Source organism: Georgenia soli, assembly GCF_002563695.1.
In the GTDB taxonomy this organism is placed as follows: domain Bacteria; phylum Actinomycetota; class Actinomycetes; order Actinomycetales; family Actinomycetaceae; genus Georgenia; species Georgenia soli.
This window is the reverse complement of record NZ_PDJI01000004.1, coordinates 2,731,370-3,187,781: the sequence shown is the minus strand read 5'-3', so window position 1 is coordinate 3,187,781 and position 456,412 is coordinate 2,731,370. Positions and strand designations below refer to the sequence as shown.

Genomic DNA, 456,412 nt, shown 5'->3' with positions numbered 1-456,412 from the left:
TACCTCACGCCGGACCAGGCGAAGTTCTGGGTCTACGACTCCTCCCTGAGCGAGTACGCGGCCATGGCCTTCGAGTACGGGTACTCCGTCGAGCGCCCGGACGCCCTGGTGCTCTGGGAGGCCCAGTTCGGCGACTTCGCCAACGGCGCCCAGATCGTCATCGACGAGTTCATCTCCTCCTCCGAGCAGAAGTGGGGCCAGTCCTCCTCGCTCGTGCTGCTGCTGCCGCACGGGTACGAGGGCCAGGGGCCGGACCACTCCTCCGCCCGCATCGAGCGCTACCTGCAGATGTGCGCGGAGGACAACATGGTCGTGGTCCAGCCGTCGACGCCGGCGAACCACTTCCACATGCTGCGCCGCCAGGCCTACGCCCGGCCCCGCAAGCCGCTGATCGTCTTCTCCCCGAAGCAGCTGCTGCGCCTCAAGGCCGCCGCCTCGCCCGTGGAGGAGTTCACCACCGGCACCTTCCGCCCGGTGATCGGCGAGGTCGAGTCCCGGGTGCGGGACGCCGCGGACCAGGTGGACCGGGTGCTGCTGTGCTCCGGCCGGGTGTACTACGACCTGGCGGCCCAGCGGATCAAGAACGACGACTCGCGCACCGCGATCGTCCGCCTCGAGCAGCTGTACCCGCTGGAGCTGGAGGAGATCCGGGCCGAGCTCGACGTCTTCCCGGACGCCGAGCTGGTGTGGGTCCAGGACGAGCCGCAGAACCAGGGCCCGTGGACCTTCGTGTCCGACCACCTCGGGGACGCCCTGGGCGGCCGGGAGCTGCGCGTCGTCTCCCGCCCGGAGGCGGCGTCGCCGTCGACCGGGTCGGGCAGGCGCCACAAGGAGGAGAACGCGGACCTGATGGAACGCGCCTTCACCCGCTGACCGGTGCCTCCGCGCACCGCGTGACCGACCCGCGAGGGGCCGGCCGGACCACGGGTCCGGCCGGCCCCTCGGCCGTTCGGGCACAGACGGCACTGCCGGGCGGCACGGCCCGGCACGGTCGGGCGGCACGGCCCGGCGCGGGTCCACGGGTCGGGCGCCGGGACGGGAGAGGATGGGGCTCACCGACGGAAGGGGAGGGTGTGGACGAGGGACTGCGTGTCTGCGTGATCGGGGACGAGCTCGTCGCCGGGCTGGGTGACGCCCGCGGCCTGGGCTGGGTGGGGCGCGTGATGGCCCGCACGTCGACCGAGGAGCCCGTCTTCGTCTCCCAGCTCGCCGTGCCCCGGGAGTCCACCACCGCACTCTCCGCGCGGTGGGAGACCGAGGCGCACCGCCGCTTCGGCGCCCACAGCGACAACCGCCTGGTGATCGGCCTGGGCTCCACGGACCTCGACGAGGGGCTCTCGCTCGCCCGCTCACGGCTCAACCTGGCCAACATCCTCGACGGCGCCGCCGCCTCCCGCGTCGGCTGCTTCGTCGTCGGCCCCCCGCCGCGTCCCGACGTCGACGGCGACGCGCTCGCCCAGCTCTCCCACGCCTTCGGCGACGTGTGCCAGCGGCGCCACGTGCCCTACGTCGAGACGCACGAGCCCCTGCGCACGCACGAGCAGTGGCACGCCGACGTCGCCGCCGGCGACGGCGTCCACCCGGGCCAGGCCGGCTACGGCCTGCTCGCTTGGCTCGTGCTGCACAACGGCTGGCACGCCTGGCTCGGGGTCCCCACCGACGCGGTCTGAGCGGCACGCCCGGCCCGCGACCCTCCGGTCAGGGCGAAGGTCCTGGGTGGTCATGGCTACAGTGGTGAGATGGCATCGGTCGATCTCGGTCTCCCCGGTCCGCCCCGCACGGCGGCCGCCGGCCCGGCGACGCCCCGGCAGGCCACGGACGACCTCGTGGACACCTTCGGGCGCGTGGCCCGCGACCTGCGGGTCTCGCTGACCGACCGGTGCAACCTCCGCTGCGAGTACTGCATGCCCCCGGAGGGCTTCGACTGGCTGCCCACCGCGGAGGTGCTCTCCGACGCCGAGGTGGTCAGGCTCATCACGGTGGCCGTCGAGCGGCTCGGCATCCGGGAGGTGCGCTTCACCGGTGGCGAGCCGCTGCTGCGCAAGGGCCTGGAGAACATCGTGGCCGCCACCACGGCGCTGCGCACGGACACCGGCGAGGTGCCCGAGACGTCGTTGACGACGAACGGGCTCGGCCTCGAGAAGCGCGCCGCCGGCCTCGCCGCCGCGGGGCTGCGCCGGGTCAACGTCTCGCTGGACTCCCTGGACCGGGAGACCTACGCGACCATCGTGCGGCGCGACCGCCTGCCCGACGTCCTCGCCGGCATCGACGCCTCGGAGGCCGCGGGGCTGACGCCGGTCAAGATCAACGCCGTGCTCATGCGCGGCCTCAACGACGCCGAGGCGCCCGACCTGCTCGCGTTCGCGCTGCGCCGCGGCTTCGAGCTGCGCTTCATCGAGCAGATGCCGCTCGGGCCGCCCGAGATGTGGAAGCGCGGCGAGATGATCACCGCGGGCGAGATCCTCGAGCGCCTGCGCACCCGGTTCACCCTCACGGCCCACGACCCCGGCGAACGCGGCGCCGCCCCGGCCGAGCGGTGGACGGTGGAGCCGACCGAGGACACCCCCGGCGGCACCGTCGGCGTCATCGCCTCGGTGACCCAGCCGTTCTGCGGTGCCTGCGACCGGACCCGGCTGACGGCCGACGGTCAGGTGCGCACCTGCCTGTTCTCCCGGACGGAGACCGACCTGCGCGGGCTCGTGCGCTCCGGCGCGTCGGACGCCGAGATCGCCGAGCTGTGGCGGGTGGCCATGTGGGGGAAGAAGGCCGGGCACGGCATCGACGACCCCGGCTTCCTGCAGCCGCAGCGACCCATGAGTGCCATCGGAGGATGACATGACGACCCGTCTCGACGCCGCCGCGGTCGGCACCCTCACCGCCCACGTCCGCTACTTCGCGGCGGCCGCCGAGGCCGCGGCCGTGCCGGCCGAGGACGTCGCGCTGACCGACGGTGCCACCGCCGAGGACCTCGTGGCGGCCCTCGCCGAGGCCCGCGGACCCGCCCTGGGCCGGGTCCTCGCGATCTCCAGCCTGCTGGTGGACGACGTCGTGCGCGAGGACCGGGACGCGCCCCTCACCGCGCCGGGTGCCGCCGCGGTGCGCGTCGACGTGCTGCCGCCCTTCGCGGGCGGCTGAGCCTCAGGCGCTGCCCGTCCACTCGTGGCTGCCGTCGGGGAACACCTGGCGCTTCCACACGGGCAGGCGCCGCTTGATCTCCTCGACCAGCTCCGCCGTCGCCTCGAAGGCCTCGGCCCGGTGCGCGGCCGAGACGGCCGCGGCGAGCGCCACGTCACCGACGCCGAGGGTGCCGACGCGGTGCACCACCGCTACGGCGTCGACCGGGAAGCGGGCGGCGACGTCCGCGGCGACCTCCGCGACGAGCTGACCGGCCGTCGGGTGGCCGACGTACTCGATCTCCGTCACGCTCCGGCCGCCGTCGTGGTTGCGGACCACCCCGCCGAACGTGACGACGGCGCCGGCCGCGGGGTCGTCGACGGCGGCGGCGCACTCGGCCACCTCGATCGCACGGTCGCGCACCTCGGCGAGCACCACCCGGCGCCCGGGCGGGCTGACGCGGGAGGTGTCCCGTTCCGTCATCGCCGGTCCCCCGGGGCCGCGGCCGGTGACGTGCCGGCCGCCGTGCCCCCGGGCGATGCGTCGTCCTGACGCTCCGCCCACCGCGCCACGAGAGCGCGCACGGCGTCGACCCGGTCCGTGACGGCGGCCGACGGGTCCGTGCCCCCGGCGCGGGCGGCGGCGAGACCGACGACGAACGCGGTCAGCGGTGCGCCCGGGCGGCTCGGCCCGTGAGCAACCTCACCGATCAGGCGCAGCATGGGCGGGGTGACCTCGCCCACCAGGTCCCGCTCGACGCCGAGCTGCGCGCAGACGTCGTCGAGCCAGGCGTTCATGGCCACCATCTTGCGCGCCTCGTCGGGGCGGGCGGACCGGTCCGCGGTGCCTGCGCCGTCGGCCCCCTGCGCGCTCACTCCCGCTCCCCCACGACCTCGTGCATCCACTGCCAGGCCGCCACGGTGGCCGGGAAACCGCGCGTGGTCATCCCGAGCAGCACCACCTGCTCGACCTCTTCGACGCTCGCGCCGGCCGCCAGCGCCTTGCGCACGTTCGAGCGCACGGCACCCTCGGCCTGCGACCCGATCGCGATGCCGAGCTTGACCAGGCGGGCGGTCCGCTCGTCGAGCGGGCCGGCCGCGTCCACGGCGGCCGCGAGCGCGTCCTGGCGGCGGGCGACGTCGGTGAAGCGCTTCCGGAAGTCGGTGTAGACCTCGGGCAGGTGGTCGGCCATGGTGCTCCTTCCGCGGGTCCTCATGGTGACGCCCCTCATCGTGGCACATCGCGGTCCCGCACCTCCGGGCGTCGCTCCGGAGGTCCCCCGTCCTGGGGGGTCGTCGGGACCATGGCCCCACAGTTCTCCCTCCCGGCATGGGGATCGTTGGAGGCAGTCCGACGCCGAGCCCCTGGAGGAACCATGACCACGCAAGCCACCGAACGACCGAGGGGGCTGGAGCGCCGCTCGTTCCTCAAGTGGTCCGCGGCGGCAGGCGGCACGGCGGCCCTGGCCGGCGCGGCCACCCGGTTCGGCGTCCTGCCGGGCGTGGGTCCCGCCAACGCGGCCACGGCGTCCACCTCCGGGGCCGACAAGGTCGTCTGGTCCTCCTGCAACGTCAACTGCGGCTCCCGCTGCCCCCTGCGCATGGAGGTCAGCGACGGGCGGATCGTCCGGGTGCTGCCCGACAACACCGGCGACGACGAGCTCGGCACCCAGCAGATCCGCGCCTGCGTGCGCGGCCGCTCGATCCGGCACCGGATCTACAACCCCGACCGCCTCAAGACCCCGCTGCGGCGCGCGCCCGGCACGAGGCGCGGGGCCGGGGAGTGGGAGGAGATCACCTGGGAGGAGGCCTACGACGAGATCGCCTCGACCATCCGGCGGCTCATCAAGGACTACGGCAACGAGTCCATCTACCTCAACTACGGCACCGGCACGCTCGGCGGCACGATCACCCGCAGCTGGCCTCCGATCGAGACCCCGGTCGCCCGGCTCATGAACTGCGTCGGCGGCTACCTCAACCACTACGGCGACTACTCCTCCGCGCAGATCGCCGGCGCGGTCGGCTACCACTACGGCGGCTGGATCGGGTCGAACAGCCTCGACGACGCCAAGAACGCGCAGCTCCAGGTCCTCTTCGGCAACAACACCCTCGAGACCCGCATGTCCGGCGGCGGTGAGACCTTCGTGACCCAGCAGACGAAGAAGCTGCACAACGTCCGCACCATCGTCGTCGACCCGCGCTACTCCGACACGGCGCTCGGCCTGGCGGACGAGTGGGTCGCCCTGCGGCCCGGCACCGACGCCGCCCTCGTCGCCGGCCTCGCCCACGTGATGGTCTCCGAGGACCTGCAGGACCAGAAGTTCCTCGACACCTACTGCGTCGGGTTCGACGAGGACCACATGCCCGACGGCGTGCCCGCGGGCAGCTCCTACCGCTCGTACATCCTGGGCGAGGGGCCCGACGGGACCGCGAAGACCCCCGAGTGGGCCGCCCGCATCACCGGGGTGCCGGCGTCGACGATCGTGCGCCTGGGCCGGGAGATCGGCCGGGCCCGCCCCGTCCACATCACCCAGGGCTGGGGCCCCCAGCGGCACGCCAACGGCGAGAACCAGGCCCGGGCGATCTTCACGCTCGCCGCGCTCACCGGCTCGGTCGGCGTCCCCGGCGGCGGCACCGGCGAGCGTGAGGGCGCGTTCAGCCTGCCGATGGCGAACCCGTTCGCCACCGAGAACCCCGTCACCACCGCCATCTCGGTGTTCGGCTGGACCGACGCCATCGAACGCGGCCCGGAGCTGACGGCCCTGGCCGACGGCGTGCGCGGCAAGGACCGGCTGGACGTGCCGATCAAGATGGTCTGGCAGTACGCCGGCAACGCGCTGACGAACCAGCACGGCGACATCAACCGCACGGTCAAGCTGCTCGAGGACGACACCAAGTGCGAGCTGATCGTCGTCATCGACAACCAGATGACCGTCTCGGCGCGCTACGCCGACATCCTCCTGCCCGACGTCTCCAACGCCGAGCAGCTCGACATCATCCAGCAGGGCAGCGCCGGCAACCTCGGCTACACGATCGTGGCCGACAAGGTCATCGAGCCGCTCTACGACTGCCGGACCGTCTACGAGATGATGACGGAGATCGCCCGCCGGCTCGGCGTCGAGAAGGAGTTCACCGAGGGCCGCACCCAGGAGGACTGGGTCCGCGCCGTCGTCGACGCCTCCCGCGAGACCATCCCGGACCTGCCCAGCTTCGAGGAGCTGCGCGAGATGGGCGTGTGGAAGGTCAGGGCGCCGACCGACAGCGGCAACGTCGCCCTGGCCGACTTCCGTGCCGACCCGAAGGCCAACCCGCTCGCCACGCCGTCGGGGAAGATCGAGATCTTCTCCAAGCAGCTGTGGGAGCTGTCCCGGACGTGGGAGCTGCCCGAGGGAGACCGGATCACCGCCCTGCCCGAGCACCTCGACACCTGGGAGGGTGCCGTCGAGGCGCGCAGCAACCGGAAGTACCCGCTCCAGGTCATCGGCCACCACTTCAAGCAGCGCACCCACTCCTCCTACGGGAACGTCGACTGGATGAAGGAGGCCCACCCGCAGGTGGTGTGGATCAACCCCGGGGACGCTGCCGCCCGCGGCATCGAGAACGACGACGTCGTCCAGGTCTTCAACGACCGCGGCCGCATCCAGCTGCCCGCCCGGGTCACCGCCCGCATCGCCCCCGGGGTGCTCTCGGTGCCGCAGGGTGCCTGGTACACCCCGGACGGCAAGGGCGTCGACGTCGGAGGGTCGGTCAACTCGCTGACCTCCTGGCACCCCTCCCCCATCGCCAAGGGCAACGCCCAGCACACCACGCTCGCGCAGGTCGAGAAGGCCTGAGGCTAGGAGAAGACATGGCTCAGCAACTCGGTTTCCACTTCGACCAGACCCTCTGCAACGGCTGCAAGGCGTGCTCGGTGGCGTGCAAGGACAAGAACGACCTGCCGGTGGGGGTGACCTGGCGCCGCGTGGCGGAGTACACCGGCGGCACGTGGCAGCGGGACGGCGACACCTTCGTCCCGAACGTCTTCTCGTACTACACCTCCATGGCGTGCAACCACTGCGAGAACCCCATCTGCGTCGAGGTCTGCCCGACCACGGCGATGCACGTCGGCGAGGACGGGATCGTCACCGTCGACGAGGACAGGTGTGTGGGCTGCCGGTACTGCGAGTGGGCGTGCCCCTACTCGGCGCCGCAGTTCAACCCCGAGACCGGTCACATGTCCAAGTGCGACATGTGCGCCGACTACCGGGCCGAGGGCGAGGACCCCGCCTGCGTCGCCGCCTGCCCGTCCCGCGCCCTCGACTGGGGCCCGATCGACGAGCTGCGCGCCAGGCACGGTGACCTCGCCGCCGTCGAGCCGCTGCCCGACCCGTCCATCACCCGGCCGCGCCTGGTCATCACGCCCCACCGTGACGCCCAGCCGACCGGCGCCGGCGCCGGCGCCGTCGTCAACCCCGAGGAGCTGTGAGCCGTGAACATCCACGAGCTGCCCATGATCGTCTTCACCGTCCTCGCACAGATGAGCGTCGGCGCCTTCGTGGTCCTCGGCGTGGTGCAGGTCTTCGCCTCCCGCCGGTACGGCCGGGAGGCGGTGGACCGGGTCACCGACCCCGCGCTCTACGCCATCGGCCCCACCCTCGTGCTGGGCCTGATCGCGTCGATGTTCCACATGAACGACGTGATGAACACCCTCAACGTCGTCCGCCACGTCCAGACGTCGTGGCTCTCGCGCGAGATCGTCTCCGGCGTCGCCTTCGCCGGGCTGGGGTTCCTCTTCGCCCTCGCCCAGTGGTTCCGGTGGGGCTCCACCCGGCTGCGCCAGATCCTCGCCGCGGTGACGGCCGTGACGGGCCTGGTGCTGGTGCTCTCGATGAGCATGATCTACTACTCACTCCCCACCGTCCCGGCCTGGCACACGTGGGCGACGCCGGCGCAGTTCTACGTCACCACGTTCCTCCTCGGCTCCCTCGCCGTCGGAGCCGCGTTCATGGGCACCGTGCTCTGGCGCCGCCGGGCCGCCGCCCGTTCCGGCAGCTCGTACGAGGCGGACGCACCCACCCGTGAGCTGCTGTCCACCACGCTCCGGGGTGTCGGGGTCGCCGCCGTCGCCCTGCTCGGCGTCGAGTTCCTCATCATCCCGCTGCACCTGACCGGCCTGTCGGCGGCCGGGGGCGTCGCCGCGGAGTCGGCGGCCGTCTTCTCCGGCGGGTGGTTCGTCGCACGCCTGGTGCTGGTCTTCCTCGGGGCCGGGCTGCTCTCGGTCTTCCTGGTCCGGCGCGCCACCCCCGGCTCCCGGGTCGTGCCGCTCGCGGTGCTCTCGGCCACCGCCCTGGTCCTCGTCCTCGGCGGGGAGCTGATCGGGCGTTCCCTGTTCTACGACTCGATGATCCGCATCGGCATGTGAGGGGCTCGACATGACCACGACACCCGTGACCCCGCGCCCGCCCGTGGACACCACGCCGGTGGCCACGCTGCTGACCGACCGCGGCGCTCTCGCCCGCACCCTCGACGACTTCGCGGCCGCCTTCACCACGCTGTCCTCGTTGCTCGTCGCCGCCCCGTCGGCGGAGGTGCTGGACCGCGTGCGCGACGCCCAGCTGCTGCGCGAGTGGCCGCTCCCCGGACATCCCGACTGCCGCCGGGGCACGGCCCTGCTCGCCGAGTCGGCCACGGCCGGGGAGGACGAGTCCCAGGTCCGCCGGGACTACAACCGGCTGTTCCGCGGCCCGGAGCGGATGAAGGCGCCGCCCTACGAGTCGGTGCACCGCTCCCGGGAGCACCTGGTCTTCGAGCAGGAGACCATGCAGGTGCGCGCCGCCTACGCCGAGTTCGGCCTCGCGGCTCCCCGCCTGGGCGCGGAGCCGGACGACCACCTCGGGCTCGAGCTGAGCTTCGTCGCGACGCTCGCCGTGCGCGGGATGGACGCGATGGAGGCCGGGGACGACCTCGAGCTCGCGCGCGTCCTGCGCGGCCTGGTGGCGTTCCTGGACGAGCACCTGCTCGCGTGGGCTCCCCGCTGCCTCACCCAGGCGGCGGGCGGCTCCACGACGTTCTTCTACCAGGGCGTCGCCGCGCTCGGTCTCGGCACGCTCGCGCTGGCCCGGACGACGTTCCTGCCATGACCGCGGCCCGCGGGCTGCGCGGCGTCCAGGCCTGGCTCGCGCGGCAGCCGGAGGAGGCGGCCCTCGAGATCGTGTGCGCCGAGCACCCCGGACCCTCCCTCGGCGACCGACGCCGCACCGTGGTGCGGCTGGAGGGGTGCGCCGCGCAGGTCGCCCCGCACGAGGTCGTGGAGCTGCTGGTGCTCGGTGCCGCCGACGTGGTCCTCCGGCTCGACGGCTGCGCCGACACCGGCACCGCCCGTGCGCACCTCGCCCCGCTGGTCGACCTCCTCGAGGCCTCGGGCGTCCGCCGCGTGCGGCTCGTCGACGGGGACGCGCCAGAGGCCCCCGGCCCCCGTGCGCGAGGGCTGCGGCGTCGGCGGGCGGTCCTGGACGCCGCTCACATGCCGGTGAGCCGCCGTCAGGTCCTCGGCCTGGGCGACGGCGTGACACGCGAGCTCCCGGACGAGGAGGTTCGCCCGCACCGGCGGCTCGTGGCGGCCCTCGCCGCACTGACCGGCGAGGGGTCCTCCGGCGTGGCCGGACCCACCGAGGGACTGGCCGGACCCACCGAGGGACGGGCCGGACCCACCGAGGGACGGGCCGGGCTCCCCGCGCCGTCGGTCCGCCTGACCGCCCGCGGCTGCACGGCGTGCGGCGTGTGCGTGCGCGGGTGCCCGGCCGACGCGCTGCACCTCCGGCACAGCGCCGCCGGCGGCGCGGCGGTCACGACCCTGCTGCAGGACCGTGCCGCGTGCGACGGCTGCCTGCGGTGCGTCGAGCTGTGCCCCGACGACGTGCTGTCCGCCGCGGGCGCCTGGTCCTGGGAGCAGGCGCTCCGGGAGGACGCCACCGCCCCGGTGGTCACGCTGACCACGGCTCGGTGCGGGCGCTGCGGCAGCCGCTTCCCCACGCCGTCGGGCCAGCGGCTCTGCCCGGTCTGCGCGTTCCGCCGCGCCAACCCCTTCGGGTCGCGGGTGCCGGCGCGGGCCTACTCGTCGTCGCGCAGCACGGCGCGCTGGTAGTCCTTCCCGCTCTCGACCGACAGGACCGCGAGGACCAGCCGGCCGAGAGTGCGGGAGACACGGGCCTCGGCCTCGAGGGCCAGCCGGGCGCCGACGTTGGGCAGCCCGGGTACGAGGCGCTCCTCGATACGTCGGCGCTCCTCGGCGCGCAGCGCACGCCCGCCCGCCATGTCCCCCGACGCCCACGCCGCGGCCTCCTGGCGACACATCTCGGCGACCTCCCGCACGGGTGCGGTCAGGTCGCCCTCGGGGGCGACCAGGCGGTCGTGGTCGGCGCGCAGCGCGGCGAGGTCGTCGGCGGGGGCGCGCCGGCGGGAGCCCCGCGCGTAGACGTCCAGACTCATGAGGTCGCGGGTGAGCAGCTCCGCGTCCGCCCCGAGCCAGCGCGCGCCGAGCCGCCAGACGGTCGCCGGCTCGCCCGCGCGGAGGCGTTCGACGAACCCCTCGTCGGGCCGGGCGAGGACCTCGGCGACAGCGTCCCAGCTGCCCGCCCGGTCGCGGGCGGCCTGCGCAACCTGCGCCCGGAAGCCGGCGACGCTGTCCTCGGCCATCCCCTCCACCGGGGCCAGCCGACCGTCGTCGGTCACGGCTGTGCCCCGGGGAGGACGGCGGCGCGCCCGACGTCGAGGTTGCCGGAGACCGAGCGGGTGCTGAGGAAGCAGATGCCGTTCTCGGTGCGCTCCTCCACCGTCGTCGCGCCGAGCCCGGGAGAACGGCGGTCGACGCCGTCCACCCGCACCGCGCCGGCCACCGTGCGGGCCGTCATGGACACCCCGGTGCCGGTCGGGAGGGACACCTTCAGGGCGCCCGACACGGTGGAGAGGTCGACCATCGACGTGCGGGCCGAGGTCGCGACGTCGACCGCCCCGGCCACGGTCGTGACCTCCACCCGTGGCAGGTCACCCGTCAGCGTCGTCCGCCCCGCCGCCGTGCTGACCCGCACGGGGCCGTCGTGCCCGGAGACGTCCACCGCACCGGAGGCGCTCCTCAGCGACGCGGCGCCGCGGCACCCCGTCACCTGCAGCCGCCCGCTCGCGGTGGTGAGGGAGAGGTCCTCGGCCACGTCGGCGACCCAGGCCTCTGCGAGCGCGGTCGCGACCGTGACGGCGGTGGCGCGGGGCACGTGCACGGTCAGGCGGGCGGTGTCCGTGGAGCGGTAGGAGCGCAGGCGCTTGACCCAGCCGTCCCAGCCGAGGAAGGGGTAGCCGATCGTGAGCAGGTCCCCCTCGACCGTGAGCTCGAGGGGGTTGCCGTCGACCTCGGCGACGTCGACCTGCACGTTCGGCGCGTCGTGGCCGACCACCCGGACGGAGCCGGCCACGAGCTGCACCCGCAGGCGGGCCACGCCCTCGACGTCGTGCCGGGAGGGGTTCGGGACGATCCAGGACCGGGTTGCCATGCCCCGACCCTACGCGTCCCGTCCAGCTAGATCCCGGGCTCGACGACGATCTTCCCGGTGACGTCGCCGTCGGCCATCCGGGCCAGGGCCCCGCGCACGCCGTCGAGCGGGACGACGGAGTCGACGACGGGCCGCACGCCCGTGGCGACGAGCATCTGCTGCACGGCGACGAGCTGCTCGCGGGTGCCCATGGTGGTCCCGGCCACGCGCAGGGAGCGGAAGAACACCCGGCTCAGGTCGGCGGGCGGCATGGCGCCCGACGTCGCGCCCGCCACCGCGACCGTCCCGCCCGGCCGGAGGGACCTCAGGGAGTGCGACCACGTGGCCTCGCCGACCGTCTCCATCACCGCGTCGACCTGCTCGGGCAGGCGCGCGCCCGTCTCGAAGGCGTCGTGGGCGCCGAGCTCGAGCGCCCGGGCCCGCCTGGCCTCGGTGCGCGAGGTGCACCAGACCCGCAGCCCGGCGGCGCGGCCCAGCAGGATCGCCGCCGTCGCGACCCCGCCGCCGGCGCCCTGGACGAGGACGGTCTGGCCCGGGCGCAGGCCCGCGGCGTCGAAGAGCATCCGGTAGGCCGTGAGGTACGCCGTCGGCAGGCACGCCGCCTCGGCCCAGCTCAGGGCCGGGTCCTTGGCGACGACGTTGCGGGCGGGGACCCACACGCGCTCGGCGAGGGTGCCGGGATACCGCTCGGAGAGCAGGGTGCGGCGCGGGTCGAGGGTCTCCTCCCCGTACCAGCCCTCGCTGGGGATCACCGCGTGCACGACGACCTCGGTGCCGTCGTCGAGCACACCGGCCGCGTCGGTGCCCAGGATCATGGGCAGCCGGTCCGCCGGCAGGCCGACGCCACGCAGCGACCACAGGTCGTGGTGGTTCAGCGACGCCGCCCGCACCGTGACCGCCACCCAGCCGGCGGGCGCCTCGGGGTCGAGCTCGCCGACCGTCAGGCCCGCGAGCGGGTCCGCGGGGTCCTGGCTCCGGGCGAAGGCGCAGCGCATGGCGCACACCCTAGCGGCGTCGGCACCCCAGGCATCTCCGGGGCACTCTGCGGGCGGACGGCGACGGGCCGGTCACCGCGTACGGTGACCGGCCCGTCGGCCCTGGGCGGGCGTGCGCCCGCCGGGGCTCAGGCGTTGGGGCGCTTGCCGTGGTTGGCGGCGCTGCCCTTGCGGGCCCGGCGCTTGCGACCGCGCTTGCTCATGGTTCTCTCCCGATCTGTGCTGCCCGTGGGCGGTTTTCAACACCACATCGTCCCACACATCGGCGCCGGCCCGCGCGCGGGGCCCACCAGCGCCCGGCGCCGGCTCGCGGGACCGCTCCCGGACCGCGGGGGCGGTCCGGGCCGCCCGCGACCGCTCAGTCGGCCGCCCGGATCCCGTTCACCCGCAGGACCGTCAGCTGCGACTGCACCCTCAGCCGGAGGGAGCTCGGGGCGACCTCGGCGCACGAGCGGCGCACCAGCGCACGGATGTGCTGCTCCGCGTCCGTCGCCTCGGTGCAGGTCCTGCACTCCTCGGCGTGCCTGCGGAACCGGGCCTGCTGGTCGTCGTCGAGCTCGGAGTCGAGGAACTCGAAGAGGTGCTCGAGGAGCTCGTCGCAGCTGCAGGGGGTGGTACGGCCCCCGGCCCGCCGGCGCACGGCCTGCTCCGCCCGTTCGGTGAGGTTCGCGGCGTCCTCGGTCATGCCTTGGCCTCCGTCCGGATTCCCATCGCACGTGCATGGTCGACCAGGAGCTCCCGCAGCTGCCGCCGTCCGCGGTGCAGCCGGGACATCACCGTCCCGATCGGTGTGCCCATGATCTCAGCGATCTCCTTGTACGCGAAGCCCTCGACGTCGGCGAGGTACACCGCGATACGGAAGTCCTCGGGGAGCTCGCTCATCGCGTCCTTGATCTCCGAGTCCGGCAGGAGGTCCATGGCCTCCGCCTCGGCGGAGCGCAGCCCGCTGGAGGTGTGGGACGCCGCCCGGTGGATCTGCCAGTCCTCCACCTGCTCGGCGTCGGACTGCTGGGGCTCCCGCTGCTTCTTGCGGTAGGAGTTGATGAACGTGTTCGTCAGGATCCGGTACAGCCAGGCCTTGAGGTTGGTGCCCGGCCGGTACTGGTGGAAGGACGCGAACGCCTTGGCGAACGTCTCCTGGACGAGGTCCTCGGCGTCCGCCGGGTTGCGGGTCATCCGCACCGCGGCGCCGTAGAGCTGGTCCAGGTACGGCAGCGCGTCGCGCTCGAAGCGTGCGGCACGCTCGGCGTCGGACTCGCCGTCGGGCGTACGGTCGAGGTTGCCCTCGTGCGTCTCGGTCATCACCGACGAGCCTAGCCCCGGTAAGGGTCCCGGGCCCCCGGGCGCCCACACTCCGGCCCCCGGCAGGGGCGCGGGACGGCGGACGAGGGTGGGGACGGTCATGCCGGGTACAACCCGCGGGCGCTGCCGTACATTCCGGGCACCCCCGAGGGCATTTCCCGCGGCGACCCGGCCGACGGCCTCGCTCGCCCCCGTCAGCGCCGTTGTGCTCGCCGTCGGAGCCGTTGTGCGGTAGCAATGTGACATGAACCTCCTACGCCTGCTCGCGCGCCCGATGCTCGCCGCCACGTTCGTCGTCGACGGGGTCGACGCCGTGATCCATCCCGAGGCCCACGCCGAGAAGTTCCGGAAGATCACCCCCGCGCTCGAGCAGGCAGGCGTCCCGCAGGCGCTGTACTCCAACCCGAAGAACCTCGCCCGCGTCAGCGGCGCGGTCTCGGCCGTGTCCGGGCTCATGCTTGCCACCGGCCGCCGCCCGCGCAGCGCCGCGCTGACCCTCGCCCTGCTGAACATCCCCATGACCGTCGTCAACAACCCGGTGTGGGCGGCGCAGGGCGGCCGGCAGCGCAAGGAGTACCTCGGCGGCCTGGTCCGTGGCCTGAGCCTGGGCGGCGGGCTGCTCGTCGCGGCCGCCGACCTCGGCGGCAAGCCCTCCTGGGGCTGGCGCCTCGCCAACGCTCGCGACCACCGCGCCGACCTGCGCCAGGTGAAGGCACGGGCGAAGGACCACCAGAGCGACTGACTACGCTGGCGCGGTATGACCCTGTCCCCGGCCGCCTGGCCCGCACCGACCGCCGCCGAGCCCCTGGACGCCGTCGTCGACGTGCCCGGCTCGAAGTCCCTGACCAACCGCTACCTGGTGCTCGCCGCTCTCGCGGCGGGCCCCACCGAGCTCGTCCGCCCGCTGCACTCGCGGGACTCCGAGCTCATGGTCGGGGCGCTGCGCGCCCTCGGGGTGTCCGTCGAGCCGTCGGGCGCCGACGGTGCCGACCTGCTCATCACGCCGGCACCCCTGCACGGCCCCGCGCGCGTGGACTGCGGGCTCGCGGGCACCGTCATGCGGTTCGTCCCGGCCCTGGCCGTGCTGGCCGACGGCGAGGTCCACCTGGACGGCGACGAGCGCGCCCGTGAGCGGCCCATGGCCCCGGTCGTCGAGGCGCTGCGCGACCTCGGCGCCCGGATCGACGCCGCCACCGCACCCGACGGCGCGGCGGTCCTCCCGCTCACCGTCCACGGGACGGGGTCCCTGGCCGGCGGCGCGGTCGACGTCGACGCCTCCGGGTCCAGCCAGTTCGTCTCGGCCCTGCTGCTGGCGGCGCCGGCCTTCGACGCCGGCATCGACCTGCGCCACACCGGCGCGACCCTGCCCTCCCTGCCGCACATCGACATGACGGTCGCCCTCCTCCGCGGGCGCGGCGTCGCCGTGGAGGAGCTCACGGCCGACGGCGGACCGGCCGGCGGCCGGACCGGCATCGCCCCGAGCCGCTGGCGGGTCCACCCCGGCCCCGTGGCGGGCGGGCGCGTCGTCGTCGAGCCGGACCTGTCCAACGCCGGGCCCTTCCTGGCCGCCGCGGTGGCCGCCGGCGGCACGGTCCGGGTGCCGCGCTGGCCGTCCGCCACCACCCAGGCGGGCGACCGGCTGCGCGACCTGCTCGCGCGGATGGGCGCCACGGTCGACCTCTCGGACGGCGTGCTCGCCGTCACGGGACCGGAGGACGGCGTCGTCCGTGGCCTGGACGCCGACCTGCACGACGCCGGCGAGCTGACACCGACCGTCGCGGCCCTGTGCGCCCTCGCGTCCACGCCGTCGCGCCTGCGCGGCGTCGCCCACCTCCGCGGTCACGAGACGGACCGGCTCGCCGCCATCGTCACCGAGATCAACCGTCTCGGGGGCCGCGCGCGGGAGACGGACGACGGCGTCGAGATCGAGCCGGCGCCGCTGCACGGCGGGAAGGTCGAGACGTACGCCGACCACCGGATGGCGACGTTCGCCGCCGTCCTCGGGCTGCGGGTGCCCGGCGTCGAGATCGTCGACGTCGGCACCACCGCGAAGACGCTGCCCGACTTCACGGGGATGTGGCAGGCGATGCTCGCCGGGAGCCGCTGAGCGATGGTCCGTGACACCGGCACCGACGACGCCCGCGTCCGGGTGCGGCCGAACCCGAAGGGCAACCGGCCTCGCACCAAGAAGCGGCCGGCGTACGACGACGCCGTGCCGGCGCTCGTCCTCGGCGTCGACCGCGGGCGCTACCAGCTCCTTGCCGACGACGGCACCCGCCTGGTCGGCATGAAGTCGCGCGAGCTGGGGCGCGGTTCCCGCTCCGCCGTCGTCGTCGGCGACCGGGTCCGGGTGGTCGGGGACGTCACGGGACGCAAGGACACCCTCGCCCGCATCGTCAGCGTCGAGGAGCGCACCTCGGCGTTGCGGCGCTCCGCCGAGGACGGGGACGCCGCCGGGGTGGAGCGGGTCATCGTGGCCAACGCCGACCAGCTCGTCATCGTCACGGCCCTGGCGGACCCGGAGCCGCGGCCGCGCATGGTGGACCGGTGCCTCGTCGCGGCGTACGACGCCGGCATGGAGCCGGTGCTGTGCCTGACGAAGTCCGACCTGGCCGACCCGGGCCCGTTCCTGTCCCTCTACGAGGCGCTCGAGGTCCCCGCCCTCGTCACGTCCGTGGCCGACGGCGAGATCCGCGGCGTGGAGGCGGTCCGGGAACGGCTCGCGGGCCGGGTGTCCGTGCTCATCGGCCACTCGGGCGTGGGCAAGTCGACCCTCGTCAACGCCCTCGTGCCGGGCGCCGGCCGGGCCACCGGCGGCGTGAACGTGGTGACCGGCCGCGGCCGGCACACCTCCTCCTCCGCGGTCGCCCTGCCGCTGCCCGGCGGCGGCTGGGCGATCGACACCCCCGGGGTGCGGTCGTTCGGCCTGAGCCACGTCAGCGCCGACGACCTCCTGGCGGCGTTCGACGACCTGCACGCCGTGGCGCAGAACTGCCCGCGCGGCTGCACGCACGCCGCGGACGCGCCGGACTGCGCGCTCGACGAGTGGGTGGCAGCGGGGCACGCGGGCACGGCGGGCGAGGCGCGCCTGGCCTCCTTCCGCCGTCTGCTGGCGGCGAAGACCGGCGCCCCCGACTGATCTCGGGCGCGAGTCGTCACCTTCTCCCCGAGTCGTCAGTTCCTCCCCGAGTGGTCAACTTCCCCCCGAGTGGTCAACTTCTCCGCGAGGCGTCAAGTTCTCCCCGAGTCCTCATGTTCTCCGCAGAACGACGGGTGGGGCAGCAGGTCGCGTCGGTGCCCGGGCTCCCACCCGGCCCGCGATAGGTTGCCGAGCATGACTGTCCAGGGCGCAAGCCGCTACACCGACGACCTGCGCCTCGCGCACGTGGTCGCCGACCAGGTCGACGGCCAGACCATGTCCCGCTTCGGCGCGCAGGACCTCCGCATTGAGACCAAGCCCGACCTCACACCGGTCTCCGACGCCGACCGCAGCGCCGAGGAGATCGTCCGCGCGCAGCTCGCCCGGACCCGCCCGCGCGACTCCGTGCTCGGCGAGGAGTTCGGCACCACGGGGCACTCGCAGCGGCAGTGGGTGATCGACCCCATCGACGGCACCAAGAACTTCGTCCGCGGCGTGCCCGTGTGGGCCACGCTCATCGGGCTGGTCGAGGACGGCGAGGTGGTGCTCGGCGTCGTCTCCGCCCCGGCCCTGGGCAGGCGGTGGTGGGCCGCCAAGGGGTCCGGCGCGTGGACGGGCAGGTCGCTCTCCGCGGCCCGCCAGCTCCACGTCTCCGGCGTCTCGGACCTCGCCGACGCCTCACTGAGCTACTCCAGCCTGGACGGCTGGGCCGAGCGCGGCTCGCTCCGCTCGTTCCTCGGGCTGGCGCAGCAGGTCTGGCGCACCCGCGCCTACGGGGACTTCTGGTCCTACATGCTCGTGGCCGAGGGTGCGGTCGACATCGCCTGCGAGCCGGAGCTCGAGCTCTACGACATGGCCGCCCTCGTCCCGATCGTGACGGAGGCGGGTGGCCGGTTCACCAGCCTCGACGGCGCAGACGGCCCCTGGGGCGGCAACGCGGTGGTGACCAACTCCCTGCTGCACGACGCGGTGCTCGCCCAGCTCGCCTCCCAGCAGGACTGACGCCGGACGCCCGCGCGCCCGCCCTCGCACCGGCGCGGCACCTCACCGACAATGGTGGCGATGACGGAGCGGAAACCCGCGGACCTGCCGGTCGGCAACTGGGTCGACCAGCTCATCCGGGCCGCCCAGGAGCGCGGCGAGTTCGACGACCTCCCCGGTGCCGGGAAACCGTTGCGCGGCGTCGACGCGCCTCTGGACGAGGACTGGTGGGTGCGGCAGAAGATCCGCGACGAGGGGCTTCCCGCCGACGCGCTCCTGCCGCCCGCGCTGCTCCTCCGCAAGGAGGTCGCGGAGCTGCCGGAGGTGGTCCGCGACCTGCCGACGGAGGACGCCGTGCGGGAGGCCGTTCGCGACGTGAACCTCCGGGTCGCAGCCTGGATCCGCACCCCGACCGGACCGGTGATCCCCGTGGCGCCCGCAGACCCGGAGGCGGTCGTCGCCGCCTGGCGGGCCGCCCGCGGCCCGGCAGGCGGCGAGGAGCTGGCCTCTCCGGCGCAGGACCGGGCGACGGCGGAGCCCCGGACGGAACCGCACGGTGACCGCGGGTCCGGGCCGGTGACGGCCCACGGCGACCTTGGGCCGCCACGTCCGTCCTGGTGGCAGCGGCTGCTGCGCCGTCGTCCGCGGACGGCGTCCACAGACTGACGGGACCCAGCTGTGAGCGGCACGCGTCCACAGGGTCCCGGGCGATGTCGGTGCGCGGGGATACGTTCGCTCGCATGCGGATCCTGCACACCTCGGACTGGCACCTGGGCCGGACGCTGCACGGGGTGGACCTCACGGAACACCACGCCACGTTCCTCGACCACCTCGTCGAGCTGGTGCGTGCAGAGCGAGTGGACGCCGTGCTGGTGGCGGGAGACGTCTACGACCGCGCGATCCCCCCGGTCGACTCGGTGGAGCTGCTGTCCGAGACGCTCGCGCGGCTCACCGAGCACACGCACGTGGTCATCACGCCGGGCAACCACGACTCCGCCGCCCGGCTCGGCTTCGGCGCCACGATGTTCCGCGACCGTCTTGCTGTCCGCTCCCGCGTCACCGCCGTCGCCGACCCCATCCGGCTGCCCGACCGTGACGGCGGCGTAGGCGCCCTCGTCTACGCCCTGCCCTACCTGGACCCCGACCTGACCAGGGCGGCGCTGACCGAGAAGGGCGAGGACGGGTCACCGGTCCGCCCGGCCCGTTCCCACGAGGCGGTGACCGCCGCGGCGCTGCGCGGGGTGCAGGCCGACCTGACCCGGCGGCGCGCCGACGCCGACACCCGCGTCCCGGCCGTCCTCGTCGCCCACGCCTTCGTGACCGGTGGCGCGGCGAGCGAGTCCGAGCGGGACATCCGCGTCGGCGGCGTCGACCAGGTCCCGTCCGGGGTCTTCGGCGCGCCGGACCTCCTCGACTACGTCGCCCTCGGCCACCTCCACGGCCCGCAGCGGGTCGGTCGGGAGGGTGCGGACCCGGTGATGCGGTACGCCGGGTCCCCGCTGGCCTTCTCCTTCTCGGAGGCGCGCCACCGCAAGTCGACGGCTCTGGTCGATCTCGGGCCGGACGGCGTGCGCGGCGTCGAACTCGTCGACGCACCCGTGGCACGCCGGCTCGCCGACGCGACCGGCACGCTCGAGGAGCTCCTCGGTTGCGCCTTCGACCACCTCACCGACCACTGGCTGCGCGTGACCGTCACCGACGACGTGCGGCCGGCGCAGATGTGGGCGCAGGTCTCCAGGCGCTTTCCCCACGCCCTCGTCGTCCAGCACGCCCCGGCGCGATCGGCCGAGCGGGCGGCAGCCTCCGCCGTCGGTCCGCAGCAGGATCCGCTCGAGGTGGCCGCCCAGTTCCTGGAGGCCGCCGGCGGACGCCCGGCCGGTCCGGACGAGCTCGCGGTGCTCCGGGACGCGTACGAGTCCGTGCTCGCCGACCAGAGGAGCGCCTGATGCGTATCCACCGGCTGACCCTCCAGGCCGTCGGGCCGTTCCCGGACCGGCACACCATCGACTTCGACTCCCTGTCCGCGGGAGGGCTCTTCCTCCTCGAGGGCCCGACGGGCGCGGGGAAGTCCACCATCATCGACGCTGTCGTCTTCGCGCTCTACGGCACGGTGGCCGGCGGGGAGTCCTCGGACGACCGCCTGCACTCCGACCACGCGGCGCCGGAGGTCGAGCCCTACGTCGAGCTCACGTTCTCCACCGGCGCGGGCATCTACCGCGTGTGGCGCTCCCCCAGGTTCGAGCGGCCCAAGCGGCGCGGGGGCGGCACGACCACCCAGAACGCGCGGGCGAAGCTCTGGCGCCTCAGCACGGTCGAGGACGAGGGCGAGCCGGTCTCCGCCCAGGTCCAGGAGGTCGGCACCGAGCTCGGCCGCATCGTGGTGCTGGACCGTTCCCAGTTCACCCAGACGGTGGTGCTGCCGCAGGGGCAGTTCGCCTCGTTCCTGCGGGCGAGGCCGGAGGACCGGCGCGCCGTGCTGCAGGACGTCTTCGGCACCGAGATCTACGACCGCCTCCAGAAACGGCTCGCCGAGATGGCCCGCGGCGCCAGGGCCGACCTGGACCGGGCCACCTCGGAGGTCAGCGCCGCGGCGTCCGCCTTCGCCACGTGCCTCGACCCCGCCACCGAGACGTCTGCCCCGGCCGCCGACGACGACGCCACCCCCACCGCGACGGCTCCTGCGGACGGCACGGGCACCGGCACCGGCATCGGCACCGAGGACGGCGTCACCGCGGACGCCATCGCCGACACCGCGGACCGGGAGGCGCTGCTCGACGCAGCGACTCACCTCGACGACGCGGCGCTCAGCACGATCACCGAGGACGTCTGCGCGCGGGCGGAGGCCCGGGCGACCCGCGCCGAGGAGGCGCGGGAGTCGGCGGCCGCTGCCGAGACGACGGCCCGGTCGCTGCTGGACGCGGCGCGAGACCTCGCGAGCCGGCTCGAGCGACGGCGGACGCTTCTGGACGAGGAGCAGGCTCACCGGAAGGCCCAACCCGCGGTGCAGGCGGCCACCGAGAAGCTGGAGCGAGCACGCCGCGCGGCCTCCGTGATGCCGGTGCTCGACCAGCACGAGCGTGCCGTCGACCGGCTGGCACGGGCGACGGCAGAGCGCGAGAGCCAGCTGGAGCAGGCACGCACCGCCGGGCTGACCGATCTGGCCGAGCTCGGCGACCCCGACGCACTGCGCACCGTGCACGACGACGCCACCGGCCAGCTCGGCGCGCTCGCCGAGCTCGTGGAGGTCGAGGCGGCCCTCCCCCGCCGCCGGACCGAGCTCGAGACCGCGCGCGCCGAGGCGGCCGCCGCCACCGGCGTCATCGGGGAGCTGGAGGGGACGCTGGCCGCCAGGCCGGCCGGCCAGGAGGCCCTTGAGGAGGCCCTGGACCAGTACCGGGACGCCGGGGTGCGACGCGAACGCGCCCTGACGGAGAAGCGTCGCGCGGGCGAACGCCTCGCTGCCGCCCGGCACGCCGCCGCGGCCGCCGACGAGCTCGTCGAGGCCGAGCACGCCGTCGCCACCACCGCCGACCGGGCCGGGGCCGCGCTCGACACGGAGCACGAGGTGCGCCGCCGCTGGGTCGCCGGCATGGCTGGCAAGCTCGCCGGCGGTCTGCGCGCCGGCGAGCCGTGCGCCGTGTGCGGCTCCGCCGAGCACCCCGCGCCCGCCCGTGCGACGCCGGAGCACGCCAGCGACGAGGAGGTCGCGGAGGCGACCGAGGTCCGCGAGCGCGCCGACGCCGCCCTCGCCCACGCACGCACCCGCCTCGTGTCCCTGACCGAGAAGGTCGCTGCCCTGCGGGAGGCCGCCGGCGGGCTGGACGTCGACGAGGCGCTCTCCCGCGACTCCGCCGCGCAGGCCGAGCTCGCCGCCGCGGAGGCCGCCATCGTGCGCCATGCCCAGCTGGAGCAGGAGCTGTCGGACCACGCCCGGGAGACCAACCGGTTGAGGGAGCGGCTCGCCGAGGCGAGCTCCCGAGCGGCATCGCTGCACGAGCGTGTGGACCAGCTGGCACGCCACCTCGCTGCGGACGAGGAACGGTGCCTCCAGGGACGCGGTTCCGCGACGTCGGTCGCGGGACGGGCCGCGGAGCTGCGGGGCCGCGCTCGGACCGCCCGCGCGCTCCTCGAGGCGGTGAGCGAGGAGCTGGCGGCCCGGGGCGCCCGGGAGGAGGCCGGGCAGCATCTGGCCGACGCCCTCGCTCAGGGCGGCTTCGAGGACGCGGAAGCGGTACGGGCGGCGATGCTGCCGGAGTCCTCGCAGCGAGCCCTGGCCGAGCGCCTCCAGCGGCACAGCAGCGAGGTCGCCCGTGTGGCTGCCGGCCTGGCGGAGGCGGGCGTCGCGGCGCTCACCGGCACGGAGATCGCCGACGTCTCCGGGGCGGAGTCCGCGCACGCGGCGGCCATGGTGGCACTGACGCGTGCGGCCGGCGCCGCGAGCGAGGCCCGGCTGCGCTGCCGCCAGGCGCGTGAGGCGGCCGACTCCCTGCTCGCCGCCCTCGCCGCGCACGGGGAGCGGGCCAGGCGTGCGGCGCCGGTCCTGCGGGCCGCCGCCCTGGCCACCGCCGGGGACGGCAACACGATCGACACCACCCTCGCCACCTACGTGCTGCTGCGCCGGTTCGAGGACGTGGTGGCCGCGGCGAACGACCGCCTCGCGCTCATGTCGGACGGCCGGTACACGCTCGAGCGCATCGACGAGCGAGAGGGCGGGCAGCGCTCCCGCAAGGCCGGGCTCGGGCTGCGGGTGCGTGACCACGTCACCGAGGCGCCCCGCGACCCGCACACCCTCTCCGGCGGCGAGACGTTCTACGTGTCCCTGTGCCTGGCGCTCGGGCTCGCGGACGTCGTGCGCGCCGAGGCCGGGGGCGTCGAGCTCGGCACCCTTTTCGTCGACGAGGGGTTCGGCTCGCTCGACCCCGCCACCCTCGACGCGGTGATGGGCGAGCTGGGTCGTCTGCGCGAGGGCGGACGGTCCGTGGGCATCGTCTCGCACGTCGCCGACCTGAAGGACCGCATCGCCGAACGGATCGAGGTCCGCAGGCTCCCGTCCGGCGCGTCCACGCTGACGGTGCGGTGCTGATCGGCCCCGCCACGGTCATCGACCGCCACTGAACTCTGCGGCGAGCGCTACGGAGCTTCCGCCGAGAGCTCGCGGCGGAGGTCGTCCAGCTCGACGACGTCGTACCAGAGCAGGTCACGCTCGGCGGCCCGTTCGAGCGCGTCGTCGTCACCCGCGGCGGCGTCCCGGACGTCCGCCACGGCGCCCTGCTCGTCCACGTGCAGCGAGACCACGAGGTCCCACCCGACCGGGGACACCACCTCGACGGCCGTGGGCAGCTGCTCCTCGCCAAGAACCTCCGGCACCTCGACGGCGCCGTCCGGGACGTCCGCCACCACCACGACCCTGCGCGGCACGGAACCGTCCCCGGCGATGAGTCCCACGGACTCGTCGGCGGCGGCGAGCGTCGCCGCCATCTCCAGCCCCTCGTCGTCCTCGTCGGGCAGCTCCGCGCGCAGGGCGCCCGTGACCGCATGCGCCCAGCGCGGGGCGAGGCCGTCCTTCTTGAGCAGGTCCGTGGCTGTCGCTGGCAGGTACAGGCGCATGGGGCTCAGTGTGTCAGGTGCCTCAGCGGGCCCGGAGGAGCGCGCCGACGCCCCGTCGTCGGGCACGGCGCGGACGTTCGCCCGCGAGGCGGTGGGCGAGCTCCTGGACCGCACGCCGTGCGGGTGACGCCGGGGCGACCTGCGTCAGCGTCCTGCCCTGCAGGAAGGCCCTGTCCAGCGCGGGCCGGTCGTCCGGGACGAGAACGGCGTCGCCGACCCCCGCGAACCGGGCGAGCGCCTCGTGCACCGACCGGGACGGTGACGGACCCGCCGCCGAGGCACGGACCCGGTTCACCACCACGGTGCGGGTCGTGCCCGGCCCCAGCAGCTCGGCGTCGGCCAGCTCGCCGAGCGCCATGACGAGCCGGCGCATGCCGACCGGCTCGCCGGCACCGACGACCACGACGACGTCCGCCGCCGCCAGGGCGGACGCCGTGGCCTCGTGACGCCGGGGCCCGTAGCTCCCGTCGGGATCGCCGTCCAGGGTCGCCCCGGTGTCGACCACCGTCCACGGGGCCGAGGCACGGGCGACGTCCCACACCACCTCCAGAGCCGCCGAAGGAAGCTCGCGCCACCTGTCCGCACGGGTGAGACCGGTCATGACATGGATGTTCCCGTCGACGACCGGGCACAACCGTCGCAGCACCGTGGGGTCGAGCCTGCCGTTGAGCGCCTGGCGGGCGACGGCGGCCACCGCCGAGGCGTCGTCGAGGATGCCCAGGACCTGCGTGACGGACGGCGCCTCGGTGTCCGCGTCGATCAGGTTCACGGTCCCGGCCAGCGCGGCGAGCTCCGCGGCCAACGTCACCGCCAGGGTCGTCCGCCCCGGCGCGCCGGGCGGTCCCCAGACCACCACGAGCCGTCCGGGCCGGTGCTCGTCCGCGACCGCCCCGGGCGCTCCCGTCCCGCTCTCGTCGGCCGAGCCCCGGCGGCCCGGTGGCGGCGCGTCGCGAAGCAGTCCCTCCGGCAGCGGTCCGTCCGGCGTGGACCCGGGAGCCGGCACCGCGTGCTCCCGTCGCGCGCTCACGTCCGCCGCCGTCCCACTCTCGCCGGAGGCGACGCCGACGCCCGCCGCGGTCTGCGCCGATCGGGCGGCAGCTCGCCGGTCCGCCTTGTCGGCGGCCGGCGGGCCGTTCGCCGCCTCGCCGTCGTGCGGTGCATCGCCGCGACGGGCGAGCGAGACCACCGCGTCCGCGAGCGCCGTCGGCCCACCCGCCGGCTCGACGACGTCTGGGCCCAGCGAGCGGCAGCGCTCCGCCTGGTCCGGGGCGGTCACGATCAGGGTGCGCACGCCTGCGGCACGCAGGCGGGAGACGACGGCGAGGTCCACGCCCGGCAGCTCGGCGTCGAGCACGGCGATGCGCCCGAGCCCTGCCGCGGCGGCAGCGAGCACCTCCGGCACGTCGGCGCAGCGTCGCACCACGCGCACGCCGGAGCCCGGTGCGTCGAGCAGCCGCACGACCTCGCTCTCGACGGCCCCGTCGAGAGCGATCAGGACCCCCACGCTCACGCGGCGTCGCCCTGCTCGTCGGCCGCGCCGGGGTCGGCGCCGACGAAGGTCGGGACCGCCACGAGCTGGCCGTCGGAGGAGAGTGCGCCGAGCACGTCGGGCAGGTCGAGCCTCGGGACCAGGAGCTCGACCGAGGTCCCCGTCGAGCCGCTGAGCACAGAGTCGTCCCGCGCCACCTCCGCGACGACGAGCTCCGCGGCGACGAGCGTCGGCTCCGGGACCGCCGCCTCCTGCCCGATCCCTCCCACCGGGGCCGGAGGGGAGAGCCAGAGGTCCACCACGGTCCCCGGCCCCAGGTCGGCCGGGACGGCGAGGCCGAGCGGGACGACGACGGGACGCAGGTCGACGGCACCCGCCTCCCCGACTGCGGAACGGGGCACCAGCTCACCGGCACCCACGGTGCGGGTGACGACAGCGCCGTCGGGCAGGCCGTCGGCGACGAGGTGGTAGAGAGCCTCGTCGTCACCGAGCCGCACCTCACGGACGGCCAGCGACTCCGTGTCGACCACGTCGCCCGGGGTGAGCGCGTCGCGCGCGGCGTACACCTCGACGGTGGCCGCGGCGTCGCGCACGGCCCAGGTGCCGAGCGCCACCGAGGCGGCGACGAGGAGGATCCCCACGCCGAGTCGCGGGTCGCGCCAGGTGGGTCGGCGCAGCCTGCGCGCCTGCGGCAGCTCTTCCGTGTTCATCCACGCCCCCTGCTTGCTCACGGGCCTCATCGTGCCCCGGGCAGCATATTGCCGGAGTTCTCCGTCCACAGGTGCCCACGGTGCCGCCGCTTCCCCACGGACCTGGTGCGATGATGTGGCCATGGCGCAGCGATTCCTGACCCTTGCGGACGTGGCCGAGGAGCTGGCGGTCTCCGTCGCACAGGTCCGCGTGCTCGTGCGCTCGGGCGAGCTGCGCGCCATCCAGGTCGGTGGCCGCAACCAGTGGCGTGTGGAGTCCTCGGCGCTCGAGGAGTACATCCAGGAGCAGTACGCCCGCACGCGTGCGCGGATCGAGGCCGAGCAGCGGTCGTAGGCCGGCTGTCAGAGCGTGCTGACGAGGACGACCGCGGCGAGGGCCACGGTGACCGTCGCCGGCGCCGGCGGTTCGGGGCGCACGTCCACATGGTCGGCCCCCACGCGGGTGAGCCACCCGGTGTAGTCGCCGGCGTCGCACCGGACGCGCACGCGCGCGCCCTCGCGGGCCAGCGCCCGGAGCGCGTGGGTGATGCGCAGGTGCTTCTCGACCGTGCCGGCCTCGGGCGCCACCGGCCCGAGCGGCCAGGCCGCCTGGACGGCCTCCGTCGGTACGAGGTGACGGCGCTCCTGCGGGTCCCCGACGAGCAGCCACTGGGGCGCCGCGTCCAGCACCGTGCCCGTCACGTCGATCCCGGACCGCAGACGTAGCCGGACGTCTGCGCCGAGGCGTGCCCGGAGACGGTCGGCGAGCGTGGTCCCGCCCATCTCCGCCTCGGTGAGCTCGGCGACGAGCTCGTCGTCCTCCGCGCGTTCCGCCGCCTCAAGCTGCGCCTGCAGGTCCTCGAACAGCGCTTCCCACCGCATGTGCGCACGGTACGGGACTCCGGCGCACCGCCGGAATCGCCGCCGGCGGGTCGTCCGCGCCGGCGGTCGTCCGCGTCGGCGTCAGTGGTTCCCACCTCGTCGAGCGGGCACCGAGCAGTCCACAGGGCCGGCGCCCGGGGGTTTACAGAACTGATGACCTCCGATAGACCTACGTCACCACATCTCAAACTGCATCAAACTGCACGATCAGGCATCAAGGGGGATGGCATGGCGGTTGCGGAGAGACGACACCCGACGCTCGGGCCGGCGGTCGGCCTGGCGGTCACAGGTCCCCTCGGAGCGTGGCTCGCCGCACGGGCCCTCGCGGCCGGAAAGGTTCTCTCGACCGGTGCCGTCGACGTCGGCGACCTCGCCGACGTCGTGTCCGTGCTGCTGCTCTGGGCGGGTTGCGCCGCCGCAGCCTGGTACTTCGCCACGTGCACCGCGGTCGTCGCCGCCCTCCTCGCGCGAACGGTCGGAGCTGGTACCGCCGGCCTCGAACGCGCCGTCCGCCGGTGGGGATTTCCCCTTCTGCGGCGAACCCTGCTCTCCACGATGGCGGCGGGCGCGAGCCTCAGCCTGTCCGTCGGCGCGGCCGGTGCCGCCCAGTCGGCGCACGAGGCGCCGCTGCCCCAGGATCTCGGCTGGGGGGCGAGCACCCCTTCGACACCCCCTCCGGTCGGAGCGCAGCTCGGCGCGGCGATTCGCACGACGGCGGACGGGCCGGCCGGCGGAGAGACCAGTCCTTCCCCGGCGAGCACCTCCCCGCCGACCACGGCGCCACCGCCACTGGCGGCGACGACCGAGGAGCCCGCGGCACGGACCTCGGCGACCGCGGAACCGTCAGCACGGTCCGGCCGGGACTCGCCGTCCGCACATGCCGCTCCCCGCGGCACCTCCGCTCCGACGACGGCGGAGCGAGCCACCACCCCCGCACTCGCACCGCCTGCGGCAGGACAGGCCCCCTCAGACCCCTCAGCCGGTGGCCCCTCCGAGGGCAGCCCCTCCACGGGCAGCCCGTCCGCAGGCAGCCCGTCCGCAGGCAGCGCCTCGGGCGGGCAACGGTCGACGTACCTGGTCCAGCCCGGCGACTCGCTGTGGTCGATCGCCGAGGCGCATCTCGGCCCGGCACCGGCGGACGCCGACGTCGCCCTGGCCTGGCCCCGCTGGTACGCCGCGAACCGCTCCGACGTGGGCCCCGACCCCCACCTGATCCATCCCGGCCAGCTGCTGCACGTCCCCGATGAGGAGGCATCATGAGCGTGACCACCCTGACCCGCCCACCTGTCCCGGGCGGGACCCGGCCCGGAGTCAGACGGGCCCAGGGGCCCGGAACGGACGGGACGCCGAGGACGTCGCTGGCCAACCCCTGGGACCGCGTGCGCTTCGCCGGGCCCGCCGCCACGCCGTGCGCCAGAGACCTGGAGCGAGTTGACCCCGACGTGGACGAGGACCTGCTCCCCGATCCCGGGCAGTGGGCGGGCGCCCTGGTCCGGTCGGCGGTCGAGGCGCTGTGCGGGATCCGCCCCCCGGCGCAGCTGGCCCGCTGGCTGTCCGCCGAGCTCTACGAGTCGCTCGCCCGACGCGCCGGCCTGGCGGTCCGCATCCTCGGCCGCCCTGCGGTTGCCCGACGGGCGGCGGTCCGGCGGGTGCACGTCTGCCGCGTGGTCCCCGGCGTCGTCGAGGCGTCTGTGGTCGTGCACGACGGCAACCACCTGCGGGCGGCCGCGGTCCGGCTCGAGGTCCATCGCGGCCGCTGGCGCGCGACGGCCCTGGAGATCGGCTGATCACCGGCACCGTCACGGGCAACGGGTCCGGGGGACACCGAGGGCCACACCCCTTCAGGAGTGTGGCCTCCGGCGCAGGAGCGCCGACCGCCGGTCAGACCTGGACAGGTCTGCCCTCAGCGCCCGTTGAACATCTGGTCGAACGTCGGGACGTCCTCGTAGAGGTCCGCCGGTCCGGCGTTCTGCCGCGCCGCGACCTTCTCCGCGAGCTCACGGCCCGCCCGGCGGATGCGCGACGGCAGCGGGTTGACCGTGTCGGCCTCCCCGGCCCAGTCGTCGGTGGCGGCGAAGACCGAGGTGGTGACGACGTCAGCACGAAGGTAGGTCATCAGCGGCCGCATGGAGTACTCCAGCGCCAGGGAGTGGCGCGGGGTGCCCCCGGTCGCGCCGAGCAGGACCGGCATGTCCGTCAGGGAGTCCTTGTCGAGGATGTCGACGAAGGACTTGAAGAGCCCCGAGTAGGTCGTGGTGAACAACGGGGTGACGAGCACGAGCCCGTCGGCGCCTGTCACCTTCTCCATCACCTCGCGCAACGCACCGGTGGGGAAGCCGGTCAGCATGGCGTTGACGATCTCGTGGGCCACGTCGCGCAGCTCGACGTTCTCCACGGTGGCTCCCACGCCCCTGGCCTGCAGCTCGGCGACCGCGGCCTCGGACAGCCGGTCGGCCAGCAGCCGGGTGGACGAGGGCTGCCCCAGCCCGGCCGAGACGGCCACGATGGTCCGCTCACTCATGTGTTCTCCTCAGTTCCGAAAGTCTTCTCTGCCTGTGGCGGCGCCGGCCGCCGTCTTGTCGGCGGCTCAGAGCCCGAACGCCGCACCCTTGGCAGCCGCCGCGGCGGCGTCGTCCTCGGCCGTGCTGCCCGTCCACCTGTCCTGACCTGCGACGTGGCCGCCGGTGACCTTGCCGGCCTCGCGAGCCTTGGCGACACGCTCGGCGTGGCTGGGCGCGTTCGACGGCACGTGCGCCGGACGCTTGGACTCGTTCTCCTTGCGCAGGGCCGGCACGATCTCCTCGGCCAGGATGTCGATCTGCTCCAGCACCGTCTTCAGCGGGAGACCGGCGTGGTCGATGAGGAACAGCTGGCGCTGGTAGTCCCCCACGTGCTCGCGCATCGTCGCGTAGCGGTCGATGATCTCCTGCGGCGAGCCGACCGTGAGAGGCGTCTCCGCGGTGAACTCCTCCATCGACGGCCCGTGCCCGTAGACCGGCGCGTTGTCGAAGTACGGGCGGAACTCGCGCTTGGCGTCCTGGGAGTTCTTCCGGGCGAAGAACTGCCCGCCGAGCCCGACGATCGCCTGGTCCGCCGTGCCGTGGCCGTAGTGCTCGAAGCGCTGGCGGTAGTAGTTGACCATCCGGGTGGTGTGCGAGATCGGCCAGAAGATGTTGTTGTGGAAGAAACCGTCGCCGTAGTAGGCGGCCTGCTCGGCGATCTCCGGGGACCGGATGGAGCCGTGCCACACGAACGGCGGCACCCCGTCCAGCGGGCGGGGGGTCGCGGTGAAGCCCTGCAGCGGCGTGCGGAACTTGCCCTGCCAGTTCACCACCTCCTCCTCCCACAGGCGGCGCAGCAGCGCGTAGTTCTCGATCGCGAGGTTGATGCCCTGCCGGATGTCCTTCCCGAACCAGGGGTAGACGGGCCCGGTGTTGCCGCGGCCCATCATCAGGTCCATCCGCCCGTCGGAGATCACCTGGAGCATCGCGTAGTCCTCGGCGATCTTCACCGGGTCGTTGGTGGTGATCAGCGTGGTCGACGTCGACAGGACGATGTTCTTCGTCGTCCCGGCCAGGTAACCGAGCATCGTCGTGGGCGAGGACGCCACGAACGGCGGGTTGTGGTGCTCACCGGTGGCGAAGACGTCCAGTCCCGCCTGGTCCGCGTGCTGCGCGATCTTCAGGATCGCCCGCACCCGCTCCGTGTCGTCCGGCGTCCGGCCGGTCGTCGGGTCGGTCGTGACATCACTGACCGTGAAGATTCCGAACTGCATGATGAGCCCCTCAAGATCGATGCATTTGCATGTACACCGGTGCCAACAGCAGGACCTAGGTCTCTATTCCACCTCCATGCCACCGCGATGTGGTCCTGCCCACAACCCGGAGGGACGACGAAGGGCCCGCCCTGCGTGTGCAGGATCGGGCCCCTCGCCGTCCGGTCACCGGCTCACTGCTGCTTGCGGGCCGCCTTCGCGGCCGCCCGGCGCGCCTCGCGGTTCTGCGCGACGGGCGCGACGCCGTCCTGCTCCGCCGCGACGGCCGCGGGGCCGCTGGTCGGGTTCCCGTCGAGCGCGGAGGCCGAGTAGCTCAGCCGGGTCGGACGCGCGGGCGCCTCGAGGCCCAGCAGGTCGGGCTCGTCGGCGCCCGTACCGGCCGCCGGAGCGGCTGCGGCCGCCTTCGGTGCCGTCGCACCGGCGCGGGCGCCGGCCGCGGTCGTGGCCGCGGAGGCCGCGGTCACCACCGGGCCGGACGGCGCCTCCTCCTGGTCCGGACGCCTGATCTCGAGGTTGAACAGGTACTGGACCGACTCCTCCTTGATGGCCTCGTTCATCGCCTGGAAGAGCTGGTAGCCCTCACGCTGGTACTCGACGAGCGGGTCGCGCTGCGCCATGGCGCGCAGCCCGATGCCCTCCTTGAGGTAGTCCATCTCGTACAGGTGCTCGCGCCACTTGCGGTCGAGCACGGAGAGCACCACACGGCGCTCCAGCTGCCGCATGACCTCCTCGCCGAGCTCGGCCTCGCGCGCCTCGTAGGCGAGCCGGATGTCGGACTGGAGCTCCTCGACCAGCATCTCGGCGCTGACGCGGGTCGCGTTGCCGGCCTCGGCGACGATGTCCTCGGGAGTGATGGAGACCGGGTAGGTGTTCCTCAGCTCGTTCCACAGCCCGTCGAGGTCCCAGCTCTCCGGCGTGCCCTCGGAGGTGAACTCGGCGACCAGGTTCGCCACGACGTCGTCCATGAAGCCCTTGACCTGGTCCTCCAGGTCCTCGCCCTCGAGCACCCGGCGGCGCTCCTCGTAGACGACGGTGCGCTGACGCGACAGGACGTCGTCGTACTTGAGGACGTTCTTCCGGATCTCGAAGTTGCGGGCCTCGATCTGTCCCTGGGCGCTCTGGATGCCCTTGGAGACGAACTTGTGCTCCAGCGGCATGTCGTCGGGGTAGGACGCGGAGTCCATGACGCGCATGGCCAGCCCGGAGTTGAACAGGCGCATGAGGTCGTCCTCGAGGGAGAGGTAGAACCGCGACTCCCCCGGGTCGCCCTGACGGCCGGAGCGGCCGCGCAGCTGGTTGTCGATGCGACGCGACTCGTGCCGCTCCGTGCCCAGCACGTAGAGCCCACCCAGCGCGACGACCTCGTTGTGCTCCGCCGCCACGGCCTCCTTGGCGGCCGCGAGCGCCTCGGGCCACGCGGCCTCGTACTCCTCGGGGGTCTCGGCCGGGTCCAGACCGCGCTCCTTCAGCGCCGCGATGGCGATGAACTCGGCGTTGCCGCCCAGCATGATGTCCGTACCGCGGCCGGCCATGTTGGTGGCGACGGTGACGGCACCCTTGCGCCCGGCCATGGCCACGACCGCCGCCTCGCGCTCGTGCTGCTTGGCGTTGAGGACCTGGTGCGGGATCCCCTTCTTCTTGAGCAGCGACGAGAGGAGCTCGGACTTCTCCACGCTCGTCGTGCCCACGAGGACCGGCTGGCCCTTCTCGTGCCGCTCGGCGATGTCCTCGACGATGGCGGTGTACTTCTGCTTGACGCCCTTGTAGATGTAGTCCGACTGGTCGATGCGCTGCATCGGCTTGTTGGTCGGGATCGGGACGACACCGATCTTGTAGGTGCTGGCGAACTCGGCGGCCTCGGTCTCGGCCGTTCCGGTCATGCCGGAGAGCTTGTCGTAGAGGCGGAAGTAGTTCTGCAGGGTGATCGTGGCGAGGGTCTGGTTCTCGGCCTTGATCGCCACGCCCTCCTTGGCCTCGATCGCCTGGTGCATGCCCTCGTTGTAGCGGCGGCCGGCGAGCACGCGGCCGGTGTGCTCGTCGACGATGAGCACCTCGCCGTTCTTGACGATGTAGTCCTTGTCGCGCTTGAAGAGCTCCTTGGCCTTCACGGCGTTGTTGAGGAAGCCGATCAGCGGGGTGTTGAGGGACTCGTACAGGTTCTCGATGCCGAGGTAGTCCTCGACCTTCTCGATGCCGGGCTCGAGCACGCCGATGGTGCGCTTCTTCTCGTCGACCTCGTAGTCCTCCTCGCGCTTGAGGCGGGTGGCGAGGCGGGCGAACTCGGCGTACCACTTGTTGACGTCCCCGGAGGCCGGGCCGGAGATGATGAGCGGGGTCCGGGCCTCGTCGATCAGGATCGAGTCCACCTCGTCGACGATGGCGAAGTGGTGCCCGCGCTGGACCAGCTCGTCGACCGTCCACGCCATGTTGTCGCGCAGGTAGTCGAAGCCGAACTCGTTGTTGGTGCCGTACGTGATGTCGGCGGCGTACTGCTTGCGACGCTCGTCGGGCGTCTGCCCGGACAGCACCGTCCCGGTCGTCATGCCGAGGAAGCGGTACACGCGCCCCATGAGCTCGCTCTGGTACCCGGCGAGGTAGTCGTTGACCGTGACGACGTGGACACCCTTGCCCGTCAGCGCGTTGAGGTAGCTGGGCAGGGTGGCCACCAGCGTCTTGCCCTCACCGGTCTTCATCTCGGCGATGTTGCCCAGGTGCAGCGCGGCACCGCCCATGACCTGGACGGTGTAGTGGCGCTGCCCGAGCGTGCGCGACGACGCCTCGCGCACGGTGGCGAAGGCCTCGGGGAGCAGGTCGTCGAGGGACTCGCCGTCGGCGAGGCGGGCCTTGAAGCGGTCCGTCTCCTCACGAAGCTCCGCGTCGGTGAGCGCGGAGAAGGAGTCCTCCAGCGCGTCGACCTGGGCCGCCATGGCGGTGAGCTTCCTGAGGACGCGGCCCTCGCCCATCCGGAGGATCTTGTCGAGGATCGCAGGCACGCAGCACTCCTGATCGTTCGTCTCCGCCGGGGCGTCCACCTCGGCGGGGCCGCCCACGGCAGGGCGCACCCGGCACCATGGTAGGCGCACCGGCCTTCGGCCCGCGCGCAGCCTGCGGACGAGCCGAGCACGAAACCGGGGCTCAGCCCGGCGTCCGCCGGGCCAGCTCCCCCGCCAGGTCCCCGCCGGCGTCCTCGTCGACGACGACGTCGTCAAGTCCCAGCCATGCCGCGACCTCCGCGAGCTCGGCCGCCAGGGCGGCGACGACGTCGTCCGCCGTGGGCCACGCCGCCGACCCGCTCCGCACCAGCCCCGGCACGTCGCCCGGCGACTCGGCGTGGGCGGCCCGGACCCGCAGGACGCCGCCGCCCCGGTCCGCCTTGAGGTCCACCCGCGCGACCAGGTGCTCGCCCAGCAGGAACGGCAGCACGTAGTAGCCGTGCGTGCGCCTGGCCCGGGGCGTGTAGATCTCGATCCGGTAGTGCATCCCCCACAGGTCCAGGAGGCGCCGACGCTCGAAGACGAGCGGGTCGAACGGGGCCAGCAGCGCCCGGGCGGTGGTCCGGCGCGGCACCCGTGCGTCCGCGTGCAGGTAGGCCGCCCGGTCAAGACCCGTGACCCGCACCGGCAGCAACGTCCCCTCCTCCACCAGCTCGGCGACCGCGCGCGCCGTGGCGTCGCTGCGGAGCCGGAAGTAGTCGGCGAGGCACCGCAGCGTCGCGACCCCGTGCGCCCGGGCGGCGATGCGCACCAGCTCCCGGACGGCGTCGGACCGCTCCGGCACCGGGGAGGCGAGCACCTCGGGCGGCAGCACCCGCTCGGTCAGGTCGTAGGCACGCTCGAACTGCGAGCTGCGCCCGGCGGCCGCCACCTCGCCGATCTCGAACAGGTGCTCAAGGGCGTGCTTGGCGGGGGTCCAGTTCCAGCCCCAGTGCTCCTTGCGGCCCCGCTCGTGACCGAGCAGGGTGTGCAGCTCCCTCGCGGTCACGGGACCGTGCTCCGCGACCAGGTCCCGGACGGCCTCCACCAGTCCCGGTTGGTGCGAGAGCTCGCGCCCCCAGTGGCCTCGCTCGCGATGCTGCTCCATGCGCCAGCGCAGCAGCTGGTAGGTGCGCGGCGGCACGTAGGACGCCTCGTGCGCCCAGTACTCCACGAGCCGGCGCGGTGCCCGGCCGCTCGCCCGGTCCAGCAGCGCGGTGTCGTACGGGCCGAGGCGGGAGAACACGGGCAGCAGGTGCGCGCGGGCCAGGACGTTGACCGAGTCGATCTGCAGCAGCCCGATCCGGTCGATCACCCGCTGCAGGTGAGCCATCGTGGCGGTCCCGGGTGCCGGGCGCGGCCGGTCGAGGCCCTGGGCGGCGACGGCCGTGCGTCTCGCCTGCCCGGGCGTCATCGTGCCGACCACCGTTGCCGTCGCGACCTCCGCAGCGCTGCTCACGGCCGCCATCCTGCCGTGCCCCGCCCACACCGTCCGGCGACGGCGCCCGGGACGGCCCGGCAGGACGGCGCCGGCAGCCGCCTGTCGCGCCTCACCCGGCCGCTGTCCGCAGGTCCTCCACCAGGGCGTCGAAGGCCTCGTCCCAGCCGGGCCTGCCCCGCAGGCGGAGCACCGCGGACGGGTGGGTCGTGACGACGACCCGGGTCCCGTCGTCGCCGGGGATGACCTGGCCGCGGACCTCGCCGACACGGACGTCGTACCCGAGCACCGCGCGTGCCGCCGTGGCGCCCAGGCAGACGACGACCTCCGGGCCGACGGCGGCCAGCTCCGCCTCGAGCCACGGGTGGCACGCCTCGACGTGGGCGACGCCGGGCGTCTTGTGGATGCGCCGCTTGCCGCGCTCGGTGAAGCGGAAGTGCTTCACGGCGTTGGTGAGGTAGACGCGGGCCCGGTCGATCCCGGCGGCCTCGAGCGCGTCGTCGAGGACGTCGCCCGCCGGGCCGACGAACGGTTCACCCGTGCGGTCCTCCCGGTCACCGGGCTGCTCGCCGACGAGCATGATGCGCGCCTGCTCGGACCCGACGGAGAACACCACCTGGGTCGCGTCCGCCCACAGCTCGCAGCCCCGGCACCCCGGGGCCGCGTCGCGCAGCGCGTCCACCCCCGCCTCGGGCGGCACCCACTCCTGCGCGCCCGGCCGCTCCGTCCTGGTCATCACGCCTCCGTGCGATCGAGGTCCGCCAGCCGGTCCGCCAGCGCGATCGCGTCGACCGGAGCACGGACCTTCACGTCGTTGTCGAAGTAGACGTACACGTCCCGTCCGGCCTCGTCCCACCGCCGGATGCGGGCCGCCCAGGCGTCCAGGGCGGCGTCGTCGTACCCGCTGACGTAGAGCTCGGCGTCACCGTGCAGGCGGACGTAGACGAAGTCGGCGGTCACCTCCTCGATCAGCGGCCACCGTCCCGCGGTGTCCGCGACGACGACGGCCACCTCGTGGGCGCGCAGCAGGTCGGTGAAGGCGGGGTCGCGGAAGCTGTCGTGCCGGACCTCCAGCGCGTGGCGCAGCGGACGGTCCTCCACCGCCTCGGTCAGCGCACGGCCGTCGAGCCGCTCGTCGTGCTGCGCGGCCAGCCGGGCGGCGTCCGCGGTGCTGCGGGGCAGCCGCTCGAAGAACGCCGTGAGGCGGCCCGGGTCGTAGCCGAGGTTGGGCGGCAGCTGCCACAGCACCGGACCGAGCTTGTCGCCCAGCGCCAGCACGCCCGAGGCGAAGAAGTTGGCGAGGGGAGTCTCGATCCCGGCGAGCTTCTTCATGTGCGTGATGAAGCGGCCGCCCTTGACGGCGAAGACGAAGCCGGGCGGGGTCTGCGCGTACCAGGAGCGGTAGCTCTCCGGCCGCTGGAGGGAGTAGAAGGACCCGTTGATCTCCACCGTGCGCAGTCGCTCGGCGACGAACTCGAGCTCGCGCCGCTGCGGCAGGCCCTTCGGGTAGAACGTGCCGCGCCACGGGCGGTACCGCCACCCCGAGATGCCGACGCGCACCGTCATCTTCCGGAGTCTAGGAGCGCCGGCGCGGACCGGCGAACGGGAGGGAGGCACGGCGAGGCCCACCGCCGCGCGGCGACGGTGGGCCTCGCGCCTGCCGTGCGTCAGCCGTTCGCGCCGGCCGTGACCTGCTCGGGGACGTGGTTCGTGGTGTCGGTCCCGGCGACGACCGTGTTCAGGCGGATCACGCCGTAGGTCCAGCCGTGGCGGTGGTAGACCACGCAGGGCTGTCCGGTCTCGTCGTCGATGAAGAGGAAGAAGGGGTGCCCGACGAGCTCCATCTCGTACAGCGCCTGGTCCACCGTCATGGGGCGGGCCTCGTGCAGCTTCTGGCGCACGATGACGGGCGAGTCACCCAGCTGTGCCTCGACGCTCTGCCCCGGCTCGGTCGGGGGGACGGGGCGCTCGGGCATCTGGTCCTGCGAGGTCTCCTCCGACGTCGCGACGGGTGCTTCGTCGACGGGTGCCGGAGTGGCGTAGCGGTGGTGGTTCTTGCGGCGGTCTCGCGAGCGGCGCAGGCGCTCGAGCAGCTTGCCCGAGGCGATGTCGAAGGCACCGTAGCGGTCCGAGGCCTTGGCCTCGGCGCGGATCACCGGTCCCTTGTCACGCACGGTGATCTCGATCTTCTCCGCCTGGTCCGCCTGGCGCGGGTTGCGCTCGTGGGTCAGCTCGACCTCGACACGCTGCGCGCGTGGCGCGAACTGCTCGATCTTGGCGAGCTTGTCCTCCACGTGGTTGCGGAACCGGTCGGCGATCTCGGTGTTACGGCCCTTGACGACGATCTCCATGGTGACCTCCCTAGGTCCTGGGGAACACGGGAGCGACAGCCGCCCCCGTTCGACTTCGTGATACCCGCGGGTTTCAAAGGCGGGTGACGGAAAGAGCGACCACCTCCCCCGCGTCGGACCGGGTCCGCGCCACCTCGCGCGTGTCCTGCGGTCCGAACCTGTCCTCCATGACCTCACGCTAGTCGTATTCGCTCGCGAGCGACACGTCCAAGGTCCTACCCCGCCAACCTCGGGGCGTGGTGGGAGGGCGACGGGGTGGAGGCGAGCACGAACGCGCCCGCGACGGGGGCGCCGTCGGCCCGCAGCGCGGCGGCGCAGGCCGCGAGGGTGGCCCCCGTGGTGACGACGTCGTCGACCACCACCGCCACCGTCCCGGGCGGCAGCGCCGCCAGGGCCACCACGGTGCCGTCGCGGTTGGCGACGCGCCCGCGCGCACCGATCCCGGCCTGGTGCTCACGGCCCCCGCGGCGTCGCAGCAGGTCGGCGACCAGGACCCGGCGGACCCGGACGCCGTCCGGTGGCGTGCTCCGCCAGCCGGCGGCGAGGCCCTGCGCGACGGCGTCGGCGAGGTCCGCGACGACGAGGCGCCGGGCGAGCCGGCGGCGCCACCCCGAGGGGGCCGGGACGACGGCGACGTCGACCTCGTGGCGGGGGCCGTCACCCGGCCCGCCGCCGGGTCGGACCATCCCGACCAGGTCGGGGTCGGCCGACCAGCGCCGTGCCGCCTCCCGTGCCCCCTGGAGCACGGCCGGTGCCACGTCCTGACGGCGGTGGTTCTTCCACCCGAGCACCAGGTTGCGCATCGGTCCGCGGTAGTCCCCGAGCGACCAGGTGGGCAGGACCGGGAGCGTGCCGCCGCCGGCCAGCAGCGCCGCGTCCTCCTCGCAGCGCACGGGCGGGTGCCGCAGGAGCTGGGCGCAGTCGCCGCACAGCACGACGTCCCAGGCGCCGCACCCGGCGCACTCCACCGGCAGGACGAGGCCGAGGGCCTCGGTCAGCGCAGCGCGGACGTCCACACCGCCGACGCTGCCGGACGCGCCGGCTCCCGGGCCGACGGAACGGGACGACCTGTGGACGGCCTGGCCCCCGGCGTCGCTGGGGAGGGCACCGCGGTGGTGACCGTCAGCCCGGCAGGGCCGGGTCGGACACGTCGCTGAGCCGGACCCGCCATCCGAGGCCGTTGCGCTCGTGCAGGCGACCGTCCTCCGTCGCGACGACGAGCGACCGGTCCCCGCGTCCGGCGGTGAGGGACACGGCTCCCTCGACGACGGGCAGGCGGTTGGCCGGGCCCCCGAGCGGGAGCAGGTGGACGGCCGGCACCGGCTCCGCGGCCGTGGTGCCCAGCACCGCCACCGTGCTCTCCTCCACCCAGGCGACGTCGACGGCGTCGGTGAGCCGGTTCCCGAACCTCACCGGCTCGGCCAGCGCCCTGGGTGTCCCGTCGGGGTTCCGCACCACCGCGGCGACGTCGATCACCGGCACGCCCCCGCTCTCCCAGATCACCACGATGCGGGCGCCCTCCCGCGAGACCCGCAGGGCGCGCACCGTGCCGTTCTGGAGCCAGGGGGCCTCGACGTCGGCGGTGTCGCCGTTGGCGCGCACCGCGCGCAGCACGCCGTTCGATCGCGCCGGTGTGGTCCACGCCCAGCCCTGCCGGTCCATCGACGGCGGCACGAGGTTGGTGCCCTCGGTGAGCACGAACGGCTGCCCGTCCGCCGGGACGGTGACGAGGCGGTCCGGCCCGTCGAGGGCCACGGTGGTCGGCGCCGTCGGCTCGTACCCCAGGGCGGGGTCGTGCAGGGTCAGGCCCGCGAGCTGCCCGCCCGGCCGCGGGACCACCTCGCCGCCGACGACGTCCGCGAGCCGGCCCTCACTGACCACGGTGAGCGGGGTCGCGATGTAGGGGTAGGCCGACAGGTCCGGCACCGGCTCCTCGAGCTCGAAGGGGGCGCCGGCCGCGGTGATCTCCACGTCCTGCACCTCCGGGACCTGGTCCAGGGTGCGGTCCAGCTGGGCGTAGAGCAGCGGCCGCTCGTCGGCCTTCGCCGCGAGGGAGTCCGCGGACAGATCCACCTGTGCCGTGCCCTCGGCCACCTGGACCGACTCCACCCTCATGCGCGTGCCGACCGGGACCATGCTGACCACACCGGGGGCGAGCCAGGAGGAGGGCCCGTCGAGCAGCGCACGGACCAGCGAGGTGGCCAGGTTCTGCTGCGGGAACCAGCGCACCTCCGGCACGAGGGCGCTGCGGTCGGGCGTGAGGAAGTACAGCGCGCCCCGGGTGTAGACGGACTGGAAGTTCGCCGCGGGCAGCAGGACGCCGTCGTCGAGCTCGATGATGCGCCACTCCCCGTCGCCGTTGCGGGCCAGCGTGAAGTCGGCGTCGATCGTGGTGCCGGGCGCCGCCTCGGTGTAGCGGCCCGCGGAGTCGAGGGAGGCCTCGGCGGTCACGCTGAGACGGACGCCGCCGTCGTCGGCACGGCTGAACTGCGGGGCGGGCGCGTCGGAGTAGATCCGGACCTGCTCGAGCGGCTGCCACGTCTCGACGGCGGGCCCGGCGAGGAACTCGCGGGCGACGAGGAACTCGTCGGAGTACCCCGCCCACGACGCCGTCAGGAACCCGTCGACGATCTCCTCCGGGGACGCCCCGGGCTGGGGGCCGCTGGCGAAGAACCCGATCCCCCGGGGCACCGGCACGTCGGGGTCGGAGGCGGTCACGGGACCGGAGCGGGGCAGGGCCGCGCAGCCGGCGAGCGCCAGGGCCAGCACGACCAGCGTCAGCAGACCGCGGCCCAGACGGCGGCCGAGGCGGCGGGCGACGGCGCTCATCGGGCGTCCCCGCTGAGTCCGGAGAGGGGCGCCGGGCCCCCGGGCCCGGCCAGCTCGTGCGTCGTCGTCCCCGACGGGTCGTGCTCGGGCGAGAGCGGGACCGGGGACCCACCCATCACGGACCCGGCCCGGCGGGGCAGGGTGAGAAGGAACGAGGCGCCGACGCCGGTGCGCCCCCAGGCGCGCAGGGCGCCGCCGTGCAGGCGCGCGTCCTCCAGGGCGATGGCCAGGCCGAGCCCGGTACCGCCGGTGGTGCGGGCGCGGGCGGGGTCGGCCCGCCAGAACCGGTCGAACACGTGCGCCGCGGCCTCCTCGTCCATCCCGACGCCGTGGTCGAGCACCCGGACGGCGACGGTGGAGGCGTTCATCCCCACGGTGATGTCGATGGGGCGGCCCTCACCGTGCTCGATCGCGTTCGAGAGCAGGTTGCGCAGCACGCGCTCCACCCGGCGGGGGTCGACGTCGGCGGTGGCGGGGGCGTCCGGGGCGTGCACCCGCACCTCCGAGCCCTTCGCGTCGGCGAGGATGGTGTTGAGGTCCACGACGCGCTGCACCAGCTCGCGCAGGTCGCGCTCCTCGACGTCCAGGACGGCGGCCCCGGCGTCGAAGCGGGAGATCTCCAGCAGGTCGGCGAGCATCGACTCGAACCTGTCGAGCTGGGCGTGCAGGAGCTCGGCGGAGCGCCGCACGGCCGGGTCGAAGGAGTCCTTGGCGTCGTGGATGAGCTCACCCGCCATGCGGATGGTGGTCAGCGGCGTGCGCAGCTCGTGGGAGACGTCCGAGACGAAGCGCTGCTGCACCCGGGAGAGCTCCTCCATCCGCTCGATCTGGCGCTGCAACGACGCGGCCATCTCGTTGAAGGACTCCCCGAGCAGCGCGAGCTCGTCGCGCCCGCGCACGTCCATGCGTTCGTCGAGCATGCCGTCGGCCAGCCTCTCCGCCGTGAACGCGGCCTGCTTGACGGGCCGCAGCACCCACCGGGTGATCACCCACGTCATCCCGCCGAGCAGCACCACGAGCGCGGCGGCGCCGACGGCGAGCACGCGCAGCACCAGGGAGATCGTCTCCTCCTCGGGCTGGAGCGTGTAGACGAGGTACATCTCGTACGTCCCGGCCGCGGGCAGGGTGACGGTCGAGCCGACGACGATGCCCGGGGCGTCGCCGCCCTGGCCGGGCAGCGGCACGGGTTGCCAGTGCTGGCCGCCCTCCGTGCCGACGGCGGTGCGCATCGCCGGCGTGACGAGCGCCCGCAGGTCGATCCCCGTGTTGGTGCCCAGGTCGGCGATCGTCACGGCGGACGTCTCCCCCGGCGAGCGGATCAGCAGGGCGCCGACCGCGCCGGAGCCCGCGGTGTCGAGATTGCGGATCCAGGCGTTCGCCACCGACTGGACCTGCTGGCTGGTGGTCGCCGTCGCCGAGTCGAACGTCTCCTGGGCGTCCTGCTGACGCAGCGCCGCGTCCTCGAGCATCTGCCCGACGCGTTCGTCGTAGAGGCCGTCGCGGATCTGCAGCGTCAGCACGCCGCCGATGACCGCGAGCGCCAGCAGCCCGCCGACCACGGTGGAGGCGACCACCCGCACGGACAGCGAGGACCGCCACCGGCGCAGCAGGTGGAGGAACTTCCGGCGCAGACGGACCCGCAGCCGCACGCGGGAGCGCGGCCGGTAAGTGGTCGCCGGCCCCGCCGGGTGCGGGACGGTGCCGGCCCCGGGTCCTCCCGTGGCCGGTGGCCGACCCGAGACGTCGGCGCTCACCCCTGGGGCGCCCCCGCCCGGTAGCCGACGCCGCGCACGGTCACGACGACCTCGGGGTGCTCGGGGTCCTTCTCCACCTTCGCGCGCAGCCGCTGGACGTGGACGTTGACCAGTCTGGTGTCGGCGGCGTGCCGGTAGCCCCAGACCTGCTCCAGCAGCACCTCGCGGGTGAAGACCTGCCACGGCTTGCGGGCCAGCGCGACGATGAGGTCGAACTCCAGCGGGGTGAGGGAGATGACCTCGCCGTCGCGGGAGACCTCGTGGCCCGCGACGTCGATCTCCAGGTCCCCGATGCGCAGCCGCTCCGGCTCGGTCTGCTCCTGGCGACGCAGCCGGGCACGCACCCGGGCGACGAGCTCCTTGGGCTTGAACGGCTTCGCGATGTAGTCGTCCGCGCCGGCCTCGAGCCCGGCCACGACGTCCACCGTGTCGGACTTGGCGGTGAGCATGACGATGGGGACGTCGGACTCGGACCGGATCATGCGGCAGATCTGGATGCCGTCCAGGCCGGGGAGCATGAGGTCGAGGAGGACGAGGTCGGGCTGCTCGGCGCGGAACATGTCCGGGGCCAGCGCGCCGTCGGCGCAGAAAACGGTGTCGAAGCCCTCTGCCTCGAGCACGATGCCGATCATCTCGGCGAGGGCGGTGTCGTCGTCGACCACGAGGAGTCGGGCAGTCATGGTCCCTATGTTCCCATCCCGGACGGCCTTCGCCGCGCAGGCTCGTGCGCACGAGCCCGCGGAAGCGCCGGTCGTGGGACGATACCCCCGGTTGAAGCACTGTGGTGGGGCGATGGTCCCGCAGGAAGGCAGTCCATGTCGAGCGACGACGGCCGGCAGCACGAGCAGGGCCCGCCCGGCCCCGAGGGGGCGGACCGCCGCGACGACGGACGAGGTGCGCCGGGCGACGGCGACCGCTACGGGCAGTACGGCCAGGCGCCGCAGTACGGCCAGCCGACCCCGCCCCCGCAGTACGGCCAGCCGACCCCGCCCCCGCAGTACGGCCAGCCGACCCCGGCCCCCCAGTACGCCGAGACCGCTCAGCCGCAGCAGCCCGCCCGCTACGGCCAGTACGGCCAGTACGGCGAGTACGGGCAGTACGGCCACGGCCAGCAGCAGGTCCCGGCGGCGCAGGACCAGTGGCAGAGCTGGTCCGGCGCGCAGCAGACGCCCGGCACCGGCCCGCAGGCCCAGCCGTGGGGCTCGCAGGCCGGCTGGGGCACCCAGGGCGGCTGGGGCTCCTCCCCCGCCGCCCCGCAGACCGCTCCCGCGTACGGGCAGTACGGCCCGGCCGCCGGGCAGCACGTGCCCCGCGGTTTCGGCGGTGCGGTGCAGCCGGGCATCGTCCCGCTGCGCCCGCTCAACGTCGGCGAGATCCTCGACGGCGGCTTCCGCGCCATCCGGGCCAACCCGAAGGTCATGTTCGGGCTCTCTCTCCTCGTCATGGGCGCCACCGCCGTCATCGAGGCCGTCGTGCTCGCCCTGTTCCTGGGTCAGGCCATCCCGCTCCTCGACGCGACGACCTCCCCCGAGGCCCTCTCGGACCTCGGCGCCGGCAGCGCGCTGGGCATGGTCGCCACCGGGATCGGCGTCTACGTCGCCTCGATCGTGCTGACCGCGCTGCTCATCATCTCCGTCAGCCAGTCCGTCATCGGGCGCGTCGCGACGGTCGGCGAGGTGTGGGCGAACGCGAGGGGGCAGGTCTGGCGGCTCGTCGGCCTGACCGTGCTCCTCGGCGTCGGCTGGCTGGTGGTGATCGTCGCGATCACGGTGCTCGCGGTGCTGCTCGTGAGCGGCATCGTCGCCGCGCTCGGGGACGCCGCTCCGGCCGTGGCCGTCATCGTCGTCCTGCTGGTGGTCCTCGGCGCCGTCGTCGGAGCGGCGTTCTTCGCCGTGCGGCTCACGCTCTCCGCGCCCGCCCTCATGCTCGAGCGGACCGGCGTCATCGCGTCCCTGAGGCGCTCGTGGTCGCTGACCAAGGGCCACTTCTGGCGCATCTTCGGCTCGCTGGCGCTGGCGTCGATCATCGTCGGCGTCATCTCCTACGCGCTGATGATCCCGCTGAGCCTCGGCATGGCCTTCGTGGGCGACGACATGACCGCCATGGTGGCCACGATGATCGTCTCCACCGTGGTCTCCGTGCTCATCTCCGCGCTGACGACCCCCTTCCTCGCGGCCGTTCTCGCCCTGGTCTACATCGACGTCCGGATGCGCAAGGAAGGTCTCGACGTCGAGCTCGCCCGCGCGGCGGAGGCCCGCTGAGGTGGGTCCGACTCCCGTGCCGCTCTTCGGCGTGCCCGTCGATCCTGACGCGGCGGAGGCGCAGCGCTGGGCCGAGGAGGAGCTCGCCAAGCAGATCTACTCCGACGACCCGGGCCTGCTGCAGCGCCTGGGCGAGTGGTTCCTCGGCCTGTTCGAGGGCATCGGACGCATCGGCGCCGTCACCCCGCCCGCCGTCGTCCCCGCCCTCGTGGTCCTCGCCTTCGCCGGTGTGCTCGTCGTGGCCCTGCTGCTCGGCGGCCGGGTGCGGCGCCGACGGGTGGCGGAGGCGGCCGGCTCCCACGAGCTGTTCGAGGACGAGCGCACCAGCGCCGACCTCTTCGCCGCGGCCGACGCGGCGGCGCGCCGTGGCGACTGGGAGACCGCGGTGCTCGAGCGGTTCCGCGGGATCGTCCGCCGTCTGGACGAGCGGGCGGTGCTCGAGGACAGGGCGGGCCTGACCGCGCACGAGGCGGCCACGCTGGCCGCCGCCGCGCTCCCGGCCCACGCCGAGGGCCTGGGCCGGGCCGGTCGGCTCTTCGACGACGTCCGCTACGGCCACGTCAGTCCGGGGGAGCGCGAGGACACCGACCTGCGGCTCCTCGCGGACCGGGTGGGCACGGCCCGGCCGGAGCGTGCCCGTGCCGCCGTGGACGCCGGGTGGGCGGGGGTCTCGTGAGCACGATGGAAATGACGACGGCTCAGGGCCGGAACGGCGGCGCCCCCGGGGGCGCGGAGGAGGCACGACGCCGCCCGTGGTGGCGACGTCATCGCGCCGCCGTGGTCGTCACCATCCTGTTCGTCGGCCTGGCCCTGCTCGCGGTCGTCGTGGGCGGCCGCACGTCGTCCCGTCCGCTGGCCCCGGACAACCCCGAGGCGGGCGGTGCGCGCGCCGCCGCCCAGATCCTGCAGAAGCAGGGTGTCCGGGTCCACGAGGCCACGACCCTCGCCGAGGTGGGCAGCCTCGCCGGCCCGGGGACCACCGTGCTCGTCACGGACGTGCGCCGTCTCACCCCCGAGCAGCGCTCGGAGCTGGCCGGCACCGGGGCAGACCTCGTCGTCGCGGGCAGCGCGTTCGCGGACCTGGAGGGACTGGGCGTGCCGCTCGTGCCGGGCGGCGCCGGCCAGGGCGACCCGGTCCACGCGCAGTGCGCCGACCCGGACGCCGGCGCCGCCTCCCGCATCTCCTTCTCCTCCGGCTCGGTCTCGGCCGAGCCCGGCTCCGACGTCGTCATCTGCTTCCCGGTGGACGACGAGGGCGCCGGCGGGTACGCCGTCTGGTCCGACGGGACGCGCACCGTGCGCTACCTCGCCGACGCGCGGCTGATGACCAACGAGTACCTGGCCGACGACGGCAACGCGGCCCTGACGCTGCGGATGCTCGGCCACCACGAGGACCTGGTCTGGTACCTGCCGTCCGTCCTCGACACCTCCGGCACCACCGACGCGGCGGTCCCCCCGCTGCCCCGGCCGGTCGTCCTGGCCCTCTGGACGCTGGTGGCCGCCGTCGTCGTCCTCGCCGTGGGACGGGCGCGGGGCCTGGGGCGCGTGGTCACCGAGGTCATGCCGGTGGTCGTGCGGTCCGCCGAGACCACCCGCGGGCGGGGGCGCCTGTACCGGCGCTCCGCCGCCCACGACCACGCCGCCGCCGCCCTGCGTGCCGGGGCGGCCAGCCGGATGGCCCGCGCGCTGGGCGTGCCCCGCTCGGCCGACGCCGCCACCCTGACCAATGCCGTCGTCCGGGCCACCGGCTGGGAGGCCGGCGACGTCTCCGACGTGCTGTACGGCCCGCCGCCCACCGACGACGGCGGCCTGCTCGCCCTGTCCACCATGCTCGACGCCCTGGAAAGCGAGGTTCACCGATCGTGACCCACCCCCCGTACGGCCAGCAGCCGTCCGCACCGTACGACCAGGCGCGGTTCGCACCCCGTCCGCCCGCCGTGCCGGCGTCGCCCGTCTCGCCCGCCGGGGCGCCCGGGCAGCCGGACGGCTACGCGGCCCCCGACGGCGCGGCCACCCCGGCCCCCGAGCCTCGCGCGGCGGTCGTCGACTCGGAGGCACGACGGCGCCTCGGCGCGCTCCGCACGGAGGTCGGCAAGGCCGTCGTCGGGCAGGACGCCGCGGTCACCGGCCTGGTCATCGGCCTGCTGTGCGGCGGGCACGTGCTGCTCGAGGGCGTGCCCGGCGTCGCGAAGACCCTGCTCGTGCGCACCCTCGCGGCGTCGCTCGCGATGGGCACCAAGCGCCTGCAGTTCACACCGGACCTCATGCCCGGCGACGTGACTGGTTCCCTCGTCTACGACGCCCGCACGGCCGAGTTCTCCTTCCGCGAGGGGCCGGTCTTCACCAACCTGCTGCTCGCCGACGAGATCAACCGCACACCCCCGAAGACGCAGGCCTCGCTCCTGGAGGCCATGGAGGAGCGGCAGGTCTCCGTCGACGGCGAGCCCCGCCGCCTGCCGGACCCCTTCATGGTCGTCGCCACGCAGAACCCGGTCGAGTACGAGGGCACCTACCCCCTGCCCGAGGCCCAGCTCGACCGGTTCCTCCTCAAGCTGATCCTGCCGCTGCCGGAGCGCCGCGACGAGATCGAGGTGCTCAACCGCCACGCGCACGACTTCAACCCCCGCGACCTCGCCTCGGCGGGCGTCTCGGCCGTCGCCGGCCCGGAGGACGTCGCGGCCGCGCGCGCCGAGGTGGCCCAGGTCCAGGCGGCGCCGGAGGTGCTCGGCTACATCGTCGACCTGGTGCGGGCCACCCGGACCTCGCCGTCCCTGTCGCTCGGCGTCTCGCCCCGCGGTGCGACGGCGCTGCTCGCCACCTCCCGTGCGTGGGCGTGGCTCTCCGGGCGGGGCTACGTCACCCCCGACGACGTCAAGGCCCTCGCGCACCCGACCCTGCGCCACCGGGTGCAGCTGCGGGCCGAGGCCGAGCTGGAGGGCGTGACGGCCGAGACCGTGCTGGACGGCGTGCTCGGCTCGGTGCCGGTCCCGCGCTGATGATCCCCACCACCCGCGCGGCGCTCCTCACGGCCGCCGGCGTCGTGCCGGTGCTGCTGTGGCCGCGCCCGCTGACGCTGTGGCTGTGGGTGGCCCTGGTGGTCCTCGCCTGCGTCGTCGACACCGTCCTGGCCGCCTCCCCGAAGCGCGTGGAGGTGGTCCGCTCGGTGCCGGCGTCGGTGCGGCTCGGCGAGCCGACGGCGTCCACGCTTACCGTGACCAACCCCGGCCCGCGGACGCTGCGGGCGCTCGTGCGCGACGCCTGGCCGCCGTCGGCCGGGGCGGCCCGCAACCGCCACCGGGTGACCGTGCCGGCGGGCGAGCGGCGGCGGGTCCGGACCGCGCTGGTGCCGTCGCGCCGCGGGGACCGGCCGGCGGACCTCGTGACCGTGCGGTCCTTCGGTCCCCTGGGCCTGGCCGCCCGCCAGGCGTCGCTGGCCGCGCCGGCGGCGCTGCGGGTGCTGCCCGCGTTCTCCTCGCGCCGCCACCTGCCGTCGCGGCTGGCGCGGCTGCGGGAGATGGACGGGCGCACGGCCGTGCTCGTGCGCGGGCAGGGCACCGAGTTCGACTCGCTGCGCGAGTACGTCATCGGCGACGACGTCCGGGCGATCGACTGGCGGGCGACCGCCCGCCGCGGTGACGTCGTGGTGCGCACCTGGCGGCCCGAGCGGGACCGGCGGGTGCTCATCGTGCTGGACACCGCCCGGCTGTCCGCCTCCCGGCTCGGCGACGCCCCGCGCCTGGACGCCCAGATCGAGGCGGCGCTGCTGCTCGCGGCGCTGGCCTCCCGCGCCGGGGACCGCGTCGACCTCGTCGCCGTCGACAACCAGGTGCGCGCCCGGGTGGCCGGTGAGCAGGGCGCCCGGCTCATGAGCGCCATGGCCCAGGCGATGGCGCCGCTGGAGCCCTCGCTGGTGGAGATCAGCTGGACGACCGTCACGCAGGTCGTGCGCGACACGCTGTCCCAGCGGGCGCTCGTGGTGCTGCTCAGCGCGCTGGAGCCTTCCGCGGTGACCTCCGGCCTGCTGCCGGTGGCGCAGGCCCTGACGGCGGACCACACCGTCGTCCTCGCCTCGGCGTCGGACCCGGAGGTGGCGGCGCTGCGGGCGGACCGGTCGACCTCGGACGCGATCTTCGACGCGGCGGCCGCCGAGCGCGGCGAGCTCGAGCGCGACGCCGTGGCGCTGCGGCTGCGTCGGCGCGGGGTGGAGGTGGTCGAGGCCGCGCCGGACGACCTGGCCCCGGCCCTGGCGGACACCTACCTCGCGCTCAAGGCCGCCGGCCGGCTGTGAGCCGCTGAGGCGGCTGTGAGCCGCTGGGGCATGCCGGACCGACGTAGGCTCGGAGGGTGACCACGGACGCCCCCGCCTCGGCCCGCGTGGATGCCTGGCTGTGGGCCGTGCGGCTGTTCAAGAGCCGGTCGCTGGCCACCGCCGCGTGCCGCGCCGGGCATGTGCGCGTCAACGGCGAGCGGGCCAAGCCGGCCACCAGCGTGGGCGTCGGCGACGAGGTCGTCGTGCGCGGCGGGGAGCGCCTGCGGGTGCTCGAGGTGCGCAAGGTGATGGTCAAGCGCGTCGGGGCCCCGGTGGCGGCGACCGCGATGATCGACCGCAGCCCCGAGCCGCTCCCCCGCGACGTCTTCGCCGTGCCCCGGCGCGATCGTGGCGCCGGCCGCCCGACCAAGCGCGAGCGCCGCGAGATCGAGCGGCTGCGCGGCTACTGACGCCGGCTGCCGCGCACTCGGCCGGCGCCACGGGGCAGGGAGCCGGGCGCAGGCGCCCCGTAACCGTGACCGAACCGGTACCGGAGGAGGCGGACAGCGCCCGGGGCCGCGCGCAGAATCGGCCCCATGACGGCAGCGGGGCGCCCGGCGCGCGACGGCCGAACGGTGCGGCGGGCCCTCACCGCCGCGGCGGCGCTGTGCGTCCTGGCGGCGTGCGCCGGAGCCCCGGTCCGTGACGGCGGGACCTCGCGAGCCCCGACACCGACGGCCGCCACGACGACGCAGACCCCGGCTCCGCCGTCGACCTCCCCTCCGGCCGCTCCGCCGTCCACCCCGCCGGCAACCGCCGCGTCGCCGTCGAGCCCGTCCCCTACCACCGCGTCGCCGTCCACCCCGCCGGCAACCGCCGCGTCACCGTCGAGCCCCTCCCCTACCACCGCGTCGCCGTCCACTCCGCCGGCAACCGCCGCGCCGCCGTCGAGTTCGTCCACTCCGGCGCCATCCCACGTGCCGGCGTCCTGGCGGGGGCAGGACGTGGAGGTGCTGCCCACGTCGGAGCGCGTGGTGGCGCTGACCTTCGACGGCGGCGCGTCCGGCACCGCGGTCGCGGACATCCTCGGGACGCTGGACCGTGACGACGTGCCCGCGACGTTCTTCGTGACCGGCGAGTTCGCCCGCTCGTTCCCCGCCGCGGTGCGGCAGATCGCCGCCGGCGGGCACCTCGTGGGCAACCACTCCGACACCCACCCGGCGTTCCCGCAGCTGACGAACGAGGCCGTCCGCGCCCAGCTCGAGCGCGCCGACGAGGCGATCCGGGCACAGACGGGCCGGACCACGCGCCCGTACTTCCGGTTTCCCTACGGCTCGCGCACGCCGCTGGACGTGAGCGTGGTGAACGACGCCGGGTACGTCCCCTTCCGCTGGACGGTGGACACCCTGGGCTGGCAGGGCACCTCCGGCGGGACGTCGGTCGCCTCCGTGCGCGACCGCGTGCTCGGCAGCGCGCGGCCGGGGCAGATCGTGCTCATGCACGTGGGCGCGAACCCCACGGACGGCTCCACCCTGGACGCCGACGCCCTGCCCGAGGTCGTCGAGGGACTGCGGGCGCTCGGGTACCGGTTCGTCCGGCTGGACGAGTACCTCTGAACGGTCAGAACCCGGGCAGCGTCATCGGGTCGATCGTGGACCCGTTCTTCCAGACCTCGAAGTGGACGTGGCAGCCCGTGACGTTGCCGGTGGCGCCGGTGTAGCCGATGGTCTGCCCCTGGGAGACCGGCTGGCCCTGGCTGACGGCGAACCGGGAGAGGTGGTTGTAGACCGTCACGTAGGAGTTCCCGCCGACGACGCCGTGGTTGATGAGCACCTGGTTGCCGTGCGTGCCGTTGCCGTACGCGCCACGCACCCCCACCACCGTGCCGCCGGCCGAGGCGTACTGCGGGTTGCCGCAGGCGGAGCGCAGGTCGACGCCGTTGTGCATGAACCAGCCGCCGGTGATCGGGTACACCCGGTAGCCGTAGGGCGACGTCACGTAGAGGTTCGGCACGGGCGGGGCGAGGAAGTTGCTCGACGCGGGGGCCGGGGCCGGCGCGGCCGGTGCCGGGGCGGGCCGGGACTGCTGCGCCCGCGACGCGGCGGCCCGCCGGGCGGCCTCCTGGGCCTCGCGCCGGCGCCGCTCCTCCTCCGCCTTGCGGCGGTTCTCCTCGTCGATGCGCGCGATCTCGCGGGCCAGCTCGGCGCTGTCCGCCTCGAGCTCGGCGAGCTGCCCGGCGTACTGCTTCTTCTGGTCCTCCAGCCGCGCGGACAGCGCGGTCATGTCGGCCTGGATCTTCTCGATCTCGGCCTTGTGCTCGGCGGCCTCGGCGCGCGCCTCGTCGGCGGCGACGACGGCGGCGTCCGCCTCGGCCTTGAGCTCGCCGATCCGCTCGGTGACCGCGACCTGCCGCTCGCGCTGGTTGCGGGCGACGGCGGAGGCGGTCTCGAGGTCGTCGAGGACCTGGGTCTGGGAGCGCACCGCCGAGCCCATGACGGCGTAGCTCTGGAGGAAGTCGTCGGTGGAGGCGGAGTCGAGGACGACCTCGAGGGTGCTGACCGCGTTGTCGCCGCGGTAGGTGCTGCGGGCGAGCTCGCCCATGGCGGCGCGGGTGGAGTCGATCTGCTCCTCGCCGGCCGCGATGTCGGCCTCGAGGGAGGCGGACTCGGCCTCGGCCAGCTCCAGCCTCCCCGCGACCTGCTCCTGCTTGCGCTCGGCGGCGGCCAGCGCCTCCTCGGCGGCGGCGAGCTTCTGCTGGGCGACCGGCAGCTGGGCCTTGGCGTCCTCGAGCTTGAGGTAGGTCTCGGCGAGGTCGGCGTCGACGCCCTCGAGGGAGGACTCGACCTTCTCGCGCTCGGCGGCGTTGCGCTCCCGCTCGCGCACCAGATCGTCCCGGTTGTCGGCGTGCGCCACCGTGCCGACGGCGCCGAGGCTCAGCGCCACGAGCGCGGCGGCCAGCGCCGACCCGATCGCCCGCAGCGGGCGTCGGGCAAGTCTGTCCGTCAGGCCGGGGGAAGGACGGCGCACGGGTTTCACCTCACACCTTCGTGTAGCGACCGAGGGTCACGATCGAGCTGATGCCGGCGAGGAGGATCGCGGCGAGGACGAGGAACGGGGCGACGGTCAGCACGTCACCGGTGTCGACGAACTGCACCCACGGGGTGGAGGAGGCGAGCCAGTCCTCCACCAGGTACCTCACGCCCAGGAGGAGCCCCCCGACGGAGAGCGCCGCACCGATCAGCGCGGCGATCGCGCCCTCGAGCATGAACGGCAGCTGGATGAAGAGGTTCGAGGCGCCGACGAGGCGCATGATGCCGGTCTCCCGGCGCCGCGACATCGCGGAGAGCCGGATCGTCGTCGTGATGAGCAGGACAGCGGTGACGATCATGACCCCGCCGAGCCCCACGGAGAGCAGGGTGGTGCGGTTGAGGACCAGGAAGAGCGGCTCGAGCTGCTCACGCTGGTCCACCACGACCTCGACGCCGGGACGCCCCTCGAGCTCGTCGGCGACGATCTGGTACTGCTCCGGGTCGACGAGCTTGACCCGGTAGGAGACCTGCATCTGCTCCACGGTCAGGGACTGGGCCCACACCGTGTCCGCCATCTGCTCCTGGAACGCCTCGAAGGCGTCCTCCTTGGACTCCAGGTAGACCTCGTCCACGTAGGGCGTCATGCTCTCCGACGCCAGCAGGTCACCGATGGCGTCGATCTGCTCCTGGGTGGCCTCGCCGCCGGCGCAGGCCGGGGTCGCTGAGCTGGCCGGGCACATGAACGCGGAGACCTCGACCTTGTCGTACCAGTCGTTCTTGAGGTTGCCGACCTGGATCTGCAGGAGGGCGGCCGCGCCCACGAACGTCAGGGAGACGAAGGTGACGAGGATGACCGAGACGGTCATGGCCAGGTTCCGGGAGAGGCCCTGGAAGGTCTGGGAGAGGACGAACCGAAGTCGCACGATCCGCCCCTACCGGCTCGCGCCGTAGACGCCGCGGGACTGGTCGCGCACCATCACGCCGTCGGACAGCTCGACCACGCGCTTGCGCATCTGGTCGACGATCTCGTCGTCGTGGGTGGCCATGACGATGGTGGTTCCGGTGCGGTTGATGCGGTCGAGCAGGCGCATGATTCCGATCGAGGTCGTGGGGTCGAGGTTGCCGGTGGGCTCGTCGGCGAGCAGGACGGCCGGCCGGTTGACCATGGCCCGGGCGATGGCCACGCGCTGCTGCTCACCGCCGGAGAGCTCGTGCGGCAGGCGCTTCTCCTTGCCGTCCAGACCGACCAGCTCGAGCACCTCGGGCACGGCGCTGAGGATGTGGTGGCGCGGCTTGCCGATCACCTGCGGGGCGATCGCCACGTTCTCGAAGACCGACTTGTTCGAGAGCAGACGGAAGTCCTGGAAGACCGTACCGATCTGCCGGCGCAGGTGGGGCACCTTCCACCGCGAGATCTGGGCGAGGTCCTTGCCCAGCGCGTGGATCTGCCCGGACGTGGGGCGCTCCTGCCGCAGGACGAGGTTGAGGAAGGTGGACTTGCCGGAGCCCGAGGAACCGACGAGGAAGACGAACTCGCCGCGCTCGATCTCCAGGCTCACCTGGTCCAGCGCCGGGCGGGCGCCCCGCGCGTAGACCTTGGAGACGTTCTCAAATCTGATCACAGGTGCATGGCGGCCAGTCTCGACAGTGGGAGGAACAGCTGCTGGCCTCCAGGCAGACTAGGCACCGCCCGGCCGGGCGCCGTGGCAGACACGCCGCGGGGGCGCCGGCGCACCTGCGAGCCGCATCTCACGTCCCGACGACGCAGCGAGGCCCCCAACCCGTCGGGGAGCGCCCGCGTCAGGCGGCGGGCACGCGCCGCGTCAGGCGGCGAGCACGCGCCGCGTCAGGCGGCGGGGACGCTCTTGCGCCAGCGGATCCCGGCGTCGATGAAGTCGTCGATCTCGCCGTCGAACACCGCGGAGGGGTTCCCGGACTCGTGCTCGGTGCGCAGGTCCTTGACCATCTGGTACGGCTGCAGCACGTACGAGCGCATCTGGTCGCCCCAGGCGCCCTTGACGTCGCCGGCGAGCGCCTTCTTGGCGGCGTTCTCCTCCTCCTGGCGGACCAGCAGGAGGCGGGACTGCAGCACGCGCAGCGCGGCGGCACGGTTCTGGATCTGGGACTTCTCGTTCTGCATCGACACGACGATCCCGGTGGGGATGTGGGTCATGCGGACGGCGGAGTCGGTGGTGTTGACGGACTGCCCGCCGGGTCCGGAGGAGCGGAACACGTCGACCTTGATCTCGTTCTCCGGGATCTCGATGCTGTCGGTCTGCTCGATGAGCGGGATGACCTCGACGGCGGCGAAGGACGTCTGCCGGCGGCCCTGGTTGTCGAACGGGGAGATGCGCACGAGGCGGTGCGTGCCGGCCTCCACGGAGAGGGTGCCGTACGCGTAGGGCGCCTTGACCTCGAACGTCACCGACTTCAGGCCCGCCTCCTCCGCGTAGGAGGTGTCGAGGACGTTCGTCGCGTACCCGTGACGCTCGGCCCAGCGCAGGTACATGCGCATGAGCATCTCGGCGAAGTCGGCGGCGTCCACCCCGCCCGCGCCGGCGCGGATGGTGATCACGGCCTCGCGGGAGTCGTACTCGCCGGAGAGGAGGGTGCGCACCTCGAGGTTCTCGAGGTCCCGACGGATCGCGGTGAGCTCGGCCTCGGCGTCGGTGAGGAACGCGTCGGCGTCGGCGCCCTCCTCCTCCTGGCCCAGCTCGACGAGGGCCTGGAGGTCCTCGATGCGCTCGCCCATCTTCTCCACGCGGTTGAGCTCCGCCTGGGCGTGGGAGAGGTTCGAGGTGACCACCTGGGCGGCGTCGGGGTCGTCCCACAGGTCCGGGGCGGAGGCCTTCTCCGACAGCTCCGCGATCTGGGCGCGCAGGGCGTCCGGGTCCGTCACCGCGCGGATGGACTCGAACGTCGTGCGCAGGTGCTGGATCTCGCTGCTGAAGTCGGTGGCCACGAACGGCAAGGTTACGCGATCGGCCGACCGCGCGCGGGGCGCCCCTGCGCCGACCACCCCCGCCCGGGGGCGCCGTGCCGCCCCGCGGGTCCTGCCGCGCCCGCGGGACCTACGCCGCCCGGGGACCGCGAGTGCGCCCCGCGGCGAGGAAGATCACCAGGCTGGCGCTCACGGCGCCGAGGATCACGGTGGCCATCGCGACGTCGTCGCCCCCGAGCAGGCCGACGACGGGTGAGACGACCCCGGCCACGCCCGCCTGCAGCGCGCCGATCAGCGCGGCGGCCGTGCCGGCCCGTTCGCCGTGCAGGGTCAGGGCCAGCGCGGTGGCGTTCGGCAGGACGAGGGAGTTCACGCTCAGCAGGAGCCAGAGCGGCACGATCAGTCCCAGGAGGCCGCCGGTCCCGGTCGCCACGAGGGCGAGGAGGACGACTCCGAGCGTGGCGGCGAGCGGGATCGCCACGCCGAGCACGGCGGTCGGCTCGAAGCGCTTCACGAGCGAGGCGTTCAGCTGGGAACCGAGCACGAGCCCCGCCCCGTTCAGGGCGAACAGGAGCGCGAACTCGGTCTCGCTGAGCCCGTAGCCCTCCTGCAGCACGAACGGCGAGCCGGCCACGTAGCTCATCAGCGCCGCCAGCCCGAGGCCGGGCAGCACGGCCAGGGCCATGAAGTGCCCGTCGCGCAGGAGCTGACCGTAGCCGGCGAAGGTGGCTCCCAGGGGCTCACGCCGGCGCGCGGCGGGCGGCAGGGTCTCGGGGAGGAATCGCGCCATGACGGGGATGAGCACCAGCCCCACGAGGGCGAGGACGACGAACGTGGCGCGCCAGCCCCACCAGCCGGCGATGAGGCCGCCGACGGTGGGCGCCAGCAGCGGCGCGACGCCGATCACGAGCATGAGACGCGACATCAGCACCGACGCCCCGGCGCCGCTGTACCGGTCGCGGATGACGGCCATGGCGGTGACCGTGGCGGCGGCGTTGCCGATGCCCTGGATCACCCGCAGCACGATCAGCGGCCAGATCCCCGGGGTGAGCGCGCACAGCACGGAGGCGACGACGTGCAGCGAGACGCCGATCATCACCGGGCGGCGCCGGCCGTAACGGTCGGACAGCGGGCCGATGAGCAGCTGGCCGATCGCCCCGCCGATGAGCACCCCGGTGATGGTGGCCTGGACGAGGGCCGGGCCGGAGCTCAGGTCCTCCGCGACGACGGGGAGCGAGGGAAGGTACAGGTCCGTGGTGACTGCCGGCAGCGCGGCCATGGCACCGAGGAGAAGGACGAACGAGGCGCGGGGTCGGGCACTCGCCGGGAACGTCACGCGCCCATCGTGGCACGGCGCCGCCGTGTCACAGGACGTCCGACAGCGCCTCCAGGGCCGCCAGGGGATCCGCGGCGACAGGCACGAGCACGTTGCTCGTCACCCCGGCCCCGGCCAGGTCGTCCATGCGCGCGCGGACCTGCCGCGGCGTCCCGGCGAGCGCCAGCCGCGCGACCCACTCGTCCGGCAGTGCGCGGGCGAAATCCTCGGGGCCGGCGCTCCGGGCCCGCAGCTGTGCCAGCTCCTCGGCGAGGTCGAGCGGAGCGAGGTGGGGCGCCCAGTCGGGCTCACCGATCCAGCGCAGCGCCGGCCGCGCCGCGGCGAGCGCCTGCCGGGGGTCCGGGCCGACGCTGGCCACGTTGTAGGCGACCAGGCGGTGCGGGCGGGTCGCGGCGATCTGCCGGCGGGCGGCGGCCACGTACTCGGGGGTGCAGGGCTCGGCCAGGATCGTGCCGTCGGCGACGCGGCCCGAGAGGGCGAGCGAGCGCGGGCCCCGCACGCCGAGGAGCAGGTCCGGGACGACGGCGGGCACGGCGCTCGGCTCGAGGGCGACGCCCGTCGCCCCTCTGTCCTCGGGTCCGCCGAGAGCAGCGGCGCGGCCGTGCAGCAGATCTCGAACCGCGGTCACGTGCTCCTCGAGGTGGCGCAGCGGCCGGGGCGGCCAGGCGCCGACCGCCCGCATCCAGCCGGGCATGCCGTGACCGACGCCGACGTCGACGCGGCCGGGGAACAGCTGGGCCAGCGTGGCCGCCTCCATCGCAGCGAACGCGGCGTTGCGCGCGCCCGCGGGCAGGATCCCGATGCCGACGCGGATGGTGCGCGTCGCCCCGAGGAGGGCCGCCGCCTGGGCGACCCCGCCGCGGAACCCGAGGTCCTCCACGACCCACAGCTCGTCGAACCCGAGCTCCTCGGCGCGGACGGCGTACTCGAGCACGGACGAGGTCTCGAGGTCCCGGGGCAGCATGACTCCGGTGCGGGCCCGTCCGGTCGGCGACATGGCCCGAGGCTATCCGGCGCCTCCACGGCCGGCGGACGCGCGCCCGCGGCGCTCACAGCGGCTCGAGGGCTGCGGCGACGGCCACCATCTGCTCGAGCACGGCCAGCGTCGCGGCCCTGGGCTCAGTGCGGGTGTCACGGTGGCGCACGAAGAGACGACGCGTGCCGAGGCCCGGCAGCGCGGCCCACTGCACGTTCTCCGGCAGCTGGCGGCGCATCGCCAGCTCGGGCAGCAGCGCGATGCCCAGTCCGGCGGCCACCATGGCCAGGGCCACGTCGAAGTCGAGGTACCGGTGGGCCGTGCGCGGCGTGAAGGACATCTCCGCCGCCAGCCGCGCCAGCGCCCGGTCGGCCGCACCGCGCGGTTCCGGGGCCAGCCAGGTGCGCCCGACGAGCTCGAGCAGCCCGGTCGGTTCGGGGTCCGTGGCGGGCAGCGCGACGACCCACGGCTCGTCCAGGAACGGCACGTCACGCGTGCCCGACGGCGCCGGGGTCGGGGTCGAGACGTCGTGCTCGATCACCAGCAGGTCCAGCTCCCCGCGGCGCAGCGCGCGACGACCGTGCTCCTCGGCCACCTCGTGGACCACGAGCTCCACGCCGGGCAGGCTCTGCTCGAGGCCCTCGAGCAGGGGCACGAGCACCGCGCGGATCGCCGTCTGGAAGGCGCCGACGACGACGACGCCCGAGACGTCTCCCTCGAGCGCCGCCAGCGAGCGGCGGGTCTCCCCCAGCTCCGACTCGATCCGTTCCGCGGTGTCCGCGAGGACCCGGCCGGCCGCGGTGAGCGTGGCCCCGGAGGGCTGGCGGTCGAGCACCTTGACGCCTGCTTCCGCCTCCAGACGCGCTATTTGCTGGGACACGGCAGACGGGCTCACGTGCAACGTGTCGGCCGCCGCCAGGACTCCTCCTGACCTGCTCACGGCCAAGAGAAAACCAAGCCTGCGTGGGTCGATCTCCATGAAGCAGAACTGTATACCGGATGCCGAATCATTCGATTGATCTTTATGGGCGAGGTCGTCACGATTGACCTGTGCCCGAGATCGTCGCCTCCGTGATTGTCACCGCCGGCTGGGTGGGTGTCGTCGTCCAGCTGGTGGCCTACGCCCTGCTCTCCACCGGTCGTCTGCCCGCCGGTTCGGTGAGCTATCAGGGGCTGAACGTCTTCGGCGCGATCGCCGTCGGCTCGAGCTCGGCGGCCTCCGGCGCCTGGCCCTCCGCCGTCGCGAACGGGATCTGGATCGCGATCGGCGTGGTCGCGATCGTCGCGCTCAAGCGGCACCTCGTGGCACGGCGGCTGCGCGCCGCCGCCCGCTCCGCCCAGCTCCTCCACGAGCAGCGCCTGGAGCGGGCCCGCCGCGCCGCCCGCCGCTCGGTCGTCTCGCCGGCCCAGGACGCGCCGACGGCGGAGCCCGACCGCGCCCCCGGACCGCTGGCCGACCGGCCGCTCCAGGCCGGGTCGTCGCGTCCGGCGGGGCGCACCGAGGGACGGGGCCGCCGCAGCCGGGGCCCGGCCCGGGAGAAGCTCGCGGTCTAGCAACGCACCGTCACCGCGGTCAGCCCTGCTGCTCGCGTAGCCGGGCGAGTCTGTCCCGCACCTCCTCCACGGCGGTCTCCGCGTCGTCGTGGGCAGATGCGGCAGACTCCCGCGCGTCCTCGGCGTCGTCGAGCCGGCCCTCCGCGCCGGTGAGGGCGTGCTCCCGCTCGTCGAGCTGGCGCCGGAGCTCCTCGACCTCCGACCGCAGCTGCAGCACCCGCGCCTCGAGCCGGTGCACGGTGTCCTCCGCCGAGCGCAGCTCGCGCTCCGTCTCCGCCGACCGTCGCTCGGCCTCCTGCTCCTCCTGCTCGACCCGGGCGATCTCGGCGCGCAGGGCCGCCGCGGCGTCCGTCTTTGTCTTTCGCCTGCCGCCCACAGTCTTCCGGCCGGCCTGGCGTGGGGCCCGCTCCCCCAGCGCCTCGGGCACCGCCAGGACCCCAGTGAGGTCGACGGGGTCCAGGCCGGTGGTGGTCATCGGTTCGAGCAGGAGCCCCGTACGCAGGGCCGCCTCCGCGTTCTCGTCCGCCATCGCCGCCTGCAGCGTCGCGGCAGCCTGCTCCGCCGCCACGTCGTTGACCTTCTGCCCGAGCTCCGCCCCGACCTTCCGGCCCTGCCGCACCACGGCGGTGACGAGCTGGCGGCGCTGCCGGTTGAGCGTCCTCAGCTCGGCCGCGTCGAGGTCCTCCTGGGCCTCGCGCATGGCCTGGCCGAGCTCGAGCACCTGCTCGATCTGCTCGGTCATGTGCCGCACCATCGCGTTGACGAGCCAGGCGGCCGCGGTCGGCTTGCGCAGGGCCTTGACGTCTCGGGCCAGGTCGGCTTCGCCGTCGGCACGGGCCTGCTTCGCGCGCTCGTCGCGCGACTCGACGAACTCGCCCGGCAGCAGGCCGTAGAGGTCGACGGCGACGGCCAGCAGGTCCTGGGTGCTCACCGTCTTAGCCTGCCCGGGCGGTGGAGGTCACGCGTAGTGCGACGCCGTCGCTCCACGGGAGCAGGGCCCAGGGCACGAGGGGTGGGCGCGCCGTGGCGGTGAGGGTGACCTGGGCCGTGGTCCCGTCCGGGGTCCCGGTCGGCTCGGCCACCCGCAGGCGCTCGAACTCGGCCACCAGCGCCGGCGGCGAGGCGCGGAGGTACTCCTGCACGGCCGCCTCGACGGAGGCGTCCGACAGCGGCACGCGGGTGGCCGCGTCGGGCGAGCCCGCCGGGGTCGCGTAGTACGCGGCCAGGTCGATCGCGTCCGCGGCGTCGGCCGCCGCGCCGTCGGCCAGCGCGAGCAGCCGCTTGCGCTCGATGTGCACCGCGGACGCACTGGCCACCACGAGCACGAGCGCCAGGACAAGCACCCCGAAGGCCAGCGTGAGCAGCATGATCTGACCCTGCTCCGCCCCGCCCGCCGGCGCCACCCGTCGCCGCAACGTCCTCGCCGTGCCTCCCAATCTCGCCGTGCCTCCCGGCCTCGCCGTGCCTCCCAGCCTCACCGTGCCTCCCGGAACTGGGGCACCGCGGTGACGTGCGTGGCGGTGACCGGCACGGCGGCCGGGACCGCGTCGGCCACAAAGTCCGGCACGAGCGGCAGGTCGACGCTCGCGGACACCTCGACCACCACCCGCGCCCCCGGCGCCAGGCACGGCTCCCCGGCGCAGGAGATCCGCAGCGCCTCGGCCCCGTCGACATCCAGGCCCTGGTCCTCGAACGCCAGCTCCACCGCGAACCGCGCCGCGGACGCCCCCGCCTCGAGGCTCTCCGCCCGGGCCAGCAGACGCCCCGCCTCCCGCGCGGCCCCCTCCGCGGCGAACGCGGCGGCCTGCACCTGCGCCAGCGTCAGGACCAGGTAGACGACCGGGACGAGCAGCAGCAGGCTCATCCCCAGGAACTCCACCACCGCGCTGCCCCGCTCAGCCTCGTCTGCGCGGCGCCGCTCGGCACCGCCGACGCCCAGCCGGGCACGCACCACCGCGACCAGCCCGGGCGTCGTCATCCCCGCCCACCGCCACCCCGCCCGCCGCCCCCGACCGGCCCGCACACGTGCCGCCGCGGACGGCGGCGGCACCGACGTCGTCCCCCCGCTCATCCCAGCGGCTCCTCGAGCACCGCGTGCCCGCTGACGTTCAGCACCCCCGACGGACCGAGCAGCCCCAGCACCGGCAGCGGAGCGCTCACCTCCACCCGGACCAGGACCACCCCGCCCCGCTGCACCTGCGAGGCACTCACCTCCCGCGCGTAGCGCGGCGAGAGCGAGAGACTGACCAGCTCACGGGTGCGCGCGACCCCCTCGGCCGGGCCCGCCCCCACGAGCGCGGCGTGACGCGCCCCCTCGGAGGCCGAGTCCACCAACGTGTTGCGCACGTGCAAACCGAGCACCAGCTGCAGCAGCGCCGTCACGATCGTGACCACCAGCACCGAGACCAGCACGAACTCCACGACCGCCGAGCCACGCTCGGCACCACCCGGTCCGCTCAGTACGCCAGAACCCGGTTCATCGCCGTCTCGAACACCGTCGACAGCGCCGGCCCGGCCAGCGCCCAGATCGCGACCACAAGACCCGCCGTCATGAGCGTCACCAGCACCCAACCCGGCACGTCCCCGCGTTCGGGATCGTCCTCCCCCGGCCAGCCGAGACGGGCCGCGAGCAGCGTGAGCAAGGTGGTCCACATGACGTTCTCCTCCGGGATGGTTGTCGTTCGGACCCGGCGACGCCGGGAAACTCTCACAGCTCACAGACCCACCCGCAGCACGGCGAGCCCAGGAAAGATCGCGAAGAGAACGGTGACGGGAAGCACCAGGAACACCACTGGCACCATCATCCCGAGCTCCTTCTTCCCGCCCGTCTCCATCAGCTCCCGGCGGGCGGTCTCGCGGGCGTCCTGCGCCTGCGCACGGAGCACCTCCGCGAGCGGCGTGCCGCGCTCCAGCGCGACGGCGACCCCCTCGGCGAAGCGCGCGACCGACGGTTCGTCCGTGCGTGCGGCCATGCGCTCGAGGGCGACGGCGAGCGGCACGCCCGAGCGGGCTTCGGCCAGGGTGCGTCGGACGTCGAGCGCGAGCTCACCGTTCGTCGTCCGGGCGATGCGTTCGAGCGCACCGACCGGTCCTTCACCGGCCGAGACCGCGAGCGCCAGCAGCTCCGCGACGTCCGGCAGCTCCATCGCCATGCGCTGCTGCCGCCGGCGGACCTGACGGCTCAGCGCCTGGTCGCGCGCCACGGCTCCGCCGACGGCGCACAGCAGGACCCCTAGGAGCAGCGGCACGAACGGGGCGCCTCTGAGGACACCGATCGTCAGGGCGCCGAGGAGGCCGGCCGCCAGACCGACGGCGGCCCACATGAGCTGCTCGGTGCGGAACTGGTCGTGCGTCGTCGTGCCGCCGAGCAGCTGGAGGCGGCGGCGGATGCTCACCGAGGACGAGCCGAGCCGTTCCAGCACCCGGCCGGCGTCGTCGACCATCGGCGCGAGCAGCCGCTCGAGGGTGGGGAACGGGGTGTGCACCGGTCGTTCCGCCAGCAGTCGTGACGTGCGCGGGCGTTCCCGCAGGTACGGCGCGATCCGGGCGTCCAGGGTGATGCGCCGGGCCGCCACGCGCCACAGCACGAGGCAGACGCCCACCCCGCCGGCCAGCCCCACGAGCGCCCCCAGCGCCGTGGCGTTCACCGCAGCACCCTCGTCTCCTCGGGCAGCCGCCCGATCCGCACCATCAGGGCGTAGGCGAGAGCGGAGCAACCTGCGCCTGCCGCCAGGACGACCACACCGAGGGCGGAGTTGTACGCCTGCGCGGTCTCGGCGCGCGTCGAGAGCAGCAGGAGCACCACCCACGGGGCGGCCACGGCCATCCGGGCCCCGGCCACCGTCCAGGACTGCCTCGCCTCGAGCTCACCGCGGGTGCGCAGGTCATCACGGATCATCCGTGCCAACGTGCGGAGCAGACGCCCCAGGTCCGTCCCACCGACCTCGCGCGTGAGCCGGAGCGCCTCGACGATCCGGTCGGCGACCGGGTCCGCGAGACGGGCCTTGAGGGTCTCGAGCGCGTCCACGAACCTCCCGGTGGCCCGGTAGTCCTCGGCGAACTGGCGGAACTCCGTGCGGACCTCCTCCGGGCCACGCTCCCCCAGCGCGATGAGCGCCTCGGGCAGCGACAGCCCGGCCCGGATCGCGGAGGCGAGGTCGTCGAGCACCTCCGGCCAGACCGTCCGGAGCTCGGTGCGGCGTCTACGGGCCCGGGAGCGCACCACGAGCGACGGCGCGCCGGCCACGATCACGGCGAAGCAGGCAGCGATGGGCGGAGCCCCCGTCAGTGCCGCGGCCGTGGCGAAGGTGACGAGGCCGAGCAGGCCCGAGGTCACGAGGAGCGAGGTGGGGGTGACCGTCGGCGCACCGGCCTGGACGAGCAGGTCCTGAGTCCGGTCCGCCCAGCTCGGCGTCGACCGTCGCGCACGCTCCGGAGGCTCGAAGAAGGAGAACCAGATGCCCAGCAGACCGGCTCCCAGCAGCAGCCCGACGACGACCCCCACCGCTATCGCCCGCTGTCGGCGAGGAGACTCGCCAGGTCGTAGCCGGCACGGCGGAAGCGCTCGTCGTCGTCGGGGAACCCGGAGGAACGCAGGAGCTGTCCGTCGCGCCGGACGAAGAGCTCGGCGGTCTCGACGACGCCGTCCTCCACGCGGCCCGTGACCGCGACGATCTCGCGGACGCTGCGGCGGCCCTCCCGGTCGAGCTCCAGGTGCACGACCAGGTCGACGGCGGCCGCCACGGTCGGCACCACGAAGGCCGCGGTGACGTTCTCGCCGGCGAGGAGCGGAAGGGTGCAGAGCTTGGTCACCGCCTCGCGCGCGGAGTTCGCGTGCAGTGTGCACATGCCCGGGATCCCGGCGTTGAGCGCGACCAGCATGTCGAACGCCTCGGCCTCGCGGACCTCGCCGATGATGATGCGGTCCGGGCGCATGCGCAGCGCTTCCTTCACCAGCCGGCGCAGCGGGACCTCGCCGGTCCCCTCGAGGTTGGGCTGGCGGGTCTGCATCGGCACGACGTCGCGGTTGGCCAGCCGGAGCTCGAAGACCTCCTCCGCCGTGATGATGCGCTGTCCGGCGGGGATCGCCCCCGCGAGCGCACCGACCATGGTCGTCTTACCTGCCTGCGTACAAACCGGTGCGGAACAGGCACGTTCCGGTAATGCTTAGTTGCATGTCCCGCCGCTGCGCCGTCTACGCCCGCATCTCCGTCAGCTCGGAGGAGTCCGTCTCCATCGAGCGCCAGCTCCGTGCCGCCGAGCAGTACGTCGCCGCGCGCGGCTGGCAGGTGGTTGTCACCTACACCGACGACGGCGTCTCCGCGACGCGCAACCGCCCCGAGGACCGTACAGGGTGGCGGGCGCTGATGGACTCCACCGAGACGTTCGACGCGGTCATCATCTGGAAGATCGACCGGCTGGCCCGCCGCATCACCGACTTCTGGTCGACCGTCCAGGTGCTGGAGGAGCGCGACAGGTCGCTCGTGTCTATCCAGGACAACCTCGACATGTCCACCACCGTCGGGCAGATCGTCGCTGGCGTGATGGCTGGCTTCGCCCAGATGGAGGCAGAGGCCATCCGGGACCGCGTTACCGCTGCCCGCCGCCACCTTCTCCACAACGGCCGGATACCGGGCGGGACAATCCCCTACGGCTGGCGCACCGTGCCCAACCCCGACGGGGCAGGGCGCGTACTGGCCCAGGACCCGGAGCGCATCGAGTACGTGCGTGGGGCGGTGGAGCGCGTGCAGCACGGCGCGTCGATCTACTCGGTGGTGCAGTGGCTCGACGATGTCAGCGCTCCGCTACCGAGGGCGTCGCAGAAGGGGCGGAAGCGCACCGGCTGGCACTACGGCACGGTCGAGCGGCTGATCCGCAACCCCGTCCTTGCCGGCATGCTGCCCTATAACCCCGGCAACGCCACCAAGGTGCGCGGCGAGGACGTGGTCCGCGACGAGCACGGCCTGCCGGTCGTGGACGAGAAGGTTGCCCTCCTGCCCGTGGCGGAGTGGCGAGCACTGGTGCGCCAGCTGGACGAGCGCGACAGCGGCCAGTCGAAGCCTCGCGCGCTCCGCTCCAAGACCTCGCCGCTGCTGTCGGGCCTGGTGTGGTGCGCCATGCACGACGACGCGCCAGTGCGGATGCACCGAGGCACCACGCAGAAGCGGCACAGCTACTACTGCCCCAAGTGCCACCAGGCCATCTCCAACATCGAGCCGCACGTCATCGAGCAGTTCCTCGCGCTCAAGGGTGAGCACGTCCGCTGGAGCGTCGTCGAGGAGGTCTACGAGGGCGGCGCGGCGCTGCTGCCGGAGATCGAGCAGCGGCTCGACGAGCTCGACGCGGCGATCCGTGGCGCGTCCAGCCGGGACGAGCGCCGCCGTCTCCAGGACCAGCAGGCGACCCTCCTGGACCTGCGGGACGAGAAGCGCGCCGAGGCTCCGCAGGTGGTCCTGCGCGAGGTGCAGAGCACCCACACCTACGGCGAGGACTGGGCCGAAGCCACGACCGTCGAGGAGCAGCGCGCGGTGCTGGACGACGCGCTGGAAGCCATCGAGGTTCGGCGTGGGCGCGTCGGGCGTGGCCTGGACACCTCTCGGCTCACGTTCCGGTGGAAGATGCCCCACCAGCTCGGCGCGGTGGCCGCGCCGAGCGACGAGGAGTTGGCGTCGTGGGCTGCGAGCTAACCGGCGCGATACGGGCCCAGAACACGGAGAACCACCCTCCCCCTCGCGCGCGATGGGGAGGGGTCATCCCTGGGGGAGAGGCGGGGGCTGCCTGGCGGAGCCGCCTGCGGGGGCGACGCTCGTGATCCGGACGCCCTCTCCCCGCTACAGGTGGACAGCCGGTGGCCGGGGACGCTTCACCCGTGCCACCGGCTGGTCCGGAGGTGGTGCCGCTGCTGGCGCTGGTGCGGTCGATAGCGGCTCAGAAAGGCGTGAGCCTGCACGTCACCATCCGTCCTCGGCCCAGCGGATGCTCTGCGAGAACACCGGGCGAGGTGCGGTTGACGCCTGCAGCGGCGAGCTCGGTTACGCGGCGGCCAGGTGGACCACGGCGAAGGCCTGCGGGCGGAACAGCTTGAGGCCGTACCGACCCTCGGCGCGGAGCTTGACCTGGTTCTTGTCGAACAGGTCGCCCGCCTGCGTGGCGGCCAGCGTGTGGTCACTCTGCCGGACACCGACGCGCACCTGGCTCCAGTCCGCCAGCAGAGCGGTGCCCTGGGGGACGGCGGTGGAGGTGATGCGGGCGACGCCCTGGCCGAACAGCCCGTCGTAGACGGAGCTGTTCATGAGGAAGCCGCCAGTGGCCCCGTCCTCACGGAGGAGGTCGAGTGCCTCGGCGTCGGTGGGGTTGAGCACCCAGCCGGTCGGGGCCTCGCCCAGACCCCCCAGCACCGTCCGCGCGCGGCGGATGGTGGTGAGCTGGTCGGTGGCGAACGCCACGTCGGTCACGCCGGAGGTGTTGAGGATGCCGGTGAACTGCTCGCCGGTGCCGTCGCCGTCCACGACCTGCTGCTCCAGCTTCCGCAGCACACCAGTGCGCATCTGCTGGTCGAGCACCTGGACCATCGACGAGTGGTCCTCCAGGAACCGCTCGGGGAACGGCTCGGAGAGGTGCGCGATGACGCGGGCGCGGTCGTTGATCTCCTCGAACGTGTAGACCGAGGTCGGCTTGGTGTCGCCGTCGGCGACCACGTCGGCGTTCTCGTCCCGCGCGACCTGGCGGAGGAAGTCGAACGTGGCCGACTCCAGCTCCTCGCGGGCGATCAGGTCGAGCAGGCGCGTCGGGGTGGTCGGCAGAGCCGAGACCTCGACAGCCGGAGGCGTGCTGATCTGCCCCTGGAGGACCGACTTGAGGCCGCGTGCGGCGGCAGCGCCGGTCAGGCGCTCGTGGACCGACTTGCCCCAGCTCTCGCCGGTCGCGACGGTCGGCGTGCTCTGGGCAACGGCCAGGCGCTCGACGACGTCAGCGACCTTCTGGCCCTGCTCGGCCTGAGCCTTGAGCTGCTCGTAGGCGTCGGCCTTGGCCTCGATGTCAGCGGCCTCAGCAGTGGTGAGGTCCCGGCCAGCGGCCTTGGAGCGGTTGATGATGGCAGTCATGTCGGCCTTGAGGCCGTCCATCTGCTCACGGATCGTCTTCATGAGGGTTGCTCGTCTCTCCTGCAGGCGTGCAGGGGTAGCGCGTGAATGGGGGTTGCCGTCTGTGGCCTACCTGGTCGCTGGCCGCACGTCGTGGGACTTACCCCGGAGGGCCTCGTCCCGGTGCTGGCGGGCGTCACTCGGTGGCACCGGCTGGAGCGTGGCAGCTAGCGGGTACTTGCCTCGCGGTCCTCGTACTGGCCGCCGTCACGCGCTCGAGACTCATGATGCCTCGCCGGTGTCGCCCGGGGCATCCGGCTCGCCACGGAGGCGCTTCAGGGCGCGGCTGTAGCTGTCCGTGAGCGCCTCCAAGGCCGGACCCGGCACGCCCTCCTCGCCGGCAAGGACCGACGCGGCAGCCTCCGCCGAGACCATCTCGGCAGCGGTGTGGAGCGCCGCGAAGGCGAGGTGGATCAGCTCGGTGCGGCTCGCGTTGACGGCGACGCGCTGCAGCGCCTGGTCGGCGTCCTCGGTGTCGTTGATCAGCCCGATGATCAAGCGAGCGGCGTCGGCGTAGGCGGTCGGGACGATGGTGTTCTCGGTCATGGTGATGTCTCCTTGTCGGTCAGGGGTCGTTTCATCTGTTCTGCTTGTCCGCGCGGGCGGGCGACCGCGCCGCGCGCCGCCCCTTAGAGAGAGGGGGCGGCGGCGCGCAGCGGCACGAGTCGCGGGTGCTGGTCGCGCCGTGCCGCGCCGTGGACTGGCGGCGCGGACCTTGCCCACGTACTCCGCCGATTGCCGGCACAGCGCGCTGTGCCGCGCCGTGGACAGCGGCGTGCCTGGGGAGTGACCGGCGCGCGGGCGGCGCGCCGTTGACGGATGGCGCGCTCACTGGTCGTCTCCTGCCAGCTCCCGCCGCAACTTCAGCGCCTCTCGGAGCGCGGCGCGGGGCACCTTGTGCCCGGCACCCTTGACGGCCTTCTCCGTGTCCCGCTGGGAAGCGTCGGACGGAAGGTCCAGCCCGGCCAGCACCTGCAGCGCGTGATCGACCTTGGCCCGCCACGGGTTGCTCGACGCGGTGTAGATGAGCCAGCCGTCCTCGTCATGCCCCTGCGTCAGGGTCAGCGAGGCGATCCCTGCGAGGCGCGACTTGCCCGGCTTGAGGTAGAGCCGTCCGGGGTCGTCGGCATCACGGGTGAGCAGCAGCTCCAGGTCCACATCGTCGCGCTTGGAGGAGGTGCCACGAGCGCCCTTCTCGGCATCCTTTCCCGTGTTGTCCGTTCGGACTACGGTCACGCCGCGCTTCTTGAGCACGGCTCCGGTGTGGCGGTAGAAGGCGCGCGCTGTGTCGGAGTCGTTCTCCTTGCCCTCGGTGACCCGCTGGAAGCTGTCCAAGACGACCACATCCCCAGGGCCGATGTCGTAGGCGTCGAGGATCGACATCAACTCGCGGCCACCCTCCGCCGTGTCGAGCGCGGCGAGCGGAGGCAGGTCGATAAGGACGAAGCGGTCGTCCAGGTCGGCGACGTTGTCTCGGGTGATGCCCAAGCTCGACAGCCGCTCGGCGTAGTCGTCGGCGGTGTTCTCCATGTCGACGATGAGCACGCGCCGCGCCTGCGGGATGACAAGCCCAGCGAAGTCGGGCTTCCCACGTGCGATGTCGAGCGCCATCGCGAGAAGCAGCAGCGACTTGCCCACGCCTGCCGGTGCCACGATGGCGACCGCCGTGCCGGCAGGGACGAGGTCATGGACGACCCACTCGCGCTCAGGGCGGTTGGGGTCGAGAAGCTGATACAGGTCCAGCCGGGCGAACCTCTCGCGGACGCCGTTCACGTCCGCCGAGCTCGGCTCGTCGGCCTCCACCGCGTCGAACTCCTCCGCCGCGCTCTGGTACGGCGTCCCCTGGTCTCCGACGAACGCCACGGCGTCCTCCCACTTGTGCTCGGGGTCGTAGCGGTCGTCAGCGGGCGGAGCGTGCTTCGTGAAGTCGCGCTTGGCGTCCTCCAGCGAGTAGCCGATGCCAGAGTTGCTGGCCTGCACCAGCCGCTGTGCGGCCAGGTACGCGCCGTAGTCCCAGCCGACCTCGCCCGGCTCCTTGTCGGGTGCCTTGGCACCGGGCCACGACACGGTGAACCCGTTGGGCAGGTCTCGGAGCTCGTCGAGCTTGCCGAGCGTCCAGGCGATGACGCCACGGACGTGAGCGGCGTACTCGGCGCTGGCGGTCACCGGGGCACTCCGCCGCTCCGCTGGCTCGGGAGCTGCGTCAGGCTCGTCCAGCAGCCGGTCGAGCTGACGAGCGAGCCAGCTCCCCACGTCCAGCGGGTCACCGTCGAACGTCCAGTGCTGGTAGGCGTCGGGGTCCTGCGTGGCGGGCCGGAACATGAACCGCTCGGCCTGCTCGCAGCTCGTGTCGAACTGCTCGATGCCGAGAGCCTTCATCACCGCTCGGGCCAGCAGCCGGTACTCCTCGGGAGACACGTCGCGGTCCAGCAGGATGAGGATGCGGTAGCGCGGCTCGTCGGGCGTGTGGCTCCACGTGGTGTGGACGAGCGTCGCCACGCCCAGCGCCTTGACGCGCTCCACCAGCTCAGGCGTGGCACTGTCGGCGTCGAGGGCCAGCACGCACCGGCTGACGACGGACCCCTTGCGGCGGTGGAGCGCGGTGCAGCCAGCTCGGTCGACGTGGTCGACGGTGGTCTTCCGCAGCTCCCCCAGCAGGTAGCCGCCGGACTCCTTGGAGTCGCCGGGGTCGCCCATCCACGCCTTGAGGCCGCTCCAGGTGATGGTGCTCTGCCGCCAGTGGGCGGTCTTGGTGAACGGTGCGGTCGCGACGGACAGCTGGCGCTCAGCCACGCCGACCACCACCCACGATGACCATCACGCGGATGGTCGTGCTGTCGCCGTAGCCGTAGGCCAGCTGGCCGGAGCTGCCCCGGATCACGTGGACGTGGCTCGGCAGGAAGCCCGACTCCAGCTCCACCGACGCGGCCTCAGCCCAGTTGGCCGGGCGTCGGCGCTCCGTGGCGTAGGGACGCGCGGCGAACCAGCGGAGGTCGTTGCGCTCGACCTTGGCGAGCGTCCGGCCGACGGGGCAGGTCGTGTCGTGGTGGACGCCCCCGCAGTCTTCGCACGAGGCGGCGGTGCAGTCGCGGCATGCGACAAACTTGAGACGAGCTGCCTGCCCGGTGCTCTTGGCCGCCGTCCCGTTGCCGTCGGGACGGCGGCTTCCCGTTGCGCTCATCGGTCCGCTACTCCCATAAGGAGGGCGGCGAGGTTCCCCCGCTGCTCGGGGGTGAGCGGCGGGGCGGCATCCAGAGCCTTCCGAATGGCGCGCTCGACGTGGGCAGCGGTCAGCTCCCGGCGTGCTTCCGCTACAGCCACGGGATCGGGGACGCGCCCGCGCTTTTTGCCCACGTGAAGGGCAGAAAGCTTGTTGCGGGCGAGGACAACGGGGTCAGTCGTAGGCATGTGGAGCCTCCAGAACTAGTGAGTTCTGGTACGGCTCCCCTGCCAACCAATCCGGGTTACCGGCTGGTCAGGCGATGTACCTACCGAGCCACGTCCGGTGACTCGACCCGGAGCCCGCTGGCTTACCGGATGCCCAACTGTGGTGCCTTCGTTACCACCGTGGTACCGCCTCGGGTCCGGATCAGACCCTCCACGATGCGACCTCTGCACCCTGCTACTGCGTCCCCCCACGGGTGCAACTCGTGCCACCGAGGGGTGGTGGCAAGGACCATCTTGCCCGAGACGGGGATGGATGCGCACAGAGCTGGGCATCTGGGCAGTAGCCCGCACCACGTCCAGTCGTAACGACACGCTCTCCGCGGGAGGGCGTGAACACCGGGCGGTGGCGGGCTACCCGTTAGCCTACGTGGCGTGATCCCGCGGCTCCCTTCCCGATATGAAGACCTCGACCCCGCCTTCAGAGGGCGGCTGCGACCCAACCGTCCATTGCTAGAGCTGGTGCAGCGAGCGAAGGCCGCCATGGCGATCTCAGGGGGGATCCGCTTTCTTCCCATCTTTGGTCGCAGCGGATCAGGCAAGAGTTCAGCAGCGCGCGAGCTTGCCACCCACCTCCCGGAGACGAAGGTGCTGGAGCTGTCACGATCCGCCATCGTCTCCGAGGCCACCCTGCTGCAGGAGATCCGCGACGCGCGCGGTCGCCGGAACCGGCCAGAGCTCCTTATCGCAGTCATCGATCAGTACGAGGAGAACGTCGCCGAGAAGTCCGCAGTCCCCACTCAGTTCGTTGAGCGGCTCAGTCTTCTTGATAGGGGCGACCTCAAGGACGTGCCGGTCTTATTCCTGTGGCTAACCACCAGCCGCGACTTTCAGGCGGCCCTCGCCGCTGCCACCAGCCGCAATGAGCGCATCCTGCTTCAGCGCGACTTCGAGCTCGCGGGGCCTTTGCCGGAGGAGTGGGCCGAGATCGTCGAGGAGACCTTCGCATTTCACAACCAGGAGCAGCCGCTCGCGGACTTCGAAGTGCTCCGCGAGAACATCGAGCAGATCGCTGACCATGCAGCAACCCTCGGCGCGACCATCGAAGGAGTAGGCGATCTCCTCGCACAGCAGATGTCGCGGATGCAGGACCTCTCCCAGTACCAGGTGGTCATGCTTTGGCCAGTCACCGACGGGTTGCGCATCACCCGCGTCGCCGGTTTCACGAACGCGCGTGACGGCTACAAGCTTGACTGGAACGCCTTCTATCGCGAGCTCAACGAGGACGACCGCCGGACGCTCCCGCTGACCGAGCTTAATCGTGCGCGGCTGTACTTTGATGTTCGCTTAGTCCCGATTGCCGCCGCTGATCTGTATCACCTTTGCCGAGACCTCGATAACCCGGATTTTGAGCCCAGTCCCTCGTACCTCGGGCGGTTCCAGAAGTCGCACTTCTTCTCCATCGTCACCGAGAACTGGGATCCGTCGACCTATGGACCCCTTCGCGAGCGCGAGTCCGAGCGAGCGAAGCAGGCTCGCGCCTGGTACGACGGCGGTGTCACGAACCAACCGACACAGCTTGGCAAAAGGATCGCGAAGTGTTTGCGGATGCTCGACATCCAGGCCGAGCACGAGCGCACCATCAAGTCCCCCTACGCCACCGTGCGCGCAGACGTCGCCGTCGACCGGCCAGACAGCCAGCAGTCGACCTGCATCGTCGAGCTAAAGGCGTTCAGTAGCGAGGGCACCCGCCCGTCCTCGATCAAGGACGCCATCCGGACCACCTTGAAGCGACACGCGCAGTTTGCGGGATTCCTGGCTCGTCAGTAGGTCTAGCCAGACCTAAGGCGCGATCTTCGGCATGATGAACAAATGGCGATCAATGAGTGGTGGGCGGGCGATCCAGAGCAGCGGTATTGGATGGAGATCACGGACCGATCCGATCTCGGTGCCGACCTATTCGCACCGACGGCCGACGGTTCCGGTAGGCCATATTGGGGTTACGAGCTCCTTACATACGTTCAGCCTGGCGACGTAGTCCTGCACTGGCACAAATCCCTCGCCGGTGAGCCAGGCATCGTGGGATGGTCCCAGGCGACCGGCTCCTACGAGGACACCGACATTGAGTGGCAGGCAAGAGGCACCGTCGGCCGAGCGTCAGGGAGCCTGGCCCCCCGTCCCGCCTGGCGAATGCCCCTTCTGAATTTTATGCTGCTGCCTGACCCGGTGCTCATCACCGACGTGCGGTCACACGACGCCGAGCTCCGCCAAATTCTTGCCGAATTAGAGACCGAGCACGATGGCGGCTCGCTCTATTTTCCATTCGGCTTCAGCGATAAGCGCGAACTCCGCGCTCAACAGACCTACTTCGTGAAAATGCCACGCGAGGTGCTGGAGGTCCTGGGTCTTGATGAGCTGGAGCGCGTCCCCCGTCCGGCCCCCTCCCCCAGCCGGCAAGGAGGGAAGGCGGACAAGCGAGGAGATAGCGGCTACATCGCGGACTCCGCAGTAAGGAGCGCAATCGAGTGGCACGCCGTGAACCTCGCCGTTGAGGCTTACATCTCGCTTGGCTACGAAGTCGAGTACACGGGTGCGTCGAAGCCTTACGACTTGCTCGTGACCCAGGGCTCTGACGTACGCCGCGTGGAGGTCAAAGGAACCTCGGGCGCTGCGAAGACGGTGGAGCTGACCATCGGTGAGGTCGACAACTCACGCGAGACCACGCCTACCGATCTGTACGTGGTCGACGGCATTCAGTGGTGGAGAGAGGCCGACGGCACGGTGCAGACGGATGGTGGCGACACCCGCTGGTGGACCGACTGGGTTGCAGCTGACTCCAGCCTGAAAGCGACGCGCTTCCGCTACTTCCTTCCGTCGGGCGGTTAGCCGCCAGGCCGCTAACTGACCTGTTTCCTTCCGGCCTGGGTCGCCCCGGAGACGAGGACGTTCATCCCCGCCACCACGGCCGCGTCCAGGAACGTCGCCGCCTGCTGGGTGAGGGAGCCGAGCGCGACGAGGTCCGCGAGGCGCCGGGCACGCGTCACGTACTTGCGGATGTTGACCGCCCACGCCGACCGGGTGATGTCCGGAATGACGACGTGGACCCGCTCGCCCGTGGCGAGCGACGCGTCGACGAAGGGTGTCGACAGGTCCAGGCGGCGCCCGGAGGCGCGGAGCATCCGTTCGACGAGGTCGCGCACCTGCGCGTCGTCGAGGATGGTCGTGGTCAGTTCCGAACGGCCGGAGCGGGCGACGAAGACCTTGCCCGGCTCGTTGATCCAGATCTCCTCGATCTCGGGGTCGTCGAGGTAGCGCTGCAACGGCCCCAGTCCGGCGACGGCGTCGACGACCTCCTTCGCGGCCGCCTCCGGATCACCGATCGGCGGCACCAGCCCGGCCACCGACCGGTCGTCGTAGTCAGCCAGCGCTGCGGAGACCAGCGCCCGCACGCCCTCGGCGTCGCGCGCCGGGTCGACCCCACGCCGACGGACGAGCTCGCGCACCTCGCTCTCGAGGAGCGCCACCCCTTCGTCCACCCGCCACCCCCATGGTCGGTAGAGCAGACCGGCCCAAACCGGTCATTCCCGGAAACTAGCGGAGGAAACCTCCCGGCGGTAGACGCGGTCCGAGCCTGTGGACAACGGCGTAGCGCCAGACCCGTGCCAAGGGGGCCAGACGCTCCGTCCCGGGTCGCGTGGGGCGACGAGCCTCAGCGAGGCTCCCGACCACCCAAGTCACGGCCCCGGGACGAACTCCTTCAGGCGCCGCGCCAGCGCCCGGTCCCCCTCGACCCTGACCGGAGCCGCGTCCATCGGCACGCGCCCGTACCCGGCGAGCAGGACCGCGTCATCGTCACCGCTGACGACGACGGCGGGCGGCCCGGACGGCGGGCCCCAGCCGGCGCCGTCGTACTCGACCTCGACCCGCACCGTCGTCCCGCGCAGCAGGAAGGCGGTGCCGGGCGGCGGCGTGGCGACGGCGGCCGCCGCGAGCGCGGGCCAGAAAGCCTGCAGCACCGTCGCCGCCGCGGCGTGCGCGTCCGGGGCGAGGAGGCCGTCGGCCCCGACGGCGTGGGCGAGGTCGCTGCGGTGCACCGCCGCCTCCATGACGAAGACCTGCAGTCCCAGCTCGAGCGGGACGTCCCCGTAAGGCATGGGCAGCACCGTGCCCGGCTCCGTCGGTACCGCGGCGAGGGCCGCAAGGAGACGCGCCCGCGCACGCCTCAGCGCCGGGACGATCTGGTCGCGGGGCCCCTCGAGGTCGACCCCCGCCGCACGTCGTTCACCGACCGACGTGCCGCCGTGAACCGCGCCGCCGTGGCCATCGACGTGCCCGTCGTCGCTGCCCGCGGCGATCTCGAGGGCGTCGGCCTCGAGCGTCATGCCCCAGTGCACGTGACGCGCCAGGTCCTCCACCGTCCACCCCGCCAGCCGCGTCGGCGAGTCCCAGGAACTTCCCCCGAGGAGCTCGAGGAAGGCGGCCCACTCCCGCCCGATCAGTCGTGCCGCGTCGTCGATCACCGCTGCTCCCGATGGTTCATCCCTGCTCCAGTGCCCGGCCCAGCGGCGCCAGGCCGAGCGCGACGGCGTCCGCCCGGGCGCGCCGCAACAGCTCGGTCGCTCCCGGCCGTCCGTCCCCCCGCATGGTGCGCCCCAGCTCCGCCCGTGACCACGCAGCACGCCCCGCCGCGCCGAGGGCGTCGTTCTGCTCGACGGCCGCCCGCAGGTGCCGGACCGCGGCGTCCGTCTCCCCCGCCGCCCGCAGCGCGACCCCGAGGAAGTGGTCCGCCGCACCCAGGCACAGCGCACCTGAGCCGAGCACGACGACGTGCCCGCTCCACGGCTGGAGCAGCTGCGCCACCCCTCGGCACTCCTGCGGCGTCCCGACGGCGGTCGCCGCCTCGGCGAGGTAGGCGAGGGTCGTGCTGCGGCTGAGGTCGTCGGCGACGTTCTTGAGGTCGGCCCTGGTGTACCGGTCGAGCGCCCTTCGCGCCGCGACGGCGTCACCCGCGCGGGCGTGCACGACGGCGACGGCGAAGCTCCACCGGTCCGGCGCCTCCTCGGCGAGAGCCTCGACCTCGGCGACGGCCTGCGGCGCGCCGCCCGTCATGAGCTGCAGCTCGAGCAGCTGGATGGTCCGCACCATCCCCGCGTCGGCGTAGTGGGAGCGGTGGGCCTGCTCGGAGAACGCGTCGATCAGGCCGGGCGCCGCCGCGTAGCTGCCGGCGAGGAGCGCGTGCATCGCCTCCCACATCGGCGGGTACCAGAGGTACAGCGGCCGGCCCAGGTGGGTCGCCAGCTCGGTGGCGCGGCGCTGCGCCTCGCCGGCGAGGGCGACATCCCCAGCCTCGAGCGCGTCGACCAGCTGGAGGCGGGCGGCCTCGAGCTGCAGCTCGCCGTCGTCGGTGAGCGCCGCGGCGGCGACGGCGCGGTCGAGCCCGGCCAGCCGCTCGCCCAGGTGCGCCGGGCTCGCCAGGCCGGCCCGCTGCGCGAGCGAGCACTCGGCGACCGCCGCCGCGTCACCCGCGGCCTCGGCGAGCCGGACCGCCTCGGCCGCGGCGGCGACGCCCTCACCGCGCCTGCCGGAGTAGACGAGCGCCCGGCCGAGCGCGGCGAGCAGGCGGACCTCGGCGCGGGTGCCGGAGGCAGCGCCGGTACGTGTCGACGCGGCGGCCCCGGCGGGCGACCCGGCGTGAGGCGGTGTGCCGCCGCCGGGCAACGGAGCACCGAGGTTCTCGGTGCCCTCCGCACCGTCCACCTGCCCGGACTCCAGCGCGGCACGGAGCAGCACGAGGCCGTCCTCGCCCCAGGTCTCCCGGGGCAGGCGGCTGGCGAAGAGGGCGTTCTCGTACCCGAGCGCCGCCTCCGCCAGGCCAGCCGGGGCGCCGACCTCGCGGGCGAGGGTGCCGCCGTCGCGGAACGTCACCATGGCGTCGGCGAGGCGGCCGGACCGTCGCAGTGCCTCGGCGCGGGCCAGCGTGCGGCGCAGCCGTACGAGACCGGGCGCGCCGGGAGCGACGTCGAGCGCCTTGCCCAGCAGCTCGGCGGCGCGCTGCGGTGCTGGGACGAGCTGCTCGGCGGCGGCCCGCTCCAGCCACCGGGCGGCCTCGTCGGCGACGTCACCGGGCTGACGGCCGTCCAGGTCGGCGGCGGTGCCGGGCAACGAGTCGAGGGCGAGGGCGAGGTGCAGACCCACGAGCTCGGCGGGCCCTCGCTCGCGCACCCACTCGGCGAACCGCGCGTGCAGCTGCGCCCGCTGCCCCCGGGCGAGAGACGCGTAGGCGGTGTCGCGCAGGAGGGCGTGGCGGTAGCTGTAGGAGGTGTCGAGGACGAGGCCGTCGTGCGGACCGCTGAGCAGGCCCGCCCGGGTGAGGGCGTCGAGCGCCGGGGAGGCGTCGTCCACCCCGAGGGCGGGCAGGGCCGCCGAGGGGAAGGTGGTGCCGGGCACCGAGCCGCGTTCGACGACGGCCCGGGACCCGGGGGCGAGCCGGTCGAGCTGCGCCTGGTAGATGGCGTGGACGGTCGTCGGCAGCGCCGGCTCGAGCTCACCGTCGAAGACCCAGCCGCCCTCCCGGGGCCTCAGCACCCCGCCGAGGATCCACGAGCGCAGCAGCTCCTCGACGAAGAGCGGGTTGCCGCCGGAGACCCGGACGATCCCCCGCACGTACCGCTCCGGTACGGCCCCGGGGCCGACCAGGGAGTGCACGAGCGCCTCCGTGTCGTGGCCGTCGAGCGCCGCCAGGTGCAGCACCGGGACCGTCGCGAGCGGGCCGGCGTCGGTGAGGGAGGCGTCGGGGCGGGCCGTGAGCACCACGAGACCACGTCCTGGGTCCGTGAGGACGTGGGCCAGGAAGGCGCGCAGGTCCGGACCCGCGGCGTGGACGTCCTCGACCACCCACAACGGCTCCGGCCCCGGCACTGCGTCGAGCACGGACACCCAGGAGGTGAACAGGTCTGCCGGCTCCGCGGTGAGCGTCCGGCCGTCCAGCAGGGCGCGCACGTGCCCCGCCGCGGTGCGCGCGTGCTCGGCCCCGAAGCCCTTGCCCTCGGGCCACGCCGCCACCCCGTCCTGGCCCCCCGGACCTGCGGGAGGTGCGGAAGCTGCCGAACCTGCAGGACCTGCGTGACCCGCGGAACATGCGGCGCCGGCCGCGGTCGCGGCCTCCGCCGTCGACCCCGCGCCGGTGACGGCGAGCGCCCCCCGCACGAGCTGGGCGACCGCCCCGTACCCGCCCGCCGTTCCACCCGTCGCCCCACCGGCCCGCGCGACGAGGGTGGGGTGCCCGGCCGCCGCCGCCCGCAGGCACACCTCCTCGGCCAGGCGCGACTTCCCGACCCCGGGCGGGGCCACCACGAGCACGGCACGACGCCGGGCGGCGCCAGGGCCCGGGACGTCGGCCGGGGCGAGCCGGCCGAGGAGGTCCTCGAGGATGCGCCCGCGACCCAGCGTCGGGGCGTGGAGCCCGAGCGCGGCCAGGCCCCGGCGGGCGACGGCGTGCCTGCCGACCGGTCGCCAGACGGACACCGGCTGCGCCTTCCCGCGCAGCGTCACCTCGCCCGCCGGTTCGAGCGCGAACGCGTGGGCGACGCCGAAGGCGGTCTCCGGCCCGAGCAGCACCTCGCCCGGGGAAGCCGCGGCCTGCAGGCGCGCGGCCGTGTTGACCACGTCGCCCGTGACGCGCCAGCCGTCGCCGACCCGGGAGACGACGACCTCGCCCGTGTTGACGCCGACCCGGAGGTCCAGGGTGCCGGCGACCAGCCCCAGCGGCGCCTCGGTCCGGCGGGCAGCGTTCCTGAGCTCGGTGGCGGCCCGGACCGCCCGGACGGCGTCGTCGTCCGAGGCCAGCGCGACCCCGAAGGTCGCCATGACGGCGTCGCCGATGTACTTCTCGACGACCCCTCCGTGCTCCTGGAGCGCGGCGGTCGCGCGGGCGAAGAACTCGTCCTGGATCCGGGCGACGTCCTCGGCGTCGAGCCGCTCGGACAGCGCGGTGAAGCCGACGAGGTCCGCGAAGACCACGCTGACGACCCGCCGTGCGACACCTCCCACGAGGGAACGGTAGTGGCGGCGCCTGCCGCCCCGGCGGGGAACGGACGCAGTTTTCGTCCCGGGCGGCACCGGTTCTCGTGAGGATGGCAGGCACTGTCTCTGCCACCATGGAGGCGTCCGCCGAACGCAGGGGAACGGCATGCCACCTCGCACGCGAGCCGGATCAGCGGCGACCCGCGCGCTGCTGGGCGGCGGCGTCGTCGCCGGGCCGTTCTTCGTGGTGATGACGGCGGCCCAGGTCGCCTCGCGGGAGGGTTTCGACCTGCGCCGGCACGGTCTCAGCCTGCTCAGTCACGGCGAGCTGGGCTGGTTGCAGGTGACGGCGTTCGTCGGGACCGGGCTGCTGGTGGTCGCGTGCGCCGCCGGCGTCCACCGCCTCCCAGAGGACCTCGGGGGCGGACGGCTCACGGCGGTCCGCCTCGCCGTCGCGGGTCCCGGTCTGGTCCTCGCCGGGGCGTTCCGGGTGGAGCCGTCGGGCGGCTTCCCGCCGGGAGCCCCGGCCGCGACCGCCGCCGATGCCAGGGAGAGCCTGTGGCACGACGTCGGCACCGCCCTGGCGGTCAACGCCGCCATTCTGGCGTGCGTCGTGCTCGCCCGTCGGCTCGCCCGCGCGGGGCGGCGGGCACGCGCGGCGTACTGCTGGACGACGGCGGCGCTCACCGCCGTGCTCGCGTGGTGGCCGGGCGGGGGAACCTCGATCCGGCTGGCGATCGTGACCGTCCTGACGATGACGTGGGTCACCGTCGTCGCCGCGTGGCTGCGCAGCGACGCCGCCAACCAGCGGACGGCCGCGACGGCGACCGCCCGGAAGTCGTAGGCTGTGCTCGGCGGTCAACCGCTTCCACCGGTTCACCGCTAGGCCCACCCGGTTTCGCCACCGGGTGGGCTGCCTCCTTTCTGGCGCGGGCACACCCTTCTCGGCGGTGGCGCCCCAGTTCCGAAGGTCTCCGGCGCGTGAGCCTCGCACCGTGCACCGCGCGCGCATAGGTTGGCGGGGTGGTCCGTTCAGCGCTCGCCCTCGCCGCCCTCGCCACCACGGCCGTGCCCGGCCTGGACGTGGTGGCGACGCGCCCACCGCAGACCGCGAACAGCGACTACCAGACGACCGGTCTGCTCGACGCCGGAGGTCGCCACTGGGTGATCCGGGCGCCGCTCCATCCCGCGGCCGGGGCTGCGCTCGAGGGCGAGGTCGCCCTGCTGGCGAACCTCACCAAGGAGGTCGACGAGGGGCGCCTCCCGTTCGACGTGCCGCGGCCGGTCGGTTTCGCGGCCCTGCCGGAGGGCGGACGCGCCATGGTCTTCCGCGCCCTGGTCGGTCGGCCGCTGGTGCTGGACCGGCTGACGTCGGGGCCGGGCCTGTCCGCCGAGCTCGGCCGGGCGATCGCCGCGTTCCACGAGCTCGACATCTCAGTCGTCGCCGACGCCGGGCTCCCGGTGTACGACCCCGACTCCTACCGCCGGCGGTGCCTCGCCGAGGTGGACGAGGCCGCACGCACCGGCCGCGTGCCCTCGGTGCTGCTCAACCGGTGGGAGCACGCGCTCGAGGACGTGGCCCTGTGGAAGTTCCGTCCCACGCCGGTGCACGGCGACCTCGCGCCGGAGCACGTGCTGGTCAAGGACGGGCGGATCACGGCGGTGCTCAGCCTCTCGGAGGTGCACGTCGGCGACCCGGCCGAGGACCTCGCGTGGCTGCTGGCGGCCGCCCCGGAGGACTCGCTCGACGCCATCGAGGAGGCCTACTCCCTCGCCCGGACCGAGGGCGCCGACGCCACGCTCCTCAATCGTGCGCTCCTCGTGTCCGAGCTCGCCCTGGCCCGGTGGCTCCTCCACGGTGTGCGGCACGACGAGCAGCCGGTGATCGAGGACGCCACCGCCATGCTCCGCACCCTCGCGGCCGATGTATCCGACGCCCCCGGGATCGGCTCGCGTGAGCCGGTGGTCGTCCCGGACTACGACGCCGGGTGGTCGGACGAGGACGTCGACGACACTGGACGCCTCCACGACACCGTACGCGTCGACGAGACCCGGGGCGTCGACGAGACCGAGGGCGTCGCCAGTGCCGACGTCGTCCCTCTCGACGACGAAGGTCGGGGCGACGACGAGGACGAGGACGTCGACGATGAGACCCCGGCCGCCGCTGGCGTGCCTGGGCCGGAGCGGGGCTTGGCTGGTGCCGGCCGCGCGGCCGACAGTCCCGGTCATCCCGACCACCTGGACGACGCCGACCGCGGAAGGTCCGCCGACCAGAGCGGTTCAGTGGAGGGGCACGCCGAGGGCGGCGTCACCGCGGCCGGGCAGCGCCCTGACGCGGGGGCCGTCACCGAGGAGCTGAACCTCGGCTCGAACCTCCCCGACTTCCTGCGCGAGGACGAGGACCGGCGCAGCAGCTGAGCGGCGCCCGCCAGGCGGCCCGCCCGCCCGCAGCCGGCCCGCCCGCCCGCAGTCGGCCCGGCAGGCCGTCAGCCGGCCTGGCCCGCTTCGATCGCCCGCGTCATGCGGACGACGATCTCCTCCTCGTCCAGCGAGCCGGCGTGCACGGTCTCGTCGTGGGCGACGTAGTAGAACGCCGCCCCGACCTGCTCCAGGGGCGTGCCGCTGGAGCGGGACCAGGCGAGGCGGTACAGCGCGAGCTGCATCTCGCGCTCCGCCAGCTCCTCGGGGCTGCGCGGCGGACGTCCCGTCTTCCAGTCCACGACGACGACGCCGCCCGGGCCGTCGAAGACGGCGTCGATCCGGCAGCGGACGATCGTCCCGGCCACGGGCGTCTCCAGGTCCACCTCGACCGCCACGGGCTCACGCCGCGCCCACTCCGAGGCGGCGAAGGTGCGCTGGAAGCGCTCCAGCTCCACGTCGGTGAGGGCCGGTGCCCCCACATCCTCGCCGCTGCCGTCGACGTCCTCGATGTCGATGAGCGCGGCGTGCCCGTAGAACTGCTCGACCCACTGGTGGAACCGCGTACCGCGCCGGGAGACGAGGGTGGGTTCGCTCGGCACCGGGCGTCGCCTGTCCCGGGCGAAGGCGCGCGGGTCGGAGACGAGGTTGACCACGGCGGAGGCGGACAGGTGCCCCGCGAGCGTGACCTCGCGCTCACGTGCCGACGCCTCGGACCGCTCCCTCAGGAGGAGCGCCGCGTCGTGCCACCACCGGGCGGCGCGTTCGTCGCCGGCGACCGGTCCCGGCGGCCGGCTCTTCGGCGCCACCGGCAGGTCGTCGGGTGCGGCAGCGCTCCGGGCACGGGCGCGGGCGGAGAGCACCGCCGCGGCCGCGGCCTCGCGGACCGGCCGCCGAGCGCCGAGCGGGTCGACGGGCCAGCGCACCGGCGGGGTGTCGGTGTCCGGGTTCTCCGCGTCCGCCGGCGGCTCGGGCGCCCACGCACCGGTTCCGGCGTCCTGCAGCAGCCCGGCCCGCCGCGGCTCGTCCAGGAACCGCGAGGGCGGGAGCGCCGTCCTGCCGGTGCGGAACCAGGAGCCCGAGAGCAGCAGGGTGTGCTTCGCGCGGGTCAGCGCGACGTACGCCAGCCGGCGTTCCTCCGCCACCCGGTGGGCGCCGGCGGCGTCACGGAACGCGGCCCGGGCCTCCTCGACGTCGGTGTGCGTGGCGGCACCGGCCACGTCCAGCCGCGGCAGGGCGTCCGCGTCCTTGCGCAGCGGGTAGGGCAGCTCGCCCACGTTGGTCAGCCAGGCGGAGCTGGCCACCGAGCGGTCGGGCCGGACCTTCCCGTCGTAGCCCGGGAACTGGGTCTCGACCATGCCGGGGACCGCGACCACGTCCCACTCGAGCCCCTTCGCGGCGTGGACGGTCAGGATCTGCACGACGGCCGAGTCAGGCTCCGTCTCGCCGGTCTCCACCGCGTCCAGCCCGCGCTCGCGCTCCTCCGCGGCGTCGAGCCAGGCGAGGAAGGCCCCGAGCGTCGCACGGTCGGTGTCGGCCGCGAAGGTGGCGGCCACCTCGGCGAACGCGTCCAGCGCGGCGCGGGCGGCGCCCGCCCCGGCCGACCCCGCCCGGGTGGCGACCTCGATGTCGAGCTCGAGGAGCTGCTCGGTGGCGACGACCAGCTCGGGCAGGGAGAGGTAGCCGAGAGATCGGATCTGGCGCAGGACGTCGCCGAGGTGACGGACCCGGGCGGCGCCGGCGTCGCTCATGGTGTGCCCCCGCGGGCTCGTCCAGCCCGCGGCCGGGGGGTTCTCGACGGCCTCGACGAGGCTCGACTCCTCGCGCGGGTCCAGCCGGCGGTCCTCGTCCACGCTGAGCGCGACGGCGGCCCGGCGGGCCAGGTGGCGGGCCCAGTCCTGCAGGGCGTGCAGGTCCGTGATGCCGAGGCGCAGGTTGGTCAGCAGGCGCATCAGGGCGTCGCCGCGGGAGGCGTCGTGGGCGACCTGCAGCGCGGCCCTGACGTCGACCACCTCGGGGGTGGCCAGGAGGCCGCCCATGCCGATCACGCGGTAGGGCAGGCCGCGCTCCTGGAGCGCCCGGACCACCCCGGCGAACTGGCTGCGCTTGCGGCAGAGCACGGCGGCAGTCTCCTCGCCGGCCGGGTCCCAGCGCTCGGCGAGGAACTCCGCGACCCGCGCCGCCTCCTCGCGCTGGCTGGTGGCGTACAGGCCGATCACCTCACCCTCGGCGGCGTCGGGGCGGGCGCGCAGCTCCGGCACCTCGACCGACGGGCCGAGCGATGCCCCGGGGGCGCGCAGCGGCTGCGAGACCACGTTGGCCGCGGCGAGGATCCTCCGGCCGTTGCGCCAGGAGGTGCTCAGCGCGAGGGTCGCGGCCGGGCGGGTCGTGCCGTCGGCCCCGACGTGCGGGAACCGTGCCGGGAACTCCGCGAGGGAGGCGGCGGAGGCGCCGCGCCACCCGTAGATCGCCTGGTTCGGATCCCCCACGGCGGTGACGGCGTGGCCGTCCCCGAAGAGGTTGGAGAGCAGCTCGAGCTGTGCGACGGAGGTGTCCTGGAACTCGTCCAGCAGCACCACCCGGTACTGCTCGCGCAGCTGGGCGCCCACGTCCGGCACCGCGTCGGCGATGCGGGCGGCCAGCGCCACCTGGTCGGCGAACCCGATCAGCCCGCGCTCGCGCTTGCGCCGCTCGTACGCCTCGGCGACGTCCAGCAGGGCGATGCGTTCCTCGACGGCGGCGGCGATCCTGAGCACGTCCGCCGAGGGCTTCTTCCGCCGGTCCGGCGCCTTGTCGAGCAGGTCGGCACGCAGGTCGGCCAGGAGCTCCCGCGCCTCGGCCGGGTCGAGCAAGTTCTCGCCCAGCCCGCCGGCCAGGCCGAGCACCGCCTGGGTGACGGCGCCGGGCGAACGGTCGGACGCGAGATCGCTCTCCCAGCCCTGGACCACGTCGTCGGCCAGCTGCCACGCGCCCGCCTCGGTGATGAGCCGCGCGTCAGGGTCGGCCCCCACCCGCAGCGCGTGGTCCCGGGCGATGTTCCCGGCGAAGGAGTTGTAGGTCGCGATGTGGGGCCGGTCGACGTCGAGCCCGCTCCCGGCCGCCGGGTCGTCGTCGTCCTCGGCGGGCGGCGTCAGGCCGGCCGCCCGCAGCGCCCGGAGCCGGGCGCGCACCCGGTGGGCGAGCTCGGCCGCGGCCTTGCGGGTGAAGGTGAGCCCGAGCACCTGCTCGCCCCTGACGAGGCCGTTGGCGACCAGGTAGACGACCCGGGAGGACATGGTCTCGGTCTTCCCGGAGCCGGCCCCGGCCACCACGAGGAGCGGGGCGAGCGGCGCCTCGATCACCTCGGTCTGCTCGGGTGTGGGCCGGGGACGGCCGAGCGCGTCGGCGATCTGCGCCGCCGACCAGCGCGGGGCCACGGACTCCGCCGGGCCGTCCGGCACCGGCGGCTCGAGGGTCAGCTGTTCCTGGGTCACTGCGTCACCCGTCCTCCGTCGTCCTGCAGGGGGCAGGACGTGCGCACCGGGCAGTGGTGGCACTGGTCGTTCAGCACGGCGTCGAACTCCGCGCCCGCCATGGTCTCGGCCGCGAGCGCGACCAGGTCCGCCGCCCAGGCGGGGTCCGGGGCCTGCTCGAGGTCGCTCTGCTCGCGGAGCGTCGGACCACGCTGGCCCGCGCCGAGGTAGACGAGCCGGGCCCCGGCGGCGCCGAGGTCGCCCCAGGCGCCGGAGTCCACGGCGAGCTGGTAGGTGCCGAGCTGGGGGTGCTGCTCGGCCTTGTCCTTGCTGACCGGGTTCGCGGAGGTCTTGAGGTCGACCACCCGCACGCTGCCGTCGTCGAGGTGCTCCACCCGGTCCATCCGTCCGGCCAGGCGGGCGCGACCGACGTCGACGGTGAAGTCCCGCTCGACGTCGACATCGCCCGGCACCGACTCGAGGTAGCCGGCGAGCCGCTCGACCATCCTCTCGGCCAGGGCCCGCTGGCGGCGCCCGACCCAGCCGTCGCCCATGCCCAGCTCCGCCCAACGCTCGTCGAGCGCCCGGGCCAGCTCCTCGTGGGTGCCGTGCGGGTGCTCCGCGGCGATCTCGTGGATGAGGGAGCCGACGGACTGGTCCGTGCTGGCCTCGCCCCGGCCGCCGGCCTGCTCGAGCGCCCACCGCAGCCCGCAGGTGGTCGCCTGCTCGACCCCGGAGGGGCTGACGGGGACCTGCGCCTCCGGTGGCCGCAGCGGGCCGTCGGTGCTCATGGGGGCCAGCCCGCTCCACGTGGCGGGGTCGGCGCCAGGCACCCCCTGGTCGGCGAGGTGCGCGAGCAGCTCGGCGGCGGCGTCGCGGCGTGCCGCGCCGGTCTGGTCGAGGACGGGCTCCTCCAGGGCGGAGCGCAGCTCCGCGACGAGTCCGCGCAGGTCGAAGGCGGGCGGCACCGTGTGCACCACGGTGGGGTCGAGGTCGGGTGCGAGGAGGTCGAGGAAGGTGGAGGGCCGTTCCTCCTCGTCGAGGACGGCGGTCACGAGCAGCCGCCGGGTGGCGCGTGAGACGGCGACGGCGAGCATCCGCAGCTCGTCGTCGAGCACCTCGCGGCGGGCCGGGCCGTAGGCGCGCCGCCCGTCCTGGGACCGGCCGGCCTCGAGGTCGGCGAGCGCCCCCGAGCCGAGGAGCGAGTCACGCAGGCGCAGGTCGGGCCAGACGTCCTCCTGCAGCCCGGCGACGACCACGACCTGCCACTCCTCGCCCGCGGCGGCGGCCGGGGTGAGCAGCTGCACCGACTCGGCGCGCACCCCCTGCGCGGCGAGGGAGTCGGCCGGCAGGTCCTGCGCCGTCAGGTGCTCGAGGAACCCGGCAGGCCCTCCTCCGACGGTGCGGTCGGTGTACTGCTCCGCCGCGCGGAACAGGGCCATGACGGCGTCGAGGTCGGCGTCCGCCCGGTCCGCGCCAGGCCCCCCGGCGAGCGCGCGCTCGCGCCACGGCCCCGCGAGGCCGGCGGCGTCCCACAGCGCCCACAGGACGGTCTCCGCCGTCGCGCCGGGTCGCTCCAGGGCGGCCCGGCCGGCGGCGAGCACGGCGGCGACCCGGGCCGCACCGCGCCCCGCCGCACGCGGCAGCCCGGCCGAGAGCTCCGGGTCGGTGAGGATGGCACCGAGCAGCTCGTCCGCGGGACGGGTCCCGCCTGCCGCGCGTTCCAGGCCGCGCAGGGTGCGGCGCAGCACGCGCAGCCCCACGGCGTCGGTCCCGCCGATCGGCGAGGTGAGCAGCTCGACCGCCTGGTCGGCGTCGGGGGCGCCCGCGAGGACCGCGGTGAGCGCCACGAGGAGCGGCCGCACGGCGGGCTCCTCGCGCAGCACCCCGGGCGCGGCCTGCCCCCCGACGGGCACGCGCCAGCTGTGCAGCGAGCGCCGGAGCTCGCGCAGGTGACCGGCGGAGCGGACCACCACGGCCATCTGGGACCACGGCGTGCCGTGGTAGAGGTGCTCCTCCCGCAGCCTGCGCGCGATCCAGGCGCCCTCCTGCGCGCGCGAGCGGAGAACGGCGGGCTCGAGGCCGTGGGGCATGCCCGGCCGGGCCTCGACGGCGGCCACGGCCTGCCGGTGGCCGGCGGCCCCGACCGTGCCGATCGCGGAGGTCACGGCGGCCGTGACGGCCCGCAGCCCGGCGTCCTGCCGGTGCGCCGTCCGCAGCTCGATCCGCCGTACCGCGAAGCCGCCCAGGGGCTCGCGCGTCTCGGCCAGCCCGACGAGGGCGGGCGTCCCGCCCCGGAAGCCCTGGACCCCGGCGTCGGGGTCGCCGAACAGCAGGAGCTGGGCACCGTCGTCGGCCAGGGTGCGCAGCAGGCGCGCGGTGGCGAGCGTGGAGTCCTGGTGGTCGTCGACCACCACGGCGGACCAGCGCGGCCGCGGCATCCCGGGCACCTCGTCCTCCCAGGCGCGCAGCGCGGCGGTCGCCTCGTCGACGATCCGGGCCGCGTCCAGCCTGGCCCCACGGTCCGGCGTCAGCTCGCCGAGCGCCGTGACCTGCTGGTACTCGCGCAGCAGCGTGGCGGCCGCGACCCACTCGGGCCGGCCGTACCGCTCGCCCCGGTCCGCCAGCTCCTCCGGGCCGAGCCCGAGCTCGGCGGCGCGCATGAAGAGGTCGCGCAGCTCGTCGCGGAACGCGCCGAGCGCGAGCGTGTCCGGCCCGACGGAGTCCGGCCAGCGCACCGACGCGCCCAGCCCGGCGCGGTGACCGTCCAGCAGCTCCGCCAGGATCTGGTCCTGCTCCGGTCCGGTGACGAGGGTCGGCGGCGGCTCGTGCAGCGCCGCGGCGCGCATCCGCAGCACGGAGTACGCGAAGGAGGCGGGGGTACGGACGAGCACCTGGGTCGTCGTGCGGCCGAGGCGCGCGGCGACGGCGTCACGCACGCGCGCGGCCCCGCGCCGCGTGGGGACGAGGAGGAGGACCCCCTCGTCGCCGGGCGCCGCCGGCTGCGGGCAGGCGTCCGCCCGCGCGAGGAAGGTCTCGATCGCCGTCGTCGTCTTGCCCGTGCCGGGCGCACCGACGACGAGGAGGTTGCCGGCACCGGCCGGCCAGGCGACCGCGGAGGCCTGGTCGGCGTCGAGCGCCGGCGGCGCACCGGGCGGCGCCGGCAGCACCAGCCGGAGCGAGGTGGCTCGGGCCCTGTCTTCCATGTCCCCGATGCCATCACACCCGACCGACATCCGGGTCGTACGGCTCGCGGGCGGCACTCAGCCGGCGGGCCAGGCGTTGGGCAGGCACCCCTCGAGCCGCATCGTCTGCTGCAGCATGACGGGCGCCGGGCCGCCCGGCGCCGGGCACCCCTCGTGCGGCCGGCCGAGCAGGTGCCCGACCTCGTGGTTGACGAGGTACTGCCGGTACTCGGTGATGTTGCCGCCGCCGTCGAGGAACGGCTCCGCCCCGTCGGACCAGCGCTCGGCGTTGAGGACGGCGCGGCCCTCTCGCCCGCACGAGTACTCCCCGACCGTGCGCAGCGGCCGGCAGAGCTCGTCCGTCAGCGTGGGCGAGGCGAGGACGACGCTGAGGTCGCTCGGCCCGTCGGTGCGGGAGAACACGACGGACCCGTCGTGCCCCCAGCCGCGCTCGTCGTTGAGGACCCTCATGACGAAGTCCGCGAACGCGTTGCCGTCCACCGGCAGGCCCTCCTCGACCTGCACCCGCACCGGGCGCACGGTCGCGGCCTCCCGGGGCGCGTCCTCCGTCCCCGGCACGGTGACCAGCTCGCCGGAGGCGCTCCGCGGCATCACCTCGGTGGACGTGAGGCCGGCGCGTGCCCGCAGCGCCAGACCGACCTGCTCCACCGTGCGCGAGAGCCAGGGCAGGCCGATCGCGTCGGTCCCGACGGCGTCGCCGGCCTCGTCCTCGAGCACCTCGCGGGTCTCCTCGTCGTCCCGCAGCGCGCCGTCGTCGTCGCGCGCCTGCGCGCCTCCGACGGAGGCCGGCGGGACGGCGGGCGCCGCAACGGCACCGCCCAGCGGCAGCACGAGGGCACCGAGGGTCAGCAGGACGGCCGGGAGCAGGCGGGAACGGACACGCACGGTCCCCATCTTCTCATCGCCTCCACGGGGCCACCGACGTCCGCCCGCGCGCGCTGGTACGCACCAGCCGGCGCCGGAACTCGCCGTCAGCGCACGTCGCCGCCCGCGCGCGTCCGAGTGGTCCGCACGACCTACGATGGAGCGAGCACACCGGACCGGCCGCGTCCGCGCGGGAGAACCGGTCCGCCACCCACCTGCAGGAGGAACACAGTGGAGATCACCATCGGCGTGCGCAACGTCGCGCGAGAGATCAGCCTCGAGTCGACGCAGAGCCCGGAGGAGGTCGTGGCCGCGGTGGACAAGGCCCTCGCCGGAAGCACGTCCCTGGTCCTCCAGGACGACAAGGGCCGTCACGTCATCGTCCCCGCCGACGCTCTCGGCTACGTCGAGCTCGGTCCCGTGGAGCAGCGCCGGGTGGGCATCGGGCTGGTCTGACCCCTCAGGCGGTCAGCCCGAGCCGGCCCATCCGCCGGGCGTGACCGCCCGAGAGCTGCTTGCGCAGCCAGGCGGCGTCGTCGCCCTCGCTCCGGGCGCCGTCCTGGCGGTCCGCGAAGGACCACAGCAGCGGGTGCTCGGCGAGCAGCCGCTGCGCGATCCCGAGCGCCTCGCCTACCACGCGGCGGCCCCACAGGGCAAGCCGCGCGGAGAGCTGCTGGTCCGCCGCGACGACCGGTCCGAGCATGGCGACCACGAAGTCCTCGTAGCCGCTGTCCGCGATCACGTCGTCGAGCATCGGCCGCCCGTCGGGGGCGACGGCGCGCGAGAGCACGCGCTGCAGGTCGGCGAGCACCCCGTACGCCACGTACGTCCTGACCACCCGCTCCCACCAGTCCCCCGGCGGGGTTCGCCGGTCGAAGTCCGCCAGCACGGTGCTGTAGCTCGCCATGGCCTCGTAGAGGTCGGCACCGACCCGTCTGGCCACGGTCTCGAGCTGGTCGAGCGCGGCCAGCTCCCCGGCCGCCATGCGTGAGATCGTCACCTGGGCGCGCAGGTCGGGCGCGTGCTCCGCGTCGGTGGCCAGCCGGGCGAACGCGGCGAGCTGGACGAAGCCGTGCAGCCCCACCATCTCCACGACGTCGGCCCTCGCGGGGGTCGTCTCGGCTACGTCGTCGTGGGTCTGAGGCATGTCAACACCCTAGTTGTCCCGGACCACGCTCCCGGCCGCGTCGAACCGCCGTCACGACCCCGTGACGGCCACCACGACCGTTCGGCCTGCCGGTGCCGCGCGTCACCCGCTACCCTTGAGGGGTACACGGTTGCCCGGTCGTCTCGTAGAAGCCCAAGCCTGAGCCGCTTCGCGCGGCGCGACATGATCACGATCGGCTGCCACGAGCAGGTACGTCCGGCCAATGCGCCCCGGCCGAAGAAGCCGGCGCGGTGCAGCGCCTGCGTGCCACGGACGACAAGGCACAGCTACATGTCTGACCAGAACATCTCCACGGGCGTGCTCGACGCCGTTGAGGGCCCCGCCCCCGTCGTCGAGGAGGTCACTCCCGACATCACCACGGACGACGTCGTCGTCGCGGACCTCGAGGAGAAGTCCTTCGCGGACTTCGGCGTCGAGGCACCGATCGTCGAGGCCCTGCGCGACGTCGGCATCACCCACCCCTTCCCGATCCAGGCGCTCACCCTCCCGGTGGCGCTCGGCGGGCACGACATCATCGGCCAGGCCAAGACCGGCACGGGCAAGACCCTCGGGTTCGGCATCCCGCTGCTGCAGCGCGTCGTCGGCCCCGGCGAGGACGGCTGGGACGGCATCGAGGCCGCGGGCAGCCCGCAGGCTCTCGTCATCGTCCCGACGCGTGAGCTCGCCAAGCAGGTGGCCGAAGACCTGAGCACCGCCTCACGCCGCCGCGGCGTGCGGATCGTGCAGGTCTACGGCGGCCGGGCGTACGAGCCGCAGATCGACGCCCTGCAGAAGGGCGCCGAGGTCGTCGTCGGCACGCCGGGGCGCCTCATCGACCTGCTCAAGCAGCGCATCCTCGACCTCTCCCACGTGCGCACCGTCGTCCTCGACGAGGCCGACGAGATGCTCGACCTCGGCTTCCTCCCCGACGTCGAGACCCTCCTGTCCCGCACGCCCGCCTCCCGGCACACCATGCTGTTCTCGGCCACCATGCCCGGCGCCGTCGTCGCCATGGCCCGCCGGTACATGACGCGCCCGACCCACATCCGCGCCCAGGACCCCGAGGACCAGGGCGCGACGGTGAAGAACACGCGCCAGGTGGTCTACCGCGCGCACGCCCTGAACAAGGTCGAGATGCTCGCGCGCATCCTCCAGGCGGACGGCCGCGGCCTGACGATCGTCTTCACCCGCACCAAGCGCACCGCCGCCAAGGTGGCCGACGAGCTCGCCGAGCGCGGTTTCGCCTCCGGCGCCATCCACGGTGACCTCGGCCAGGGTGCCCGCGAGCAGGCCCTGCGCGCCTTCCGCTCGGGCAAGATCGACGTCCTCGTCGCGACCGACGTCGCCGCCCGCGGCATCGACGTCGACGACGTCACGCACGTGGTCAACTACCAGTGCCCCGAGGACGAGAAGATCTACCTGCACCGCATCGGCCGCACCGGCCGCGCGGGCAACACCGGCACCGCCGTCACGTTCGTCGACTGGGACGACATGCCGCGCTGGTCGCTGATCAACAAGGCGCTGAACCTCGGCGCCGCCGAGCCGGTGGAGACCTACCACACCTCCCCGCACCTCTACGCGGACCTCAGCATCCCCGAGGGCACCGGCGGCCGCCTCCCCCGTGGCGCCCGCACCCGCGCCGGCCTCGAGGCCGAGGAGATCGAGGACCTCGGCGAGACGGGCAAGCGGCACGGCGGCTCCGGCCGCGGTGGCCGTGGGGGGCGCGAGTCCGGCGGCGGTCGCGACGGCGGTCGCGACGGCGCCCGCGCCGGCCGGTCCCACGACGGCAGCCGCCCGCGCGGCGAGGGCTCCCGCTCGCACGACGGCGAGGGTGAGCGTCCCCGGCGCCGTCGCCGCCGCACCCGCGGCGGCAAGCCCGCCGAGGACGCGCAGAACTGACCCAGACGGCGTCAGCTCCTCCGGCGCCCCAGGAACGCCCTCGCGGCGCGCCTGGGGCGCCGCGCTGTCCGGGCGCAGCATGCTGACCCGTATGGCACTTCCGGCCGAGCTCCCCGTCGAGGGCGGGGCGGTCATCCTGCGCCGTGCGACCGAGGCGGACGTCCCGGCGATCGTCGGCCTGCTCGCGGCGGACCAGCTCGGCGCGACCCGCGAGGGTGGTGATCTCGCCCCGTACCTCGACGCCTTCGCCGCCGTCGACGCCGACCCGGCCCAGCTCCTCGTGGTGGCGACGGCGCGGGGCGAGGTGGCGGGGACGCTGCAGCTGACGTTCATCCCGGGCCTGGCGCGACGGGGCGCCGTGCGGGCGCAGATCGAGGCCGTCCGGGTCGGCGCCGCGCACCGGGCCGCCGGGCTGGGCACCGCGATGGTCGGGTGGGCCGTCGCGGAGGCGCGCCGCCGGGGCTGCGCGCTGGTCCAGCTCACGACGGACAAGCGACGGACCCGCGCCCGCCGCTTCTACGAGCGGCTGGGCTTCACCGCCTCCTACGAGGGCATGAAGCTGTTCCTGTGATGCCTTCGCTCTGATCGCGCCGCCCCGACCTCCACCGGCCGGCGGCCGCTGCTCCGCTACTGCAGCGAGTCCAGCGCCTGCCCCATGGCGGCGGCCAGGTCGCCGACCTGCTCGTCCGTCATGACGAACGCCGGCGAGACCTGGAGGGCCCCCACGCCCATCATGCGGGTGGCGACGCCCGCCCGGCGCAGCGCGAGGACGGCGGCCGGCGCCCGACCCGGTTCGGCGAGCTGGACGGCGGCGACGGCGCCCGTGCCCGCCCGAACCTCCGACACGAGCTCGTGCTCGGCGAGCGGGCCCAGCTCCCGGGCGAGGGTGGTCTCCAGCCGGGCCGCCTCGTCGAGGAGACCCTCGCGCTCGACGATGTCGAGGTTCGCCAGCGCGACGGCCGCCGCCGTGGCGTGCCCGGAGTAGGTGTACCCGTGCCGCAGCCACGTGCCGGGCTCGCGGAAGAACGGCTCGGCCACGCGGGGCGCCACGAGGACGGCGCCCATCGGCAGGTAGCCGGAGGTGAGACCCTTCGCGGTCGTGACCATGTCCGGCTCCAGCCCGTACCGGGTCGAGGCGAACCACGAGCCGCCGATGCGCCCGTACCCGGTGACGACCTCGTCGGCGACGAACAGCACGTCGTACTCCGTGCACGCCTTGCGCACCTCGGTCAGGTACCCCTCCGGCGGCGCGTACACCCCGCCGGCGCCGATGACCGGCTCGCAGAAGAACGCGGCCACCCGGTCGGGCCCGACCTCCTCGATCGTCGCCCGCAGCGCGTCGGCGGAGTCCCACTCGACCGACTCCGTGCGCGGCCCGAGGTCGCCGTACCCCTCCCGGTTGCCGGGGATGCCCGCGAGCGCCGTCCCGGCGTAGTGCATGCCGTGGTACGCCTTCTGCCGCCCCACCATGACGGTCTTCTCCGGGCGCCCCACCTCGACCCAGTAGCGCCGGGCGATCTTGGCGGCCGTCTCGACGGAGTCCGACCCCCCGGAGGTGAAGAACACCCGGCTCCCCGCCACGGGCGCGATGCCGGCCAGCCGCTCGGCCAGCTCGTTCGTCGGGACGGTCGCGTTGTCCCCGAAGTTCGAGTACGCCGCGAGGGTCGACATCTGCCGGGCGGCGGCGTCGGCGAGCTCCTGGCGCCCGTGACCGACGTTGGCGTACCAGAGCCCGGCGGTCGCGTCGAGGTACCGCCGGCCCGCCTCGTCGTAGACGTACGCCCCCTCGCCGCGGGCGAGGACGAGCTCGCCGTCGCGCTCGACGGCGGCCATGTCGGAGAACGGGTGCCACAGCGCGCCCATGTCGGTCCCTTCGTCGGTGCAGATCCCGCGCACCATACCGTCCCGGGACGACGGCCCCGGCGCGACGAGGGCGAGGGTCAGGTCTCCTGCTCGATGAGGGCGAAGACGGCGTCGGCCATGAGCTGGGTGGCGATCGCGGCGAGCAGCAGGCCGGCGAGCCGCGTGACCAGCGTGGTCCCGCCGTCGCCCAGCACCCGGTGGATCACGCCGGCGAAGCGCATCGAGAGCCAGAGCACCACGTGGACCGCGACCAGCGCGACCGAGATGGCGACCCACGCGGCCACCGACCGGTCCGACTCCTCCACCGCGAGCATCGCCGCCACGATCGCCCCCGGCCCCGCGAGCAGCGGCGTCCCGAGCGGCACCAGCGCCACGTTGACCCCGCTGCCCGACGGCTTCGGCTCCTCCGACTTGCCGGTGAGCAGCTCCATCGCGACCAGGAGCAGCAGCAGCCCGCCGGAGAGCTGCAGCGCCGGAACGGAGATGTGCAGGAAGTTGAGGATGTACTGCCCGAACAGGGTGAAGACCAGGATGACGCCGAACGCGACCGCCGTCGCCTGACGCGCCGCCGTCGCCCGCTGCCGCGCCGTCATCGTGGAGGTCAGCGCGAGGAACACCGGCACCGTGCCGGGCGGGTCCATGATGACGAAGAGGGTGAAGAACGTCGTCGACATCAGCGTCAGGTCGACGATCTCGTTCATGGCCGGACCACCGGGAGCGCCCCCTCGGCCTCGATCCTCTCCAGCACCGCGGGCGCCGTGGTGCGCTCCCCGAGCACGTTGGGCTTGCCGTCACCGTGGTAGTCGCTCGACCCGGTGCGCTCCAGGCCCAGCCGGGCGGCCAGCGCCTCCAGCTCCGCCACGGCGGCGGGGGTGTGGTCGCGGTGGTCGATCTCGAGGGCGAACAGGCCGGCGTCGGTCATGGCCTCGATGACGGCGTCGGTCACCACGCGTCCGCGCACCCCGGCCCGCGGGTGCGCCATGACGGGCACGCCGCCGGCGGCGCGCACCATCTCGACGGTCTCGACGGCGTCCGGCGCGTGGTACGGGACGTAGTACGGCCCGCGCACGGACAGCAGCGTCTCGAAGGAGGTGGACCGGTCCGGCACCACCCCGGCGGCGACGAGCGCGTCGGCGATGTGCGGGCGGCCGATGGTGGCCCCCTCGGCCGCCTGGGCGCGCACGAGCTCCCAGGTGATCGGGTAGTCCTCCGCGATGCGGTCGACCATCGTCTCCGCGCGGTCCAGCCGCGAGCGCCGGGAGCGCTCCATCTCCTCGGCGAGCCGCGGCTCGGCCGGGTCGTGCAGGTAGGCGAGCAGGTGCACCGAGATGCCCCGGTGCTGGCAGGAGACCTCCGCCCCGCGCAACAGCGCCACACCCGTCTCGCCGACGGCGGACGCTGCCTCCTCCCAGCCGCGCACCGTGTCGTGGTCGGTCAGGCCGACGACGTCGAGGCGCGCGCGGGCGGCGGCCCGCAGGAGGTCCGAGGGGCTGTCGGTGCCGTCGGACGCGTCGGAGTGGGTGTGGGGGTCGATGCGCGTCTCATCTGCTGACACAGGGGCCAGGGTACGACGTCCCCGGGGCCGTTACGGACCGTGAGCGCTCGGGCGGCGAGGTGCGAGGATGGCAGCCATGAGCGAGTCGCAGACCCCCACACCCGAGGAGCAGCCGCTGACCGAGCGCGGCTCCAACCGCTCCCAGCGCCCCACGAGCCAGGCCTTCCGCACCTTCATCGCCGACGGCTGGGGCCCCCGGCCGGACGCTCTGCCCGAGCGCTCCCCCGCCGCCGACCACGCCGCCGCGCGTCGCGCCGCGCTGGGTCGGCTGTTCCCGGGCGAGCGCCTCGTGGTCCCGGCCGGCCAGCTGGTGACGCGCAACAACGACAACGACTACCGCTTCCGCCCGCACTCGGCGTTCGCGCACCTGACCGGTCTGGGCACCGAGCAGGAGCCGGACGCCGTGCTGGTGCTGCACCCGCTGAACGGCCAGGAGGAGACCCACGAGGCCGCCCTGTACTTCCGGCCCCGCGCCGGCCGGGACACCGAGGAGTTCTACGCCGACTCCCGCTACGGCGAGCTGTGGGTAGGTGTGCGCCCCTCGCTGGAGGAGATGTCCGCCCAGACCGGGCTGCGCACCGAGCACATCGACGCCTTCGCCGACGCCCTCGCCAAGGACGTCGGAGCGGGTCAGGTCCAGATCCGGGTCGTCCCGCAGGCCGACGCCGCCGTCGAGGCGCAGGTGGCGGCGGTGCGCAGCCAGGCCGGCCTGACCGAGGGTGCGGCCGAGGCGGACGCCGCCCTGGCCGAGGCCCTCTCGGAGCTGCGCCTGCGCAAGGACGCCTACGAGATCGGTGAGGTGCGCGCCGCCGTCGCCGCCACGGCGAAGGGGTTCGAGGACATCGTCCGCAACCTGCCCCGCGCGGTGGACCACCCCCGCGGCGAGCGCGTCATCGAGGGTGTCTTCGGCGCCCGCGCGCGCGAGGAGGGCAACGGCCTGGGCTACGACACCATCGCCGCGGCCGGCAACCACGCGAACACGCTGCACTGGATCCGCAACGACGGCGCGGTGCGCCCGGGGCAGCTCGTGCTCATCGACGCCGGGGTCGAGGTCGACTCCCTCTACACGGCGGACGTCACCCGGACCCTCCCCGTGGACGGGGTCTTCACCGACGCCCAGCGCAAGGTCTACCAGGCCGTGCTGGACGCCGCCGACGCCTCCTTCGCCCGCGCCGGGCAGCCGGGGGCAAAGTTCCGGGACCTCCACGCCGCCGCGATGGAGGTCCTCGCCGACCGCCTCGCCGAGTGGGGCATGCTCCCCGGCACCGCCGAGGAGTCGCTGGACCCGGAGGGCCAGTACCACCGGCGCTGGATGGTCCACGGCACCAGCCACCACCTCGGCCTCGACGTCCACGACTGCGCCCAGGCCCGCCGCGAGATGTACCTCGACGCGGACCTCGAGCCGGGGATGGTCTTCACGATCGAGCCGGGCCTGTACTTCCGCGAGGACGACCTCAAGGTCCCGGAGGAGCTGCGCGGCATCGCCGTGCGCATCGAGGACGACATCCTCGTGCGCGAGGACGGCTCCGTGGAGAACCTCTCCGCCGGCCTGCCCCGCACCCCGGACGACGTCGAGTCGTGGATGGCGCGTCTGCGCGGCTGAGCGGCACGGCCGCCGAGGCGGGAGCCCGCACCAGGAGCGGCCCTGCGCTCCCGAGCACTTCCCGAGCACGCAGGCCCCGGCCCGCATCGCGGTGCCGGGGCCTGCTCCGTGCGTCCTCAGACGATGTCGCGGCCCTCGCGGCGGGCGTCACGGACGTCCTTGGCGAAACCGCGGGCGATCGCGGCCATGACGACGAGGACCAGCGCGGGCCACATCAGGACGTAGGCACTGAGCGCAGCAGCCATGTCTCCTCCTTCCGAGAGCTGGTCAGCGGGCGGCGGGGGCACCGGCCGGGGCGGCCACGTGCTCCTGGTCGAAGTCGCCCGTGCGGCGGGCGATGAGGGAGAAGTCGAAGCGGGTGCTGCTCCCGCGCGACATGAGGTAGCAGACGATCGTGCTGACGGCGTAGGCGAGCAGCGAGGCGCTCACGGTCGTGTACCCGTGCAGCACCCCGAGCGCGAAGGGCGCCGTGACGACGGCGGCGACGGTCCCGACGATCTTCGCGACCCGCAGCCCGAAGAACCCGAACACCATCAGCCCGAGCACCACGCCGACGCCCACGGTGGCGAGCACGTCGATCACCAGGCCGACGGCGCCGCGGGTGGGGACCAGCCCGAACCGCACCGGCAGGAACGCGGCCAGGGCGGCGATCACGGACACCGTGAACGCCTTGTTGGTGACCTTGTCCCAGTAGAAGCTGGCGATGACGGGGAACACGAGCGCGCCCCACAGCGCCCCGACGAACACCAGCAGGTCCAGGATGTTCAGCTGCAGGCTGGCGAAGGCGACGGCGAGCGCGGTGGCCACGATCATCGTCACCCGGCCCACGAGCAGCATCGTGCGGGGGTTGGCCCGGTTCTTGCCGGCGACGTTCTGGCCGTAGACGTCGGCCATCATGATGGGGGAGAGGGCCGCGAGGTCGGAGTCCGCCGTCGAGGACAGCGCACCGACGACCATGACGAAGAAGACGGCGAGCAGCACCGGCGGCAGGAACGTGGCGGCCATCTGCGGCACGAGGTTGTTGGGGTCCCCGCCCATCGGCTCGATGCCGAGGTAGAGCGCCAGCACGCCGAGCATCCCCACGCCGATCACCATGGCGCCGTACCCGATCGTGGCCGTGACGAACGTCGGCCTGATGAGGTCCTCGCGCACCGCGAAGAGTCGCTGGGCGATCGTCTGGTTGCCGATGGCGTAGGCCAGGACCGCCGCGATGTAGGGCGCGCCCTGGTTCATGAACGCGTCCGAGGAGAAGAAGCTGCCCTGCTGGGCGGTGAGGTTGTCCGCCCCGGTCGTGAACGCCGTCGGGAAACCGGCCGCGAAGAAGATCGCCGGGACGATCACCGCGACGGCGCCGAGCATGGCCATGACCTGACGGAAGTCGGTGAGGACGGACGCCCGGAAGCCCGACCACAGCGTGTACAGCAGCACGCCGCCGGCCACGATGATCACGCCCTGGATGAACGTCAGCGGCGACAGCAGCGAGATCAGCGCCCCGCCGGCGATGAAGTTCGACATCAGGGAGATGATCGAGCCGACCACGTTGGAGCCGGCGAGCATGAGCTGGCTGGATCGTCCGTGACGGGCGTACATGACCTCCGCCAGGGTGTGCGCCTTCGGTGCCACCGCCCGGATGCGCCGGCCGAAGGGGTAGATGAACAGGATCATCAGCGCGCCCCACAGCCCGTAGTGGATCGGGCCGGAGACCCCGTAGGTGTAGCCGGAGGTGGCCGAGGCGTACATCGACGACGCCCAGATCCACGTGGCGGTCATGCTGGCGGCCGAGACGCCGAAGCCGACCTTGTTGCCGGCCGTCATGTACGCGTCGGCGTCCTCCTCCTTCTTGCCGATCCTCATCGACATCATGAAGGTGCCCCCGTAGAACACCACCAGGAGCACCACGACCGCCCCGATGCCGAGCTGAGCAAGTTCCGCGCCCTGCACGCGCACCATCTCCTTCCCTCGATCCGTCTCTGGTCACGGCGGGAGGAGGGAGCCGCCCCTTGCCCGCGACGGCACCCCAGGTGCACGCGCGGGAACCCAGCCCGCCGCGCGCCGGCACGGCGCGCCGCAGCCACGGTCGCGACAGCGACCTCCGCGCGAGGCCATGTCCACGACGAGCGCAGGGTCAGACCGGCCCGTCCTCGACGCCGCTTCGCGCGCGACTGCGTCGGCCGGGCAGCCCCGCCCGGGAGAGTGTCACCGGCGGCGGGGAACGGACCACCACGCGGCCCGTCCGGCTCCGCCCCGACCGCCCCTTCTGCGGGACGAACCACGGGGCGCCTTTGGCACTTCTTGTGCCCTTGCCCTGCGAACGGCAAAGAAAGTACCACACGGACATCTCGGACATGCCATGTGGCGGCGGTCAGCTCTCCTCAGGGGTGGGTGCCACGACGGCCTGGCCGCGCTCGCTCGCGCCCGCGGCGAGGTACTTCCGGGCGAAGGACAGCGAGTCCGCGAGCGCGGAGCGCCGTCCGACCGAGGACATCTTGCGGGTGTTGACCTCGACGACGACGGCGCCGGTGAAGTCCCGCGCGCCGAGCATGTGCAGCACCTCCGCGCAGGGCTGGTCGCCCTGCCCGGGCACGAGGTGCTCGTCCATGAAGCTCACCGTGCCGTCGGCCAGGTGCAGGTGTGCGAGGCGGTCGCCGAGCTCGTCCGCCATCGCGAGCGCGGCACCGGCGTCCATGCCCGCCGTCGCCGTGTGGGAGAGGTCGAGGGTGACGGAGCGGTAGTCGTGCTGGAGCGGGTCCCAGCCGGGCAGGTAGGCCTGCATCACCCGCTCCCGCTTCTTCGAGCGCGCCCGCCAGGGGAACATGTTCTCGACGGCGAGCCGCATCCCGTCCAGGCGCTCGCGCTCGGCGACGGCTCCGACGAAGTGCTCCGCGTACCCGCGCTGCCAGCGGAACGGCGGGTGCAGGACCACGACGTCCGCCCCGACGTTGTGCGCGAGCTCCGTGGCCCGGTCCACCTTGTCCCACGGGTCGTTGCCCCACACGCCCTGCGTGAGCAGGAGCGTCGGGGCGTGGATGCTCAGCACGGGCAGGCCGTACTGGTCGCTCAGCTCGCGCAGCCGGCGCTCGTCCTGGCTGTCCGGGTCCCGCAGGACCATGACCTCCACGCCGTCGTACCCGAGCTGGCTGGCGAGGGCGAAGGTCTCCGCGACGCCGCCCGGGTACACCGACGACGTCGACAGACCCACCGGGATGTCCCGGCTCATTCCTTCGGGCCCGCCTGCCCGGGCGTCTCCCCGTCCTTGCCGCTGTGACGCTCGAGGTCCTCCAGACGCAGCCCGTAACGGGGCCGCTCGTCGGGCCGTGACCCGAACTCCGTGGGAGCCGAGGCGTCCTTGCCCGCGTCCGACGGCGGAGCGGCGGGCGCCTGGACCGGCGCCGCACCCGCGTGGCGGCCCTGCGGGGCCTGCTGGCCGTAGGGCGTCCCGCCCTGCTGGCCGTAGGGCGTCCCGCCCTGCTGGCCGTGCGGTGTCCCGCCCGGCCGGCCGTAGGCGCCCGGCTGGGTCGGGGGCGCCTGCTGGCCGTACGGACCCGTCGGCCCGCCCTGCGAGGTCGGCGCACCGGGCGAGGTCGGTGCGGCCGGCGTCGTCGGCACGCCCGGGACCGGCGGGGTGCGCCCGCCGAACCCACCCTCGGAGAGCAGCTGCCGGGCCTGGCCCGCCTGCTCCGGCTCGCAGAGCACCGCGTACCGCGAGGCCACCACCTGGCTGGCGGAGGTGAAGTCGCGCTTCCCGCCGGTGAAGGCGTAGGAGACGATCGCGAACAGGATGCCGAACGCCGCGCCGATGAGGACACCCGCCAGCAGCGGGAACTCCCCCGACGGCGTGAACACCCAGTACAGCAGCGAGATCATCAGGCCGAACCAGGCGCCGCTCATCGCGCCCGCGCCGGCGACGCGGGCGTAGGTCAGGCGGCCCGTGATGCGCTCGACCATGCGCAGGTCGGTGCCGACGATGGTGACGTGCTGGACGGGGAAGGCCTTGTCCGAGAGGTGGTCGACCGCCTTCTGGGCCTCGAGGTACGTCGTGTACGACGCGACCTCCACACCGGTCGGCATGGTGGGCACGGACGCGCCGGGGGGCTTTCCGGTCAGTGACATACCTAGATCTTCCTCTCTGGCGGCCGATGGCGCCAAGCGCTCACGTGCGGCGGGGCGCCGCTGTCCTAGGCTGACTGCCGTGAACCAGCCCACCGCCCGTCCCAGCACGAGCAGCCGCGTGTACGTGGCACGGCTCAAGGGCACGGCCGTCTTCGACCCCCTGGGGGACCAGGTCGGCCGGGTCCACGACGTCGTCGTCGTCATGCGCCTGAAGGGCGCCCCCCGCGCGGTCGGGCTCGTGGTGGAGGTGAGCTCCAAGCGCCGGGTGTTCGTGCCGCTGACGCGGGTGACGAGCATCGACTCCGGGGCGGTGATCACCACGGGGCTGCTCAACATCCGCCGCTTCTCCCAGCGGGCCACCGAGACCCTCGTGGTCGGGGAGCTGCTCGACCGGCAGGTGACGTTCCGCGACGGCTCCGGCACCGGCACGGTCGAGGACGTCGCGATGGAGCAGCACCGGAGCCGGGACTGGTACGTCACGAAGCTGTTCGTGCGCCGTAACGCCGGGCGCGGTCTCGTGGGCCGGCGCGGCGAGGCGCTGGTGGTCGACGTCGACGACGTCACCGGGCTCGCCGGCACGCCGGCCCAGCAGGGCGCGACGGCGCTGCTCGCCACCCTCGAGGACCTCAAGCCCGCGGACCTCGCCGACGTGCTGCACGACCTGCCGGACAACCGGCGTCTCGAGGTGGCGGCGGAGCTGGACGACGAGCGCCTCGCCGACGTGCTGGAGGAGCTCGGCGAGGAGGACCGGGTCGCGATCGTCTCGGGCCTGGACCTCGACCGCGCCGCCGACGTCCTGGACGTGATGCAGCCCGACGACGCCGCCGACCTCGTCTCCGAGCTGCCCGTGGAGAGGGCCAGCCAGCTGCTCGAGCGGATGGAGCCGGAGGAGGCGGAGGACGTGCGCCGCCTCCTCGCCTACGAGGAGCACACCGCGGGCGGTCTGATGACCACCGAGCCGCTGATCCTGGCCCCCGAGGCCACGGTGGCCACCGCGCTGGCGCATGCGCGCCGGCAGGACGTCACCCCGGCGCTGGCCGCGATGATCTTCGTGGTCCGCCCGCCCCTGGAGACGCCCACGGGCCGCCTCCTCGGCGTCGTTCATCTCCAGCGTGCGCTGCGCGAGCCTCCCCACCAGCTCATCGGTTCGCTCCTGGACAAGGACGTGGACGCCCTCGGCCCCACCGACGACATCGGCAAGGTCACGCGCCTGCTCGCGACCTACAACCTCACCGCCCTGCCCGTGGTGGACGAGAACCGGCGTCTGCTCGGCGCCGTCTCGGTCGACGACGTGCTCGACCACCTGCTGCCCGCGGACTGGCGCGAGGCGGACGACGACGTCACCGACCGTGCCATGACGAGGACGGCCCATGGCTGAGCGCCTGGACACCCCGCTGGAGGCGAGGCGGCGCTGGCGCCCGCAGGTGGACCCCGAGTTCTTCGGACGCTTCTCCGAGGGCATCGCCCGCTTCATGGGCACCCCGCGCTTCCTGCTCTACCTGACGATCTTCTGCGCGGCGTGGCTGCTGTGGAACACCTTCGGCCCGAAGCACCTGCAGTTCGACTCGGCCGCGCTCGGGTTCACGGCGCTGACGCTCATGCTGTCCCTGCAGGCCTCGTACTCCTCGCCGCTGATCCTGCTGGCGCAGAACCGCCAGACGGACCGCGACCGCGTCAGCGCGGAGCAGGACCGTCAGCGCGCCGAGCGCAACCTCGCCGACACCGAGTACCTGGCCCGCGAGATGGCGGCCCTGCGCCTGGCCATGGGCGAGGTCGCCACACGTGACTTCGTGCGCTCGGAGCTGCGCGGCCTGCTCGAGGACATCGTCGAGGAGCGCGAGGCCCGCATCCGGGAGCTCGAGGGCGAGCTCGCCCAGATGGAGCGCGACCTCCAGCGCGCCGGGGTGGACACCACCGACAGACGCGAGGACGACGACCCGGGCCCGGTCCGGGCGGGCGACGGCGCACGGGACTGACGGCGATCGGGACTGAGGGCGGTCGGGGCACTTTGCCACGCCGCCTACGATGGGACGCATGAGTGCACCCACCGTCGAGGCTGTCCGGGCCGAGCTGGTCAACGTCATGGACCCGGAGATCCGCCGCCCCATCACCGAGCTCAACATGGTCCGGTCGGTCGAGGTCGAACCGGGCGGGCTCGTGGTGGTCGGCGTCGACCTGACGACGGCGGGCTGCCCGCTGAAGGACACCATCACCCGGGACGTGACCAACGTCGTCGGCGCCATCGACGGCGTCTCCGGCGTCCGGGTCGACATGGGCGTCATGACCGAGGAGCAGCGCAAGGAGCTGCGCACCATGCTGCGCGGCGGCGTCGCCGAGCCGGAGATCCCGTTCGCCAAGCCCGGCTCGCTCACCCGCATCTACGCGGTGACCTCCGGCAAGGGCGGGGTCGGGAAGTCCTCGGTGACGGCCAACCTGGCCGCCGCCATGGCCGCCGACGGGCTGAAGGTCGGTGTGGTCGACGCCGACATCTACGGCTTCTCCATCCCCCGCATGCTGGGCGTCGAGCACCCGCCGACCAAGGTCGACGACATGATCCTGCCGCCCGTGGCGCACGACGTGAAGGTCATCTCGATTGGGATGTTCACGCAGAACGGCCGGCCGGTGGTCTGGCGCGGGCCGATGCTCCACCGGGCGCTGCAGCAGTTCCTCTCCGACGTCTTCTGGGGCGACCTCGACGTCCTCCTGCTCGACCTGCCGCCCGGGACCGGTGACATCGCGATCTCGGTGGCCCAGATGCTGCCGAACTCGGAGATCCTCGTCGTCACCACCCCCCAGGTGGCCGCGGCGGAGGTGGCCCAGCGCGCCGGGATCATCGCCGAGCAGACCCGCCAGCACGTGGTCGGCGTCGTGGAGAACATGTCCTGGCTCGAGCAGCCGGACGGCACCCGCGTGGAGCTCTTCGGCTCCGGCGGCGGCGAGCGCGTCGCCACCGAGCTCGGTGGCGCCCTCGGCTACGAGGTGCCGCTCCTGGCGCAGGTGCCGATCGAGCTGGCGCTGCGCGAGGGCGGGGACTCCGGCGTGCCCCTGGTGCTGCGCGAGAGCGGCAGCCCGGCCGCCCAGGCGCTGCTGGCGCTGTCCCGCTCGCTGTCCCACCGCGCCCGGGGTCTCGCGGGTCGCTCGCTGGGCATCAGCCCCGTCGGTCGCTGACAGGTTCTGCTGGCCGTCAGCAGCCTTCCTCTGTGTCGGGCTGGCGGCCGCCTGCCTCAGGCGGCTGACAGCCCGACGGCGAGGTGTCCCTCGCGGGTCTCGGCGGCCTCCGTGCCGAGCCGCGCGCAGGCCCGCCGGAGCCGACGGCGCACCCACTCGGCGTCGTCGCCGTCCGCCACCTCGGTGAGGGCGACGCGTAGCCGCAGCGGGACGATGTCCACGCTCCGGAAGATCCCGCCCTCGAGGTGGAGGAGCCACAGGGCGCCCAGGTCGTTGCGCAGGGCCGGATGGACCGCGTAGTCGTCGACGAGGTCGCCGAGGTCGTACAGCACGCGGCCCTCCACCCCGTGCGGGACGTGCGCGGAGTGCCCCGCGACGAGCGCCGCACCCGAGGCGAGGAGCGCCCGGGCTGCCCGCCGCACGTGAGGAACCGGCTCGGTCACCAGGTTCGGGCCCCAGTGCGGCGTGACGAGCACCGGCGTCTTGCGGGCGGCCGTCCGCACCGTGCTGCGCACCCAGTCCGGGACGCCCGTCCGCAGGTCGGCGAACGCGACGCCGGGCCTGTCCGGCCCGGCGGCGTAGGACGCCGGGTGGTCCGTGAGTCCGACGACGGTGACCGGCTGTCGCGCCACGTCGACGACGGCGGGGCGGCGGGCGGCCACGACGTCCTCCCCCGCCCCCACCCAGGAGACGCCGGCGTCCGCGAGGTGACCGAGGGTGTCGGTGAGCGCCTCGGTGCCGTAGTCGAGGGCGTGGTTGTTGGCGAGCGTGACGGCGGTGACGCCGAGTCCCGCCAGGAGCTCGGCGGCGCGGGGCGGCGCCCGGAAGAAGAAGGGCTTGTGCGGGTCTGGCCACCGCCGGCCCCGGGCGGAGATGCAGCACTCGAGGTTCAGCACGACGGCGTCGGTGCCGCGGAGCAGCTCACGCAGCCGCGGCCCCAGGGGCGACGTCGGCGGATCGGCGGTGATCCGGTCCGCGACGAGCCTGCCCAGCATCGTGTCACCGGCGAGCGCAAGGATTGCGGTCATGCCCGGACTCCCTCAGCCGGCCGCCTCCCGGTGCGGGGCGGTCAGGTCGCCTCGTCGTCGAACGGGACGACGTAGGGCTCCTCCTCCGCAGGATCCGTCCCCACTGCAGGAGCCGTGTCCTCCGCCAGCGCCGTCACAGACGGCGCGGTCCCCGCCACGGTCCCGGTCGCGGCCGCGAGCACCTGGGCGGGCGGCGTGACAGCAGCCACTGAGCTCCCGGCACCGGCGGGACCCGTGGCGCTCCCGGCACCGGCGGACGCAGCGCCGCCTGCGGACGCAGCGCCGCCCGCAGCGCCGCCCGCAGCGCCGCCCGCAGCGCCGCCCGCAGCCGACGGCGCCCCGTCGGCGGACGCCGCTCCTGCCGCCGCGAGCCCGGCGGCCGCGGCCTTCGCGCCGGTGGACGGCGAGGGGCGACGGGCGGCGCGGGGGCGTGCGGGCCTGGCGGGCTCGTCGTCGTCCATGAGGGCCTCGCGCACGATCCGGCGCGGGTCGTACTGGCGCGGGTCGAGGGCCGCGAGATCATCGAACTCGGGCCCGAGCTCCTCGCGGACCTTCTCCTTGGCACCCGTCGCGATCTTCTTGACCTCGCGGGTCAGGCGGCCGAGCTGCTGGGCGAGCTCGGGCAGCCGCTCCGGCCCGATGAGGAGGAAGGCGAGCACGAGCAGGACGACCAGCTCACCCCCGTTGATCCCGAACACGGCATCAGGATACGGCGCCACGGCTGCGCGCCGTGCCCGTGTCCCCGGGCCGGCGCGGGGGCGGTCAGCCCGAGTTCTCCCCGAGCACCACGCGAACCTCCTCGACGCCGCCGCCGCGCCGCACCCCGAGCACGACGGTGTCGCCGGGCGCCTTGGAGCGCACGGCGACGATGAGCTCGTCCGGGTCCGTCACCGGTCGGCCGTCGATGCTGACGATGACCTCGCCGGGGCGGATGCCGGCCACGTCGGCGGGGCCGCCGGGCACCACGGCCGGGTTGTCGTCGACGTCGTCCTCGAGCACCTTCACCCCCTCCCCGGTGTACCGGGTGTCGAGGGAGACACCGATCACCGGGTACGTGGCGGTCCCGGTGGCGATGATCTGCTCGGTGGTGCGCCGCACCTGGTTGGCGGGGATGGCGAACCCGAGGCCGATGCTGCCGGTGGCGGAGGCCGCCCCGGACGCCTGGGCGATCGCCGTGTTGATGCCGATGACCTGACCGCTGGAGTCCACCAGCGGCCCGCCCGAGTTGCCGGGGTTGATCGCGGCGTCGGTCTGGATGGCGTTGATGAAGGTGGTGGTGCCACCGGCCCCGGCCTTAACGGGGCGGTTCAGCGCGCTGACGATGCCCGACGTCACGGTGCCCTCGAGGCCCAGCGGGGCCCCGACGGCCACCACCGGGTCGCCGACCGCGATGGTGTCGGAGTCCGCGAGCACGAGCGGCTCGAGCCCGTCGCGGTCGACCCTCAGGACGGCGAGGTCGTAGTCGGCGGTGCGGCCCACGATCTCGGCCTGCTCCTCGCCGCCGTCCGGGAACCCGACGATCACCCGGCCGCCGTCGGCCGCGTTCTCGATCACGTGGTTGTTGGTGACGATGTAGCCGTCCTCGCGCAGCACGAGGCCCGTGCCCGAGCTGCCCTGCCCGTTGCCGCGCGCCTGGATGTAGACGGTGGACGGCAGCACCGCCTCCGCGATCCCGGCGACCGAGTCGGGGGCGCGGTCGCCGGCCGAGGCGGTCGGCAGCGTCTGCCCCGGCTGGGAGACTGTGAAGAACGACCGGGCGCCGAGCGCGCCGAGGATGACGCCGGCGAGCAGCGCCAGGACGACGAGCAGGACGACGACGCCGAGCGCCACCCGTCGTTGCGCCTGCGGCTGTGCGGGGCGTTCCGCGGTGTAGACCTCGCCGACCCGCGTCGGGGCGTGCTCCCCGCCTGCGGACGGCGCCGGCGCGGTGTCGGCGGACACGGACGTCGCGGTCGGCCCCGACGGCGGTGGGAACGTCCGTGGTCCCGTCCCCGGGGCGGGCGCGGCGAAGGGGCCGGGCGCTCCGCCGTCGGGGACGGGGTGCTGCCCGGGAAGGGGCCGTGTCGTGTCACCGGGGTGGACGGGCGCCCAGTACGGCGGCGTGCCGCCGGGAGGGGTGCCGCCGGCCGACGTTGCGTACGGCGAGGTGCCGCCCGACATGGGGCCGCCGGACGGGGTGCCGGCGGGCGGTGTGCTGCTCCCGGCCGCGGCGCGGTCACCGCGTCCCACGCCGCGCCGGGCGCTGCGGAACGACCGCCGTGAGCGGTACGGGACGCCGGCGGGCGGCGCGGGCTGATGGCCGCCTGCGGGCTGGTTCCCCGACGTGCGCCCCAGCGCGTGGAAGCCCTCCGGCTGCGGTGCCGGGGTCGGGGCGTAGTCGTAGCGGGCGCGCGCCGGCGGCGTGCGGTCCGCCTCCCCCGCGGGAGGAACGGCCTCCCCCTCGGGAGGAACGGCCTCCCCCTCGGAAGGAACGGCACCCCCGGACGCGGACGAGCCGCCGGGCACCTCAGGCCGCTCGTCGTCGGGGGTCATGGGCACTCCTTCCGTGCCGGACCGGCCGGCGGTCACCGGGACTGCACGAGCAGGTCGGTCCAACCCACAAGAGTCTGCCAGCCGCGGTCGATGCGGTCAGCAACACCGGAGCCCGGGGGCGTGACAGGAAAGGTGCCGGCGATGTCATGCACGAGGTCGGGGTCGTCGGCGCTGGTGACGAGCACGGTGACGCCGTCGCACTGCAGGACCACCGTCGTCCCGGGGCCGGGCAGCGCGTGCACGGTGTGGTCCCCGGCCTCGACCAGGGGCAGGTCGGCCAGCTCGGCGGGCTCCAGGACGCCGCGGCCCTCGACCACCTGCGCGGTGTGTCCGTCGCGCTCGATCTCGATCGTGAGCACCTGGTCGCCGGGGGTCCCGGCGGTGCCGACGTGGCTGACGTCCGCGCCGGCGGGAAGCCCCTGGGGCGCCGCCCAGCCGTTCGCACGCAGCCAGGTGAGGGCCTCCTGGGTGGCGGTGGGCGCCTCGGCCATCCGGATCCTGTCCGAGGAGACGGCGAGCTGCACGGGCGGGTGCGCCGGTCCGGCGACGTCGGCGAGCATCTGGGCCGGGTCGCCAGTGCGCTCGTTGAGGGTTCCGACCACCACCAGCACGGCGAGCACGCCCGCCGCCCCGGCGAGGACGGCCGAGCCGCGCACGAGGGCGCGCCGTCGTCCGGGGCCGTAGGTCAGCGGCTCCCACGCCCGGTCGACGAGGGCGCGGGCGCGCCCCGCCGGCTCCGGCGCGGGCGACTGGGCGAGCTGCATGATGCGGGCGGTGAGGTCGTCGCTGGGTCGGACGTCGCGCGCCTGGGCCAGCCGCCGGCGCGAGGCGCGCTCGACGGCGACGAGGCCGGCGCACCGGTCGCACGTGACCAGGTGGGCCATCGCCGCCTCGGCCCGCTCAGGGGGCAGCTGACCGTCGACGAGGGCGCTGACGTCGTCGCGCAGGTGACTCATCCGGCCCCCTGGACGGCGTGGACGGGGGCGGGCGTGACGGGGCGACGGTGGGCGAGCTGGTCGCGCAGCAGTGCGCGTGCGCGGTGGATCCGCGACCGCACGGTCCCCATCTTGATCCCGAGCGTCGCCGCGATCTCCTCGTAGGAGAGTCCCTCGATGTCGCAGAGCACCACAGCAGCACGGTACTTCGGCGGGAGGGCGTCCAGCGCCGCCTGGACGTCGAGGTCGAGGTGGGCGTGCTCGAACCCGCGCTCGGGCTCGCCGGAGTCGTGGGCGGCGGGCAGCCGTTCGCTCGCCTCGCCGAGCGGGTCCATCCGCAGACGCTGGCGGCGGCGGGCCTGGTCCAGGAACAGATTGGTGGTGATGCGGTGGAGCCAGCCCTCGAAGTTGCCGGGCTGGTAGCTGTGCAGCGACCGGAACACCCGGACGAACGTCTCCTGGGTGAGGTCCTCCGCGTCCGCCCTGTTCCCGGTCAGGCGGTACGCGAGCCGGTACACCCGCGGCGTGTGCTCGACGACGATCTGCTCCCACGACGGCGGCGACCACACGGGCTCCGTCACCTCGTCCGCGGCCTCCGTGGGCAGGCGCTCGTCGGCGTCGGTGGTGCGGGGGCCCTCAAGCATGTGCGTCCTCGTTCCGTCCTCGGAGCACACATCCTAGGGAGAGAACCTGAGCGCTTCCTGGGAGCGGCGGACCGCACCGGTAGCATTCTGCTCTGGAAGGAGCGGCACCCGCCGCCGACCAGCCTGGAGGCCCATCATCACCGCCGACAAGGCCCTGTCCTGGGCCTACACCGAAGAGTTCGTCGCCGAGGACGACGCCGTCGTCGACGCGCGCCTGCGCGCCGAGGAGCTCGGCGTCCAGCCGGTCACCCCCGGCACCGGGGCGGCCCTGCGCTTCCTCGCCGCGGCGTGCCGGGCGCGTGCGGTGGCGGAGGTCGGCACGGGCACGGGTGTCTCCGGCCTGTGGCTCCTGGGCGGGATGGCGCCCGACGGCGTGCTCACGACCATCGACATCGAGCCGGAGCACCAGCGCGCCGCCCGGGAGAGCTTCGCCTCGGCCGGCCTGCGGCCCGCCCGCACCCGGCTCATCGGCGGTCGCGCCCTCGACGTGCTGCCGCGCCTGGCCGACCGCAGCTACGACATGGCCGTCGTCGACGGCGACCCGGCGGAGGCGGCCGACGACGTCGACCTGGCCGTCCGGCTGCTGCGCCCGGGCGGGGTGCTCGCCGTCAGCTCCGCCCTGTGGCACGACCGCGTGGCAGACCCGGCGCGCCGGGACGAGACCACGGTGGCGGTCCGCGAGCTCGGCAAGCAGGTCCGCGACGACGACCGGCTGGTCAGTGCCCTGCTGCCGACCGGTGACGGTCTGCTGGTGGCCGTGCGGCGCTGAGGCCCTCCAGCCAGCGCAGGAGCAGCCGGGCGCCGTGCCCGGTCGGCGCCGCCGCGGGCAGCTCCCCGTCCCCCTTGCCGGCCCGTGCGGGGCCGGCGATGTCCAGGTGCGCCCACGGCGCGGACCCGGCGAAGCGCTGGAGGAACAGGGCGGCGACGACGGCCCCTCCCCCGACGTGGCCGTCGGTCGCGACGTGGGCGACGTCGGCGACCGCTGAGTCCAGGGCGGGCCGGTAGTCCTCCACCAGCGGCATGCGCCAGGCCGGCTCCCCCGTCGCCTCGCCGGCGGCGAGGAGCTCGCCGGCGAGGTCGTCGCTGGCCGAGAAGAGCGCGGCGTGGCCGCGGCCGAGCCCCCGCGCGGCCGCCCCTGTCAGCGTGGCGACGTCGACGACGGCGTCGGCCCCCACGGTCGCGGTCGTCCACGCGAGCGCGTCCGCCAGGACGAGCCGGCCCTCGGCGTCGGTGTTGGAGACCTCGACGGTGGTGCCGTCGAAGGTGCGCACCACGTCCCCGGGCCGGTAGGAGGCACCGCCCATGGCGTTCTCGGCGAGGGGCAGGACGGCGGTGACGCGCACGGGCAGGCCGCGCTCGGCCGCCCCGAGCACGGCAGCGAGGACGGCGGCGGCACCGGCCATGTCCGTCTTCATCGGCACCATGGCCTCGCGCGGCTTCAGGGAGAGACCGCCGGTGTCGAAGCTGATGCCCTTGCCCACGAGCGCCACGTGCCGGTCGGCGCGGCGAGGTTCCCAGGTGACCACCACGAGGCGCGGCGGCGTCACCGACCCGCCGCCGACCGCGAGGATCGCCTCCATGCCCTGGCGCCGCAGCCACGTCTCGTCGTGGACCACGGCGCTCAGCGTGCCGCCCTCCGCCGGCGCCGCCCGCACCAGGTCGGCCACCTGCTCGGCGAGCCACACCGGGTTCTTCGTGCTCGACGGCGTCGCGGCGAGCAGGCGGGTCAGCCAGGTCGCCCGCGCGGCCGCCCTGGCGGCGGCGAGCGTCTCGTCCGCTCCGGGCTCCGCCGTCGTCCCTCCGGAGGCAGCACCGGCCGCCGTGCCATGGCGGCCGACGCGGCCGAGGACGACCAGGCGTCGGGGCGCCGGGCGCCCGGGTGCGGGCGTGCGGCCGGTCCGCGGCATCCGGAAGGCGGAGAGGAGGAAGCCCTCGGCGAACGCGCGCAGGGTCGCCGTCGTCAGGTCGTCCCCCGCGGCGAGGGCGACGGTGCCCAGGCCCGCGGCGGCCCGCCCGAGCGCGAGGCCGGCGCGGCGCGCAGCCGCGGGGCTCCCGTCCCCGACGCCGACCAGCACGAGGGTCTCCGGCAGCCCCTGCCACGGCAGGTCCACCACCCCGGGCAGCACGCGCGGCAGCCGGACGACGGCGGTCGTGCCCGCCTTCCCGCTGAGCTCCGCACGCTCGGCCTCGGCGAGCAGGTCGATGCCGTAGAGCGCGGCGACGTCGGCCGCACCGCCGCGGGGCTGCAGCTCGTCCTCGCCGGGCGGCGCGGGGGCCACCGGGACGGCCAGCGCGTCCGGCACCGGGTCCGCCCACCGGCCCCCCTCCCGCGGGTGGGCCACTCGCTCGTCGGCGAGGACGATCTCGGGCAGGACGATCTCCGGCAGGGACTGCACGGTCAGGCTCCGGTGGCTCGGGGACGACGACGGCCGGCCAGCGTGCCTGGCCGGCCGTGTGTCGGTTCTGTGGGGCGTGTCAGCTCGCGACGGCGCCGAGCGCCTCGCTCAGCTCACCGGCCTCGGCCGGGGTGAGCTCGACGACGAGTCGGCCACCACCCTCGAGCGGGACGCGCATGACGATGCCGCGCCCCTCCTTGGTGACCTCGAGCGGCCCGTCTCCGGTCCTCGGCTTCATCGCGGCCATGTGGTGTACCCCTCTTCTCCGTGGATCCTCGACCACCCCGAAACGGGGCAGACTCTGCCGACCGGGCAGAGTGATCGCTGCGTCCAGTTTAGATCACTCGGCCGCGCCACCAGCCTCTTCGGCGGCTGCGGCCTGCGCCTTGACCTCCTGGGCGAGCTGCGCCATGCCGTTCAGGACGGCGTCGACGGCCTCCTCGGCGGTGTCGACGAGGGGGAGGAGATCGAGGTCGGCGGGGCTGATCGTGCCGCGGGCGACCATCGCGTCGCGGAGCCAGTCGAGCAGGCCGCCCCAGTAGGAGGACCCGACGAGCACGATCGGGAAGGAGGAGACCTTCTGGGTCTGGACGAGCGTGAGCGCCTCGAACAGCTCGTCCATGGTGCCGAACCCGCCGGGGAGCACCACGAAGCCCTGGGAGTACTTCACGAACATGGTCTTGCGGGCGAAGAAGTAGCGGAAGTTCACCCCCAGGTCGACCCACTGGTTCATGCCCTGCTCGAAGGGCAGCTCGATGCCGAGCCCGACCGACGTCCCGTCCGCCTCGCACGCGCCCTTGTTGGCGGCCTCCATGACGCCGGGGCCGCCCCCAGTGACGACGGCGAAGCCCGCCTCGACGAGACGCCGCCCGACGTCCTCGGCGAGGTCGTACTCCGGCTCGCCGGGCCGGACGCGCGCGGAGCCGAACACAGAGATGGCGGGCCCGAGGTCGGCGAGCGCGCCGAAGCCCTCCACGAACTCGGCCTGGATCCGCATCACCCGCCACGGGTCCTGGTGGAGCCAGCTGATGTCCTGCTCCGGGGCGAGCAGCCGTGCGTCGGTGGTCTCCCGCGGGATCTGGTCCCGGCGCAGGAGGACGGGGCCGCGGCGGTAGCTCCGGTTGCCGTCGTGGTCGTGGTTGGTGCGAACCTCGCGTGTCATGGGGGAAATTGTCCTCTAAGCGAGCCAGGCGTGCAGGGCCCGCGCGCAGGTGCGGATCTGCTCGACGTCGCACCGCTCGTCGTCGGCGTGGGCGAGCATCGGGTCGCCCGGGCCGAAGTTGACGGCCGGGATGCCGAGCTCGGCGAACCGCGCGACGTCGGTCCAGCCGTACTTCGGGCCCGGCGCGCCGCCGGTGACCGCGGTGACTGCCTCGACGAACCCCTGGACGAGCGGGTCGTCGAGCCCGGGCCGCGCCCCGCCCGCGAGGTCGGTGATCGTCACGTCGAACCCGTCGAAGACCTCCCGGACGTGCGCCTCGGCGCCGGCCGGGTCGAGCGACGGCGCGAACCGGTAGTTGACCGTGACGACGCACGCGTCCGGGATCATGTTCGCCGCGATGCCGCCGGTGATCCCGACGGCGTTGAGACCCTCCCGGAAGACCAGCCCGTCGACGTCGACGTCGCGCGCCTCGTAGCGGCGCAGCCGGTCCAGGATCTCGCCGGCGGCGTGGATCGCGTTGACACCGCGCCACCCGCGGGCGGAGTGCGCGGTGCGGCCGGTGGTGCGGACCTCGGCGCGCAGGGTGCCGTTGCAGCCTCCCTCGATGCCCCCGGCCGTGGGTTCGCCCAGCACGGCGAGGTCGGCGGCGAGCCAGTCGGGGTGGTGGCGCACGAGCCGGCCGAGGCCGTTGCGGACCGCCTCCACCTCCTCGTGGTCGTAGAAGACCCACGTAACGTCCCAGCGCGGCTCGCGCAGGACGGCCGCCAGGTGGAGGGCGACGGCGACGCCGCCCTTCATGTCCACGGTGCCGCGGCCCCACAGCTCCGCCGCGCCGTCGTCAGCCGGGACGACCCGGGTGGGCAGGTTGGACTGGAGGGGCACCGTGTCGATGTGCCCGGCGATGACGACGCGGCGCTCGCGCCCCAGGTTCGTCCGGGCCACGACCGCGTCGCCGTCGCGCAGGACCTCGAGGTGTGGCAGCTCGCGCAGCGCCGTCTCGATGGCGTCGGCGAGGGCGCGCTCGTCACCGGAGACGGAGGGGATGTCGCAGACGGCCGCCGTGAGCGCGGCGACGTCACCGGTCAGGTCCGGCAGAGCGGGGGCGGAGGCGGGTGCGGCCATGCAGGAGACCCTACGGCCCTCGCCGCCGGCCCCGGCTCACGCGCGGTGGAGAGTCCGGGCCGCCTCCGCGATGGAGCCGGTGAGCGACGGGTAGATGGTGAACACGTTGGCGAGCTCGTCGACCGTGAGCCGGTGGGCGACGGCGATGGTGATCGGGTAGATCAGCTCGCTGGCGCGCGGGGCGACGATGACGCCGCCGATCACCACGCCCGAGGACCTGTCCGAGAAGAGCTTGATGAAGCCCTCCTTGATGCCGAGCATCTTGGCCCGCGGGTTGCGCACGATCGGGAGCCGGGTGATGGCGCCGTCGACCTCGCCGGCCTCGATCTGCTTCTGCGTGACGCCGATCGTGGCGATCTCCGGTGCGGTGAAGATGTTGGCCGCGACGGTGCTGAGGTCCAGCGGCGCGACGGCGTCGCCGAGGGCGTGCCACATGGCGATCCGCCCCTGCATGGCGGCCACCGACGCCAGGGGCAGCACGCCGGTGCAGTCACCGGCCGCGTAGATGCGGAAGGCGCGGGTGCGCGAGACGCGGTCGACCTTGATGTGCCCCGAGCTGGTGATCTCCACCCCGGCCTCCTCCAGGCCGATCCCGGAGGTCGCCGGCACGCCGCCGACGGCCACCAGGCAGTGCGAGGCCTCGACGACCCGGCCGTCGGTGAGCTCGACCTCGACCCCGCAGTCGGTGCGGCGCACGGCCGCCGCACGAGAGCGGGAGAGGACGGTCATGCCGCGACGGCGGAACACGCCCTCGATCAGCTCGGCGGCGTGCTCGTCCTCGCCCGGAAGGACCCGGTCGCGGGAGGAGACGAGCGTGACCTGCGCGCCGAGGGCGTTGTAGGCACCGGCGAACTCGGCGCCCGTGACGCCGGAGCCGACCACCACGAGGTGCTCGGGGATCTCGGTGAGGTTGTACATCTGCGCCCACGTGAGGATGCGCTCGCCGTCGGGCTGCGCGGTGGGCAGCACGCGCGGGGTGGCGCCCGTCGCCACGAGGATGATCTCCGCCTCGAGCTCGCGCTCGCCGCCGTCCTCCAGGGTGACGGTGACGCGCCGGGTGCCCTCGGAGCTGATGGTGGGGCCCACCCGGCCGGTGCCGATGACGATCTCGATGCCCTCGCGCTCGAGGCGGGTGCGGATGTCCTTGGACTGCTTCTTCGCGAGGCGGACCACGCGCTGGTCGACCACGTCCATGTCGGCACGCAGGGCGCCGGGGTCGCCGTCGTCGCCGCCCTCGGCGCCGATGCCGAGCTCCCCCGCCTGCTCGGTGACGGTGAGCCACTCGGCCGTGGCGATGAGCGTCTTGGAGGGGACGACGTCGGTGAGCACCGCGGAGCCGCCCATGCCCTGGCGCTCGACGACCTGGACGCGGGCACCGAGCTGACGGGCCACCAGCGCGGCCTCGTACCCGCCGGGACCGCCGCCGATGATGACGACCCGTGACCCCTCGCGCACCGGCGACGCGCCGGCGCCGTGGTCACGGCGGTGCTCCTCGGTGTGGGCGGCGCCGGTCTTCTCGACGGCTGGGGGCGGGACTGGTCCGGAAGGGGTGCTCACCCGAGGCATTGTGCCCAACCTGCCCGCCGCACGCCGCACGCGCGGCCCGACGACGCGGCGCGCAGGGCCCGTCGTCCCCGGTCGGAGCCCGGCACTCGCGATAACGTCGGGCCATGAGCCACGCCGCGTACGACGCATCTGCCGCGACCGACCTGGACGATCCCGCGACCGACCCCTTCGACGTCGCACGGGAGGCCGCGGCGACGCTCGCCCGACGCACGGGCGTGGAGCGTCACGACGTCGCCCTCGTCCTCGGCTCCGGGTGGGGCGGCGCCGCCGACCTGCTGGGCGAGAAGGTCGCCGAGATCCCCGCGACGGAGCTGCCCGGCTTCAGCGCGCCGGTCGTCGTCGGCCATGGCGGGACGCTGACCTCGGTGCGCATCGAGGGCACCGACCGTCACGCCCTGGTGCTGGGGGCGCGCACGCACTTCTACGAGGGGCGGGGCGTGCGGCGCGTGGCCCACGGCGTGCGGGTGGCCGCGGCGGCGGGCGCCTCGACGGTCGTGCTCACCAACGGGTGCGGCGGCCTGGAGCCGGAGTGGGCGCCGGGCACCCCGGTGCTCATCAGCGACCACATCAACCTCACCGGCGCCTCGCCGCTGGAGGGGGCGACGTTCGTCGACCTGACGGACCTGTACTCCTCGCGGCTGCGTGCGCTCGCCCGGGAGGTCGACCCCTCGCTGGCCGAGGGTGTCTACGTCCAGTTCCGCGGGCCCCACTACGAGACCCCGGCCGAGGTGCAGATGGCCCGGCGCATCGGCGGTCACCTCGTCGGCATGTCCACGGCGCTGGAGGCGATCGCCGCCCGGCACGCCGGCCTGGAGATCCTCGGCATCTCGCTGGTCACCAACGCGGCCGCGGGCATCTCCGCCGAGCCGCTCTCGCACGAGGAGGTCCTCGAGGCCGGCCGCGCCGCCGGCCCCCGCATCTCCCGCCTGCTCGCGGACATCGTCCGCAGCCTGTGAAGCACGACGTCCTGAGGAGAACCGACGACATGAATGTCACCGCCGACGAGGTCAACGCCTGGATCGCCGCCGACCCCGACGAGCGCACGCGGACGGAGCTGACCGAGCTCGTCGAGCGGGCCGCCGGCACGGGCGAGGACGCGCTCGCCGCGCAGGCCGACCTCGACTCGCGGTTCTCCGGCCCCCTCGAGTTCGGGACCGCCGGGCTGCGGGGCGCGCTGGGCGGTGGGCCGCACCGCATGAACCGCGCCGTGGTGATCCGCGCCGCGGCCGGGCTCAGCGACTTCCTCGCCGGCGAGGTGGGCCGGGGCTTCACGGTCGCCGTCGGCTACGACGCGCGCTACGGCTCCGCGCAGTTCGCCCGGGACACCGCCGCCGTGGTCACCGCCGCGGGCGGCCGGGCCCTCCTCCTGCCCGAGCCGCTGCCGACGCCGGTGCTCGCCTTCGCGGTCCGGCACCTCGGCACCGACGCGGGGGTGATGGTCACCGCGTCCCACAACCCGCCGCAGGACAACGGCTACAAGGTGTACCTCGGTGGCCGGGCGGTGACCGGAGCGGGCCAGGGCGCGCAGATCGTGCCGCCGTACGACGCCCGCATCGCCGAGCGCATCGCCGCCGCCCCCCGGGCCGTCGACGTGCCGCTGGCCGAGGGCGGCTGGGAGGTGCTCGGGCCCGAGATCCACGAGGCGTACCTGCAGCGGGTGGTCTCCCTCGTCCCGCCGCGGCACACCCGCGAGGTGCGGATCGTCTACACGCCCATGCACGGCGTCGGCGGTGCGACGACGGTGGAGGCGCTGCGCCGCGCCGGCTTCGGCGACGTGCACGTGGTCCCCAAGCAGGCGGACCCGGACCCGGACTTCCCCACCGTCGCCTTCCCCAACCCGGAGGAGCCCGGCGCCCTGGACCTGGCGTTCGACCTCGCACGCTCCGTGGACGCCGACCTCGTCCTCGCCAACGACCCCGACGCCGACCGGTGCACCATGGCGGTGCCCGACCGCAACGTCATCGGCGGCTGGCGCCAGCTCACCGGCGACGAGATCGGAGCGCTGCTCGGTGAGCAGACCGGCGTGGCCGCCGCGTTCGCCGGGCGGGGCGTGCTCGCCAGCTCGGTGGTGTCCTCGCGGCTGCTCGCGCGGATCGCGCAGGCGCACGGCCTGCAGCACCGGACCACGCTGACCGGGTTCAAGTGGATCGCGCGCACCGAGGGTCTGGTCTTCGGCTACGAGGAGGCGATCGGGTACTGCGTGGACCCGGCCGCCGTGCGCGACAAGGACGGCATCAGCGCGGCCGTGCGGATCGCCTACCTGGCCGCGCAGCTGAACGACCACGGGGAGACGTTCGTCGGGGCGCTCGACAACCTGGCGCAGCGCCACGGCGTGCACGAGACGAGCCAGATCTCCGTCCGGGTGTCGGACCTCTCCCTCATCACCTCGACCATGGCCCGGCTCCGCTCCGGCGGCCCCACCACGCTGGCCGGCTCCCCGGTGGTGACGACGACCGACCTCGCGACCGGCTCCGAGGATCTGCCTCCCACGGACGGACTGCTCTACCTCACAGCTGCGGGCGACCGCGTGATCATCAGGCCCTCCGGGACCGAGCCGAAGCTCAAGTGCTACCTGGAGGTGATCGTCCCGTCGGTGCCTGACGTGAGCACCGCCAGGCACACGGCGTCCCTCCGGATGGAGGCCCTGCGCGCTGACGTCGCGGCTGCGGTCGAGATGTAGGAACGCCTCTCGTCCGTGTACCGCCACACCGGCCGCCGGTTCGGCAGTGCATCGACCGCCTGGTCCGTCCACCGCTACTCCGGCTGCCGGTCCGCCACCACCAGCCGGCGGTAGTCCGTCGCCGCCAGTCGACCGCCTGGTCCGTCCACCGCCACTCCGCCTGCCGTCCTGTCCACAGATCTCCGGCAGCCCGGGCGGATGTCGGTGGGTCGCACTAGTGTTCGATGCATGGTCAGGGACGGGGTGAGCGGGTTCGGCGTTCAGGGTGCCGCCGGGGCCTCGGGTGCCTTGGTGTCGGACCTGGAGCGTGCGTTCGCCGAGGTGGTGGGCGGCTGGGTGGCGGCCGGTGTCGCGCTGTACCCGCCCTCCTCGGAGCTGGTGTGGGAGGTCGGGGCGCCGGCCGGCCTGGCGGAGGACGCGCCCGTGACCTCGGGCGACGACGACTCGGCGGGCGCCATCTTGGCCACGGCACCGGATGGCGGCGGTTCGGCCACGGCACCCGATGGCGGCGCCTCGGCCACGGCACCCGATGGCGGCGCCTCGGCCACTGGACCCCATGGCGGCGCCTCGGCCGTCGATGACGAGCCCGCTGCCGACGTCGTTTCCTCTTCCGACGTCCCTCTCTCTTCCGGCTCCTTGCTCTCTCCTTCCCGCGGTGGCTCGTCCAGGGAGGGCGCCGCTGCCGCTGATGGTGCAGTCTCCTCGTTGCCGTGGTGGGCGGTGGTGCCCACGGGCGCGGCGCCGGTCCCGAGCAGCGGGCCGGTGCCCGCGCCGGGGGACCCGGGCCTGGCCGAGGCGTTGGGGCGGGGACTGGTGGACGGGGAGGCGGACGCGGCCGGGGCCTCGGCCCTGGAGGCCCTGCCGGGCGGGCCCGGGCTGGCCACCGCTCTCGCCGCCCTCTCCCCCGCCCAGGTCGGGGACGCGACCCTGATCGAGGGCATCGCCGCCTTCGAACGCCTGGCCTCCTGGGCCACGGCCCAGCAGGCCGTCCTGGTCCGCGAGCTGACCGACCGGCACGGCACCACCGGCACCGCCGCCAAGACCGCCGCCGCCGAGATCGGCGCCCGCCTCGGCTCCACCGGCACCGTCGGCGCCATGAAGGTCGACCTCGCCGCCGCCCTGGACTCCTTCCCCGAGGTCGCCGACGCCCTGACCACCGGGCGCATCGACTCCCGCAAGGCCACCGTGCTCACCACCCGCGAGCCGGGCCTGACCACGGGTCAGCAGCGCCGGGTCGTGACCGGGCTGCTGAAGGACGCCGACCGGCTCTCGGGGCCGAAGCTGCGCAACCGGCTCCGCGCCGCCGCGCTGAGCGTGAACCCGGACGCCGGGGTGGAGCGGCGCCAGCGCGAGCACGCGGCGCGGAAGGTCACCATCACCCCCGCCCCGGACGCGATGGCCTGGATCACCGCCTACGTGCGCGCCGACCACGCCCACACGATCAAGACCGCCCTGCGCGCGCTGGCCGATGCCGCCGTGGACGGCGACCAGTCGGACGAGCGGACCCGGGAGCAGGTCCAGGCGGACGCGTTCGTCGACCTCTTCGCCTCGGTCCTGGACCGCGGGGTGGACCTGGCCGGGCACCCGTTGCCGTCGGGGCGCCTCGCCCGGGCCGGGGCGCAGATCACCGTCGGGGCCGGGACCCTGCTCGGCCTGGACCACCAGGCGGGATATCTGGCGGGGTACGGGCCGATCCCGGCCGAGCTGGCCCGCGAGCTCGCGCAGGACGCGACCTGGCGGGCGCTGCTGACCGACGAGCACGGCCACTTCAAGGACCTCTCCACCAAGGCCTACCGGCCAGGCGCGGACCTGACCCGCACCGTCCGGGCCCGCGACGTCACCTGCACCTTCCCCGGCTGCAACCGGCCGTCGGTGGTGTGCGACCTGGACCACCGCATCGCCTACGACCCCGCGATCGCGCACCTCGTGGCGCAGACCAGCGTCTGCAACCTCCACCCGCTGTGCCGGCGGCATCACAACCTCAAGACGTCGAAGCGCTGGGACGTGGTCCGCGAGCCGGACGGCACCGTCATCTGGACCGTCGCCCGCACCGGCCACCGGTACCGCCACACCCCCGACCCGCCAGCCGGCGCACCGGCCGCCGCAAACCGCTGGGCCGACCTCTTCGCCAACACCGACCCACCCTTCTAGGACCGCCGCAGTCCCGCGGTGCCTCACGCACTTGGCGATTCCAGAGCGGCCTCACCGATCCCTCGCGGCACGCCAACGAAGCAGGGCACCGCACCATGGCGGCACCGTCCGCCGTCCACCACCGAGGCCAGGAGCCGACGCGCACCCGCGCGCCGGCTCCTGCGCATGCCGGTCAGCGGCAGGTGGCGTCGCCACAGGAGGATGTTCCGCTTACGTACCAGCGGGCCCCGCTACGTCACAACATGCCCTTGGGCTACGTCAGAGCATGCCCCTGGGCTACGTCAGAGCATGCCCCTGGGCCACGTCACAGCATGCCCTTGGGGTGCCAGACGGTCTTCGTCTCCGTCAGGGCAGTGATCCGGCCGAGCGTCGGTGCAGGTACACCGTCGACCGGCGCGAGCACTCGCTTGAGGGTCTCGGCCGCGGCGATCTCGAGGTCGACCCAGTCCAGAGCCCCGGCGCCGGCGAGGTCGAACGCGTTGACGTCGGCGTGCGCGGCCAACCACGGGGCGATCTCGGCCGGCGAGCCGGTGAGCACGTTGACGACCCCACCGGGCACGTCCGAGGTGGCGAGCACCTCGGCAAGCGAGATGGCCGAGAGAGGCGCCTTCTCCGAGGCGACGACGACCACCGTGTTGCCCGGCACCAGCGCGGGCGCCACCACGGACACCAGCCCGAGCAGCGCCGACTCCTGCGGCGCCACGATCGCGACCACACCGGTCGGCTCGGGCGCGGAGATGTTGAAGTAGGGCCCGGCCACGGGGTTGGCGTTGCCGGCGACCTGCGCGTACTTGTCGGCCCAGCCCGCGTACCAGACCCACACGTCGATCGCGGCGTCCACCTGGGCGGTCGCTGCTGCCTCCTCGATCCCCTCCGTCTCACGGACCTCCGCGACAAACTGGGCCCGGCGTCCCTCGAGCAGCTCGGCGATCCGGTAGAGCACCTGCCCGCGGTTGTACGCCGTCGCGCCGGCCCACCCGGGCTGGGCGGACCGGGCGGCGCGCACGGCGTCGCGGGCGTCCTTGCGGCTCGCCCTCGCGGCGTTGGCCAGGAAGCGCCCGTCCGCCGTCGTCACCTCGTAGGTGCGGCCGCTCTCGGAGCGGGGGAACTTCCCGCCCACGTAGAGCTTGTAGGTCTTCGGCACCGCCAGGCGTGTCATCGGGTCTCCCCCTTCTTCCGGCGGGACCCGCCGCGCTGCGTCCCCGTCGCTGGTTCAGCCGTGTCGGGGGTCTCCCCGCCGGTGGCGCCGACGGTGTCCACCGTCGAGACGGTGCTCGTCCCGCCGTCACCCATGGCGTCGGAGCGGCGCTCCTCCCGGTGTCCTTCCACCCGCACAGGCGCCCGCGCCGGCTCGGTCGCAGCCACGGATCCGACGGCGGGCTCGAGGTACGCCGCGAGACCGTGCCGGCCCCCCTCGCGCCCGTAGCCGGACTCCTTGTAGCCGCCGAACGGGGAGGCGGGGTCGAACCGGTTGAAGGTGTTCGCCCACACCACGCCGGCACGCAGCCGGTCGGCGACGGCAAGGATCCGGCTGCCCTTCTCCGTCCAGATCCCGGCCGAGAGGCCGTACGGGGTGTTGTTCGCCTTCGCCACCGCCTCCGCGGGCGTGCGGAACGTCAGCACCGACAGCACCGGGCCGAAGATCTCGTCCCGCGCGATGCGGTGGGAGGTGGAGACGTTCGTGAAGATCGTCGGCGCGTACCAGAACCCGTTCTCCGGGATCGTGCACGGGGCGGACCAGCGCTCCGCCCCCTCCTCCTCGCCGATCCGCGAGAGCGTGCGGATACGGTCCAGCTGCTCCGCGGAGTTGATCGCGCCGATGTCGGTGTTCTTGTCCAGCGGGTCCCCCAGCCGCAGGGTCGACAGCCGGTCCTTCAACCGGTCGACGACCTCGTCGTGGATGTTCTCCTGCACGAGCAGCCGCGACCCGGCACAGCACACGTGCCCCTGGTTGAAGAAGATGCCGTTGACGATGCCCTCGACCGCCTGGTCCAGCGGCGCGTCGTCGAAGACGATGTTGGCGGCCTTGCCGCCGAGCTCGAGCGTGACCTTCTTCCCAGTCCCGGCCACGGACCGGGCGATCGCACGGCCGACCGCGGTCGAGCCGGTGAACGCCACCTTGTTCACGTCCGGGTGGTTGACCAGTGCCTCCCCGGTGTCCCCGGCGCCCGTGACGATGTTGACCACCCCGGGCGGCAGGTCGGCCTGCTGGAGGATCTCGGCGAAGAGCAGCGCGCTCAACGGCGTCGTCTCCGCCGGCTTGAGCACCACGGTGTTCCCGGCCGCGAGCGCCGGCGCGATCTTCCACGCCAGCATCAGCAGCGGGAAGTTCCACGGGATCACCTGCGCGGCCACCCCGAGCGCACGCGGCGCCGGGCCGAGGCCGGCGTGGTCGAGCTTGTCGGCCCACCCGGCGTAGTAGAAGAACCACGCCGCCACCAGCGGGACGTCGACATCGCGACTCTCCCGGATCGGCTTGCCGTTGTCGAGGCTCTCCGCGACGGCCAGCTCGCGCGAGCGCTCCTGCACGAGCCGGGCGATGCGGAAGAGGTACTTGCCCCGGTCGGTGCCGCTCAGGCGCGACCAGGTGCTCTCGTAGGCACGGCGGGCGGCCGCGACGGCACGGTCGACGTCGACGGCGTTCGCGGCGGCGACCGTGGCGATGTGCTGCTCGGTCGCCGGCGAGATGGTCGCGAAGGAGGAGCCGTCCGCGTCGACGAACTCGCCGTCGACGAAGAGCCCGTAGGACTCCCGCAGGTTGAGGATCGCCGTGGACTCCGGCGCGGGGGCGTAGTCGAGGAAGCTCATGTGACCTCAGTCGATCGTGACGTAGTCGGGGCCGGAGTAGTGGCCGGTGCGGAGGCGCTGACGCTGCAGCAGCACGTCGTTGAGGAGGCTGGACGCCCCGAACCGGAACAGGTGCGGGTCGAGCCACTCCTCCCCCACCGTCTCGGCGACGGTGACGAGGTACTTGATCGCGTCCTTCGAGGTACGGATGCCGCCCGCGGGCTTGACGCCGATCCGCTCCCCGGTGAGCCGGTGCCACTCCCGCACGACCTGCAGCATCAAGAGGGTGACCGGCAGGGTCGCGGCCGGCGAGACCTTGCCGGTGGAGGTCTTGATGAAGTCGCCGCCGGCGAGGATCGCGAGCCAGGACGCCCGGCGGACGTTGTCGTAGGTCGCCAGCTCGCCGGTCTCGAGAATGACCTTGAGGTGCGCGGAGGTGCCGTCCGGGCGGCGGCAGGCCTCCTTCACGGCGACGATCTCGTCGAAGACCTTCCCGTAGCGCCCCGCGAGGAACGCCCCGCGGTCGATGACCATGTCGATCTCGTCGGCCCCCGCCGCGACGGCGTCGGCGGTGTCGGCGAGCTTCACCTCCCGGGACGCCCGCCCGCTGGGAAAGGCGGTGGCGACGGCGGCCACGTTGATCCCGCCGTCGTCCAGGCCCTTGAGCGGCCCGAGGGCCTCGACGGCGGCCGGGACCATGTCGCCGTAGACGCACACCGCGGCGGGGCGCGGCGTCGACGGGTCAGTGGGGTCCGGGGTCACCGCCTTGGCGACCAGCGAGCGCACCTTGCCCGGCGTGTCCGCGCCCTCGAGGGTGGTCAGGTCGATGAGCGAGATCGCCTTGTCGATCGCCCAGGCCTTCGAGGTCGTCTTGATCGACCTCGTCCCCAGCGCCGCCGCCCGCTGGTCCAGCCCGACGGCGTCCACGCCCGGCAGCCCCTCCAGGTGCAGGCGCAGGCTCTTCTCGGTCAGCTCGTTCCCGAGCACCCGGACGGCTCTCGCGGCCGGTGCCAGCGAGGCGGTCTGCAACGTCATCGTTCCTCCACCTGCTTCTTCTTCCCCGTCCGGCGGACGGGTGGTGCCCCGCCCGACGGCGGAGCCTTGGGTGCCGACCCTGACGGCAGTGCCGCCGGCCAGCGACGCCGGCCAGCGACGCCGGCAGCGATAGCGGTGCCGGTGCCGGTGCCGGTGCCGGTGCCGCAGAGTCGGACGACCACGCCTGAACAGCGTCGCCGGCCCGCCCCAGTGTAGGGAACGGGCCGGCGGTTCGGCCGATATCTAGAACTCCTCCTCGGCCTCGCCCTCGTCGCCGTCCTCGTCCATGCCGGGCACCTCGATCAGCTGCTCGGCCACGTCCGCATGGTCGGCCTCACGGGTGGCCGAGACCAGCTCGGGCTCGGGCTCGTACTCCTCGGGCAGGTCGGCAGGATCCTCGCTGACGACGTGCTCCTCGGCCAGGCTCTCCGGGTCCAGCTCGATGGCGGTGCTGTCGGGCTGCTCGCTCATGGGCTCCTCCTCGAACGGTCACGGGATGGGATGCCCAGACTGCCCCGCGGGCCCGGTCGGCGCAAGGGAACGGACCCGCCCGAGGGGCTCCGGCAGCAGGATCCAGACCACGTGCGTCCACCCGCCGAGCGCGGGGTGGGGCCCCGTGCGCGCGAGCAGGTCGGCGAGCCGCACCTGGTGCACCCGTCCGTCCGACGGGTCGTACAGGTGCAGCACCGGCCGGCCGGCACGGTCGTGGCCGCGGTGCGGGGCGTCGGCCGGCGGCGGGACGGCGAGCACCACGTGCCGAGGCACCGCGGTGGCGAGCCCGCGGCCGAGGTCGCCACCGGTGTAGAGGGGCACCGGGACGCCGGCGAGCGTCGCCTCGCGCGCCCTGCCGAGCAGCACGGCGGCCGACGGCGAGGCGTCGTCCACCGGGACGCCGCGGTACCGGACCCCCGGGAACCGTGCCTCCCGCGCGGCCGTCCACGGCGGGGTCCCGAGGGCCGCCGGCCAGCGGAGCCGGCCGAGGCCCCGGGCCCCGGTCCGCCACTTCACGTGCCGCTGCGCCGCCGCCATCCGCCCGGCGGCGTCGGCAGCAGCAACGCGGCGCGTGATCTCCGGCGGCACGCGGTGCGGCGGCAGCCCCGGGGGCAGCTCGCCGGTCTCGAGCCAGGTGGCCAGCGCCGGGTCACCGGTCGCGGCGAGCATGAGCAGGACCGTGGAACCGCACGTCGTCTGGTCGGACTGCCGGGCCGGTGCCCAGCCGAGCGTGACGAGCTGGGGCGGGACGGGACGGGCCCGCCCAGCTGTGCGTTCGTGCGGGTTCGTCGCGCCGTCGTCCGCCGCGCCACCGTCACGCGGACCGAGAGCCGCAGGAGCGTCGGCGCCCGAGCCGCGCGGGGGTCGCGCCGGGCGGACGAGGGCTGCCAGCAGCGCGGCGAGATGCAGGCGGCGCCAGTCGGGGACAGTCATGCAGATCAGACTGCCGGAAAGCCCCTCGACCCGGCGACCGGTGGACTCGGGCCACGCGGGCTCGGAGCCACCTCGGCCCGGAGCCACGCCGGCTCGGGCCACCGGCAGCCCGAGCGGCTACGGGTGGCTCGTCGTGCGGCGACTCAGCCGGCGACCCGGTCCAGGACGATCGCGCGCTCCCGGGTGGCACCGTCGGGCTCGATGACGACGGCGCCGGCGAGCGCCTCCCGGGCACGGTCGAAGCGCTCGGGCGTGGCGGTGTGCAGGGTCATGAGCTTCTGCCCGGCCCGCACCCGCTCCCCCGGCTTGGCGTGCAGCTCCACGCCCGCGACGGCCTGCACGGGGTCCTCCTTGCGGGCGCGCCCCGCGCCGAGGCGCCAGGACGCCACACCGACGTCGTAGGCGTCGAGACCTGTGAGCACGCCGTCCGCCTCGGCCAGCACGTCCTCGGTGTGCTCGGCGACGGGCAGCGCCGCGTCCGGGTCGCCGCCCTGGGCGGCGATCATCTTCCGCCACACGTCCATCGCGCGGCCGTCCTGGAGCGCTGCCGCGGGGTCGGCGTCCTCCTGGCCGGCGGCGGCGAGCATCTCCCGGGCGAGCGCGACGGTCAGCTCGACGACGTCGGCGGGCCCGCCCCCGGCGAGGACCTCCACGGACTCGCGGACCTCGAGCGCGTTGCCCACGGTCAGGCCGAGCGGGGTGGACATGTCGGTGAGCAGGGCGACGGTGCGCACACCGGCGTCGGTGCCGAGCGCCACCATGGTCTCGGCCAGCTCCCGCGCCGTGTCGAGCTCCTTCATGAACGCCCCGGAGCCCACCTTGACGTCGAGCACCAGGGAACCGGTGCCCTCCGCGATCTTCTTGCTCATGATCGAGGAGGCGATGAGCGGGAGCGACTCCACGGTGGAGGTGGTGTCGCGCAGCGCGTAGAGCTTCTTGTCCGCCGGCGCCAGCCCCGAGCCGGCGGCGCAGATGACGGCACCGACGTCCTCGAGCTGGGCGAGCACCTCGTCGTTGGACAGGGAGGCGTTCCACCCGGGGATCGCCTCGAGCTTGTCGAGGGTCCCCCCGGTGTGGCCGAGGCCGCGCCCGGACAGCTGCGGCACCGCGACCCCGAAGACCGCGACGAGCGGCGCGAGGGGCAGCGTGATCTTGTCGCCGACGCCGCCGGTGGAGTGCTTGTCCGACGTCGGGCGGGACAGGGTGGAGAAGTCCATCCGCTCTCCCGAGCGGATCATGGCGTCCGTCCAGCGCGCGATCTCCGCGCGTTCCATCCCGTTGAGGAAGATCGCCATGGCGAGGGCGCTCATCTGCTCCTCGGCGACGACCCCGCGGGTGTAGGCGTCGATCACCCAGTCGATCTGCTCGTCGCTCAGCCGCTCGCTGTCTCGCTTCGCGCGGATGACGTCGACGGTGTCGAAGGGCTCAGCCATGGGTTCTCTCCAGATGGTCGGGTCCGAAGGCGTCGGGCAGCAGGTCGGCGAGAGTGCGCAGCCCGGAGGGCATCAGCATCTCGAGCCCCGGCCCGCCGTGCTCCCAGAGGAGCTGGCGGCACCGGCCGCACGGGACCAGCAGCTCCCCGTCGCCGTCCACGCACGTGAACGCCACCAGGCGCCCGCCGCCGGAGCGCACGAGCTCGGACACGAGCCCGCACTCGGCGCACAGCGTGACGCCGTACGCGGCGTTCTCCACGTTGCAGCCCGAGACGGTGCGTCCGTCCTCCACCAGCGCGGCGGCGCCGACGGGGTAGGCGGAGTAGGGCACGTACGCGCGGGTCATCGCCTCGGTGGCGAGGTCGCGCAGCAGCGCCCAGGTGGCGTCGTCGGTACGGGTGTCACCCATCGCGGTCTCCGGTCACTTGATGTAGGGGATGTTCTCCGCGGCAGGTGCGCGCACGCGGCCGACGAACCCGGCGACGGCGAAGATCGTCACGGCGTAGGGCAGCATCAGCAGGAACTCGGACGGGACGGTCGAGCCGATGGTCGACAGCACGTTCCCGAGGTTCTTGGAGAAGCCGAACAGCAGCGCGGCGGCGAGCGCACCGGTGGGGTTCCACTTGCCGAGGATCATGGCCGCGAGGGCGATGAAGCCCTGGCCTCCCGACATCTCCTTGCCGAAGGCCAGCCCGGACCCGACGGTGAAGAACGCCCCGCCGAGGCCCGCGATGGCGCCGCCGAAGATGGTGTTGACGACGCGGGTGCGGTTGACCTTGATGCCCACGGTGTCGGCCGCCTTCGGGTGCTCCCCGACGGCGCGCATGCGCAGGCCCCACCGGCTGCGGAAGACGAAGATCTGCAGCAGGATCACGGCCGCGTACATGATGTAGACGAGCAGCGTCTGGCGGAACAGCACCGGCCCGATCACCGGGATCTCCGAGAGCAGCGGGATGGGAAGCTCGGGCAGTCGCTGGTTGGCGTTCCAGGTGGCCTTGTCCTCGGTGAGCACCGTGGAGAACAGGAAGCTCGTGACGCCGACGACGAGCACGTTGAGCACCACGCCGACGATGATCTGGTCCACCCAGTACCGCACCGCGAAGAACACGAGCAGCACCCCGACGAGGGCGCCCGCGATCGGCGCCGCGATCATCCCGAGGTAGGCGCTGGACGTCAGCGAGCCGACGACGGCGGCCAGGAAGGCACCGCCGAGCAGCTGGCCCTCGATGGCGATGTTGACGATGCCGGAGCGCTCGCACACCACGCCGCACAGGGCACCGAAGACGAGCGGGACGGACAGTGCCAGCGCGCCGGAGAGCAGCGTCGTCAGCGGGATGACCGTGGCGCGGCCCGCCCCGACGTAGGTGAGGAACGTCAGCACGAACGCGATGCCGAAGACGATGTGGGTCCACCGGCCCACGTCCCGCCGCCGGCTCGTGAGCCAGGTGACCAGCCCGGTGAGCACGGCCATGAGCGCGACGAGAAGCCAGTTCGTCAGCGCGGCCGGGACCGCGATGTTCGGGATCTCGAAGAGGTCGCCGGCCTTGGAGAGCTGGTAGATCGTGTCGCCCTCGAGGTTCGGCAGGAGGGTGAAGAACAGCAGCGCGGCGAGCGTCAGCACGCCGTACACCACGGGCCAGCGCCAGCTGATGGGCTTCAGGACGACGTCCTCCCGCTCCTGCGGCCGGGCCTGGTCGGTCATCACGGCGCTCATGCCGCCGCCTCCTTCGCGACCGGGGTGCGCGCACCCCGCGGACGGGCTCCCGGGGCCGGGAGCCGGAAGATCGCCCGCACCAGCGGCGGCGCGGCGATCAGCAGCACGATGATCGACTGCACCACGAGGATGATGTCGATCGGGGTCTGGGTGGTGGACTGCATGAGCACGCCGCCGGCACGGAGCGCACCGAACAGCAGGCCCGCGACGAACGTGCCGAACGGCCGGGAGCGGCCGAGCAGGGCCACCGTGATGGCGTCGAACCCGTAGCTGGCGGCCACGCCCGCGGTCAGCGCGCGCTCCGTGCCGAGGACCTGGGCGGAGCCGGCGAGCCCGCACAGGGCGCCGGAGATCACCATGGTCAGCACGACCACCCGGTTGACCGAGATGCCCGCGGTGCGCGCGGCGCTCGGGTTGGAGCCCGCGGCACGGATCTCGAAACCGATCGTCGAGCGCTCGAGCAGCCACCACACGAGGACGGTGGCCGCGATCGCCAGCAGGAACCCGGCGTGGAGCCGGAACGAGGGCCCCAGCAGGAGCGGGTAGGCCGCGGAGTCGGACGGGACGTCCGGAGACTTCGGGAACGGCGAGTTCGGGAGCCGGAACGCCTGCGTCGTCAGGAGGTACGCGATGAGGTAGACGGCGATGTTGTTGAGCATGATCGTGACGATCACCTCGTTGGCGCCGGTCCTGGCCTTCAGCACGCCGGCGATGCCGGCCCAGATGGCCCCGCCGAGCGCGGCACCGATCGCGGCCAGCGTCACGTGCACGACGACCGGCAGGTCGAACGTGAAGCCGATGAACGCGCCGAAGATGCCGCCGAGGACGATCTGGCCCTGCGCGCCGATGTTGAACAGGGCGGCCCGGAAGCCGACGGCCAGGCCGAGGCCGGCGAGGATCAGCGGCGTCGCGAACACCAGGGTCTCCGTCAGCGGGCGGACGCTGCGGCTGAACGTGTCGGCCTGGAAGTCGTAGACCGCGCCGCGGAACATGGCCCGGTACGCGCCGTACACCGTGTCCCAGGCGGCCCTGAAGAAGTCGCCCGGCCGGGCGAAGAGGTAGGCGGCGGTCTCCTGCACCCGAGAGTCCGCCAGGGCGATGAGGACGCCGCCGACGAAGAGGGCGACGACGATCGCGAGCGCCGAGACCAGCCAGCTGCCCGAGAGGAACTCCCGGAAGAACTGCTGGGTGCGGGTCTCCTCGGGTGCGCCGTCGTCGCCGGCCCCGCCGCCCGGCACGGCGGTCCCCGGCGCGTCCTGGGGCGCCGGGACCTGCTCGCCCTGCGCGACGACGTCGCCCGGCTGGGCGGCGGTCTGCGGGGCCTCGTTGACGGGGTCTGTCACAACGTTCCCTCCTGCTCGGCAGCGGCGTCGGCCGCGGCCAGGGTGGTCCTGTGCTCGGCGGCCTGCGCCTGCGCCTCCTCGAGGGGCACGCCGGCCATCATCAGGCCGAGCACGTCGCGGTCGGTGCCGGCGTCGACGATGCCGACGATGCGGCCGCGGTACATCACCGCGATGCGGTCGGCGAGCGCCAGCACCTCGTCGAGCTCGGTCGAGACGATCACCACGGGGGTGCCCTTGTCGCGCTCCTCGACGATCCGCCTGTGCATGAACTCGATGGAGCCGACGTCGAGCCCGCGCGTGGGCTGCGACGCCACCAGCAGGCGTAGCGGGCGCGACATCTCGCGCGCGATGACGACCTTCTGCTGGTTGCCGCCGGAGAGGGTGGAGATCGGGTCCGCTGTCGAGGTCAGCCGGATGTCGAACTCCTCGGCCCGCCGCGCGGCGTTCTCGCGCACCACCGCCGGGCTCATCGCGAGGCCGGAGGCGTAAGGCTCGGTGTCGTACAGGTCCAGGACCAGGTTCTCCGCCACGGAGAAGGAGGAGATGATGCCGTCCGTGGACCGGTCCTCGGGCACGAAGCCGACGCCGGCGCGCAGCCGGTCCTTGACCGACCTGCCGGTGAGCTCCTCGCCGTCGAGCGTGACCGACCCGGACACCGGTTCGGTGAGCCCGAGGATCGTCTCGGTGAGCTCGGTCTGGCCGTTGCCCTGGACGCCGGCGACGGCGAGGATCTCGCCCCGGCGGACCGAGAAGCTGATCCGGTCGACCATGGTCTTGCCGGCGGGGTCGAGCACGGTGAGGTCCGAGACGACGAAGGACTCCTGCCCCTCCTGCGCCGATTCCTTGTCCACGCCGAGACTCACCGAGCGGCCGACCATGAGCGAGGCCAGCTCGGTCTCGGTGGAGGTGGGGCTGGCCTCGCCGACCACCTTGCCGCGGCGGATCACGGTGATGCGGTCGGCGACGGCGCGCACCTCGCGGAGCTTGTGGGTGATGAAGACGATCGAGGTGCCGCTGGCCTTAAGCTGGCGCATGATCTCGATGAGCTCGTCGGTCTCCTGCGGGGTCAGGACCGCCGTGGGCTCGTCGAGGATGAGGACCTCGGCGTCGCGGGAGAGCGCCTTGATGATCTCGACCCGCTGCTGGGCCCCCACGGGCAGGTCCTCGACGTAGGCGTCGGGGTCGACGTCGAACCCGAAGCGGTCGGAGATCTCCTTCACCCGGCGGCGGGCCTCGTCGACCTTGATCAGGCCGGCCGCGCCGACGGGCTCGTAACCCAGGGCGAGGGACTCGGCGACGGTGAAGACCGGGACGAGCATGAAGTGCTGGTGCACCATGCCGATGCCGGCGGCGACGGCGTCGCCGGGCCCGGAGAAGGTGACCGCCCTGTCGTCCAGCAGGATCTGCCCGTCGTCGGGCTGGTACAGCCCGTAGAGCACGTTCATCAGGGTGCTCTTGCCGGCGCCGTTCTCGCCGAGCAGGGCGTGGATCTCGCCCGGCTCGACCACCAGGTCGATGTGGTCGTTCGCGACCAGGGACCCGAAGGTCTTGGTGATCCCGCGCAGTTCTAGCTTCACTTCCGAAGGCTCCATCCCGTTCAGCAGGCGCCGGGCTCACCGGTGACCGCGGGTCGCCACGGTACCGGGGCCAGCGCGTGACGGCCCGGCCACGAGGGCCGGGCCGTCACGGTTGTCGCGTTGTCAGACGGTCACGGAGCGTTCTTCGTCTCCACGACGATCTCGCCCGAGATGATCTGCTCCTGGAGCTTGGCCACCGCGTCCTTGACCTCCTGCGGCACCTGGCTGTCGAAGTCGTGGAAGGGGGCCAGGCCCACGCCCTCGTTCTCGAGGGTGCCGACGTACGGCTCGTTGGTGAAGTTGCCCTCGACGGACTCGGTGATGGTGTCCTCGACCGCCTGGCCGATCTTCTTGACCACGGAGGTCAGCACGATGTCGCCGTACTCGGTGGACTCGTACCAGTCGGAGTCGACGCCGACGATCTTGACGTCGCCCGCGGCCTTCGCGGCGGCGGCGGCACCGAGGCCGACCGGGCCGGCGACCGGCATGACGACGTCGGCGCCCTGGGCGATGAACTGCTCGGTCAGGGTCTGGCCGTTCGCCTGGTTCTCGAAGTCGCCGGTGAAGGAGCCGTTCTGGGCCTCCTTGTCCCAGCCGAGGACCTGGACGTCGGCGCCGTTGTCCTCGTTGTACTTCGCGACGCCGTCGACGAAGCCGTCCATGAAGATGGACACCGACGGGATCTGCATGCCGCCGAAGGTGGCGACGGTGCCGGACTCGGACACCGCGGCGGCGACGTAGCCCGCGAGGTAGGACGCCTCGGCGGTGTTGAAGAGGATCGGCTTGGCGTTGTCGAGCTCGACCGGCGCGAAGTCCGGACCGGAGAACGCCGAGTCGATGAGCGCGAAGTTCGTGTCCGGGTTCTTCTCGGCGGCCTGCTGGATCGGGTCCTCGAGGAGGAAGCCGACGCCGATGGTGAGGTTGCAGCCCTGCTGGACCATCGAGTCCACGTTCGGGCCGTACTCGGCGTCGGACTGGGACTCCGCGTCCGCCTCCTTGATGCCGAGGTCCTTGACGGCGGCCTGGAGGCCCTCGTACGCGGACTGGTTGAACGACTGGTCGTCCCAGCCGCCCTGGTCGGAGACGACGCAGGCGAGGAAGTCGGCGTTGTCTCCCCCGGCCGCGCTCGTCCCGGCGCCCCCGGTGGCGCCCGGTGCGGGCGAGTCCTCCTCCGGGGCTGCGCCACAGGCCGCGAGCGCGAGGGCGGCCGTGGCCGCCAGCGCCGTCGCGTAGATGCTCTTCTTCACGCGTATCTCCTGCATGTGTGTGGCCGAGGCTCGTGGTGGCGGGTCGCAGGCCCTGCTTCGGCAGAGCACCCGTGCGCCACGTCCTGGATCGGCGGCTGACAGGCCGACAGTAACCCGCCGCCGCATTCACACGAGTCACATCGTGAGATCCCCGCGAAAAGCGTTACCGAAATGTTTCCATGGGAGACGCAGGTCACGCGCCGCACCCGAGTCCTTGGTCCCGAGTTTCGGCTGGCACCGCCCCGGAAAACGCGGGACCGCCCCCGGAAAGACTGCACCGCCCCGCAAGGGGCTCAGGACGACGACGCGGCCGCCGCCGTCGTCGTCCTCGCCCCCTCGCCGATCTTGCCGTCGCCCGCGAGCAGCGCCGTGCGGACGAGCACCCGGGCGCCGATGCCGATGGCGCGCTCGTCGAAGACGATGTCGCCGCGGTGGAGGTCGTAGGCGGGCCCGCCCGGGGTGCGGGTGCCGAGCCGCACCAGGGCACCGGGTACACGGGTGAGGTACCAGGCGAAGTCCTCCCCGCCGAGCGACTGCTCGGTCAGGACGACGGCGTCCGGGCCGATCACGTCCTTGGCGGCGGCGTCGACCACACGCACGGCGCGCTCCTCGTTGACGACCGGCGGGATGCCCCGGGCGTAGTTGAGCTCCACCTCGACGTCGAACGGGGCAGTCACGTGCTCGACCGCTTCCTGGACGATCTTCGCGGCCCGGTGCCACTCGCGGCCGTCCAGGCACCGGATCGTCCCGGTCACCGACCCGGAGGCCGGGATGGCGTTGGCCGCCTTGCCGGCGTGCACCGCCCCCCAGGTGAGGTTGACGCCCGCGCGGGGGTCCATGCGGCGGCCGAGCACCGCCGGGAGCGTCGTGATGAGCTGCCCCAGGGCGAAGACGACGTCGCCGGTCAGGTGCGGCCGGGAGGTGTGCCCGCCGTCGGAGGTGACGGTGATGGTGACGGTGTCGGAGGCGGCGGTGATCGCGCCGATGCGCGAACCGACCTGGCCCACGGGCACCTTGGGGTCGCAGTGGAGGGCGTAGATCTGGTCCACGCCGTCGAGCGCCCCCTGGTCGATCACCGCGACGGCACCGCCCGGCATGACCTCTTCCGCCGGCTGGAAGATGCACCTGACGCCGACCGGCAGGTCCCCGGTGTCGTCGAGCTGCTTGAGCGTGAGGGCGGCGCCCAGCAGCGCCGTGGTGTGGACGTCGTGACCGCAGGCGTGGGCGTACCCGTCCCGCGCCGAGGCGAACGGCAGCCCCGAGCTCTCGGACACCGGCAGGGCGTCCAGGTCCGCGCGCAGACCGATGCGCCGGCGGCCCTGCGAACGGGGGTCGGCACCGATGTTCACCGTCAGACCGGTGCCCTTCAGCGGGTGCGGCTCCAGGCCGGCGGCCCGGAGGCGGTCGGCGACGTACGCCGTCGTCTCGTGCTCCATCCACGCCGTCTCGGGGTGGGCGTGCAGGTGACGGCGGATCTGGAGGAGCTCCGGCTCGAGCCCGGCGACGATGGCGGTGACGCGCCGGGCGACGGCCGAGCCGGTCGGGGCAGGAACAGGTCGCACGGAAAAGACCCTAGTCCGACGCCGGAGCGCCTGCTCGGTCGCGGAGCGCGCCGCCTCCGCGGGTCAGCGCAGGTGGTCGCGGGCCGTCCCGAGGCCCTCCACCACGCCCTTGACGCGCTGGGCGTGCTCGCGGGTGGTGACGAGCAGGGCGTCCGGCGTGTCGACAACGACCAGGTCCGGCACCCCGAGCACGGCGACCGTGCGCCCGGCCCGGGGCACCACCAGGGCTCCCTCGGCGTCGTCGGCCACGACGTGGCCGGCGTCACCGAGCACGCGGACGCCGTCCTCGCCGGAGGGCAGGAGGCCGGCGAGGTTGGCGAAGTCGCCGACGTCGTCCCAGCCCATGGCCGCCGGGACGACGGCGACGCCGCCCTCGGCGGCGACCGGCTCGGCGATCGCGTGGTCGATGGCGATCTTCTCCAGCGTCGGCCACACGCGCTCCAGCACGGCGGTGCGGGCGGGGGTGTCCCAGGCGTCGGCGATCTCGTCGATGCCGGCCCGCAGCTCGGGACGCTGCGCGGCGAGGTGGTCGAGGAGCACGTCGGCGCGCGCGACGAACATGCCGGCGTTCCAGCGGTACTCCCCCGTCGCGAGGTACTCGGCCGCGGTCGCGGCGTCGGGCTTCTCGGTGAAGCCGCGCACCTGGCGGGCGGTGGGCGCTGTGGCGCCGTCGGGAAGCCGGACCGGGTCGCCCGAGCGGACGTACCCGAAGGCGGTGGAGGGGTGGTCGGCCTCGATGCCGATGGTGACGACGTAGCCGGCGCGCGCGACGCCCACCGCCTCGCGCACCGCGCGGCCGAACGCGGCGGTGTCGGCGATGACGTGGTCGGCGGCGAAGGAGCCGACCACCACGTCGCCGTGACGGCGGCGCACGACGGCGGCGGCCAGGGCGATCGCGGCCATGGAGTCGCGGGGGCTCGGCTCGGCCAGCAGGTTCTCCTCGCCCAGGTCAGGCAGCTGCTGCAGGACCGCGGCGGCGTGCGCCGCCCCGGTGACCACGACGACGCCTCCGCCCTCGGTCAGGGGCCGGAGCCGGTCGTGGGTCTGCTGCAGGAGGGACCGGCCGGAGCCGGTGAGGTCGAGCAGGAACTTCGGCGCGGCGCGGCGCGAGAGCGGCCACAGGCGCGTCCCGGCGCCGCCGGCGGGGACGATGGCGTGCAGCGGCTCGGGCTGGGTCTCCGGCATGGGCCCAACCCTACGAGGTCGCGGGCGGGGCCCCGGCCCGGGCGGCGGGGTCGCCGTGCACCCGCGGGCCGGAGAGCACGAGCCGGGCGACGCTGCGCCAGACGCCGTCGTCACCGTGCTCGTACAGGCGCATGCTGCCCTGGGCGTAGGTCGCCTCGAAGCCGTCCACCGCCTCCATCGCCGCGTCCAGCACGTCGTCGTCGAGCTCGTGGGCCACGGTGACGTGCGGGTGGTACGGGAAGCGGAGGTCCTGGGCCAGCGGCCCGGTGCGCACCTGGCTCTCGAGGGCGGCGCACTCCTCGGCGCCGCGCACGACGTTGACGAAGACGACGGGGCTGACCGGGCGGAACGTGCCTGCGCCCCGCAGGGACATGATGAACGGGCTGCTGCGGCGGGCGATGACGGCGAGGTGCTCGGTGACCTCGTCCATCTGCTCGGCGTCGACGACCGTCGGCGGCAGGAGGGTGACGTGCGGCGGCACGGCGTGCGCCATCGGGTCGCGCAGGCGCGCGCGGACCGACTGCAACCAGGTCGAGTACGGCTGCGGGATCTGCAGCGAGACCCCGATGCGGACCTGTCCCGCGCGACGTTCCGGCAGGTGCATGGGCTCAGCGGTCGCGTTCCGCGAGGACCCGGGGCGTCGTCAGCACGACCGACATCCTGGCAGGTGCGGGGCGCTCTCCGCCATCGGCCGCACACGCCCCCGGCACGTCGTCGGGGCGGCTCGGGCCCACTGTTCGACGTTGTGCGTTTTTGTTTGGCCTGCGATGATCGATCCATGGTCACCGAAGGGGTCCCCCTGCTCGCCCGCCAGCGGCAGGACTACATCCTCGGCCAGGTCGCCCAGCACGGGGGCGTCCGCGTCGCGGAGGTGGTCGAGGCGCTGGGCGTCTCCGAGATGACGGTACGCCGCGACATCACCGACCTGGTGGCCCGGGGGCTGGTCGACCGGGTGCACGGCGGCGCCGTCGCCCCGGCCGGTGCCGCCGAGGAGCCGTACTTCCGGACCAAGGAGTCTCATCACCAGGCCGAGAAGGCTGCGATCGGGACCCTCGCGGCCTCACGGGTGCGGCCCGGCGACTCCGTCGCGCTCACGGGCGGGACGACGACGCTCGCCGTCGCCCGGGCGCTGGCCGCCCTGCCGCACCTCGGCACCCTCACCGTGATCACCAACTCCCTGCCCGCCGCCCAGGTGCTGCACGAGGCGACGGAGCAGGCGCGGTCCGAGTCCCGGGCCGCCCCGACCGTGGTCCTCACCGGCGGGGAGCGCACGCGGTCCGACGCCCTCGTGGGCCCCGTCGCGGTGGACACTCTCCGCACGCTCCGGGTGGAGTGGGCGTTCCTCGGCGCGCACGGCTTCGACCCGGAGATCGGACTGATGACCCCCAACCTCTCGGAGGCCGCCACCAACGCCGCGATGGTGGCCAGCGCCCGCACTCCGGTCGCCGTCGTCGACGCCTCGAAGTGGGGGGTGCTGGGCCTGCGGACGTTCTGCCCGGTCCAGGACGTCGCCGTCCTGGTCACCGACGCCGACCCCGGGGAGGCCACCCGCGAGGCCGCCGAGCGCCACGGCATCCTGCTCGAGGTCGCCGGGACCGCCGGGGGTGCGCAGTGAGCGCCGGCGCGGCGCGCGTGCGCCGCACCTCCACCAGGCTGGCGGACGGGCGCGAGCTCATCTACTTCGACGACTCCGAGCCCTACGTCTCCGGCGCGGCCACCCGCCGCCTGGACGACCCGCGCCCGCTGCCGGACCGGTTCGCCGACGTGGTGGACGAGGACGGCACCGCGCGCCCCGTGACCGCGCCCGAGATGCGCTACGACGTCCTCACCGGCGAGTGGGTGCCGATGGCCGCCCACCGGATGAACCGGACCTTCCTCCCCTCGGCCGAGACCAACCCGCTGGCCCCCGCCCGCCCCGGGGCCGCGTACTCGGACGGCGAGATCCCCGCCACCGACTACGACGTCGTGGTGTTCGAGAACCGCTTCCCCTCGCTCGTCGCCGTGCCCGGCGTGCCCGACGAGGTCAGGTACCTCGACGGCGAGCCGCTCTGGCCGACCCGGCCGGCGGCCGGGCGCTGCGAGGTCATCTGCTTCTCCCCCGACCCGGCCGGGTCGCTCGCCGGCGTCGGCACCCGCCGGATGCGCACCGTCATCGAGGCGTGGGCCGACCGCACCGCGCGCCTCGGTGCCCTGGACGGCGTCGAGCAGGTCTTCTGCTTCGAGAACCGGGGCAAGGAGATCGGGGTGACGCTCCACCACCCGCACGGGCAGATCTACGCCTACCCCTACCTCACCCCGCGCACGGCCACGATGCTGCGCCAGGCCCGCGCGCACCGCGAGCGCACCGGCCGCAACCTGCTGCGCGACGTGCTCGAGGCGGAGCTGCGCTCGGGGCGGCGGGTCGTCGCCGAGTCGGAGCACTGGGCCGCGTACGTCCCCGCCGCGGCCCGCTGGCCCGTCGAGGTGCACGTGGCGCCGCGGCGGGACGTCCCCGACCTGCCCGCGCTGACGGACCCGGAGCGCTCCGACCTGGCCCGGCTGTACCTGCGCGTGCTGCAGGCGGGCGACCGCTTCTTCACCTGGCCGGAGGACTCCCCGCGGGCCGGGGAGCCGATCCCGCTGCCGTACGTCGCCGGGTGGCACCAGGCGCCCGTGCGCGAGGGCCGGGACGACCTGCGTCTGCACCTGCAGCTGTTCTCGGTCCTGCGGGCGCCGGGGAAGCTGAAGTACCTGGCCGGCTCGGAGTCCGGCATGGGCGCGTGGGTCTCCGACACCACCCCGGAACGGATCGCGGACCGCTGGCGCGACGTGATGGCCGACGACGTCAAGGAGCCGGGCGCGTGACGGCCGACCTCCTGCCGGCCTGGGACGACGCAGCCGGGGCCGCCCGGGTCCGCCACCTGTTCGCCGGCACCTTCGAGGGCGAGCCCGAGGGCGTCTGGGCCGCCCCCGGGCGGGTCAACGTCGTCGGCGAGCACACCGACTACAACGGCGGGCTCTGCCTGCCGGTCGCGCTGCCGCACCGGACGTTCGTCGCCGCCGTGGCCCGGCCGGGAACCCGGCGCCTGCGGCTGGTGAGCGCGCAGGAGCCCGGGCCGCCGCGCGAGATCGACCTCGACGACGTCGGCCCGGTCGGCACGGCCGGGGAGGTCCACGGCTGGGCGGCGTACGTCGCCGGGGTGCTCTGGGCGCTCGAGGCGGAGGGTCTGGCAGCCGGCCTGCCGGGGCTGGACGTCGCCGTCGACTCGTGCGTCCCGGCCGGGGCGGGACTGAGCTCCTCGGCGGCGCTGGAGTGCGCCGTCGTCGTCGCGGTGGACGAGCTGGCCGGGCTCGGCCTGGCCGGGTCCGTGGACGCGCCCGACGACGCCGGCCGGGCCCGGCTGGCCGCGGCCTGCGTCCGGGCCGAGAACGAGATCGCCGGCGCCCCCACAGGGGGCATGGACCAGGCGGCCGCGCTGCGCGCCCGGGCGGGACACGCCCTGCTCCTCGACTGCCGGGACGGCCAGGTGGAGCACGTGCCGCTGGACCTGACGGTCTCGGGCCTGGAGCTGCTGGTGACGGACACCCGTGCGGAGCACCGGCTGGTGGACGGGCAGTACGCCCGCCGCCGGGAGGTGTGCGAGGAGGCGGCCCGCCGGCTCGGGGTCCCGGACCTGCGCACGGTCGCGGACGCCGTCATGGGCGGGGAGACCACCCTCGACGAGGTCCTGTCCCGGCTGGCGGACAGCGAGGAGCGCGCCCGGGTGCGGCACGTGGTCACCGAGATCGAGCGGGTCCGTCTCCTCGTCGCCCGCCTGCGCGACGACCCCGCCGGGCCGTTGCGCGGCTGGTCGCTCAACCGGGTGGCGGAGACGCTCGACGCCTCGCACGAGTCGCTGCGCGACGACTACGAGGTCTCCAGCCCCGAGCTCGACCTCGCGGTGGCCGCCGCGCGAGGGGCCGGGGCGCACGGGGCCCGCATGACGGGCGGCGGGTTCGGCGGGTCGACGATCGCCCTGGTGGAGGCGGACGCGGCCGGGGCGGTGACGACCGCCGTCGCGGACGCGTTCGGCCGGGCCGGCCTCGCCGCGCCCGGGTTCCTCCACGCGACGGCGTCGGACCCGGCGGGCCGCGTCCGGGGCTGAACCTGCCCGAAGCGGGGCCACCGGGAGTACGGTTCCGGCATGACAGGCGGAGCGAGGACTGACGAGACGATCCGCGAGCGCCTTCTCGAGCTGCGTGCCACCACCGAGGCACGCCTGGCGGCGCTGGACGGCAACTTCGAGGAGGTCGTCGCGGCGAGCGAGGACGCCAACTCCGACGACGAGCACGACCCCGAGGGGGCGACCATCGGGTTCGAGCGGGCCCAGGTGGCGGCGCTGACCGCGAGCGCCCGCCACACGCTCGAGGAGGTCGACGCCGCGCTCGAGCGGCTCGAGAACGGCACCTACGGCACGTGCCAGAGCTGCGGGCAGCCGATCGCGCCGGCACGGCTGGAGGCCCGGCCGACGGCCACGCTGTGCGTGAGCTGCGCGCAGCGGGCGGCCCGCTGACGCGGCTAGGTTCTCGCCCGCTCAGTCCTCGCCGGAGAAGCGCCCCCACGCCGACTGGCGCGTGATGCCCAGCGCCTCGCCGATGCGCGACCAGGTGACCCCGAGCTCCCGCAGCCGGGCGACGCACTCGTGCAGGCCGCCCTCCACCTGGTCCGACGCCGTGGACATCCGTGGCAGCAGCTTCAGCAGCTCGTCCGCGCCCAGGTCGTCCCACACCCGGAGCCTCGCCTGCCGGGAGGCGCCCTCGGGCGCCGGTTCCGGCTCCGGTCCGCGCGCGTGCCCGTCGAGGATCTGCTGGCACAGGGCCACGCACACGTTGCAGATGTAGACGCCCGGGCCGGCGATGATCTTCGCGACCTCCTGCTCGGGCCTGCCGCAGAACGAGCAGTGCAGCGTCCGCTCATCGGTTCCCGCCATGCCAGCTCCTCTCGCCGTGCGTCGCGTCAGGTCTGCCCTGACACCTTGTCAGGGCAGACCTTACAGGCGGCCGGGAGCCGACGCCGGACCCGGCGGGCGTGGCGCGGGCTCAGAAGTCGTACGTGGCCACCATCGGGGCGTGGTCGGAGAAGCGCTGGTCGTAGGAGGGCGCGCGGTCCACGACGGCGTCGCTCACCCGCCCGGCGAGCTCCGGGGTGGCGAGCTGGTAGTCGATCCGCCACCCGGCGTCGTTGTCGAAGGCCTTGCCGCGCCAGGACCACCACGTGTACGGACCGGGGCGCTCCCCCGCGACCTTCCGCGCGACGTCGACCCACCCGTCCGCGAACCACTTGTCGAGGTAGGCGATCTCCTCGTCCAGGACGCCGGAGACCTTGTTATGGTTGGCCTTCCAGTTCTTCAGGTCGAGCTCGGTGTGGACGATGTTGAGGTCGCCGCCGACCACGACGTCGCGCTCGCCGTCGCGGGCCTGGGCGGCGAGCTCGCCCAGCCGCCTGGTCACCTTCTCCAGGTGGGCGTACTTCAGGTCCATCTTCGGGGTGTTGGCGGTGCCGGAGTGGATGTAGACGGACACCACCGTCAGCGGCCGCTCGGACCCGGGGACGTCGAGGTCCATCTCGACCCAGCGCCCGGTGTCCACGGGCTCCTCCGCCGCGCCGTTCCCGAGGCCGACGCGCACGGCGGTGGCGGGCAGGCGCGAGGCGACGGCGACACCGGCCCGGCCCTTGATGTCGCACGCCTGGTGCGCGGTGGTCCACTCCTGGCCGAGGTGCTCCTCGAGCACGTCGTCCGAGGCGCGCACCTCCTGCAGGAGCATGACGTCCGGCCGGCGCTCCTCGAGCCAGGCCCCCATGCCGCGCCGGTAGGCCGCGCGGATGCCGTTGACGTTGACGGTGGCGATCTTCATGCCGACCATCCTCACCGATCCCGCCGACATCTCCGGACCGCCGCCGCCCGGTGGACGGTGAGACCTGCCACGTCCACCGGGCGACCCGCTCAGGCGGAGGCGGCGAGCCGCTCCGCGGTCTCCACGACGTTGGTGAGCAGCATGGCGCGGGTCATCGGGCCCACCCCGCCCGGGTTGGGCGAGAGCCACGACGCGACCTCGGCGACGCCGTCGGCCACGTCCCCGCGCAGCTTGGACCTCCCGGTGACCGGGTCGACCGTGCGGGAGACCCCGACGTCGAGCACGACGGCGCCCGGCCTGACCATGTCCGCGGTGACCAGACCCGGCTGCCCGGCGGCCGCCACGACGACGTCCGCCTCCCGCACGTGCCTGGCGAGGTCGCGGGTGCCCGTGTGCGTGAGCGTCACGGTGGCGTTGACGTCCTTGCGCGTGAGCAGCAGGCCGATGGAGCGGCCGACCGTCGTCCCCCGCCCGACGACGCACACCTCCTTGCCCGCGAGCTCGATGCCGTGGCGCCCGAGCAGCTCGAGCACCGCACGGGGCGTGCACGGGAGCGGCGAGCTGACCTCCTCCTTCACGCGGAGGACCAGCCGCCCGAGGTTGGTCGGGTGCAGCCCGTCGGCGTCCTTGGCCGGGTCGATCATCTCCAGGACCGCGTTGGTGTCGACGGCCTTCGGCAGCGGCAGCTGGACGATGTAGCCGGTGCACGCCGGGTCGGCGTTGAGGCGCTCGACGGCGGCCTCCACGTCGGCCTGCGACGCGTCGGCCGGCAGGTCCTCGCGGATGGAGGCGATCCCGACCTCGGCGCAGTCGCGGTGCTTGCCCGCCACGTACGCCTTGGAGCCGGGGTCCTCCCCCACGAGCACGGTGCCGAGCCCGGGGACGACGCCGCGTTCCCGCAGCGCGCTGACCCGTTCCGTCAGCTCCGCCTTGATCGTCGCCGCGGTGGCCCTGCCGTCCAGGACCTGGGCGGTCACTGCTGGAGGTCGGGGTAGAGCGGGAAGGCCTCGGTGAGCGCCCGGACGCGGGCCCGCATGCCCTCGACGTCCGTGGCGGCGCCGCCCACGAGGGTGGTGGCGATGATGTCGGCGACCTCGGTGAACTCCTCGGCGCCGAACCCGCGGGTGGCGAGCGCCGGCGTGCCGATGCGCAGCCCGGACGTCACGCGCGGCGGGCGGGGGTCGAAGGGCACCGCGTTGCGGTTGACGGTGATGTCGGCGTCGTGGAGGAGGTCCTCCGCCTGCTGGCCGTCGAGGGACGAGTTGCGCAGGTCCACGAGGACGAGGTGGACGTCGGTGCCGCCGGTCAGCACGGAGATCCCGGCGTCCTTGACGTCCTGGGCGGAGAGCCGCTCGGCGATGATCCGGGCGCCCTCGAGGGTGCGGCGCTGACGGTCCCGGAACTCCTCGCCGGCCGCGATCTTGAACGCCACGGCCTTGGCGGCGACGACGTGCATGAGCGGGCCGCCCTGCTGCCCCGGGAAGACGGCGGAGTCGAGCTTCTTGCCGAAGGTCTCCTTGTCCCGGGAGAGGATGAAGCCGGACCGGGGGCCGCCGATCGTCTTGTGGACGGTGGAGGAGACGACGTCGGAGTGCGGCACCGGCGAGGGGTGCAGGCCCGCGGCCACGAGTCCCGCGAAGTGCGCCATGTCCGTCCACAGGTACGCGCCGACCTCGTCGGCGATCTCGCGGAACGCGGCGAAGTCGAGCTGGCGCGGGTACGCGGACCAGCCCGCGATGATCACCTTGGGGCGCGCCTCGAGGGCGGCCTGGCGCACGGCCTCCATCTCGATCCGGTGGCTCTGCTCGTCCACACCGTAGGCGGCGATGTCGTAGAGCTTGCCGGAGAAGTTGATCTTCATCCCGTGCGTGAGGTGGCCGCCGTGCGCGAGGGATAGGCCGAGGACCTTGTCGCCCGGCGAGGCGATGGCGTGGAGCACCGCGGCGTTGGCCTGGGCGCCGGAGTGCGGCTGGACGTTGGCGTACTCGGCGCCGAAGAGGGAGGTCGCGCGCTCGATCGCGAGGTTCTCCGCGATGTCGACCTGCTCGCAGCCGCCGTAGTAACGGCGCCCGGGGTAGCCCTCCGCGTACTTGTTCGTCAGCACGGAGCCCTGCGCCTGCAGGACGGCGCGCGGGACGAAGTTCTCGCTGGCGATCATCTCGAGGGTGTCCCGCTGGCGGGCGAGCTCACCGTCGAGGACGGCCGCGATCTCGGGGTCCAGCTCGGCGAGCGACTGGTTCGCCACGGACGTCTCGGGCTTGGTCTGGCTCATGCTTCCTCCGCTGTCGGTCACGCACGGCGCGTGCGTGGATGCACTTCCGTTCGGTGACCCTCGGCCCAGGCGGACGACCTCGGGGGTCCTGCTCGTGTCGCTCCCCGGTGGTGACCCACCTGCTGGCGCCAGTCGCGACGCGGACGAGACTACCAACTTCGCGCACGGCACAGGCGCGCGCGGAGTCAGGCGTTGACGTCCCGCTCGGGCACGTCGGCCAGGCCGTCGGCCTCCGGGCCGTCCTCGCCGAGGATGCGGCGCAGGTACGCGTAGGTCAGGTCACCGGTGTGCTGGTCGTACTGGTGCTCGTAGCCGGCCTTGTTGTACATCGCCAGGTTGTGCTTGGAGTCCTGCCCGGTGAACACCCAGACCTCCTTGGTCTGCTCCGGCAGGTACTGCAGCACCGCCATGAGCAGCCGCGTCCCGATCCCACGGCCCTGGAGGTCCGGGACGACGGCGAGGCGGCCGAGGGTGGCCTTCTCCGCCTCCAGCTCCACCCGGACCGACCCGACGAGCCGGTGCCCGATCCAGGCGCCGAGAGTGACGACGTCGGCCCGGCGGATGTCCGCGACCAGCTCGGTCAGCGACTGGGTGAGCGCCGGGAGGTTGGGGTCCCCGTACAGCTGGGCCTCGGTGACGAAGGCGGCGCGGCGCACGGTGAGGAGCTCACCGGCCACGTCCTCCGTGATGAGGTCGATCGTGACGTCGTCCATGCCCACAGTCTGGCATCCACCGGGAGCGGCGGCGGGCCGTACCCGCGGAGCGGACCGGCGACTGTCCGTGTGACCGGCACCCGGGAGGCGGACCTGGACCCGCGCCCGGGGTCCGGACGGCTACCCTGCGGCCGGTGAGCACCCCGAAGGAGCACCTCGTCCTCGCGCTGTCCTGCCCGGACCGGCCCGGCATCGTGCACGCCGTCTCCGGCGCGCTCGCTGAGCACGGCGGCAACATCACGGAGTCCCAGCAGTTCGGCGACCCCTCCACCGGGCTGTTCTTCATGCGCGTGCAGGTGGAGACCACCGCGCCGCGCCACGAGGTCGAGGGCGCGCTCGCCGCCGTCGCCCACGACTTCTCGATGACGTTCACCCTCGACGAGGTGGGCCGGCCGGTGCGGACGCTGATCATGGCGTCGAAGGAGGCGCACTGTCTCTCGGACCTGCTGTTCCGCCAGCGTTCGCAGCGGCTGCCGATCGACCCGGTGGCCGTGGTGGCCAACCACCCCGACCTCGAGCCGATCGCGGCGTTCTACGGGGTGCCCTTCCACCACGTGCCCGTGACGCGGGAGACGAAGGCCGACGCCGAGGCGCAGCTGCTGCGGCTGGTGCACGAGCTCGACGTCGAGCTCGTGGTGCTCGCGCGGTACATGCAGATCCTGTCCGACGACCTGTGTACCGAGCTGGCCGGCAACATCATCAACATCCACCACTCGTTCCTCCCGAGCTTCAAGGGCGCCCGCCCGTACGCCCAGGCCCACGGCCGCGGCGTGAAGCTCATCGGCGCGACCGCGCACTACGTCACCGCGGACCTCGACGAGGGCCCGATCATCGAGCAGGACGTCGAGCGAGTCACCCACGCCGACGACGTCGAGGAGCTGGTGGCCCGCGGCCAGGACGTCGAGCGGCGCGTCCTCGCCCGCGCCGTGCGCTGGCACGCCGAGCACCGGGTGCTGGTGGACGGCCGGCGAACCGTCGTCTTCTCGTAGCACTCGCGCGCAGATGCGCCCGCCGTTCGACCTCCGCGACCTGCGGCAGGCAGTCGTCCACCTCCACGGCCGCCGGTTGTCACCTCCGACGACCGCCGCCCGTCCATATCCGCGACCGCTGGTCGACCCTCGCACCTGCTCGACACTGGCGGCAGCGTCCGTTAGGTTTTCTCCACCAGTGTGCTTATTTGCCCTGACCGACCACATCTTTTGGTCCAACGACGGACCGAAAAGGGGGATGCACGTGGGTCGCGCAGATCCGACCAGCTCACGAGCGCGCGGACGTACCAGACGCGCCGTGATCACCCTGCTCGCCGAGGGACCGCGCTCTCGCGCGGAGATCGCCCGCGAGCTGGGGATGTCGGCCACGACGGTCTCCAACCTCGTGGCCGACCTGGTGGCCAGCGGTGCCGCGGTCGAGCAGATGTCCGCAGACGGGCGCCGCGGGCGGCCCGCGAAGACCGTGTCGCTCGTGGCCGCGCCGGGGCTCGTCGCGGGCGTCGACGTCGGGCGCACGCACCTTCGTGCGGCCGTCGCCACCCGCCAGGGCGAGGTCGTCGCCGAGCGGGAGGTGGCGCTGCCCGAGGGGCACACGGGAGAGCAGACGGTCCCGGTCGTGCTCAACCTCGTCCGGGACCTCCTGCAGGAGGCGAGCCGCCCCGGCGGTGAGCTCGTCGCCGTCGGCGTCGGCCTGCCGGGACCGGTCGACGGACCCGACGGCACCGTGGGAGCCGGGACGATCCTCACCGGGTGGGCCGGCTTCGACGTCGCCGGCCGGCTGACCGAGGCCCTCGGCGTCCCGGTGGTCACGGACAACGACGCGACCCTCGGCATGCTCGCCGAGGCGCGCTGGGGCGCCGCCCAGGGCGTGGCCGACGCCGCCTACGTGAAGATCTCCACCGGCGTCGGGGCGGGGCTGCTGCTCGGCGGGCGCCTCCACCGCGGCGCCGGCGGCACGGCCGGGGAGCTCGGCCACACCCCGCTCCAGCCCGACGGGGCGGTGTGCCGGTGCGGGAACCGCGGGTGCCTCGAGACCTTCACGTCCGTCCCGGCGGTCCTGCAGATGCTGCGCCCGACGCTCGGCGAGGACCTGACGATCGAGCAGGTGGTCGCCGGCGCGGCCGCCGGCGACCCGCCCTGCCGCCGGATGGTGGAGGACGTGGGACGGAACCTCGGCCGGGGGATCGCGCTGCTCGGCAACCTCGTGGACCCGGAGGTGGTCGTGCTCGGCGGGCCGCTCGTGGCCGCGGGCGAACCGTTCCTCACCGCGGTCGGTGCGTCGTTGCGCCGGTCGGTCATCCCGTCGGTGGCGCGCCGGCTGCGCGTGGTCCCGGCCGCTCTGGGCGCGCGCACGGAGGTTCTCGGCGCGCTGGCGCTCGCGCTCACCAGCGGCCCGCCGCCCTACGCCCACCTGCTCGACTGAGCGATCGTGTTCGATCACGGAGGAGGAAGTGCGGTCCGGTGCCTCCCGATATGGCAGGATGTGGCTCACCAGATCACAACACGGCGACGATTTCCTCCAATGCTTCACGGAATGACGCCTCCGGGGCACACTGGGGAATCGGATGCCCGGCCTCCGCGGCCGGTCCCCTGGCCGGCAGCGGTTGCCGAGCCTGGTCGGGACGACGACGTTTCGAAGGAGAGACACGATGCGACGTACAGCGACGGTGGCCGGGTTCGCGGCCGCCAGCCTCATCCTCGCCGCCTGCGGCGGCGGCGGTGACGGCGGGAACGATGCGGCCACCGGCGGTGGCGGCGGAGGGGGCGGCAACCAGGTCGAGGTGTTCACCTGGTGGGCGCAGGGTTCGGAGAAGGCGGGGCTCGACGCCCTCGTCAAGGTCTTCAACGAGCAGCACCCCGACATCAAGTTCGTCAACGGCGCGGTGGCCGGCGGCGCCGGCTCCGCGGCGAAGGACATGCTCCAGTCCCGCCTGCAGGCGGGCGACCCGCCGGACACGTTCCAGGCCCACGCCGGCAAGGAGCTGACCGACTACATCAACGCCGGCCAGCTCGAGGACGTCTCCAACCTCTACGACGAGTTCGGCCTGAAGGACGTCTTCCCCCAGGACCTCCTCGACCTGCTCACCGTCGACAACGCCATCTACTCGGTGCCGTCGAACATCCACCGTTCCAACGTGGTGTGGGCCAACCCTTCCGTGCTCGAGGACGCCGGCATCGACCCCGCCGCCGTCCCGGCGGACATCGACGCCTGGATCACCGACCTGCAGAAGGTGAAGGACGCCGGCAAGACGCCGCTGTCGGTCGCCACCACGTGGACCCAGGTGCACCTGCTCGAGACGGTGCTCATGTCCGACCTCGGCGCCGACGGCTACAACGGCCTCTGGACCGGCGACACCGACTGGAACGGGCCGGAGGTGACCGCGGCGCTCGAGGACTTCCAGACGCTCATGGACTTCACCAACACCGACCGTGACGGCCTCGACTGGCCGGAGTCGACCCAGATGGTCATCGACGGCACCGCCGCGTACAACGTCATGGGCGACTGGGCAGTGGCGGCGTTCGAGGAGCAGGGCATCGAGCGCGGCACCGGCTTCGTCGACTTCCCGGTCCCGGGCACCGACAGCATGTTCGGCTTCCTCGCCGACTCCTTCACGATGCCGGTCGGCGCGCCCGACCCCGACGGCGCCAAGGCGTGGCTCGAGACCGTCGGCTCCCTCGAGGGCCAGGTAGCGTTCAACAAGGCCAAGGGCTCCATCCCGGCCCGGACCGACGCGGACCCCGCCGAGTTCTCCGAGTACCAGCAGAGCGCGATCGAGGCCTACGCCAAGGACACGATCGTCCCCTCGCTCGCCCACGGCGCCGCGTCGCCGATCGCCGTGCTGAACGGCATCTCCGACGCGACGAGCAAGTTCACCACCGGAGCGTCCGACCTCAAGACGTTCCAGAGCGAGCTGGCGACCGCCGCCGGCAGCTGACCACCCCGGTGGCGGGTGCAGCCCGTCCGCACCCGCCACCGCCATCTCCGGACTTCGCTGGGAGACACGAAGTGACTGCTGTGAAGCGCTGGGGTCCGCCGCTCCTGCTGCTGGCCCCGTCCCTCATCCTGATGGCCGTCTTCGTCTACGGCTTCATCGCGCTCAACTTCCAGACCTCCTTCACGGACTCGCACACTGCGCAGCAGGCCAACGGCGTCGCGCCGAGCGCGTTCGTCGGGCTGGAGAACTACTTCGCCCTGCTCGGCTCGGAGGCCTTCCAGCACTCGCTGAAGAACCTGGTCCTCTACACGGCCGTCTTCCTCGTGGGCACGATGGTGATCGGCTTCGTGTGGGCGTGGATCCTGGAGCGCCCCACCAAGGGAGAGGGCTTCTTCCGCTCCGTCTACCTCTTCCCGATGGCCGTCTCGTTCATCGCCTCCGGCGTCGTGTGGCGCTGGCTGCTGAACTCCAACCAGGGCGAGAGCGCGCTCGGCCTGAACCGGCTGTTCCAGATCGTCGGCCTCGACTTCCTGCAGAACCCCTGGTGGAACAACGTCACCTGGGGCATCGCCGCCATCGCCATCCCGGCGATCTGGCAGCTCTCCGGCTACGTGATGGCGCTCTTCCTCGCCGGGTTCCGCGGCATCCCCGACGAGCTGCGCGAGGCCGGACGCATCGACGGCGCCTCCGAGTGGCAGCTCTACCGCCACGTGATCTTCCCGCAGCTGTCCCCGGTCGCGCTGTCCGCGCTGATCATCATCGGCCACATGTCGCTCAAGGCGTTCGACCTGATCATGTCGATCTCGAAGCCGTCGAACTACCAGACCAAGGTGCCCGCCGTCGACATGTTCGTCTTCAAGTCCAGCTACGACTACGCCAACGCGGCGGCGGTGGGCTCGATCCTGCTGATCATCGTCGCGGTGCTCATCATCCCCTACCTCGTGCACACCTCGCGGAAGGAGGGTGGACGATGACCACCGCCGTCCCCGCCCCGGCGCCCGCCGACGTCGCGGCCGGCCGCCCCGTCCGCACGCCCGAGCGGCGCCCCGTGCAGCGGTTCTCCGTGGGCCGGACCCTCCGGTACGCGATCCTGCTGTTCTCCCTGGTCATCGTCCTGATCCCGGTGTACGTGCTGGTCGTGACCAGCTTCAAGGGCCCGGGTGACGCCTCCGCCGCCCGGGCGTGGGCGCTGCCGCAGCTGTGGACGACGGAGAACTGGGTCACCGCGTGGCAGACCCTCTCGCCGGCGATCTGGCGCTCGGTGCAGATGGTCGTCCCGGCGTCGATCATCTCCGCCTTCCTGGGCTCGATGAACGGCTTCGTGCTCTCGCGCTGGTCCTTCCGCGGTGCCAACATCGTCTTCACGCTCATCCTGTTCGGGATGTTCATCCCGTACCAGGCCGTGATGATCCCGCTGCTGCAGCTGCTGCTGGGCCTGGACATCCCGAGCGGCATCCCTTCCCTGATCCTGGTGCACGTCATCTACGGCATCCCGATCACCACGCTGATCTTCCGCAACTACTACGAGTCGGTGCCCAAGGAGCTCATCGAGGCGGCGCGGGTCGACGGCGCCGGCATGCTGCGGACCTACTTCTCGGTCGTCCTGCCGATCTCGGTCCCCAGCTTCGTCGTCGTCCTCATCTGGCAGTTCACCTCGGCGTGGAACGACTTCCTGTTCGCGGTGTTCTTCTCCTCGAGCCAGAACGGTCCGGTCACGCTGGCGCTGAACAACCTCGCCAACGGGGCGCTGCTGCAGAACTACGGGGTGTCCATGTCCGGCGCGCTCCTGGCGTCGCTGCCCACGCTGCTGGTCTACATCATCCTGGGCAAGTACTTCATCGGCGGGCTGATGTCCGGCTCCGTGAAGGGCTGACCCCCTATCGGGTGCGGGGAACCTGCGGGTCCCCCACGCGCCCGTGCGAGCATGGCGGGAACCGACGGGAGGTGCGCCCCGATGTCGTCAACGCCCCCGCCCGGCCGTGAGCCCCACGAGCCCGGGCCCGACGCCGCAGGCGCCGGTCAGGAACCTGCCGGCGGACCCGGCCCCACGAGCGAGCCCTACCGGGGCATCCCCTACCAGGGGCCGGGCAGCTCGTCCGGCGCCGCCGGCGGCGGCGGCTACCCGGAGCCTGGCTACGCGGACGCGGACTACCAGAGCAGCCCGGGGCAGCCGCACACCGGTGCCCCGTACCAGCGCGAGCAGTACGGGTCCGGCGCGTACGGGCAGCCTCAGCAGTACGTCGGCACCCCCTACGGCGGCAGCTACCAGGGTGGCTCGTACGGCGGCGGGCAGGGGCCGCGCAACGGCATGGGACTGGCGGCGCTCATCGTCGCGGTGATCTCGCTCGTCATCGCGTGGGTCCCGTTCCTCGGGCTCCTCGGCGGGCTCGGCGGCCTGGTCGCCGTCGTGCTCGGCGCGGTCGCCCTCGGCCGTGCCAACCGCGGGGAGGCGACCAACCGGGGGACCGCCATCGCCGCGATCGTGATCGGTGTGATCGCCATCCTGCTGGCGATCGCCTCGACGATGTTCGGGTCCTTCCTGCTCTCCGAGGTCTTCGGACCGCAGTTCCAGGCCTGCATGGAGCAGTACGGCGACGACCCCGCGGCGCTGCAGCGCTGCCTGGAGACCATCGGCTGAGCGGCGGGCAGGGGGACGGGACGGGCGCGGGCGGAACGGGCACGGGGATGCTGGCCCGGCTCGTCGGCAGCGGCGACCGGATCGCGCTCACGACGGCGCCCGTGCTCGTGGTCGGGCTCCTCCTCAACGTCGCCCTCCCGGCGGTGTTCGCCGTCGGCGGGCCGCCGGCCTGGTTGGCGGTGGTCTCGGTCGTGCTGCTGGTGCCGGGCGTGGTCCTCTGGCTCTGGTCGGTCGTGCTGATCCTGCGGCACGTGCCGCGGGGCGAGCTGATCACCCACGGGCCGTACGCCCTGGTGCGGCACCCGCTCTACACCTCCGTCGCCCTCCTGGTGCTCCCGTGGGCCGGCTTCCTGCTCGACACCTGGCTCGGGGCCCTGGTCGGTCTCGTCCTGTACGCGGCGACCCGGCGGTACGCGCCCGCGGAGGAGGCCGCGCTCTCGCGGGCGTTCGGTCCGCGGTGGGAGGCGTACGTCCGCTCGGTCCGGTTCCCGCGGGTCTGACGGCCGAGGCGCCGACGGCCGAGGCGCCGCCCGGGTGGGCGGCGCCTCCGTCGCTGCCCGATGCTCAGCGCCCAGGCTTCTCGGCCCGCGTGTGGTGCTTGCCGGGACGCTCGGCGTCGGGACCACGACCGGGGCGGTCGGCGGGCGGGCCGACCGGGGTGTCGGCGGGGCGCCCCGGGCCGGTGGGCCGGTCCGACGGCCTGCCCGTCCCGGGACCGGTCCCGGGCTCCGCCGGCGGTTCCGCCGTCACCTCCACCAGGACGGCGACGGTGCGCGCCGGCACGGTCACGCTGCCGGTGGCGGCGTCGTAGGTCGTGTCCTTCACGACGTCGTCGGCCCCCTCCGCCTGGACCGGCGAGAGGACGTACTCGCGGCCGGCCAGCTCCACGACCGTCTCCGTGACCGCCTCGGGCGAGGCGTTGAAGACGGTCAGCACCCCGTCCAGGGCCGGGTCGGCGTCCTCCCCCAGACGGTCGTCGACGTGCATGACGATGACGCCGGGCGTGGCGCCCGGACCGGAGCCGGGGAAGGTGACCTTCTCCCGGATCGCCTCGGCAGAGCCGAGCCGGAACAGGTCGGTGGAGGTGCGCAGCCGCAGCAGGTCCTGCGCCTGCGCCGCCGCGGCGTCGATGTCCGACGGCGCCGGACGCAGTTCCGGGTCGGCGAGCAGCGGCGCCATCACGTCCCACTTGTCCTCGTTGTCGGCCGCGGGCGGCAGCCCGACGCCGAAGTTGTTGGTCCGGCGCGACCAGTCGAGCAGATTGAAGTGGTCCCCGGAGTTGTAGCTGTTGCGGTCCAGCGACTTCGAGCGCAGCAGGTCCGCCCCGGCGTGCCAGAAGCTGGGGGTCTGCGACAGCGCCGTCGTCGCCAGGGAGAGCGTGCTCATCCGCACCCGGTCCGCCATCGGGGTGTCCGTGGGCAGCTTGAGGGTCAGGTTGTCGAAGAGCGTCTCGTTGTCGTGGGCGTCGACGTAGGTGACGACCTCCTCGGGGCTGTCGGCGTAGCCGGCGGGCCGGCCGTTGTAGTCCAGCTCCTCGCCGCGCTGGACGGTGCCGGCGCTGGTGAGGAAGGAGTACTCGCGCAGGTTCCCGGCCAGGCCGAGGCGGACCAGGTCGGTGAGGTGGGCGAGGCGCTGTGCCTGCTCCTCCGGGGTGCCGGCGGCGACGGCGTTCGGGTCCGTCGCGAGGCCGGAACCGAAGCCCTGGTGGACACGCTGGTCCTCGTCGAAGGGCCCGCCGCCGCGCACCGCGTCACGCAGCCGGTCCGAGAAGGTGCCGATGCCGGTCCCGCCGAGCTGGCCCTGCGTGGCCTGGGTGAAGCGGGCGTTGTCCGCCACCTCGCCGAAGTTCCAGCCCTCGCCGTAGAGGTAGACCGACCTGCCGTCGACCCCGTCCTCCTCGAGCGTCAGCTCGTCGAGCGCGGCGCGCACGGCCCGCATGTTCTCCACGCTGTGGTGGCCCATGAGGTCGAACCGGAAACCGTCGACGTGGTGGTCGGCCGCCCAGGTGACGACGGAGTCGACCATGAGCTTCTCGGCCATCTCGTGCTCGGTGGCCACGTTCTGGCAGCACGTGGAGGTCTCCACGGAGCCGGTGGCGCTGAGGCGGTGGTAGTAGCCCGGGACCACGCGGTCCAGCACCGACCTCTCCCCCTGCCCGGACTGGGCGGTGTGGTTGAAGACCTGGTCGAGGACCACCTGCAGCCCGGCGTCGTGCAGCCCGCCGACCATGGAGCGGAACTCGGCCACGCGCGCGCCGCCGTCCTGGTTGCCCGCCGACGCGTAGGAGCCCTCCGGGACCGAGAAGTGGTACGGGTCGTAGCCCCAGTTGAACCCGTCCTCGTCGGCGACGGCGGCCACAGCGGCCTGCTGCTCCGGCGAGTCCGGCCCGGCGTCCGCCGGGATGGCGGGGACGGCCTGGCGGGCGCGGTCCTCCTCGATCGTGGCGATGTCGAAGGTGGGCAGCAGGTGCACGGTGTTCATGCCGGCCTCGGCGAGCTCGCGCAGGTGCTCGGTGCCCGCGGTGCCCTTCAGCGCGAACGCGGCGTAGGTGCCGCGGAGCTCCTCGGGCACCGTGGCGTCGGCGATCGAGAAGTCACGCACGTGGAGCTCGTAGATCGTCCGGTCCACCGGGTTCTCGATCACCGGCGCGGGGGTCTCCTCCCAGAGCCGGGGCGCCCAGGCGTCGTCGTCGAGGTCGAGCAGCACGGAGTGCGTGGTGTTCAGCGTCAGGCCCACCGAGTACGGGTCCGTGACCACGTTGGTCTCCACCGCCCCGGTGGCCGGGACGAGCACGTCGACCTCGTAGCGGTAGGCGCGGTCCTTCCAGCCCGCGTCGCCGGTGACCGTCCAGGCGCCGTCGTCCTCGCGGGACATCTCGACCCGCTCGGGCTCGCCGCTCCCGGTGCCGTCGGCCCACAGGAGCAGGTCGACGTCCTTGGCGGTCGGCGCCCACAGGGCCAGCGACGGGACGCCGCCGGACCAGTCGGCGCCGAGTGCACGGTCCGCGGCGGCGTCGGCGTAGAGGTCGTCGAGCACCCCGGGCAGCTGGACGCCGGTGAAGGCCGAGGCGGCGCCGTCGGCCCCGCGCTGGAGCACGGCGATCTCGCCGCTCAGGATCTTCTCGACGGCGGAGCGGTCCAGGCCCTCGACGGCGAGCGCGACGTGGTCCGCCAGGTGCGGGAACCGATCGCGCAGCTCCTCCCCCAGGCCGCCGGCCGCGTAGGTGAGCGGGACGGCCTCACCGCCGGTGACGGCGCCCTCGGTCAGCTCGAGCCCGCCCTCCGGCGCGTGGTACAGCGACCACGTCAGCGTCGCGGGGTCGGCGCCGCCGAGCAGCTCGCGCGGCCAGGCGAGGGTGGTGGCGTCGAGCCAGTGGGCCCGCTGCTGACCCACCCCGGCCAGCGGAGGGTCGGTCACCTCGATCGTGAGGACATGGGTGGCGATGTCGTAGCTGAAGGTCACCGACTTCCCGGCCGTGGCGGAGAAGGTGTAGTTGGCGCCGTCGCGCGCGCCGCCAACGCCGTAGTTCTCGGCCCAGCTGCGGTTGTGGGCCACCTTGACCTCGTAGGAGCCGGAGGGCAGGGCGTCGGTGGTGAAGGTGAACGTGCCGTCCTGGTCGGGGTCGAGCATCCACGTGGCGAGGCAGTCGGGCTGCCAGTCGCCGGTGCAGCCCAGCTCGTCCTGGAAGGAGCCGGGCAGGGTGACGATCGGGCCCTGCGAGGTGTTGGTGAAGTCGTGGGTGACGGGATCGTAGAGGAACGTCACCTGGCCGCCGGGGTGGGTGTAGCGGACGTTGCTCCCGCCCGGGACGCCGCCGGCGCCGTAGTTGACGTCCCAGCTGCCGCCGACGGCGACCTTGTACTCGTACTCCCCGGCGGGGAGGGTGAAGGTGCCGACGTACTTGCCGGACGGCTCGTCCAGCGTCAGTGCCGCGGCGGCGCAGTCGGGCTGCCAGTCGCCGGGGCAGCCCATGGCGGCGTTGTGGCTGCCCGGGACCGTGACCAGGTCGCCGCCGACGGGCTCGTCGGCCGGGCTGCCCGAGACGTCCACGCCGACCGAGCCGAACGTCGACGCCGCCGCCCTGTTGCCGCCCGCGTCCACGGTGACCGCGCGGTACTCCACGAGCGTGCCGGTCGGAAGGTCCTTCGCGTCGTGGAAGACGCGCGGGGTGTCGTCCTCCGCGGTGCCGAGCAGCGTCCAGTCCTCCTCGCCGACGAGGCGGTAGGAGAACGTGGTCTCGGCCCACACGTCGTCGGCGACGTCGGCGCTCACCGGGGCGAGGCCCTCCACCTTCGCGCCGGGGCCCGGGCTGAGGGTGATCGGTCCGGCGTCGGCCGGTGCGCCCACGGTGCGGTCGGCCTGGAGGACGACGGCGGCCAGGGCCGGGACGGTGAGCGTCACGGAGCCGTCCGCGTCCGCCGTCGCCGGCTGGTCCGTACCGTGCAGCGGCGCGTACGTGGCGCCGGGGGTCAGGGTGGTGAGCGTGACGGTCTGGCCCGTCGCGGCGTTGTTGACGGCGACGAGGTGCTCGACCTTCTCCTCCCTGTCCACCCGGGCGAAGGCGTAGACGCCGGCGCCCTCGGTGGCGTGCAGCTCGATCTGGGCGCCCGCGTCGAGCGCGGGGTGGGCGTCGCGCAGGGCGGCCAGCGCGGCGATGTGCCCGTACAGGCCCGCGCCGGTGTCGAAGTGGTCGCCCGTGCCGAACGTGGTGCCGTCGAGCAGGGGCTGGTCGACGTACTCCTGGGTCTGCGAGGCGAACATGTCCTGCCGGGCGGACTTGTCGTTGCCCAGGCCGATGAAGCCCTGCTCGTCGCCGTAGTAGACGACCGGCTGGCCACGGGTGAGGTACATGAGCGAGTGGGCCAGCGCCGAGCGCTCCAGCTCGTCGCCGCTGCCCTGGAGCAGGTGGCCGACGCGGCCCATGTCGTGGTTGCCGAGGAAGGTGGGCAGCGCGTCGGCGCTCGAGTGCGCCGTCGTGTAGTAGTCGTCCGAGGTGAACAGGCCCGAGAGCCCGGCGGTGGTGAAGCCCTTGGCGAAGTTGAGGGCGGCCGCCTGGTAGGCGAAGTCGAGGACGGAGGACATGTCGGTGTCGCGCACGTACGGCGCGGTCAGCCGGGCGTCGGCGTCGTAGACCTCGCCGAAGGTGAAGAAGTCGGGGTTGGTGGCCTCGGCGTGGGCGTCGATCGCCGCGGTCCACTCCTCCCAGAACTCGAGGTTCACGTGCTTGGCGGTGTCGATGCGGAACCCGTCGATGCCGAGGTCCATCCAGGTGGTGTAGACGTCCGTCATCGTCTGCACGACCGTCGGGTGCTCGGTCATGAGGTCGTCGAGGCCGTCGAAGTCGCCGTAGGTGACCGACTCCCCGGACCAGGTCGAGTTGCCGCGGTTGTGGTACAGCCTGACGTCATTGAGGGCCTCGGGGACCACGTCGCCCGTGCGCTCGGGCGTGTACGGGAACGACGTCGCCGCGTCGAGCTCCGGGAAGTTGCCGGTGCCGGCGTGGTCGGCCGGGTCGAAGGCGTTCCCGGCGGCGTCCCGGTAGGGCGAGGTGGCCTGGTCGACGTAGGTGTACCGCTTCTCCGCGTAGTCGATCAGGTCCGCGGTGTGGTTGGTGATGATGTCGAAGTAGACCTTGATGCCGCGGGCGTGGGCGTCGTCGATGAAGTCCTCGAGCTCGGCGTTGGTGCCCAGGTGCGGGTCGATCTGGGTGAAGTCGGTGATCCAGTAGCCGTGGTAGCCGGCGGAGGCGTCGGCCCCCTCGCCCTGCACCGGGTTGTTCCTGAACGACGGCGTCAGCCAGATCGCCGTGGTGCCGAGCCCCTCGATGTAGTCCAGCCGCTCGCGCAGGCCGGCGATGTCGCCGCCGTGGTAGAAGCCCTTGTCCGTGGGGTCGAACCCGGTGGTGAGGCGGTCACCGTCGAGGCCGCCGGCGTCGTTGGCGGGGTCGCCGTTGGCGAAGCGGTCGGTGAGGACGAAGTAGAAGTTCTCCCCCGAGCCGGGGGCGCGCACCGGTTCGGCGACGAGCGCGTCGTCGGCGGCGGTGTAGTCGCCGGCGAGGTCCGGCAGCTCGAGGCTGACGCGGTCGGTGGTGTCGTCGAAGACGAAGCGCAGCGTCGCCGGCGCCGTCAGGTGCAGCGGGAGGTTCGCGGCCGGGTGGGACTCGTCCCAGGTGCCGTCGAGGGCGACCTTGTACTCGTACGACCCGGCCGGGACCTCGGCCTCGAGCGCGTAGACGTCCGGGACGTCCGTCGGCGTGAGCGTGGTGGCCCCGCAGGCGGTCTCCCAGTCGCCGGCGCAGCCGAGCTCGGACTGCAGGGAGCCGGCGAGAACGACCTGGCGGCCGGCCCCCGTGGGCGCGGCCGGGGCGGTCACCAGGCTGGGCGAGGTGGCGGCGGCCGGGACGACGGCGGCGGTCAGCCCGCCGAGCGCGAGCGCGCTGACGCTCAGCGCGGCCACGGCGGTGCGCGGACGATTCATGCTCGAGGACTCCTTCGTCGGCTGCGCCACGGCGCGCAGGTCGGCCCGACACTAGCGGCGTTTGCAACTTTGCAGCAAGGGTTGCAAATGCCATGACAGCAAGTCCCCGGTCGTCGGGGCGCAGACGCCCCGGACCACGGCGACGCCCGGCGCACGGCGAACGCCCGCCGCACGGCGAACGCCCGCCGCACGGCGACGCCCGCCGCACGGCGAACGCCCCGACACCTCGGAAGGTGTCGGGGCGTTCGGCCGGGAGGCTCCGCCGCCGTCGGGCAGCGCCGTCGGCGTCCGTCAGACGAGGCCGAGCTCCTTGACGGCGTCGCGCTCCTCGGTGAGCTCGGCGACCGAGGCGTCGATCTTGCCGCGCGAGAACTCCGAGACCTCGAGCCCCTGGACGATCTCCCACTTACCGTCCTTCGCCCGCACGGGGAAGGACGAGATGAGGCCCTCGGGCACGCCGTAGGAGCCGTCGGAGACGATGGCGGCGGAGGTCCAGGAGTCCTCGCCGGTGCCGTTGACCCAGTCGTAGACGTGGTCGATGGCCGCGTTCGCGGCCGAGGCGGCGGAGGAGGCGCCGCGGGCCTCGATGATGGCGGCGCCGCGCTTGGCGACGGTCGGGATGAAGTCCTCCTCCAGCCAGGAGTGGTCCACGAGCTCGGAGGCCGGCTTCCCGTCGACCGTCGCGTGGAAGATGTCCGGGTACTGGGTGGCGGAGTGGTTGCCCCAGATGGTGAGGTTCTTGATCGCCGAGACGGGCGCACCGGTCTTGGCGGCGAGCTGGCTCAGCGCGCGGTTGTGGTCGAGGCGGGTCATCGCGGTGAAGCGCTCGGCCGGGACGTCCGGGGCGTGCTGCTGGGCGATGAGGGCGTTGGTGTTGGCGGGGTTGCCCACGACGAGCACGCGGATGTCGTCCGCGGCGCCGGCGTTGATCGCCTCGCCCTGCGGCCTGAAGATGCCGCCGTTGGCCTCGAGGAGGTCGCCGCGCTCCATGCCCTTGGTGCGGGGGCGGGCGCCGACGAGCAGCGCGACGTTGGCGCCCTCGAAGCCCTGCTTCGGGTCGTCGAAGATGTCGATGCCGGCCAGGAGCGGGAAGGCGCAGTCGTCCAGCTCCATCGCGGTCCCCTCGGCCGCCTTGACGCCCTGGGGGATCTCCAGCAGACGCAGCTTCACCGGGGTGTCCGGTCCGAGCAGCTGGCCCGAGGCGATGCGGAACAGCAGGGCGTACCCGATCTGGCCGGCAGCTCCGGTCACGGTGACGTTCACCGGTGTCGTGGTCATCGACGCACTCCTTCTGGGGTGGGAGATATCTCGGCATCAAGATTACTCCCTGTGCCGTGCGCCACCCTCCGGCGTCCGAAGTCCGGCCCACGACGTCCCCCGACCCCGCCCACCAGCCAGCGAGACGTCAACTCCTCCTCGAGGCGTCACGACCTCCTCGAGGCGTCACTCCACGAGACGCCCCACCAGTTCTCGTACCGCTCCTCTCCGTCCGTCCGTCCGCGCGGCCGGCACGACGAGAACGCCCTCACCGCTCGAACCGCGAGGCGGACGAGCAGCGAGGGCGTTCTCGGCGACGCGGTGGCGTCAGCCCAGGCGGGCCTGCAGGTTCTCGTCGAGGGTCGCGAGGAACTCCTCGGTGGACTGCCACTCCTGGTCCTTGCCCACGAGCAGGGCGAGGTCCTTCGTCATCTTCCCGGACTCGACCGTCTTGATGACGACGTCCTCGAGGGCCTCGGCGAAGCCGGTGACCTCGGGGGTGCCGTCGAGCTTGCCGCGGTGCTTGAGGCCACCGGTCCAGGCGAAGATCGAGGCGATCGGGTTGGTCGAGGTCGGCTTGCCCTGCTGGTGCTGGCGGTAGTGCCGCGTGACGGTGCCGTGGGCGGCCTCCGCCTCGACGGTCTTGCCGTCCGGCGTCATCAGCACGGAGGTCATCAGGCCGAGCGAGCCGAAGCCCTGGGCGACCGTGTCGGACTGGACGTCGCCGTCGTAGTTCTTGCAGGCCCAGACGTAGCCGCCCTCCCACTTCATGGCGGAGGCGACCATGTCGTCGATGAGGCGGTGCTCGTAGGTGAGGCCGGCCTCGTCGAACTGGGCCTTGTACTCGTTGTCGAAGACCTCCTGGAAGATGTCCTTGAAGGCGCCGTCGTAGGCCTTGAGGATCGTGTTCTTCGTGGAGAGGTACACGGGGTAGTTGCGCTGGAGGCCGTAGGAGAACGAGGCCCGAGCGAAGTCCGCGATGGACTTGTTGTAGTTGTACATCCCCATGGCGACGCCGCCGTCCTCGCCGTAGTTGGCGACGACGTGCTGGATCGGCTCCGAGCCGTCCTCCGGCGTGAAGGTGATGGTCAGCTGGCCGGCGCCGGGCACCTTGAAGTTGGTGGCCTTGTACTGGTCGCCGTGCGCGTGACGGCCGATGACGATCGGCTTGGTCCAGCCCGGCACCAGACGCGGGACGTTGGAGATGATGATCGGCTCGCGGAACACCACGCCGCCGAGGATGTTGCGGATCGTGCCGTTGGGCGAGACCCACATCTTCTTGAGGCCGAACTCCTCGACACGGGCCTCGTCGGGCGTGATCGTGGCGCACTTGACCCCGACGTTGTGCTCCTTGATGGCGTTCGCCGCGTCGATGGTGACCTGGTCGTCCGTGGCGTCACGGTTCTGGATCGACAGGTCGTAGTAGCGCAGGTCCACGTCCAGGTAGGGGTGGATGAGACGGTCCTTGATGAACTGCCAGATGATGCGCGTCATCTCGTCGCCGTCGAGCTCGACGACCGGACCCGCCACCTTGATCTTCGTCATGGTCCCGCAACACTCCTGACCGCCCGGAAAGGGCGCAGATCGCTCCTCTCGCACCGGGGCCCCGGCGCGACAGCCAGATTACTCGATATCGAGATATCAGGCGGTGGGCAGGGGGCTGGGGCGTCGGATCTCCACGCGGTCGACCCGCCGGCCGTCCATCTCGGTCACCGTCAGCACGGTGTCGCCCCACGTCACGGCGTCGCCCACCCGGGGCAGCCGGCCGAGCTCGGCCATCACGAAACCGGCGAGGGTGTCGTAGGGCCCGTCGGGCAGCTCCTGCCCGAGGAGCCTGGCCACCTCGGCACGGCCCAGGAGCCCCGCGACGCTCTCGACCTGGCCGTGCCCGAGGACCTCGGGCGCCTCACGGTCGTACTCGTCCTGGATCTGCCCGACGAACTCCTCGACGACGTCCTCGAGGGTGACGATGCCGTCGGTGCCGCCGTACTCGTCCACGACGACGGCGAGGTGCGCGTGGCTCTTGCGCATCTCCGTCAGGGCGTTGAGGACGAGCTTGCCCGTCGGGAAGAAGAGCAGGTCGCGGACCAGGTCACCGATCGTGCGCACGTGCGGCGCGGGGCTGATGAGGTCGCGGACGTGGACGAAGCCGAGGACGTCGTCGCTGTTCTCCCCGCAGACCGGGTAGCGGGAGTGCTCGAGCGTGCCCACGAGGCGCTGCGCCTCCTCCACCGTCATGGCGGCGTCGAGGAACTCCACCTCGGTGCGGGGCGTCATGATCTCCTGCACGGTGCGCTCCCCCACCGAGAGCAGCTCGACGACCATGTCACGCTCCTCCGCCCCGAGGGACTCGTGCTCGGCGACGAGCGAGCGCAGCTCGTCCGTCCCCATCTCCTCGCGCTGGGCGCTCGGGTCACGGCCGAGCAGGCGCATCACGACGTCGACCGAGGCGCCCAGGAACCAGATCACCGGGCGCAGGACGGTCGCGATCCAGTCCAGCGGGGTCGCCACGACGAGGGAGAACTTCTCGGCGCTCTGCATGGCGAGGCGCTTGGGCACGAGCTCGCCGAGCACGAGGGAGAGGTAGGAGATGACCACGGTGGTGGCGATGAACGCGATGCCGTGCGCCAGGGACTCCGGCACCCCCCAGCCTGCGAGGACCGGGGCGATGACGGGCGCGATCTGTGCGGCGCCGAACGACGCGGAGAAGAAGCCCGCGAGCGTGACGCCCACCTGGACGGCGGAGAGGAACCGGTTGGAGTCCCCGGTCAGCTTGGCGACCCGCGCGCCTGCGCGCCCCCGGGCGGCCATCGCGCGAACCTGGCTCTCCCGCAGCGAGACGAGCGCCATCTCCGACGCCGCGAACACCCCGCCCAGCAGGATGAAGAGGAGCACGAGGGCGATGTCGACGGCTATTCCACTCACCGGTCCATTCTCCGGTCCGCCTCGCCGGGAGCCGCAGGATTATGCGGACGGCGAAGGTACGAACCTGTCGGGGCTGAGGTCAGGAGCTCTTAGCTCCCCGCGGGAAGGGTCGCGTTGCCCCACGGGCTGAGGTAGCCGAGGACGACGGCGAGCGCGAGGAGGAACACGACGTCGAACGTGCGGGTCCGTGCTCCGGGGACGACGGACTCCGGGACCACGGCGCGCAGCAGCGCACCGACCGCGAGGAACGCGGCGAGCGCGGTGACGCCGGTGCGCGCGTCCACCAGCACGGCGAGCGCGCACACGGCGACGATCGCCGCCGCGACGACGGCGAAGGCCGTCGTCCGGAGCAGGCGGGTGCTGGTCATCTCGAGGACGAGACTACCGTGGCAGCGTGCCCGCGCCCGCCGCCGACCCCGGTTCCGTCCCGCCCGACCCTGCCGCCCCGCCGAGGTCCGTGCTCGTCGTCGGCGCCGGGCTGGCGGGCCTGCGCACGGTGACCGAGCTGCGGTCCCAGGGGTTCGACGGCGACATCACGGTCGTCGGCGACGAGCTGACCGCGCCCTACGACCGGCCGCCGCTGTCCAAGGAGCTGTTCTCCCGGACGGAGCCGCTGTGGCTGAGCGGCGAGGGGTACGGGGACCTGGGCGCGCTCGCCGACCGGGTGCTGCGCGGCTACCGCGCCGTGCACCTGGAGGCCGAGGACGGCTGCGTGCGGGTGGTGGTGGAACCGGTCGACGCGGGCGCCGCCGCCGCGCACCCCGCGGGATCGGCAGCGGCTCGTCCGCCGGCCGGCGCCCGGGTGGCGCTCGAGGCCGACGCGGCCGTCCTGGCGGTGGGAGCGCACGCGGTCGCGCCGGGTGCCTGGACCGGCGCGGTGTTCCTGCACGAGGCGGCCGACGCCGACCGGCTCCGCACGATGCTCGTGCCGGGCACGCGGCTCGTCGTCGTCGGCGCCGGGTGGATCGGCGCGGAGGTCGCCGGCCTGGCCGCGGCGCAGGGGTGCCGCGTGAGCGTCGTCGAGGCGGCACCGACGCCGCTGGCCCGGCAGGTCGGCACCCGCGTCGGGGCGCTGACGGTGCCCTGGTACGCCGCCGCGGGGGTGGAGCTGCGGTGCGACGCGCCGGTCGCCGCGGTACGCCCGGGCGAGGTGGAGCTCGCCGGCGGGGAGGTGCTGCCCGCCGACGTCGTGCTCGCGGCGACAGGGGTCCGGCCGGCGACAGCGTGGCTGGCCGGCGCCCTGCCGCTGACGCCCCGCGGCGCGGTCCCGGTCGACGAGTCCGGCAGGGTGGTCGGCGGCCCGCCGTCGGTCCGGGCGGTGGGCGACTGCGCCGACATGGCCGTCGCCGGGGTCGGGACCGTCCCGGGCGGGCACTGGGACGCCGCGCTGACGCACCCGGCTGCGGTCGCCGCCGGCCTGCTGGGCCGCAACGCCCCCGGCACGCCCGCGCCCTACGTCTTCTCCACCCAGCTCGGGCACGAGCTGACGCTGGTCGGCCGTCCGCACGACGGCGAGGAGGTCGTGCTGCGCGGCGATCCCGCAACGGGGCCCTGGACCGCCCTGTACGTCACGCGGGACGCCTACCTGCCGGAGGACCCCGCGGCGGGTCCCGCCCGGCTCGTGGCCGGGTTCACGGTCGACCGTCCGCGGGACGTCTCCCCCCTGCGCAAGCTTCTCGCCGGCGGCGCCCGGCCGGTCCTGGACCTCGAGGCGGCGCTCGACCCGGCGGTGCCGCTGCGCCGGGCCGTCGTCCAGGGCTGAGGCGCAGTCGGCCCCCTCCCCGGCCGGTAAGTGCTCCTCCGCAGAGTGAGTCGTCCTGGGAGGACTGATCCTGCTCAGGAGCACTTACCGGACAGGGCGGTGAGCCGGCGTGCGGCTCAGTGCGCGAAGTGGCGGGTACCGGTGAAGTACATCGTGACGCCGGCCGCCTCGGCCGCCGCGACGACCTCCTCGTCGCGGATCGACCCTCCCGGCTGCACGACGGCGCGCACGCCGGCGTCGACCAGCACCTGCAGGCCGTCGGCGAACGGGAAGAACGCGTCCGAGGCGGCCACGGCCCCGCGGGCGCGCTCCGGGGCGGCGGCGCCGGCGACGTTCTCGGCCCCGCCGGCCGCGTCGACGTCGGAGGTCACCGGCGTCCCCAGGGTGTTGGCGCGCTCGACCGCGAGGCGGCAGGAGTCGACCCGGTTGACCTGGCCCATGCCGACGCCGACGCTCGCGCCGTCGCGGGCGAGCAGGACGGCGTTGGACTTCACGGCGCGCACGGCCCGCCACGCGAACTCGAGGTCCGCGAGGGTCGCCTCGTCGGCGGCGGGGCCGGCAGCCAGGGTCCAGGCGGCGGGGTCGTCGCCGGGCGCGTCGATGCGGTCGGTCGCCTGCATGAGCAGCCCGCCGCTGATCGGGCGCGTCTCGACGGCGCCGCGGGACGCCCCGGCGACGCGCAGCAGCCGGACGTTCTTCTTGCGGGAGAGGATCTCGACCGCGGCCGCCTCGAAGTCGGGGGCGAGGACGACCTCGGTGAAGACCGGGGCGAGCTGCTCGGCCATGGCCGCGGTGACCGGGCGGTTGGCTGCGACCACGCCGCCGTAGGCGGAGACCGGGTCGCAGGCGTGCGCCTTGCGGTGGGCCTCGGCGATGTCCTCGCCGGTGCCGATCCCGCAGGGGTTGTTGTGCTTGACGACGGCGACGGCGGGCCCGACGTGGTCGTGGGCGGCGCGCCAGGCGGCGTCGGCGTCCACGTAGTTGTTGTAGCTCATGGCCTTGCCGTGCAGCTGCTCCGCCTGGGCCAGCCCGGCCTCGCCGTACCCGCTGGTGTAGAGGGCGGCGCGCTGGTGCGGGTTCTCGCCGTAGCGCAGCACCGCCTGGCGGTCCCAGGTGGCGCCGACCCAGCCGGGGAAGCCGGTCGCGGTGCCGTCGACCTCGTCGTCGGGCGCGAGGACGTTGCCCATCCAGGAGGCGACGGCGACGTCGTAGGTGGCGGTGTGCCGGAACGCCTGGGCGGCCAGCGCCCGGCGCTCGACGAGCGTGAAGCCGCCGCCGGCCGCGGCGCGGGCGACGTCGTCGTACCGGGACGGGTCGACGACGACGGCGACGGACGGGTGGTTCTTCGCCGCGGCGCGGACCATGGTGGGCCCGCCGATGTCGATCTGCTCGACGCACTCGTCGACGCCGGCGCCGGAGGCGACGGTCTGCGTGAACGGGTAGAGGTTGACGACCACCAGGTCGAAGGGTGCGACGCCGAGCTCGGTGAGCTCCTCACGGTGGCTGGCGAGGCGGCGGTCGGCGAGGACGCCCGCGTGCACGCGCGGGTGCAGGGTCTTGACGCGGCCGTCGAGGCACTCGGGGAACCCGGTGACGTCCTCCACGGGCGTGACGGGCACGCCGGCCTCCGCGATGGTGCGCGCGGTGGATCCGGTCGAGACGATCTCGACGCCCGCGGCGTGCAGGGCGGTGGCGAGCTCGGTCAGGCCCGTCTTGTCGTAGACGGACACGAGCGCGCGGCGCAGCGGGACCTGGTCCCCGACGGGCTCGACGATGTTCTGGCTCATGGCAAAAGCTCCTGGGTCGACGGCGTGTGCAGCGGGCGTCGAGACGCCCGACCCAGGCACCCAGGCGTGCGGTGCCCCGACGGGAACTTCCGGCCGCTCCCCGGTGGTGTGCTCCACCTTCGCCAGTCACGGCCGGGGCCCACCTTACCGAACCGGCCGGCTCAGCCCCCGAGGCGCACGCGGCGGCCCTCGATGCGCCACCCCTCGCGGGCGAGGCGCCCGACCTGCTCGACGAGCTGGGCACGCTCGGCGACCTTGATGCGCTCGGTGAGCGTGTCGACGTCGTCGTCCTCGAGGACGGGGACGGCCACCTGGGCGAGGATCGCGCCGGTGTCCACCCCCTGGTCGACGAAGAAGAGGGTGGCCCCGGCGAGCTTCACGCCGTAGTCGAGGGCGTCGCGGGGACCGTGGATGCCCGGGAACGCCGGCAGCAGCGTGTTGTGGGTGTTGACGTAGCGGCCCCCGAAGCGCTCGAGGAACTGCGCGCCGCACAGCTTCAGGAACCCCGCGGAGATGACGAGGTCGGGCTCGTGGGCGGCCACCGCGGCGGTGAGCGCGGCGTCCCACGCGGCCCGGTCCGGGTAGCCCCCGACCCGCTCGACGAACGTGGGGATCCCGGCCTCCTGCGCCATCGCCACTCCCCCGGTGCCCTCCCGGTCGGCGCCGACGGCGACCACGCGGGCCCCGTAGGCCGGGTCCTGGGTGGCCTCGAGCAGCGCCGCGAGGTTGGAGCCGCCGCCCGAGACGAGCACGACGAGGCGGGCGGGCCTGCCGGGGTGGGGGTGGAGTCTGCCGGGCGCGTCGCTGATCACGCTGGCGAGGGTAACTGCCCGGTGGGGAATGATGGGGGGCATGCCCGATCAGCAGCTACGACCGCCCCGCCAGGGGGAGCCGCCCCGGCAGGGCCCCGGGACGCTGCCACCTCCCCGCGGCGGACGACCCGCGCCGGGACCGGTGGACGAGGCCGCGCAGGCGAACGCCCTGCGCTGGGTCCGGGTCTTCGGCCTCACGCTCGTCGTCGCGCTCGGGCTCGGCCTGCTGACCCTCCCCTGGCCCTGGCTGCTCCTGCCCGGCCTGCTGTGCGTCGCGGCACTGGCCGTGGGGATCGTCGCCCTGGTGAAGGTGCGCGCCGCGAAGGTCCGAGGCTCGGTCACCCCGGTGCTGATTGTCGGGCTGGTGCTGGCGGCGTTCATGGGCCTGGCCGCGTCCGGGCAGGCCGTGCTCTGGCGGGAGTACGGCGCGTACTCGGAGTGCATGGCCGGGGCGATCACCACGCAGGCGAAGGACTCCTGCGTCGCCCAGCTGGAGCACTCGCTCGACGAACGCATGCGGCAGGTGCTCGAGGGGGCGCGGCAGGGCTAGCCGAAGGGGGCTCCCCGCAGCGGGCTGCGCGGCCGGTCAGTCCCGTTCCGGGCTCTCCCAGTCGGACAGCGACAGCCCGGACCACCTGCCCGGAGCGGCCGACGGCGCACCGTCCCGGCCGGCGCGCCGGGGCGTAGCGGCTACCTCGCCGGGGGCACCCGGGCCGCCGGGGTCGGCAGGGGTCTCCGCGGAGGTCACGGCGTGCCAGCGGCCGGTGGGCCGGCCCGCCGGCTCGCGCGGCGCGGCGGTACCGCCGGCCGCCCCTTCGCCCTCGGCCGGGCCCGGGTGCCCGCTCTCGCGGCGGTCGCGGTGTGCGCCGGCGTCGTGCGCGCCGCCCTGTGCGCCCTCGTCGTCCGACTCGGTGTCCTGGGCGGTGTCGTGGGACGACGGCTCCTGGGCGGCGTCGCGTGAAGCGGTGTCCTCGGCGACGGTGCCGCCGGCGCGCCGGGCGCGTTGCCGGCCCGCCGCCTCGCCCACCCTCTCCCGGGCGCCCCGGACGCCGGCCACCACCAGCTCCGCGGTGCGCGGGTGCAGCGCCACGACCGTCAGGAACGCGCCCGCACCGACCTCGGCGACGACCATGCCGGCGACGGCGAGCGGGTCCGCCCCGACGTCGGCCATCCGCCCGGGGCCGATCGAGCCGGCCGCCGCGAGGACCAGCAGCCCGACCGCGAGCGCGGCCCCGAGGGCGGCGACCGCGGCACCGCCGGCCGCGCGGGCGAGCGAGGGCTCCCGGCGTCGGCGGTGCAGCAGCACCCCGACGACGACCCCCACCAGCACCGGCGCGACGACCACCCACTGCGGTCCGGGCGCCTCCGGGGACGGCAGGGCACCGAGGGCCGGGACGGCCGGCAGGGGCGCCGCGAGCACCTCCCCGGGGGCGAAGGAGGTCCCGGTCCCGACGGCGAAACCTGGACCGGCCACCCAGGACAGCGCCCACACGAGCAGGGTCGGCAGGTAGAGCAGCTGGGCGAGGACCATGACGACGGTGCTGACGACGTCGAGCACGTAGGCGTCCTGGACGAGGCGCACCCGGTCCCAGCCGACGGCCGTCCCCACCGCCAGCGCGACCACGGCCAGCACGACGAGCCCGGCCAGCGCCCAGCCCGCACCGTGCAGCCCCCCGCTCACCCACGCGGGCACCCGGTCCCGCCAGGTCGTCCACCAGCGCGGCGCGGGCGTACCCGCCCGGCGGACCCCGAGCCCGACGCCGAGGACAGCGAGCGCGGCACCTCCGGCGAGCGCCCCGACGTCGACCCCCGGCCCGGCGACCAGCGAGGCGACCAGCATGGCGAGGAGAAAGCCGAGCACGGCGCAGGCGCCCGTGACGTAGCTGTCCAGGCGCATGCGGCGGGTGGCGCCGTAGACCAGCGCCAGGCTGATCAGCGTCAGCCCGAGCGGCGGGAGCGACACCTCACCACCGCCGACGGTCACCGAGCCGCCGTGGGCGAGGAGCCAGAGGGCGGTTCCGGTGCGGGCCGCGGTCTGCCAGTCGGCGCTGCCGAGCGCCGGGGCGGCGGCGGTCGCGACGTAGGCGGCGACGGCCGGCACGACCAGCGTCAGCCAGCTCAGCACCGCCGCCTCCACGCCGCCGACCAGTCCCCGGAGCCAGCCCTCGGGCAGGCGTCGGGCGGGTGGTGTCGTCGTCGGCACGTCGATGACGTGCGGTACGCGGGTGTCGGCGGGCATCGCCTTCCATGGTCCGGCCTGCGGCGCCTCTGGGGCCGGTGCCGACGCGGCGTGTCGGCCCGGAGGACTCCGCCGGGGCCGCCTCGCGGCGGGCGTGGCGGTGCCCGAAGAACCTCCGGGACGACGACGGCGGCCGCCCCCGGTGGGGAACGGCCGCCGTCGTCAGGGGCGGGTGCGGATCAGGCCCCCAGCACCTCGCGGGCGAGGCGTGCGGTCTCGGACGGCGTCTTGCCGACCTTGACGCCGGCCGCCTCGAGGGCGACCTTCTTGGCCTCGGCGGTGCCGGAGGAGCCGGAGACGATGGCGCCGGCGTGGCCCATCGTCTTGCCCTCGGGGGCGGTGAAGCCCGCGACGTAGCCGACGACCGGCTTGGTCACGTTCTCCTTGATGAAGGCCGCGGCCCGCTCCTCGGCGTCGCCGCCGATCTCGCCGATCATGACGATGAGCTCGGTGTCCGGGTCGTCCTGGAAGGCCTGCAGCGCGTCGATGTGCGTGGTCCCGATGATCGGGTCGCCACCGATGCCGATGCAGGTGGTGAAGCCGATGTCGGAGAGCTCGTACATCATCTGGTAGGTCAGCGTGCCGGACTTCGACACCAGGCCGATGCGGCCGGGGCCGGTGATGTTCGCCGGGGTGATGCCCACGTTGGACTGTCCGGGGGTGATGATGCCCGGGCAGTTGGGGCCGATGAGGCGGACGCCCTTGGACTCGGCGTAGGTGAAGAACTCGGCGGTGTCGGCCACCGGGACGCCCTCGGTGATGATGACGACGAGCGGCATCCCGGCGTCGACGGCCTCGATCACGGCGGCCTTGGTGTGGGCCGGCGGGACGAAGATGACCGAGACGTCGGCGCCCGTGGCCTCGCGGGCCTCGGCGACCGAGCCGAACACCGGGACGGAGACGTTGCCGGCCTCGCGGGACTCGGCGCCCGGGCCGAGCGGCTGGACGTCGAAGTCCACGCTGGTGCCCGCCTTGCGCGGGTTCACCCCGCCGACGATCTGCGTCCCGGAGTTGAGCATCCGGGAGGTGTGGATCTGGCCCATCGCCCCGGTCATGCCCTGGACGATGACCTTGGAGGAGGAGTTGAGGAAGATCGACATGGTTGTTCTGTCCGTCCTTACTTCGCGGCCGCGAGCTCGGCGGCCTTGGCCGCGGCCTCGTCCATCGTGGGCACGACGGTCACGAGCGGGTGGTTCGCCTCGGCGAGGATCTTCCGCCCGGCCTCGACGTTGTTGCCGTCCAGACGCACGACGAGCGGCTTGGCCGCGGCGTCGCCGAGGATCTCGAGCGCCTTGACGATGCCGTTGGCGACCTCGTCGCAGGCCGTGATGCCACCGAAGACGTTGACGAAGACGGACTTCACCTGGGGGTCGCCCAGGATGACGTCGAGGCCGTTCGCCATGATCTCGGCGTTGGCGCCGCCGCCGATGTCGAGGAAGTTCGCGGGCTTGACGCCGTGCTCCTCACCGGCGTAGGCGACGACGTCGAGGGTCGACATGACCAGGCCCGCACCGTTGCCGATGATGCCGACCTCGCCGTCGAGCTTGACGTAGTTGAGGTCCAGGCCCTTGGCCTTGGCCTCGAGCGGGTCGGCCGCGGCCTTGTCCTCGAGCTCGGTGTGGTCCGGGTGCCGGAACGAGGCGTTCTCGTCGAGGCTGACCTTGGCGTCCAGGGCGACGATGGCGCCGTCCTCGGTGCGCACCAGCGGGTTGACCTCGACGAGGGTGGCGTCCTCGGCGTCGTAGACGCTCCAGAGCTTCTGGATGACGGAGGCGACCTCGTCGGCGACCTCCGGGGCGAACTTCGCGGCGTCGACGATCTCCTTGGCCTTCGCCTCGTCGATGCCGACGGTCGGGTCCACGGCGATCCGGGCGAGCGCCTCGGGGCGCTCGACGGCGAGCTGCTCGATCTCCATGCCGCCCTCGACGGACGCCATCGCCAGGTAGCGACGCTCGGAGCGGTCGAGGAGGACGGAGAAGTAGTACTCCTCCGCGATCCTGGCGCCCTCGGCGATCATCACCCGGTGGACAGTGTGGCCCTTGATGTCCATGCCGAGGATCTCGCCCGCGCGGGCCTCGGCCTCCTCCGGGCTGTGGGCGAGCTTGACGCCGCCCGCCTTGCCGCGGCCGCCGGTCTTCACCTGCGCCTTGACGACGACGGTCCCGCCGCCGAGCTGCTCCGCCGCGGCCTTGGCCTCGGCCGGTGTCGTCGCGACGATCCCGCGAAGCACGGGAACGCCGTGCTTCTCCAGTACGTCACGAGCCTGGTACTCGTAGAGGTCCACCCCGCTGCGTCCTTCCGTTGTCCGAACACGATGTTTCGACATCGAGACATTCGACGAAGAGACTATCGCGCCGGGAACGGTGGTCGCGTGACGGACAGGTCGTGAGACGCCCGTCTCAGGATGCAGGCGCGGCGGCGAGGCCCGCGGAGATCGCCCCGCCCAGGTCGGTGCCGACCCGGTCGGCGAGGAGGACGGGACTGCCCGTGAGCCGTTCCGACAGCGCCGCGAACGCCGACTCCACGACCTCGGCGTAGAGGTGGGCCCCCTCGATGCCCGGGTGGATGCGGTCGGACTGGAGGAGCTCGGGCTGCTGCGAGATCGCCCCGTGCCAGTCGGCGAGGATCGCGTTCGGGTAGTCGTCGACGATGCCGGCGAGGGTGGCGTTCGCCTCGGGGATCCAGTCGCTGCCGCCGTAGAGGTTGACGACCACCACCATGCGCTGCGGTCCGAGCTTGTCCATCACACGCCGCACCACGGACTCGTCCTCGATGCCGGCGTTGGTGCCGAAGTCGAGGAAGACGGCCCGGCGCACCGTGCCCTCGGCCAGGCGGGCGTCCACCGCGGCCTCGCCGTCGGACCACCGGCGGATCGACCTGGCGTCGAGCATGACGCCGGGGAAGCGGTACTCCAGCCCGTCGGCGCTCGTGACGACGATCGAGTCGCCGAAGCCGGTGATCTCCTCCCCCGTCGGCATGGACCAGTCGGCGTCCGCGGCCAGGTCCACCGCGGCCGCGTTGTCGGCGGAGGCGTCGACCGCCGCCTGCGCCGCCTCGATCTGCTCCTGGGTGCGGGAGCGCTCCGGGGCCACCGCCACGGCGGCGGCGGTGAGGAGCACGAGGACCACGCCGAGCGCGACCGCGGTCCGGGCGAGCCCCCGCCGTGCCGGGACCCGGCTGCCCAGGGCCTGGCGCAGCCGCGCCCAGGCGCCGCGGAAGCCGTGCTCCCGCACGGGCTGCTCGAGCCACCGGTAGGACGCGGCCGACACCACGAGGGTGACGACCAGCGCGAGACCACGCACCGCCCAGTGCGCCGGGGAGTCGTGCGCCGTCGGCAGGGCCTCGGTCAGGATGACGATCGCGGGCCAGTGCCACAGGTAGATGCCGTAGGAACGCTGGCCGACCCACTCCAGGGGCCGGAGCCGCATGAGCCGCTGGAAGGCGCCCGGCCGGCCGAGCAGAGCGGCGAGGAGCACGGCGGTGAGGACCGACGCCAGGAGGATGCCGCCGCGGAAGGTCCACCCGTTCGACTGCTCGGTGGTGAGCATGAGGACGACGAGCCCGCCCAGCGCGGCGAGTGCCGCGAGCTGCCGCCGGCGCAGCCATGCCGCGGAGGCGAGGAAGCCGCGCGGCTCCGACCAGGCGAACGCGAGCGCCACGCCGATCATGAGCCCGAACAGGTGGGTGTCCGTGCCGTAGTACACGCGGGTGGCGTCCTGGCCGGGTGTGTGCAGGACCGCCATGAGGACGGCGGAGACGGCGGCCGCGGCGAGGGCCAGCCGCACCCGCGGCCGGGCCGAGGCCGTGGCCGCCATGACGACGACGAGGACGATCGGCCAGAGCAGGTAGAACTGCTCCTCCACGGCGAGGGACCAGAAGTTGACGAACAGCTGCGGCGACGTCGCGGTGAAGTAGCTGGACCCGGCGGCGATCTCGAGCCAGTTGCTGGAGAAGGACAGCGCCCCCAGGGTCTGGCGGCCGATGCTCACGAGCAGGTCGGAGCTGACCGCCCAGGCGGCCGGGACGCTGACCACCACCACCAGGGCGAGCGCCGGGAGCAGGCGGCGGGCGCGCCTGACCCAGAACCGCGGCAGGTCGATGCGGCCGCGCGTACCGAGCTCACGGACGAGGAGCGTGGTGATGAGGAAGCCCGAGACGACGAAGAAGACGTCGACGCCGAGGAACCCTCCGGGGAGCGACTCGGGACGCAGGTGGTAGATCAGCACGGCGACGATCGCCAGCGCCCGCAGCCCGTCGAGCCCTTCGATCCGCCCGCCGCCGGGACGGGAGCCTATCCGCCCGGACGGCCTGCCGGCGCCGCGCGGTCCCCGGGTCCGGTCGGCCGTGCGCGACCGGGTGCGCGGCTCCTGCACCTGCGTCGCCATGGCCGCCTCCCGGGCTCACCTGTCCTGGGACGAGACTAGGGAGCGCCGGCGAGATCTCCGCGAAGGCGCGCGGAAAGTCCGCGCTACAGCTTGGTGACCGGGGAGTAGCGCAGCAGGAGCCGCTTGACCTGCCCGCCGCCGAAGTCGATCTTCGCGACGGCGGAGGAGCCGGCCCCCTCGAGGCCGACGACGGTCCCGAGCCCGTAGCTGTCGTGGGTCACCTTGTCTCCGACGTCCAGCCCGATGCCCTCGCCGGCGGGGCGGGGCGCGGGGTCCGCCGCTCCGGTCCTGGCGGACGTCTCCTTCACTCCCAGCTTGCCGGTGCGGACCGGGCCGCTGCGCGCCCCGGAGCCGCCCCGGACGTCCCGGTCCTGCCCGGACCCGCCGTAGGAGCCGGACCGGTAGGACCCCGACCCGTAGGACCCGGACCCGTAGGACCGGGAGCCGAAGCCGCCCGAGCCGTAGCCACCGCCGCCGGAGCCGCCCCGTCCCCGCCGCAGCGTCTCCATGGACGACTCGGCGCGGCGCCAGTCCACGAGCTCGGACGGGATGTCCTCGAGGAAGCGGGAGGCGGGCAGCTCCTGCGGCATCCCCCAGGCCGTGCGCACGGCGGCGCGGGAGACGTAGAGCCGCTCGCGGGCACGGGTGAGGGCCACGTAGGCCAGGCGACGCTCCTCGGAGAGCTCGTCCGACTCGGTCAGCGACCGCTGGTGCGGGAACGTGCCGTCCTCCATGCCGGTGACGAAGACGACCGGGAACTCGAGCCCCTTGGCGGTGTGGACGGTCATCAGCGTGACCTGCCCCTGGTCGACGCCGTCGGAGTCGGGGATCTGGTCGCTGTCCGCCACCAGGGCGACGCGCTCGAGGAAGTCGCCGAGCCCGCCCTCGGGGTCCAGCTCGGCGAACTCGGCCGCGACGGCGTGGAGCTCGGCGAGGTTCTCCACCCGGGTGGCGTCCTGCGGGTCCTCGCTGGCGCGCAGCTCGGCCAGGTAGCCGGAGCGGTCGAGCGCGGCGTCGAGGATCTCGGCGGGCGAGGCGCCCGCGGTCTCCATGTCGCGCAGCTCGGTGAGCAGCTCGTGGAAGGCCCGCACCTGGTTGCGGGCCCGGGTGGTCAGGCCGATGACCTCCGGGACCGTGTCGCGCTCCTCCCCGGAGGCGGCGGCGTCCGCGATCGCCTGCCCGAAGGAGACGCGCTCGCGCTCGGCGTGCGCGGCGAGCATCGCCTCGGCCCGGTCACCGAGCCCGCGCTTGGGCACGTTGAGGATGCGACGCAGGTTCACGGCGTCGTCCGGGTTCGCGACCGCCCGCAGGTAGGCGACGGCGTCCTTGATCTCGCGCCGCTCGTAGAACCGCGTCCCGCCGACCACCTTGTACGGGATGCCGGTGCGGACGAGGACCTCCTCCAGCGCCCGGGACTGGGCGTTGGTGCGGTAGAAGACCGCCACGTCGCCGGGCCGGACGCCGTGCTCGTCGCCGAGCCGGTCGATCTCCTCGGCGATGAACCGGGCCTCCTCGTGCTCGGAGTCCGCCACGTAGCCCACGATGCTCGGGCCGTCGCCGGACTCGGTCCACAGGTTCTTGGCCCGCCGCCCGGGGTTCTGGGAGATGACCGCGTTCGCCGCCGAGAGGATGTTCTGGGTGGAGCGGTAGTTCTGCTCGAGCAGGATCGTGGTGGCCTGCGGGTAGTCCTCCTCGAACTCGAGGATGTTGCGGATCGTGGCGCCCCGGAAGGCGTAGATCGACTGGTCGGCGTCACCGACCACGGTCAGCTCGGCCGGCGGGAGGTCGCCCGGGTCGCCGTCGGCGCGGCCGTCCTGGTCCCGGTCCACGCCCGCCAGCTCGCGCACGAGCACGTACTGGGCGTGGTTGGTGTCCTGGTACTCGTCCACCAGCACGTGGCGGAACCGGCGCCGGTAGTGCTCGGCGACGGCGGGGAAGGCCTGCAGCAGGTTCACCGTCGTCATGATGAGGTCGTCGAAGTCCAGCGCGTGCGCCTGGCGCAGCCGCTCGTTGTAGAGGGCGTAGGCGCGTGCGAGCGCCGAGTCGAAGGGGTTCGACTCGCTCACCGAGCGCGCGTACTCCTCGGGGTCGACGAGCTCGTTCTTCAGGTCGGAGACCTTCCGGGAGAAAGTCTTCGGCGGGTAGCGCTTGGGGTCGAGGTCGAGCTGGCGGCACACCAGGCTCATGAGCCGCTGCGAGTCTGCGGCGTCGTAGATCGAGAAGCTCGACCGCAGCCCGAGGACCTCGTGCTCGCGGCGCAGGATGCGCACGCACGCGGAGTGGAAGGTCGACACCCACATCCGGCCGGCGGCGGGGCCCACCAGGGTGCCGACGCGTTCGCGCATCTCGGCGGCGGCCTTGTTGGTGAACGTGATGGCGAGGATCTCCCCCGGCCGTGCCTGCCCGGTGGCGAGCAGGTGGGCGATGCGGTGGGTCAGCACCCGCGTCTTGCCGGAGCCCGCGCCCGCCACGATCAGCAGGGGGCCGCCCGTGTGGACGACGGCGGCGCGCTGCTGCGGGTTGAGGCCCTCGAGGAGCGCGGCCGGGTCCAGGCCTGGGCGCCGTGCGCCGTCGGAGCCGTCGCCACCGCCCGCGCCGCCGGCCGCACGGCGCCGCGCCCGCTCGACGGGGTCACTCGCGGGTGCGCCGGACGGGATCCCCGACTCTGTGCCGTCGTCGTCCCTGGGCGGGACCGCGGCGGGCAGGGGCGGGAGGCCGGCGCCGGCGAGGCCGGGCAGGGGCAGGTTGTCGAACAGAGAGATCATGTCGCAGCCATGCTAAGCGTCCGCGCCGACACCGGTGGCCCGCGTGCACAGTGGCGCTTCGCTCACGTGGGCGGGGGCCCCGCGACTCAGCCGGTGGCGAGCAGCCCGGCGACCCACACGCCGGTGGCGATCAGCGCGCCGGCGAGCTCGATGAGGATCGTCAGCCCCGTCGCCCTGATGGCGGCCATGGTGGAGCGCCACGCACCGCGGTGGTCGCGGTGGCGCCCCATCTCCGAGAGGTAGACGCCGAGGACGAAGCCGATCGGCAGGCCGACGACGGGGATGACGAAGAAGCCGACGACGCCGAGCACGCCCCCGACGAGGAGCGTGCGGTTCGGCACGCCGGCGCCCTTGAGGTACCGCCCGGCGTAGAGGTACTTCGCGACCCCCGCGACGGCGACCGCGAGGACGCCGACCACGGCCACCGTCCAGCCGATCGCCCCGCCGGTGACGACACCCCATACCGCCACCGCCGCGGCGACGATGATGCTGCCCGGGTAGATCTGGATGACGGCGCCGACCAGCCCGACGACGATGACGAGCCCGACGATCAGCTCAGCGATGGGGTCCACGGTGCCTCATCCTGCCGTGCCGGCCGGCGTCGCGCCGACTCAGCTCCAGAGGACGGCGACGGCGATGTTGAGCACCGTCAGCCCGGCGAGGCCGCCGAGGAAGCCGCGGGTGACCCGCTCCTGGTTCCTGGCGCCCCAGAACGCCATCGCGGTGATCACGAGGGCGACGACGAGCTTGACGGCGATCTTGATGTTGTTGACGTCGCCGCCGCTCATCTCGGTCAGCCCCACCACGATCACGCCGGCCACCAGCGCGGTGAGCGCACCGTGGGTGACGCCCCTGGCGATACGCGGTTCACGCATGTTGGTCAGGGCGCCGCCGAGCACGATGGCCCAGCCGATCATGTGGATGACGACGAAGATGCCGGCCAGGATGTCCATGCACGTGAGCCTACGGGTTGGCGACATGACGCCAGAAACCGGCGATCGGTGACGGCTCTCACAGGGGGCCCCCGACTAGACTGGCTGACCCGCCTCCTCCGGGCACCGGGGTCCGGCGGGGCGGAACAGGGAGGGATGTTGGCGGAGACTCGAGGCTCGTCGTCGGTATCGACGAGACGTGGACGGTGGCCGACCAGTCCCTCAAGGGCGACCTCGAGGTCAAGTACACGGTCGACCGGGCAGGGACCGAGCTCCTCCTCTACCGGGACTCGGTGGCGCCGGGGCTGCTCGTCCGCGACAGGCTCAGGGTGCTGCTCAGCAGGGCCCTGTACACGCTGCCCGCCCCCGCGCAGAGCGGCGCCGCCCGCCTGCGGGCCCGCGCGGTGGACGCGCGGGTCGCCGCCAGGTCCGCCGTGCACCGGGGTCGCAGCCGCCTCGGCCGGCTGGCGGACCGCGGGCTGGTGCCGGTCGGCCCGGCGCTCAGACCGCACGTGGCCGCCGCCGTCGGCACCTACGACGCCGCTACCGCGGAACGTGAGCTGCGGGAGCAGATCTTGACCACTCTTCAGGTCGGCGGGGTGGAGGCTGCCGTCGTGCCGGCGGTCGGCGCCAAGCGGCCGGTCGTCGTCGTCCGGGAGAAGGACCGGGACCGCACGTGCGCCGTCCTCGCCCAGGCGCTCGGCCGCACCTGGTACGTCGTCCCCCTGGACTCCGCCGCTGCGCGCCCCCGGTCGGTCACCGCCGCAGAGCTGCGACGGCAGTGCGCCCGGTCCGACGGCTTCCGCATCTTCCGCTACCTCGCGGACAGCCGGGGGGCGGTGCTCTCGGGCGCCTCGACGGGCTGCGACGTCGAGATCTGGGCCGCCCCGCGTCCTGCGCTGCTCGACCGGTCGGGCACGCCGCACGCCGTCGGCAGCCTCATCGCCCCGCGGCGCAACGACTGGGTCACCCGGCTGGCACCGGAGACGTGGACCCGGGCGAAGGACCGGCCCGGCAGGACCGTCGACGTCGGCTCCCACCCGCACATCCTCGAGGTGGCCGAGGAGGTCGACGTCGTCTACACCTGGGTCGACGACTCCGACCCCCGGTGGCGGGCGCGCAAGGCGCAGAGGCTGGCCGGGCGTGGTGGTACCGAGGTTGATCCCGAGGCCGTCGACGCGGCCCGGTTCCGCTCCCACGACGAGCTCAGGTACTCCCTCCGCTCGCTGGAGATGTACGCGCCCTGGGTCAACCGGGTCCATCTCGTGACCGACGGCCAGGTACCCGCCTGGCTGCGCACGGACCACCCCCGGCTGCGGGTCGTCGACCACCGTGAGATCTTCCCCGATCCCGCCGTGCTGCCGGTCTTCATCTCCCACGCCATCGAGTCCATGCTGCACCACATCCCGGGGCTGTCCGACCGGTACCTCTACCTCAACGACGACGTCTTCTTCGGCCGGCCCGTCTACCGCTCACGCTTCTTCCACGGCAACGGCATCGCCAAGTTCTTCCTCTCCTCGTCGGTGCTCGGGCTCGGACCGCGCACGGACAGCGACTCCCCCTTCGTCGCCGCGGCGAAGAACAACCGGCGGTTCGTCCAGGAGCAGTTCGGCCGGACGCTGACGAACGTCTTCCAGCACGCTCCGCACCCTCAGCTGCGCACGGTGCTCGAGCACATGGAGCGGGAGCATCCCGAGGTGTTCGCACAGGTGGCGGCGTCGCCCTTCCGGCACCCCGATGACCTCTCGATCGCCTCGGCGCTCCACCACTACTACGCCTACGAGCTCGGGAGGGCGGTGCCCGGCCGGCTGGAGTACCTCTACCTGGACCTCGCGCACCCTGGCGCCCCCGTGCGGCTCGAGCGTCTGCTCGCGCGCAAGGACTTCGACGTCTTCTGCATCAACGACACGGCGGTCTCCGCGGCCCAGGTCCGGCGGAACGCCCGCTACCTCGACCGCTTCCTCGAGCGGTACTTCCCTCTGCCGAGCTCCTTCGAGCGAGGTTGAGCGTCAGAGCAGGCGCCGGGCTGCCGCCCACCGGGTGAGCTCGTGACGGGAGGACAGCTGGAGCTTGCGCAGCACCGCGGAGACGTGGGTCTCGACCGTCTTGATGGAGATGAACAGCTCGCTCGCGACCTCCTTGTAGGTGTAGCCGCGGGCGATGAGGCGCATGACCTCGCGCTCGCGCGCCGTGAGGCGGTCGAGCTCGTCGTCGTGGACGGCGACGTCGGCGGCCGCGGTGCCGAAGGCGTCGAGCACGAAGCCGGCCAGCCGGGGGGAGAACGCGGCGTCCCCCGCCGCGACCCGCCTGACGGAGTCCGCCAGGTCGTCGGCGCTGATCGCCTTGGTGACGTACCCGCGGGCGCCCGCCCGGATGACGGCGACCACGTCCTCGCTGGCGTCCGAGACGGACAGCGCGAGGAACCTGGTCGTCGCGAGGCTGTCGGCGCAGGCCGCGACCACCTCGGCGCCCCCGCCGCCGCGGCCGCCCGGCAGGTGGACGTCGAGGAGGACGACGTCGGGCTGCAGCGCGTGCACGGCCGCCACGGCGCCCTCGACGTCCTCCGCCTCGCCCACGATCGCGATGTCGGCGGCGTGCCTGGTCAGCTCCGCGCGCACACCGGTGCGCACGAGGGCGTGGTCGTCGACGAGGAGGACCCGGATCTGCTGGTCGTTCACTGCTGCCCCTTCCGTGGCATGAGGAGGTGGACCTCCGTGCCGCCGGCGCGCGTGCGTACCTCGGCACGCCCGCCGTGGCGGTCCATCCGCCCGATGATGGACTGTCGCACACCGTGCCGGTCCGCGGGCACGGTGCCGATCTCGAACCCGTCGCCGCGGTCGCGCACGAAGACCTCTGTCTGCTCGGGCGTGACCTCGACGTACAGGCTCACCGGCGGGCGGCCGTGCCGCACGGCGTTGGAGAGCGCCTCGCGCGCCGCGGCGGCGAGCGCCTCCGTGCCGGCGTCGGGCTCGGCGTCGCCGGCGGTGACGACGTCGATCGGGACGCCGTGCAGATCCTCGACCTCGGCGGCCACCTGCCGCACGACGTCGGCCGTGGACGTCCCGGGCGCGGGCCGGTCGGTGTAGAGCCAGTCGCGCAGCTCACGCTCCTGGGCCCGCGCAAGACGCGCGACCTCCTCGTTGTCCCCGGCGCGGGAGCGGATCATCGACAGGGTCTGGAGGACGGAGTCGTGCAGGTGCGCGGCGATGTCGGCGCGTTCCGCCTCCCGGGCGCGGGCCTCGCGCTCGGCCCCGAGCTCGCGCACCAGCCGCAGCCCGAGAGGCGCGAGGACGACGGCGACCCCGGCCACCACCGCGAGCCCGGACAGGGTGGCCTGGACCAGCTCGAACGGCGACCCGCCCGGCCCGATGAGCAGGAGCGCGCCGACGACGGCGAGCGCCACTCCCCCGCCGACCCGCAGAACGATCCTGCTCCGGGTCGTCCGGGCGCCGTCGTCCTTGGACACGGCGGCCAGCTCGCCCCAGGCGAGCGCCGCGCCCGCCGCGACGAAGAGGGCCGGCACGAGCCAGCTCGACGGCACCGCGACGTCCGTGCGCACGAGGAGCAGGACCAGGGCGGCCAGCAGCAGGACGACGGCGATCGTCACGTCGCGGGCCGCGGTGGACAGCTGCCCCAGACGCAGCCGCGGGGCGAGGCGGCTGAGCCCGGCCGGTCGGACCGCCTCGAGGGGGTCGCCCACCGGGACGGTCACCCACAGCCACAGGTACAGCAGGGCCCCGGCTCCCGCACCGAGGGTGGTCAGCGCGAACGCGAGCCGGACCCAGTGGACGGGCACGCCCAGGTGGGCGGACAGCCCCGCGCACACGCCGGCGACCCACCGTCCCTCCCGGGGACGGCGCAGCGGCAGCCGGCGACCGACGCCGGGCACGGGGGTGGCACTCACGGGCACATCGTCACACGACTCACGCCCGTCACACCCGGCCGTCGGACCGGTTCCAGGGTCGCGGCCGGGGAAGTTCAGGGTCGGACCAGGGTGGTCCCCGATGGTCGCGGCCGCGCCCGAGGCGGTTGGCTGGTTCCATGACCACGAATGACAGCTCCCCCGAGCCGGGACGCCCGGACCAGCCGCCCGTCGGCGGCACCGGCGCCGCCGGCGACGTCCCGCCACCGGGTGCCGTTCCCCCGCACGGCACCGTCCCCCCGCACGGCGCTGTCCCGCCGCCCGGCGGGACTGCGCCCCACGGGACGTTCCCGCCGGCCGGCGGGGTGCCGCCCCACGGCACGTTCCCGCCGCCAGGCGGGGTGCCGCCCCAGCAGCCCGCGTGGACCGGGTCGCCCCGGCCCGAGAGCACCGCCGGCTTCTTCGACTCCCTGCGCCGCACCGGGGTCTGGCGCGGACAGGACCGATGGATCGGCGGTGTCGCCGCCGGCCTCGCCCGACGCCTCGACGTCGACCCGCTCCTCGTGCGCGGGATCCTCGTCGTGATGTCCTTCTTCGGCGGCCTGGGCCTGCTGCTCTACGGCCTGGCCTGGGCGCTGCTGCCGGAGGAGTCCGACGGGCGCATCCACCTTCAGGAGGCGCTGCGCGGCAACGTCGACGCGGCCCTCGCGGGCGCTGTCGCGTTCGTCGTCGTGGGCATCTCGCGACCCGCGACGTGGTGGGGCGGCTGGGACTACTGGAGCGGGGGCTTGTTCCCCTTCGGCCTCGCGATCCTGGCGCTGGTGGCCATCGTCGTCGTGGCGGTCTCCCGCCGCGGCTCCGCGCCGCGGCCCCCTGCGGGCCCCGGCACCGGTCCGTCGGCCCCCGCCGGCCCGTCCGGCACCACGGGCGCGCCGGGCACCGGTCCCCAGGCGGGCCCGGCCCCGCAGACCTGGTCCGCACCGCCGCCCCCGGCCTCGCCGTGGACCGAGTCCCGCAACGATGCCGAGCCCACCACCGCCTACGGGCGGGCGGCGTACGGCGGTCCGACGCCGAGCACCGGCAGCGGCAGCGGCAACGGCAGCGGCAGCGGAACCAGCTATGACGCTGGCACGGCCTCCGGTCCGGCGGTGCGTCCGGCCTTCGCCCCCGCACCCGGGGACACCGGCTACACCCCCGCAGCCCCGTACCCCGCACCGGCGGCGTACCAGGCGCCCGCCGGCCCGGCGCCCTACCCGGCCCGCCCTCGGCCGCCCGTGCCGCCACGTCCACGGACGCCGGGACCCGGGTCCGCCGTCGTCGCGGTCGTGCTGGCCCTGTGCCTGCTCACCACCGCGGGGCTGCTGCTGTGGGACCTCTACCACGGGCAGAGCTGGCTGCTCCCCGTCACGATCGGCGGCACGGTGCTGCTCCTGCTCGGTCTCGGCGTGATGATCTCCGCCCTGCGCGGGCGGCGCGGCGGCGCGCTGTCCTTCCTCGGTGTGCTGGTCGCGCTGGTCGTGGTCCCCGCGACGCTCGCCTCCACGTTCGCGCCCTTCCACGTGAACCTGGCCTCGGGAGCCGCCTTCGGTGACCGGAGCGTCGCCCCGACCACCGCCCAGGCCGCCTCCGACGGGTACCAGCTGGTGACCGGCGACCTCGACGTGGACCTCACCAAGCTGGAGCTGGGCGACGCGCCCGTGACCGTCCCGGTCGGGCTCGGCGCCGGTGACGTGCACGTCCTCGTCCCGAAGGACACTGCCGTTCGCCTGGAGGTCGAGCTCGGCGCCGGCCGGGTCCAGGGACGCACGTCCGGCGACTGGTCCGGCCCCATGGACGCGAGCCCGAGCTCGTCCGTCCCCGTCACCTGGTCCGAGGGCAGCGCGATCGACGCTACCTACCTCTCGCCCGAGGCCCAGGGCGGTGACGACGCGCTCGTCGTCAAGATCGCCGTCGGCGCCGGCGACATCACCATCGAGGAGCAACGATGAACGACACCCGCAACGACGGCGTGGACGACCGCGACCGTCCCGACACGGAGCAGCTGCCCGCGACGCCGTCCCCGGGCGAGACGAGCGTCCTGCCGACCTCCGGCGACACCTCCGCCTTCCCTGCCAGCACGGACACGGCCGCTCTCCCGGCAGCCCGGGGGACGACCGATCTCCCGACCGAGCCGGAGAGCACCGGCACGCGGGCGAGCGCGCCGACCCCCGAGCCGGCGTGGTCGACCTCGTCCTCGGACCCTTCCTGGTCGACCAGCTCGCCCGCCGAGCCGGCGTGGTCCACGTCCTCCTGGACGCCGGGTGACCAGTCGGTCTGGTCGGCCTCCGCCGGGTCCTACGACGACCCGCAGGTCTGGTCCGCGGCCACCACCGCCCCGGCCGAGGCACCGTCCCGCGGTGTCCGGACCGGCACCCTGATCCTCGGGCTCGTTCTGGCCCTCGCCGGCTTCGGGGCCCTCGCGACCGGGCTGGGCTTCCAGCTGGACCTGCAGCTGTCCGTGATCGTGGTGCTCGTCATCGCGGCGCTGGTGCTGCTCCTCGTCCCGCTCCTGCAGCGCGGCCGACGGGACGACGACCCGCTCACCTAGGAGCTGCCCCCGGACGCACCGGAGCCCCGCCACCGTGACGGTGGCGGGGCTCCGAGCGTGAGCGGGATCAGACCCTGGCGGGCACGCCGTCGTCCCGGCGAGCGGCGACGGTGGCCGGCGCGGCCTTGGCGAGGGAGTTGAAGGCGGCACCGAAGATCAGCAGGAGGACGCCCATGCCGATCACGAAGGCGGCCACACCGTAGGAGACGACCGAGGTGAACAGCGACGCCCGGAGGAACGAGGCGTTCATGACGGTGGTGCGCTGGCCCTGCAGCTCCTCGGCGCGGGCGGTGTCACCGGACTCCTCGGCCGCACGGACCTCCTCGCCGAGCTCGGCGTAGGTCTTGCCCTCGGTCGCGTGCAGCGCGTGCTCGTTGATGATCTGCGCCTGGGCGAAGGCGGAGAAGGGGCCGTTGACGTCGTCGCCCGGGAGCATCTTCGAGTCCTCGGCGACGGTGATGTTCTGGTCGGCGAGGTTGGAGGTGATGACACCCCAGGTGACCGCACCGGCGACGATGAAGATGATGCCGGCGATGATGGAGACGAGACCCGCGAGCTTGGCGGTGCCGTTCTTCATGGCAGATGCCCTTCGGACTAGGTGCCGGGTGCACCGGCGATTTTCCGGTTCGGGGGTTTTGCCCGATCCGTCCTGACATGAAGAACACTATTGGGGACAAAACGACCCGCGGCGAGCCCAAAGTCCCAGACGGCGGAGGGCGTCAGCGCCTGCCGCCGTGAGGTGCGTCTCAGACGAGCGACCGGGCCCGGTCGTAGAGACGCTGGGCCGCCGCGAGGACGTCCGGCCAGCCGACCGCGGGCGGGACGGCCCGGTTGTGGGCGAGGATCCGGCCCAGCAGGTCGCCGTCCTCGGCGAGCCGCACGAGCGCGTCCGTCAGGGCGGCGTCGGCGGCCGCGTCGTCGAGACCGGCTGACCGGTCCGGAGCGAGCAGCCCGTCCACGCCGTCGACCACGAACTCGGTGATCCCGGTCCCCCGCCCCGCCACCACGGCGAGCCCGCCGGCCCGGGCCTCGAGCGCCGCGATCCCGAACGCCTCCAGCCGGGACGGCGACAGGAAGACGTGGGCGCCGGCGTAGTGCCGGCTCAGCTCTGCGCGCGGGACCGTGCCGTGGAGGGTGACGACGTCGGCGACGCCCCGGCGCCGGGCCTCGGCCCGCGCCGCCGCGGCGGCCGGCCCGTCACCGAAGACGTCCAGCCGGACCCGGGGCGCGCCGCCGGCGCCGGCGCCCAGCCGCTCGGCGGCCGCGGCGACGATGCGCACGAGCGGCACCGCCCGCTTGCGGGGGGCCAGCCGCTGGGTCGCGACCACCCGAAGGGGACCCGACGGCGGGAGGTCGGCGGGCAGGTCGGGCCCGGCCGGCGCCCATCTCGTCAGGTCGAGCCCGTTGGGGACGGCGAGCACCTCCGCCGTCGGCCGGTCCAGGGCGGCGGCGACGCGCTCGGCGGCGACGGCGGAGACCGCGGAGACGGCCGCGGGCGCGTCGTCCCACCCGGTGGCCCGGGCGCCGACGCGCAGCGCGGGGACGATGCCGTCGAGCATGCAGTGCCAGGTGATCCCCAGCGGCAGGCCGAGCCGGCGGGCGGCGGTGGCGCCGGCGAACGCGAACGGCGAGACGACGCCGGCGTGGACGTGCACGACGTCGGGCCGCAGCTGCCGCAGGGCACGCGGCAGGAGCACGTCCTCGAGCGGGTGGAACGGCGCGCCGAGCGTCGCTCGGCTGGCGAAGCGGTGCACCCGCACGCCGTCGACGACGGAGCTGCCGCGTCGTCCGCCGCCCGGCAGGGCGGGGTCCGCCGTCGCCGTCAGGACGTGGACGTCCTCCCCGGCCGCGGCCTGGCGGGCGGCGAGGTCCCGCACCTGGGTCTCGATGCCGCCCACGCGGGGCGGGAAGCAGTCCGAGACGTGGACGACCCGCAGGCCGCTCACTCCCACTCGATGGTGCCCGGCGGCTTGGAGGTGACGTCGAGGACCACCCGGTTGACCTCCGGCACCGTGTTGGTGATGCGGTTGGAGATCGTCGCGAGCACGTCGTAGGGCAGGCGGGACCAGTCCGCCGTCATCGCGTCCTCGGAGGAGACCGGCCGGAGCACGATCGGGTGGCCGTAGGTGCGCCCGTCGCCCTGGACGCCCACGGACCGCACGTCCGCGAGCAGCACCACCGGGCACTGCCAGATGTCGCGGTCGAGGCCGGCCCTCGTCAGCTCCTCGCGGGCCACCGCGTCGGCCGCGCGGAGGATCTCCAGCCGGTCGGCCGTCACCTCGCCGATGATGCGGATGCCCAGGCCGGGGCCCGGGAAGGGCTGGCGCCACACGATGGACTCGGGCACCCCGAGCTCGAGGCCGACCGCGCGGACCTCGTCCTTGAACAGGGTGCGCAGCGGCTCGATGAGCTCGAACTGCAGGTCGTCGGGCAGGCCACCGACGTTGTGGTGGCTCTTGATGTTCGCGGTGCCCTCGCCGCCGCCGGACTCCACGACGTCCGGGTAGAGGGTGCCCTGCACGAGGTACTTCACCTCGCCCTCGTGCTCGCCGGCCTCGGCGACGATCTCGCGGGCCGCCTTCTCGAAGGCGCGGATGAACTCGCGGCCGATGATCTTGCGCTTGGTCTCGGGGTCGGTGACGCCGCGGAGCGCGTCGAGGAAGGTCTGGGAGGCGTCGACGACCTTGAGGTTCACGCCGGTGGCGGCGACGAAGTCCTGCTCCACCTGCTCGGCCTCGCCGGCGCGCAGCAGGCCGTGGTCGACGAAGACGCAGGTGAGCTGGTCGCCCACGGCCTTCTGCACGAGGGCGGCCGCGACGGAGGAGTCCACGCCGCCCGAGAGGCCGCAGATGACGCGGTCGGAGCCGACGGTCGCGCGGATCGCCTCGACCTGCTCGGCGATGACGTTGCCGGGGGTCCACTCGGGGGCCAGCCCGGCGCCGTCGTAGAGGAAGCGCTCGAGGGCCTCCTGGCCGAGCACGGAGTGCTTGACCTCCGGGTGCCACTGCATGCCGTAGAGGCGGCGGCGGCGGTCCTCGAAGGCCGCGACCGGGGAGCCGTCGGAGGTGGCGAGGACGTCGAACCCGTCGGGGGCCTCCTGGACGGAGTCACCGTGGCTCATCCACACGGTCTGCTGGGTGGGCGAGCCGGCGAGCAGCTCGCCGTTGCCCTCCACCTTCACGACCGTGCCGCCGTACTCGCGCGTGCCGGTCCTCGCGACCTTCCCGCCGAGCGCCCGGGCCATCGACTGGAACCCGTAGCAGATGCCGAGCACGGGGACGCCGGCGTCGAAGAGCTCCGGGTCGGTGACGGGCGCGCCCTCCTCGTACACCGAGGACGGTCCGCCGGAGAGGATGATCGCCGCGGGGTCCTTGGCGAGGATGTCGTCCACCGGCGTGGTGTGCGGGACGATCTCCGAGTAGACGTTCGCCTCGCGCACGCGGCGGGCGATGAGCTGGGCGTACTGGGCCCCGTAGTCCACCACGAGCACCGGGCGCGGCGCGGCCGGAGAGGTCTCCCCCGGCTCGGTCACGGGGGCGGTGTCGGTGGGCGCCGGGCTGGGCTGCTCTGGGGTGCTCACGCCCGCCAGGATAGACGCCGTGCGCATCAGCGCGTGCGGGCGGCCAGCCGCTGGAGGACCGCGGGCAGGTCCGCGTCGAACCAGCGCTGCGCGCGCCGCTCCATGACGAACGAGAGCACCGGGACCACGCCGCCGGCGATGAGGACGACCACCCGGCCGAAGCCCCAGCGCATCGTGGACCACAGGTTGAAGACGGTGACCGCGTAGATCACGTAGATCCACCCGTGGACGATCGCGATCCAGGTGCCCAGCACGGGCTGCCCGCCGTTGAACCCGTACTTGAGGATCATCTCCAGGCAGAGCAGGAGCAGCATCCCGCCGGTGACGAACGCCATCACCTTGTAGTTGCGGAACGCGTTGCGGGCCTTCCGCTCACGCTCGACGACGGCGGGCGCGGCAGGGGTCGTGCGGTCGGTGCTCATGGGGTCCTCTCGGGTGGTTGTGCCGTCCCAGTCTCTCAGGTGCCGCGGCCGGTCGTGCGGCCGGGTAATTCGGTCGCTGGGTGTGGGTGCGGACGCGTAACCTGCACCTTCGTGCTCGACGTCCCCCGGGGTCATCCCGGACACCCGCCGCTGACCCGCCCCGTCGCCCTCCTGGGGTGGCTGGCGCGGCGCGAGGCCAAGGTCCTCGCGTTCGCCGTGGCGCTCGGCGTCGTGGAGTCCGTCTCCCTGGCGGCCGTGCCCTACCTGCTCGGCGTCGCCCTCGACGCGGGCCTGGCCGAGGGGCTCTCCCCCGGCCTGCTGCGCGCCTGCGCGCTGCTGCTGCTCGTCGGCCTGGTCGGGGCAGGCGCCTCCGCGCTGGGCCACGTGGGCGAGATCGGCGCGTGGCTGCACGGCGCGTTCCGCACCTCCCGACTGGTCGGCCACCACGTCACCCGCACGGGCGACGCGATCTCCGACGAGCTGCCCACCGGCGAGGTCGTCTCGACCGTCGCGTCGGACGCCTTCCACATCGGCAACATGATGGAGGTCTTCCCGCGGTTCGTCGGCTCCGTGGTGGCCTACGTGGTGGTCGCCGTCGTCGTGCTGCAGCAGTCCGTGCCGCTGGGTCTCGCGATCCTCGTGGGCCTGCCGCTGACCACGACCGTCCTCGCCGTCATGGTCCGCCCGCTCCACACCCGTCAGGCCGCGCACCGCGAGGCGTCCGGGCGGCTGACGACGCTCGGCTCGGACACGGTCTCCGGGCTGCGGGTGCTGCGCGGCATCGGCGGCGAGGACGTCTTCGCCGCCCGCTACGCCGAGCAGTCCCAGCGCGTCCGGGCCGCCGGCGTCGGCGTCGCGAGCACCTCGGCGATCCTCCAGGCGCTCCAGGTGCTGCTGCCCGGGCTCTTCGTCGCCGGCGTCGTCTGGTTCGGCGCCCACCTGGCCCTGCGCGGGCAGATCAGCGCCGGCCAGCTCGTCGCCTTCTACGGCTACACCGCGTTCCTGGCCGAGCCGCTGCGCAACGCCACGCAGTTCGTCCAGATGTTCACCCGGGCGCGCGTGGGGGCGCGCAAGGTCGTCGCCGTCCTCAAGGTGCAGCCGGCCGCCGGCAGCATCGCCGAGTCCGAGGCCGCCGACGCCGCGGTGGACGACGCCGGGGACGAAGGCGCGGTCGCCCCGCCCTCCCCCGCCCGGCCCGCCGGCGACCTGGTCGACCTCAGCTCCGGCGTCCGCATCCGCCCGGGCCGGACGACGGCGATCGTCTCGGCGCGCCCCGACGACTCCGCCGCCCTGGCGAGTCGCCTCGGCCGACTGGACGACGCCGCGGGCGCCGTCACGCTCGACGGCACCCCGCTCACCGACCTGCCGCTCGCCGAGGTCCGCCGGCGCGTCGTCGTCGCCGGCGCGACGCCCCAGCTGTTCACCGGGCGGCTGCGCGAGGAGCTCGACGTGCGCGACCGCGGCGACGAGGCGGCCCTGTACCGCGCCCTCGAGGTCGCGGACGCCCACGACGTCCTCACCTCGATGCCCGAGGGCCTCGACGGCGAGATCACCGAGAAGGGCCGGTCCCTCTCCGGCGGCCAGCGCCAGCGCGTCGCGCTCGCCCGCGCCCTGCTCACCGAGGCGGAGACCCTCGTCCTGGTGGAGCCGACGAGCGCCGTCGACGCCCACACGGAGGCCCGGATCGCCGCCCGCCTCGCGGAGAGCCGGGCGGGGCGCACCACCGTCGTCGTGACCGCCTCGCCCCTCGTGCTGGAGCACGCCGACGAGGTCGTCCTCCTCGACGGCGGCCGGGAGCGCGCCCGCGGCACGCACCGGGAGCTGCTGGCCAGGGCCGTCGCCGGCGACCCCGACGCCGCGGCCTACCGCGGCGTCGTGACCCGGCAGGCCGCCGCCGACGAGCCCGCCGCCGAGAAGGAGGAGGTGCGCTGATGCTGCTCCCCGTGGCCGACGCCCGGACCGTCCGCCGGCAGGCCGGAGCCCTGCTGCGCCGCTACCGCGCCCGGCTCACCCGCGTGGTGGCGGTCCAGGCCCTCGCCGCCGTCGCCGCGCTCGCCCTGCCCTGGCTGCTGGGCGACCTGGTCGACGCCGTCGCGACGGGCACCACGGCCGGCTACATCAACCGCACCGGCCTCGTGCTCGTGGCGGTCGTGCTCGCGCAGACCCTCCTGATCCGCTACGCGCACCGTGACGCGATGGTCCTGGGCGAGGAGATCTTCGCCCGCCTGCGCGAGGACTTCCTCTCCACCGTCACGCACCTGCCGCTCTCGACGGTCGAGCGGGCGGGCACCGGGGACCTGCTCGGGCGGACGACCAACGACGTCGACCGCGTCCAGTGGATGCTCCGGTTCGGCGTGCCGCGCGTGCTCGTGACGGGCGCGACCATCCTCCTCACGATCGTCGCCGCCTTCCTCGCCTCGCCGGTGGTCGCGCTCGCGCTGCTGGTGGGGGTGCCGATCATCGTCGTCTCGGTCCGCCGCTACCTGCGCGTCGCGACCCCGGCCTACCTGCGCAACTCCGAGGCCTACGCCCGGCTGAACGGGGTGCTCACCGAGTCGGTGGAGCACGCCGCCACGGTCGACGCCCTCGACCTGGGCCGGCGCCGCCGCGCCCGCACCGACCGCGCGGTGGCCGAGGCGTGGGACACCGAGGTCGTCACCCTCCGCATGCGGGTGAGCCTGTTCTTCTGGCTCGGGATCTCCTTCACGCTGCCGGTGGCCACCGCGCTGGTCTGGGGCGCCTGGCTGGTCCAGCACGGGGCGGCCTCGCTCGGCGCGGTCACGACCATCGCGCTGTACGCGATGCAGGTGCGCCCGTTCGTCTCCGAGCTGCTCTTCTGGGTCGACGAGCTGCAGGTGGCCCTGGCGAGCCTGTCCCGGATCTTCGGTGTCGGCCTGGTGGAGCCGGACCGCACCCCCAGCGGCGAGCGGCCGGGCGACGAGCACGTCGAGGCGCGGAAGGTGCGCTACGCGTACCGCACCGGCCAGGACGTGCTGCACGGCGTCGACCTCGACCTGGTGCCCGGGGAGCGGCTCGCCGTCGTCGGCCCCTCCGGCGCCGGCAAGTCCACGCTGGGACGCATGCTCGCGGGCATCCACCCGCCCACGGGCGGGACGGTGACCGTGGGCGAGGTGCCGCTGGTGGACCTGCCCGAGGAGGAGCTGCGCTCCCACGTGGCGCTGGTGACGCAGGAGCACCACGTGTTCGTCGGGACGCTGGCGGACAACCTCCGCCTGGCCCGGGCCGACGCCTCCGAGGAGGACATGCACGAGGCGCTGGCCGCCGTCGACGCCCTGGACTGGGTGGGGCGGCTGGAGCACGGGCTCGGGACGGAGGTGGGCTCCGGCGGGCTGGAGCTCACCCCCGCGCAGGCCCAGCAGATCGCCCTCGCCCGCCTGGTCCTGCTGGACCCGCACACCCTCGTCCTCGACGAGGCGACGTCGCTGCTCGACCCGCGGGCGGCCCGGCACCTGGAGCGCTCGCTCTCGGCGGTGCTCTCGGGCCGCACCGTGGTGGCGATCGCGCACCGGCTGCACACCGCCCACGACGCCGACCGGGTCGCCGTCGTCGAGGACGGCCGCATCGTCGAGCTCGGGCCCCACGAGGAGCTGGTCGCGTCCGGCGGCGAGTACGCCGCCCTGTGGCGGTCCTGGCAGCAGGACTGAGGGGTCAGGAGCGCGCGGACCGGGCGAGCGCCTCGACCCGGCCGCGGTCCAGGTCCGGCCGGCCGCCGAGCTCGTCCACCGCGAGCGCGGCCGCGGCCGACGCCCACCACGCCGCGGTGGCCCGGTCGTGTCCGTCCAGCAGGGCGGCGACCAGCCCGACGACGAAGGCGTCCCCGCCGCCCGTGGGGTCCGTCGGCCGCTCGCCGAGCAGGGGCATCACCACGTTGCCGCCCTCCCAGACGACGACGTTGGCGTCGCCGACCGCGAGGGCCACCACCGACGGCCCGGCGGCGAGCACCTCCGCGGCGGCGTCGACCGCGGCGGGCACGTCCTCGACGGGGCGCCCCGCGAGCGTGCGGACCTCCGACGCGTCCGCCCTGGCCACGTCGGCGGCCGCGAGCAGCTCTGCCCTCGCCGCCGGGTCCGCCGTCGCGCCGTCGAGCAGGACGAGCGCCCCCGCGCCGGCGGCGGCCCGGGCGGCCGCCAGAGCCGGGCGAGCGGGTTGCTGCAGGTCCACCAGGACAGCCCGGGCGGAGCGCAGCACCGGCTCGGCAGCCCGCACGTCCGCCTCGGTGAGCAGCACCTCCTCCGGCACGTGCTCCAGGAGGCGGTGGCGTCCGCCGGGCTCGACGACGTCGACCACCAGGGCCGTCGGCACGCCACGGCGGCGCGCGGTCCCCGTGACGTCGATGCCGTCCCGGCGGGCCTGCTGGAGCACCGCGGTGCCGGCGTCGTCGTCCCCCACCACGCCCGCCACAGCCGCGGTCAGCCCCAGCTGCCGGCACCCCACGGCCTGGTTCGCGGCGCCGCCCAGCTGCTCGCGGCGCGTCGTCACGGGGGCCGACCCGCCGGCGTCGGGCAGCGCGTCGACGGCCACGACCAGGTCACGGGTGACCAGCCCCACGACCGCGACGTCCAGCATGCGTCCCCCTTCGGTGTCCCGGGCGTCTCCGTGCCCGCGTGCCGTGCCGTGCCAGCGTGCCGCGGGCGTCGCCGGGCCGCGAGTGCAGCGGATCTCAGACCAGGCCGGCGTCCTCGCGGCGGTTGCGGACGTCGTCGCGGAGCATCCGCACCCACAGGGCGAGCGCGAAGCCGCCAAAGATGACCCACTCGACGGCGTAGGCGAGGTTCTGGATGTTCAGGCCCGTGTCCTCGGCCGCGCCGGGCGGGGGCGCGTGGTGGAGCCCGGTGGGCGAGACCTCGGACCGGCCCTCGGGCGTCGTCGTGAACTCCACGACGTAGCCGCTCCAGGTGGGCCCGCCCCAGAGGTTGGCGAGCTCGGCGGAGCTGACCGCGCCGACCATCCCGGGGGGCAGGTCGCTCCCCCGGCCGGCCTCCGAGTCCTTGAGGTACCCCGTGACGGTGACCTCGCCCTCGGGCACGGCGAGCGCAGCGGCGACCGCGGCGTCGGCGGGTCCGGCGACGGGGTCGGTGGTGAGGTCCTCCGGGGGCAGCCAGCCGCGCAGCACCGGCATCATCGCGCCGGCGTCGGGCCCCTGGGTGACCCATAGGGCGGTGACCACGAGCACGGCGTCCTGGCCGTCCACGACCCGTCCGGGGACGTAGATCTGCTGGTCGGCCCGGTAGGTCCCGGTGACCTCGACGGGGACCCCGAGGTGCTCGGCGCGGAAGGACGTCTGCGGGGCGAGGACGTCCGCCACCGGGACGACGTCGCGGGCGAGGACCTCGGCGTGCGCGGCCTCCGCCTTCTCGGCGCCGCGCAGGCTCGCGCGGTCGAGCTGCCAGGCGCCCAGCCGCACGCACACGACGGCGGCGGCGAGCAGGAGCACGAAGAGGCCGATCATGCGCGGGGTGAGGGCGGCCCGCCAGTAGTCGCGGGCGGTGCCGTCGGCGTGCGGTCCGGGCGCCTGCTCCGGTCCGCGGTCGGCGGCCTGCCCGGCGGCGTCCTCCGGGTCGGCCTCGCGGCGGGTCGGCGCGACGTCGGCCGGGTCCGGCTCGACGGCGGGGCGTAGGTCCACGGTCCCAGGTTACGTGCCGGGCCCCGTGCCCGGCCCCTGTGCCCTTGGGCACAGGAGCCGGCCCTGTCGCCGCCACCGGGCACCTGCCCACGCGAGAAACGGGCAGATGGAGGAGACTGGGGCCCGTTGGAATGCAGGCCTCGACCCGGCCCTTCCCACGTGCTCCGGGCCGCATCGGCCCGAGGCACCCGGGAGTGCCTGTCGGTGACGATGAGACTGAGGAGATCCGCATGACCACCACGTCCGCAGCGACCACGGCCTGGCGCACCCGCGCCGACGCCACCTCGCAGCAGCTCGACGACGCCACCCTGGAGCTGGTGGACGCGTGGTGGCGCGCCGCCAACTACCTGTCCGTCGGGCAGATCTACCTTCTCGACAACCCGCTGCTGCGCCGGCCGCTGAGCCGGGACGACGTCAAGCCACGCCTGCTCGGCCACTGGGGCACCACCCCGGGGCTGACGTTCCTCTACGCGCACATGAACCGCGCCATCGCCGAGCGCGAGCTCTCCGCCATGTACGTCACCGGCCCCGGCCACGGCGGCCCCGGGCTGGTCGCCAGCACCTACCTCGAGGGCACGTACACGGAGACCTACCCGCACATCACGCAGGACGAGGAGGGGCTGCAGCGGCTGTTCAAGCAGTTCTCCTTCCCCGGCGGCATCCCCTCCCACGTCGCCCCGGAGACCCCCGGCTCGATCCACGAGGGCGGCGAGCTGGGCTACGCCCTCTCCCACGCCTACGGCGCGGCGTTCGACAACCCGGACCTCCTCGTCCTGGCGGTCGTCGGCGACGGCGAGGCCGAGACCGGCCCGCTGGCGACCTCGTGGCACTCGAACAAGTTCGTCAACCCCAAGCGGGACGGCGTCGTCCTTCCGGTGCTCCATCTCAACGGCTACAAGATCGCCAACCCCACGGTGCTGGCCCGCATCCCCGAGGAGGAGCTCGCGGACCTCATGCGCGGGTACGGCCACAAGCCGCACTTCTTCACCGGCGGGTTCGACGGCGAGGACCCGGCGGTGTTCCACCGTCGCTTCGCCGAGCTGCTCGACACCGTCCTCGACGAGATCGCCGAGATCAAGACGCGCGCGGAGGAGACGCCCGAGGACGAGCTGGAGCGGCCGCTGTGGCCCATGATCGTCCTCCGGTCCCCGAAGGGCTGGACGGGACCCAAGGAGATCGACGGCAAGCGGACCGAGAACTCCTGGCGCTCCCATCAGGTCCCCCTCGCCAGCGCCCGCGACACCGACGAGCACCTGCACGACCTCGAGACCTGGCTGAAGAGCTACCGCGCCGACGAGCTCTTCGACGAGTCCGGCCGACTGCTGCCCGAGATCGCGTCCGTCGCCCCCACCGGGCACCTGCGCATGAGCGCGAACCCCCACACCAACGGCGGCCTGGTCCTGCGCGACCTGCGCCTGCCGGACTGGCGCGACTTCGCCGTCGACGTCCAGACGCCCGGCGAGCCCATCACCGAGGCCACCCGGGTGCTGGGGAGCTACCTGCGCGAGGTGGTCCGGCTCAACCCGGAGAACTTCCGGATCTTCGGCCCGGACGAGACGGCGTCGAACCGGCTGCAGGACGTCTACGACGTCACGGACAAGCAGTGGAACGCGGAGTACCTGCCGACCGACGTCGACGACCACCTCGCCCGCGCGGGGCGGGTCATGGAGATGCTCAGCGAGCACCAGTGCCAGGGCTGGCTCGAGGGTTACCTCCTCACCGGCCGGCACGGGCTGATGAGCTCCTACGAGGCGTTCATCCACATCGTCGACTCGATGTTCAACCAGCACGCGAAGTGGCTGAAGGTCACCGACGACATCGCGTGGCGCCAGCCGATCGCGTCGCTGAACTACCTGCTCTCCTCGCACGTCTGGCGCCAGGACCACAACGGCTTCTCCCACCAGGACCCGGGCTTCATCGACCACGTGGTCAACAAGAAGGCCGACATCATCCGCGTGTACCTGCCGCCGGACACGAACACGCTGCTGTCGACCTGGGACCACGTGCTGCGCACGAAGCAGTACGTCAACGTCGTGGTCGCCGGCAAGCAGCCCGCGCCCGACTTCCTGAACGTCGACGAGGCGATCAAGCACTGCGCCCGCGGCCTGGGGATCTGGGACTGGGCCGGCACGGAGGTCGAGGGCGAGGAGCCCGACGTCGTCCTCGCCTGCGCCGGCGACGTCCCGACGCTGGAGGCGCTGGCCGCCGCGGACCTCCTGCGCAAGAACGTGCCCGACCTGAAGGTGCGCTTCGTCAACGTCGTGGACCTCATGCGCCTGCAGGACGAGAAGGAGCACCCGCACGGCCTCTCCGACCGCAGCTTCGACACCATCTTCACGACGGACAAGCCGATCATCTTCGCCTACCACGGCTATCCGTGGCTGATCCACCGCCTCACCTACCGCCGCAACGGCCACGGCAACCTCCACGTGCGCGGGTTCAAGGAGGAGGGCACCACCACCACGCCGTTCGACATGGTCATGCGCAACGACCTCGACCGGTACCACCTGGTGATGGACGTCATCGACCGCGTGCCCGGGCTCGGCCAGCGGTACGGCCGGCTCAAGCAGAAGATGATCGACGCCCGCCTGGAAGCCCGGATGTACGCCTACGAGCACGGCACGGACATCCCCGTCGTGGCGGACTGGGTGTGGCCCGACGTCGGCGAGACCGCCACGGAGCAGGGTGGCCCCAGCGCCACCCTCACCACCGGCGGCGACAACGAGTAACGGCCACCACCGGCGGCCCCGGCACAGGGGGCACCACGCCCCCTGTGCCGGGGCCGCCGGGTACGGTCACCCCGGGTGACCGGAGCGTCCGGGTGACCGGGCGCCGCACGGATGCCGGCTGGGGCCGGCCAACGGAAAGAGAGGGACCCGCGCGTGGCGCGCAGCATCTACATCGCCTCCGCCGAGGGGCACACCGGGAAGTCCGCCGTCGGACTGGGCCTCGTCGACCTGTTCGCCCGGCGGGTGGAGAAGGTCGGGATCTTCCGGCCCGTCACCCGCAGCCGCAGCGAGCGGGACACCGTCGTCGAGCTCCTGCTGGGCCAGGGCGGCGTCGACGTCGGCTACGAGGACGCCATCGGGGTCACGTACGAGGAGGTGCACTCCGACAACGAGGCGGCGCTGAGCCGGATCGTCGAGGCGTACCGCCGGGTCGAGCAGGACAACGAGGTCGTCATCGTCGTCGGCTCCGACTACACCGACGTCGCGACCCCCGCCGAGCTCGCCTTCAACGCCCGGGTGGCCGCGAACCTCGGCGCACCGGTGCTGCTCGTGGTCTCCGCCCTCGGGCGCACGCCCGACGAGGTCGCCCAGGTCGCCGAGCTCGCCATCGCCGAGATCGGGCAGGAGCACGCCACCACGGTCGGGGTGCTCGCCAACCGGTGCGACCCCGACCAGCTCGGCGCCGTGCGCGAGCGGCTCGCGGAGGACGGGCTGCCGGCCTGGGCACTGCCCGAGGTGCCGCTGCTCTCCGCGCCCGTGGTGCGGGACCTCATGACCGCGCTCGACGGCCAGCTCCTCATGGGCGACGAGGCCCTCCTCGACCGCGAGGCCGAGCACATGCTCGTCTCCGGCATGAACACCGAGCACATCCTCGAGCGGCTGCGCGAGGGGCAGCTGTGCGTGGCGGCCAGCGACCGCCCCGAGGTGCTCATCACTCTCGTGGCCGCGCACGCCTCGGACAGCTTCCCCTCCCTCGCCGGCATCGTGCTCAACGGCGGCTACCGCCCCTCCGACCAGGTGGTGCGGATGGTCGAGGGCCTCGGCCAGCGCCTGCCGGTGATCACCACCCAGCACGACACCTACGAGTCGGCCTCCATCGTGGCGCGCACGCGCGGGCAGTTCTCCCGCGGCACCCAGCGCAAGCGCGACATCGCCCTGGGCCTGTTCGAGCAGCACGTCGCGCCCGAGCAGATCATGCACCTCCTCGACGTCCCGCCCTCCGACGTCGTCACCCCGCTGATGTTCGAGTCCCGGCTGCTCGAGCGCGCCCGGTCCGCCCGCAAGCACATCGTCCTGCCCGAGGGTGACGACGACCGGATCCTGCGGGCCGCCTCCACCCTCCTCTCGCGGAAGGTGGCGGACCTGACGCTCCTGGGCGACGAGCCGCGGGTGCGCGCCCGCGCGGCCGAGCTGGGGCTGAACCTCGAGGAGGCCAGGGTCGTCGACCCGGCCACCTCGGACCTGCTCGAGCCGTTCGCCCAGGAGTACGCGCAGCTGCGCGCCCACAAGGGCATGACGGTGGAGCGCGCCCGGGAGATCGTCCGCGACGTCTCCTACTTCGGCACGATGATGGTGCACACCGCCGCGGCCGACGGGATGGTCTCGGGCGCCCGGCACACCACCGCCCACACGATCCGGCCCTCCTTCGAGATCATCCGCACGCGGCCGGGCACGTCGATCGTCTCCTCGGTCTTCCTCATGTGCCTGGCCGACCGGGTGCTCGTCTACGGCGACTGCGCGGTCAACCCGGACCCGACGGCGGAGCAGCTCGCCGACATCGCGATCTCCTCGGCGGAGACGGCCGTGCAGTTCGGGATCGAGCCGCGGGTGGCCATGCTGTCCTACTCCACCGGCCAGTCCGGCTCCGGGGCCGAGGTCGACAAGGTCCGGACCGCCACGGCGCTGGTGCGCGAGCGGCGCCCGGACCTCTTCGTCGAGGGGCCGATCCAGTACGACGCCGCCGTGGACGCCTCGGTGGCCGCGACGAAGCTCCCGGGCTCCGACGTCGCCGGCCGCGCCACGGTGTTCGTCTTCCCGGACCTCAACACGGGCAACAACACCTACAAGGCCGTCCAGCGCTCCGCCGGCGCGGTCGCGATCGGGCCGGTCCTGCAGGGCCTGAACAAGCCGGTGAACGACCTCTCCCGCGGCGCGCTGGTCCAGGACATCGTCAACACCGTCGCCATCACGGCCGTCCAGGCCGAGGCCGACACCGAGACGGCCGAGGCCGCCGTCGTCGCCAACACCGAGGGGAACCGCGCATGAGCTCCACCGTCCTGGTCATCAACTCGGGGTCGTCCTCGATCAAGTACCAGCTGATCGACCCGGCGTCGGGCGAGTCCCTCGCCTCCGGGCTCGTCGAGCGCATCGGGGAGCCCGAGGGACGCGTGGAGCACCGCACCGGCGGTCGGACCACCGAGCAGCGGAACCCGGTCCCGGACCACGCCGAGGGCCTGCGGACGGTCCTGAACCTCTTCGACGAGGTCGGGCCGGCGCTGGCCGACGCCGGCGTCGTGGCGGTCGGGCACCGCGTGGTCCAGGGCGGGCGGTACTACGACAGCGCGGTGCTCATCGACGACGAGGTGGTCGACGTCATCGACCGCCTCGCACCGCTCGCGCCGCTGCACAACCCGCCGAACCTCACCGGCATCCGGGTGGCGCGCGAGCTGCTGCCGGACGTGCCGCACGTCGCCGTCTTCGACACCGCGTTCTTCCGCAACCTGCCGGAGGCCGCGGCGACCTACGCGCTCGACCGCGAGGTGGCCGAGCGGTACAACGTGCGCCGCTACGGCGCCCACGGGACCTCCCACCAGTACGTCGCCCTGAAGGCCGCGGCGATGGTCGGCCGCCCCTCGGCGGAGCTGCGCCAGGTGGTGCTGCACCTGGGCAACGGGGCCTCCGCGTCCGCCGTCTACGGGGGCCGTGCCGTCGACACCTCCATGGGCCTGACGCCGCTGGAGGGCCTGGTCATGGGCACCCGGACGGGTGACATCGACCCCGCGGTGGTCTTCCACCTCGCCCGCAACGCCGGCATGAGCATCGACGACATCGACGACCTGCTCAACAAGCGCTCCGGCCTGAAGGGCCTGACCGGGTACAACGACATGCGCGAGGTGCACCGGCTCGCGGACGGGGGCGATGCCGAGGCCATCCTGGCCGTCGAGGTCTACGCGCACCGGCTGCGCAAGTACATCGGTTCCTACGCCGCCGTCATGGGCGGGATCGACGTGCTGAGCTTCACCGCCGGCGTCGGCGAGAACGACGCGCTCGTCCGGGCCGACGCGGTGGCCGGGCTGGAGTTCCTCGGCATCGAGATCGACCCGGAGCGCAACGTCGCCCCCTCGCGCGAGGCGCGGTACATCTCTCCCGACGGCGCACGGGTGGCCGTGCTCGTCGTGCCCACCAACGAGGAGCTCGCCATCGCCCGTCAGGCGGTCGCCCTCCTCTGACCCCAGCAGCCACGCGCGAGTCGTCAAGTTCTCCGCGAGTCGTCACAACCTCCGCGAGAAGTCATCACCTCACCGAGCGGTCAAGTTCTCCCCGAGAAGTCACGAGCTCACGAGACATGACGCGCTCGCTGAGAGGTCGGCTCCTCCAGCGGCGCGCCTCGGCCCGCAGCAACGGAACGGCGCCCCTCTCCCACGGAGAGGGGCGCCGTCGTCGTCAGGAGGCCACGTCCCGGGGGTCGGCACAAGAGTGCTGTCCCGCCGGCCGGGTCACGAACACCTCCACCCACGGAGTACTTGACGACTCAGGGAGAACTTGACGACTCACGGAGAACTTGACGACTCGGGGAGAAGTTGACGACTCGCGGGTGTGTGGGGAGGGGTGGGTCAGGCCTGCTTCGGCGCGGTCATGGAGCGCACGTCCAGGGCGGCGTCGAGCTGCTCCGGGGTGACCTCCCCGCGCTCGACGTAGCCGAGGTCCTCCACCGCCGCACGCACCGTGATGCCCCTGGCCACCGAGTGCTTGGCGATCTTCGCGGCCGCCTCGTAGCCGATGACCCGGTTCAGCGGGGTGACGATCGACGGGGAGGACTCGGCGAGCTCGAGGCACCGCTCCTCGTTCGCGATCAGTCCGTCGACCGTCTTCTCGGCCAGCACGCGCGAGACGTTGCCGACCAGCGTGATGGACTCGAGCAGGTTGCGGGCCATGACCGGGAGCATGACGAGCAGGTCGAAGTTGCCCTGCGCGCCGGCGAACGCGATGGCCGCGTCGTTGCCGATGACCTGTGCGGCCACCATGACGGTCGCCTCGGGCACCACCGGGTTGACCTTGCCCGGCATGATCGACGAGCCCGGCTGGAGGTCCGGCAGCTGCAGCTCGCCGATACCGGCGCGCGGTCCGGAGCCCATCCAGCGCAGGTCGTTGGCGATCTTCGTCAGCGACACCGCGACGGTGCGCAGCGCGCCCGAGGTCTCCACGAGGGAGTCCTGCGCCGCCTGGGCCTCGAAGTGGTTGCGGGCCTCGACCAGGGGCAGGCCGGTGTGCTCGGCGATCAGCTCGATCACCCGCTGCGAGAAACCGGCCGGGGTGTTGATCCCCGTCCCGACGGCGGTCCCGCCCAGCGGCAGCTCCGCCAGGCGCGGCAGGGTCGCGTTGACGCGGTCGATCCCGTAACGGATCTGGGTGGCGTACCCGGAGAACTCCTGGCCGAGGGTGATCGGGGTCGCGTCCATCAGGTGCGTGCGCCCGGCCTTGACGACGTCCTTCCACTCCTCGGCCTTGCGCTCGAGGGACGTCGCGAGCACCTCCAGGCCGGGGATCAGCTCCTCGACGACCGCCTGCGTGGCGGCGATGTGGATCGAGGACGGGAAGACGTCGTTGGACGACTGCGAGGCGTTGACGTGGTCGTTCGGGTGGACCGGACGCCCGAGCCGCGCGGAGGCGAGGTTGGCGACCACCTCGTTGGTGTTCATGTTCGAGGAGGTGCCCGAGCCGGTCTGGAAGACGTCGACGGGGAAGTGCGCGTCGTGCCGGCCGGTGATGACCTCCTCCGCGGCGCCCACGATGGCGTCGGCGACGTCCTGCTCCAGCACGCCCAGCTCCGCGTTGGCGATGGCGGCGGCACGCTTGACCTGACCGAGCGCGGAGATGTGGTGGGACGAGAGCCCGCGGCCCGAGATCGGGAAGTTCTCGACGGCACGCTGCGTCTGGGCCGAGTAGAGGGCGTCGCGCGGGACCCGCACCTCTCCCATCGTGTCGTGCTCGATGCGGAAGTCCTCCGCGGTGCCGGGCTGCTGCTGGCTCACTGCTGCTCCATGCCTCTCGTTCGCGTCGGCCGACGCGACCGCGCGCCGGCTCGTGGTCATCCTCTCGCACGCCGGCGGCCTGGTCCCAACCCCGGCCCCGGGCGCGTGGTCGGTCAGGCGCTCCCCGGCCTGACCGCTCAGGCGTCGAGGTCCTTGGACAGCAGCTCCACGAGCTCGTCCAGGACGCGCTCCGCGCCCTCCCCCTCGGCGGTGAGGAGCACCTCGTCACCGTGGCCCGCACCGAGGGTCATCACGCCGAGGATGCTCGCCGCGTCGACGGGCTCCGCACCCTCCTTGGCGATGGTGACGGGCACCCCGCTGGCGGCGACGGCCTTGACGAAGACGGCGGCGGGACGGGCGTGGAGGCCGACCTTGGAGGCGACGACGGCGCTGCGCTGGGCCATGGTGTTCCTTCCGTGCAGGACGGTGCGGCACCTGCGCCGCACCTCGTTCCCCGACAGTATCGAGGCATCCGCACGGGTCCGAAATCGCCTTGCCGGAACCGCCGCGCCGGACCGGTGCGGCGCGGCGGGACTCGCGCGTCCCAGATCGTGGGACGTGGACGGGTCCAGCGCGCACCACCGCCCGAGCGATGCGTACCGTTGCCCATTGCTTGCCGACGGCGTCTGCCGGTTCGGCAGCGCCCTCACCGACCTGCAGCCGAGGTCGGTCCACGAAAGCTCGGTGAAGGGCAGAACCGTGTCGGACGACGATCCCACGGCGGAATTTCTCCACAGTCTTGTCAACGAACGCCCGGACGACCCGAGACTGGTGTGCTCCGCCAGCCGCCGGGACCGATGGGGCCGCGGGGTCGCTCAGTGCTCGTTCGAGCCGGGTCACGAGAACGATCATCGCGACGTCCACGCCGGACGCACCTGGACGTAGCGGGGCGGGCGGCTCAGGCCGCCCGCCGCGCGAGTCCCAGCGTCCGGACGGCCCGCGCCCGGGCCGCCGCCGTCAGAACGGCGGGCCGCCGCCGTCAGAACGGGTTGTAGGGCGGGCCGCCGCCGTCAGAACGGCGGGCCGCCGCCGTCAGAACGGGTTGTAGGGCGAGACGACGACCTCCACGCGCTGGAACTCCTTGACGTCGGAGTAGCCGGTGGTGGCCATGGTGCGCCGCAGCGCGCCGATGAGGTTGACGGTCCCGTCCGCGGAGCTCGACGGGCCGTGGAGGATCTCGGCCAGGGTCCCGACGGTGCCGACGTGCACCCGCTCGCCGCGGGGCAGCTCGGGGTGGTGCGCCTCCGAGCCCCAGTGCCAGCCCTGGCCGGGGGCCTCGGAGGCGCGGGCGAGCGCGGCGCCCAGCATGACGGCGTCGGCCCCGCAGGCCACGGCCTTGACCAGGTCGCCCGAACGGCCCACCCCGCCGTCGGCGATGACGTGGACGTACCGGCCGCCGGACTCGTCGAGGTAGTCGCGCCGGGCCGCGGCGACGTCCGCGACGGCGGAGGCCATCGGGGCGTGGATGCCGAGCGAGCGCCGGGTGGTGTGGGCGGCGCCGCCGCCGAACCCGACGAGCACGCCGGCCGCGCCGGTCCGCATCAGGTGCAGGGCGGCGGTGTAGGTGGCCGCGCCGCCGACGATCACGGGCACGTCGAGCTCGTAGATGAACCGCTTGAGGTTGAGCGGCTCGGCGCGCGAGGAGACGTGCTCCGCCGAGACGGTGGTGCCGCGGATGACGAACAGGTCCACGCCCGCCTCGACGACCGTGCGCCAGTGCTCCTGCGTGCGCTGCGGGCTCAGGCTGCCGGCGACCGTCACGCCGGAGTCGCGGATCTCGCGCAGCCGCTGGGTGATGAGCTCGGGCTTGACCGGCTCGGCATAGATCTCCTGCATGCGGCGGGTGGCGTCCCCGTCCGCCAGGCCGACGATCTCCTCGAGCACCGGGTCGGGGTCCTCGTAGCGCGTCCACAGGCCCTCGAGGTCCAGCACGCCGATGCCGCCGAGCCGGCCCAGCTCGATCGCCGTCGCCGGGCTCATGACCGAGTCCATCGGGGCGGCCAGCACGGGGAGGTCGACGTGGTACGCGTCGATCTGCCAGCTCACCGAGACGTCCTCGGGGTCACGGGTGCGGCGGGACGGGACGACGGCGACGTCGTCGAAGCTGTAGGCGCGGCGGGCGCGCTTCCCTCGGCCGATCTCGATCTCGTTGGTCACCGTTGCAGGCTACCGGCAGCGGCCGGGCGGACGCTGGCGCACCCCAGGACCGGGGGGTGGATGTGGTGGGCCCCACCCCTCAGAGCTCGGGCACCCAGACCCGCCCGCCGTGCTCGCGCCTCATCGTGACCTCCTGCCCGGGGTCCCACTCCTGCGCCCAGCCGAGCTCGGACAGGACGTGGTCCAGGAGGTTCGCGGTCATCCCCCACACGAGCCCGTCGGGCAGGAGGAAGCCGGCGGTCCGCCTCCCGAAGATGTTCACGCTCCTGCGCGTGGCCGGGTCGACGAGCGTGCCCACCGAGACGCGGATCGTGTGCAGCACCTCGCCGGGCTCGACGTGCGTGGCCTCGTCCGCACGGTCCGTCCAGCCCAGCACCGGGGTGACGACGAACCGGGTGACGGGCACCATGACGGGCGCGAGCTCGCCGAGGACGTCCACGTGCGCCGGGTCCAGGCCGATCTCCTCGTGCGTCTCGCGCAGCGCCGCGTCGACAGCGTTCTCCCCCGGCTCCAGCCGTCCGCCGGGCAGGGCGATCTCACCGGGGTGGTTGCGCAGCTCGCGGGAGCGCTGGACGAGGAAGAGGTCAGGCTCCGCGCCACGGTCGGGCGGGGCGAAGAGCAGGAGCACCGCCGCAGGGCGGAACTCGCGCGCCACGTCGGCGTCGTAGGCGTTGACACCCCGCAGGGGCGTCACCGAGCCGGCGGCCGTACGCGCGCCCAGCTCGAGCAGCGAGGCCCGGCGCACCTCCCACGGGTCCTGCGTGCGTCCCACGTGCTTCCCTCCCTGCGGCGTGCCCTGAGGCATTCGACCACACGACGACGGGGCCTGGCTCCCTGCGTGGGTCGCCGGGGCCTGGAGCCCGGTCACCGGAGGACTCAGCCGGCCGGCTCGGGCGACCCAGGCAGGCCCGACCACGCGGCCAGGTCCTCGGCGATGTGGGCGGCGCCTGGCAGAGTGCTGCGCAGCCAGGGAGGTTTCATGAGCAGCTGGGCCGACGGTCCGTTCCTCGGGTTCGACACCGAGACCACCGGGGTGGACGTGACCTCGGACCGCATCGTCACGGCCGCCCTGGTGCGCCGCGACGCCGGGGCCACGACGGTCCGGACGTGGCTCGTCGACCCGGGGGTGGACATCCCGGCGGGCGTGACGGCGATCCACGGCATCACCACCGAGCACGCCCGCGCGCACGGCCGGGGCCCGGCCGAGGCGCTGGAGGAGATCGCCGCCGAGATCGCGACGGCGCAGGCGGCGGGGGTCCCTCTCGTCGCCTACAACGCGGGCTTCGACCTCGCGCTCCTCGAGCACGAGCTCGCCCGGCACGGCCTGGCGGGCCTCGAGGAGCGTCTGCCCGGCGGGGTGCGCCTGGTGCTCGACCCCCTCGTGCTCGACCGGCACGTGGACGGGCCACGGAAGGGCCCGCGCAAGCTGGTCGACCTGTGCGAGCTCTACGAGGTGCCGACCGGCGACCTGCACACCGCGGAGGTCGACGTCGTCGCGACCCTGGACCTGCTCGCCCGGATGGCCGCGCGCCACCCGCAGCTCACCGCCGCCACGCCCGCGCAGCTGCACGCCACCCAGGTCCGCGCGCAGGAGGACTGGGCGCGCTCGTACAACCGGTGGCGGGCCCGGCGGGGACTGCCCTGGCCGGGCGCCGACCACGGGTGGCCGCTGCCGGCGCGGCCCGGCCCGGCCACGCGCCTGGCTCGGCGCGTGTCCTGGCACGTCAACCGGGTGCTCGGGCTCCCGCGCCGGCTCGCCCGGCGGCGCCGTCAGCGCGAGGAGTAGTTGGGCGCCTCGACGGTCATCTGGATGTCGTGCGGGTGGGACTCCTTCAGGCCCGCGGGCGTGATCCGCACGAACTTCCCGCGCTCCTTCAGCTCGGGGATCGTGCGGGCGCCGACGTAGAACATCGACTGGTGCAGCCCGCCCGTGAGCTGGTACGCGACGGCGGAGAGCCGGCCCCGGTACGGGACCTGGCCCTCGATCCCCTCGGGGACGATCTTGTCGTCCGTGTCGACGTCGGCCTGGAAGTACCGGTCCTTGGAGTAGGAGATCCGGCCGCGTGAGGCCATGGCGCCGATGGAGCCCATGCCGCGGTACTGCTTGTACTGCTTGCCGTTGACGAAGACCAGCTGCCCGGGCGACTCCTCGCACCCCGCGAGCAGCGAGCCGAGCATGACGGAGTCCGCCCCGGCCACGAGCGCCTTCGCGATGTCGCCGGAGTACTGCAGGCCGCCGTCGGCGATCAGGGGCACGCCGGCCGGCCGGCACGCCTGCGCGGCGAGGTGCACCGCGGTCACCTGCGGCACGCCCACGCCGGCCACGACGCGGGTGGTGCAGATCGAGCCCGGACCGACGCCGACCTTCACGGCGTCGACACCGGCGTCGACGAGCGCCTGGGCGCCCTCGCGGGTGGCGACGTTGCCGCCGATGATCTGCACGCCCGAGAAGGCCTTGTCCTTCTTCATCCGGGTGATCATGTCCAGCAGCAGGCGGGCCTCGCCGTTCGCGGTGTCCGCCACGAGGACGTCGGCACCGGCCTCGGCCAGGGCGGTCGCCCGCTCCCAGGCGTCGCCCCAGTACCCGATGGCGGCACCGACCATCAGCCGGCCCTCGGCGTCCTTGGTGGCGTTCGGGTGCTGCTCGGACTTGACGAAGTCCTTGACCGTGATGAGGCCGCAGAGCTTGCCGGCGTCGTCCACGAGCGGCAGCTTCTCGATCTTGTGCTTGGCGAGCAGCGCCGCCGCGTCCTCGGAGCTGATGCCCACGGGGCCGGTGACCAGCGGCATGGGCGTCATGGCCTCACGCACCCGCCGGGTGCCGAACTCCGAGCCCGGGATGAACCGCAGGTCGCGGTTGGTGATGATGCCGAGGAGCACCCCGGCGTCGTCGACGACCGGCAGGCCGGAGACGCGGTACTGCCCGCACAGGGCGTCGAGCTCGGCGAGGCTGGCCTCCGGGCCGATCGTCACCGGGTCGGTGACCATGCCGGACTCCGAGCGCTTGACCACGGTGACCTGGTGGGCCTGGTCCTCGATGGAGAGGTTGCGGTGCAGGATGCCGATGCCGCCCTCGCGTGCCATCGCGATCGCCATGCGCGCCTCGGTGACGGTGTCCATGGCCGCGGAGATCAGCGGCATTCTCATCGAGATCTCGCGGGTCAGCCGCGCCGTGGTGTCCACCTCGGAGGGGATCACGTCGGTCGCACCCGGGAGCAGCAGGACGTCGTCGTAGGTCAGGCCTACGAGGGAGAAGGGGTCGGCGGTGGGGTGGGGCTCGGTCATCCTGAGATCCTACGTGCGCGCGGCCGGGGTGGGCAGGGGCCTCCCCCGGGTCGTGGCACGTCCCACATCCCGGCGCGTCAGCCGTGCATCACCGCAGCGATCTCCTCGACGGCCGCCATCGGGGTGCGCACGCGGTGCACGTTGGGCAGCCACAGCTCCGGGGCGTCGGAGCCGAGGAGGAAGACGTCGACGTCGCCGCGCTCGGAGACGGTGCGCACGAGCTCCTCGGCGCCGTCCGGGCTGCCGAGGACCGCGAGCACGCGAGCGTGCCGCTCCTCCACGGCGCGGAGCACCTGGTCCCCGCCACGGACCTGCTCCGCCCGCAGCACCCGCGCCCTGACCCCGCGCTCGGCGAGCCCGCCGCCGATCACGTGGGCCCGGACGCGCCGCTCCTCGCTCGCGCACAGCAGGGCGGTCCCGGTCGACCCGTCGGGCGAGGGCTCGTTCGCGACGACGTCGCGCACGGCGGCGAGCACCGCCCCGACGAGCACGGCCTCGGGGTCGGCGCCCGGGCGGTCGGAGCGGTCCCGCTGCCCGAGCATCGACAGCGCCGGCTTGGCCAGCGTGGTCCAGGCCCGCACGATGCCCTTCTCCCCCACCTCCTGGTCGAACATGCGCTGCACGCGGGGCGGGTCCGGCTCCACCGCCGCGGCGGCGAGCGAGAGCGGGTCGACGAGGACCCGCTCGTGCGGCTCGGGGCGGTGCCGCCCGCCGGCCGACTCCTCCGGCGGGGGCGCCGCGGTGGGGTCGGCCGGGTCGTACGCCGCCGCGGCGCGCGCCGCGTCCGCGGGAGCGACACCCTGGAGCGTGAGCTGACGCATCCGCTCGAGCCGGGCGACGTCGTCCGGCGAGTAACGACGGTGCGCCCCGGCCTCGTGGGCCGACGGCCCGAGCCCGTAGCGCCGGTCCCAGGTGCGCAGGGTCGACGCGGCCACACCCAGTCGGCCGGCCACCGCGGCCACGGTCAGCGGGGCGCCGCCCGGCGCGTGCGCGCGGGACCGCTTCGGCGCGCGGCCGGCGCCGTCGGGCCTGCCGCCGCGAGTGCCCGACCGCTCCCGCTCACCGATGTCCGCAGCGTCCTCGGGCGCGGACGGGCCGGCGCTGCGCTCCATCCTCATGAAGCGATCTTGACGCGGTAGGAGGTCCCCTGCCACTCCGGCGCGCGGCGCGTCATGGACGACTCACTCCTGAATCAGTTCCGGCAGGGTCTTGAACAAGTTGTGCATCGCTTGCTAGGTTGCTCACAGCGTTGTTCACAGCAACGGTTCTCGAATCGATTTCCGACGACGGAAGGACAGGCGACATGGCTGAGCTCTCGAGGCTTCCCGGACCCGTGATGGACCTGTGGGAGTGGCAGTACGAGGGGGCGTGCCGCGAGGCCGACCCGGACCTCTTCTTCCACCCGGAGGGTGAGCGTGGCGGCACCCGCCGACGCCGCGACGAGGCGGCCAAGGCGATCTGCGCCACCTGCCCCGTGATCCAGCAGTGCCGGGAGCACTCCCTCGCCGTGCGCGAGCCCTACGGGGTGTGGGGCGGCCTCAGCGAGGACGAGCGCCAGGCCATCCTCGCCCGCCCAGTGCGCAAGGCCTCCTGAGCATCTCGGGAGCCAGGCTCCCGAGCACGGCCTCGGCGCGCGGCTCCGACCTGCGCGAGCACGCGCCCCGGCCTGAGCCTTCCGAGCACGACGAAGCCCCGGTCTCCTCAGGGAGACCGGGGCTTCGTGCGTCAGCTAGCGGCTGATCACTTCTCGACGACCGCGAGGATGTCGCGCGCGGAGAGGATGAGGTACTCCTCGCCGGCGTACTTCACCTCGGTACCGCCGTACTTGCTGTAGATGACGACGTCGCCGACGGCGACGTCCAGCGGGACGCGGTTGCCGTTGTCGTCGACGCGGCCCGGGCCGATCGCCAGGACGGTGCCCTCCTGGGGCTTCTCCTTGGCGGTGTCCGGGATGACGAGACCAGAAGCCGTGGTCTGCTCGGCCTCGAGGGTCTGAACGACGATACGGTCCTCGAGCGGCTTGATGGAGACCGACACTGCGGACCTCCCCTTCGCGTGAGAGTTGGACGGATGAAGGTTGTGTCACCTTCGCCGCCGCGCCCGCCGTCGCGGGGGCCGGACGCGTCGTCTCCGGTGAACGTCGCCGCGACCCCGAAGGGTCGCGCCTGGCACAAATCTAGGCGGCGGTTAGCACTCGGTCAAGGTGAGTGCCAATGGCGGCGGACGACGCGGGGACTGGCAGTATCGAGCGGTGGACGAACGCTCCCTGACCAAGCTCCTCGCGCCGGAGGGCTGGGCCCTGCTCTCGCAGCTCCCGCCCTACTCGGAGGAGGCCGCGCTGCGGATCTCCACCGGTCTGCACGAGCGGGGGATGGACCCTGACCTCGTGGCCGCGGCACTGACGCAGTCACGACTGCGCGCCAGGGCGGTGGGCAAGTTCGGCGACTTCGCCGCCGGCATGCTCTTCACCCCCGCCGGCCTGGAGCAGGCCACCCGGCTCAGCGTCGCCGCGCACCACGCGCGCCGCTACGCCGACGCCGGAGCCACCCTGGTCGCCGACCTCGGCTGCGGCCTGGGCGGGGACGCCATGGCGCTCTCGGCGCTCGGGGTCCCGGTCCTCGCGGTCGAGGCCGACGAGGCGACGGCGGCCCTCGCCACCGTGAACCTGCGCTTCTTCCCCTCCGCCACGGTCCGTCACGCCGACGCCATGACCCTGGACCTCGCCGCCGAGGGGGTCGACGCGGTCTTCGCGGACCCGGCCCGGCGCACGCGCGGCGGGCGGCGCGTGTTCGACCCGGGCGCCTACACCCCGCCGCTGGACGCGGTGCTGGCGCTCCGCGCCGACGTGCCGGCCCTCGGGATGAAGGTCGCACCGGGGATCCCCTACTCCTTCCTGCCCGGGGACGCCCACGCCCAGTGGGTGAGCGTGGACGGCGACGTCGTGGAGGCCGGCCTCTGGTTCGGCCCCCTGGCACCCGAGGGCCCGGGGCGCTCGGCCCTGGTGCTCGCCGGGGACGACGCGCACGTGCTCACCGAGAGCGAGCAGGTGCGCGGCACGCCGGCCGGGGCGCCCGACGCGCCCGCGCGCTCCGCCGTCGTCCGTGAGGTCGGCGAGTACCTCTACGAGCCCGACGGCGCGGTCATCCGGGCCGGGCTGGTGGCCCGCGTGGCGGAGGACCTCGACGCCGGCGTGGTGAGCGAGGACATCGCGTACCTGACGGGCGACACCCTGACCCCCACGCCGTTCGCCCGGGCCTACCGGGTCCAGGACCACTTCGTCTTCAGCCTCAAGCGGCTGCGCGCCTACCTGCGCGAGCGGGACGTCGGGCGGGTCGAGATCAAGAAGCGCGGCACCGCCGTCGAGCCGGAGCAGCTGCGCCGCCAGCTCTCCCTGAAGGGGTCCGCGGCCGCGACCGTGGTGCTGACGCGGCTGGGCGGCCGCCAGAGCGTCGTCGTCGTCGAGCGGGTGTAGCGGCGCAGGACCGCACCCGCCGGCCGCTCGAGACTGCCGATCCGGTCGTGCAGTGCGACCGGATCAGCAGTCTCGCCGCGCCAGGTCCCGCCCCGGCACGCCGCGTCAGCCGGAGATGACGACCTTCAGCGCCTTGGACTCGGCGGCCTTGGAGAACGTGTCGTAGGCCTCGAGCATCTGGTCGAAGGTGAAGCGGTGCGTCGCGAAGTTCTCCGCCGCGAGCTTGTGCTGGGCGACGAGCTTGAGGAGCATCGACGTCGTCGAGGTGCTGACCAGGCCCATCGTGATGGCGATGTCCTTGATCCACATCTCGTCCAGGGGCAGCTCCACCCCCTTGCCGTGCACGCCGACGTTGGCGATGGTGCCGCCCGGCCGGACGATCTTCGTGCAGGCCTCGAAGGTCGCGGGGATGCCGACCGCCTCGATCGCGACGTCGACGCCCAGGCCGTCCGTCATGCCCATGACCTTCTCGACCCAGTCGGCGTCGCCGCTGTTGACGCTGTCCGTGGCGCCGAAGCCCTTCGCCTGGTCGAGCCGGTTGTCGTCGAGGTCGACGGCGATGATCCGCGCCGCCCCGTAGAGGCCGGCCGTCATCATGGCGGCGAGGCCGACAGGACCGGCCCCGATGACGGCGACGACGTCGCCCGGCTTCACGCGCCCGTAGCGCACGCCGATCTCGAAGCCGGTCGGCAGGATGTCGGACAGCATGACGGCGGCCTCGTCGCTGACGCCCTCGGGAACCTTGTAGACGGAGTTGTCGGCGAACGGGACGCGGACGTACTCCGCCTGGGTGCCGTCGATGAGGTGCCCGAAGATCCAGCCGATCCCGGACGCGCCCTCCTCGGCGAGGCAGTGGGCGTACAGCCCCTGGTGGCAGTACGAGCAGGAGCCGCACGCGCTGATGCAGGAGATGATGACGCGGTCGCCGACCGCGACGGTGGAGACCGCGTCGCCGACCTCGGTCACGGTCCCGACACCCTCGTGGCCGAGGATGCGGCCGTCGGTCACCGCGGGGACGTCCCCCTTGAGGATGTGCAGGTCGGTGCCGCAGATGGTGGTGGTGTCGACCTTCACGATGATGTCGGTCGGATCGATGATCTTCGGGTCCGGGACCTCGTCCCAGGACTTCTTCCCGGGGCCGTGATAGACGAGCGCCCTCATGACAACCTCCTTGTCGTCGGTCCCGGCCCGTCGGGCCGGCGGCGCGGTTCGCGCCAGGTCCACCGTGCCGCGACGATCGCGCCGTCGCGTGGGACCACGGTCCCCCTCGTCACCCGGGCCTGCAAGCCCTTTCGGCTCCCTTCGCGAGCCGGATCTCGCCGTCCCACGGACGCTCGCCCACGGCCCCCACGAGCGCCCGCCACGAGCAGGTTCGCGCGGCCCCGGCCGCGGCGGCAGACTCTGAGGCGTGAACCTTCCCTTCGCCCCGTCCGGGCGGTCCTCGGTCGGCATCGAGTGGGAGCTGCAGCTGCTCGACGCCGACTCGGGCGATCTGCGCCAGGCCGCCGAGACGGTCCTGGCGGGGGTCGCCGGACCGGAGGGCCGGCCGCATCCCCACGTCCACCCCGAGCTCCTGGTCAACACCGTCGAGGTGGTCTCCGGCGTGTGCCGCACGGTCGGCGGGGCGGCGGCGGACCTGCAGCGCGCGATCGACGACCTGCGCGCCGTGACCGATCCCCTCCGTATCGAGCTCGCCAGCGCCGGCTCCCACCCGTTCGCGCGCCCCGCGTACCAGCGCGTGACCAACCGCGAGCGCTACGCCACCCTGATCGACCGCACCCGCTGGTGGGGCCGGCAGATGCTGCTGTACGGCGTGCACGTGCACGTCGGCATCGAGGACCGCTCCAAGGTGCTGCCCATCATGCAGGCCCTGCTCACGCGGTTCGCGCACCTGCAGTCGCTGTCCGCCTCCTCGCCGTTCTGGGGCGGTGAGAACACCGGTTACGCGTCCAACCGCGCCATGATGTTCCAGCAGCTGCCCACCGCCGGCGTGCCCTACCAGTTCGACCGCTGGGAGGACCTCGAGAGCTACGTCGACGACATGACGCGCACCGGCGTCATCGACACCTTCTCCGAGCTGCGGTGGGACATCCGCCCCTCCCCCTCCCTGGGGACGATCGAGGTCCGGGTGTGCGACGCCGCGACCAACATGCAGGAGCTGCGCGCCACCTCGGCCCTGACGCACTGCCTGGTGGAGCACTACTCCGACATGCTCGACCGTGGCGAGCAGCTGCCCACCGCTCCCCGGTGGTTCGTGGTGGAGAACAAGTGGCGCTCCGCCCGGTACGGCATGGACGCGATCCTCATCCGGGACGGCTCGGGGGACGAGGAGCTCGTCACCGACACCGTGGCGGCCATGCTCGTCGAGCTGGAGCCGGTGGCGGAGCGCCTCGGCTGCGCCGAGGACCTCGCCCTGGTCGGGAAGATCCTCGACGACGGCGCCTCCTACCAGCGTCAGCTCCGCGTCGCCCAGGGTGCCGACCTCGATGCCGTCGTCACCTCGCTCATCGAAGAGATGCGCGCCGGCCGCCCTCTCTGAGGCCGGTCGGCGGAGCAGCACCACCTCCGCGCGCTCCGCACGCGACGCCGGGCGGTCGGGCTCGACGCCGGGCGGTCGGGCTCGACGCCGGGCGCTCAGGACTCGACGCCGGGGCGGTCGGGCTCGACGCCAGCGCGGTCCGGACTCGACGCCAGGGTGTACGGGAGCCCGGCCCGGCACCGCATCTCTGTACTCGCCGACACCTGCTATTTGCTGATACCGAGTAGCGCCTATAGCCTGCGTCCATGGCAGAACGCCCCCCGGCCACCCGGGACCCCCAGCTCCTCAAGGGCGTCCTGCCCATGCTGGTGCTCGCCCTGCTCCGTGAGCAGGACTCCTACGGCTACGAGCTCGTGACACGGCTGCGGGACTCGGGCCTGACCGACGTCTCGACGGGGTCGGTGTACCCCGTGCTGACACGGCTCGAGCGCGACGGCCACCTGGCCTCCTACCTCGTGCCTTCCGCGCAGGGGCCGGCGCGGAAGTACTACACCCCCACCGACGCCGGCCTCACTCACCTCAGCGTCCAGCGACGCAGCTGGCAGCAGCTCGGCGACGTCGTCGCCGTCGTCCTGACCCCCGGCCCGCGCCGGGCCCGACCCGCCCCGGAGGCACGACCATGACCGCACCCACCCCGGCCGCCCCGGCCGTGCCCCGTCCAGGTCTGCGCGACCGGCTCCGCCGCGAGCGGTACCTGCTCGCGCTCGTGCTGTGGCTGGACGACGACTACCCGTCGGCGCAGCGCCGGGCCCTCGTCGAGCAGCTGCGCGGCGACCTCGACGCCGCCGCCGCGGACACCTCCATGCACGAGGCGATCCGGTCGCTCGGCCCGGCCCGACGGCTGGCCGCCGAGTACAGCGAGCTGCTCGACCCGCGGCGGCCCCGCTGGGGGCTCGGCGCGGCAGCCGCCGCCGGGTGGCTCACCGTCTGGCTGCTGGCCGCCGCGGTCTTCGCCTCCGCACTGTGGCAGGTTGCCCCGGCCGCGGGAGCCGACGGCGCGACGGCGCGCCTGCTGTGGGCCGAGCTCACCGTCGTCAACACACCGCGGGAGACCTCCGTCGGGTGGCAGGAGGGCTTCCCCTGGACCCTCGTCGTCGCTCTCGCGGCCTTCGTCGCGGCCGCACGCCCGTGGCGGGCGGTGCCGGCACTGCGCGGGCGCGCCGGGAGAGCCACCGGGCAGAGCTGACTCTCTGACGCCGCGGCGCCCCGAGCCGCCCCGGGCACCCTCAGCCGGCGTGGGGCAGGCGTCCTGCTCTCAGACCCGCACGAGCTCCAGCGGCATGCCCGAGTCGGTCGGCAGGTCCAGCGGCGACGGCGCCGCGCCGGACCGCACGAGCGCCGAGCCCAGTGCCGCGATCATGGCCCCGTTGTCGGTGCAGTAGCGGATGGGCGGGATCCGCACGGTGATGCCACGCTCCGCCGCCCGCTCGGCGGCGAGCTCGCGCAGCCGGGAGTTCGCGGAGAACCCTCCGCCGATGACGAGGGTGTCGCACCCGCTGCGTTCGCAGGCCGCGAGCGACTTGGTGACCAGCACGTCGGCGACGGCCTCAGAGAAGCCTGCTGCGACGTCGGCCGCGGGCACCTCCTCCCCGCGGTCCTGGCAGGCCTCGACGTACCGCGCCACGGCGGTCTTGAGGCCGGAGAAGGAGAAGTCGTAGGGGTGGCGCGCCTTGTCCTTGCCCGAGGTCAGGCCGCGCGGGAAGCGGATGGCGTCCCGGTCGCCCTCGCGGGAGAGCCTGTCGACGTGAGGGCCGCCGGGGTACGGCAGGCCCAGGAGGCGGCCGACCTTGTCGAACGCCTCGCCCGCCGCGTCGTCGAGGGTCTGCCCGAGCTCGACGACGCCGGTGGCGATGTCGTCGACCAGCAGCAGGGACGTGTGGCCGCCGGAGACCACCAGCGCGACGAACCGGTCGGGGAACGGGCCGTGCACGAGCTCGTCGACGGCCGCGTGGCCGATGACGTGGTTGACCCCGTAGAGCGGCTTGCCGGTCGCGAGCGCGAGGGCCTTGGCGCCGGAGACGCCGACGGTGAGCGAGCCGACGAGGCCCGGCCCCGCCGTGACGGCGATGCCGTCGAGCTGACCGAGGTCGACGTCGGCGGCCTCGAGCGCGGCGTCCAGGGTGGGGACGAAGGCCTCCAGGTGGGCGCGCGAGGCGACCTCCGGGACGATGCCGCCGTACCGGGCGTGCTCCTCCATGGAGGACGCGGTGACGTCGGCGAGCAGCTCCCGGCCACGCACGACGGCGAAGCCGGTCTCGTCGCAGGAGGTCTCGATGCCGAGGATGAGAGGTTCGCTCACCGGACCAGGGTAGTCGCGCCCGCGCGTGCCGCCGACCGGTGCCGTGGCCGTCAGGCGGAGCCGACCGCGATCCGCGGGATCGCGGCGATGAGCCGCTTCGTGTACGGCTCCTTCGGGTCGTCAAGGATCTCACGCGTGCTGCCCTGCTCGACCACCCGGCCGTCCTTGAGCACGACGGTGCGCTCGCACAGCGCCGCGACGGCGCTGACGTCGTGGGAGACCATGACCACGGTGAGGCCCTTCTCCCGCTTGAGCCGCTCGAGCAGGCCGATGACGCCGAGCCGGGTGCTGAGGTCGAGCGCGCTGACCGGCTCGTCGGCCAGCAGCACCTGGGGCCCGGTCACGAGCGCCCGGGCGATGGCGATGCGCTGGCGCTGACCGCCGGAGAACTCGTGCGGGTACCGGCCCGCGACGTCCGCCTCGAGGTCGACCGACGCCAGGGCGTCGAGCACCGCGGCCCGGGCCGCCCGGCCGCGGCTGAGCCGGAGCGAGACCAGCGGCTCGGCGACGATCCGGTCCACGCGCTGGCGCGGGTCCAGCGAGGAGTAGGGGTCCTGGAACACCACCTGCACCCGCCGGCGGAACCCGCGGCGGCGCCCGCTGTCGGACAGGTCCAGCGGCGCGCCGTCGAGCAGCACCCGGCCCGCCGTCGGCCGGGCCAGCCCCAGCAGCAGCGAGAGGGCGGTGGACTTCCCGGACCCCGACTCCCCCACGACGCCGAGGCTCACCCCCTCCTCGACGGGGAGCGTCACCCCGTCCAGGGCGGCGGCGTGCGCCCCGCGGTAGCGGTAGGTCACGTCGTCGAGGCCGAGCAGCGCGGTCATCGGTGCTCCACCGCCGTCGCGTCCCGTCCCGCGGCGGGCGGTCGCCCGCCGAGCGTGGCGTCGAGCGTCCGGGCGCTCTCGACGAGCCGCTGCGTGTAGGGGTGGCGCGGGGCGGCGACGAGCTCGGCGACGTCCCCCTCCTCCACGACCGCGCCGGACCGCATGACGATGACCCGCTGCACCACCTGGGAGACCACCGCCATGTCGTGCGAGACGAACACCAGCGCGGTTCCGCGCTCGCGCACCACGCGCAGCAGCAGCTCGAGGATCTCCGCCTGGACGGTGACGTCGAGGGCGGTGGTGGGTTCGTCGGTGATCAGGACCGTGGGGTCGCACGCGAGCGCCATCGCGATCGCCACGCGCTGGCGCTGACCGCCGGACATCTCGTGCGGAAAGGACCTGGCCAGCCGCTCCGGCTCCGGGAGGGAGACCTCGGCCATGAGGTCGAGCACCGCCGCGCGCAGCGCCGCCCCGCGCAACCCGCGGTGGCGCCGCAGCGGGCCGCCGATCTGCCGACCGACCCGCATCAGGGGGTCGAGGGCGGTCAGGGGCTCCTGGAAGACGAGGGCGACGGCGGAGCCTCGCACGCGGTTCAGAGTCGCCTCGGGCGCGCCCACGACCTCCGTGCCCGCGAGGCGGACCGAGCCGCGGGCGGTGAGCCCGGGCGCGAGCAGTCCGGCGACGGCCAGGGAGGTGAGGGACTTGCCGGAGCCGGACTCGCCGATGACGCCGAGCCGCTCCCCCGGGTGCAGGGTGAAGGAGACGTCGTCGACGAGGCGCTGTCCGCCGTCGGCCTCGACGGTGAGGCGGTCGACCGCGAGCACGGGGGCGCCGTCGTTCATCGGTTCCCCCTCCGGGCCGGGTCGAAGCGGTCGCGCAGGCCGTCCGCGAGGAAGTTGGCCCCCAGGACCATGGCGACGATGACGAGTCCGGGCGCGATCGCGGCCCACGGCGCCGTGGTCACGGTGCCCTGGGCCTCCTGCAGGAGGCGGCCCAGCGAGGCGTTCGGCGGCGGCACGCCCAGTCCGAGGTAGGACAGGCTCGCCTCGGCCAGCACGGCCACGCCGAACAGGACGGCGACGTTGACCACGAGGCTCGGCCAGATGTTCGGCAGCACGTGCCGGACCACCAGCCCGAGGGTGCCGGTGCCGGACGTGCGGGCGGCGGTGACGTACTGCTGCGCGAGCACACGCCGGCTCAGGATGCGGGTGAAGCGCGCCGCGATGGCGGAGGAGCCGATCCCGATGGCGAGCACGACGGTCCACATGCTCGAGCCCTGCGCGGCGACGACGAGCATGGCGAGCAGGAGCGTCGGGAACGCGATGAGGATGTCGAGGGCGGAGGCGACGGTGTCGTCGAGCCACGGCGGCGTGAGGGCGGCGAGGACGCCGACGAGCACCCCGATCACGATCGCCACCGCCGTGGCCCCGAGGCCGACGGTGAGCGCGATGCGGGTGCCGACCATCGTCTGGCTGAACAGGTCGCGGCCGAGCGTGTCCGTGCCCAGCCAGTGCTGCGGGCCGGGCGGCTCCAGCCGCCCGCCGGAGGTGTCGGAGAGCTCGTAGGGCAGCCAGACGAGCGACACCAGCGCCACGGCGGTCACGACGGCGAGCAGCACGAGACCGATGACCAGGGTGGGCGAGCGGCGGCGCCGGCGGCGACCGGCGCCCGTGGCCCCCGTGCCCGCCGGACCGGCGGCGGGTGCACCCTCGGCGGGGTCGACCGCGACGGGCTCGAGATCCGGCGTCGTCATGCCGCCCTCCCCGCCGTGCGGGCCCGCAGCCGGGGGTCGACGACCCGCTGGAGGACGTCGGCGGCGAAGCCGATGAGGAGCACCAGGAGGGTGGTGACGAGGAGGACGCCCTGGATGCTCGGGTAGTCGTGCTGCGCGATCGCGCGGACGAGCATGCTGCCCAGACCGGGCAGGGAGAAGACGCTCTCGACGACCACGGCACCGAGCAGGGTCGTCGCCAGCTCCACCCCGAGGATCGCGATGACCGGCACCGAGGCGTTGCGCGCCCCGTGCCGCCAGAACGCGCGCGGGAGGCTGCTGCCCAGGGAGCGGGCGGTGCGCAGGTAGTCGCTGCCCAGCGCGTCCTGGGAGGCGGAGCGCACGTACCGGGCGAGGGAGGCGGTCATCACCGTGACGATGGTCGCGACCGGCAGGGCGAGGTAGCGCAGCGTCTCGGCCGGCTCCTCCCAGCCCTCGCGCGGGTAGCCGCCGGAGGGGTACAGGCCCAGGGTCAGCGCGAAGACCCACACCAGGATCATGCCGACCCAGAACACCGGGACCGCGATGCCGAGCTGCGCCAGCCCCGAGAGCGCGATCCCGTACCACCGGTCCGCCCGGTAGGCGGCCACGAAGCCGACGACGCTCGCCAGGACGGCGGCGATGACGAAGGAGATGAGCGTGAGGGGGATCGTCACCGCGAGGCGGTCCACGACGTCGGGCAGCACCTCGCGCCCGCTGATGAACGACGTGCCGAGGTTGCCGGAGAGAACCTGCCCGACCCAGGTGGTGAGCTGCGTGAGCACCGGCTCGTCGGCCCCGACCTGCTCACGGGCCGCGGCGATCTGCTCCGGGGTCGCGTCGATCGAGAGCAGCGCGTTCGCCGGGTCGCCGGGCAGCAGGCGCAGCAGCGCGAAGATCACCACCATCGCGACGGCGAGGGAGAGCACCAGGAACAGCGTCCGCCGGGCGACGTAACGGGTCACTGGAACCTCCTCTCGTCGTCGTGGCCGCGTGGCGCGGACCGGACGCCCCGGGGCGCCGGTCCGCTCGGTTGTCAGGCTGTCAGCTCTTGGTGATGTCGTAGACGAAGAACTGGGAGTTCAGGCCGTTGACCGGGTAGCCGGTGACGTCGCTGGAGGAGACGACGATCTGCGGGTACAGGTACAGCCACGCGCTGGCCGCGTCCTCCGCGATCTGCCGGTTCACCTGGAGCAGCTTCGCGGTCTGCTCCTCCGGGGTCTTGGCCTGCTCGGCCTCCTTCACCCACGCAGTGACCTGCGGGTTGTCGTAGCCCCAGTAGAAGTCGGGGTTCCCGTACCAGACGACGTCGCGGTCGTTGACGTGCTCCTGGAGCGTGGCCTCGAAGTCGTGGTTCTGGAAGACCTTCGTGTACCACTCGTCGGCGGAGATCGGGTTGATCTTCACGGTGATGCCCACCTTGGCCAGCTCGCTCTGCACGAACTCGGCCACGGTCGGGTGGGGGTCGTAGGTGGGGGTGTCGAGCGTGAAGGAGAACCCGTCCGGGTAGCCCGCCTCGGCGAGGAGCTTCTCGGAGAGGGCAGGGTCGTAGGGGTTGACGTCGGTGAGGTCCTCGTACCAGGGGTCCGTCGGCGGGACCATCGAGCCGATGAGCGTCCCGTAGTCGCCCCAGATCGAGCTGAGCAGCTTCTCGCGGTCGATCGCCGAGTAGACGGCCTTGCGGACCTGGACGTTGTCGAACGGCGCGACCCGGTCGTTGAAGGCGAGGAGCTCCTTGGTGGTGGAGGTGCCCTCCGCGATCGTGTAGTCCGGTTTGTTCTCGAACTGCGCCAGGGCGTCGGGGCTCTGGACCGAGGTGAGGACGTCGACCTCGTTGGTCAGCAGGGCGTTGCCCATGGCGCTGGCGTCGGTGAAGTAGTGGAACACGACCTCGGCGTTGGCCGCGGGGTCGCCCCAGTACTCGTCCCACCGGTTCAGCGTCAGGCTCGAGCCGCGGGTCCAGTCCCCGACGGTGTAGGGCCCGGTGCCGTCCTCCTGCGTCTTGAGGTCCCCGGCGTCGGTGTTGACGATCCAGACGTAGCTGAGGTTGTAGGGGAAGGAGATCGAGGGCGTGTCGAGCGTGAAGACGACCGTCCGGTCGTCGGTGGCCTCCACGGAGGCGAGCGGCTCGAACGAGGACTTCCGGGCGGACTGGGAGTTCTCCGCGACGACCCGCTCGACGCTCTTGCGAACGTCCTCGGCGGTGAGCTTCTTGCCGGAGTGGAACGTGACGCCGTCGCGGAGGGTGACGGTGTAGGTGAGACCGTCGTCGCTGACCGTGTAGTCCTCGGCCAGGAGGTTCTCGACCTCGCCGTCGTCGGTCAGCTTGAACAGGCCCTCGTACACGTTGCCGTTGAGCGCCTCGGTGACGCCCTGGCCCCCGCCGTCCACGTTGCTCAGGTTCTGCGGCTCGTACAGCGAGCCGACGTGGATCTCGGCGTCGGAGGCGCCTCCCCCGGTCGCGTCGTCACCACCGCCCCCGGACCCGCAGCCGACGACGAGTGCCATCGTGGCGAGCAGGGCGGCGACGGCCGGAAGGGTCCGGCGGTTGGTTCTCATCGATCGAAGTTCCTCTCACGACGGCGGACGCCCCGCCGTTCCTCAACCTAACCCCGACGACGGACGCGCGCCCACGTGGGCCGGCGCGGGTACCACGCCGTGAGACGGCGCGCGGGGCTCGTGCACGCGGCCCGGGCGCCCTCGCCCGAGCACGTGCGGTACGCGACGGCCGCCGCCCCCCGACCGCTGGGCGCGCCTGCGGAGGGGCACCCAGGTACCAGGCCCTGAGACGGCGCAGGCCCCCGGTCCGAGGACCGGGGGCCTGACTCGCGGGCGGATCTCCCGCGGGGGCGGCTGCCACGCGGGGCGGCGGGGCGCCGCACGCGGGGCCGGTGCTACTTGTTGCGCACGAGCGCGTGGCCGAGGTCGGCGTTGAGGGTGCTGATGACGTCGAGCGGGATCTCCTTCGGGCACACCGCGGCGCACTCGCCGATGTTCGTGCACCCGCCGAAGCCCTCGGCGTCCTGCTGCTGCAGCATGTTGACCACGCGGGCCTCACGCTCCGGCTGGCCCTGAGGCAGCAGGCCGAGGTGGGTGACCTTCGCGGCGGTGAACAGCATCGAGGAGGCGTTCGGGCACGCGGCCACGCAGGCGCCGCAGCCGATGCAGGCGGCGGCCTCGAAGGCGCGGTCCGCGTTCTCCTTGGGCACCGGGGTGGCGTGGGCGTCCGGGGCCGCGCCGGTGTTGACGGAGATGTAGCCGCCGGCCTGGATGATGCGGTCGAAGGCCGAGCGGTCCACGACGAGGTCCTTGATGACCGGGAACGCGCTGGCGCGCCACGGCTCGAGGGTGATCGTGTCGCCGTCCTTGAAGGAGCGCATGTGCAGCTGGCACGTGGTGGTGCGCTCCGGACCGTGGGCCTGGCCGTTGATCATGATGCCGCACATGCCGCAGATGCCCTCGCGGCAGTCGGAGTCGAACGCCACCGGGTCCTCGCCGCGGGCGGTGAGCTCCTCGTTGAGGACGTCGAGCATCTCGAGGAACGACATGTCCTCCGTGACACCCAGAAGCTCGTAGGCCACCAGGCGCGGCTCGGCGTGCGGGCCGGCCTGGCGCATGACTTTGAGGGTGATCTTCACTTGTAGCTCCGCTGCTTCATCTCGACGTACTCGTAGTTCAGCTCTTCCTTGTGCAGGACCGGCGCGCCGTCGGTCCCGCCCCACTCCCACGCGGCGACGTAGGCGAACTCGTCGTCGTGGCGCAGCGCCTCGCCGTCCTCGGTCTGGGACTCGGCCCGGAAGTGACCGCCGCAGGACTCGCGGCGGTGCAGGGCGTCGATGCACATGAGCTCACCCAGCTCGAGGAAGTCGGCCACCCGGCCGGCCCGCTCGAGCGCCTGGTTCAGCTCGTCGGCCTCGCCGAGGACCTTCACCTCGCGCCAGAACTCCTCGCGCAGCGCCCGGATGAGCTCGATCGCCTTCTGCAGCCCCTGCTCGCTGCGCTCCATGCCGCAGTACTCCCACATGATGTGGCCGAGCTCCTTGTGGAAGGAGTCGACCGAGCGGGTGCCGTTGGTGCTCAGCAGGTGGTGGATGCGGGCCTGCACGGACTCCCGGGCCTCGACGACGGCGGGGTGGCTGTCCGGGATCTTCTCGAACGGCGCGTCCGCCAGGTAGTCGTTGATCGTGTTCGGCAGCACGAAGTACCCGTCGGAGAGGCCCTGCATCAGCGCGGACGCGCCGAGCCGGTTGGCGCCGTGGTCGGAGAAGTTCGCCTCGCCGGTCACGAACAGGCCCGGGATGGTCGACTGCAGGTCGTAGTCGACCCACAGCCCGCCCATCGTGTAGTGCACGGCCGGGTAGATGCGCATCGGGACCTCGTACGGGTCCTCGCCGGTGATGCGCTGGTACATGTCGAAGAGGTTGCCGTACTTCGCCGACACGGCTCCGCGGCCCAGGCGCCCGATGGCCTCGGCGAAGTCGAGGTACACGCCGCGGCGCACCCCCTCGACCTCCGGGCCGACGCCGCGGCCCTCGTCGCAGACGTTCTTCGCGGCGCGCGAGGCGATGTCGCGCGGCACGAGGTTGCCGAACGCCGGGTAGATGCGCTCGAGGTAGTAGTCGCGGTCCTCCTCGGGGATCTCCCGCGGGTCCTTGGTGCAGTCCTCCACGCGCTTGGGCACCCAGATCCGCCCGTCGTTGCGCAGCGACTCGGACATGAGCGTCAGCTTGGACTGGTACTCACCGGCCACCGGGATGCACGTGGGGTGGATCTGCGTGTAGCAGGGGTTGCCGAAGTAGGCGCCCTTACGGTGGGCCCGCCAGGTGGCGGTGACGTTGGAGCCCATCGCGTTCGTCGACAGGTAGAAGACGTTGCCGTAGCCGCCCGTGGCGAGGACGACGACGTCGGCCAGGTGGGTCTCGATCTCACCCGTGACCATGTCGCGGGCGATGATCCCGCGAGCCCGGCCGTCCACGACGACGAGCTCGAGCATCTCGTGACGGGCGTAGGTCTTCACCGTGCCGGCGGCCACCTGGCGCTCGAGCGCCTGGTAGGCGCCGATGAGCAGCTGCTGACCGGTCTGGCCGCGGGCGTAGAAGGTGCGGGAGACCTGGACGCCGCCGAAGGAGCGGTTGTCGAGGAGGCCGCCGTACTCGCGGGCGAACGGCACGCCCTGGGCGACGGCCTGGTCGATGATGTTCGCGCTGACCTCGGCCAGGCGGTAGACGTTCGACTCGCGAGAGCGGAAGTCGCCGCCCTTCACCGTGTCGTAGAACAGCCGGTAGACGGAGTCGTTGTCGTTCTTGTAGTTTTTCGCGGCGTTGATGCCGCCCTGGGCGGCGATCGAGTGTGCGCGCCGCGGGGAGTCCTGGTAGAAGAACGTGCTGACGTTGTAGCCCGCCTCCCCCAGGGTGGCCGCGGCGGAGGAGCCGGCCAGCCCGGTGCCGACGATGATGATGTGCATCTTGCGGCGGTTGGCCGGGTTGACGAGCCGGGCGGAGAACTTGCGCTCCTCCCAGCGGTTCTGCAGCGGTCCCGCCGGCGCCTTCGTGTCCGCGATGTCCGCGCCCTCGCGGTACAGGCCCGCGACGAGGTCGGTGGTCTCGATGGTGGAAGTCATCAGTAGTTCAGTCCTCAGTTCACGAAGCCGAGCAGGATGGCGGTGGGCGGGAGCATGAACCCGATCAGCAGGGCCGCCGCGACGACGTACGCGAGAAGGTTGATCGCCCGCTGGCGGCTGCGGTCCGAGGCGCCCAGCGTCTGCAGGGCGCTCCACACGCCGTGGCGCACGTGCATGGTGAGCATGACGATCGCGACCAGGTAGACGAGGTACAGCCACCAGTGCGAGAACGCGGCCACGAGCCGTTCGTACGGGCTGTCGAACTCACCGCCGACGTTGATCGTCAGGGTCGTGAACTGCAGCAGGTGGAAGATGATGAAGGCGAGCAGGATGAGACCGCCCCAGCGCACGGTGCGCGCCGAGTAGGTCTGCGCCGTGCGCCTGGTGACGACGTACCGCTGCGGCCGTGCGGTGCGGGCCCGGCGCCAGAGCGCGATGGCCGCCCCGGCGTGCACCACGACGGCAACCAGCAGCACCACGCGCTGGATCCACAGGAAGCCCTCGTGGGGGAGGTACGGGTACAGCAGGGTGCGCAGGCTGGCGGCGTAGCCGTCGAAGGCCTCCTGGCCGGAGAAGGCCTTGAGGTTGCCGTACATGTGGAGAAGGACGAAGAGGACGAAGAGGATGCCGGAGATCGCCATCGCCCACTTCAGGGCGACGGTGGTGTATCTGGCTCGGCGCGGCGTCGTCGGCACTGTGGACGTGACCATGAGTCCTGATGGTACCGAGTGCTGGGTCACAGTCCGGCCACGGCCCGTCCCGCGGGGAGGCCGACGGCGACCGAGGGGGGGCCGACCGGCCGAAATGACGGGGTGTCAGTTCCATGTCGTGTGGCTGACCTCACACGCCGCGGCGGGAACGGGACGGCCTCTTCGGGAGTTCAGAAAAGCCACTCACCTCCCGTCGGGCACGGTCGGGCGCGGCGGTCGCGGAGCCCGGAGAGACGCGTCGAGCACCGTCATCCACCGTCAGGGCCGGGCACCCGTCGCAGCGGGTCGTGCGGGGTCCGCGGACCACTGGGACCACGAGCCCGGGTACAGGGCGGCGTCGACGCCGATGCTGGCCAGGGCCGCGACCGCGTGCGCGGCGGTGACACCGGAGCCGCAGTAGACGGCGACGGCGGCCCCCTCGTCAGCGCCCACCTCCGCGAGGCGACGGCGCAGCTCGCCCTCCGGCAGGAACGTCCCGTCCTCCCCCAGGTTCGCCGTCGTCGGGGCGCTGCGGGCGCCGGGGACGTGACCGGCGCGCGGGTCGACCGGCTCGACCTCGCCGCGGTAACGCTCCGGCGCCCGGGCGTCGAGGAGGAGGCCGTGGCCCGGCCAGGCGGCCGCGCCGTCGGCGTCCGTGGTGGGCATGCCGGGGCCGGCGGTGCCCGCGGCCAGCGGGAGCACGACGTCGCCCGCCGAGGGCACGACGTCGCCGCTCTCCAGCGCCCCGCCCGCCCGGGTCCAGGCGGCGAGGGCACCGTCGAGGATGCGCACGTCCTCCAGGCCGGCCCAGCGCAGCAGCCACCAGGCGCGGGCGGCGGAGGTGCCGCCGACGTCGTCGTAGACGACGACGCGGCTCCCCCGGCGCAGCCCCCAGCGCCGGGCCGCGGCCTGCAGGTCCGCGGGGTCGGGGAGCGGGTGGCGGCCGGCTGCCGCGCTGGGCGGGGCGGCCAGCTCGGTCTCGAGGTCCACGAACACCGCACCGGGGACGTGGCCGGCACGGAAGTCCGCGCGCCCGTCGGGCCGGGCGAGCGACCACCGCACGTCGAGCACGGCGGGCGGCCGCGCCGAGGCGAGCTCCTGGGCGAGCTCCTCCGCCGTCACCAGCACCTGCTCACGCACGCCCTGCTCCTTCCGTCCCGACCGGTCCGGGCGAGGGTGTCAGCCGGGCCCGCATGACGACGGCGTCCTCGCGCTCCGCCTGGTAGTAGTGGCGCCGGCGTCCGACCGGCTCGAACCCCGCCCGGCGGTACAGCCGTTGCGCCCCCTCGTCGCTCGCTCGCACCTCGAGCAGCACGGTGCGGGCCCCGTGCTCGCGTGCCGCCGCGAGGAGGGAGTCGACGAGCCGGGCGCCGATGCCGCGCCGGCGGTAGGCCGCGTCCACGCCGACGGTCATGACCTGTGCCTCGTCCGCGGCCGCCAGGCCCGCGTAGCCGACCAGCCGCTCCCGCTCCTCAGTGCCGACGACGGCGGCCACGTAGGTACGTCCCGGGGCCGTGGTGAGCTCCTCGACGTACGCGCCGCGGCTCCAGGCGCCCGGTCCGAAGAGCTGGTCCTCCAGCTCCATGACGCGGTCGAGGTCGTCCAGGCGCAGGGGGCGCAGCCGCACGTCCATCCGGGTCAGGACGCCCGTTTGGGCGCCGCGGCCGGGTGCACGTCGGGCCGGCGCAGGTATCGCGGCTCGGTCCCGAGCTCGACGTCCCGGCCGGCCTCGCGGGCAGCGAGCCGGGCAGCGGCGATCCGGGCCAGCACGGCCGGGTCCACGGCGACCGGCAGCCCGGGCGTGCCCGGCAGCAGCTCGGGGTAGAGGACCGTCCCCGCACCGGCGACGGCGAGGCCCTCGGCGAGCGCGGCCGCGTGCGCCTCGGCCACCACGGCCGGGGCGGCGACCTCGGGCCCCGCGAGCCGGGCGACGTCGTCGAGACCCTCGGCCCGGTACCGGGCCCAGTAGACCTCCTTGCGGCGCGCGTCGGTGACCACCAGCACCTCGGCGGTGCCGTCCCGCGGGCCGAGCACGTCGAGCGCCTGGCGGGCCAGGACGTCGAGGGAGCACACGCCCAGCACCTCCAGCCCGCGGCCGCGGGCGAAGACGTGCGCCGTCACCAGCCCGGCGCGCAGACCGGTGAAGGGCGCCGGGCCCGTGCCGACGGCGACGGCGACGGGGTCCGGCGCACCGTCGAGGACACCGGCGATGAGCGGGGCGAGGCTCTCGGCGTGGCGGCGCGGGTCGGCCCCCTCCGCCCGGTCGAGCACGCTGACGCCGCCGGGGCCGGTCTCGACGAGGGCGACGGAGCTGCCGCCGGAGGTGTCCAGGCTCAGGATGCGCACCGGTCCAGGGTAGTGCGCCTCGGCGCCGCGTCCGCTCAGCGGCGTCGGCAACCGGTCAGCGTCGCCCGGGCCGGGAACGCGGCAGGCTTCGCGGGCGGGGCGGGCGGTGCTCGCGGACGTCGGCGGCCTCGTTCTCCCGGCGCAGCCACACGACGACCCCGGCCCAGCCGAGGAGCAGCAGCAGGGCGGCGGCCACCCAGACCGCCGGCGCCCAGGAGTGCTCGTCGGGCACGGCCGAGCCGGGCTGGTTCGGGTTCGACACCGCGTAGCGCTCCTGGACGAAGGAGCGGTAGACCTCGAGCGGGACGGCCCCGGCGAGGGCGGCGTGCGCGGCGTCGTCGAGCGGCAGGACGTCGCCGTCGGCGACCGTGAACCACGCGTCGAGGGGCACGTCGTGGATGGCGGGGCGTTCCGGCGCGAGCTCGAGCAACGCGTCCGCGAGGTCCGGGCTGTGGCGCAGCTGCTCGGCCACGACGGTGCCGGTGCCGTCGAGGCCAGCCACCAGGACCCCGACCCCCTGCCCGTCCAGGTCGATCGGGCTGACCCATCGCGACGTCGTCTCCAGGGGCGGCTGGGGGTCGCCGCCCGGGGAGCGGAAGCCGGCGGACCAGGTGGTGACGGTGCGCACGAGCCCGAGCTGGACGGCGGCGCGCTGCTCGGCGCCGAGGTCGAGCTCCGCGCCGCCCTGGGTGGCGATCACGTCGCCGGCCTTGGAGCGGAACCACTGGGCGACCTGGTCCGGCACGCCCTCGGCCACCGGCGGTGTCTGCGCCGCCGGACCGGGCTCGGGGGTCGCCGCGGCCCCCGGGGAGAGGACGACGGCGAGGAGCACCACGAGCAGCGCGGTCAGCGCGCCCCGCACGGTGCGCCGCGGGAGGCTCACGGCCGTCCGGTGCTCAGCGCGGCGGTGAGGTCGATCCCCGCCCAGCGCTGCCCGACGGGCCGGACCTCCACCTCGCGGGCGGCCGGCGCGCCGAGCTCCTCCAGCAGGGGGGAGGCCGCGTCGGGTGCGCCGTCGGAGCCGCGCGGGCGCCGCACGTGGATCTCCAGCCGGTCGGCGGAGAGCGCCTCGACCTTGCCCTCCCCCCACTCGACCACGGTGACGGAGTCCTCCAGGGACGTGTCGAGGTCGAGGGCGTCCACCTCGTCGAGCGAGCCCAGCCGGTAGGCGTCCACGTGCACCAGGTCCGGGCCGGCGCCCAGCGACGGGTGCACGCGGGCGATGATGAAGGTCGGGGAGGCCACCTGGCCGCGGACCCCGAGCCCGTCGCCGATGCCCTGGGTGAGCGTGGTCTTGCCGGCCCCGAGGTCGCCCGAGAGGAGGACGAGGTCCCCCGCCCGCAGCAAGGCCGCGAGGCGCCGCCCGAGGTCGCGGGTGGCGTCGGGGTCGGCGAGGGTCAGCGTGTACGTCACGGGCGTGCCTCCGGGTCGACGTGCAGGCGCGGCACCCGGGCACCGAGCCGGGTGACGATCTCGTAGTTGATGGTGCCGCTGGCCTCGGCCCACTCGTCCGCGGAGGGGACGTCGTCGCCCTCCCCGAAGAGGACGGCCGTGTCGCCCTCGCGCACGTCGGCCCCCTCGGGGCCGAGGTCGACGACGAGCTGGTCCATGCAGACGCGGCCCGCGACGTGCAGCCGGCGCCCGGCCACGGTGATCGGGCCGCGGTTCGACGCGGCCCGTGGGATCCCGTCACCGTAGCCGAGGGGGACGACGGCGACGTGGGTGTCCGTGCTCGTCCGGGCGGTGTGCCCGTAGGACAGCGGGGTCCCGGCCGGGACGGGCTTGACCACGGTGAGCCGGGCCTCCAGCCGCATCGCGGGCCGCAGCCCGAGCGCGGCGGAGCCGGCGACGTCGGGCGCCGGGGTGAGGCCGTAGACGGCGATCCCGGGGCGGACGAGGTCGAAGTGGGTGGCGGGGTGGAACAGGGTCCCCGAGGAGGCCGCGAGGTGGCGGACCTCGGGGCGCACGCCCGCCCGCGCGGCCTGGTCGAGGGCGGCGGTGAAGACGGCGGTCTGCCGTGCCGTGACGGGGTTGTCGACCTCGTCGGCGCAGGCGAGGTGGGACCAGATCCCGACGACGTCGACCGTGCCCTCGGACCGGGCGCGCAGGGCGGCGTGGAGCAGGTCGCCGAAGGCCTCGGGGCGGGCGCCGCCGCGGCCCATGCCGGTGTCGACCTTGAGGTGGACCCGGGCGGTGCGGCCGGTGGCGCGGGCCGCCGCGGCGATCTCCTCGACCGCCCACGGCGCGGAGGCGGAGACGTCCAGGTCGGCCTCGAGGGCGCGCCCGAGCGGGGCGCCGGGGGCGAAGATCCAGGTGAGGATGCGCGGGCGCGGGCCCGCCGGGCCGGCGGCCGCGTCCAGGCCGGCGCGCAGCTCGAGCGCCTCGGGCAGCTGGGCGACCCCGAGCCAGGTGGCCCCGCCCGCGAGCGCGGCGCGGGCCACGGGCAGGAGGCCGTGCCCGTACGCGTCGGCCTTCGCGACGGCCATGACCTGCGCCGTCGGTGCCGCCTGGGCCAGCACGCCGACGTTGTGGCGGACCGCCGAGAGGTCGACGACGGCGCGGGCGGGGTGTGCCACGGCGGCTGCCGCCAGGTCGGTCGGGGTCGTGCGGACGGGAGAACTCACGCGCCCCAGTCTCCCACCCCCTCAGCCGAGGACCGTGCGCAGCGCCGCCGGGACGGCCGCCGCCACGTCGCCGGCGGTGATCGGGACGCCCGTCCGCGCCCGCCCCTCCCCCGGTCCGGGCGGCAGGCCGGCGGCGATCCGGGCGGCCCGCCCGTGCACCAGCGCGGCCGCCGCCGAGAGGGACGCGGGCAGGTGGGCCCCGTCGTGCGTGCCGGAGGCGATCAGGTCGCCGTAGCCGGCCAGCAGCGCGCCGAGGACGCCGGCGAGCACGTCCCCCGCGCCGGCGGTGGCCAGCCAGGGCGTGGCGTCCTGCTGGGCGAACAGGGGCCCGGCGGGAGCGGCGACCACGGTGGTCGGGCCCTTGAGCAGCACGGTCGCTCCGGTGATCTCGGCGGCGAGCCGGGCGTGCCGGGCCGGGGCGGCGGTGACGTCCTCCCGCGCGGTTTCCTCCCCGCACGCGGTGAGCAGCTGGGCGAGCTCGCCGGCGTGCGGGGTGAGGACGGCGGTGGCCGGCAGGTCGGGCAGGCGCGTGTCCTCCTGCAGCAGCGTCAGCGCGCCCGCGTCCAGGACCACCGGCAGGCGCGCGGCCAGCGCCGCCGAGAGGTGCTCGTGGAGCTCGGCGGTGCGGGCGGCGTCGGCCGGGTCGACGCCCGAGCCGAGCACCCAGGCCTGGACGCGCCCCGGAACGGTGACCACCTCGGGATGGAGAGTGCGCACGAGGTCGGCAGGCACCTCCGGGCCGAGGTAGCGGACCATGCCCAGGCCGGTGCGCAGGGCGCCGGCGGTGGCGAGCGCGGCGGCCCCCGGGTACGTCTGCGACCCGGCCGCGATGCCCAGCACGCCGCGCGTGTACTTGTGGTCGTCGGGGCCGGGCACGGGCCACAGGTCGGCCACGTCCGCGGCGGTGAGGGAGCACGCGGCGGGCGGCTCGGCCGCGAGGGTGCCGTCGAGACCGAGCGCGACCACCTCGACGCGGCCCGCCAGGCCGGCGGCGGGCGGCAGGAGCAGCCCGGGCTTGGCGGTGCCCATGGTGACCGTGACGTCGGCGGGCAGCACGGGGCCCTCCACGGTGCCGTCGTCGACGCCGATCCCGCTGGGGACGTCCACCGCCACGACCACGGGCTCCTGGGGCCACGCCGACCGCTCGGCGGCGAGCGCGGCGACCACCGGGGCGGCCGGCCCGCGCAGCGGACCCCGGGCACCGATGCCGGTCACCGCGTCCACCCACACCCCGCAGCGGCGGGCGAGGTCGACGACGGCGGCGGCCGGGTCGGCGGCGTCGAGGACGCGGTGGACGCGCACCCCGGCGGCGCGGGCGGCCGCGAGACCCCCCTCGTGGACGCCGTCGGAGACCAGCGCGGCGTGCACCTGGCAGCCACGCCGCACCAGATGCGTGCCGGCGAACAGGGCGTCCCCGCCGTTGTTGCCGCCGCCGACGAGCAGCAGCACCACGGACCCGGCGACCCGGCCGCGGGCGCGCAGCTCCGCGACGACGTGGGTGGCGAGGGCGAAGGCGGCGGACGCCATGAGCGGCTCGCCGGCGGCCAGGAGCGGTTCCTCCGCGGCCCGCACGGCCGCTGCGCTGTGGGCTCGGATCATGGGCCCCATCGTGCCCCGTGCGGCCGGCGGCGTCCTGGGACCCGCTCGCGCGGGGCGTCGCCCGGCCGCGCTCAGGACTCGGCGACCACCATCGCCGACGCGATGCCGGCGTCGTGCGAGATCGACAGGTGCCAGCGGGTGATGCCCAGCTCCGCGGCGCGTGCCGCCACGGTGCCGCGGAGCTCGACGACGGGCGCGCCGCCGTCGATGCGGTGCACGGTGCAGTCGTGCCACCGCATGCCGGCGGGCGCGCCGAGGGCCTTGGCGATGGCCTCCTTGGCCGCGAAACGGGCCGCGAGGGAGGCGTCCGGCAGGTCGCGCTCCTCGGCGGTGAAGATCTTGTCGCGCAGCCGCGGGACGCGCTCGAGCTCGGCGACGAACCGCTCGACGTCGCAGACGTCGATCCCCACGGAGACGATCATGCCGGGCCCGCCCGGCCCGCCATGCCGGGCTCCGCCGCCCTGCCGCGCTCCGCCGTCGTGCCGGGCTCCGCCGTCGTCACTCCACCGTCACCGACTTGGCGAGGTTGCGCGGCTGGTCCACGTCGAGGCCCTTCGCGGAGGCCAGGGCCAGCGCGAAGATCTGCAGCGGCACCACGGTGACCAGCGGCATCATCAGCGTCGGGGTCTGCGGGACCCGGAAGACGACGTCGGCGAACTCGGTGACCGCCTCGTCGCCCTCCTCGGCGATGACCAGGGTGCGGGCGCCACGCGCGCGCACCTCCTGGATGTTGGAGACGACCTTGGCGTGCAGGGTGGGCCGGCGCGGCGTCGGCACGATCACGAAGACCGGCTGGCCCTCGTCGATCAGGGCGATCGGCCCGTGCTTGAGCTCGCCGGCGGCGAAGCCCTCGGCGTGGATGTACGCGAGCTCCTTGAGCTTGAGCGCACCCTCGAGGGCCACCGGGTAGCCGACGTGCCGGCCCAGGAACAGCACGGAGGTGGCGTCCTTCATGGAGCGCGCGACCTCCTTGACGTTCTCCTCGCCGTCGATGACCTGCTGGATCTTGGCGGGGAGCTTCCCCAGCTCCTCGAGGTAGCCGGCGACCTCGTCGACGTACTTGTTGCCCCGCAGCTGGGACAGGTACAGGCCGAGGAGGTAGCAGGCGGTGATCTGGGCGAGGAACGCCTTCGTGGAGGCGACGGCGACCTCGGGGCCGGCGTGCGTGTAGAGCACGGCGTCGGACTCGCGGGCGATGGTGGAGCCGTGGGTGTTGACGACGGCGAGGACCTTCGCACCCTGCTCGCGCGCGTGGCGGATCGCCATGATCGTGTCCATGGTCTCCCCGGACTGGGAGATGGCCACCACGAGCGTCTTCTCGTTGACCACCGGGTCGCGGTAGCGGAACTCGTGCGCCAGCTCCACCTCGACCGGGATACGGCACCAGTGCTCGATGGCGTACTTGGCCACGTGCCCGGCGTACGCGGCGGTGCCGCACGCGATGACGATGATCTTGTCGACGCTGCGCAGGATGGCCTCGTCGATGCGCAGCTCGTCCAGGACCAGGTTGCCATGCCCGTCCGTGCGGCCCAGCAGGGTGTCCGCGACGGCCTTGGGCTGGTCGTGGATCTCCTTCTCCATGAAGGTCGGGAACCCGCCCTTGACGGCCGCGGCGGCGTCCCAGTCGACGGTGAAGCGGCGGGGGTGGACCTCGGCGCCCGCGGCGTCGACCACGCGCACGCCGTCGGCGGAGAGGGTGACGACCTGGTCCTGGTCGACCTCCATGGCCTCCTTGGTGAAGGCGATGAAGGCGGCGACGTCGGAGCCGAGGAAGTTCTCCCCCTCGCCGAGCCCGACGACGAGGGGCGAGTTGCGGCGCGCCCCGACGACGGTGCCGGGCTGGTCCGCGTGGACCGCCAGCAGCGTGAAGGCGCCCTCGAGGCGGGCGGTGACGGAGAGCATCGCGGCGGTGAGGTCCGCGGAGCCGTTCATCGTGCGGGCGAGGAGGTGGGCGACGACCTCGGTGTCCGTCTCCGAGGTGAAGGTCACGCCGTCGGCGAGGAGCTCGGCCTTGAGGGCGGCGAAGTTCTCGATGATGCCGTTGTGGATGACGGCGAGGCTGCCGTCCTCGCTCACGTGCGGGTGGGCGTTGGTGTCCGTGGGCCCGCCGTGGGTGGCCCAGCGGGTGTGCCCGATCGCGGCGGTCGCGCCGGGCAGCGGGTCCTCCTCCAGGGCGCCGCGGAGGTTGGCGAGCTTGCCGGCCCGCTTGGCGGTGGCCAGTCCCTCCGGGGTGACGAGCGCGACGCCGGCCGAGTCGTAGCCGCGGTACTCCAGGCGGGCCAGGCCCTCCATGGCGACGTCCAGGGGGCGGGTGCTGGGGGTTGCGGGGCCTACGTACCCGACGATTCCACACATGGTTGCAGGATAACTTCCGACCGGGCCCGTCCCGTGCGTCTCGGTCCTGCGGACGGACGCCGACTGCTGGTGGACACGCCCACCGCTCCCGAGTCTGCCCACCGCGCAGCAACGCCGCGCGCGGTCGGCGGCCCCACCGGCGCCGCATCGGAACAGGCGCAGTCGGCGTCGGACGCCCATGGAACGGTGCGGCGTCTCACACAGGGCCCGCGGTGCGAGAGACTGTGCGCCGTGTCCTACCCGCGTACGACGACGTCCGCCGCCGCCAACCCCTACGTCGAGTTCGACCGCGCCTCGTGGTCCCGGCTGGCCGCCTCGACCCCGCTGCCCCTGACCACTGCGGACGTGATCAACCTCCGCGGTCTCGGGGACCCGATCGACCTGGCGGAGGTCGACGTGGTGTACCGCCCGCTCTCGGGCCTGCTCCAGCTCTACGCGGCCGCGACCGGCGCCCTGCACCGGGCGACGTCCACGTTCCTCGGCGAGCGGGCCACTCGGACGCCGTACGTGATCGGCGTCGCCGGGTCGGTGGCGGTGGGCAAGTCCTCCGCGGCCCGCCTGCTGCGCGAGCTGATGCGCCGCTGGCCGCAGACCCCGCGGGTGGACCTCATCACGACCGACGGGTTCCTCTACCCCAACGCCGAGCTCCGGCGCCGCGGGCTGCTCGAGCGCAAGGGTTTCCCCGAGTCCTACGACCGCCGGGCCCTGCTGCGCTTCGTGGCGGAGGTCAAGGGCGGCGCCGACGAGGTCAGCGCACCGCTGTACGACCACGTGACCTACGACATCCTGCCCGACCGCCGCCAGGTGGTGCGCCACCCCGACGTGCTCATCGTCGAGGGCCTCAACGTCCTCGCGCCCGCCCGGGCCCGGGCCGACGGCACCGCCTCGATGGCGGTGAGCGACTTCTTCGACTTCTCCATCTACGTCGACGCGCGCACCCGGGACATCAAGCGGTGGTACGTCGACCGCTTCCTCAAGCTCCGGCGCACCGCCTTCGCGAACCCGGCGTCCTACTTCCGCCGCTACGCCGACCTCGACGACGCCGCGGCCGTGGCCAAGGCGGAGGAGATCTGGGAGTCGATCAACGCGCCGAACCTCGCGCAGAACATCCTCCCGACGCGCGGTCGGGCGACGCTGGTCCTGACCAAGGCGGAGGACCACCGCATGCACCGCATGCGGCTGCGCAAGCTCTGAGGGCACCCCGACGGCGCTGGCTCAGGCGGCGCTGGTGGTGCCCCGCTCCTCCGCCTCGGCCGAGCGGGCAGCGTCCTCCTCACCGTCCTCCGCGTCGTCGTCGCCCTCGACGTGCATGCGCACCGCGGGCGGCGGGACGTCGGGGAACCAGCGCCGCTGCACCACGCTGAGGAGCCTGTCGACGAGGATGCCCGCCACGACCCCGCCCGCGACACCGACGGCCACGGCGATCAGCGGGTGCTCGTGCAGATAGGTCCCCGCCCCGAGGCCCATGAGCGTCGAGTACCCGCCCCACACCACCGCCGCGATCGCCGCGATCGCGATGAAGCGCTTGCGCGGGTAGCCGACGGCGCCCGCCGTCATGTTGACGGCGACCCGACCGATGGGGATGAACCGGGCGGAGAGGATGTAGACGGTGCCGCGCAGGGCCAGCGCCCGCTTCGCCCGGGCGAGCGACGCCTGGCCGCGGGGGCCGCGCAGCACGCGCAGGTTCTCCACGGGCACCTTGGAGCCGATGGTGTAGGCGATCAGGTCGCCGCAGAACGCCCCGACGGCGGCGGCCAGGACCAGGAACCACAGGCTCGGCGCGTCACCGTTGACGGAGAGCGCCGCGACCGCGATGACGATCGACTCGCTGGGCACCGGCGGGAAGAACCCGTCGATCGTGGCCAGCACGGCCACGGCCAGGAGGATCCACGGGGATCCGGCCAGGCCCAGGACGAACGCCTCCACGGCCTGCATCAGCTCCATGGTGTCCTTCCGCCGGGCCGGCACCCGGCACTCCGGGGACGTCCCTGCAAAGGTACGACACGAGGAGGGCCGCCGGTATCAGGGATGTCCCCCTGAAGTGTGACGGTTCCGTGGAGAAGCGCGGCCTCCGCACCCAAGGTCAGGCTCAGAGCGCCAGGCGCTCCTCGACGACGTCCGCGAGACCGTGGGCGACGACCTCCGCCTCGTCCATCGTGGCGGCCTCGACCATCACCCGGACGAGCGGCTCCGTGCCGGACGGACGCAGGAGCACCCGGCCGGTGTCGCCGAGCGTGGCCTCGGCCCGTCGGACGGCGTCGGCGACGCCCTCGTCGTCGGCCGCCCGCGCCTTGTCCACGCCCTTGACGTTGACGAGGACCTGCGGCATCCGGGTGACGATCGAGGCGAGGTCCGCGAGCGACCGGCCGGTGTTGACCACCCGGGCCGCCAGCAGGAGGGAGGTGAGGATGCCGTCGCCGGTCGTGGCGTAGTGGGAGTTGATGATGTGGCCCGACTGCTCACCGCCGAGGGTGTAGCCGCCGGCGCGCATCGCCTCGAGCACGTAGCGGTCGCCGACGCCCGTCTGGACCGTCCTGATCCCGGCGTCCCGCATCGCCAGCAGCAGGCCGAGGTTGGACATGACGGTGACGACCAGCGTGTCGTCGACGAGCGCGCCGGTCTCCTTCATGGCCGTGGCCAGCAGACCCATGATCTGGTCACCGTCGACCAGCGCACCGGTGTGGTCGACGGCGAGGCAGCGGTCGGCGTCGCCGTCGTAGGCCACGCCGAAGGCGGCCTCGGAGGCGACGGTGACGGCCTGGAGCTGCTCGGGGTGCGTGGAGCCGCAGGCGTCGTTGATGTTGCGCCCGTCGGGCGAGGCGTTGATGACGACGACGTCGGCCCCGGCCTCCCGCAGCGCGAGCGGTGCGATGTCGCTGGCCGCGCCGTTCGCGCAGTCCACGGCGATGCGCACGCCGTCGAGGTGCTGCCCGGCCGCCGCCACGAGGTGGTCGATGTAGTTGCGGTCGGCGAGGGCCACGTCGTTGCTGATGCGGCCGACGTCGGCCCCCACGGGGCGGTCCCACTCGACGTCGAGGGTCGCCTGGATCTGGTCCTCGATCGCGTCCTCGAGCTTGAACCCGCCGCGGGCGAAGAACTTGATGCCGTTGTCGGGCATGGCGTTGTGCGAGGCCGAGATGACGACGCCGAGGTCGACGTCGGTGCTCGCCGTCAGGTGGGCGATGCCCGGGGTGGGCAGCACGCCGACCTCGGTGACGTCCACGCCGGCGCTGGCGAGCCCGGCGGCCAGCGCCGAGGAGAGGAACTCTCCGGACACCCGGGTGTCACGGCCGATCACCGCGCGCGGACGGGCCCCGGAGAACTCGCCGGAGGCGGTGACCACGCGGGCGGCCGCCGCGCCGAGGCCGAGGGCGAGCTCTGCGGTGACGTCGCGGTTGGCGAGGCCCCGCACGCCGTCGGTGCCGAAGAGTCGAGCCATGGTTTTACCTCCGAGTGGGTCGGTTGCGCGGCGTCCATCGTGCCACCTCGCCGGGCGGCAGGACGCGTCACGCCCGCCCGGACGCAACGCGGCCCCGCCCGAGACATCTCGGTGCGGGGCCGCGGACGAGGCGCTGATCAGCGCTTCGAGTACTGCGGGGCCTTACGGGCCTTCTTGAGACCGGCCTTCTTGCGCTCGACCGAACGGTCGTCGCGCCGGAGGAAGCCGGCCTTCTTCAGCGCCGGACGGTTCGACTCGCGGTCGATCTCGTTCAGGGCGCGGGCGATGGCCATGCGCAGGGCACCGGCCTGGCCCGAGGTGCCACCGCCGTTGATGCGGGCGATGACGTCGAAGCGGCCGGCGATGTCGAGCAGCGTGAACGGCGAGCTCACGAGCTGCTGGTGCAGCTTGTTCGGGAAGTAGTTCTCGAGCGAACGCCCGTTGATCTTCCACTCGCCGGAGCCGGGGACGAGACGCACCCGGGCGACCGCCTCCTTGCGGCGACCGAGGGCATGGCCCGGCGCGGTCAGCGACTGACCCTGCCCGGTCCCCGCGGCCTCGCTCTCGGTGGTGTAGCTGCTGGGGACGTTCTCGTCGTCCAGCTCGATGTCGGAAGTGGTCTCAGCCACAGTTCTCCTTCAGTCCTGTTCTGTGCCGCAGGCGCGAGGCGCTTACTGGGCGACCTGGGTGATGGTGAAGGTCTGCGGCTTCTGCGCGCTGTGCGGGTGCTCCGCACCGGCGTAGACCTTCAGCTTGCTGAGCTGGGCGCGCCCCAGGGTGTTCTTGGGGAGCATGCCGCGGACAGCCTTCTCCACGGCGCGCTCCGGGAACCGGGCGAGGAGCTCGGCGTAGTTGGTGGCCTTCAGCCCGCCCGGGTAGCCGGAGTGGCGGTACGCGAGCTTGTTCTCGCGCTTGCTTCCGGTCAGAGCAACCTTGTCAGCGTTGATGACGATGACGAAGTCGCCGTTGTCCACGTGCGGGGCGAAGGTCGGCTTGTGCTTCCCACGGAGCAGGGTGGCGACCTGGGTCGCCAGTCGGCCGAGGACGACGTCGGTAGCGTCGATGACGTACCAGTTCTTCGTGACGTCGCCGGGCTTCGGTGTGTACGTGCGCACGGGCGTAGCCTTCGTTTCTTCAGCGTTCTCTCGTCGGGGCGCAGCTATGGCGGCACTGCGGACCCCATGGTCTGGTCTTGCTCGCTGCCTGCATCCGCGCCCCTGAACCGGCGAGTGGGAGCACCGGGGAGCGCATGGGGATGCACAACGAGGTCCAAGACTACCGGCACGCAGTCGGCGGGGTCAAAAGGTTGTGATGACCAGTTCCCGTGAGACCTGCCACGATGCCGCACTCCCACCCACGCTCCGACGGCGGCAGGCGGCACCGTGGCAAGGGACCTCCTGCCCACCGCGTCCCAGGCTCCGGGGGGCACTCTGGCATGGACCGCGACGAGTACGGGCCGCCCGGCCGGGACCCCGAACCGTTCTCCGATGACGCCTACGACGAGCCCGACCGGCGGGTGGGTCAGCTGGTCGCCCTGCCGGACGACGACGACCCCTCCGACGAGGTCGGCGAGTGGCAGGACGTCCTGGCCGAGGAGGAGCTTCGCACGCCCGGCGAGCGCTGCGCCGAGGAGGCCGCGATGCATCTTGTGCGCGACGGCGACGGCGGTCTCACCGGGGACGACGAGCCCGACGACAACGCCTGGTACCGCCTGCGCTGAGAGCGTCCGACCCGTCCGCCGGACCGGGTCCGCGGTCCCGGAGGCACCGTCTGTGAGCGCCGGCACCACCCGATGCGGGGTGGCTCTCCCGGTGGCACGCTGGCGTCATGAGCACCGACAACACGGATGTGAACCCGTCTGCAGGCCCCGGTGAGGACCAGTACGTCCCCGACGACTCCTGGCAGCCCGGCGAGGACGACGTCCTCCTCGACAACCCCTCCGGCGACGTGCTCGACGAGGGGATCACGGCCCCCGACGACGACCCCCTGGCGGGCCTGGACCTCACCGAGGCCGGCCAGCGCGAGGGCGAGACCATCGACGACCGGCTGGCCCGGGAGGAGCCGGAGGTGTGGGAGGACCAGCCCGCCGACGCGGACTCCTCCCCCTACGCCGGCCCCGGACCGAGCGGTGAGCCCGCGCCGGACGGCGTGGAGGAGACGACCGTGGGCCGCATCGTCGCCGAGCCGGACGACGACGGGCCCGAGGACCTGCCCGGCGAGTCCCAGGACATCCTCGCGGAGGACGTGGGCGTCGACGGCGCCCGCTTCATGCCGGAGGAGGCCGCGATGCACGTCGAGGGCGAGGGGGCGGTTGACGAGGGTGGCACCATCGACCCGGACGGACGGAGCTGACCTCCCGGCCGACCGCACCGCGGCGGCCCCGCCGGGAAGAGGGTGGGGTGGGTGTTGCGCGTGACCCGGCGGCACCCCGTGCTGCACCTGCGGGCCGACGGCGGCACCCGCCGTCGGGCCGACACCCTCGCGGGCGAGGAGCCCCTGGAGATCCGCCTCGGCGGGGTCCCGTGGAGCGTCACGATGCGCACGCCGGGCGGCGACTTCGACCTCGTCGCGGGGTTCCTCGTGTCCGAGGGCGTCGTGTGGGACGCCGACCAGCTCGCGTCCCTCGCGTACGGACCGGGCGTGAACCCGGACGGCACGCCCAGCTACAACGTCGTCGACGTCCGCCTCGCGCCGGGGGTCCGGGGCCCCGACCCCGCCCAGGCGCGTCACGTCTACACCTCGAGCTCCTGCGGGATCTGCGGCACGGCGTCCATCGAGGCGGTGGCCCGGGCGTCCCGGTTCTCGGTCGAGGACGACCCGGTCCGGGTGCCGCTGCCGGAGCTCCTGGCGCTCCCCGACCGGCTGCGCGAGGGCCAGCAGGTCTTCGCCAGCACGGGCGCGGTGCACGCCGCGGCCCTGTTCTCCGTCGACGACGACGGCGCAGCCCGGCTGCTGTGCCTGCGTGAGGACGTGGGCCGGCACAACGCCGTCGACAAGGTCGTCGGCTGGGCCCTGCGCGAGGGACGGCTGCCGCTCGCCGGCACCGTGCTGCAGGTCTCCGGCCGGGCCTCCTTCGAGCTGGTGCAGAAGGCGCGCATGGCGGGCGTCCCCGTCCTCGCCGCCGTCAGCGGGCCCTCCGCGCTCTCCGTCGACCTGGCGCACGAGGCGGGGATGACGCTCGTCGGGTTCAGCCGGGGCGACGGCCTGAACGTCTACGCGGGCCAGGAGCAGATCGTCGAGGGGCCCCGGCGGACCGTCGCAGGCCTGAGCGCACCGGCCGGGTCCCGGCACGCAACGGCGCAGCCCCGCGGCGGGTCGTAGACCCGCAGGCACCGCCTGGCCGCCCCCGCCGTGCTCTCACCCCAGCGTGCGCACCGCCCGCGCCTGCGCGGCGCGCTCGGCGAGACGGGCGTCGTCGGGATAGGCCACCTCCTCGAGGGTGAGCCCGTGGGCCGGCGCCACCGTCACGGACGGCTCGCGCACGCCCGCCGCGAGGACCTCCGCGGGCCAGGAGGAGGGCCGGCGTCCCTCGCCCACGGCCAGCGACGCACCGACGAGGGCCCGGACCATCGAGTGGCAGAACGCGTCCGCACGCACGGTCGCCACCACGAGACCGGCGTCGGGCTCACCGGCCGGCACCTGCCGCCACTCCAGCTCGAGCAGGGTGCGGATGGTCGTGGCGCCCTCACGGGGCTTGCAGTAGGCGGCGAAGTCGTGCTCGCCGAGCAGCAGCCGGGCGGCGACGTCCATCGCGGCGACGTCGAGCTCGCGCCCGTGCCAGAGCACGTCGCGCCGGCGGAGCGGGTCACGGAGCGCCGTCGCGTCCGCGACGCGGTAGACGTAGCGGCGCCACACGGCCGAGAAGCGGGCGTCGAACCCCGGGGGCGCCTCACCGGCACGCCGGACGACGACGTCGCTGCTGCCGCGGGGCACGCCACCGCGTCCCAGCACCCCGGCGAGCCGGCTGACCAGCGCCTCGGCGGGCGTGCGGTCGCTGCGGCCCGGCAGCGCCTCCCAGGCCTCGCGGGGCACGTCGACGTGCGCCACCTGGCCTCGCGCGTGGACGCCCGCGTCCGTCCGGCCCGCGACGGTCAGTCGCGCCGGCCGGTGCAGGCGGAGCACCGTGGTGAGCGCGTCCTCGAGCGCGCCCTGGACGGTGCGCAGCCCGGGCTGACGGGCCCACCCGGCGAACTCGGTGCCGTCGTAGGCGAGGTCGAGGCGCACCCGCAGCTCCGCCGTCGGGGCCGGCCCCGGCGAGCTGTCCGGGGCCGGGGCAGAGGGTGAGGTGCTCACCGCCAGAGGCTAACCCGTCGTTCCCCCGGTGCGGTCGGGGCGGATCAGCCCCCGACCCGTGACGGACCCCCCTCCGGCGTGGCAGGCTGTTGGGGGTCGGCCGCCCCCAGGACTCGGACCGGCCGGCTTCCTGTTTCGCACAACGACGTCGAAGAAGGAGCAGTTTCGTGACCAACAAGGCTGTGAGCTACGCAGGTCCGGGGAAGGTCGAGGTCATCGACACCCCCTATCCCGAGTTCGAGCTGAAGGACGGGCCCGGGGTCAACCCGGCGAACGTGGGCCGCCAGGTCCACCACGGCGTGATCCTGAAGACCGTCTCGACGAACATCTGCGGGTCCGACCAGCACATGGTGCGTGGCCGCACCACCGCCCCCGAGGGGCTGGTGCTGGGCCACGAGATCACCGGCGAGGTCGTCGAGGTCGGGCGGGACGTGGAGTTCATCAAGGAGGGCGACATCGTCTCGGTCCCCTTCAACATCGCGTGCGGTCGCTGTCGCAACTGCAAGGAGCGCAAGACGGGCATCTGCCTCAACGTCAACCCGGACCGTCCCGGCTCGGCGTACGGGTACGTCGACATGGGGGGCTGGGTAGGCGGGCAGGCCGAGTACGTGCTCGTGCCGTACGCCGACTGGAACCTGCTGAAGTTCCCGGACAAGGACCAGGCGATGGAGAAGATCCTCGACCTGACCATGCTCTCGGACATCTTCCCGACCGGCTATCACGGCGCGTACACGGCCGGGGTCACCACCGGCTCCACCGTGTACATCGCGGGTGCCGGACCGGTGGGTCTCGCGGCGGCCACCGCGGCCCAGCTCCTCGGCGCGGCCGTCGTCATCGTCGGCGACCTCAACGAGGAGCGGCTCGCCCAGGCGCGCAGCTTCGGCTGCGAGACCGTCGACGTCTCCAAGGGCGACCCGAAGGACCAGATCGAGCAGATCCTCGGTGTGCCCGAGGTCGACTGCGGCGTCGACGCGGTCGGGTTCGAGGCGAGGGGTCACGGCAAGGAGGCTCAGACGGAGCACCCCGCCACGGTGCTCAACTCCCTCATGGGGCTCACCGCGGCCGGCGGTGCGCTCGGCATCCCGGGGCTGTACGTGACCGGCGACCCGGGCGGGGTGGACGAGGCGGCCAAGGTCGGGTCGCTGTCGATCAGCCTCGGCACCGGGTGGGCGAAGTCGCTGTCCTTCACCACCGGCCAGTGCCCGGTGATGAAGTACCACCGCGGCCTGATGATGGCGATCCTCCACGACAAGGTGCAGATCGCCAAGAACGTCAACGCGACGCCGATCTCGCTCGACGAGGCGCCGCGGGGCTACGAGGAGTTCGACAAGGGCGCGGCCAAGAAGTACGTGCTCGACCCGCACGGCATGGTCCCGTCGAGCTGATCCGGCGGCCGGCGATCCGTCGACGGGCTGACCGGCTCGGGCAGTGACGGCCCGGTCCGCCCGCTGACCACCTGCCAGGAGGAGGGTCCCGCGACGTCGGGGCCCTCCTCCTTCCTCGCGTCCGCGCTCGTGACCGGTCATGCGCCCTCCTCCCGGCAGACCGCTACAGATTCGGTGCGGAATCCGCACCGAAGTTGTAGCGATCTCTCGACCGAGGGGCACTGGTCGACCTCGGCCGGCAAGGGACGTGGGCAGGTGAACGTACGCGACCCTGCACAGGTGGGCTGCGCGCCCCGCGTCCTATCCGGCCACGTGTCGCACGGGCTCCCCGCGGTCCACGCGCTCGCGCTGCGGCACCACCGTGTACCTGGGGTCGAGCGCCGACGCGATGCCCGCGCGCACCACCCCGAACCGGGTGCACACCGAACCTGCCAGGAGGGCCGCCCCGGAGGCGACGGCGACGGCGCGGCTGCGGCCCGCGAGCAGCGTCCCGGCCGCCCCCGCGAGCGTGAGGACCCGCGCGGCGCGCATGAGCCGTCCCGGGACGCCGGTGCGCAACGGCTCCGCGGTGATCCCCATCGACCGCTCCATGCGGTGCTCCGCGAGGGCCTCGGCCACCGCCCCACCGACCGCGAGGCGCCGCGCCGGCCCCGCCTGCTCCGGCGGCACGATCGCGGCAGCCAGCCCCCCGGCGGCCGCGGCGGCGGACCCGCAGAAGACGAAGGGCAGCTCGCGATAGGCCTCGTGCCACGACGGGGTGGCGGTGTCGGAGAGAAGCACGGCCGTGTACGCGGCGACCGGTGGCGCGAACAGCCCGGCGAGGAGGCCCGCGGGGCGCCCGGCCGCGACCAGCAGCCGCACCGGCGCAGCCTTGCTGCCGGGCAGCAGCATCCCGGCGACCTCCGCGGCGGCGGCCAGCCCCGCCGGCGGGCCGTAGAGCGCCAGGATCCACGTGCCCACTGACATCGGGGACGTGACCTTCACGGTGCGCATCATGTTGAGGAACCGCTCCGGACGGCCCAGGTCGGAGACGAGGGCTGCCATGGAGAACCCGAGCGCGCCCAGCGCCGTGAGCCGGCCGGACCGGCGCAGTGCCTCGTGGCCGGCGAGATCCGCGCCCGCGCCGAGCAGGGAGGAGCCGGCCGCGAGCCCGCCGGCGAACATGTAGGCGGGGATCTCCCACGTCCACGGCGCCGGCTTGACCACGGGCCGGCCGTAGTAGGACGTGAACTCCGCCGGGGGCACCATCGCCGTCTCGCCGCCGTGGGTGCGGCGCCGGCCGCCGCGGCCACGAGTGTCCCGGTCCGCCGTCGTCCCGGTCACCTGCGCCCCCCGAGGAAGGACAGGGCCGCGCCCGCGAGCAGGGCGAGCCCGGCCATGCCGGCCCGGTTGAACATCTGGGGCAGGTCCCGGGTGGTGACCACCGGGTCCGGGGGAAGCCCGTACACCTCGGGCTCGTCGAGGAGCAGGAAGAAGGCGCCGGTGCCGCTGACGCCGTCGTGGGGGTCGTGTCCGTACAGGCGGGCCCCCTCCACGCCCTCGTCCTGCAGCCGGCGTACCCGCGCGTCGGCGCGCTCGCGCAGCTCGTCGAGGTCGCCGTACTGGATCGACTCCGTGGGGCACGCCTTGGCGCAGGCGGGCTCCAGGCCGTCGCCGATCCGGTCGTAGCAGAGCGTGCACTTCTGGGCGATGCCGACGTTGCGTGCCCCGGCCGGCCCCTTGCGCCGCTCGATGACCCCGAACGGGCAGGCGGCCACGCAGTAGCCGCAGCCGTTGCACACGTCGTCCTGGACGACGACGGTGCCGAACTCCGTCCGGAACAGCGCCCCGGTGGGGCACACGTCGAGGCACGCGGCATGCGTGCAGTGCTTGCAGACGTTCGAGGACATGAGCCAGCGGAAGTCCGGGTGACCGTCGCCCTCCGTCTCCGTGCCGCCGTCGAGAGCCTCCAGGAGGTTCGGCGCTCCCTCGGCCGGGGCGGGCGGGCCCAGACCGCCTGCGGAGGCACCGGACGGGGCGAGCGCACCGGCGGGCGGGCCGACGCCCGGCATGCCCAGCGACACCGGGGCGACCCGGCCGGCCGGCTGCTCCACGAACGCCACGTGCCGCCACGTGTTCGCCCCGAGCGCGCCGGTGTTGTCGTAGGAGGACCCGAGCAGGTCGAACCCGTCGTCGGGCAGGAGGTTCCACTCCTTGCACGCCACCTCGCACGCCTTGCACCCGATGCACACGCTGGTGTCGGTGAAGAAGCCCTTGCGCGCGGGCGGTGCCTCGTACCCGGCGTCCTGGGCCGGGTCGACGGGCCCGAAAAGGCTGTTCCTACCGGCCATGGTCGCCCTCCTCTGTCTGGCGGGTGTCGGGCTGCCGCGCGGTGACGATGTCCCCGCCGTCCCCGTCCAGGATCCCGGCCCGACGGCGGTAGCCCGCGACGTAGTCCAGCAGCGCCGTCCCGGTGGGCCGCCGTCCCGGCCGCACGTCGCACGTGCCGGCCTTGGTCTCCTGGATGAGCACGTTGGGCTCGAGGGAGATGCCGAACAGGTCGTTGGCGGAGTCGCCCGTCACCAGGCCGCCGGAGCCCCAGTGGTAGGGCAGCCACACCTGGTGGATCGTCCGGCCCTCGACCCGCAGCGGCCGCAGGCGGTCGGTGACCATGACGCGCCCCTCGACGGCGGAGCGGGCCGTGACCACGTGGCACCAGCCCATGTGCTCCAGCCCCCGCTCGGCCGCCAGCTGCGGGGAGACCTCGACGAACATCTCGGGCTGCAGCTCGGAGAGGTACTCCAGGGTCCGGCTCATGCCCCCGGCCGTGTGGTGCTCTGTCAGGCGGGAGGTGGTGTAGACGTACGGGAACACGTCCGCCTGCTCCGGCGCCGGGCTCGGGTGGACCGGGTTGTCGGCCCGCCGGTACTCCACCCGGGTGGGGTTGGCCTGCTGCCCGTACAGCGGGTTGCGGAACGGGGACTCCACCGGCTCGTAGTGCGTGGGCAGCGGCCCGTCGAGCAGGCCGGTGGGCACGTACAGCGCCCCCTTGCCGTCGCCCTGCATGATGAACGGGTCGTCGCCCGCCAGGCCCTCCGTGCCGTCGGCCCCCTCGGGCGGCCGGTACGACGGCGGCTTGGTGCGCTCGAAGTCGGGCACGTCGTGCCCGGTCCACTCCCCCGCGTCCTCGTCCCACCACACGTAGGCCTTGCGCTCGCTCCACGGGCGGCCCTGCGGGTCCGCGGAGGCGCGGTTGTAGAGGATGCGCCGGTTCGCGGGCCACGCCCAGCCCCACTCGGGCGCCACCCACGACTGCTCGGACCCGGGCCGGCGCCGCGCGGCCTGGTTGACGCCGTCGGCGTAGACGCCGGTGTAGATCCAGCAGCCGCCCACGGTGGAGCCGTCGGCGCGCATCTCGGTGAAGGTGGACAGCTCCCGCCCGGTTGCCACCTCGTAGCCGTTGATCTCCCGCAGCACGGCCTCGGCGCTCGGCTCCGCCGTCGGCCCGTGGGTCGGGTAGTCCCACGCCAGGTCCAGCACCGGCCGGTCCCGCTCGAGGGTCGAGCCCGCCAGCCGCTCCCGGACCAGGCGGCCCAGGTGGTAGAAGAACCACAGCTCCGAGCGGCGGTCCCCGGTGGGGTCGACCGCCTTCTCCCGCCACTGCAGCATCCGCTGCGTCTGGGTGAAGGTGCCCTCCTTCTCCACGTGCGAGGCGGCGGGCATGAGGAAGACCTCGGTGCGGCACTCCTCCGGCACGATCTCCCCGGTGGCGACCTCCGGGCCGTCCTTCCAGAACGTGGCGCTCTCGATCTCGTACAGGTCGCGCACCACCAGCCAGTCGAGGTTGGCCATGCCGAGGCGCTGCGCCCGGCCGTGGGCGGAGCCGACGGCCGGGTTCTGCCCGAGCAGGAAGTAGCCCTTGACCTTGCCGTCGATCATGTCGAGCACGGTGCGGTAGGTGCCGTGGTCCCCGGTCATGCGGGGCAGGTAGTCGAAGGCGAAGTCGTTCTCCGCCGTCGCCGCCTCCCCCCAGTAGGCCTTGAGGAGGCTGACGGCGTACGCGTCGGCCTGCTTCCAGAAGCCCTTGGCCCCGGGCTGGCGCATGCTGTCGATCCAGGTCTGCAGGTCCTGGTGCTCGTCGGCGTGCGGCATGGGCAGGTAGCCGGGCAGCAGGTTGAACAGGGTCGGGATGTCGGTCGAGCCCTGGATGCTGGCGTGCCCGCGCAGGGCCAGGATCCCGCCGCCGGGCCGGCCCATGTTCCCGAGCAGCAGCTGGAGGATGGCGCCGGTGCGGATGTACTGGGCGCCCACGCTGTGCTGGGTCCAGCCGACGCTGTAGACGAGCGCGGTGGTCCGCTCGCGCCCGGAGTTCGCCACCCACGCCTCGGCGACCTTGAGGAAGTCCTCGCGCGGGACCCCGCACGCCTCCTCGACCATCTCCGGGGTGTAGCGCGAGAAGTGTCGCCTGAGCACCTGGTAGACGGTGCGCGGGTCCTGCAGCGTCTCGTCCCGCGGCGGGTGGCCCTGCACCTGCAGGCCGTGGGTCTCGTGCTCCATCGGCCGGGCGCTCGCCCGTTCCCGGTCCGCTTCGTGCTCCTCCCGCCCCTCCTCCGGCGCCGCCTCGGCGTACTGCCAGCTGTCGGTGTCGTAGCTGCGCCGCTCCGGGTCGAAGCCGGAGAAGAGCCCGTCGAGGTCCTCGGTGTCGGTGAAGCGCTCGTCGAGGATGGTGGCGGCGTTGGTGTAGGCGAGCACGTACTCGCGGAAGTCGAGCTCGTTGCTGAGCACGTAGTTGATGATCGCCCCGAGGAAGACGATGTCCGTCCCGGCGCGCAGCGGCACGAACTGGTCCGCGAGCGCGCTGGTGCGGGTGAAGCGGGGGTCGACGTGGATCACCCTCGCGCCGCGTCGCTTGGCCTCCATGACCCACTGGAAGCCCACCGGGTGGGCCTCGGCCATGTTGGAACCCTGGATGACGATGCAGTCAGCGTTGGCCAGGTCCTGCTGGAAACCTGTGGCGCCGCCGCGCCCGAAGCTGGTCCCCAGACCGGGGACCGTGGAGGAGTGTCAAATACGCGCCTGGTTCTCGATCTGCAGCGCGCCGAGGGCGGTGAAGAGCTTCTTGATGAGGTAGTTCTCCTCGTTGTCGAGCGTCGCCCCGCCCAGGCTGGCGATGCCGAGCGTGCGCCGGACCTTCCGGCCCCTCTCGTCGAGGTCCTGCCACGTCTGCTCCCGGGCCTTCACCACCCGGTCGGCGATCATCTCCATCGCGACGTCGAGCGGCAGGTCCTCCCACTCGGTGCCGTACGGCCGGCGGTAGCGCACCGTGCTGAGACGGGCCGGGTTGGTGACGAGGCTCTTGCTGGCCGACCCCTTGGGGCAGAGCCGTCCCCGCGAGATCGGGCTGTCGGGGTCGCCCTCGATCTGCACGACCTGCTCGTCCTTGACGTAGACGCGCTGCCCGCAGCCGACGGCGCAGTAGGGGCAGACGCTGCGCGCCACCCGGTCCGCCGTCGTCGTGCGGGCGGTCAGCGCGTCCGTCCGCGCCGAGCGGACGGCCCTGCCGCGGCCGAGCAGGTCGGCGCCGGTCAGCTGCCGCACCACCGGCCAGTCGAGGAAGACCTTGCCTACCACGGCCCTGCCCCTTCCTGACGTCGGAACGTCCTGGTCCCTGATGGTGCCCTGTCCGGCTGGTCAGCGCACCCGGATCGCGTGCTCGCCGGCGGGCACCAGCTCCCCCACGACGGGATAGCCCGGCACCTCACCCACCACCAGCAGCCCGCCGGACGTCTGCGCGTCCGCGAGCAGGATCAGCTCGTCCTCCCCGACGTCGGAACGGAGATGGGGGCGGACCCAGTCCAGGTTGCGGCGGCTCCCGCCGGGGACGAACCCGTCCGCGAGCGCGTCGCGGGCGCCGTCGACGTAGGGCACGGCGGCGGAGTCGACGACGGCGCTGACGCCGCTGGCCCGGACCAGCTTGTACAGGTGGCCGAGCAGGCCGAAGCCGGTGACGTCGGTGGCGCTGCGGGCGCCCGCCGCCAGGGCGGCCGCGGCGGCGTCCCGGTTCAGGGTGGTCATCTGCGCGACCGCCTCCTCGAACCACTCGCCGGTGGCCTTGTGCCGGTTGTTGAGGACGCCGAGGCCGAGCGGCTTCGTCAGCGTCAGCGGCAGGCCGGCCTCGGCGGCGTCGTTGCGCAGGAGCTTGTCGGCGTCGGCGAGCCCGGTGACGGCCTGCCCGTACTTGGGCTCGGGGTCGTCCACGCTGTGCCCGCCGCCGAGGAAGGTGCCCGCGTCGGCGCACACGTCCGCACCGCCGCGCAGCACCTCCGCCGCGATCTCGAACGGGATGGTGCTGCGGGGCCAGGACAGGAGGTTGACCGCCACGACGGGCGTGCCGCCCATGGCGTAGACGTCCGAGAGGGCGTTCGTGGCGGCGATGCGGCCCCACTCGTAGGGGTCGTCGACCACGGGGGTGAAGTAGTCGGCCGTCGCGATGAGCGCCCGGCCGCCCTCGATGCGCACCGCCGCGGCGTCGTCCCCGTTCTCCAGGCCGACCAGCAGATCCCCGCCCGCGGGCAGCGTCAGCGTGCCGAGCACGCGTTCAAGCTCGCCGGGCGGGACCTTGCACGCGCAGCCGCCGCCGGCGGCGTACTGGGTGAGTCTGAGCGGCTGCGTCGTCGCGGTCACACACGCGAGCCTAGGCCGGGGCCTCAGCACCGGTCCACCCCTTCGCGGCCAACCGTCCGTCCCCCGCCGGCTCCCGCTAGGGTGAGCCGCGGAGGCGTACCTCGTCTGGTGACGGGCGCGGTCCTCAAAACCGTTGTGGCCGGGCACCCCGGCCAGGCGGGTTCGATTCCCGTCCGCCTCCGCCAGCTCAGGAGGGTCAGCGTGCCGAAGACGACCGACGCCGCGGCGGACCTCCGCCGCGCCACCCCGCGCACGGACGCCGTGCTGGCCGACCCGCGCCTGGTCGCCGCCGTCGCCCGGCTCGGGCGCCGGCTCGTGAAGGACGCGGTGACGACGGCGCAGCAGCGCTGCCGCGCCGGGGAGCTCGCCCCGGAGGAGGTCGCCGACGCGGCGGTGGCCGCCCTGCCCGAGGCGGCGACCACGCTGCGCCGGGTGGTCAACGCGACGGGCGTCGTCGTCCACACCAACCTCGGCCGGGCGCCGCTGTCCGCCGCGGCGCTCGAGGCGCTCACCCTCGCCGCCGGGCCCACCGACGTGGAGCTGGACCTGGCCACCGGCCGGCGCGGCCCCCGGGGCTCCGGCGCGCTCGCGGCGCTGGCCGCCGCGGTCCCCGACGCCGGCGGCGTGCACGTGGTCAACAACGGCGCCGCCGCCCTTGCGCTGGTCACGCTGGGGCTGGCCGCCGGCCGGAACGTGGTCCTGGCCCGCGGGGAGATGGTCGAGATCGGCGACGGCTTCCGCATCCCGGAGCTGCTGGAGTCCGTGGGCGCCACCCTGCGCGAGGTCGGGACCACCAACCGGGTCCGCCTGGAGGACTACGCCGCGGCCGTCGACGACGACACCGCCTTCGTGCTGAAGGTGCACCCGTCCAACTTCCTCGTCTCGGGCTTCACCTCCTCGGTGCCCGTCGGCGAGCTGTCGCGCCTGCCGGTGCCCGTCGTCGCCGACATCGGCTCCGGCCTGCTGGCGCCGCACCCGCGGCTGCCGGACGAGCCGGACGCCACCACCACCCTGCGCGCGGGCGCCGCCCTGGTGACCGCGTCGGGCGACAAGCTGCTCGGCGGGCCACAGGCGGGACTGCTCCTGGGGCGGGCGGACCTCGTGCAGGCGCTGCGCCGCCACCCGTTCGCCCGGGCCCTCCGCGTCGACAAGCTCACCCTCGCCGCCCTCGAGGCGACCCTGACCGGCCCCACCCCGCCCGTGAGGGCCGCGCTCGAGGCCGAGCCGGCAGAGCTCCTGGGCCGTGCCCGGGCCCTCGCCGCCCGGCTGGCCGACGACGCCGTCGCGGCAGGCGCCGAGGAGAGCCGCGCCGCCGTGGGCGGCGGCGGCGCCCCGGGCGTCGAGCTGCCCAGCGCCGCGGTCACCCTGCCGGTGCGGTTCGCGACGATGCTGCGGCGGGGCACGCCCGCGGTCGTCGGGAGGGTCGAGCACGACCGGCTGCTGCTGGACCTGCGCACCGTCCCGCCCGAGCAGGACGAGGAGCTGGTCGCCGCGGTTCGCGCGGCCGCGGCGGCGCTGGGGGGCTGAGTCGTGCACGTCGTCGCCACCGCGGGGCACGTGGACCACGGCAAGTCCACCCTCGTCCGCGCCCTGACGGGCACCGACCCGGACCGGCTGCCCGAGGAGCACCGGCGCGGCCTGACCATCGAGCTCGGGTTCTGCTGGACCGCCCTGCCCGGCGCCGGCGACGTCGCGTTCGTCGACGTCCCGGGCCACGAGCGGTTCGTCCCCACGATGCTCGCCGGCGTCGGACCGGTGCCGGTGGCGCTGCTGGTGGTCGCCGCCGACGACCCGTGGATGCCGCAGACGGCCGAGCACCTCGCCGCCCTGGACGGGCTCGGGGTCTCCCGCGGCGTCGTCGCCGTCACGCGGGCCGACCTCGCCGACCCCGGCCCCGCGGCGGCGCGCGCCCGCGAGCAGGTGGACCGCACCTCGCTGCGCGGCGCCCGCGTCGTCCCCGTCAGCGCGGTCACCGGCGCGGGGCTGCCCGAGCTGACCGCCGCCCTCGCCGAGGTCCTGGCCCAGGTCCCGCCGCCGGAGCGGGAGGCGGACGTGCGGCTGTGGGTGGACCGCCGCTTCACGGTGCGTGGGACGGGCACCGTGGTCACCGGCACGCTGCCCGCGGGCCGCGTCGCGCCCGGGGACCGGCTCACGCACGACGGCGGGACCGTCCGCGTCCGGGCGGTCCAGTCGCTCGGCCGTGCCGTGCCGGAGGCGGTCGGCGTCGCCCGCGTGGCCCTGGGCCTCGCCGGCGACGACGAGGGGCTGGAGCGGGGCTCCGTGCTGGTCACCCCCGACGCCTGGCACGTCACCGACGTCGTGGACGTGCGCCTGCGGCGGGTCGGCGACGCCGCCACCCACCACCCCCTCCCCCCTCTCCCTCTCGCCGAGACGTCAACTCCTCCCCGAGACGTCATCTCCTCCCCGACGCCCGAGTCGTCCGCCGCCCCGCCGCAGCGGCCCCTGCTGCACGTCGGCGCCGCGTCGGTGGAGGTGCACCACCGCCCGCTCGGCGGGGAGCTCGCCCGGTTGCGGCTGCGCCGCCCGCTCCCCCTGCGGATCGGCGACCGCGCCCTCCTCCGCGACCCGGGCAGCCGGGCCCTGTGGGGCGTCGTCGTCCTGGATCCCGCCCCGCCCGCCCTCACCCGCCGCGGTGCCGGGGCGCGGCGGGCCCAGGCGCTCGCGGACGCCGACGGCGCACCCCGCCTCCCGCGCGAGCTCGCCCGGCGCGGCGGGGTCGCCGACCTCGCGCTGCTGCGCCGCATCGGTGTGCCCACCTCCGGCGCCGCCGAGCACGGCGTCGTCGACGCGGGCCTGGTGATGTCGACCGAGCGTGCCGAGCGGGCCCGGGCCGACGCCGCCCGCCTCGTCGGCGAGCACGACGCCGCCCATCCCCTCGACCCTGGCGTGCCGCCCGGCGCGCTCGCCGCCCGCCTCGGTGTGCCCGAGCGCCTGCTCAGGGCCGCCCTGCGCCCACCGCTGACGCTCCGCAACGGCCGGGTGACGCTCGCGGGCCGTGGCGACGGGCTGCCCGCGGCGCTCGCCGCCGCGCTGGAGACGCTGGACGCCGAGCTCGCCGACGCCCCGTTCGCGGCCCCCACGGCCGACCGGCTGCGTGAGCTGCGCCTCGACGAGCGGGCCCTCGCCGCCGCCGCCCGCGCCGGACGGCTGCTGCGGCCCGCGCCCGGCATCGTGCTCCCCTCGGACGCCGCCGGCCGTGCCGCGGCCTGGCTCGCGGAGCTGCCGCAGCCCTTCACCACCAGCCAGGCGCGGGTCCGGCTCGGCACCTCGCGCCGCGTCGTGCTGCCCCTGCTGGACCACCTCGACCGGCAGGGACTCACCCGGCGCCTGCCCGACGACCGGCGTGAGGTCACCCCCGCCGCGCGTCGCGGGTGACCCATGGCGCGCGTGCTGCTGACGGGGATGTCCGGGACGGGGAAGTCCACCCTGCTCGACGAGCTGAAGGTCCGCGGGCACGTGACCGTCGACACGGACTACGACGGCTGGGTCCTGCCGGACGGCAGGTGGGACGAGGCAAGGGTGGGCCTGCTGCTGGCCTCGCACCGCGACCTCGTCGTCTCCGGCACGGTGGAGAACCAGGGCCGGTTCTACGACCGCTTCGACCACGTCGTGCTCCTCAGCGCACCGTTGGACGTCCTGCTCCGGCGGGTGGCCACGCGCACCGGCAACCCGTACGGCACGACCGCGGCCCAGCGGGCCGAGATCCGGTTTCACGTCGACACCGTCGAGCCCCTGCTCCGACGGGGTGCCACGCTCGAGCTGGACGCCCGCCGGCCTCTGGCCGAGCTCGCCGACGCGGTGGAGGCCCTCCTGGTCGCGGGGACCGGGGCGAGCGGGCCTCCGCGATAGTCTCGCGCAGTGAAGCCCTCGACCGCCACGCTCGCCGTCGACTGCGGCGGCGGCGGCATCAAGGCCTCGGTGCTCGACGCCGCCGGCACCATGCACGCCCAGCCCGTGCGGGCCACCACCCCGTACCCGCTGCCGCCCTCCCGGCTGGTGCGGACCATCGCCTCCCTCGCGGAGCAGCTCCCCCGCGCGGACCGCGTCACGGTGGGGATGCCCGGCATGCTGCGCCACGGCGTCGTCATCCACACCCCGCACTACATCACCAAGGCCGGGCCACGGACGCGTGTGCTGCCCGAGCTGGAGCTGCACTGGTCCGGGTTCGACATGAAGGGCGCGGTCGAGCGCGAGCTGGGCGTCCCCGCCCTGGTCCTCAACGACGCGGAGGTGCACGGCGCCGGCGCGATCACCGGCGCGGGCCTGGAGATGATCGTGACCCTGGGCACCGGGCTCGGCAACGCCGTGTTCGACGGCGGGACGCTCGCGCCGCACGTCGAGCTCAGCCAGGGGCCGGTCAAGTGGGGCCTGACCTACGACGACTACATCGGCGAGCACGAGCGGCTGCGGCTCGGGGACGCCATGTGGTCGCGGCGGGTGCGCAACGTCGTCGAGGCGCTGCGCCCGATGTACCTCTGGGACCGCCTCTACCTCGGCGGCGGGAACTCGCGCCGGATCACCCCGCAGGTGCTCGCCCGGCTGGGTGACGACGTCGTCATCGTCCCCAACTCCGCCGGCATCGTGGGCGGCGTCAGGGCCTGGGACCTGCGGGTACCGGGACGTGATCCGCGGGTCCCGTGACCGCGTCCGCCCGGTCCGACGCCACCTCGTCCACGAGGTCGAGCAGGACCCGGTTGAACGCCACGGGCCGGACGAGGGACACCAGGTGCGTCGCGCCGGGGACGACGACGAGGCGGCCCTGGCGCGCCGCGGCGAGGAAGCGCCGCTCGTGCCCGCGGAAGTGGTCCCACCGGCCGTTGACGAACCAGATCGGCACGTCGATGCGGGCGACGTCGGCCAGGGCGTCGACCTGTGCCATCCCCTCCAGGGCGGCCGACATGACGGACATCGTCATGCCGCCGGCGGCGAGGTCCGCCCGTGCCGGCTCGGGGAGGAACCGGCGGGCCATGAGGTCGTTGAGCCCGGCTCCGCCGTCGGGTAGCCGGGCGATCAGCGCCGCCAGGCGGCGGTAGACCGACAGGCCCGGCCCGCGCGGCTGGGTGGTGCACGAGGCCGCGAGCAGGGCCTCCGGACGGCGGGTGGTCCGGGCGGCCCAGTGGAGCGTGAGGTACCCGCCCAGGGACAGGCCGGCGACGACGAACGGCCCCTCGATCCCCGCGACGACCGACTCGATCGTGTCGAGAGCGCCTGCGACGCTGAAGTCCTCCCCGGCCCGCACGCCGTGGCCCGGGAGGTCTGGCGCGACGGCGGGCACGCCGGCCGCGTCGAGGGCGGCGAGCTGGCGCAGCCACATGGTGCGCGAGGCGCGGATGCCGTGCACGAGCACGACGGTGGGAGCACTCACGTGCCCAGACTAGGGGCGGGCGCGCGAAGGGCCCGGACCTTGACGGTCCGGGCCCCTCGGGACGGGCGCGACGCCGATGGCGTCACCCCCGCGGGTGGATCACTTGCGCGGGTCGGTCGATCCCTTGGACTGACCGGCCTGGGCGTCGGTGGCCTGCTCGCTGGCCGCGGCGGCGGACTTCTCCGCCTCGTCCTGCTGCGCCTCGACGGTCGCCTCGGCCTCGACGGCCTCCGTGGCGGAACCCTGCTCGCCCGGCGCCTCCGCCTCGACGGCCTCGGCGGTGGTCTCGGCGACCTCCTCCTCGGCCGGCGCCTCGGCGGCGGGGGCCTCGGCCTTGGCGGCGCGCGCGGTGGCCTTCTCGGCCTCACGCACGGTGGCCTGCTTCGGGCTGACCGGCTCGAGCACGAGCTCGATGACCGCCATGGGGGCGTTGTCACCCTTGCGGGGGCCCACCTTCGTGATGCGGGTGTAGCCGCCGTTGCGCTCGGCGAACTGCGCGGCCGTCTGCTCGAACAGCTCGGCGACGACGTCCTTGCGGCGCACGGTGGTCATGACCTTGCGGCGGGCGTGGAGGTCGCCGCGCTTGGCCAGCGTGATCAGCTTCTCCGCGACCGGCTGCAGGCGCTTGGCGCGGTGCTCGGTCGTGGTGATCCGCTTGTGCTCGAACAGCGCGGTGGCCAGGTTGGCCAGCATGAGCCGCTCGTGCGCGGGGCTGCCACCCAGACGGGGACCCTTGGCGGGTGTAGGCATGATGTCTCCTAGTAGTTATGTCGGGTGAGCAGGTCAGCTGGGCTGCTCGTCGCTGAACTGGATGTCGCCGTAGGCGTCCTCGTCGTCGGCCGCGCCCGGGTGGGTGGCGAGGTCGAAGTCGGCCGGGCTGTCCTTGAGGTTCAGACCCAGACCCGCGAGCTTCTCCTTGATCTCGCCGATCGACTTGGCGCCGAAGTTGCGGATGTCGAGGAGGTCGGCCTCCGAGCGGGCGACGAGCTCGCCCACCGTGTGGATGCCCTCGCGCTTGAGGCAGTTGTACGAGCGGGACAGCAGACCGAGGTCCTCGATCGGCAGGGCGAGGTCCTGGGCGAGCGCAGCGTCCGTCGGGGACGGGCCGATCTCGATGCCCTCGGCCTCGACGTTGAGCTCGCGCGCCAGACCGAACAGCTCGACCAGCGTCTTGCCGGCGGAGGCGAGCGCGTCGCGCGGGGCGATCGCGTTCTTGGTCTCGACGTCGACGATCAGCTTGTCGAAGTCGGTGCGCTGCTCGACGCGCGTGGCCTCGACCTTGTAGGTGACCTTCAGGACCGGCGAGTAGATGGAGTCGACCGGGATGCGGCCGATCTCCGAGTCCGCGCTCTTGTTCTGCACCGCGGAGACGTAGCCGCGGCCGCGCTCGACCGTGAGCTCGATCTCCAGCTTGCCCTTGGAGTTGATCGTGGCGATGTGCAGGTCGGGGTTGTGCACCTCGACACCGGCCGGCGGGGTGATGTCACCGGCGGTGACGACGCCCGGGCCCTGCTTGCGCAGGTACATCACGACGGGCTCGTCGTTCTCCGAGGAGACGACGACGTTCTTGATGTTCAGGATGATCTCGGTGACGTCCTCCTTGACACCGGGAACGGTCGAGAACTCGTGGAGCACGCCGTCGATGCGGATGCTGGTCACGGCGGCACCCGGGATGGAGGAGAGCAGGGTGCGACGCAGCGAGTTGCCGAGGGTGTAGCCGAAACCGGGCTCGAGGGGCTCGATGACGAACCGCGAGCGGTAGTCGGAGACGACCTCTTCGGTCAGTGCGGGGCGCTGTGCGATGAGCACTTGGGGGTTCCTTTCAGCCGACGTCCGCTATATGACGTCCGGGCGAGGACCTGCCGACATCTGTCCGTACGGCAGGGTGGTGCTGAGGTCATGCAGCGGGGTGCGCACGCATCGCGCGCACCCCGCTGCATGGACGCGTCTCTCAGACGCGGCGACGCTTCGGCGGGCGGCAGCCGTTGTGCGCCTGCGGCGTGACGTCCTGGATCGAGCCGACCTCGAGGCCGGTGGCCGTGAGGGAGCGGATCGCGGTCTCGCGGCCGGAGCCGGGACCCTTCACGAAGACGTCGACCTTCTTCATGCCGTGCTCCTGGGCGCGGCGGGCAGCGGCCTCGGCGGCCATCTGCGCGGCGAACGGGGTCGACTTGCGCGAGCCCTTGAAGCCGACCTGGCCGGAGGAGGCCCAGGCGATGACGGCACCGCTCGGGTCCGTGATGGACACGATGGTGTTGTTGAAGGTGCTCTTGATGTAGGCGTGGCCGTGGGAGACGTTCTTCCGCTCCTTGCGGCGCGGCTTGCGCGCCGCCGGCGAAGCCGTACGGGACTTGGGGGGCATAGAGGTTTCCTACTCCTGTGAGGTCGTCGGACCGGTCCGGCGCCGGCTGGGCACCGGGTTCGGACTGCTACTTCTTGCCGGCCTTCTTCTTACCGGCGACGGTGCGCTTCGGGCCCTTGCGGGTACGCGCGTTGGTCTTGGTGCGCTGACCGTGGACGGGCAGGCCACGGCGGTGGCGCAGACCCTGGTAGCTGCCGATCTCCACCTTGCGGCGGATGTCCGCGGCGACCTCGCGGCGGAGGTCACCCTCGACCTTGAAGTTGCCCTCGATGTAGTCACGCAGCGCGACGAGGTCCGCGTCGGTCATGTCCTTGACGCGGAGGTCAGGGCTCACGCCGGTGGCGGCGAGCGTCTCGGCCGCGCGGGTGCGGCCGACGCCGTAGATGTAGGTGAGCGCAACCTCGAGCCGCTTCTCGCGGGGAAGGTCGACGCCTGAGAGACGTGCCAACTTTGACTCCTGTTGTGGGTCGGAGGTCTTCCGCACCCCCATCCCGCGGTAGCGGGCCCCGGCCTCCGAGCCGGGGGTCGCGCCGTCGTTGCCGACGACGTTCGGTGGTGCGCGGTGCCGGGGCGCTGCTCCCGGCGGTCAGGGTCTCAGCCCTGGCGCTGCTTGTGGCGAACGTTGGTGCAGATGACCATGACGCGGCCGTGCCGACGGATCACCTTGCAGTTGTCGCAGATCTTCTTGACGCTGGGCTTGACCTTCATGTCTTCCTCCGCCGCCGCGCACGGTGGACCCAGGTCCGCCGACGGCGTCTCGCTCGTGGTGGTTACTTGTAGCGGTAGACGATGCGACCCCGGGTGAGGTCGTACGGGCTCAGCTCGACGACCACACGGTCCTCAGGGAGGATCCGGATGTAGTGCTGGCGCATCTTGCCCGAGATGTGGGCGAGAACCTTGTGCCCGTTGCTCAGCTCGACGCGGAACATCGCGTTGGGAAGAGCCTCGACAACACTGCCCTCGATCTCGATGACGCCGTCCTTCTTCGCCATTACTCCCGCTCACGTTGGTTGCTGCTGTCATGGTGATGGCTCTCCACGGTTGCCGCGCAAGCGCGACGAAGGTGAAGCCATGCCCAGCGGTCCATCCTACGGCATCACGCCACACCCGGGGAACCGGGTGGCCGGTGACCGACATCACCCGGAGATCGTTCTCCGGGGGTGGGGCGGGAGGCGTCCCCACAGGCTACCTCAGGCGCCGCCACGCCCGGCGGCACGGGCCCGCCCTCCCCGGGGGAAGGGAGGGCGGACCCGTGGTCTGTGGGGCGGTCGAGCCGTGCTCCGCCCGGCGTCACGCGGTGGCGTCACGCTGTCTGGTGCGGCCCGCCCGTCGGCGCAGCTCGTTCCCGGTCACGACGGCGAGCACGGCGGCGGCACCAAGCCAGAGGACGTCCGCGCCGGTCGTGGACAGCGACGGGCGGCCCGGCCTGCCGGGCCTGGCGGGCGGGGCGGCTGCGTCGTCGCCCCGGATGGTCAGCAGCACGTCGAAGGAGGCCAGCCGGGGTGGCACGTTGGCGCGGTTCCCCGAGGTCGCGTCGTAGGGGAACTCGTAGCTGATCGTCACCTCGGTCGTCTCGCCCCTGCCGAGCGCCACCTGCCCGATCTGGCGTCCGCCGTCGGTGTCGAGAGCGCTGAACGAGGCGGAACCGGCGCCGTCTGCGGTCTCCCAGCCCACGGTGACGTCGTCGTAGAAGTCACCCTGGTCGCCGGCACCCGCGTACGGGTCGCCGAAGGGGGCGCCGCTGCCGTCGGGGTCCTCGTGGTCGGGGTTGTGGTGCTCGTCCGGGGCTTCCGGGTCGAGCAGCTCGACGTTGACGATCTCCGCCGTCAGCACGCCCTGACGGGGGCCGTCGTTGCGCACGGTGAGGGTGCGTGCGGCGGTGTCCCCCGGCACGGACACCGGCACACCGAGGAAGCTCTCGCTGGTCGAGGCCGCGTACTCGGAGCCGTCCCAGGACAGCGAGATCGCGTCCACTCCCCTGGCGTCGCCGCCGGCGGGCGCGGCCAGGGCGGTGCCGGCGGGCGTGGCCACCGCGGCCGCCAGCACCAGCGCCGTCAACGAGGTGCGCCACCACGTCTTGGTCGTCATTGCGCTCACTCCCCCGGCCGGGTCGTGCTGTGGGTGAAGTTGATCGTGTGCGTCGGCTCGTCCGCAGGGTCGGCGGCCGTGGTGACGTCGGCACGCCAGGTGTCCTCAGCGGTGTAGGTGTCCCCGTCCACCTCGACCGACACGGTGGCCGTGTTGGTGTACGAGCCCTCGTCCGGCAGGTCGCCGAGGGTGGCGACGACGCACCAGTACTCCGTCGCCGTCCAGTCGTCGTCGTAGTCCGCGCGCACGGGAGTCGAGCTGGCCCACGTGCGGTCCCAGCCGGCCGGGCCCGGCTCGAAGGTGCCGTCGCCGTCAGGGTCGGCCGGCGTGTACGTGGCCGCGGGCGGGCGGCCGGTAATGCCATGGGCGGAGCAGGCTGCGGCTGAGTCGACGCGGTAGACCCGGACGGTCGAGCTGCCGAAAATCGAGTCAGCCGGAAGGTCCGGCAGGTCGAGTGCGTAGCTCAGCCCCTTGTTGCCGTCCGCGCGCGCATCGACCTGGATCCCGACGGCGACCTCGCCGGTGTCGAGCAGCGTCGTGGCCTCGTCCGGGCCGAGGGGAAAGGCCAACCGGTCGGCCGGACCGGCGGCGACGGTGCGGTCCGCTGCGCCGGGCTTGCCGATGGCGAACCCGACCATGCCGGAGCCGACCTCTGCGCTGAACTGTTCGGTGTCGTCCCACAGCGCGAGGGCGGTGCCCGTGCCCGCTCCGAGGGCGACAGCGAGGGCTGCCACGCCGACGAGTGCGCGTCGAGGTGTTCCGAAGGCGTTCATTGCTCGAACCCCGTTCCGGTGCGCACCTGGTCGAGGTCGACGACGATCGTGCCGAGGTCGGTGATCTCGACCGGGTCGGTCCCCGAGAAGGTGGTGTAGCGATCCGGCTTGTCCTCCGCGAAGGTCAGGTCCACCTCGACCGTCCAGCTCTCCTCGCCGACGGGCAGGTCGCGGACCTCGACCCGCTGGCCGAGGCGGGCCGAGGCCACCTCGGCGTCGGCCGCGTCGAGCACCCGGTAGCTGGCGGAGACCCCGGCGGGCAGCTGGGGCTGCGTGCCCCAGCTGACGCTGAGCACCCCGAGCATGTTGTCGCCCTCGAGGGTGGTGGTGAAGCCCTGGCTGACCGTGAAGGTGTCGCCGCTCATGGCGACGAACTCGGCGAAGGAGTCCCGGGTCGTGCCCGACTGCTGTGCGGCGACGTCGGGCGAGGTCTCCTGCCAGGTGAAGCTGTCGGGCCTCAGGGCGATGTCGAGGTCACCGGCGGTGATGACGCCGGCGGGGGCGTCGCCGTCGGCCGTCCAGAGGGCGTAGGTGGCGGCGCCCGCACCGACCGCGACGACCAGCGCCGTGCCGGTGATCGCGAGCCGCGACGTGGCGGTCATGACGAGACTCCTTGCTCGGCGGCGACGGGAGTGGCGGCCGGGGCGCCGAGCTCGGCTGCGTCGTCGTCCTCGACGGCGGAGCGGCGCTGGGGGCGCAGGAACATGAGGGCGGCGTAGGCCAGGAGCGCGGCGCCGGTGGCGACGACGATCCCCTGCTTGCTGCCACCGACCCAGACCGCCAGGTGGCCCACGTACGGGACGTGGTAGACGACCTCGCCCATGATCTGGTCGCCGACGATCGGGGCGTCGTCCGCCCCGTTGGCGTCGCCGCGGGTGACGAAGGTGGTCCCCGACGACCCGACCTGCTTGGCGACCACGCGGTGCGTGATCAGGGTCGGGTCGTCGGAGACGGGCTGGAAGGTGACCACGTCACCGACGCGCACGTCGCCGGCCTCCACCGGCCGGACGACGACCATGTCGCCCGGCGAGAGGGTCGGCTCCATCGAACCGGTGAGCACGGTCAGCGCTCCCCCGCCCAGCAGACGCGGGACGAGCGCGAGAGCGACGGCGAGCGCGACCGCGACGACCAGGACGGTCGCCGTCACGACGGAGGTCAGGCCGGCGAGCCAGCTCTGGTCCTTGGTCCTGGCGCTCATGTCACTCTCCTTCCCTGTGGTGGTGGAGGGGCGGCCGTGCGTCCGCCCCTCCACGGATGGGGGGTGGGTCAGTTGGTCTTGAAGCCAGAGCCGTCGCGAACCTGCTTGAGCTCGACGGTGATGTCGGCAAGGTCCGCCAGAGTCGTCGTGACGAGGTCCTGGTCGTCCTGGTCCAGGAACTTCGCGGTGATGACGACGCCCAGATCCGCGACACCGTCGGTGTCGATCTCGTCGATGACGAGAACTCCGGGATCGGGGTCCCCCTGATCCTGGCCACTCTGGCCGGCCTGGATCCGCATGTCGAAGGCACTACCCAGGGCCTTGCTGGGCTGCACGACGACTCCGTCACGGAAAACTTCGTAGCTCAGTTCGACACCGTCGTTCGCGTCCAGTGCAGCTGGCACGACGACCTTCAGCGAAGCCTGGAGGTTGTCACCCTCCAGGCCGATGTCGAGGCCCTGCACCATCTGGAGGGTGTCCTCCGGGACCACTCGATACGAGCCGATGCTGGTGATCTTGTGCGCAGAGACACCGGAGAACGGCACCGTAGTGTCCCTATCTGCACGGTCGGCTGAGGTGTCGTACCAGTCTCCGCCGAGAGCAGCAACGTCGAGGTTGCCGGAGGTGATCTCGCCTCCGTCGACCTTGTCACTGTCGCTCCAGAGGGCGAACGTGGTGCCGCCCGCGAGGATCGCGACCCCGGCGACGCCCGCCAGAGCGCCCTTGGTCTTGTTGTTCATCGTCTTTCCTTTCGGGGGGATGGCTGCTGCTTCCAGCGGGCCAGGGGGGGTCAGCCCGTCACTGCTTCGTGACGGGACCGTTTCCGATGCAGGTGAACGAGCCACCGGCACCGAGTCTTGGGATCGTGCAGATCGGGTCGTCGGGCATGGGGGCGACGACGTCGTCCGTCACCACCAGGTCGTCGAGGCTCAGCTCACCGGTGTTCTCGACCGTGTAGCTCCACCAGACGGTCGTGCCGGACACGACGTCGGGACGGGTCATGCCCTCGGGGTCGAAGACGAGCTCCTGATAACGGCCACTCGTTAGCTCTGCGCCGTCGGTCGGCTCCTGCCCCGGCGGGACCAGCCAGGCACGCTTGACGATGTCGACGCCCGCCTCGAGCTCGCGGTTGTCGACGTAGCAGGTGACCGCAGAGCCGGCAGGCACCGCCACCTCGAACCCGTAGGGGTCTGCCGCCGGGTCACCGTTGGTCACGGCGACGGCCTCGCCGTTCGCGGTGCAGACGGCGTTGCTGCCGTCCTGCGGCGCGATCGTGAATCCCGGCTTCATCTCCTCATCGACCGTGAGCGGGACGGTGGTCCTGCCGGCGGGGATCGAGAGGGAGAAGACTGTCCTGCCGTCGGAGCCGGTCAGCCCGGAGCCCTGGACGGTGACGTCGGCCGCGGCTTCCGCGTGGAACTGCCAGCCCGCGCCCGGCTCGTCCGGAGGACGCACCCCGGCGGGCGTCAGCCGCGGCGTGACGGTCTTGACGATCGTCACCGTCGTAAGCCGGTGGTTCACCAGCGGGCCGAGGTCGTGGGCCGGGCGGGCGCCGGAGTTCGGCGTCTCGTCACCGATCGTGAAGGAGATCGGGGCCGGGAGCCGCTGCGGGTCGTAGCCCGCGGGCACGGCCGTCTCGGTGAGCGTCCACCTGCCGGTGTAAAGGCCCTCGACCTTGAGGCTCCCGGCGATCGGATCGGTGTCGTTCGCACCGTTGTCGGTGACGACCAGCCTGTAGTCCGCACCCAGCAGGTCCAGCGCGTCGTCGTCCCTGCCGGTCGGCGCCAGGGTGAAGGTCGCCCCTGCTACGGGCGCACCGGTCTCGTCGATCTTGGTCCACCTCGCGGTCCCGAGCGGGTCGACGAAGGTGAGCGTCTTCTGCTGGTACGCGGCCGCGGTCCAGCTCTGGCTTCTGGGTTTCGCGAGGAGGTAACCCTTCGGAGCCTTCGTCTCCGTCACCGAGTACTGACCGAACACGCTGGTCCGCAGGGAGATGACGCCGTCCGCGGTCCCGTCGGAGTCGTTCGCCCCGCCGTCGACCACCACGAGGTCGGAGGTCCCGCCGTAGGGGCTGGGACTGACGGTGAACTCCGCACCCGTCAGGAGCTCGCCCGCCTCGTCCTGCTTCCTGATCGTGAGGTCGGCGCACCGCGGCGGGATGCTGACCGGGACGACGGCGTAGTCCTTGAGCTGCGACGTCATGGACTGCGACTGTCGGCTGCGCAGGTTGGCCTGGACGAACCCCGCCCGAGTGCAGGTCGTGGCCTGGTCCAGCTGGGAGAGATTGAAAGCAGCCTCGACGAACGTGCTCGTCGCCATGGCCGGGAACGGCCCCGTCGCCGCGAGGTTGGCGACGTTGGAGAACCCGAGGATGTCCGCGTTCGAGAACCCCACGGTCGACCAGGACCCGGCCGTCCCGGTGCCGGACCATCGTGCGACCTCGACCAGGGAGAGCGGCCCGTTCCCGGACTGGGTGAAGCCGACGCGCAGGTCACCGGCCGTACGGTTCGGCACGCTCACGCCGCCGCCGTTGGTGACGTTGCTCCTCTGGTTCAGCTCGAGCGAGTAGCCGATGGAACCGGACCCGGTGTCCCGGGAGAAGCCCAGATAGAGCCACTGCGTGCCGCCGTCCACGCGGTCGTGCGCCCAGATCCGGTCGATGTCGGCCTGGTCGCTCGCGGTGCCGGTGCCGGGCTGCCAGCCGGAGGGCGCGGCGTCCTCCTTCGTGTTGTTGCCGCTGAACTGCGTCGTGTCCTTCAGCCCGTCGATCGCGGAGTCGAAGGACACGTTGTCCCAGTCGTCGCCGGTGCTGCCCGTGAGGTCGCCGCGCGTGACGTTCCCGTCCACCTCGAAGCCGCCGCGCAGCGCGGCACCGGAGGCGACGGCGGCCATGGGGGTGATCTCCAGCGCACCCGCCAGGGTGGCGGCACCGGGGCTCGCGGGTGTCTCGGCCGCCGGGGCGTTCTCAGCGGGGTCTGTGGAGTCACGCGTCGGTTCCGTGGTCTCGCCGGTTGCCGGCTCCACGTTCGACACCGGCTGCTCGACGGCGTCAGCTGGGGCGTCCGGCGCGCCTTCGACGGCGGCGGCAGTCCCGTCGCAGCCAGGAATCGGTTCACCGGCCGCGAGCGCCGCCTCGATCTCTTCCGGCGTCGCGACGGCGAGCGCCTCGGCGTCGGGCGTGGTCCCGTCCGGGCAGAGGAGGCCGGAGGGCTCGACGGCCGCACTTGCCAGCTCCGCCGTCGTCTCCGTGGCCGTCGTCGTGGGATCGCTCGTCTCCGCCGCGGCCACCGCGGCGCTGCCGGTGCACAGGAGCGCCGCGCTCAGCAGCCCGGCCACGGAGGCGCGCGTCCGGGAGAGGGCCCTGGTGCGACGTCGTCCTGGTGCTGGACGCATGAAGCTCACTCCCCGGGAGGACTCGGTGGCCGGCTCTCGGGCGCCCGGAAGGGGCCCGCGGTGTCGACCTCGACTGCGTCCATCGCACCAGCGGGGCCGTCACCGCACAGGGAGCTTTACGGACGAGAGCCGGATGACTGACAGGGGGTGGCTTTCGGACACCCCGGGCGTCAACCGAGGGTGGGCTGGTGGTGACGTCCGGGCGGGACGGCCGTCCGGCGCTCACCCTCCCGGCGGCGTGCCCGGCTCACCCTGAGGTTGCGTGGGTCGAGGCACGGGGAGAAGGCCGGCCGAGCAGCCGCGCCCAGGCGCACGAGAGCGGGGCCGCCCATCCCGGGGGAAGGTGGGCGACCCCGCAGTCTCGGTGAGTCCGGCGGTGGTGACGCGCCGCCATTGCCGCGTCACCGCCGTCGGCCGCGGCTCCCCGTGCTGCCCGGAAGCCGTACATCCAGGACACCGCGAAGAGCGAAAGTTGTCAGCGCGACCGGAAGGGGATGCGAGGGTGAAAACGGTTCCTCACCCTCCGTACAGCCGCCTGCCAGGCAGCGCTCAGGTGCGGGTGCGCGCCTGACGAAGCTTGTGCCTCAGTCCTGCGGCGGGAGAAGCCCGAGGAGGCGCCCACGCTCCAGCGCCTCGGCGCGGGAGTGCACCCCCAGCTTGCGGTAGATGCTCCGCACCTGGGTCTTGACGGTGCTCTCGGAGACGAACAGGCGACGCGCCATGATGGGGACGGGTCGGCCGGTGGCCAGCTCGCGGAGCACGTGGATCTCGCGGCCGCTGAGCGGTTCGACGCGGACCGCCTCCGGGAACGGCCCGGAGACGGCGGCCTCGTCGAGCTTCTCCAGGAGGGCCTTGCTCTGCGGCAGGCCTGCGGCCACGTTCTCCAGGTCCGCGCGCGGCACCAGCAGGAAAGGCCGGAGCATGCCGGTGCGCTCGACGATGCGCGTCGCCAGGTGCATCGCCTCCTGCGCGAGCGCGCGCTGGCCGGTCCGGTGCGCCGCGACCGTCCGCACGAGGCTGAGCTTGAGCGCCACCCGCGGCCGCACGGGCGCGATCGAGGGCGCGTCCCGCGTCAGGTCCAGCGCCAGCTGGTCGTCGCCGGAGTACAGGGCGAGACGCGCCAGGGCGGCGCGCAGCAGGCCGCTCTCGAAGCGCCGCGGCCCGGCCAGGTTCCCGATCTCCCGGCCGCGGGCGAGCTGGTCGGTGGCGATGCACAGGTCGATCAGCGCGGCGGAGAGCAGCGACTGCCCGAGCCACGTCCCGGGCCGGTGCCGGTTGCGGTCGCGGTACTGCTCCACGTCGCCGAGCACCTCGGCGGGCCTGCCCAGGTGGAGGGACCGGCCCACCCAGACGTAGACCACCAGGGTCTCGAGCCACTGGTGCGACTCGGGCAGGTCGGGCGGCCGCTCGGGAAGGTCCACGTCATCGAGCCGGTCGAGCCGCAGGAACGCCGGCACCACGATGCGGGCCACGGTCTCGAGCGGCCCGGGTGGCGGGTCAGGGCGTTCCAGCACCCAGTCCATCCAGTGGCTGGCACCCTGCAGCTGCCCCAGGAGCGCCGTGGTCAGCGCGACGCCGGCGCCCGCCTCGCGCACAAGCCTCTCGTCGTCGTCGGTCGCCCGGCGCACGGCGTCGTAGCAGGCGTACGCGGCGCCGACGGTGTCGGCCTCGCCGAGCAGGACGTGGGCGAGCTCGAGGAGTGCCGCGGACACCCCGGGCTCGTCGGCCTCGTCGTGCGCGATGGCCAGCGTGCTGCTCCCGGGCTGGATCACCGGCAGGTCGGACTGTACGGCCTCCAGGAACCAGCGCGGCAGCTCCGGCGGGGCGACGTGGTCGCGCAGCGCCACCATCGTGGGGCTGCCCGCCAGCGCCGCCGGCTGCAGGTGGCCGAGCGCGTCCCGCAGCTTGCCGCGGTCGGCCGCGAGCAGACCCTGCCAGGACTCCTCCACCACCTCGGCGACGAGCTCCGCGTCCTGCGAGCGCATGGCGTGCTCGAGCGCCTCGGGGAACTGGCCCGCCCCGCGGCACAGCCGGGCGACGTCGGCGTTGAGCCGCCAGTACCGGGCCGGGTCGTCCTCGCGCAGCAGCAGGTTCGCCGCGTCCCGGATGATGACGGGGTACGCGAACGTGCCCTCCCCCTTCGTCACGAGGAGCCCGGCGCGGCGCATCCGGACGAGGATGCCCTCCATCTGCTCGATGTTCTCCGCACCGACCAGCTGCTCGGCCAGCTCCGGCGTGAAGGACTCGGGCACGGCGAGCGAGGTCAGCACGGCGTCCACCCCGTCCACCGAGAGATCCTGCAGGACGATGCGCAGGTAGTCGGCGATCGAGAACAGGTCGACGACGGGCTCCCCGTCCTCGCCGAAGCTCGCGGTCAGCAGCGCGACCCGCACGAGGCCGGGCCAGCCGGAGAGCCCCGTGCAGAGCGCGGCGGCCGCCCTCTCGGTGACGGGCACGCCCAGCTCCTCCCCCAGCTGGCGGACCTGGTCGGGGGTCAGCACGAAGTCGGACGGCTGGAGGACCACCGCCTCGGGCGCGGCCGCGCGGGCGAGGGAGACCACCGGGCGGACGGTCCGGGTGAGGAGCACCAGGTGGAGGTTCTCGTGCCGCTGCGCGAGGTCGACGAGCTCCTCGTCGACGCTCTCGTCCGTCAGCCGCTCGAAGCTGTCCACGACGATCACCAGGTGGCGGAACCGCTTCTGCGCGGCCAGTCCCAGCCCCCGGCCGTCCAGCACGGGGCCCGGGTCGTCGTACCCGGCACGGACGACGGCGTCGTGCAGCTCCGACCAGAACTCGTCGCGGCCGACGGCGCGCGGCGGCAGCCCCACCCAGACCAGGTCGTGGTCGGGCAGGTCGGGCCGGCGCAGCCAGGCGGACGCCGTCGTCGTCTTCCCGTACCCCCGCGGCGCCTGGAGGACGACGAGCGGCGGGAGGTTCTGCAGCGCCCGCTCGGCCGCCGGCGACGGTGTGAAGGCGGCCGGCACGCGAGGTAGCCCGCGACCGTCCCCCCTGTGCTGCTCCGCGCCGTGGGACGGCCCGCTCATCTCAGCCCGTCCCGACGTGCCCCGGGGGACCCGCCCGGTCGAGCTCGTCCGCGCGGCGCAGGGCGCCGGAGCGGTTCGTCACGCCGAGCTTGTGGTAGACGCTGCGCAGGTGCGACTTGACGGTGTTGACCGACAGGCCCAGCACCTCGGCGATCGGCACCGCGCCGGTGTGCTGGTGCAGGGCCTGGAGGACCTCCAGCTCACGCGGGGTGAGCAGCTCCGTCAGTCCGCCGCGCGGCTCCTCGGCCGTCTCACGCTCGCTGGGCCGGTACACCTCGGGCCACAGCCCCAGCACGCGCTGGTCCCCGGCGGCGAGCGCCGTGAACACGCTGTGGCGCAGCACGAGCAGGGGCCGGCGCTGCCCCGACGCGTACGCGGTGCGCACCGCCTCGGCGAAGGCGGCGCGAGCGGCCGCCCGCTCCCCCAGCGCGTGGTGCGCCGCGGCCAGGACGAGCTGGCACTCCATGACCGAGCGCTGGGAGAGGGCCGGGTGCTCGAGGGCCTCCCGTGCGCGGGTGGCCGCCTGCCGGTACTCCCCGCCCGCCAGCGCGAGGCGGGCGTGGGTGGACATGCTCACCGCGTTGACGGGGAGGTTGCGGGCCACGTGCCGGGCGTCGTCGAACAGCCCGCCCACCAGGAGGACCTCGACCTCGGTGGCGCGCAGCACCATCTCGGCCATCCGCCCCTGCGGGAGGTAGTGGCGCGCGGCCCGGACGTTGGCGGCCCACCTCGCGATGTCACCGGGCTCGCCGGAGACCGCCGCGCTCACGGCGTGGACCATGACCTCCAGACCCCAGATCTCGTCACGCCGCGTGCGCTCGAGCATCGCGGCCACGAGGTGGCCGGCGTCGGGGTCGAGCCGGTCGAGGGCGACGAGGGCACGGATGAGGCGCTCCCAGTAGGCGACGTACCCGGCCAGCTCCGGGGGCCTCTCCTCGGGGGTGCGCAGCGACTCGTCCCTCAGCCAGGAGGCGGCGATGGTGACGTCGCCGTAGATCGCGTGGGTGCCCGCCAGACCCAGCGTCGCGAGCGCGACGGCCGCCGGGCCCTCGCCGGCCTCCTGGGCGACGGTCCGGGCGCGGCCGAAGGCGTACAGCGCCGAGGACTCGTCCCCGGCGAGCACGGCGGCGACGCCCCACTGCAGCAGGGCGAACGTGGTGGCGCCCATGCCGTTGCGCAGCGCCGTCGGGCCGATCTCGGCCGTCAGTCCACGGATGTCACCGGTGGGCCAGATCAGGTCCCGGCCCGGCCGCCCCGTCGTGAGGGCGCCGTCCACCTCGTCCCGGGCGACCTGGAAGCGCGGGCGCTCGGCGACGATGTCGGGCGGGATCAGCCGCGCCGCCGCCATGAGGACCGCCGGCTCCTGCGTGACGAGGTGGTGCCACTCGTCCTCCATCACCTGCTCCGCCGTCGTCCAGGCTCCGGCGTGGATGGCGTGCACGAGCGCCGCCACGTGGTCGCGCTTGTGCAGGCAGCGGGTCATCAGCGCCCGGTGCACCTCGCGCAGCTCGTCCGGGCGCGACTCCGCGAGCATCCGCACGAGCGCCTGCCGCACGATGGGCGCGTAGGAGTACACCCGCCGCTCGCCGACGATCTCCTCGCCCAGCAGCCCGGCCGCGCGGACGTTGCGCAGGATGGTCAGCGTGGAGTCGCCGGGGCTGACCAGCTCAGCCAGCTCGGCGTCGAAGCAGTCGGGGACGGCGGTGCGCAGGAGGAACGTGCGCACCTGCTCGTGACGAAGGTCGCGCACCATGCTGGCGATGTAGTCGTCGGCCAGCGCGAGGTTGATCTTCCCGCCCTCGCCGCGCGACCGGACCAGGACGTCACGGATGGCGGCCGGCCAGCCCGCGAAACCGGTGGCGAGGCGCTCGGCCTCGCGCTCGTTGAGCGGGACACCGAGCCGGCCGGCGAGCCCCAGCACCTCGGGGGCGCGCAGCTTCAGCTCGCGCGGGGAGACCAGGGCGACGTCGACCGAGAGGCTGCCCGAGGTCTCGATGGCCCGCGTGGTGCGGCTCGCGACGACGAGGTAGAGCTGGTCGTTCTGGCGGACCAGCTCCACGAGCTCGTCGTCGATGTCCGCCGCGGTCTCGAGCCGGCCGGCGTGGTGGTAGTCGTCGATGACGACGGTCAGCGGCTCCGAGCGCCGGGCCAGCGCGAGCACGACCCGGGTTCGGTGGTCGGCGGCCGGCTCACCGTCCAGCACGCCGGCCTGGGTCAGCTCCCCGTCGAGGATGCGCCAGAACTCCTCGGCGTCGTTCGCCTCGCGAGAGAGGGCGACCCGCACCACCTGGTGCTCGGGCGGCGAGGCGGAGAGCCAGGCGTTGAGCGTGGCGGACTTGCCGTACCCGCGGGGACCGCGCACCACCGTGAGCGGTGCCTGCTCGGCGAGGATCTCGAGGACCGCGTCGTCCACGACGAGGTCGCGGGGCACACGTGGACGAGAACGCGTCGCTCGCAGAGCTGTCGCCACGGCCCACACCCCTCGTACCACCGGCGGTGGCCCAGGGGTGGCCTCCGTCCGGATCATCAAGGTACCGAGGAAGGCGGAGACACACCTCGGTTTCACGCTCCCAGTTCTTGCTATCCGCAGCCGGTCCTGGTATTAGTTCCAGCCCGTCCGCGTCCGTGCGGGAGCGTTCCCGGACCGTCACAGCGGGCGTCAGCGCCTGCCGGCGCCCCCGGTGAGGTGGGACGGAGGTCCTCGGAAGGCCTCGGCACGAGCAGCCCCGGTCCCGGGGGATCTCAGTCCAGCGGCGCGACGGTGACGCCGCGGGCGGCGAGCTGCTCCGCCCCGCCGTCGGGTGCGGTGAGCACCCAGATGCCCTTCTCGCCGATGGCGACGGTGTGCTCGAAGTGCGCCGCTCTGGAGCCGTCGAGGGTGACCACGGTCCACTCGTCGTCGAGGATCTCGCTCTCCGGGCTGCCGGCGGTGAGCATCGGCTCCACCGCGAGACACATCCCCGGCCTCAGCCGCGGCCCCTTCTCGCGGGTACGGTAGTTGAGCACCTCGGGCGGCTGGTGCATCGCCGAGCCGATGCCGTGGCCGACGTACTCCTGGACGATCCCCAGGGTCAGGCCGCGCTCCTCGGCCGCCCTCTCCACCACCGTCTCCACGGCGTTCCCCACCACCCCGAGCCGGTCGCCGGTGGCGAGGGCGGCGATCCCCGCCCACATCGCCTCCTCGGTGACCTCGACCAGCGCCTGGTCGCTCTCCGTGCCCTCGCCGACGACGAGCGAGAACGCCGCGTCGCCGTGCCAACCGTCGACGATCGCGCCGCAGTCGAAGGAGACGAGGTCGCCCTCCGCGATGACCCGGTCGCCCGGGATGCCGTGGACGATGACCTCGTTGACGGAGATGCACACCGTCGCCGGGTAGCCGTAGTAGCCGAGGAAGTTGGACGTCGCCCCGGCCCGGGCGATCACGTCGGCGGAGACGGCGTCCAGCTCCGCCGTCGTCATCCCGGGCGCGACCGCCTCCCGCAGGGCGGCGTGGATGTCGGCGACGACGAGCCCCGCCCTGCGCATGGTGCGCACCTGGTCCGGGGTCTTGTACTCGATCTTCTCGCGGCCGAACACGTCCGCTCCTTCCGGGGACGACGGCGGCGCGGCCCCTGGCGTGCCGGGCCGCGCCGCGTGGGTGGCGTCGGGTCAGGCCAGCTTCGGCTCGAGCGCCGTCATGATGCGGTCCGTGACCTCGTCCAGGGCGCCGATGCCGTCGACCTGCACCAGCAGGCCGCGCTCGGCGTAGAGGTCCGCGAGCGGGGCGGTCTGCTCGGCGTAGACCTCGAGGCGCCGGCGGATCACAGACTCGGTGTCGTCCGCGCGGCCCTGCTCGGCGGCGCGCTTGAGCAGGCGGGTGACGACCTCGTCGGTGTCGGCGGTCAGCTCGACGACGGCGCCCAGGCGTGTGCCCGCGGTCGCCAGCATGCCGTCGAGCTCGGCCACCTGGTCCGCGGTGCGGGGGTAGCCGTCCAGCAGGAACCCGTCGACGGCGTCGGTCTGGGCGAGGCGGTCGCGCACCATGGCGTTGGTGACCTCGTCAGGCACGTACTCGCCGGCGTCCATGTACCGCTGCGCCCGCTTGCCGAGCTCGGTCTGCTCGGCGACGTTGGCGCGGAAGATGTCGCCGGTGGAGATGGCCGGGACGTTCAGGCGCTCGGAGATCCGGGCGGCCTGGGTGCCCTTGCCGGCCCCGGGCGGGCCGAGCAGGACCAGTCGTGCGCTCATCGCAGGAACCCTTCGTAGTGACGCTGCTGGAGCTGGGAGTCGATCTCCTTCACCGTCTGCAGGCCGACGCCCACGACGATGAGGACCGAGGTTCCGCCGAACGCCATCATCTGCTGGTTGATGCCCATCTGGGCGAAGACGACGGTCGGGATGAGAGCCACCAGCGTCAGGTAGATGGCGCCCACCGTGGTGATGCGGGTGATCACGTACTGCAGGTACTCGGCCGTCGGCCGGCCCGCCCGGATGCCGGGGATGAAGCCGCCGTAGCGCTTCATGTTGTCCGCGACCTCTTCGGGGTTGAACGTGATCGAGGTGTAGAAGAACGTGAAGAACAGGATCAGCAGCGCGAAGATCGCCAGGTACAGCGGCGCCTGCGGGTTGGCGACGTTGACGAGGACCCACTGCACCCAGCCGGCGGACTGGTCCGCGAACTGGGCGGCGAGCGTCGGCAGCGCGAGGAGCGAGGACGCGAAGATCACCGGGATCACGTTCGCCATGTTGATCTTGATCGGGATGTAGGTGGACGAGCCGCCGTACATCCGGCGGCCGACCATGCGCTTGGCGTACTGCACCGGCACGCGGCGCTGGGACTGCTCGACGTAGACGATGAGGAGCGTGATCAGCAGGATCAGCGCGATCACCACGAGGAAGCGGGCGACGCCGCCGTTGCTCTGGAGGATCGAGCCGAAGGAGCCGGGGAAGGACGCCGCGATCGAGGTGAAGATCAGCAGCGACATGCCGTTGCCGACGCCGCGCTCGGTGATGAGCTCGCCCAGCCACATGATCAGGCCGGTGCCCGCGGTCATCGCGGTGATGGTCAGCAGCAGGTTGACCGGCGAGTCGTTGGGGATCGGCATCACGGGGCAGCCGGGGAACAGCGAGGTGTTCGCCACCGTGACGATGACGGACGACTGCAGCACCGCCAGGAAGATCGTCAGGTAGCGGGTGTACTGGGTGAGCTTGGCCGTTCCGGCCTGGCCCTCCTTGTGCAGCTCCTCGAAGCGCGGGATGACGACGCGCATGAGCTGCACGATGATGCTGGCGGTGATGTACGGCATGATCCCCAGCGCGAAGACGCTCAGCTGGAGCAGCGCCCCTCCGCTGAAGAGGTTCACCATGCCGAGCAGGTCCGCGGTGCCCGCGCTGGCGAGGCACTGCTGGACGTTGGGGTACGAGACCCCCGGCGCGGGGATGAACGTGCCGAGCCGGAAGATCGCCATGATCCCCAGCGTGAAGAGCAGCTTGCGCCGTAGGTCAGGCGTGCGGAACGCCTGGGCGAATGCGCTGAGCAATCTTCCTCCTGCTGATCGGGGCCCGTTCCGGGGACGTCGTGCCCGACTCTGCGGCACGGGCCGTCGGTCAGACTATCGCGCCCGGATCAGGTTCACGTCACGCGTCTTTCGTGGTGACACGCACGTGGCGGTGGGGAGGGTGGTCCTGACGACGGCGCCGTCGTCGGCGACGGGCGGCGTCGCCGTCGCTCGAGGGCGGGCCTGCGCCGCAGCTCTGCGACGTCCGCCGCGGTGGTGGGGCGGTCCCCCGGTACGCCCCACCGTCACGACGACGATGCGGGCGGCCCGGCTGTGCCGGACCGCCCGCATCCCTGGCTCACTCGGCGGAGATGGATCCGCCGGCTGCCTCGATCTTCTCCTTCGCCGACGCGGACCACGCGTCGACGCTGACCTCGAGCTTGACGCCGAGCTCGCCGGTCCCGAGGACCTTGACGAGCTGGCCGGCGCGCACGGCGCCCTTGGCGACGAGGTCCTCGCGGGTGACGGTGCCACCCTCGGGGTAGAGCGCGCCGAGCTTCTCCAGGTTCACCACCTGGTACTCGGTGCGGTTCGGGTTCTTGAACCCGCGGAGCTTGGGCAGCCGCATGTGCAGCGGCATCTGCCCGCCCTCGAACCGCTCCGGCACCTGGTACCGGGCCTTGGTGCCCTTGGTACCGCGGCCGGCGGTCTTGCCGCGCTTGCCGCCCTCACCGCGACCGACGCGGATCTTGGCGGACTTCGCCCCGGGGGCCGGACGCAGGTGGTGGACCCGCAGGGGGGTCGACGCCGGCGTCTCGGGCGTGTTCTTGGAATCGGCCATGGTCAGTCGACCTCCTCGACGGAGACGAGGTGCGCCACCGTCGTGATCATGCCGCGGACCTCGGGCTTGTCCTCACGCACGACCGACTGGCCGATGCGCCTGAGGCCCAGCGAGCGCAGCGTCTCGCGCTGGTTCTGCTTGCCGCCGATGACGGACTTGGTCTGGGTCACCTTGAGCTGAGCCATCACGCACCCGCCCCGACGCCGGCCTCGGCGGCCGCCTTGTCCTCGCGCTCCTTGGCCTCGCCCTCGGCCCGTGCCCGCAGCAGCGCGGCCGGGGCCACGTGCTCCAGGGGCAGGCCACGACGAGCGGCGACGGCCTCGGGCTGCTCGAGCCCCTTCAGCGCCGCCACGGTGGCGTGGACGATGTTGATCGCGTTGGACGACCCGAGCGACTTGCTCAGGATGTCGTGGATCCCGGCGCAGTCCAGGACGGCGCGGACGGGACCACCGGCGATGACTCCGGTACCCGGGGAGGCCGGGCGCAGGAAGACGACGCCGGCAGCGGCCTCGCCCGTCACGGCGTGCGGGATGGTGCGGGCCACGCGGGGGACGCGGAAGAAGTTCTTCTTCGCCTCCTCGACGCCCTTGGCGATCGCCGCGGGCACCTCCTTGGCCTTGCCGTAGCCCACGCCGACGGTGCCGTCGCCGTCGCCGACCACGACCAGGGCGGTGAAGCTGAAGCGACGACCGCCCTTCACGACCTTGGCGACGCGGTTGATCGTGACGACGCGCTCGATGTACTGGTTCTTGTCCTCGGCCCCGCGACGGTTGCTGTCGCGACGGCCGCCGCCCTGGCGGCCGCCGTCGCGGCGGTTGCCGCCCTCGCGGTTCTCGCCCGAGCCGGTGGCCGGGCCGCCGGCCCTGCCTCGCTGCGGTGCAGCCATCAGATGTTCCTCTGCTCTCGTACGCTCTGCTTGGTCACAGGGTCAGACCACCCTCGCGGGCGCCGTCGGCGACGGCCGCGACCCGCCCGTGGTACTTGTTGCCGCCTCGGTCGAAGACGACGGCCTCGACACCGGCGCTCTTCGCGCGCTCGGCGACGAGCTCGCCGACCCGGCGGGCCTTGGCGACCTTGTCGCCCTCGGCGGAGCGCAGGTCGGCCTCGAGGGTCGAGGCGGAGGCCAGCGTGCGGCCGGTGGTGTCGTCCACGAGCTGGGCGACCATGTGGCGGCTGGAGCGCGTGACCACGAGGCGGGGGCGCTCGGCCGTGCCGCTGATGCGCTTGCGCACCCGCAGGTGGCGGCGCGTGCGGGCGACGTTCTTGCCCTTGCCCTTGACGGAGATAGCCATCGCTTACTTACCAGCCTTTCCGACCTTGCGGCGGACCTGCTCGCCGGCGTAGCGCACGCCCTTGCCCTTGTAGGGCTCGGGCTTGCGGAGCTTGCGGATGTTCGCCGCGGTCTCTCCGACGAGCTGCTTGTCGATGCCGGAGACGGTGAACTTCGTGGGGCCCTCCACGGTGAAGGTGATGCCCTCGGGGGCCGTCACCGACACGGGGTGGGAGAAGCCGAGGGCGAACTCGAGGTCCGAGCCCTTCGCCTGCACGCGGTAACCGGTGCCGACGATCTCGAGGCCCTTGGAGTAGCCCTGGGTCACACCGATGACCAGGTTGTGCAGCAGCGTGCGGGTCAGGCCGTGCAGCGACCGCGACTCACGCTCGTCGTTCGGACGGGACACGACCAGCGTGCCGTCCTCCTGGGTGACGGAGATGGGCGCCGGCACGTTGTGGGTCAGCGTGCCCTTGGGGCCCTTGACGGTGATGTTGGCACCGTCGATGGTGACGTCGACGCCCGCGGGGACCGGGACGGGGAGCCTACCGATTCGAGACATGGTCTGCTTCCTTCCTGGTCACCAGACGTAGGCGAGGACTTCCCCGCCCACGCCCTTGTTCTGTGCCTCGCGGTCGGTCAGCAGGCCGGAGGAGGTGGACAGGATGGCCACCCCCAGGCCGCCGAGGACCCTGGGCAGGTTGGTGGACTTCGCGTAGACGCGAAGGCCCGGCTTGGACACGCGGCGCACCCCCGCGAGCGAGCGCTCACGGTTGGGGCCGTACTTCAGGTCGAGGTTGAGCTTCTTGCCCACCTCGGCGTCCTCGACGCTCCAGCCGGCGATGTAACCCTCGGCCTTCAGGATCTCGGCGATGTTCGCCTTGAGCTTCGAGTACGGCATGGACACCGCCTCGTGGTACGCCGAGTTGGCGTTGCGCAGACGCGTCAGCATGTCTGCGATGGGGTCGGTCATAGTCATCGGGCCTCAGCCCTTCCTCGTCGTGGTTTCCTCACGGGACCTGCGACGTAGTCGTTACCAGCTGGACTTGGTCACACCGGGGAGCTGGCCCGCCAGGGCCATCTCGCGCAGGCAGATGCGGCACAGCCCGAACTTGCGGTACACCGAGTGCGGGCGCCCGCAGCGCTGGCAGCGGGTGTAGGCGCGCACGGCGAACTTCGGCTTGCGGTTGGCCTTCTGGATCAGAGCGGTCTTCGCCATCTCAGTCCTCCTTGAAAGGGAATCCGAGGCGACGCAGCAGCGAGCGACCCTCGTCGTCGGTGGTGGCCGAGGTGACGACCGTGATGTCCATGCCGCGCACCCGGTCGATCTTGTCCTGGTCGATCTCGTGGAACATCGACTGCTCGGTGAGACCGAAGGTGTAGTTCCCGTGGCCGTCGAACTGCTTGGGCGACAGGCCGCGGAAGTCGCGGATGCGGGGCAGCGCCACCGAGAGCAGACGGTCGAGGAACTCCCACATGCGGTCGCCGCGCAGCGTCACGTGCGCGCCGATCGGCTGACCCTCGCGCAGCTTGAACTGCGCGATGGACTTGCGGGCCTTGGTGACCTGCGGCTTCTGGCCGGTGATGAGGCTGAGGTCGCGGATGGCGCCCTCGATCAGCTTCGAGTCACGAGCGGCGTCGCCCACGCCCATGTTGACCACGATCTTGGTCAGGCCGGCGACCTGGTTCACGTTGGCGTGCTGGAACTCCTCGCGCAGGCCGGCGACGATCTCGTCGCGGTAGCGCTGCTTGAGGCGCGGGCTCGAGGTGGTGGTGGTCTCGCTCATGCTCAGATGTCCTTACCGGAACGCTTGGCCACGCGGACCCGCACGGTGCGGTTCCGGCCGTCGCGCTCGACCTGCTCGGTGCGGTAGCCCACCCGGGTGCCCTTCTTGGTCTCCGGGTCGACGACCATCACGTTGCTGACGTGGATGGGGGCCTCGACCGTCTCGATACCGCCGGTGCGGGCGCCGCGGCTGGACTGGCCGACCTTCGTGTGCTTCGTGGCGCGCTGGACGCCCTCGACGACGACGCGGTCGGAGTCCTTGAGAACCTCGAGCACCCGGCCCTGCTTGCCCTTGTCCCGGCCGGCGATGACGACCACGAGGTCGCCCTTCTTGATCTTCGCCATGGTCAGAGCACCTCCGGCGCCAGAGAAATGATGCGCATGAACTTCTTGTCGCGCAGCTCGCGGCCCACCGGGCCGAAGATGCGGGTCCCGCGCGGGTCGCCGTCGGCCTTGAGGATGACGGCTGCGTTCTCGTCGAACTTGATGTACGAGCCGTCCGGGCGGCGGCGCTCCTTCGTCGTCCGGACGATGACCGCCTTGACGACGTCGCCCTTCTTGACGTTGCCGCCGGGGATGGCGTCCTTGACGGTGGCGACGATCGTGTCGCCGATGCCGGCATAGCGCCGGCCCGAGCCGCCGAGAACCCGGATGCAGAGGATCTCCTTCGCACCGGTGTTGTCGGCGACCTTCAGCCGCGACTCCTGCTGGATCATTCGATGTACTCCTGTCGTCGTGCCGGTTCTCGGTTCTCACCGAGCCTTGCCGAACGGATGGTGGGCTGGGAGGCCGGTGCTACTTGGCCTTCTCGAGGACCTCGACCACGCGGTAGCGCTTGGTGGCCGACAGCGGACGGGTCTCCATGATCAGGACCAGGTCACCGACGCCGACCTCGTTGGTCTCGTCGTGCGCCTTGACCTTCTCGGTGCGGCGGATGACCTTGCCGTAGAGCGCGTGCTTGACGCGGTCCTCGACCTCGACCACAACGGTCTTGTCCATCTTGTCGCTGACCACGTAACCGCGGCGCGACTTGCGGAAGTTGCGGTCCTCGGCGGCCTCGGCAGCCGTGGACGTCGTGTTCTCGCTCACTGGGACCTCGTTCACTTCTCGGTGCTCGGCGCCGTGCGGATGCCGAGCTCGCGCTCGCGCACGATCGTGTAGATGCGGGCGATGTCGCGACGCACGGCCTTGAGCCGGCCGTGGTCCTCGAGCTGTCCGGTGGCGGCGGAGAACCGCAGGTTGAACAGCTCGGCCTTGGCCTTCTCCAGCTCCTGCGCGAGACGGTCGTCGTCCATCCCGTCCAGGTCGGCCGGGGCCAGACCCTTGCTTCCGATGGCCATCAGCCTTCACCACCCTCACGACTCACGAAGCGAGTCTTCATCGGCAGCTTGTGCTGCGCGCGGCTCATGGCCTCGCGAGCGAGCTGCTCATCCACGCCGGCGAGCTCGAACATGACGCGGCCGGGCTTGACGTTGGCGATCCACCACTCGGGCGAGCCCTTGCCGGAGCCCATGCGGGTCTCGGCCGGCTTCTTGGTGAGCGGACGGTCGGGGAAGATGTTGATCCACACCTTGCCGCCACGCTTGATGTGGCGGGTCATGGCGATACGGGCGGCCTCGATCTGCCGGTTGGTGACGTACGCACCCTCGACAGCCTGGATGCCGTAGTCGCCGAAGGCGATCGTGGTGCCACCCTTGGCCACGCCGCGGCGCGAGGGGTGGTGCTGCTTGCGGTGCTTGGTCCGCCGGGGGATGAGCACGGCTCAGGCCTCCGTTCCGGTCTGTGCCGAAGCCTCGGCGGCCGGGGTCTCGCCCTGGCCCGCCGCGGCGGGAGCAGCCTGCGCGCGGGACTCGCCGCCGCGGCCGGCACCGTCACGGCGCGGGGCGCCACGGCGCTCCCCACCACGACCGCGCGGCGCGCGGGAGGCGGAGTCGGCCTGCTCGCGGGCGTACTCCTTCTCGGTCACGTCACCCTTGTAGATCCAGACCTTCACGCCGATGCGGCCGAAGGTGGTGCGGGCCTCGAAGAACCCGAAGTCGATGTTCGCGCGCAGGGTGTGCAGCGGCACGCGCCCCTCGCGGTAGAACTCGGAACGCGACATCTCGGCGCCGCCGAGACGGCCGGAGCACTGCACGCGGATGCCCTTGGCGCCGGCGCGCTGCGCGGACTGCATGCCCTTGCGCATGGCGCGGCGGAAGGACACGCGGCTGGCGAGCTGCTCGGCGATGCCCTGGGCGACCAGCTGGGCGTCGACCTCGGGGTTCTTGACCTCGAGGATGTTCAGCTGGACCTGCTTGCCCGTGAGCTTCTCGAGCTCGCCGCGCAGGCGGTCGGCCTCCGCGCCGCGTCGCCCGATGACGATGCCCGGGCGGGCGGTGTGCAGGTCGACGCGGACGCGGTCACGCGTGCGCTCGATGTCGACCTTGGAGATGCCGGCGCGCTCGAGCCCGGCGGACATGAGGCGACGGATCGCCACGTCCTCGCGCACGTAGTCGCGGTACCGCTGGCCGGCCTTGGTGCTGTCGGCGAACCAGCGCGAACGGTGATCGGTGGTGATACCGAGCCGGAACCCGGTCGGGTTGACCTTCTGACCCACTATCGGGTCCTCCCCTTCGTGCCGGCGGCCTGCTTGGCCGCGCCGTTGGACTCAGCCTCACCGACGATGACGGTGATGTGGCTGGTGCGCTTGAGGATGCGGCTCGCCCGCCCCTGGGCCCGCGGACGGAACCGCTTCAGGGTGGGTCCCTCGTCGACGAACGCCTCGAGAATGACGAGCTTGTTCTCGTCGAACGCCTCGCTGGCCTGGTCGGCCTTCACCCGGGCGTTGGCGATCGCGCTCTCCACGACCTTGCGCACGGGCTCGGCCGCCGCCTGCGGGGCGAACCGCAGCACGGACACCGCCTCCTCGGCGCGCTTGCCGCGGACGACGTCCACGACACGGCGTGCCTTCTGAGGCGTGACGCGCACGAATCGCGCCTGCGCCTTGGCTTCCATGTTCCTGCCTTACTTGTCGGTTCGGTGTGCTCGGGAAGGTCGTCGCCTCAGCGGCGACGAGCCTTGCGGTCGTCCTTGTCGTGCCCGCGGTAGGTGCGGGTCGGGGCGAACTCCCCGAGCTTGTGGCCGACCATCGACTCGGTGACGAAGACCGGCACGTGCTTCCGGCCGTCGTGCACCGCAAAGGTGTGCCCGAGGAAGTCGGGCGTGATGACCGACCGGCGGGACCAGGTCTTGATGACGTTCTTGGTGCCCTTGTCGTTCTGAGCGTCCACCTTCTTCTGCAGGTGGTCGTCTACGAAAGGACCCTTCTTCAGACTGCGAGGCATGTCGTCGTCTTCCTATCAGCGCTTCTTGCCCGTACGGCGACGGCGCACGATGAGCTGGTCGCTGGGCTTGTTCGGACGGCGGGTCCGGCCCTCGGGCTGGCCCCACGGGCTGACCGGGTGACGACCACCGGAGGTCTTGCCCTCACCACCACCGTGCGGGTGGTCGACCGGGTTCATGACGACACCGCGCACGGTCGGGCGCTTGCCCTTCCAACGCATACGGCCGGCCTTGCCCCAGTTGATGTTGGACTGCTCGGCGTTGCCGACCTCACCGACGGAGGCGCGGCAGCGGGCGTCGACGTTGCGGATCTCGCCGGAGGGCATGCGCAGCTGCGCGAACTTGCCCTCCTTCGCCACCAGCTGGACGGACGCACCGGCCGAGCGGGCGATCTTCGCGCCGCCGCCGGGCCGCAGCTCGATGGCGTGGATGACCGTACCGACGGGGATGTTGCGCAGCGGGAGGTTGTTGCCCGGCTTGATGTCCGCGCCGGCACCGTTCTCGATGCGGTCGCCCTGCTTGAGCTTGTTCGGCGCGAGGATGTAGCGCTTCTCGCCGTCGGCGTAGTGCAGGAGCGCGATGCGCGCGGTGCGGTTCGGGTCGTACTCGATGTGTGCGACCTTCGCGGGCACGCCGTCCTTGTCGTGACGACGGAAGTCGATCACGCGGTAGGCGCGCTTGTGGCCGCCACCCTTGTGACGGGTGGTGATCCGGCCGGTGGAGTTACGGCCACCGCTCTTGGTCAGCGGGCGGACCAGCGACTTCTCCGGTTCGGACCGGGTGATCTCGACGAAGTCGGCCACGCTCGAACCGCGGCGGCCCGGCGTCGTCGGCTTGTACTTACGGATTCCCATTTTCGATCCTTCCTTCGGCGCGCCGGCGTCAGCCGGCGACCTCGCCAAAGATGTCGATGGTCCCCTCGCGCAGCGTGACGATCGCGCGCTTGGTGTCCTTGCGCTTGCCGAGACCGAACTTGGTCCGGCGGGACTTGCCCGGACGGTTCGCCGTGTTCACGGAGGCGACCTTGACGTCGAAGATCTTCTCGACGGCGTTCTTGATCTCGGTCTTGTTCGAGCGCGGGTCCACCTCGAAGGTGTACTTGCCCTCGTCGATCAGGCCGTAGCTCTTCTCGGAGACGATCGGCTTGATGATGATGTCGCGGGGGTTCTTGCTCGCCTCGAGGCTCACTTGGTCTCCTCCTCGGCCTTCGGGCCGCGCAGGAACGCCTGCAGCGCACCGGAGGTGAACACGACGTCGTCGTTGACCAGGACGTCGTAGGTGTTGAGCTGGTCGACCCAGAGCAGGTGGACGCTCGGGACGTTGCGCAGGCTCAGGACGGTCAGCTCGTCCCCGCGCTCGAGGACGACCAGCGCGGTGCGGTCGGCGACGACGTTCCTCAGCGCGGTGAGGGCCATGGCGGTCTTCGGGGTCTCGCCGGAGACGAGCTCGGAGACGACGTGCACGCGGCCGGCGCGGGCCCGGTCCGACAGGGCGCCACGCAGGGCGGCGGCCTTCATCTTCTTGGGGGTGCGCTGGCTGTAGTCGCGCGGCTGCGGGCCGTGGACGACGCCACCGCCGGCGAACTGCGGCGCGCGGGTCGAACCCTGGCGGGCGCGGCCCGTACCCTTCTGCTTGTAGGGCTTGCGGCCACCGCCGCGGACATCGCCGCGGGTCTTGGTGGCGTGCGTGCCCTGGCGGGCCGCCGCGAGCTGCGCGACGACGACCTGGTGGATCAGCGGCACGTTGGTCTGGACGTCGAACACCTCGGCGGGCAGCTCGGCCGAGCCGGCCTTCTCCCCCGTGGCGTCCAGGACGTCGATGGTCTGCGTGGTTGCCATGCGGCTCACGCCCCCTTCGCGGCGGTACGGATCACGACGACGCCACCCTTGTTGCCGGGAACGGCACCGGCGACGAGCAGCAGCCCGCGCTCGGCGTCGACGGCGTGGATCTTCAGGTTCTGGGTGGTCTGGCGCGCGTTACCCATCCGGCCGGCCATCCGCTGGCCGCGAAACACGCGGCCCGGCGTCGAGGCGCCGCCGATCGAACCCGGCTTGCGGTGGTTGCGGTGCGCACCGTGCGAGGCGGACACGCCGGCGAAGCCGTGGCGCTTCATGACGCCCGCGGTGCCCTTGCCCTTGGTGGTGCCGACGACGTCGACACGCTGGCCGGCCTCGAAGAGGTCCACGCCGAGCTTCTGGCCGAGGCTGTACTCGTCGGCGTCGGAGGTGCGGATCTCCGTGACGTGGCGGCGCGGGGTGACCCCGGCCTTCTCGAAGTGGCCCTTGAGCGGCTGCGTGACCTTGCGCGGGTCGATCTGGCCGGTGGCGAGCTGCACGGCGTTGTAGCCGTCGGTCTCCGCGGTACGCACCTGCGTCACCACGTTCGTGCCCACCTGGACGACCGTGACGGGCACGAGGCGGCCGGCCTCGTCCCACACCTGGGTCATGCCGAGCTTCGTGCCGAGCAGCGCCTTGGTGGCGCGGCCGGCAGCCTGCTGGGAAGTCGTAGTCATTACAGGTGTCCTCAGAGCTTGATCTCGATGTTGACGTCCGCCGGCAGGTCGAGACGCATGAGCGAGTCGACAGCCTTCGGCGTCGGGTCGACGATGTCGATGAGGCGCTTGTGGGTGCGCATCTCGAAGTGCTCGCGGCTGTCCTTGTACTTGTGGGGCGAACGGATGACGGTGAAGACGTTCTTCTCCGTCGGCAGCGGCACCGGGCCCACGACCGTCGCACCAGCGCGAGTCACCGTGTCGACGATCTTGCGCGCCGAGCTGTCGATGACCTCGTGGTCGTAGGACTTGAGCCGGATGCGGATCTTCTGTCCCGCCATGGCGTCGTCTAACCTCTCTCGTACCGCTGTCTGTACCGACCCCCGCGCTCGGGCGTGTCGCTTTTCGCAACATGCTCCGACCCGGATCCCCGTTCGGGGGTGGTCGTTGTGATGCTTGTTCGGACCTGGGCGTTGGCACCCGATCCAGCAGTCATGTCCTAGGGCCTGACCCCAGGCAACCGGACTAGTCTGCCAGAGCGACCGGCCGCTTGGCCAATCAGGACCCCGCCCTCGCGGTGAGGATTGGATCACGCTCCGACAAAGACGCTCGCGCGTCCCGGCCCAGCCACGCTACCAGCCGGTGCCACCGGGCCGCGAGCCCCCTGGCGCGATCACTCCTGTGACGCTGCCCACCGGCACGACCCCAGCAACCATCACCCCCTGCCGGGCGGGCACTCCCCCGTCCCGGCGGGGCCGCTCCCCCGGCCTGCCGGGCCGTCCTCGCCGGCGCCTGGTGCGGCAGAGGTCCGCCGACGGTGCCCGCATATCGTCGAGTGCTAGGAACTTCGCATCCTGCGCACGCCCTGCCGTGCGCACTCGGCGCCGGAAGGGGCACGGCGCGCAAACGCCCGCACTCGCCGGCGTTCGACGGCGCAGCCGCCACTCCCCCGCGCTCGCCCGCGCTTGCCCGGCGCTCGGCCGCGCTCCCCCGCACGCGCCGGCGTTCGCCAGCACTGTCGCGCCAGGACGGCTGTCTCGGGGCCTGTGCTGCGCCCGAGCACGCAACAGGGCCCGGCAGCTGCGGTGCAGCCGCCGGGCCCTGGGGGTCCTGCGTGCGCCGGCCGTGGCCGGCTGCCGGGTCGCCCCGGCAGGTGCCGGGCTCACGCCCGGCGGGTGATCACTTGATGATCTTGGTGACGCGGCCGGAGCCGACGGTGCGGCCACCCTCACGGATGGCGAAGCCGAGGCCCTCCTCCATGGCGATCGGCTGGATGAGCTCGACCGTCATCTCGGTGTTGTCGCCGGGCATGACCATCTCGGTGCCCTCGGGCAGCGTGATGACGCCGGTGACGTCGGTGGTGCGGAAGTAGAACTGCGGACGGTAGTTCGAGTAGAACGGGTTGTGACGCCCGCCCTCGTCCTTGGCGAGGATGTAGACCTGGCCCTCGAACTGGGTGTGCGGGGTGATCGAGCCAGGCTTGCAGACGACCTGGCCGCGCTCGACGTCCTCACGCTTGGTGCCGCGGAGCAGCAGACCGACGTTCTCGCCGGCGTCGGCGGTGTCGAGCAGCTTCCGGAACATCTCGATGCCGGTGACGGTGGTGGTCTGCTTCGCCTCCTTGATACCGACGATCTCGACCTCCTCGTTCACCTTGAGCTGACCGCGCTCCACACGACCGGTGACGACGGTGCCGCGCCCGGTGATGGTGAAGACGTCCTCGATCGGCATGAGGAACGGCTTGTCGATGTCGCGGACCGGGTCCGGGACGTTCTCGTCCACGGCCTCCATGAGGTCCTCGACCGACTTGACCCACTGCGGGTCGCCCTCGAGCGCCTTGAGCGCCGAGACGCGGACCACGGGGACGTCGTCGCCGGGGAAGCCCTGGGAGGACAGGAGCTCGCGGACCTCCATCTCGACGAGCTCGAGGATCTCCTCGTCGTCGACCATGTCGGACTTGTTCAGCGCGACGAGCAGGTAGGGCACGCCGACCTGACGGGCGAGCAGGACGTGCTCGCGGGTCTGGGCCATCGGGCCGTCGGTCGCCGCGACCACCAGGATCGCGCCGTCCATCTGGGCGGCACCGGTGATCATGTTCTTGATGTAGTCGGCGTGACCGGGGGCGTCGACGTGCGCGTAGTGGCGCTTGTCGGTCTGGTACTCGACGTGCGAGACGTTGATCGTGATACCGCGCTGACGCTCCTCGGGAGCGTTGTCGACCTGGTCGAACGGCGTGAACGTGTTCGGGTCCGGGTACTTGTCGGCCAGCACCTTGGAGATGGCAGCGGTCAGCGTCGTCTTGCCGTGGTCGACGTGACCGATGGTGCCGATGTTGACGTGCGGCTTGGTCCGCTCGAACTTGGCCTTCGCCACTGGGGTCCTCCTGGGACTTGGGTAGTTGTCACAGCTCTGGCAGGTGCTTGGCGGCCCCTGCCGGGGCGGTTGGATCCTACGGGTCGGTTATGGGTTTCTTGCTGGGTCGACCTGTGGGACTCACTCGCCCCGGGTCTTCTTGATGATCTCCTCGGCGACGTTCCGAGGAACCTCCGCGTAGCTGTCGAACTGCATCGAGTACACCGCGCGACCCTGGGTCTTGGACCGGAGGTCGCCGACGTAGCCGAACATCTCGGACAGCGGCACGAGAGCACGGACGACCTTGACGCCGCTCGCGTCTTCCATCGACTGGATCATGCCACGACGGGAGTTGAGGTCGCCAATGACGTCGCCCATGTACTCCTCGGGCGTACGCACCTCGACGTCCATCATCGGCTCGAGCAGGGCCGGGTCGGCCTTCCTCACGCCTTCCTTGAGCACCATCGAGCCGGCGATCTTGAACGCCATCTCCGAGGAGTCGACGTCGTGGTAGGCGCCGTCCAGGAGGATGGCCTTCACGCCCACCATCGGGTAGCCCGCGAGGACACCGTTCTGGAGCGCGTCCTGGATACCCGCGTCCACGCTCGGGATGTACTCGCGCGGGATGCGGCCACCGGTGACCTTGTTCTCGAACTCGTACAGCTCGCCCTCGGAGGTGTCGAGGGGCTGGAAGGTGACCTGCACCTTCGCGAACTGGCCGGAGCCACCGGTCTGCTTCTTGTGGGTGTAGTCGACCTTCTCCACCGCACGGCGGATGGTCTCGCGGTACGCCACCTGGGGGGCGCCGACGTTGGCCTCGACCTTGAACTCGCGACGCATACGGTCCACGAGGATGTCGAGGTGGAGCTCGCCCATGCCGCCGATGACGGTCTGGCCGGTCTCCTCGTCGAGGCGGACGGAGAACGTGGGGTCCTCCTCCGCCAGCTTCTGGATGGCGGTGCCGAGCTTCTCCTGGTCGCCCTTCGTCTTGGGCTCGATGGCCACGTGGATGACGGGCTCCGGGAAGGTCATCGACTCGAGGATCACCGGCGCGTCGATGGCGCAGAGGGTGTCACCGGTGGTGACGTCCTTCAGGCCGATGAACGCGTAGATGTGGCCCGCGTGGGCGACCTCGATCGGGTTCTCCTTGTTGGAGTGCATCTGGAACATCTTCCCGATGCGCTCCTTCTTGCCCTTGGTCGAGTTCATGACCTGGGCGCCCTGCGCCACCGTGCCCGAGTAGACCCGGACGTAGGTGAGCTTGCCGAAGAAGGGGTGCGAGGCGACCTTGAACGCCAGCGCCGAGAAGGGGTCCTTCTCGTTCGGGTGACGCTCGACGACCGTCTCCTCGTCGCCGACGGCGTGGCCCTGGACGGCCGGCACGTCGAGCGGGGAGGGCAGGAAGTCGATCACGGCGTCGAGCATGGGCTGGATGCCCTTGTTCTTGAACGCCGAGCCGCAGAAGACGGGGTAGGCGTCGCCGGCGACCGTCAGGGCGCGGACGCCCTTCTTGATCTCCTCGACCGTGAGCTCCTCGCCGCCGAGGTACTTCTCGAGCAGCTCCTCGTCGGTCTCCGCGACCGCCTCGATCAGCTTCGCGCGGTACTCCTCGGCCTTGTCCTGCAGGTCGGCCGGGATCTCCTCGACCTCGTAGTCCTCGCCGATCTTGACCTCGCCGCGCCAGGTGAGCGCGCGCATGTTGACGAGGTCGACGACGCCCTGGAAGTCAGACTCCGAGCCGATCGGGATCTGCATGACCAGCGGGGTGGCCTTGAGGCGGTCCTCGATCGTCTTCACGGTGAAGAAGAAGTCGGCGCCGAGCTTGTCCATCTTGTTGACGAAGCAGATGCGCGGGACGTTGTACTTGTCCGCCTGGCGCCACACCGTCTCGGACTGGGGCTCGACACCCTCCTTGCCGTCGAACACGGCGACCGCGCCGTCGAGGACGCGCAGGGAGCGCTCGACCTCGACCGTGAAGTCGACGTGGCCGGGCGTGTCGATGATGTTGATCTGGTTGTCGTGCCAGAAGCAGGTGGTGGCGGCGGAGGTGATGGTGATGCCGCGCTCCTGCTCCTGCTCCATCCAGTCCATCGTCGAGGCGCCGTCGTGCGTCTCGCCGATCTTGTAGTTGATGCCGGTGTAGAACAGGATCCGCTCGGTCGTCGTCGTCTTGCCGGCGTCGATGTGCGCCATGATGCCGATGTTGCGGACCTTGGTCAGGTCGGTCAGCACGTCAAGTGCCACGTCAGGCTCTCTTCGGTCGTGTCGTAAGTGCGGTGTGGGCTGCCGCCGGGATTGCCGACGGCGGAGCCGTGACTACCAGCGGTAGTGCGCGAAGGCCTTGTTGGACTCGGCCATGCGGTGCGTGTCCTCGCGACGCTTCACGGCGGCGCCGAGGCCGTTCGAGGCGTCGAGGATCTCGTTCATGAGGCGCTCGGTCATCGTCTTCTCGCGGCGGGAGCGCGCGTAGTCGACCAGCCAGCGCAGCGCGAGCGTGGTCTGACGGACCGGACGGACCTCCACCGGCACCTGGTAGGTCGCACCACCGACGCGGCGCGAGCGCACCTCGAGGGAGGGGCGGACGTTCTCGAGCGCACGCTTGAGGACGACGGCCGGGTCGGTGTCGGTCTTCGAGCGGACGCCCTCGAGAGCGCCGTAGACGATGCGCTCTGCCGTGGACTTCTTGCCGTCCTGCAGCACGCGGTTGACCAGCTGGGTCACCACCGGCGAGCCGTAGACGGGGTCGACCGCGAGCGGCCGCTTCGGGGCGGGGCCTTTACGAGGCATTACTTCTTCTCCTTCTTCGCGCCGTAGCGGCTGCGAGCCTGCTGGCGGCCACGAACACCCTGGGTGTCGAGCGCGCCGCGGACGATCTTGTAACGGACACCGGGCAGGTCCTTCACACGACCGCCGCGCACCAGCACGATGGAGTGCTCCTGGAGGTTGTGACCGACGCCGGGGATGTACGCGGTGACCTCGATGCCGGAGGACAGGCGGACGCGGGCGACCTTACGAAGCGCCGAGTTCGGCTTCTTCGGGGTCGTGGTGTACACGCGGGTGCACACACCGCGACGCTGCGGGCTGCCCTTGAGGGCCGGCGTCTTGGAGGTTCCGACCTTGACGCTCCGGCCCTTGCGGACCAGCTGCTGAATCGTGGGCACTACATCTCCGTCTCGAAGTACTTGCTGTGTCGATATTTGCTCTGCTCGCCCGACCATTGGGGTCGACCGGCACGGATCAACTGGACCCGTCCTCGCTCGCTTCCCCTTGCCCCCGCTGTCGGGCGTGTCGACCAGCTGTGGCGTTGCCACGTCTGCCACCGTAAGAGGTGGATCGACGTGCTGCTACTGGGCGGTGACGCCTGCGGACCCCGCTCCTGCCGGGGTCGAGACCCAGCGGCGTGAGAGGCGCACGCACGAGAGCCCGATGTCACGGGCACCGCCGAATAGCGTACTCCGCGGCGGATTCGTGCGTCAAAGCTTGGGGACGAGCCCGGGGCGTGGCGTGCAACACCATCGCCACGTCCCGGCACGCGGCGGGGCCGGGAGGTGCTGAACCTCTCGGCCCCGTCGCGTCCTGCGTGGATCAGCGGAACTCGAGCCCGTACGTGTCCGGACCGAAGTCCAGGTCGTCGAGCAGGATCGACTCGTTGGTGCCGCCCGTGGGGGCGAAGTCGATGTCGCTGTAGCCCAGCCGGCTGAACGCCTGGGCCTTGGCCTCCTCCGTCGGCTCCACGACCACCTCGTGGTAGCGGGGCAGGCCCGTCCCGGCGGGGATGAGCTTACCGAGGATGACGTTCTCCTTGAGGCCGAGCAGCGGGTCACGCCGGCTGCTCATGGCCGCCTCGGTCAGCACCTTCGTCGTCTCCTGGAAGGAGGCGGCGGAGAGCCACGAGTCGGTGGCGAGCGAGGCCTTGGTGATACCCATCAGCTCGGGACGCCCCGAGGCGGGGGTGCCGCCCTCGGAGACCACGCGACGGTTCTCGGTCTCGAACCGGCTGCGCTCCATGAGCTCACCCGGCAGCAGACGCGAGTCGCCGGAGTCCAGCACCGTCACGCGGCGCAGCATCTGGCGGACGATGACCTCGATGTGCTTGTCGTGGATGTCCACGCCCTGGGAGCGGTAGACCTCCTGGACCTGCTCGACGAGGTGCTTCTGCGTGGCGCGCGGGCCGAGGATGCGCAGGACCTTCTTCGGGTCCACCGCACCGGCGATGAGCTGGCGTCCGACGGCCACGTGCTCGCCGTCCTCCACCAGCAGGCGGGCGCGCTTGGTCACCGGGTAGACCGCGTCCTCCTGACCGTCGTCGCGGACGATGACGATCTTGCGCGTGCGCTCGGAGTCGTCGATCTTCACACGGCCGGCGGCCTCGGCGATCGGGGCCTCACCCTTCGGGGTACGGGCCTCGAAGAGCTCCTGCACACGGGGCAGACCCTGCGTGATGTCCTCCGCGGAGGCGGCGCCACCTGTGTGGAAGGTACGCATGGTCAGCTGGGTGCCGGGCTCGCCGATGGACTGGGCGGCGATGATGCCGACGGCCTCGCCGATGTCCACCAGCTTGCCGGTGGCCAGGGAGCGGCCGTAGCACTTGGCGCAGGTGCCCACGTGCGACTCGCAGGTCAGGACCGAACGGATCTTGACCTCGGTGACGCCGGCCTCGACGAGGCGCTCGATGAGCACGTCGCCGGCGTCGTCCCCGGCCTGGGCGAGGACGTTGCCGTCCGCGTCCTTGACGTCCTGGGCGAGCGTGCGGGCGTAGACGCTGGTCTCCACCGTCTCCGCGCGCACGAGGTTCCCCAGGGAGTCCGGCTCGGCGATCGTCATCGTCAGGCCCATGCGGGTGCCGCAGTCGTCCTCACGCACGATGACGTCCTGGGAGACGTCCACGAGACGACGGGTGAGGTACCCGGAGTCCGCGGTACGCAGGGCGGTGTCGGCCAGACCCTTACGGGCGCCGTGCGTGGCGATGAAGTACTCGAGGACGGAGAGGCCCTCGCGGTAGTTGGACTTGATCGGGCGAGGGATGATCTCACCCTTCGGGTCCGCCACGAGACCGCGCATACCGGCGATCTGACGGACCTGCATCCAGTTACCGCGCGCACCGGAGGTGACCATCCGGAACACGGTGTTGCGCTCCGGGAAGTTCTCCCGCATCGCGTTGTCGACGTCGTTGGTGGCCTGGGTCCAGATGTCGATGAGCTCCTGACGGCGCTCGTCGTCCGTGATCAGACCCATGTCGTACTGCTCCTGGATCTTGGCGGCCTCCCCCTCGTACTTCTCGAGGATGCCGGCCTTCGCCTCGGGAGCGACGACGTCGGAGATCGCGATGGTCACGCCGGACCGGGAGGCCCAGCGGAAACCCGCCTCCTTGAGCGCGTCGAGGCTCGCCCCGACGTCGACCTTGGGGTAGCGCTCCGCCAGGTCGTTGACGATGGCGCCCAGGATCTTCTTGTCCACGACCCGGTTGATGTACGGGTAGTCGACGGGCAGCAGCTCGTTGAACAGGGCCCGGCCCAGCGTGGTCTCGAAGACGTAGGCGTCGCCCTCCTCCCAGCCCTCGGGCGCGGTCCAGCCCTGCGGCGGGACGAGCTCGGGGAACCGGATCTTGACGACGGCGTTCAGGTCGAGGTCGCCGGCGTCGAAGGCCATGATCGCCTCGGCCATGGAGGAGAACGAGCGGCCCTCCCCCTTGGCGTCGGTGCGGTCCGACGTCAGGTGGAACAGGCCGATGATCATGTCCTGGGTGGGCATGGTCACCGGACGGCCGTCCGACGGCTTGAGGATGTTGTTCGAGGACAGCATGAGGATGCGGGCCTCGGCCTGCGCCTCCGCGCTCAGCGGCAGGTGCACGGCCATCTGGTCGCCGTCGAAGTCGGCGTTGAACGCGCCGCAGACGAGCGGGTGGAGCTGGATGGCCTTGCCCTCGACCAGCTGCGGCTCGAACGCCTGGATGCCCAGGCGGTGCAGGGTCGGCGCACGGTTGAGCAGTACCGGGTGCTCGCGGATGACCTCGGAGAGGACGTCCCACACCTGCGGGCGCGAGCGCTCGACCATGCGCTTGGCCGCCTTGATGTTCTGCGCGTGGTTGAGGTCCACGAGGCGCTTCATCACGAACGGCTTGAACAGCTCCAGCGCCATCTGCTTGGGCAGACCGCACTGGTGCAGCTTCAGGGTCGGGCCGACCACGATGACCGAACGGCCGGAGTAGTCGACGCGCTTGCCGAGCAGGTTCTGGCGGAACCGGCCCTGCTTGCCCTTGAGCATGTCCGAGATCGACTTCAGGGCGCGGTTGCCCGGGCCCGTCACCGGACGCCCGCGGCGGCCGTTGTCGAAGAGCGCGTCCACGGACTCCTGGAGCATGCGCTTCTCGTTGTTGACGATGATCTCGGGCGCGCCGAGGTCGAGCAGCCGCTTGAGGCGGTTGTTGCGGTTGATGACCCGGCGGTAGAGGTCGTTCAGGTCGGAGGTGGCGAAGCGGCCACCGTCGAGCTGAACCATCGGGCGCAGGTCCGGCGGGATGACCGGGACGCAGTCCAGGACCATGCCCAGCGGGGAGTTGCCCGTGGTCAGGAAGGCGTTGACGACCTTGAGGCGCTTGAGGGCGCGGGTCTTGCGCTGACCGGTGCCGGTGGCGATGGTCTCGCGCAGGGAGTCCGCCTCGGCCTGCAGGTCGAACGTCTCCAGGCGCTTCTGGATCGCCTCGGCGCCCATGGCGCCCTTGAAGTAGATGCCGTAGCGGGCGTTCAGCTCGCGGTAGAGCATCTCGTCGCCCTCGAGGTCACCGACCTTGAGGTTCTTGAAACGGTCCCAGACGCGCTCGAGGCGGTCGAGGTCCTGGTCGGCGCGCTTGCGGATCTGCGCCATCTCGCGCTCGGCCGACTTGCGGACCTTGTCCCGCGCGTCCGCCTTGGCGCCGGACGCCTCGAGCTCGGCCAGGTCGGCCTCGAGCCGCTGCGCGCGCGCCTCGATGTCGGTGTCGCGGCGCGTCTCGACCTGCTTCTTCTCCAGGTCCATCTCGTTCTGGAGCGAGGGCAGGTCCTCGTGCCGGCCGTCCTCGTCGACCTCGGTGATCATGTACGCGGCGAAGTAGATGACCTTCTCGAGGTCCTTCGGCGCGAGGTTGAGCAGGTACCCCAGGCGCGAGGGCACGCCCTTGAAGTACCAGATGTGGGTAACGGGAGCGGCGAGCTCGATGTGGCCCATGCGCTCGCGGCGCACCTTGGAGCGGGTGACCTCCACGCCGCACCGCTCGCAGATGATGCCCTTGTAGCGCACGCGCTTGTACTTGCCGCACGCGCACTCCCAGTCCCGGGTGGGTCCGAAGATCTGCTCGCCGAACAGACCGTCCTTCTCCGGCTTCAGGGTGCGGTAGTTGATGGTCTCGGGCTTCTTGACCTCACCGTGCGACCACTCGCGCACGTCGCTCGCTGTGGCGAGCGAGATGTGCAGCTGGTCGAAGACATTGACGTCGAGCAAGGGTTCCTACTTCCTCCGGTAGAACACCGTTTACAGCTTTGAGGTTGGGCGCCGGTGGGGCTGGCGGTGCCGGGGCGCGGCCGACCGTGTTCTCTCGGTCGGCCACGCCACCACGGCACGCCCCCTCGGGTCCTACAGTTCGTCGACGCTGCTGGCGTCGGGACGGCGCGAGAGGTCGATGCCGAGCTCCTCAGCGGCCCGGTACACCTCGTCGTCGGCGTCCCGCAGCTCGATCGCGTTGCCCTCGGCGTCGAGCGCCTCGACGTTCAGGCAGAGCGAACGCATCTCCTGGATGAGCACCTTGAAAGACTCGGGGATGCCCGGCTCGGGGATGTTCTCCCCCTTGACGATGGCCTCGTAGACCTTCACGCGGCCGGTGACGTCGTCGGACTTGATGGTGAGCAGCTCCTGGAGGGCGTAGGCGGCGCCGTAGGCCTCCAGGGCCCACACCTCCATCTCGCCGAAGCGCTGGCCACCGAACTGCGCCTTACCGCCCAGCGGCTGCTGGGTGATCATCGAGTACGGACCGGTGGAGCGGGCGTGGATCTTGTCGTCCACCAGGTGGTGCAGCTTGAGGATGTACATGTAGCCCACCGAGATCGGCTCCGGGAACGGCTCGCCGGAGCGGCCGTCGAAGAGCTGCGCCTTGCCGTCGGCGTTGACCAGACGGTCCCCGTCGCGGTTCGGGGTGGTGTGCTGGAGCAGACCCTGGATCTCCTCCTGGTGGATGCCGTCGAAGACGGGGGTCGCCACCGGCGTGCCGGCCTCGCCCCGGAGGGACTCCTCCGGCAGGGTGCGGGCCCACTCCTCGGCCGCCTTGGCGGCCTCGGTCACGTCCCAGCCCTGCGCGGCGATCCAGCCGAGGTGCAGCTCGAGGACCTGACCGACGTTCATGCGCCCGGGCACGCCGAGCGGGTTGAGGATCACGTCGACCGGGGTGCCGTCCGGCAGGAACGGCATGTCCTCGACGGGCAGGATCTTGGAGATGACGCCCTTGTTGCCGTGGCGGCCGGCGAGCTTGTCGCCGTCGGTGATCTTGCGCCGCTGGGCGATGTAGACGCGGACCATCTGGTTCACGCCCGGGGGCAGCTCGTCGCCGTCCTCCTCGCTGAACTCACGGACCCCGATGACGATGCCGGACTCGCCGTGGGGCACCTTCAGGGAGGTGTCGCGCACCTCGCGCGCCTTCTCGCCGAAGATCGCGCGCAGCAGGCGCTCCTCCGACGTCAGCTCGGTCTCACCCTTCGGGGTGACCTTGCCGACGAGGATGTCGCCGGAGCTGACCTCGGCACCGATACGGACGATGCCGCGCTCGTCGAGGTCCGCCAGGACCTCCTCGGAGACGTTCGGGATGTCCCGGGTGATCTCCTCGGCGCCCAGCTTCGTCTCGCGGGCGTCGACCTCGTGCTCCTCGATGTGGATCGAGGTGAGCACGTCGTCGGCCACGAGGCGCTGCGACAGGATGATCGCGTCCTCGTAGTTGTAGCCCTCCCACGACATGAAGGCGACGAGGAGGTTCTTGCCGAGCGCGAGCTCGCCCTCCTGCGTGGCGGGACCGTCGGCGAGGGCCGAGCCGACCTCGACGCGGGCGCCCTCGTCGACCAGCACGCGCTGGTTGTAGGAGTTGCCCTGGTTGGAGCGGCGGAACTTGGCGACACGGTAGATCTGGTTCGTGCCGTCGTCGGCCGCCACGTGGATCGCGTCGGCCGAGACCTCGGTGACCACGCCCGGCTTCGCGGCGACGATGACGTCACCGGCGTCGACGGCGGCACGGCGCTCCATGCCGGTCCCGACGAGCGGGGCCTCGCTGCGCAGCAGCGGCACGGCCTGACGCTGCATGTTCGCGCCCATGAGGGCACGGTTGGCGTCGTCGTGCTCGAGGAACGGGATCATGGCCGTCGCCACGGACACCATCTGGCGGGCGGAGACGTCCATGTAGTCGATCTCGTCGACGTTCACCAGGGCCGGCTCACCGCCGGAGAGACGGCACAGGGCCGACTCCTCGATGAACTTGCCGTCGTCGTCGAGCGGGGCCGAGGCCTGCGCGATGACGTGGCGGTCCTCGTCGTCGGCCGTGAGGTAGACGACCTCGTCCGTGACGACGCCGTCCCTGACCACGCGGTACGGGGTCTCGACGAAGCCGAACGGGTTGATGCGCGCGAACGTCGCGAGCGAGCCGATGAGGCCGATGTTCGGGCCCTCAGGCGTCTCGATCGGGCACATGCGGCCGTAGTGCGACGGGTGGACGTCACGGACCTCCATGCCGGCGCGGTCACGGGAGAGACCACCCGGGCCGAGGGCCGACAGACGCCGCTTGTGCGTCAGGCCCGCGAGCGGGTTGTTCTGGTCCATGAACTGCGAGAGCTGGGAGGTGCCGAAGAACTCCTTGATCGAGGCCACCACGGGGCGGATGTTGATCAGGGTCTGCGGGGTGATCGCCTCGACGTCCTGCGTGGTCATGCGCTCGCGCACGACGCGCTCCATCCGGGACAGGCCGGTGCGGACCTGGTTCTGGATGAGCTCGCCGACGGCGCGGATGCGGCGGTTGCCGAAGTGGTCGATGTCGTCGGTCTCGACGCGGATGTCGACCGGCTCGCCGTTACGGGTGCCCGCGATCGTCTCGTCGCCCTTGTGGAGGGCCAGGAGGTACTTGATCGTGGCGGTGATGTCGTCCAGACGCAGGACGGACTCGCCGAGCTCGGTGGTGAGGCCGAGCTTCTTGTTCACCTTGTACCGCCCGACCTTGGCGAGGTCGTAGCGCTTGGGGTTGAAGTAGTAGTTCTCGAGCAGGGTGCGGCCGGCCTCGACCGTCGGCGGCTCGCCGGGGCGGACCTTGCGGTAGATGTCGAGCAGGGCCTCGTCCTGGGTGTGGACGTTGTCCTTCTCGAGGGTCTCGAGCAGGACCGGGTAGTCGGCGAACTCCTCGCGGATCTCCGACTCGGTCATGCCGAGCGCGCGCAGGAAGACCGTGACGGACTGCTTGCGCTTGCGGTCGATGCGCACGCCGACGGCGTCGCGCTTGTCGATCTCGAACTCGAGCCAGGCGCCGCGGCTCGGGATCACCTTCGTGGTGAAGATGTCCTTGTCGGACGTCTTGTCCGGGGTCCGCTCGAAGTAGACCCCCGGGGAGCGGACCAGCTGGGACACGACGACACGCTCGGTGCCGTTGATGATGAAGGTGCCGCGCTCGGTCATCAGCGGGAAGTCGCCCATGAACACCGTCTGCGACTTGATCTCGCCGGTGGTGTAGTTGACGAACTCCGCCGTGACGAACAGCGGGGCGGCGTAGGTGAAGTCCTTCTCCTTGCACTCCTCGGCCGTGTACTTCGGCGGCTCGAAGCGGTGGTCGCGGAACGAGAGCGACATGGACTGTCCGAAGTCCTCGATCGGGGAGATCTCTGCGAAGATCTCCTCCAGACCCGAGGTGGTGTTCACGTTGGTGTCGCCGCTCGCGGCGGCGGCCTCGACGCGTGCACGCCAGGCGTCGTCCCCGAGCAGCCAGTCGAAGCTCTCGGTCTGCAGCCCGAGGAGGTCGGGCGCCTGAAGCGGTTCGTGGATCTTGGCGAACGAGACGCGGCGTGATGCCGTACGGTTCGCGATAGCGTCAGCAGTAGGTGCGGAAGAGGTGCGCGAGGCAGCCAAAGGGGGTCCTTCCCTGCGATTGGAATGCACACTGCACTGATCACCTGGGACGGGTGGAGCCTGATGGCAGGCAGAGGTCAGCGCAAAGCGTCAGCATACCCGCCGGATGGTGCTAGGTCCAGCGAGCACGGAACGAGGCCCGCACCACTGGTGCGGGCCTCGTCGTCGAGCCGTACGGGGCTCCCGGCCCCGCCCAGCGCGGTGTCGCGCCGGGGCGGAGCCGGTCAGATCACTTGAGGGTGACGGTGGCGCCGGCGCCCTCGAGCTGCTCCTTGGCCTTGTCGGCCGCGTCCTTCGCAACGCCCTCGAGGACGGCCTTAGGGGCGCTGTCCACGAGGTCCTTGGCCTCCTTCAGGCCGAGGGAGGTCAGGGCGCGCACCTCCTTGATGACCTGGATCTTCTTGTCGCCGACCGACTCGAGGACGACGTCGAACTCCGACTTCTCCTCCTCGGCCTCCTCGGCGCCCGCACCACCGGCCGGCGCACCGGCAGCGGCGACGGCGACGGGGGCGGCGGCGGTGACCTCGAAGGTCTCCTCGAACTGCTTCACGAACTCGGAGAGCTCGATGAGGGTGAGCTCCTTGAAAGCCTCGATGAGCTCTTCGGTGCTGAGCTTCGCCATGGTTGGCGTTCCTTCCTGGTAGTCCTGCTACGCGAGCAGAGGGTGGGGGTGGTGCGTGCCGTGGCCGGTCCCGGTCGGGATCAGGCCTCGGCGGCCTGCTTCTCGCGCAGGGCCTCGATGGTGCGCGCGGCCTGGGTGGCCGGCGCGGTGAAGAGGTAGGCAGCCTGGAACAGCGCAGCCTTCATCGCTCCGGCCGCCTTGCCCAGCAGCACGTCGCGGGACTCGAGCTCGGCGAGCTTGGAGACGTCCTCGGCGGAGAGCTTGCTGCCCTCCAGGACGCCCGCCTTGATCACGAGCTGAGGGTTCGCCTTGGCGAAGTCACGCAGGGCCTTGGCCGCGTCGACCGGCTCCCCGGTCACGAACGCGATCGCGGTGGGGCCGGAGAGCTCGTCCTCGAGGTTGTCGAGGCCGGCCTCCTTCGCCGCGATGGCCGTCAGCGTGTTCTTCACCACGGCGTAGCTAGCAGTACCGGCGAGCGAGCGGCGCAGCTGCTTGAGCTGGGCGACGCTGAGTCCGCGGTACTCGGTCAGCATGACGGCGCTCGACTCACGGAACTGCTCCGTGATCTCGGCAACCGCTGCCGCCTTGTCAGGCCTCGCCATGGCCCTCCTTCCGGTAGTGACGCCGGTCGGCGACCCGTAAACGCAGAAAAGCCCCGTGCACAGGAGGGCACGGGGCTCGGAACCTTACGGCTCAAGCTCGATACTCACCTGCGCAGGCTCCGCGTCAGCGGACTTGGCCCCGTCTGCGAGACGGGCGACCGGCGGTCTTTGGCAGATGACACCCTACAGGCTTCCTGAGGCCCCGAACAACGCCCGGCGGGCCCGGGGCCGCTCCGACGGCCGTGTCCTTGGCCACACCCGGTGTGTTCCGCGCCAGCCGTCGCACCTCGGAGCCGCGCCGACGACGCCCGGCACCGGCGTCCGGCGATCCGATCCACTTCCCCGCACTCGTCGCCCGTCGGTCACCCAGGGGCCAGCGGCCAGACGAGGCGGACGAATTGGTTAGCGAACGGTCCGATGCGAACCACTTTGGCCAACTCGTCGCCCGTCGGTCACCCAGGGGCCAGCGACCAGACGAGGCGGACGAATTGGTCAGCGAACGGTCCGAATGCAAACCACTTTGGCCAACTCGTCGCCCGTCGCTGCCCGGAGTCCGGCGACGACGGGTCGAGGTCGACAAATTGGTTAGGGAACGGTCCGATGCGAACCATTTCGGCCAACTCGTCGCCTGACGAGTGCCCAGCGACCATCGACCGGACAGGAACGACGTCGAGGCCTGGGTCGACGTCGAGGCCTGGGTCGCCGTCAAGGCCAAGGTCGCCGTCGAGGCCTGGGTCGACGTCGAGGCCAAGGTCGACGTCCAGGTCGAGGTCAGGATTTGCTTCCAGAACGGTTCGATGCGAACCATTCTGGCCATCTGGTCCTCCCTCGGTGAGGACGCGTACCGAGGGTGGACCGGGGTCCCAGGCCCCGAACCTCAGGTCTAGGGCCTCAGGCACGACGACGGCCCGGCACCTTCCCTGCGGAAGGTCCGGGCCGTCGTCGTCGAACCTGGTTCAGCTCACCTGGTCAGGAGGCGTCCTCGGTGGTGAGGTTGCGCGTCTTGGTGGCGTCCAGCGGGATGCCGGGGCCCATCGTGGTGGTGACGGTCGCCTTGGTGATGTAGCGGCCCTTGGAGCTGGCCGGCTTGAGGCGGAGGATCTCCTCCTGCGCCGCGGCGTAGTTCTCCACGAGCTTCGTCTCGTCGAAGCTGGCCTTGCCGATGATGAAGTGCAGGTTCGAGTGCTTGTCCACCCGGAACTCGATGCGGCCGCCCTTGATGTCGTTCACGGCCTTGGCCACGTCCATCGTCACGGTGCCGGTCTTCGGGTTCGGCATGAGGCCACGGGGGCCGAGCACGCGGCCCAGGCGGCCGACCTTGCCCATGAGGTCCGGCGTCGCCACGGCGGCGTCGAAGTCGGTGTAGCCGGCCGCGACCTTCTCGATCAGCTCGTCGCCACCGACCTCGTCCGCCCCGGCCTCGATGGCCTGGTTGGCCCGCTCACCGACGGCGAAGACCAGGACCCGAGCGGTCTTGCCGGTGCCGTGCGGCAGGTTGACGGTGCCGCGCACCATCTGGTCTGCCTTGCGGGGGTCGACGCCGAGGCGGAAGACGACCTCGACGGTGGAGTCGAACTTGGTGGTCGCGGTCTCCTTGGCCAGACGAACGGCCTGGAGGGGCGCGTAGAGCTCGCCGTCGTGAATGCGCTCGGCGGCCTTGCGGTAGTTCTTGCTGCGCGTTGCCATCTGCTTCTCTCTTCTGCAGTCGTGGTCTGCGGGTCCGCGCGGACCCTGCCACTTCACGGCGCCGGGGCGCCGTCGTACGGGTTGTTCGGTCAGCCCTCGACCGTTATGCCCATGGAGCGGGCGGTGCCGGCGATGATCTTCTCGGCGGCGTCGATGTCGTTGGCGTTGAGATCCTCCTGCTTGGTGCGGGCGATCTCCTGCACCTGCTCACGGGTGATCTTGCCGACCTTGGCGGTGTGCGGCGTGCCGGAGCCCTTGGCCACACCGGCGGCCTTCTTGATCATCTCGGCGGCCGGCGGGGTCTTGGTGACGAAGGTGAAGGAACGGTCCTCGTAGACCGTGATCTCCACCGGGATCACGTTGCCGCGCTGGGCCTCCGTGGCCGCGTTGTACGCCTTGCAGAACTCCATGATGTTGACGCCGTGCTGACCCAGCGCGGGGCCGATCGGCGGCGCCGGGGTCGCGGCGCCGGCCTGGATCTGGAGCTTGATCAGGCCTGCAACCTTCTTCTTGGGGGGCATGTTCGGGTCCTAACGGTTCTTCCTGGGATACCCGCCGGCGGTCGGCCGGCAGACGCTGTCGCGCCTCGGCTCAGATCTTGGCGACCTGCGAGAACGACAGCTCGACCGGGGTCTCCCGGCCGAAGATCGTGACGAGCACCTTGAGCTTCTGGCTCTCCGGGCTGATCTCCGAGATGGTCGCCGGCAGCGTCTCGAAGGGGCCGTCGGTGACGGTGACCGACTCGCCGACCTCGAAGTCCACCTGGATGGGCGTCGGCTGCGCGCCGCCGCCGGCGGTGGCCGACTTGGCGGACGTGGCCGGGGCCGCGGCCTGGACCGTGGGGGCGAGCATCGAGAAGACCTCGTCCTCGGTCAGCGGGACCGGCTGGTGGGTGTTGCCCACGAAGCCGGTGACGCCCGGGGTGTGGCGCACGGCGCCCCAGGACTCGTCGGTCAGGTCCATGCGGACGAGGGTGTAGCCCGGGACACGGACGCGGTTGACGAGCTTGCGCTGGGCGTTCTTGATCTCGACAACCTCCTCCATGGGCACCTCGACCTGGTAGATGTAGTCCTCCATGTTGAGGCTCTGGATGCGGTTCTCGAGGTTCGCCTTCACGCGCTTCTCGTAGCCGGCGTAGGTGTGCACGACGTACCAGTAGCCCGGCAGCCGGCTGAGCTCCTTGCGGAACGCCTCCAGCGGGTCCTCCTCGGCCTCCGGCTCGGCGGCGGCCTCGTCGGTCGCGGGCTCCGCCCCCTCGACGTCCGCGGCCAGCGCCTCGTCCGACTCCGCGGTGTCCGCGGCGAGCGCCTCGTCGGCCTCCTCGGAGTCGGCGGCGAGGTCCTCGTCGGACTCCTCGGCGTCCGTCAGGTCCGCTCCGGCCTGGTCGGGCTCGACGGCAGCACCGACGTCGGCGTCGCCGGCAGCCGGGGCGTCCGGCTGCCCGTGCTCGAGCGACGTCTCCTCGACGTTCTGGGGCTCGAGAGTTTCCTCAGGCACAGGGGACCTGCTTTCTGGTCGGTGGGTGGCTACTGGGTCGGCCGGCTGCCGGCGTGGACCGACGGCGTCATGGGAGTCAGCCGAAGATCCACAGCACGAGCCGACCGAACGACAGGTCGAGCAGACCGACGAAGGCCATGATCGCCGCGACGAAGACGAGGACGACGACGAAGTAGGTCATCAGCTCGCTGCGCGTCGGGCGCACGACCTTCTTGAGCTCGGCGATGACCTGACGCACGAAGAGCGCGATGCGGCCGAAGAGGCCACGCTTCTTCTTCGTGGTCGCCCCGCCCGCGCTCGCGGCGCGCTCGGGCCGCCCCGACGTCGCGCTCGCAGACTCGCTCACAGGTTGCTTCCTTACGTATCGGCCCGGTCCGACACCGCCCCGGTCGGACGGCTCCGGCTCGCCGTGCGGCGAAGCCATCAGGACGTCCACATCCTCCGTCTGGAGGTGCAGTCCTGGCAGGGCAGGAGGGACTCGAACCCACAACCGCCGGTTTTGGAGACCGGTGCGCTACCAATTGCGCCACTGCCCTTCGGTGATCTACCCCCATGCTCTCACCTACCCGCACGGGCACGCTTCAGCATGGCGGACGTCAACCACCGGCGTCGAGTGTACGTGGTCGAGGGGCTTTTGGTCGAACCCGCCCCGCAGGGAGCCTCGTCACACGTGGTCCCCTCCGCTCGGACCGTGCCGCGGAGGCCGTCCGCCGGTGCCCGAGGCTGCCGTCAGCCCGGGGGCCAGAAGGTGCTGCCCGCCCGGTGACCGAACGGCCCGTGACCACCAGATGGGCGCGTGCCACGATAGGCCTTGTGAGCGCATCCACCACATCCAAGTCCCGTGTCTCCGCCCGGCTCGCCGCGATCGGCGAGTCGGCGACGCTCGCCGTCGACGCCAAGGCCAAGGCCCTCAAGGCCGCGGGCCGTCCGGTGATCGGCTTCGGCGCCGGCGAGCCTGACTTCCCCACGCCCGACTACATCGTCGAGGCCGCGATCGCCGCCGCCAAGGACCCGGTCAACCACCGGTACACCCCGGCGAAGGGGCTGCCGGTGCTGCGCGAGGCCATCGCCGCGAAGACCCTGCGCGACTCAGGCTACGAGGTCTCCCCCGACTCCGTCCTCGTCACCAACGGTGGCAAGCAGGCCGTCTACCAGGCGTTCGCCGCCATCATCGACCCGGGCGACGAGGTGCTGCTGCCCGCCCCGTACTGGACCACCTACCCCGAGGCCATCACGCTCGCGGGCGGCACCCCGGTGGAGGTGTTCGCCGGGGCCGACCAGGAGTACCTCGTCACGGTCGAGCAGCTCGAGGCGGCCCGCACCGAGCGGACCAAGGCGCTGCTGTTCTGCTCACCGTCGAACCCGACCGGCGCCGTCTACTCCCCCGAGCAGACAGAGGCCATCGGCCGCTGGGCGGTGGAGCACGGGGTATGGGTGATCACCGACGAGATCTACGAGCACCTCGTCTACGACGACACGGTGTTCACCCCGATCCAGCGGGTCGTCCCCGAGCTGGTCGACACCTCGATCGTGCTCAACGGCGTCGCCAAGACGTACGCGATGACGGGCTGGCGCGTGGGCTGGATGATCGGCCCGCAGGACGTCATCAAGGCGGCCACGAACCTGCAGTCGCACCTGACCTCCAACGTCGCCAACGTCTCCCAGCGCGCCGCCGTGGCGGCCCTGACCGGCGACCTCTCCGCCGTCGAGAACATGCGGACGGCGTTCGACCGCCGCCGCCGCACCATGGTGGAGATGCTCCGCGCCATCGACGGCGTCACGCTGCCCACGCCCCGCGGCGCGTTCTACGCCTACCCGTCCGTCGAGGGCGTCCTGGGCCGCACGATCCGGGGCCGCACGCCCACCACCTCGGCGGAGCTCGCCGAGCTGATCCTCGAGGAGGTCGAGGTCGCCGTCGTGCCGGGCGAGGCGTTCGGCCCCAGCGGCTACCTGCGCCTGAGCTACGCGCTGGGCGACGACGACCTCGTGGAGGGTGTCGGCCGCATCCAGGAGCTGCTCGCCTGAGGCCCCCTGCGCCGTCGGGAAGGAGCCCGGGACCCTGACGGGTCCCGGGCTCCTCTCATCCCCGTCTCATCCGCGTGCGTCACCATCGGTGGGACGATCGGCGCGCACCGGCCGGAAGGGAACCGCAGGACCCGCCGGGAGCGTTTTCGGCAGAGCGCGGCGGGCGGAGGAGGAGACGATGGCGACGACGGGTGGCAACCCTCGCGGCACGACCGTGCGCGCCCGCATCCTCGTGCTGGTGCTGGCCCTGACCGGGCTCACGCTCCTCGTGGCGGGCGGCACCGCCTTCGTGCTGCAGCGTGACCGCGTCGACGACGTCGTCGACGCGAGCCTGCACCGCACCGCCGAGGAGTTCTCCGCCTTCGCGGACGACGCGGCACGCACGGCCGGCGCCGACGCCCGCGAGATCATCTACGACGGCATGGTGCGGGAGGTGCCCGGCCCCGGCGAGGGGATGGTGGGCTTCGTCGACGGCCGGCTGGAGTACACCATGCCCTCGGGCCTGCCCCTGGCGGACGACGCCGAGCTCGTCACCCACCTGACCGACCAGCTCGAGGCCGCGTCCGGCTCCGGCTCGGGACGGATCGCGTCCGTGACGACCGCGGCCGCCGAGTACCGCTACGCGCTGATCCCGGTCACCGTGGACGACGTCGGCGTCGGTGCCCTCGTCGTCGCGTTCGACCGCGCCGCCGAGCAGGCGTCGGTGACCGACACGTTCCGCACCTACGCCCTCGTCAGCGCCGTCTCGTTCGCGGTGCTCGCCGTCGTCGGGTGGCTGCTGTCGGGGCGGCTCCTCCGACCGGTGCGCCAGCTCCGCGAGACGGCGGAGACGATCTCCGAGACGGACCTGTCCCGCCGCATCGACGTGACGGGCACCGACGACCTCAGCGACCTCGCCCGGACCTTCAACGCCATGCTGGCCCGCCTGGAGGACGCCTTCTCCTCCCAGCGCAGGCTTCTCGACGACGCCGGCCACGAGCTCCGTACGCCGATCACCATCGTCCGTGGTCACCTCGAGCTCATGGATCCCGCCGACCCCGCGGACACGGCCGCCACCAAGGCGCTGGCCCTCAGCGAGCTCGACCGGATGCACCGCCTCGCCGACGACCTCGTGATGCTGGCCCGGTCCGAGCAGCCGGACTTCGTCCAACCCGCCCCCGCCTCGCTGGGGCTGCTGATCGACAACGTGCTCGACCAGGCGCGGCCGCTCGGCGAGCGCCGGTGGCGGGTGGACGAGCGCCTCGAGGCCGAGGCGAGCGTGGACGCGCAGCGGCTCACCCAGGCGATGCTGCAGCTGGTCGCGAACGCGGTGAAGTTCTCCGACGACGGCTCGACGGTGGCGATCGGGTGCGCGCTGGACGGCGACCGGCTGCACCTGTGGGTCCGGGACGAGGGCGTCGGCATCGCACCGGAGCAGCGCGAGCGCATCTTCGACCGGTTCGCCCGCGCACCCGGCGAGGCGGGACGCCGCGAGGGCGCGGGGCTGGGGCTGGCGATCGTGGCGGCCATCGCCGAGGCGCACGGGGGCACGGTGCGCGTGGACTCCCACCCCGGCGCCGGGTCGCTCTTCCTGCTGGACCTGCCGGCCGTGGACGTGGAGGTCGACCCGCGCCCGTCGGAGGAGCCGGTCGCCTCGACCGACGAGGCCGCCCGGGCGTGACAGGCGGGGCCGCTCGGACCTGACGAGTCCGCAGCGGCGGTTCCCCGGCGGGCGGGCCTGCCCGCCGGGGAGCCCGCTGCCGCCGGAGCCCTGGCTAGCGGCGGACCAGTCGTTCCAGCGCGGCCGTGCCCTCGAGCGTGGAGACCGACGGCTCCTGGAGCAGCTGCGGGTCGTGCGCGAGGTACGCCTTCGTCTCGCGCGCGATGAGCCCCGCGCAGATGACCAGGCCGATGAGGTTGGGCAGGGCCATCAGCCCGTTCATGATGTCGGAGAAGTTCCAGACGACGGTCAGCTCCGTCGTCGCCCCGACGAAGACCACGATGGTGAACAGCACGCGGTAGGGCATGACGCCCTTGACGCCCACGAGCCGCTCCATGCAGCGCTCGCCGTAGTAGGCCCAGCCCAGCACGGTGGAGAACGCGAAGAAGATGACGGAGATCGTCACGATGTAGTGGCCCCACGGCCCGAGGCCGGCGTTGAACGCCTCGGCCGTCATCCCGGCACCCTCCTTCTCGCTCTGCCAGGCGCCGGTGGTGATGATGACGAGGCCGGTCATCGACACGACGATGAGCGTGTCGATGAACGTCTGCGTCATCGACACGAGGCCCTGGCGGACGGGGTGGCGGGTCTGGGCGGCGGCCGCCGCGATGGCGGCGGAACCCATGCCCGACTCGTTGGAGAAGATTCCGCGGGCGACGCCGAACTGGATCGCCAGGATCATCGTCGAGCCGAGGAACCCGCCGGCGGCCGCGGTCCCGGTGAAGGCGTCGGTGAAGATCAGCGCGAGCGCCTGCGGGATGTCGGCGACGTTCATGACCAGCAGCACCAGCGACGCGAGGACGTAGAGCACGATCATCATCGGGACGAAGCCGGCCGTGACCTTGCCGATCGAGCGGATGCCGCCGATGAGCACCGCGCCCGTGCCGACGGCCAGCAGGAGGCCGACGAGCCACACCGGGACGCCGAAGGACCCCTCCACCGAGGTGGCCACGGTGTTGGACTGGGTCATGTTGCCGATGCCGAAGCTGGCGAGCACCGCGAACACGGCGAAGGTGAGGCTCAGGACCAGGCCGAACCGGTTGGGGATGGCCCGGGCGAGGTAGTACTGCGGTCCGCCGGAGACGTCGCCCTTGGCGTCCTTCGTGCGGAACCGGACCCCGAGGAACGCCTCCGAGTACTTCGACGCCATGCCGAGCAGGCCGGTGACCCACATCCAGAACAGGGCGCCCGGACCACCCAGGTGGATGGCCGTGGCCACGCCGGCGATGTTGCCGACGCCGACGGTGGCGGCGAGGGCGGTGGTGAGGGCCTGGTAGTGCGAGATGTCGCCGTCGGCGCCCTCGTCCTTGCGCTGGACCAGGGCGAGGCGCAGCGCGGCGCCGAGCTTGCGGAACTGCAGCCCGCCCAGCCGGATGGTCAGGTACAGGCCGGCGCCCAGCAGGAGCGGGATGAGGATGAACGGACCCCACACCACCCCGCCGATGTCGCCCAGGATCTTCGCCAGCCGCTCGCTGTCCATGCCGTCCCCCTCGGTCTCGGCCCCGGCCTGTCCGGAACCCGGATTGCACGCAACCTAGTGCCTCCGGTCTCCTCCATCCAGCCCCGGGTGGCCGAAACCTGGCGTGCCGGCGGGCGCACTCGGCTCCGGTCACAGGCGACGTGGAGGGCCTCAGCGGCAGGGCCCCTCGAGCGCGGCGGCGTCGGACTGCCGCGGCGGCGCGGCGGATCTCGCCATGTCCCGGGCCCGACGGACGAACGGTGCCAGACTGTCCGGAACCGGAACCGCGGAGGGAAGATGGCGCAGATCCTGATCGTCGAGGACGAGGCGGGCATCTCCTCGTTCGTGACCAAGGGGCTCCGGGCCGCGGGGCACCTGCCGACGGCGGTGGCCACCGGGCGTGACGCGCTCGCCCACGCCCACACCGACGGCTACGACCTGGTCATCCTCGACATCGGGCTGCCGGACATGGACGGCTTCGAGGTGCTCCGGCGCATGCGCGGCCAGGGCTCGACCGTCCCCGTCATCATCCTCACCGCCAGGTCCTCGGTCGACGACACGGTCGCCGGTCTCGACGGCGGCGCCGACGACTACATGGCCAAGCCGTTCCGCTTCGAGGAGCTGCTCGCGCGGGTCCGGCTGCGGCTGCGCACCGAGCCGTCGACCGTCGAGACGACGGTGCTGGCCCACGGCGACCTCTCCCTGGACCTGCGCAGCAGGCGCGTAACGGTCGAGGGTAAGGAGGTGGACCTCTCCGCGCGCGAGTTCAGCCTGCTCGAGACCTTCATGACCCACCCGGGCCAGGTGCTCTCCCGCGAGCAGCTGCTCTCGCGCGTGTGGGGCTACGACTTCGACCCGGGGTCGAACGTGGTCGACGTGTACGTGCGTTACCTGCGCCGCAAGATCGGCGCGGCCCACGTGGAGACGGTCCGCGGCATGGGCTACCGGCTGGTCGACGTCACCCGCTGACGACGCCTTCCGCCCGCACACGGCCGGGTCGTCTCACGCCCGGCCCGCCTCACGCGGCCGGGACGGCTTTCGCCCGGACCCGCCTCGTTCGACGGGTCGCCTCGTATGGGCCCGCCTCACGCGGCGAGCCGGCTCCGGAGGTCGTCCACCACGCGCTCGAGGGTCGGCACTGGGACGCCGTGGCGCTCCCCCAGCACGATCAGGTGCCCGCCGATCGCCTCCAGCTCGGTGGGGCCGCCGGCGCGGACGTCGTGCTGCAGCGAGGACATCATCGTCGCCGGCAGCCGGCGGAGCAGGGCATCCAGCTCGTCGGAGGTGGTGGGGTGACCGTCCGCCGTCGCCACCGCCGCGACCTCGTCGACCACGCCGCGCGCGACGTCGGGGTCGCGGGCGAGCGCCTCCCCGAGCGGCAGGTCGGCCCACGAGGTGAGGAGCGCCGTCGGCGCCAGGAAGCTGTACTTGGCCCACAGCACGTCCTGCTCCGTGCCCCGCACACGCACGTCGACACCGGACCGCCGCAGGGCGGCGGCGATCCGGCCGTCGGCGTCGGCCGGCACGTTGACGATGAGGAACCTGCCGCGGTGGATGACGACACCGTCCTCGCGCGCGGCCTCCACCTGCACGGACCCGCAGCGGGCGCCCGGGATCTCCCCGAGCGCCTCGGCATGCCCCAGCCCGTTGAGCAGGGCGAGGACCTCGCTCGGTCGCGCGGCCGCGAGCTGCGGCAGGACGTCGGGCAGTCCGTAGGCCTTGACCGCCAGGACGACGGCGGAGCCCGCCGGCAGGGCGGTGGTCACCGGCACCATGGCCGTGAACTCCCCGAACAGCTCCGAGCGCACCTGGATGCCCTCGGCGAGGATCCGCCGGGCGCTCGCGGGCCGCGCGACCACCACGACGTCCTCCCCCGCTCTGTGGAGCGCTGCGCCGAGCAGTCCGCCCACCGCTCCAGGTCCGAGTATCGCGAGCATCAGTCGGGGGTGTCCGCGGTCACCGGGCTCGGCGGCGAGACCACGGTCGGGCCGGACGAGTCGTCGTCGTCCAAGTCGTCGCGGTCGTCGCCGCCGCGGCGGTCGTCGTCGTCGGAGTCGTGATCGTCCGAGTCGTCGCGGTCGTCGTCGTCGCGGTCGTCGTCGTCGCGGCGGTCGTCGTGATCGTCGGAGTCGTCGAGGCCGTCATCCGTGGCGGCCCCCGCGGGGCCGCTCGGCGACGGTGCGGGGTCCGGACCGGGCGTGGCGGCGGGCACGGTGCCGTCCGCCGTCGACGCGATCTCGACGGCGTCGAGGTCCACGGGGTCACGGGGCTCGCCCGCCGTGGCGGTCAGGGCGCCGGCGATCCCGACGGCGCCCAGCGCGCCCCCGATCACCGCCCAGGTCCTGTTGGCGACCATCTCAGCTCCTCACCAAGCTCGTCCGCCGGTCCACGATCCTATCGAGCGGCTCGTGGACGGGCGTGGGAACGGTGGACGCCGGCCGCGCGGACGGGGTCTCCGGCCGGCGTCCCTGCTCACTCGCCCGACGGCGCCGACGGCGCGGAGGCGGGCGACGCCGGGGTCACGGGGCTGGCCGACGAGGCGGGCGTCACCGCGCTGGCCGCCGACGCCGGCGTGACGGGGCTCGCCGCCGACGCGGGCGTCACCGAGCTCGCCGCCGACGCGGGCGTCACCGAGCTCGCCGCCGACGCGGGCGTCACCGAGCTCGCCGCCGACGCGGGCGTCGTCGGACTGACCGCGCTCTGGGCCGACACGGCAGAGACCGCGGTGGTCGCGGTGGTCGCGCTGCCGGCGCTGACGGAGGCCGGGTCGGTGGCCCGGGTGTCGGCGGGCGTCGCTGTCGCCGGGGTGCTCGCGGAGTCGTCCGCGGACGTCGTGACCTCGGCGCCGGAGTCGTCCGCGGACGTCGTGACCTCGGCGCCGGAGTCGTCCCAGCCGTCGTCGGTGTCGGCGAAGGCGGCGCCCGCACCGCTCGCGGCGGCGAGGACGCTCAGGGTGCCGGTGGTGAGCCAGAGCTTGCGGTTCATCGGAATGCCCCTCCTGCTGTTGCGCTTCCGGGAGAGGCGGTTCGGCCCTCTCCGTCGATGACCGCAACTCTTTCGGACCGGGGTGAGACGAGGAGGAGGGGAAGATGACAGCTCTCTCATCCGCGGCCGGAGGGCCGGGCGCGGGCCGCGGAAGCCCGAGGGCCACCGGCCGGACGAGGTCCGATCAGCGCGGACCGCGGCGCGCGAGGAGCTCGCGGCCGTGGGCGAGCCACGCCTCGGCGCAGGCGAGCCGCCCCTCCGCGTCGGGACGCCAGTGGGCGCCGTCGGTGCGGCGGGCCCCGGCCACGAGCGAGAGCACCACCCCCGCGCAGCGGGCGTGGAGGGCCACCGGGTCCACGAGGGTCGAGCACGTGCGCGTCCAGGCGTCGAGCACCTCCGGGACGTGCGGGTACGTCTCCGGGGCCAGGTGCGGCAGGACGGAGACGTGGCCGAGGAGGCAGGCCAGGTCGTCGACGCGGTGGCCCGGGCCGACGGCGTCCACGTCCAGCAGGGCCGTCACCGCGACGACGTCCGGGCGGGGGTCCATGAGGATGTTCGCCTCGTAGAAGTCGCCGTGCGTGGGCACGAGCGGCCCGGGGTCAGAGCTCGCCATGAGGTGGTTGATGCCGTCCGCGAGCGCCCGGGTTCGCGCCGCGTGCTCGGGGAGCACGGTGGCCGCCGCGTGCGCGTAGTGGTCGGCCCGCTCCGACCAGGCCGGCCGTCGCGGCAGGTCGAGCACGGCGGACGGCAGATGGTCCAGGGTGCTCAGGAGCGCCTCCAGCACCGCGTCGGTGCGCTCTCCCAGCCCCCGCGAGAGGAGGTTGGCCAGCGGGGTGCCGTGCCCGGCGGCGAGCAGCACCAGCCCGTCCTCGTCGGCCTGGAGGACCTCCGGGGCCGGGACGCCGGCGGCGGTGAGGGTGCGGTGGCGTTCGACGAACGCGCCCGCGGCGGAGGGCCGCACGACCTTGAGGTACGCCGCCGCTCCCCCGCGCTCGGCGCGGCGCACCCGCAGCACCGCCCGGCGGGTGGGCCGGTACGCCAGCAGCTCGACTCCCACCTCGGTGCCGAGGCGCTGGGAGAGCAGGGTGGCGTCGCAGGCGACGGCGAGCGCGGGCAGCTCCGGGTCGGCCGGGTGGCGCCACAGGTGCACCACGGGGCCGCCGTCGGGCTGCACGAGGCGGACGAGCCCCGGGCCGGCGCCGCGCGAGAGGCGCGCCGTGGTGGCGCACAGGTACTCCTCGCTCTGCACGACGTCGCCGACGGTGTCCGCGCGCTCGACCGTCGCGGTGTACCCCACCGTGACGCCCGCGCCGGGGCGGTGGTGGATGGTGTGCACCTGCCAGTTCAGCAGCCGGCCCCCCTCGGCCTCGAGCGCGCCGGCCAGCATGTCGCCGGCCTCGGCACCGGTGAGCAGCGCGACGTCGGCCGGCTCTCGCTCGGCGGCAGCTGGGACGCTCATGGGGCAAGTTGACCACGTTCCGGCGTCCCGTACCGGTCGGACACGGCCTCGTGGACGCCACGGTGGCAGACTCACGGAGGTGCGCGACCTGACCACTCTGCCCAAGGCACACCTGCACCTGCACTTCACGGGCTCGATGCGGGTCTCGACGCTCCGGGAGCTCGCGGCCGAGCAGGGCATCCGGCTGCCGGAGTCGCTCACGGACACGCAGGCGCTGCGCGTGCCCGCCTCCGAGCGCGGGTGGTTCCGGTTCCAGCGCTCCTACGACGCCGCGCGCGCCGTCGTCCGCTCCGAGGCCGCCATGCGGCGGATCGTGCGGGAGGCGGCCGAGGACGACGCCGCCGAGGGGTCGCGGCGCCTGGAGATCCAGGTGGACCCGACGTCGTACGCACCGTTCGTCGGCGGCATCACCCCCGCCCTGGAGATCGTCCTGGACGAGGCCCGGGAGGCGTCGTCGGCGACCGGCGTGGAGGTGGGCGTCATCGTCGCCGCGTCCCGCACGCGCCACCCGCTCGACGCCCGCACCCTGGCCCGCCTGGCGGCCAAGCACGCCGGGGACGCCCCGGGGGAGGTCATCGGCTTCGGGCTGAGCAACGACGAGCGGCGGGGTCAGACCTCCGAGTTCGCGCCGGCGTTCCGGATCGCCCGGCGCGCCGGGCTGGCGGGCGTGCCGCACGGCGGCGAGCTCCTCGGGCCCGAGCACGTGCGTGACGTCGTCGCCCACCTCAAGCCGGCCCGGCTGGGGCACGGCGTCCGCTCCGCCGAGGACCCCGACCTGCTCGCCCGCCTCGTCGACGCCGGCATCGCCCTGGAGGTCTGCCCCTCCTCCAACGTCTCCCTCGGCGTCTACCACGACGCCGCCGACGTCCCGCTGCGCACCCTGGTCGAGGCGGGGGCGCGTGTGGCGCTCGGCGCGGACGACCCGCTGCTGTTCCTCTCGCGCCTGAACGACCAGTACCGCATCGCCCGGGAGGACCACGGCCTCGACGACGCCGCCCTCGCCGCGCTGGCCCGCAGCTCGATCGAGGTCTCCCTCGCCTCGGACTCCTCCAAGCGGGCCATGCTGGCCGACGTCGACGCCTGGCTGGCCGCCCCGGCCCTGGTCGGATGAGGCTGCGCCCGGGCCCGCTCGAGGTGCGCCCGCCGGGGGCGTCGGCGCTGGCCCCGGCCGACCGGCTGCGCAGCTCCGTCGTGCGGGTGCGCGGCACCTGGGTGCGCGTCCACCGCCTCTCCGCCGAGAGGCCCGACGGCGGCCGTCCCACCGCCTTCGTCCTGCTGCACGGGGCCGGCCTGTCCGCGCGGGAGTTCGCGCCGCTCGCCCGGGCGCTCGCCGTCGCGGGACCCGTCTACCTCCTCGACCTGCCCGGCCACGGCGGACTCCCCCGCCCGCGGTCCAGCAGGCCCGGGATCGCCGACCTGGCCGGCGTCGTCGCGGACCTCCTCGACGGCGAGGGCGTGCGCGAGGCCGTGGTGGTGGGCCACTCGATGGGCGCCCAGGTGGCGGCGGAGCTCCGCGCCGGCCGGCCCGACCTCGTGGCCGGTGCCGTGCTGGTCGGACCGGTCGTGGACGCCGCCGCCCGCCGGTTCACCGCCCAGGCGGCCCGGTTCGCCCGGTCCAGCGTGCACGAGTCGGGGCGCACGGTGGCCGTCGCGCTGCGCGGGTACGCCGCCTCGGGCGTGCCGTGGCTGACCGAGGTGCTGCCCGCGATGATGCGCTACCCGCTCGAGCGCCGCCTGACGGGGCCACTCGCACCGGTCGCGCTGGTCCGGGGCGAGTACGACGTCATCGCGCCGCCGCGGTGGCTGGAGCAGCTTCAGGGCCTGCTCGGCGCTGCTGCGGCGGGCAGCCGGACGGTGCCCGGAGCCGCCCACAACGTCGTCGTCGAGGACGCGGAGGTCGTGGCCCGCGCGGCCCTCGACGTCCTGGACCGCGCCCGGGGCGCCGGACGGTGAGGCCGCTCGCCTGGCTGCGCCCCCGGGTGCGCGCCGCCGACTACGCCTACGCGCTGCGGCACGAGGCGCGGGCGCTGCTGGGCCGGCGCACGGACCCCGCCCGGTACCTGTCCCCGCCCTCCTCCGCGCGAGACTCGTCCCCCGGGGGCACGGACCGCCCCGACCGGGCCGCCGCCCACGTCCCGGCGCTCCTCCTGCCTGGTGTCTACGAGACGTGGCGCTTCCTCGAGCCCCTGGCCGCCCACCTCGCCACCGCCGGGCACCCCGTCCACGTCCTGAGCACGCTGGGCATCAACCGCAGGCCCGTCACCGACGCGGCTGCGCGTGCCGCCGAGTACCTCGACGAGCACGACCTCACCGGCGTGGTGCTGGTCGCCCACTCCAAGGGCGGGCTCATCGGGAAGACCCTCATGCTCGCCGACGACGGCGCACGGGTGGCCGGCATGGTCGCCGTCGCCACCCCCTGGGCCGGCTCCCCCTACGCACGGCTGTTCCCGCCCGGCTCGGCCGTGCGGCACTTCTCGCCCCGCGACCGTCAGGTCCTCGCCCTCGCCCGGGAGCGGGCGGTCAACGCGCGAATCGTGGCGGTCGCGCCGTCGTGGGACCCGCACATCCCCGGCACGGGCGAGCTGGCGGGCGCCCGGCGGAACGTACGGCTGGCGGGCGCCGGGCACTTCCGGGTCCTCGGTGACGCGGACCTCCTCGCGGCGGTGCGGTCGGCCGTCCGGGAGCTCGGCGCAGAGTGGGAGTCACCGGCCGAACCCTGACGCTGAGGGTCCTGCCCGCCACACCCCTCGGCGTCGAGGCCCACACGCCCACACCCTTCGACGCCTGGCGCCGGACGCGCCACACCCCTTGACGGCCGGCGCCGTGCGCGCCACACCCCTTGACGGCCGGCGCCGGGCGCGCCACACTCGCTCCATTGTGTCAATGCATTGATTCATTGAAGGTGGAAGCCCCATGGCCGTCTCGCTGCTGCTCCTCGTGCTCGTGCCGGTCGCGCTCGGGGCGGTGCTCGCCACCTGGGTCGCCCGCCTGGGGCACGGGAGCCGGCCGGAGAACACCCCGAGCGCCACCCTCGCCGCCGCCCGCAGGCACGAGAACGCCACGGCTGCGCTCGGCCTGGCGGGCGGGATCGCGGTCGCCGTCGTGGCCGTTCTCGGCGCCGGGAACGGCGCGCGGCTCGTCCCGGGCGCGCCCGGGCTGGTCGCCGCGCTCGGTCCGGCGTGCGGCGCACTCGTCCATCTGGCGGTGCACGCCGTCGGCGAGAGCACCTGGCCGCGGCCCGCGGGGACGGTGCGCAGCGCGGCGCTGCGGCGGCGGACGGTGCGCGACCTCACGGGTGCACGCCTCGGCCTGCTGCTCGCGACGTCGGCGGTGCTCGCCGTCGCCCTGGCCCTCTTCATCTCGACCGCGGACGAGTCCGGCCGCGCGGTACCGGTGCTGATCACGCCGGAGGACGCGGCGGCCGGTATCGGAGGCGGCGCCTCGGGGCCCTACCCGGGTACGCCGTACGCGGTGCCGCTGCTGCTCGCTCTCGTCCTCGTCCTCGGCGGGACGGCGTGGGTCCTGCACCTCGTCGCCCGCCGGCCGGCGGTGACGGGGACGCTGCGGGAGGACGACCTCCGGCTCCGCCGCACGAGCGCCCGCCGGGTCCTCGGCGGGGTGCAGCTCTTCGTGGGCGGCGAGGCGGCCGCCGCGATCCTCGTCGCCGCGGCCGCGCTCGGCAACGCCGGCTGGTCGCTGGCCGCCTGGCTGGCCGTGGCGGTGGCTGCGCCGGTCGGGGTCGGGTCGCTCGTGGCTGCCGCGCAGGCGTTCACCCCGGGAGACCCACGGCCCGGGCGCGAGACCGTCGCCGTCGGCCCGGTGCGGCCGTGAGCGGCCGGATCTCGGTCGATCTCTCGGCGGGGGTCCCGCCGTACGAGCAGATCCGTGCCCAGGTGTCCGCCCTCGTGGCGGCGGGCACGCTCGTCGCCGGGGACCGCCTCCCCACGGTGCGGGACCTCGCCGCCGACCTGGGCGTCGCCGTCGGCACGGTCCAGCGGGCCTACCGGGAGCTCGAGGCCGCGGGGGTGGTGGTGTCGCGGCGGCGCACCGGCACGGTCGTGGCACCGGCGGCGGAGCCGTCGGTCGCGGTGGCGGACGTCCGGGCGGCCGCGCACGTCTTCGTCGGCCATGCCCGCGCCGCTGGGCTGGCGGACCCGGACATCCTCGACCTCGTCCGCGGCGCGCTCATGACCGGGCGCTGACCTGGCGCCCGCTGACCCGCCGTCCGGCTGAGCCGGCGTCCGCCGGCCCGGCACCGCTGAGCCGGCGCCCGCTGACCCGGCGCCCGGAGGGCCCCGTCAGAGGGTGACGCCCACCAGCACCGGCTCGGGCACGAGCGTGACGCCGAAGGCCTCCTGCACACCGTCGCGGACGGTGCGCGCGAGGGCGAGGACGTCGGCGGCCGTGGCCGAGCCCCGGTTCGTGACGGCGAGGGTGTGCTTGGTCGACAACGTGGCCGGGCCGGGGGCGCCGAAGCCCTTGTCGAACCCGGCGCGGGTGATGAGCCACGCCGCCGACGTCTTGACCAGGCCCTCGACCACGGGTGCGGCCGCGCCGATCTGGGCGATCCGGGTGTGGTCGGAGACCGGGAAGCGGGGGGCGTCCTCCGGCAGGCGGGCGTCGGCCTCCTCGGTGGTGAGCACCGGGTTGGTGAAGAACGAGCCGGCGGACCAGGTGTCGGGGTCGGCGTCGTCGAGCACCATGCCCTTGCCGCGGCGCAGCTCCAGCACGGCCTCCCGGACCCGGGCGGCGGGCACCCTGTCCCCGACGGCGACGTCGAGCCGGCGCGCCAGCTCGGCGTACCGGACCGGGGCGGAGAGGGAGGCCAGGCGCAGCTGGAAGGAGACCTCGAGGACGACGTAGCGCCCCGTCGGACCCCAGACCCGACCACCCCCGGCGTCGGGGTCGGTCAGGGACCGCTTGAGGATGCTCGTGCGGTAGCCGAGGCCCAGCTCGCCCACCGCCAGCATGCGGGTGCGGTGCTCGAGGCGGTCGTAGACGCGCACCGAGGAGAGCGTCTCGGCGACCTCCTGGCCGTACGCGCCGACGTTCTGCACCGGCGTCGCCCCCGTGGAGCCGGGGATGCCGGAGAGGGCTTCGACGCCCATCCAGCCCTCGGCGACGGCCGTGGCCACGACCTCGTCCCAGGGCTGGCCCGCGGGGACGACGAGGTTCGCCCCGGCGCACGAGGAGTCGGCGACGCCGTCGATCCCGCGCCGGGCGTCCCGGACGACGACGCCGTCGAAGCCCTCGTCCGAGACGAGGAGGTTCGACCCGCCGCCGAGGACGAGGACGGGAGCTCCGGCGTCGTCCGCGGCACGCACCGCGTCGACGAGCTCGGCCTCCGTCGCGGCGTCGACCAGCTCGCGCACCGGCCCGCCCACGCGCAGCGTGGTGAGGTCGGCCAGCCTGGCGGGTGCATCACCGACCGTGGCGGGCGCGGGGGCGAGGTGTCCGGAGTTCTGGGTCACCGTCCCAGGCTACGTCGCCCCGCCGGGCCGGGCAGGACCCGGCCGGCGTGAGGCAGGCCGCTCAGCCCAGCCGGACGACCGCCTGCGCCTTGGCGAGGACGGTCACGCCTCCGGACGTCACGGTGAGGTCGACCCGCACGGACCCCTCCCCCAGGTCGACGGCGCCCACCTTGCCGGCCACCTCGACCTCGGCCGTCCCGGGGTCCGGCACCTCGACGGGACGGGTGAAGCGGACGCCGTACTCGACCACGGCTCCGGGGTCGCCGGCCCAGTCGGCGACGGCGGAGCCGGCCAGCCCCATGGTGAGCATGCCGTGGGCGATGACCCCGGGCAGGCCGACCTCGTGGGCGAAGCGGTCGTTGTAGTGGATCGGGTTGAAGTCCCCGCTCGCGCCGGCGTAGCGCACCAGGCGGTCGCGGTCGACGGCGTAGGTGCGGCGGAAGAGCTCCGCGCCGGCCTCCAGCTCGGTCAGCAGCGGCCGGGCGCCGCGGGCCAGGGTCTCGTTCTGCTCGTTCACTTCTCGGCCCCCCTCACGGCCAGGACGGACGTCACGGTCGCGACCGGCGCGTCGGCCTCGTCGGCGATCTCGGCGCGCGTGGTCACCAGCGTGATGCCGCCGCGCTCCAGGATCTTGTCCACGTGCACCGTGGTGCGCAGCCGGTCCCCCGCCACGATGGGCCGGTGATGGACGAAGCGCTCCTCGGCGTGCACCACCCGCGAGAAGTCGATGCCCGACTCCGGGGCCGCGACGTAGGCCTGCTCGGCCCGCTGCGCCAGGACGACGGCGAAGGTGGGCGGGGCCACGACGTCGGAGTACCCGAGGGCCCAGGCGGCGTCGGGGTCGGTGTGGGCCGGGTGCGTGGCGCCGGTGGCCGCGGCCATCTCCGCGATCTTGACGCGGGAGACGTCGTACGTCTCCGTGGGGGCATAGGAACGCCCCACGAGCGTCTTGTCGACGCCGGTGGGGCGGGTGCTGGACTCGGTCATCGCCCCAGACTAGAGGGGCGCGACCGCGTCGGTCAGCGGGTCTCGCGGTGCGCGGTCTTCGCGTTGCAGCGCGGGCAGTACTTCGCCAGCTCGAGCCGGTCGGGGTTGTTCCGACGGTTCTTCTTGGTGATGTAGTTGCGCTCCTTGCACACCTCGCAGGCGAGGGTGATCTTGGGGCGGACGTCAGAAGACTTGCTGGCCACGGCTTTTCCTCACGTTCGGCTCGGTTGCGAGCGGCCATACGGCTGCTTCGTCATTCACTGGTCTCTGTAGCGGGGGCGGGGCTCGAACCCGCGACCTCACGATTATGAGTCGTGCGCTCTCACCAACTGAGCTACCCCGCCGCGTCCTGACGCACCGCCGTCGTCAATCATACGGCGGTCCTCCAGACCAGAGCCCCGAAAGGGAATCGAACCCTTGACCTTCTCCTTACCATGGAGACGCTCTGCCGACTGAGCTATCGGGGCAGCGCGGACGAGCCTACCTGCCCGAGTGCCCCGGTGTGAAATCCGGGGCGGGGCCTACGGGGGTGAGTCCTCTCACACCCGCCACGCCCCTCCGGAAACCCGCCGCCGCGGTGCTGCGGCGGGTCCCCGTCGGACATGACAGCGGCCCAACGACGGTCATCCGTCGGTGGGCCGGTCCGTGGCGAGTGCAGGATTCGAACCTGCGAAGCATTCCGCGGCTGATTTACAGTCAGCTCCCTTTGGCCGCTCGGGCAACTCGCCTCGCACCTCGGAAGGTGCAGATGGAACGATAGCAAGAACCCCGGGGTGCCCGATAACCCGCGCCGGGCGACGAACGTCACAGCCCGTCGCTTCTGGCAGTCTCGGACATCCAGACCGTCACGCACTCACACCGCAGGAGCCCGGACATGGCCGACTCGTCCTTCGACATCGTCAGCAAGGTGGACCGTCAGGAGGTGGACAACGCCGTCAACCAGGCCGCCAAGGAGATCGCCCAGCGCTACGACTTCAAGAACGTCGGCGCCTCGGTCAGCCTGTCCGGCGACGCCGTGACGATGACCGCCAACTCCGAGGAGCGGGTCAAGGCGGTGCTCGACGTGCTCCAGACCAAGCTCATCCGGCGCGGCGTCTCCCTCAAGGCCCTGGACCTCGGCGACGGCGAGCCGAGGGCCTCCGGCAAGGAGTACCGGCTCGTCGGCTCCCTGAAGGAGGGGCTCAGCCAGGAGAACGCGAAGAAGATCACCAAGCTGATCCGCGACGAGGGCCCGAAGGGCGTCAAGGCGCAGATCACCGGTGACGAGGTCCGGGTGAGCTCGAAGAGCCGTGACGACCTGCAGCAGGTCATCACGCTGCTCAAGGGCGCCGACGACATCGACGCGGCGCTGCAGTTCGTGAACTACCGCTGAGCCCAACTACCGCTGAGCCTCCTGGGCGCCTTGGCGATCGCCCTGGCGAGCCCAGGCTGGGGCTACGTGCCGCGCGGACACCGGCTTCCGGCCGCGCGGCACCAGCTTCCGGCGGTGCGGCTACGCGGCTTCCGGCGGTGCGGCTACGCGGCTTCCGGTGGTGGGGTCACCGGTGGGACCGAAGAGATGGCCGTTCTGGTTCGAAAGTTGACCGTTTCGAACCAAAACCTCAACCTCGTGCGGATCCCACCCCGGCTCGCCTGAGCGCAGCCTCGATCTGCTCGCGCACGTACCAGGGACGGTCCACGAGCTGCCGCCAGCTGAACCGCAGCACGGTGTAACCGGCCAGGGTGAGGGCGTTCAGCCTCTCCCGGTCGGCGTCGAAATCCTGGTGCGCCGCCCGGCCGTCTACCTCGACGATCAGCCGCGCGGCTCGGAAGAGTACGTCGGCACGTGCGAGCAGCCGCCCGTTCACGACGATGGGTTGATCGGCCTCCCAGTCACCGATGCCGGCTTCCCCCAAGATCTTGTGCAACCGGCGTTCCGCCTCGCTCAGAGCTCCCGAGCGGGTGTCGGCGAGCAGGCGCTGCAGCTGCACCACACCGGGCTTTCCACGACGTTCCTCAGTCGCGGCGACCAGCTCAGGAAGCGTGAGTATGTCCCTGGTGCGCACCCACGCCATGAGTCTCTCCGCCTCCTGGTACGGCAGCAGCGCGCAGCAGTCGATCGCCGTGCGCCGCGGACTCGTGATCCGGAACGAGAGGAACCGGCGGACCTCACGACGGTCGACCGTCAGATAGTGAGGCGCGAGGCCACGGCTCTTCCGTCGCTTCTCCGGCACGAGAACGTGAGCCAGCCCGTCGTCGCGCACCGGCATCCCGTGCAGAATCGCAGCGGTACGCAGGCACAGCACGGCATCGGGCCACGTCAGCGCGGCGCCCACTGCCCTGAGCCGGACGGGATCGATGACGCCAGGGGCACGATCCGCGGCGGTAAATGCCGCGCCGACGACGTGCACCCAAGCTCCGGCCCGAATCCGGCCACGCACCACTCCGCGGGCCAACCCCGCGGACGACGCCATCTGGAGCGTGAAGACGCCCAGCACCGCCGTCCGCCTCAGCCGTTCGTCGGCTTCGGCAAGGGCCCGGTTCTCCATGGACGGCAGCATGGTTCCTCGGGCCACGTCCGCTCTGGCTCTATCCACAGCACCGTCGCGCCTGGCACGGACGTGCACCGCGGGCAGTCACCGCTCCGCGCCCGGGCGTGAGTCGGCGGTGCCGGTGCCGGGGCCGGTGCCGGTGCCGCTGCCGCTGCCACCAGAAGACCAACGAGTTGGCCATTTTGGTTCGCAGAAGGACCGATCCGAACCAAAACGTCCAGCTCGTCAACCGTTCGGGCGGTAGCGACATCGCAGTACGCGTGCGGCGCGCCTACCTGCGTCCCGCCGCCGTGCCGGTGCCAGGTGTCATGAGATGGCCATTTTGGTTCACGGAAGGACCGATCTGAACCAAAACGGCCAGTTCGTCAGCCCTCGGGACGTTGCGCACGAACCTGCGAAACCGCCACTCGTCGGCGGTGCAGAACATCGGCAGCGTCGCGGCACGAAGAAAGTGCGATACCGGCGCCATGCCCTCCGGCAGGGGGCTGCGGACCGTCAGTAGCCCGCCATCCGCTCCAGCCGGGCGATGCGCTCGTTCATCGGCGGGTGCGTGGAGAACAGCTTCGTCACGCCCCCGCCGCCCCGGAACGGGTTGGCGATCATCATGTGGCTGACGTTCTCCATGCGCTGGGTCGGCTGGAGCGGCCGTGCCGCGGCGCCGGACTCGATCTTGCGCAGGGCGGAGGCGAGCGCCAGCGGGTCGCCCGTGAGCTGGGCGCCGTCCTCGTCGGCGTCGAACTCGCGGGTCCGCGAGATCGACAGCTGGATCATGGTGGCCGCCAGCGGTGCGAGCAGTGCGGTCGCGATCACGGCGATCGGGTTGGCCCGCTGGCGGTCGCCGCCGCCGAAGAACAGCAGGAACTGCGCGACAGCCGTGATCAGGCCGGCGACGGCCGCCGCCACGGAGGACGTCAGGATGTCGCGGTTGTACACGTGCATGAGCTCGTGCCCCAGCACCGCCCGCAGCTCGCGCGGCTCGAGCAGCCGGAGGATCCCCTCCGTGCAGCACACCGCGGCGTTCCGGGGGTTGCGCCCCGTGGCGAAGGCGTTGGGCTGCGCCGTCGGCGCGATGTACAGCCGGGGCATCGGCTGCCGTGCGGCCGTGGCGAGCTCTCGCACCATGGCGTACAGGCCCGGCGCCTCGGCCTCGCTCACCGGACGCGCCGCCATCGCGCGGATCGCCAGCTTGTCGGAGTTCCAGTAGCTGTAGAACGTCGAGATCAGCCCGATCCCGGCGAAGATCCAGATGAACGACGAGCTGCCCGTGCCGTTCGCGATCAGACCACCGACGGCCAGCAGGAGCACCCACATCGCGGCGAACAGCAGGGTGGTCTTCAGGCCGTTGTTGAAGCGGCGGTTCATCTGTGGCGTTCCTCCTCATGACCGGCTCACCTGCCACGGATCACACGCAGGCCTGCCATCTGGTACAACGCGTCTCACCCCCGGTACGTTCCCTACTCTTGGCGCCATGCGCGCGTACCGGACGGGGGGCTCCCACGACGCCGGTCGTGCGAACCCGTACCGCGAGCTGCTGGCCCAGGGGCCGCCGAGCACGCGTCCCCGTGACGACGTCGCACCTCCCGCGACCGGCATGCCGCCCCTTCCCGACGGCGCCGCCTCCACGGCCGGCTCTCCCCCTCCGGCGGGGTCGCTCCCTACTGTCGACGGGGCACGGTCCGCGGGTCGGGCCGGGGCACCGGTCGCCGGTCAGGCCCACCCCTCGGTGACCCGGAACGACGTGAAGGTCGTCCTGCCAGGCAAGCTCTCCCCACGCCCTGCTGGGTCCACGCCGGCTGGTGCTGCCGAGCTGTCGGCATCCAGGGCCCCAGCCAGGCCCGCAGCCGCCGCCGCGCCCGGGACGCCGGCAGCGCCCTCAGTGGCGGCCGTGGTGCCTGCAGCGCCCTCAGCGGCGGCCGTGGCGCCTGCTCCGGCCGCTGCCGTGCCGTCACCGCAGGCCGTGTCCTCGTACGGCGCGGCTGAGGCGCACGCCTCGCCCGGCCCGAGCGCGCACGCTCCCCGTCGGCGGACCCCGCGGCGGCGGTTCCGCCGGTACTACGGGTCGGCCGCCTGGCTCATCTTCGGCCTCGGCATCGGCGGGTTCTTCATCGCCGGCGTCGCCATCGACCGCCTCGGCGCGTGGGACCACGAGGTGCCCCTGCAGGAGGACACCGCGCTGTCGTTCCCCCGGTCGTCGGAGCGCTGGATCTGGGTGCCCGAGGAGCACGTGGACGACATCGTCTGCACGGGCACCGACCGCAGCGGCGCCAACCTGCCCATGCGCCCCGCGCTCGGCTACGACCACGACGACTACTCCTCGGCGTTCCGCTTCCCCACCGGCGACGGCACCGTCACCCTCCGCTGCGACGCCGCACCCTCCCCCGCCAGCGCGGGCTGGACGCCGACCGGTGCCGAGACCGTCCGGGTTGCCGAGCCGGTGGACCGGAGCCGGGACGTGCCGTTCCTGCAGGCGGCGTTCATCGTCATGCTGGGTGGGCCGGCACTCGGCGTCGTGATGTTCGCCGGCACGCTCCTGGCCCAGATCGGGACGGGCGTGGCGCGTCTCGTCGCGTGGGTGAGGCGGAGACGAGCACGTCGGCTGCGGGCCACGACGCAGGCGGGTCCGCGCTGAACAGCCCGACGCAGACCGCCCGCACCGAGCAGCACCACGCCGGCCGGCCCGCACGGACAGCACCAGGCAGGCCGGCCCGCACGGAACAGCACGACGCCGGACGGAAGCTTCCGTCCGGCGTCGTCCAGAGACCTGTCTCCGTGGATGGGGCACGATGCCCGCGCGGTGTCCGCCCTGACCGCAGGGCGGCTCAGCACTCAGTAGAGGATGCCGTCGTGCTCCTCGCCGCGGGAGATGGCGGTCATGGTGTCGCGGTGGACGACCTTGATCCGCTCGCGTGGGCTGTCGGCGTACTCGGCGCCGAGGGACTGCTCGTACGCGTCGAGCAGCTCCCAGCCCTGCCAGGTCGTGTAGCGCACGCCGGCCGCCTCCAGGGCGGCGAGCATCGCGTCGTGGCCGACCTCGGCCTCGTCCTCGGTGCGGGCGTGGAGCAGCCCGGCCTCGGCGTCGGCGACCACGTGCCCGATGGTCTGGCGGGCGTCGGACTTGGTGGAGCCGATGAGGCCCACGGGGCCGCGCTTGACCCAGCCGGTGGCGTAGACGCCCGGGAGGTACTCGCCGTCCTCGCCGAGGACGCGCCCCTCGATGTTGGGGATGACGCCGCGGATCTCGTCGAAGGGCAGGCCCGGGACCGGGGAGGAGAAGTAACCGACGGCCCGGTAGACCGCCTGGACGGGCGTGTCGACCATCTCGCCGGTGCCGCGCACGTTGCCGTCGCCGGTGAGCTCCGTCCGCTCGGTGCGCAGGGCCTCGACCTTGCCGTTGCCGAGGATCTCGACGGGCCGGTGCAGGAAGTGCAGGTGGATCCGCCGCGAGGCGGTGAGGTCCTCCTTCTCCTTCAGCGTCCAGTCGATGAGGGTCTTGACCACCTGCTTGGTCTGGTTGGAGGAGCGGATCGCCTCCTCCGAGCCCTCGTCGAACTGGAAGTCCTCGTCGTAGACGATGACGTCGACGTCGGGGACCTGGCCGAGCTCGCGCAGCTCCAGCGGGGTGAACTTCACCTGGGCGGGCCCGCGGCGGCCGAACACGTGCACGTCCGTCACAGGGCTCTTGCGCAGCCCCTCCGCGACGTTGGCGGGGATCTCGGTGGGCATGAGGTCCTCGACGTGCTTCGCCAGCATCCGGGCGACGTCCAGCGCCACGTTCCCCACGCCGATCACCGCGACCTCCTTGGCCTCGAGCGGCCAGGTGCGCGGCACGTCGGGGTGCCCGTCGTACCAGGAGACGAACTCGGAGGCGCCGTAGCTGCCCTCCAGGTCGACGCCGGGGATGTCGAGCGGGGCGTCCCGGTCGGACCCGGTGGAGAAGATGACGGCGTCGTAGTGCTTCTGCAGCTCCTCGAGCGAGACGTCCTTGCCGACCTCGACGTTGCCGATCAGCCGGATGTCCCCGCGCTGGAGGATCTTGTACAGCGCGACGATGATCTGCTTGATGCGCGGGTGGTCGGGCGCGACGCCGTAGCGGACGAGACCGAACGGCGCGGGGAGGCGCTCGAACAGGTCGATGTTCACGTCCAGGCCGGACTTCGACAGGATGTCCGCGGCGTAGATGCCGGCAGGGCCGGCGCCCACGAGTGCCACGCTCAGCGGGCGGGAGCTCGTCACTGGTACCTCTCGTCTGTGGTGTGCCGCCCGGCGCGCGAACACGCGCGCGTGTCCAGGGCGGAGCTGTCCGCCGTCCAGTGTATGGGCACTCGTGCGCACCCCGGGCGCGCAGGGACCGAGATCACACCTGGTTCCGGCCGGAACCCGGGACGGGTACGGCGGAGCCGCACCTGACCCCGGTCCCGCGTCTGCCGCCAGTCCCGCGCGTCTGCCGCCAGTCCTGCGCGTCTGCCGCCCAGTCCCGCGTCGCGTCGGCGTTCGCCGGCCCGTCCGGTTTCTCGCGGGCCGCCCGCCGTGCCAGAGTGCGCACCGTGACCGCCGCGCCCTCCCCCGCCGCCGGCGCGGGGCCCGACGAGCCGGGCCTGGACCGGACGGGCCTCGCCGTCGGGCTGTCCGCGTACCTGCTGTGGGGCGCGTTCCCGCTCTTCTTCCGCCTGCTGGAGCCGGCCGGGGCGGTCGAGATCGTCGCGCACCGGGCCACGTGGTCCCTGGGCTTCTGCCTGCTGGTCCTCGCGGTGACGCGTTCGCTGCGCTCGGTCCTCCCGGCGCTGCGGGACCGGCGCACCCTCGCGACCATCGCCGTCGCCGCCGTCCTGGTCGCCGTCAACTGGCTGACGTACGTGTACGGCGTGAACTCGGGCCGCACGGTCGACGCGGCGCTGGGGTACTTCATCAACCCGATCGCCACGGTGGTCCTGGCGGTGGTGGTCCTCGGCGAGCGGCTGCGGCCCGCGCAGTGGGCGGCGTGCGCGACCGGCGCGATGGCGGTCGTCGTCATCGCCGTCGGCTACGGGCAGCTGCCCTGGATCGCCGTGTGCCTGGCCGTCTCGTTCGGTCTGTACGGGCTCGCGAAGAACCGCGTGGGACGCACGGTCGGCGCGCTGCCGGGCCTCGCCGTCGAGACGGCGGTGCTCTTCCCGGTGGCGGCCGGCTTCCTCGTCTGGCTCGCCGCGACCGGGCAGGGCGCGTTCGGCGACGACGCCGGCCACAGCGCCCTGCTCGCCCTCTCGGGGCCGCTCACCGCGGTGCCGCTGCTGCTCTTCGGCGCCGCGGCCCGCCGGCTCCCGCTGAGCGTGGTCGGGATGCTCCAGTACGTCACCCCGGTGCTCCAGCTGGCGGTAGGGGTGCTGATCTTCCACGAGCCGATGCCGCCGGAGCGCTGGGCCGGCTTCGTGCTGGTGTGGGTGGCGATCGCGATCCTGAGCGTCGACGGCTACCGGCACCGCCCGCCGCGGGTCCCGCGCACGCGCAGGGCCTGAGACGGGCGCCTCAGGCGCGCCGTCCACCGCTCGGGCGGCGCCGACCCCTCAGGCGAGCCGGTCCACCAGCAGCCCGGCGAACGCCGCCAGCGCCTCCTTGACCGACGAGTCCGGCAGCGGGTCCAGCTCGGCCACGGCGTCGCGGGCCCACTGCTCGGCGAGCTCGCGCGCCTGGCCGACGACCTCGTGGTCGCGCAGGTCGGCGACGACGGCGCGCAGGGCCTCGTCCGAGGCCAGCTCGTCGGCGCGGAGCCGGTCGAGCACACCGGAGCCGCGGTCGTCGAGGGTGCCGTTCGCCGCGCGCTCGCGCAGCAGCAGGACCGGCATGGTGTCGACGCCCTCCCGCAGGTCGGTGCCCGGCGTCTTCCCGGTGACCGCGGCGTCGGAGGAGAGGTCGATGACGTCGTCGGCGAGCTGAAACGCCACACCGACCTTCTCGCCGTACCGGGCGAGGAGGTCCGCGACGTCGGTCCCGGCCCCGGAGAACGCGGCGCCGTACCGGGCCGAGGTGGCGATCAGCGAGCCGGTCTTGTCGGCGAGCACCCGGATGTAGTGCGCGACCGGGTCCTGCCCGTCGGCCGGCCCCAGGGTCTCGTGAAGCTGCCCGAGGCAGAGCCGCTCGAAGGTCTCGGAGTGCACGCGGACCGCGTCGGCCCCGAGGTCGGCGACCATGCGCGAGGCCCGCGCGAAGAGCAGGTCACCGGTCAGGATCGCCACCGAGTTGCCCCACACCTCGTGCGCGGCGGGCGCCCCGCGCCGCAGCGGCGCCGAGTCCATGACGTCGTCGTGGTAGAGCGTGGCCAGGTGCGTCAGCTCCACGGCGACGGCGGCGGTGCGCACGCGGTCGTTCGCCCCCTCCCCCAGCTGGGCCCCCAGCAGGGTGAGCAGGGGGCGCAGCCGCTTGCCGCCGGCGGCGGCCAGGTGGGAGGAGGCGGGGTCGACGAGGGAGTCGGCGCCGACCACGGCACGGGCCAGCCGCTCCTCGACGTCGGTCAGCTCAGGCTGCAGCCGGGCTTCGAGCTCGGCGTCGCCCAGGGGGAGCATGGAGGCATTCACAGGAGGAACCGTACCTACGGCAGGAAGGTCTGGGCCTGCGCGGCCATGTCGAGCACCGGGCCGGGCAGCACGCCCAGCAGCACGGTGCCCACCGCGCACACCGCCACGGCCACCGTGGTGAGCCCCTCCGAGGACACGACCGCGACCGTCTCCCCGTCCGGCTCCGTGAAGAACATCAGCACGATGAGCCGCACGTAGAAGAACGCCGTCGCCGCCGAGGCCAGCACCGCGAGGACCACGAGCACGGTCTGCCCGCCGTCCACACCGGCGGTGAACACGGCGAACTTGCCCATGAACCCGGCGGTGAGCGGGATGCCCGCGAAGGAGAGCAGGAACAGCGTCATCGCGACGGCGGCCACCGGGTTGCGCCGGCCGAGACCGGCCCACTGGGACAGGTGGGTCGCCTCACCGGTGACGTTCCCTGCCGTGTCACGCTCGCGCACGAGCGTGACGACGGCGAACGCGCCGACCGTCGCCAGGCCGTAGGCCAGCATGTAGAAGATCACGGAACCGATGCCGGAGCTCTGCAGCGCGGTGACGCCGATGAGGATGAAGCCGGCGTGCGCGATCGAGGAGTACGCGAGCATGCGCTTGACGTCGGTCTGGACGATGCCGACGACGGTGCCGACCAGCATGGTGAGGATGATCACCGCCCAGAAGAACGGCGTGAGGTCCCAGGAGAGGTCCGGGACGACGACGTACACGAACCGCAGGAGGGCGGCGAACGCGGCGAGCTTGGTGGCCGCGGCCATGAACCCGGTGATGGGGGTGGGCGCGCCGGTGTAGACGTCGGGCGTCCACGCGTGGAAGGGCGCCGCGCCGACCTTGAAGAGCAGGCCGACGATCACCAGGATCGTGCCGGCGAGGAGCATCCCGTCCATGCCGACGGTGGCCGGGACGGCCTGGGCCAGGCCGGAGAAGCGCACCGTGCCCGAGTAGCCGTACAGCAGCGCGATGCCGAAGATCACGAACGCCGAGGTGAACGCGCCCAGCAGGAAGTACTTCAGGGACGCCTCCTGCGAGAGGAGACGACGGCGGCGCGACAGCCCGGAGAGGACGTACAGCGGGAGCGAGAGCACCTCGAGGGCGATGAACAGGGTGAGGAGGTCGCCGGCCTGGGCGAAGACGAACATGCCGGCGAGGGCGAACATCGTCAGCGGGAAGACCTCGGTCTGGGCCATGCCCGACCGGGTGGCGTCGGCCTCCTCGGCCGAGCCGGGGCGGGCGGCCGCCTGGGCGACGAACGCCCCCTCGCCGGACTCGGTGCGGTCGGCGATGACGAGCAGGCCGACGAGGCCGACCAGGGCGAGCACGGCCTGCGCGGCCAGCGCGGGGCCGTCCTCGATCACCGAGCCGCCGACGACCTCGCGCGGGCCGTCCGTGCTCACGACGGTCCAGCGCCAGACGACGGCGACGAGCGCGCCGGCCGTGGCGAGCAGGCCGAGCACGAGCTGGACCACCCGCCGGCTGCGGCGCGGCGCGAACGCCTCGACGAGCACCCCGACCACGGCGGCGCCCGCCAGGATCAGGGTCGGGGTGAGCGCGGCCCAGTCGATTTCCGGGGCGACGAACGTGTTCACTTGCTGCTCCCCTCCTCCACGGCGCCCGCCGGGAGGGTTCCGCCGTCGGCGGTGTCGATCGAGCTGGGCTGGGTGATGGCGAGACCGGCCGCCACCGGCCTGACGGCCTCGATGACCGGCGCCGGGTAGAAGCCGAGGAAGAGCATCGCGGCGACGAGCGGCGCGAGCACCCACTTCTCCCGGGCGCCGAGGTCAGGCATGCGCAGGAGCGTGGGCCGCGTCGGTCCGGTGAAGATCCGCTGGTAGGGCAGCAGGATGTACACGGCCGCGATGATCACGCCGAGCACCGCCACGGCGGCGGCGACGATGGAGACCCGGTAGGTGCCGAGCAGCACCATGTACTCCGGGACGAAGCCGCTCAGCCCGGGCAGGGCGAGGGACGCCAGGCCCGAGACCAGGAACGTGCCGGCCAGCACCGGGACCACGCGCTGCATGCCGCCGTAGGCCGGGATCTCCTGGGTACCGCCGCGCTGGGTGAGGAACCCGGAGACGAGGAAGAGCGCCGCGATGGAGACGCCGTGGGCGACCATGTAGAGCATCGCGCCGGTCAGGGCCACCTCGTCCCGGATGAAGATGCCGAGCACGATGAAGCCGAAGTGGCTCACCGAGGTGAAGGCGACCAGGCGCATGATGTCGCGCTGCCCGACGGCGAGCAGCCCGCCGTAGATGATCGAGATCAGCGCCAGGGCGATGATCACCGGCGCCGCCCACCGGGAGGCCTCCGGGAACAGCGGCAGGCACAGCGTGATCATCCCGAAGGTGCCGACCTTGTCCAGCACGCCGACCAGCAGCACCGAGGCGCCCGGTGGCGCCTGCTGCGCGGTGTCCGGCAGCCAGGTGTGCACCGGCCACATCGGGGCCTTGATGGCGAAGGCGATGAAGAAGGCGAGGAAGAGCAGCCGCTCCCCGGCCACGGAGGTCTCGACGTTGCCGACGAGGTTGTCGATGAGGAAGCCCTGCTCACCGCCCGGGCCCACCAGGTACAGCGCGACCACGCCGACGAGCATGATGAGCCCGCCCGCGAGGGAGTAGAGCAGGAACTTCAGTGCGGCGGTGCGCCGGCGCGGGCCGCCGTAGTTCCCGATGAGGAAGTACACCGGGATCAGCATGGCCTCGAAGAGGATGTAGAAGAGGAACACGTCCCGGGCGGCGAAGACCGCCACCATGAGCGCCTCGAGGGCCAGCACCAGGGCGACGAAGCCCATCTGCCGCCGCTCGAGCACCGCGCCCTGCGGGACCGCCTCCTGCTCGCGCCAGGCGGCCGCCAGCACCAGCGGCACCAGGAACACCGACAGCAGCACCAGGGCGAGCCCGAGCCCGTTGACGCCGAGGGCGTAGGAGACGCCGAGCTGCGGGATCCAGGAGGCGAGCTCGGTGAGCTGCACCTCGCCGGCGGCACCCATGTCGAACTGGGTGGTCATCGCCACGGCGCCGAGCAGCACCAGCAGCGAGACCGCCAGCCCGTACGGGCGGGCCACCTTGTGCAGCGGCCGGACCAGCCACAGCACGGCGGCCGCGGCGAGCGGCACCACGATCAGCAGCGTCAGCCAGGGCAGGGCTGCCTCGTTCATCGCATTCATGACTTTTCCTCTACCTCTTCCCAGACCTCAGACTCGCGAGGCGAGGACGACGACCAGGCCCAGGACGACTCCGCCGAGAACCATCCCGGCGTAGGAGCGGACGTACCCGTTCTGGGCGCGGCGCAGCACGCCGCCCATCCCGGAGGTGCCACGGGCGACGCCCATGACGGCACCGTCGACGACCGCCGCGTCCGCGTAGACCAGGGACCTGGTCAGGTACTGGGAGGGACGCATGAACGCGCCCTCGTTGACGTTGTCCTGGTACAGGTCCTGCCGGGCGGCGCGCGTGAGCGCGGACCCCGCCGGGGCGACGACGGGCACGGGGCGGGCGCCGTACATGCGCCAGGCCACGAGTGCGCCGACCAGGACCAGGACGATGGTGGCGACCATGATCACCGGCACCGGGAGCACGGGCTCGTGGTGCTCCACCGCACCCGTGACCGGCTCGAGCCAGGTGACGAACCCGCCGCCGAGATTCATGAGGAACCCGAGCGCCACGGACCCGACGGCCAGGACGATCATCGGGACGGTCATCAGCAGGGGGGCCTCGTGGGGGTGCTGCTCGGCGCCCTCCTCCGCCGTCGTCCACCGCTTCTCGCCGTGGAAGACCATGAAGAAGAGCCGCGACATGTAGAACGCGGTGATCCCGGCGCCGACGAGGGCGACGGTGCCGAACACCCACGCCTGCCAGCCCTCGGCGGCGAAGGCGGACTCGATGATCTTGTCCTTGCTCCAGAACCCGGACAGGCCCGGGAACCCGATGATGGCGAGCCAGCCCATCATCATCGTGATCCACGTGATCTTCATGTACCGGCTCAGGCCGCCGAAGCGGCGCATGTCGACCTGGTCGCTCATGCCGTGCATGACGGAGCCGGCCCCGAGGAACAGCCCGGCCTTGAAGAAGCCGTGGGTGACGAGGTGGAAGATCGCGAAGGCGTAGCCGATCGGGCCCAGCCCGGCACCCAACATCATGTAGCCGATCTGGGACATGGTGGAGGCGGCGAGCACCTTCTTCATGTCGTCCTTGGCGGAGCCGACGATCGCCCCGAACAGCAGGGTGATCGCACCGACGATCGCGACGACGAGCAGCGCGGTCGGGGCGCCGTTGAGGATCGGGCCGGAGCGGACCATGAGGTACACCCCGGCGGTGACCATGGTGGCGGCGTGGATGAGCGCCGAGACCGGCGTCGGGCCGGCCATGGCGTCCCCGAGCCAGGCCTGCAGCGGGAACTGCGCCGACTTGCCGCAGGCGGCCAGCAGCAGCATCAGGCCGATGGCGGTCAGGACACCCTCGTTGGCGCCCGCGGCGGCCGGCAGCACGGTCGCGAAGTCCACGGCGCCGAAGCCGGCGAACATGGTCATCATGGCCAGCAGCAGACCCACGTCACCGACGCGGTTCATGATGAACGCCTTCTTGGCGGCCACGGCGTAGTCGAGGTTGTAGTTCCAGAACCCGATGAGCAGGTAGGACGCCAGGCCCACGCCCTCCCAGCCGACGAAGAGCAGCGCGTAGCTGTCCGCCAGCACGAGCAGCAGCATCGCCGCCACGAAGAGGTTGAGGTAGGCGAAGAAACGGCGCCGGTCGACGTCGTGCGCCATGTAGGCCACCGAGTACAGGTGGATCAGCGAGCCGACGAACGTCACCAGCATCACGAAGGTCAGCGACAGCGGGTCGAGCCGCAGCCCGGCGACGACGGTCAGCTCGCCGGCGGGGATCCAGCTGAACAGGCGCTGGTCGATGACCCGCCCGTCCGCGGGCAGGCCGAGCAGCTGGACGAGGATCGCCAGGCCGACGACGAAGGAGATCACCGGCGCCAGGACCCCGAGCCAGTGGCCCCAGCGGTCGGTCCGGCGGCCGAGCAGGAGGAGCACCCCGGCGGAGACGAGCGGCGCGGCGACCATGAGCCAGGCGAGGCTGGCCGCCCCGGTCGGCGCTGCGCCCGCCGCGGTGGAGGTGGCCGCGGGCAGCGCACCCGGCAGGGCGGTCAGCACGCCCGGCAGGGAGGTGGACACGGTTGTAGAACCCAGCATGCGCCGGCCCCCGTCAGTGCTTCAGCAGGCTGACGTCGTCGACCGACGCGGACCTGCGGGTTCGGAAGATGGACACGATGATGGCGAGGCCGACGACGACCTCGGCGGCGGCGACCACCATCACGAAGAAGGCGAGCACCTGCCCCGTGAGGTCGCCGTGGATCCGGGAGAACGTCACCAGCGCGAGGTTGGAGGAGTTCAGCATGATCTCCACCCCCAGCAGCGCGATGATCGCGTTGCGCCGCACGAGCACCGTGGTGGCGCCGACGGCGAAGAGGATCCCGGCCAGGACCAGGTAGTTGACCAGGCTCACTTCTCCGCCTCCGCGCTCTCGATCTCCTTGGGGGCGCCCTCGGCCCCGGCGTCGGACGCGCCGGTGCCGTTGCCCGGCCCCTCGTACCCGGGGCTGCCGGGCAGCCGCGGCTGCGGCGCGGGCTCGCCCCGCATGCTCGGCATCTGCGTCTGCTCGACGGCGAGCGCACCGACGGAGCCGGCCGCGCGGCGCATGGCCCTGCCCTTGCGCCCGGTGCGCGCCCGGGCGACGGCCTCGACCGTCTCGGGGCTGACGTCGCCGATCGTGCGGCCCTGGCCCCGGATGCGCAGCACGCGAGGCACGGAGTCGTTGATCGGCTCGCCGGTGGCCGAGAGGGCCGGCAGGTCGGCAGCGTTGGACCGGGCGTACACGCCCGGGGCGGGCAGCTGGCCCACGCGGGCCCCGCCGGCGCCGTACGCGGCCATCTTGGCCTCCAGCACCTCCTGCTGGGTCGCCTTCTTGCCCAGCCGCTCCCGGTGGGTGAGCGTGATGGCGCCGACGGCCGCGATGATCAGCAGCAGGCCGACCAGCTCCATCGCGAAGACGTGGTCGGAGAAGATCAGGCGCGCCACCCCGACGGGGTTGGTGTCGGCGTTCGCCCCGGCGAGGCCGGTGGGCCGCGGGCCGGTGGCGCGCAGCACGACGGCGCCGAGGAGCACCGCGAGGCCCACGCCGGCCAGGGCGCCCAGCCAGCGCTGCCCCTTGATCGTCTCGTGCAGCGAGTCGGAGGCGTCGACGCCCACGAGCATCAGCACGAAGAGGAACATCATCATGATGGCGCCGGTGTACACCACCACCTGGGCGACCCCGAGGAACGGGGCCTCCTGGGCGATGTACAGCGCCGCGAGACACAGCATGACGAGCACCACCGACATCGCGGCGTAGACCGCGCGCCGGGAGAACAGCAGCGCCAGCGAGGCCAGCACCATGATCGGCGCGAGCACCCAGAACATGACGGTCTCGCCGGTGGAGACCGTGCCGGTCTCGGCGAGCGAGGCGGGAAGCATCGCGGTGATCACTTGCGGCCCCCCTCGGCGCCGGCGGTGGCGACGGGACGGGCGGTGTCGAGGGTAGGGTCGCCCGGGCGGTGCGCCCGCACCCACTCGACCTGCTCCGCCGTCGGCCCGGTGACGTCGCCGCGGTAGTAGTCGTCGTCGTCCGTGCCCTCGACCATCGGGTGGGGCGCGGCGAGCATGCCCTCGAGCATCGGCGCGAGGAGGTCCTGCTTCTCGTAGATGAGGCCCTCGCGGGTGGGTCCGGCGAGCTCGTACTCGTTCGTCATCGTCAGCGCACGGGTTGGGCACGCCTCGATGCACAGCCCGCAGAAGATGCAGCGCAGGTAGTTGATCTGGTACACGCGGCCGTACCGCTCGCCCGGGGAGTACTGGGCGTCCGGGGTGTTGTTGCCGGCCTCGACGTAGATGGCGTCCGCCGGGCACGCCCAGGCGCACAGCTCGCAGCCGATGCACTTCTCGAGCCCGTCCGCGTAGCGGTTGAGCTGGTGGCGGCCGTGGTAGCGCGGCTGCGTCGGGACCTTCTCGAACGGGTACTGCTCCGTGACGGTGGGCCGGAACATCGAGGAGATGGTCACGCCGTAGCCGGCGACCGGGGCGAAGAGGCGCCCGAGCGGGCCCTTCTGCGCGGGACCGAGCTCCGGGGGCAGCGGTCGGCCGACCTCGCCGCGCCGCTTCTCCGTACGGCCGAGCGAGGTCCCCTCGTCGGGGGTGCGCTGGTCGTCAGACATCGTGACCCTCCTCCTGCGTGGTCTGGGTGCCCTGCGTGGTGCGCGCGCCGGCGCCGGCCGCCTCGCGGCGGGCCCGCCTGGGCGACGGCGGCAGGGTCTGGCCGGGCAGCGGCGGGACGGGGTAGCCGCCCACGAACGCGTCGAACTCGGTCCCGGCAGGGATGATCTCCGGGTGCGGCGTCGCGGCCGCCTCGGGTTCCGGCTCCTCCTTCTTGGCCGGCCACACGAGCAGCACGACCATGAGGACCGCGAAGATCCCGCCGATCCACAGGAGCATCGTCGTCAGGTCGGTGTCGGTGAACTGGCGCACGCCCTGGACGACGGCGACGGCAACGAGCCAGACGAGGGCCACCGGGATGAGGAGCTTCCAGCCGAGCTTCATGAACTGGTCGTAGCGGAAGCGCAGCAGCGTGCCTCGGGTCCAGATCATGAGGAACATGACCAGCCACATCTTGGCGATGAACCACAGCATCGGCCACCAGCCGGTGTTGAGGACGCCGTCGCCGATGGCGGAGAGCGGCCAGGGGGCGCGCCAGCCGCCGAGGAAGAGGGTGGTGGCCACGGCCGAGACGTTGAACATGTTGATGTACTCGGCGAGGAAGAACCACGCGAACTTCATCGAGGTGTACTCGACCATGTGGCCGGCCACCAGCTCGCCCTCGGCCTCGGGCAGGTCGAACGGCAGGCGGTTGACCTCGCCGACCATGGAGACCAGGTAGACGAGGAAGGCGGGCGCCAGGGCGATCGCCCACCACAGCTGCGTCTGGGCGTCGACGATCTGGGAGGTCGAGAGCGACCCGGAGACGAGGAAGACGCTGACGAGCGAGAGCCCCATGCTCAGCTCGTAGGAGATGACCTGGGCCGCGGACCGCGTCGAGCCGAGCAGCGGGTAGGTGGAGTTCGACGCCCACCCGCCGAGCACGATGCCGTACACGCCGAGCGCGGTGATGGCGAGGATGTAGAGCACCGCGACAGGCATGTCCGTCAGCTGCAGCGGGGTGACCACCCCGAAGATCGACACCTCGGGCCCGAACGGGATGACCGCCATGACCATGAAGGCGCAGAACGAGGCGATGAAGGGCGCGAGGATGTAGATGAAGCGGTCCGCGCCCTTGATCGTGAAGTCTTCCTTCAGGACCAGCTTGAGCGCGTCGCCCACCGCCTGGAGCAGGCCGAGCGGACCGTGCACGTTCGGGCCCGGGCGGGTCTGCATGCGGCCGAGGCCGCGACGCTCCACCCACAGGGCCATGAGCACGGAGACCAGCAGGAACACCAGGATGAAGACGGCCTTGATGACCCAGATCCACCAGGTGTCGTTGCTGAAGTCGGCGGTCGGCGCGGCGGCCGCCGCCGCCGGCAGGATCGTTCTCACTGGGCCACCTCCGCGGCGGACAGGGCGACGACGGCGCCGGCCCCCGTGCCGAGCATGTCGTGCACGCTCGAGCCCGGGGAGTTCTCCGGCAGCCAGACCACGTGCGCGGGCATCGTGGCCAGGGACAGCGGCAGGGTGATCGCCCCGGCGGGCCCGGTCACGGTGACCCGGTCGCCGTCGACGACGCCGAGGCCGGCAGCCGTCTCGGGGCTCAGACGCACCACCGGGCGGTGGGCGGTGCCGGCCAGGTGCGGCTCGCCGTCCTGGCCGCGGCCGGAGTCCAGCTGCGGCTTCCAGGTGGCGAGCACCGCCTGGCCGTCGGCGGGCGCGGGCAGCGGCCCGGCGGGCACGACGGGGGCGGGCGGACGCACACCGGTCCAGCCGGCGAGCTCGGCCAGCTCGTCGTGGACGCCCGTGAGGTCGCCCAGGCGCAGGTCGAGGCCCATCTCGGTGGCGAGCGCGTCGAGGACCTGACGGTCCGAGAGCGACCGGGAGACGAGGACCTGCCCGAACGGGCGGACGCGGCCCTCCCAGTTCACGAAGGTGCCGGCCTTCTCCACGGGCGGGGCGACCGGCAGCACCACGTCGGCGTGCTCGGTCACCTCCGAGCGGCGCACCTCGAGCTGGAGGACGAACCCGGCGGCGGCCAGCGCCGCGCGGGCGAGCGCGGGGTCGGGCAGGTCGCGCGGCTCGACGCCGCCGACCACGAGCCCGCCGAGCTGCCCGCCACGGGCAGCCGTGAGGATGCCGGTGACGTCGCGTCCCGGGGTCGAGGGCAGCGACTCGGCGCCCCACACGGCCCCGGCGTCCACGCGGGCGTCGGTGTCGGCGACGAGGCGGCCGCCGGGCAGCAGCCCCGGCAGGAGCCCGGCGTCGACGGCGCCGACCTCGCCGGCGCGGCGCGGCACCCAGGCCAGGCGCGCGCCGGTGCGCTCGGCGAGCGCGGAGACGGCGGAGAGGGTGCCGCGCACACCGGCGGCGCGCTCCCCCACGAGGATGACGGCGCCCGGCGCGGCCAGGCGGTCGGCGAGGGCCGCGAGCCGCTCCTCGGAGCTCCCGGCGACGATCGCCTCGAGCACCTCGGGCTCCGTGCCCGGGGCGGCGGTGACGAGCTCGCCACGCATCTTGGTGGTGCCGCGGGTGGCCAGCGGCGCCACCGTCGCGACGCGGACGGTCCCGGCCAGGACGCCCTTGCGCAGCCGGAGGAAGACCGTGCCGCACTCGTCCTCGGGCTCGAGCCCGACGAGCAGCACCTGCCCGGCGCGCTCGAGGTCGGAGTAGGTCACCCCGAGCCCGCGGGCCGCGACGTGGTGCGCGAGGAACTGGGCCTCCTCGTCTGTGTGGACCCGGGCGCGGTGGTCGACGTCGTTGGTGCCCAGGGCCAGCCGGGCGAACTTCGACCACGCGTAGGCGTCCTCGAGCGTGAGCCGGCCGCCGGGGAGCAGGCCGACACCGCCGGCCTCCCGGGCGCGGCGCAGCCCGGCGGCCGCCAGGTCGAGGGCCTCGGACCAGCTGGTGCTCACCAGCTCGCCGGTCTGCTCGTCGCGGACCAGCGGCATCGTGAGGCGGTCCGGCGCGGACTGCCAGGTGAAGGCGAAGCGGTCCTTGTCGGTGATCCACTCCTCGTTGACCTCGGGGTCCTCCCCCGCCAGACGCCGCAGGACCACGCCGCGACGGTGGTCGACGCGGATGGCCGACCCTCCGGCGTCGTGCTCGGCGACGGACGGGGTGGAGACCAGGTCGAACGGGCGCGAGCGGAACCGGTAGGACGCCGACGTCAGCGCACCGACGGGGCAGATCTGGATGGTGTTGCCGGAGAAGTACGAGGCGAACGGGCGGCCCGAGGTGTCCATCTCCGACTCGCCGAGCGGGCCGACGGCCAGACCCTGGGTCGCACCGGGAGCGCCCTCGGGGCCGACCATGTCCGCGGCGAGCACCAGCGGCTCCTCCTCGCCGGAGGAGGTGAAGTCGAGGATGTGCTCGTCGAACGCGCCGATCTGCGAGCCGTGGGTGCCGTGGACGTGGTCGCGCGGCGCGCCGCCGCCACGACCCTGGAGAGCGATGAACGGGTCGCCGGCGATCTCGGCGGAGAAGCGGGTGCAGCGCTGGCACAGGATGCAGCGGTCGCGGTCGAGCAGGATCTGCGTGGAGACCTTGATCGGCTTGGGGAACGTCCGCTTGATGTCGACGAAGCGCGACGTGGCGCGACCGTTGCTCATCGCCTGGTTCTGCAGCGGGCACTCGCCGCCCTTGTCGCAGACGGGGCAGTCCAGCGGGTGGTTGATCAGGAGGAACTCCATGATCCCGTGCTGGGCCTTCTCGGCGACCTCGGAGGTGTGCTGGGTGGCGACGACCATGCCCGGGGTGGCCTCGAGCGTGCAGGAGGCCTGCGGCTTGGGCATCGCCCGCAGGTTGCCCTCGCGGTCCGGGGTGGAGACCTCCACCAGGCACTGCCGGCAGGCCCCGGCGGGCGCGAGCAGCGGGTGGTCGCAGAAGCGCGGGATCTGGATCCCGGCCTGCTCGGCGGCGCGGATGACCAGGGTGCCCTTGGGCACCTGGACCTCGACGCCGTCGATCGTCACCGTGTGCAGCTCGACCGGGGCCTGGGACTGGCGGTCGGTCGTGGCGGTCATCGAACACCTGCTTCGCTGAAGATGGCCGAGGCCTCGTACGGGAAGAGCTCCCAGGCCGGGGTGTGCGTCCCCGCCTCGAACTCGGAGCGGAAGTGCTTGATGCCGCTCTGGATCGGGGTGGCGGAGGCGTCGCCGAGCGCGCAGAAGGAGCGGCCCGCGATGTTGGCGGAGACGTCGAGGAGGAGGTCGATGTCGCTGGGCAGGCCCTGGCCCGCCTCCAGTCGGTGCATGACCTGCTTCATCCAGTACGTGCCCTCGCGGCAGGGCGTGCACTTGCCGCAGGACTCGTGCTGGTAGAAGTCCGTCCAGCGCGCGATGACGCGGACCACCGACGTCGTGTCGTCGAAGACCATGAGCGCACGGGTGGCGAGCATGGAGCCGGCGGCACCGACGGCCTCGTAGTCCAGCGGGACGTCGAGCTCGGCCTCGGTGAGGATGGGCGTCGAGGACCCGCCGGGGGTCCAGAACTTCAGCCGGCGGCCGTCGCGCATGCCGCCCGCGAGCTCGATGAGCTCGCGCATGGTGATGCCGAGCGGGGCCTCGAACTGCCCGGGGTTCTTCACGTGGCCCGAGACGGAGAACAGGCCGTGGCCCGTGCTCTTCTCGGTCCCCATGGCGGTGAACCAGTCCTTGCCGTGCTTGACGATGCCGGGGACGGAGGCGATCGACTCGACGTTGTTGACGACGGTCGGGCGGGCGTACAGGCCCGCGACGGCGGGGAACGGGGGCTTCAGGCGCGGCTGGCCGCGCAGGCCCTCGAGGGAGTCGAGCAGCGCCGTCTCCTCGCCGCAGATGTAGGCGCCGGCGCCGGCGTGGACGGTGATCTCCAGGTGGTAGTCGCCGTTCGGGCCGAGTCCCTGGCCGATGAGCCCGGCCTCGCGGGCCTCGCGGACCGCGGCGAGGAGCCGGCGGTAGACGTGGACCGTCTCCCCGCGCAGGTAGATGAAGGCGTGGTGGCCGCCGATGGCGTAGGACGTGATGGCCACGCCCTCGACCAGCGAGTGCGGGTTCGCCAGCATCAGCGGGATGTCCTTGCACGTGCCCGGCTCGGACTCGTCCGCGTTGACCACGAGGTAGCGCGGCCCGCCGTCGGGCTTGGGCAGGAACGACCACTTCAGGCCGGTGGGGAACCCGGCGCCGCCGCGGCCGCGCAGGCCGGACGCCTTGACCTCCGCGACGACGTCCTCGGGCGCCATCGTCAGGGCCTTGGCCAGGCCCTCGTAGCCGCCGTGGTCGCGGTAGGTGCTCAGCTTCCAGGAGCGCTCGGCGTCCCAGATGTCGGAGAGGACCGGCGAGAGCCGGCCCGGTGCCGTGATGCTCACTTGGCCTCCTTCTTGACGTCCTTGTCGACCGTCTCGGCGGAGACGTCCGCAGAGGTGGTGGGCTTGCGCTCGGCGCTGGACTGCACCTCGCCGACCGGGACCGTGCCGGAGGCGACGGCGCCGCCCAGGTCGGCGCCGGACGCGTCCGTGCCCGTGGCGTCCTCGCGCACCTGCGGCGCGCGCCAGTCGTTCTCGCGGGCGATGCGCAGCCCGAGCAGGGTGGCCTCGCCGGCCCCCACGCCCTCGTCCGCGCGGCCGTCCTCGAAGCCCGCGAGCACGTGCGAGATCTCCTTGAACGTCCCCACGGTGTCGGCGCCGCGCGTCGGGCGGACCGGCTCGCCGGCCGTGATCTTGTCGACCAGCTCGATGGCGGTGGTGGGCGTCTGGTTGTCGAAGAACTCCCAGTTGACCATCACCACGGGCGCGTAGTCGCAGGCCGCGTTGCACTCGACCTGCTCGAGGGTGATCTTCCCGTCCGCCGTCGTCTCGTCGTGGCCGACGCCGAGGTGCTCGGAGACCCGCTCGAAGATGATGTCGCCGCCCATGACCGCGCACAGGGCGTTGGTGCACACCCCCACCGTGTACTCGCCGTTGGGGTGGCGCTTGTACTGGGTGTAGAAGGTCGCCACCGCGGAGACCTCCGCCCGGGTGAGCCCCAGGATGTCCGCGCACAGCGTGATCCCCCGCGGGGAGACGTAGCCGTCCTCGGACTGGACCAGGTGCAGCATCGGCAGCAGCGCCGAGCGCGGCTGCGGGTAGCGGGAGATGATCTCGGCGGCCTCGGCGCGCAGGCGCGCGTCGGCCTCGGGCAGATAGGTCTCGCTGGACATCAGCGGTCCACCCCTCCCAGGACGGGGTCGAGCGAGGCGAGCGTGACGACGACGTCAGCGATCTGACCGCCCTCGCACATGATCGCCGTGGACTGGAGGTTGGAGTAGGACGGGTCCCGGAAGTGGGCCCGGTAGGGGCGCGTGCCGCCGTCGGAGACGACGTGGACGCCCATGACGCCCTTGGCGTGCTCGACGGTGACGAACGCCTGCCCGGCCGGCACGCGGAAGCCCTCGGTCACCAGCTTGAAGTGGTGGATGAGCGACTCCATGGAGGTCGACATGATCTCCTTGATGTGCTCCAGGGAGTTGCCCTGGCCGTCCGAGCCGATCGAGAGCTGGGCGGGCCAGGCGATCTTCTTGTCGGCCACCATGACCGGACCCGGCGTCGCGTCGAGGCGGTCGAGCGCCTGCAGCACGATCTTGATGGACTCGTAGCACTCCTCGAACCTGACCATGGTGCGGTTGTAGGAGTCGGAGTAGTCGCGGGTGGGCACGTCGAAGTCGTACGTCTCGTACCCGCAGTACGGCTGCATCTTGCGCAGGTCCAGCGGCAGGCCGGCGGCGCGGACCGACGGGCCGGTGAGCCCGAGCGCCATCGCGGCGGACAGGGAAACGTAGCCGACCTTCTGCTGCCGGAGCTTGAAGATCGGGTTCTCGACCGTGAGGTCCTGCAGCTCCTTGATGGACAGCCGGATGTTCGGCAGCAGCTCGCGCACGTAGTCCGTGGTGCCGGGCGGCAGGTCCTGCGCGACACCGCCGGGGCGGATGAACGCGTGGTTCATCCGCAGGCCGGTGATGCGCTCGAAGATCCGGAGGATGTCCTCGCGGCCGCGGAACGCCACAGTCATCATCGTGGTCGCGCCGAGCTCGTTGCCGCCGGTGCCGATGGCGACGAGGTGGGACGCGACCCGGTTGAGCTCCATGAGCAGCACGCGGATCAGCGAGGCCCGCTCGGGCACCTCGTCCGTGACGCCGAGGAGCTTCTCGACGCCCAGGCAGTACGCGACCTCCTGGTAGAAGGGGGCGACGTAGTCCATGCGGGTGCAGAACGTCACGCCCTGGGTCCAGGTGCGGTACTCCATGTTCTTCTCGATGCCGGTGTGCAGGTAGCCGGTACCGACACGCAGCTCGCGGACGTACTCGCCGTCGATCTCGAGGACGAGGCGGAGCACGCCGTGGGTGGAGGGGTGCACCGGGCCCATGTTGACGACGATGCGCTCCTCGCCCAGGCGCTCGGCCTCGGCGGCGATCTCCGCCCAGTCGCCGCCCTCGGCGACGAACTCCGGCGCCCCTGGCTCATCACCGGCCGGGCGGGCGGCGGCGGGGCGGGCGTTGGTGGACGCGGACATCAGCGGTACGACCTCCGGTTGTCGGGCGGCGGGATGACGGCGCCCTTGTACTCGACGGGGATCCCCCCGAGCGGGTAGTCCTTGCGCTGCGGGTGGCCGACCCAGTCGTCGGGCATGAGGGAGCGGGCGAGGGCCGGGTGGCCGTCGAAGACGATGCCGAACATGTCCCAGGTCTCGCGCTCGTGCCAGTCGTTGCCGGGGTAGGTCTCGACGACGCTGGGGATGTGCGGGTCCGCCTCCGGGCACGCGACCTCGAGGCGCAGCGGGCGCACGTGCGTGACCGAGAACAGGTGGTACACGGCGTGGAGCTCGCGCCCGGTGTCGTGCGGGTAGTGGACGCCCGAGACGCCCAGGCACAACTCGAAGCGCAGGTCCTGGTCGTCGCGCAGGGCACGGCACACGGTGCCGATGTGCTCACGGGCGACGAAGATCGTCAGCTCGCCGCGGTCGACGACGACCTTCTCGAGGACGGCGTCGGCGTCGAGCCCCTGCTCGGTGAGGATCTCGACCAGGATGTCGACGACCTCGTCGAACCAGCCGCCGTAGGGCCGCTCGGACGCGGGCGGCAGCGCGATGGTGGCGACCAGGCCGCCGAAGCCGGAGGTGTCGCCGGAGCCCTCGACGCCGAACAGGCCCTTGCGGGTGGCGATGACCTCGAGCTGGGTGCGCGACCCGCGGGCCGGCCCGGCCGGGAGGTTCTGCGAGCCGCCCTCGGCAGCAGCCGCCGTCGGCCGCTGCCCCACCTCGGCGCTGGTGGCGCCGGGCTTGGCGGCCGCGGCCGCCGACTGCTTCTCGTCGTCTCGCTCGCTCACGCCAGCAGGCCCTTCATCTGGTGGGTCGGGGTGGCGGCCAGGGCGGCCTCCTCGGCCTTGCGCGCGGCCTCCTCGCGGTTGACGCCGAGCGGGGAGTTCCGGATCTGCTCGTGCAGCTCGAGGATCGCGTTGATGAGCATCTCGGGCCGCGGCGGGCAGCCGGGCAGGTAGATGTCGACCGGGACGATGTGGTCGACGCCCTGCACGATCGCGTAGTTGTTGAACATCCCGCCCGAGGACGCGCACACGCCCATGGAGATGACCCACTTCGGCTCGGGCATCTGGTCGTAGACGTTGCGCACGACCGGGGCCATCTTGTGGCTCACCCGCCCCGAGACGATCATCAGGTCCGCGTGGCGCGGGGAGGCCCGGAAGACCTCCATGCCGAAGCGGGAGATGTCGAAACGCGGGGTGCCCGTGGCCATCATCTCGATGGCGCAGCAGGCCAGCCCCATGGTCACCGGCCACACCGACGACTTGCGCGCCAGGCCCACGATCTTCTCGACCGAGCCCAGCATGAAGCCGGCGGGAACCTTCTCCTCGATACCCATCAGTGCTACCTCAGTCCCACTCGAGCCCGCCGCGGCGCCACTCGTACACGTAGGGCACCGTGATCAGGAAGATGAAGCCGAGCATGGCCACCAGCCCGAAGATGGCGAGCTCGGAGAAAGCCACCGCCCACGGGTAGAGGAAGACCACCTCGATGTCGAAGATGATGAACGTCATGGCGACGAGGTAGTACTTCACCGGGAAGCGCCCGGAGCCCGTCGCGCGGGGGGTCGGCTCGATCCCGCACTCGTAGTTCGCCACCTTCACGCGGTTGTAGCGCTTGGGGCCGATGACGGTGCTCGCCGCCAGGCCACCGATCGCCATCGCCGCGGCGACGCCCGCCATGATCAGCAGCGGGACGTAGGGGTTCGTCATCGTGCCTCCGTCGGTTCACCACGACGGCCGTCCGTCTGCGTGACGGCCATCTCCTCGCCAGCGTACGTGTTCAGCGTCACGACCTCCGAAACGCTCACCCGTCGGACCGTCATGACGCCGGCGCCAGCTTCGTGAGCGCGGTGATCGTCCGGTCCATCCAGTCCCCGTCGCGACGGTCGAACCCGTCGGAGAGGAGCTTCATCGTGAAGCGCATGAGCGTGGGCCGCGGCAGGCCGTGCTTGACGCACAGCCGCATGATCTCGGGGCGCTCGATGAGCCGTGCGAAGACCTGGCCGAGCGAGTAGTACCCGCCCAGCTCGTCGCTGAGGATCTTGGGGTAGGTGCGCAGCGTCTTCTCCAGCGCGTAAGCGGAGGTGCGCGAGAGGGCCTGGGAGATCACGTCGGCCGCGATGCGCCCGGACTGCAGCGCGTAGGCGATGCCCTCGCCGTTGAACGGCGAGACCATGCCGCCGGAGTCGCCGACCAGGAGCAGGCCCTGGCTGTAGTGCGGCTTGCGGTTGAACGCCATGGGCAGGGCGGCCGAGCGCAGCTCGCCGATCTGGTTCTCCGGGGTGAACTCCCACTCCTCGGGGGCGTTCTCCATCCAGGTGCGGAACATCCCCTTGTAGTCGAGCCCGGTGGGCTTCGCCGTCGAGGACAGCGACCCGAGGCCGACGTTCACGGTGCCGTCGCCGAGGGCGAAGATCCAGCCGTAGCCGGGCATGAGGTTGGACTCCCCCGGCTTCCCGTCCCACAGCTCCAGGTGCGACTCCATCATCGGGTCGTCGTGCCGCGGCGAGCGGAAGTAGGTGCGCACGGCCACGCCCATGGGTCGGTCCATGTCCTTCTCGATGCCCATCGAGGTGGCGAGGCGGGCGGAGACGCCGCCGGCGTCGACGACCACGGGGGCGCGGAAGGTGACGTCCTCGCCCGTGCGGCGGCCCCGCGCGTCGACCGGCTTGGCGGTCACGCCGAGGATGCGGCCCGAGCGCTCGTGGCGGAGCGGGCCGGTGACGGCCATGCCCTCACGCAGGTCCGCCCCGGAGGCCTGCGCGTGGCGGGCGAGCGTCTCGTCGAGGTTCATCCGCGAGCGCGCCAGGCCGTAGGACGGCATCTCGGCGAGCTCGGGCCAGGGCAGCTCGATCGTGTGGCCGGCGCCGTGCGTGCGCAGCCCCCAGTTGCGGATCCACCCCTCGGACTCGGGGGTCGGGACCCCCATCCGGATCAGCTCGGCGACGGCGCGGGGGGTCAGCCCGTCCCCGCAGACCTTGTCGCGGGGGAAGACACCCTTCTCCAGGAGCAGCACGCTCAGCCCGGTCGAGGCGAGGTAGTGGGCCGCGGCAGCTCCGCCCGGTCCGGCGCCGACGACGATGACGTCAGCCTCGGCCTCGGTACGCACAGCGGTTCCCAACGTCATCGCTCCAGGAAGGTGAGGGGCCGGCGGGCCCGGACGGCCAGGAGTCTATAAATCCGGGCCACGGTCGTCTTGTTAGGTGAGCCTAAGTGGCTCTGCGGGAAGGTCGCGGGGACGAAGGTCCCTCGTCCTGGCGCCCCCGCGCGTGCATAGGGGCGTCCGTGCGACGTCACTCCGGTCGCACCGCCCGGTGCAGGGCCACGATGCCGCCGGAGAGGTTCCGGTAGGCCACCTGGTGCCAGCCGGCCCGCCGGACGGTGCGCGCGAGACCGAGCTGGTCGGGCCAGGTCACGATGGACTCGGCCAGGTAGGTGTAGGCGTCGGTGTTCGAGGAGACCATCGACGCCATCCGCGGGAGGACCTGACCGAGGTAGAACTCGTACACCGTGCGGAACGGCGCCCACGTCGGGCGGGAGAACTCGCACACCACCAGCCGCCCGCCCGGCCGCGTCACGCGCAGCATCTCGCGCAGCGCGCGGTCCGTGTCCGCGACGTTGCGCAGGCCGAAGGAGATGGTCACGGCGTCGAAGGTCTCGTCGGCGAACGGCAGCGCCGTCGCGTCGCCGGCGATGAAGGGCAGGTCCGGCCGACGGCGTTTGCCCACCTCCATCATGCCCGTGGAGAAGTCGCACGGGACGACGTCGATGCCCGCGTCGGCGTACTCCTCCGACGACGTGCCGGTGCCGGCGGCGAGGTCCAGGACCCGCTCCCCGGGCCTGGCGCCCACGGCCTTGCGGGTCGCGACCCGCCAGATGCGGTCCTGGCCGAGGGAGAGGACGTCGTTCGTCAGGTCGTAACGACGGGCGACGCCGTCGAACATCCCGGCGACCTCGCGCGGGTCCTTCTCGAGGGTGGCTCGGCTCATGCGCTCATCATCCCAGGTCCGTGGCCCACGTCATGTCGGCAGGGTGGTCACCGCCCCGACGCTCCGGTCAGGACGGGTCGGAAACGGCCGCTGGGCTTACAGTGACCGCGATGTCCCCGACCGAGACCCCACGCCGCCCCGGGCGCGCCGCGACCCGGCTCGTCGCGCCGTCGTCCGAGACCGCCCTCGTCGCGCGGACCGTCGCGGTGCCGGACCCGGGCGACCTCCTCTCCCTCCTGCCGGGGCCCGACGCCGCGGCCACGTTCTCGTGGGTCCGTCGCGGCGAGGGGCTCGTGGGCTGGGGCGAGGCCCTGCGCATCGACACCAGGGGGCCGAACCGCATCCGGGACGCCGACGTCGCCTGGGCCCGCGCGGCGGCGGGGCTCGACGTCGTCGACGAGGTGGGCGTCCCGGGGACCGGCCCGGTCGCCTTCGGCTCCTTCTCCTTCGCCCCCGGCTCGGAGGCCGGCGGCGTGCTGGTGGTGCCGGAGGTCGTGGTCGGCCGCCGCGACGGCGTGGCGTGGGTGACGACTGTCACACCTTCCGGGGACCGGCCTGCCTCCCTGCCCGTGCCTGCCCCGGTCCGCTCCCCCGGGGCGGTGACCTTCGCCGACGGCGCCCTCACCGCCGCCGACTGGGTGACGGCGGTCGCGGAGGTGGTGCGCCGCATCCGCGCGGGCGAGGTGACCAAGGTGGTCATGGCCCGCGACGTCGACGTCCGCACGCAGCGGCCGCTGGACGTGCGTCACCTGCTCACCCGGCTCAGCGAGAGCTACCCGGGGTGCTGGACCTTCAGCGTGGACCGCCTCGTCGGGGCGACGCCGGAGCTGCTGGTGCGGCGCGAGAAGGGCCTGGCCGCGAGCCGGGTCCTCGCCGGCACCATCCGGCGCACCGGCGACGACGCGGACGACCTCCGGCGGGCCGCCGAGCTCGCCCGCTCCTCGAAGGACCTGGAGGAGCACGAGCTCGCCGTCGCCTCCCTCGTGCGGGGCCTGCGCCCGTACTGCGCGTCGATCAACGTGCCCGACGCGCCGTTCGTGCTGCACCTGCCCAACGTCATGCACCTGGCCACGGACGTCACCGGCGTCGTCGACGGCACCTTCGGCCACCCGAGCACCTTCCCGGCGCACTCGCCGGACGGCCGCGGACCCTCCAGCCTCGCGCTGGCCGCGGCTCTGCACCCCACCGCGGCGGTCGGCGGGACCCCCACCGGGCTGGCGACGCAGATCCTGGCCGAGGCAGAGCGGATGGACCGCGGACGGTACGCCGGCCCTGTCGGGTGGATCGGTGCCGACGGCGACGGCGAGTGGGGCATCGGGCTGCGCTCGGGCGAGGTCTCGGCCACGGACCGCCACCGCATGCGGCTGTTCGCCGGCTGCGGCGTCGTCGCGGCGTCCGACCCGGAGGCCGAGCTGGCCGAGTCGGAGGCGAAGCTGCGGCCCATGCGCGAGGCGCTCGAAGGCTGAGCAGGCGAGGCCGCCGGACCGACGCGGGGCCTGCCCAGCAGGCGCGACCCGCCGAGCAGGGCACCGGCCCGCGTCTGGGGGAAGAACACGGGCCGGTGCGGTTTCGGGGCAGGCTCAGAGCTTGTCCTGCCGGGTGGCGAGGGTCGTCTGGACCTTGATCTCCTTGCCGTCGCGCACGATGGTCAGGGTGACCTTGTCGCCGCTGGCGTACTGGCGGACGTAGCCCGTGAGCGACTCCGCGCCGCTGACCGGGTCGCCGTCGATGCCGATGATGACGTCGCCGGTCCTCACCCCGGCGTCGGCGGCCGGCGTCCCGGGGTCGAGCCGTTCCACCACGGCGCCGGCGCGGGTGGCGCCGTCGACCTTCGCGGTGCCGTCGCTCATGTAGACACCGAGGTACGCGTGCTCGGCCACGCCGTTCTTGATCAGCTGCTCGCCGACCTGCTTGGCGAGGTTGCTCGGGATCGCGAAGCCGAGGCCGATGCTGCCGGAGCTGCCGCCCGAGGCGCCCGGCATGCTGGCGATCGAGCTGGTGATGCCGATGACCCGGCCGGTCGCGTCGAACAGCGGGCCGCCGGAGTTGCCCGGGTTGATCGCCGCGTCGACCTGGATGGCGTTCGTGGTGACGCTCGTGCCCTGCTGCCCGGGCGACTGCGGCGCCTCGGTCGTGGTGACCGGGCGGTCGAGCGCGGAGACGATGCCAGTGGTGACGGTCGAGCTCAGGCCCAGCGGGTTGCCGATCGCGACCACCGGGTCGCCGACCACGACGTCCTCGGAGTTGCCGAGCGTCGCGGGCTTGAGGTCGGCCGGCGGGTCGGTGAGGGTGATGACCGCCAGGTCCGTGGCCGGGTCGGTGCCGGCGATCTTGGCCTGGTACATCCGGCCGTCCGACAGGGTCACCACCAGGCCGCCGTCGACCGCGTCGCCGACGACGTGGTGGTTCGTGAGGATGTGGCCCTGCTTGTCGAGGATGACGCCGGAACCTGCGCCGGCCCCGGACGGCGTCCGGACGTCGATCGCGACGACGGAGGGGCGCACCGCGGCGGCCACGCTGGCCCAGTCCGGCTCGGTCGTCGTCGAGGTGACGACGGGGGCCGCGTTGGACGAGGACGCGTCGGCCGACTGGCTCGAGGACGCTGCGGTGGGCGCCTGGTTGTTGTCGAGGGCGCCGGTCAGGCCCGCGGTCCCGATGCTGGCCAGCACCGCAGCGCCGGCGGCGACGCCGACCAGGGCGCCCCAGCCGGGACGACGGCGGCCCCTGCCGTCGCCGTCACTGCTGCCCGGGCGGCCGGGGCCCTCCGGGCCGCCCGGCGCCGTGCCGAACGCCCGCCCCGGCCACGGCTGCCCGGACGGCACGTCGCCGTCGTGGCGGGGCTGGTTCTGGCCCGGCCAGTCGTGCGTCTGCGCCGGTCCGCGCTGCTGGGAGGCGTAGGTGGCCTGTGCCGGTTGCGGCGTGGCGTAGGACGACCCGGCCCACTGGCCCGTCGGTCGCGCGTCGGAACCGCCGCGGGACGAGGACTGCTCGTGGGAGCCCTGCCAGGCCCGAGGGCCAGGCGTACCCGGCCCCGTCCAGGGCGTCGGGCGCTGGTCGTCGTTGCTCATGGATCCTCCGTCGTTGTCGATGGATCCATCAGACACCCGTGACCTGGGACCACGCTTGTCGGAACCTGAGAGTTGTCTGGACGCCGGGTTGGCTGGACGCTGGGCTGGGTTGGCTGGACGCCGGGCTGAGTTGGCTGGAGCCCGGGCTGGGTTGGCTGGACGCCGGCTTCGGTTGGTGGCCGGCAGGTTCGTTCAGAGCCGGCCCGACCGCGGCACCCGGCAGGAAGCCGGAAGGAAGCCCGAAGGCAGGCTTACGGCCGCGTGGCCTGGCGTCAGGCGAGCGCCGTCCGCACCGCCGCACGAACGCCGTCGGCGAGGGCCGCGCGACGCTCGCGGAGGTCCCGCCGTCCCACCGGCACCTCGACCACCGAGCGGCCACGTACCGGCGCGCGGAGCAGCGCGTCGAGCTCCGCCGGCGTGGTGGCGAGCGCGTGACTTACGCCGTACGCGCCGGCCAGCGCCGCGAGATCGACGTCCTGGGGAGTGCCGAAGATCCGCTCGAACTCGCTCGCACGCTCCGGCGCCCCGTGCTCGAGCGTGGCGAAGATGCCGCCGCCGGCGTCGTTGAGGACGACCACCTGCAGGTCGACGTCGCGCTCGAGCCGGCCGCGCGCGAGGGCCCCCGCGTCGTGCAGGAAGGTCAGGTCGCCCATGACGGCGCGCACCGGTGCGCCGGTGCCGAGGGCGAGCCCCGTCGCCGTCGCCACGGTGCCGTCGATGCCCGCCAGCCCCCGGTTGGCGATCGCTCGCGGCGCGGCGCCGGGCTCCCACGGCCTGGCGACGAGGTCGAGGTCCCGGACGGTGTTCGAGGAGCCGACGACGAGCGTTCCCGCACCGCCCGCGGCGGCGACGGCACGGGCCAGGTGCAGGCCGTCGAAGGTGTCGGCGAGCGAGTGCTCGATCACCTGCTCCGCAGCGGCGGCCGCGCGGCGCCACAGGGCGAGCCAGGAGTCACCCGCGACTGCGCCGTCCGCCGCACCGGCGCCCGGGTCCGCGCCCGCGGCGTCCGCCGCACCGGTGCCCGGGTCCGCGGGCGCGGCGGCCGCCGCGCCGTAGCCGCCGAACCCGTCCGCGAGCTCGACCGCACCCACCACGCGTGCGGCGACACCGGCGACGTCCGTCCACGGCCCCCGGGGCGCCACCACGACCACCTCGACGTCCCGCCGGGCGAGCAGCGAGCTGACCGGCCTCGAGAGCGTCGGGTGCCCGGTGACCACCACCCGCTCGATCGCTCCGCCGAGCCGGGCGTCGGCGAGAAGGAGCCGGTACGGACCGATCGCCGTCGGCCCGGAGCGCGCCCCGCTGGTGGGCTCGGCGAGCAGGGGCCAGCCGGCCCGCTCGGCGAGGTCGCGGGCGCCCGGTCCTGCGCCGTCGCCCGCCACGACGACGGTGCGCGGCCCCGGGCGGAGCACCTCGGCGGACGGAAGGCCGGCCGGGGCGACGACCCTGCGCGGCCCCGGTGCCGGCCCGGGCTCCCACCGGCTGGCCGGCGCCAGGGGGTCGCGCAGGCCGACGTTGAGGTGGACGGGGCCCGGGTCGTTCGTCCGCAGTCCCTGCGCGGCCGCGAGGGCCCGGGTGACCACCTGCTCCAGCGCGGGCCCCGGTGCCGCACCCGCCGGGAGGTCGACGGCGAAGCGGGGTGCCGAGGCGAAGATGCCCACCTGGTCGGTGGTCTGGTTCGCGCCGGTCCCCCGCATCTCGTGGGGGCGGTCGGCGCTGACGACGACGAGCGGCAGCCCGGAGTGCGCGGCCTCCAGCACGGCGGGGTGGAGGTTGGCGACGGCGGTCCCCGAGGTGGTCACGACGGCGACCGGCACCGGCACCGGCACCGGCACCGGCACCGGCACCGGCACCGGCGAGCCTCCGGTCGCCCCGGCGGACATGCTCCCCGCCCGCGACAGCCCGAGTGCGACGAAGGCTGCGGCGCGCTCGTCCACCCGCACGTGCAGCCGCAGCCAGCCCGCCCGCTCGGCCTCCTGCAGCGCGTACGCAAGAGGTGCGCTGCGCGAGCCCGGCGCCAGCACGAAGTCGTGGACCCCGTGGGCGACCAGGGCCGTGACGAGTGCCCGCGCCGTCTCGGTCGCCGGCTCGGCGGCGCTCAACGCGCGACCTCCAGGTGGGCGGCCATCTCGGAGAGCCGCTCGGACCAGCGGGCCGCGACGTCGTCGTCCGCCCGGGTCGCCGCGAGACTGTCCGCGGTCGGCTCGGGCCGGCGCACGGGCAGTGCGCCGTCTACGGGCAGGAGCGGGTCGGGCACGGTGTCGTGCTCGAAGAGGTGGACCGTCGCCAGTCCGCACGCGTAGGGCAGCTCGGGCAGCGCGGCCGCGAGCGCCACCCCGGCCGCGATGCCGACCGAGCTCTCCAGCGCCGAGCTGACCACCACCGGCAGCCCCACCTCCTCCGCGAGGCGCAGGCAGGACCGGACGCCCCCGAGCGGCTGCACCTTCAGGACGACGACGTCCGCAGCCTCCGCCCGGCGCACGGCCAGGGGGTCCGAGGCACGACGGATCGACTCGTCCGCCGCGATCGGGACGTCGGTCCGCCGCCGGAGCGCGGCCAGCTCTTCCACCGTGGCACTGGGCTGCTCGGCGTACTCGAGCCCGCCGGCGGCCCTGTCGAGGAGCCGGACCCGCTCGAGCGCGGTGCCGAGGTCCCAGGCGGCGTTCGCGTCGACGCGGATCCGACCCGCCGGACCGAGCGCGTCGCGCACGGCCTCGAGCCGCTCCTGCTCCTGGGCCACCGACTGTCCGGGTTCGGCGACCTTGACCTTCGCCGTCGTGCAGCCGCCGGAGGCGCGGACGATGCGGTGCGCCTCCTCCGGGCCGACGGCCGGGACGGTGACGTTGACCGGGACCGCTGACCGCACCGGTTCCGGCCAGCCCTCCTCGGCGGCCTCGAGACCGGCGCGCAGCCAGGCGGCCGACTCGGCCGCGTCGTAGTCCCAGAACGGCGAGACCTCTCCCCAGCCGGCGTCGCCGCGCAGGAGCAGCCCGTCGCGCACCGTGATGCCACGGAACCGCGTGCGCAGCGGGACGGAGTAGGTCGCACGGACCGCTGGGAGCCGGCCGACGGCGGAGAAGGGCATGGGGGTCAGGATAGGGAGTGTGCCGGCCTCGGCCCCCGCGGCGTTCCGCACGCCTTCCGAACCGCCCGGCTCCGGAGCGCAGCCCCCGCCCTCGGTGACCGTGCCCTCAGCGCCCAGCGACCCCGTTCTTCCACAGAACTGAGACCGGCACCGGCCGATGTCAGTGCCACCACCTAGTCTTGAACACATGTTCGACACAGCCGGTCCACGGCGCTACCGCCCGCCCCTCGGCAAGCATCGGAAGGCTCTCGACCTGATGTGGGCACCGCGCAACTGCTCCCCCGACCCTGGGGCCGCACCGCCTGCTCCAGAAGCGCGGCCAAGCCTGGAACCTGGCCGAACGTCGGGGCCGCGAAAACCCATGCCCGCAGCGGAGATCGGGCCGGAGGTGCGCCTTCGCCGGACCCGAGGCCGAAGCGCGCGGGCCGGTGTGCCGCAGGGAGGGGACCGACGCGACCGGCCACAGCGTCCTCTCCCTGCTGACGAGCTGCTCAACGTCGACGGCATCCTGGAGTGGCTCGTCGAAGGTGCTCTCGACGACGTGATGGCGGACCGCGACGAGGCAGCCCTCCAGAAGTTTCTTGCCGGGTCCGACGACGCAGCCCGTACTCGCTCAGGCACCGGGTCATCGGGCCCCGCAACCGGTCCGTTGACCGCGGAGGAGGTCCGGTCGATCCTCGACGACGCAGCCGGCCTGGAGGGGCTCGAGCTCGCTCAGGCCCTCGCTCCCATCGACCTGGAGACCCTCGACGAGGGCGACGCGGTCGACGCCGTGGCCGCCTGGTCGCGGGTGGCGTCCTGGGCCCACTCGCGGCGTGGGGCGGCGGCAGCGACGCTCGAGAGCGGCCTGGTCGCGTCCTACGGAGTCACGGGTCGTTCCCCGGCGGCCCGGACGGGCTCGTCGTTGCCGCACGCGTCGACGGAGCTGGCGATGCGCCTGGGCATCACCCGGCACGCTGCCGGGAGCATCGTGCGGACGGGAGTCCTGCTGAGCGGTCCCCTCGCGGGCACTGCAGACGCACTCGAACGCGGGGAGATCGATCAGAACAAGGCTCAGATCATCGCCAACGCGCTGCAGGGCAAGGCGATGCCGGTCGCCATGGCCGTCGAGGAGATCGTGCTGCCGCGCGCGCCGGGGCGTACACCGCCCCAGCTCACGCAGGACCTCGCCAAGGCGCTCCTCGAGGTCGACCCCGACGGGGCGGCGGACCGCCACCGCGTCGCGCGCAGCAAGCGCCGCGTGACGCACGCCAGAGCTCTCCCGGACGGGATGGCGTCGTTCACTGCGGTCCTGCCTGCCGCGGACGCCATCGCCTTCGACCTCGCTCTCGACGGGGCCGCCCGAACCGCACGCGCGAACGGCGACCGGCGCACCATCGAGCAGCTGCGCGCCGACATCACCGCGAGCATCGGGCACGACGCCCTCCGGCTCGGCCGGATCGGGCCGCTGCCGCCCGAGCAGCTCCCGCTCCCGGAGACCTCCGACCAGGACCGACCGAGCATGAACACCGGGCCGACCGCTCCCCGCGCGGCGGCGGAGGCGCAGGCTGGTGCTCGGGCACCGGCTGCCGACGCTGCTCCTCCCCCTGGCCCTGCCCCTGCCCCTGCCCCTGCCCCTGCCCCTGCCCCTGCCGACGGTTACCGCATCGGTCTGGTCGGTGGCGCACCGGTCCAGATCAACGTGACCGTCCCGCTCAGCACCCTCCTCGGCGGAGGGGACCCGGGCACGCTGCGCGGCTACGGCCCCATCGACGCCGCCACGGCACGCGCGCTCGCCGTCGGTGGCACGTGGCGGCGCCTGGTGACCGAGCCGCTGAGCGGCACCGTGCTCGACGTCGGGCGCAAGAAGTACAGACCGCCCGCAGACCTCGCCAGGATCATCCGCGAACGTGACCGCACCTGCGTCCGCCCCGGGTGCGCGGCGCCCTCCTCGGGGTGCGAGCTCGACCACATCGTTCCCGCCAGCCAGGGCGGCTCGACGTCGATCTACAACAACGCCTCCATGTGCACGTTCGACCACCGGCACAAGACGCTCGGTGACTTCCGGGTCCGCCGCAACCCCGACGGCACGTTCGACTGGACGTCACGCACCGGCCACCAGTACCGACGCGAGCTGGACGGTGGCATCACGTACCTGGGGCGTACCGACGTCGAGCCCGCCGATTTCATGCCGGAGGCTGTCCGCCCGGTCGGCACCGTGGACCCGTGGACGCCCTCCGCACCCCGCTCCGACGACGACCCGCCGCCGCCGTTCTGACCGACGCTCGCACGGGTGGGCCGCCGGACAAGACGCGCCGCCGTTCTGACCGACGCTCGCACGGGTCGGCCGCCGCACAAGACCCGCCCCGGTCCTGGCGAGGCGTTCTGACGAGCGCCGGACATGCCCGGCCCCGGGGGCGGCCGTGCGTCCCGACCGACGTCGGCGAGCGCAGGGAGGGCATGAATCCGTGGCTAGGGTGATGCGGGTGAGCAACCTGCCGAACCGCGTCTCCGAGACCTTCGACCCGCACGTGTGGCGGGAGGTCGAGGGCTTCCACCTCACCGACCTGACGTACCACCGAGGCGTGGACCGCAGCGGTGGGACCGAACGCGACCTGCCGGTGGTCCGCATCGCCTTCGACCGGCCCGAGGTCCGCAACGCCTTCCGGCCCCACACCGTCGACGAGCTGTTCCGGACGCTCGACCACGCCCGTATGACCTCGGACGTGGCCGCCGTGATCCTCACGGGGAACGGGCCGAGCCCGAAGGACGGCGGCTGGGCCTTCTGCTCGGGCGGGGACCAGCGGATCCGCGGACGCGACGGGTACCGCTACGAGACCGAGGGCGCCGACGACGAGGCCCCGCTCGCGCAGCGCCGCGAGCAGATCGACCCCGCGAGGGCCGGCCGCCTGCACATCCTCGAGGTGCAGCGCCTCATCCGGACCATGCCGAAGGTCGTCATCGCAGCCGTTCCCGGGTGGGCTGCCGGTGGTGGCCACAGCCTCAACGTGGTGTGCGACCTGTCCATCGCCTCGCGCCAGCACGCCCGGTTCATGCAGACGGACGCGAACGTCGGCTCGTTCGACGCCGGCTACGGCTCGGCCCTGCTCGCCCGCCAGATCGGTGACAAGCGGGCCCGGGAGATCTTCTTCCTCGCCCGCGAGTACGACGCCGAGACGGCGGAGCGCTGGGGTGTCGTCAACGAGGTCGCCGATCACGACCAGCTGGAGCCGCTCGCCCTCGAGTACGCCCGCATCATCGCCACGAAGTCGCCGCAGGCCGTCCGGATGCTCAAGTTCGCGTTCAACCTCGCCGACGACGGCCTTGCCGGCCAGCAGGTCTTCGCGGGCGAGGCCACGCGCCTGGCCTACATGACGGACGAGGCGGTCGAGGGCCGGGACGCCTTCCTCGAGCGCCGGGAGCCCGACTGGTCCGGCTTCCCGTACTACTACTGAGCCCGACCACCACTGGCCGGACGGCGGCTCCCTGACCCAGCCGGAAGCCGGCACAGCACCGCTGCGTCGTCCTAGCCGATGGTCACCGATCCGCCGGCGGTCGGGACCAGCTCGATCCAGGTCGAGCCGGGAGCCAGCTCCACCTCACGGCCGTCCTTGTCCTTGAGCACGAGAGGCTCCCGCGCACCCGCCTTGGACCAGGTCGCCTCGATGGCGTGCCCGCCCGTGCCCACGTGCGCGTCACCCTGGCCGGAGAGAACGGTCTCGGGCACGGGATTGCCCGCGGCGTCACGCGCCTCGGTCTGCACGATCTGGACCCGCAGCACGACGACGTTCGTCGCCACGAGCGCGTCGCCGTCGGCGGAGCGCTGGGGAACGCCGGCCTCGTCGCGGACCCACACACCCGGGCCCCAGCCGCGACCCGCGTCGCCCTGCGCCTGCCAGGTCCAGCCCGGGTTCGCGCGCGGGAACCTGACGTCGATCCCGGTCGCCGGCTGACCGTGGAGCACCGCGGAGGACGAGGCGGCGTCGTCTGCGTAGGCGAACTGCTGCTTCGGAGGGGCCCGGTGCGCGTCGTCGGCCGCGGCGAAGAACTCGGCGCCGCTGCCGTAGACGTTGTGCGGCGCCCGCCGACCGGAGGTCCGGTAGAAGCCGGGGTCGCCGTCGTCGTTCGAGAGGATCTGGAGGCCGGCGTCGCTCGCCGCCTGGATGTACGGCGGAACGCCACCGGAGAACGCCAGCAGCCCACCGACCGGGCCCGAGATGGCGGCGTCCATCGGGCGCACCGAGCGGATGGGACCGACCTCGTCCGGGACCACCGAGTGGTAGGCGACGTTGAACCGGGTGATCCCGCCCTCCACCATCTCCTCCCAGACGATGTCCGCCTCCTCGAGACCGGTCTGCGGGCGCGCGGCGGCGGAGTTCTCGACCTTGACGGACAGTGCGGGACGCTCGGCTGCGCCGTCGCCCACGACCACTCCTGTCAGCGGCCAACGCGCCGGCTCGGGCGGCGGCGTGGGCGAGGGGCTCGGGGAGGGCTTGGCGACAGGCTCCCCCATCGACGTCCCGGGCACGGACGAGGTGCACGCGCCCAGCGCCAGCGCCAGCGTGGCGAGAAGGGCGGCCGGGACGGCGCGCCGGCCTGTTGTTCGGGCCCTGCGACAACGCATCTGGTCCTGCCAATCCCTCTGCTGATCTGCACACGGTAGTGCCCCACCTACGCTAGTTCGGTGACCTTCGACCCCGCGCCCCCGCTGTCGGCCCCGGTAGCGTCCGGCGGCGCGGACCCGCGGTTGCGGCCGCTGCCCGGGGGTACGCGCCCGGACCACGTCACGGCCCTTCTCGACGCCCTGCGGGTTGGCCTCGCGGACGTGGCGCCCAGCGCCACGGCCCCGCCGGTCGTGCTGGTGCCGCACGCCCCCGGGGACGACGGCGCCGCGGTCGTCGAGGCCCTCAGGCGCCGCCTTCGACGCCCGGTCCCGCCGGGCACCGCCGTCATCCTCCAGACCTCCGGCTCCACGACCGGGACCGGGCACCTCGTCGCGCTGCCCACCGGGTCGCTCACCGCCTCGGCGCGCGCGACGGAGGAGCGCCTCGCGGGGCCGGGACAGTGGCTGCTCGCCGTGCCCGCCCACCACGTGGCCGGCCTGCAGGTGCTGGTCCGTTCCGTCGTCGCCGGCACGACGCCCGTGGTGCTGGACACCACCGCGGGGTTCGACCCCCGTGCGCTGGCCGATGCGGCGAACGCCATGCGCACCGACGTACCCGGCTACCTCTCGCTCGTGCCCACGCAGCTGGTCCGCGTCCTCGAGACCGGCGAGGAGGCGGTGGCCCCCCTGCGCCGGCTCGCCGCCATCCTGGTCGGCGGTGCCGCGACGGCACCGCGTGCCCTGGAGCAGGCGCGCGCCCGAGGTCTGAAGGTGGTCACCACCTACGGCATGACGGAGACCGGCGGCGGCTGCGTCTACGACGGCCGCCCCCTGCCAGGAGTCCGGCTCCGCCTGACGGGAGCGGACGACCGGGTCGAGATCACCGGCCCGGTCCTCGCCGCCGGGTACCTCGACGACCCCGTGGCCGACGCGGAGTCCTTCCGCAGCGAGGACGGCGTCCGGTGGCTGCGCACCTCCGACCGGGCCGTCATCGTGCCGTCCGCTGAAGCGGCGCCGCGGATCTCTGGGCCTCTGCACGCCGACGGGCACCCGCCCACGCCCGGGCCCCGCTCCGGCCCGCTCACGGCCCGGGAGCTCGGCGACGACCCACCGCTGCGCCTGCGTGTGCTGGGCCGGGTCGACGACCTCATCAACACCGGAGGGATCAAGGTCTCCCCCGGCGCGGTGGAACGCATCCTGGCCGGGCACCCGGCGGTCGCCGAGGTCGCGGTGGTGCCGGTCCCCGATCCCGAGTGGGGAGAGCTTGTCACCGCCGTGGTCGTCGCGGCGCCCGGCGAGGCGGCGCCGGAGCTGACGCCGCTCCGGAAGCTCGTCTCCGCCGAGCTCGACGGTGCGCACGCCCCGCGAGCCCTCATCGAGCTGACCGAGCTGCCCCTCCGGGGGCCGGGCAAGGTGGACCGGCGCACCACGGCGCAGCTCGCCGCGCGCGCGTTGCAGGCCCCGCAGACGTTGCAGGCCACGAAGACGGTGCAGGCCCCGGAGGAGAGGGCCGGCACCAACCCCGCGGGCCATGCCACCGCTGACGAGCACCAGCACGAGGCCGCCGTCGTCCGTACCGAGCGGTACGACGGGGCCGCCGTGCCCGCCGAGCGGTAGCCCCGCCTCGCCCCGATATCCTGGACCGTCCCCGCCGCCCCACCGCGGCCCCCTGACCCCGGAGCTTCATGGCCACCCTTTCCGACTGGCTGGAGGGCGCGCGCGTGCGCACCCTGCCCGCCGCAGTCTCACCGGTCCTGATCGGCACCGGCGCCGCCGCAGGGCTCGGGCAGGCGTCCGTGCCGCGCGCGCTGCTGGCCGCGGGCGTCGCCCTCGCGCTCCAGGTGGGCGTGAACTTCGCCAACGACTACTCCGACGGCGTCCGGGGTACCGACGACGTACGCACCGGCCCGCCCCGCCTCACCGGCGGCGGCAAGGCGAGCCCCGCCGTCGTAAAGCGGGCGGCCTTCCTCACCCTGGGTGTGGGCGCCCTGCTGGGCCTCGTCCTCGTGGCCGTGTCCGGGACGTGGTGGCTGCTGGCGGTCGGCGCCGTCGCGATCGTCGCGGCATGGGGCTACACCGGGGGCTCGCGGCCCTACGGCTACCGCGGTCTCGGCGAGGTCGGGGTCTTCCTCTTCTTCGGGCTCTTCGCCACGCTCGGCACCACCTGGACCCAGGCGCTGGAGCTGTCCTGGCCCGCGTGGGCCGGCGCGGTGGGCGTCGGCCTCGTCGCATGCGCGCTGCTGATGGTCAACAACATCCGCGACATCCCGACCGACTCGCTGGCCGGCAAGCTCACGCTCGCGGTCCGCCTCGGGGACCGCCGCGCGCGACTCGGGTACGTGGCGATGATCACGGTGCCGCTGGTGCTGTCGGTGGCCTGCGCGCTCGTGGCGCCCTGGTCCCTGCTGACGCTGCTGCTCGTGCCGTGGGTGGCGCGGCTCGCCAGGATCGTCCTGAGCGGGGCTGAGGGACGCGACCTCATCGTCGTGCTGCGCGACACCGGTCTGCTCGAGCTGGGCTACGGCATCCTGCTCGGCGTCGGCCTGGCGCTGTAGGCCCCAGCCTCAGCCGGTCGCCGGTCTGGCGCAGGCGGCAGCCTCAGCCGGTCGCCGGTCTGGCGCAGGCGTCAGCTCAGCCGATGACCGGCCGGGAACCGCCGTCGCCGGTCTCGGGAGCCGGTGGCTCGTCCGCGGACCTCCCGCCCGTCTCTCCGGCCTGCTCGACGTTTCCGGCCTGCTCGGCCGGGTCGCCCGCACGCCGGGGATCCTCGCCGACGGCGGAGCCGACCGGGCCCGCGTTGCTCCCGGGCCCCGGCGCGGCCGCGTCGACGATGGCGTCCTCGTACGCGGCGTCCGCCTCGACTTCCGGGGAGAAGGTCGGCCGCTCCTCGCGCAGGGGGTCGTACTGCGCCAGGACCTTCGCGGCCTCCTCACGCTGACGGCCCAGCACGAGGAACGACACGAGCGCCCCGACGACCACGGCAGCCACCCACAGCACCCAGGACCGCAGACCGAGGAGATAGAGCAGGCCGGCCGCGGCGAGCACGAGGCCCAGCCGGAACAGGGTGTAGACGAGCAGGCGCATCCCACCAGCGTAGGCGCCGGTGGCGTTTCGCCCGCCCGGCGTCCGGACGTCCGGGGCCGTCCGTGGCCCACGGCGCGCGCCGCCCGGCCTACCCTGGGAGGATGCTCCGCATCCTGCCCGCCGTGCTTCTCATCGCCCTGGTCGTCTACGCGCTCATCGACTGCGTGCGGACGCCGGACGACGACATGCCCGCAGGCATCCCCAAGGTGCTGTGGGTCGTGCTCATCATCGTCTTCCCCGGAATCGCCGCGCTGGCCTGGATCGTGGTCAGCCGTGTCGCTCGCGCCACCGCCGACAACGCCTCCAACGGCCGTCCGGGCCTGTGGAGCTCCCCCTCCCCGCAGCGCCCGGTGCGCCGCTCGGGCCCTCTCGCTCCTGACGACGACCCGGACTTCCTCGCCCGTCTGGAGGCCGAGCGTCGCCGGGCAGACCGCGAGCGTCGCCGGGCGGTGGGCCAGGGCGACACCGGTCACGAGATCGGTTCCGGGGATGACGGCGCTGCGCCGCGCGAACTTCCGGCAGGCGGGCGGCCGGCGTCGGAGACACCCGGCACGACGGCGCCCGGCACGCCCTCCTCGTCCGGTCCCGCGGTCGGCCCCGGGGACGCCGACGACTCCGACGGACCCGCCACCCCGCGCAGCCCCGACGCGGGCGCCTCGGAGGACGGCACGTCGCCGTCGTCGGGGACTTCTCAGGCCTGACCAGCCGGAACGCTCACCGGGGCCGCGCGCCCGGCATGTCCGCCGGGCCGCAACCCGGACCGCAACCGGCCCGTCGCATGACAGCTGGCTCAAGGAGACCCGCGCGGGTCAGCCCGGTCTCTCTTTCCAGCAGGGCCCTCCGGCCGGGCCTGAGGCCCTCCGGCCGGGCATGAGGCCCTCCGGCCGGGCATGACGTGCCCCGGCCCAGCCGGCGCCGTGCCGACTCAGCCGGGGCCCGTGCCGACTCAGCCGGGGCCCGTGCCGACTCAGCCGATGCCGCTGTAGGAGTGCAGGCTGTTGAAGACCAGGTTGACCACGAAGTAGTTCGCCAGCACGCACACGAAGCCGAAGATCGACAGGTAGGCCGCGCGACGGCCCTCCCAGCCGCGGGTGGAGCGCGCGTGGAGGTAGGCCGCGTACACGACCCAGATCACGAAGGACCACGTCTCCTTGGGGTCCCAGCCCCACGGGCGGCCCCAGGCGTGCTCGGCCCAGATCGCCCCGGCGATGACGGTGAAGGTCCAGAGCATGAAGCCCACGGCGTTGAGCCGGAACGCCAGCCGCTCGAACTCGGCGGAGCTGGGGGCCGACTCCATGAGCTTGGACCAGCGGCCGACCTTCGGCGCGGGGGTGTCCGCACCGCTCGCCACGCCACCGGCGCCGACGAGCGCCGGCTCGGCGACCTCCGCGGCCGCCCGCACCCGACGCAGCTCGGAGCGCTCCTGCACCAGCTGCACCGTGGACAGGACGGCGCCGATGGCGAGGACGCCGGTGGCGATCGTCGCGACGGAGACATGGATGACGAGCCAGTAGCTGTCCAGGGCCGGCTGGACACCGTCGGCGCGGACGTAGAGGACCGAGACGGCGATGCCGAGCATCAGCAGGGTCAGGCCGACGACGAAGGTGCCGAGGAAGCGCAGGTCCCGGGTGCGGGTGAGGCCGAGGAAGACGAGCACCGCGACAAGGCTGAACAGGGTCGAGAACTCGTACATGTTCGCCCAGGGCACCCGCCCGGCGGCGATCGCACGCGTCACCACGCCCGCGAGGTGCAGGGCGGCACCGACCCAGGCGGTCGACATGGCGATCCCGACGGCCTTCCGTTGCCGTCCGGCGGGGCCGCCGTCGCGCAGGCCGGAGAGGTCCACGGCGAAGGCGACGAGGGCGACCGTGTAGGCGGCCATCGCGCCGTAGATCAGCAGCAGGCTCAGCTGACCGAGGTCAGTCATCGGAGTGTTCCTTCCTGGGCCGGCTGGTCACCGGCCGTGGTCCCCGAGCCGGTTCGCGCTCGGGAGGGGTCCGCGTCGGGTCGTGCGACGGCGGCGGTGTCATCTGGTCCGCCGGGAGCCTCCCCGGCATCGTCGGCCGGCTTCGGGTTGCGAGGCTCCTCCACGTCCGCGGGCTCCGCCGTCGCACCATTGTGCACCGTGGTGCCGGCGGCCTCGAGCACGCGCTCGAGGTCACGGGCCAGGCCGGGGTCGTCGCCGCGGGCCAGGGCGGCCCCGCTGAGCGAGGTTCCGCCGTCGGGCCCTGGCGCCAGGCGAACCCACAGACGGCGGCGCGGGACGAACAGGGACCCGAAGAGCCCGAGCATCGCGGTGACCGAGAAGGTCAGCAGGTACGGCAGCGACGGGTCGTAGCGCAGGTCGAGCGCGGCGAAGCGGGGCAGGTCCTCGAAGGTCACGCTGCCGAGCCCCTCGGGCAGGTCCACGGTCGCGCCGGGCTCGAGGAAGATGGTGACGGGGCGCTGCCCGCCCTCGGCCGAGCCGGGCGAGCCGTCCGGGGCCTCCTCGTAGACCTGGCGCATGTCGTCGGAGTCGAGGACGTAGACGTTCTGGGGCACGCCGTCGTCGAGCCCGAGGTCGCCGGCCCACAGGGTGAGCACCAGCAGCGGTGCGGTGGGCTGGGGGTGGATGGAGTAGGCGCCGGAGCCGTCCGGCTCGACGACGGCGGTGGGCAGGAAGGCGCCGGTCAGGCCGAGCTGCTCCTGTCCCGGGCTGACGTCGGGCACCTTCACGACGCCGCGCGAGGTGTACACCGCGTCCTCGGGAAGGAACGGTACGGGGCCGGAGAACGCCACCTCGCCGGCGCCGTCGCGGACCGTCAGGCGCGGGGCGTACCCGTTGCCGGAGAGGTAGACGTTGGCGCCACCGGCGTTCATCGGGTGGTTGACCTTGATGGTGTCCTCGCGGGTCGACCCGTCCGGCTCGGTCACGCTGACGCGGGCGGCGAAGTCGCGGGCCTGGGCGTCGAGCGTGAACTCGGAGGTGAACTCGTCGAGGGTGAAGGTGAACGGCTTCAGGTCCCCGGCGTCGAAGAGCGTGCCGGGGTCGAAGGAGTCGTAGTCGACGACGGAGTTGGCGAACGCCTCGCCCTCCACCACGAGCGCCTGCCCGCGGTAGCTGAACAGCTGCCCGGCGGCCATCGCCAGCAGAACCCCCACCAGCGAGAGGTGGAAGACGATGTTGCCGGTCTCGCGCAGGTAGCCACGCTCGGCGGTGATGCCGTCGGGGGTCACGGCGGTGCGGTAGCGACCCTTCAGCGAGCGCAGCACCGCGGCCTCGACGGCGTCGGGCGCCTCGGACAGCGTGCGCTCCTCGTGCACGGGAAAGCGGGCGAAGGTGCGCGGCACGCGCGGCGGCTGCGAGCGCAGCGCCCGCCAGTGCACGCCGATGCGCGGCACGATGCAGCCGATCAGCGAGGTGAACAGCAGCAGGTAGATGGCGGCGAACCACGGCGAGCCGAAGACGTCGAAGAAGCCCAGCCGCTCGAGCCAGGGGGCGATCGCAGGGTAGTTCTCGTGGTACTCGGCCACGGCGGCGGGGTCCTGCGGGGTCTGCGGGAAGAAGGAGCCCGGCAGGGCCGCGACGGCGAGGAGGAGCAGGAGCATGAGTGCCACACGCATGCTCGTCAGCTGCCGCCAGATCCACCGCAGCCAGCCCCGCAGGCCGAGCGACGGCTGCGCCGGCTGCACCGGGTCCGCCGGCGCCGGACCGGGCTGCCCCAGCTCGGCCTTGCTGCTGAGGTTCGTCGCGTCCGCGGTGCCGGCCTTGCGCGCCATCGTCATACCACCGTCTCGAAGTTGGCCACCAGGCCCTGCAGGTGCGCCGAGAACTGCGCCCAGAGCCCGGTGACGAGGGCGAGGCCGAGCAGCACGAGGAGGCTGCCGCCGAGCACCTGGATCGTGCGGCGATGCCGGCGCAGGAAGCCCAGCACGCGGGCGGAGCGGGAGAAGAGCATCGCGATGAGGACGAACGGGACGCCCAGGCCCAGGCAGTACGCGACCGCCAGGGTCACGCCGCGGGCGGGGTCGGCGCCGCCGAGCGAGAGCGTCAGCACCGCGGCGAGCGTGGGGCCGATGCACGGGGCCCACCCGAGGCCGAAGACGACGCCGAGCAGCGGCGCGCCCCAGAGCCCGGCCCGCGGCGCGAGGTGCGGGCGGCGCTCGGTCTGGAGGAACGGCACGAACCCCATGAACGCCAGACCCATGAGGATCACGAGCACGCCCATGACCTGGAGGATGACGTCCATCCACTGCTGCAGCGCCACCCCGGCCAGGGAGAAGACGATGCTGAACAGGATGAACACCGTGGAGAAGCCCGCCACGAACAGCAGGACGCCCGCGAGCAGCCGCCCGCTCCCGCCGCGGGCACCCGGCACGCCGGCCCGGCCGCGGGTGCCGGCGGCACGGGGCGCGCCCGCGTCGGCGCCCGCCATCCCGCCGAGGTAGCCGACGTAGCCGGGCAGCAGCGGCAGCACGCACGGGGACGCGAAGGAGATCGCGCCGGCGATCGCGGCGACCGGCAGCGCCGCCAGCATCGACCCGTCCACGACGGTGCGCTGGAAGACCTCGGCGATCTGCTCCCACACGGTGCGCTCAGGCCTCCTCGGCGAGGACGTCGTCGATCAGGCCGCGCAGGATCGTCGGGTCGATCTGCCCGAGGATGCGCGCGGCGACGCGTCCCTCGCGGTCGAGCACCACGGTCGAGGGCATGGCCTGCAGCGGCACCAGGCCCTCGAGGGCGGCGACGCCGCGGGCCTGGTTGTCGTGCAGGGACGGGTAGGGCACGGAGAAGGTGCGCTCGAAGGCCTGGGCGGCTCCGGCGTCGTCCCGGGGGTTGATGCCCAGCATCTTCACCCCGCGGTCGGAGTAGTCGGCGTGGATGGCGGCGAGGTCCGGCGCCTCGGCGCGGCAGGGCGGGCAGGCCGCGTACCAGAAGTTCAGGACGACGACGTCGCCGCGCCAGTCCGCGAGGTCGATCTCGGTGCCGTCGTAGGAGGTGCCGACGTGCTCGACGGGGTCACCCCGCTCGCCCGCGTCCCAGGTGGTGAAGGAGCCGTCCCCGGCCTCGTAGCCGGCGTCGACGGCCCCGCCGGGCTCGGTGCTGCCGCCCGGGGCGCAGCCGCCCAGCAGGGCGGCCGCCAGCCCGAGGGCGACGGCGGAGCGGACGATGGCGGAGCGGGCCCGGGTCCTCACGCGCCGGCCTCCCCCTCGTTCTCGGCCGCGGCGGAGATGCCGGGCACCATGTCGGTGGCGCCGAGCAGCAGCTCGCCGGCGGGCTCCCAGTAGCTCAGGCCGACGAGCCGGCGCCCCTCGAAGGTCAGCGACGTCAGCGACGCGAGCGAGCACTGCCGGCGGCGCGGGTCGTGCGCGAGCGGGCGGCGCTCGAGGTGCAGCCGGGTCACCCAGATGGGCAGCTGGTGGCTCACGAGCACCGCCTCGCCGCCCTGGGCGCGGTCGAGCACGCCGGCGACGGCGTCGCGCATGCGGCGGACCTGCTGGCGGTACGGCTCGCCCCAGCTCGGCCGGAGCGGGTTGACGTAGGCGGGCCAGTTGCGCGGGTGGGCGAGGACCATGCGGTTGGCGTTGACCGCGACGCCCTCGAAGTGGTTGGCGGCCTCGATCAGCCGGGGGTCGGTCTGGACGTCGATCCCGTAGGAGCTCGCCGTCGGCAGCGCGGTCTCCTGCGCCCGCTGGAGCGGGGAGGCGACGACCAGCCTGACGTCGTGCCCGCCGGAGTGGAGCACCTCGGCCACCCGGTCGGCCATCAGCCGGCCCCGCTCGGAGAGGCGGTAGCCGGGCATGCGGCCGTACAGGATCCCCGAGGGGTTGTGCACCTCGCCGTGCCGCATGAGGTGGACGGTCGTTCGCTGCATAGGCCCAGTGTCGCAAACTCGCGACCCCTCCCCCGAACCCGGGGTGCCCGGGGTGGTCAGACTCACGCGGTCGCGCACCCGCGGGTGCGCGGCGTCACGCCTCGGCGGTCTCCTCCACCTCGATGAAGACGGCCATGATCTCCCCCAGCTGGCGCAGCTGCTCGGGGGTGAGGCGGTCGACCAGGCGCGCACGCACGGACTCCACGTGCCCCGGGGCGGCGGCCTCCAGGCGCGCGTACCCCTTGTCGGTCAGCGTGGCGTTGACGCCCCGGCGGTCCTCGGAGCAGGTGGTGCGTTCCACCAGGCCGGCGGCCTCCATCCGGCGGATCGTGTGGGTCAGTCGCGACCGGGAGTGCACGAGCTCGTCGGCGAGCGCGGACATGCGCAGCGTGCGCCCCTCCGCCTCGGAGAGCCGCACCAGGACCTCGTACTCGCTCAGCGACAGGCCTGCCGACTGCTCGAGGTCGTGGTTGATGACGTCCTGGAGGCTGGCGCTGCCCCGGAGGTAGCGGCGCCACGCGCGCTGCTGGTCGGCGTCGAGCCACCGCGGGGTCACGACGGGGAACCTCGGTGCTGGCATGGTCACTTCCTCGTTCGGCGCCACCTCAGGTGGCGGGGCTGCTCGTACGTCTGCGGCGCCGGCACTGGTGCCGCGGGGGCGGAAGCCTCGTCGTGCCGCACATGGTAGGGCGGTGCGCGTGTGCACGGTCACCGTCCGTTCACCGGACGCTTCCGCGCCACCTCTTGCGCGCACCTCACCCCCTGAGTATATAGTTCAAAAGTCAACTACTTCCAGTCCTCACCGGAGGGCCGGGAACCCCGACCAAGGAGGAGAGCTTCCATGAGCACCATCCCCGCAGGCACGTACGTCATCGACCCGTCCCACACCGAGGTCGGCTTCACCGTCCGCCACGCCGGCATCTCCAAGGTGCGCGGCAAGTTCGAGAAGTTCGAGGGCAAGCTCGAGGTCGCCGAGAACCTCGCCGAGTCCTCCGCGATCGTCACCATCGACGCCGCCTCCATCAACACGGGCGACGCCAACCGCGACGGCCACCTGCGCTCCGCCGACTTCTGGGACGCCGAGAACAAGCCGACCTGGACCTTCGTCTCCTCCGGCCTGGAGGGTGACGGCGAGGAGTTCACCCTCAACGGCGACCTGACCATCAACGGCGTCACCAAGCCCGTCGCCCTCGACGCCGAGTTCAACGGCGCCACGACCGACCCGTTCGGCACCAAGCGCATCGGCTTCTCCGCGAGCACCGAGATCTCCCGCAAGGAGTTCGGCCTGACTTGGAACGCCGCCCTCGAGGCCGGTGGCGTCCTGGTGGGCGACAAGGTGAAGATCCTGCTCGAGGTCGAGGCCACCCCGCAGGCCGAGGACGCGGCCGAGTCCGCCGAGGCCGAGACGAACGCCTGATCCTCGTACCGCTCCGGCGGTACCGGGCGGCACGTCCGCCCCATGGGCAGCAGCGTCTGCCCGTCTGATCCGCGACGGCGGCACCTTCCCCCGGGTGCCGCCGTCGTGCTGTCAGCCCAGCGCCGCGCGGACCCGGCCGGCGTCGATCCGCCAGTAGCCCTGCTGGACCCCGTCGACCGTCACCACGGGCACGAGCTCTCCGTAGCGCTCGCGCAGCGTGTCGTCGGCGTCGATGTCGACCTCGACGAAGCCCTCCCCCGTGTCCTCACGAACCCGCTCGAGCATGGTCCGGGCCCGGTCGCACAGGTGGCAGCCGGCGCGGCCGTAGAGCACGACGCGCGCCTCACGGGCGGTAGGGTCGGCGGGGGTGTCCATGACACGAGGGTACGTCCGGCCTCCGCCCGGCAGCGTCACGCCGCTACGCTGGCGCGGATGGACGTCCCGGAGGAGCGCGCGAGGGCGCAGGAACCCCAGGCGCGCGCGGAGCGGCCGGGGTCCGGTCGGGGCGAGCCGCCCGAGGAGCCCGGTGGACCGGCGCGCGTGGCGGCGTTCTTCGACGTCGACAACACGATCGTGCGCGGGGCCAGCGCCTACCACCTCGCCCGCGAGCTGCGCCGTCGCAAGTTCTTCGGGCTCCGGGACATCTTCTTCGCCATGCGCCACGCGCTCGCGTACGCCCTCTACGGCGAGAACCTGCGCCGGATCGCGGCGATCAAGGAGCGGGCGCTGCGCCTGATGGTCGGGCGCTCCGTCGCCGAGATCATCTCCATCGGCGAGGAGGTCTACGACGAGATCCTGGGCCTGCGGGTCTTCCCCGGCACCCGCGCGCTGCTGCAGTCCCACCTCGACGCGGGCCACGAGGTCTGGCTCGTGACCGCGACGCCCACCGAGATCTCGGACCTCCTGGCCCGGCGGCTCGGGGCCACCGGGGCCCTGGGCACACGCGTCGAGGCGGTCGACGGCTACTACACGGGCCGCCTCGAGGGGACGATGCTGCACGGCGCCGGCAAGGAGCTGGCCGTCCGGGCGCTCGCCGCCGACCGCGGCATCGACCTGGCCGCCTCGTACGCCTACGGCGACTCCATCAACGACGTGCCGATCCTGTCCTCCGTCGGGCACCCGTGCGCGATCAACCCCGAGCCGAGGCTCCGTGCGCACGCCGCGGAGGCGGGATGGCCGGTCCGCGACTTCCGCCGTCGCCGCCGGTCGGTGCGGGACGACCTGCGCACCGGCGCGCGGTCGGCCCGCTGGGCCGGCACGGTGTGGGCGGCGACCGTCGTCGTCCGGGCCGTCGTCCGGCAGGTGCGAGCCCGCGCCCGGCTCTGAAGTCAGGGCCGGCCGCCCCAATCCGGGAGCCGCCGCCCCGGGAGCCGCCCGACCGGCGAGCCGCCCGGGCCGCGACCAGGAACGACTCAGGCCCGGCACTCGGCCGGGCCTGGGGTCAGTGCGCCCGCGAGGGCGCAGGCGTCACTTCTTGTTACGACGCTGGTGACGGGTCTTGCGGAGCAGCTTGCGGTGCTTCTTCTTCGACATACGCTTGCGGCGCTTCTTGATGACAGAGCCCATAAGGGGACCTCACTGATGATCGGCACGGACGTCGGAAGCGCGCGGCCCCCGGCCACGCGCGTAACGGGGTGAGTCTACCCGTTCCGGCGCCGTGCGCCCTACCGGGCCCGTGAGGACCTACCGAGCCTCGCCGACGGCGCCCCACTGGTCGCCGAGCCCGTCGGAGATCATCTTCTCGACGGCGGCCTCGGGCACACGGAAGGACCGGCCCATCCGCACCGCGGGGATCTCCCCGGAGTGCACCATGCGGTAGACCGTCATCTTGGACACCCGCATGAGCTCGGCGACCTCGGCGACGGTGAGGAACCGCGGCGCTCCCAGCTGCTCGGCCATGTCCACCCGTTCTTTTCGGTACCGCCCAGGCGGGCGGCCTCTTCTTGGACGAAGAATAGGGGTAAGTGCGCCCGGGCGGAAATGCTTCACGCGGTCGGGCACCCGCCGGTTCACGTCCAGAGGTACCCGGCCCCGGCACGAGCGCCCGGGCGGCTCGGGTGCCGCCTCCCACCGGCCGGCCCGACGGGCCCGACCGCCCGTCCTGGCACGGCCGCCCCGTCCTGGCCCGACCGCCCGTCCTGGCGCGGCCGCCCCGTCCTGCACCGCCGGCCGGCCGGGTGACGGACGCTCCTATGGTTCGTCAAGTGGTGGGTGAGGGGTTCTCGAGGAGTCGGTAGAGGTCTCGGGCGATGTAGCGCTTGAGGCAGCGTTTGATCTCTCGCGGGGTCTTGCCCTCGCTGGTGCGTCGGGCGGTGTAGTCGCGGGTGGGCTGGTGGTAGCGCTGCCGGGACAGGGCGATGGTATGCAGGGCGCGGTTGAGCTGGCGGTCGCCGTAGCGGTTGAGGCGGTACCTGGTGGTGGTCTGGCCACTGTTGGCGGGGATCGGGGCGACGCCGGCGAGCATGGCGAACGCGGCCTCGGAGCGCACGCGCCCGGGGTGTGACCAGGCGCAGAGCACGGTCGCGGCGACGATGGGGCCGACGCCGATCTGGTCGAGGAGATCGGGGCGCCAAGCCCGCACGAGGGCCAGGATCGCCTTCTCGTGTTCCGCGGCCTCGGCGGCGAGGTCACGGGCACGCCGGGCGAGAGAGCGCAGCACGGTCACGGTCGTGGTCGTCTCGGTGTCCCAGGACGGGTGCAGCCGCAACACGGCGGCGGTGGCGACCATGGCGGGAATCTTCTTTCCGCGGAACCGGGCCCGGATCGGTTCAGGGGCGGCGATGACCAGGCTGAAGAGCTGACGCTGAGCGAGGGTGGCTGCCTCGACCGCGGAGCGGCGGGCGGCGAGCAGGATGGACAGGGCCTGGCGGTCCCCGCCCGCACGCGGGGTGCCCAACCGGGTCCGGGCCATCGCCTCCCGGGCGGCACGCTCGGCGTCGAGCGGGTCGGACTTGGCCCCGTTGCGACGGCGGGCCCGCTCGGGCCGGTCGAGCTCGACCACGACCTCCTGGTCATGGGCGAGGTGACGGGCCAGCCCCGCGCCGTGGCCACCGGTGCCCTCGATCGCCCAGGCCCGCAGGGCGGCGTGCTCATCGGCGAAGGCGGCCAGCTCCTCGTACCCGGCCGGGGTCGTCTCCACCGTGATCTGGCCGAGCAGCGCCCCGGTGCGGGCCTCGACGGCCGCGGCGGTGTGGGTCTGGACATGGGTGTCGACCCCGATGACGACGTCGACAACCTCGCACAGTCTCGTCACACTGGTCATGCGTTCTCCTGTTGCCTGGACGGACGCGAAACGGTTCCGGTCCAGGTCGGAGCTTCGGCAGGACTGTGACGGGACACGTCGGCGCGGCTACGCCGACGGTCAAGCTCCTGATCAGGCCAGCTGCTCCGGCTGGGCCGGGGCCGGCGACCACGAACGGACAAGTCGCGCGCAAGGCACGAAGCCAGTCAGACCAAGGGTCACGTCCGCAATCACCGCCCACAGCCCACCATCAACAGGCTGCGAGGGGAACCCTCACAGTCAGTCCAGGTACGGGTCCAGCCCGTACCAGGGGAAGACGGCCTGCCGGGTGGCCATGATGGCGCGGTCGGCGTCGTCGTCGGGGTTGTACCCCTCGGCGAAGCGCCTGATGACGGCGTCGCGGCCGTCGGACATCGTCTCGGGCGCGCTGACGTCCGCGAGGTCGCGGACCATCTGCCGCCACGACTCCGGCACGGGCGTCGCGGGGTCGACCGGGTGCCCCGCCACCACGCCGACGAGGTGCGACCAGGCGCGCGGCACGACGCCGACGACCTCGTAGCCGCCGCCGCCGGTGGCCAGCCAACGCCCGCCGGCGTGGGCGTCGGCGAGCTCGGCCATGAGCATCGCGGAGCGGCGCTGGGCGTCGACGGAGACGTCGAGCTGGGCGAGCGGGTCGCTGCGGTGGCAGTCGCAGCCGTGCTGGGTGACGAGGACGTCAGGGGCGTGCTCGCGCACCAGCGGGACGGCGAGCGCCTCCACGGCCCGCAGCCAGCCGTCGTCGGACGTGCCCGGCGGCAGCGCCACGTTGACGGCCGTCCCGCGCGCGGCCGGCGAACCGACGTCCTGCGGGTACCCGGTGCCGGGGAAGAGGCTCCCGGGGTGCTGGTGGACGGAGAGCGTCAGCACCCGGTCGTCGTCCCAGAAGGCGCGCTCGACGCCGTCGCCGTGGTGAGCGTCGAGGTCGACGTAGGCGACCCGGCGCGCCCCGGCCCGCAGCAGCCAGGCGATCGAGACCGCGACGTCGTTGTAGACGCAGAAGCCCGAGGCACGCTGCGCCATCGCGTGGTGCATGCCGCCCGCCAGGCTGACGGCACGGGGCGCCTCCCCCTCCCACACGGCCCGTGCGGCGGCGAGCGTGGAGCCCACGATGCGCGCCGAGGCGGTGTGCACCCGCCCGAACACCGGGGTGTCGCCGTCCCCCAGCCCGCGCTCGGGCCGGGGCCGCCCGTCCTCCTCAGCCTCGCGGACCGCGGCGACGTAGTCGGCGGTGTGGACCAGCTCGAGGTCGGCGTCGGAGGCGACGGGCGCCGGCAGGATCTTCAGTCCCGGCAGCTCCAGCAGGCCCAGGTCGGCGAGCAGCTCGTGGGTGAGGACGAGACGGACCGGCGCCATCGGGTGACCGACGCCGAAGTCGTAACCGACCAGGTCGTCCGACCAGACCATCACCGTCCCAGGCATGAACGACACCGTAGTGCCCGGCGTCGCCCCCACGGTGATCTCGGCCACGCACCGACCCTCGTGCGGCCGCGCCGTGCCGCGGGGCCGACGTCGTCGCCTTGTGCCACAGTGTTCCCGACCTGCGCGGAGGCGCAGGAGGCGAGGGTCGGGAGGGCGCGTGCAGGAGACACGGATCTCCGGTGTGCTCGGTGCCGGCCGGGACTGGCTGGACCACGTCGCCCGCAACTCCCCCGCCCGGCTCGCCCTCCTCGTCTTCGCGTCGATCATCGCCGTCGTCACCACCCTCCTCTCGCTCCCGGCGGCCACGGCCGACGGCGTCCGGGCACCTTTCGCCGACGCGCTCTTCACGGCGACGTCGGCGGTGTGCGTGACCGGCCTCGTCACCGTGGACACGGCGACCTACTGGTCGGCGTTCGGCCATGCCGTGATCCTCGTCGGCATCAAGATCGGCGGGCTGGGCGTGATGACGCTCGCCTCGATCCTCGGCCTGGCGGTCTCGCGCCGGATCGGGCTGACCCAGCGGATGCTGGCGGCCTCCGAGACGCGCACCCGGCTCGGCGAGGTCGGTTCGCTCGTGCGCGCCGTCATCGCCGCCTCGCTCGCCATCGAGGGGGCCCTCACCCTCGTGCTCGTGCCCCGCTTCCTCACGCTCGGGGAGTCGTTCGGCCAGGCGCTGTGGCACGGCCTGTTCATGGCGCTGAGCATCTTCAACAACGCGGGGTTCGTCATCATCGAGGGCGGTCTCGGGCCGTTCGTCGGCGACTGGTGGCTGGGACTGCCGATCGTCGTCGGCACCGCGATCGGGGCCATCGGCTTCCCGGTGATCCTCGACGTCGCACGCAGCTTCCGGGAGCGCCGCCGCCGTCCGCCGTGGGCGCGGTGGAACCTCCACACCAAGCTCACCCTGTCCACCTACGGCCTCCTGATGGCCGGGTCGATCCTGGCGATCGGCGCGTTCGAGTGGACCAACCCGGACACCTTCGGCCGGCTCCCGTTCGACGAGAAGGTCCTCGCCAGCCTCGTCCAGGGCACGAACGTGCGATCGTCGGGGCTCGCGACCGTGGACCCCGCGGAGCTGCGCGAGGCGACGTGGTTCCTCTCGGACGCGCTGATGTTCGTCGGCGGGGGCTCGGCGTCGACTGCCGGCGGCATCAAGGTCACGACGTTCGCGGTGCTGGTGCTCGCGATCGTCGCCGAGGCGCGCGGCGACCGCGACGTCGAGGCGTTCGGCAGGCGGATCGGCTCCACCACCGTGCGGCTCGCGGTGTCGGTGGCGTTCCTGGGCTCGACCCTGGTGGGCGTCGCCACCCTGGCGCTGCTGACCCTGACCGACCTCCACCTCGACGTGATCCTCTACGAGGTGATCTCCGCCTTCGCCACGGTCGGGCTCAGCACCGGCATCACCCCCGACCTGCCCGACGCCGGCAAGTACGTTCTCAGTGCGCTGATGTTCGCCGGCCGCACCGGGACCATGACGATGGCGGCCGCCCTCGCGCTGCGGGAGCGCCGCCGGGTCATCCGCATGCCCAACGAGCGCCCGGTCATCGGCTGAGGCTCGAGAAGGAGTGTTCATGAGCGAGAAGCAGGTGTCCCGGGACACCGGGGTCCTGGTCATCGGCCTGGGCCGGTTCGGCGCCGCCATGGCCGCGACGCTGGAGCGGCTCGGGCGCGAGGTCCTCGCGGTCGAGAAGGACCCGGACCTGGTCCAGCAGTGGTCGCACCGCCTGCCGCTGGTGGAGGCCGACGCCTCCAACCCCGACGCGCTCGAGCAGCTCGGCGCCGAGGAGTTCCAGGTGGCCGTCGTCGGGGTGGGCACGTCGCTCGAGGCGTCGGTGCTCATCACCGCCAACCTCGTCGACCTCGAGATCCCGCAGATCTGGGCCAAGGCGGTCAGCGCCGAGCACGGACGGATCCTGCGGCGCATCGGCGCCCACCACGTCGTCTACCCCGAGTACGACGCCGGGGCGCGGGTGGCCCACATGGTCTCCGGCCGCATGCTCGACTACATCGAGATGGAGGACGGCTTCACGATCGTGAAGATGCGCCCGCCGCGCGAGACCCACGGCTTCACGGTCGGGGAGTCGAAGATCCGTGAGCGCTACGGGGTCACGGTCATCGGGGTCAAGCCCCCCGGCGAGCCCTTCGAGTACGCGACCGAGTCGACCCGGATCGGCGCCGACGACCTGCTGATCGTGAGCGGGGACTCCGGGCTGCTGGAGGCTTTCGCGCACCGGCCGTGAGGGCGCGGCGCGGGGCGCTCCGGCAGCGGCCGTGACCGCTGACCGCCTGGGCGGGTAGACGTCACGGGTGCGGCGGCGCCGTCGAGCTGCGCTCGACCAGCGTGGTCGCGAGCTCGAAGTGGTGCGTCTCGGGGCGCTGCCCCCGTGCGTGGTTGAGGAGGGTCCGCAGGGCCACCCGGCCCATCTCCCTCATGGGCTGCCGCACGGTGGTCAGCTGCGGCGACGTCCAGCCCGCCGCGTAGGTGTCGTCGAAGCCGACGATGCTCAGGTCCTCGGGCAGTCGCAGCCCCCGGTGCCTCGCCGCCTCCATGACCCCCAGCGCGGAGGCGTCGCACCCGGCGACGATCGCCGTCGGCGGCTCGGGCAGCGCGAGGAGCTCCCGGGCCATGGCCAGACCGTCCTCGTACCTGAAGCCGGCCATCCTGATGAGGTCGTCGTCCCGCGCGACGCCCGCGCTGCCGATCGCCGCGAGATGGCCGTGCAGCCGCTGCTGGGCCGGGCGCGACGCGGGCGGGCCGCCCGCGTACCCGATGCGACGGTGCCCGAGCCGGAGCAGGTGCTCGGTGGCCTCGACCCCACCGGCCCAGTTCGTGGCGCTCACGCTGACGAGCTGGGCGGTCGTGGTCGGGTCGATGCTCACCGGGTCCACCACCACCAGCCCCAGCCCGGCCTCGGCGCAGGCGCGCGCCTGGTCCGGCCGGATCTCCGTGGTCACCACGATCAGCCCCGCGTGCCCCTTCGCCGCCAGCCCGCGGAACCACGCAGGCGTCAGGCTCTCGGGCCCCGCCCCCTCGGGCAGGTGCGTGACGACGACGTCGACCCCCTCCTCGATGCCGGCGCTCACCACACCCGAGAGGACCTGGGCGGCGTACAGGTCCACGAACGCGTCGAACAGCACGGTGACGGTCGGCGGGACCTCGCGGGGCCGTCGGCCCGTGCTCGGGACGTACCCGAGCGCCGCGATGACGTCCTGGACCCGCTCGCGGGTGCCCGCCGCGACGTCGGTGCGGCCGTTGAGGACCTTGGAGACGGTCGCCTTGGACACGCCGGCCTCGCGCGCCACGACGTCGAGCGTCGGCTTCTCGGCACGCCTGCCTGCTCCCACGGTCGCCGTCATGGTCGAAACTATTTCGTCCCGGGACGCCCCCGTCAACTGCCCTGGTTCCATACCGCTCAGGGGTTGACCGCACCAGGAGCAACCACTACTCTCGCGGCACGTCGAAATGTTATCGAAAAAGTTTCGGTCGCCAGGTAAGGACGCCAGGTGAGACCCCGGAGAGGGATGGATGCAATGAGGCAGACAAGACGACGTGCGGCAGGCGCCACCGCCATCGCGATGGCCATGACCGTGGCACTCGCCGGGTGCGGCGGCGGCACGCAGCCCGGTGAGAGCCCGGCGACCGGCGGCGGGTCGGGCGCAGGCGGCGGGGCCGCGAGCGCCTGGATCCTCACCGGCGGTGGCTGGCCGGTCACGGCCGAGTCCTTCGCGCGCTGGAACAAGGAGAACCCGGACCAGCAGATCAGCGTCGAGGAGTTCGAGAACGACGCCTACAAGGAGAAGATCCGCACCTCCGTCGGCTCCGGCCAGGCCCCCACGCTCATCATGAACTGGACCGGCGGCACCCTGGCCTCCTACGTGAAGAACGACCAGGTCGTGGACATCACGGACCAGACGAAGGACCTCGTCGACCGGGTGATGCCCTCGGTGGCCCAGAACGGCCAGATCGACGGCGCCACGTACGCGGTGCCGATGAACGACGTCCAGCCGGTCATCCTCTTCTACAACAAGGAGCTGTTCGACCAGGCCGACATCGAGGTGCCGACCACCTGGGACGAGACGCTCAAGGCCGTCGACGCCTTCAAGGCGGAGGGGATCATCCCGTTCTCCCTCGCCGGGGCCAGCGTGTGGCCCGAGCTGATGTGGATCCAGTACCTCACCGACCGCATCGGTGGACCCGAGGTCTTCCAGGCCGTGCTCGACGGCGAGCCGGACGCCTGGTCCGACCCGGCCGTGACCGAGGCGCTGACCAAGATCCAGGAGCTCGTGGACGCCGGCGCGTTCGGCGACGCCTACGGCTCCGTCGACGCCGGGGCCTCCGCCGACGCGGCCCTGGTCCACACCGGCCGGGCCGCGATGCTGCTGCAGGGCAGCTGGCTCTACGCCACCTTCCACAACGACGCCCCCGAGTTCGCCCAGTCCTCCCTGGGGTTCACCACGTTCCCCGAGATCGAGGGGGGCGCAGGTGACCCGGCCAACATCGTCGGCAACCCGGCGAACTTCTGGTCGATCTCCTCCGCCGCCGACGAGTCGGCCCAGAAGACGGCCCTGGCGTACGTCAACGAGTACGTCTACGACGACACCCAGATCAAGGCCATGCTCGACGCCGGGTCCGTCCCGCCGGTGGCCGGCCTCGAGGACCAGATCGGCCAGAGCGAGGACGCCGAGTACCTGTCCTTCGCGTACGGCATGGTCAACGACGCGCCGCACTTCCAGCTCTCCTGGGACCAGGCGCTCCCCGCGGACCAGGCCCAGGAGCTGCTGACCAACCTCAGCCAGATCTTCCTCGGCCAGATCGAGCCGCAGGAGTTCGTCGACAACATGAACGCCACGCTCTGACCATGTCGGCGACGCAGCGGACCGGTGCGGCCACGCGCCGCACCGGTCCCCCGTTCTGGATGGCCGTGCCGGCGCTCGCCTTCTTCGGCCTCTTCGCCCTCGTGCCGCTGATCGGCGTGGTCGTCCTGTCCTTCATGAGCTGGGACGGCCTGGGCACGCCCGCGTGGGCCGGCCTCGACTCGTGGCGCGCGACGCTCGCCGACCCGGTGACCCGGCAGGCGATGTGGCTGACGGCCGTCTTCGTCGTCGGCTCCTTCCTGATCCAGGCCCCTGTCTCGCTCCTGCTCGGGGTGTTCATGGCCGGGCGCCACCGGTACCGGGCGCTGCTGTCGGTGCTGTACTTCCTGCCCCTGCTGTTCTCCTCCGCGGCGATCGGCATCACGTTCAAGGCGCTGCTCGACCCCAACTTCGGGCTGTCACGGGCGTTCGGTACGCAGCTGCTCGCGCGGAACTGGCTGGGCAGCCCGGACCTGGCGCTCTACACCGTGATGTTCGTGGTGGGCTGGGCGTTCATCCCCTTCCACTCGCTGCTCTACCAGGCCGGGGTGCGTCAGATCCCGGCCGCCCTCTACGAGGCGGCCACCCTCGACGGCGCCGGGCGGGTCAAGCAGTTCTTCTACGTCACGCTGCCCCAGCTGAGGTACACCATCGTGACGTCCTCGACGCTCATGCTCGTCGGCTCGCTGACGTACTTCGACCTGGTGTTCGTCCTGACGGCCGGGGGGCCGGGCAACGCCACGCGCATCCTCCCGCTCGACATGTACCTGCGCGGCTTTCGCAGCTACGAGATGGGGCAGGCGAGCGCGATCGCCGTCATCCTCGTCGCCGTCGGGCTGACCCTGTCCCTCGTGCTCAACCGGGTCTCCGGCGCCGGGCGCATGGAGAGCCAGCAGGCGGGCCTGTGATGCGCGTGCGACAGACCCGACAGGTCCCCAACGTCCTCGGCGGCGTCGCCGGCTGGCTGTGGCTGGCCGTGATCATCGTGCCGATCTACTACATCGTCCTGACGTCGCTGCGGCCGCAGTCCGCGTACTACACGGAGAACCCGCTGACGTGGCCGGGCGAGCCGACCCTCGACGCCTACCGGCTCGTGCTGGAGAACAACTTCCTCCTCTACCTCGCCAACAGCGTCATCGTCACGGTCGTGTCCGTCGCGCTCATCCTGGCGGTCTCGCTCATGGCGTCGTACTACCTCGTGCGCTCGGCGACCCGGCTCTCGCGCGGGACCCTGCGGCTGGTCCTCCTGGGCATCGCGATCCCGATCCAGGCGACGATCATCCCCGTCTACTACCTCATCGTGCAGCTGGGCCTGTACGACCGGCTGGTCGCTCTCATCCTGCCGTCGGTGGCCTTCGCGATCCCGATCAGCGTGCTCATCATCGTCAACTTCGTCCGCGACATCCCCGGCGAGCTCTTCGAGTCGATGCGGGTGGACGGGGCCGGCGACTGGCGCATGCTGCTGACGCTGGTGCTGCCGCTGGCCCGCCCGGCGCTGGTGACCGTCGGGATCTACGACGCGCTGAACGTCTGGAACGGGTTCCTCTTCCCCCTCATCCTCACGCAGAGCTCGGAGGTCCGGGTGCTGCCGCTGTCGCTGTGGACCTACCAGGGGCAGTTCTCCGTGAACGTCCCGGCGGTGCTGGCCGCCGTCACCCTCTCGGCCGTGCCCGTGCTGGCCGCCTACATCGTCGGACGACGCCAGCTCGTCTCCGGTCTCACCGCGGGCTTCGGCAAGTAGCCGTCCCGCCCCACCGCAGTTAGGACGTCCCATGGCTCACAGTTCCACCGTGCCCGGTGTCGCCCCGTGGCAGGACCCGTCCCGCTCCGTGGCCGACCGGGTCGCCGACCTGCTCGCGCGCATGACGCTGGAGGAGAAGGCCGGCCAGCTCGGCAGCTTCTGGGAGCGGGAGGCCGAGGAGGGCGGCGACGTCGCCCCGATGGCCGCGGCGATGGCCGCGCACCGGCGTCCGTTCGCCGAGACGATCGAGCACGGGCTCGGCCACCTCACCCGGGTGTTCGGCTCGGCCCCCGTCTCCGTGCCCGACGGCGTCGCACGGCTGCGGGAGATGCAGGCCGACGTCGTCGCCACCAGCCGGTTCGGCATCCCCGCGATCGCCCACGAGGAGTGCCTGACGGGCCTGACGGCGCTCGGCGCGACCGTCTACCCGACCCCGCTCGCGTGGGGCGCCACGTTCCATCCCGAGCTGGTGGAGGAGATGGCCGCGGCGATCGGCCGCGACATGGCGGCCGTCGGGGTGCACCAGGGCCTCTCCCCCGTCCTCGACGTCACCCGCGACTACCGGTGGGGGCGCACCGAGGAGACGATCGGCGAGGACCCGCACCTGGTGGCCACCGTCGGCACCGCGTACGTCCGGGGCCTGCAGTCCGCCGGGGTGCTGGCGACGCTCAAGCACTTCGCCGGGTACTCGGCGTCGCGGGGCGGACGCAACCACGCGCCCGTCCCGATCGGCCCCCGCGAGCTCGCCGACGTCATCCTGCCCCCGTTCGAGATGGCGGTCCGCGCGGGCGCCCGCTCGGTCATGAACTCCTACGCGGACGTCGACGGCGCTCCGCCGACCTCGAGCCGGGAGCTGCTGACCGGGCTGCTGCGCGAGCGGTGGGGCTTCACGGGGACCGTCGTCTCCGACTACTGGTCCGTCATCTTCCTCGAGCTCAACCACCGCACCGCGGCCGACGCCGCCGACGCCGGGCGCCAGGCGCTCGCCGCCGGGCTCGACGTCGAGCTGCCCGAGACCGGCGGGTTCCGCAGCCTGCCCGACGTCGTGCGCGCCGGCGGGCTGGACGAGGCGGTCCTCGACACCGCGGTGAGGCGCGTGCTGACGCAGAAGGCCGAGCTGGGTCTCCTCGACGCCGGCTGGGCGCCGCAGGCGGACGAGACCACCGACCTCGACCCGCCCGCCAACCGGGCCCTCGCGCGCCGCCTCGCCGAGGAGTCGATCGTCCTGCTGGCGAACGACGGGACGCTGCCGCTCGCCGCGGGGAGCGCCCGGGTCGCCGTCGTCGGTCCCTCCGCCGACGAGCCGCGCACGGCGCTCGGCTGCTACTCCTTCCCCAACCACGTCCTCTCCCGGTTCGCCGAGCACGGCACCGGCGTCGACGTCCCGACGATCCTGGACTCCCTGCGCGCCCAGCTGCCCGCCGCGGAGGTCAGCTACGAGCGCGGCTGCGCCGTCACCGGCGCGGACCGGTCCGGCATCCCGGCCGCGGTGGAGGTCGCCGCCGGCGCGGACGTCGCCGTCGTCACGGTCGGCGACCTCGCCGGCCTGTTCGGACGAGGCACCTCCGGCGAGGGGTGCGACGCCGAGGACCTGCGGCTGCCGGGAGCTCAGCACGACCTGGTCGAGGCGGTCCTCGGCACCGGCACGCCGGTGGTCCTCGTGGTCGTCTCCGGCCGTCCCTACGCGCTGGGCGGGCTGGCGGAGCGCTGCGCCGCCGTCGTGCAGGCGTTCTTCCCCGGCGAGGAGGGCGGTCCGGCGCTGGCCCGCGTCCTCACCGGGGAGGCGGAGCCCGGCGGCCGGCTCCCGGTGGGGGTGCCCGCACGGCCGGGCGGGCAGCCGTACACCTATCTGGTCCCGCCGCTCGGGCGGCGCAGCGAGGGGGTGTCGAACGTCGACCCCGGTCCGCTGTTCCCGTTCGGGCACGGGCTGTCCTACACCACCGTGGAGTACTCCGGGCTCGAGGTGCCCGGCGTCCTGCCGGCCGACGGCGCCGTCGACGTCGCGGCGACCGTGACGAACAGCGGTGACCGGCCGTGCGCGGAGGTGGTCCAGCTGTACCTCTCCGACCACGTCGCGCAGGTGACCCGGCCCGTCCGCGAGCTGATCGGCTACGCCCGCGTCGAGCTCGCGCCGGGTCAGTGCCGGCGCGTCACGTTCACCGTGCACGCCGACCGCACCTCGTTCACGGGGCTGGACCTGCGCCGGGTGGTCGAGCCCGGCACCGTCACGCTGTCGGTCGGCCGCTCGAGCGAGGACCTGGCGCTCGCCGCGAAGGTGGAGATCACCGGGGCGCTGCGCGTGGTCGACGGCGAGCGCGTCATGACGACGCCCGTGCGGGTGGACTGACGACGGCACCACGGAGCCCCGGTACGCGGTGCGTACCGGGGCTCGTCCTGTCCCGTGCCCGGCCGGGCCGGGCGCCTCGCGCGCCTCGGGACCCGCCCTCAGGCCCCGCGCTCGGCGACGAGGTGCCGCCGGGCGGCGTAGCGCTCCTTGACCTCGGGGGTCGCCTCGGCCTCGTAGGTGCGGACCTGGAACGCCGACCACTCCGGCGGCTCAGCCGTGCCGGCCAGCGTCCACGCGGCCTGGCGCGCGGCGCCGTCGGCCACGTACTCCCCCGGGTCCGGGACCTGGACGGGCAGGCCCAGCACGGCCGGCGCGATGCGGCGGACGGCCTCGGAACGGGCGCCGCCGCCCACCAGACGCACCGTCTCGACCGGCACGCCCTGGTCCTGCATCGCGGCGAACCCGTCGGCGAGCCCGCACAGCAGCCCCTCGACGGCGGCCCGCGCGACGTTCTCCCGCGTCATGGAGGCCAGCGAGAGGCCCAGGAAGGAGCCGGTGGCGCCGGGGAGGTTGGGCGTGCGCTCGCCCTCCAGGTACGGCACCAGCGTCAGCCCCTCGGCGCCGGGCCGGGCGGCGAGCGCCAACTCCGCCAGGCCGGCGTGGTCGACGCCGAGGAGGCGTGCGGCGGCGTCGAGCACGCGGGAACCGTTGAGGGTCACGGCGAGCGGGAGGTACTCCCCCGTCGCGTCCGCGAACCCCGCGACGAGCCCGGACGGGTCCGCGACGGGATTCCGGGAGACGGCGGACACCACGCCCGAGGTGCCCACGGAGAGCGTCACGTCCCCGGGCCCCATGCCCAGCCCGAGCGCGGCACCGGCGTTGTCACCCGCGCCGGCACCGAGCATCAGGTGGCCGAGCCCGGCCGTGAGGTCGCCGACGCCGGCCGCGCGGGACGGGCCGAGCACGCGCGGGAGCACGATGCCGTCGACGTCGTCGCGGCGCAGCGCCATGGCGAGGAGGTCGCGCCGGTACCGGCCGGCCGCGGTGTCGAAGTAGCCGGTGCCCGAGGCGTCGGAGCGGTCGGTGACGAGGGTGTCGAGGGAGTCGGCGCCCCCGAGCCGCCAGGTGAGCCAGTCGTGCGGGAGCGCGACGGCGGCCACCCGGGCCGCGTTCTCCGGCTCGTGGTCGGCGAGCCAGCGCAGCTTCGTCACCGTCAGGGAGGCGACGGGGACGGAGCCCGTGGCACGCGCCCAGGCCCCCGGGCCGGCGGCGGGGTCCCCGCCGTCGGCCTCGCCGAGCTCGGCGATCAGGTCCTGGGCGGCGGCCGCGCTGCGGGTGTCGTTCCACAGCAGCGCCGGCCGGATCACCTCGCCGTCGGCGTCGAGCGCCACCATGCCGTGCTGCTGCCCGGCCACGGAGACCGCTGCGACGTCGTCGAGCCCGCCGGCCGCCGCGACGGCGGCCTGCATGGCGTCCCACCACGCGGCCGGGTCCACCTCCGTGCCGTCCGGGTGGGGGGCCTGCCCGAACCGGCGCAGCGCTCCGGTGGCGGCGTCCCGGACGACGACCTTGCAGGACTGGGTCGAGGAGTCGATGCCGGCGACGAGGGTCTCGGTCATCGGTCCGGTCAGCCGATCAGGTGGCGCATGGCCAGCTGGTTGAGCCGCACGAAGCCGTACTCGCGCCGGGCGGCGGCGTCGGCGTCGAAGTCCTCGAAGGCGGAGCTGTCGGCCAGCAGGTCGGCCAGCGTCTCGCCGTCGCCGAGCGTGGGCTCGGACAGCTCGAGGACGCCGGCGGCCTCCATGGCCTCCTGGACCTCCGGGTCGGCGCGGTAGGCCTTCGCCTTCTCCGCGAGGAGCAGGTACATCTCCATGTTCGCGGCGGCGGAGTCCCAGACGCCGTCCATGCCCTCGGTGCGGGAGGGCTTGTAGTCGAAGTGGCGCGGCCCGGTGTAGGTGGGCCCGCCGCCCGGGAAGCCGTTCTCCAGCAGGTCGACGGTGAAGAAGGCGGACAGCAGGTCGCCGTGGCCGAACGCGAGGTCCTGGTCGTACTTGATGGAGCGCTGGCCGTTGAGGTCGATGTGGAAGAGCTTGTCGGACCACAGCGCCTGGGCCAGGCCGTGGGTGTAGTTCAGGCCCGCCATCTGCTCGTGGCCGGTCTCCGGGTTCAGGCCGACGATGTCGCCGTTCTCCAGCTCGGCGATGAACCCGAGGGCGTGGCCGACGGTGGGGAGGAAGATGTCCCCGCGAGGCTCGTTCGGCTTGGGCTCGAGGGCGATGCGCAGGCCGTAGCCCTTGTCCTTGATGTACCCGGCGACCGCGTCGATGCCCTCGCGGTAGCGGTCCAGCGCCGCGTGGACGTCCTTGGCGCCGTCGTACTCGGAACCCTCGCGCCCGCCCCACATGACGAACGTCTCGGCCCCCATCTCGGCGGCGAGGTCGACGTTGCGCAGGATCTTGCGCAGGGCGAAGCGGCGGACGGACCGGTCGTTGGAGGTGAAGGCGCCGTCCTTGAACACCGGGTGGGAGAAGGTGTTGGTGGTGACCATCTCGACGACCAGGCCCGCGTCGTCGACCGCCTTCTTGAAGGTCTTGAGGATGTTCTCGCGCGTGGCGTCGTCGGAGCCGAAGGGCACGACGTCGTCGTCGTGGAAGGTCACGCCCCAGGCCCCGAGCTCGGCCAGCTTCGTGGCGTACTCCCACGGGTCCAGCGCCGGGCGGGAGGCCTCGCCGAACTGGTCCCGGGCGGTCCAGCCGACGGTCCACAGGCCGAACGAGAAACGGTCTTCAGGGGTGGGCTTGCGCACCATGGGGATGTCTCCTCGTCGAGAGTTTGTTGTACCGCGAAACTTACAGACTGACATCGGATAGGGTCAAGCCGTGAGCACACCAACGGAGCGCGACGATGCGCTGACGGCCCTCTCGGCCACCGACAGCCGCTCCGGGGGCGACTCCGGAGCGGCCCGTCAATCGTCCCTGCGCGAGCACAATCTCGCGGTCACGTGCCAGACGGTCTTCGCGAGCGCCCCCATCTCCCGCGCGCGCCTCGCCGCCGCGACGGGACTGACCCGCTCGACGGTCTCCCGGCTGGTCGAGGAGCTCGTCCAGGCCGGCATCGTCGTCGAGCACGACGCTCGCGGCGCCGGCCGCCCCGGCCGGCCCGCCGTCCCGCTCGCGCCCGCGAAGGGGACGATCGTCGGCCTCGGGCTCCAGGTGAACGTCGACTACATGGCCGGGCGCGTGATGGACCTGACCGGCGCGGTCGTGGCGGAGGAGTACGTCGCGGGCGACTTCGAGTCGTCCGACCCGGTGACCGTCCTGCGGGCCGCCGGCGACCTCACCCGCGACCTCGTCGCCCGCGCCACCGCGACGGGCGCCCGCGTGGCCCGCGCCTGCCTGGGACTGCCCGGCCTCGTCGAGACCCGGTCGCGACGGCTGCTGCTGGCCCCGAACCTGGGCTGGCACGAGCTGGCACCGGCCGACCTCATGGGCCCCGGACTGCTGCCGCCCGGGGCCGACCTTCTCGTCGACAACGACGCGAACCTCGCCGCCTACGGCATCGCGCACGCGGCGCCGGGGCGCGTGGCCGAGTCCGGCACGTTCCTCTACGTGGCGGGAGACATCGGCGTCGGCGCCGCCATCGTCGTGAACGGCCGCGTCATCCGGGGCCAGCACGGCTGGGCGGGGGAGATCGGCCACGTGTCCATCGAGCCGAACGGGCCGCAGTGCCACTGCGGCGCGCGCGGCTGCCTGGAGCGGTACGCGGGGAAGCACGCGGTCCTGGAGGCCGCCGGGCTCCCGACGACGGCGGCCCCGGCCGACCTGGCGGCCGCGGCCGCAGCCGGCTACGGCGCCCCGCGCGTGGCCGTGGAGCGTGCGGCGTGGGCGCTGGGCATCGCCCTGTCGGGCACGGTGAACGTCGTCGACGTCGGCGAGATCGTGCTCGGCGCCGGTTTCATCCCGCTGATCGACCAGCTGCGACCGGGGGTCGAGGAGCAGCTGCGCGTGCGCACCCTCGCCGGCCCGTGGTCCTCGACCGTGCTGCGCGTGGCACCGCCCGACCCGGCCCCGGCCGCGACGGGCGGCGCCATGCGGGCGCTGGAGTGGGTCGCCCGCGAGCCCGCCGCGTGGATCGACGCCCTGGCGGTCGAGGCGTAGCGACCGCGCCGCGCCATCGGGGCACGGCCCGCCCGTGGCCCGCCACGAGCGGTCGCGGGCGCGCCACGGGCACACCTTTGACTGCCGGGCGGCTGCTCCAGGTTCCCTTCGGCGACCCTGTCTCGGCGGACCGGGCGGGACGGCGGGACGGCGGGCTAGGCGGGACAGGACCGGACGGGACCAAAGTCCCGGCACCTACGCCCATCGACGGTTCACCGACCGCCTGCCCGCAGGTCGAGACCGATTTGTGACCCGATCGGTTGCGCATCCCGGCTTCCGTCGAATATGTTCATCCGCACAACAAACCTCCGGGCCGGTGACGCACCCCACGTCAGGCGATCGCTCCCCCCAACAACAGGCGACGCCGCCACGGTCCGCCCCGGCGGTTATCCGAGTGAGGCCGGCCGACGACGGCCGGCCCGAAGAAGGGTTCTGACGACGATGTCTCTTCGTAGCAAGAAGCTGGTGGCCGCACTGGCCGGTACGGCGCTCGCAGCCACCGCCCTCGCCGCGTGCAGCAGCGAGCGCACCGACGCCTCCCCCGGCGGCGGCGAGACGGGCGGCGAGGCCGGCGGCCTGATCGGTATCGCGATGCCCACGCGCTCCCTGGAGCGGTGGAACAACGACGGCGAGAACCTCGAGGCCCTGCTGAAGGACATGGGCTACGAGACCTCGCTGCAGTACGCCGACAACAAGGTCGACCAGCAGATCACCCAGATCCAGAACATGATCAACCAGGACCCCGAGGTCCTCGTGGTCGCCTCCATCGACGGCACTGCCCTCGGCCCGGTGCTGGACTCCGCCAAGGCGAAGGACATCACCGTCATCGCCTACGACCGCCTGATCAACGACACCGAGTCGGTGGACTACTACGCCACGTTCGACAACTACCAGGTCGGTCAGCTGCAGGGGAAGTTCATCGAGGAGGAGCTCGGTCTCGCCGACGGCAAGGGCCCGTTCAACCTCGAGCCGTTCGCCGGCTCCCCCGACGACAACAACGCCAAGTTCTTCTTCTCCGGCGCCTGGGACGTGCTGCTGCCCTACGTCGAGAAGGGCCAGCTCGTCGTGCCGTCCGGCAAGGCGCCGGCGTCCAACGACGACTGGACCTCCATCGGCGTCCAGGGCTGGGAGTCCGCGAAGGCGCAGGCCGAGATGGACAACCGGCTGAACTCGTTCTACGCCGGCAAGCAGGTTGACGTCGTCCTCTCCCCCAACGACTCCCTCGCCCTCGGCATCGAGCAGGCGCTGGACGCCGCGGGCTACACCCCCGGTGAGGAGTGGCCGCTGGTGACCGGCCAGGACGCGGACCTCGCCAACGTCAAGAACATGCTCGCCGGCATGCAGGCCATGACGGTCTGGAAGGACACCCGCACCCTGGGCGAGCAGGTCGCCACGATGGTCGACCAGATCGTCAAGGGCGAGGAGGTCGAGGTCAACGACACCGAGACCTACGACAACGGGGTCAAGGTCGTCCCGTCCTACCTCCTGCCCCCGCAGGTGGTCACGCCCGACACCGTCGAGTCGAGCCTCGTCGAGTCCGGCTTCTACGACGCCTCCGAGCTCGGTCTCTGATCCGCTCGTGCCCGCCGGCCCTCCCCGGGCCGGCGGGCACGCCGTCGAAGCGACACACAGGAGCACGAACATGTCATCCGACCACTCGTTGCCGTCCCAGCCGGCGGCGCCGTCGCGCACGTCGTCCCCGGCCGACGTCGCGGCACCGGCAGGCACCCACGTGCCGGCGGACCACGCCATCCTGCAGATGCGCGACATCACGAAGACGTTCCCGGGCGTCAAGGCGCTCCAGGACGTCAACCTCACCGTCCGGCGCGGGGAGGTCCACGCCATCTGCGGCGAGAACGGTGCCGGCAAGTCCACGCTCATGAACGTGCTGTCCGGCGTCTACCCCCACAACAGCTACGACGGCGAGATCACCTTCGAGGGCAAGCTCTGCGACTTCCGCACCATCCGTGACAGCGAGGCGCGGGGCATCGTGATCATCCACCAGGAGCTGGCCCTCAGCCCCTACCTCTCGGTGGCGGAGAACATCTTCCTCGGCAACGAGCAGGCCAGCGCCGGGGTCATCGACTGGAACCGCACCAACAGCGAGGCGGCGAAGCTGCTGGCCCGCGTCGGCCTGGACATCCACCCGGACACCAAGGTCAAGGACCTCGGTGTGGGGCGCCAGCAGCTGGTCGAGATCGCGAAGGCCCTGTCCAAGCGCGTGAAGCTGCTCATCCTCGACGAGCCGACCGCGGCGCTGAACGACGAGGACAGCGAGCACCTGCTGAACCTGATGCGCCAGCTCAGGGATCAGGGCATCACGATGATCATGATCTCCCACAAGCTCAACGAGATCGCCGCCATCGCCGACTCCACCACCGTGATCCGCGACGGCCGCACCATCGAGACGCTCGACATGCACGGCGCCGAGCCCGTCAGCGAGGACCACATCATCCGGCTCATGGTGGGGCGGTCCCTCGAGAGCCGGTTCCCGGACCACCGGCCGAGCATCGGCGAGGAGGTCCTGCGGGTCGAGGACTGGACCGTCCACCACCCCATCGACGTCGAGCGCAAGGTGGTCGACGGCGCGAGCCTGACCGTGCGTCGCGGCGAGATCGTCGGTCTCGCGGGGCTCATGGGCGCCGGACGCACCGAGCTGGCGATGAGCATCTTCGGCCGCAGCTACGGGCACAACATCTCCGGGCGGATCTACAAGGACGGCAAGGAGATCCAGACCCGGACCGTCAGCGAGGCCATCGAGCACGGCCTCGCGTACGCGACCGAGGACCGCAAGCGCTACGGCCTGAACCTCATCCAGGACATCAAGCGCAACATCGCCTCGGCCGCCCTGGGCAAGATGTCCAGGCACGGTGTCGTCGACCGGAGCATGGAGACGCGGATCGCGGAGGGCTACCGCAAGGAGATGCGGATCAAGACCCCTAGCGTCGACGCCGTCGTGGGCCAGCTCTCCGGCGGCAACCAGCAGAAGGTCGTCCTGAGCAAGTGGATCTACACGGATCCCGACGTCCTCATCCTCGACGAGCCCACGCGCGGCATCGACGTCGGCGCCAAGTTCGAGATCTACCAGATCATCAACGCGCTGGCGGAGGCCGGCAAGGCGGTGCTCGTGATCTCCTCCGAGCTGCCCGAGCTGATCGGGATCTGCGACCGCATCTACGCCATGAGCCAGGGCCGCCTCACGGGTGAGGTGCCCCGCGCCGAGGCGACCCAGGAACGACTCATGCACTTCATGACCATGGACAAGGAGGGTGCGTCACGATGAGCGCACTGACGCAGGACTTCGGACGGAACCTCCGCCAGTACGGGATCATGGCGGCCCTCGTCGCCATCGTGATCCTCTTCCAGATCCTCACCGACGGCCGGCTGCTCATGCCGAACAACGTCGCGAGCCTGGTGCAGCAGAACGCCTACGTGATGATCCTGGCCATCGGCATGGTCATGGTCATCGTGGCCGGCCACATCGACCTCTCCGTCGGCTCGGTGGTGGCCTTCGTCGGCGGTGTCACGGCGATCATGATGAACAGCTGGGACGTGCCCTGGCTGCTCGCCGTGGTCGGTGCCCTCGTCCTCGGTGCCGTGATCGGCGCGTGGCAGGGCTTCTGGGTCGCCTACGTCGGCATCCCGGCGTTCATCGTCACGCTCGCGGGCATGCTGATCTTCCGCGGGCTCGCCATCGTGCTGGTCGGCACCACCGTGGCGGGGCTGCCCCGCCCGTTCAACGCCATCTCGAACGGCTCCGTGCCGAACGTCCTCGGCTACGCGGCCAACCTCGACGTCGTCACGCTGCTCATCGGCGCGCTCGCCATCGTGGGACTGGTCGTCACCCAGCTCCAGGCGAGGCGCAACATCCGCAAGCACGACCTGGCGCTCGAGCCGTTCGCCGCGTTCGTCTCCCGCATGGCGCTGTTCATCCTGCTCATCGGGTTCGTCACCTTCCTGCTGGCCCGCAGCGCCGGCGGCACCCCGATCGTGCTGATCATCGTCGGCGTGCTGATCGTCGCCTACACCTTCCTGATGAACCGCTCGGTGTTCGGCCGGCACATCTACGCCATCGGCGGCAACCTCCAGGCGGCCGTGCTCTCGGGGATCAACACCCGGAAGGTCAACTTCTACATCTTCGTGAACATGGGTGTGCTCGCCGCCCTCGCGGGCGTCGTCACGACATCGCGCGCGGGTGCCGCCGTCGCCAATGCCGGCAACAGCTTCGAGCTGGACGCCATCGCCGCCGCCTTCATCGGCGGCACGGCCGTCACCGGCGGCATCGGCAAGGTCTCGGGCGCGATCATCGGCGCGCTCATCATGGGCGTGCTGAACATGGGCCTGTCGATCATGAACGTCGACCCCGCGTGGCAGCAGGCCATCAAGGGCCTCGTGCTCCTGCTCGCCGTCGCGTTCGACCTGCTCAACAAGCGGCGCAGCGGCCGCTGACCCAGAACGCCGCTGACACCAGGACGCCGGTGGCCCGGACGGTTCAACCGTCCGGGCCACCGGCGTCTGGCGTGCCGGCTCGGCGTCGGGTCAGCGCGCGTCGCCCTCCTGCGGCGGCCAGGGCTGGACGGGTCCGAGCATCGCGTTCGCCCACGCGCCGTGCACCGACTCGTCGTCGGAGGGATGGAACAGCCCCGCCACGACGTCGCGGTAGAGGCGGGAGAGCTCCTGGCTGTTGGAGTAGGACGAGCCGCCGGAGACGCGGACCGCCTTGGTGACGACGTCGAGCGCCACCTCCGTGGCCCGGGACTTCACGGCTGAGAGCTGCGGCATCCACAGGGCGCCGCGGTCCACCTGCTCGTCGACGTCCCGGGCGATCTGGGCGATCTGCGGGTAGATGCCGTCGAGCTGCATGGCGGCGTCGGCGATCCGCCAGCGGATGTCCGGGTCGTTGGAGTACGGCGCGTTCTGGTTCTTCAGCGACTTCCGCCTCTTCACCGTCTCGACGGCGAGCTCGAGGGCACGTCGCGCCAGGCCCGTGTAGACGGAGGCGAGCAGGATCTCGAAGTTGGCGAAGATCCCGAAGATGAACGGGTCCATCGTCGGCCCCGGCGGGATGCGCCGCACGACCCGGTCGGCGGGCGCGTGGGCGCCGTCGAGCCGGGTGGCGAAGGACTGCGAGGCGCGCATGCCGAGCACGTCCCACTCCCCCACGGTCTCCACGCCGCCGCCGTCACGGGTGACGAAGCCCCAGACGTTGTGCGGCCCGTCGTCACCGGTCGAGTCGGTGGCGAACGTGCCCAGTCGCGTCCACACCGGCGCCATGGAGGTGAAGATCTTGGTGCCGTGGAAGGAGTAGCCGCCCTCGCCGTCCGGCCGGGCCTCGCTGACCGAGCCGAACAGGACCAGGTCGTTGCCGGCCTCGGAGACGCCGAAGCCGAAGATCTCCCCCGCAGCGGCGTCGCGGAAGATGAAGTCGCAGGAGTCGTCGCCGCTGGCGTGGACCGTGCGCGCGACACCCACCCAGACCTGGTGCATGTTCACCGCGAGCGCCGTCGCGGGCGCCGCGGCGGCGAGCCGCATCTGCTCGCGGGTCATCTCCTCCAGCGTCAGACCGGCGCCGCCGAGCTCCGCGGGGACCATGGCGGTGAGGTAGCCCGCCGCCCGCAGGTCCTCGAGGTCCTCGTGGGGGAAGACGTTCTCGGCGTCGTAGCGGGCGGCGCGGTCGTGAATGCGCTGCAGGAGGTCCTCGGTGAGGATCTGGCGGCCGTCTGACATGTCCGTCCTTTCGTCGCGTGCTCCTGCGAGCCTATGCCTCGGCGTCCGCGCGCCCGCCGCGCGGCGGAGCCGCACGGCGATGTCGGTGGGCCGCCGTACGGTGTCCCTCAGTGTCAGGGTGAGTGCTGCCGCTGTTGCGGTGGTTGGATCCTGAGCACCTGGTGTCTGGCTCTTACGGTGTCTGCCGACCTTCGGGTCTGGCGTGCATGGGTTTTGCCGGCACCGGGTGTGACGGACCGGCCGGCGTGACTTGATAGGAGCGTGGCGTCGCCCCCACTGAGATGTGTCCGCCGGCCGGTCCAACCGTCCCGTCACTGATCAGGTGAAGGAGGCAACCACCATGGTTGTTGTTGGCGCCGACGTGCACAAGCGCTCCCACACGTTCGTCGCGGTCGATCAGGCCGGCCGCAAGCTCGCCGAGATCACGGTCAAGGCCGTGACCGTCGGGCACGACAAGGCGGTGCGCTGGGCCCAGGACCGCTTCGGCGCCGAGCTGGTGTGGGCGATCGAGGACTGCCGTCACCTCTCGGCCCGCCTGGAGATCGACCTGCTCGACGCTGGCCAGCAGGTGGTGCGGGTGCCGCCGAAGATGATGGCCGAGCAGCGCCGCACGGCTCGCACGCGGGGCAAGTCCGACCCGATCGACGCCCTGGCGGTGGCTCGGGCCGCGCTGCGCGAGCCGGACCTGCCGGTGGCCACCCACGACGAGGCGTCCCGGGAGATCAAGCTGCTGACCGACCACCGCGAGGACCTGGTGCGCCAGCGCACCAGCATCGTCAACCGGTTCCGGTGGCACCTGCACCGGATCGATCCCACGATCGACCCGGCTGCGAAGTCGCTGAACATCGCCAGGAGCCGGGCCCGCCTGCGTGACCAGCTCGCCGACCTGGGCGGGATCGACGCGCGCCTGGCCCGTGAGCTGCTCGAAGACATCGAGGCGCTCACCGGGCGGATCGACGCCCTGGAGAAGGAGATCTCCGCGCTGGTGAAGGAACGGGCCCCCGAGCTGCTCGAGCTGCCCGGCTGCGCCGCGCTGACCGCGGCGAAGATCGTTGGCGAGACGGCCGGGATCGGCCGGTTCGCCCACGAGGCGAAGTACGCGATGCACGCCGGGGTCGCCCCGATCCCGGTCTGGTCCGGGAACACCCGCGGCCGGGTCAGGATGAACAAGTCGGGCAACCGCCAGCTCAACGCCGCCCTGCATCGCATCGCCATCACCCAGATCAGGCTCGGCGGCCTGGGCCGTGCCTACTACGACAAGCGCCTCGCCGCCGGAGACACCAGGACCGAGGCCCTGCGCTGCCTCAAGCGGCGGCTCGCACGCGTCGTGTACAACACCCTGAAAAACCCGAACACCAACCAGTCAACCGCCACCACACCCGCCTACGCGGCAGCGGCTTGACATAGGAGAAACTCATGAGTCCCGCGGCCACGAAGAGTGCACGGTCCAGGCCCGCCTACCGCTGTGCGGAGTGCGGCTGGAGCACGCCCAAGTGGGTGGGCCGGTGCGGGGAGTGCCAGGCCTGGGGAACGGTCGAGGAGACGGCGGAACGGCAGGTCACGGCCCGTGCGCCGGCCGCGCTCGCCCCGTCCTCGCCCGCCCGCCCGATCCACGAGGTCGACGTCGACGCCGCCCGGGCGCGCAGCACCGGCGTCGGTGAGCTCGACCGGGTGCTCGGCGGTGGGATCGTCCCGGGCGCCGTCGTGCTGCTCGCCGGGGAGCCGGGGGTGGGCAAGTCCACCCTCCTCCTCGACGTCGCGGCCCGCGCCGCGGAGGTCTCTGCCGCCGACGGCGCAGCCGCCCGGTCCGGCGGCCCGGGCGGGCCCGGCAGCTCCGGCCGCTCTGGCACGTCCCCGGCTCCGGGTGGGTCCGGGGGCGGTCGTCCGGTGCTGTACGTCACCGGTGAGGAGTCCGCGAGCCAGGTCCGCCTGCGCGCGGAGCGGATCGGGGCCCTCACGCCGAACCTGCTGCTCGCCGCCGAGACGGACCTGGCGACGCTCCTGGGGCACGTCGAGGCGGCGGAGCCCTCGCTGCTGGTCGTCGACTCGGTCCAGACCATCGCGGACGGCGCCGTCGACGGCAGCGCCGGTGGGGTCAGTCAGGTAAGGGCCGTCGCGGGCGCCCTCATCAACGTGGCCAAGACCCGGGACATCCCCGTCCTGCTGGTCGGGCACGTCACCAAGGACGGTTCGATCGCCGGGCCGCGGGTGCTCGAGCACCTGGTGGACGTGGTCTGCCAGTTCGAGGGCGACCGTCACTCCCGCCTGCGGATGGTGCGCGCGGTGAAGAACCGGTACGGCCCCACGGACGAGGTGGGCTGCTTCGACCTGGGCGACGCCGGCATCACCGGCCTCCCCGACCCTTCCGGGCTCTTCCTCTCCGGCGTGCGCCAGGCGGTGCCGGGCACGTGCGTGACCGTCTCGCTCGAGGGCCGGCGCCCGATGCCGACCGAGATCCAGGCGCTCGTCGCGCCGTCGTCGTTGAGCTCGCCGCGGCGGACAACCTCCGGCGTCGACTCCTCGCGGGTCGCGATGACGCTGGCGGTCATGCAGTCTCGGCTGGGCGTGAACATCTCGGCGTCCGACATCTACGTCTCCACGGTCGGCGGGGCGCGCGCCGTCGAGCCCGCCGTGGACCTGGCGGTCGCGCTCGCTCTTCTCTCCGCGGCGACGCAGCGGGCGCTCGACCCGAAGATGATCGCGGTCGGCGAGGTGGGGCTGACCGGCGACGTGCGCACCACCGTCGGCGTGCAGCGTCGTCTCGGCGAGGCCGCCCGTCTCGGCTTTACCAAGGCGCTCGTGCCGGCGCAGGGCGCGGGTGACCTCCAGCGGGTGCCGGGGATGACGATCCGGCCGGTGGAGAACCTCTACGAGGCGGTCGAGCTCTCAGGCGCGGTGGAGCTGTCGTGACCTCCTCCGCCCGACCGGTGTCCGCCGAGACCGACTTACGCCGGACGGGACACCGGACCGCCCGGTTCCGCGTCGTCCCCTAAGATTTGCCGGGGGCGGAGAGGCTGCCCCTCCGTGCCCATGTGAGGTCAAGTGCCCGAGGTCCCCGCCGACACCAAGCTCCGCGCCATGCTTCAGGCGATCGCGCCGGGTACCGAGCTGCGCGACGGGCTCGAGCGGATCCTGCGCGGACGCACCGGCGCCATCGTCGTCCTCGGCTACGACGACGCCGTCGAGGCGATGTGCTCCGGGGGGTTCCACCTCGACGTGGAGTTCTCGGCCACCCGGCTGCGTGAGCTGTCCAAGATGGACGGGGCCGTCGTCGTGGACTACACGAACCGCCGGATCCGCCGGGCCAACGTCCAGCTGCTGCCCGACGCCAACATCGAGACCTCCGAGTCGGGCATGCGTCACCGCACGGCCGAGCGCGCCGCGAAGCAGTCGGGCTACCCCGTGATCTCCGTCAGCCAGTCCATGCGCACCGTCGCGCTCTACGTCGACCACCACCGGCACGTGGTGGAGGACTCCGACGTCATCCTCTCCCGCGCGAACCAGGCCCTGGCCACCCTGGAGCGGTACAAGGCCCGCCTGGACGAGGTGTCCGGCACCCTCTCGGCCCTCGAGATCGAGGACCTGGTCACCGTCCGCGACGTCGTGACGGTCATCCAGCGGCTCGAGATGGTCTCGCGCATCTCCGCCGAGGTCGAGGGCTACGTCACCGAGCTCGGGACCGACGGGCGACTGCTCTCCCTCCAGCTCGAGGAGCTGGTCATCGGCCTGGACCCCGACCGCACGCTGGTGATCCGGGACTACCTCGGCACGACCGTCGGCCGGAGCCCGGCCCAGGTGCTCGAGGCCCTGTCGCGACTCAGCTCCGCGCAGCTGGTGGACATGCCGACGATCGCCCGCGTCATCGGCGTCGGCGGGCCTGACGGCGACGCCCTCGACTCCGCCCTCGCACCGCGGGGCTACCGGGTGCTCGCCAAGATCCCGCGCCTGCCCACCCCGGTCGCCGAGGCTATCGTCGCCCACTGCGGCAACCTCCAGGTGATGCTGTCGGCGTCGGCGGAGGACCTGCAGTCCGTCGAGGGGGTCGGGCCGCACCGTGCCCGCGCCGTCCGTGAGGGGCTCTCCCGCCTCGCGGAGTCCTCGATCCTCGAGCGCTTCGCCTGAGGAGACGTGAGGTCGGGCGCGCCGAGGGTGGAGGTCCTCGTCAGCCGAGGGTGGAGGTCCTCGACGCTCCTATGGTTCGTCAAGTGGTGGGTGAGGGGTTCTCGAGGAGTCGGTAGAGGTCTCGGGCGATGTAGCGCTTGAGGCAGCGTTTGATCTCTCGCGGAGTCTTGCCCTCGCTGGTGCGGCGGGCGGTGTAGTCGCGGGTGGGCTGGTGGTAGCGCTGCCGGGACAGGGCGACGGTATGCAGGGCGCGGTTGAGCTGGCGGTCGCCGTAGCGGTTGAGGCGGTACCTGGTGGTGGTCTGGCCACTGTTGGCGGGGATCGGGGCGACGCCGGCGAGCATGGCGAACGCGGCCTCGGAGTGCACCCGCCCGGGGTGTGACCAGGCGCAGAGCACGGTCGCGGCGACGATGGGGCCGACGCCGATCTGGTCGAGGAGATCGGGGCGCCAAGCCCGCACGAGGGCCAGGATCGCCTTCTCGTGTTCCGCGGCCTCGGCGGCGAGGTCACGGGCACGCCGGGCGAGAGAGCGCAGCACGGTCACGGTCGTGGTCGTCTCGGTGTCCCAGGACGGGTCCAGCCGCAACACGGCGGCGGTGGCGACCATGGCGGGAATCTTCTTTCCGCGGAACCGGGCCCGGATCGGTTCAGGGGCGGCGATGACCAGGCTGAAGAGCTGACGCTGAGCGAGGGTGGCTGCCTCGACCGCGGAGCGGCGGGCGGCGAGCAGGACGGACAGGGCCTGGCGGTCCCCGCCCGCACGCGGGGTGCCCAACCGGGTCCGGGCCATCGCCTCCCGGGCGGCACGCTCGGCGTCGAGCGGGTCGGACTTGGCCCCGTTGCGACGGCGGGCCCGCTCGGGCCGGTCGAGCTCGACCACGACCTCCTGGTCATGGGCGAGGTGACGGGCCAGCCCCGCGCCGTGGCCACCGGTGCCCTCGATCGCCCAGGCCCGCAGGGCGGCGTGCTCATCGGCGAAGGCGGCCAGCTCCTCGTACCCGGCCGGGGTCGTCTCCACCGTGATCTGGCCTAGCAGCGCCCCGGTGCGGGCCTCGACGGCCGCGGCGGTGTGGGTCTGGACATGGGTGTCGACACCGATGACGACGTCGACAACCTCGGACAGTCTGGTCACACTGGTCATGCGTTCTCCTGTTGCCTGGACGGACGCGAAACGGTTCCGGTCCAGGTCGGAGCTTCGGCAGGACTGTGACGGGACACGTCGGCGCGGCTACGCCGACGGTCAAGCTCCTGATCAGGCCAGCTGCTCCGGCTGGGCCGGGGCCGGCGACCACGAACGGACAAGTCGCGCGCAAGGCACGAAGCCAGTCAGACCAAGGGTCACGTCCGCAATCACCGCCCACAGCCCACCATCAACAGGCTGCAAGAGGAATCCTCACAGTCAGCCGAGGGTGAAGGTCGTCGTCGCGGCGGGCAGGCTCGCCCCGCCCAGCGTCGCCGACACCCGGTAGGACCCCGCCTGAGCCGCGCCCTGCCCGCCGGTGCAGCCCTTCACGGACCGGGTCCCGTCCCACGTGATCGTCGTCTCCGCACTGTCGCCCGCGTCCAGCAGCAGCTCCCGCGCCGTCGGCTCGGCGACGCAGTCGCCGGAGGACCACACCCGGTCCCCACCGGAGTGGACGGTCAGCACGAGTGAGCTGGCTCCCGCGTCCACGAGGCAGGCGACGTCCCCCTCGTTGCGGAGCGTCAGGTGGAACGTGGTCGGCCCGCCGCTCCCCGGCTGGGCAGACATCGTCACGTCGAGGTCGCGCGGCGAGCAGCCCTTCGGGTCGACCGGTCCGCTGGGCTTCTCCGGCTCCGCGCCGGCCGCGGCAGACGACTCGCCCGACGAGCCGGTCGTGCTCTGGCCCGTGGCGGTCCCGGAGTCCTCGCTGCCCGCTGACGCCGCCGTGGACGTGGTGGCCGCCTCGGCGCCCTGCGCGGTCAGCGTGCGCACGAGGGCGCTGACGCCCCAGACCACCCCGGTCACCAGGGCGAGCAGGATGATCAGGGCGACGATCCGCCGTCGCCAGATGACGGCACGGCTGGGACGCGGCCTGCGAGCCGGCCGGCCGGGTCCGGGGCGGCCCGGCGCGGGTCGCCCGGTGCGGGACCCCTGGCTCGCCCCGGTCCGCACGTTCGCGTGGGGGCGGTGGGCCGACGCCTGACCGTGCGTCGTCGGCCGTGAGCCGGCCGGGCGGGCGCCGGAGGTGCGGCCGTCCCTGGCCGGGCGGTTGCCGCCCCCCGTCCGTCCGGTCGTGCCTCGCGTCGTTCCCACAGCGGGACGGTACGACGGCGCGAGGCACGGTGGTCGTACCCACGCCGGTCGGCGGCCGGTTTAGGCCCCGGGGCGACCTGGCGGGCACACTGCTGCCGTGCGAGCAGAGCCGAGGCTGGAGGACGTCGCCGCCGTGCGAGCAGAGCCCAGGCTGGAGGACATCCACGCCCGCGTGCTCGCCTGGTACGACGCCAACGCCCGAGACCTCCCCTGGCGGCGGCCGGGCACGAGCCCGTGGGCCGTCCTCGTCAGCGAGGTCATGCTCCAGCAGACGCCGGTGGTGCGCGTCGAGCCCGCCTGGACGGCCTGGATGGAACGCTGGCCCGCACCGGCCGACCTGGCCGCCGCGCCGCCCGCAGACGTCCTGCGCGCCTGGGACCGCCTCGGCTACCCGCGCCGCGCCCTGCGCCTGCAGGAGTGCGCCCGCGCCGTCGTCGCCCACCACGGCGGCGAGGTCCCGGAGACGGAGGAGGAGCTGCTCGACCTGCCCGGCGTCGGGGCGTACACCGCCGCCGCGGTGGCCGCGTTCGCCCACGGGCGCCGCGCCGTCGTGCTGGACACCAACGTCCGCCGCGTCCTCGGCAGGGCGATCGAGGGCCGGGCGCTGCCCCCGCCGGCGCTGGGCCGGGCGGAGCGGGAGCGCGCCGCCGGCTACCTGCCCGCCGGCACGGCGGAGTCGGTCCGCTGGAACGTCGGGGTCATGGAGCTCGGGGCCCTGGTGTGCACGGCCCGCTCGCCCCGCTGCACCGCGTGCCCGCTGCTGGGGCGGTGCGCCTGGGTGGCCGCCGGGCGCCCGGACGACGAGCACGCCCACCGACGACGCACGCAGGGCTGGCACGGCACGGACCGGCAGGTCCGCGGGCGGATCATGGCGCACCTGCGCCGCCTCCCGGACGGCCTCGCCGCCGGGCGGGAGGAGCTCCTCGCCGCGGGGGCCGACGGCGCCGACCCGGCGGCCCTGCCCGATCCGGCGCAGCCCGCCCGGGCGCTGGCGTCCCTGGTGGCGGACGGCCTCGTCGCCGCCGAGCCCGACGCCTCCGGCTTCCGGCTGCCGTGACCCACTACCCTGCTCCGGTGAGCACCGCACCGCCCGAGGACGCCGCCGTCGCCCGGGCCGTACGGGCGCTGCGCATCACCCTCCTGGTCTGCGCCGGGGCGTGCGTCGCCCTCGGTCTCATGGGGGCCGCGCTCGTCCTGCTCACCGCGGACTCCGGCGCCCTGTGGCCCGGGCTGACACTGCTCGCGGCCGGTCAGGTGGCCGGGCTCCTCGGGGCGGCGGCCGCGGGGCTGGGGCTGCGGCGCGTGCTCACCGGGACGGAGCCGCAGCCGGTCACCCGGCGCGTGCGGGCCACGCTCGGGCGTCTCGGCACCGCGCTCGCGGTGGCGCTCGCGGCGGGGGCGGCGGTGTGGATCGTCGTCCGACCGACCGCCTGGGTCGCGATCCTCGCGTGCGCGCTCGTCAGTGCCCAGCTGGTCGTGGTCCTGCGGTTCCTCCGCCGCTGACCGCCGGGCTCCTCACAGCTCCAGGAGCATGCGGGAGTTGCCGAGGGTGTTGGGCTTGACCCGTGCGAGGTCGAGGAACTCGGCGACACCGTCGTCGTGGGACCGCAGCATCTGGGCGTAGACGTCGGTGCCCACGGGCGTCCCGGCGATCACCTGGAACCCGTGCCGGCGGAAGAAGTCCACCTCGAACGTCAGGCAGAACACGCGCCGCAGCCCCAGGTTCCGGGCCCTGTTCACGAGCGTCTCGAGGAGTCGGCGCCCGATGCCCCGTCCGGCGGCCTCCGGGGCGACCGCGAGGGTGCGGACCTCGGCGATGTCGTCCCACAGCACGTGGAGGGCGCCGCACCCGACGATGCGCGGGCCGTCGGAGCCACCTCCGGCGGCCGCTCCCTCGGGGGAGGCCGATGCGGCGACGTCGCCGGGTCCGTCGGGCGAGGCGGGTTCGTCGTCGGGTCCGTCGGGCGGGGCGGGTTCGTCGTCGTCGGCCGGTCCGGTGCCGTCGGGCCCGACGTGCAGGGTCGCCTCACCCTCGAAGGTCCGCCCGCCGTAGTCCTGCTCCTCGGCGACGACGAACTCCTGGACCGCCTCGAAGTAGTCGATGAGCTCCTTGGCCACCAGGATGCGCTGCTCGGCGTACGGCTGGACCAGCTCGTAGATCGCCCGCACGTCCGCGGGCCGCGCCTGACGGACGACCACCTGCTCGTTCACGCGCCGATCCTAGGGCCGCGGTGGTTGCGCACCCGTTCGACGACGGCGCGGGCCGTGGTCTCGTCGACCACCAGGTCGGTCATCACACCCGCCCGCAGCGCCCCGAGCAGCGGGGCGACCTTCGCCGCGCCCGCGACGACGCACATGCGACGCGCGATCCGGCTCAGCTCCCGCGGCGTCGGCCCGGTGGCGCGCCGGTTGAGGGCGATGTCCGCGTACGACCCGTCCTCGCGCAGCAGCACCGTGCACACGTCGCCCACCACCCCGGCGTCGCGCAGCTGCTCGAGGTCCTCGCGGTCGAGGTACCCGGCCGCGTAGACGTGCGAGGCGAGCGTGCCGCTGAGCGCGCCGACGCCGAAGAGGGCGATGTCCGCACGCTCCTGCACCGCGAGGACGCGCCGGATCGAGCGCTCCCGCCACATCGCCGCCCTGGTCTCCGCGTAGTCGAAGAACGCCGGCACGGGGAAGTGGTGCACCCGGGCGTCGAACGCCTCGGCCGCCGCGGTCATGATCGAGCTCGCGTAGGGGATCCCGGACGTCACCGGGTTGGCCGCGCCGTTGAGCTGCACGACCGCGCTGCCGGGGGCACGCCGGGGCGTGAGGTGGCCGACGACGGCCGAGACGGTGGTGCCCCACGCGAGCCCGAGCACGGTGCCGGGCTCCACCCACGCCGAGACGGTCCGGCCGGCGACCTGCGCGACCTGGTCCAGCCGCTGGACGTCGGTGGCGCCCTCCCGCACCGGCACCACGTGCGCGTTCACGCCGAAGATGTCCCGCAGCGCGCGGGAGACGACGTCGGAGCCGGCGGTGCGCGGCTGGATCGAGATGTGGACCAGCCCGGAGTCGCGCGCCCGCTTGATCAGGCGGGACACGGTGGACCTGGAGACGCCGAGCCTGCGGGCGATGGCGTCCATCGTCTCGTCCTGGAGGTAGTACATCGACGCGGCGACGTACACGTCGTCCTCACGGCCGCTCACCGCACCTCCCCTCGGCTGCACGTTCGTGCAATCCAATTGCGCGCTTGTGCGAGCACGGCCAGCATAGGTCGCAACCGTCGGACCGAGGAGGGGCACGTGAGGACCACGAAGCTGAACGAGCAGACCCGGTCGGCGGCTCTTGCCGCCATGAGCGACGACGAGGGCGTGGACGTCCTCGTCATCGGGGGCGGCGTGACGGGCGCGGGGATCGCGCTCGACGCGGCCACGCGTGGGCTGCGCACCGCCGTCGTCGAGATGCAGGACTGGGCGAGCGGCACCTCCTCCCGGTCGAGCAAGCTCGTCCACGGCGGGCTGCGCTACCTCTACCAGCTGGACTTCAAGCTGGTCCACGAGGCCCTCACGGAGCGTGGCCGGCTGCTGCGGACGATCGCCCCCCACCTCGTCTCGGCCCAGCCGTTCCTGTGGCCGCTGAAGACGCCGGTGATCGAGCGGGCCTACAGCGCCGTCGGCGTCGGCATGTACGACGCGCTCGCGATCCTCGGCGCCCGGGGCCTGTCGGTGCCGATCCAGAAGCACTACTCCAAGGCGGGGGCGCTGAGCCTGTTCCCGCAGATGAACCCGAAGAGCCTCGTCGGCGCCATCCGCTTCTACGACGCCCGCGTGGACGACGCCCGCCTCGTCCTCTCCCTCATCCGCACCGCCGTCGGCTACGGCGCGTACGCCGCCTCCCGCACCCAGGTCGTCGAGATGACCAAGGACCCCACGGGCCGCGTCACCGGCGCGGTGGTGGTCGACCTGGAGACGGGAGAGTCGCACACCGTGCGGGCCCGTCACGTCATCAACGCCACCGGTGTGTGGACGGAGGAGACAGAGGCGCTCGGCGGCACCGGCGAGGGCCTCGAGGTGCTCGCCTCCAAGGGCGTGCACATCGTCGTGCCGCGCGAGCGGATCAACGGCAAGACCGGCCTGTTCCTGCGCACGGAGAAGTCGGTCCTCTTCGTCATCCCGTGGGACCGGTACTGGATCATCGGCACGACGGACACGCCGTGGCACGAGCCGCGCCAGCACCCCGTCGCCACCCGTGAGGACATCGACTACATCCTCGACCACGCCAACGCGGTGCTCGACCCGCCCATCGGGCACGAGGACATCATCGGCGTCTACGCGGGGCTACGTCCCCTCCTCCAGCCCGGCACCAAGGGCGACGACACGGCCTCGACGAAGGTCTCCCGCGAGCACACCGTCACCGAGGCGGCGCCCGGCCTGACCGTGATCGCCGGCGGGAAGCTGACCACGTACCGGCAGATGGCGGAGGACGCCGTCGACTTCGCCCTCGGGGCCCGCGCCAAGGCGATGCCGTCCGTCACCGCCCGGACCCCGCTCGTCGGCGCCGACGGGTACACGGCGACCCGCCGCCGCAGCGCACAGATCGCGGCCCGCTACGGGTGGACCTCCGAGCGGGTCGAGCACCTGCTCCACCGCTACGGCTCCGAGATCGCCACGATCCTGGAGATGATCGACGCCGACCCGTCCCTCGGCCGCCCGCTGCAGAGCGCGGACGACTACCTCGCCGCCGAGGTCGCGTTCGCCGCCACGCACGAGGGCGTCCTTCACCTCGAGGACATCCTGCTCCACCGCATCCGGCTCAGCTACGAGACCCGGGACCGCGGGCTGTCCGCGCTCGAGGAGATCGCCGGCATCGCGGGCCCGGTCCTCGGCTGGGACGCCGCACGCACCGAGCAGGAGATCACGGCCTACCGCCGGCAGGCGGAGGCCGAGATCGCCGCCGAGCACGAGCCCTCGGACGAGGCGGCCGCCAAGGCCCGCCTGAGAGTGGAGGAGCTGGTCGCCGTCCGCGAGCTGGGACCGGTCGACCCCACCGAATGACCCCCTGCGCCCGGACCGACCGTCCGGGCGCAGGTCTGTGGGGCGACACGCCCCCGAATTCAGCCCGAAAACGCCCCTACGAGCCTTGACAACGAGGATCATCCTGATCAACCGCCCCAGGCGGCAGGACCGACACCGCGCCACCGGCGCCCGACTGGTCACGCGGACGTGACCAGAAAGTGAGTTCACAGTGGAACTTTCGATGACAGACATCTTCTTCTCGGAGGTGATGGGCACTGCGATGCTGACCCTGCTGGGTTGCGGCGTCGTCGCGAACGTCATCCTTCCGAAGACGAAGGGTTTCAACGCCGGCTGGGTCGTCATCACGTTCGGGTGGGGCCTTGCGGTCTTCGCCGGCGTGTACGTGGCGTACAAGTCCGGCGCCCACCTGAACCCCGCCGTCACCTTCGGCCTCGCCGCCAGCGGCGGCGACCTCTTCGGTGGCAACCAGGACCTCGGCATCGCGCCCGTGCCCAGCACGTTCGGCAACATCGTGACCTACCTCGCCGGCGAGCTGGTCGGCGCCTTCATCGGTGCGATCCTCGCGTTCCTGGCCTTCAAGAGGCACTTCGACCAGGAGGCGCCCGCGGCCACGAAGCTGGCGGTCTTCTCCACCGGCCCGGAGATCCGCAGCTACGGCTGGAACTTCGTCACGGAGGTCATCGGCACCTTCGTCCTCGTCTTCGTCATCATCCTGTTCGGCCCCAGCCCCTCGGGTCTCGGTCCGCTCGCCGTCGCCCTGCTGGTCGTCAGCATCGGCATGAGCCTCGGTGGCCCCACGGGGTACGCCATCAACCCGGCCCGTGACCTCGGCCCCCGCATCGCCCACGCCGTCCTGCCCATCCGCGGCAAGGGCAGCAGCGACTGGGGCTACTCCTGGGTCCCGATCGCCGGCCCGATCGTCGGCGGCGTGCTCGGCGGCCTTCTCGGCGGCGCCGTCACGTGACCGCCCCGGTCGGGCGGACGACGCCGCGACGCAAGCTCCGGCGTCGTCCGCCCGGCCTGTCGGTCCCCGCGCCCGTCCCGGGCCGAACCCGCTCCACCACGCAAGAACCCGCTCGACCCTCCCGGGCACCGGACCGCGGTGCCCCCACGATGATGTGAAAGGAACACCATGGCTGACGAGAAGTACGTCCTCGCCATCGACCAGGGCACCACGAGCTCGCGCGCGATCATCTTCGACCACGGCGGTCAGATCGTCGAGACCGGCCAGCTCGAGCACGAGCAGATCTTCCCCAGGGCCGGCTGGGTCGAGCACGACCCGAAGGAGATCTGGACCAACGTCCGCGAGGTCGTCGGTCGGGCGCTGAGCCGCGCGAACCTGACCCACCGCGACATCGTCGCCGTCGGCATCACCAACCAGCGCGAGACCACGGTGGTGTGGGACAAGACCACCGGGGAGCCCGTCTACAACGCCATCGTCTGGCAGGACACCCGCACCGACAAGATCGTCGAGGAGCTCGGTGGCCGCAAGGGCCAGGACCGGTACAAGAAGAAGGTCGGCCTCCCGCTCGCGACCTACTTCTCGGGCCCGAAGATCAAGTGGATCCTCGACAACGTCGAGGGCGCACGGGAGAAGGCGGAGGCCGGCGACCTGCTCTTCGGCAACACCGACTCCTGGGTCGTGTGGAACATGACCGGCGGCACGGACGGCGGCGTGCACGTCACCGACGTCACCAACGCCTCGCGCACCATGCTCATGGACCTGGAGACGCTGAGCTGGGACGAGGACATCGCCAAGGACATGGGCATCCCGATGTCCATGCTCCCGGAGATCCGCTCCTCCTCCGAGGTCTACGGCGAGGGGCGCGAGGGCGGCTTCGTCCCCGGTGTCCCGATCGCCGGCATCCTCGGCGACCAGCAGGCGGCGACGTTCGGCCAGGCGTGCTTCGAGGTCGGCATGGCCAAGAACACCTACGGCACGGGCAACTTCATGCTCCTCAACACCGGCACCGAGCCGGTGGCGTCCAAGAGCGGCCTGCTGACCACGGTGTGCTACAAGATCGGCGACCAGCCGGCGGTGTACGCGCTCGAGGGCTCGATCGCCGTGACCGGGTCGCTGGTGCAGTGGCTGCGCGACAACCTGGGCATCATCTCCTCCGCCCCGGAGATCGAGACGCTCGCCAAGACGGTCGACGACAACGGCGGCGCCTACTTCGTGCCGGCGTTCTCCGGCCTGTTCGCGCCGTACTGGAAGTCCGACGCCCGCGGCGCGCTCGTCGGCCTGACCCGCTACGTCAACAAGGGCCACATCGCCCGCGCGGTCCTGGAGGCCACGGCCTTCCAGACCCGCGAGGTCAACGACGCGATGAAGGTCGACTCCGGCGTCGAGCTGACGGAGCTGAAGGTCGACGGCGGCATGATCGCCAACGAGACCCTCATGCAGTTCCAGGCCGACATCCTCGGCGTGCCGGTGGTGCGCCCGAAGGTCGCCGAGACCACGGCGCTCGGTGCCGCGTACGCGGCGGGCATCGCCGTCGGGTACTGGCAGGGCGAGCAAGACGTCATCGACAACTGGGCCGAGGACAAGCGTTGGGAGCCCTCGATGGACGAGGAGGAGCGCGAGCGCACCTACCGTCTGTGGAAGAAGGCCGTCACGCGCACCTTCGACTGGGTCGACGACGACGTCCGCTGAGCACGGCGCTGACCGCGGCGCGCTGACGCACTGACACTGCGCGGCAGCCGCGCTCCGGCAGCCGTCAGGCTCAGCAGGGCCACGACGGGGAAGATCGGTGTTCTCCCCGGACACCGATCTTCCCCGTTCGTCGTCCCGGGGACCGGTCAGGGCAGGTGTTCGTCCCGGGGACCGCTCCGGGAGGGGCGCCAGCGCTACAAGAACGGTGCAGATAGCGCACCGTTCTTGTAGCGCAGGGCGCAGGTGCGGAGCCGGGACGCAGCAGCGGAACCAGAGCGCAGCAGCGGAGCGGCGCCGCATCGGTCAGACTGGCCCCATGACCACTCCCGAGCAGATCACCGACCCGCTGTGCTACCACGGAGAGGGCCCGGTGTGGTCCGAGAGCTGGGGCGGCCTGCGCTGGGTCGACATGCTCGCCGGCGACCTGATGACCCTGCGCGCCGACGGCACCGTCGACCGGCTCCACGTCGGGGAGGTCGCCGCGTTCGTCCGCCCGCGCACGCGGGGCGGGTACGTCGTCGGGATCGAGCGGGGCCTGGCGCTCGCGGACGGCCCGGACGAGGTGCCGACGCCGCAGCCCGAGCTGTGGTCGGACGCGGGCATCCGCATGAACGAGGGCGGCTGCGACCCGGCCGGCAACGTCTACGCCGGCGGCATGGCGTACGACCGGACCGTGGGCGCGGCCTCGCTCTACCGGGTCTCCCCGGAGGGCCAGGTCTCCGTGGTCCTGCCCGAGGTGACGACCTCCAACGGCATCGACTTCTCCCCCGACGGTACCCGCGCCTACTACAACGACACCCACACCGGCGGGACGGACGTGTTCGACGTCGTCGACGGGGAGCTGACGAACCGCCGCCGCTTCCACTCGGCGGACGACGGGCGCGCCGACGGGCTGTGCGTGGACTCGGCCGGCAACGTCTGGGTGGCGCTCAACCGGGTGGGCCGGGTGCGGCTGTACTCCCCCGGGGCGGAGATCCTCGAAGAGATCTCGCTGCCCGTCCGTCTGGCGACGGCGTGCACGCTCGGCGGCGAGGACGGCCGCGACCTCTTCGTCACCACCTCCCGCGAGAAGCTCGAGGACCCCGAGCCCGAGGCCGGAGCGGTGTTCCGGATCCGCGTGGACGTCCCGGGGCGCCCGGTGCTGCCCTACGCCGGCTGACGGCCGCCGCACCGGCGCCGGCACCGGCACGCCCTGGCCCGCCGCGGCCGCGTCCCCGGCCGCCCCACTAGGGTGAGGGGCGAACCCGGGGCACCGTCGCCACCCGCTCGACGAGGAGGTCATGTGCGGATCGCACTGTTCGCCACCTGCATCAACGAGGCCATGTTCCCGCAGGCCCCGGCCGCGACCGTGCGCCTGCTCGAGCGGCTGGGGCACGAGGTGGTCTTCCCCGAGTCCCAGGCCTGCTGCGGCCAGATGCACGTGAACACCGGGTACTTCCGCGAGGCGGTGCCCGTGATCCGCAACCACGTCAGGGCCTTCGAGCCGGTGCTGGACGGGGAGTGGGACGCCGTGGTCGGGCCCTCGGGGTCGTGCGTGGGGTCCGTGCGCCACCAGCAGGCGATGGTCGCCCGCCGGGAGGGCGAGGACCGCCTGGCCCGCGACGCCGAGCTGGTGGCCTCACGGACGTACGAGCTGTCCGAGCTGCTGGTCGACGTGCTCGGTACGACCGACGTCGGAGCCTGGTTCCCGCACTCGGTCACCTATCACCCCACCTGCCACTCGCTGCGCATGATCAAGGTGGGCGACAAGCCGCTCCGCCTGCTGCGCGCGGTGGCGGGGATCGACCTGGTGGAGCTGCCGGAGGCGCAGGCGTGCTGCGGGTTCGGCGGCACGTTCTCGCTGAAGAACTCCGAGACGTCGGCGGCGATGGTGCACGAGAAGGTGCGCAACGTGGTCTCCACCGGCGCGGAGGTGCTGGTCGCCGGTGACTACTCCTGCCTGATGAACATGGCCGGAAGCCTGTCCCGCCAGGGCACCGGCGTCCACGCGGCGCACCTGGCCGAGGTGCTCGCGAGCACCCGGGAGGCGCCCTGGTCCCCCACGGTGCTGCCCGGGGACCGCAGCCGTGCGACGGCCGTCCCGGCGGCTGTCCCTGGGCCGGCGGCACCGGCGGCACGGGCGGAGGAGGCCGGACCGGCGGCCCCGGCGGGACCGGCGGCTGCGCCGTCGTCCGTGCTTCGCGGGACGACGGCGGAGGTGGGCCGATGACGACGTTCCTGGGCATGCCCCGCGTCGCGCCGCAGCCGGCCACCGCGCCGCAGGACCCGCTGCGCTGGGGCCCCGACTTCCCGACGGCGGCGCACGAGACCCTGGGCAACGGCCAGATGCGCACGAACCTGCGCCACGCCACCCGCACCATCCGCGACAAGCGGCTGCGGATGGTCTCCGAGCTGCCCGACTGGGAGGAGCTGCGCGAGGCCGGGTCGGCGATCAAGCACTGGACGATGTCGCACCTGCCCGAGCTGCTCGTGCAGCTGGAGGAGAACGTCACCGCGCGCGGCGGGGTGGTGCACTGGGCGCGCGACGCCGCGGAGGCGAACCGGATCGTCGCGGACCTGGTGCGGGCCACGGGCGAGTCCGAGGTGGTCAAGGTCAAGTCGATGGCCACGCAGGAGACCGGCCTGAACGAGCACCTCGCCGCCGAGGGCATCACCGCGACGGAGACCGACCTGGCGGAGCTGATCGTCCAGCTCGCCGGGGACATGCCCTCCCACGTCCTCGTCCCGGCCATCCACCGCAACCGCGACGAGATCCGCGCCATCTTCACCGAACGGATGGGCGACGCCCCGGCCGACCTGACGTCCGAGCCGCGCGCGCTGGCGATGGCGGCCCGGGCGCACCTGCGCGCGAAGTTCCTCACCGCCAGGGTCGCGATCTCCGGCGCCAACCTCGCCGTGGCGGAGACCGGGACGGTGTCCGTGTTCGAGTCCGAGGGCAACGGGCGCATGTGCCTGACGCTGCCCGACACGCTCATCACGGTGATGGGCATCGAGAAGGTGGTGCCCGCCTTCCAGGACCTCGAGGTCTTCACCCAGCTGCTGCCACGCTCGTCCACGGGCGAGCGGATGAACCCGTACACGACCATGTGGACCGGGGTCACCCCCGGCGACGGGCCCCAGGCGTTCCACCTGGTCCTGCTGGACAACGGGCGGACCAAGGCGCTGGCCGACGAGGTGGGGCGCCAGGCGCTGCACTGCATCCGCTGCTCGGCGTGCATGAACGTCTGCCCGGTCTACGAGCACACCGGCGGGCACGCCTACGGCTCCGTCTACCCCGGGCCGATCGGGGCGATCCTCACCCCGCAGCTGACCGGCATGGGCACCCGCGGGGCGACCGACCCGCACGACCCCACGGCGTCCCTGCCCTTCGCGTCGTCCCTGTGCGGGGCCTGCTACGAGGCCTGCCCGGTCAAGATCGACATCCCCACCGCCCTCGTGCACCTGCGCAACCGGGCGGTGGAGTCGCAGCAGCGCCGGCTGCTGCCCACCGGGTGGGAGGCGGGCATGCGCGCCGCGTCGGCCGTCATGTCGTCCGGGTCGCGTTTCGCCGTCGCCGCGAGGGCGGCCGGGCTGGGCCGCATCGTCGCCCGGCACGACCGCATCGCGCGCCTGCCGTACCCCGGGTCCCTGTGGACGGGCGTGCGGGACCTGCCGGCGCCGCCCGCGCAGTCGTTCCGCACCTGGTGGAAGGAGCACCAGGCCGACGGCGCGACCCGACCGGCCGGCGCACCTTCCCCTGGCTCGACCGCGGGGAACGAGGCGTGATGGACGCGCGCGAGGCGATCCTGGCCCGCGTCCGCGACGCGCTCGGCCGCTCCCAGACCGAACCGGCCCCGCCGGTGCCGCGCGGGTACCGGGCGCACTCCGACGTCGTCCCGGGTTCCGGCGAGGCGGTCGACCTGCTCGTCGACCGGCTGGTCGACTACCGCGCGAACGTCCACCGGTGCCGGGAGGCCGAGCTCGCCGACACCCTCGGTGACCTCCTCGGCGATGTCGGCTCCGTCGTCGTGCCGCCGGGGCTGCCGCCGGAGTGGGTGGGCGCGGCGACCGCCGGTGGTGCGCGGACGCTCCTGGACACCGCGGACGAACCGCTCCCCAACGCCGCCCTCGACACGGCGGGCGCGGTCCTCACGGCAGCGCGGGTGGCGATCGCGGAGACCGGCACGATCGTCCTCGACGGCGAGCCGGACCAGGGTCGGCGAGCCATCACGCTCGTGCCCGACCGGCACGTCTGCGTGCTCCACGCCCGCCAGGTGGTGGCGACGGTGCCCGAGGCCGTGGCCGTCCTCGGCCAGCACCCGCACCGGCCGATGACGTGGGTCGCCGGGCCGAGCGCCACGAGCGACATCGAGCTCATCCGCGTCGAGGGGGTCCACGGGCCGCGGACGCTGGACGTCGTCATCGTCACGTGAACGGACGCGGTGGCACCCGGACCGGTGACCGGCGCGCCGCCTAGACTGGCCGAGGCCCCGGCCGGGGTCGCGGAGCATACGGAGGACGTGGCATGCCCCTGGGCGATCTTCGGGCGGACGAGCTCGCCGACGACCCCCAGCTCGCCGAGGACCCGCAGGAGGGGCTCTTCGAGCTCCCGCCCGGTTCCCGGCAGGCCGCCGCGCGCGTGGTGCTGCTGACCGGCCCATCGGGGTCGGGGAAGACGTCGCTGACGCGGCGGGTCGGGCTGCCGGTCGTCTCCCTCGACGACTTCTACCTCGACGGCGACCACCCCGGACTGCCGCGCCGCTACGGCGTCGTCGACTGGGACTCGCCGCGCACCTGGGACAAGGCCGGCGCCATGGCCGCGCTCGTCGAGCTGGCCACCACCGGCGAGGCCGAGCTGCCCGTCTACGACATCCCCACCAACGCGCGCACGGGCACCACCAAGCTGGCGCTCGACGGTTTCCCGGTCTTCATCGCCGAGGGCATCTTCGCCGCCGAGATCGTCGAGGCCTGCCGCGAGGAGGACATCCTCGCCGACGCCCTGTGCATCTTCCGGCCCCGCGCCCAGACGTTCTGGTTCCGCCTCATGCGCGACCTCGGCGAGGCCCGCAAGCCGCCGATGACGCTGCTGCGCCGCGGGCTGAACCTCGCGAAGAACGAGCCCGCCATGATCGCCGACCTCGAGAGCAAGGGCTGCCGCAAGGTCCGCGTCGAGGAGGCCGAGCGCGACATCCGGGCACTCCTCACCGCGCGCTAGCAGCGCCGGGGGTCACAGTCCGACCACGATCGGGTCACGATCCGGCCACCGCGCTCCGCGGCCGGCCCGTCCGCACCTACCTTGCGGCCATGAGACGACTGCGCTGGATGCTCGCCCTGCTCGTCGCCGCGCTGCTGCTGGCGGGCTGCACCTCCGGCTCCGGCGGCGCGGAGAGCGCCGAGGGCGTGGCCGCTCCGGGTCAGGACGCCGGTGACGGGGCCGGCGGCGAGGCGGGAGGTGGCGCGGGCGGTGAAGCGCCGGCGGGTGGTGACCCCGCCACGGGTGGCGGCTCTGGCGCTGACGCCGACCGGCAGGTGGTGACGGAGGTCGACGCCACCGTCGTCGTCGACGACCCGACGGCGGCCGCCGACCAGGTGGTGCGCCTCGCGGAGTCGGCGGGCGGCCGGGTGGACCAGCGCCGTCAGCGCGCGGCCGGCGCGGAGGGCATGGAGTCGCTGCCGTCGGCGTGGCTGACCGTACGGGTCCCGGCCGCCGACCTCACGACCGTGCTCGACGACCTGCGGGAGGTCGGCGAGGTCCGCGAGCTGGACGCGGCCACCACCGACGTCACGACCACCACCCGGGACCTCGACTCGCGCATCAAGGCCCTGCAGACCTCGGTGGACCGGCTGCTCGCCATCATGGCCGACGCGAAGGACACCGCGGCCCTGCTCGCCACGGAGAGCGAGATCAGCGCGCGCCAGGCCGAGCTCGAGTCCCTGCAGTCCGAGCGGGCGCACCTGGCGGACCGGGTGTCGATGTCGACCCTCCGGGTGGACCTGATCGCCAAGGACGCCCCGGTGGTCGTCGAGGCGGGCGGGTTCCTCGGCGGCCTGCGCACCGGGTGGGACGCGCTCGTCACGACGATCGACGGCGTGCTGGTGGCCCTGGGCGTGCTGCTGCCGTGGCTGGTCGTGGTCGGCGTCCCGCTCGGGGTCGCCTGGGTCCTGCGCCGGCGCCGGCGGAGGGTCAGCGCGGCTTGACCAGCGGGAAGGTGATCGTCTCGCGGATGCCCCGGCCGGTCAGCGCCATGAGCAGACGGTCGATGCCCATCCCCATGCCGCCGGCGGGCGGCATGCCCTGCTCCATGGCCTCGAGGAAGTCCTCGTCCAGCACCATGGCCTCGGGGTCGCCGGCCGCGGCCGCGAGGGCCTGGGCGGCGAAGCGCTCGCGCTGGACCACGGGGTCGACGAGCTCGGAGTAGGCGGTCGCCAGCTCGAAGCCGCGCACGTACAGGTCCCACTTCTCCACGACGCCGGGCTTCGAGCGGTGGGCGCGGGTGAGCGGGGAGGTGTCGACGGGGAAGTCGCGAACGAAGGTCGGCGCGTACAGGTCGTCACCCACGAGGTGCTCGAACAGCTCCTCGACCACCTTGCCGTGCGTGTAGTGCGGCGCGATGTCGAGGCCGAGCCGCTCGGCGTGCGCCTCCAGGACCGCGTCGGGAGTCTCCGGGGTGATCTCCTCGCCCAGCTTCTCCGAGACCGAGTCGAAGAGGCTGATCTGCGCCCACTCCCCGCCGAGGTCGTACTCGGTGCCGTCCTCGAGCGTCACAGTGGTCGAGCCGTAGGCGTCGATCGCGGCCTGCTGCACGAGCGTGCGGGTGAGCTCGGCCATGGTGTCGTAGGAGCCGTAGGCCTCGTACGCCTCGAGCATGGAGAACTCGGGCGAGTGGGTGGAGTCCGCACCCTCGTTGCGGAAGTTCCGGTTGATCTCGAAGACCTTCTCCACACCCCCGACGACGGCGCGCTTCAGGAAGAGCTCCGGCGCGATGCGCATGTACAGGTCGATGTCGTAGGCGTTCATGTGGGTCACGAACGGCCGGGCGGCGGCGCCGCCGGGCTGGACCTGGAGCATCGGGGTCTCGATCTCGACGTAGTCGCGCGCGTCGAGGGTGCGGCGCAGCGACTTCACGACGGCGGCGCGGGTGCGGACCATCTCCCGCGCGGCGGGCCGCATGATGAGGTCGAGGTGACGACGGCGGACCCGCCCCTCCTCGGAGAGAGCGACGACCTCGCCGGCCTCGTTCTCGTACGTCTTCGGCAGCGGCCGCAGCGCCTTGGCGGCCAGCTGGAAGGAGTCGGCGAAGATGCTGAGCTCGCCGCGGCGCGAGGCGATGACGCGGCCGTGGACGAAGAGGTGGTCACCGAGGTCGACGTCGGACTTGAAGGCCGCCAGGGCCTCCTCCCCCACCTCGGCCCTGGACAGCATGGCCTGCAGCTGCCGGCCCTCGCCGTCCTGGAGGGTGGCGAAGCAGAGCTTGCCGGTGTTGCGCAGGTACATCACACGACCGGCGACGCCGACGACGTGGTCGGTCTCCTCGCCGGCGGCGAGCTCGCCGAACTGGGCGCGGACCTCCGCGATGGTGGTGGTGACGGGCAGCGTGACCGGGTAGGGGTCGATGCCGGAGTCGAGGAGCCGCTGGCGCTTCTCGGTCCGCACCCGCACCTGCTCGGGGGCGTCGTGGGTCTGCTCGTCGCCCTCGGCGCCGGTGGTCACGACGCTCTTCTCCTCGGTCTGCTCGGTCACCGGTCCAGGGTAGCCGGGGTCGGGAGCGCCTTTCCCCGGCGGCCCCGTGAGGTGCGCCGCCCCGGGGCCGGGGTGCGCCGTCTCAGATGAGGACGGACGGGTCCTCGCCGGGCAGCGACGCCCGGTACGAGGCGGTGGTGATGCCGCTGGCCTCGACGTAGGGCGCCTCGCCGGCCTGGGTGTCCGGCACCTGCCCCGGCTCGTCGCCCACGTCGACGATGCGGTTGCGGTCGTCCACGAACACCACGTGGGGGGTGTAGGTGCGGGCGTCGGCGTCGGAGAGCTGGCCGTAGGCGATGAGGATGACCAGGTCGCCGGCGTTGACGAGGTGGGCGGCGGCACCGTTGATGCACAGCACCCCGGAGCCGCGCTCGCCGGGGATGACGTAGGTGGTCAGGCGGGCGCCGTTGGTGACGTCCACGACGTCGACCTGCTGGCCGGGCAGCAGGTCCGCGGCGTCGAGCAGGTCGGCGTCGACGGTGATCGAGCCGACGTAGTGCAGGTCCGCCGCGGTGATGGTGGCCCGGTGGATCTTGGAGATCATCATGGGCCGCAGCAGTGAGCGGGGGGTGGTCACGGGCGGGTTCCTTGCAGGTCGACGGTCATGTTGTCGATGAGCCGGGTGGTCCCGACCCAGGCGGCCACGGCGAGAAGGCCGGGGCCCGTCGCACGCTCGTCCAGCGGGAGGAACGTGTCCGGATCGACAAGAGCAAGGTAGTCCACCTCGACGCCGTCCGCAGCGGCCAGGACCTCCTCGGACACCCGGCGCACCTGGGCGGCCGTGCCGCCCGCGGCCGCGGCGTCCCGCCCCGCGGCCAGCGCCCGGGAGAGGGTCAGGGCACGACGGCGCTCGCCGGGCGAGAGGTAGGCGTTGCGGCTGGACATGGCCAGCCCGTCGTCCTCCCGGCGGATCGGCACGCCGACGATCTCGACCCCGAGATCAAGATCACGCACGAGGGTGCGCACGAGCGCGAGCTGCTGGGCGTCCTTCTGCCCGAAGACGGCGACGTCGGGGCGCACCAGGTTCAGCACCTTGGCGACGATCTGCAGGACGCCGGCGAAGTGTCCGGGCCGGGTACGGCCCTCGAGCACGCCGGCCACCGGCCCCGGGTCGACGCGCACGAGCGGCTCGGCCACGTAGGCCTCGTCGTCGGAGGGGGCGAACACGAGGTCGACGCCCTCGTGGGCGAGCAGCGCCACGTCCGCGTCGAGGTCCCGGGGGTAGGCCTCGAAGTCCTCGCCCGGGCCGAACTGGAGCGGGTTGACGTAGACGGAGACCACCACGTGCTCGGCCCGCGAGCGCGCCTCCCGGACGAGCGTGAGGTGCCCCTCGTGCAGGGCGCCCATGGTCATCACCAGCGCCCGGGTCCCGGGCAGCGCGGCGAGCGCGCCCCGCAGCTCGGCGCGGGTGCGCACCACGACCGGCTCGAGCGGTGTCGCCGGCTCCGGCGCCCGCCCGGCCCGGTCTCCGGGCGTCGTCGCGGCCGCCGCGCGGGCGCCGCCCGCCGCTGCAGGCGGCCACGCCGCCCCCGCCGCCGTCGTCCCGGCCCGCTCGTCAGCGGCGGAGGCGCCGTCGGCCAGGACGTCGAGCAGCCGGGCGGCGGGGGCGTCGCTCAGCCGGCCCGTCGCCAGCGCGCGGCGGGTGGTGGCACGGGCGAGGTGGCGGTAGGTGTCGGCGACGTCGGCGAGCTCCTCCCCCAGGCCGCCGAGCGCGGCCAGGTGGGCCTCGACAGTGCCCGCGTCACCCCGGACGACGGGCCCGGTCAGCCCCTGCTCGCCGCCGCGCACGGCGCCGTCCAGGGCGGCGGAGAGCAGCGGCGCCAGGTAGGTCCCGGGCTCGTCGAGGCCGGCGGTCCGGAGCGCGCGCTCGGCCTGCGCCACCAGGGTGACGAGGTGGTTCGCGCCGTGCGCGAGGGCGGCGTGGTAGACGGGACGATCCTCCTCCGCCACCACCACGGGCTCGCCGCCGATCTCGACCACGAGGGCCTGGGCGATGGGCAGCACGGGTCCCGCGGCCGTCACCGCGAAGGGGCAGCCGGTGAGCCGGGAGATGTCCAGGCTCGTGCCGGTGAACGTCATCGCCGGGTGGATGGCCAGGGTGATGGCCCCGGCCGCCCGGGCGGGCGCGAGCACCTCGGTGCCGTAGCGGCCGGAGGTGTGGACGACGAGCTGGCCGGGCTGCCAGCGCCCGAGCTCGGCGAGGCCGCGCACGAGGTCGGCGAGGACGTCGTCGGGGACGGTGAGGAGCACGAGCTCCGCACGCTCGACGACCTCCTCGATCTCCAGCACGGGCACCCCGGGGAGGAGGGCCTCCACCCGGTCCCGGCTCTCGGCCGAGACGGCGGTGGCCCCGACGACGGCGTGCCCCACGCTGCGCAGCGCGCTCGCCAGGACGGCGCCGACGCGGCCCGCGCCGACGACTCCGACGCCGAGACGTCCGGGGCGCGCGCCGGGGCGTGCGGGTTCGGTGGGTGGGTTGCTCACGCCCCCATCATCCCAGGGGCCCGGACCGTCCCGTCGTCCGGTCCTCGTCGATGAGCTGCCCGCCCGCGGTCTGCCCGTCCCCGAGGTGCCCGGGCGCGAGGTGCCCCGGCGCGAGCTGGCCGGTCGACCCGGTGCCCGGCACCTGCACGCGCCGCATCCACTCCTCCGGCCCCTCGGCGGCGCGGGCGCTCCGGGCGCGGCCGGCCTGCTCGCGCAGGATCGTCAGGGCGAGCGTGGCGTCGAGGTGGTGGCCGACCGGGGTGACGGGCCCGGGGACCGAGTGGGCGTGCAGGTCCGCCACGTGGAACCGGCGTTCGAGCGGTCCCTGCGTGATCGCCAGTGACTGGGTGCGCTCGTGCGGCACCACGACGAGGTGGCGCGAGAGGCGGCCGCTGCGCATGAGCAGCGCCGTGCGGGTGATGCGCAGCCCGTTGCGCCGCCAGGTGAGCGGATCCAGCCAGCGCACCCGGCGGGGGCTGGTCCGGAAGCCGGCCGTCTCGCCGGAGCCCTCCAGGGCGGCGTCGAGCAGCTCGGCCGCGTCGTCGACGCCGAGATCGGGCAGCACCAGCCACAGCGCGGTCAGCGCGTCCCCGCGCGGGCCGACGGGCAGCAGCACCGTCTCGACGGCGCCCTTCCCCATGGGGTCGGCGCCGTACCCGGCCACGTTCACCTCGACCCGCCACCAGTCGAACCGCCGCCACAGCAGCGCCTGCGAGAGCCGGACCGCCTGCACGCGCCCCGGCGGGAGGGTCTGCGTGCGCGTCTCGAGGAGACCGTGGCGCAGCCTGATGCCGTCGGGCGAGAGCGCGGCCCGGAAACCGAACTCTCCCGCGAAGCGGTTCCACAGGTAGCCGGCCCAGCCCAGCAGCGCGGGCACCGCACCGAAGATGGGGGCGAAGCTCTCGGTGACCACCGCAGCCACCAGGAGGCCGATCATGACGAGCACGAAGAGGGTGAGGCTGCCGGAGATCGCGAGGGAGGCCACGAGCCGGCCGGGCGGGACCTGCAGCAGCTCGCGCTCGGGGGCGGCGGCCACGACGGGTGCCACGTTCCGGCCGGCCCTCGGTCCGCCCCGTGCCGCACCGCCGGGGCCCGCGGCCCCGTGGACCGCTCCCCCGGGAGCCTCCGGGAAGGCTCCGTCCGGAGGGCCGGCCGCCCCGTCCGGCGTGCCGGACGCGCGGGCCTCGGAGACGTCGACGCCGGCCGCCCGCGCCATGACCTCGTTGCGCAGTGCCTGCGCCTCCGCCTCGTGGAGGTAGCCGATCACCACGTTGGACTCGCCGCCGCCGGCCGTCTCCACCCGCACCTGGGCGAGCCCGAACAGCCGCCCGAGGAGCGGCTGGACCACGTCGACCGCCTGGATGCGGACCAGACGGGCGTGCCGCTGCTGGCGGAAGAGGATGCCGGTGTGCAGGTCGACGGACTCGCTCGTCACCGCGAACTGCATCCGCCGCCAGGAGAGCACCGAGTACAGCCCGGCGACGAGCGCGACGAGCACCAGGGCACCGGCGACGGCCAGCAGCACCGTGGTGCGGTACCGGGCGACGGACTCCCAGACGTCGGGCAGGTTCGCGATCTGGTCGGAGACCTGCCAGACGACGGCGGCCACGACCGCGGCGACGACCTTCCAGGCGTTGAGGATCGGGGTGATCTTGTGGACCCGGCGCCAGGTCACGCCGTCGGCACGCGGGTCCCCGCCCCCGTCCCGCGGGGCAGGGAGCGACTCGGCGGGGTGGGGCGGGCCGGCCGCGTGGGGCGCGCCGTCGGGGAACGGGGCGGTCACAGCCCCGCCAGCCTGGCCTCGCCGCGGGCGGTGAGGCGGTCGCGCAGCCGGGCCGCCTCCGCCGGCGGGAGCCCGGGGATGGTGGCGTCCGTCTGGGCGGCGGCGGTGTGCAGGCGCACCTCGGCCACGCCGCAGCGCCGGTCGAGCGGACCGGCGTTGACGTCGACGAACTGCATGCGGCCGTACGGCACCACGGTGAGCGAGCGGAAGAGGATCCCCTTGCGCACGAGCAGGTCGTCGTCGGCCTCGGCGTACCCGATGGCGCGGACCTGGCGCGGGATGAGCCACAGCAGCCAGGCCAGCACGGCGAGCACGGCGACAGGCGCGACCAAGGCCCAGCCGCCCACGAGGATCCCCAGCGCCACCGACCCGACCACCGGCAGCACGAACGTGGCGACCAGGCTGATCAGCCGGGCGGTCACCAGCCCCTTCGACACGGGCGTGAACGTGATCCCCGCCGGGTCGAAGGGGTCGCGGGTGGCGCGGCCGTCGCCGGTCGTGGGGAGCCCGCTCGTCGTCATGTCCTCGGTCACCGTCCCAGGGTGGCAGAGTTCGCGGGCCGTTCCATCATCCTCGGGACGGAGCTCAGGCGGCGGAGGCGCCGTGGTTGACGCCGGAGGAGTCGTCCTCGTCGTCGGGCGGCACGCGGCACCACCACTCGACCAGCAGCGCGACGGCCACGAGCGCGAGACAGCTGAGCAGCGCCAGGCCGGCGGCGATCGCCTGCTCCCGAGGGAGCGGGGCGGAGAGGTTGTCGAGCGCGACGAGGACCTGCGCGGCGAAGTACCCGACGAGCACGGAGCCGACCAGGGAGCTCGCCTTGGCCAGCAGCACCACCCGCGCCGCGCCGAGGGGTGTCATCGAGGTGGCCTCCTGCCGCACGAGGCGCCGGACGCCCCGCCCGAGCCAGAGCAGGACGACGGCCAAGACCGCGGGCCCGGCGGCGGAGATCATCGGCACCGGCACCGGCAGGAACCCCCGTGCCTCGGCGCCCTCGAGCAGGAGGAAGCAGATCAGACCGCCGCCGAGGGCCAGGAGGACGAGGCTCTGCCAGGAGGTGCGGCTCACCGCTCTCCCTCCACGGCAGGCTCCGCCGCGGTCCGGGGGTCGGTGCGGAGCCAGTCCTCCCCCGCCCACGTCAGGGTGGCGCGGTCGCGCGCCCGGGCGGCGAGGTCGGCCACCGGGCCGCCGTGCGGGCCGGGCAGCACGGCGGTGGGCTCGGCACGGGCCCAGGGGGCCAGGACGAAGGCGCGCTCGTGCGCGCGCGGGTGCGGCAGGGTCAGCTCGGGGTCGTCGCTGACCAGGTCCCCGTAGGCGACGACGTCCACGTCCAGCGTCCGCGCGCCCCACCGCTCGGTGCGCCGGCGGTCGTGGTCGTCCTCGACCCGGTGCGCGAGGGCGAGGACCTCCGCCGGGGCCAGGGTGGTGGTGCCCAGCACGACGGCGTTGAGGTAGTCGGGCTGGGACGCCTGCCCGGGGGCCAGGACGGGGGCGGTCCGTGCCAGTGGCGAGACCGTGGTGAGGCTGACGCCGGCGGCATGGGCCAGCTCGGTGACCGCCTCGCGCAGCGTCCCGACGGCGTCGCCGAGGTTCGCGCCGAGCGCCAGGACCAGCGGCACGGGCCGGGCGGGACGACGCCGGAGCGGAGCTGAGTCGTCGGCGTCACCCGGTGCCGCGGCCTCGGCGATCTCTGCGACCGCCGCCTCTGCGGTCTCAGCGTCCCCCGCAGCGCCGGCCACCCGGCCGGCCGTGGCCGCCCGGCGGCGGACGGAGACCTGGACGTCGTCGAAGGGGACGGTCAGCGGTGCCTGCGGCTTGTGCACGGTGACGTCGACGGCACGCACGCCCGGCCGGGCGAGGGCCGCGTCCGCGATGCGTTCCGCGAGCGTCTCCACCAGGTCGACCGGCTCGCCCGCGAGGACGGCGACGACGTCCTCGCCGACGTCGGCGTAGCTCACGGTCAGGGCCAGGTCGTCGGCGCGGCCGGCGGCCCGGGTGTCGAGGTGGAGGACGACGTCGGCGGAGAACTCCTGCCCGTCGCGGCGCTCGTGCTCGAGCACCCCGTGGTGCCCGCGGGCCCGCACGCCAAGGAGGCGGATGCGGTCGAGCTCGCGTCCGTCGTCGTCGAGGACGGGGCCGCCGGCGCCCGTCACCGGTGCCCCTGCCACGCGGCCGCCACCCGCACCGCGTCCATGCTGGGGGCCACCTCGTGCACCCGCACCGCCCACGCCCCGGCCGCGGCGGAGAGCGCGCTGACGGCGGCGGTCGCCGCGTCGCGCGCGAGCGGCTCGTCGGCGAGGCGGGGCGGGACGACGCCGGAGAGGAACCGCTTGCGCGACGCCCCGACCAGCAGGGGCCGGCCGAGCTCGAGGAGCGCGTCGAGGTGCGCCAGGAGGGTCCAGTTGTGGGTCGCGTCCTTCGCGAAGCCGAGACCCGGGTCGAGGACGACCTGCTCCTCGCGGACGCCGGCGGCGAGCGCCTCGTCGAGGCGCTGGGAGAGCTCCGCGCGGACCTCGGCGACGACGTCGTCGTAGACGGCCAGGGAGTTCATGGTCTCGGGGGTGCCGCGCCAGTGCTGCAGGACGTAGACCGCGCCGGTGCGGGCCACGGTCGCGGTCATCTGCGGGTCGGCCAGGCCGCCGGAGACGTCGTTGACGATGAGCGCGCCCGCCTCGGTGACCGCCTCCGCGGTGGCGGCGTTGACGGTGTCGACGCTGACGACGGCGCCCTCCCGGGCGAGCGTCTCGACGACGGGAAGCACCCGGGCGAGCTCCTGCTCGGGGGTGACCGGGGCGGCGCCGGGACGGGTCGACTCACCACCGACGTCGACGATGTCGGCGCCCTGGGCGACGAGGTGGCGGGCGTGAGCGATCGCGACGTCGGTGTCGAACCACTGGCCGCCGTCGGAGAAGGAGTCCGGCGTGACGTTGACGACGCCCATCACCAGCGTCCGGCCGGGCTCGCGCAGCGCCTCGGGCAGGGGCTCCGGCCCCATGGCGGCACGCCGCACCACTCGCTCGCTCATTCCCCCAGGCTAGCCGTCGGCGCCCTCAGGCCCGGTTCACGAGCAGGCTCATCGCCTCGGCACGGGTGGCGGCACGGCGCATCTGACCGCGCACGGCGGAGGTGATCGTGCGGGAGCCGGGCTTGCGCACGCCGCGCATGGACATGCAGAGGTGCTCTGCCTCGACGACGACGATCACGCCCCGGGGCTCCAGCCGGTCGACGAGGGCGTCGGCCACCTGCGAGGTCAGCCGCTCCTGCACCTGCGGGCGGCGGGCGTAGCCCTCGACGAGGCGGGCGAGCTTGCTCAGCCCCGTCACGCGGCCGTTCTCCGCGGGGATGTAGCCGACGTGGGCGACGCCGTGGAACGGCAGCAGGTGGTGCTCGCACATCGAGTACAGCGGGATGTCGCGCACGAGGACCATCTCCTCGTGCCCGATGTCGAACACGGCGTCGAGGTGGTCGGCGGGGTCCTCGGCGAGACCGGCGAAGATCTCCGCGAAGGAGCGGGCCAGGCGGTCCGGGGTGCCGAGAAGCCCTTCCCGGTCGGGGTCCTCCCCGACCGCGGCGAGCAGGTCCCGGACGGCCCGGCGCACGCCGTCGGCGTCGTAGGGGCGGGGCGTGTGCCGGTAGCGGATCGGCGAGGAGTCGCTCGCCATGCCGTCGGCCTCCGGGGGCGAGCCCGCGATCCCGGCGTCCCAGGTCGCGGAGCCGGTCCCGGTGGGGTCCTGCGCCACCATCAGAGCCCCTCGGCGGGGCCGCCGACCGTTCCGCCGTCGGGGATCTGGCCGACGCCCGGGCCGTGCTCGCCGAGTCGGGTCTCGCCCGCCGCGGCCACCTGGTCCTCGGGCAGCATGTGCTCGCCCCGGGCACGCTCGGCCGCGGTCTGGACCGGGGGACGGTCGCTGACGTAGCGGTCCTCGGAGGAGAGCCACACCGGCCGCGCGGGGCGCTTGGTCACCGGGGCGAACACGCGGGCGAGCTCCGCCTCGTTGAGCGTCTCCTTCTCGAGGAGCTCCAGGACGAGGTGGTCGAGCACGTCGCGGTAGGTGTTGAGGATCTCCCACGCCTCGTCGTGGGCCGCCTCGATGAGCCTGCGGACCTCCTCGTCGACGATGCGTGCGACGTCCTCGGAGTAGTCGCGCTGGTGGCCGAGGTCGCGGCCCAGGAACGGCTCACCCTGGGTCTGGCCGAGCTTGATGGCGCCGACGCGCGAGCTCATGCCGTACTCGACGACCATCTTCCGGGCGATGGCGGTGGCCTTCTCGATGTCGTTCGAGGCGCCGGTGGTCGGGTCGTGGAAGACGATCTCCTCCGCCACGCGCCCGCCCATGGCGTAGGCGAGCTGGTCGAGCAGCTCGTTGCGCGAGGTGGAGTACTTGTCCTCCGTCGGCATGACCATCGTGTAGCCCAGGGCACGGCCGCGGGGCAGGATCGTCACCTTGGTCACCGGGTCGGTGTAGCGCAGCGCGGCCGCGGCGAGCGCGTGACCGCCCTCGTGGTACGCGGTGACCTTGAGCTCCTTCTCGTTCATCACGCGCGTGCGCTTCTGCGGGCCGGCGATGACGCGGTCGATCGCCTCGTCCAGGGCACGGTCGTCGATGAGCTGGGCGTTGGAGCGCGCGGTGAGAAGCGCCGCCTCGTTGAGGACGTTGGCCAGGTCGGCGCCGGTGAACCCGGGGGTGCGCTTGGCGACCATGTCCAGGTCCACCCCGGGCGCCATGGGCTTGCCCTGGGCGTGGACCTTGAGGATCGCGGACCGCCCGTGCAGGTCGGGCGCCTCGACGGCCACCTGGCGGTCGAAGCGGCCCGGGCGCAGCAGCGCGGGGTCGAGGACGTCCGGGCGGTTGGTGGCGGCGATGAGGATGACGTTGGTGTGGACGTCGAACCCGTCCATCTCGACGAGGAGCTGGTTGAGGGTCTGCTCGCGCTCGTCGTGGCCGCCGCCCATGCCGGTGCCGCGGTGGCGGCCGACGGCGTCGATCTCGTCGACGAAGATGATGGCCGGCGCGTTGGACTTGGCCTGCTCGAAGAGGTCGCGCACGCGGGAGGCGCCGACGCCGACGAACATCTCGACGAACTCGGAGCCGGAGATGGAGAAGAACGGCACGCCGGCCTCGCCGGCGACGGCGCGCGCGATGAGCGTCTTGCCGGTGCCGGGCGGTCCGTAGAGCAGCACGCCCTTGGGGATCTTGGCCCCGACGGCCTGGAACTTCTCCGGCTCGGCGAGGAACTCCTTGATCTCCTGGAGCTCCTCGACGGCCTCGTCCTCGCCGGCGACGTCGGCGAAGGTGACCTGGGGGTTCTCCTTGCTGACCATCTTGGCCTTGGACTTGCCGAACTTCATCATGCCGCCGGCGCCGCCCTGCGCCCTGGAGAGCAGCCACCAGAAGACGATGAAGATGATGATCATCGGCAGCATGAAGGTCAGCAGCGACGTCCAGATGGACGTCTGCGGGACCACGGAGTTGTACCCCTTGTCGGGGTTCGCCGCCTCGACGGCCTTCACGACCTGGTCACCCTGGGGCTGGACGTAGAAGAACTCCACGCTCTTGCCCTTGTCCACGGTGCCGCCCTCGCCGTGGTCGGCCTTGAAGGGCTCGGACAGCGTCAGGCGCACCCGCTGGGCGCCCTCCGTGATCTCGACCTGCTCGACGGTCTTCCCCTTGAGCAGCTCCAGACCCTGGGAGGTGTCGATCCGCTGGGTGCCGGACTGCCCCAGGAGGGACCACCCCAGGGAGATGAGCACGAGCATGATCAGGATCCAGACGAGTGGACCCCGCAGCAGATTCTTGGCGTTCATCGAGTGTGGGCTAGGCCCTCGTCCCTCCTGGTCGCGCGGATCCCACGACGGTATACGACAAACCTGACCGCGGGCTGAGCGGTGGCTCGATGTTCGCGCAGGGCAGTACGGCCCGGCCGCTCAGCCGCCGTAGACGTGCGGCGCGAGCGTCCCCACGAACGGCAGGTGCCGGTACCGCTCGGCGTAGTCCAGCCCGTACCCGACGACGAACTCGGGGGCGATGTCGAAGCCCACGTACCGCACGTCGACGTCGACCTTCGCGGCCTCCGGCTTGCGCAGCAGCGTGGCGATCTCCACCGACGCGGGGCCGCGGGAACGCAGGTTGGCGAGCAGCCAGGACAGCGTCAGGCCCGAGTCGATGATGTCCTCGACGATGAGGACGTCGCGCCCGTGCAGGTCCGTGTCCAGGTCCTTGAGGATGCGCACGACGCCGGAGGACTTGGTGCCCGAGCCGTAGGAGGAGACCGCCATCCAGTCCATCTGCACCGGCAGGTGGAGCTTGCGGGAGAGGTCCGCCATCACCATCACCGCGCCGCGGAGCACCCCGACGAGCAGGACCTCCCTGCCCGCGTAGTCGGCGTCGATCTCGGCGGCCATCTCGGTCAGCCGGGTGTCGATCTGCTCCTGCGTGAGCAGCACCTTCTCCAGGTCCTGCCCCATGTCCTGCGCGTCCACTCGGGTCTCCTCGCTGTGCTACGTCCGTGCCGGGCCGGCCGGGCTCCCCGGGTCCGGCGGCGCCAGAGTTAGCCTGCCACACCGGCGGCGCCCGAGAACCGGCCCGGGCAGCGGCACCGCGCCCTGGCCGTGGTAACGGGTCACGAGAGCGTCGAGGGCCTCCACGTGGACGGCCGCCAGGGCCCCCGGGGTGGCGCCGGCGCGCAGCGCTGCGGCGTGGAGGGCCCGGGTGCGCAGCGCCGGGTGGGCGTCGGCGAGGACGGCGACGTCGAGCGTGACGCCGCTGTCGTCGGTGGGGTGCGGCGCGTCGTCGTCAGGGCCCGCGGCGCCTCCCGCCCCCTCGCCGGCGGCCGCGACGGCCCGGTCCAGAAGGTCCTGCGCGAGGGCGTCGAGGAGGTCGGTGTCCCGGGCGAGGTGGGCGGCGGTGCGGCCGAGCGCCTCGACGACGCCCGGCCCGAGCGCCTCGGTCAGCGCGGGCAGCGCCCTTTCGCGCACGGCCGCGCGCCGCAGCGGGCTGCCGTCCGCGGCGCGCCACGGCCCGGAGGCGGCGTTGGTGGGGTCGCGGATGAAGTCCAACCCGACGGCCCGGCACACCTGCTCGGTCTGGGTCCGGCGCAGGCCCAGGAACGGCCGGTGCCACAGGCCGCGGACGGGCGGCATCCCGGCCAGCGACCGGGCGCCGGACCCCCGGGCGAGCCCGAGGAGCACGGTCTCGGCCTGGTCGTCCAGGGTGTGCCCGAGGAGGACGGCGGCCGCGCCGGCCTGCGCGGCCGCGTCGGCGAGCGCCGCGTACCGGGCGGTGCGGGCCGCCGCCTCGGGCCCGCCGGCGCCGGTCCCGCGAGCTCCGCCGTCGACGTCGACCTCGCGGACGACGACCGGGTCCAGGCCGAGGTCCCGGCACTGCGCCGCCGCGACGCGCGCGACCTCGACGGAGCCGTCCTGGAGGCGGTGGTCGACGACGACGGCGCCGGCCTGCCAGCCGGCCCGCGGCGCCACGAACGCCGTGGCGGCGGCAAGCGCGAGGGAGTCGGCGCCGCCGGAGCAGGCGACGAGCACGCGCGCGCCGGGCGGCAGGTCGGCGAGCGTCTCGCGGACGGCCCGGCGGGCGGCGGCGACGTCGGGATGCGGTCCGGCCACGGCTCAGCCGTGGACGCGCCGCACCCAGGCCACCGGGTCGGCGACCTCGGCCGCCGTGGGCAGCAGCTCGGGCGCCGTCCACACCGCGTTGAGCCCGTCGTGGCCCACCTTCTCGACGACGGCGCGCACGAACCGGGCGCCGTTGCGGTACTGCGCGACCTTGGCGTCCATGCCGAGCAGCCGCCGCAGCATGATGTCGAGCGTGGAGGTGCCGTCGCGGCGCTTCTCGAACGCGGCGCGGATGCGGCGCACCGACGGCAGGCGGGCCGGCCCGACGGCGTCCATGACGACGTCGGCGTGCCCTTCCAGCAGGCTCATCACGGCGACGATCTCCCCCATCGCCGCGCGCTCCTCGGGGTCGAGGAAGGCGTCGACGAGCGGGCCGCCGAGCTCCGGGACGGGGTTGTCCGCCACCCCGCCGCCGATGCCGGAGGTCAGGGCCTCCACGACGGCGCGGACGGCGCGGACGAGCCGCTCGGAGCCGTCGGTCGGGGTCGCGGTGACGCCGCCGACGAGGTCACGCATCTTCCCGGACAGGTGGTCGACGAGCCACGGCGCCGCGGCGAACTGCACGGCGTGCGTCTGCTCGTGCAGGCACACCCACAGGCGGAAGTCCATCGCGTCGAGGTTCAGCTCGCGCTCCACCTTGAGCACGTTGGGGGCGACGAGGAGGAGCCGGCCGGGGCCGCCGTCGGCGGGGGTGAAGGGGTCGAACTGGCCGAGGACCTTCGGGGAGAGGAGGGCGAGCATGACGCCCATCTCCTCCCCGGCGACCCGGGCCGAGCCCGGCACCTTCGGCGTGGGCAGGAGGCCGTCGGTGAGGTGGGCGAACATCTCCACGTTCGCCTGGGCCCACCGCGGGCGGTCGACGACGAAAACCGGGGTGGCCGCGACCTGGGCCGCGGCGCGGCGCAGCCCGGTGATCTCGCCGACGTGGCCGGGGGCCTCGGCGGCCGCGGCGCGCAGCACCTTGATGAGGGCGCGCAGCTCCGCCGGCGTGCCGCGCGGACCCGGGCGCGACAGGCTCCCGGCGCGGCGCACGGCCACCTGCCAGTCGACGGCGCTGCTCATGGGGCCACGGTAACCGGTCAGCCGCACCCGCACGCCGCGAGGGAGGAGACCCAGGCGTCGAGGGCGATACGGGCCTGCTTGCCCGTGCCGACCTCCAGGTCGGAGGCGAGCAGGGAGAACAGCAGCGGGCGGCCGTCAGCGGTGACCACGCTGCCGGTCAGGGAGACAGCCCGCACGAGCGTGCCGGTCTTGGCGCGGACGTGACCGGCCGCGTCACCGGTGAGCCGGTCGGCGAGCGTGCCGTCCAGCCCGCCCACGGGCAGGCCGGAGACGAGCCCGTGCAGGGAGGGGTGCGAGTCCTCGGACGCCAGGCGCAGCACGTCCAGCAGCGCCGACGGCGGCACCGACGTGGCGGTGCTCAGTCCCGAGGAGTCGGCCATGGTCACCCCGGTGACGTCGACGCCGAGGTCGCTCAGCTGCCCGCGCACCGCCGAGGTGCCGCCGGGGAAGTCGGGCTCCTGGCCGCGTTCGACGGCCACGAGCCGGGCGAGCGCCTCGGCGACGGAGTTGTCGGAGGCCTTGAGCATGTGGCGGACGACGGCGCTGAGCGGGGCGGACCCGACCTCGGCGAGGGGCGTGGCGTCCGCGCCGGCGGCACGGCGGCCGACGTCACCGACGACCTCGACGCCGTTCGCGGCCAGCGCTGCGGCGAACGCCCGGCCGGCGTCCGCCGCGGGATCCGCGGCGTAGGCCCCGCCGTCCCGGCCCGCCTCGATCGCCAGCGGCTGGATCGGCATGACGAAGCGGCGATCGATGTCGTCCCAGTCGGCGTGGTGCGCCGGGCCGGTGAAGAGGGTGTCGTCGACGTCGACCCGGACGCTGGTGACGCCCTGGTCCTTCAGCGTCTGCGCCGCCGCCGCCGCGAGGTCGCCGAGCCCGGCGTGGCCGACGACCGCCGACGGGTCCCCCTCCCCCGCGGCCAGCAGGATGTCGCCCCCGCCGACGAGCACCACCCGGTCCTGGCCGGCGAGCACCGCCCTGGTCGGCAGGGTGCGGGCGGGCCCGAGGGCGTCCAGCGCCGCGGCGGCGGTGAGCACCTTGAGGGAGGACGCGGGCGTGCGGGGGGTGTCGCCGTCGTGGTCGAGGAGCACCTCGCCGGTGATGGCGTCGGCGACGACGAGACCGAAGGTGCCGGTGCGCCGGTCGTCCTCCTCCAACGCCGTCGTCAGCTGCTCGAGCGCCGCGGCGCTGGGCACGGGCGCGTCCTCGTCGGGGCCGGGCACGGTGGGGGCGACCAGGTCGCCGCCGGGCAGCTCGACGTCGGGGAAGGGCTGCGCCTCGGCCGGGACCGGGTCAGTGGTCAGCACCCCGGGCACCAGGTCGGCGGCGTCGGCGGTGCCGTAGCCGGCCAGGCCGACCGCGAGCACAGCCACGATCGTGGTGGTGCGGCGCATCAGTCCCACTGCTCCCCCGGCTCGTCCGTCGGCGGGCCGCGTGCGCGACCACACCACTCGGTACGCCACACTAGTGGCCAGGAGCGGCCGGGCAGGTAAGCGCCGGACGCGTGAGCGATGCATCGGCGCCGCATGCCGGCGCGGGGAGGGAAGCCGTGGAGTTCGACGTCACGATCGAGATCCCGAAGGGGAACCGCAACAAGTACGAGGTGGACCACGAGACGGGCCGCATCCGGCTCGACCGGATGCTCTTCACCTCCACGCGCTACCCCGACGACTACGGCTTCATCGAGGAGACCCTCGGCGAGGACGGCGACCCGCTGGACGCGCTCGTCCTCCTGGAGGAGCCCACGTTCCCCGGCTGTCTGATCCGCTGCCGCGCGCTGGGCATGTTCCGCATGCGCGACGAGGCCGGCGGTGACGACAAGGTGCTGTGCGTGCCGGTCGGGGACCAGCGCGCCTCCTGGCGCACCGAGATCGACGACGTCTCCGAGTTCCACCGCCTGGAGATCCAGCACTTCTTCGAGGTCTACAAGGACCTCGAGCCGGGCAAGTCCGTCGAGGGCGCGCACTGGGTGGGCCGTGAGGAGGCGGAGGAGGAGATCCGCCGCTCCTACCAGCGTGCCAAGGACGCCGGGTACTACGACAACCACGGCGGCAACCACGGCGCGACCCGCCCCGACGAGGCGATCTCGGCCGACGGCGACCGCGGCCACGCCGACCCCACCGGCCCGGGCGACGCCGGCACCGCCGTCTGAGCCGGGCACCGTCCGCCCATTACGAGAACGCCCTAACTGCTCGTCCGAACACGGACTCGAGCAGTTAGGGCGTTCTCGACGTACAGGGACGACGTGCAGGGCCACTGAGCGCGGCGGCCGACGTCGAACGACGGTCGCCCGCCTCGAGAGGCTGTCGAACGACGGTCGCCCGCTTCAGGCTCGGGTCAGACCCGACCGCCGTACGGCATGATGTTGACGTGCCACATCGGCACCTCTTCCACCGTCTTGCCGGGGGTCGGCGCGTGCAGCCGCATGCCGTTGCCGGTGTAGATGGCCACGTGGTAGATCCCTGAGCGCTGGCCGTTGTTGCTCCAGAACACCAGGTCGCCCGGCTGCAGCTGGCTCAGGGGCACGCGTGCGGTGGCGTCCCACTGGGAGCGGGTGTTGCGCGGGAGTGAGACACCGGCCTGCTGGAACGCGCGCATGGTCAGGCCGGAGCAGTCGTAGCCGTTCGGGCCCGTGGCGCCCCACACGTAGGGCGTGCCGATCTGCGTGCGCGCCCAGGCGATCGCCGTCTGCGCCGCAGAGGTCTTCGGAGCGGGGGCGGGTGCAGGAGCCGGAGCCGGCTTCGGGGCCGGCTTGGGGCTCGGAGCCGGAGCGGGCGCCGGTGCGGGAGCCGGGGCCGGCGCGGGAGCGGGAGCGGGGGCGGGCGCCGGGGCAGGTGCGGGAGCGGGCGCCGGGGCCGGCGACGGCGCAGGTGCCGGACGGGCAGGCGTGGCCGGGCTCGGGCTCGCAGGGGCAGCGGGCGCGGCGGGCTGTGCAGGCTGGGCGGGCGCGGCCGGGGCCGCGGGCGTCGCGGGAGTCGCAGGCGTCGCAGGCGTCGCGGGAGTCGCAGGGGCGGACGTCGGCGCCGCCGGCGCAGCAGCCGCGAGCGCCTCGTTGCGGGCGACGTTCTCCTCACGGCGACGACGCTCGGCGTCGAGGGAGGCCTGCCGCTCCCGCTCGAGCTCCACGGTGGTGCTGCGCTGCTCCGCGAGCTGGCCGATGAGCTGCTCGCGGCGCTCGTTCGACAGCCTCACCTGCGTCTGCGCGGCGGCGAAGCTCGACTCCGCCTCCTCCGCGGCCGCGGCGAGCGCGGCGGTGGCCTCCTGCTGCGCGGCGACCGAGTCGTCGGCGCGGCGCTGGAGAGTGGAGTGGACCTGGCGGAGCGCGTCGAAGCGCTGCACCTGGCTGTCGGCGCGGTTGCCCAGCCGGTCGAGCGTGTTGGTGCGCGCCATGGCGTCCGTGAAGCTCTCGGCCGAGAGGTACGGCGTGATCCCCGACAGGCTGCCCGCTCCGTCGCGGTAGAGGGCTGCACCGATCTGCCCGAGCTCCGTACGCGCGGCCTCCAGCTCCTCGGCCGCGGCGTCCGCCTCGGCCTGCGCCTTCTCGGCCGTCGCGACGGCGGCCTCGAGCTCCACCTGGGACTCCAGGTAGTCCTCGTTCGCGAGCTGCGCCCGCACCTGCGCCTCCTCCGCCTGGGCGGAGACCCGGGCGAGCTCGATCTCGAGCTCGGCGATCTGGCCGGAGGTGGACCGCTCCGCGGACCGGGACGCCTCGACGTCGTCCTCGCTCGGTGCGGCGTTCGCTGCGGTCGCGAGCAGCGTGCTGCCGAGTGCGAGCGCTGCGAACGCGGCCGTCGCGCGCGCAGAGCGCCTGAGGGTGGTCGCCACGGTACCTCCGAGTACTTCCTTCAGATCCCGCTCCGTCGCACACCGCGGCGTGTCGGGTTGACGCCAGGGGGAAGGCGCCGGAGGTGACGCTATCGGACGATCGCCGAATTGTGAACAGGAACAACTCTGTTCACATCAGTCACACATGCAACATCGGTGGCGAACTTCGCGGGTACGGGACGTTCGTCCCGCCCTCGCCGCCGCCCTCGAGACGAGCCCGAGGTCCCGCGCTCCCTGACCAGGACAGGAGCACCGACCACTCCCCGTGCTCGGGAGCCGGACCCACGGGCACTCTGCTGGACAGACCTCCGCCGCTCCGGAGAGATCGGGGCACTCTCCCCGCGTCCCACCATGCAAGACACCACTCGTCCAGCGCCGGGACGCTGCCTAGAGTCGGTCGCATGTTCCTCCGCCGAATGTGCCGCTGACGCGCACGTTCGGCATGCCCTCGTACCGGTCTGACCCGGTCGGACGCCCCTGACAAGGTGGCGGAGGGCCCCACACCCCGACGTGCACGTCACTGCCAGCCCCACCGCGGGCTGACGGGACAGGCGGCACGCTCCGCGGCTCGTTGGCCCGCTCCTACCCCCACCACCAGGAGCAGACAATGAGCAACGAGACCGCCGGGACCGCCTGGTCCTTCGAGACCCTCCAGGTCCACGCCGGCCAGACGCCCGACGCCGCCACCGGCGCCCGCGCGCTGCCGATCTACCAGACGACGTCGTTCGTGTTCGAGGACGCCGCCCAGGCCGCCGGCCGCTTCTCCCTCGCCGAGGCCGGGCCGATCTACACCCGCATCACCAACCCGACGCAGGAGACGGTCGAGAACCGCATCGCGGCTCTGGAGGGCGGCGTCGGCGGTCTGCTGGTCGCCTCCGGCCAGGCCGCGACGACGCTGACGATCCTCAACATCGCCGAGGTCGGGGACAACATCGTCGCCAGCCCCAACCTGTACGGCGGCACCGTCAACCTGCTCGTGCACACGCTGAGCAAGTACGGCGTCACCACGAAGTTCGTCGAGGACCCGGACGACCCGGAGTCGTGGCGCGCGGCCGCCGACGAGCGCACCAAGCTGTTCTTCGGCGAGACGATCGCCAACCCGAAGAGCGCGATCCTGGACATCGAGGCCGTCGCCGCCGTCGCCCACGAGGTCGGCGTGCCGCTGGCGGTGGACAACACCATCGCCACCCCGTACCTCATCCAGCCTCTCAAGCACGGCGCCGACATCGTCATCCACTCGGCGACGAAGTACCTCGGCGGCCACGGCACCTCCATCGCGGGCGCCATCGTCGACGGCGGCACCTTCGACTGGTCCGCCAGCCCCGAGCGCTTCCCGAACTACAACACCCCGGACCCGAGCTACAACGGCCTGGTCTACAAGGACCTCGGCGCCCAGGCCTTCATCCTCAAGGCCCGCGTCCAGCTGCTGCGCGACATGGGTCCCGCGGTCTCCCCGCTCAACGCCTTTCTCATCGGCCAGGGCATCGAGACCCTCTCCCTGCGCGTCGAGCGCCACGTCGCGAACGCCCGGAAGGTCGCCGAGTTCCTCGAGGGGAACGACCAGGTGAGCCGCGTCGCCTACGCCGGGCTGCCCTCCTCCCCCTGGTACGAGCGGGCGCAGCGGTACGCCCCCAGGGGCGCGGGCGCCGTCCTCGCCTTCGAGCTGACCGGCGGCTACGCGGCCGGCCTGGCGTTCGTCGACGCCCTCAAGCTGCACTCGAACGTCGCCAACATCGGCGACGTCCGGTCGCTGGTGATCCACCCGGCCTCGACGACGCACTCGCAGCTGAACCCGGAGGAGCTCGAGGCGGCCGGCGTGAGCGCCGGGCTGGTCCGTCTCGCCGTCGGCATCGAGAACATCGAGGACATCCTCGCCGACCTGCGGCTCGGGCTGGAGGCGGCCGCCTCCTTCACCGGCACCCCGGCCACCACCGAGGCCGGCGCGTGAGCACCGGCAGCCGGCCGCCCCGCCCGGGCGCGCCGTCGGCAGGGACGTCGTTCTCCGCCGACGGCGCCCCGGCGCGCCACGACTCCCGGCGCGCGCGCCGCACCGTCGACCCGGCGACCCTGCCGGCCACCGGTGCCTGGCGCGAGGGCGACGACCCGGCCGGGCGCCGGTTCGCCGACCTCGGGGCGCTGCCGCTGGAGGCGGGCGGCCGGCTGCCGCACGTCCGGCTCGCCTACGAGACGTGGGGTGAGCTCAACGAGGCCGGCGACAACGCCGTCCTCGTCCTGCACGCGCTCACCGGCAACTCCCACGTCACCGGGCACGGCCCCGACGACGCCGACCCCGGCTGGTGGCACCAGGTGGTCGGGCCGGGCCGGGCCATCGACACCGACCGCTACTTCGTCGTCGCCCCGAACGTCCTCGGCGGGTGCCAGGGGTCCACGGGGCCCTCCTCACCCGCCCCCGACGGCACCCCGTGGGGGTCGCGCTTCCCGGTCCTGACGGTGCGCGACCAGGTGGCCGCCGAGCTCGAGCTGAGCGACCTGCTCGGCATCGAGCGCTGGGCGCTGGTGGTCGGCGCCTCCATGGGCGGCCACCGCGTGCTCGAGTGGGCGGTGACCGCGCCCGAGCGGGTCGGCGCCATCGCCGTCGTCGCCTCGTGCGCGCAGACGAGCGCCGAGCAGATCGCGTGGTCCCACGCGCAGCTGGCCGCCATCGAGCTCGACCCCAACTGGCGCGGCGGCGACTACTACGACGCCGCACCCGGCCACGGCCCGCACGCCGGCCTGGGCCTGGCCCGGCAGATCGCCCACACGACCTACCGCACCCCCGTGGAGCTGGACCAGCGGTTCGGCCGGATCCCCCAGGGCGGCGAGGAGCCGCTCTCCGGCGGCCGGTTCGCCGTGCAGTCCTACCTCGACCACCACGCCACCAAGCTGGCCGAGCGCTTCGACGCCAACAGCTACCTCACGCTGACCCGGGCGATGACGACCCACGACGTCGGCCGGGACCGCGGCGGCGTGGAGGCCGCCCTGGCCCAGGTGACCGCCGAGACGCTGGTGGTCGCCGTCGACTCGGACCGCCTCTTCTTCCCCGCCGAGTCCGAGCGCATCGCGGCCGCCGTGCCGACGGCCGGCCCGGTGGCGTACGTCCGCTCGCCGTTCGGGCACGACGGGTTCCTCATCGAGCACGACCAGGTGGCGGCCCTGCTCGGCCGGTTCCTCCGCGCCGTCGCACCCGTGGCGCGCACGGCGCGCTGACGGCTTCACGCACCCCGCGGCCGGCGCGGGGAGGGCGTCACATGCCCGCGTGGGCCCGTCCGCTGGCGAATCATCCCCGGGGGACGTGCCCCGGCACCTGCGGCGCCGTCCCGGCGGACGGCATGATGGGGCCATGGCCCGCAGGAACAGCAAGGTGGAGGAGACGTCCCCCGACCGGACGGACGGCGGCGCGGTGCTGCCCGAGGAGATCGTCGAGCTGCCGGCACCGCCGCCGGCCGACCGTTGGACGCCGGACGTGCTCGGTGCGGGGTTCCAGGCCAGGACGCTTCCCCTGCACGACGACGACGAGGGCGAGGTGGCCGCGACCCTGGTCCGCCACGTCCCGGCCGACGACCCGGACGCCCTGCCGGGCACGCCGTCGTCACCCACGTTCGCCGTGCTGTACCTGCACGGGTGGAACGACTACTTCTACCAGCGCGAGCTGGCACGGCGCTGGTCCGCCGACGGGGGCGCCTTCTACGCCCTGGACCTGCGCAAGTACGGCCGGTCCCTGCGGGCGCACCAGACCCGCGGCTTCATGGAGTCGCTGACCGTCTACGACGAGGACATCCACGCCGCGCTGAAGGTGGTGCGCGCGGAGCTCGGGGTCGGCACCGACCTCGTCCTCATGGGGCACTCCACCGGCGGCCTGACCGCGGCGCTGTGGGCGCACCGCCACCCCGGGGCTCTGCGGGCGCTGGTGCTCAACTCGCCGTGGCTGGAGCTGCAGGGGTCGGCGATCCTGCGGGGGGTGGCGCAGCCCATCGTGGGGAGCCTGGCGAAGCTGCAGCCGCGGGCCGTCCTGCCGACGTCGGACCTGGGCTTCTACCAGCGCACCCTCACCGGCTGGACCGACGACGACGGCCCGCTTCCCGACGGCGGCACGGACGATCCCTTCTACGCCGGCTGGGCACCCGACCCGCGGTGGAGAGTCGTCGGAGCACCCATCCGAGCCGGCTGGCTGGCGGCGGTGCTCGCCGGGCACCAGCAGGTGGCCGCCGGCCTGGAGATCTCCTGCCCGGTTCTCGTGCTGACGTCGGGGCGCACCCTCATCGCCCCGCGCTGGTCGCCGCAGATGCGGGAGACGGACACGGTGCTCGACGTCGAGCAGATCCGACGTCGGGCGCTCCAGCTCGGGCCGTTGGTGACGGTCGCGCGGTTCGAGGGGGCGATCCACGACGTGACGCTCTCCGCGCGGGACGTCCGCGGGCGCGTCTACGCCGAGCTGCGGCGCTGGTCGCGGGCGTACGTGCACCGCTGAGGGACGCCGCTGCGTCCCCGCGCGGGGAGCTGACTCCTCCCTGGCGCCGAGTACGCTGCCGTGTCCCGAGCGCCGAGGTGGGGCTCCTGCGGCGGCAGCGCCGAGTGGGCTCCGGCGCTCAGCAGCGCCGAGTGCGGGCTCCGGCGCTCAGCAGCGCCGAGTGGGCTCCTGCGCTCAGCGCAGGCCGGCGCGGCTGAGCCGGTCGGCGGAGCGGTGCGCCCGGGGACCGCGCACGCGGGCGGCCGCCAGCTCGGACCGGGCGTCGGCCAGCGACGGGCCGCTCTCCCCGAAGCGCCAGACCCGCCAGCCGTCGACGTCGTCGCGCCCGGAGACCGCGCGAGCGGCGAGGTGGGGGTCCGCGAAGGCGTCGCCGTCGGGCAGCCGGATCTCGCCGTCGGTGGTCAGGACGGCGTCGTGCCGGATACCGCGGCGCAGCTGGGCCCACACGAGCGGCGTCTCGTCGTCCAGGCTGGCGGCGATGTCCCGGAGGTCGATGCCTCCGGGTGCGCTGTCCGGCGTCGTGGGCGACTCCGGTGAGGGGGCACTCGTCGGCGAGACCGGTGTTGCGGGAGCGACCGGGGCCGCCGGAGAGACCGCGGTCGCAGGAGAGACCGGCGAGGGCGCGCTCGTCGACGAGGCGGGCGTCGCCGGAGAGACCGGCGTCGTGGGCGAGACGGGCGTCGTGGCCGAGTCCGGCGTCGTGGGCGAGACGGGCGTCGTGGCCGAGTCCGGCGTCGTGGCCGAGTCCGGCGTCGCGGGCGAGAGGGGCGTCGCGGCGGCAGGAGCAGCGGCTCCGGTCGACGCCTCCGCGGTCAGCTCGTTGTGCCGGACCCCGGCCGCGAGCACGTGACCGACGTCCACCTGATCGGGTCGCAGCTCGTTGACCTCGAGGAACCGTCGTCCGTTGGACATCTGGCGCAGCGCCAGCTCGTGGACGACGACGCCCGACTCGGCCAGGACCTGCAGGGCCGGCCGCACCTCGTCGAGCACGGCACCGGCGACGATCACGAGTCGCGGGCCCGCCGTCGGCTTGGGCGGCAGCAGCTCACGGAACGCGTTCCAGTCCCGACGGAACGCGGCCACGCCGCGCGGGTACAGGTCGGCGAGCTGGGACCAGCCGAGGCCCGCGTTGCGGGCGGAGCGGGAGAGCGCGTCGACCAGGGCGGCCGAGTCCAGCTCCTCGACGACCTCGACGGTCACCACCTGCCCGGTGGCGTCGAGCGCGGTCAGCCGGGGGGCCGGCGCACCGGCGGGGCGGTACGTGCCCGGGCGCCGGCCGTCGCCGTGCCAGCTGATCGGGAACAGGGGTCGCTGCACGACCTCGAGCACCTGGTCGCGCACGGCTTCCAGGATGTCGGGCTCGATGTCGTCCGGGACGGGGTGACCGAACTGGGCAGGCACGAGGCGCCCGTCGTCGAACTCGAAGAACGGCATATACGACGTCGACCTGACTGACTCTGAGACGGGATGGGTTCCGTCCCTATCTTCTCACGTCGGCGTCGAGCAACCGGAGCCCGGAACCCGCTGGCCGGCCGCGTTGGGGCCGGCCGCGGTTGCGTCCGGCGGGGCGACCGGGTCCGCCGTCGTCCCTGGCGCTGATCCGTCCGGGAACGAGAGACGCTCCGCCGTCGTCCTAGCGTTGGCCGGTGAGGAGCTGGGCGAGGTGGACGCCGTGCCGGCCGGCGAGCTGGTCGGCCTGGGTGCGGCAGGAGAAGCCGTCGGCGAGGTAGACGGTGTCCGGCCCCGCCTCGCGCAGCGCGGGGAGCAGGGCGTTCTCGGCGACGGCGACGGAGGTGTCGTAGTGGCCGGCCTCCATGCCGAAGTTCCCGGCGAGCCCGCAGCAGCCGGCCAGGCGGGTGACGGTGGCCCCGGCGCGGGCGAGCAGCGCGGCGTCGGCCTCCCAGCCCATGACCGAGTGGTGGTGGCAGTGCGGCTGGGCGACGACCTCCACGCCCTCGAGCGAGGGCGGTACCCAGTCCGGGCCGGGGCCCACGGGCGCGGGGGCGGTGAGGAGCTCGGCGAGGGTGTAGGTGTCGTCGGCGAGCATCTGCGCGCGCGGGTCGTCGGGCAGGAGGTCGGGCAGGTCCGAGCGCAGCACCGCGGTGCACGACGGCTCCACCCCGACCACCGGGATGCCGTTCGCGGCGTACGGGGCGAGCACGCCGAGCAGGTGGGTCAGTCGCTTCTTCGCCCCGTCGAGCTGGCCGGTGGAGATCCAGGTCAGGCCGCAGCAGGCGTTCTCGGCCGGAACGATGACCTCGTAGCCGGCCTGCTCGAGCAGGGTCACGGCGGCGCGGGCGCCGTCGTTGTCGAGGGTCTCGGAGAAGGAGTCGGCCCACAGCACGACGCGGCGCCGGGCGACGCCGTCGGCCGCCGCCCGCTCCGGCGCCCGGCCCTTGCTCGCGCGAGCGCTGCTCGACGCGCCGACCGCGGGTGGTGCACCGGTAGCGGTCGCGGTGTCGAGGCGCGCTCGCGAGGAGGCGGTGGCGCCGTCGTCGCGCTTGCGCCACCACGTGGAGAAGCGCTCCTCGGCGAAGGTGACCATCTCCCGGCGCGGGTCCATCCCGCCCGCGCGCAGGACCAGCCTGGCGAGCGGCCTGGCCTTGAGGACGGTGTTGCTCAGCCTGGCCAGCCCGGGGACCTTGGTGACCAGCCCGGTCCAGCGGGGCAGCTGGCCGAGGAGGTAGTGGTTGACCGGGCGGACCTTGCCCTCGTAGGCGCGGTGGAGCACCTCGGACTTGTACCGGGCCATGTCCACCCCGGTGGGGCAGTCGGCCGAGCAGGCCTTGCAGGACAGGCACAGGTCCAGCGAGTCGCGCACCGCCGGGGAGTCCCACGTCGGGATGAGGGAGCCGTTGGTCAGCTCCTGCAGCACCCGGGCGCGCCCGCGGGTGACGTCCTTCTCGTCCTTGGTGGCCTGGTAGCTCGGGCACATGAAGCCGCCGGCGGCGGAGTTGTCGGCGCGGCACTTGCCCACGCCGGTGCAGCGGTGCACGGCGGTGGCGAAGTCGCCGCCGTCCTCGAGGAACGCGAAGCCCTTCCGCGCCGGGGTCGGTTTCGCGTACGGGCGGCGCAGGTCCGCGTCCAGCGGGGCCGGGTCGACCAGGACACCGGGGTTGAGGTGCCCGGCGGGGTCGAAGAGCGTCTTGACCTGCCCGAACAGGTCGAGGACCTCGGGGGTGTACATGCGGTCGAGCAGCTCGGAGCGGGCGCGGCCGTCGCCGTGCTCGCCGGAGAGCGAGCCGCCGTAGCGGGCCACCAGGTCCGCACTGGCCTCGAGGAACTCCCGGGACGGCCCGATGCCGGCGGGGGTCTCCAGCGGCAGGTCCAGGCGCACGTGCACGCACCCGTCGCCGAAGTGCCCGTACAGCAGCCCGTCGACGCCGCGGTCGGCCATCAGGGCGGTGTAGTCGCGCAGGTAGTCCCCCAGCCGCTCCGGCGGGACGGCGGCGTCCTCCCAGCCCGGCCAGGCCGGGTCCCCGGCGGGGGTGCGCCCGCCCAGGCCTGCGCCGTCGGCCCGGATGCGCCACAGCGCGTCGGCCTGCGCCCCGGCGGGGACGACGGCGGCCGCGTCGGTCCCCCCCGCGGCGGCCAGGGCCCGGGCGCGGGCCAGCACGTCCTCGGGTCCCTCGCCCTCCCGGGCGCCGACCTCGACCAGCAGCCACCCGCCGCCCGGCGGCAGCTCCGGCACGGCCGCCGGCCCGCGGTGCCGGCGCACCACGTCGACCAGCCGGGCGTCGATGCCCTCCACCGCGAGCGGGTCGAACCCGAGGAGGGCCGGCACCGCGTCGGCCGCGGTGGGCATGTCGGGGTAGCCGAGCGCCACGACCACCGGCGCGGTGGGCATCGCGACGAGGTCCACCGTGGCCTCGAGGACGGTGACGAGCGTGCCCTCCGACCCCACCAGGAACTTGGCGAGGTCCGTGCCGTTCTCGGGCAGCAGGTGCTCGAGGGAGTAGCCGGAGACCTGCCGCTTGAAGCGGCCCAGCGCGGTGCGGATCGTCGCGAGGTTGGCCCCGACGAGCTTCTCCAGCCCCGGAACGACGTCGAGCGCCCCGGACCCGGCGCCGGCGGTGAAGCGGCGACCGGAGGCGTCGACGACCTCGAGCGAGCGGACGTTGTCGGCGGTGCGCCCGTAGGCCACCGCGTGCGGGCCGCAGGCGTTGTTGCCGATCATCCCGCCCAGGGTGGCGCGGTTCTGCGTGGAGGGGTCCGGCCCGAACCGCAGCCCGTGCGGGCGCGCGACCGCCTGCAGGTCCGACATCACCACACCGGGCTGGACCACCGCGGTGCGCGCCTCCGGGTCGAGCGAGAGCACCTTGTTCAGGTGCCGGGAGAAGTCGAGCACCATCCCGGGCCCGACGGCGTTGCCCGCCACCGAGGTGCCCCCGCCCCGGGCGGTCACCGGGACCTCCAGCCGGCGGGCCACGTCGAGGGCGGCGAGCACGTCGTCGGCATCCCGGGGGGCGACGACCACCTGCGGCACCACCCGGTAGTTCGACGCGTCCGTGGAGTACTCCGCCCGCCGGCGGTCCGAGTCGTCGACCTCGCCGGCCACCGCGGTGCGCAGGGCGGCAGTGATGTCCTGGGCGGTCACCGTGCTCACCCGCGCCAGTCTGGCACGGCGCCGGAGGGGCGGAGCCGCGCATCCGGCGTGCGGACGTGCCCCTCCGGCGAGCGGACAAACCGCGGGAGTTCGTGACGTCTCAGGCAGTTCGTGACGACTCACGGAGTTCGTGACAACTCAGGGAGTTCGTGACGACTCACCGAGTTGGTGACGACTCGCCGGAGGACGGGCGGGCGCTGCTCGCCGGAGCGTGGCGGGTCATGCGGTGGCGTCCTCCCCGGCCATGACGGCGGCGCGGCCGGCCTCGAGGCGGGCGATGGGGACGCGGAACGGGGAGCAGGAGACGTAGTCGAGCCCGGCCTGGTGGAAGAAGTGGATGGACTCGGGGTCGCCGCCGTGCTCGCCGCACACGCCCAGGTGCAGACCCGGCTTGGTGTGCCGGCCGCCCTCCACGCCGGCCTTGACGAGGGCGCCGACGCCGTCGGCGTCGAGGGTCTCGAACGGGGAGATGGTCAGCACCCCGTTCTCGAGGTAGTCGGCGAAGAACGCGCCCTCGACGTCGTCGCGGGAGAAGCCCCAGGTGGTCTGGGTCAGGTCGTTGGTGCCGAAGGAGAAGAAGTCGGCCTCCTCGGCGATGCGGTGCGCGGTCAGCGCAGCACGCGGCAGCTCGATCATGCACCCGATCGGCAGGTCCAGCCTGGTGCCGGCCGCCCGGCCGACCTCGGCGAGGATGCCCTCGGCCTCCTCCCGGACGATCTGCAGCTCCCGGACCGAGCCGACGAGCGGGACCATGATCTCCGGGCGGGGGTCCTTCCCCGCCTGCCGCAGCGCCACGGTGGCCTCGGCGATGGCCCGGATCTGCAGGGCGAACAGGCCCGGCACCTTCAGGCCCAGGCGCACCCCGCGCAGGCCGAGCATGGGGTTCTGCTCGTGCATGCGGTGCACGGCCGCGAGGAGCTTCTCCTCACGCTCGGCGCTCTCGCCGCGCTCCTTCGCCAGCGCCACCCTCACCGCCAGGTCCGTCAGGTCGGGCAGGAACTCGTGCAACGGCGGGTCGATGAGCCGGATCGTGGTCGGCAGGCCGTCCATCGCCTCGAGCAGGTCGACGAAGTCCTGGCGCTGCAGCGGCAGCAGCTCCGCCAGCGCCGCCTCGCGGGCCTGGTCGCCCTCCGCCAGGACGAGGTGCTCGATGTACTCGCGCCGCTCGCCGAGGAACTGGTGCTCGGTGCGGCACAGCCCCACGCCCTGCGCGCCGCGCTCCCGGGCCCGGCGCCCGTCCTCGGCGGTGTCGGCGTTGGCGCGGACCTGCATCCGGCGCACGTCGTCGGCGTGGGTGAGGATCCGGTCGACGGCGAGCACGAGCTCACGGGTGGCCTCGTCCTCGCTCGCCGCCAGCCCCGCGTCCATGCCCTCGGCGATGTAGCGCATCACCGGGGAGTCGACCACGGGCACCTCGCCGAGGAACACCTCACCGGTGGAGCCGTCCAGCGCGATGACGTCGCCCGGGCGCAGCACCTGGCCGTCGACGCGGACCTCCTGCGCGGCGACGTCGACGTCGAGCTCCTCCGCGCCGACGACCGCCGTCGTGCCCATGCCGCGCGCGACGACGGCGGCGTGGGAGGTCTTCCCGCCCCGCGCGGTCAGCACCCCGGCGGCGACCATCATCCCCTGCAGGTCGTCCGGGTTGGTCTCCCGGCGCACCAGGATCACGTTCGCGCCCGCGTTGGACCGCTCGAGCGCCTGGGCGTTGTCCAGCACGATCTCCCCCACCGCCGCGCCGGGCGAGGCCGCCATCGCCTTCGTCAGGAGCTGACGCTCGGCGTCGCCGTCGAACTGGGGGAAGAGCAGCTGGGACAGCTGCGCGCCCGTCACGCGCGAGATCGCCTCGTCCATGGTGATCAGGTGCTCGTCGACCAGCTGGGTGGCCACCCGGAACGCCGCACCGGCGGTGCGCTTGCCCACCCGGGTCTGCAGCAGCCACAGCTTGCCGCGCTCGATGGTGAACTCGATGTCGCACAGGTCCCGGTAGTGCGTCTCCAGGCGTCGCATCGCCTGGAGCAGCTCGTCGTAGGACTTCTTGTCCAGGCTCTCGAGCTCGTTCAGCGTCAGGGTGTTGCGGATGCCGGCGACGACGTCCTCGCCCTGCGCGTTGGGCAGGTAGTCCCCGTACACCCCGGAGTGACCCGTGGACGGGTCGCGGGTGAACGCCACCCCCGTCCCGGAGGTCTCCCCGAGGTTGCCGAACACCATCGTGACCACGTTGACCGCGGTGCCCAGGTCGTTCGGGATCCGCTCCCGGCGCCGGTACAACCGCGCCCGCTCGGTGTTCCAGGACCCGAACACCGCCTCGATCGCCATGTCCAGCTGCTCGCGCGGGTGCTGAGGGAACTCCCGGCCGCACCGCTCGCGCACGATCTGCTTGAACGTCTCCACCAGGTCCTTGAGGTCCTCGGCACCGAGCTCGACGTCCGTGGTGACGCCGACCTGCTTCTTCTTCGCCTCCAGCGCCTCGGCGAAGAGCTCGCCGTCAATGCCCAGCACCGTCTTGCCGAACATCTGGATCAGGCGCCGGTAGGAGTCCCACGCGAAGCGCTCGTCCCCGGAGAACTCCGCCAGCCCCTTCACCGACGCGTCGTTCAGGCCGACGTTGAGGACGGTCTCCATCATCCCGGGCATGGAGAACTTCGCCCCCGAGCGCACCGAGACCAGCAACGGCTCGTGGAAGTCCCCGTGCCGGCGCCCGATCGTGTCCTCGATCTCGCGCATCGCCATCGTGACCTCGACGCGCAGCTCCGGCGGCACGTGCCCGTCGCGCATGTACGCCCGGCACGCCTCCGTCGTGATGGTGAACCCCGGCGGGACCGGCAGACCGATCTTCGTCATCTCCGCCAGGTTCGCCCCCTTACCGCCCAGCAGGTCCTTCTGGTCCTTGTCGCCCTCGCTGAACCGGTACACGTACTTGGCCATCGCGACCTCTCCTCGCCGTCGGGGTACGCGGCCAGGCTAGGGGTGACCGCGGCCACGTTGAAGAGCATATGCAGTGAGGCGGATCACAGCGCAGACTAAAGGCCCTGGCGGAAGGGGCGGGCCCCGGAAGACGCGAGCGGCCGGCGCCTTTCGACGGAGAAATCCGGCGTACTCTGTCTCGAAAATCACTCGGAACGTCAAGGCCGACGGCGAATCCGGACACCGACGACGAACCCGGACACACAAGGAACGCGCATGACCGACAAACCCGCTCCCCCCATCGCCGATCTGCCACCCAACTCGGTCGACCCCGCCGTCGCGGAGGCCGAGGAGCGGCGGTGGACGCCCCTGAAGATCGCCGTGTGGGCGGCCATCGCCCTGCTCGGCGGTGTCGCCTGGTCCGTCCTGGCGATCTCCCGCGGCGAGACGATCAACGCGATCTGGTTCGTCTTCGCCGCCGTGTGCACGTACCTGATCGGGTACCGCTTCTACTCCAAGTACATCGAGCGGAAGATCACCCGGCCGGACGACTCCCGTGCTACCCCGGCCGAGTACAACAACAACGGCCGGGACTACATGCCGACCGACCGCCGGGTGCTCTTCGGCCACCACTTCGCCGCCATCGCCGGCGCCGGACCGCTGGTGGGCCCGGTGCTCGCGGCGCAGATGGGCTACCTGCCCGGGACCGTGTGGATCATCGTCGGCGTCGTGCTCGCCGGCGCCGTCCAGGACTACCTCGTCATGTTCTTCTCCATGCGCCGCGGCGGCCGGTCCCTGGGCCAGATGGCTCGTGAGGAGCTCGGCGTCATCGGGGGCACGGCCGCCCTGATCGCCACCCTCGCGATCATGGTCATCATCGTCGCCATCCTCGCCCTCGTGGTCGTCAACGCCCTCGGCGAGTCCGCCTGGGGCGTGTACTCCGTCGCGCTGACCATCCCGATCGCCCTCTTCATGGGCGTCTACCTGCGGTACCTCCGGCCAGGCAAGGTCATGGAGGTCTCCGTCATCGGCTTCGCGCTGCTGATGTTCGCCATCATCTCGGGCCGCTGGGTCGCCGAGTCCGCCTGGGGCGCCGAGCTGTTCCACCTGGACCGCACCACGATCGCGTGGGCGATCATCATCTACGGCTTCGTCGCGGCCGTGCTGCCGGTGTGGCTGCTCCTGGCCCCGCGCGACTACCTCTCCACGTTCATGAAGATCGGCGTCATCGTGCTCCTGGCCGCGGCGGTGATCGTCGTCCGCCCGGAGATCTCCGTGCCGGCGGTCTCCGAGTTCGCCGGGCGCTCCGACGGCCCCGTGGTGGCCGGCTCTCTGTTCCCGTTCCTCTTCGTCACCATCGCGTGCGGTGCCCTGTCCGGCTTCCACGCGCTGATCTCCTCCGGCACCACGCCGAAGCTCGTCGAGAAGGAGAAGCAGACCCGCTTCCTCGGCTACGGCGGCATGCTCATGGAGTCGTTCGTCGCGATCATGGCGCTAGTGGCGGCCATCTCGATCGACCGCGGCATCTACTTCGCCATGAACTCCTCCGCCGCAGCCACCGGGGGCACCGTCGAGGGCGCCGTCGCGTTCGTCAACTCCCTCGGCCTGGCGGGCGTCAACCTCACGCCCGACGCACTGACCACCCTCGCGCAGAACGTCGGCGAGGAGTCGGTGGTCTCCCGCACCGGCGGCGCCCCGACGCTGGCCGTCGGCATCGCGACGATCATGAACCAGTGGTTCGGCGGGACCGCCATGATGGGCTTCTGGTACCACTTCGCGATCATGTTCGAGGCGCTCTTCATCCTCACCGCCGTCGACGCCGGCACGCGCGTGGCCCGCTTCATGCTCCAGGACGCCATCGGTAACTTCATTCCGAAGTTCAAGGACACGTCCTGGCGTCCGGGCGCCTGGATCGGTACCGCGATCATGGTCGCCGGCTGGGGATACATCCTGATCCTCGGCGTCACCGACCCGCTCGGCGGCATCAACACGTTCTTCCCGCTGTTCGGCATCTCCAACCAGCTGCTCGCCGCGATCGCGCTCGCCGTCGTCATGGCGATCGTCGCCAAGCGGGGGACGTTCAAGCACCTCTGGGTGGTCGTGCTGCCGCTGGCCTTCGCCACCGTCGTGACCGTCACCGCGTCCCTGTACAAGATCTTCTCGCCGGTCCCGGCGGTCGGGTACTGGGCGCAGCACAACGCGTTCCGGCAGGCGCTGGCGGAGGGCCAGGAGAGCTTCGGCACCGCCAAGTCCGTCGAGGCGATGCAGGCCGTGGTCCGCAACACCTTCGTCCAGGGCACCCTGTCGATCGTGTTCATGGTGCTGACGGTCATCGTCATCACCGCGGCCGTGGTCGCCACCGTGCGGTCCTTCCGCACGCGCGGGGTCGCCGAGAACGAGGACCCGCGGGTCGAGTCCCGGATCTACGCCCCGTCCGGCCTCATGCCGACACCGGCGGAGAAGGAGCTGGAGGCCCGGTGGGCGGCACTCCCGCCGGAGCTCCAGCCCCACCGCGCCCGGCACTAGTCATGGCGACGCTGGTGAAGGCGTGGCGCGGCGTGGTCTGGTACCTGCGCGGGGTGCTCGGGGCGGACGCGTACCAGCGCTACCTCGAGCACCACGCCCGGACCCACCCGGGCCACGCACCGCTCTCCGAGCGTGCGTTCTGGAAGGACAAGATGGACTGGGAGGACCGGAACCCGCAGGGCCGCTGCTGCTGACCCGCGCTCCGCACGACGACGGGGCCCCGCAGGATCACATCCTGCGGGGCCCCGTCTTGTCCAAGGCTGTGGCGCTCTACTTGAACGCGTCCTTGACGTTCTCGCCGGCCTGCTTGAGGCTGCCCTTGGCCTGGTCGGTCTTGCCCTCGGCCTCGAGGCTCTCGTCGTCGGTCGCCTTGCCGACGCCCTCCTTGAACTTGCCCGCGTTCTTCTCGGCCGCGTTACCGATCTTGTCGTCGAGTCCCATCGTCGCTCCCTTCGCAAGTGCCCCGTTCCCGGGACTCCTCAACGGTAGGACGGGCAGGCGGCGGCCGCACCCGGAGGTCCTGCACGGTCGCGACGTCGGAGCCCCGCGGCGTCGGACGCCGCCACCTACGGCGGGTCGCCTCACGCCTCAACCGAGCGCCGCCGTCGTCCCGGCATCTGGACGTCCGCCTGCGAAGCGGGCCGGCGGCGGACGCGGTACGGACGGCCGGGGCACCGCACGGCGGGTGGTGCTGAAGTGGTCGACATGTCCGGCAGGCCCTTCGCGCTTCTCGCGTCCCGCGACGAGGACGTCGCGGCCGACGACGAGTACGCCTCCTTCCTCCGTCACGGCGGGCTCCGTCCGGAGGAGCTGGTCCGCGTGCGCATGGAGGCCGGGACGTTCACGCCGCTGGACCTCGACCGCTTCGCCGGGGTGATTCTCGGGGGCAGTCCCTTCACGGCCTCGGTGCCCGAGGACGGCAAGAGCGCGGTGCAGCGTCGGGTGGAGGCGGAGCTCGGACCGCTGCTCGACGAGGTGCTGCGCCGGGACCTCCCCTTCCTCGGCGTGTGCTACGGCGTCGGCACCCTGGTGAGCCGGGCGGGCGGGACAGTCGACGGCACCTTTGCGGAGAACACGTCGGCCGTGCGGGTGTCGGTCACCGAGGCCGGCCGCCGGGACCCGCTGCTGCGCGGTCTGCCGGAGACCTTCGAGGCCTACGTCGGCCACAAGGAGGCCTGCACCTCACTGCCGTCCGGGGCCGTGGTGCTGGCGACGTCGGAGGCCTGCCCCGTGCAGATGCTGCGGATCGGGGCGAACCAGTACGTCACGCAGTTCCACCCGGAGATGGACCGCGACGCGCTCGTCACCCGCATCGAGGTCTACCGCCACGCCGGGTACTTCCCTGCCGACGAGGCGGACGCCGTCGTCGAGCGGGTCTCGCGTGCCGACGTCGGCGCCTCGCACGCCGTGGTGCGCGCCTTCGTCGAGCGGTACCGCGACCGCTCGACGGTCGACGACGGCGCGCGGGCCGCTACCGCCACCGCAGTTTCGGCGGCTGGTGCCACCGCGACCACGCCTTAAGTCCTCGTCCACGGTCCCCGATGCGCACTGAGGGCGTTGTCGGCACGGGGCGGCACTGGGTGCGGTCGGCTCGCACAGGCGCGGCCCGGGGACGGCAGGAGCCCGGCGACCACGTGGGTCGCCGGGCTCCTTTCTCCCGTGCGGAGTGCCTGGCTCCTCAGGAACCGGGCTGCAGCTGACCGCCACCGCCCGCGCCGCCGCCCTCGGGCGCCGTCGGCATGTCGCGCTGCTCGATGGTCGTGCCGTGACCGACGGCGACCGGCTCGGGCTTCTCGATCTCGCCGGCCGGGACACCCGTGAAGGTGAACTGGCCGAGCAGGCCCTCGCCCTCGGCGTCGACCAGGATCTTCTGACCGGGCTTGACGTCGCCGAAGAGGATCTTCTCGGAGAGCACGTCCTCGATCTCGCGCTGGATCGCGCGGCGCAGCGGACGAGCCCCGAGCACCGGGTCGTACCCGCGCTCGGCGAGCAGCTCCTTGGCTGCGGGCGTGAGCTCGATCGTCATGTCCTGGTCGCGCATCCGCTGGTCGAGGCGGCTGATCATCAGGTCGACGATCTGGATGATCTCGGCCTCGGACAGCTGCGGGAACACGATGACGTCGTCCACGCGGTTGAGGAACTCGGGCCGGAAGTGCTGCTTGAGCTCCTCGTTGACCTTCGTCTTCATCCGCTCGTAGCTGTTGGACAGCTCGCCCTGGGCCTGGAAGCCGGTCAGCAGGCCCTTGGCGATGTCCCGGGTGCCGAGGTTCGTCGTCATGATGATGACGGTGTTCTTGAAGTCGACCACCCGACCCTGCGAGTCGGTGAGGCGACCGTCCTCGAGGATCTGCAGCAGCGAGTTGAAGATGTCGGCGTGCGCCTTCTCCACCTCGTCGAACAGGACCACGGAGAACGGGCGACGGCGGACCTTCTCGGTGAGCTGGCCGCCCTCCTCGTAGCCGACGTACCCGGGCGGGGAGCCGAAGAGCCGCGAGACGGTGTGCTTCTCGGAGAACTCGGACATGTCGAGCTGGATGAGCGCGTCCTCGTCCCCGAAGAGGAACTCGGCGAGCGCCTTGGCCAGCTCGGTCTTCCCGACGCCGGTGGGGCCGGCGAAGATGAATGAACCACCGGGGCGCTTGGGGTCCTTCAGACCGGCGCGGGTGCGGCGGATCGCCTGCGACAGCGCACGGATGGCCGTGTCCTGGCCGACGATGCGCTTGTGCAGCTCGTCCTCCATGTGGAGGAGCTTGGAGGACTCCTCCTCGGTGAGCTTGAAGACCGGGATGCCGGTGGACATCGCCAGCACCTCGGCGATGAGCTCCTCGTCGACCTCGGAGACCGCGTCGAGGTCACCGTTCTTCCAGGCCTTCTCGCGCTGGAGGCGACGCTCGCCCAGGGTCTTCTCCTGGTCGCGCAGGCGCGCGGCCTTCTCGAAGTCCTGGTCGTCGATCGCCGACTCCTTCTCGCGGCGGACCTCGGCGATGCGCTCGTCGAGCTCACGCAGCTCCGGCGGCGCCGTCATGCGGCGGATGCGCAGCCGCGCGCCCGCCTCGTCGATGAGGTCGATCGCCTTGTCCGGCAGGAACCGGTCGGAGACGTAGCGGTCCGCCAGGGTGGCGGCGGCCACGAGCGCCTCGTCGGTGATGGAGACGCGGTGGTGCGCCTCGTAGCGGTCGCGCAGGCCCTTGAGGATCTCGATGGTGTGCGCGAGCGTCGGCTCGGCCACCTGGATCGGCTGGAACCGGCGCTCGAGCGCGGCGTCCTTCTCGATGTGCTTGCGGTACTCCTCGAGGGTGGTCGCCCCGATGGTCTGCAGCTCGCCGCGCGCCAGCATCGGCTTGAGGATGCTGGCCGCGTCGATCGCGCCCTCGGCGGCACCCGCACCGACGAGGGTGTGGATCTCGTCGATGAACAGGATGATGTCGCCGCGGGTACGGATCTCCTTGAGCACCTTCTTCAGGCGCTCCTCGAAGTCACCGCGGTAGCGCGACCCGGCCACCAGGGAGCCGAGGTCGAGTGTGTAGAGCTGCTTGTCCTTCAGCGTCTCCGGCACGTCGCCGCGGACGATGTCCTGGGCGAGGCCCTCGACGACGGCGGTCTTGCCGACGCCGGGCTCACCGATCAGCACCGGGTTGTTCTTGGTGCGCCGGGAGAGCACCTGCATGACCCGCTCGACCTCTTGCTTGCGGCCGATGACGGGGTCGAGCTTGCCCTCGCGGGCGGCCTGGGTGAGGTTGCGCCCGAACTGGTCGAGCACGGCGGAGCCGGAGGGCTGCCCCTCGGTGGGGCCGCCGGCCGACACCGGCTCCTTGCCCTGGTAGCCGGAGAGCAGCTGGATGACCTGCTGGCGGACACGGTTGAGGTCCGCGCCGAGCTTGGTCAGCACCTGGGCGGCGACGCCCTCGCCCTCACGGATGAGGCCGAGCAGGATGTGCTCGGTCCCGATGTAGTTGTGGCCGAGCTGCAGCGCCTCGCGCAGGGACAGCTCGAGAACCTTCTTGGCTCGCGGCGTGAACGGGATGTGGCCCGACGGGGACTGCTGTCCCTCGCCGATGATCTCGGTGACCTGGGCACGCACCGCCTCGAGCGAGATGTCGAGGGCCTCGAGCGCCTTGGCGGCGACGCCCTCTCCCTCGTGGATCAGGCCGAGGAGGATGTGCTCGGTGCCGATGTAGTTGTGGTTGAGCATCCGCGCCTCTTCCTGGGCGAGGACCACCACACGACGGGCACGGTCGGTAAATCGTTCAAACATGTGCACTCCTCACGGGCGGCTGCCTCGGCCAGTACCCGGCGGCAACCGGTCTGGGCAGCGTTCGTCAAGGCTAACGGCGCGACCGCCGCGGAACTGCCCGTGTTCGCCACCGGCGTGAAGCGGCATCCTCCGCTCGCGCGCGCGGCGCGCGGGGGCACACTCACGCCTCCGTGCCGCAGCTGTCCCGGCTCCGGGCTGACCGGCTCCCGGCCGCGGCTGGCAGAGGTCACCCCAGCTCTCGGCTGAACGCCCCCAGCGCGCGGTCGTCGAACAGGACGAACCGCACCAGGTCGACCCGGGTGGCGCCGACGTCCCGGACGTCGATGCCGCAGACCTCGAAGCCGTCCCGGTTCTCCTGCGCCGCGGCGAAAGCGCCGACCGCCCCGACGGCGACCCGTGCCACCTCCTCGACGTCCCACCCGTAGGCCCCGGCGCTGACGGCCGGGAAGGCGACGGTGGGGGCACCGACGTCGCCGGCGACCGCGAGCGAGCTGGTGAAGCAGGCCGCGAGCAGGGCCGGGTCGGTCTCCCCGCGGCGGGCGTTCGGGCCGACGGTGTGGATCACCCACCGGGCACGGAGCCGGTACCCGGCAGTCGGGACCGCGCGGCCCACGGGCAGACCGTCGGGGAGCTCGGTGCGCCGCAGCTCCATGCACTCCTCGAGCAGCTCCGGGCCCGCGGCCCGGTGGATCGCTCCGTCCACCCCGCCGCCGCCCAGCAGGGACGAGTTGGCGGCGTTGACGACGGCGTCGACGTCCTCCCGGGTGATGTCACCCCTGACGGCCTCGATCCTCATGCCCCGATCCTCTCGCGTCAGCACGCGGCCGGCCTCGTCTCTCCACCGGCGTGCCCGGCGCAACGAGTGCCTGTGGACGACTCCGCCCGGTCAGACCTCGACGAGCAGGGTCACCGGCCCGTCGTTGACCAGCTCGACGGCCATGTCCGCGCCGAAGCGCCCGGTGGACACCTCGACGCCCCGCTCGCGCAGGGCGTCGGCGACCGCATCGACGAGCGGCTCCGCGACGGCGCCGGGAGCGGCCTGGTTCCAGGTGGGCCGGCGGCCCTTGCGCACGTCCGCGTAGAGGGTGAACTGGGAGACGACGAGCACGGGGGCACCGTCGTCCACGACGGAACGCTCGTCACGCAGGATGCGCAGCTCCGCGATCTTGCGGGCGAGCCGTGCCACCTGCTCTGGACCGTCGTCGTGCGTGACGCCGACGAGAGCCAGCAGGCCGGGCCGGTCGATCGCCCCGACGACCTCCCCGCCGACGCTCACCGACGCGCGGGTGACCCGCTGGAGGACCGCCCTCACCAGCCGCCGCCCTGGCGCGGGCCCCGCCGCCCGCCGCCGTAGCTGCGGACCTCGGGCCGGACGTCGGCCAGGTAGACGCCGGCGGGGACGACGGCGATGAACATGGCGAAGGTGCCGAAGATGCCGAGGCCGAGGGGCGGGGGGATCGCGATGAACCCGACCAGCACGCCGGCGCCGGTCAGCAGGACCCAGAACTTCTTCGTGCGCTTGCCCGCGTAGGTGAAGGCGCCGGCGGGACGCCGGGCGGCGTCCACCAGCGCCCAGAGCTCGATCCCGAGGAGGATCAGGGAGAGCACGAGGAACAGCAGCACCTGCACGTTGGCGATCACCCCCGCAGCGTAACGAGCGCCGGTCGCGGCCGGGGCGCTGCGCCGCCGCGGCCGGGCGCCACGGAGCTGCGGCAGGGCACTATGGACGGGTGGACCTCACCCCTTCGAACGGCCCGGCCCGTCGCAGCGTGCTGCTGGCCGGCACCGGACTGCTCTCGGTCCCGCTGCTCGCCGCGTGCGGCGGTGGCGGTGGCACCTCCGACTCCCGCGCCACTCCCCCGCCCTCCGCGGCGGGGACCAGGCTGATGAGCCTCGCGGACGTCCCCGTGGGCTCCGGCGTCGTCCTGGAGGTGAAGGGCGCCTCCGTCGTCGTGGTGCAGCCGGAGCAGGGCACCGCCAAGGCGTTCAGCGGCGTGTGCACCCACCAGGGCTGCGTCGTCCAGATCGGCCAGCAGGACATCACCTGCCCCTGCCACGGCTCGGAGTTCTCCTTCGCCGACGGCAGCGTGGTCCGCGGCCCGGCCGAGCGTCCGCTGCCGCCCGTGCCGGTGACGGTCGTCGACGGCGACGTGGTGCTGGCCTGATCGTGCCGAGCCTCCCCGGCGGTGCCGTGCCGGCCTGACCGTGCCGAGCCTCCCCGACGGTGCCGAGCCGGCGGTCTAGCCGTCGGCCGGGGCGGAGTCCCCCTCCGGGAGCTGCCCCATGGCCTGCCCGCGTGACATGCCGGTCATCTGCAGCGAGTCCACCACCAGCGACCGCAGCAGCGAGACCAGCGTCTGCTTGCGCCAGCCCTCCGACGCGTGCAGCACGGGGACGAGCTCGCCGGAGACACGCACGAGGGTGGCCCGGGCGTGCTCGGGCGGGTCGCCGCTGCCGATGGCGGCGGCGAGCGAGTTCAACGCCACCGTGATGGTCTCGACCTGGTCGGCGATGTCCGGGGACGGCCCGTCCTCCTCGATCGCCACCACGGCGCGCCGGCACACCACCCGGGCGTTGCGCATGGCACGGTCCGCGAGCGTGCTGACGCGGCCGAGCTCCGCGATGGTGGCACGCTCGGCCCGCAGCGCCGGGTTGACCTGCACCACCTCCCGCGCGCTCCGCACGGCGGTGACCCACGCGTCGAGCCCGCCCTGGGAGCCTCGGCCCTGCGCCAGCGCGTCCGCGGCCAGCTGCGGGTCGCCGGAGCGCAGCCCGCGGGCGAGGGTGCCGAGCATGGTCGCGAGCTCGGAGAGCACCGCCTGCCCCATCCGGCGTGGGCGGCGCACGACGTCCCCCGGCAGCAGAGCCGTCACCAGCAGGGCCAGCGCCGCGCCGACCAGGGCGTCGGACCAGCGCCCGACCGCCCCGTCGGTGAACATGGCGGCCGGCATCGCGACCACGACGATCGACTGCACCCCCGCCTGAGTGGTGAACAGCTGCCCGCGGTCGAGGAACCGGGCCGTCAGCGCCGAGAGCAGCAGGACCCCGAAGATCTGCACCGGCCCGGAGCCGAAGAGGATGGCGAAGACCTCGCCCAGGCCCACCCCGAGGGTGACCCCGGCGCCCATCTCGGCGACCCGGCGCAGCTGGCGGTCGGGGTGGAACCCCAGGCAGACCCACGCCGCGACCGCGGCGAACAGCGGGAGCTGGTGGCCCAGCAGCGACCCGGAGACCAGGTACGCCAGGCCGGCGGCGAGCGACGCGGTGAGGATCGGGACGAAGGCGTCCCGGACCCGGCGCCAGCCCTGGCGCGCCTGGAGGCGCAGCACGACGCGCCAGCGCCGCACGTCCATGCCGCGCCCGACGGCGGCCGCGACGAGTCTGGCCGCCCTCGCCGGGCGGGCGCTCATCTGCGCAGGTCGCGGCGGCGCAGCCCGGCCCCGGGGCGCTCGGCGGGCCGGACGTCGGTGACGCCCTCGGTCCCGACGACGATCTCCTGGGCCGCTGCGACGCCGCCCGCGGTCAGGGTCGCGTCGGCGGGCACGTTCCGCTTGACGACGGCGAGCGCCACCGGCCCGAGCTCCTCGTGCCGGACCACGGTGGTCAGCCGCCCCACGACCTTCTCCCCGTGGGTGACCTCGTCGCCGGGACGGGGCAGGAAGTGCTCGGAGCCGTCCAGGTGCAGCATGACCAGCCGGCGCGGCGGGCGGCCGAGGTTGACCACGCGGGCGATGGTCTCCTGCCCGCGGTAGCAGCCCTTGTTCAGGTGCACGCCGGTGCGCAGCCAGTCGAGCTCGTGCGGGATCGTCCGCTCGTCGACCTCGCGGGCGAGGCGGGGGCGCCACGCCTCCACGCGCAGGGCCTCCCAGGCCCAGGTCCCCGCGAGGCGGCCCGGGCGGGCGGGCGGCTCCGCCGTCGGGGCGCAGAAGGCCTGCACGACGGCGGTCAGCGCGTCCCGGCGGACGAGCGAGAGCGCGCGGTGGATCTCGACGCCGGGGTGCTCGGCGTCCGGCGGCCCGTAGTGGGTGGAGCCGGGCGCGGTCCGCGGCCACGGGTCCTGCCAGGTGAGCAGGTGGGCCGGGTGGTCGGCGATCTTCGCCCAGCCGCCGGCGGCGGTGCCGACCACGGCGACGTCGTCGGGTCGGGCCACCTCGACGCGGAGCATGAACCGCATGGAGTCCAGGAAGGCGGCGAGGGGGTCGGCGTCGCCCGCCTCGGTGATCAGCCAGGTGCGCTCGCCGTCGTCCTGGACGGCGGGGGCGTGCTCGACGTGACCGTTGACGTCCAGCAGGAGCATCTCGGTGGGGACCCCGGCCTCGAGGCCGGCCAGCAGCTGGGAGCTCAGGGTGTTCAGCCAGCTGATGCGGTCGGGGCCGGAGACCGTGACCACGCCGAGGTGGGAGAGGTCGACGATCCCCTCGCCGCGGGCGAGCGCGCGCTGCTCGTGGACGGGGTCGCCGTAGTGCAGGGCGACGCCCGCGTCCGGGCCGGAGTCGGCGACGGCGCCCGGGCGGGAGAGCAGCGGGCTGCGGTAGCCGGTCTCCTCGGCCGACGTGTTGTCCGTGGTGGTCATCTCACTCCTCCCGGCTCAGGCGGCCCGACGCGTAGGACTGCAGCTCGTGGCCGAACGCCGCGAGGTCCATGGCCCACATGAGGTCCCGCTGCACGAGGCCGTACATGCGGGTGGCGCCGCTCATCTCTGCGGCGGTCGCGGTCCGCACGACGGCGTCCGTGGACAGCTCGATCCGCGGGCCCCGCACGGCGCCGACGTACACGGCGATCTGGCCGGCGGGGTCCGCCACGAGCACCTCGAGGTCGGTCGGCCCGGGCGCGGGGGCACCGGCTCCCGTCCGGGCGCCGTTCCCCTCCGCGGCCGCGGTGCGCTGCGCCTCCGCGGGGACGGGTCGCCAGTAGGAGGTCTCGGTGGACCACAGCTGCCCGGGGACCAGGGCGGCCGCCCCCTCGTGCCCGGTCATCTCCCGGGCGATGGGGCGGGAGCCCTCGGGGTCGGCCAGGTGGATGGTGGAGGTCGAGCGCAGGTAGGGGCCGCCGTCGTGGTCGAACACGACCTGCTGCACGAACGGGGTCTCCGGCACGCCGGGGTACCCGAGCATGCCGAAGCCGCGCCACGTGCCGAGGAGCCAGGCGAGCGGGTAGCACTCGGGAGCGAGGTCGTCAGGGAGCTGGAACGGCATACGGCCAGGCTAGCCGTCGCCGGGGCTCACGTGCTGAGCAGGCGGCTGACCAGGTAGACGGGCACGCCGGAGGCGAGCACCAGGAGCAGCCCGGCGGCCAGCGCGGGGCGCACCCGGCGGGAGGCCGGGAAGCGGCCGAAGAGGATGTGGAGCGCGGCCGTGAGGATCCCGGCCGCGAGCCCCACGAGCAGCCCGGGGACCGGGCCCACGCCGCCGAGCAGGGCACCGGTCAGCAGGCCGACCCCTCCCCCGGCGACGGTCGCCAGCACGGCCACGAGCCGGGTCGGCGCCGGCACGGCGGTGACGGCGGCCGCGGCGGCGATCGTCGCCGCGGCCGTGACGACCAGCGCCGCGGTGACGTCGTCGCCCTCGACGGCGAGCCAGCCCGCGGCCGACGTCACCACGACGGCACCCGAGACCACCCCGGCCACCGACTCCACGAGCCGGGGGCGGCCGTCGCGCCGGAGCATCTGGTGGACGAAGGCGGCCACGACCGCGAGCCCCATGACGAGGGCGAGGTCACCCAGCGAGGTGAGGCGGACGACGACGACGGCGGCCAGGGCGGTCAGCGCGATGACCAGGCTGCCGCCGCGTGCGGTCGGCAGGGAGAGCAGGCGCGGCCAGCCGGCCGCGAAGACGAGGCCGAGGGCGAGGACGACGCCGGTGAGGACGTCCTGGGACAGGTAGCCCGAGAGCGCGACCGTGGCGGCGCCGACCGCGGTGAGCACGGCCCGGGTCGGGGCACTCATCATCGGCGGGTCCCGGGTGGGGTCGCCGCGCCGCCCGGACGGGACGGGGCGGCGGTGATCACCCGGCGATTGTTGCAGATGGAGCCGGGGCGGTCGGCGCGGGGCGGCCCCGGCGGCGCCGTTAGAGTGTGCTCACCCGTGAGGAGGGGACCCTGTGGCGGACCTGGTGATGCTCACCGCCGAACCGGACGGTGCGGCCCGCGTGCTGCCCGCCCTCACCCTTCTCGCCCACCACGTGCGAGTGGCGCCGATGTCGCCGTCGGCGCTCGTCGAGCACGACGGCGTGGCGGCCGTCCTGCTGGACGCCCGGACGGACCTGGTGGCCGCGCGGGCGTTGTGCCGGACCCTCAGCGGGCCGATGGGCGCCCCGCCCGTGCTGCTCGTCCTGGCCGAGGGCGGCTTCACCGCGGTCTCGCGCACCTGGGGCGCCGCGGACGTCGTGCTGGCGAGCGCCGGGCCGGCGGAGGTGGAGGCGCGGCTGCGGATGATCGCCGAGGCCGAGCAGCCGGCCCCGCAGGCGCACGGCTCCTCCGAGCGGGTTGAGGTCGGTGACCTGGTGATCGACGCCTCCGCCTACACGGCCCGGGTCCGCGGCCGGGCGCTCGACCTGACCTACAAGGAGTTCGAGCTCCTGCGCCACCTCGCGCAGAACCCCGGCCGGGTGCTCTCGCGGGCGCAGCTGCTCCAGGAGGTCTGGGGCTACGACTACTTCGGCGGCACGCGCACGGTCGACGTCCACGTCCGGCGCCTGCGCGCGAAGCTGGGCAGCGAGCACGACCAGCTGATCGGGACGGTGCGCAACGTCGGCTACCGGTTCGACCCGCGGGGGCGCGACGCGGTCGCCGGCGGGCGGTCCTCCGGCCACTGACGCGCTGGCTGCGGGTCGCCGGCGGACGGCCCGCCGGCCGCTGACCCGCTGGCCTGCGGCTTCGCCGTCGGCCGTCCACAGCTCACCTCTGCGGTTGCGCGGGCGCCGAACCCCTGCCGTACAGTGGTGCGTGACGTCGGGTCGCGAAAGCCCCGGGCTCCAACACAAGCCGCCACGAGCGGCCTTCGCGCCGACTGGCGCTCTCCGGCCCGGCGTCCTCATCTTCCCCTTCGGGGCCTTCACCTCCCCGGGCGCCCCGCACGGCGGGTCACGTACGGCGGGTCACGTACGGCGGAACGAGATGGCGATTCTGGTTCGCCACGGGCCGTTCCAGAACCATTTCCTCAACCTCGTCGCGACGCGGATTCGTCAGCCTCGTGCGGCTCCGACGACCCAGTGTGCTCAAGGACACGCTCCCGTGCGCGTCAGGCGAGCCGAGGCGCCGTTCCGGGGCCTGCCCGCTCCTGGCCTAGATTGGGACCGCCGGTTCACCCGGCGGTCATGTCCACGTCACCCGGGAGCATCGGTGCGATTCCGCCTCACCCCCCAGGACGGCGCCTTCTTCGATCTGCTGGCCACCAGCGCCGGGCACCTCGTGCGCGGCGCCGACCTCCTCGTCCGCATGCTCGGCGCGGACCGCACCCAGCGGGTGCAGCTGGCCGAGAAGCTGCACCAGGTGGAGCACGACGCGGACGAGAGCACGCGTGACTTCCTCAGCCGCCTCAACCAGACCTTCGTCACGCCGTTCGACCGGGACGACATGCACGCCCTCGCCAACGGCATCGACGACTGCATGGACGCCATCGACGAGGCCGGCGACCTCATGGTGCTGTACAAGGTCGGGGTGCTGCCCACCGGCGTCGCCGACCTCGTCGCCGTGCTGCGCCGGTGCGCCGAGCTGACGGCGGAGGCCATGCCGCGCCTGCGCTCGATGACCGACCTGCGCGAGTACTGGGTCGAGGTCGACCGGCTCGAGCGGCGGGCCGACCGTGCCTACCGGCGCCTGGTCGCGGACCTGTTCGACCACGAGGAAGACCCGATCACGATCATCAAGGTCAAGGGTGTCCTCGACGCGCTGGAGGAGGCGGCGGACGCCTTCGAGCGGCTCGCGAACGGCGTCGAGGCCATCGCGCTCAAGGAGTCCTGAGCCGACGTGGACGTCGTCCTCCTCCTCGTGGTGGTGGTCGTGGCGGTCGCGCTCGTCTTCGACTTCACCAACGGCTTCCACGACGCCGCGAACGCAATCGCGACCTCCGTCTCCACCCGCGCCCTCACCCCGGGGATCGCCGTGGCGCTGGCGGCCTTCATGAACCTCGTCGGGGCGCTGCTGGGCACCGGGGTGGCCGAGACGATCGGTTCCGGCATCATCACCCCGCCCGAGGGGGAGGACGGGCTCGGCGTGGTCCTCGCCGCGCTGCTCGGCGCGATCGCGTGGAACCTCCTCACCTGGTGGCTCGGCCTGCCCTCCTCGTCCTCCCACGCCCTGATCGGCGGGCTGCTCGGGGCGGGCCTCGCAGCCTCGGCCAGCGTGCACTGGGAGGTCATCGGGCTCCTCGTGGCGCTGCCGATGGTGCTATCGCCGCTGATCGGGTTCGTCCTCGCCTACGCCGCGATGGTGGGCACCCTGTGGGCGGTGCGCTCCCGCCCGTACCTGCCCACGCAGCGCCGGTTCCGGCTGGCGCAGACGATCTCCGCCTCGGCCATGGCGCTCGGGCACGGGCTCCAGGACGCCCAGAAGACCATGGGCGTCATCGTCCTCGCCCTGGTGGCCGGCGGCCTGCACGAGGGCTCGCAAATCCCGCTGTGGGTCAAGCTCGCCGCCGCGGTCACCATCGCGCTGGGCACCTATGCCGGCGGCTGGCGGATCATCCGCACCCTCGGCCGGCGCGTCATCCAGCTGGACCCGGCCCGGGGGTTCGTCGCCGAGTCCGTCGCCGCCACGCTCTCCTACGTCGCCGCGTTCGCCTTCCACGCGCCGATCTCGACGACGCACGCCATCACCTCCTCGATCATGGGGGTCGGCGCGACGCGGCGGCTCTCCGCGGTGCGCTGGGGGATCGCGGGGAACATCGCCGTCGCCTGGGTGCTGACCATCCCGGCCTCCGCCGCGGTCGCCGCCGGGCTGTACCTGCTGGCCCGGCCGCTGCTGCCCTGAGGCCCGACCGCCCCGGGTGCCCACCCGCGCCCGACGGCGATAGCGTGGTTCCTCCGCGACAGTCCGGACCGAGGAGCAGCTTGATGCGTGCGCGCGCCCTTCCCCTGCTCGTCGCCGTGGTCGCGCTGATGCCGCTCGGCGCGTGCAGCGGCGGGGCCGAGGTGGTGGACCTCAAGGTGGGCGACTGCCTCGACAAGAGCGAGCTCGGGGGGACCGAGGTGACCTCCGTCGAGACCAAGGAGTGCAGCGAGCCGCACGACGCCGAGGTCTTCGGCTCCGTCACGCACGCCGACGGCGACTACCCCGGCCGGGCCGCCGTCGAGAAGCAGGCGGAGGAGGAGTGCACGGCCAAGTTCGAGGAGTTCGTCGGCGTCCCGTACGCCGAGTCGAAGATCTACTTCTCCACCCTCTCCCCCACCAAGGAGGGCTGGGACAGGGCCGACGACCGCACCTCGCTGTGCATCCTGCTCTCCGACAAGCCCGTGAGCGAGTCCCTCAAGGGCGCGGCCCGCTGAGGAGGCCCGCTCCGGGAGACGACCCGCCAGTGGAGGCGGCGCGCCCGCTGGAGGCGCCGCGCCCGCTGGAGGCGCCGCGCCCGGTGGAGGCGCCGCGCCCGGTGGAGACGCCGCGCCCGGTGGAAACGACCCGCCGGCTGGACGCGCCCGGAAAAAGTTCCGCCCGGGACGCCTCTGGGACGACCGAAGCCCGGCCGCAGGGCCGGGCTTCGCCGTCGTCAACGCTCCAGGGTCACCCGAAGCGGCCGGAGATGTAGTCCTCCGTCGCCTTCACGGACGGGGAGGAGAACATCTTCTCGGTCGCGTCCATCTCGATGAGGTGGCCCGGCTTGCCGGTACCGGCGATGTTGAAGAAGCCGGTGCGGTCGGAGACGCGGGCGGCCTGCTGCATGTTGTGGGTCACGATGACGATGGTGTACTCGTCCTTCAGCTCGGCCATGAGGTCCTCGATGGCCAGCGTCGAGATCGGGTCGAGGGCCGAGCACGGCTCGTCCATGAGGAGCACCTGCGGCTTGACGGCGATCGCCCGCGCGATGCACAGGCGCTGCTGCTGACCGCCGGAGAGCGAGGAGCCCGGCCGGTGGAGGCGGTCCTTCACCTCGTTCCAGAGGTTCGCGCCGCGCAGCGACTGCTCCACCAGGTCGTCCGCCTCGGACTTCCGGATGCGGTTGTTGTTGAGCCTGACCCCGGCGAGCACGTTGTCGGCGATGGACATCGTCGGGAAGGGGTTGGGCCGCTGGAAGACCATGCCGACCTGCCGGCGCACCTGCACCGGGTCGACCTCCGGGGCATAGAGGTTCTGCCCGTCCATGAGGGCCTCGCCCTCGACACGGGCGCCCGGGATGACCTCGTGCATGCGGTTGAGCGTGCGCAGGAAGGTGGACTTGCCGCACCCTGACGGGCCGATCAGCGCGGTGACGGAGCGGGGCTCGATCGTCATGTTGACGCCCTCCACCGCGAGGAAGTCACCGTAGTAGACGTTGAGGTCGTTGACGTCGATGCGCTTAGACATGGGCGGTCCTTCCGGAGCTGGCGGGGCGCGCGGGGGTGAGCTGCACCGGGGGTGCGGGGCGGAGGTCGGAGGTGCGCAGTGCGCGGGCGGGGGTCACGAGACGCCCTTCGGCGAGAAGTACCGGCTCACCAGTCGCGCCACGAGGTTGAGCAGCATGACGATCGCGACGAGGGTGAGGGCGGCGGCCCAGGCCCGCTCCACGCCGATGCCGCCCTGGGCGTACTGGCGGTAGGCGAAGACCGGGAGGGTGGCCATGCGGCCCTCGAACGGATCGTTGTTGGTGGTGGCGATGATGCCCGTGGTCATCAGCAGCGGGGCGGTCTCGCCGATCACGCGGGCGATGGCGATCATCACGCCGGTGGTGATGCCGGCGATGGCGGTGCGGAGCACCACCTTGACCACGGTGAGCCACTTGGGCACACCGAGGGCGTAGGAGGCCTCGCGCAGCTCGTTGGGGACGAGGCGCAGCATCTCCTCCACCGAGCGCACGACCACCGGCGTCATGAGGACGGCGAGGGCGACGGCTCCCATGAACGCCGACCGGTAGGCCGGCCCGACGATGATCGTGAAGAAGGCGAAGGCGAACAGACCGGCGACGATCGACGGGATGCCCGTCATGACGTCCACGAGGATCGTGATGGCCCGGGCGAGGCGGCCCTTGCCGTACTCGACCAGGTAGATCGCGGTGAAGATGCCCAGCGGGATCGAGATCAGCGAGGCGATCCCGGTCACCCACAGGGTGCCGATGATGGCGTGCAGCGCGCCGCCCTCGCGCATGTCGCCGAAGATGCCGGTCATGTCCGTCGTCAGGAAGTCCCAGCTCATCATGGCCATGCCCTTGGCGAGCACGGTCCACACGAGCGAGATCAGCGGGACCATCGCCAGGAGGAACGCACCCGTCACGAGGCTCGTGGCGAGGCGGTCCTTGGCGCGGCGCCGGCCCTCGACGGCGCGCGAGGTGGCCCAGTTCGCGAACAGGAAGACGATGGCGCCGACCAGCGCGACGGAGGCGACGGTGGGTTCCGAGACCACGCTGAGGAGGACGAGCGCGACGACGACGGCGCCGGCCAGGATCCCCCAGGGCGCCCACGTCGGCAGCTTGCCGGTGCGCTCGAGCAGGGGTGCGGTGGTGGTCGTCATCAGTTCGCTCCCGAGAACTCGGCGCGGCGGGCGATGATCCAGCGGGCGAACAGGTTCACGCCGAAGGTGATCGCGAAGAGGGCGAGACCGGTCGCGATGAGCACGTCGGCACCGAGGCCGGAGGCCTCCGGGAACTGGTTCGCGATGTTCGCCGCGATGGACTGGTGCTGGCCCGGCTTGAGCAGGTAGAAGTTGATGAGGAACCCGGGCGAGAGAATCATCAGCACGGCCATCGTCTCGCCGAGCGCACGCCCGAGGCCGAGCATCGAGGCGCTGATGATGCCCGAGCGGCCGAACGGGAAGACCGCCATCCGGATCATCTCCCAGCGTGTCGAGCCGAGCGCCAGGGACGCCTCCTCGTGCAGGCGGGGCGTCTGGAGGAAGACCTCCCGGATCGTGGCGGTGATGATCGGCAGGACCATGACGGCGAGGACGATGCCGGCGGACATGATGTTCTTCGCCGGCGCCTGGAAGCCCACGAAGAGCGGGATGAAGCCGAGCGTGCCCGAGAGCCAGGCGAACAGCGGCTCCAGCTGGGGCACGAGCCACGACATGCCCCACATGCCGTAGACCACCGAGGGGATCGCGGCCAGGAGGTCGACGAGGTACCCGAGGCCCTGCGCCGCCCGGCGCGGCGCGTAGTGGGAGATGAAGAGCGCGATGGCGATGCTCAGCGGCACCGCGATGAGCAGCGCGATCACCGAGGAGAGCAGCGTGCCGAAGATGAGCGGGGCGATGTAGGCGGCCAGGCCCTTGCCCTGCATGAAGCCGACGGCCTCGTAGTCCTCCTGCGACGCCGTGATCGCGGGCCACGACCGCATGAGGAGGAAGCCGGCCACCGCCGCCAGGATGATGAGGATCGTGATGCCGGCACCGGTGGAGACACCGGCGAACACCTTGTTCCCCAGGCGGCCGGGGGCTTCGCTCAGCCGG

The 456,412-nt window shown here is 73.2% G+C and carries 410 protein-coding genes, 5 tRNA genes, 5 pseudogenes and 2 riboswitches (2 of these 422 cut by a window edge); of the genes and pseudogenes, 137 read left to right on the top strand and 283 right to left on the bottom strand.

The window, feature by feature from the left end:
- The 4 genes from ATJ97_RS15750 to ATJ97_RS15735 all read left to right on the top strand — a co-directional run.
- A protein-coding gene (locus ATJ97_RS15750; RefSeq protein WP_098484544.1) for a multifunctional oxoglutarate decarboxylase/oxoglutarate dehydrogenase thiamine pyrophosphate-binding subunit/dihydrolipoyllysine-residue succinyltransferase subunit crosses the window boundary here: on the top strand, positions 1–873 show its 3' portion. The gene continues 2,961 nt to the left of window position 1, outside the view; only the last 873 of its 3,834 coding nucleotides appear in the window; its start codon lies off the left edge, out of view; the stop codon is at positions 871–873.
- Between the two features lie 200 nt (positions 874–1,073).
- On the top strand, positions 1,074–1,670 hold the full coding sequence (locus ATJ97_RS15745; protein WP_098484543.1) for a GDSL-type esterase/lipase family protein: 597 nt from the start codon (positions 1,074–1,076) through the stop codon (positions 1,668–1,670).
- Between the two features lie 69 nt (positions 1,671–1,739).
- Positions 1,740–2,834 carry a GTP 3',8-cyclase MoaA gene (gene moaA, locus ATJ97_RS15740; RefSeq protein WP_098484542.1) on the top strand — a complete coding sequence of 365 codons (1,095 nt, stop codon included), beginning with the start codon at positions 1,740–1,742 and terminating at the stop codon, positions 2,832–2,834.
- A 1-nt stretch (position 2,835) separates the two neighbouring features.
- Complete coding sequence (locus tag ATJ97_RS15735) at positions 2,836–3,135, top strand: MoaD/ThiS family protein (protein WP_098484541.1); 300 nt, start codon at positions 2,836–2,838, stop codon at positions 3,133–3,135.
- A 3-nt stretch (positions 3,136–3,138) separates the two neighbouring features.
- On the opposite strand, the gene ATJ97_RS15730 is transcribed toward ATJ97_RS15735, so the two are convergent.
- From ATJ97_RS15730 to ATJ97_RS15720, 3 genes are read right to left on the bottom strand one after another with little or no spacing between them, the layout of a single operon-like run.
- Positions 3,139–3,597 (bottom strand): molybdenum cofactor biosynthesis protein MoaE, encoded by a 459-nt coding sequence (locus tag ATJ97_RS15730; protein ID WP_211287260.1) that lies wholly within the window; start codon positions 3,595–3,597, stop codon positions 3,139–3,141.
- A complete protein-coding gene (locus ATJ97_RS20120; RefSeq protein WP_211287259.1) occupies positions 3,594–3,989 on the bottom strand; it encodes a DUF6457 domain-containing protein in 396 nt (131 codons plus the stop codon). The genes ATJ97_RS15730 and ATJ97_RS20120 overlap by 4 nt, the downstream gene beginning before the upstream one ends.
- A complete protein-coding gene (locus tag ATJ97_RS15720; protein WP_098484540.1) occupies positions 3,986–4,306 on the bottom strand; it encodes a carboxymuconolactone decarboxylase family protein in 321 nt (106 codons plus the stop codon). Before ATJ97_RS15720 ends, ATJ97_RS20120 begins: the two co-directional genes overlap by 4 nt.
- Positions 4,307–4,489: 183 nt before the next feature.
- On the opposite strand from ATJ97_RS15720, the gene ATJ97_RS15715 reads away from it, so the two are divergent.
- The 5 genes from ATJ97_RS15715 to ATJ97_RS15695 are packed head-to-tail and all read left to right on the top strand — an operon-like array spanning position 4,490 to position 10,236.
- The gene (locus tag ATJ97_RS15715; protein ID WP_098484539.1) at positions 4,490–6,946 is read left to right on the top strand and encodes a DMSO/selenate family reductase complex A subunit; all 2,457 of its coding nucleotides are present in this window, start codon (positions 4,490–4,492) and stop codon (positions 6,944–6,946) included.
- Between the two features lie 14 nt (positions 6,947–6,960).
- Entirely contained in the window at positions 6,961–7,578 is a 618-nt protein-coding gene (locus tag ATJ97_RS15710) for a DMSO/selenate family reductase complex B subunit (RefSeq protein ID WP_098484538.1), read from the top strand.
- A gap of 3 nt (positions 7,579–7,581) precedes the next feature.
- Positions 7,582–8,514 carry a dimethyl sulfoxide reductase anchor subunit family protein gene (locus ATJ97_RS15705; RefSeq protein WP_098484537.1) on the top strand — a complete coding sequence of 311 codons (933 nt, stop codon included), beginning with the start codon at positions 7,582–7,584 and terminating at the stop codon, positions 8,512–8,514.
- A 10-nt stretch (positions 8,515–8,524) separates the two neighbouring features.
- On the top strand, positions 8,525–9,232 hold the full coding sequence (locus ATJ97_RS15700) for a TorD/DmsD family molecular chaperone (RefSeq protein WP_098484536.1): 708 nt from the start codon (positions 8,525–8,527) through the stop codon (positions 9,230–9,232).
- A complete protein-coding gene (locus ATJ97_RS15695) occupies positions 9,229–10,236 on the top strand; it encodes an NADH-quinone oxidoreductase subunit I (RefSeq protein ID WP_098484535.1) in 1,008 nt (335 codons plus the stop codon). Before ATJ97_RS15700 ends, ATJ97_RS15695 begins: the two co-directional genes overlap by 4 nt.
- Here ATJ97_RS15695 and ATJ97_RS15690 read toward each other — a convergent pair.
- The 6 genes from ATJ97_RS15690 to ATJ97_RS15670 all read right to left on the bottom strand — a co-directional run bounded on the left by ATJ97_RS15690 (position 10,203) and on the right by ATJ97_RS15670 (position 14,034).
- On the bottom strand, positions 10,203–10,823 hold the full coding sequence (locus ATJ97_RS15690) for a hypothetical protein (protein WP_098484534.1): 621 nt from the start codon (positions 10,821–10,823) through the stop codon (positions 10,203–10,205). The two genes, ATJ97_RS15695 and ATJ97_RS15690, sit on opposite strands and share 34 nt — an antisense overlap.
- Positions 10,820–11,635 (bottom strand): DUF4097 family beta strand repeat-containing protein, encoded by an 816-nt coding sequence (locus ATJ97_RS15685; RefSeq protein ID WP_098484533.1) that lies wholly within the window; start codon positions 11,633–11,635, stop codon positions 10,820–10,822. The genes ATJ97_RS15690 and ATJ97_RS15685 overlap by 4 nt, the downstream gene beginning before the upstream one ends.
- A 26-nt stretch (positions 11,636–11,661) precedes the next feature.
- On the bottom strand, positions 11,662–12,630 hold the full coding sequence (locus ATJ97_RS15680; protein ID WP_098484532.1) for a zinc-binding dehydrogenase: 969 nt from the start codon (positions 12,628–12,630) through the stop codon (positions 11,662–11,664).
- Positions 12,631–12,758: 128 nt separating this feature from the next.
- Positions 12,759–12,833 (bottom strand): 50S ribosomal protein bL37, encoded by a 75-nt coding sequence (locus ATJ97_RS20785; RefSeq protein ID WP_374109490.1) that lies wholly within the window; start codon positions 12,831–12,833, stop codon positions 12,759–12,761.
- 155 nt (positions 12,834–12,988) lie between these two features.
- Positions 12,989–13,315 (bottom strand): mycothiol system anti-sigma-R factor, encoded by a 327-nt coding sequence (gene rsrA, locus ATJ97_RS15675; protein WP_098484531.1) that lies wholly within the window; start codon positions 13,313–13,315, stop codon positions 12,989–12,991.
- Complete coding sequence (locus ATJ97_RS15670; protein WP_281254966.1) at positions 13,312–14,034, bottom strand: sigma-70 family RNA polymerase sigma factor; 723 nt, start codon at positions 14,032–14,034, stop codon at positions 13,312–13,314. The genes rsrA and ATJ97_RS15670 overlap by 4 nt, the downstream gene beginning before the upstream one ends.
- 142 nt (positions 14,035–14,176) lie before the next feature.
- On the opposite strand from ATJ97_RS15670, the gene ATJ97_RS15665 reads away from it, so the two are divergent.
- From ATJ97_RS15665 to ATJ97_RS15635, 7 genes are all read left to right on the top strand, one after another.
- Complete coding sequence (locus tag ATJ97_RS15665) at positions 14,177–14,674, top strand: DoxX family protein (protein WP_098484529.1); 498 nt, start codon at positions 14,177–14,179, stop codon at positions 14,672–14,674.
- A 15-nt stretch (positions 14,675–14,689) separates the two neighbouring features.
- On the top strand, positions 14,690–16,039 hold the full coding sequence (aroA, locus tag ATJ97_RS15660) for a 3-phosphoshikimate 1-carboxyvinyltransferase (RefSeq protein ID WP_211287258.1): 1,350 nt from the start codon (positions 14,690–14,692) through the stop codon (positions 16,037–16,039).
- 3 nt (positions 16,040–16,042) lie between these two features.
- Positions 16,043–17,071, top strand: coding sequence for a ribosome small subunit-dependent GTPase A (rsgA, locus tag ATJ97_RS15655; protein WP_098484528.1), 1,029 nt, complete (start codon positions 16,043–16,045; stop codon positions 17,069–17,071).
- A gap of 195 nt (positions 17,072–17,266) precedes the next feature.
- Positions 17,267–18,073, top strand: a complete 807-nt coding sequence (hisN, locus tag ATJ97_RS15650; protein ID WP_098484527.1) for a histidinol-phosphatase — start codon at positions 17,267–17,269, stop codon at positions 18,071–18,073.
- Positions 18,074–18,133: 60 nt separating this feature from the next.
- Positions 18,134–18,718 (top strand): DnaJ family domain-containing protein, encoded by a 585-nt coding sequence (locus ATJ97_RS15645; RefSeq protein ID WP_098485534.1) that lies wholly within the window; start codon positions 18,134–18,136, stop codon positions 18,716–18,718.
- 74 nt (positions 18,719–18,792) lie between these two features.
- The gene (locus tag ATJ97_RS15640; RefSeq protein WP_098484526.1) at positions 18,793–19,998 is read left to right on the top strand and encodes an exonuclease SbcCD subunit D; all 1,206 of its coding nucleotides are present in this window, start codon (positions 18,793–18,795) and stop codon (positions 19,996–19,998) included.
- Positions 19,998–23,135: an AAA family ATPase gene (locus ATJ97_RS15635; RefSeq protein WP_098484525.1), complete on the top strand. Its 3,138-nt coding sequence runs from the start codon at positions 19,998–20,000 to the stop codon at positions 23,133–23,135. The genes ATJ97_RS15640 and ATJ97_RS15635 overlap by 1 nt, the downstream gene beginning before the upstream one ends.
- A 47-nt stretch (positions 23,136–23,182) precedes the next feature.
- Here ATJ97_RS15635 and ATJ97_RS15630 read toward each other — a convergent pair whose 3' ends face one another.
- The 3 genes from ATJ97_RS15630 to ATJ97_RS15620 are packed head-to-tail and all read right to left on the bottom strand — an operon-like array spanning position 23,183 to position 25,879.
- Positions 23,183–23,659 carry a DUF6912 family protein gene (locus ATJ97_RS15630; RefSeq protein ID WP_098485533.1) on the bottom strand — a complete coding sequence of 159 codons (477 nt, stop codon included), beginning with the start codon at positions 23,657–23,659 and terminating at the stop codon, positions 23,183–23,185.
- 22 nt (positions 23,660–23,681) lie between these two features.
- Complete coding sequence (locus tag ATJ97_RS15625; protein ID WP_143427046.1) at positions 23,682–25,169, bottom strand: CpaE/TadZ family protein; 1,488 nt, start codon at positions 25,167–25,169, stop codon at positions 23,682–23,684.
- On the bottom strand, positions 25,166–25,879 hold the full coding sequence (locus ATJ97_RS15620; RefSeq protein ID WP_245862625.1) for a hypothetical protein: 714 nt from the start codon (positions 25,877–25,879) through the stop codon (positions 25,166–25,168). The genes ATJ97_RS15625 and ATJ97_RS15620 overlap by 4 nt, the downstream gene beginning before the upstream one ends.
- A 100-nt stretch (positions 25,880–25,979) precedes the next feature.
- On the opposite strand from ATJ97_RS15620, the gene ATJ97_RS15615 reads away from it, so the two are divergent.
- On the top strand, positions 25,980–26,192 hold the full coding sequence (locus ATJ97_RS15615) for a helix-turn-helix domain-containing protein (protein WP_098484523.1): 213 nt from the start codon (positions 25,980–25,982) through the stop codon (positions 26,190–26,192).
- A gap of 8 nt (positions 26,193–26,200) precedes the next feature.
- Here the strand turns inward: ATJ97_RS15615 and ATJ97_RS15610 are convergent, their stop codons facing one another.
- Positions 26,201–26,719, bottom strand: coding sequence for a hypothetical protein (locus ATJ97_RS15610; protein ID WP_098484522.1), 519 nt, complete (start codon positions 26,717–26,719; stop codon positions 26,201–26,203).
- Positions 26,720–26,947: 228 nt separating this feature from the next.
- Here ATJ97_RS15610 and ATJ97_RS15605 point away from each other — a divergent pair, with 228 nt between their 5' ends.
- Both ATJ97_RS15605 and ATJ97_RS20115 read left to right on the top strand, forming a co-directional pair.
- Positions 26,948–27,979 carry a LysM peptidoglycan-binding domain-containing protein gene (locus tag ATJ97_RS15605; RefSeq protein WP_098484521.1) on the top strand — a complete coding sequence of 344 codons (1,032 nt, stop codon included), beginning with the start codon at positions 26,948–26,950 and terminating at the stop codon, positions 27,977–27,979.
- Complete coding sequence (locus ATJ97_RS20115) at positions 27,976–28,506, top strand: Rv3235 family protein (RefSeq protein ID WP_211287257.1); 531 nt, start codon at positions 27,976–27,978, stop codon at positions 28,504–28,506. Before ATJ97_RS15605 ends, ATJ97_RS20115 begins: the two co-directional genes overlap by 4 nt.
- Before the next feature lie 116 nt (positions 28,507–28,622).
- Here ATJ97_RS20115 and ATJ97_RS15595 read toward each other — a convergent pair whose 3' ends face one another.
- From ATJ97_RS15595 to mtrA, 11 genes are all read right to left on the bottom strand, one after another.
- Positions 28,623–29,240, bottom strand: coding sequence for an FMN reductase (locus tag ATJ97_RS15595; protein WP_098484520.1), 618 nt, complete (start codon positions 29,238–29,240; stop codon positions 28,623–28,625).
- A gap of 66 nt (positions 29,241–29,306) precedes the next feature.
- Positions 29,307–30,494 (bottom strand): LLM class flavin-dependent oxidoreductase, encoded by a 1,188-nt coding sequence (locus ATJ97_RS15590; protein ID WP_098484519.1) that lies wholly within the window; start codon positions 30,492–30,494, stop codon positions 29,307–29,309.
- A gap of 173 nt (positions 30,495–30,667) precedes the next feature.
- Complete coding sequence (secA, locus tag ATJ97_RS15585) at positions 30,668–33,487, bottom strand: preprotein translocase subunit SecA (protein ID WP_098485530.1); 2,820 nt, start codon at positions 33,485–33,487, stop codon at positions 30,668–30,670.
- Between the two features lie 142 nt (positions 33,488–33,629).
- The gene (locus ATJ97_RS15580) at positions 33,630–34,880 is read right to left on the bottom strand and encodes a winged helix-turn-helix domain-containing protein (RefSeq protein ID WP_098485529.1); all 1,251 of its coding nucleotides are present in this window, start codon (positions 34,878–34,880) and stop codon (positions 33,630–33,632) included.
- 136 nt (positions 34,881–35,016) lie between these two features.
- The gene (locus ATJ97_RS15575; RefSeq protein WP_098484518.1) at positions 35,017–35,640 is read right to left on the bottom strand and encodes a UdgX family uracil-DNA binding protein; all 624 of its coding nucleotides are present in this window, start codon (positions 35,638–35,640) and stop codon (positions 35,017–35,019) included.
- Entirely contained in the window at positions 35,640–36,470 is an 831-nt protein-coding gene (locus ATJ97_RS15570) for a DUF72 domain-containing protein (RefSeq protein ID WP_098484517.1), read from the bottom strand. Before ATJ97_RS15570 ends, ATJ97_RS15575 begins: the two co-directional genes overlap by 1 nt.
- A gap of 101 nt (positions 36,471–36,571) precedes the next feature.
- The gene (gene hpf, locus ATJ97_RS15565; protein WP_098484516.1) at positions 36,572–37,255 is read right to left on the bottom strand and encodes a ribosome hibernation-promoting factor, HPF/YfiA family; all 684 of its coding nucleotides are present in this window, start codon (positions 37,253–37,255) and stop codon (positions 36,572–36,574) included.
- Between the two features lie 215 nt (positions 37,256–37,470).
- On the bottom strand, positions 37,471–38,271 hold the full coding sequence (locus ATJ97_RS15560; RefSeq protein ID WP_098484515.1) for a phosphoribosyl transferase: 801 nt from the start codon (positions 38,269–38,271) through the stop codon (positions 37,471–37,473).
- Positions 38,272–38,377: 106 nt separating this feature from the next.
- Entirely contained in the window at positions 38,378–40,084 is a 1,707-nt protein-coding gene (locus ATJ97_RS15555) for an LpqB family beta-propeller domain-containing protein (protein WP_098484514.1), read from the bottom strand.
- Complete coding sequence (gene mtrB, locus ATJ97_RS15550) at positions 40,081–41,838, bottom strand: MtrAB system histidine kinase MtrB (RefSeq protein WP_098484513.1); 1,758 nt, start codon at positions 41,836–41,838, stop codon at positions 40,081–40,083. Before mtrB ends, ATJ97_RS15555 begins: the two co-directional genes overlap by 4 nt.
- Positions 41,835–42,518, bottom strand: a complete 684-nt coding sequence (mtrA, locus tag ATJ97_RS15545) for an MtrAB system response regulator MtrA (protein ID WP_098484512.1) — start codon at positions 42,516–42,518, stop codon at positions 41,835–41,837. The genes mtrB and mtrA overlap by 4 nt, the downstream gene beginning before the upstream one ends.
- 135 nt (positions 42,519–42,653) lie before the next feature.
- Here mtrA and ATJ97_RS15540 point away from each other — a divergent pair, with 135 nt between their 5' ends.
- From ATJ97_RS15540 to ATJ97_RS20450, 7 genes are all read left to right on the top strand, one after another.
- Positions 42,654–44,099, top strand: a complete 1,446-nt coding sequence (locus ATJ97_RS15540; protein WP_098484511.1) for a glycerophosphoryl diester phosphodiesterase membrane domain-containing protein — start codon at positions 42,654–42,656, stop codon at positions 44,097–44,099.
- A gap of 1 nt (position 44,100) precedes the next feature.
- Entirely contained in the window at positions 44,101–44,775 is a 675-nt protein-coding gene (locus tag ATJ97_RS15535) for a DUF4129 domain-containing protein (protein WP_245862622.1), read from the top strand.
- A 5-nt stretch (positions 44,776–44,780) separates the two neighbouring features.
- Positions 44,781–45,965, top strand: a complete 1,185-nt coding sequence (locus ATJ97_RS15530) for a DUF4350 domain-containing protein (RefSeq protein WP_245862868.1) — start codon at positions 44,781–44,783, stop codon at positions 45,963–45,965.
- Positions 45,962–47,095 carry an AAA family ATPase gene (locus tag ATJ97_RS15525; protein ID WP_342746910.1) on the top strand — a complete coding sequence of 378 codons (1,134 nt, stop codon included), beginning with the start codon at positions 45,962–45,964 and terminating at the stop codon, positions 47,093–47,095. The genes ATJ97_RS15530 and ATJ97_RS15525 overlap by 4 nt, the downstream gene beginning before the upstream one ends.
- A complete protein-coding gene (locus ATJ97_RS15520; RefSeq protein ID WP_098484509.1) occupies positions 47,095–48,387 on the top strand; it encodes a DUF58 domain-containing protein in 1,293 nt (430 codons plus the stop codon). The genes ATJ97_RS15525 and ATJ97_RS15520 overlap by 1 nt, the downstream gene beginning before the upstream one ends.
- A 56-nt stretch (positions 48,388–48,443) precedes the next feature.
- Positions 48,444–48,818, top strand: a complete 375-nt coding sequence (locus tag ATJ97_RS15515) for an RNA-binding S4 domain-containing protein (protein WP_098484508.1) — start codon at positions 48,444–48,446, stop codon at positions 48,816–48,818.
- 540 nt (positions 48,819–49,358) lie between these two features.
- Positions 49,359–49,964 (top strand): polysaccharide deacetylase family protein, encoded by a 606-nt coding sequence (locus tag ATJ97_RS20450; RefSeq protein ID WP_245862618.1) that lies wholly within the window; start codon positions 49,359–49,361, stop codon positions 49,962–49,964.
- A 4-nt stretch (positions 49,965–49,968) separates the two neighbouring features.
- On the opposite strand, the gene ATJ97_RS15505 is transcribed toward ATJ97_RS20450, so the two are convergent.
- The 7 genes from ATJ97_RS15505 to ATJ97_RS15475 form a co-directional block, all read right to left on the bottom strand.
- The gene (locus ATJ97_RS15505) at positions 49,969–51,375 is read right to left on the bottom strand and encodes a M23 family metallopeptidase (protein ID WP_211287255.1); all 1,407 of its coding nucleotides are present in this window, start codon (positions 51,373–51,375) and stop codon (positions 49,969–49,971) included.
- A 10-nt stretch (positions 51,376–51,385) separates the two neighbouring features.
- Positions 51,386–52,300, bottom strand: coding sequence for a permease-like cell division protein FtsX (gene ftsX / locus ATJ97_RS15500; protein ID WP_098484506.1), 915 nt, complete (start codon positions 52,298–52,300; stop codon positions 51,386–51,388).
- A 9-nt stretch (positions 52,301–52,309) separates the two neighbouring features.
- Positions 52,310–52,999 carry a cell division ATP-binding protein FtsE gene (ftsE, locus tag ATJ97_RS15495; protein ID WP_098484505.1) on the bottom strand — a complete coding sequence of 230 codons (690 nt, stop codon included), beginning with the start codon at positions 52,997–52,999 and terminating at the stop codon, positions 52,310–52,312.
- 224 nt (positions 53,000–53,223) lie between these two features.
- Entirely contained in the window at positions 53,224–54,339 is a 1,116-nt protein-coding gene (gene prfB / locus ATJ97_RS15490; RefSeq protein ID WP_098485525.1) for a peptide chain release factor 2, read from the bottom strand.
- Positions 54,340–54,448: 109 nt separating this feature from the next.
- Entirely contained in the window at positions 54,449–55,654 is a 1,206-nt protein-coding gene (locus tag ATJ97_RS15485) for a multidrug effflux MFS transporter (protein WP_245862614.1), read from the bottom strand.
- A gap of 28 nt (positions 55,655–55,682) precedes the next feature.
- Entirely contained in the window at positions 55,683–56,651 is a 969-nt protein-coding gene (locus ATJ97_RS15480) for an LLM class flavin-dependent oxidoreductase (RefSeq protein WP_098484504.1), read from the bottom strand.
- Between the two features lie 52 nt (positions 56,652–56,703).
- Positions 56,704–57,609 (bottom strand): LysR family transcriptional regulator, encoded by a 906-nt coding sequence (locus tag ATJ97_RS15475; protein WP_098484503.1) that lies wholly within the window; start codon positions 57,607–57,609, stop codon positions 56,704–56,706.
- A 71-nt stretch (positions 57,610–57,680) separates the two neighbouring features.
- Here ATJ97_RS15475 and ATJ97_RS15470 point away from each other — a divergent pair, with 71 nt between their 5' ends.
- The gene (locus ATJ97_RS15470; protein ID WP_098484502.1) at positions 57,681–58,184 is read left to right on the top strand and encodes a CBU_0592 family membrane protein; all 504 of its coding nucleotides are present in this window, start codon (positions 57,681–57,683) and stop codon (positions 58,182–58,184) included.
- 19 nt (positions 58,185–58,203) lie between these two features.
- Here ATJ97_RS15470 and ATJ97_RS15465 read toward each other — a convergent pair whose 3' ends face one another.
- The 8 genes and pseudogenes from ATJ97_RS15465 to ATJ97_RS15430 all read right to left on the bottom strand — a co-directional run.
- Complete coding sequence (locus ATJ97_RS15465) at positions 58,204–59,115, bottom strand: coiled-coil domain-containing protein (RefSeq protein ID WP_098484501.1); 912 nt, start codon at positions 59,113–59,115, stop codon at positions 58,204–58,206.
- Between the two features lie 4 nt (positions 59,116–59,119).
- A complete protein-coding gene (locus ATJ97_RS15460; RefSeq protein WP_098485523.1) occupies positions 59,120–59,551 on the bottom strand; it encodes a hypothetical protein in 432 nt (143 codons plus the stop codon).
- Between the two features lie 107 nt (positions 59,552–59,658).
- Positions 59,659–60,255: a pilus assembly protein gene (locus ATJ97_RS15455; RefSeq protein ID WP_245862611.1), complete on the bottom strand. Its 597-nt coding sequence runs from the start codon at positions 60,253–60,255 to the stop codon at positions 59,659–59,661.
- A complete protein-coding gene (locus ATJ97_RS15450; protein WP_245862607.1) occupies positions 60,252–60,605 on the bottom strand; it encodes a TadE family protein in 354 nt (117 codons plus the stop codon). The genes ATJ97_RS15455 and ATJ97_RS15450 overlap by 4 nt, the downstream gene beginning before the upstream one ends.
- A gap of 35 nt (positions 60,606–60,640) precedes the next feature.
- Positions 60,641–60,838, bottom strand: a complete 198-nt coding sequence (locus ATJ97_RS15445) for a hypothetical protein (RefSeq protein WP_098484500.1) — start codon at positions 60,836–60,838, stop codon at positions 60,641–60,643.
- A gap of 60 nt (positions 60,839–60,898) precedes the next feature.
- Positions 60,899–61,831 (bottom strand): type II secretion system F family protein, encoded by a 933-nt coding sequence (locus tag ATJ97_RS15440; protein ID WP_098484499.1) that lies wholly within the window; start codon positions 61,829–61,831, stop codon positions 60,899–60,901.
- Positions 61,828–62,688, bottom strand: a complete 861-nt coding sequence (locus ATJ97_RS15435; RefSeq protein WP_098484498.1) for a type II secretion system F family protein — start codon at positions 62,686–62,688, stop codon at positions 61,828–61,830. Before ATJ97_RS15435 ends, ATJ97_RS15440 begins: the two co-directional genes overlap by 4 nt.
- Before the next feature lie 2 nt (positions 62,689–62,690).
- Positions 62,691–63,314: pseudogene (locus tag ATJ97_RS15430) on the bottom strand (TadA family conjugal transfer-associated ATPase); the annotation flags it as partial.
- Between the two features lie 44 nt (positions 63,315–63,358).
- On the opposite strand from ATJ97_RS15430, the gene ATJ97_RS15425 reads away from it, so the two are divergent.
- Positions 63,359–64,870: a recombinase family protein gene (locus ATJ97_RS15425; RefSeq protein WP_170037502.1), complete on the top strand. Its 1,512-nt coding sequence runs from the start codon at positions 63,359–63,361 to the stop codon at positions 64,868–64,870.
- A 345-nt stretch (positions 64,871–65,215) separates the two neighbouring features.
- Here ATJ97_RS15425 and ATJ97_RS15420 read toward each other — a convergent pair whose 3' ends face one another.
- The 4 genes from ATJ97_RS15420 to ATJ97_RS15405 form a co-directional block, all read right to left on the bottom strand.
- Positions 65,216–66,352, bottom strand: coding sequence for a phage major capsid protein (locus ATJ97_RS15420; protein WP_281254993.1), 1,137 nt, complete (start codon positions 66,350–66,352; stop codon positions 65,216–65,218).
- Positions 66,353–66,547: 195 nt separating this feature from the next.
- Positions 66,548–66,871, bottom strand: a complete 324-nt coding sequence (locus tag ATJ97_RS15415) for a hypothetical protein (protein WP_098484494.1) — start codon at positions 66,869–66,871, stop codon at positions 66,548–66,550.
- 282 nt (positions 66,872–67,153) lie between these two features.
- The gene (locus ATJ97_RS15410; protein ID WP_143427044.1) at positions 67,154–69,118 is read right to left on the bottom strand and encodes an AAA family ATPase; all 1,965 of its coding nucleotides are present in this window, start codon (positions 69,116–69,118) and stop codon (positions 67,154–67,156) included.
- Positions 69,111–69,506 carry a hypothetical protein gene (locus ATJ97_RS15405; RefSeq protein WP_098484492.1) on the bottom strand — a complete coding sequence of 132 codons (396 nt, stop codon included), beginning with the start codon at positions 69,504–69,506 and terminating at the stop codon, positions 69,111–69,113. The genes ATJ97_RS15410 and ATJ97_RS15405 overlap by 8 nt, the downstream gene beginning before the upstream one ends.
- A 638-nt stretch (positions 69,507–70,144) precedes the next feature.
- Here ATJ97_RS15405 and ATJ97_RS15400 point away from each other — a divergent pair.
- Both ATJ97_RS15400 and ATJ97_RS15395 read left to right on the top strand, forming a co-directional pair.
- Positions 70,145–71,539: a P-loop NTPase family protein gene (locus ATJ97_RS15400; protein ID WP_098484491.1), complete on the top strand. Its 1,395-nt coding sequence runs from the start codon at positions 70,145–70,147 to the stop codon at positions 71,537–71,539.
- 42 nt (positions 71,540–71,581) lie between these two features.
- On the top strand, positions 71,582–72,595 hold the full coding sequence (locus ATJ97_RS15395) for a protein NO VEIN domain-containing protein (RefSeq protein ID WP_098484490.1): 1,014 nt from the start codon (positions 71,582–71,584) through the stop codon (positions 72,593–72,595).
- 26 nt (positions 72,596–72,621) lie between these two features.
- Here ATJ97_RS15395 and ATJ97_RS15390 read toward each other — a convergent pair.
- The 3 genes and pseudogenes from ATJ97_RS15390 to ATJ97_RS15380 all read right to left on the bottom strand — a co-directional run.
- Positions 72,622–73,245 (bottom strand): annotated as a pseudogene (locus ATJ97_RS15390) (ATPase, T2SS/T4P/T4SS family); the annotation flags it as partial.
- A gap of 198 nt (positions 73,246–73,443) precedes the next feature.
- Entirely contained in the window at positions 73,444–74,229 is a 786-nt protein-coding gene (locus tag ATJ97_RS19880) for a maleylpyruvate isomerase family mycothiol-dependent enzyme (RefSeq protein ID WP_170037499.1), read from the bottom strand.
- A gap of 16 nt (positions 74,230–74,245) precedes the next feature.
- The gene (locus ATJ97_RS15380) at positions 74,246–77,758 is read right to left on the bottom strand and encodes an adenylate/guanylate cyclase domain-containing protein (RefSeq protein WP_170037496.1); all 3,513 of its coding nucleotides are present in this window, start codon (positions 77,756–77,758) and stop codon (positions 74,246–74,248) included.
- 139 nt (positions 77,759–77,897) lie between these two features.
- Here ATJ97_RS15380 and ATJ97_RS15375 point away from each other — a divergent pair, with 139 nt between their 5' ends.
- Both ATJ97_RS15375 and ATJ97_RS20705 read left to right on the top strand, forming a co-directional pair.
- Entirely contained in the window at positions 77,898–78,575 is a 678-nt protein-coding gene (locus tag ATJ97_RS15375; RefSeq protein WP_098484486.1) for a DUF998 domain-containing protein, read from the top strand.
- A gap of 179 nt (positions 78,576–78,754) precedes the next feature.
- The gene (locus ATJ97_RS20705) at positions 78,755–80,149 is read left to right on the top strand and encodes a phosphotransferase (RefSeq protein ID WP_211287254.1); all 1,395 of its coding nucleotides are present in this window, start codon (positions 78,755–78,757) and stop codon (positions 80,147–80,149) included.
- A gap of 68 nt (positions 80,150–80,217) precedes the next feature.
- On the opposite strand, the gene ATJ97_RS15365 is transcribed toward ATJ97_RS20705, so the two are convergent.
- Genes ATJ97_RS15365 through ATJ97_RS20105 form a run of 3 tightly spaced genes read right to left on the bottom strand, consistent with a single transcriptional unit; the run spans position 80,218 to position 87,692 of the window.
- Entirely contained in the window at positions 80,218–83,622 is a 3,405-nt protein-coding gene (locus ATJ97_RS15365; protein ID WP_245862604.1) for an ATP-dependent helicase, read from the bottom strand.
- Entirely contained in the window at positions 83,619–86,807 is a 3,189-nt protein-coding gene (locus ATJ97_RS15360) for an ATP-dependent DNA helicase (RefSeq protein ID WP_098484485.1), read from the bottom strand. Before ATJ97_RS15360 ends, ATJ97_RS15365 begins: the two co-directional genes overlap by 4 nt.
- A gap of 57 nt (positions 86,808–86,864) precedes the next feature.
- Entirely contained in the window at positions 86,865–87,692 is an 828-nt protein-coding gene (locus tag ATJ97_RS20105) for a DUF3152 domain-containing protein (RefSeq protein WP_245862602.1), read from the bottom strand.
- A 210-nt stretch (positions 87,693–87,902) separates the two neighbouring features.
- Between ATJ97_RS20105 and ATJ97_RS15350 the strand changes: the two genes are divergently transcribed.
- The gene (locus ATJ97_RS15350) at positions 87,903–88,127 is read left to right on the top strand and encodes a DUF3107 domain-containing protein (protein WP_098484484.1); all 225 of its coding nucleotides are present in this window, start codon (positions 87,903–87,905) and stop codon (positions 88,125–88,127) included.
- 4 nt (positions 88,128–88,131) lie between these two features.
- Here the strand turns inward: ATJ97_RS15350 and ATJ97_RS15345 are convergent, their stop codons facing one another.
- Positions 88,132–88,818, bottom strand: coding sequence for a ferritin-like fold-containing protein (locus ATJ97_RS15345; protein WP_098484483.1), 687 nt, complete (start codon positions 88,816–88,818; stop codon positions 88,132–88,134).
- A 291-nt stretch (positions 88,819–89,109) separates the two neighbouring features.
- Between ATJ97_RS15345 and ATJ97_RS15340 the strand changes: the two genes are divergently transcribed.
- Together ATJ97_RS15340 and ATJ97_RS15335 are read left to right on the top strand one after the other, a co-directional pair.
- Positions 89,110–90,717 carry a DEAD/DEAH box helicase gene (locus ATJ97_RS15340; RefSeq protein WP_098484482.1) on the top strand — a complete coding sequence of 536 codons (1,608 nt, stop codon included), beginning with the start codon at positions 89,110–89,112 and terminating at the stop codon, positions 90,715–90,717.
- Positions 90,718–90,808: 91 nt separating this feature from the next.
- A complete protein-coding gene (locus tag ATJ97_RS15335; protein ID WP_098484481.1) occupies positions 90,809–91,288 on the top strand; it encodes a GNAT family N-acetyltransferase in 480 nt (159 codons plus the stop codon).
- A gap of 56 nt (positions 91,289–91,344) precedes the next feature.
- On the opposite strand, the gene ATJ97_RS15330 is transcribed toward ATJ97_RS15335, so the two are convergent.
- The 3 genes from ATJ97_RS15330 to ATJ97_RS15320 form a co-directional block, all read right to left on the bottom strand.
- Positions 91,345–92,580 carry an aminotransferase family protein gene (locus ATJ97_RS15330; RefSeq protein WP_098485518.1) on the bottom strand — a complete coding sequence of 412 codons (1,236 nt, stop codon included), beginning with the start codon at positions 92,578–92,580 and terminating at the stop codon, positions 91,345–91,347.
- Between the two features lie 77 nt (positions 92,581–92,657).
- Positions 92,658–93,281, bottom strand: a complete 624-nt coding sequence (locus ATJ97_RS15325; RefSeq protein ID WP_098484480.1) for a MarC family protein — start codon at positions 93,279–93,281, stop codon at positions 92,658–92,660.
- Positions 93,278–94,135: a PHP domain-containing protein gene (locus ATJ97_RS15320; protein ID WP_098484479.1), complete on the bottom strand. Its 858-nt coding sequence runs from the start codon at positions 94,133–94,135 to the stop codon at positions 93,278–93,280. Before ATJ97_RS15320 ends, ATJ97_RS15325 begins: the two co-directional genes overlap by 4 nt.
- Before the next feature lie 76 nt (positions 94,136–94,211).
- On the opposite strand from ATJ97_RS15320, the gene ATJ97_RS15315 reads away from it, so the two are divergent.
- Positions 94,212–95,738 (top strand): aminopeptidase P family protein, encoded by a 1,527-nt coding sequence (locus ATJ97_RS15315; protein WP_098484478.1) that lies wholly within the window; start codon positions 94,212–94,214, stop codon positions 95,736–95,738.
- 116 nt (positions 95,739–95,854) lie between these two features.
- Here the strand turns inward: ATJ97_RS15315 and ATJ97_RS20100 are convergent, their stop codons facing one another.
- The 4 genes from ATJ97_RS20100 to ATJ97_RS15295 form a co-directional block, all read right to left on the bottom strand.
- Complete coding sequence (locus ATJ97_RS20100; protein WP_098484477.1) at positions 95,855–95,983, bottom strand: putative transporter small subunit; 129 nt, start codon at positions 95,981–95,983, stop codon at positions 95,855–95,857.
- A 22-nt stretch (positions 95,984–96,005) separates the two neighbouring features.
- A complete protein-coding gene (locus ATJ97_RS15305; RefSeq protein ID WP_098484476.1) occupies positions 96,006–97,688 on the bottom strand; it encodes a sodium:solute symporter family protein in 1,683 nt (560 codons plus the stop codon).
- A 412-nt stretch (positions 97,689–98,100) separates the two neighbouring features.
- On the bottom strand, positions 98,101–98,955 hold the full coding sequence (locus ATJ97_RS15300; RefSeq protein ID WP_098484475.1) for a sugar phosphate isomerase/epimerase family protein: 855 nt from the start codon (positions 98,953–98,955) through the stop codon (positions 98,101–98,103).
- Entirely contained in the window at positions 98,952–99,848 is an 897-nt protein-coding gene (locus tag ATJ97_RS15295) for a general stress protein (RefSeq protein WP_098485517.1), read from the bottom strand. Before ATJ97_RS15295 ends, ATJ97_RS15300 begins: the two co-directional genes overlap by 4 nt.
- Before the next feature lie 79 nt (positions 99,849–99,927).
- Here ATJ97_RS15295 and ATJ97_RS15290 point away from each other — a divergent pair, with 79 nt between their 5' ends.
- Genes ATJ97_RS15290 through ATJ97_RS15280 form a run of 3 tightly spaced genes read left to right on the top strand, consistent with a single transcriptional unit; the run spans position 99,928 to position 103,016 of the window.
- Entirely contained in the window at positions 99,928–101,226 is a 1,299-nt protein-coding gene (locus tag ATJ97_RS15290) for a magnesium transporter MgtE N-terminal domain-containing protein (protein ID WP_245862598.1), read from the top strand.
- Positions 101,219–101,824, top strand: coding sequence for a DUF1003 domain-containing protein (locus ATJ97_RS15285; RefSeq protein ID WP_098484474.1), 606 nt, complete (start codon positions 101,219–101,221; stop codon positions 101,822–101,824). Before ATJ97_RS15290 ends, ATJ97_RS15285 begins: the two co-directional genes overlap by 8 nt.
- A 58-nt stretch (positions 101,825–101,882) precedes the next feature.
- The gene (locus ATJ97_RS15280; protein ID WP_098485515.1) at positions 101,883–103,016 is read left to right on the top strand and encodes an Mrp/NBP35 family ATP-binding protein; all 1,134 of its coding nucleotides are present in this window, start codon (positions 101,883–101,885) and stop codon (positions 103,014–103,016) included.
- 56 nt (positions 103,017–103,072) lie between these two features.
- On the opposite strand, the gene ATJ97_RS15275 is transcribed toward ATJ97_RS15280, so the two are convergent.
- From ATJ97_RS15275 to sigE, 5 genes are all read right to left on the bottom strand, one after another.
- Complete coding sequence (locus ATJ97_RS15275; RefSeq protein ID WP_098484473.1) at positions 103,073–104,044, bottom strand: CapA family protein; 972 nt, start codon at positions 104,042–104,044, stop codon at positions 103,073–103,075.
- A gap of 41 nt (positions 104,045–104,085) precedes the next feature.
- Positions 104,086–104,742, bottom strand: coding sequence for a twin-arginine translocase TatA/TatE family subunit (locus ATJ97_RS15270; RefSeq protein ID WP_098484472.1), 657 nt, complete (start codon positions 104,740–104,742; stop codon positions 104,086–104,088).
- Between the two features lie 64 nt (positions 104,743–104,806).
- Positions 104,807–106,576, bottom strand: coding sequence for a S1C family serine protease (locus ATJ97_RS15265; protein WP_245862595.1), 1,770 nt, complete (start codon positions 106,574–106,576; stop codon positions 104,807–104,809).
- A gap of 32 nt (positions 106,577–106,608) precedes the next feature.
- Positions 106,609–107,532: an anti-sigma factor family protein gene (locus ATJ97_RS15260; RefSeq protein ID WP_098484471.1), complete on the bottom strand. Its 924-nt coding sequence runs from the start codon at positions 107,530–107,532 to the stop codon at positions 106,609–106,611.
- Positions 107,529–108,155: an RNA polymerase sigma factor SigE gene (gene sigE, locus ATJ97_RS15255; RefSeq protein ID WP_098484470.1), complete on the bottom strand. Its 627-nt coding sequence runs from the start codon at positions 108,153–108,155 to the stop codon at positions 107,529–107,531. The genes ATJ97_RS15260 and sigE overlap by 4 nt, the downstream gene beginning before the upstream one ends.
- Positions 108,156–108,291: 136 nt before the next feature.
- On the opposite strand from sigE, the gene ATJ97_RS15250 reads away from it, so the two are divergent.
- Entirely contained in the window at positions 108,292–108,924 is a 633-nt protein-coding gene (locus tag ATJ97_RS15250; protein WP_098484469.1) for an O-methyltransferase, read from the top strand.
- Here ATJ97_RS15250 and ATJ97_RS15245 read toward each other — a convergent pair.
- From ATJ97_RS15245 to ATJ97_RS15225, 5 genes are all read right to left on the bottom strand, one after another.
- The gene (locus ATJ97_RS15245; protein ID WP_245862593.1) at positions 108,872–110,551 is read right to left on the bottom strand and encodes a leucyl aminopeptidase family protein; all 1,680 of its coding nucleotides are present in this window, start codon (positions 110,549–110,551) and stop codon (positions 108,872–108,874) included. The genes ATJ97_RS15250 and ATJ97_RS15245 overlap by 53 nt on opposite strands.
- Positions 110,552–110,630: 79 nt before the next feature.
- Positions 110,631–110,798 (bottom strand): DUF3117 domain-containing protein, encoded by a 168-nt coding sequence (locus tag ATJ97_RS15240; protein ID WP_098484468.1) that lies wholly within the window; start codon positions 110,796–110,798, stop codon positions 110,631–110,633.
- 93 nt (positions 110,799–110,891) lie between these two features.
- Positions 110,892–111,713 (bottom strand): LOG family protein, encoded by an 822-nt coding sequence (locus ATJ97_RS15235; protein WP_098484467.1) that lies wholly within the window; start codon positions 111,711–111,713, stop codon positions 110,892–110,894.
- Positions 111,714–111,728: 15 nt separating this feature from the next.
- Positions 111,729–112,835: a succinyl-diaminopimelate desuccinylase gene (gene dapE, locus ATJ97_RS15230; RefSeq protein WP_098484466.1), complete on the bottom strand. Its 1,107-nt coding sequence runs from the start codon at positions 112,833–112,835 to the stop codon at positions 111,729–111,731.
- A 36-nt stretch (positions 112,836–112,871) separates the two neighbouring features.
- Positions 112,872–114,392, bottom strand: a complete 1,521-nt coding sequence (locus ATJ97_RS15225) for an NAD(P)H-quinone dehydrogenase (RefSeq protein ID WP_425432765.1) — start codon at positions 114,390–114,392, stop codon at positions 112,872–112,874.
- Between the two features lie 113 nt (positions 114,393–114,505).
- On the opposite strand from ATJ97_RS15225, the gene ATJ97_RS15220 reads away from it, so the two are divergent.
- Positions 114,506–115,357 carry a purine-nucleoside phosphorylase gene (locus ATJ97_RS15220; protein ID WP_098484464.1) on the top strand — a complete coding sequence of 284 codons (852 nt, stop codon included), beginning with the start codon at positions 114,506–114,508 and terminating at the stop codon, positions 115,355–115,357.
- Positions 115,358–115,386: 29 nt separating this feature from the next.
- Complete coding sequence (locus tag ATJ97_RS15215; protein ID WP_098484463.1) at positions 115,387–117,081, top strand: phospho-sugar mutase; 1,695 nt, start codon at positions 115,387–115,389, stop codon at positions 117,079–117,081.
- A 260-nt stretch (positions 117,082–117,341) separates the two neighbouring features.
- Here ATJ97_RS15215 and ATJ97_RS15210 read toward each other — a convergent pair whose 3' ends face one another.
- Positions 117,342–117,539 carry a hypothetical protein gene (locus ATJ97_RS15210; protein WP_143427043.1) on the bottom strand — a complete coding sequence of 66 codons (198 nt, stop codon included), beginning with the start codon at positions 117,537–117,539 and terminating at the stop codon, positions 117,342–117,344.
- 304 nt (positions 117,540–117,843) lie between these two features.
- On the opposite strand from ATJ97_RS15210, the gene ATJ97_RS15205 reads away from it, so the two are divergent.
- On the top strand, positions 117,844–119,232 hold the full coding sequence (locus ATJ97_RS15205) for an HNH endonuclease signature motif containing protein (RefSeq protein WP_143427042.1): 1,389 nt from the start codon (positions 117,844–117,846) through the stop codon (positions 119,230–119,232).
- A 304-nt stretch (positions 119,233–119,536) separates the two neighbouring features.
- On the opposite strand, the gene ATJ97_RS15200 is transcribed toward ATJ97_RS15205, so the two are convergent.
- From ATJ97_RS15200 to ATJ97_RS15135, 14 genes are all read right to left on the bottom strand, one after another.
- On the bottom strand, positions 119,537–120,391 hold the full coding sequence (locus ATJ97_RS15200; RefSeq protein WP_098484460.1) for an aldehyde dehydrogenase family protein: 855 nt from the start codon (positions 120,389–120,391) through the stop codon (positions 119,537–119,539).
- Positions 120,388–122,040: an aldehyde dehydrogenase family protein gene (locus ATJ97_RS15195; protein ID WP_245862590.1), complete on the bottom strand. Its 1,653-nt coding sequence runs from the start codon at positions 122,038–122,040 to the stop codon at positions 120,388–120,390. The genes ATJ97_RS15200 and ATJ97_RS15195 overlap by 4 nt, the downstream gene beginning before the upstream one ends.
- A gap of 6 nt (positions 122,041–122,046) precedes the next feature.
- The gene (gene deoC, locus ATJ97_RS15190; protein WP_098484459.1) at positions 122,047–123,054 is read right to left on the bottom strand and encodes a deoxyribose-phosphate aldolase; all 1,008 of its coding nucleotides are present in this window, start codon (positions 123,052–123,054) and stop codon (positions 122,047–122,049) included.
- Positions 123,055–123,297: 243 nt separating this feature from the next.
- Entirely contained in the window at positions 123,298–123,525 is a 228-nt protein-coding gene (locus ATJ97_RS15185; protein WP_098484458.1) for a hypothetical protein, read from the bottom strand.
- A gap of 18 nt (positions 123,526–123,543) precedes the next feature.
- Positions 123,544–124,479, bottom strand: coding sequence for a hypothetical protein (locus ATJ97_RS15180; protein WP_098484457.1), 936 nt, complete (start codon positions 124,477–124,479; stop codon positions 123,544–123,546).
- 143 nt (positions 124,480–124,622) lie between these two features.
- Positions 124,623–125,912 carry a thymidine phosphorylase gene (locus ATJ97_RS15175; RefSeq protein ID WP_098484456.1) on the bottom strand — a complete coding sequence of 430 codons (1,290 nt, stop codon included), beginning with the start codon at positions 125,910–125,912 and terminating at the stop codon, positions 124,623–124,625.
- On the bottom strand, positions 125,905–126,321 hold the full coding sequence (locus tag ATJ97_RS15170) for a cytidine deaminase (protein WP_098484455.1): 417 nt from the start codon (positions 126,319–126,321) through the stop codon (positions 125,905–125,907). The genes ATJ97_RS15175 and ATJ97_RS15170 overlap by 8 nt, the downstream gene beginning before the upstream one ends.
- Before the next feature lie 12 nt (positions 126,322–126,333).
- Positions 126,334–127,626, bottom strand: a complete 1,293-nt coding sequence (locus ATJ97_RS15165; RefSeq protein WP_245862588.1) for an ABC transporter permease — start codon at positions 127,624–127,626, stop codon at positions 126,334–126,336.
- Positions 127,623–128,969, bottom strand: coding sequence for an ABC transporter permease (locus ATJ97_RS15160; protein ID WP_245862586.1), 1,347 nt, complete (start codon positions 128,967–128,969; stop codon positions 127,623–127,625). The genes ATJ97_RS15165 and ATJ97_RS15160 overlap by 4 nt, the downstream gene beginning before the upstream one ends.
- Entirely contained in the window at positions 128,966–130,546 is a 1,581-nt protein-coding gene (locus ATJ97_RS15155) for an ABC transporter ATP-binding protein (protein ID WP_098484454.1), read from the bottom strand. The genes ATJ97_RS15160 and ATJ97_RS15155 overlap by 4 nt, the downstream gene beginning before the upstream one ends.
- A 131-nt stretch (positions 130,547–130,677) precedes the next feature.
- On the bottom strand, positions 130,678–131,793 hold the full coding sequence (locus ATJ97_RS15150) for a BMP family lipoprotein (protein ID WP_245862582.1): 1,116 nt from the start codon (positions 131,791–131,793) through the stop codon (positions 130,678–130,680).
- A gap of 293 nt (positions 131,794–132,086) precedes the next feature.
- On the bottom strand, positions 132,087–133,355 hold the full coding sequence (locus tag ATJ97_RS15145) for an amidohydrolase (RefSeq protein ID WP_098484452.1): 1,269 nt from the start codon (positions 133,353–133,355) through the stop codon (positions 132,087–132,089).
- A gap of 63 nt (positions 133,356–133,418) precedes the next feature.
- Positions 133,419–134,540 carry a mannose-1-phosphate guanylyltransferase gene (locus ATJ97_RS15140; RefSeq protein WP_098484451.1) on the bottom strand — a complete coding sequence of 374 codons (1,122 nt, stop codon included), beginning with the start codon at positions 134,538–134,540 and terminating at the stop codon, positions 133,419–133,421.
- A 10-nt stretch (positions 134,541–134,550) separates the two neighbouring features.
- A complete protein-coding gene (locus ATJ97_RS15135) occupies positions 134,551–135,144 on the bottom strand; it encodes a 2'-5' RNA ligase family protein (RefSeq protein WP_098484450.1) in 594 nt (197 codons plus the stop codon).
- A gap of 195 nt (positions 135,145–135,339) precedes the next feature.
- Here ATJ97_RS15135 and ATJ97_RS15130 point away from each other — a divergent pair, with 195 nt between their 5' ends.
- The 4 genes from ATJ97_RS15130 to ATJ97_RS15115 are packed head-to-tail and all read left to right on the top strand — an operon-like array spanning position 135,340 to position 139,072.
- Positions 135,340–136,155, top strand: a complete 816-nt coding sequence (locus tag ATJ97_RS15130; protein WP_098485510.1) for a DeoR/GlpR family DNA-binding transcription regulator — start codon at positions 135,340–135,342, stop codon at positions 136,153–136,155.
- Positions 136,152–137,384, top strand: coding sequence for a galactose-1-phosphate uridylyltransferase (gene galT / locus ATJ97_RS15125; RefSeq protein WP_098484449.1), 1,233 nt, complete (start codon positions 136,152–136,154; stop codon positions 137,382–137,384). Before ATJ97_RS15130 ends, galT begins: the two co-directional genes overlap by 4 nt.
- Positions 137,381–138,664, top strand: a complete 1,284-nt coding sequence (gene galK / locus ATJ97_RS15120) for a galactokinase (protein ID WP_098484448.1) — start codon at positions 137,381–137,383, stop codon at positions 138,662–138,664. Before galT ends, galK begins: the two co-directional genes overlap by 4 nt.
- 39 nt (positions 138,665–138,703) lie before the next feature.
- Positions 138,704–139,072 (top strand): TraR/DksA family transcriptional regulator, encoded by a 369-nt coding sequence (locus ATJ97_RS15115; protein WP_098484447.1) that lies wholly within the window; start codon positions 138,704–138,706, stop codon positions 139,070–139,072.
- A gap of 21 nt (positions 139,073–139,093) precedes the next feature.
- On the opposite strand, the gene ATJ97_RS15110 is transcribed toward ATJ97_RS15115, so the two are convergent.
- The 5 genes from ATJ97_RS15110 to ATJ97_RS15090 form a co-directional block, all read right to left on the bottom strand.
- Positions 139,094–139,489: a ClpX C4-type zinc finger protein gene (locus tag ATJ97_RS15110; protein ID WP_098484446.1), complete on the bottom strand. Its 396-nt coding sequence runs from the start codon at positions 139,487–139,489 to the stop codon at positions 139,094–139,096.
- Between the two features lie 109 nt (positions 139,490–139,598).
- Complete coding sequence (locus ATJ97_RS15105; protein ID WP_098484445.1) at positions 139,599–140,414, bottom strand: exodeoxyribonuclease III; 816 nt, start codon at positions 140,412–140,414, stop codon at positions 139,599–139,601.
- A gap of 89 nt (positions 140,415–140,503) precedes the next feature.
- Positions 140,504–141,391: a bifunctional methylenetetrahydrofolate dehydrogenase/methenyltetrahydrofolate cyclohydrolase gene (locus ATJ97_RS15100; protein ID WP_098484444.1), complete on the bottom strand. Its 888-nt coding sequence runs from the start codon at positions 141,389–141,391 to the stop codon at positions 140,504–140,506.
- Complete coding sequence (gene glyA, locus ATJ97_RS15095) at positions 141,388–142,686, bottom strand: serine hydroxymethyltransferase (protein WP_098484443.1); 1,299 nt, start codon at positions 142,684–142,686, stop codon at positions 141,388–141,390. The genes ATJ97_RS15100 and glyA overlap by 4 nt, the downstream gene beginning before the upstream one ends.
- Before the next feature lie 56 nt (positions 142,687–142,742).
- A riboswitch (ZMP/ZTP riboswitch) is annotated at positions 142,743–142,832 on the bottom strand.
- A 39-nt stretch (positions 142,833–142,871) separates the two neighbouring features.
- Complete coding sequence (locus ATJ97_RS15090) at positions 142,872–143,399, bottom strand: GNAT family N-acetyltransferase (RefSeq protein ID WP_098484442.1); 528 nt, start codon at positions 143,397–143,399, stop codon at positions 142,872–142,874.
- A 134-nt stretch (positions 143,400–143,533) separates the two neighbouring features.
- On the opposite strand from ATJ97_RS15090, the gene purU reads away from it, so the two are divergent.
- From purU to ATJ97_RS15055, 7 genes are all read left to right on the top strand, one after another.
- The gene (gene purU, locus ATJ97_RS15085; protein ID WP_245862577.1) at positions 143,534–144,388 is read left to right on the top strand and encodes a formyltetrahydrofolate deformylase; all 855 of its coding nucleotides are present in this window, start codon (positions 143,534–143,536) and stop codon (positions 144,386–144,388) included.
- 298 nt (positions 144,389–144,686) lie between these two features.
- Positions 144,687–145,811, top strand: a complete 1,125-nt coding sequence (locus ATJ97_RS15080) for an ROK family transcriptional regulator (protein WP_170037493.1) — start codon at positions 144,687–144,689, stop codon at positions 145,809–145,811.
- 226 nt (positions 145,812–146,037) lie between these two features.
- On the top strand, positions 146,038–147,324 hold the full coding sequence (locus ATJ97_RS15075) for an ABC transporter substrate-binding protein (RefSeq protein ID WP_098484439.1): 1,287 nt from the start codon (positions 146,038–146,040) through the stop codon (positions 147,322–147,324).
- Positions 147,325–147,455: 131 nt separating this feature from the next.
- A complete protein-coding gene (locus ATJ97_RS15070) occupies positions 147,456–148,298 on the top strand; it encodes a carbohydrate ABC transporter permease (RefSeq protein WP_098485509.1) in 843 nt (280 codons plus the stop codon).
- Complete coding sequence (locus ATJ97_RS15065; protein WP_098484438.1) at positions 148,295–149,197, top strand: carbohydrate ABC transporter permease; 903 nt, start codon at positions 148,295–148,297, stop codon at positions 149,195–149,197. The genes ATJ97_RS15070 and ATJ97_RS15065 overlap by 4 nt, the downstream gene beginning before the upstream one ends.
- An 81-nt stretch (positions 149,198–149,278) precedes the next feature.
- Positions 149,279–149,962 (top strand): DUF4190 domain-containing protein, encoded by a 684-nt coding sequence (locus ATJ97_RS15060; RefSeq protein WP_098484437.1) that lies wholly within the window; start codon positions 149,279–149,281, stop codon positions 149,960–149,962.
- A 47-nt stretch (positions 149,963–150,009) separates the two neighbouring features.
- Positions 150,010–150,462 (top strand): methyltransferase family protein, encoded by a 453-nt coding sequence (locus ATJ97_RS15055; protein ID WP_098484436.1) that lies wholly within the window; start codon positions 150,010–150,012, stop codon positions 150,460–150,462.
- Between the two features lie 64 nt (positions 150,463–150,526).
- Here the strand turns inward: ATJ97_RS15055 and pulA are convergent, their stop codons facing one another.
- From pulA to ATJ97_RS15030, 5 genes are all read right to left on the bottom strand, one after another.
- Complete coding sequence (gene pulA / locus ATJ97_RS15050; RefSeq protein WP_098484435.1) at positions 150,527–156,439, bottom strand: pullulanase-type alpha-1,6-glucosidase; 5,913 nt, start codon at positions 156,437–156,439, stop codon at positions 150,527–150,529.
- Between the two features lie 291 nt (positions 156,440–156,730).
- Entirely contained in the window at positions 156,731–157,717 is a 987-nt protein-coding gene (locus ATJ97_RS15045) for a malate dehydrogenase (RefSeq protein WP_098484434.1), read from the bottom strand.
- A gap of 306 nt (positions 157,718–158,023) precedes the next feature.
- On the bottom strand, positions 158,024–159,241 hold the full coding sequence (locus ATJ97_RS15040) for an NADP-dependent isocitrate dehydrogenase (protein WP_098484433.1): 1,218 nt from the start codon (positions 159,239–159,241) through the stop codon (positions 158,024–158,026).
- Positions 159,242–159,337: 96 nt separating this feature from the next.
- Positions 159,338–160,621: a hemolysin family protein gene (locus ATJ97_RS15035; protein WP_098484432.1), complete on the bottom strand. Its 1,284-nt coding sequence runs from the start codon at positions 160,619–160,621 to the stop codon at positions 159,338–159,340.
- A gap of 89 nt (positions 160,622–160,710) precedes the next feature.
- Entirely contained in the window at positions 160,711–160,989 is a 279-nt protein-coding gene (locus tag ATJ97_RS15030; RefSeq protein ID WP_098484431.1) for a DUF3017 domain-containing protein, read from the bottom strand.
- Between the two features lie 26 nt (positions 160,990–161,015).
- Here ATJ97_RS15030 and ATJ97_RS15025 point away from each other — a divergent pair.
- Together ATJ97_RS15025 and ATJ97_RS20780 are read left to right on the top strand one after the other, a co-directional pair.
- Positions 161,016–161,954: pseudogene (locus ATJ97_RS15025) on the top strand (FAD-dependent oxidoreductase); the annotation flags it as partial.
- 3 nt (positions 161,955–161,957) lie between these two features.
- Positions 161,958–162,383, top strand: coding sequence for an oxidoreductase C-terminal domain-containing protein (locus ATJ97_RS20780; RefSeq protein ID WP_425432790.1), 426 nt, complete (start codon positions 161,958–161,960; stop codon positions 162,381–162,383).
- Between the two features lie 116 nt (positions 162,384–162,499).
- On the opposite strand, the gene purH is transcribed toward ATJ97_RS20780, so the two are convergent.
- Together purH and purN are read right to left on the bottom strand one after the other, a co-directional pair.
- Positions 162,500–164,170, bottom strand: a complete 1,671-nt coding sequence (purH, locus tag ATJ97_RS15020; RefSeq protein WP_098484430.1) for a bifunctional phosphoribosylaminoimidazolecarboxamide formyltransferase/IMP cyclohydrolase — start codon at positions 164,168–164,170, stop codon at positions 162,500–162,502.
- A gap of 51 nt (positions 164,171–164,221) precedes the next feature.
- Positions 164,222–164,310, bottom strand: a riboswitch (ZMP/ZTP riboswitch).
- Between the two features lie 21 nt (positions 164,311–164,331).
- The gene (purN, locus tag ATJ97_RS15015) at positions 164,332–164,979 is read right to left on the bottom strand and encodes a phosphoribosylglycinamide formyltransferase (protein ID WP_483866856.1); all 648 of its coding nucleotides are present in this window, start codon (positions 164,977–164,979) and stop codon (positions 164,332–164,334) included.
- Between the two features lie 43 nt (positions 164,980–165,022).
- Here purN and ATJ97_RS15010 point away from each other — a divergent pair, with 43 nt between their 5' ends.
- Complete coding sequence (locus ATJ97_RS15010) at positions 165,023–165,532, top strand: hypothetical protein (RefSeq protein ID WP_143427041.1); 510 nt, start codon at positions 165,023–165,025, stop codon at positions 165,530–165,532.
- 36 nt (positions 165,533–165,568) lie between these two features.
- Here the strand turns inward: ATJ97_RS15010 and ATJ97_RS15005 are convergent, their stop codons facing one another.
- The 7 genes from ATJ97_RS15005 to ATJ97_RS14975 all read right to left on the bottom strand — a co-directional run bounded on the left by ATJ97_RS15005 (position 165,569) and on the right by ATJ97_RS14975 (position 175,324).
- Positions 165,569–167,221: a cell division protein PerM gene (locus ATJ97_RS15005; RefSeq protein WP_098484427.1), complete on the bottom strand. Its 1,653-nt coding sequence runs from the start codon at positions 167,219–167,221 to the stop codon at positions 165,569–165,571.
- A gap of 179 nt (positions 167,222–167,400) precedes the next feature.
- On the bottom strand, positions 167,401–168,321 hold the full coding sequence (gene sucD / locus ATJ97_RS15000) for a succinate--CoA ligase subunit alpha (RefSeq protein ID WP_098484426.1): 921 nt from the start codon (positions 168,319–168,321) through the stop codon (positions 167,401–167,403).
- Positions 168,322–168,338: 17 nt separating this feature from the next.
- The gene (sucC, locus tag ATJ97_RS14995; RefSeq protein ID WP_098484425.1) at positions 168,339–169,505 is read right to left on the bottom strand and encodes an ADP-forming succinate--CoA ligase subunit beta; all 1,167 of its coding nucleotides are present in this window, start codon (positions 169,503–169,505) and stop codon (positions 168,339–168,341) included.
- A 115-nt stretch (positions 169,506–169,620) separates the two neighbouring features.
- A complete protein-coding gene (locus ATJ97_RS14990) occupies positions 169,621–171,606 on the bottom strand; it encodes an acyltransferase family protein (protein WP_098484424.1) in 1,986 nt (661 codons plus the stop codon).
- A gap of 83 nt (positions 171,607–171,689) precedes the next feature.
- Positions 171,690–174,371 (bottom strand): UvrD-helicase domain-containing protein, encoded by a 2,682-nt coding sequence (locus tag ATJ97_RS14985; RefSeq protein WP_098484423.1) that lies wholly within the window; start codon positions 174,369–174,371, stop codon positions 171,690–171,692.
- A gap of 86 nt (positions 174,372–174,457) precedes the next feature.
- The gene (locus ATJ97_RS14980; protein WP_098484422.1) at positions 174,458–174,943 is read right to left on the bottom strand and encodes a DUF456 domain-containing protein; all 486 of its coding nucleotides are present in this window, start codon (positions 174,941–174,943) and stop codon (positions 174,458–174,460) included.
- Between the two features lie 39 nt (positions 174,944–174,982).
- Positions 174,983–175,324 carry a hypothetical protein gene (locus ATJ97_RS14975; protein ID WP_098484421.1) on the bottom strand — a complete coding sequence of 114 codons (342 nt, stop codon included), beginning with the start codon at positions 175,322–175,324 and terminating at the stop codon, positions 174,983–174,985.
- 185 nt (positions 175,325–175,509) lie between these two features.
- On the opposite strand from ATJ97_RS14975, the gene ATJ97_RS14970 reads away from it, so the two are divergent.
- A complete protein-coding gene (locus ATJ97_RS14970) occupies positions 175,510–177,309 on the top strand; it encodes a stealth family protein (protein ID WP_098484420.1) in 1,800 nt (599 codons plus the stop codon).
- A 3-nt stretch (positions 177,310–177,312) separates the two neighbouring features.
- Here the strand turns inward: ATJ97_RS14970 and ATJ97_RS14965 are convergent, their stop codons facing one another.
- The gene (locus ATJ97_RS14965; RefSeq protein WP_098484419.1) at positions 177,313–177,981 is read right to left on the bottom strand and encodes a LuxR C-terminal-related transcriptional regulator; all 669 of its coding nucleotides are present in this window, start codon (positions 177,979–177,981) and stop codon (positions 177,313–177,315) included.
- On the bottom strand, positions 177,978–179,207 hold the full coding sequence (locus tag ATJ97_RS14960; RefSeq protein ID WP_098484418.1) for an ATP-binding protein: 1,230 nt from the start codon (positions 179,205–179,207) through the stop codon (positions 177,978–177,980). Before ATJ97_RS14960 ends, ATJ97_RS14965 begins: the two co-directional genes overlap by 4 nt.
- A gap of 137 nt (positions 179,208–179,344) precedes the next feature.
- Between ATJ97_RS14960 and ATJ97_RS14955 the strand changes: the two genes are divergently transcribed.
- Positions 179,345–181,153, top strand: coding sequence for a PspC domain-containing protein (locus tag ATJ97_RS14955; protein WP_098484417.1), 1,809 nt, complete (start codon positions 179,345–179,347; stop codon positions 181,151–181,153).
- Positions 181,150–181,752, top strand: a complete 603-nt coding sequence (locus ATJ97_RS14950; protein WP_098484416.1) for a hypothetical protein — start codon at positions 181,150–181,152, stop codon at positions 181,750–181,752. The genes ATJ97_RS14955 and ATJ97_RS14950 overlap by 4 nt, the downstream gene beginning before the upstream one ends.
- Before the next feature lie 67 nt (positions 181,753–181,819).
- On the opposite strand, the gene ATJ97_RS19875 is transcribed toward ATJ97_RS14950, so the two are convergent.
- The 4 genes from ATJ97_RS19875 to ATJ97_RS14930 form a co-directional block, all read right to left on the bottom strand.
- Positions 181,820–182,329 (bottom strand): aromatic ring-opening dioxygenase LigA, encoded by a 510-nt coding sequence (locus tag ATJ97_RS19875; protein WP_098484415.1) that lies wholly within the window; start codon positions 182,327–182,329, stop codon positions 181,820–181,822.
- 169 nt (positions 182,330–182,498) lie between these two features.
- The gene (locus ATJ97_RS14940; RefSeq protein WP_245862568.1) at positions 182,499–183,698 is read right to left on the bottom strand and encodes a glycosyltransferase family 4 protein; all 1,200 of its coding nucleotides are present in this window, start codon (positions 183,696–183,698) and stop codon (positions 182,499–182,501) included.
- A complete protein-coding gene (gene guaA / locus ATJ97_RS14935) occupies positions 183,695–185,359 on the bottom strand; it encodes a glutamine-hydrolyzing GMP synthase (RefSeq protein ID WP_098484414.1) in 1,665 nt (554 codons plus the stop codon). The genes ATJ97_RS14940 and guaA overlap by 4 nt, the downstream gene beginning before the upstream one ends.
- Entirely contained in the window at positions 185,359–185,754 is a 396-nt protein-coding gene (locus ATJ97_RS14930; protein WP_098484413.1) for a DUF3817 domain-containing protein, read from the bottom strand. Before ATJ97_RS14930 ends, guaA begins: the two co-directional genes overlap by 1 nt.
- Before the next feature lie 111 nt (positions 185,755–185,865).
- On the opposite strand from ATJ97_RS14930, the gene ATJ97_RS14925 reads away from it, so the two are divergent.
- Entirely contained in the window at positions 185,866–187,686 is a 1,821-nt protein-coding gene (locus ATJ97_RS14925) for an ABC transporter ATP-binding protein (RefSeq protein WP_098484412.1), read from the top strand.
- Positions 187,686–189,419: an ABC transporter ATP-binding protein gene (locus ATJ97_RS14920; protein WP_098484411.1), complete on the top strand. Its 1,734-nt coding sequence runs from the start codon at positions 187,686–187,688 to the stop codon at positions 189,417–189,419. Before ATJ97_RS14925 ends, ATJ97_RS14920 begins: the two co-directional genes overlap by 1 nt.
- A gap of 4 nt (positions 189,420–189,423) precedes the next feature.
- Here the strand turns inward: ATJ97_RS14920 and ATJ97_RS14915 are convergent, their stop codons facing one another.
- Together ATJ97_RS14915 and ATJ97_RS14910 are read right to left on the bottom strand one after the other, a co-directional pair.
- Positions 189,424–190,341 (bottom strand): PfkB family carbohydrate kinase, encoded by a 918-nt coding sequence (locus ATJ97_RS14915; protein WP_098484410.1) that lies wholly within the window; start codon positions 190,339–190,341, stop codon positions 189,424–189,426.
- Between the two features lie 94 nt (positions 190,342–190,435).
- On the bottom strand, positions 190,436–191,398 hold the full coding sequence (locus tag ATJ97_RS14910) for an SURF1 family protein (RefSeq protein ID WP_098484409.1): 963 nt from the start codon (positions 191,396–191,398) through the stop codon (positions 190,436–190,438).
- 230 nt (positions 191,399–191,628) lie between these two features.
- Here ATJ97_RS14910 and ATJ97_RS14905 point away from each other — a divergent pair, with 230 nt between their 5' ends.
- The 3 genes from ATJ97_RS14905 to ATJ97_RS14895 all read left to right on the top strand — a co-directional run bounded on the left by ATJ97_RS14905 (position 191,629) and on the right by ATJ97_RS14895 (position 197,576).
- Positions 191,629–194,127 carry a phosphoketolase family protein gene (locus ATJ97_RS14905; RefSeq protein ID WP_098484408.1) on the top strand — a complete coding sequence of 833 codons (2,499 nt, stop codon included), beginning with the start codon at positions 191,629–191,631 and terminating at the stop codon, positions 194,125–194,127.
- Positions 194,128–194,238: 111 nt separating this feature from the next.
- On the top strand, positions 194,239–196,392 hold the full coding sequence (pta, locus tag ATJ97_RS14900) for a phosphate acetyltransferase (RefSeq protein WP_098484407.1): 2,154 nt from the start codon (positions 194,239–194,241) through the stop codon (positions 196,390–196,392).
- Positions 196,389–197,576 carry an acetate kinase gene (locus tag ATJ97_RS14895; RefSeq protein WP_098484406.1) on the top strand — a complete coding sequence of 396 codons (1,188 nt, stop codon included), beginning with the start codon at positions 196,389–196,391 and terminating at the stop codon, positions 197,574–197,576. The genes pta and ATJ97_RS14895 overlap by 4 nt, the downstream gene beginning before the upstream one ends.
- Before the next feature lie 384 nt (positions 197,577–197,960).
- Here ATJ97_RS14895 and ATJ97_RS14890 read toward each other — a convergent pair whose 3' ends face one another.
- The 4 genes from ATJ97_RS14890 to ATJ97_RS14875 all read right to left on the bottom strand — a co-directional run bounded on the left by ATJ97_RS14890 (position 197,961) and on the right by ATJ97_RS14875 (position 202,308).
- Positions 197,961–199,379: a class II fumarate hydratase gene (locus ATJ97_RS14890; RefSeq protein WP_281254962.1), complete on the bottom strand. Its 1,419-nt coding sequence runs from the start codon at positions 199,377–199,379 to the stop codon at positions 197,961–197,963.
- Positions 199,380–199,516: 137 nt separating this feature from the next.
- The gene (locus ATJ97_RS14885) at positions 199,517–199,783 is read right to left on the bottom strand and encodes an HPr family phosphocarrier protein (protein ID WP_098484404.1); all 267 of its coding nucleotides are present in this window, start codon (positions 199,781–199,783) and stop codon (positions 199,517–199,519) included.
- Between the two features lie 628 nt (positions 199,784–200,411).
- Positions 200,412–201,536, bottom strand: coding sequence for a GuaB3 family IMP dehydrogenase-related protein (locus tag ATJ97_RS14880; RefSeq protein ID WP_098484403.1), 1,125 nt, complete (start codon positions 201,534–201,536; stop codon positions 200,412–200,414).
- Between the two features lie 79 nt (positions 201,537–201,615).
- Positions 201,616–202,308, bottom strand: a complete 693-nt coding sequence (locus ATJ97_RS14875) for an NUDIX hydrolase (RefSeq protein ID WP_170037491.1) — start codon at positions 202,306–202,308, stop codon at positions 201,616–201,618.
- Between the two features lie 207 nt (positions 202,309–202,515).
- Between ATJ97_RS14875 and ATJ97_RS14870 the strand changes: the two genes are divergently transcribed.
- Positions 202,516–203,322, top strand: coding sequence for an exonuclease domain-containing protein (locus ATJ97_RS14870; RefSeq protein WP_098484401.1), 807 nt, complete (start codon positions 202,516–202,518; stop codon positions 203,320–203,322).
- Here the strand turns inward: ATJ97_RS14870 and guaB are convergent.
- Together guaB and ATJ97_RS20095 are read right to left on the bottom strand one after the other, a co-directional pair.
- Positions 203,307–204,821, bottom strand: a complete 1,515-nt coding sequence (guaB, locus tag ATJ97_RS14865) for an IMP dehydrogenase (protein WP_098484400.1) — start codon at positions 204,819–204,821, stop codon at positions 203,307–203,309. The genes ATJ97_RS14870 and guaB overlap by 16 nt on opposite strands.
- Before the next feature lie 77 nt (positions 204,822–204,898).
- Entirely contained in the window at positions 204,899–205,939 is a 1,041-nt protein-coding gene (locus tag ATJ97_RS20095) for a MerR family transcriptional regulator (RefSeq protein WP_211287248.1), read from the bottom strand.
- A gap of 185 nt (positions 205,940–206,124) precedes the next feature.
- Between ATJ97_RS20095 and ATJ97_RS14855 the strand changes: the two genes are divergently transcribed.
- Positions 206,125–206,415: a WhiB family transcriptional regulator gene (locus tag ATJ97_RS14855; protein WP_098484399.1), complete on the top strand. Its 291-nt coding sequence runs from the start codon at positions 206,125–206,127 to the stop codon at positions 206,413–206,415.
- A 146-nt stretch (positions 206,416–206,561) separates the two neighbouring features.
- On the opposite strand, the gene groES is transcribed toward ATJ97_RS14855, so the two are convergent.
- Positions 206,562–206,858 carry a co-chaperone GroES gene (groES, locus tag ATJ97_RS14850; RefSeq protein ID WP_098484398.1) on the bottom strand — a complete coding sequence of 99 codons (297 nt, stop codon included), beginning with the start codon at positions 206,856–206,858 and terminating at the stop codon, positions 206,562–206,564.
- Between the two features lie 214 nt (positions 206,859–207,072).
- Here groES and ATJ97_RS14845 point away from each other — a divergent pair, with 214 nt between their 5' ends.
- Positions 207,073–208,293 carry a class I SAM-dependent methyltransferase gene (locus ATJ97_RS14845; RefSeq protein ID WP_098484397.1) on the top strand — a complete coding sequence of 407 codons (1,221 nt, stop codon included), beginning with the start codon at positions 207,073–207,075 and terminating at the stop codon, positions 208,291–208,293.
- A gap of 105 nt (positions 208,294–208,398) precedes the next feature.
- Here ATJ97_RS14845 and ATJ97_RS14840 read toward each other — a convergent pair whose 3' ends face one another.
- Positions 208,399–209,454 carry a zinc-dependent alcohol dehydrogenase family protein gene (locus ATJ97_RS14840; RefSeq protein WP_098484396.1) on the bottom strand — a complete coding sequence of 352 codons (1,056 nt, stop codon included), beginning with the start codon at positions 209,452–209,454 and terminating at the stop codon, positions 208,399–208,401.
- Between the two features lie 247 nt (positions 209,455–209,701).
- On the opposite strand from ATJ97_RS14840, the gene ATJ97_RS14835 reads away from it, so the two are divergent.
- From ATJ97_RS14835 to ATJ97_RS14825, 3 genes are all read left to right on the top strand, one after another.
- A complete protein-coding gene (locus ATJ97_RS14835) occupies positions 209,702–210,832 on the top strand; it encodes a glutamate--cysteine ligase (protein ID WP_098484395.1) in 1,131 nt (376 codons plus the stop codon).
- A gap of 245 nt (positions 210,833–211,077) precedes the next feature.
- Positions 211,078–211,455, top strand: coding sequence for a PadR family transcriptional regulator (locus tag ATJ97_RS14830; RefSeq protein WP_098484394.1), 378 nt, complete (start codon positions 211,078–211,080; stop codon positions 211,453–211,455).
- Entirely contained in the window at positions 211,452–212,018 is a 567-nt protein-coding gene (locus tag ATJ97_RS14825; RefSeq protein WP_098484393.1) for a hypothetical protein, read from the top strand. Before ATJ97_RS14830 ends, ATJ97_RS14825 begins: the two co-directional genes overlap by 4 nt.
- A gap of 69 nt (positions 212,019–212,087) precedes the next feature.
- On the opposite strand, the gene tsaD is transcribed toward ATJ97_RS14825, so the two are convergent.
- The 18 genes from tsaD to glmS all read right to left on the bottom strand — a co-directional run bounded on the left by tsaD (position 212,088) and on the right by glmS (position 230,938).
- Positions 212,088–213,131, bottom strand: a complete 1,044-nt coding sequence (gene tsaD, locus ATJ97_RS14820; RefSeq protein ID WP_098484392.1) for a tRNA (adenosine(37)-N6)-threonylcarbamoyltransferase complex transferase subunit TsaD — start codon at positions 213,129–213,131, stop codon at positions 212,088–212,090.
- A gap of 50 nt (positions 213,132–213,181) precedes the next feature.
- Entirely contained in the window at positions 213,182–213,955 is a 774-nt protein-coding gene (locus tag ATJ97_RS14815; protein ID WP_098484391.1) for an ABC transporter ATP-binding protein, read from the bottom strand.
- Positions 213,952–214,797, bottom strand: a complete 846-nt coding sequence (locus tag ATJ97_RS14810) for an ATP-binding cassette domain-containing protein (protein WP_098484390.1) — start codon at positions 214,795–214,797, stop codon at positions 213,952–213,954. The genes ATJ97_RS14815 and ATJ97_RS14810 overlap by 4 nt, the downstream gene beginning before the upstream one ends.
- Positions 214,794–215,708: an ABC transporter permease gene (locus ATJ97_RS14805; RefSeq protein ID WP_098484389.1), complete on the bottom strand. Its 915-nt coding sequence runs from the start codon at positions 215,706–215,708 to the stop codon at positions 214,794–214,796. The genes ATJ97_RS14810 and ATJ97_RS14805 overlap by 4 nt, the downstream gene beginning before the upstream one ends.
- Positions 215,705–216,670, bottom strand: a complete 966-nt coding sequence (locus ATJ97_RS14800) for an ABC transporter permease (protein ID WP_098484388.1) — start codon at positions 216,668–216,670, stop codon at positions 215,705–215,707. The genes ATJ97_RS14805 and ATJ97_RS14800 overlap by 4 nt, the downstream gene beginning before the upstream one ends.
- A 79-nt stretch (positions 216,671–216,749) precedes the next feature.
- A complete protein-coding gene (locus ATJ97_RS14795; protein ID WP_098484387.1) occupies positions 216,750–218,264 on the bottom strand; it encodes an ABC transporter substrate-binding protein in 1,515 nt (504 codons plus the stop codon).
- A gap of 335 nt (positions 218,265–218,599) precedes the next feature.
- On the bottom strand, positions 218,600–219,343 hold the full coding sequence (locus ATJ97_RS14790; protein ID WP_098484386.1) for a succinate dehydrogenase/fumarate reductase iron-sulfur subunit: 744 nt from the start codon (positions 219,341–219,343) through the stop codon (positions 218,600–218,602).
- Entirely contained in the window at positions 219,340–221,325 is a 1,986-nt protein-coding gene (locus ATJ97_RS14785; RefSeq protein ID WP_098484385.1) for a fumarate reductase/succinate dehydrogenase flavoprotein subunit, read from the bottom strand. The genes ATJ97_RS14790 and ATJ97_RS14785 overlap by 4 nt, the downstream gene beginning before the upstream one ends.
- Positions 221,326–221,339: 14 nt before the next feature.
- Positions 221,340–222,035 carry a succinate dehydrogenase cytochrome b subunit gene (locus ATJ97_RS14780; protein ID WP_098484384.1) on the bottom strand — a complete coding sequence of 232 codons (696 nt, stop codon included), beginning with the start codon at positions 222,033–222,035 and terminating at the stop codon, positions 221,340–221,342.
- 258 nt (positions 222,036–222,293) lie between these two features.
- The gene (locus ATJ97_RS14775; protein ID WP_098484383.1) at positions 222,294–223,154 is read right to left on the bottom strand and encodes a sulfurtransferase; all 861 of its coding nucleotides are present in this window, start codon (positions 223,152–223,154) and stop codon (positions 222,294–222,296) included.
- Positions 223,147–223,647, bottom strand: coding sequence for a ribosomal protein S18-alanine N-acetyltransferase (gene rimI / locus ATJ97_RS14770; protein ID WP_098484382.1), 501 nt, complete (start codon positions 223,645–223,647; stop codon positions 223,147–223,149). Before rimI ends, ATJ97_RS14775 begins: the two co-directional genes overlap by 8 nt.
- Before the next feature lie 5 nt (positions 223,648–223,652).
- Positions 223,653–224,360 carry a tRNA (adenosine(37)-N6)-threonylcarbamoyltransferase complex dimerization subunit type 1 TsaB gene (tsaB, locus tag ATJ97_RS14765; RefSeq protein ID WP_098484381.1) on the bottom strand — a complete coding sequence of 236 codons (708 nt, stop codon included), beginning with the start codon at positions 224,358–224,360 and terminating at the stop codon, positions 223,653–223,655.
- A gap of 55 nt (positions 224,361–224,415) precedes the next feature.
- Positions 224,416–225,243: a hypothetical protein gene (locus ATJ97_RS14760; protein ID WP_098484380.1), complete on the bottom strand. Its 828-nt coding sequence runs from the start codon at positions 225,241–225,243 to the stop codon at positions 224,416–224,418.
- Entirely contained in the window at positions 225,240–225,773 is a 534-nt protein-coding gene (gene tsaE, locus ATJ97_RS14755; RefSeq protein WP_211287247.1) for a tRNA (adenosine(37)-N6)-threonylcarbamoyltransferase complex ATPase subunit type 1 TsaE, read from the bottom strand. Before tsaE ends, ATJ97_RS14760 begins: the two co-directional genes overlap by 4 nt.
- On the bottom strand, positions 225,770–226,984 hold the full coding sequence (gene alr, locus ATJ97_RS14750; RefSeq protein WP_245862566.1) for an alanine racemase: 1,215 nt from the start codon (positions 226,982–226,984) through the stop codon (positions 225,770–225,772). The genes tsaE and alr overlap by 4 nt, the downstream gene beginning before the upstream one ends.
- Positions 226,985–227,005: 21 nt before the next feature.
- Positions 227,006–228,583, bottom strand: a complete 1,578-nt coding sequence (locus ATJ97_RS14745) for a bifunctional ADP-dependent NAD(P)H-hydrate dehydratase/NAD(P)H-hydrate epimerase (protein ID WP_098484377.1) — start codon at positions 228,581–228,583, stop codon at positions 227,006–227,008.
- A 71-nt stretch (positions 228,584–228,654) separates the two neighbouring features.
- On the bottom strand, positions 228,655–229,005 hold the full coding sequence (locus tag ATJ97_RS14740; RefSeq protein ID WP_098484376.1) for a holo-ACP synthase: 351 nt from the start codon (positions 229,003–229,005) through the stop codon (positions 228,655–228,657).
- A gap of 76 nt (positions 229,006–229,081) precedes the next feature.
- Positions 229,082–230,938 (bottom strand): glutamine--fructose-6-phosphate transaminase (isomerizing), encoded by a 1,857-nt coding sequence (gene glmS / locus ATJ97_RS14735; protein WP_098484375.1) that lies wholly within the window; start codon positions 230,936–230,938, stop codon positions 229,082–229,084.
- Between the two features lie 33 nt (positions 230,939–230,971).
- Here glmS and coaA point away from each other — a divergent pair.
- Positions 230,972–232,066 (top strand): annotated as a pseudogene (gene coaA / locus ATJ97_RS14730) (type I pantothenate kinase); the annotation flags it as partial.
- Here coaA and ATJ97_RS20775 read toward each other — a convergent pair.
- The 5 genes from ATJ97_RS20775 to rplM all read right to left on the bottom strand — a co-directional run bounded on the left by ATJ97_RS20775 (position 232,020) and on the right by rplM (position 235,492).
- Positions 232,020–232,157 carry a twin-arginine translocation signal domain-containing protein gene (locus tag ATJ97_RS20775; RefSeq protein ID WP_425432789.1) on the bottom strand — a complete coding sequence of 46 codons (138 nt, stop codon included), beginning with the start codon at positions 232,155–232,157 and terminating at the stop codon, positions 232,020–232,022. The pseudogene coaA and the gene ATJ97_RS20775 sit on opposite strands and share 47 nt — an antisense overlap.
- Positions 232,154–232,882: a DedA family protein gene (locus tag ATJ97_RS14725; RefSeq protein WP_098485506.1), complete on the bottom strand. Its 729-nt coding sequence runs from the start codon at positions 232,880–232,882 to the stop codon at positions 232,154–232,156. The genes ATJ97_RS20775 and ATJ97_RS14725 overlap by 4 nt, the downstream gene beginning before the upstream one ends.
- Before the next feature lie 145 nt (positions 232,883–233,027).
- Complete coding sequence (gene glmM, locus ATJ97_RS14720; protein ID WP_098484373.1) at positions 233,028–234,377, bottom strand: phosphoglucosamine mutase; 1,350 nt, start codon at positions 234,375–234,377, stop codon at positions 233,028–233,030.
- A 137-nt stretch (positions 234,378–234,514) separates the two neighbouring features.
- Positions 234,515–235,006, bottom strand: a complete 492-nt coding sequence (gene rpsI, locus ATJ97_RS14715; RefSeq protein ID WP_098484372.1) for a 30S ribosomal protein S9 — start codon at positions 235,004–235,006, stop codon at positions 234,515–234,517.
- 42 nt (positions 235,007–235,048) lie between these two features.
- Positions 235,049–235,492 (bottom strand): 50S ribosomal protein L13, encoded by a 444-nt coding sequence (rplM, locus tag ATJ97_RS14710; RefSeq protein ID WP_098484371.1) that lies wholly within the window; start codon positions 235,490–235,492, stop codon positions 235,049–235,051.
- A gap of 320 nt (positions 235,493–235,812) precedes the next feature.
- Here rplM and ATJ97_RS14705 point away from each other — a divergent pair, with 320 nt between their 5' ends.
- The 3 genes from ATJ97_RS14705 (at position 235,813) to fdhD (ending at position 237,698) form a co-directional block, all read left to right on the top strand.
- Positions 235,813–236,097: a hypothetical protein gene (locus tag ATJ97_RS14705; protein WP_098484370.1), complete on the top strand. Its 285-nt coding sequence runs from the start codon at positions 235,813–235,815 to the stop codon at positions 236,095–236,097.
- A 107-nt stretch (positions 236,098–236,204) separates the two neighbouring features.
- The gene (locus ATJ97_RS19870; RefSeq protein WP_098484369.1) at positions 236,205–236,729 is read left to right on the top strand and encodes a DUF5709 domain-containing protein; all 525 of its coding nucleotides are present in this window, start codon (positions 236,205–236,207) and stop codon (positions 236,727–236,729) included.
- Between the two features lie 51 nt (positions 236,730–236,780).
- Positions 236,781–237,698: a formate dehydrogenase accessory sulfurtransferase FdhD gene (fdhD, locus tag ATJ97_RS14695; RefSeq protein ID WP_098485505.1), complete on the top strand. Its 918-nt coding sequence runs from the start codon at positions 236,781–236,783 to the stop codon at positions 237,696–237,698.
- Positions 237,699–237,734: 36 nt separating this feature from the next.
- Here fdhD and ATJ97_RS14690 read toward each other — a convergent pair whose 3' ends face one another.
- Positions 237,735–238,670 (bottom strand): tRNA pseudouridine synthase A, encoded by a 936-nt coding sequence (locus tag ATJ97_RS14690; RefSeq protein ID WP_170037487.1) that lies wholly within the window; start codon positions 238,668–238,670, stop codon positions 237,735–237,737.
- Positions 238,671–238,837: 167 nt separating this feature from the next.
- On the opposite strand from ATJ97_RS14690, the gene fdhA reads away from it, so the two are divergent.
- Positions 238,838–240,055: a formaldehyde dehydrogenase, glutathione-independent gene (gene fdhA / locus ATJ97_RS14685; protein ID WP_098484368.1), complete on the top strand. Its 1,218-nt coding sequence runs from the start codon at positions 238,838–238,840 to the stop codon at positions 240,053–240,055.
- 300 nt (positions 240,056–240,355) lie between these two features.
- Here fdhA and nrfD read toward each other — a convergent pair whose 3' ends face one another.
- From nrfD to selD, 4 genes are read right to left on the bottom strand one after another with little or no spacing between them, the layout of a single operon-like run.
- Positions 240,356–241,378, bottom strand: coding sequence for an NrfD/PsrC family molybdoenzyme membrane anchor subunit (gene nrfD, locus ATJ97_RS14680; RefSeq protein WP_245862563.1), 1,023 nt, complete (start codon positions 241,376–241,378; stop codon positions 240,356–240,358).
- Positions 241,375–242,385 (bottom strand): 4Fe-4S dicluster domain-containing protein, encoded by a 1,011-nt coding sequence (locus tag ATJ97_RS14675; protein ID WP_098484367.1) that lies wholly within the window; start codon positions 242,383–242,385, stop codon positions 241,375–241,377. Before ATJ97_RS14675 ends, nrfD begins: the two co-directional genes overlap by 4 nt.
- Positions 242,375–245,665 (bottom strand): formate dehydrogenase, encoded by a 3,291-nt coding sequence (gene fdh, locus ATJ97_RS14670; protein ID WP_245862559.1) that lies wholly within the window; start codon positions 245,663–245,665, stop codon positions 242,375–242,377. Before fdh ends, ATJ97_RS14675 begins: the two co-directional genes overlap by 11 nt.
- 60 nt (positions 245,666–245,725) lie before the next feature.
- Positions 245,726–246,718 (bottom strand): selenide, water dikinase SelD, encoded by a 993-nt coding sequence (gene selD / locus ATJ97_RS14660; protein ID WP_098484364.1) that lies wholly within the window; start codon positions 246,716–246,718, stop codon positions 245,726–245,728.
- A gap of 90 nt (positions 246,719–246,808) precedes the next feature.
- On the opposite strand from selD, the gene ATJ97_RS14655 reads away from it, so the two are divergent.
- The 5 genes from ATJ97_RS14655 (at position 246,809) to ATJ97_RS14635 (ending at position 251,380) form a co-directional block, all read left to right on the top strand.
- Positions 246,809–246,903 (top strand) — tRNA-Sec (locus ATJ97_RS14655).
- Between the two features lie 16 nt (positions 246,904–246,919).
- Positions 246,920–248,245 (top strand): L-seryl-tRNA(Sec) selenium transferase, encoded by a 1,326-nt coding sequence (gene selA / locus ATJ97_RS14650; RefSeq protein ID WP_098484363.1) that lies wholly within the window; start codon positions 246,920–246,922, stop codon positions 248,243–248,245.
- 3 nt (positions 248,246–248,248) lie between these two features.
- Positions 248,249–250,114 (top strand): selenocysteine-specific translation elongation factor, encoded by a 1,866-nt coding sequence (locus ATJ97_RS14645; protein ID WP_098484362.1) that lies wholly within the window; start codon positions 248,249–248,251, stop codon positions 250,112–250,114.
- A 3-nt stretch (positions 250,115–250,117) separates the two neighbouring features.
- Complete coding sequence (locus tag ATJ97_RS14640; protein ID WP_098484361.1) at positions 250,118–250,588, top strand: AAA family ATPase; 471 nt, start codon at positions 250,118–250,120, stop codon at positions 250,586–250,588.
- A 9-nt stretch (positions 250,589–250,597) separates the two neighbouring features.
- On the top strand, positions 250,598–251,380 hold the full coding sequence (locus ATJ97_RS14635) for an ROK family protein (RefSeq protein ID WP_098484360.1): 783 nt from the start codon (positions 250,598–250,600) through the stop codon (positions 251,378–251,380).
- Here the strand turns inward: ATJ97_RS14635 and ATJ97_RS14630 are convergent.
- The 47 genes from ATJ97_RS14630 to rplJ all read right to left on the bottom strand — a co-directional run bounded on the left by ATJ97_RS14630 (position 251,331) and on the right by rplJ (position 294,842).
- Positions 251,331–252,104, bottom strand: a complete 774-nt coding sequence (locus ATJ97_RS14630) for an alpha/beta fold hydrolase (RefSeq protein WP_245862556.1) — start codon at positions 252,102–252,104, stop codon at positions 251,331–251,333. The genes ATJ97_RS14635 and ATJ97_RS14630 overlap by 50 nt on opposite strands.
- 99 nt (positions 252,105–252,203) lie before the next feature.
- Positions 252,204–252,854 (bottom strand): 50S ribosomal protein L17, encoded by a 651-nt coding sequence (rplQ, locus tag ATJ97_RS14625; RefSeq protein ID WP_098484359.1) that lies wholly within the window; start codon positions 252,852–252,854, stop codon positions 252,204–252,206.
- Positions 252,855–252,887: 33 nt separating this feature from the next.
- On the bottom strand, positions 252,888–253,913 hold the full coding sequence (locus tag ATJ97_RS14620; protein WP_098484358.1) for a DNA-directed RNA polymerase subunit alpha: 1,026 nt from the start codon (positions 253,911–253,913) through the stop codon (positions 252,888–252,890).
- Positions 253,914–254,055: 142 nt separating this feature from the next.
- The gene (gene rpsK / locus ATJ97_RS14615) at positions 254,056–254,466 is read right to left on the bottom strand and encodes a 30S ribosomal protein S11 (RefSeq protein ID WP_098484357.1); all 411 of its coding nucleotides are present in this window, start codon (positions 254,464–254,466) and stop codon (positions 254,056–254,058) included.
- Positions 254,467–254,533: 67 nt separating this feature from the next.
- Positions 254,534–254,914, bottom strand: a complete 381-nt coding sequence (gene rpsM / locus ATJ97_RS14610) for a 30S ribosomal protein S13 (protein ID WP_043501490.1) — start codon at positions 254,912–254,914, stop codon at positions 254,534–254,536.
- Positions 254,915–255,060: 146 nt separating this feature from the next.
- Complete coding sequence (rpmJ, locus tag ATJ97_RS14605) at positions 255,061–255,174, bottom strand: 50S ribosomal protein L36 (protein WP_043501488.1); 114 nt, start codon at positions 255,172–255,174, stop codon at positions 255,061–255,063.
- Between the two features lie 62 nt (positions 255,175–255,236).
- Positions 255,237–255,458, bottom strand: a complete 222-nt coding sequence (gene infA, locus ATJ97_RS14600) for a translation initiation factor IF-1 (protein WP_043501486.1) — start codon at positions 255,456–255,458, stop codon at positions 255,237–255,239.
- A gap of 298 nt (positions 255,459–255,756) precedes the next feature.
- Positions 255,757–256,554: a hypothetical protein gene (locus ATJ97_RS14595; RefSeq protein ID WP_098484356.1), complete on the bottom strand. Its 798-nt coding sequence runs from the start codon at positions 256,552–256,554 to the stop codon at positions 255,757–255,759.
- A 5-nt stretch (positions 256,555–256,559) separates the two neighbouring features.
- Positions 256,560–257,288, bottom strand: a complete 729-nt coding sequence (locus ATJ97_RS14590) for a hypothetical protein (RefSeq protein WP_098484355.1) — start codon at positions 257,286–257,288, stop codon at positions 256,560–256,562.
- Positions 257,289–257,323: 35 nt separating this feature from the next.
- Entirely contained in the window at positions 257,324–257,929 is a 606-nt protein-coding gene (locus tag ATJ97_RS14585; RefSeq protein ID WP_098484354.1) for a hypothetical protein, read from the bottom strand.
- On the bottom strand, positions 257,926–258,525 hold the full coding sequence (locus ATJ97_RS14580; protein WP_098484353.1) for a signal peptidase I: 600 nt from the start codon (positions 258,523–258,525) through the stop codon (positions 257,926–257,928). Before ATJ97_RS14580 ends, ATJ97_RS14585 begins: the two co-directional genes overlap by 4 nt.
- Positions 258,526–258,593: 68 nt before the next feature.
- Entirely contained in the window at positions 258,594–259,265 is a 672-nt protein-coding gene (locus tag ATJ97_RS14575) for an alternate-type signal peptide domain-containing protein (protein ID WP_098484352.1), read from the bottom strand.
- Positions 259,266–259,323: 58 nt separating this feature from the next.
- On the bottom strand, positions 259,324–261,918 hold the full coding sequence (locus ATJ97_RS14570; RefSeq protein ID WP_143427040.1) for a SpaA isopeptide-forming pilin-related protein: 2,595 nt from the start codon (positions 261,916–261,918) through the stop codon (positions 259,324–259,326).
- 584 nt (positions 261,919–262,502) lie between these two features.
- Entirely contained in the window at positions 262,503–264,902 is a 2,400-nt protein-coding gene (locus tag ATJ97_RS14565; RefSeq protein WP_143427039.1) for a LuxR C-terminal-related transcriptional regulator, read from the bottom strand.
- A 61-nt stretch (positions 264,903–264,963) separates the two neighbouring features.
- Complete coding sequence (locus ATJ97_RS14560; protein WP_098484349.1) at positions 264,964–267,393, bottom strand: LuxR C-terminal-related transcriptional regulator; 2,430 nt, start codon at positions 267,391–267,393, stop codon at positions 264,964–264,966.
- A gap of 311 nt (positions 267,394–267,704) precedes the next feature.
- Positions 267,705–268,538, bottom strand: a complete 834-nt coding sequence (gene map, locus ATJ97_RS14555) for a type I methionyl aminopeptidase (protein ID WP_098484348.1) — start codon at positions 268,536–268,538, stop codon at positions 267,705–267,707.
- Positions 268,539–268,610: 72 nt separating this feature from the next.
- Entirely contained in the window at positions 268,611–269,189 is a 579-nt protein-coding gene (locus tag ATJ97_RS14550; protein WP_211287246.1) for an adenylate kinase, read from the bottom strand.
- Positions 269,186–270,481: a preprotein translocase subunit SecY gene (secY, locus tag ATJ97_RS14545; RefSeq protein ID WP_098484347.1), complete on the bottom strand. Its 1,296-nt coding sequence runs from the start codon at positions 270,479–270,481 to the stop codon at positions 269,186–269,188. The genes ATJ97_RS14550 and secY overlap by 4 nt, the downstream gene beginning before the upstream one ends.
- A 316-nt stretch (positions 270,482–270,797) precedes the next feature.
- Positions 270,798–271,280, bottom strand: a complete 483-nt coding sequence (rplO, locus tag ATJ97_RS14540; protein ID WP_098484346.1) for a 50S ribosomal protein L15 — start codon at positions 271,278–271,280, stop codon at positions 270,798–270,800.
- Positions 271,281–271,282: 2 nt separating this feature from the next.
- A complete protein-coding gene (rpmD, locus tag ATJ97_RS14535; RefSeq protein WP_098484345.1) occupies positions 271,283–271,465 on the bottom strand; it encodes a 50S ribosomal protein L30 in 183 nt (60 codons plus the stop codon).
- Positions 271,465–272,166 carry a 30S ribosomal protein S5 gene (gene rpsE / locus ATJ97_RS14530; protein WP_098484344.1) on the bottom strand — a complete coding sequence of 234 codons (702 nt, stop codon included), beginning with the start codon at positions 272,164–272,166 and terminating at the stop codon, positions 271,465–271,467. Before rpsE ends, rpmD begins: the two co-directional genes overlap by 1 nt.
- Before the next feature lie 34 nt (positions 272,167–272,200).
- The gene (gene rplR / locus ATJ97_RS14525; RefSeq protein WP_098484343.1) at positions 272,201–272,572 is read right to left on the bottom strand and encodes a 50S ribosomal protein L18; all 372 of its coding nucleotides are present in this window, start codon (positions 272,570–272,572) and stop codon (positions 272,201–272,203) included.
- Positions 272,573–272,575: 3 nt separating this feature from the next.
- A complete protein-coding gene (gene rplF, locus ATJ97_RS14520; protein WP_098484342.1) occupies positions 272,576–273,112 on the bottom strand; it encodes a 50S ribosomal protein L6 in 537 nt (178 codons plus the stop codon).
- Between the two features lie 18 nt (positions 273,113–273,130).
- Positions 273,131–273,529 (bottom strand): 30S ribosomal protein S8, encoded by a 399-nt coding sequence (gene rpsH, locus ATJ97_RS14515; protein ID WP_098484341.1) that lies wholly within the window; start codon positions 273,527–273,529, stop codon positions 273,131–273,133.
- Positions 273,530–273,583: 54 nt separating this feature from the next.
- Positions 273,584–273,769, bottom strand: coding sequence for a type Z 30S ribosomal protein S14 (locus tag ATJ97_RS14510; protein ID WP_043498176.1), 186 nt, complete (start codon positions 273,767–273,769; stop codon positions 273,584–273,586).
- A 1-nt stretch (position 273,770) separates the two neighbouring features.
- Positions 273,771–274,337: a 50S ribosomal protein L5 gene (gene rplE, locus ATJ97_RS14505; protein ID WP_098484340.1), complete on the bottom strand. Its 567-nt coding sequence runs from the start codon at positions 274,335–274,337 to the stop codon at positions 273,771–273,773.
- 2 nt (positions 274,338–274,339) lie between these two features.
- Positions 274,340–274,681 (bottom strand): 50S ribosomal protein L24, encoded by a 342-nt coding sequence (rplX, locus tag ATJ97_RS14500; protein ID WP_098484339.1) that lies wholly within the window; start codon positions 274,679–274,681, stop codon positions 274,340–274,342.
- Between the two features lie 2 nt (positions 274,682–274,683).
- Positions 274,684–275,052: a 50S ribosomal protein L14 gene (gene rplN / locus ATJ97_RS14495; protein ID WP_098484338.1), complete on the bottom strand. Its 369-nt coding sequence runs from the start codon at positions 275,050–275,052 to the stop codon at positions 274,684–274,686.
- A 79-nt stretch (positions 275,053–275,131) separates the two neighbouring features.
- Positions 275,132–275,425, bottom strand: coding sequence for a 30S ribosomal protein S17 (gene rpsQ, locus ATJ97_RS14490; RefSeq protein ID WP_098484337.1), 294 nt, complete (start codon positions 275,423–275,425; stop codon positions 275,132–275,134).
- An 11-nt stretch (positions 275,426–275,436) separates the two neighbouring features.
- On the bottom strand, positions 275,437–275,676 hold the full coding sequence (rpmC, locus tag ATJ97_RS14485) for a 50S ribosomal protein L29 (RefSeq protein WP_098484336.1): 240 nt from the start codon (positions 275,674–275,676) through the stop codon (positions 275,437–275,439).
- Positions 275,676–276,095 (bottom strand): 50S ribosomal protein L16, encoded by a 420-nt coding sequence (gene rplP, locus ATJ97_RS14480; RefSeq protein ID WP_098484335.1) that lies wholly within the window; start codon positions 276,093–276,095, stop codon positions 275,676–275,678. The genes rpmC and rplP overlap by 1 nt, the downstream gene beginning before the upstream one ends.
- 3 nt (positions 276,096–276,098) lie before the next feature.
- Positions 276,099–276,932, bottom strand: a complete 834-nt coding sequence (rpsC, locus tag ATJ97_RS14475) for a 30S ribosomal protein S3 (protein ID WP_098484334.1) — start codon at positions 276,930–276,932, stop codon at positions 276,099–276,101.
- Positions 276,932–277,330: a 50S ribosomal protein L22 gene (gene rplV / locus ATJ97_RS14470; protein WP_043498191.1), complete on the bottom strand. Its 399-nt coding sequence runs from the start codon at positions 277,328–277,330 to the stop codon at positions 276,932–276,934. Before rplV ends, rpsC begins: the two co-directional genes overlap by 1 nt.
- A 47-nt stretch (positions 277,331–277,377) precedes the next feature.
- The gene (gene rpsS / locus ATJ97_RS14465; RefSeq protein ID WP_043498193.1) at positions 277,378–277,659 is read right to left on the bottom strand and encodes a 30S ribosomal protein S19; all 282 of its coding nucleotides are present in this window, start codon (positions 277,657–277,659) and stop codon (positions 277,378–277,380) included.
- Between the two features lie 15 nt (positions 277,660–277,674).
- On the bottom strand, positions 277,675–278,511 hold the full coding sequence (gene rplB / locus ATJ97_RS14460) for a 50S ribosomal protein L2 (protein WP_098484333.1): 837 nt from the start codon (positions 278,509–278,511) through the stop codon (positions 277,675–277,677).
- A 28-nt stretch (positions 278,512–278,539) separates the two neighbouring features.
- Positions 278,540–278,845, bottom strand: coding sequence for a 50S ribosomal protein L23 (gene rplW, locus ATJ97_RS14455; RefSeq protein WP_098484332.1), 306 nt, complete (start codon positions 278,843–278,845; stop codon positions 278,540–278,542).
- On the bottom strand, positions 278,842–279,495 hold the full coding sequence (gene rplD, locus ATJ97_RS14450; RefSeq protein ID WP_098484331.1) for a 50S ribosomal protein L4: 654 nt from the start codon (positions 279,493–279,495) through the stop codon (positions 278,842–278,844). The genes rplW and rplD overlap by 4 nt, the downstream gene beginning before the upstream one ends.
- A 5-nt stretch (positions 279,496–279,500) precedes the next feature.
- The gene (rplC, locus tag ATJ97_RS14445) at positions 279,501–280,169 is read right to left on the bottom strand and encodes a 50S ribosomal protein L3 (protein WP_098484330.1); all 669 of its coding nucleotides are present in this window, start codon (positions 280,167–280,169) and stop codon (positions 279,501–279,503) included.
- An 11-nt stretch (positions 280,170–280,180) separates the two neighbouring features.
- Positions 280,181–280,489, bottom strand: coding sequence for a 30S ribosomal protein S10 (rpsJ, locus tag ATJ97_RS14440; RefSeq protein ID WP_043498203.1), 309 nt, complete (start codon positions 280,487–280,489; stop codon positions 280,181–280,183).
- Between the two features lie 838 nt (positions 280,490–281,327).
- Positions 281,328–282,521 carry an elongation factor Tu gene (gene tuf / locus ATJ97_RS14435; protein WP_098484329.1) on the bottom strand — a complete coding sequence of 398 codons (1,194 nt, stop codon included), beginning with the start codon at positions 282,519–282,521 and terminating at the stop codon, positions 281,328–281,330.
- A 120-nt stretch (positions 282,522–282,641) separates the two neighbouring features.
- Complete coding sequence (fusA, locus tag ATJ97_RS14430; RefSeq protein ID WP_098484328.1) at positions 282,642–284,744, bottom strand: elongation factor G; 2,103 nt, start codon at positions 284,742–284,744, stop codon at positions 282,642–282,644.
- Positions 284,745–284,816: 72 nt separating this feature from the next.
- Positions 284,817–285,287, bottom strand: a complete 471-nt coding sequence (gene rpsG / locus ATJ97_RS14425; RefSeq protein ID WP_098484327.1) for a 30S ribosomal protein S7 — start codon at positions 285,285–285,287, stop codon at positions 284,817–284,819.
- On the bottom strand, positions 285,287–285,661 hold the full coding sequence (gene rpsL / locus ATJ97_RS14420; RefSeq protein WP_043498211.1) for a 30S ribosomal protein S12: 375 nt from the start codon (positions 285,659–285,661) through the stop codon (positions 285,287–285,289). The genes rpsG and rpsL overlap by 1 nt, the downstream gene beginning before the upstream one ends.
- Before the next feature lie 424 nt (positions 285,662–286,085).
- On the bottom strand, positions 286,086–289,976 hold the full coding sequence (locus ATJ97_RS14415) for a DNA-directed RNA polymerase subunit beta' (RefSeq protein WP_098484326.1): 3,891 nt from the start codon (positions 289,974–289,976) through the stop codon (positions 286,086–286,088).
- A 132-nt stretch (positions 289,977–290,108) separates the two neighbouring features.
- Positions 290,109–293,618 (bottom strand): DNA-directed RNA polymerase subunit beta, encoded by a 3,510-nt coding sequence (rpoB, locus tag ATJ97_RS14410; RefSeq protein WP_098484325.1) that lies wholly within the window; start codon positions 293,616–293,618, stop codon positions 290,109–290,111.
- Between the two features lie 229 nt (positions 293,619–293,847).
- On the bottom strand, positions 293,848–294,240 hold the full coding sequence (gene rplL, locus ATJ97_RS14405; protein WP_098484324.1) for a 50S ribosomal protein L7/L12: 393 nt from the start codon (positions 294,238–294,240) through the stop codon (positions 293,848–293,850).
- A gap of 80 nt (positions 294,241–294,320) precedes the next feature.
- Complete coding sequence (gene rplJ, locus ATJ97_RS14400; protein WP_098484323.1) at positions 294,321–294,842, bottom strand: 50S ribosomal protein L10; 522 nt, start codon at positions 294,840–294,842, stop codon at positions 294,321–294,323.
- A gap of 635 nt (positions 294,843–295,477) precedes the next feature.
- Here rplJ and ATJ97_RS14395 point away from each other — a divergent pair.
- Entirely contained in the window at positions 295,478–295,729 is a 252-nt protein-coding gene (locus tag ATJ97_RS14395; RefSeq protein WP_098484322.1) for a hypothetical protein, read from the top strand.
- A gap of 82 nt (positions 295,730–295,811) precedes the next feature.
- Here the strand turns inward: ATJ97_RS14395 and rplA are convergent, their stop codons facing one another.
- The 5 genes from rplA to ATJ97_RS14370 all read right to left on the bottom strand — a co-directional run bounded on the left by rplA (position 295,812) and on the right by ATJ97_RS14370 (position 298,561).
- On the bottom strand, positions 295,812–296,528 hold the full coding sequence (rplA, locus tag ATJ97_RS14390) for a 50S ribosomal protein L1 (RefSeq protein ID WP_098484321.1): 717 nt from the start codon (positions 296,526–296,528) through the stop codon (positions 295,812–295,814).
- An 89-nt stretch (positions 296,529–296,617) separates the two neighbouring features.
- Positions 296,618–297,049 carry a 50S ribosomal protein L11 gene (rplK, locus tag ATJ97_RS14385; RefSeq protein WP_098484320.1) on the bottom strand — a complete coding sequence of 144 codons (432 nt, stop codon included), beginning with the start codon at positions 297,047–297,049 and terminating at the stop codon, positions 296,618–296,620.
- Positions 297,050–297,119: 70 nt separating this feature from the next.
- Entirely contained in the window at positions 297,120–298,025 is a 906-nt protein-coding gene (gene nusG, locus ATJ97_RS14380) for a transcription termination/antitermination protein NusG (protein WP_170037485.1), read from the bottom strand.
- 76 nt (positions 298,026–298,101) lie between these two features.
- Positions 298,102–298,371 (bottom strand): preprotein translocase subunit SecE, encoded by a 270-nt coding sequence (secE, locus tag ATJ97_RS14375; RefSeq protein ID WP_098484319.1) that lies wholly within the window; start codon positions 298,369–298,371, stop codon positions 298,102–298,104.
- 114 nt (positions 298,372–298,485) lie between these two features.
- A tRNA-Trp gene (locus ATJ97_RS14370) sits at positions 298,486–298,561 on the bottom strand.
- A gap of 268 nt (positions 298,562–298,829) precedes the next feature.
- Here ATJ97_RS14370 and ATJ97_RS14365 point away from each other — a divergent pair.
- Positions 298,830–300,050 carry a pyridoxal phosphate-dependent aminotransferase gene (locus ATJ97_RS14365; RefSeq protein WP_098485499.1) on the top strand — a complete coding sequence of 407 codons (1,221 nt, stop codon included), beginning with the start codon at positions 298,830–298,832 and terminating at the stop codon, positions 300,048–300,050.
- 178 nt (positions 300,051–300,228) lie between these two features.
- Positions 300,229–301,710, top strand: a complete 1,482-nt coding sequence (locus tag ATJ97_RS14360; protein WP_098484318.1) for a sensor histidine kinase — start codon at positions 300,229–300,231, stop codon at positions 301,708–301,710.
- A 94-nt stretch (positions 301,711–301,804) separates the two neighbouring features.
- Here ATJ97_RS14360 and ATJ97_RS14355 read toward each other — a convergent pair whose 3' ends face one another.
- Positions 301,805–303,229: an alanine/glycine:cation symporter family protein gene (locus ATJ97_RS14355; protein ID WP_211287243.1), complete on the bottom strand. Its 1,425-nt coding sequence runs from the start codon at positions 303,227–303,229 to the stop codon at positions 301,805–301,807.
- 276 nt (positions 303,230–303,505) lie between these two features.
- On the opposite strand from ATJ97_RS14355, the gene ATJ97_RS14350 reads away from it, so the two are divergent.
- Positions 303,506–304,177 carry a response regulator transcription factor gene (locus tag ATJ97_RS14350; RefSeq protein WP_098484317.1) on the top strand — a complete coding sequence of 224 codons (672 nt, stop codon included), beginning with the start codon at positions 303,506–303,508 and terminating at the stop codon, positions 304,175–304,177.
- 116 nt (positions 304,178–304,293) lie between these two features.
- Here ATJ97_RS14350 and ATJ97_RS14345 read toward each other — a convergent pair whose 3' ends face one another.
- The 4 genes from ATJ97_RS14345 to ATJ97_RS14330 all read right to left on the bottom strand — a co-directional run bounded on the left by ATJ97_RS14345 (position 304,294) and on the right by ATJ97_RS14330 (position 307,652).
- Entirely contained in the window at positions 304,294–305,145 is an 852-nt protein-coding gene (locus tag ATJ97_RS14345; protein ID WP_098484316.1) for a ketopantoate reductase family protein, read from the bottom strand.
- Complete coding sequence (locus tag ATJ97_RS19865) at positions 305,145–305,564, bottom strand: hypothetical protein (RefSeq protein WP_170037483.1); 420 nt, start codon at positions 305,562–305,564, stop codon at positions 305,145–305,147. Before ATJ97_RS19865 ends, ATJ97_RS14345 begins: the two co-directional genes overlap by 1 nt.
- 116 nt (positions 305,565–305,680) lie before the next feature.
- Positions 305,681–306,193 carry a RodZ family helix-turn-helix domain-containing protein gene (locus tag ATJ97_RS19540; protein ID WP_143427037.1) on the bottom strand — a complete coding sequence of 171 codons (513 nt, stop codon included), beginning with the start codon at positions 306,191–306,193 and terminating at the stop codon, positions 305,681–305,683.
- 184 nt (positions 306,194–306,377) lie between these two features.
- A complete protein-coding gene (locus tag ATJ97_RS14330; RefSeq protein ID WP_098484314.1) occupies positions 306,378–307,652 on the bottom strand; it encodes a phosphotransferase in 1,275 nt (424 codons plus the stop codon).
- A 79-nt stretch (positions 307,653–307,731) separates the two neighbouring features.
- Between ATJ97_RS14330 and ATJ97_RS14325 the strand changes: the two genes are divergently transcribed.
- The 5 genes from ATJ97_RS14325 (at position 307,732) to ATJ97_RS14305 (ending at position 311,854) form a co-directional block, all read left to right on the top strand.
- Positions 307,732–308,763, top strand: coding sequence for an adenosine deaminase (locus tag ATJ97_RS14325; protein ID WP_098484313.1), 1,032 nt, complete (start codon positions 307,732–307,734; stop codon positions 308,761–308,763).
- Positions 308,760–309,605, top strand: coding sequence for an alpha/beta fold hydrolase (locus ATJ97_RS14320; protein WP_098484312.1), 846 nt, complete (start codon positions 308,760–308,762; stop codon positions 309,603–309,605). Before ATJ97_RS14325 ends, ATJ97_RS14320 begins: the two co-directional genes overlap by 4 nt.
- Positions 309,602–310,372 (top strand): esterase/lipase family protein, encoded by a 771-nt coding sequence (locus ATJ97_RS14315; protein ID WP_245862553.1) that lies wholly within the window; start codon positions 309,602–309,604, stop codon positions 310,370–310,372. Before ATJ97_RS14320 ends, ATJ97_RS14315 begins: the two co-directional genes overlap by 4 nt.
- Positions 310,373–310,565: 193 nt before the next feature.
- Positions 310,566–311,483 (top strand): hypothetical protein, encoded by a 918-nt coding sequence (locus tag ATJ97_RS14310; protein ID WP_098484311.1) that lies wholly within the window; start codon positions 310,566–310,568, stop codon positions 311,481–311,483.
- Entirely contained in the window at positions 311,480–311,854 is a 375-nt protein-coding gene (locus ATJ97_RS14305; RefSeq protein ID WP_098484310.1) for a GntR family transcriptional regulator, read from the top strand. Before ATJ97_RS14310 ends, ATJ97_RS14305 begins: the two co-directional genes overlap by 4 nt.
- 96 nt (positions 311,855–311,950) lie before the next feature.
- On the opposite strand, the gene ATJ97_RS14300 is transcribed toward ATJ97_RS14305, so the two are convergent.
- The 7 genes from ATJ97_RS14300 to ATJ97_RS14270 all read right to left on the bottom strand — a co-directional run bounded on the left by ATJ97_RS14300 (position 311,951) and on the right by ATJ97_RS14270 (position 314,838).
- Complete coding sequence (locus tag ATJ97_RS14300; RefSeq protein ID WP_211287242.1) at positions 311,951–313,123, bottom strand: UDP-N-acetylmuramate dehydrogenase; 1,173 nt, start codon at positions 313,121–313,123, stop codon at positions 311,951–311,953.
- A gap of 61 nt (positions 313,124–313,184) precedes the next feature.
- Positions 313,185–313,640, bottom strand: coding sequence for a MaoC family dehydratase (locus ATJ97_RS14295; protein WP_245862550.1), 456 nt, complete (start codon positions 313,638–313,640; stop codon positions 313,185–313,187).
- Positions 313,637–314,110: an FAS1-like dehydratase domain-containing protein gene (locus ATJ97_RS14290; protein ID WP_098484309.1), complete on the bottom strand. Its 474-nt coding sequence runs from the start codon at positions 314,108–314,110 to the stop codon at positions 313,637–313,639. Before ATJ97_RS14290 ends, ATJ97_RS14295 begins: the two co-directional genes overlap by 4 nt.
- A 32-nt stretch (positions 314,111–314,142) precedes the next feature.
- A complete protein-coding gene (gene rpmG, locus ATJ97_RS14285) occupies positions 314,143–314,313 on the bottom strand; it encodes a 50S ribosomal protein L33 (RefSeq protein WP_098484308.1) in 171 nt (56 codons plus the stop codon).
- A 67-nt stretch (positions 314,314–314,380) separates the two neighbouring features.
- Positions 314,381–314,454 (bottom strand) — tRNA-Met (locus ATJ97_RS14280).
- 50 nt (positions 314,455–314,504) lie between these two features.
- Positions 314,505–314,577: transfer RNA gene (locus ATJ97_RS14275), tRNA-Thr, on the bottom strand.
- Between the two features lie 179 nt (positions 314,578–314,756).
- A tRNA-Tyr gene (locus ATJ97_RS14270) sits at positions 314,757–314,838 on the bottom strand.
- A 146-nt stretch (positions 314,839–314,984) separates the two neighbouring features.
- On the opposite strand from ATJ97_RS14270, the gene ATJ97_RS14265 reads away from it, so the two are divergent.
- Positions 314,985–315,482 (top strand): YajQ family cyclic di-GMP-binding protein, encoded by a 498-nt coding sequence (locus ATJ97_RS14265; RefSeq protein ID WP_098484307.1) that lies wholly within the window; start codon positions 314,985–314,987, stop codon positions 315,480–315,482.
- 229 nt (positions 315,483–315,711) lie between these two features.
- Here the strand turns inward: ATJ97_RS14265 and ATJ97_RS14260 are convergent, their stop codons facing one another.
- Together ATJ97_RS14260 and htpX are read right to left on the bottom strand one after the other, a co-directional pair.
- On the bottom strand, positions 315,712–316,638 hold the full coding sequence (locus tag ATJ97_RS14260) for a DUF559 domain-containing protein (RefSeq protein WP_170037481.1): 927 nt from the start codon (positions 316,636–316,638) through the stop codon (positions 315,712–315,714).
- A gap of 498 nt (positions 316,639–317,136) precedes the next feature.
- Entirely contained in the window at positions 317,137–318,003 is an 867-nt protein-coding gene (gene htpX, locus ATJ97_RS14255; RefSeq protein WP_098484305.1) for a zinc metalloprotease HtpX, read from the bottom strand.
- A 577-nt stretch (positions 318,004–318,580) separates the two neighbouring features.
- On the opposite strand from htpX, the gene ATJ97_RS14250 reads away from it, so the two are divergent.
- Positions 318,581–319,270, top strand: coding sequence for a hypothetical protein (locus ATJ97_RS14250; RefSeq protein ID WP_143427036.1), 690 nt, complete (start codon positions 318,581–318,583; stop codon positions 319,268–319,270).
- A 197-nt stretch (positions 319,271–319,467) separates the two neighbouring features.
- On the opposite strand, the gene ATJ97_RS14245 is transcribed toward ATJ97_RS14250, so the two are convergent.
- A complete protein-coding gene (locus ATJ97_RS14245) occupies positions 319,468–320,874 on the bottom strand; it encodes an FAD-dependent oxidoreductase (protein ID WP_098484303.1) in 1,407 nt (468 codons plus the stop codon).
- Between the two features lie 311 nt (positions 320,875–321,185).
- Between ATJ97_RS14245 and rarD the strand changes: the two genes are divergently transcribed.
- Positions 321,186–322,133, top strand: coding sequence for an EamA family transporter RarD (gene rarD / locus ATJ97_RS14240; protein ID WP_245862547.1), 948 nt, complete (start codon positions 321,186–321,188; stop codon positions 322,131–322,133).
- A 48-nt stretch (positions 322,134–322,181) separates the two neighbouring features.
- Here rarD and ATJ97_RS14235 read toward each other — a convergent pair whose 3' ends face one another.
- From ATJ97_RS14235 to ATJ97_RS14155, 17 genes are all read right to left on the bottom strand, one after another.
- Positions 322,182–323,177 (bottom strand): polyprenyl synthetase family protein, encoded by a 996-nt coding sequence (locus tag ATJ97_RS14235; protein ID WP_098484302.1) that lies wholly within the window; start codon positions 323,175–323,177, stop codon positions 322,182–322,184.
- A 26-nt stretch (positions 323,178–323,203) separates the two neighbouring features.
- Positions 323,204–324,769 carry an NADH-quinone oxidoreductase subunit NuoN gene (nuoN, locus tag ATJ97_RS14230; protein WP_098484301.1) on the bottom strand — a complete coding sequence of 522 codons (1,566 nt, stop codon included), beginning with the start codon at positions 324,767–324,769 and terminating at the stop codon, positions 323,204–323,206.
- A complete protein-coding gene (locus tag ATJ97_RS14225) occupies positions 324,766–326,349 on the bottom strand; it encodes an NADH-quinone oxidoreductase subunit M (RefSeq protein WP_098484300.1) in 1,584 nt (527 codons plus the stop codon). The genes nuoN and ATJ97_RS14225 overlap by 4 nt, the downstream gene beginning before the upstream one ends.
- 27 nt (positions 326,350–326,376) lie before the next feature.
- On the bottom strand, positions 326,377–328,380 hold the full coding sequence (nuoL, locus tag ATJ97_RS14220; RefSeq protein WP_098484299.1) for an NADH-quinone oxidoreductase subunit L: 2,004 nt from the start codon (positions 328,378–328,380) through the stop codon (positions 326,377–326,379).
- Between the two features lie 13 nt (positions 328,381–328,393).
- On the bottom strand, positions 328,394–328,693 hold the full coding sequence (gene nuoK, locus ATJ97_RS14215; protein WP_098484298.1) for an NADH-quinone oxidoreductase subunit NuoK: 300 nt from the start codon (positions 328,691–328,693) through the stop codon (positions 328,394–328,396).
- Entirely contained in the window at positions 328,690–329,712 is a 1,023-nt protein-coding gene (locus ATJ97_RS14210; protein WP_245862544.1) for an NADH-quinone oxidoreductase subunit J, read from the bottom strand. The genes nuoK and ATJ97_RS14210 overlap by 4 nt, the downstream gene beginning before the upstream one ends.
- A complete protein-coding gene (gene nuoI, locus ATJ97_RS14205) occupies positions 329,709–330,437 on the bottom strand; it encodes an NADH-quinone oxidoreductase subunit NuoI (protein ID WP_098484297.1) in 729 nt (242 codons plus the stop codon). Before nuoI ends, ATJ97_RS14210 begins: the two co-directional genes overlap by 4 nt.
- Entirely contained in the window at positions 330,430–331,809 is a 1,380-nt protein-coding gene (gene nuoH, locus ATJ97_RS14200; RefSeq protein WP_098484296.1) for an NADH-quinone oxidoreductase subunit NuoH, read from the bottom strand. The genes nuoI and nuoH overlap by 8 nt, the downstream gene beginning before the upstream one ends.
- The gene (locus ATJ97_RS14195; protein WP_098484295.1) at positions 331,806–334,442 is read right to left on the bottom strand and encodes an NADH-quinone oxidoreductase subunit G; all 2,637 of its coding nucleotides are present in this window, start codon (positions 334,440–334,442) and stop codon (positions 331,806–331,808) included. The genes nuoH and ATJ97_RS14195 overlap by 4 nt, the downstream gene beginning before the upstream one ends.
- Positions 334,439–335,764: an NADH-quinone oxidoreductase subunit NuoF gene (gene nuoF, locus ATJ97_RS14190; RefSeq protein WP_098484294.1), complete on the bottom strand. Its 1,326-nt coding sequence runs from the start codon at positions 335,762–335,764 to the stop codon at positions 334,439–334,441. The genes ATJ97_RS14195 and nuoF overlap by 4 nt, the downstream gene beginning before the upstream one ends.
- Positions 335,761–336,594 (bottom strand): NADH-quinone oxidoreductase subunit NuoE, encoded by an 834-nt coding sequence (gene nuoE / locus ATJ97_RS14185; RefSeq protein WP_098484293.1) that lies wholly within the window; start codon positions 336,592–336,594, stop codon positions 335,761–335,763. The genes nuoF and nuoE overlap by 4 nt, the downstream gene beginning before the upstream one ends.
- Positions 336,594–337,943, bottom strand: coding sequence for an NADH-quinone oxidoreductase subunit D (locus ATJ97_RS14180; RefSeq protein WP_098484292.1), 1,350 nt, complete (start codon positions 337,941–337,943; stop codon positions 336,594–336,596). The genes nuoE and ATJ97_RS14180 overlap by 1 nt, the downstream gene beginning before the upstream one ends.
- A complete protein-coding gene (locus ATJ97_RS14175; protein ID WP_098484291.1) occupies positions 337,943–338,755 on the bottom strand; it encodes an NADH-quinone oxidoreductase subunit C in 813 nt (270 codons plus the stop codon). Before ATJ97_RS14175 ends, ATJ97_RS14180 begins: the two co-directional genes overlap by 1 nt.
- Entirely contained in the window at positions 338,752–339,306 is a 555-nt protein-coding gene (locus tag ATJ97_RS14170; protein ID WP_098484290.1) for an NADH-quinone oxidoreductase subunit B, read from the bottom strand. Before ATJ97_RS14170 ends, ATJ97_RS14175 begins: the two co-directional genes overlap by 4 nt.
- Positions 339,307–339,316: 10 nt before the next feature.
- Positions 339,317–339,679, bottom strand: a complete 363-nt coding sequence (locus tag ATJ97_RS14165) for an NADH-quinone oxidoreductase subunit A (RefSeq protein ID WP_098484289.1) — start codon at positions 339,677–339,679, stop codon at positions 339,317–339,319.
- Between the two features lie 109 nt (positions 339,680–339,788).
- Positions 339,789–341,096, bottom strand: a complete 1,308-nt coding sequence (locus ATJ97_RS14160) for a geranylgeranyl reductase family protein (protein ID WP_098484288.1) — start codon at positions 341,094–341,096, stop codon at positions 339,789–339,791.
- A 166-nt stretch (positions 341,097–341,262) separates the two neighbouring features.
- Entirely contained in the window at positions 341,263–341,958 is a 696-nt protein-coding gene (locus ATJ97_RS14155; protein WP_098484287.1) for a demethylmenaquinone methyltransferase, read from the bottom strand.
- 110 nt (positions 341,959–342,068) lie between these two features.
- Between ATJ97_RS14155 and ATJ97_RS14150 the strand changes: the two genes are divergently transcribed.
- On the top strand, positions 342,069–343,424 hold the full coding sequence (locus ATJ97_RS14150; protein WP_098485492.1) for an isochorismate synthase: 1,356 nt from the start codon (positions 342,069–342,071) through the stop codon (positions 343,422–343,424).
- 114 nt (positions 343,425–343,538) lie between these two features.
- On the opposite strand, the gene ATJ97_RS14145 is transcribed toward ATJ97_RS14150, so the two are convergent.
- The 3 genes from ATJ97_RS14145 to ATJ97_RS14135 all read right to left on the bottom strand — a co-directional run bounded on the left by ATJ97_RS14145 (position 343,539) and on the right by ATJ97_RS14135 (position 348,111).
- Positions 343,539–345,026 (bottom strand): S1C family serine protease, encoded by a 1,488-nt coding sequence (locus ATJ97_RS14145; protein WP_098484286.1) that lies wholly within the window; start codon positions 345,024–345,026, stop codon positions 343,539–343,541.
- A 272-nt stretch (positions 345,027–345,298) separates the two neighbouring features.
- Positions 345,299–347,128, bottom strand: coding sequence for a 2-succinyl-5-enolpyruvyl-6-hydroxy-3-cyclohexene-1-carboxylic-acid synthase (menD, locus tag ATJ97_RS14140; protein WP_098484285.1), 1,830 nt, complete (start codon positions 347,126–347,128; stop codon positions 345,299–345,301).
- Positions 347,125–348,111, bottom strand: coding sequence for an o-succinylbenzoate synthase (locus ATJ97_RS14135; RefSeq protein ID WP_098484284.1), 987 nt, complete (start codon positions 348,109–348,111; stop codon positions 347,125–347,127). The genes menD and ATJ97_RS14135 overlap by 4 nt, the downstream gene beginning before the upstream one ends.
- A 649-nt stretch (positions 348,112–348,760) precedes the next feature.
- Here ATJ97_RS14135 and ATJ97_RS14130 point away from each other — a divergent pair.
- Both ATJ97_RS14130 and ATJ97_RS14125 read left to right on the top strand, forming a co-directional pair.
- Positions 348,761–350,368 carry an HNH endonuclease signature motif containing protein gene (locus ATJ97_RS14130; RefSeq protein WP_170037479.1) on the top strand — a complete coding sequence of 536 codons (1,608 nt, stop codon included), beginning with the start codon at positions 348,761–348,763 and terminating at the stop codon, positions 350,366–350,368.
- 202 nt (positions 350,369–350,570) lie between these two features.
- On the top strand, positions 350,571–351,545 hold the full coding sequence (locus ATJ97_RS14125; protein WP_245862862.1) for a 1,4-dihydroxy-2-naphthoyl-CoA synthase: 975 nt from the start codon (positions 350,571–350,573) through the stop codon (positions 351,543–351,545).
- Between the two features lie 71 nt (positions 351,546–351,616).
- On the opposite strand, the gene ATJ97_RS14120 is transcribed toward ATJ97_RS14125, so the two are convergent.
- On the bottom strand, positions 351,617–352,516 hold the full coding sequence (locus tag ATJ97_RS14120; protein ID WP_245862542.1) for a DUF3048 domain-containing protein: 900 nt from the start codon (positions 352,514–352,516) through the stop codon (positions 351,617–351,619).
- A gap of 258 nt (positions 352,517–352,774) precedes the next feature.
- Between ATJ97_RS14120 and ATJ97_RS14115 the strand changes: the two genes are divergently transcribed.
- Positions 352,775–354,310 carry an AMP-binding protein gene (locus ATJ97_RS14115; RefSeq protein ID WP_245862539.1) on the top strand — a complete coding sequence of 512 codons (1,536 nt, stop codon included), beginning with the start codon at positions 352,775–352,777 and terminating at the stop codon, positions 354,308–354,310.
- Between the two features lie 68 nt (positions 354,311–354,378).
- A complete protein-coding gene (locus ATJ97_RS14110) occupies positions 354,379–355,248 on the top strand; it encodes a 1,4-dihydroxy-2-naphthoate polyprenyltransferase (protein ID WP_098484281.1) in 870 nt (289 codons plus the stop codon).
- Positions 355,249–355,324: 76 nt separating this feature from the next.
- On the opposite strand, the gene ATJ97_RS19535 is transcribed toward ATJ97_RS14110, so the two are convergent.
- The gene (locus tag ATJ97_RS19535) at positions 355,325–355,777 is read right to left on the bottom strand and encodes a DUF4229 domain-containing protein (RefSeq protein ID WP_143427034.1); all 453 of its coding nucleotides are present in this window, start codon (positions 355,775–355,777) and stop codon (positions 355,325–355,327) included.
- A gap of 101 nt (positions 355,778–355,878) precedes the next feature.
- On the opposite strand from ATJ97_RS19535, the gene ATJ97_RS14100 reads away from it, so the two are divergent.
- The gene (locus tag ATJ97_RS14100) at positions 355,879–356,478 is read left to right on the top strand and encodes a PLDc N-terminal domain-containing protein (protein ID WP_143427033.1); all 600 of its coding nucleotides are present in this window, start codon (positions 355,879–355,881) and stop codon (positions 356,476–356,478) included.
- A 266-nt stretch (positions 356,479–356,744) separates the two neighbouring features.
- Here the strand turns inward: ATJ97_RS14100 and ccsB are convergent, their stop codons facing one another.
- The 6 genes from ccsB to ATJ97_RS14070 form a co-directional block, all read right to left on the bottom strand.
- On the bottom strand, positions 356,745–357,704 hold the full coding sequence (gene ccsB / locus ATJ97_RS14095; RefSeq protein WP_098484279.1) for a c-type cytochrome biogenesis protein CcsB: 960 nt from the start codon (positions 357,702–357,704) through the stop codon (positions 356,745–356,747).
- Positions 357,701–359,536 (bottom strand): cytochrome c biogenesis protein ResB, encoded by a 1,836-nt coding sequence (gene resB, locus ATJ97_RS14090; protein WP_342746907.1) that lies wholly within the window; start codon positions 359,534–359,536, stop codon positions 357,701–357,703. Before resB ends, ccsB begins: the two co-directional genes overlap by 4 nt.
- 2 nt (positions 359,537–359,538) lie before the next feature.
- Positions 359,539–360,345: a cytochrome c biogenesis CcdA family protein gene (locus tag ATJ97_RS14085; protein WP_342746906.1), complete on the bottom strand. Its 807-nt coding sequence runs from the start codon at positions 360,343–360,345 to the stop codon at positions 359,539–359,541.
- 7 nt (positions 360,346–360,352) lie between these two features.
- Positions 360,353–360,952: a TlpA family protein disulfide reductase gene (locus ATJ97_RS14080; RefSeq protein WP_245862536.1), complete on the bottom strand. Its 600-nt coding sequence runs from the start codon at positions 360,950–360,952 to the stop codon at positions 360,353–360,355.
- Entirely contained in the window at positions 360,949–361,632 is a 684-nt protein-coding gene (locus ATJ97_RS14075; RefSeq protein WP_098484277.1) for a histidine phosphatase family protein, read from the bottom strand. Before ATJ97_RS14075 ends, ATJ97_RS14080 begins: the two co-directional genes overlap by 4 nt.
- Before the next feature lie 94 nt (positions 361,633–361,726).
- Positions 361,727–362,212: a MarR family winged helix-turn-helix transcriptional regulator gene (locus ATJ97_RS14070; protein WP_098485487.1), complete on the bottom strand. Its 486-nt coding sequence runs from the start codon at positions 362,210–362,212 to the stop codon at positions 361,727–361,729.
- Positions 362,213–362,473: 261 nt separating this feature from the next.
- Between ATJ97_RS14070 and ATJ97_RS14065 the strand changes: the two genes are divergently transcribed.
- Positions 362,474–363,049: a YceI family protein gene (locus tag ATJ97_RS14065; RefSeq protein WP_098484276.1), complete on the top strand. Its 576-nt coding sequence runs from the start codon at positions 362,474–362,476 to the stop codon at positions 363,047–363,049.
- Positions 363,050–363,160: 111 nt separating this feature from the next.
- Here the strand turns inward: ATJ97_RS14065 and ATJ97_RS14060 are convergent, their stop codons facing one another.
- On the bottom strand, positions 363,161–363,424 hold the full coding sequence (locus ATJ97_RS14060; protein ID WP_098484275.1) for a glutaredoxin family protein: 264 nt from the start codon (positions 363,422–363,424) through the stop codon (positions 363,161–363,163).
- A 57-nt stretch (positions 363,425–363,481) separates the two neighbouring features.
- Here ATJ97_RS14060 and ATJ97_RS14055 point away from each other — a divergent pair, with 57 nt between their 5' ends.
- Positions 363,482–364,375 (top strand): HAD family hydrolase, encoded by an 894-nt coding sequence (locus ATJ97_RS14055; RefSeq protein ID WP_098484274.1) that lies wholly within the window; start codon positions 363,482–363,484, stop codon positions 364,373–364,375.
- Between the two features lie 141 nt (positions 364,376–364,516).
- On the opposite strand, the gene ATJ97_RS14050 is transcribed toward ATJ97_RS14055, so the two are convergent.
- From ATJ97_RS14050 to ATJ97_RS14035, 4 genes are all read right to left on the bottom strand, one after another.
- The gene (locus ATJ97_RS14050; protein WP_005504750.1) at positions 364,517–364,615 is read right to left on the bottom strand and encodes a 30S ribosomal protein bS22; all 99 of its coding nucleotides are present in this window, start codon (positions 364,613–364,615) and stop codon (positions 364,517–364,519) included.
- A 117-nt stretch (positions 364,616–364,732) separates the two neighbouring features.
- Positions 364,733–364,948 carry a helix-turn-helix domain-containing protein gene (locus ATJ97_RS14045; protein WP_098485486.1) on the bottom strand — a complete coding sequence of 72 codons (216 nt, stop codon included), beginning with the start codon at positions 364,946–364,948 and terminating at the stop codon, positions 364,733–364,735.
- Between the two features lie 301 nt (positions 364,949–365,249).
- On the bottom strand, positions 365,250–366,302 hold the full coding sequence (locus tag ATJ97_RS14040; protein ID WP_098485485.1) for an IS110 family RNA-guided transposase: 1,053 nt from the start codon (positions 366,300–366,302) through the stop codon (positions 365,250–365,252).
- A gap of 267 nt (positions 366,303–366,569) precedes the next feature.
- On the bottom strand, positions 366,570–367,796 hold the full coding sequence (locus tag ATJ97_RS14035) for an acetoin utilization protein AcuC (RefSeq protein ID WP_342746905.1): 1,227 nt from the start codon (positions 367,794–367,796) through the stop codon (positions 366,570–366,572).
- Between ATJ97_RS14035 and ATJ97_RS14030 the strand changes: the two genes are divergently transcribed.
- On the top strand, positions 367,747–369,300 hold the full coding sequence (locus ATJ97_RS14030; protein WP_098484272.1) for a potassium transporter TrkG: 1,554 nt from the start codon (positions 367,747–367,749) through the stop codon (positions 369,298–369,300). The genes ATJ97_RS14035 and ATJ97_RS14030 overlap by 50 nt on opposite strands.
- 19 nt (positions 369,301–369,319) lie before the next feature.
- Positions 369,320–369,988, top strand: a complete 669-nt coding sequence (locus ATJ97_RS14025; RefSeq protein ID WP_098484271.1) for a potassium channel family protein — start codon at positions 369,320–369,322, stop codon at positions 369,986–369,988.
- Between the two features lie 61 nt (positions 369,989–370,049).
- On the opposite strand, the gene ATJ97_RS14020 is transcribed toward ATJ97_RS14025, so the two are convergent.
- Positions 370,050–371,105 carry a LacI family DNA-binding transcriptional regulator gene (locus ATJ97_RS14020; protein WP_098484270.1) on the bottom strand — a complete coding sequence of 352 codons (1,056 nt, stop codon included), beginning with the start codon at positions 371,103–371,105 and terminating at the stop codon, positions 370,050–370,052.
- Between the two features lie 174 nt (positions 371,106–371,279).
- Between ATJ97_RS14020 and ATJ97_RS14015 the strand changes: the two genes are divergently transcribed.
- From ATJ97_RS14015 to ATJ97_RS14000, 4 genes are read left to right on the top strand one after another with little or no spacing between them, the layout of a single operon-like run.
- Positions 371,280–372,605: an extracellular solute-binding protein gene (locus tag ATJ97_RS14015; protein WP_211287241.1), complete on the top strand. Its 1,326-nt coding sequence runs from the start codon at positions 371,280–371,282 to the stop codon at positions 372,603–372,605.
- A gap of 2 nt (positions 372,606–372,607) precedes the next feature.
- Positions 372,608–373,510 (top strand): carbohydrate ABC transporter permease, encoded by a 903-nt coding sequence (locus ATJ97_RS14010; protein ID WP_211287240.1) that lies wholly within the window; start codon positions 372,608–372,610, stop codon positions 373,508–373,510.
- On the top strand, positions 373,510–374,343 hold the full coding sequence (locus tag ATJ97_RS14005) for a carbohydrate ABC transporter permease (protein WP_098484268.1): 834 nt from the start codon (positions 373,510–373,512) through the stop codon (positions 374,341–374,343). Before ATJ97_RS14010 ends, ATJ97_RS14005 begins: the two co-directional genes overlap by 1 nt.
- Before the next feature lie 31 nt (positions 374,344–374,374).
- Positions 374,375–376,690, top strand: a complete 2,316-nt coding sequence (locus tag ATJ97_RS14000) for a beta-xylosidase/alpha-l-arabinosidase (RefSeq protein WP_098484267.1) — start codon at positions 374,375–374,377, stop codon at positions 376,688–376,690.
- Between the two features lie 98 nt (positions 376,691–376,788).
- Here ATJ97_RS14000 and xylB read toward each other — a convergent pair whose 3' ends face one another.
- Positions 376,789–378,249 (bottom strand): xylulokinase, encoded by a 1,461-nt coding sequence (gene xylB / locus ATJ97_RS13995; RefSeq protein ID WP_098484266.1) that lies wholly within the window; start codon positions 378,247–378,249, stop codon positions 376,789–376,791.
- An 8-nt stretch (positions 378,250–378,257) separates the two neighbouring features.
- Positions 378,258–379,439 carry a xylose isomerase gene (gene xylA / locus ATJ97_RS13990; RefSeq protein ID WP_098484265.1) on the bottom strand — a complete coding sequence of 394 codons (1,182 nt, stop codon included), beginning with the start codon at positions 379,437–379,439 and terminating at the stop codon, positions 378,258–378,260.
- 70 nt (positions 379,440–379,509) lie between these two features.
- Between xylA and ATJ97_RS13985 the strand changes: the two genes are divergently transcribed.
- From ATJ97_RS13985 to mmsB, 4 genes are all read left to right on the top strand, one after another.
- Positions 379,510–380,787 (top strand): ROK family transcriptional regulator, encoded by a 1,278-nt coding sequence (locus ATJ97_RS13985; RefSeq protein WP_245862531.1) that lies wholly within the window; start codon positions 379,510–379,512, stop codon positions 380,785–380,787.
- Positions 380,788–381,228: 441 nt separating this feature from the next.
- Complete coding sequence (gene chvE, locus ATJ97_RS13980; RefSeq protein WP_098484264.1) at positions 381,229–382,359, top strand: multiple monosaccharide ABC transporter substrate-binding protein; 1,131 nt, start codon at positions 381,229–381,231, stop codon at positions 382,357–382,359.
- A 187-nt stretch (positions 382,360–382,546) separates the two neighbouring features.
- On the top strand, positions 382,547–384,070 hold the full coding sequence (gene mmsA, locus ATJ97_RS13975) for a multiple monosaccharide ABC transporter ATP-binding protein (protein ID WP_245862861.1): 1,524 nt from the start codon (positions 382,547–382,549) through the stop codon (positions 384,068–384,070).
- On the top strand, positions 384,067–385,236 hold the full coding sequence (gene mmsB, locus ATJ97_RS13970; RefSeq protein WP_098484262.1) for a multiple monosaccharide ABC transporter permease: 1,170 nt from the start codon (positions 384,067–384,069) through the stop codon (positions 385,234–385,236). Before mmsA ends, mmsB begins: the two co-directional genes overlap by 4 nt.
- A gap of 90 nt (positions 385,237–385,326) precedes the next feature.
- On the opposite strand, the gene ATJ97_RS13965 is transcribed toward mmsB, so the two are convergent.
- On the bottom strand, positions 385,327–386,514 hold the full coding sequence (locus ATJ97_RS13965; protein WP_098484261.1) for an acyl-CoA dehydrogenase family protein: 1,188 nt from the start codon (positions 386,512–386,514) through the stop codon (positions 385,327–385,329).
- A gap of 322 nt (positions 386,515–386,836) precedes the next feature.
- Here ATJ97_RS13965 and ATJ97_RS13960 point away from each other — a divergent pair, with 322 nt between their 5' ends.
- From ATJ97_RS13960 to disA, 3 genes are all read left to right on the top strand, one after another.
- Positions 386,837–387,916 (top strand): IS110 family RNA-guided transposase, encoded by a 1,080-nt coding sequence (locus ATJ97_RS13960; protein ID WP_245862411.1) that lies wholly within the window; start codon positions 386,837–386,839, stop codon positions 387,914–387,916.
- Between the two features lie 14 nt (positions 387,917–387,930).
- Positions 387,931–389,424: a DNA repair protein RadA gene (locus ATJ97_RS13955; protein WP_098484260.1), complete on the top strand. Its 1,494-nt coding sequence runs from the start codon at positions 387,931–387,933 to the stop codon at positions 389,422–389,424.
- Between the two features lie 132 nt (positions 389,425–389,556).
- Entirely contained in the window at positions 389,557–390,636 is a 1,080-nt protein-coding gene (gene disA, locus ATJ97_RS13950) for a DNA integrity scanning diadenylate cyclase DisA (RefSeq protein ID WP_098484259.1), read from the top strand.
- A 79-nt stretch (positions 390,637–390,715) separates the two neighbouring features.
- On the opposite strand, the gene ATJ97_RS13945 is transcribed toward disA, so the two are convergent.
- Positions 390,716–391,768 carry an IS110 family RNA-guided transposase gene (locus ATJ97_RS13945; RefSeq protein WP_098485482.1) on the bottom strand — a complete coding sequence of 351 codons (1,053 nt, stop codon included), beginning with the start codon at positions 391,766–391,768 and terminating at the stop codon, positions 390,716–390,718.
- Positions 391,769–392,035: 267 nt separating this feature from the next.
- The gene (locus tag ATJ97_RS13940) at positions 392,036–392,911 is read right to left on the bottom strand and encodes a hypothetical protein (RefSeq protein ID WP_098484258.1); all 876 of its coding nucleotides are present in this window, start codon (positions 392,909–392,911) and stop codon (positions 392,036–392,038) included.
- A gap of 115 nt (positions 392,912–393,026) precedes the next feature.
- Here ATJ97_RS13940 and ATJ97_RS13935 point away from each other — a divergent pair, with 115 nt between their 5' ends.
- On the top strand, positions 393,027–393,968 hold the full coding sequence (locus ATJ97_RS13935) for an HhH-GPD family protein (protein WP_483866855.1): 942 nt from the start codon (positions 393,027–393,029) through the stop codon (positions 393,966–393,968).
- A 17-nt stretch (positions 393,969–393,985) separates the two neighbouring features.
- Entirely contained in the window at positions 393,986–394,414 is a 429-nt protein-coding gene (locus tag ATJ97_RS13930; protein ID WP_143427032.1) for a hypothetical protein, read from the top strand.
- A 12-nt stretch (positions 394,415–394,426) separates the two neighbouring features.
- Here the strand turns inward: ATJ97_RS13930 and ATJ97_RS13925 are convergent, their stop codons facing one another.
- Complete coding sequence (locus tag ATJ97_RS13925) at positions 394,427–395,122, bottom strand: amino-acid N-acetyltransferase (protein ID WP_098484256.1); 696 nt, start codon at positions 395,120–395,122, stop codon at positions 394,427–394,429.
- Positions 395,119–396,099: a sugar-binding transcriptional regulator gene (locus tag ATJ97_RS13920; protein WP_245862528.1), complete on the bottom strand. Its 981-nt coding sequence runs from the start codon at positions 396,097–396,099 to the stop codon at positions 395,119–395,121. The genes ATJ97_RS13925 and ATJ97_RS13920 overlap by 4 nt, the downstream gene beginning before the upstream one ends.
- Positions 396,100–396,246: 147 nt before the next feature.
- Here ATJ97_RS13920 and ATJ97_RS13915 point away from each other — a divergent pair, with 147 nt between their 5' ends.
- The 9 genes from ATJ97_RS13915 (at position 396,247) to ATJ97_RS13875 (ending at position 406,759) form a co-directional block, all read left to right on the top strand.
- Entirely contained in the window at positions 396,247–397,947 is a 1,701-nt protein-coding gene (locus tag ATJ97_RS13915) for a glycerol-3-phosphate dehydrogenase/oxidase (RefSeq protein ID WP_211287363.1), read from the top strand.
- Between the two features lie 202 nt (positions 397,948–398,149).
- Complete coding sequence (locus ATJ97_RS13910; protein ID WP_098484254.1) at positions 398,150–398,893, top strand: MIP/aquaporin family protein; 744 nt, start codon at positions 398,150–398,152, stop codon at positions 398,891–398,893.
- A 168-nt stretch (positions 398,894–399,061) separates the two neighbouring features.
- Positions 399,062–400,582, top strand: a complete 1,521-nt coding sequence (glpK, locus tag ATJ97_RS13905; RefSeq protein ID WP_098484253.1) for a glycerol kinase GlpK — start codon at positions 399,062–399,064, stop codon at positions 400,580–400,582.
- A gap of 316 nt (positions 400,583–400,898) precedes the next feature.
- Positions 400,899–401,741, top strand: coding sequence for an SMP-30/gluconolactonase/LRE family protein (locus ATJ97_RS13900; RefSeq protein ID WP_098484252.1), 843 nt, complete (start codon positions 400,899–400,901; stop codon positions 401,739–401,741).
- A 123-nt stretch (positions 401,742–401,864) separates the two neighbouring features.
- Positions 401,865–402,791: a (Fe-S)-binding protein gene (locus ATJ97_RS13895; protein WP_098484251.1), complete on the top strand. Its 927-nt coding sequence runs from the start codon at positions 401,865–401,867 to the stop codon at positions 402,789–402,791.
- The gene (locus ATJ97_RS13890; RefSeq protein ID WP_098484250.1) at positions 402,788–404,347 is read left to right on the top strand and encodes a LutB/LldF family L-lactate oxidation iron-sulfur protein; all 1,560 of its coding nucleotides are present in this window, start codon (positions 402,788–402,790) and stop codon (positions 404,345–404,347) included. The genes ATJ97_RS13895 and ATJ97_RS13890 overlap by 4 nt, the downstream gene beginning before the upstream one ends.
- Positions 404,347–404,994 carry a LutC/YkgG family protein gene (locus ATJ97_RS13885; RefSeq protein WP_098484249.1) on the top strand — a complete coding sequence of 216 codons (648 nt, stop codon included), beginning with the start codon at positions 404,347–404,349 and terminating at the stop codon, positions 404,992–404,994. Before ATJ97_RS13890 ends, ATJ97_RS13885 begins: the two co-directional genes overlap by 1 nt.
- 92 nt (positions 404,995–405,086) lie before the next feature.
- Complete coding sequence (locus ATJ97_RS13880) at positions 405,087–405,776, top strand: uridine kinase family protein (RefSeq protein WP_245862525.1); 690 nt, start codon at positions 405,087–405,089, stop codon at positions 405,774–405,776.
- An 89-nt stretch (positions 405,777–405,865) separates the two neighbouring features.
- Positions 405,866–406,759: a DUF4349 domain-containing protein gene (locus tag ATJ97_RS13875; protein ID WP_098484248.1), complete on the top strand. Its 894-nt coding sequence runs from the start codon at positions 405,866–405,868 to the stop codon at positions 406,757–406,759.
- Here ATJ97_RS13875 and lysS read toward each other — a convergent pair.
- The 14 genes from lysS to dacB form a co-directional block, all read right to left on the bottom strand.
- On the bottom strand, positions 406,746–408,272 hold the full coding sequence (lysS, locus tag ATJ97_RS13870) for a lysine--tRNA ligase (RefSeq protein WP_211287362.1): 1,527 nt from the start codon (positions 408,270–408,272) through the stop codon (positions 406,746–406,748). The two genes, ATJ97_RS13875 and lysS, sit on opposite strands and share 14 nt — an antisense overlap.
- A gap of 112 nt (positions 408,273–408,384) precedes the next feature.
- The gene (panD, locus tag ATJ97_RS13865; protein WP_098485478.1) at positions 408,385–408,849 is read right to left on the bottom strand and encodes an aspartate 1-decarboxylase; all 465 of its coding nucleotides are present in this window, start codon (positions 408,847–408,849) and stop codon (positions 408,385–408,387) included.
- 26 nt (positions 408,850–408,875) lie between these two features.
- Entirely contained in the window at positions 408,876–410,786 is a 1,911-nt protein-coding gene (panC, locus tag ATJ97_RS20770; RefSeq protein WP_211287239.1) for a pantoate--beta-alanine ligase, read from the bottom strand.
- 7 nt (positions 410,787–410,793) lie between these two features.
- Complete coding sequence (locus ATJ97_RS13850; protein ID WP_245862523.1) at positions 410,794–412,569, bottom strand: PH domain-containing protein; 1,776 nt, start codon at positions 412,567–412,569, stop codon at positions 410,794–410,796.
- A complete protein-coding gene (locus ATJ97_RS13845) occupies positions 412,566–413,090 on the bottom strand; it encodes a PH domain-containing protein (protein ID WP_098485475.1) in 525 nt (174 codons plus the stop codon). The genes ATJ97_RS13850 and ATJ97_RS13845 overlap by 4 nt, the downstream gene beginning before the upstream one ends.
- A 64-nt stretch (positions 413,091–413,154) precedes the next feature.
- Positions 413,155–413,637 (bottom strand): DUF3180 domain-containing protein, encoded by a 483-nt coding sequence (locus ATJ97_RS13840; protein ID WP_170037469.1) that lies wholly within the window; start codon positions 413,635–413,637, stop codon positions 413,155–413,157.
- Positions 413,634–414,737 carry a 2-amino-4-hydroxy-6-hydroxymethyldihydropteridine diphosphokinase gene (gene folK, locus ATJ97_RS13835; protein ID WP_245862520.1) on the bottom strand — a complete coding sequence of 368 codons (1,104 nt, stop codon included), beginning with the start codon at positions 414,735–414,737 and terminating at the stop codon, positions 413,634–413,636. Before folK ends, ATJ97_RS13840 begins: the two co-directional genes overlap by 4 nt.
- Positions 414,719–415,594, bottom strand: a complete 876-nt coding sequence (folP, locus tag ATJ97_RS13830; RefSeq protein WP_211287238.1) for a dihydropteroate synthase — start codon at positions 415,592–415,594, stop codon at positions 414,719–414,721. Before folP ends, folK begins: the two co-directional genes overlap by 19 nt.
- Before the next feature lie 25 nt (positions 415,595–415,619).
- Positions 415,620–416,231 carry a GTP cyclohydrolase I FolE gene (gene folE, locus ATJ97_RS13825; protein WP_098485472.1) on the bottom strand — a complete coding sequence of 204 codons (612 nt, stop codon included), beginning with the start codon at positions 416,229–416,231 and terminating at the stop codon, positions 415,620–415,622.
- A gap of 80 nt (positions 416,232–416,311) precedes the next feature.
- Positions 416,312–418,375 (bottom strand): ATP-dependent zinc metalloprotease FtsH, encoded by a 2,064-nt coding sequence (gene ftsH / locus ATJ97_RS13820; RefSeq protein ID WP_098484245.1) that lies wholly within the window; start codon positions 418,373–418,375, stop codon positions 416,312–416,314.
- A 120-nt stretch (positions 418,376–418,495) separates the two neighbouring features.
- Positions 418,496–419,050, bottom strand: coding sequence for a hypoxanthine phosphoribosyltransferase (gene hpt, locus ATJ97_RS13815; protein WP_098484244.1), 555 nt, complete (start codon positions 419,048–419,050; stop codon positions 418,496–418,498).
- 18 nt (positions 419,051–419,068) lie between these two features.
- Positions 419,069–420,187 (bottom strand): tRNA lysidine(34) synthetase TilS, encoded by a 1,119-nt coding sequence (gene tilS, locus ATJ97_RS13810; protein WP_098484243.1) that lies wholly within the window; start codon positions 420,185–420,187, stop codon positions 419,069–419,071.
- Between the two features lie 3 nt (positions 420,188–420,190).
- On the bottom strand, positions 420,191–421,258 hold the full coding sequence (locus ATJ97_RS13805) for a zinc-dependent metalloprotease (RefSeq protein WP_098484242.1): 1,068 nt from the start codon (positions 421,256–421,258) through the stop codon (positions 420,191–420,193).
- A 17-nt stretch (positions 421,259–421,275) separates the two neighbouring features.
- Positions 421,276–422,652, bottom strand: a complete 1,377-nt coding sequence (dacB, locus tag ATJ97_RS13800; RefSeq protein ID WP_098484241.1) for a D-alanyl-D-alanine carboxypeptidase/D-alanyl-D-alanine endopeptidase — start codon at positions 422,650–422,652, stop codon at positions 421,276–421,278.
- A 155-nt stretch (positions 422,653–422,807) separates the two neighbouring features.
- Here dacB and ATJ97_RS13795 point away from each other — a divergent pair.
- Positions 422,808–423,302, top strand: a pseudogene (locus ATJ97_RS13795) (inorganic diphosphatase); the annotation flags it as partial.
- Positions 423,303–423,595: 293 nt separating this feature from the next.
- Here ATJ97_RS13795 and ATJ97_RS13790 read toward each other — a convergent pair.
- Positions 423,596–425,083 (bottom strand): C40 family peptidase, encoded by a 1,488-nt coding sequence (locus ATJ97_RS13790; protein WP_098484240.1) that lies wholly within the window; start codon positions 425,081–425,083, stop codon positions 423,596–423,598.
- A 607-nt stretch (positions 425,084–425,690) separates the two neighbouring features.
- On the opposite strand from ATJ97_RS13790, the gene ATJ97_RS13785 reads away from it, so the two are divergent.
- The 3 genes from ATJ97_RS13785 (at position 425,691) to ATJ97_RS13775 (ending at position 429,551) form a co-directional block, all read left to right on the top strand.
- Entirely contained in the window at positions 425,691–427,031 is a 1,341-nt protein-coding gene (locus ATJ97_RS13785; protein ID WP_098484239.1) for a bifunctional o-acetylhomoserine/o-acetylserine sulfhydrylase, read from the top strand.
- A gap of 119 nt (positions 427,032–427,150) precedes the next feature.
- Complete coding sequence (metX, locus tag ATJ97_RS13780) at positions 427,151–428,290, top strand: homoserine O-acetyltransferase MetX (protein WP_245862855.1); 1,140 nt, start codon at positions 427,151–427,153, stop codon at positions 428,288–428,290.
- A gap of 133 nt (positions 428,291–428,423) precedes the next feature.
- Positions 428,424–429,551, top strand: a complete 1,128-nt coding sequence (locus ATJ97_RS13775; protein WP_098484237.1) for an alpha/beta hydrolase — start codon at positions 428,424–428,426, stop codon at positions 429,549–429,551.
- Positions 429,552–429,725: 174 nt separating this feature from the next.
- Here the strand turns inward: ATJ97_RS13775 and ATJ97_RS13770 are convergent, their stop codons facing one another.
- The 3 genes from ATJ97_RS13770 to ppdK form a co-directional block, all read right to left on the bottom strand.
- Positions 429,726–430,985 (bottom strand): restriction system modified-DNA reader domain-containing protein, encoded by a 1,260-nt coding sequence (locus ATJ97_RS13770; protein WP_098484236.1) that lies wholly within the window; start codon positions 430,983–430,985, stop codon positions 429,726–429,728.
- A gap of 199 nt (positions 430,986–431,184) precedes the next feature.
- Positions 431,185–434,166, bottom strand: coding sequence for an FAD-binding and (Fe-S)-binding domain-containing protein (locus tag ATJ97_RS13765; RefSeq protein WP_098485471.1), 2,982 nt, complete (start codon positions 434,164–434,166; stop codon positions 431,185–431,187).
- A 210-nt stretch (positions 434,167–434,376) separates the two neighbouring features.
- Complete coding sequence (ppdK, locus tag ATJ97_RS13760) at positions 434,377–437,085, bottom strand: pyruvate, phosphate dikinase (RefSeq protein ID WP_098484235.1); 2,709 nt, start codon at positions 437,083–437,085, stop codon at positions 434,377–434,379.
- Between the two features lie 255 nt (positions 437,086–437,340).
- Between ppdK and ATJ97_RS13755 the strand changes: the two genes are divergently transcribed.
- A complete protein-coding gene (locus ATJ97_RS13755; RefSeq protein ID WP_098484234.1) occupies positions 437,341–439,590 on the top strand; it encodes a carbon starvation CstA family protein in 2,250 nt (749 codons plus the stop codon).
- Between the two features lie 2 nt (positions 439,591–439,592).
- Positions 439,593–439,784, top strand: coding sequence for a YbdD/YjiX family protein (locus tag ATJ97_RS13750; protein ID WP_098484233.1), 192 nt, complete (start codon positions 439,593–439,595; stop codon positions 439,782–439,784).
- Between the two features lie 76 nt (positions 439,785–439,860).
- On the opposite strand, the gene ATJ97_RS13745 is transcribed toward ATJ97_RS13750, so the two are convergent.
- Positions 439,861–440,031: a CsbD family protein gene (locus ATJ97_RS13745; protein ID WP_098484232.1), complete on the bottom strand. Its 171-nt coding sequence runs from the start codon at positions 440,029–440,031 to the stop codon at positions 439,861–439,863.
- Between the two features lie 264 nt (positions 440,032–440,295).
- Here ATJ97_RS13745 and ATJ97_RS13740 point away from each other — a divergent pair, with 264 nt between their 5' ends.
- A complete protein-coding gene (locus ATJ97_RS13740) occupies positions 440,296–441,111 on the top strand; it encodes a glutamine amidotransferase (protein WP_098485470.1) in 816 nt (271 codons plus the stop codon).
- 157 nt (positions 441,112–441,268) lie between these two features.
- Here the strand turns inward: ATJ97_RS13740 and ATJ97_RS13735 are convergent, their stop codons facing one another.
- The 4 genes from ATJ97_RS13735 to ATJ97_RS13720 form a co-directional block, all read right to left on the bottom strand.
- The gene (locus ATJ97_RS13735) at positions 441,269–443,845 is read right to left on the bottom strand and encodes an ATP-dependent Clp protease ATP-binding subunit (protein ID WP_098484231.1); all 2,577 of its coding nucleotides are present in this window, start codon (positions 443,843–443,845) and stop codon (positions 441,269–441,271) included.
- Between the two features lie 226 nt (positions 443,846–444,071).
- Positions 444,072–444,641: an O-acetyl-ADP-ribose deacetylase gene (locus ATJ97_RS13730; RefSeq protein WP_098484230.1), complete on the bottom strand. Its 570-nt coding sequence runs from the start codon at positions 444,639–444,641 to the stop codon at positions 444,072–444,074.
- 90 nt (positions 444,642–444,731) lie between these two features.
- Positions 444,732–445,157 (bottom strand): D-aminoacyl-tRNA deacylase, encoded by a 426-nt coding sequence (gene dtd, locus ATJ97_RS13725; RefSeq protein WP_098484229.1) that lies wholly within the window; start codon positions 445,155–445,157, stop codon positions 444,732–444,734.
- Positions 445,154–445,486, bottom strand: a complete 333-nt coding sequence (locus ATJ97_RS13720) for a DUF2516 family protein (protein WP_098484228.1) — start codon at positions 445,484–445,486, stop codon at positions 445,154–445,156. The genes dtd and ATJ97_RS13720 overlap by 4 nt, the downstream gene beginning before the upstream one ends.
- Positions 445,487–445,575: 89 nt before the next feature.
- Between ATJ97_RS13720 and ATJ97_RS20085 the strand changes: the two genes are divergently transcribed.
- Positions 445,576–446,010 (top strand): Rieske (2Fe-2S) protein, encoded by a 435-nt coding sequence (locus ATJ97_RS20085; RefSeq protein WP_211287237.1) that lies wholly within the window; start codon positions 445,576–445,578, stop codon positions 446,008–446,010.
- 75 nt (positions 446,011–446,085) lie between these two features.
- Here ATJ97_RS20085 and ATJ97_RS13710 read toward each other — a convergent pair whose 3' ends face one another.
- The 4 genes from ATJ97_RS13710 to ATJ97_RS13695 are packed head-to-tail and all read right to left on the bottom strand — an operon-like array spanning position 446,086 to position 449,792.
- Positions 446,086–447,255, bottom strand: coding sequence for an FUSC family protein (locus ATJ97_RS13710; protein WP_098484227.1), 1,170 nt, complete (start codon positions 447,253–447,255; stop codon positions 446,086–446,088).
- Positions 447,252–448,418 (bottom strand): CAF17-like 4Fe-4S cluster assembly/insertion protein YgfZ, encoded by a 1,167-nt coding sequence (ygfZ, locus tag ATJ97_RS13705; RefSeq protein ID WP_098484226.1) that lies wholly within the window; start codon positions 448,416–448,418, stop codon positions 447,252–447,254. Before ygfZ ends, ATJ97_RS13710 begins: the two co-directional genes overlap by 4 nt.
- 1 nt (position 448,419) lies before the next feature.
- Complete coding sequence (locus ATJ97_RS13700; protein ID WP_098484225.1) at positions 448,420–449,040, bottom strand: heme-binding beta-barrel domain-containing protein; 621 nt, start codon at positions 449,038–449,040, stop codon at positions 448,420–448,422.
- Positions 449,041–449,066: 26 nt separating this feature from the next.
- Positions 449,067–449,792, bottom strand: a complete 726-nt coding sequence (locus ATJ97_RS13695; protein ID WP_098484224.1) for a hypothetical protein — start codon at positions 449,790–449,792, stop codon at positions 449,067–449,069.
- A gap of 151 nt (positions 449,793–449,943) precedes the next feature.
- Here ATJ97_RS13695 and ATJ97_RS13690 point away from each other — a divergent pair, with 151 nt between their 5' ends.
- From ATJ97_RS13690 to ATJ97_RS13675, 4 genes are all read left to right on the top strand, one after another.
- Complete coding sequence (locus tag ATJ97_RS13690; RefSeq protein WP_098484223.1) at positions 449,944–450,657, top strand: winged helix-turn-helix transcriptional regulator; 714 nt, start codon at positions 449,944–449,946, stop codon at positions 450,655–450,657.
- Positions 450,658–451,183: 526 nt separating this feature from the next.
- On the top strand, positions 451,184–451,804 hold the full coding sequence (locus tag ATJ97_RS13685) for a DUF47 domain-containing protein (RefSeq protein ID WP_098484222.1): 621 nt from the start codon (positions 451,184–451,186) through the stop codon (positions 451,802–451,804).
- 6 nt (positions 451,805–451,810) lie between these two features.
- Positions 451,811–452,812 (top strand): inorganic phosphate transporter, encoded by a 1,002-nt coding sequence (locus ATJ97_RS13680; protein ID WP_098484221.1) that lies wholly within the window; start codon positions 451,811–451,813, stop codon positions 452,810–452,812.
- An 83-nt stretch (positions 452,813–452,895) separates the two neighbouring features.
- A complete protein-coding gene (locus ATJ97_RS13675) occupies positions 452,896–453,327 on the top strand; it encodes a septum formation family protein (protein WP_098484220.1) in 432 nt (143 codons plus the stop codon).
- Positions 453,328–453,559: 232 nt separating this feature from the next.
- On the opposite strand, the gene pstB is transcribed toward ATJ97_RS13675, so the two are convergent.
- The 3 genes from pstB to pstC form a co-directional block, all read right to left on the bottom strand.
- A complete protein-coding gene (gene pstB, locus ATJ97_RS13670) occupies positions 453,560–454,339 on the bottom strand; it encodes a phosphate ABC transporter ATP-binding protein PstB (protein ID WP_098484219.1) in 780 nt (259 codons plus the stop codon).
- Positions 454,340–454,432: 93 nt separating this feature from the next.
- Positions 454,433–455,479: a phosphate ABC transporter permease PstA gene (gene pstA, locus ATJ97_RS13665; RefSeq protein WP_098484218.1), complete on the bottom strand. Its 1,047-nt coding sequence runs from the start codon at positions 455,477–455,479 to the stop codon at positions 454,433–454,435.
- Positions 455,479–456,412 carry the 3' portion of a phosphate ABC transporter permease subunit PstC gene (gene pstC, locus ATJ97_RS13660; protein WP_098484217.1) on the bottom strand. Its footprint extends 50 nt past the window's final position, so 934 of the gene's 984 nt are visible here — the last part of the coding sequence; its start codon lies beyond the right edge, outside the window; its stop codon occupies positions 455,479–455,481. The genes pstA and pstC overlap by 1 nt, the downstream gene beginning before the upstream one ends.

What these genes read in the sequence shown, in the direction of transcription:
- moaA (WP_098484542.1), top strand. Translation starts at nt 1,740, where the DNA reads ATGGCATCGGTCGATCTCGGTCTCCCCGGTCCGCCCCGCACGGCGGCC.
- ATJ97_RS15735 (WP_098484541.1), top strand. Translation starts at nt 2,836, where the DNA reads ATGACGACCCGTCTCGACGCCGCCGCGGTCGGCACCCTCACCGCCCAC.
- ATJ97_RS15730 (WP_211287260.1), bottom strand. Translation starts at nt 3,597, where the DNA reads ATGACGGAACGGGACACCTCCCGCGTCAGCCCGCCCGGGCGCCGGGTG.
- ATJ97_RS15720 (WP_098484540.1), bottom strand. Translation starts at nt 4,306, where the DNA reads ATGGCCGACCACCTGCCCGAGGTCTACACCGACTTCCGGAAGCGCTTC.
- ATJ97_RS15715 (WP_098484539.1), top strand. Translation starts at nt 4,490, where the DNA reads ATGACCACGCAAGCCACCGAACGACCGAGGGGGCTGGAGCGCCGCTCG.
- ATJ97_RS15710 (WP_098484538.1), top strand. Translation starts at nt 6,961, where the DNA reads ATGGCTCAGCAACTCGGTTTCCACTTCGACCAGACCCTCTGCAACGGC.
- ATJ97_RS15700 (WP_098484536.1), top strand. Translation starts at nt 8,525, where the DNA reads ATGACCACGACACCCGTGACCCCGCGCCCGCCCGTGGACACCACGCCG.
- ATJ97_RS15695 (WP_098484535.1), top strand. Translation starts at nt 9,229, where the DNA reads ATGACCGCGGCCCGCGGGCTGCGCGGCGTCCAGGCCTGGCTCGCGCGG.
- ATJ97_RS15685 (WP_098484533.1), bottom strand. Translation starts at nt 11,635, where the DNA reads ATGGCAACCCGGTCCTGGATCGTCCCGAACCCCTCCCGGCACGACGTC.
- ATJ97_RS15680 (WP_098484532.1), bottom strand. Translation starts at nt 12,630, where the DNA reads ATGCGCTGCGCCTTCGCCCGGAGCCAGGACCCCGCGGACCCGCTCGCG.
- rsrA (WP_098484531.1), bottom strand. Translation starts at nt 13,315, where the DNA reads ATGACCGAGGACGCCGCGAACCTCACCGAACGGGCGGAGCAGGCCGTG.
- ATJ97_RS15670 (WP_281254966.1), bottom strand. Translation starts at nt 14,034, where the DNA reads ATGACCGTCCCCACCCTCGTCCGCCGTCCCGCGCCCCTGCCGGGGGCC.
- ATJ97_RS15665 (WP_098484529.1), top strand. Translation starts at nt 14,177, where the DNA reads ATGAACCTCCTACGCCTGCTCGCGCGCCCGATGCTCGCCGCCACGTTC.
- aroA (WP_211287258.1), top strand. Translation starts at nt 14,690, where the DNA reads ATGACCCTGTCCCCGGCCGCCTGGCCCGCACCGACCGCCGCCGAGCCC.
- rsgA (WP_098484528.1), top strand. Translation starts at nt 16,043, where the DNA reads ATGGTCCGTGACACCGGCACCGACGACGCCCGCGTCCGGGTGCGGCCG.
- hisN (WP_098484527.1), top strand. Translation starts at nt 17,267, where the DNA reads ATGACTGTCCAGGGCGCAAGCCGCTACACCGACGACCTGCGCCTCGCG.
- ATJ97_RS15645 (WP_098485534.1), top strand. Translation starts at nt 18,134, where the DNA reads ATGACGGAGCGGAAACCCGCGGACCTGCCGGTCGGCAACTGGGTCGAC.
- ATJ97_RS15640 (WP_098484526.1), top strand. Translation starts at nt 18,793, where the DNA reads ATGCGGATCCTGCACACCTCGGACTGGCACCTGGGCCGGACGCTGCAC.
- ATJ97_RS15635 (WP_098484525.1), top strand. Translation starts at nt 19,998, where the DNA reads ATGCGTATCCACCGGCTGACCCTCCAGGCCGTCGGGCCGTTCCCGGAC.
- ATJ97_RS15630 (WP_098485533.1), bottom strand. Translation starts at nt 23,659, where the DNA reads ATGCGCCTGTACCTGCCAGCGACAGCCACGGACCTGCTCAAGAAGGAC.
- ATJ97_RS15615 (WP_098484523.1), top strand. Translation starts at nt 25,980, where the DNA reads ATGGCGCAGCGATTCCTGACCCTTGCGGACGTGGCCGAGGAGCTGGCG.
- ATJ97_RS15610 (WP_098484522.1), bottom strand. Translation starts at nt 26,719, where the DNA reads ATGCGGTGGGAAGCGCTGTTCGAGGACCTGCAGGCGCAGCTTGAGGCG.
- ATJ97_RS15605 (WP_098484521.1), top strand. Translation starts at nt 26,948, where the DNA reads ATGGCGGTTGCGGAGAGACGACACCCGACGCTCGGGCCGGCGGTCGGC.
- ATJ97_RS20115 (WP_211287257.1), top strand. Translation starts at nt 27,976, where the DNA reads ATGAGCGTGACCACCCTGACCCGCCCACCTGTCCCGGGCGGGACCCGG.
- ATJ97_RS15595 (WP_098484520.1), bottom strand. Translation starts at nt 29,240, where the DNA reads ATGAGTGAGCGGACCATCGTGGCCGTCTCGGCCGGGCTGGGGCAGCCC.
- ATJ97_RS15590 (WP_098484519.1), bottom strand. Translation starts at nt 30,494, where the DNA reads ATGCAGTTCGGAATCTTCACGGTCAGTGATGTCACGACCGACCCGACG.
- ATJ97_RS15580 (WP_098485529.1), bottom strand. Translation starts at nt 34,880, where the DNA reads ATGACGCCCGGGCAGGCGAGACGCACGGCCGTCGCCGCCCAGGGCCTC.
- ATJ97_RS15575 (WP_098484518.1), bottom strand. Translation starts at nt 35,640, where the DNA reads ATGACCAGGACGGAGCGGCCGGGCGCGCAGGAGTGGGTGCCGCCCGAG.
- ATJ97_RS15570 (WP_098484517.1), bottom strand. Translation starts at nt 36,470, where the DNA reads ATGACGGTGCGCGTCGGCATCTCGGGGTGGCGGTACCGCCCGTGGCGC.
- hpf (WP_098484516.1), bottom strand. Translation starts at nt 37,255, where the DNA reads ATGGAGATCGTCGTCAAGGGCCGTAACACCGAGATCGCCGACCGGTTC.
- ATJ97_RS15555 (WP_098484514.1), bottom strand. Translation starts at nt 40,084, where the DNA reads ATGAGCGCCGTCGCCCGCCGCCTCGGCCGCCGTCTGGGCCGCGGTCTG.
- mtrA (WP_098484512.1), bottom strand. Translation starts at nt 42,518, where the DNA reads ATGACTGCCCGACTCCTCGTGGTCGACGACGACACCGCCCTCGCCGAG.
- ATJ97_RS15540 (WP_098484511.1), top strand. Translation starts at nt 42,654, where the DNA reads ATGTCGAGCGACGACGGCCGGCAGCACGAGCAGGGCCCGCCCGGCCCC.
- ATJ97_RS15530 (WP_245862868.1), top strand. Translation starts at nt 44,781, where the DNA reads ATGGAAATGACGACGGCTCAGGGCCGGAACGGCGGCGCCCCCGGGGGC.
- ATJ97_RS15520 (WP_098484509.1), top strand. Translation starts at nt 47,095, where the DNA reads ATGATCCCCACCACCCGCGCGGCGCTCCTCACGGCCGCCGGCGTCGTG.
- ATJ97_RS15480 (WP_098484504.1), bottom strand. Translation starts at nt 56,651, where the DNA reads ATGTCGCCGACCGGACGGGCCCGCACCGGAGTCATGCTGCCCCGGGAC.
- ATJ97_RS15475 (WP_098484503.1), bottom strand. Translation starts at nt 57,609, where the DNA reads ATGGAGATCGACCCACGCAGGCTTGGTTTTCTCTTGGCCGTGAGCAGG.
- ATJ97_RS15460 (WP_098485523.1), bottom strand. Translation starts at nt 59,551, where the DNA reads ATGCTGCTCACGCTGGCCTTCGGGGTGCTTGTCCTGGCGCTCGTGCTC.
- ATJ97_RS15455 (WP_245862611.1), bottom strand. Translation starts at nt 60,255, where the DNA reads ATGAGCGGGGGGACGACGTCGGTGCCGCCGCCGTCCGCGGCGGCACGT.
- ATJ97_RS15445 (WP_098484500.1), bottom strand. Translation starts at nt 60,838, where the DNA reads ATGTGGACCACCTTGCTCACGCTGCTCGCGGCCCGTCTCGGCTGGCCG.
- ATJ97_RS15425 (WP_170037502.1), top strand. Translation starts at nt 63,359, where the DNA reads ATGTCCCGCCGCTGCGCCGTCTACGCCCGCATCTCCGTCAGCTCGGAG.
- ATJ97_RS15415 (WP_098484494.1), bottom strand. Translation starts at nt 66,871, where the DNA reads ATGACCGAGAACACCATCGTCCCGACCGCCTACGCCGACGCCGCTCGC.
- ATJ97_RS15405 (WP_098484492.1), bottom strand. Translation starts at nt 69,506, where the DNA reads ATGAGCGCAACGGGAAGCCGCCGTCCCGACGGCAACGGGACGGCGGCC.
- ATJ97_RS15395 (WP_098484490.1), top strand. Translation starts at nt 71,582, where the DNA reads ATGGCGATCAATGAGTGGTGGGCGGGCGATCCAGAGCAGCGGTATTGG.
- ATJ97_RS15375 (WP_098484486.1), top strand. Translation starts at nt 77,898, where the DNA reads ATGCCACCTCGCACGCGAGCCGGATCAGCGGCGACCCGCGCGCTGCTG.
- ATJ97_RS15360 (WP_098484485.1), bottom strand. Translation starts at nt 86,807, where the DNA reads ATGGAAGACAGGGCCCGAGCCACCTCGCTCCGGCTGGTGCTGCCGGCG.
- ATJ97_RS15345 (WP_098484483.1), bottom strand. Translation starts at nt 88,818, where the DNA reads ATGCCTCAGACCCACGACGACGTAGCCGAGACGACCCCCGCGAGGGCC.
- ATJ97_RS15340 (WP_098484482.1), top strand. Translation starts at nt 89,110, where the DNA reads ATGTCTGACCAGAACATCTCCACGGGCGTGCTCGACGCCGTTGAGGGC.
- ATJ97_RS15335 (WP_098484481.1), top strand. Translation starts at nt 90,809, where the DNA reads ATGGCACTTCCGGCCGAGCTCCCCGTCGAGGGCGGGGCGGTCATCCTG.
- ATJ97_RS15330 (WP_098485518.1), bottom strand. Translation starts at nt 92,580, where the DNA reads ATGGGCGCGCTGTGGCACCCGTTCTCCGACATGGCCGCCGTCGAGCGC.
- ATJ97_RS15325 (WP_098484480.1), bottom strand. Translation starts at nt 93,281, where the DNA reads ATGAACGAGATCGTCGACCTGACGCTGATGTCGACGACGTTCTTCACC.
- ATJ97_RS15315 (WP_098484478.1), top strand. Translation starts at nt 94,212, where the DNA reads ATGAGCGAGTCGCAGACCCCCACACCCGAGGAGCAGCCGCTGACCGAG.
- ATJ97_RS20100 (WP_098484477.1), bottom strand. Translation starts at nt 95,983, where the DNA reads ATGGCTGCTGCGCTCAGTGCCTACGTCCTGATGTGGCCCGCGCTGGTC.
- ATJ97_RS15305 (WP_098484476.1), bottom strand. Translation starts at nt 97,688, where the DNA reads ATGGTGCGCGTGCAGGGCGCGGAACTTGCTCAGCTCGGCATCGGGGCG.
- ATJ97_RS15300 (WP_098484475.1), bottom strand. Translation starts at nt 98,955, where the DNA reads ATGAGCCGGGACATCCCGGTGGGTCTGTCGACGTCGTCGGTGTACCCG.
- ATJ97_RS15295 (WP_098485517.1), bottom strand. Translation starts at nt 99,848, where the DNA reads ATGTCACTGACCGGAAAGCCCCCCGGCGCGTCCGTGCCCACCATGCCG.
- ATJ97_RS15285 (WP_098484474.1), top strand. Translation starts at nt 101,219, where the DNA reads ATGGCTGAGCGCCTGGACACCCCGCTGGAGGCGAGGCGGCGCTGGCGC.
- ATJ97_RS15280 (WP_098485515.1), top strand. Translation starts at nt 101,883, where the DNA reads ATGAGTGCACCCACCGTCGAGGCTGTCCGGGCCGAGCTGGTCAACGTC.
- ATJ97_RS15275 (WP_098484473.1), bottom strand. Translation starts at nt 104,044, where the DNA reads ATGACCGCAATCCTTGCGCTCGCCGGTGACACGATGCTGGGCAGGCTC.
- ATJ97_RS15265 (WP_245862595.1), bottom strand. Translation starts at nt 106,576, where the DNA reads ATGACCCCCGACGACGAGCGGCCTGAGGTGCCCGGCGGCTCGTCCGCG.
- ATJ97_RS15260 (WP_098484471.1), bottom strand. Translation starts at nt 107,532, where the DNA reads ATGAGTCACCTGCGCGACGACGTCAGCGCCCTCGTCGACGGTCAGCTG.
- sigE (WP_098484470.1), bottom strand. Translation starts at nt 108,155, where the DNA reads ATGCTTGAGGGCCCCCGCACCACCGACGCCGACGAGCGCCTGCCCACG.
- ATJ97_RS15240 (WP_098484468.1), bottom strand. Translation starts at nt 110,798, where the DNA reads ATGGCCGCGATGAAGCCGAGGACCGGAGACGGGCCGCTCGAGGTCACC.
- ATJ97_RS15235 (WP_098484467.1), bottom strand. Translation starts at nt 111,713, where the DNA reads ATGACACGCGAGGTTCGCACCAACCACGACCACGACGGCAACCGGAGC.
- dapE (WP_098484466.1), bottom strand. Translation starts at nt 112,835, where the DNA reads ATGGCCGCACCCGCCTCCGCCCCCGCTCTGCCGGACCTGACCGGTGAC.
- ATJ97_RS15220 (WP_098484464.1), top strand. Translation starts at nt 114,506, where the DNA reads ATGAGCCACGCCGCGTACGACGCATCTGCCGCGACCGACCTGGACGAT.
- ATJ97_RS15215 (WP_098484463.1), top strand. Translation starts at nt 115,387, where the DNA reads ATGAATGTCACCGCCGACGAGGTCAACGCCTGGATCGCCGCCGACCCC.
- ATJ97_RS15210 (WP_143427043.1), bottom strand. Translation starts at nt 117,539, where the DNA reads ATGGCGCCCGCCGAGTCGTCGTCGCCCGAGGTCACGGGCGCGTCCTCC.
- ATJ97_RS15200 (WP_098484460.1), bottom strand. Translation starts at nt 120,391, where the DNA reads ATGACACGCCTGGCGGTGCCGAAGACCTACAAGCTCTACGTGGGCGGG.
- ATJ97_RS15195 (WP_245862590.1), bottom strand. Translation starts at nt 122,040, where the DNA reads ATGAGCTTCCTCGACTACGCCCCCGCGCCGGAGTCCACGGCGATCCTC.
- deoC (WP_098484459.1), bottom strand. Translation starts at nt 123,054, where the DNA reads ATGACGTTGCAGACCGCCTCGCTGGCACCGGCCGCGAGAGCCGTCCGG.
- ATJ97_RS15185 (WP_098484458.1), bottom strand. Translation starts at nt 123,525, where the DNA reads ATGAGCGAGCAGCCCGACAGCACCGCCATCGAGCTGGACCCGGAGAGC.
- ATJ97_RS15180 (WP_098484457.1), bottom strand. Translation starts at nt 124,479, where the DNA reads ATGACTGTCCCCGACTGGCGCCGCCTGCATCTCGCCGCGCTGCTGGCA.
- ATJ97_RS15175 (WP_098484456.1), bottom strand. Translation starts at nt 125,912, where the DNA reads ATGGCTGAGCCCTTCGACACCGTCGACGTCATCCGCGCGAAGCGAGAC.
- ATJ97_RS15170 (WP_098484455.1), bottom strand. Translation starts at nt 126,321, where the DNA reads ATGGGTGACACCCGTACCGACGACGCCACCTGGGCGCTGCTGCGCGAC.
- ATJ97_RS15165 (WP_245862588.1), bottom strand. Translation starts at nt 127,626, where the DNA reads ATGAGCGCCGTGATGACCGACCAGGCCCGGCCGCAGGAGCGGGAGGAC.
- ATJ97_RS15140 (WP_098484451.1), bottom strand. Translation starts at nt 134,540, where the DNA reads ATGCCGGAGACCCAGCCCGAGCCGCTGCACGCCATCGTCCCCGCCGGC.
- ATJ97_RS15135 (WP_098484450.1), bottom strand. Translation starts at nt 135,144, where the DNA reads ATGCACCTGCCGGAACGTCGCGCGGGACAGGTCCGCATCGGGGTCTCG.
- ATJ97_RS15115 (WP_098484447.1), top strand. Translation starts at nt 138,704, where the DNA reads ATGACAGGCGGAGCGAGGACTGACGAGACGATCCGCGAGCGCCTTCTC.
- ATJ97_RS15110 (WP_098484446.1), bottom strand. Translation starts at nt 139,489, where the DNA reads ATGGCGGGAACCGATGAGCGGACGCTGCACTGCTCGTTCTGCGGCAGG.
- ATJ97_RS15105 (WP_098484445.1), bottom strand. Translation starts at nt 140,414, where the DNA reads ATGAAGATCGCCACCGTCAACGTCAACGGCATCCGCGCGGCCTACCGG.
- glyA (WP_098484443.1), bottom strand. Translation starts at nt 142,686, where the DNA reads ATGAGCCAGACCAAGCCCGAGACGTCCGTGGCGAACCAGTCGCTCGCC.
- ATJ97_RS15090 (WP_098484442.1), bottom strand. Translation starts at nt 143,399, where the DNA reads ATGGACGACGTCACGATCGACCTCATCACGGAGGACGTGGCCGGTGAG.
- ATJ97_RS15075 (WP_098484439.1), top strand. Translation starts at nt 146,038, where the DNA reads ATGCGACGTACAGCGACGGTGGCCGGGTTCGCGGCCGCCAGCCTCATC.
- ATJ97_RS15070 (WP_098485509.1), top strand. Translation starts at nt 147,456, where the DNA reads ATGGCCGTCTTCGTCTACGGCTTCATCGCGCTCAACTTCCAGACCTCC.
- ATJ97_RS15065 (WP_098484438.1), top strand. Translation starts at nt 148,295, where the DNA reads ATGACCACCGCCGTCCCCGCCCCGGCGCCCGCCGACGTCGCGGCCGGC.
- ATJ97_RS15060 (WP_098484437.1), top strand. Translation starts at nt 149,279, where the DNA reads ATGTCGTCAACGCCCCCGCCCGGCCGTGAGCCCCACGAGCCCGGGCCC.
- ATJ97_RS15055 (WP_098484436.1), top strand. Translation starts at nt 150,010, where the DNA reads ATGCTGGCCCGGCTCGTCGGCAGCGGCGACCGGATCGCGCTCACGACG.
- pulA (WP_098484435.1), bottom strand. Translation starts at nt 156,439, where the DNA reads ATGAATCGTCCGCGCACCGCCGTGGCCGCGCTGAGCGTCAGCGCGCTC.
- ATJ97_RS15045 (WP_098484434.1), bottom strand. Translation starts at nt 157,717, where the DNA reads ATGACCACGACACCGGTGAACGTCACCGTGACCGGAGCTGCCGGCCAG.
- ATJ97_RS15040 (WP_098484433.1), bottom strand. Translation starts at nt 159,241, where the DNA reads ATGACGAAGATCAAGGTGGCGGGTCCGGTCGTCGAGCTCGACGGCGAC.
- ATJ97_RS15030 (WP_098484431.1), bottom strand. Translation starts at nt 160,989, where the DNA reads ATGACCAGCACCCGCCTGCTCCGGACGACGGCCTTCGCCGTCGTCGCG.
- ATJ97_RS20780 (WP_425432790.1), top strand. Translation starts at nt 161,958, where the DNA reads ATGGCCGTCGCCGGGGTCGGGACCGTCCCGGGCGGGCACTGGGACGCC.
- purH (WP_098484430.1), bottom strand. Translation starts at nt 164,170, where the DNA reads ATGAGCCAGAACATCGTCGAGCCCGTCGGGGACCAGGTCCCGCTGCGC.
- ATJ97_RS15010 (WP_143427041.1), top strand. Translation starts at nt 165,023, where the DNA reads ATGCCCGATCAGCAGCTACGACCGCCCCGCCAGGGGGAGCCGCCCCGG.
- ATJ97_RS15005 (WP_098484427.1), bottom strand. Translation starts at nt 167,221, where the DNA reads ATGCCCGCCGACACCCGCGTACCGCACGTCATCGACGTGCCGACGACG.
- sucD (WP_098484426.1), bottom strand. Translation starts at nt 168,321, where the DNA reads ATGTCGATCTTCCTCAACTCCTCCTCCAAGGTCATCGTCCAGGGCATG.
- ATJ97_RS14990 (WP_098484424.1), bottom strand. Translation starts at nt 171,606, where the DNA reads ATGGCGACGCAGGTGCAGGAGCCGCGCACCCGGTCGCGCACGGCCGAC.
- ATJ97_RS14985 (WP_098484423.1), bottom strand. Translation starts at nt 174,371, where the DNA reads ATGATCTCTCTGTTCGACAACCTGCCCCTGCCCGGCCTCGCCGGCGCC.
- ATJ97_RS14975 (WP_098484421.1), bottom strand. Translation starts at nt 175,324, where the DNA reads ATGGACATCCTGGCCGGCATCTTCGTCGTCATCCACATGATCGGCTGG.
- ATJ97_RS14955 (WP_098484417.1), top strand. Translation starts at nt 179,345, where the DNA reads ATGACCACGAATGACAGCTCCCCCGAGCCGGGACGCCCGGACCAGCCG.
- ATJ97_RS14950 (WP_098484416.1), top strand. Translation starts at nt 181,150, where the DNA reads ATGAACGACACCCGCAACGACGGCGTGGACGACCGCGACCGTCCCGAC.
- ATJ97_RS19875 (WP_098484415.1), bottom strand. Translation starts at nt 182,329, where the DNA reads ATGAAGAACGGCACCGCCAAGCTCGCGGGTCTCGTCTCCATCATCGCC.
- guaA (WP_098484414.1), bottom strand. Translation starts at nt 185,359, where the DNA reads ATGCGCACGGCGTCTATCCTGGCGGGCGTGAGCACCCCAGAGCAGCCC.
- ATJ97_RS14930 (WP_098484413.1), bottom strand. Translation starts at nt 185,754, where the DNA reads ATGAGCACCGACCGCACGACCCCTGCCGCGCCCGCCGTCGTCGAGCGT.
- ATJ97_RS14920 (WP_098484411.1), top strand. Translation starts at nt 187,686, where the DNA reads ATGCTGCTCCCCGTGGCCGACGCCCGGACCGTCCGCCGGCAGGCCGGA.
- ATJ97_RS14915 (WP_098484410.1), bottom strand. Translation starts at nt 190,341, where the DNA reads ATGCTGGACGTCGCGGTCGTGGGGCTGGTCACCCGTGACCTGGTCGTG.
- ATJ97_RS14905 (WP_098484408.1), top strand. Translation starts at nt 191,629, where the DNA reads ATGACCACCACGTCCGCAGCGACCACGGCCTGGCGCACCCGCGCCGAC.
- pta (WP_098484407.1), top strand. Translation starts at nt 194,239, where the DNA reads ATGCCGGCTGGGGCCGGCCAACGGAAAGAGAGGGACCCGCGCGTGGCG.
- ATJ97_RS14895 (WP_098484406.1), top strand. Translation starts at nt 196,389, where the DNA reads ATGAGCTCCACCGTCCTGGTCATCAACTCGGGGTCGTCCTCGATCAAG.
- ATJ97_RS14885 (WP_098484404.1), bottom strand. Translation starts at nt 199,783, where the DNA reads ATGGCCCAGCGCAGCGCCGTCGTCGCCTCCAAGGTCGGCCTCCACGCC.
- ATJ97_RS14870 (WP_098484401.1), top strand. Translation starts at nt 202,516, where the DNA reads ATGAGCAGCTGGGCCGACGGTCCGTTCCTCGGGTTCGACACCGAGACC.
- guaB (WP_098484400.1), bottom strand. Translation starts at nt 204,821, where the DNA reads ATGACCGAGCCCCACCCCACCGCCGACCCCTTCTCCCTCGTAGGCCTG.
- ATJ97_RS20095 (WP_211287248.1), bottom strand. Translation starts at nt 205,939, where the DNA reads ATGAGGATGGAGCGCAGCGCCGGCCCGTCCGCGCCCGAGGACGCTGCG.
- ATJ97_RS14855 (WP_098484399.1), top strand. Translation starts at nt 206,125, where the DNA reads ATGGCTGAGCTCTCGAGGCTTCCCGGACCCGTGATGGACCTGTGGGAG.
- ATJ97_RS14840 (WP_098484396.1), bottom strand. Translation starts at nt 209,454, where the DNA reads ATGAGGGCGCTCGTCTATCACGGCCCCGGGAAGAAGTCCTGGGACGAG.
- ATJ97_RS14830 (WP_098484394.1), top strand. Translation starts at nt 211,078, where the DNA reads ATGGCAGAACGCCCCCCGGCCACCCGGGACCCCCAGCTCCTCAAGGGC.
- ATJ97_RS14825 (WP_098484393.1), top strand. Translation starts at nt 211,452, where the DNA reads ATGACCGCACCCACCCCGGCCGCCCCGGCCGTGCCCCGTCCAGGTCTG.
- ATJ97_RS14815 (WP_098484391.1), bottom strand. Translation starts at nt 213,955, where the DNA reads ATGACCGCGCTGCTCGGCCTCGACGACGTGACCTACCGCTACCGCGGG.
- ATJ97_RS14810 (WP_098484390.1), bottom strand. Translation starts at nt 214,797, where the DNA reads ATGAACGACGGCGCCCCCGTGCTCGCGGTCGACCGCCTCACCGTCGAG.
- ATJ97_RS14805 (WP_098484389.1), bottom strand. Translation starts at nt 215,708, where the DNA reads ATGACGACGCCGGATCTCGAGCCCGTCGCGGTCGACCCCGCCGAGGGT.
- ATJ97_RS14795 (WP_098484387.1), bottom strand. Translation starts at nt 218,264, where the DNA reads ATGAGAACCAACCGCCGGACCCTTCCGGCCGTCGCCGCCCTGCTCGCC.
- ATJ97_RS14785 (WP_098484385.1), bottom strand. Translation starts at nt 221,325, where the DNA reads ATGACTTCCACCATCGAGACCACCGACCTCGTCGCGGGCCTGTACCGC.
- ATJ97_RS14780 (WP_098484384.1), bottom strand. Translation starts at nt 222,035, where the DNA reads ATGGTCACGTCCACAGTGCCGACGACGCCGCGCCGAGCCAGATACACC.
- rimI (WP_098484382.1), bottom strand. Translation starts at nt 223,647, where the DNA reads ATGGACGTGCGGCTGCGCCCCCTGCGCCTGGACGACCTCGACCGCGTC.
- ATJ97_RS14745 (WP_098484377.1), bottom strand. Translation starts at nt 228,583, where the DNA reads ATGATCCGAGCCCACAGCGCAGCGGCCGTGCGGGCCGCGGAGGAACCG.
- ATJ97_RS14740 (WP_098484376.1), bottom strand. Translation starts at nt 229,005, where the DNA reads ATGATCGTCTCCGTGGGGATCGACGTCTGCGACGTCGAGCGGTTCGTC.
- glmS (WP_098484375.1), bottom strand. Translation starts at nt 230,938, where the DNA reads ATGTGTGGAATCGTCGGGTACGTAGGCCCCGCAACCCCCAGCACCCGC.
- ATJ97_RS14725 (WP_098485506.1), bottom strand. Translation starts at nt 232,882, where the DNA reads ATGGAGCTGATGCAGGCCGTGGAGGCGTTCGTCCTGGGCCTGGCCGGA.
- glmM (WP_098484373.1), bottom strand. Translation starts at nt 234,377, where the DNA reads ATGGCTCGACTCTTCGGCACCGACGGCGTGCGGGGCCTCGCCAACCGC.
- ATJ97_RS14705 (WP_098484370.1), top strand. Translation starts at nt 235,813, where the DNA reads ATGGACCGCGACGAGTACGGGCCGCCCGGCCGGGACCCCGAACCGTTC.
- ATJ97_RS19870 (WP_098484369.1), top strand. Translation starts at nt 236,205, where the DNA reads ATGAGCACCGACAACACGGATGTGAACCCGTCTGCAGGCCCCGGTGAG.
- ATJ97_RS14675 (WP_098484367.1), bottom strand. Translation starts at nt 242,385, where the DNA reads ATGGCCGGTAGGAACAGCCTTTTCGGGCCCGTCGACCCGGCCCAGGAC.
- ATJ97_RS14640 (WP_098484361.1), top strand. Translation starts at nt 250,118, where the DNA reads ATGGCGCGCGTGCTGCTGACGGGGATGTCCGGGACGGGGAAGTCCACC.
- rplQ (WP_098484359.1), bottom strand. Translation starts at nt 252,854, where the DNA reads ATGCCTACACCCGCCAAGGGTCCCCGTCTGGGTGGCAGCCCCGCGCAC.
- rpsK (WP_098484357.1), bottom strand. Translation starts at nt 254,466, where the DNA reads ATGCCCCCCAAGTCCCGTACGGCTTCGCCGGCGGCGCGCAAGCCGCGC.
- rpmJ (WP_043501488.1), bottom strand. Translation starts at nt 255,174, where the DNA reads ATGAAGGTCAAGCCCAGCGTCAAGAAGATCTGCGACAACTGCAAGGTG.
- infA (WP_043501486.1), bottom strand. Translation starts at nt 255,458, where the DNA reads ATGGCGAAGAAGGACGGCGTCATCGAGATCGAGGGCAGTGTTGTCGAG.
- ATJ97_RS14595 (WP_098484356.1), bottom strand. Translation starts at nt 256,554, where the DNA reads ATGACGACCAAGACGTGGTGGCGCACCTCGTTGACGGCGCTGGTGCTG.
- ATJ97_RS14585 (WP_098484354.1), bottom strand. Translation starts at nt 257,929, where the DNA reads ATGACCGCCACGTCGCGGCTCGCGATCACCGGCACGGCGCTGGTCGTC.
- ATJ97_RS14580 (WP_098484353.1), bottom strand. Translation starts at nt 258,525, where the DNA reads ATGAGCGCCAGGACCAAGGACCAGAGCTGGCTCGCCGGCCTGACCTCC.
- ATJ97_RS14575 (WP_098484352.1), bottom strand. Translation starts at nt 259,265, where the DNA reads ATGAACAACAAGACCAAGGGCGCTCTGGCGGGCGTCGCCGGGGTCGCG.
- ATJ97_RS14570 (WP_143427040.1), bottom strand. Translation starts at nt 261,918, where the DNA reads ATGCGTCCAGCACCAGGACGACGTCGCACCAGGGCCCTCTCCCGGACG.
- ATJ97_RS14550 (WP_211287246.1), bottom strand. Translation starts at nt 269,189, where the DNA reads ATGAGCGCACGACTGGTCCTGCTCGGCCCGCCCGGGGCCGGCAAGGGC.
- rplO (WP_098484346.1), bottom strand. Translation starts at nt 271,280, where the DNA reads ATGGCCGATTCCAAGAACACGCCCGAGACGCCGGCGTCGACCCCCCTG.
- rpmD (WP_098484345.1), bottom strand. Translation starts at nt 271,465, where the DNA reads ATGGCTCAGCTCAAGGTGACCCAGACCAAGTCCGTCATCGGCGGCAAG.
- rpsE (WP_098484344.1), bottom strand. Translation starts at nt 272,166, where the DNA reads ATGGCTGCACCGCAGCGAGGCAGGGCCGGCGGCCCGGCCACCGGCTCG.
- rplR (WP_098484343.1), bottom strand. Translation starts at nt 272,572, where the DNA reads ATGGCTATCTCCGTCAAGGGCAAGGGCAAGAACGTCGCCCGCACGCGC.
- rplF (WP_098484342.1), bottom strand. Translation starts at nt 273,112, where the DNA reads ATGTCTCGAATCGGTAGGCTCCCCGTCCCGGTCCCCGCGGGCGTCGAC.
- rpsH (WP_098484341.1), bottom strand. Translation starts at nt 273,529, where the DNA reads ATGACTATGACCGACCCCATCGCAGACATGCTGACGCGTCTGCGCAAC.
- ATJ97_RS14510 (WP_043498176.1), bottom strand. Translation starts at nt 273,769, where the DNA reads ATGGCGAAGACCGCTCTGATCCAGAAGGCCAACCGCAAGCCGAAGTTC.
- rplE (WP_098484340.1), bottom strand. Translation starts at nt 274,337, where the DNA reads ATGAGCGAGACCACCACCACCTCGAGCCCGCGCCTCAAGCAGCGCTAC.
- rplX (WP_098484339.1), bottom strand. Translation starts at nt 274,681, where the DNA reads ATGGCGAAGATCAAGAAGGGCGACCTCGTGGTCGTCATCGCCGGCCGG.
- rplN (WP_098484338.1), bottom strand. Translation starts at nt 275,052, where the DNA reads ATGATCCAGCAGGAGTCGCGGCTGAAGGTCGCCGACAACACCGGTGCG.
- rpmC (WP_098484336.1), bottom strand. Translation starts at nt 275,676, where the DNA reads ATGGCCATCGGAAGCAAGGGTCTGGCCCCGGCCGACCTGGACGGGATG.
- rplV (WP_043498191.1), bottom strand. Translation starts at nt 277,330, where the DNA reads ATGGAAGCCAAGGCGCAGGCGCGATTCGTGCGCGTCACGCCTCAGAAG.
- rpsS (WP_043498193.1), bottom strand. Translation starts at nt 277,659, where the DNA reads ATGCCTCGCAGTCTGAAGAAGGGTCCTTTCGTAGACGACCACCTGCAG.
- rplB (WP_098484333.1), bottom strand. Translation starts at nt 278,511, where the DNA reads ATGGGAATCCGTAAGTACAAGCCGACGACGCCGGGCCGCCGCGGTTCG.
- rplD (WP_098484331.1), bottom strand. Translation starts at nt 279,495, where the DNA reads ATGGCAACCACGCAGACCATCGACGTCCTGGACGCCACGGGGGAGAAG.
- rplC (WP_098484330.1), bottom strand. Translation starts at nt 280,169, where the DNA reads ATGACTACGACTTCCCAGCAGGCTGCCGGCCGCGCCACCAAGGCGCTG.
- rpsJ (WP_043498203.1), bottom strand. Translation starts at nt 280,489, where the DNA reads ATGGCGGGACAGAAGATCCGCATCCGGCTCAAGTCCTACGACCACGAG.
- rpsG (WP_098484327.1), bottom strand. Translation starts at nt 285,287, where the DNA reads ATGCCTCGTAAAGGCCCCGCCCCGAAGCGGCCGCTCGCGGTCGACCCC.
- rplL (WP_098484324.1), bottom strand. Translation starts at nt 294,240, where the DNA reads ATGGCGAAGCTCAGCACCGAAGAGCTCATCGAGGCTTTCAAGGAGCTC.
- rplJ (WP_098484323.1), bottom strand. Translation starts at nt 294,842, where the DNA reads ATGGCGAGGCCTGACAAGGCGGCAGCGGTTGCCGAGATCACGGAGCAG.
- rplA (WP_098484321.1), bottom strand. Translation starts at nt 296,528, where the DNA reads ATGGCAACGCGCAGCAAGAACTACCGCAAGGCCGCCGAGCGCATTCAC.
- rplK (WP_098484320.1), bottom strand. Translation starts at nt 297,049, where the DNA reads ATGCCCCCCAAGAAGAAGGTTGCAGGCCTGATCAAGCTCCAGATCCAG.
- ATJ97_RS14360 (WP_098484318.1), top strand. Translation starts at nt 300,229, where the DNA reads ATGGCGACGACGGGTGGCAACCCTCGCGGCACGACCGTGCGCGCCCGC.
- ATJ97_RS14355 (WP_211287243.1), bottom strand. Translation starts at nt 303,229, where the DNA reads ATGGACAGCGAGCGGCTGGCGAAGATCCTGGGCGACATCGGCGGGGTG.
- ATJ97_RS14350 (WP_098484317.1), top strand. Translation starts at nt 303,506, where the DNA reads ATGGCGCAGATCCTGATCGTCGAGGACGAGGCGGGCATCTCCTCGTTC.
- ATJ97_RS14345 (WP_098484316.1), bottom strand. Translation starts at nt 305,145, where the DNA reads ATGCTCGCGATACTCGGACCTGGAGCGGTGGGCGGACTGCTCGGCGCA.
- ATJ97_RS19865 (WP_170037483.1), bottom strand. Translation starts at nt 305,564, where the DNA reads ATGGTCGCCAACAGGACCTGGGCGGTGATCGGGGGCGCGCTGGGCGCC.
- ATJ97_RS19540 (WP_143427037.1), bottom strand. Translation starts at nt 306,193, where the DNA reads ATGAACCGCAAGCTCTGGCTCACCACCGGCACCCTGAGCGTCCTCGCC.
- ATJ97_RS14330 (WP_098484314.1), bottom strand. Translation starts at nt 307,652, where the DNA reads ATGAGCGTCCCAGCTGCCGCCGAGCGAGAGCCGGCCGACGTCGCGCTG.
- ATJ97_RS14320 (WP_098484312.1), top strand. Translation starts at nt 308,760, where the DNA reads ATGAGGCTGCGCCCGGGCCCGCTCGAGGTGCGCCCGCCGGGGGCGTCG.
- ATJ97_RS14310 (WP_098484311.1), top strand. Translation starts at nt 310,566, where the DNA reads ATGGCCGTCTCGCTGCTGCTCCTCGTGCTCGTGCCGGTCGCGCTCGGG.
- ATJ97_RS14290 (WP_098484309.1), bottom strand. Translation starts at nt 314,110, where the DNA reads ATGACCGAGTCCAGCACCCGCCCCACCGGCGTCGACAAGACGCTCGTG.
- ATJ97_RS14265 (WP_098484307.1), top strand. Translation starts at nt 314,985, where the DNA reads ATGGCCGACTCGTCCTTCGACATCGTCAGCAAGGTGGACCGTCAGGAG.
- ATJ97_RS14260 (WP_170037481.1), bottom strand. Translation starts at nt 316,638, where the DNA reads ATGGAGAACCGGGCCCTTGCCGAAGCCGACGAACGGCTGAGGCGGACG.
- htpX (WP_098484305.1), bottom strand. Translation starts at nt 318,003, where the DNA reads ATGAACCGCCGCTTCAACAACGGCCTGAAGACCACCCTGCTGTTCGCC.
- ATJ97_RS14235 (WP_098484302.1), bottom strand. Translation starts at nt 323,177, where the DNA reads ATGCTCCCCCTGGGCGACGCCGAGCTCGAAGCCCGGCTGCAGCCTGAG.
- ATJ97_RS14225 (WP_098484300.1), bottom strand. Translation starts at nt 326,349, where the DNA reads ATGAATGCGATGAACGAGGCAGCCCTGCCCTGGCTGACGCTGCTGATC.
- nuoL (WP_098484299.1), bottom strand. Translation starts at nt 328,380, where the DNA reads ATGCTGGGTTCTACAACCGTGTCCACCTCCCTGCCGGGCGTGCTGACC.
- nuoI (WP_098484297.1), bottom strand. Translation starts at nt 330,437, where the DNA reads ATGTCTGACGACCAGCGCACCCCCGACGAGGGGACCTCGCTCGGCCGT.
- ATJ97_RS14195 (WP_098484295.1), bottom strand. Translation starts at nt 334,442, where the DNA reads ATGACCGCCACGACCGACCGCCAGTCCCAGGCCCCGGTCGAGCTGCAC.
- nuoE (WP_098484293.1), bottom strand. Translation starts at nt 336,594, where the DNA reads ATGTCCAGCGAGACCTATCTGCCCGAGGCCGACGCGCGCCTGCGCGCC.
- ATJ97_RS14180 (WP_098484292.1), bottom strand. Translation starts at nt 337,943, where the DNA reads ATGTCCGCGTCCACCAACGCCCGCCCCGCCGCCGCCCGCCCGGCCGGT.
- ATJ97_RS14170 (WP_098484290.1), bottom strand. Translation starts at nt 339,306, where the DNA reads ATGGGTATCGAGGAGAAGGTTCCCGCCGGCTTCATGCTGGGCTCGGTC.
- ATJ97_RS14165 (WP_098484289.1), bottom strand. Translation starts at nt 339,679, where the DNA reads ATGACGAACCCCTACGTCCCGCTGCTGATCATGGCGGGCGTCGCCGCG.
- ATJ97_RS14160 (WP_098484288.1), bottom strand. Translation starts at nt 341,096, where the DNA reads ATGACGTTGGGAACCGCTGTGCGTACCGAGGCCGAGGCTGACGTCATC.
- ATJ97_RS14155 (WP_098484287.1), bottom strand. Translation starts at nt 341,958, where the DNA reads ATGAGCCGAGCCACCCTCGAGAAGGACCCGCGCGAGGTCGCCGGGATG.
- ATJ97_RS14150 (WP_098485492.1), top strand. Translation starts at nt 342,069, where the DNA reads ATGTCCCCGACCGAGACCCCACGCCGCCCCGGGCGCGCCGCGACCCGG.
- ATJ97_RS14145 (WP_098484286.1), bottom strand. Translation starts at nt 345,026, where the DNA reads ATGAGCAACGACGACCAGCGCCCGACGCCCTGGACGGGGCCGGGTACG.
- ATJ97_RS14135 (WP_098484284.1), bottom strand. Translation starts at nt 348,111, where the DNA reads ATGCCCTTCTCCGCCGTCGGCCGGCTCCCAGCGGTCCGTGCGACCTAC.
- ATJ97_RS14125 (WP_245862862.1), top strand. Translation starts at nt 350,571, where the DNA reads ATGCGGGTGAGCAACCTGCCGAACCGCGTCTCCGAGACCTTCGACCCG.
- ATJ97_RS14110 (WP_098484281.1), top strand. Translation starts at nt 354,379, where the DNA reads ATGGCCACCCTTTCCGACTGGCTGGAGGGCGCGCGCGTGCGCACCCTG.
- ATJ97_RS19535 (WP_143427034.1), bottom strand. Translation starts at nt 355,777, where the DNA reads ATGCGCCTGCTCGTCTACACCCTGTTCCGGCTGGGCCTCGTGCTCGCC.
- ATJ97_RS14100 (WP_143427033.1), top strand. Translation starts at nt 355,879, where the DNA reads ATGCTCCGCATCCTGCCCGCCGTGCTTCTCATCGCCCTGGTCGTCTAC.
- ccsB (WP_098484279.1), bottom strand. Translation starts at nt 357,704, where the DNA reads ATGACTGACCTCGGTCAGCTGAGCCTGCTGCTGATCTACGGCGCGATG.
- resB (WP_342746907.1), bottom strand. Translation starts at nt 359,536, where the DNA reads ATGGCGCGCAAGGCCGGCACCGCGGACGCGACGAACCTCAGCAGCAAG.
- ATJ97_RS14075 (WP_098484277.1), bottom strand. Translation starts at nt 361,632, where the DNA reads ATGCAGCGAACGACCGTCCACCTCATGCGGCACGGCGAGGTGCACAAC.
- ATJ97_RS14070 (WP_098485487.1), bottom strand. Translation starts at nt 362,212, where the DNA reads ATGCCAGCACCGAGGTTCCCCGTCGTGACCCCGCGGTGGCTCGACGCC.
- ATJ97_RS14065 (WP_098484276.1), top strand. Translation starts at nt 362,474, where the DNA reads ATGAGCACCATCCCCGCAGGCACGTACGTCATCGACCCGTCCCACACC.
- ATJ97_RS14060 (WP_098484275.1), bottom strand. Translation starts at nt 363,424, where the DNA reads ATGGACACCCCCGCCGACCCTACCGCCCGTGAGGCGCGCGTCGTGCTC.
- ATJ97_RS14055 (WP_098484274.1), top strand. Translation starts at nt 363,482, where the DNA reads ATGGACGTCCCGGAGGAGCGCGCGAGGGCGCAGGAACCCCAGGCGCGC.
- ATJ97_RS14050 (WP_005504750.1), bottom strand. Translation starts at nt 364,615, where the DNA reads ATGGGCTCTGTCATCAAGAAGCGCCGCAAGCGTATGTCGAAGAAGAAG.
- ATJ97_RS14045 (WP_098485486.1), bottom strand. Translation starts at nt 364,948, where the DNA reads ATGGCCGAGCAGCTGGGAGCGCCGCGGTTCCTCACCGTCGCCGAGGTC.
- ATJ97_RS14030 (WP_098484272.1), top strand. Translation starts at nt 367,747, where the DNA reads ATGAACGACACCGTAGTGCCCGGCGTCGCCCCCACGGTGATCTCGGCC.
- ATJ97_RS14025 (WP_098484271.1), top strand. Translation starts at nt 369,320, where the DNA reads ATGAGCGAGAAGCAGGTGTCCCGGGACACCGGGGTCCTGGTCATCGGC.
- ATJ97_RS14020 (WP_098484270.1), bottom strand. Translation starts at nt 371,105, where the DNA reads ATGACGGCGACCGTGGGAGCAGGCAGGCGTGCCGAGAAGCCGACGCTC.
- ATJ97_RS14015 (WP_211287241.1), top strand. Translation starts at nt 371,280, where the DNA reads ATGAGGCAGACAAGACGACGTGCGGCAGGCGCCACCGCCATCGCGATG.
- ATJ97_RS14010 (WP_211287240.1), top strand. Translation starts at nt 372,608, where the DNA reads ATGTCGGCGACGCAGCGGACCGGTGCGGCCACGCGCCGCACCGGTCCC.
- ATJ97_RS14005 (WP_098484268.1), top strand. Translation starts at nt 373,510, where the DNA reads ATGCGCGTGCGACAGACCCGACAGGTCCCCAACGTCCTCGGCGGCGTC.
- ATJ97_RS14000 (WP_098484267.1), top strand. Translation starts at nt 374,375, where the DNA reads ATGGCTCACAGTTCCACCGTGCCCGGTGTCGCCCCGTGGCAGGACCCG.
- xylB (WP_098484266.1), bottom strand. Translation starts at nt 378,249, where the DNA reads ATGACCGAGACCCTCGTCGCCGGCATCGACTCCTCGACCCAGTCCTGC.
- xylA (WP_098484265.1), bottom strand. Translation starts at nt 379,439, where the DNA reads ATGGTGCGCAAGCCCACCCCTGAAGACCGTTTCTCGTTCGGCCTGTGG.
- chvE (WP_098484264.1), top strand. Translation starts at nt 381,229, where the DNA reads ATGTCTCTTCGTAGCAAGAAGCTGGTGGCCGCACTGGCCGGTACGGCG.
- mmsA (WP_245862861.1), top strand. Translation starts at nt 382,547, where the DNA reads ATGCGCGACATCACGAAGACGTTCCCGGGCGTCAAGGCGCTCCAGGAC.
- mmsB (WP_098484262.1), top strand. Translation starts at nt 384,067, where the DNA reads ATGAGCGCACTGACGCAGGACTTCGGACGGAACCTCCGCCAGTACGGG.
- ATJ97_RS13965 (WP_098484261.1), bottom strand. Translation starts at nt 386,514, where the DNA reads ATGTCAGACGGCCGCCAGATCCTCACCGAGGACCTCCTGCAGCGCATT.
- ATJ97_RS13955 (WP_098484260.1), top strand. Translation starts at nt 387,931, where the DNA reads ATGAGTCCCGCGGCCACGAAGAGTGCACGGTCCAGGCCCGCCTACCGC.
- ATJ97_RS13915 (WP_211287363.1), top strand. Translation starts at nt 396,247, where the DNA reads ATGAGCGACGACGAGGGCGTGGACGTCCTCGTCATCGGGGGCGGCGTG.
- ATJ97_RS13910 (WP_098484254.1), top strand. Translation starts at nt 398,150, where the DNA reads ATGACAGACATCTTCTTCTCGGAGGTGATGGGCACTGCGATGCTGACC.
- glpK (WP_098484253.1), top strand. Translation starts at nt 399,062, where the DNA reads ATGGCTGACGAGAAGTACGTCCTCGCCATCGACCAGGGCACCACGAGC.
- ATJ97_RS13900 (WP_098484252.1), top strand. Translation starts at nt 400,899, where the DNA reads ATGACCACTCCCGAGCAGATCACCGACCCGCTGTGCTACCACGGAGAG.
- ATJ97_RS13890 (WP_098484250.1), top strand. Translation starts at nt 402,788, where the DNA reads ATGACGACGTTCCTGGGCATGCCCCGCGTCGCGCCGCAGCCGGCCACC.
- ATJ97_RS13885 (WP_098484249.1), top strand. Translation starts at nt 404,347, where the DNA reads ATGGACGCGCGCGAGGCGATCCTGGCCCGCGTCCGCGACGCGCTCGGC.
- ATJ97_RS13880 (WP_245862525.1), top strand. Translation starts at nt 405,087, where the DNA reads ATGCCCCTGGGCGATCTTCGGGCGGACGAGCTCGCCGACGACCCCCAG.
- ATJ97_RS13875 (WP_098484248.1), top strand. Translation starts at nt 405,866, where the DNA reads ATGAGACGACTGCGCTGGATGCTCGCCCTGCTCGTCGCCGCGCTGCTG.
- panD (WP_098485478.1), bottom strand. Translation starts at nt 408,849, where the DNA reads ATGATGATCTCCAAGATCCACCGGGCCACCATCACCGCGGCGGACCTG.
- ATJ97_RS13845 (WP_098485475.1), bottom strand. Translation starts at nt 413,090, where the DNA reads ATGACGACGAGCGGGCTCCCCACGACCGGCGACGGCCGCGCCACCCGC.
- folP (WP_211287238.1), bottom strand. Translation starts at nt 415,594, where the DNA reads ATGAGCGAGCGAGTGGTGCGGCGTGCCGCCATGGGGCCGGAGCCCCTG.
- folE (WP_098485472.1), bottom strand. Translation starts at nt 416,231, where the DNA reads ATGGCGAGCGACTCCTCGCCGATCCGCTACCGGCACACGCCCCGCCCC.
- ftsH (WP_098484245.1), bottom strand. Translation starts at nt 418,375, where the DNA reads ATGAACGCCAAGAATCTGCTGCGGGGTCCACTCGTCTGGATCCTGATC.
- ATJ97_RS13805 (WP_098484242.1), bottom strand. Translation starts at nt 421,258, where the DNA reads ATGAGCAGCGCCGTCGACTGGCAGGTGGCCGTGCGCCGCGCCGGGAGC.
- dacB (WP_098484241.1), bottom strand. Translation starts at nt 422,652, where the DNA reads ATGCGCCGCACCACCACGATCGTGGCTGTGCTCGCGGTCGGCCTGGCC.
- ATJ97_RS13785 (WP_098484239.1), top strand. Translation starts at nt 425,691, where the DNA reads ATGAGCAACGAGACCGCCGGGACCGCCTGGTCCTTCGAGACCCTCCAG.
- ATJ97_RS13775 (WP_098484237.1), top strand. Translation starts at nt 428,424, where the DNA reads ATGGCCCGCAGGAACAGCAAGGTGGAGGAGACGTCCCCCGACCGGACG.
- ATJ97_RS13770 (WP_098484236.1), bottom strand. Translation starts at nt 430,985, where the DNA reads ATGCCGTTCTTCGAGTTCGACGACGGGCGCCTCGTGCCTGCCCAGTTC.
- ppdK (WP_098484235.1), bottom strand. Translation starts at nt 437,085, where the DNA reads ATGGCCAAGTACGTGTACCGGTTCAGCGAGGGCGACAAGGACCAGAAG.
- ATJ97_RS13755 (WP_098484234.1), top strand. Translation starts at nt 437,341, where the DNA reads ATGACCGACAAACCCGCTCCCCCCATCGCCGATCTGCCACCCAACTCG.
- ATJ97_RS13750 (WP_098484233.1), top strand. Translation starts at nt 439,593, where the DNA reads ATGGCGACGCTGGTGAAGGCGTGGCGCGGCGTGGTCTGGTACCTGCGC.
- ATJ97_RS13745 (WP_098484232.1), bottom strand. Translation starts at nt 440,031, where the DNA reads ATGGGACTCGACGACAAGATCGGTAACGCGGCCGAGAAGAACGCGGGC.
- ATJ97_RS13740 (WP_098485470.1), top strand. Translation starts at nt 440,296, where the DNA reads ATGTCCGGCAGGCCCTTCGCGCTTCTCGCGTCCCGCGACGAGGACGTC.
- ATJ97_RS13735 (WP_098484231.1), bottom strand. Translation starts at nt 443,845, where the DNA reads ATGTTTGAACGATTTACCGACCGTGCCCGTCGTGTGGTGGTCCTCGCC.
- ATJ97_RS13730 (WP_098484230.1), bottom strand. Translation starts at nt 444,641, where the DNA reads ATGAGGATCGAGGCCGTCAGGGGTGACATCACCCGGGAGGACGTCGAC.
- ATJ97_RS13710 (WP_098484227.1), bottom strand. Translation starts at nt 447,255, where the DNA reads ATGAGCGCCCGCCCGGCGAGGGCGGCCAGACTCGTCGCGGCCGCCGTC.
- ygfZ (WP_098484226.1), bottom strand. Translation starts at nt 448,418, where the DNA reads ATGACCACCACGGACAACACGTCGGCCGAGGAGACCGGCTACCGCAGC.
- ATJ97_RS13700 (WP_098484225.1), bottom strand. Translation starts at nt 449,040, where the DNA reads ATGCCGTTCCAGCTCCCTGACGACCTCGCTCCCGAGTGCTACCCGCTC.
- ATJ97_RS13695 (WP_098484224.1), bottom strand. Translation starts at nt 449,792, where the DNA reads ATGATGAGTGCCCCGACCCGGGCCGTGCTCACCGCGGTCGGCGCCGCC.
- ATJ97_RS13675 (WP_098484220.1), top strand. Translation starts at nt 452,896, where the DNA reads ATGCGTGCGCGCGCCCTTCCCCTGCTCGTCGCCGTGGTCGCGCTGATG.
- pstB (WP_098484219.1), bottom strand. Translation starts at nt 454,339, where the DNA reads ATGTCTAAGCGCATCGACGTCAACGACCTCAACGTCTACTACGGTGAC.
- pstA (WP_098484218.1), bottom strand. Translation starts at nt 455,479, where the DNA reads ATGACGACCACCACCGCACCCCTGCTCGAGCGCACCGGCAAGCTGCCG.